The sequence below is a fragment of the Burkholderia aenigmatica genome, assembly GCF_048627025.1.
GTDB lineage: Bacteria > Pseudomonadota > Gammaproteobacteria > Burkholderiales > Burkholderiaceae > Burkholderia > Burkholderia aenigmatica.
In genome coordinates, this window is sequence record NZ_CP184468.1 from 113,144 (window position 1) to 569,343 (window position 456,200).

Annotated in this window: 420 protein-coding genes, 12 tRNA genes, 6 rRNA genes, 4 pseudogenes and 4 riboswitches (2 of these 446 running past the window's edge); of the genes and pseudogenes, 306 read left to right on the forward strand and 136 right to left on the reverse strand. The window is 64.6% G+C overall.

Translation table 11 applies throughout. The annotated features are described in order from the left end of the window. The 13 genes from ACN8ZM_RS00535 to ACN8ZM_RS00595 all read left to right on the forward strand — a co-directional run. On the forward strand, positions 1-317 hold the end of the coding sequence (locus ACN8ZM_RS00535; RefSeq protein ID WP_027788713.1) for a ParB/RepB/Spo0J family partition protein. It extends 577 nt beyond the left edge of the window; only the last 317 of its 894 coding nucleotides appear in the window; its start codon lies beyond the left edge, outside the window; it ends in the stop codon at positions 315-317. A gap of 10 nt (positions 318-327) precedes the next feature. Beyond that, entirely contained in the window at positions 328-1,458 is a 1,131-nt protein-coding gene (locus tag ACN8ZM_RS00540) for an SLC13 family permease (RefSeq protein ID WP_420210385.1), read from the forward strand. A gap of 121 nt (positions 1,459-1,579) precedes the next feature. After that, a complete protein-coding gene (locus ACN8ZM_RS00545) occupies positions 1,580-1,912 on the forward strand; it encodes a hypothetical protein (RefSeq protein ID WP_420210386.1) in 333 nt (110 codons plus the stop codon). 114 nt (positions 1,913-2,026) lie between these two features. Continuing rightward, positions 2,027-2,551, forward strand: a complete 525-nt coding sequence (locus tag ACN8ZM_RS00550; RefSeq protein WP_043184887.1) for an ATP synthase subunit I — start codon at positions 2,027-2,029, stop codon at positions 2,549-2,551. 109 nt (positions 2,552-2,660) lie between these two features. Beyond that, positions 2,661-3,512, forward strand: coding sequence for a F0F1 ATP synthase subunit A (gene atpB, locus ACN8ZM_RS00555; RefSeq protein WP_043184890.1), 852 nt, complete (start codon positions 2,661-2,663; stop codon positions 3,510-3,512). A gap of 75 nt (positions 3,513-3,587) precedes the next feature. Then, positions 3,588-3,860, forward strand: coding sequence for a F0F1 ATP synthase subunit C (atpE, locus tag ACN8ZM_RS00560; protein ID WP_021160442.1), 273 nt, complete (start codon positions 3,588-3,590; stop codon positions 3,858-3,860). Positions 3,861-3,989: 129 nt separating this feature from the next. Further along, positions 3,990-4,460, forward strand: a complete 471-nt coding sequence (locus ACN8ZM_RS00565; RefSeq protein ID WP_011350523.1) for a F0F1 ATP synthase subunit B — start codon at positions 3,990-3,992, stop codon at positions 4,458-4,460. A 2-nt stretch (positions 4,461-4,462) separates the two neighbouring features. Beyond that, positions 4,463-5,002 carry a F0F1 ATP synthase subunit delta gene (locus ACN8ZM_RS00570; protein ID WP_043184892.1) on the forward strand — a complete coding sequence of 180 codons (540 nt, stop codon included), beginning with the start codon at positions 4,463-4,465 and terminating at the stop codon, positions 5,000-5,002. Between the two features lie 44 nt (positions 5,003-5,046). Next, complete coding sequence (gene atpA, locus ACN8ZM_RS00575; RefSeq protein ID WP_021160444.1) at positions 5,047-6,588, forward strand: F0F1 ATP synthase subunit alpha; 1,542 nt, start codon at positions 5,047-5,049, stop codon at positions 6,586-6,588. A gap of 69 nt (positions 6,589-6,657) precedes the next feature. After that, on the forward strand, positions 6,658-7,533 hold the full coding sequence (atpG, locus tag ACN8ZM_RS00580) for a F0F1 ATP synthase subunit gamma (protein ID WP_043184895.1): 876 nt from the start codon (positions 6,658-6,660) through the stop codon (positions 7,531-7,533). 66 nt (positions 7,534-7,599) lie between these two features. Continuing rightward, positions 7,600-8,994 (forward strand): F0F1 ATP synthase subunit beta, encoded by a 1,395-nt coding sequence (atpD, locus tag ACN8ZM_RS00585; protein ID WP_043184897.1) that lies wholly within the window; start codon positions 7,600-7,602, stop codon positions 8,992-8,994. A 156-nt stretch (positions 8,995-9,150) separates the two neighbouring features. Beyond that, a complete protein-coding gene (locus ACN8ZM_RS00590) occupies positions 9,151-9,576 on the forward strand; it encodes a F0F1 ATP synthase subunit epsilon (RefSeq protein ID WP_006477288.1) in 426 nt (141 codons plus the stop codon). Positions 9,577-9,832: 256 nt separating this feature from the next. Continuing rightward, the gene (locus tag ACN8ZM_RS00595; RefSeq protein WP_420210387.1) at positions 9,833-11,560 is read left to right on the forward strand and encodes an AMP-binding protein; all 1,728 of its coding nucleotides are present in this window, start codon (positions 9,833-9,835) and stop codon (positions 11,558-11,560) included. Between the two features lie 413 nt (positions 11,561-11,973). Here ACN8ZM_RS00595 and ACN8ZM_RS00600 read toward each other — a convergent pair whose 3' ends face one another. Further along, positions 11,974-12,129, reverse strand: a complete 156-nt coding sequence (locus ACN8ZM_RS00600) for a hypothetical protein (RefSeq protein WP_420210388.1) — start codon at positions 12,127-12,129, stop codon at positions 11,974-11,976. Positions 12,130-12,282: 153 nt separating this feature from the next. Next, complete coding sequence (locus ACN8ZM_RS00605) at positions 12,283-13,083, reverse strand: transporter substrate-binding domain-containing protein (protein WP_420210389.1); 801 nt, start codon at positions 13,081-13,083, stop codon at positions 12,283-12,285. Positions 13,084-13,232: 149 nt separating this feature from the next. Here ACN8ZM_RS00605 and hemE point away from each other — a divergent pair, with 149 nt between their 5' ends. The 4 genes from hemE (at position 13,233) to ACN8ZM_RS00625 (ending at position 22,583) form a co-directional block, all read left to right on the forward strand. Beyond that, entirely contained in the window at positions 13,233-14,327 is a 1,095-nt protein-coding gene (hemE, locus tag ACN8ZM_RS00610; RefSeq protein ID WP_041492712.1) for a uroporphyrinogen decarboxylase, read from the forward strand. Positions 14,328-14,781: 454 nt separating this feature from the next. After that, on the forward strand, positions 14,782-17,043 hold the full coding sequence (locus tag ACN8ZM_RS00615; protein ID WP_301807059.1) for a primosomal protein N': 2,262 nt from the start codon (positions 14,782-14,784) through the stop codon (positions 17,041-17,043). 383 nt (positions 17,044-17,426) lie between these two features. Beyond that, positions 17,427-21,359, forward strand: coding sequence for a trifunctional transcriptional regulator/proline dehydrogenase/L-glutamate gamma-semialdehyde dehydrogenase (gene putA, locus ACN8ZM_RS00620; RefSeq protein WP_420210390.1), 3,933 nt, complete (start codon positions 17,427-17,429; stop codon positions 21,357-21,359). Positions 21,360-21,443: 84 nt separating this feature from the next. Then, positions 21,444-22,583 (forward strand): branched-chain amino acid ABC transporter substrate-binding protein, encoded by a 1,140-nt coding sequence (locus ACN8ZM_RS00625; protein WP_089449654.1) that lies wholly within the window; start codon positions 21,444-21,446, stop codon positions 22,581-22,583. 118 nt (positions 22,584-22,701) lie between these two features. On the opposite strand, the gene ACN8ZM_RS00630 is transcribed toward ACN8ZM_RS00625, so the two are convergent. Both ACN8ZM_RS00630 and ACN8ZM_RS00635 read right to left on the reverse strand, forming a co-directional pair. After that, positions 22,702-24,210 carry a class I adenylate-forming enzyme family protein gene (locus tag ACN8ZM_RS00630; protein WP_420210964.1) on the reverse strand — a complete coding sequence of 503 codons (1,509 nt, stop codon included), beginning with the start codon at positions 24,208-24,210 and terminating at the stop codon, positions 22,702-22,704. 63 nt (positions 24,211-24,273) lie between these two features. Then, positions 24,274-25,926 (reverse strand): acyl-CoA dehydrogenase family protein, encoded by a 1,653-nt coding sequence (locus tag ACN8ZM_RS00635; protein ID WP_043184912.1) that lies wholly within the window; start codon positions 25,924-25,926, stop codon positions 24,274-24,276. A gap of 121 nt (positions 25,927-26,047) precedes the next feature. Here ACN8ZM_RS00635 and ACN8ZM_RS00640 point away from each other — a divergent pair, with 121 nt between their 5' ends. The 4 genes from ACN8ZM_RS00640 (at position 26,048) to ACN8ZM_RS00655 (ending at position 30,371) form a co-directional block, all read left to right on the forward strand. Beyond that, a complete protein-coding gene (locus ACN8ZM_RS00640) occupies positions 26,048-26,716 on the forward strand; it encodes a TetR/AcrR family transcriptional regulator (RefSeq protein WP_301770710.1) in 669 nt (222 codons plus the stop codon). A gap of 210 nt (positions 26,717-26,926) precedes the next feature. After that, complete coding sequence (locus ACN8ZM_RS00645; RefSeq protein ID WP_420210391.1) at positions 26,927-28,081, forward strand: pyridoxal phosphate-dependent aminotransferase; 1,155 nt, start codon at positions 26,927-26,929, stop codon at positions 28,079-28,081. 57 nt (positions 28,082-28,138) lie between these two features. Continuing rightward, the gene (locus tag ACN8ZM_RS00650; protein WP_089449658.1) at positions 28,139-28,927 is read left to right on the forward strand and encodes an ABC transporter substrate-binding protein; all 789 of its coding nucleotides are present in this window, start codon (positions 28,139-28,141) and stop codon (positions 28,925-28,927) included. A gap of 13 nt (positions 28,928-28,940) precedes the next feature. After that, entirely contained in the window at positions 28,941-30,371 is a 1,431-nt protein-coding gene (locus ACN8ZM_RS00655) for an FAD-binding oxidoreductase (RefSeq protein ID WP_420210392.1), read from the forward strand. 45 nt (positions 30,372-30,416) lie between these two features. Here ACN8ZM_RS00655 and ACN8ZM_RS00660 read toward each other — a convergent pair whose 3' ends face one another. After that, positions 30,417-30,989 (reverse strand): PadR family transcriptional regulator, encoded by a 573-nt coding sequence (locus tag ACN8ZM_RS00660; protein ID WP_420210393.1) that lies wholly within the window; start codon positions 30,987-30,989, stop codon positions 30,417-30,419. Positions 30,990-31,057: 68 nt separating this feature from the next. Further along, positions 31,058-31,489, reverse strand: a complete 432-nt coding sequence (cadR, locus tag ACN8ZM_RS00665) for a Cd(II)/Pb(II)-responsive transcriptional regulator (RefSeq protein WP_011350541.1) — start codon at positions 31,487-31,489, stop codon at positions 31,058-31,060. Positions 31,490-31,569: 80 nt separating this feature from the next. Here cadR and ACN8ZM_RS00670 point away from each other — a divergent pair, with 80 nt between their 5' ends. Both ACN8ZM_RS00670 and ACN8ZM_RS00675 read left to right on the forward strand, forming a co-directional pair. Further along, positions 31,570-34,332 (forward strand): heavy metal translocating P-type ATPase, encoded by a 2,763-nt coding sequence (locus tag ACN8ZM_RS00670; RefSeq protein ID WP_420210394.1) that lies wholly within the window; start codon positions 31,570-31,572, stop codon positions 34,330-34,332. A gap of 10 nt (positions 34,333-34,342) precedes the next feature. Then, a complete protein-coding gene (locus ACN8ZM_RS00675) occupies positions 34,343-34,708 on the forward strand; it encodes a zinc ribbon domain-containing protein (protein WP_205824758.1) in 366 nt (121 codons plus the stop codon). An 84-nt stretch (positions 34,709-34,792) separates the two neighbouring features. Here ACN8ZM_RS00675 and ACN8ZM_RS00680 read toward each other — a convergent pair whose 3' ends face one another. Next, the gene (locus tag ACN8ZM_RS00680) at positions 34,793-35,671 is read right to left on the reverse strand and encodes an AraC family transcriptional regulator (protein WP_420210395.1); all 879 of its coding nucleotides are present in this window, start codon (positions 35,669-35,671) and stop codon (positions 34,793-34,795) included. Positions 35,672-35,946: 275 nt separating this feature from the next. Here ACN8ZM_RS00680 and ACN8ZM_RS00685 point away from each other — a divergent pair, with 275 nt between their 5' ends. From ACN8ZM_RS00685 to eutC, 4 genes are all read left to right on the forward strand, one after another. Continuing rightward, positions 35,947-37,410: a mechanosensitive ion channel gene (locus ACN8ZM_RS00685; RefSeq protein WP_089449663.1), complete on the forward strand. Its 1,464-nt coding sequence runs from the start codon at positions 35,947-35,949 to the stop codon at positions 37,408-37,410. Positions 37,411-37,759: 349 nt separating this feature from the next. Beyond that, positions 37,760-39,172: an ethanolamine permease gene (eat, locus tag ACN8ZM_RS00690; protein ID WP_043184940.1), complete on the forward strand. Its 1,413-nt coding sequence runs from the start codon at positions 37,760-37,762 to the stop codon at positions 39,170-39,172. A 93-nt stretch (positions 39,173-39,265) separates the two neighbouring features. After that, complete coding sequence (locus ACN8ZM_RS00695) at positions 39,266-40,663, forward strand: ethanolamine ammonia-lyase subunit EutB (RefSeq protein WP_043184942.1); 1,398 nt, start codon at positions 39,266-39,268, stop codon at positions 40,661-40,663. Further along, on the forward strand, positions 40,660-41,454 hold the full coding sequence (eutC, locus tag ACN8ZM_RS00700) for an ethanolamine ammonia-lyase subunit EutC (RefSeq protein ID WP_420210396.1): 795 nt from the start codon (positions 40,660-40,662) through the stop codon (positions 41,452-41,454). Before ACN8ZM_RS00695 ends, eutC begins: the two co-directional genes overlap by 4 nt. A 109-nt stretch (positions 41,455-41,563) precedes the next feature. Here the strand turns inward: eutC and ACN8ZM_RS00705 are convergent, their stop codons facing one another. Beyond that, positions 41,564-42,448, reverse strand: a complete 885-nt coding sequence (locus ACN8ZM_RS00705; RefSeq protein ID WP_043184950.1) for a LysR family transcriptional regulator — start codon at positions 42,446-42,448, stop codon at positions 41,564-41,566. A gap of 156 nt (positions 42,449-42,604) precedes the next feature. Here ACN8ZM_RS00705 and ACN8ZM_RS00710 point away from each other — a divergent pair. Next, a pseudogene (locus ACN8ZM_RS00710) lies at positions 42,605-44,119 on the forward strand (MFS transporter); the annotation flags it as partial. Between the two features lie 118 nt (positions 44,120-44,237). Here the strand turns inward: ACN8ZM_RS00710 and ACN8ZM_RS00715 are convergent. The 9 genes from ACN8ZM_RS00715 to ACN8ZM_RS00755 form a co-directional block, all read right to left on the reverse strand. After that, positions 44,238-45,221, reverse strand: coding sequence for a hypothetical protein (locus tag ACN8ZM_RS00715; RefSeq protein WP_420210397.1), 984 nt, complete (start codon positions 45,219-45,221; stop codon positions 44,238-44,240). After that, the gene (locus ACN8ZM_RS00720; protein WP_420210398.1) at positions 45,221-46,204 is read right to left on the reverse strand and encodes a hypothetical protein; all 984 of its coding nucleotides are present in this window, start codon (positions 46,202-46,204) and stop codon (positions 45,221-45,223) included. The genes ACN8ZM_RS00715 and ACN8ZM_RS00720 overlap by 1 nt, the downstream gene beginning before the upstream one ends. Continuing rightward, on the reverse strand, positions 46,204-47,187 hold the full coding sequence (locus tag ACN8ZM_RS00725) for a hypothetical protein (protein ID WP_420210399.1): 984 nt from the start codon (positions 47,185-47,187) through the stop codon (positions 46,204-46,206). The genes ACN8ZM_RS00720 and ACN8ZM_RS00725 overlap by 1 nt, the downstream gene beginning before the upstream one ends. Next, positions 47,187-48,146 (reverse strand): hypothetical protein, encoded by a 960-nt coding sequence (locus tag ACN8ZM_RS00730; RefSeq protein ID WP_420210400.1) that lies wholly within the window; start codon positions 48,144-48,146, stop codon positions 47,187-47,189. Before ACN8ZM_RS00730 ends, ACN8ZM_RS00725 begins: the two co-directional genes overlap by 1 nt. After that, positions 48,143-49,120 carry a hypothetical protein gene (locus ACN8ZM_RS00735; RefSeq protein ID WP_420210401.1) on the reverse strand — a complete coding sequence of 326 codons (978 nt, stop codon included), beginning with the start codon at positions 49,118-49,120 and terminating at the stop codon, positions 48,143-48,145. The genes ACN8ZM_RS00730 and ACN8ZM_RS00735 overlap by 4 nt, the downstream gene beginning before the upstream one ends. Further along, the gene (locus tag ACN8ZM_RS00740) at positions 49,120-51,948 is read right to left on the reverse strand and encodes a toxin VasX (RefSeq protein WP_420210402.1); all 2,829 of its coding nucleotides are present in this window, start codon (positions 51,946-51,948) and stop codon (positions 49,120-49,122) included. Before ACN8ZM_RS00740 ends, ACN8ZM_RS00735 begins: the two co-directional genes overlap by 1 nt. Continuing rightward, entirely contained in the window at positions 51,945-52,823 is an 879-nt protein-coding gene (locus tag ACN8ZM_RS00745; protein ID WP_420210403.1) for a DUF4123 domain-containing protein, read from the reverse strand. Before ACN8ZM_RS00745 ends, ACN8ZM_RS00740 begins: the two co-directional genes overlap by 4 nt. A gap of 5 nt (positions 52,824-52,828) precedes the next feature. After that, positions 52,829-54,949, reverse strand: coding sequence for a type VI secretion system Vgr family protein (locus ACN8ZM_RS00750; protein ID WP_420210404.1), 2,121 nt, complete (start codon positions 54,947-54,949; stop codon positions 52,829-52,831). Positions 54,950-55,361: 412 nt separating this feature from the next. Next, complete coding sequence (locus tag ACN8ZM_RS00755; RefSeq protein WP_043184954.1) at positions 55,362-55,790, reverse strand: pyridoxamine 5'-phosphate oxidase family protein; 429 nt, start codon at positions 55,788-55,790, stop codon at positions 55,362-55,364. Positions 55,791-56,110: 320 nt separating this feature from the next. Between ACN8ZM_RS00755 and ACN8ZM_RS00760 the strand changes: the two genes are divergently transcribed. From ACN8ZM_RS00760 to ACN8ZM_RS00770, 3 genes are all read left to right on the forward strand, one after another. Further along, positions 56,111-57,637, forward strand: coding sequence for an aldehyde dehydrogenase family protein (locus tag ACN8ZM_RS00760; protein ID WP_089449674.1), 1,527 nt, complete (start codon positions 56,111-56,113; stop codon positions 57,635-57,637). 314 nt (positions 57,638-57,951) lie between these two features. After that, on the forward strand, positions 57,952-58,506 hold the full coding sequence (locus ACN8ZM_RS00765) for a hypothetical protein (protein ID WP_420210405.1): 555 nt from the start codon (positions 57,952-57,954) through the stop codon (positions 58,504-58,506). A 216-nt stretch (positions 58,507-58,722) separates the two neighbouring features. After that, on the forward strand, positions 58,723-59,757 hold the full coding sequence (locus ACN8ZM_RS00770) for a helix-turn-helix domain-containing protein (protein WP_420210406.1): 1,035 nt from the start codon (positions 58,723-58,725) through the stop codon (positions 59,755-59,757). Positions 59,758-59,994: 237 nt separating this feature from the next. On the opposite strand, the gene ACN8ZM_RS00775 is transcribed toward ACN8ZM_RS00770, so the two are convergent. Together ACN8ZM_RS00775 and ACN8ZM_RS00780 are read right to left on the reverse strand one after the other, a co-directional pair. Beyond that, positions 59,995-61,092, reverse strand: a complete 1,098-nt coding sequence (locus ACN8ZM_RS00775) for a glycosyltransferase family 9 protein (RefSeq protein WP_420210407.1) — start codon at positions 61,090-61,092, stop codon at positions 59,995-59,997. Next, positions 61,089-62,792 (reverse strand): thiamine pyrophosphate-binding protein, encoded by a 1,704-nt coding sequence (locus ACN8ZM_RS00780; protein ID WP_420210408.1) that lies wholly within the window; start codon positions 62,790-62,792, stop codon positions 61,089-61,091. The genes ACN8ZM_RS00775 and ACN8ZM_RS00780 overlap by 4 nt, the downstream gene beginning before the upstream one ends. A gap of 348 nt (positions 62,793-63,140) precedes the next feature. On the opposite strand from ACN8ZM_RS00780, the gene vapB reads away from it, so the two are divergent. After that, positions 63,141-63,377 carry a type II toxin-antitoxin system VapB family antitoxin gene (gene vapB, locus ACN8ZM_RS00785; RefSeq protein ID WP_043184984.1) on the forward strand — a complete coding sequence of 79 codons (237 nt, stop codon included), beginning with the start codon at positions 63,141-63,143 and terminating at the stop codon, positions 63,375-63,377. Then, positions 63,377-63,778: a type II toxin-antitoxin system VapC family toxin gene (locus ACN8ZM_RS00790; protein ID WP_420210409.1), complete on the forward strand. Its 402-nt coding sequence runs from the start codon at positions 63,377-63,379 to the stop codon at positions 63,776-63,778. Before vapB ends, ACN8ZM_RS00790 begins: the two co-directional genes overlap by 1 nt. Positions 63,779-63,844: 66 nt before the next feature. On the opposite strand, the gene ACN8ZM_RS00795 is transcribed toward ACN8ZM_RS00790, so the two are convergent. The 8 genes from ACN8ZM_RS00795 to ACN8ZM_RS00830 all read right to left on the reverse strand — a co-directional run bounded on the left by ACN8ZM_RS00795 (position 63,845) and on the right by ACN8ZM_RS00830 (position 74,225). Continuing rightward, a complete protein-coding gene (locus ACN8ZM_RS00795; protein ID WP_205824080.1) occupies positions 63,845-65,233 on the reverse strand; it encodes an L-serine ammonia-lyase in 1,389 nt (462 codons plus the stop codon). A 30-nt stretch (positions 65,234-65,263) separates the two neighbouring features. Continuing rightward, complete coding sequence (locus ACN8ZM_RS00800; RefSeq protein ID WP_089449683.1) at positions 65,264-66,400, reverse strand: alginate lyase family protein; 1,137 nt, start codon at positions 66,398-66,400, stop codon at positions 65,264-65,266. A 151-nt stretch (positions 66,401-66,551) separates the two neighbouring features. Then, positions 66,552-69,479, reverse strand: coding sequence for an aminomethyl-transferring glycine dehydrogenase (gcvP, locus tag ACN8ZM_RS00805; RefSeq protein ID WP_420210410.1), 2,928 nt, complete (start codon positions 69,477-69,479; stop codon positions 66,552-66,554). Positions 69,480-69,622: 143 nt separating this feature from the next. After that, positions 69,623-70,003 (reverse strand): glycine cleavage system protein GcvH, encoded by a 381-nt coding sequence (gcvH, locus tag ACN8ZM_RS00810; RefSeq protein ID WP_043184996.1) that lies wholly within the window; start codon positions 70,001-70,003, stop codon positions 69,623-69,625. Positions 70,004-70,120: 117 nt separating this feature from the next. Beyond that, positions 70,121-71,239: a glycine cleavage system aminomethyltransferase GcvT gene (gene gcvT, locus ACN8ZM_RS00815; protein ID WP_043184999.1), complete on the reverse strand. Its 1,119-nt coding sequence runs from the start codon at positions 71,237-71,239 to the stop codon at positions 70,121-70,123. An 84-nt stretch (positions 71,240-71,323) separates the two neighbouring features. After that, a riboswitch (glycine riboswitch) is annotated at positions 71,324-71,457 on the reverse strand. Between the two features lie 33 nt (positions 71,458-71,490). Next, a riboswitch (glycine riboswitch) is annotated at positions 71,491-71,593 on the reverse strand. A gap of 114 nt (positions 71,594-71,707) precedes the next feature. Next, positions 71,708-72,070 carry a hypothetical protein gene (locus tag ACN8ZM_RS00820; RefSeq protein WP_011350564.1) on the reverse strand — a complete coding sequence of 121 codons (363 nt, stop codon included), beginning with the start codon at positions 72,068-72,070 and terminating at the stop codon, positions 71,708-71,710. A gap of 158 nt (positions 72,071-72,228) precedes the next feature. Continuing rightward, positions 72,229-73,281, reverse strand: a complete 1,053-nt coding sequence (locus ACN8ZM_RS00825) for an oxidoreductase (protein WP_043185002.1) — start codon at positions 73,279-73,281, stop codon at positions 72,229-72,231. Between the two features lie 236 nt (positions 73,282-73,517). Continuing rightward, positions 73,518-74,225 (reverse strand): SGNH/GDSL hydrolase family protein, encoded by a 708-nt coding sequence (locus ACN8ZM_RS00830; RefSeq protein ID WP_043185005.1) that lies wholly within the window; start codon positions 74,223-74,225, stop codon positions 73,518-73,520. Positions 74,226-74,523: 298 nt separating this feature from the next. Here ACN8ZM_RS00830 and ACN8ZM_RS00835 point away from each other — a divergent pair, with 298 nt between their 5' ends. After that, entirely contained in the window at positions 74,524-76,611 is a 2,088-nt protein-coding gene (locus tag ACN8ZM_RS00835; RefSeq protein WP_089449685.1) for a UvrD-helicase domain-containing protein, read from the forward strand. A gap of 117 nt (positions 76,612-76,728) precedes the next feature. On the opposite strand, the gene ACN8ZM_RS00840 is transcribed toward ACN8ZM_RS00835, so the two are convergent. Beyond that, positions 76,729-77,619, reverse strand: coding sequence for a c-type cytochrome (locus ACN8ZM_RS00840; protein WP_043185010.1), 891 nt, complete (start codon positions 77,617-77,619; stop codon positions 76,729-76,731). A 251-nt stretch (positions 77,620-77,870) separates the two neighbouring features. Here ACN8ZM_RS00840 and ACN8ZM_RS00845 point away from each other — a divergent pair. The 7 genes from ACN8ZM_RS00845 to ACN8ZM_RS00875 all read left to right on the forward strand — a co-directional run bounded on the left by ACN8ZM_RS00845 (position 77,871) and on the right by ACN8ZM_RS00875 (position 84,619). Then, positions 77,871-77,946: transfer RNA gene (locus ACN8ZM_RS00845), tRNA-Arg, on the forward strand. Positions 77,947-78,135: 189 nt separating this feature from the next. Continuing rightward, positions 78,136-78,495: a hypothetical protein gene (locus ACN8ZM_RS00850; protein WP_176323250.1), complete on the forward strand. Its 360-nt coding sequence runs from the start codon at positions 78,136-78,138 to the stop codon at positions 78,493-78,495. Position 78,496: 1 nt separating this feature from the next. Beyond that, positions 78,497-78,652, forward strand: a complete 156-nt coding sequence (locus ACN8ZM_RS00855; protein ID WP_176323249.1) for a hypothetical protein — start codon at positions 78,497-78,499, stop codon at positions 78,650-78,652. 648 nt (positions 78,653-79,300) lie between these two features. Further along, positions 79,301-79,780 carry a hypothetical protein gene (locus ACN8ZM_RS00860; protein ID WP_420210411.1) on the forward strand — a complete coding sequence of 160 codons (480 nt, stop codon included), beginning with the start codon at positions 79,301-79,303 and terminating at the stop codon, positions 79,778-79,780. Continuing rightward, the gene (locus ACN8ZM_RS00865; protein ID WP_176323247.1) at positions 79,753-82,755 is read left to right on the forward strand and encodes an AAA family ATPase; all 3,003 of its coding nucleotides are present in this window, start codon (positions 79,753-79,755) and stop codon (positions 82,753-82,755) included. The genes ACN8ZM_RS00860 and ACN8ZM_RS00865 overlap by 28 nt, the downstream gene beginning before the upstream one ends. A 193-nt stretch (positions 82,756-82,948) precedes the next feature. Continuing rightward, entirely contained in the window at positions 82,949-83,947 is a 999-nt protein-coding gene (locus ACN8ZM_RS00870) for a replication initiation protein (protein WP_176323246.1), read from the forward strand. A 243-nt stretch (positions 83,948-84,190) separates the two neighbouring features. Then, entirely contained in the window at positions 84,191-84,619 is a 429-nt protein-coding gene (locus ACN8ZM_RS00875) for a hypothetical protein (RefSeq protein WP_176323245.1), read from the forward strand. A gap of 111 nt (positions 84,620-84,730) precedes the next feature. On the opposite strand, the gene ACN8ZM_RS00880 is transcribed toward ACN8ZM_RS00875, so the two are convergent. Further along, positions 84,731-86,143 carry a tyrosine-type recombinase/integrase gene (locus ACN8ZM_RS00880; protein WP_176323244.1) on the reverse strand — a complete coding sequence of 471 codons (1,413 nt, stop codon included), beginning with the start codon at positions 86,141-86,143 and terminating at the stop codon, positions 84,731-84,733. A gap of 402 nt (positions 86,144-86,545) precedes the next feature. On the opposite strand from ACN8ZM_RS00880, the gene ACN8ZM_RS00885 reads away from it, so the two are divergent. From ACN8ZM_RS00885 to ACN8ZM_RS00895, 3 genes are all read left to right on the forward strand, one after another. After that, positions 86,546-87,013 carry a hypothetical protein gene (locus ACN8ZM_RS00885; RefSeq protein WP_143330947.1) on the forward strand — a complete coding sequence of 156 codons (468 nt, stop codon included), beginning with the start codon at positions 86,546-86,548 and terminating at the stop codon, positions 87,011-87,013. A gap of 30 nt (positions 87,014-87,043) precedes the next feature. Then, the gene (locus tag ACN8ZM_RS00890; protein WP_043185016.1) at positions 87,044-87,373 is read left to right on the forward strand and encodes a helix-turn-helix domain-containing protein; all 330 of its coding nucleotides are present in this window, start codon (positions 87,044-87,046) and stop codon (positions 87,371-87,373) included. Between the two features lie 144 nt (positions 87,374-87,517). Then, on the forward strand, positions 87,518-89,164 hold the full coding sequence (locus ACN8ZM_RS00895; RefSeq protein ID WP_420210412.1) for a TIGR04222 domain-containing membrane protein: 1,647 nt from the start codon (positions 87,518-87,520) through the stop codon (positions 89,162-89,164). Positions 89,165-89,369: 205 nt separating this feature from the next. Here the strand turns inward: ACN8ZM_RS00895 and ACN8ZM_RS00900 are convergent, their stop codons facing one another. From ACN8ZM_RS00900 to ACN8ZM_RS00910, 3 genes are all read right to left on the reverse strand, one after another. After that, on the reverse strand, positions 89,370-89,669 hold the full coding sequence (locus ACN8ZM_RS00900) for a flagellar protein FliT (RefSeq protein ID WP_089449689.1): 300 nt from the start codon (positions 89,667-89,669) through the stop codon (positions 89,370-89,372). 21 nt (positions 89,670-89,690) lie between these two features. Continuing rightward, positions 89,691-91,193, reverse strand: coding sequence for a flagellar filament capping protein FliD (gene fliD / locus ACN8ZM_RS00905; protein ID WP_420210413.1), 1,503 nt, complete (start codon positions 91,191-91,193; stop codon positions 89,691-89,693). Between the two features lie 167 nt (positions 91,194-91,360). Next, the gene (locus ACN8ZM_RS00910; protein ID WP_420210414.1) at positions 91,361-92,875 is read right to left on the reverse strand and encodes a flagellin; all 1,515 of its coding nucleotides are present in this window, start codon (positions 92,873-92,875) and stop codon (positions 91,361-91,363) included. Positions 92,876-93,406: 531 nt separating this feature from the next. On the opposite strand from ACN8ZM_RS00910, the gene rpsU reads away from it, so the two are divergent. Then, on the forward strand, positions 93,407-93,619 hold the full coding sequence (gene rpsU, locus ACN8ZM_RS00915) for a 30S ribosomal protein S21 (RefSeq protein WP_006401410.1): 213 nt from the start codon (positions 93,407-93,409) through the stop codon (positions 93,617-93,619). Between the two features lie 121 nt (positions 93,620-93,740). On the opposite strand, the gene ACN8ZM_RS00920 is transcribed toward rpsU, so the two are convergent. Further along, the gene (locus ACN8ZM_RS00920) at positions 93,741-94,343 is read right to left on the reverse strand and encodes a DNA-3-methyladenine glycosylase I (RefSeq protein WP_420210415.1); all 603 of its coding nucleotides are present in this window, start codon (positions 94,341-94,343) and stop codon (positions 93,741-93,743) included. Between the two features lie 142 nt (positions 94,344-94,485). On the opposite strand from ACN8ZM_RS00920, the gene ACN8ZM_RS00925 reads away from it, so the two are divergent. Then, positions 94,486-95,367 (forward strand): BadF/BadG/BcrA/BcrD ATPase family protein, encoded by an 882-nt coding sequence (locus tag ACN8ZM_RS00925; RefSeq protein ID WP_420210416.1) that lies wholly within the window; start codon positions 94,486-94,488, stop codon positions 95,365-95,367. Between the two features lie 135 nt (positions 95,368-95,502). Further along, positions 95,503-96,327 carry a Cof-type HAD-IIB family hydrolase gene (locus ACN8ZM_RS00930; protein ID WP_089449694.1) on the forward strand — a complete coding sequence of 275 codons (825 nt, stop codon included), beginning with the start codon at positions 95,503-95,505 and terminating at the stop codon, positions 96,325-96,327. Positions 96,328-96,445: 118 nt separating this feature from the next. On the opposite strand, the gene aqpZ is transcribed toward ACN8ZM_RS00930, so the two are convergent. Next, positions 96,446-97,186, reverse strand: a complete 741-nt coding sequence (aqpZ, locus tag ACN8ZM_RS00935; RefSeq protein ID WP_043185032.1) for an aquaporin Z — start codon at positions 97,184-97,186, stop codon at positions 96,446-96,448. Between the two features lie 299 nt (positions 97,187-97,485). Here aqpZ and ACN8ZM_RS00940 point away from each other — a divergent pair, with 299 nt between their 5' ends. After that, positions 97,486-97,782 (forward strand): H-NS histone family protein, encoded by a 297-nt coding sequence (locus tag ACN8ZM_RS00940; protein WP_021162849.1) that lies wholly within the window; start codon positions 97,486-97,488, stop codon positions 97,780-97,782. Positions 97,783-97,888: 106 nt separating this feature from the next. Here ACN8ZM_RS00940 and ACN8ZM_RS00945 read toward each other — a convergent pair whose 3' ends face one another. Next, positions 97,889-98,953, reverse strand: a complete 1,065-nt coding sequence (locus ACN8ZM_RS00945) for a glycosyltransferase family 4 protein (RefSeq protein WP_420210417.1) — start codon at positions 98,951-98,953, stop codon at positions 97,889-97,891. A 663-nt stretch (positions 98,954-99,616) separates the two neighbouring features. On the opposite strand from ACN8ZM_RS00945, the gene flhD reads away from it, so the two are divergent. The 16 genes from flhD to ACN8ZM_RS01025 all read left to right on the forward strand — a co-directional run bounded on the left by flhD (position 99,617) and on the right by ACN8ZM_RS01025 (position 114,608). After that, positions 99,617-99,937, forward strand: a complete 321-nt coding sequence (flhD, locus tag ACN8ZM_RS00950; RefSeq protein WP_027788649.1) for a flagellar transcriptional regulator FlhD — start codon at positions 99,617-99,619, stop codon at positions 99,935-99,937. A gap of 92 nt (positions 99,938-100,029) precedes the next feature. Then, positions 100,030-100,584, forward strand: coding sequence for a flagellar transcriptional regulator FlhC (gene flhC, locus ACN8ZM_RS00955; RefSeq protein WP_043185235.1), 555 nt, complete (start codon positions 100,030-100,032; stop codon positions 100,582-100,584). A gap of 168 nt (positions 100,585-100,752) precedes the next feature. Then, complete coding sequence (gene motA, locus ACN8ZM_RS00960; protein ID WP_043185037.1) at positions 100,753-101,613, forward strand: flagellar motor stator protein MotA; 861 nt, start codon at positions 100,753-100,755, stop codon at positions 101,611-101,613. Positions 101,614-101,626: 13 nt separating this feature from the next. Next, a complete protein-coding gene (gene motB / locus ACN8ZM_RS00965) occupies positions 101,627-102,643 on the forward strand; it encodes a flagellar motor protein MotB (protein WP_043185039.1) in 1,017 nt (338 codons plus the stop codon). 24 nt (positions 102,644-102,667) lie between these two features. Beyond that, positions 102,668-103,045 (forward strand): response regulator, encoded by a 378-nt coding sequence (locus tag ACN8ZM_RS00970; protein WP_043185040.1) that lies wholly within the window; start codon positions 102,668-102,670, stop codon positions 103,043-103,045. Positions 103,046-103,078: 33 nt separating this feature from the next. After that, complete coding sequence (gene cheA / locus ACN8ZM_RS00975; RefSeq protein ID WP_420210418.1) at positions 103,079-105,343, forward strand: chemotaxis protein CheA; 2,265 nt, start codon at positions 103,079-103,081, stop codon at positions 105,341-105,343. Positions 105,344-105,394: 51 nt separating this feature from the next. Then, a complete protein-coding gene (gene cheW / locus ACN8ZM_RS00980) occupies positions 105,395-105,910 on the forward strand; it encodes a chemotaxis protein CheW (protein ID WP_043185043.1) in 516 nt (171 codons plus the stop codon). A gap of 37 nt (positions 105,911-105,947) precedes the next feature. Then, positions 105,948-107,921: a methyl-accepting chemotaxis protein gene (locus ACN8ZM_RS00985; protein WP_043185045.1), complete on the forward strand. Its 1,974-nt coding sequence runs from the start codon at positions 105,948-105,950 to the stop codon at positions 107,919-107,921. Between the two features lie 3 nt (positions 107,922-107,924). Continuing rightward, positions 107,925-108,908 carry a CheR family methyltransferase gene (locus tag ACN8ZM_RS00990; RefSeq protein WP_420210419.1) on the forward strand — a complete coding sequence of 328 codons (984 nt, stop codon included), beginning with the start codon at positions 107,925-107,927 and terminating at the stop codon, positions 108,906-108,908. Continuing rightward, a complete protein-coding gene (cheD, locus tag ACN8ZM_RS00995) occupies positions 108,905-109,630 on the forward strand; it encodes a chemoreceptor glutamine deamidase CheD (protein WP_420210420.1) in 726 nt (241 codons plus the stop codon). The genes ACN8ZM_RS00990 and cheD overlap by 4 nt, the downstream gene beginning before the upstream one ends. Continuing rightward, positions 109,627-110,718, forward strand: a complete 1,092-nt coding sequence (locus tag ACN8ZM_RS01000) for a protein-glutamate methylesterase/protein-glutamine glutaminase (RefSeq protein ID WP_089449699.1) — start codon at positions 109,627-109,629, stop codon at positions 110,716-110,718. Before cheD ends, ACN8ZM_RS01000 begins: the two co-directional genes overlap by 4 nt. A 67-nt stretch (positions 110,719-110,785) precedes the next feature. Continuing rightward, on the forward strand, positions 110,786-111,181 hold the full coding sequence (cheY, locus tag ACN8ZM_RS01005; RefSeq protein ID WP_420210421.1) for a chemotaxis response regulator CheY: 396 nt from the start codon (positions 110,786-110,788) through the stop codon (positions 111,179-111,181). Position 111,182: 1 nt separating this feature from the next. Beyond that, positions 111,183-111,914 (forward strand): protein phosphatase CheZ, encoded by a 732-nt coding sequence (gene cheZ / locus ACN8ZM_RS01010; protein WP_043185055.1) that lies wholly within the window; start codon positions 111,183-111,185, stop codon positions 111,912-111,914. Positions 111,915-112,173: 259 nt separating this feature from the next. Continuing rightward, a complete protein-coding gene (locus ACN8ZM_RS01015) occupies positions 112,174-112,680 on the forward strand; it encodes a DUF2844 domain-containing protein (protein WP_089449748.1) in 507 nt (168 codons plus the stop codon). Between the two features lie 16 nt (positions 112,681-112,696). Continuing rightward, positions 112,697-113,929 carry a DUF3443 family protein gene (locus ACN8ZM_RS01020; RefSeq protein ID WP_301770192.1) on the forward strand — a complete coding sequence of 411 codons (1,233 nt, stop codon included), beginning with the start codon at positions 112,697-112,699 and terminating at the stop codon, positions 113,927-113,929. Positions 113,930-114,095: 166 nt separating this feature from the next. Then, positions 114,096-114,608 carry a VOC family protein gene (locus tag ACN8ZM_RS01025; RefSeq protein ID WP_420210422.1) on the forward strand — a complete coding sequence of 171 codons (513 nt, stop codon included), beginning with the start codon at positions 114,096-114,098 and terminating at the stop codon, positions 114,606-114,608. 16 nt (positions 114,609-114,624) lie between these two features. On the opposite strand, the gene ACN8ZM_RS01030 is transcribed toward ACN8ZM_RS01025, so the two are convergent. Then, positions 114,625-114,891, reverse strand: coding sequence for a hypothetical protein (locus tag ACN8ZM_RS01030; protein WP_420210423.1), 267 nt, complete (start codon positions 114,889-114,891; stop codon positions 114,625-114,627). A 242-nt stretch (positions 114,892-115,133) separates the two neighbouring features. Here ACN8ZM_RS01030 and flhB point away from each other — a divergent pair, with 242 nt between their 5' ends. The 8 genes from flhB (at position 115,134) to metF (ending at position 124,886) form a co-directional block, all read left to right on the forward strand. Continuing rightward, positions 115,134-116,330: a flagellar biosynthesis protein FlhB gene (flhB, locus tag ACN8ZM_RS01035; RefSeq protein WP_043185065.1), complete on the forward strand. Its 1,197-nt coding sequence runs from the start codon at positions 115,134-115,136 to the stop codon at positions 116,328-116,330. 79 nt (positions 116,331-116,409) lie between these two features. Further along, positions 116,410-118,509 carry a flagellar biosynthesis protein FlhA gene (gene flhA / locus ACN8ZM_RS01040; protein ID WP_043185067.1) on the forward strand — a complete coding sequence of 700 codons (2,100 nt, stop codon included), beginning with the start codon at positions 116,410-116,412 and terminating at the stop codon, positions 118,507-118,509. Then, positions 118,506-120,290, forward strand: coding sequence for a flagellar biosynthesis protein FlhF (gene flhF / locus ACN8ZM_RS01045; protein ID WP_420210424.1), 1,785 nt, complete (start codon positions 118,506-118,508; stop codon positions 120,288-120,290). Before flhA ends, flhF begins: the two co-directional genes overlap by 4 nt. Continuing rightward, entirely contained in the window at positions 120,283-121,101 is an 819-nt protein-coding gene (locus tag ACN8ZM_RS01050) for an AAA family ATPase (RefSeq protein WP_420210425.1), read from the forward strand. Before flhF ends, ACN8ZM_RS01050 begins: the two co-directional genes overlap by 8 nt. A gap of 22 nt (positions 121,102-121,123) precedes the next feature. Next, on the forward strand, positions 121,124-121,858 hold the full coding sequence (locus tag ACN8ZM_RS01055; RefSeq protein WP_006484033.1) for an RNA polymerase sigma factor FliA: 735 nt from the start codon (positions 121,124-121,126) through the stop codon (positions 121,856-121,858). Between the two features lie 107 nt (positions 121,859-121,965). Continuing rightward, positions 121,966-122,080: riboswitch (S-adenosyl-L-homocysteine riboswitch) on the forward strand. 32 nt (positions 122,081-122,112) lie between these two features. Next, entirely contained in the window at positions 122,113-123,531 is a 1,419-nt protein-coding gene (gene ahcY, locus ACN8ZM_RS01060; RefSeq protein WP_043185074.1) for an adenosylhomocysteinase, read from the forward strand. Positions 123,532-123,692: 161 nt separating this feature from the next. Next, a complete protein-coding gene (locus ACN8ZM_RS01065; protein ID WP_006477367.1) occupies positions 123,693-124,046 on the forward strand; it encodes a phage holin family protein in 354 nt (117 codons plus the stop codon). Between the two features lie 12 nt (positions 124,047-124,058). Further along, positions 124,059-124,886: a methylenetetrahydrofolate reductase [NAD(P)H] gene (gene metF, locus ACN8ZM_RS01070; protein ID WP_043185076.1), complete on the forward strand. Its 828-nt coding sequence runs from the start codon at positions 124,059-124,061 to the stop codon at positions 124,884-124,886. An 80-nt stretch (positions 124,887-124,966) separates the two neighbouring features. Here metF and ACN8ZM_RS01075 read toward each other — a convergent pair whose 3' ends face one another. Together ACN8ZM_RS01075 and ACN8ZM_RS01080 are read right to left on the reverse strand one after the other, a co-directional pair. Then, positions 124,967-126,445 carry an amidase gene (locus ACN8ZM_RS01075; protein ID WP_420210965.1) on the reverse strand — a complete coding sequence of 493 codons (1,479 nt, stop codon included), beginning with the start codon at positions 126,443-126,445 and terminating at the stop codon, positions 124,967-124,969. An 81-nt stretch (positions 126,446-126,526) separates the two neighbouring features. Continuing rightward, on the reverse strand, positions 126,527-127,219 hold the full coding sequence (locus tag ACN8ZM_RS01080) for a dienelactone hydrolase family protein (protein WP_420210426.1): 693 nt from the start codon (positions 127,217-127,219) through the stop codon (positions 126,527-126,529). A gap of 222 nt (positions 127,220-127,441) precedes the next feature. Here ACN8ZM_RS01080 and ACN8ZM_RS01085 point away from each other — a divergent pair, with 222 nt between their 5' ends. Next, the gene (locus ACN8ZM_RS01085) at positions 127,442-128,521 is read left to right on the forward strand and encodes an NAD(P)H-dependent flavin oxidoreductase (protein WP_043185082.1); all 1,080 of its coding nucleotides are present in this window, start codon (positions 127,442-127,444) and stop codon (positions 128,519-128,521) included. 415 nt (positions 128,522-128,936) lie between these two features. Continuing rightward, the gene (locus tag ACN8ZM_RS01090; RefSeq protein WP_043185084.1) at positions 128,937-130,079 is read left to right on the forward strand and encodes a branched-chain amino acid ABC transporter substrate-binding protein; all 1,143 of its coding nucleotides are present in this window, start codon (positions 128,937-128,939) and stop codon (positions 130,077-130,079) included. An 86-nt stretch (positions 130,080-130,165) separates the two neighbouring features. Here the strand turns inward: ACN8ZM_RS01090 and ACN8ZM_RS01095 are convergent, their stop codons facing one another. After that, on the reverse strand, positions 130,166-131,383 hold the full coding sequence (locus ACN8ZM_RS01095) for an MFS transporter (RefSeq protein WP_043185085.1): 1,218 nt from the start codon (positions 131,381-131,383) through the stop codon (positions 130,166-130,168). 247 nt (positions 131,384-131,630) lie between these two features. Between ACN8ZM_RS01095 and ACN8ZM_RS01100 the strand changes: the two genes are divergently transcribed. The 3 genes from ACN8ZM_RS01100 to ACN8ZM_RS01110 all read left to right on the forward strand — a co-directional run bounded on the left by ACN8ZM_RS01100 (position 131,631) and on the right by ACN8ZM_RS01110 (position 134,347). Next, the gene (locus ACN8ZM_RS01100; protein WP_089449705.1) at positions 131,631-132,290 is read left to right on the forward strand and encodes a HugZ family protein; all 660 of its coding nucleotides are present in this window, start codon (positions 131,631-131,633) and stop codon (positions 132,288-132,290) included. A gap of 365 nt (positions 132,291-132,655) precedes the next feature. Continuing rightward, positions 132,656-132,949 carry an H-NS family nucleoid-associated regulatory protein gene (locus tag ACN8ZM_RS01105; RefSeq protein ID WP_043185090.1) on the forward strand — a complete coding sequence of 98 codons (294 nt, stop codon included), beginning with the start codon at positions 132,656-132,658 and terminating at the stop codon, positions 132,947-132,949. A 240-nt stretch (positions 132,950-133,189) separates the two neighbouring features. Next, complete coding sequence (locus tag ACN8ZM_RS01110; RefSeq protein ID WP_043185092.1) at positions 133,190-134,347, forward strand: cation diffusion facilitator family transporter; 1,158 nt, start codon at positions 133,190-133,192, stop codon at positions 134,345-134,347. A gap of 48 nt (positions 134,348-134,395) precedes the next feature. Here ACN8ZM_RS01110 and ACN8ZM_RS01115 read toward each other — a convergent pair whose 3' ends face one another. The 3 genes from ACN8ZM_RS01115 to ACN8ZM_RS01125 all read right to left on the reverse strand — a co-directional run bounded on the left by ACN8ZM_RS01115 (position 134,396) and on the right by ACN8ZM_RS01125 (position 136,246). After that, positions 134,396-134,866 (reverse strand): Lrp/AsnC family transcriptional regulator, encoded by a 471-nt coding sequence (locus ACN8ZM_RS01115; protein ID WP_006477376.1) that lies wholly within the window; start codon positions 134,864-134,866, stop codon positions 134,396-134,398. 79 nt (positions 134,867-134,945) lie between these two features. After that, the gene (locus tag ACN8ZM_RS01120; protein ID WP_043185094.1) at positions 134,946-135,605 is read right to left on the reverse strand and encodes an exonuclease; all 660 of its coding nucleotides are present in this window, start codon (positions 135,603-135,605) and stop codon (positions 134,946-134,948) included. Continuing rightward, positions 135,602-136,246, reverse strand: a complete 645-nt coding sequence (locus tag ACN8ZM_RS01125) for an MBL fold metallo-hydrolase (RefSeq protein ID WP_043185095.1) — start codon at positions 136,244-136,246, stop codon at positions 135,602-135,604. The genes ACN8ZM_RS01120 and ACN8ZM_RS01125 overlap by 4 nt, the downstream gene beginning before the upstream one ends. Positions 136,247-136,902: 656 nt before the next feature. Between ACN8ZM_RS01125 and ACN8ZM_RS01130 the strand changes: the two genes are divergently transcribed. After that, a complete protein-coding gene (locus ACN8ZM_RS01130; RefSeq protein WP_041492997.1) occupies positions 136,903-137,511 on the forward strand; it encodes a septal ring lytic transglycosylase RlpA family protein in 609 nt (202 codons plus the stop codon). A 109-nt stretch (positions 137,512-137,620) separates the two neighbouring features. Here ACN8ZM_RS01130 and rsmI read toward each other — a convergent pair whose 3' ends face one another. Further along, the gene (gene rsmI / locus ACN8ZM_RS01135) at positions 137,621-138,502 is read right to left on the reverse strand and encodes a 16S rRNA (cytidine(1402)-2'-O)-methyltransferase (protein ID WP_043185098.1); all 882 of its coding nucleotides are present in this window, start codon (positions 138,500-138,502) and stop codon (positions 137,621-137,623) included. A gap of 46 nt (positions 138,503-138,548) precedes the next feature. On the opposite strand from rsmI, the gene ACN8ZM_RS01140 reads away from it, so the two are divergent. The 5 genes from ACN8ZM_RS01140 (at position 138,549) to ACN8ZM_RS01160 (ending at position 141,010) form a co-directional block, all read left to right on the forward strand. Then, positions 138,549-138,977, forward strand: a complete 429-nt coding sequence (locus ACN8ZM_RS01140; protein WP_205823085.1) for a YraN family protein — start codon at positions 138,549-138,551, stop codon at positions 138,975-138,977. A gap of 126 nt (positions 138,978-139,103) precedes the next feature. Continuing rightward, on the forward strand, positions 139,104-139,688 hold the full coding sequence (locus ACN8ZM_RS01145) for an SIS domain-containing protein (protein WP_043185102.1): 585 nt from the start codon (positions 139,104-139,106) through the stop codon (positions 139,686-139,688). Positions 139,689-139,705: 17 nt separating this feature from the next. After that, positions 139,706-140,506, forward strand: a complete 801-nt coding sequence (locus ACN8ZM_RS01150; RefSeq protein WP_043185104.1) for a BON domain-containing protein — start codon at positions 139,706-139,708, stop codon at positions 140,504-140,506. Then, positions 140,503-140,868: a c-type cytochrome gene (locus ACN8ZM_RS01155; RefSeq protein WP_174962390.1), complete on the forward strand. Its 366-nt coding sequence runs from the start codon at positions 140,503-140,505 to the stop codon at positions 140,866-140,868. The genes ACN8ZM_RS01150 and ACN8ZM_RS01155 overlap by 4 nt, the downstream gene beginning before the upstream one ends. A 66-nt stretch (positions 140,869-140,934) precedes the next feature. After that, positions 140,935-141,010 (forward strand) — tRNA-Ala (locus ACN8ZM_RS01160). A gap of 218 nt (positions 141,011-141,228) precedes the next feature. Here ACN8ZM_RS01160 and ACN8ZM_RS01165 read toward each other — a convergent pair. Both ACN8ZM_RS01165 and ACN8ZM_RS01170 read right to left on the reverse strand, forming a co-directional pair. After that, positions 141,229-141,543 (reverse strand): hypothetical protein, encoded by a 315-nt coding sequence (locus ACN8ZM_RS01165; RefSeq protein ID WP_420210427.1) that lies wholly within the window; start codon positions 141,541-141,543, stop codon positions 141,229-141,231. 47 nt (positions 141,544-141,590) lie between these two features. Next, positions 141,591-142,619: a hypothetical protein gene (locus ACN8ZM_RS01170; protein WP_420210428.1), complete on the reverse strand. Its 1,029-nt coding sequence runs from the start codon at positions 142,617-142,619 to the stop codon at positions 141,591-141,593. Positions 142,620-142,914: 295 nt separating this feature from the next. On the opposite strand from ACN8ZM_RS01170, the gene ACN8ZM_RS01175 reads away from it, so the two are divergent. From ACN8ZM_RS01175 to ACN8ZM_RS01205, 7 genes are all read left to right on the forward strand, one after another. After that, positions 142,915-143,355, forward strand: coding sequence for a hypothetical protein (locus ACN8ZM_RS01175; RefSeq protein WP_420210429.1), 441 nt, complete (start codon positions 142,915-142,917; stop codon positions 143,353-143,355). Continuing rightward, entirely contained in the window at positions 143,255-144,721 is a 1,467-nt protein-coding gene (locus ACN8ZM_RS01180) for a virulence factor (protein WP_420210430.1), read from the forward strand. The genes ACN8ZM_RS01175 and ACN8ZM_RS01180 overlap by 101 nt, the downstream gene beginning before the upstream one ends. A gap of 9 nt (positions 144,722-144,730) precedes the next feature. Next, complete coding sequence (locus ACN8ZM_RS01185; protein WP_080741671.1) at positions 144,731-144,988, forward strand: PAAR domain-containing protein; 258 nt, start codon at positions 144,731-144,733, stop codon at positions 144,986-144,988. A 329-nt stretch (positions 144,989-145,317) separates the two neighbouring features. Then, positions 145,318-145,812: a hypothetical protein gene (locus ACN8ZM_RS01190; RefSeq protein ID WP_043185241.1), complete on the forward strand. Its 495-nt coding sequence runs from the start codon at positions 145,318-145,320 to the stop codon at positions 145,810-145,812. Between the two features lie 101 nt (positions 145,813-145,913). Beyond that, positions 145,914-146,573 (forward strand): PspA/IM30 family protein, encoded by a 660-nt coding sequence (locus tag ACN8ZM_RS01195; RefSeq protein WP_230624410.1) that lies wholly within the window; start codon positions 145,914-145,916, stop codon positions 146,571-146,573. A 33-nt stretch (positions 146,574-146,606) separates the two neighbouring features. Beyond that, positions 146,607-147,266 carry an OB-fold-containig protein gene (locus ACN8ZM_RS01200; protein WP_175024236.1) on the forward strand — a complete coding sequence of 220 codons (660 nt, stop codon included), beginning with the start codon at positions 146,607-146,609 and terminating at the stop codon, positions 147,264-147,266. A 90-nt stretch (positions 147,267-147,356) separates the two neighbouring features. Continuing rightward, positions 147,357-149,198, forward strand: a complete 1,842-nt coding sequence (locus ACN8ZM_RS01205; RefSeq protein ID WP_420210431.1) for a flotillin family protein — start codon at positions 147,357-147,359, stop codon at positions 149,196-149,198. Between the two features lie 190 nt (positions 149,199-149,388). Here ACN8ZM_RS01205 and ACN8ZM_RS01210 read toward each other — a convergent pair whose 3' ends face one another. Together ACN8ZM_RS01210 and ACN8ZM_RS01215 are read right to left on the reverse strand one after the other, a co-directional pair. Further along, complete coding sequence (locus tag ACN8ZM_RS01210; protein ID WP_043185114.1) at positions 149,389-149,700, reverse strand: hypothetical protein; 312 nt, start codon at positions 149,698-149,700, stop codon at positions 149,389-149,391. 123 nt (positions 149,701-149,823) lie between these two features. Next, complete coding sequence (locus ACN8ZM_RS01215; RefSeq protein WP_420210432.1) at positions 149,824-150,492, reverse strand: CGNR zinc finger domain-containing protein; 669 nt, start codon at positions 150,490-150,492, stop codon at positions 149,824-149,826. Between the two features lie 80 nt (positions 150,493-150,572). Here ACN8ZM_RS01215 and ACN8ZM_RS01220 point away from each other — a divergent pair, with 80 nt between their 5' ends. Further along, positions 150,573-151,562, forward strand: coding sequence for an arginase family protein (locus ACN8ZM_RS01220; protein ID WP_420210433.1), 990 nt, complete (start codon positions 150,573-150,575; stop codon positions 151,560-151,562). 81 nt (positions 151,563-151,643) lie between these two features. On the opposite strand, the gene ACN8ZM_RS01225 is transcribed toward ACN8ZM_RS01220, so the two are convergent. From ACN8ZM_RS01225 to ACN8ZM_RS01235, 3 genes are all read right to left on the reverse strand, one after another. Beyond that, positions 151,644-153,053: an enolase C-terminal domain-like protein gene (locus ACN8ZM_RS01225; RefSeq protein WP_420210434.1), complete on the reverse strand. Its 1,410-nt coding sequence runs from the start codon at positions 153,051-153,053 to the stop codon at positions 151,644-151,646. 64 nt (positions 153,054-153,117) lie between these two features. Beyond that, positions 153,118-154,458, reverse strand: coding sequence for an MFS transporter (locus ACN8ZM_RS01230; protein WP_420210435.1), 1,341 nt, complete (start codon positions 154,456-154,458; stop codon positions 153,118-153,120). A 206-nt stretch (positions 154,459-154,664) separates the two neighbouring features. After that, positions 154,665-155,573 (reverse strand): LysR substrate-binding domain-containing protein, encoded by a 909-nt coding sequence (locus ACN8ZM_RS01235; protein ID WP_420210436.1) that lies wholly within the window; start codon positions 155,571-155,573, stop codon positions 154,665-154,667. A 106-nt stretch (positions 155,574-155,679) separates the two neighbouring features. Between ACN8ZM_RS01235 and ACN8ZM_RS01240 the strand changes: the two genes are divergently transcribed. The 3 genes from ACN8ZM_RS01240 to ACN8ZM_RS01250 all read left to right on the forward strand — a co-directional run bounded on the left by ACN8ZM_RS01240 (position 155,680) and on the right by ACN8ZM_RS01250 (position 158,518). Then, positions 155,680-156,417, forward strand: coding sequence for a glutathione S-transferase family protein (locus tag ACN8ZM_RS01240; protein ID WP_420210437.1), 738 nt, complete (start codon positions 155,680-155,682; stop codon positions 156,415-156,417). Positions 156,418-156,542: 125 nt separating this feature from the next. Further along, positions 156,543-157,169 (forward strand): DUF2239 family protein, encoded by a 627-nt coding sequence (locus ACN8ZM_RS01245; RefSeq protein ID WP_420210438.1) that lies wholly within the window; start codon positions 156,543-156,545, stop codon positions 157,167-157,169. A 17-nt stretch (positions 157,170-157,186) separates the two neighbouring features. Further along, on the forward strand, positions 157,187-158,518 hold the full coding sequence (locus ACN8ZM_RS01250; protein ID WP_420210439.1) for a carotenoid oxygenase family protein: 1,332 nt from the start codon (positions 157,187-157,189) through the stop codon (positions 158,516-158,518). 16 nt (positions 158,519-158,534) lie between these two features. Here the strand turns inward: ACN8ZM_RS01250 and ACN8ZM_RS01255 are convergent, their stop codons facing one another. The 4 genes from ACN8ZM_RS01255 to ACN8ZM_RS01270 are packed head-to-tail and all read right to left on the reverse strand — an operon-like array spanning position 158,535 to position 162,792. Beyond that, on the reverse strand, positions 158,535-159,701 hold the full coding sequence (locus ACN8ZM_RS01255; protein WP_043185127.1) for an ABC transporter permease: 1,167 nt from the start codon (positions 159,699-159,701) through the stop codon (positions 158,535-158,537). Positions 159,702-159,704: 3 nt separating this feature from the next. After that, positions 159,705-160,859 (reverse strand): ABC transporter permease, encoded by a 1,155-nt coding sequence (locus ACN8ZM_RS01260; protein ID WP_205824719.1) that lies wholly within the window; start codon positions 160,857-160,859, stop codon positions 159,705-159,707. Between the two features lie 21 nt (positions 160,860-160,880). Then, a complete protein-coding gene (locus ACN8ZM_RS01265; protein WP_027788609.1) occupies positions 160,881-161,579 on the reverse strand; it encodes an ABC transporter ATP-binding protein in 699 nt (232 codons plus the stop codon). 7 nt (positions 161,580-161,586) lie between these two features. After that, positions 161,587-162,792 (reverse strand): efflux RND transporter periplasmic adaptor subunit, encoded by a 1,206-nt coding sequence (locus tag ACN8ZM_RS01270; protein WP_420210440.1) that lies wholly within the window; start codon positions 162,790-162,792, stop codon positions 161,587-161,589. A 360-nt stretch (positions 162,793-163,152) separates the two neighbouring features. Here ACN8ZM_RS01270 and ACN8ZM_RS01275 point away from each other — a divergent pair, with 360 nt between their 5' ends. After that, positions 163,153-163,386 carry a hypothetical protein gene (locus tag ACN8ZM_RS01275; protein ID WP_043185133.1) on the forward strand — a complete coding sequence of 78 codons (234 nt, stop codon included), beginning with the start codon at positions 163,153-163,155 and terminating at the stop codon, positions 163,384-163,386. A gap of 77 nt (positions 163,387-163,463) precedes the next feature. Here the strand turns inward: ACN8ZM_RS01275 and ACN8ZM_RS01280 are convergent, their stop codons facing one another. Next, positions 163,464-164,225: a Mut7-C RNAse domain-containing protein gene (locus ACN8ZM_RS01280; protein ID WP_420210441.1), complete on the reverse strand. Its 762-nt coding sequence runs from the start codon at positions 164,223-164,225 to the stop codon at positions 163,464-163,466. Between the two features lie 96 nt (positions 164,226-164,321). On the opposite strand from ACN8ZM_RS01280, the gene ACN8ZM_RS01285 reads away from it, so the two are divergent. Together ACN8ZM_RS01285 and ACN8ZM_RS01290 are read left to right on the forward strand one after the other, a co-directional pair. Further along, positions 164,322-165,191 (forward strand): NAD(P)-dependent oxidoreductase, encoded by an 870-nt coding sequence (locus ACN8ZM_RS01285; RefSeq protein ID WP_175024248.1) that lies wholly within the window; start codon positions 164,322-164,324, stop codon positions 165,189-165,191. A gap of 76 nt (positions 165,192-165,267) precedes the next feature. Further along, positions 165,268-165,909 (forward strand): LysE family translocator, encoded by a 642-nt coding sequence (locus ACN8ZM_RS01290; protein WP_420210442.1) that lies wholly within the window; start codon positions 165,268-165,270, stop codon positions 165,907-165,909. Positions 165,910-165,984: 75 nt separating this feature from the next. Here the strand turns inward: ACN8ZM_RS01290 and ACN8ZM_RS01295 are convergent, their stop codons facing one another. Further along, the gene (locus ACN8ZM_RS01295; protein ID WP_420210443.1) at positions 165,985-167,268 is read right to left on the reverse strand and encodes an MFS transporter; all 1,284 of its coding nucleotides are present in this window, start codon (positions 167,266-167,268) and stop codon (positions 165,985-165,987) included. Positions 167,269-167,365: 97 nt separating this feature from the next. Between ACN8ZM_RS01295 and ACN8ZM_RS01300 the strand changes: the two genes are divergently transcribed. After that, on the forward strand, positions 167,366-168,295 hold the full coding sequence (locus ACN8ZM_RS01300; RefSeq protein WP_175024250.1) for a LysR family transcriptional regulator: 930 nt from the start codon (positions 167,366-167,368) through the stop codon (positions 168,293-168,295). A gap of 184 nt (positions 168,296-168,479) precedes the next feature. Here ACN8ZM_RS01300 and ACN8ZM_RS01305 read toward each other — a convergent pair whose 3' ends face one another. The 7 genes from ACN8ZM_RS01305 to ACN8ZM_RS01335 form a co-directional block, all read right to left on the reverse strand. Next, on the reverse strand, positions 168,480-169,313 hold the full coding sequence (locus ACN8ZM_RS01305; protein WP_043185246.1) for an OmpW/AlkL family protein: 834 nt from the start codon (positions 169,311-169,313) through the stop codon (positions 168,480-168,482). An 18-nt stretch (positions 169,314-169,331) separates the two neighbouring features. Beyond that, on the reverse strand, positions 169,332-170,573 hold the full coding sequence (locus ACN8ZM_RS01310) for a DUF2957 domain-containing protein (RefSeq protein WP_043185149.1): 1,242 nt from the start codon (positions 170,571-170,573) through the stop codon (positions 169,332-169,334). 141 nt (positions 170,574-170,714) lie between these two features. Continuing rightward, positions 170,715-172,148, reverse strand: a complete 1,434-nt coding sequence (locus ACN8ZM_RS01315) for a DUF2957 domain-containing protein (protein WP_043185151.1) — start codon at positions 172,146-172,148, stop codon at positions 170,715-170,717. Between the two features lie 435 nt (positions 172,149-172,583). After that, positions 172,584-173,534, reverse strand: coding sequence for an N-acetyl-gamma-glutamyl-phosphate reductase (gene argC / locus ACN8ZM_RS01320; RefSeq protein WP_043185152.1), 951 nt, complete (start codon positions 173,532-173,534; stop codon positions 172,584-172,586). 153 nt (positions 173,535-173,687) lie between these two features. Continuing rightward, complete coding sequence (locus ACN8ZM_RS01325; RefSeq protein WP_089449728.1) at positions 173,688-174,260, reverse strand: flavodoxin family protein; 573 nt, start codon at positions 174,258-174,260, stop codon at positions 173,688-173,690. A 222-nt stretch (positions 174,261-174,482) separates the two neighbouring features. Continuing rightward, positions 174,483-175,076 carry a YbhB/YbcL family Raf kinase inhibitor-like protein gene (locus tag ACN8ZM_RS01330; RefSeq protein ID WP_420210444.1) on the reverse strand — a complete coding sequence of 198 codons (594 nt, stop codon included), beginning with the start codon at positions 175,074-175,076 and terminating at the stop codon, positions 174,483-174,485. A 241-nt stretch (positions 175,077-175,317) separates the two neighbouring features. Then, positions 175,318-176,004, reverse strand: a complete 687-nt coding sequence (locus ACN8ZM_RS01335; RefSeq protein ID WP_006752465.1) for an orotate phosphoribosyltransferase — start codon at positions 176,002-176,004, stop codon at positions 175,318-175,320. A gap of 460 nt (positions 176,005-176,464) precedes the next feature. On the opposite strand from ACN8ZM_RS01335, the gene ACN8ZM_RS01340 reads away from it, so the two are divergent. Beyond that, positions 176,465-178,735 (forward strand): NADP-dependent malic enzyme, encoded by a 2,271-nt coding sequence (locus tag ACN8ZM_RS01340; RefSeq protein WP_043185157.1) that lies wholly within the window; start codon positions 176,465-176,467, stop codon positions 178,733-178,735. Between the two features lie 145 nt (positions 178,736-178,880). On the opposite strand, the gene ACN8ZM_RS01345 is transcribed toward ACN8ZM_RS01340, so the two are convergent. After that, entirely contained in the window at positions 178,881-182,471 is a 3,591-nt protein-coding gene (locus ACN8ZM_RS01345) for an indolepyruvate ferredoxin oxidoreductase family protein (RefSeq protein WP_420210445.1), read from the reverse strand. 330 nt (positions 182,472-182,801) lie between these two features. On the opposite strand from ACN8ZM_RS01345, the gene ACN8ZM_RS01350 reads away from it, so the two are divergent. Beyond that, entirely contained in the window at positions 182,802-182,996 is a 195-nt protein-coding gene (locus ACN8ZM_RS01350; RefSeq protein WP_420210446.1) for a hypothetical protein, read from the forward strand. Between the two features lie 132 nt (positions 182,997-183,128). On the opposite strand, the gene hppD is transcribed toward ACN8ZM_RS01350, so the two are convergent. Further along, a complete protein-coding gene (hppD, locus tag ACN8ZM_RS01355; protein ID WP_301810724.1) occupies positions 183,129-184,226 on the reverse strand; it encodes a 4-hydroxyphenylpyruvate dioxygenase in 1,098 nt (365 codons plus the stop codon). Between the two features lie 212 nt (positions 184,227-184,438). Between hppD and ACN8ZM_RS01360 the strand changes: the two genes are divergently transcribed. Further along, positions 184,439-184,963, forward strand: a complete 525-nt coding sequence (locus ACN8ZM_RS01360; protein WP_011350656.1) for an Lrp/AsnC family transcriptional regulator — start codon at positions 184,439-184,441, stop codon at positions 184,961-184,963. Positions 184,964-185,021: 58 nt separating this feature from the next. Here the strand turns inward: ACN8ZM_RS01360 and ACN8ZM_RS01365 are convergent, their stop codons facing one another. The 8 genes from ACN8ZM_RS01365 to paaA form a co-directional block, all read right to left on the reverse strand. Continuing rightward, positions 185,022-185,669 carry a GNAT family N-acetyltransferase gene (locus tag ACN8ZM_RS01365; RefSeq protein ID WP_164462503.1) on the reverse strand — a complete coding sequence of 216 codons (648 nt, stop codon included), beginning with the start codon at positions 185,667-185,669 and terminating at the stop codon, positions 185,022-185,024. Between the two features lie 244 nt (positions 185,670-185,913). Continuing rightward, positions 185,914-186,519, reverse strand: coding sequence for a TetR/AcrR family transcriptional regulator (locus tag ACN8ZM_RS01370; RefSeq protein ID WP_174382527.1), 606 nt, complete (start codon positions 186,517-186,519; stop codon positions 185,914-185,916). Positions 186,520-186,535: 16 nt separating this feature from the next. Beyond that, the gene (locus tag ACN8ZM_RS01375; RefSeq protein ID WP_420210447.1) at positions 186,536-187,360 is read right to left on the reverse strand and encodes a DUF1835 domain-containing protein; all 825 of its coding nucleotides are present in this window, start codon (positions 187,358-187,360) and stop codon (positions 186,536-186,538) included. A 128-nt stretch (positions 187,361-187,488) separates the two neighbouring features. Continuing rightward, positions 187,489-188,577, reverse strand: a complete 1,089-nt coding sequence (gene paaE / locus ACN8ZM_RS01380; RefSeq protein ID WP_420210448.1) for a 1,2-phenylacetyl-CoA epoxidase subunit PaaE — start codon at positions 188,575-188,577, stop codon at positions 187,489-187,491. A 5-nt stretch (positions 188,578-188,582) separates the two neighbouring features. Further along, entirely contained in the window at positions 188,583-189,143 is a 561-nt protein-coding gene (paaD, locus tag ACN8ZM_RS01385) for a 1,2-phenylacetyl-CoA epoxidase subunit PaaD (protein ID WP_420210449.1), read from the reverse strand. 25 nt (positions 189,144-189,168) lie between these two features. Beyond that, positions 189,169-189,972: a 1,2-phenylacetyl-CoA epoxidase subunit PaaC gene (gene paaC / locus ACN8ZM_RS01390; RefSeq protein WP_420210450.1), complete on the reverse strand. Its 804-nt coding sequence runs from the start codon at positions 189,970-189,972 to the stop codon at positions 189,169-189,171. 10 nt (positions 189,973-189,982) lie between these two features. Beyond that, positions 189,983-190,267, reverse strand: a complete 285-nt coding sequence (gene paaB, locus ACN8ZM_RS01395) for a 1,2-phenylacetyl-CoA epoxidase subunit PaaB (RefSeq protein WP_010092957.1) — start codon at positions 190,265-190,267, stop codon at positions 189,983-189,985. 40 nt (positions 190,268-190,307) lie between these two features. Beyond that, entirely contained in the window at positions 190,308-191,306 is a 999-nt protein-coding gene (gene paaA, locus ACN8ZM_RS01400) for a 1,2-phenylacetyl-CoA epoxidase subunit PaaA (protein ID WP_301810730.1), read from the reverse strand. A 197-nt stretch (positions 191,307-191,503) separates the two neighbouring features. On the opposite strand from paaA, the gene ACN8ZM_RS01405 reads away from it, so the two are divergent. From ACN8ZM_RS01405 to rrf (ACN8ZM_RS01430), 6 genes are all read left to right on the forward strand, one after another. After that, the gene (locus ACN8ZM_RS01405; RefSeq protein WP_420210451.1) at positions 191,504-192,775 is read left to right on the forward strand and encodes an SGNH/GDSL hydrolase family protein; all 1,272 of its coding nucleotides are present in this window, start codon (positions 191,504-191,506) and stop codon (positions 192,773-192,775) included. Positions 192,776-193,342: 567 nt separating this feature from the next. After that, positions 193,343-194,875, forward strand: a 16S ribosomal RNA gene (locus tag ACN8ZM_RS01410). Positions 194,876-194,938: 63 nt separating this feature from the next. Beyond that, positions 194,939-195,015 (forward strand) — tRNA-Ile (locus tag ACN8ZM_RS01415). Positions 195,016-195,056: 41 nt separating this feature from the next. After that, positions 195,057-195,132 (forward strand) — tRNA-Ala (locus ACN8ZM_RS01420). Positions 195,133-195,414: 282 nt separating this feature from the next. After that, a 23S ribosomal RNA gene (locus ACN8ZM_RS01425) occupies positions 195,415-198,296 on the forward strand. A 132-nt stretch (positions 198,297-198,428) separates the two neighbouring features. Next, a 5S ribosomal RNA gene (gene rrf / locus ACN8ZM_RS01430) occupies positions 198,429-198,541 on the forward strand. The 16S, 23S and 5S rRNA genes sit together here with 2 tRNA genes alongside, the layout of an rRNA operon. A gap of 483 nt (positions 198,542-199,024) precedes the next feature. Here rrf (ACN8ZM_RS01430) and ACN8ZM_RS01435 read toward each other — a convergent pair. Further along, on the reverse strand, positions 199,025-199,990 hold the full coding sequence (locus ACN8ZM_RS01435) for a phytanoyl-CoA dioxygenase family protein (RefSeq protein ID WP_089449750.1): 966 nt from the start codon (positions 199,988-199,990) through the stop codon (positions 199,025-199,027). 974 nt (positions 199,991-200,964) lie between these two features. Here ACN8ZM_RS01435 and ACN8ZM_RS01440 point away from each other — a divergent pair. The 49 genes from ACN8ZM_RS01440 (at position 200,965) to dsbD (ending at position 239,056) form a co-directional block, all read left to right on the forward strand. After that, positions 200,965-201,050, forward strand: a tRNA-Tyr gene (locus ACN8ZM_RS01440). A 44-nt stretch (positions 201,051-201,094) separates the two neighbouring features. Continuing rightward, positions 201,095-201,168: transfer RNA gene (locus tag ACN8ZM_RS01445), tRNA-Gly, on the forward strand. Between the two features lie 24 nt (positions 201,169-201,192). Further along, positions 201,193-201,267 (forward strand) — tRNA-Thr (locus ACN8ZM_RS01450). Positions 201,268-201,333: 66 nt separating this feature from the next. Then, positions 201,334-202,524: an elongation factor Tu gene (gene tuf, locus ACN8ZM_RS01455; RefSeq protein WP_011350666.1), complete on the forward strand. Its 1,191-nt coding sequence runs from the start codon at positions 201,334-201,336 to the stop codon at positions 202,522-202,524. A gap of 59 nt (positions 202,525-202,583) precedes the next feature. After that, a tRNA-Trp gene (locus tag ACN8ZM_RS01460) sits at positions 202,584-202,659 on the forward strand. Between the two features lie 43 nt (positions 202,660-202,702). Then, complete coding sequence (gene secE, locus ACN8ZM_RS01465) at positions 202,703-203,083, forward strand: preprotein translocase subunit SecE (protein ID WP_006482892.1); 381 nt, start codon at positions 202,703-202,705, stop codon at positions 203,081-203,083. 1 nt (position 203,084) lies between these two features. Beyond that, positions 203,085-203,642 carry a transcription termination/antitermination protein NusG gene (gene nusG, locus ACN8ZM_RS01470; protein WP_006400672.1) on the forward strand — a complete coding sequence of 186 codons (558 nt, stop codon included), beginning with the start codon at positions 203,085-203,087 and terminating at the stop codon, positions 203,640-203,642. Positions 203,643-203,784: 142 nt separating this feature from the next. Beyond that, the gene (gene rplK, locus ACN8ZM_RS01475; RefSeq protein WP_006477201.1) at positions 203,785-204,216 is read left to right on the forward strand and encodes a 50S ribosomal protein L11; all 432 of its coding nucleotides are present in this window, start codon (positions 203,785-203,787) and stop codon (positions 204,214-204,216) included. Beyond that, positions 204,217-204,915: a 50S ribosomal protein L1 gene (rplA, locus tag ACN8ZM_RS01480; protein ID WP_006482906.1), complete on the forward strand. Its 699-nt coding sequence runs from the start codon at positions 204,217-204,219 to the stop codon at positions 204,913-204,915. Positions 204,916-205,210: 295 nt separating this feature from the next. Further along, on the forward strand, positions 205,211-205,708 hold the full coding sequence (gene rplJ / locus ACN8ZM_RS01485) for a 50S ribosomal protein L10 (protein ID WP_021161756.1): 498 nt from the start codon (positions 205,211-205,213) through the stop codon (positions 205,706-205,708). A gap of 63 nt (positions 205,709-205,771) precedes the next feature. Then, positions 205,772-206,146 carry a 50S ribosomal protein L7/L12 gene (gene rplL / locus ACN8ZM_RS01490; RefSeq protein ID WP_009687178.1) on the forward strand — a complete coding sequence of 125 codons (375 nt, stop codon included), beginning with the start codon at positions 205,772-205,774 and terminating at the stop codon, positions 206,144-206,146. A 377-nt stretch (positions 206,147-206,523) separates the two neighbouring features. Then, positions 206,524-210,630, forward strand: a complete 4,107-nt coding sequence (rpoB, locus tag ACN8ZM_RS01495; RefSeq protein WP_043191867.1) for a DNA-directed RNA polymerase subunit beta — start codon at positions 206,524-206,526, stop codon at positions 210,628-210,630. A gap of 21 nt (positions 210,631-210,651) precedes the next feature. Next, complete coding sequence (gene rpoC, locus ACN8ZM_RS01500; protein ID WP_043191865.1) at positions 210,652-214,896, forward strand: DNA-directed RNA polymerase subunit beta'; 4,245 nt, start codon at positions 210,652-210,654, stop codon at positions 214,894-214,896. Positions 214,897-215,217: 321 nt separating this feature from the next. Continuing rightward, positions 215,218-217,065: a DNA helicase RecQ gene (gene recQ, locus ACN8ZM_RS01505; RefSeq protein ID WP_043191862.1), complete on the forward strand. Its 1,848-nt coding sequence runs from the start codon at positions 215,218-215,220 to the stop codon at positions 217,063-217,065. A 226-nt stretch (positions 217,066-217,291) separates the two neighbouring features. Next, a complete protein-coding gene (gene rpsL / locus ACN8ZM_RS01510; protein ID WP_006400662.1) occupies positions 217,292-217,672 on the forward strand; it encodes a 30S ribosomal protein S12 in 381 nt (126 codons plus the stop codon). Between the two features lie 172 nt (positions 217,673-217,844). Then, positions 217,845-218,315: a 30S ribosomal protein S7 gene (gene rpsG / locus ACN8ZM_RS01515; protein WP_006477195.1), complete on the forward strand. Its 471-nt coding sequence runs from the start codon at positions 217,845-217,847 to the stop codon at positions 218,313-218,315. A gap of 123 nt (positions 218,316-218,438) precedes the next feature. Then, entirely contained in the window at positions 218,439-220,541 is a 2,103-nt protein-coding gene (gene fusA / locus ACN8ZM_RS01520) for an elongation factor G (protein WP_011350673.1), read from the forward strand. A gap of 39 nt (positions 220,542-220,580) precedes the next feature. After that, positions 220,581-221,771: an elongation factor Tu gene (tuf, locus tag ACN8ZM_RS01525; RefSeq protein WP_011350666.1), complete on the forward strand. Its 1,191-nt coding sequence runs from the start codon at positions 220,581-220,583 to the stop codon at positions 221,769-221,771. Positions 221,772-222,057: 286 nt separating this feature from the next. Next, the gene (gene rpsJ, locus ACN8ZM_RS01530) at positions 222,058-222,369 is read left to right on the forward strand and encodes a 30S ribosomal protein S10 (RefSeq protein WP_004199280.1); all 312 of its coding nucleotides are present in this window, start codon (positions 222,058-222,060) and stop codon (positions 222,367-222,369) included. 177 nt (positions 222,370-222,546) lie between these two features. Further along, complete coding sequence (gene rplC, locus ACN8ZM_RS01535) at positions 222,547-223,197, forward strand: 50S ribosomal protein L3 (protein WP_006482922.1); 651 nt, start codon at positions 222,547-222,549, stop codon at positions 223,195-223,197. Further along, positions 223,197-223,817 carry a 50S ribosomal protein L4 gene (rplD, locus tag ACN8ZM_RS01540; protein ID WP_011350675.1) on the forward strand — a complete coding sequence of 207 codons (621 nt, stop codon included), beginning with the start codon at positions 223,197-223,199 and terminating at the stop codon, positions 223,815-223,817. Before rplC ends, rplD begins: the two co-directional genes overlap by 1 nt. Further along, positions 223,814-224,128 (forward strand): 50S ribosomal protein L23, encoded by a 315-nt coding sequence (gene rplW, locus ACN8ZM_RS01545; protein WP_004199275.1) that lies wholly within the window; start codon positions 223,814-223,816, stop codon positions 224,126-224,128. The genes rplD and rplW overlap by 4 nt, the downstream gene beginning before the upstream one ends. A gap of 2 nt (positions 224,129-224,130) precedes the next feature. Then, positions 224,131-224,958 (forward strand): 50S ribosomal protein L2, encoded by an 828-nt coding sequence (gene rplB, locus ACN8ZM_RS01550; protein ID WP_006482900.1) that lies wholly within the window; start codon positions 224,131-224,133, stop codon positions 224,956-224,958. Between the two features lie 10 nt (positions 224,959-224,968). Then, the gene (rpsS, locus tag ACN8ZM_RS01555; protein WP_004199273.1) at positions 224,969-225,244 is read left to right on the forward strand and encodes a 30S ribosomal protein S19; all 276 of its coding nucleotides are present in this window, start codon (positions 224,969-224,971) and stop codon (positions 225,242-225,244) included. A gap of 12 nt (positions 225,245-225,256) precedes the next feature. After that, the gene (gene rplV, locus ACN8ZM_RS01560; RefSeq protein WP_004199272.1) at positions 225,257-225,586 is read left to right on the forward strand and encodes a 50S ribosomal protein L22; all 330 of its coding nucleotides are present in this window, start codon (positions 225,257-225,259) and stop codon (positions 225,584-225,586) included. 11 nt (positions 225,587-225,597) lie between these two features. Then, a complete protein-coding gene (rpsC, locus tag ACN8ZM_RS01565) occupies positions 225,598-226,398 on the forward strand; it encodes a 30S ribosomal protein S3 (RefSeq protein ID WP_006482899.1) in 801 nt (266 codons plus the stop codon). A gap of 2 nt (positions 226,399-226,400) precedes the next feature. Beyond that, a complete protein-coding gene (gene rplP, locus ACN8ZM_RS01570) occupies positions 226,401-226,817 on the forward strand; it encodes a 50S ribosomal protein L16 (RefSeq protein ID WP_006752927.1) in 417 nt (138 codons plus the stop codon). A gap of 9 nt (positions 226,818-226,826) precedes the next feature. Then, on the forward strand, positions 226,827-227,021 hold the full coding sequence (rpmC, locus tag ACN8ZM_RS01575) for a 50S ribosomal protein L29 (protein WP_006400652.1): 195 nt from the start codon (positions 226,827-226,829) through the stop codon (positions 227,019-227,021). After that, positions 227,018-227,290, forward strand: coding sequence for a 30S ribosomal protein S17 (gene rpsQ / locus ACN8ZM_RS01580; RefSeq protein WP_043191859.1), 273 nt, complete (start codon positions 227,018-227,020; stop codon positions 227,288-227,290). Before rpmC ends, rpsQ begins: the two co-directional genes overlap by 4 nt. A 309-nt stretch (positions 227,291-227,599) precedes the next feature. Next, complete coding sequence (gene rplN / locus ACN8ZM_RS01585) at positions 227,600-227,968, forward strand: 50S ribosomal protein L14 (RefSeq protein ID WP_006482918.1); 369 nt, start codon at positions 227,600-227,602, stop codon at positions 227,966-227,968. Between the two features lie 9 nt (positions 227,969-227,977). Further along, positions 227,978-228,286: a 50S ribosomal protein L24 gene (rplX, locus tag ACN8ZM_RS01590; RefSeq protein ID WP_006477187.1), complete on the forward strand. Its 309-nt coding sequence runs from the start codon at positions 227,978-227,980 to the stop codon at positions 228,284-228,286. Positions 228,287-228,302: 16 nt separating this feature from the next. Further along, positions 228,303-228,842, forward strand: a complete 540-nt coding sequence (gene rplE / locus ACN8ZM_RS01595; RefSeq protein WP_006477186.1) for a 50S ribosomal protein L5 — start codon at positions 228,303-228,305, stop codon at positions 228,840-228,842. Positions 228,843-228,849: 7 nt separating this feature from the next. Continuing rightward, entirely contained in the window at positions 228,850-229,155 is a 306-nt protein-coding gene (gene rpsN / locus ACN8ZM_RS01600; protein WP_011350676.1) for a 30S ribosomal protein S14, read from the forward strand. A 14-nt stretch (positions 229,156-229,169) separates the two neighbouring features. After that, positions 229,170-229,565, forward strand: a complete 396-nt coding sequence (gene rpsH / locus ACN8ZM_RS01605) for a 30S ribosomal protein S8 (protein ID WP_011350677.1) — start codon at positions 229,170-229,172, stop codon at positions 229,563-229,565. A gap of 18 nt (positions 229,566-229,583) precedes the next feature. Next, complete coding sequence (rplF, locus tag ACN8ZM_RS01610) at positions 229,584-230,114, forward strand: 50S ribosomal protein L6 (RefSeq protein WP_006758786.1); 531 nt, start codon at positions 229,584-229,586, stop codon at positions 230,112-230,114. A gap of 12 nt (positions 230,115-230,126) precedes the next feature. Beyond that, positions 230,127-230,492, forward strand: coding sequence for a 50S ribosomal protein L18 (rplR, locus tag ACN8ZM_RS01615; protein WP_006477183.1), 366 nt, complete (start codon positions 230,127-230,129; stop codon positions 230,490-230,492). A 14-nt stretch (positions 230,493-230,506) separates the two neighbouring features. Next, complete coding sequence (rpsE, locus tag ACN8ZM_RS01620; RefSeq protein WP_006482895.1) at positions 230,507-231,025, forward strand: 30S ribosomal protein S5; 519 nt, start codon at positions 230,507-230,509, stop codon at positions 231,023-231,025. 15 nt (positions 231,026-231,040) lie between these two features. Continuing rightward, on the forward strand, positions 231,041-231,223 hold the full coding sequence (gene rpmD, locus ACN8ZM_RS01625) for a 50S ribosomal protein L30 (RefSeq protein ID WP_006400644.1): 183 nt from the start codon (positions 231,041-231,043) through the stop codon (positions 231,221-231,223). Positions 231,224-231,249: 26 nt separating this feature from the next. Next, a complete protein-coding gene (gene rplO, locus ACN8ZM_RS01630; RefSeq protein ID WP_006477180.1) occupies positions 231,250-231,684 on the forward strand; it encodes a 50S ribosomal protein L15 in 435 nt (144 codons plus the stop codon). 42 nt (positions 231,685-231,726) lie between these two features. After that, complete coding sequence (secY, locus tag ACN8ZM_RS01635; protein ID WP_006482915.1) at positions 231,727-233,076, forward strand: preprotein translocase subunit SecY; 1,350 nt, start codon at positions 231,727-231,729, stop codon at positions 233,074-233,076. A gap of 7 nt (positions 233,077-233,083) precedes the next feature. Beyond that, positions 233,084-233,302 (forward strand): translation initiation factor IF-1, encoded by a 219-nt coding sequence (gene infA, locus ACN8ZM_RS01640; RefSeq protein WP_004521905.1) that lies wholly within the window; start codon positions 233,084-233,086, stop codon positions 233,300-233,302. Between the two features lie 20 nt (positions 233,303-233,322). After that, positions 233,323-233,439, forward strand: coding sequence for a 50S ribosomal protein L36 (rpmJ, locus tag ACN8ZM_RS01645; protein ID WP_004199844.1), 117 nt, complete (start codon positions 233,323-233,325; stop codon positions 233,437-233,439). Positions 233,440-233,477: 38 nt separating this feature from the next. Next, positions 233,478-233,843: a 30S ribosomal protein S13 gene (gene rpsM / locus ACN8ZM_RS01650; protein ID WP_006477178.1), complete on the forward strand. Its 366-nt coding sequence runs from the start codon at positions 233,478-233,480 to the stop codon at positions 233,841-233,843. A gap of 28 nt (positions 233,844-233,871) precedes the next feature. Further along, entirely contained in the window at positions 233,872-234,273 is a 402-nt protein-coding gene (gene rpsK / locus ACN8ZM_RS01655; protein ID WP_004197937.1) for a 30S ribosomal protein S11, read from the forward strand. Positions 234,274-234,427: 154 nt separating this feature from the next. Beyond that, complete coding sequence (rpsD, locus tag ACN8ZM_RS01660; protein ID WP_011350679.1) at positions 234,428-235,051, forward strand: 30S ribosomal protein S4; 624 nt, start codon at positions 234,428-234,430, stop codon at positions 235,049-235,051. Between the two features lie 124 nt (positions 235,052-235,175). Further along, positions 235,176-236,153 (forward strand): DNA-directed RNA polymerase subunit alpha, encoded by a 978-nt coding sequence (locus ACN8ZM_RS01665; protein WP_006477176.1) that lies wholly within the window; start codon positions 235,176-235,178, stop codon positions 236,151-236,153. Between the two features lie 138 nt (positions 236,154-236,291). After that, the gene (gene rplQ / locus ACN8ZM_RS01670) at positions 236,292-236,687 is read left to right on the forward strand and encodes a 50S ribosomal protein L17 (RefSeq protein WP_006477175.1); all 396 of its coding nucleotides are present in this window, start codon (positions 236,292-236,294) and stop codon (positions 236,685-236,687) included. A 202-nt stretch (positions 236,688-236,889) separates the two neighbouring features. Further along, positions 236,890-237,216: a divalent-cation tolerance protein CutA gene (gene cutA, locus ACN8ZM_RS01675; protein WP_420210966.1), complete on the forward strand. Its 327-nt coding sequence runs from the start codon at positions 236,890-236,892 to the stop codon at positions 237,214-237,216. Further along, positions 237,209-239,056, forward strand: coding sequence for a protein-disulfide reductase DsbD (gene dsbD / locus ACN8ZM_RS01680; RefSeq protein ID WP_043191855.1), 1,848 nt, complete (start codon positions 237,209-237,211; stop codon positions 239,054-239,056). The genes cutA and dsbD overlap by 8 nt, the downstream gene beginning before the upstream one ends. 156 nt (positions 239,057-239,212) lie before the next feature. On the opposite strand, the gene hemB is transcribed toward dsbD, so the two are convergent. After that, positions 239,213-240,211 carry a porphobilinogen synthase gene (gene hemB, locus ACN8ZM_RS01685; protein ID WP_174952939.1) on the reverse strand — a complete coding sequence of 333 codons (999 nt, stop codon included), beginning with the start codon at positions 240,209-240,211 and terminating at the stop codon, positions 239,213-239,215. Positions 240,212-240,464: 253 nt separating this feature from the next. After that, on the reverse strand, positions 240,465-241,124 hold the full coding sequence (gene yihA / locus ACN8ZM_RS01690) for a ribosome biogenesis GTP-binding protein YihA/YsxC (RefSeq protein ID WP_043191851.1): 660 nt from the start codon (positions 241,122-241,124) through the stop codon (positions 240,465-240,467). A 214-nt stretch (positions 241,125-241,338) separates the two neighbouring features. Between yihA and ACN8ZM_RS01695 the strand changes: the two genes are divergently transcribed. The 5 genes from ACN8ZM_RS01695 (at position 241,339) to msrQ (ending at position 247,482) form a co-directional block, all read left to right on the forward strand. Beyond that, complete coding sequence (locus tag ACN8ZM_RS01695) at positions 241,339-241,992, forward strand: c-type cytochrome (protein ID WP_043191849.1); 654 nt, start codon at positions 241,339-241,341, stop codon at positions 241,990-241,992. A gap of 217 nt (positions 241,993-242,209) precedes the next feature. Further along, positions 242,210-244,426, forward strand: a complete 2,217-nt coding sequence (locus ACN8ZM_RS01700) for a cytochrome c biogenesis protein ResB (RefSeq protein WP_043191846.1) — start codon at positions 242,210-242,212, stop codon at positions 244,424-244,426. 4 nt (positions 244,427-244,430) lie between these two features. After that, positions 244,431-245,621: a c-type cytochrome biogenesis protein CcsB gene (ccsB, locus tag ACN8ZM_RS01705; protein ID WP_089449756.1), complete on the forward strand. Its 1,191-nt coding sequence runs from the start codon at positions 244,431-244,433 to the stop codon at positions 245,619-245,621. 158 nt (positions 245,622-245,779) lie between these two features. Next, entirely contained in the window at positions 245,780-246,775 is a 996-nt protein-coding gene (gene msrP / locus ACN8ZM_RS01710; protein WP_043191842.1) for a protein-methionine-sulfoxide reductase catalytic subunit MsrP, read from the forward strand. A 20-nt stretch (positions 246,776-246,795) separates the two neighbouring features. Further along, positions 246,796-247,482: a protein-methionine-sulfoxide reductase heme-binding subunit MsrQ gene (gene msrQ, locus ACN8ZM_RS01715; RefSeq protein WP_420210452.1), complete on the forward strand. Its 687-nt coding sequence runs from the start codon at positions 246,796-246,798 to the stop codon at positions 247,480-247,482. A 78-nt stretch (positions 247,483-247,560) separates the two neighbouring features. On the opposite strand, the gene lptM is transcribed toward msrQ, so the two are convergent. After that, complete coding sequence (lptM, locus tag ACN8ZM_RS01720; protein ID WP_089449759.1) at positions 247,561-247,839, reverse strand: LPS translocon maturation chaperone LptM; 279 nt, start codon at positions 247,837-247,839, stop codon at positions 247,561-247,563. Between the two features lie 36 nt (positions 247,840-247,875). Between lptM and cyaY the strand changes: the two genes are divergently transcribed. Next, the gene (gene cyaY, locus ACN8ZM_RS01725; RefSeq protein WP_043191836.1) at positions 247,876-248,205 is read left to right on the forward strand and encodes an iron donor protein CyaY; all 330 of its coding nucleotides are present in this window, start codon (positions 247,876-247,878) and stop codon (positions 248,203-248,205) included. A 93-nt stretch (positions 248,206-248,298) separates the two neighbouring features. Here the strand turns inward: cyaY and ACN8ZM_RS01730 are convergent, their stop codons facing one another. After that, entirely contained in the window at positions 248,299-250,692 is a 2,394-nt protein-coding gene (locus ACN8ZM_RS01730; protein WP_301768777.1) for a penicillin-binding protein 1A, read from the reverse strand. Between the two features lie 221 nt (positions 250,693-250,913). On the opposite strand from ACN8ZM_RS01730, the gene ACN8ZM_RS01735 reads away from it, so the two are divergent. The 12 genes from ACN8ZM_RS01735 to ugpQ all read left to right on the forward strand — a co-directional run bounded on the left by ACN8ZM_RS01735 (position 250,914) and on the right by ugpQ (position 263,031). Beyond that, a complete protein-coding gene (locus ACN8ZM_RS01735; protein WP_420210453.1) occupies positions 250,914-251,840 on the forward strand; it encodes a competence protein ComA in 927 nt (308 codons plus the stop codon). Further along, positions 251,762-252,445, forward strand: coding sequence for a fimbrial protein (locus tag ACN8ZM_RS01740; protein ID WP_420210454.1), 684 nt, complete (start codon positions 251,762-251,764; stop codon positions 252,443-252,445). The genes ACN8ZM_RS01735 and ACN8ZM_RS01740 overlap by 79 nt, the downstream gene beginning before the upstream one ends. Continuing rightward, a complete protein-coding gene (locus ACN8ZM_RS01745; protein WP_420210455.1) occupies positions 252,442-253,308 on the forward strand; it encodes a pilus assembly protein in 867 nt (288 codons plus the stop codon). The genes ACN8ZM_RS01740 and ACN8ZM_RS01745 overlap by 4 nt, the downstream gene beginning before the upstream one ends. Further along, a complete protein-coding gene (locus ACN8ZM_RS01750) occupies positions 253,305-254,939 on the forward strand; it encodes a type IV pilus secretin PilQ (RefSeq protein ID WP_420210456.1) in 1,635 nt (544 codons plus the stop codon). Before ACN8ZM_RS01745 ends, ACN8ZM_RS01750 begins: the two co-directional genes overlap by 4 nt. A 40-nt stretch (positions 254,940-254,979) precedes the next feature. Beyond that, positions 254,980-255,534 (forward strand): shikimate kinase, encoded by a 555-nt coding sequence (locus tag ACN8ZM_RS01755; protein ID WP_043191824.1) that lies wholly within the window; start codon positions 254,980-254,982, stop codon positions 255,532-255,534. Then, the gene (aroB, locus tag ACN8ZM_RS01760) at positions 255,531-256,610 is read left to right on the forward strand and encodes a 3-dehydroquinate synthase (protein ID WP_043191822.1); all 1,080 of its coding nucleotides are present in this window, start codon (positions 255,531-255,533) and stop codon (positions 256,608-256,610) included. Before ACN8ZM_RS01755 ends, aroB begins: the two co-directional genes overlap by 4 nt. 41 nt (positions 256,611-256,651) lie before the next feature. Then, positions 256,652-257,860, forward strand: a complete 1,209-nt coding sequence (locus ACN8ZM_RS01765; RefSeq protein WP_420210457.1) for a deoxyguanosinetriphosphate triphosphohydrolase — start codon at positions 256,652-256,654, stop codon at positions 257,858-257,860. A 90-nt stretch (positions 257,861-257,950) separates the two neighbouring features. Next, positions 257,951-259,285 (forward strand): sn-glycerol-3-phosphate ABC transporter substrate-binding protein UgpB, encoded by a 1,335-nt coding sequence (gene ugpB / locus ACN8ZM_RS01770; RefSeq protein ID WP_420210458.1) that lies wholly within the window; start codon positions 257,951-257,953, stop codon positions 259,283-259,285. 102 nt (positions 259,286-259,387) lie between these two features. After that, complete coding sequence (gene ugpA / locus ACN8ZM_RS01775) at positions 259,388-260,272, forward strand: sn-glycerol-3-phosphate ABC transporter permease UgpA (protein ID WP_043191815.1); 885 nt, start codon at positions 259,388-259,390, stop codon at positions 260,270-260,272. After that, positions 260,269-261,114, forward strand: coding sequence for a sn-glycerol-3-phosphate ABC transporter permease UgpE (gene ugpE, locus ACN8ZM_RS01780; RefSeq protein WP_043191812.1), 846 nt, complete (start codon positions 260,269-260,271; stop codon positions 261,112-261,114). Before ugpA ends, ugpE begins: the two co-directional genes overlap by 4 nt. Before the next feature lie 32 nt (positions 261,115-261,146). Next, the gene (locus ACN8ZM_RS01785) at positions 261,147-262,232 is read left to right on the forward strand and encodes a sn-glycerol-3-phosphate import ATP-binding protein UgpC (RefSeq protein ID WP_420210459.1); all 1,086 of its coding nucleotides are present in this window, start codon (positions 261,147-261,149) and stop codon (positions 262,230-262,232) included. A gap of 28 nt (positions 262,233-262,260) precedes the next feature. Further along, positions 262,261-263,031, forward strand: coding sequence for a glycerophosphodiester phosphodiesterase (ugpQ, locus tag ACN8ZM_RS01790; protein ID WP_420210460.1), 771 nt, complete (start codon positions 262,261-262,263; stop codon positions 263,029-263,031). Positions 263,032-263,201: 170 nt separating this feature from the next. Here the strand turns inward: ugpQ and ACN8ZM_RS01795 are convergent, their stop codons facing one another. Then, on the reverse strand, positions 263,202-263,933 hold the full coding sequence (locus ACN8ZM_RS01795; RefSeq protein WP_043191805.1) for an OmpW/AlkL family protein: 732 nt from the start codon (positions 263,931-263,933) through the stop codon (positions 263,202-263,204). A gap of 193 nt (positions 263,934-264,126) precedes the next feature. Here ACN8ZM_RS01795 and ACN8ZM_RS01800 point away from each other — a divergent pair, with 193 nt between their 5' ends. From ACN8ZM_RS01800 to thpR, 5 genes are all read left to right on the forward strand, one after another. Beyond that, on the forward strand, positions 264,127-264,840 hold the full coding sequence (locus ACN8ZM_RS01800) for a transposase (protein WP_006477151.1): 714 nt from the start codon (positions 264,127-264,129) through the stop codon (positions 264,838-264,840). 289 nt (positions 264,841-265,129) lie between these two features. Beyond that, the gene (locus ACN8ZM_RS01805; RefSeq protein WP_301806913.1) at positions 265,130-269,833 is read left to right on the forward strand and encodes a glutamate synthase-related protein; all 4,704 of its coding nucleotides are present in this window, start codon (positions 265,130-265,132) and stop codon (positions 269,831-269,833) included. Positions 269,834-269,918: 85 nt separating this feature from the next. Then, positions 269,919-271,385, forward strand: a complete 1,467-nt coding sequence (locus tag ACN8ZM_RS01810; protein ID WP_043191801.1) for a glutamate synthase subunit beta — start codon at positions 269,919-269,921, stop codon at positions 271,383-271,385. A gap of 367 nt (positions 271,386-271,752) precedes the next feature. Next, positions 271,753-273,243, forward strand: a complete 1,491-nt coding sequence (locus tag ACN8ZM_RS01815; protein WP_089449767.1) for an alanine/glycine:cation symporter family protein — start codon at positions 271,753-271,755, stop codon at positions 273,241-273,243. Then, positions 273,240-273,806 carry an RNA 2',3'-cyclic phosphodiesterase gene (thpR, locus tag ACN8ZM_RS01820; protein ID WP_043191798.1) on the forward strand — a complete coding sequence of 189 codons (567 nt, stop codon included), beginning with the start codon at positions 273,240-273,242 and terminating at the stop codon, positions 273,804-273,806. The genes ACN8ZM_RS01815 and thpR overlap by 4 nt, the downstream gene beginning before the upstream one ends. Before the next feature lie 199 nt (positions 273,807-274,005). On the opposite strand, the pseudogene ACN8ZM_RS01825 reads toward thpR, so the two are convergent. Both ACN8ZM_RS01825 and ACN8ZM_RS01830 read right to left on the reverse strand, forming a co-directional pair. After that, positions 274,006-274,216, reverse strand: a pseudogene (locus ACN8ZM_RS01825) (short-chain dehydrogenase); the annotation flags it as partial. Positions 274,217-274,241: 25 nt separating this feature from the next. Then, positions 274,242-276,011, reverse strand: a complete 1,770-nt coding sequence (locus ACN8ZM_RS01830) for an ABC transporter ATP-binding protein/permease (RefSeq protein ID WP_420210461.1) — start codon at positions 276,009-276,011, stop codon at positions 274,242-274,244. Between the two features lie 269 nt (positions 276,012-276,280). Beyond that, positions 276,281-276,404: riboswitch (TPP riboswitch) on the forward strand. A 231-nt stretch (positions 276,405-276,635) separates the two neighbouring features. Between ACN8ZM_RS01830 and ACN8ZM_RS01835 the strand changes: the two genes are divergently transcribed. The 29 genes from ACN8ZM_RS01835 to tatC all read left to right on the forward strand — a co-directional run bounded on the left by ACN8ZM_RS01835 (position 276,636) and on the right by tatC (position 298,082). Then, the gene (locus ACN8ZM_RS01835; RefSeq protein WP_420210462.1) at positions 276,636-277,772 is read left to right on the forward strand and encodes an FAD-dependent oxidoreductase; all 1,137 of its coding nucleotides are present in this window, start codon (positions 276,636-276,638) and stop codon (positions 277,770-277,772) included. Between the two features lie 32 nt (positions 277,773-277,804). Further along, the gene (gene thiS, locus ACN8ZM_RS01840) at positions 277,805-278,002 is read left to right on the forward strand and encodes a sulfur carrier protein ThiS (RefSeq protein WP_043191789.1); all 198 of its coding nucleotides are present in this window, start codon (positions 277,805-277,807) and stop codon (positions 278,000-278,002) included. A gap of 38 nt (positions 278,003-278,040) precedes the next feature. Then, positions 278,041-278,856, forward strand: a complete 816-nt coding sequence (locus ACN8ZM_RS01845) for a thiazole synthase (protein ID WP_043191787.1) — start codon at positions 278,041-278,043, stop codon at positions 278,854-278,856. Next, complete coding sequence (gene thiE, locus ACN8ZM_RS01850; protein WP_420210463.1) at positions 278,853-279,977, forward strand: thiamine phosphate synthase; 1,125 nt, start codon at positions 278,853-278,855, stop codon at positions 279,975-279,977. The genes ACN8ZM_RS01845 and thiE overlap by 4 nt, the downstream gene beginning before the upstream one ends. 84 nt (positions 279,978-280,061) lie before the next feature. After that, positions 280,062-280,883, forward strand: a complete 822-nt coding sequence (locus tag ACN8ZM_RS01855; protein ID WP_006477138.1) for an ABC transporter ATP-binding protein — start codon at positions 280,062-280,064, stop codon at positions 280,881-280,883. Beyond that, complete coding sequence (gene mlaE, locus ACN8ZM_RS01860; protein WP_006477137.1) at positions 280,880-281,647, forward strand: lipid asymmetry maintenance ABC transporter permease subunit MlaE; 768 nt, start codon at positions 280,880-280,882, stop codon at positions 281,645-281,647. Before ACN8ZM_RS01855 ends, mlaE begins: the two co-directional genes overlap by 4 nt. Before the next feature lie 24 nt (positions 281,648-281,671). After that, positions 281,672-282,232, forward strand: coding sequence for an outer membrane lipid asymmetry maintenance protein MlaD (gene mlaD, locus ACN8ZM_RS01865; protein ID WP_043191782.1), 561 nt, complete (start codon positions 281,672-281,674; stop codon positions 282,230-282,232). 30 nt (positions 282,233-282,262) lie between these two features. After that, the gene (locus ACN8ZM_RS01870; protein WP_043191923.1) at positions 282,263-283,207 is read left to right on the forward strand and encodes an MlaA family lipoprotein; all 945 of its coding nucleotides are present in this window, start codon (positions 282,263-282,265) and stop codon (positions 283,205-283,207) included. A gap of 109 nt (positions 283,208-283,316) precedes the next feature. Beyond that, positions 283,317-283,946, forward strand: a complete 630-nt coding sequence (locus ACN8ZM_RS01875) for an MlaC/ttg2D family ABC transporter substrate-binding protein (protein ID WP_043191921.1) — start codon at positions 283,317-283,319, stop codon at positions 283,944-283,946. Then, entirely contained in the window at positions 283,943-284,218 is a 276-nt protein-coding gene (locus tag ACN8ZM_RS01880) for an STAS domain-containing protein (RefSeq protein ID WP_420210464.1), read from the forward strand. The genes ACN8ZM_RS01875 and ACN8ZM_RS01880 overlap by 4 nt, the downstream gene beginning before the upstream one ends. 192 nt (positions 284,219-284,410) lie before the next feature. Further along, positions 284,411-285,337 (forward strand): ABC transporter ATP-binding protein, encoded by a 927-nt coding sequence (locus ACN8ZM_RS01885; protein WP_011350722.1) that lies wholly within the window; start codon positions 284,411-284,413, stop codon positions 285,335-285,337. After that, positions 285,334-286,089, forward strand: coding sequence for an ABC transporter permease (locus tag ACN8ZM_RS01890; RefSeq protein WP_011350723.1), 756 nt, complete (start codon positions 285,334-285,336; stop codon positions 286,087-286,089). Before ACN8ZM_RS01885 ends, ACN8ZM_RS01890 begins: the two co-directional genes overlap by 4 nt. 56 nt (positions 286,090-286,145) lie before the next feature. After that, positions 286,146-286,385 carry a BolA family protein gene (locus ACN8ZM_RS01895; protein ID WP_006477131.1) on the forward strand — a complete coding sequence of 80 codons (240 nt, stop codon included), beginning with the start codon at positions 286,146-286,148 and terminating at the stop codon, positions 286,383-286,385. A gap of 14 nt (positions 286,386-286,399) precedes the next feature. Further along, entirely contained in the window at positions 286,400-287,749 is a 1,350-nt protein-coding gene (gene murA, locus ACN8ZM_RS01900; protein ID WP_420210465.1) for a UDP-N-acetylglucosamine 1-carboxyvinyltransferase, read from the forward strand. After that, a complete protein-coding gene (gene hisG / locus ACN8ZM_RS01905) occupies positions 287,746-288,399 on the forward strand; it encodes an ATP phosphoribosyltransferase (RefSeq protein WP_043191773.1) in 654 nt (217 codons plus the stop codon). The genes murA and hisG overlap by 4 nt, the downstream gene beginning before the upstream one ends. Before the next feature lie 24 nt (positions 288,400-288,423). Next, on the forward strand, positions 288,424-289,740 hold the full coding sequence (gene hisD, locus ACN8ZM_RS01910) for a histidinol dehydrogenase (RefSeq protein ID WP_089449772.1): 1,317 nt from the start codon (positions 288,424-288,426) through the stop codon (positions 289,738-289,740). A 144-nt stretch (positions 289,741-289,884) separates the two neighbouring features. Then, positions 289,885-290,958, forward strand: coding sequence for a histidinol-phosphate transaminase (hisC, locus tag ACN8ZM_RS01915; RefSeq protein WP_420210466.1), 1,074 nt, complete (start codon positions 289,885-289,887; stop codon positions 290,956-290,958). A 65-nt stretch (positions 290,959-291,023) separates the two neighbouring features. Next, entirely contained in the window at positions 291,024-291,611 is a 588-nt protein-coding gene (gene hisB, locus ACN8ZM_RS01920) for an imidazoleglycerol-phosphate dehydratase HisB (RefSeq protein WP_011350728.1), read from the forward strand. A gap of 62 nt (positions 291,612-291,673) precedes the next feature. Further along, complete coding sequence (locus ACN8ZM_RS01925) at positions 291,674-292,294, forward strand: YchE family NAAT transporter (RefSeq protein ID WP_011350729.1); 621 nt, start codon at positions 291,674-291,676, stop codon at positions 292,292-292,294. After that, a complete protein-coding gene (hisH, locus tag ACN8ZM_RS01930) occupies positions 292,291-292,932 on the forward strand; it encodes an imidazole glycerol phosphate synthase subunit HisH (protein ID WP_011350730.1) in 642 nt (213 codons plus the stop codon). Before ACN8ZM_RS01925 ends, hisH begins: the two co-directional genes overlap by 4 nt. Positions 292,933-293,095: 163 nt before the next feature. Continuing rightward, positions 293,096-293,851, forward strand: coding sequence for a 1-(5-phosphoribosyl)-5-[(5-phosphoribosylamino)methylideneamino]imidazole-4-carboxamide isomerase (hisA, locus tag ACN8ZM_RS01935; RefSeq protein WP_043191766.1), 756 nt, complete (start codon positions 293,096-293,098; stop codon positions 293,849-293,851). A gap of 107 nt (positions 293,852-293,958) precedes the next feature. Beyond that, complete coding sequence (gene hisF / locus ACN8ZM_RS01940) at positions 293,959-294,732, forward strand: imidazole glycerol phosphate synthase subunit HisF (protein WP_011350732.1); 774 nt, start codon at positions 293,959-293,961, stop codon at positions 294,730-294,732. Then, the gene (gene hisI / locus ACN8ZM_RS01945; protein WP_039366640.1) at positions 294,732-295,148 is read left to right on the forward strand and encodes a phosphoribosyl-AMP cyclohydrolase; all 417 of its coding nucleotides are present in this window, start codon (positions 294,732-294,734) and stop codon (positions 295,146-295,148) included. The genes hisF and hisI overlap by 1 nt, the downstream gene beginning before the upstream one ends. Continuing rightward, complete coding sequence (locus ACN8ZM_RS01950; RefSeq protein ID WP_006485344.1) at positions 295,145-295,510, forward strand: phosphoribosyl-ATP diphosphatase; 366 nt, start codon at positions 295,145-295,147, stop codon at positions 295,508-295,510. The genes hisI and ACN8ZM_RS01950 overlap by 4 nt, the downstream gene beginning before the upstream one ends. A gap of 71 nt (positions 295,511-295,581) precedes the next feature. Further along, complete coding sequence (locus ACN8ZM_RS01955) at positions 295,582-295,974, forward strand: DUF4870 family protein (protein ID WP_043191763.1); 393 nt, start codon at positions 295,582-295,584, stop codon at positions 295,972-295,974. A 31-nt stretch (positions 295,975-296,005) separates the two neighbouring features. After that, a complete protein-coding gene (locus ACN8ZM_RS01960) occupies positions 296,006-296,371 on the forward strand; it encodes a histidine triad nucleotide-binding protein (RefSeq protein WP_043191762.1) in 366 nt (121 codons plus the stop codon). Positions 296,372-296,464: 93 nt separating this feature from the next. Continuing rightward, entirely contained in the window at positions 296,465-296,695 is a 231-nt protein-coding gene (gene tatA / locus ACN8ZM_RS01965) for a Sec-independent protein translocase subunit TatA (RefSeq protein ID WP_011350736.1), read from the forward strand. Positions 296,696-296,721: 26 nt separating this feature from the next. Next, positions 296,722-297,252 carry a Sec-independent protein translocase protein TatB gene (gene tatB, locus ACN8ZM_RS01970; protein ID WP_089449774.1) on the forward strand — a complete coding sequence of 177 codons (531 nt, stop codon included), beginning with the start codon at positions 296,722-296,724 and terminating at the stop codon, positions 297,250-297,252. 41 nt (positions 297,253-297,293) lie between these two features. Beyond that, positions 297,294-298,082, forward strand: coding sequence for a twin-arginine translocase subunit TatC (tatC, locus tag ACN8ZM_RS01975; RefSeq protein WP_043191757.1), 789 nt, complete (start codon positions 297,294-297,296; stop codon positions 298,080-298,082). A gap of 208 nt (positions 298,083-298,290) precedes the next feature. On the opposite strand, the gene ACN8ZM_RS01980 is transcribed toward tatC, so the two are convergent. Next, positions 298,291-299,496, reverse strand: coding sequence for a Do family serine endopeptidase (locus ACN8ZM_RS01980; protein WP_043191754.1), 1,206 nt, complete (start codon positions 299,494-299,496; stop codon positions 298,291-298,293). Positions 299,497-299,517: 21 nt separating this feature from the next. On the opposite strand from ACN8ZM_RS01980, the gene ACN8ZM_RS01985 reads away from it, so the two are divergent. The 11 genes from ACN8ZM_RS01985 (at position 299,518) to ACN8ZM_RS02035 (ending at position 311,167) form a co-directional block, all read left to right on the forward strand. Next, on the forward strand, positions 299,518-300,264 hold the full coding sequence (locus ACN8ZM_RS01985; RefSeq protein WP_089449776.1) for a Nif3-like dinuclear metal center hexameric protein: 747 nt from the start codon (positions 299,518-299,520) through the stop codon (positions 300,262-300,264). A gap of 218 nt (positions 300,265-300,482) precedes the next feature. Next, complete coding sequence (gene petA / locus ACN8ZM_RS01990) at positions 300,483-301,103, forward strand: ubiquinol-cytochrome c reductase iron-sulfur subunit (RefSeq protein WP_011350741.1); 621 nt, start codon at positions 300,483-300,485, stop codon at positions 301,101-301,103. Then, entirely contained in the window at positions 301,100-302,482 is a 1,383-nt protein-coding gene (locus ACN8ZM_RS01995) for a cytochrome b (RefSeq protein ID WP_089449777.1), read from the forward strand. The genes petA and ACN8ZM_RS01995 overlap by 4 nt, the downstream gene beginning before the upstream one ends. 21 nt (positions 302,483-302,503) lie before the next feature. Then, complete coding sequence (locus ACN8ZM_RS02000) at positions 302,504-303,262, forward strand: cytochrome c1 (RefSeq protein WP_043191744.1); 759 nt, start codon at positions 302,504-302,506, stop codon at positions 303,260-303,262. A gap of 92 nt (positions 303,263-303,354) precedes the next feature. Next, complete coding sequence (locus ACN8ZM_RS02005) at positions 303,355-303,966, forward strand: glutathione S-transferase N-terminal domain-containing protein (protein WP_006400565.1); 612 nt, start codon at positions 303,355-303,357, stop codon at positions 303,964-303,966. A gap of 66 nt (positions 303,967-304,032) precedes the next feature. Further along, positions 304,033-304,554, forward strand: coding sequence for a ClpXP protease specificity-enhancing factor (locus ACN8ZM_RS02010; protein ID WP_043191742.1), 522 nt, complete (start codon positions 304,033-304,035; stop codon positions 304,552-304,554). An 18-nt stretch (positions 304,555-304,572) separates the two neighbouring features. After that, positions 304,573-304,648, forward strand: a tRNA-Thr gene (locus ACN8ZM_RS02015). 208 nt (positions 304,649-304,856) lie between these two features. Beyond that, positions 304,857-305,984 carry an acyltransferase family protein gene (locus tag ACN8ZM_RS02020; protein ID WP_420210467.1) on the forward strand — a complete coding sequence of 376 codons (1,128 nt, stop codon included), beginning with the start codon at positions 304,857-304,859 and terminating at the stop codon, positions 305,982-305,984. Between the two features lie 583 nt (positions 305,985-306,567). Next, positions 306,568-307,974, forward strand: a complete 1,407-nt coding sequence (locus tag ACN8ZM_RS02025; protein ID WP_420210967.1) for a virulence factor — start codon at positions 306,568-306,570, stop codon at positions 307,972-307,974. A 233-nt stretch (positions 307,975-308,207) separates the two neighbouring features. Further along, the gene (locus ACN8ZM_RS02030) at positions 308,208-309,563 is read left to right on the forward strand and encodes a virulence factor (protein WP_420210968.1); all 1,356 of its coding nucleotides are present in this window, start codon (positions 308,208-308,210) and stop codon (positions 309,561-309,563) included. 251 nt (positions 309,564-309,814) lie between these two features. Beyond that, positions 309,815-311,167, forward strand: coding sequence for a virulence factor (locus tag ACN8ZM_RS02035; RefSeq protein WP_420210969.1), 1,353 nt, complete (start codon positions 309,815-309,817; stop codon positions 311,165-311,167). Between the two features lie 155 nt (positions 311,168-311,322). Here the strand turns inward: ACN8ZM_RS02035 and ACN8ZM_RS02040 are convergent, their stop codons facing one another. From ACN8ZM_RS02040 to ACN8ZM_RS02055, 4 genes are all read right to left on the reverse strand, one after another. Next, positions 311,323-311,757 (reverse strand): hypothetical protein, encoded by a 435-nt coding sequence (locus ACN8ZM_RS02040; protein WP_420210468.1) that lies wholly within the window; start codon positions 311,755-311,757, stop codon positions 311,323-311,325. A gap of 284 nt (positions 311,758-312,041) precedes the next feature. Next, entirely contained in the window at positions 312,042-312,581 is a 540-nt protein-coding gene (locus ACN8ZM_RS02045; RefSeq protein ID WP_420210469.1) for a hypothetical protein, read from the reverse strand. 214 nt (positions 312,582-312,795) lie between these two features. Continuing rightward, complete coding sequence (locus ACN8ZM_RS02050) at positions 312,796-313,530, reverse strand: LytR/AlgR family response regulator transcription factor (protein WP_301768798.1); 735 nt, start codon at positions 313,528-313,530, stop codon at positions 312,796-312,798. Position 313,531: 1 nt separating this feature from the next. Next, entirely contained in the window at positions 313,532-314,554 is a 1,023-nt protein-coding gene (locus ACN8ZM_RS02055) for a sensor histidine kinase (protein ID WP_420210970.1), read from the reverse strand. 482 nt (positions 314,555-315,036) lie between these two features. Between ACN8ZM_RS02055 and ACN8ZM_RS02060 the strand changes: the two genes are divergently transcribed. Together ACN8ZM_RS02060 and ACN8ZM_RS02065 are read left to right on the forward strand one after the other, a co-directional pair. Next, positions 315,037-315,579, forward strand: a complete 543-nt coding sequence (locus ACN8ZM_RS02060) for a hypothetical protein (RefSeq protein ID WP_043191701.1) — start codon at positions 315,037-315,039, stop codon at positions 315,577-315,579. 356 nt (positions 315,580-315,935) lie between these two features. Then, a complete protein-coding gene (locus ACN8ZM_RS02065) occupies positions 315,936-316,139 on the forward strand; it encodes a hypothetical protein (RefSeq protein ID WP_011350748.1) in 204 nt (67 codons plus the stop codon). Positions 316,140-316,198: 59 nt separating this feature from the next. Here the strand turns inward: ACN8ZM_RS02065 and ACN8ZM_RS02070 are convergent, their stop codons facing one another. Next, complete coding sequence (locus ACN8ZM_RS02070) at positions 316,199-316,999, reverse strand: transporter substrate-binding domain-containing protein (protein WP_089449787.1); 801 nt, start codon at positions 316,997-316,999, stop codon at positions 316,199-316,201. 260 nt (positions 317,000-317,259) lie between these two features. On the opposite strand from ACN8ZM_RS02070, the gene ACN8ZM_RS02075 reads away from it, so the two are divergent. From ACN8ZM_RS02075 to ACN8ZM_RS02100, 6 genes and pseudogenes are all read left to right on the forward strand, one after another. Then, entirely contained in the window at positions 317,260-317,622 is a 363-nt protein-coding gene (locus tag ACN8ZM_RS02075; protein ID WP_420210470.1) for a hypothetical protein, read from the forward strand. Positions 317,623-317,667: 45 nt separating this feature from the next. After that, positions 317,668-317,794, forward strand: a pseudogene (locus tag ACN8ZM_RS02080) (RHS repeat-associated core domain-containing protein); the annotation flags it as partial. Positions 317,795-318,184: 390 nt separating this feature from the next. After that, positions 318,185-318,766 carry a hypothetical protein gene (locus ACN8ZM_RS02085; protein ID WP_420210471.1) on the forward strand — a complete coding sequence of 194 codons (582 nt, stop codon included), beginning with the start codon at positions 318,185-318,187 and terminating at the stop codon, positions 318,764-318,766. A gap of 327 nt (positions 318,767-319,093) precedes the next feature. Then, on the forward strand, positions 319,094-319,429 hold the full coding sequence (locus ACN8ZM_RS02090) for a hypothetical protein (RefSeq protein WP_420210472.1): 336 nt from the start codon (positions 319,094-319,096) through the stop codon (positions 319,427-319,429). 342 nt (positions 319,430-319,771) lie between these two features. Then, entirely contained in the window at positions 319,772-320,116 is a 345-nt protein-coding gene (locus tag ACN8ZM_RS02095) for a hypothetical protein (protein WP_420210473.1), read from the forward strand. 435 nt (positions 320,117-320,551) lie between these two features. Next, positions 320,552-321,055 carry a hypothetical protein gene (locus ACN8ZM_RS02100; RefSeq protein WP_420210474.1) on the forward strand — a complete coding sequence of 168 codons (504 nt, stop codon included), beginning with the start codon at positions 320,552-320,554 and terminating at the stop codon, positions 321,053-321,055. Positions 321,056-321,319: 264 nt separating this feature from the next. Here ACN8ZM_RS02100 and ACN8ZM_RS02105 read toward each other — a convergent pair whose 3' ends face one another. Further along, positions 321,320-321,964 (reverse strand): hypothetical protein, encoded by a 645-nt coding sequence (locus ACN8ZM_RS02105; RefSeq protein ID WP_420210475.1) that lies wholly within the window; start codon positions 321,962-321,964, stop codon positions 321,320-321,322. Positions 321,965-322,306: 342 nt separating this feature from the next. Between ACN8ZM_RS02105 and ACN8ZM_RS02110 the strand changes: the two genes are divergently transcribed. From ACN8ZM_RS02110 to ACN8ZM_RS02180, 15 genes are all read left to right on the forward strand, one after another. After that, entirely contained in the window at positions 322,307-322,597 is a 291-nt protein-coding gene (locus ACN8ZM_RS02110; RefSeq protein ID WP_080741850.1) for a hypothetical protein, read from the forward strand. Positions 322,598-322,648: 51 nt separating this feature from the next. Then, on the forward strand, positions 322,649-322,939 hold the full coding sequence (locus ACN8ZM_RS02115; RefSeq protein ID WP_420210476.1) for a hypothetical protein: 291 nt from the start codon (positions 322,649-322,651) through the stop codon (positions 322,937-322,939). Continuing rightward, positions 322,926-323,396, forward strand: coding sequence for a DUF4304 domain-containing protein (locus ACN8ZM_RS02120; RefSeq protein WP_080741842.1), 471 nt, complete (start codon positions 322,926-322,928; stop codon positions 323,394-323,396). Before ACN8ZM_RS02115 ends, ACN8ZM_RS02120 begins: the two co-directional genes overlap by 14 nt. Positions 323,397-323,612: 216 nt before the next feature. Further along, the gene (locus ACN8ZM_RS02125; protein WP_420210477.1) at positions 323,613-324,155 is read left to right on the forward strand and encodes an SMI1/KNR4 family protein; all 543 of its coding nucleotides are present in this window, start codon (positions 323,613-323,615) and stop codon (positions 324,153-324,155) included. A gap of 73 nt (positions 324,156-324,228) precedes the next feature. Next, positions 324,229-324,813, forward strand: a complete 585-nt coding sequence (locus ACN8ZM_RS02130; RefSeq protein WP_205822387.1) for a hypothetical protein — start codon at positions 324,229-324,231, stop codon at positions 324,811-324,813. Positions 324,814-324,821: 8 nt separating this feature from the next. Then, positions 324,822-325,166: a hypothetical protein gene (locus tag ACN8ZM_RS02135; protein ID WP_420210478.1), complete on the forward strand. Its 345-nt coding sequence runs from the start codon at positions 324,822-324,824 to the stop codon at positions 325,164-325,166. A 270-nt stretch (positions 325,167-325,436) separates the two neighbouring features. Then, positions 325,437-325,754, forward strand: coding sequence for a DUF7716 domain-containing protein (locus ACN8ZM_RS02140; protein WP_420210479.1), 318 nt, complete (start codon positions 325,437-325,439; stop codon positions 325,752-325,754). Between the two features lie 29 nt (positions 325,755-325,783). Further along, on the forward strand, positions 325,784-326,284 hold the full coding sequence (locus ACN8ZM_RS02145; protein ID WP_089449797.1) for a hypothetical protein: 501 nt from the start codon (positions 325,784-325,786) through the stop codon (positions 326,282-326,284). Between the two features lie 124 nt (positions 326,285-326,408). After that, the gene (locus ACN8ZM_RS02150; RefSeq protein WP_420210480.1) at positions 326,409-327,017 is read left to right on the forward strand and encodes a hypothetical protein; all 609 of its coding nucleotides are present in this window, start codon (positions 326,409-326,411) and stop codon (positions 327,015-327,017) included. A gap of 37 nt (positions 327,018-327,054) precedes the next feature. Then, the gene (locus ACN8ZM_RS02155; RefSeq protein WP_420210481.1) at positions 327,055-327,723 is read left to right on the forward strand and encodes a hypothetical protein; all 669 of its coding nucleotides are present in this window, start codon (positions 327,055-327,057) and stop codon (positions 327,721-327,723) included. 267 nt (positions 327,724-327,990) lie between these two features. Beyond that, positions 327,991-328,305 carry a hypothetical protein gene (locus ACN8ZM_RS02160; protein WP_420210482.1) on the forward strand — a complete coding sequence of 105 codons (315 nt, stop codon included), beginning with the start codon at positions 327,991-327,993 and terminating at the stop codon, positions 328,303-328,305. Between the two features lie 81 nt (positions 328,306-328,386). Beyond that, positions 328,387-328,791 carry an Imm1 family immunity protein gene (locus ACN8ZM_RS02165; protein WP_420210483.1) on the forward strand — a complete coding sequence of 135 codons (405 nt, stop codon included), beginning with the start codon at positions 328,387-328,389 and terminating at the stop codon, positions 328,789-328,791. 42 nt (positions 328,792-328,833) lie between these two features. Then, complete coding sequence (locus ACN8ZM_RS02170) at positions 328,834-329,274, forward strand: SMI1/KNR4 family protein (protein WP_301768814.1); 441 nt, start codon at positions 328,834-328,836, stop codon at positions 329,272-329,274. Between the two features lie 2 nt (positions 329,275-329,276). Next, entirely contained in the window at positions 329,277-329,636 is a 360-nt protein-coding gene (locus ACN8ZM_RS02175) for an immunity protein Imm33 domain-containing protein (protein ID WP_089449842.1), read from the forward strand. Next, positions 329,633-330,340 (forward strand): DUF7716 domain-containing protein, encoded by a 708-nt coding sequence (locus tag ACN8ZM_RS02180; protein WP_420210484.1) that lies wholly within the window; start codon positions 329,633-329,635, stop codon positions 330,338-330,340. Before ACN8ZM_RS02175 ends, ACN8ZM_RS02180 begins: the two co-directional genes overlap by 4 nt. 78 nt (positions 330,341-330,418) lie before the next feature. Here ACN8ZM_RS02180 and icmH read toward each other — a convergent pair whose 3' ends face one another. The 3 genes from icmH to tssJ all read right to left on the reverse strand — a co-directional run bounded on the left by icmH (position 330,419) and on the right by tssJ (position 333,259). Beyond that, complete coding sequence (gene icmH, locus ACN8ZM_RS02185; RefSeq protein ID WP_301768816.1) at positions 330,419-331,201, reverse strand: type IVB secretion system protein IcmH/DotU; 783 nt, start codon at positions 331,199-331,201, stop codon at positions 330,419-330,421. Next, on the reverse strand, positions 331,198-332,544 hold the full coding sequence (gene tssK / locus ACN8ZM_RS02190; RefSeq protein ID WP_089449804.1) for a type VI secretion system baseplate subunit TssK: 1,347 nt from the start codon (positions 332,542-332,544) through the stop codon (positions 331,198-331,200). Before tssK ends, icmH begins: the two co-directional genes overlap by 4 nt. 103 nt (positions 332,545-332,647) lie before the next feature. Next, positions 332,648-333,259, reverse strand: coding sequence for a type VI secretion system lipoprotein TssJ (gene tssJ, locus ACN8ZM_RS02195; RefSeq protein ID WP_043191653.1), 612 nt, complete (start codon positions 333,257-333,259; stop codon positions 332,648-332,650). Between the two features lie 374 nt (positions 333,260-333,633). On the opposite strand from tssJ, the gene ACN8ZM_RS02200 reads away from it, so the two are divergent. The 9 genes from ACN8ZM_RS02200 (at position 333,634) to tssA (ending at position 344,316) form a co-directional block, all read left to right on the forward strand. Next, positions 333,634-334,272 (forward strand): tetratricopeptide repeat protein, encoded by a 639-nt coding sequence (locus ACN8ZM_RS02200; RefSeq protein ID WP_043191651.1) that lies wholly within the window; start codon positions 333,634-333,636, stop codon positions 334,270-334,272. Between the two features lie 45 nt (positions 334,273-334,317). Next, positions 334,318-334,833, forward strand: coding sequence for a type VI secretion system contractile sheath small subunit (tssB, locus tag ACN8ZM_RS02205; RefSeq protein ID WP_043191648.1), 516 nt, complete (start codon positions 334,318-334,320; stop codon positions 334,831-334,833). Positions 334,834-334,848: 15 nt separating this feature from the next. Further along, complete coding sequence (gene tssC / locus ACN8ZM_RS02210) at positions 334,849-336,339, forward strand: type VI secretion system contractile sheath large subunit (protein ID WP_011350759.1); 1,491 nt, start codon at positions 334,849-334,851, stop codon at positions 336,337-336,339. A gap of 70 nt (positions 336,340-336,409) precedes the next feature. Beyond that, positions 336,410-336,913, forward strand: coding sequence for an Hcp family type VI secretion system effector (locus ACN8ZM_RS02215; RefSeq protein ID WP_006477093.1), 504 nt, complete (start codon positions 336,410-336,412; stop codon positions 336,911-336,913). Positions 336,914-336,976: 63 nt separating this feature from the next. Continuing rightward, complete coding sequence (gene tssE, locus ACN8ZM_RS02220; RefSeq protein WP_043191646.1) at positions 336,977-337,462, forward strand: type VI secretion system baseplate subunit TssE; 486 nt, start codon at positions 336,977-336,979, stop codon at positions 337,460-337,462. Positions 337,463-337,539: 77 nt separating this feature from the next. Then, positions 337,540-339,375 (forward strand): type VI secretion system baseplate subunit TssF, encoded by a 1,836-nt coding sequence (tssF, locus tag ACN8ZM_RS02225; RefSeq protein ID WP_043191644.1) that lies wholly within the window; start codon positions 337,540-337,542, stop codon positions 339,373-339,375. Then, positions 339,339-340,439 (forward strand): type VI secretion system baseplate subunit TssG, encoded by a 1,101-nt coding sequence (gene tssG / locus ACN8ZM_RS02230; RefSeq protein WP_089449805.1) that lies wholly within the window; start codon positions 339,339-339,341, stop codon positions 340,437-340,439. Before tssF ends, tssG begins: the two co-directional genes overlap by 37 nt. A 44-nt stretch (positions 340,440-340,483) precedes the next feature. Further along, a complete protein-coding gene (gene tssH / locus ACN8ZM_RS02235; protein WP_420210485.1) occupies positions 340,484-343,153 on the forward strand; it encodes a type VI secretion system ATPase TssH in 2,670 nt (889 codons plus the stop codon). 41 nt (positions 343,154-343,194) lie between these two features. Next, positions 343,195-344,316, forward strand: coding sequence for a type VI secretion system protein TssA (gene tssA / locus ACN8ZM_RS02240; protein ID WP_089449807.1), 1,122 nt, complete (start codon positions 343,195-343,197; stop codon positions 344,314-344,316). Between the two features lie 81 nt (positions 344,317-344,397). Here tssA and ACN8ZM_RS02245 read toward each other — a convergent pair whose 3' ends face one another. The 4 genes from ACN8ZM_RS02245 to ACN8ZM_RS02260 form a co-directional block, all read right to left on the reverse strand. Beyond that, positions 344,398-345,360, reverse strand: coding sequence for an OmpA family protein (locus ACN8ZM_RS02245; RefSeq protein WP_175023526.1), 963 nt, complete (start codon positions 345,358-345,360; stop codon positions 344,398-344,400). A 4-nt stretch (positions 345,361-345,364) separates the two neighbouring features. Next, on the reverse strand, positions 345,365-346,354 hold the full coding sequence (tagF, locus tag ACN8ZM_RS02250) for a type VI secretion system-associated protein TagF (RefSeq protein WP_043191633.1): 990 nt from the start codon (positions 346,352-346,354) through the stop codon (positions 345,365-345,367). After that, a complete protein-coding gene (tssM, locus tag ACN8ZM_RS02255; protein ID WP_043191630.1) occupies positions 346,351-350,298 on the reverse strand; it encodes a type VI secretion system membrane subunit TssM in 3,948 nt (1,315 codons plus the stop codon). The genes tagF and tssM overlap by 4 nt, the downstream gene beginning before the upstream one ends. Before the next feature lie 301 nt (positions 350,299-350,599). Further along, positions 350,600-351,445, reverse strand: coding sequence for a M15 family metallopeptidase (locus ACN8ZM_RS02260; protein WP_043191629.1), 846 nt, complete (start codon positions 351,443-351,445; stop codon positions 350,600-350,602). A 121-nt stretch (positions 351,446-351,566) separates the two neighbouring features. On the opposite strand from ACN8ZM_RS02260, the gene ACN8ZM_RS02265 reads away from it, so the two are divergent. Together ACN8ZM_RS02265 and ACN8ZM_RS02270 are read left to right on the forward strand one after the other, a co-directional pair. Further along, positions 351,567-352,535 (forward strand): phage tail protein, encoded by a 969-nt coding sequence (locus tag ACN8ZM_RS02265; RefSeq protein ID WP_420210486.1) that lies wholly within the window; start codon positions 351,567-351,569, stop codon positions 352,533-352,535. Between the two features lie 199 nt (positions 352,536-352,734). Beyond that, entirely contained in the window at positions 352,735-353,760 is a 1,026-nt protein-coding gene (locus ACN8ZM_RS02270; RefSeq protein WP_089449844.1) for a transporter, read from the forward strand. Positions 353,761-353,784: 24 nt separating this feature from the next. Here the strand turns inward: ACN8ZM_RS02270 and ACN8ZM_RS02275 are convergent. Both ACN8ZM_RS02275 and ACN8ZM_RS02280 read right to left on the reverse strand, forming a co-directional pair. Next, positions 353,785-353,934 (reverse strand): annotated as a pseudogene (locus ACN8ZM_RS02275) (DUF1427 family protein); the annotation flags it as partial. 24 nt (positions 353,935-353,958) lie between these two features. After that, entirely contained in the window at positions 353,959-354,936 is a 978-nt protein-coding gene (locus tag ACN8ZM_RS02280) for a quinone oxidoreductase family protein (protein WP_043191626.1), read from the reverse strand. Positions 354,937-355,097: 161 nt separating this feature from the next. On the opposite strand from ACN8ZM_RS02280, the gene ACN8ZM_RS02285 reads away from it, so the two are divergent. Beyond that, the gene (locus tag ACN8ZM_RS02285) at positions 355,098-356,018 is read left to right on the forward strand and encodes a LysR family transcriptional regulator (RefSeq protein ID WP_174958786.1); all 921 of its coding nucleotides are present in this window, start codon (positions 355,098-355,100) and stop codon (positions 356,016-356,018) included. A 159-nt stretch (positions 356,019-356,177) separates the two neighbouring features. Here ACN8ZM_RS02285 and ACN8ZM_RS02290 read toward each other — a convergent pair whose 3' ends face one another. Continuing rightward, the gene (locus tag ACN8ZM_RS02290) at positions 356,178-358,361 is read right to left on the reverse strand and encodes a M1 family metallopeptidase (RefSeq protein WP_420210487.1); all 2,184 of its coding nucleotides are present in this window, start codon (positions 358,359-358,361) and stop codon (positions 356,178-356,180) included. 640 nt (positions 358,362-359,001) lie between these two features. Between ACN8ZM_RS02290 and ACN8ZM_RS02295 the strand changes: the two genes are divergently transcribed. The 3 genes from ACN8ZM_RS02295 (at position 359,002) to ACN8ZM_RS02305 (ending at position 361,745) form a co-directional block, all read left to right on the forward strand. Then, on the forward strand, positions 359,002-359,496 hold the full coding sequence (locus tag ACN8ZM_RS02295) for an LEA type 2 family protein (RefSeq protein ID WP_043191620.1): 495 nt from the start codon (positions 359,002-359,004) through the stop codon (positions 359,494-359,496). A 138-nt stretch (positions 359,497-359,634) separates the two neighbouring features. Continuing rightward, positions 359,635-360,768, forward strand: a complete 1,134-nt coding sequence (locus ACN8ZM_RS02300; RefSeq protein WP_420210488.1) for a methyltransferase — start codon at positions 359,635-359,637, stop codon at positions 360,766-360,768. Positions 360,769-360,857: 89 nt separating this feature from the next. Further along, complete coding sequence (locus ACN8ZM_RS02305; RefSeq protein ID WP_420210489.1) at positions 360,858-361,745, forward strand: class I SAM-dependent methyltransferase; 888 nt, start codon at positions 360,858-360,860, stop codon at positions 361,743-361,745. An 81-nt stretch (positions 361,746-361,826) separates the two neighbouring features. On the opposite strand, the gene ACN8ZM_RS02310 is transcribed toward ACN8ZM_RS02305, so the two are convergent. Together ACN8ZM_RS02310 and ACN8ZM_RS02315 are read right to left on the reverse strand one after the other, a co-directional pair. Beyond that, on the reverse strand, positions 361,827-362,399 hold the full coding sequence (locus ACN8ZM_RS02310; protein WP_041492730.1) for a DUF1415 domain-containing protein: 573 nt from the start codon (positions 362,397-362,399) through the stop codon (positions 361,827-361,829). A gap of 55 nt (positions 362,400-362,454) precedes the next feature. Next, positions 362,455-363,075: a TetR/AcrR family transcriptional regulator gene (locus tag ACN8ZM_RS02315; protein WP_420210971.1), complete on the reverse strand. Its 621-nt coding sequence runs from the start codon at positions 363,073-363,075 to the stop codon at positions 362,455-362,457. A gap of 220 nt (positions 363,076-363,295) precedes the next feature. Between ACN8ZM_RS02315 and ACN8ZM_RS02320 the strand changes: the two genes are divergently transcribed. The 3 genes from ACN8ZM_RS02320 (at position 363,296) to ACN8ZM_RS02330 (ending at position 366,788) form a co-directional block, all read left to right on the forward strand. Beyond that, complete coding sequence (locus ACN8ZM_RS02320; protein WP_420210490.1) at positions 363,296-364,579, forward strand: MFS transporter; 1,284 nt, start codon at positions 363,296-363,298, stop codon at positions 364,577-364,579. Positions 364,580-364,743: 164 nt separating this feature from the next. Beyond that, positions 364,744-365,349 carry a nitroreductase family protein gene (locus tag ACN8ZM_RS02325; RefSeq protein ID WP_089449816.1) on the forward strand — a complete coding sequence of 202 codons (606 nt, stop codon included), beginning with the start codon at positions 364,744-364,746 and terminating at the stop codon, positions 365,347-365,349. Between the two features lie 188 nt (positions 365,350-365,537). Further along, positions 365,538-366,788, forward strand: a complete 1,251-nt coding sequence (locus ACN8ZM_RS02330; RefSeq protein WP_205823536.1) for an Hsp70 family protein — start codon at positions 365,538-365,540, stop codon at positions 366,786-366,788. A 99-nt stretch (positions 366,789-366,887) separates the two neighbouring features. On the opposite strand, the gene ACN8ZM_RS02335 is transcribed toward ACN8ZM_RS02330, so the two are convergent. Next, complete coding sequence (locus ACN8ZM_RS02335) at positions 366,888-367,091, reverse strand: cold-shock protein (RefSeq protein ID WP_006477070.1); 204 nt, start codon at positions 367,089-367,091, stop codon at positions 366,888-366,890. A 420-nt stretch (positions 367,092-367,511) separates the two neighbouring features. Between ACN8ZM_RS02335 and ACN8ZM_RS02340 the strand changes: the two genes are divergently transcribed. Further along, complete coding sequence (locus ACN8ZM_RS02340) at positions 367,512-369,110, forward strand: APC family permease (protein ID WP_043191605.1); 1,599 nt, start codon at positions 367,512-367,514, stop codon at positions 369,108-369,110. Between the two features lie 123 nt (positions 369,111-369,233). On the opposite strand, the gene ACN8ZM_RS02345 is transcribed toward ACN8ZM_RS02340, so the two are convergent. The 7 genes from ACN8ZM_RS02345 to ACN8ZM_RS02375 form a co-directional block, all read right to left on the reverse strand. Further along, positions 369,234-370,025, reverse strand: a complete 792-nt coding sequence (locus ACN8ZM_RS02345) for a DODA-type extradiol aromatic ring-opening family dioxygenase (protein WP_420210491.1) — start codon at positions 370,023-370,025, stop codon at positions 369,234-369,236. Between the two features lie 209 nt (positions 370,026-370,234). After that, entirely contained in the window at positions 370,235-370,831 is a 597-nt protein-coding gene (locus ACN8ZM_RS02350; RefSeq protein ID WP_420210492.1) for a UbiX family flavin prenyltransferase, read from the reverse strand. A gap of 13 nt (positions 370,832-370,844) precedes the next feature. Beyond that, positions 370,845-371,156 (reverse strand): Grx4 family monothiol glutaredoxin, encoded by a 312-nt coding sequence (gene grxD, locus ACN8ZM_RS02355; protein ID WP_021161789.1) that lies wholly within the window; start codon positions 371,154-371,156, stop codon positions 370,845-370,847. Positions 371,157-371,225: 69 nt separating this feature from the next. After that, the gene (prmC, locus tag ACN8ZM_RS02360) at positions 371,226-372,068 is read right to left on the reverse strand and encodes a peptide chain release factor N(5)-glutamine methyltransferase (RefSeq protein WP_420210493.1); all 843 of its coding nucleotides are present in this window, start codon (positions 372,066-372,068) and stop codon (positions 371,226-371,228) included. Positions 372,069-372,075: 7 nt separating this feature from the next. Next, positions 372,076-373,158 (reverse strand): peptide chain release factor 1, encoded by a 1,083-nt coding sequence (prfA, locus tag ACN8ZM_RS02365; protein WP_043191597.1) that lies wholly within the window; start codon positions 373,156-373,158, stop codon positions 372,076-372,078. An 82-nt stretch (positions 373,159-373,240) separates the two neighbouring features. Continuing rightward, complete coding sequence (hemA, locus tag ACN8ZM_RS02370) at positions 373,241-374,539, reverse strand: glutamyl-tRNA reductase (RefSeq protein WP_043191595.1); 1,299 nt, start codon at positions 374,537-374,539, stop codon at positions 373,241-373,243. 26 nt (positions 374,540-374,565) lie between these two features. Beyond that, a complete protein-coding gene (locus tag ACN8ZM_RS02375; RefSeq protein WP_043191592.1) occupies positions 374,566-375,330 on the reverse strand; it encodes a response regulator transcription factor in 765 nt (254 codons plus the stop codon). Between the two features lie 171 nt (positions 375,331-375,501). Between ACN8ZM_RS02375 and ACN8ZM_RS02380 the strand changes: the two genes are divergently transcribed. Genes ACN8ZM_RS02380 through ACN8ZM_RS02395 form a run of 4 tightly spaced genes read left to right on the forward strand, consistent with a single transcriptional unit; the run spans position 375,502 to position 378,815 of the window. Next, the gene (locus ACN8ZM_RS02380; protein ID WP_043191589.1) at positions 375,502-375,756 is read left to right on the forward strand and encodes a hypothetical protein; all 255 of its coding nucleotides are present in this window, start codon (positions 375,502-375,504) and stop codon (positions 375,754-375,756) included. An 18-nt stretch (positions 375,757-375,774) separates the two neighbouring features. Further along, positions 375,775-377,589, forward strand: a complete 1,815-nt coding sequence (locus tag ACN8ZM_RS02385; RefSeq protein WP_420210494.1) for an aminopeptidase P family protein — start codon at positions 375,775-375,777, stop codon at positions 377,587-377,589. Between the two features lie 54 nt (positions 377,590-377,643). Then, positions 377,644-378,195 (forward strand): cysteine hydrolase family protein, encoded by a 552-nt coding sequence (locus ACN8ZM_RS02390; RefSeq protein WP_420210495.1) that lies wholly within the window; start codon positions 377,644-377,646, stop codon positions 378,193-378,195. Beyond that, positions 378,192-378,815 carry an HAD family hydrolase gene (locus tag ACN8ZM_RS02395; RefSeq protein ID WP_420210496.1) on the forward strand — a complete coding sequence of 208 codons (624 nt, stop codon included), beginning with the start codon at positions 378,192-378,194 and terminating at the stop codon, positions 378,813-378,815. The genes ACN8ZM_RS02390 and ACN8ZM_RS02395 overlap by 4 nt, the downstream gene beginning before the upstream one ends. Positions 378,816-378,950: 135 nt before the next feature. Here ACN8ZM_RS02395 and ettA read toward each other — a convergent pair whose 3' ends face one another. The 3 genes from ettA to gcvA form a co-directional block, all read right to left on the reverse strand. Next, entirely contained in the window at positions 378,951-380,618 is a 1,668-nt protein-coding gene (gene ettA / locus ACN8ZM_RS02400) for an energy-dependent translational throttle protein EttA (RefSeq protein ID WP_027788485.1), read from the reverse strand. A 189-nt stretch (positions 380,619-380,807) separates the two neighbouring features. After that, the gene (locus ACN8ZM_RS02405) at positions 380,808-381,116 is read right to left on the reverse strand and encodes a DUF3761 domain-containing protein (RefSeq protein WP_420210497.1); all 309 of its coding nucleotides are present in this window, start codon (positions 381,114-381,116) and stop codon (positions 380,808-380,810) included. Between the two features lie 83 nt (positions 381,117-381,199). Beyond that, entirely contained in the window at positions 381,200-382,117 is a 918-nt protein-coding gene (gene gcvA, locus ACN8ZM_RS02410) for a transcriptional regulator GcvA (protein ID WP_089449824.1), read from the reverse strand. 192 nt (positions 382,118-382,309) lie between these two features. Here gcvA and ACN8ZM_RS02415 point away from each other — a divergent pair, with 192 nt between their 5' ends. From ACN8ZM_RS02415 to ACN8ZM_RS02430, 4 genes are all read left to right on the forward strand, one after another. Continuing rightward, positions 382,310-383,629, forward strand: a complete 1,320-nt coding sequence (locus ACN8ZM_RS02415; RefSeq protein ID WP_420210498.1) for an MFS transporter — start codon at positions 382,310-382,312, stop codon at positions 383,627-383,629. Positions 383,630-383,710: 81 nt separating this feature from the next. Next, positions 383,711-384,055, forward strand: a complete 345-nt coding sequence (locus tag ACN8ZM_RS02420; protein WP_420210499.1) for an MmcQ/YjbR family DNA-binding protein — start codon at positions 383,711-383,713, stop codon at positions 384,053-384,055. 416 nt (positions 384,056-384,471) lie between these two features. Continuing rightward, positions 384,472-385,863 (forward strand): GABA permease, encoded by a 1,392-nt coding sequence (gabP, locus tag ACN8ZM_RS02425; protein ID WP_089449827.1) that lies wholly within the window; start codon positions 384,472-384,474, stop codon positions 385,861-385,863. A 349-nt stretch (positions 385,864-386,212) separates the two neighbouring features. Then, positions 386,213-387,082 (forward strand): alpha/beta fold hydrolase, encoded by an 870-nt coding sequence (locus tag ACN8ZM_RS02430; protein WP_420210500.1) that lies wholly within the window; start codon positions 386,213-386,215, stop codon positions 387,080-387,082. 165 nt (positions 387,083-387,247) lie between these two features. On the opposite strand, the gene ychF is transcribed toward ACN8ZM_RS02430, so the two are convergent. Further along, positions 387,248-388,342 carry a redox-regulated ATPase YchF gene (gene ychF / locus ACN8ZM_RS02435; protein WP_089449830.1) on the reverse strand — a complete coding sequence of 365 codons (1,095 nt, stop codon included), beginning with the start codon at positions 388,340-388,342 and terminating at the stop codon, positions 387,248-387,250. A 246-nt stretch (positions 388,343-388,588) separates the two neighbouring features. Here ychF and ACN8ZM_RS02440 point away from each other — a divergent pair, with 246 nt between their 5' ends. The 4 genes from ACN8ZM_RS02440 to ACN8ZM_RS02455 all read left to right on the forward strand — a co-directional run bounded on the left by ACN8ZM_RS02440 (position 388,589) and on the right by ACN8ZM_RS02455 (position 393,236). Continuing rightward, entirely contained in the window at positions 388,589-389,767 is a 1,179-nt protein-coding gene (locus tag ACN8ZM_RS02440; RefSeq protein WP_043191563.1) for a UbiH/UbiF family hydroxylase, read from the forward strand. A 90-nt stretch (positions 389,768-389,857) separates the two neighbouring features. Continuing rightward, on the forward strand, positions 389,858-390,586 hold the full coding sequence (locus ACN8ZM_RS02445) for a DsbC family protein (protein WP_043191561.1): 729 nt from the start codon (positions 389,858-389,860) through the stop codon (positions 390,584-390,586). A gap of 106 nt (positions 390,587-390,692) precedes the next feature. Beyond that, complete coding sequence (locus ACN8ZM_RS02450; protein WP_420210501.1) at positions 390,693-392,492, forward strand: M61 family metallopeptidase; 1,800 nt, start codon at positions 390,693-390,695, stop codon at positions 392,490-392,492. Positions 392,493-392,639: 147 nt separating this feature from the next. Continuing rightward, positions 392,640-393,236 carry an FMN-dependent NADH-azoreductase gene (locus ACN8ZM_RS02455; protein ID WP_043191557.1) on the forward strand — a complete coding sequence of 199 codons (597 nt, stop codon included), beginning with the start codon at positions 392,640-392,642 and terminating at the stop codon, positions 393,234-393,236. Between the two features lie 118 nt (positions 393,237-393,354). Here the strand turns inward: ACN8ZM_RS02455 and ACN8ZM_RS02460 are convergent, their stop codons facing one another. From ACN8ZM_RS02460 to rpe, 8 genes are all read right to left on the reverse strand, one after another. Then, positions 393,355-394,260, reverse strand: coding sequence for a uracil-DNA glycosylase (locus tag ACN8ZM_RS02460; RefSeq protein ID WP_420210502.1), 906 nt, complete (start codon positions 394,258-394,260; stop codon positions 393,355-393,357). A 13-nt stretch (positions 394,261-394,273) separates the two neighbouring features. Continuing rightward, positions 394,274-394,900 (reverse strand): CYTH domain-containing protein, encoded by a 627-nt coding sequence (locus ACN8ZM_RS02465; protein ID WP_420210503.1) that lies wholly within the window; start codon positions 394,898-394,900, stop codon positions 394,274-394,276. After that, positions 394,900-395,685, reverse strand: a complete 786-nt coding sequence (trpC, locus tag ACN8ZM_RS02470) for an indole-3-glycerol phosphate synthase TrpC (protein ID WP_043191548.1) — start codon at positions 395,683-395,685, stop codon at positions 394,900-394,902. Before trpC ends, ACN8ZM_RS02465 begins: the two co-directional genes overlap by 1 nt. Positions 395,686-395,714: 29 nt before the next feature. Further along, positions 395,715-396,746, reverse strand: coding sequence for an anthranilate phosphoribosyltransferase (gene trpD, locus ACN8ZM_RS02475; RefSeq protein ID WP_043191545.1), 1,032 nt, complete (start codon positions 396,744-396,746; stop codon positions 395,715-395,717). 13 nt (positions 396,747-396,759) lie between these two features. Then, a complete protein-coding gene (locus ACN8ZM_RS02480; RefSeq protein WP_420210504.1) occupies positions 396,760-397,347 on the reverse strand; it encodes an aminodeoxychorismate/anthranilate synthase component II in 588 nt (195 codons plus the stop codon). Positions 397,348-397,360: 13 nt separating this feature from the next. Continuing rightward, positions 397,361-398,854 carry an anthranilate synthase component I gene (trpE, locus tag ACN8ZM_RS02485; RefSeq protein ID WP_043191540.1) on the reverse strand — a complete coding sequence of 498 codons (1,494 nt, stop codon included), beginning with the start codon at positions 398,852-398,854 and terminating at the stop codon, positions 397,361-397,363. A 357-nt stretch (positions 398,855-399,211) separates the two neighbouring features. Next, the gene (locus ACN8ZM_RS02490) at positions 399,212-399,976 is read right to left on the reverse strand and encodes a phosphoglycolate phosphatase (protein ID WP_420210505.1); all 765 of its coding nucleotides are present in this window, start codon (positions 399,974-399,976) and stop codon (positions 399,212-399,214) included. A gap of 4 nt (positions 399,977-399,980) precedes the next feature. Beyond that, complete coding sequence (gene rpe / locus ACN8ZM_RS02495; protein ID WP_011883156.1) at positions 399,981-400,667, reverse strand: ribulose-phosphate 3-epimerase; 687 nt, start codon at positions 400,665-400,667, stop codon at positions 399,981-399,983. Between the two features lie 178 nt (positions 400,668-400,845). Between rpe and apaG the strand changes: the two genes are divergently transcribed. Next, positions 400,846-401,220: a Co2+/Mg2+ efflux protein ApaG gene (gene apaG / locus ACN8ZM_RS02500; RefSeq protein WP_011350820.1), complete on the forward strand. Its 375-nt coding sequence runs from the start codon at positions 400,846-400,848 to the stop codon at positions 401,218-401,220. A gap of 89 nt (positions 401,221-401,309) precedes the next feature. Beyond that, positions 401,310-402,542 carry a murein transglycosylase A gene (locus tag ACN8ZM_RS02505; RefSeq protein ID WP_043191900.1) on the forward strand — a complete coding sequence of 411 codons (1,233 nt, stop codon included), beginning with the start codon at positions 401,310-401,312 and terminating at the stop codon, positions 402,540-402,542. A gap of 256 nt (positions 402,543-402,798) precedes the next feature. On the opposite strand, the gene paaK is transcribed toward ACN8ZM_RS02505, so the two are convergent. The 5 genes from paaK to paaN form a co-directional block, all read right to left on the reverse strand. Next, a complete protein-coding gene (paaK, locus tag ACN8ZM_RS02510; protein ID WP_043191530.1) occupies positions 402,799-404,097 on the reverse strand; it encodes a phenylacetate--CoA ligase PaaK in 1,299 nt (432 codons plus the stop codon). Positions 404,098-404,135: 38 nt separating this feature from the next. Further along, a complete protein-coding gene (gene paaI, locus ACN8ZM_RS02515; protein WP_043191528.1) occupies positions 404,136-404,588 on the reverse strand; it encodes a hydroxyphenylacetyl-CoA thioesterase PaaI in 453 nt (150 codons plus the stop codon). A gap of 1 nt (position 404,589) precedes the next feature. Further along, positions 404,590-405,381, reverse strand: a complete 792-nt coding sequence (paaG, locus tag ACN8ZM_RS02520; protein ID WP_043191526.1) for a 2-(1,2-epoxy-1,2-dihydrophenyl)acetyl-CoA isomerase PaaG — start codon at positions 405,379-405,381, stop codon at positions 404,590-404,592. Positions 405,382-405,426: 45 nt separating this feature from the next. After that, positions 405,427-406,629: a 3-oxoadipyl-CoA thiolase gene (pcaF, locus tag ACN8ZM_RS02525; protein ID WP_089449846.1), complete on the reverse strand. Its 1,203-nt coding sequence runs from the start codon at positions 406,627-406,629 to the stop codon at positions 405,427-405,429. Between the two features lie 87 nt (positions 406,630-406,716). Next, complete coding sequence (paaN, locus tag ACN8ZM_RS02530; protein WP_420210506.1) at positions 406,717-408,423, reverse strand: phenylacetic acid degradation protein PaaN; 1,707 nt, start codon at positions 408,421-408,423, stop codon at positions 406,717-406,719. Positions 408,424-408,552: 129 nt separating this feature from the next. On the opposite strand from paaN, the gene ACN8ZM_RS02535 reads away from it, so the two are divergent. The 8 genes from ACN8ZM_RS02535 (at position 408,553) to ACN8ZM_RS02570 (ending at position 419,410) form a co-directional block, all read left to right on the forward strand. Beyond that, positions 408,553-409,329, forward strand: a complete 777-nt coding sequence (locus ACN8ZM_RS02535) for an enoyl-CoA hydratase (RefSeq protein ID WP_021156980.1) — start codon at positions 408,553-408,555, stop codon at positions 409,327-409,329. 567 nt (positions 409,330-409,896) lie between these two features. After that, a 16S ribosomal RNA gene (locus ACN8ZM_RS02540) occupies positions 409,897-411,429 on the forward strand. 63 nt (positions 411,430-411,492) lie between these two features. Beyond that, a tRNA-Ile gene (locus ACN8ZM_RS02545) sits at positions 411,493-411,569 on the forward strand. A gap of 41 nt (positions 411,570-411,610) precedes the next feature. Then, a tRNA-Ala gene (locus tag ACN8ZM_RS02550) sits at positions 411,611-411,686 on the forward strand. A gap of 286 nt (positions 411,687-411,972) precedes the next feature. Next, positions 411,973-414,854, forward strand: a 23S ribosomal RNA gene (locus tag ACN8ZM_RS02555). Between the two features lie 132 nt (positions 414,855-414,986). Next, positions 414,987-415,099 (forward strand): 5S ribosomal RNA (rrf, locus tag ACN8ZM_RS02560). A gap of 425 nt (positions 415,100-415,524) precedes the next feature. Next, positions 415,525-417,600 (forward strand): molybdopterin-containing oxidoreductase family protein, encoded by a 2,076-nt coding sequence (locus ACN8ZM_RS02565; RefSeq protein ID WP_420210507.1) that lies wholly within the window; start codon positions 415,525-415,527, stop codon positions 417,598-417,600. Positions 417,601-417,736: 136 nt separating this feature from the next. After that, the gene (locus ACN8ZM_RS02570) at positions 417,737-419,410 is read left to right on the forward strand and encodes a long-chain fatty acid--CoA ligase (RefSeq protein WP_420210508.1); all 1,674 of its coding nucleotides are present in this window, start codon (positions 417,737-417,739) and stop codon (positions 419,408-419,410) included. A 267-nt stretch (positions 419,411-419,677) separates the two neighbouring features. Here ACN8ZM_RS02570 and ACN8ZM_RS02575 read toward each other — a convergent pair whose 3' ends face one another. Then, on the reverse strand, positions 419,678-420,829 hold the full coding sequence (locus tag ACN8ZM_RS02575; protein ID WP_043191506.1) for a porin: 1,152 nt from the start codon (positions 420,827-420,829) through the stop codon (positions 419,678-419,680). A gap of 276 nt (positions 420,830-421,105) precedes the next feature. Here ACN8ZM_RS02575 and coq7 point away from each other — a divergent pair, with 276 nt between their 5' ends. The 18 genes from coq7 to lpxC all read left to right on the forward strand — a co-directional run bounded on the left by coq7 (position 421,106) and on the right by lpxC (position 441,271). Further along, positions 421,106-421,732, forward strand: coding sequence for a 2-polyprenyl-3-methyl-6-methoxy-1,4-benzoquinone monooxygenase (gene coq7 / locus ACN8ZM_RS02580; RefSeq protein ID WP_027788457.1), 627 nt, complete (start codon positions 421,106-421,108; stop codon positions 421,730-421,732). Positions 421,733-422,118: 386 nt separating this feature from the next. Further along, the gene (mraZ, locus tag ACN8ZM_RS02585; RefSeq protein WP_006487094.1) at positions 422,119-422,547 is read left to right on the forward strand and encodes a division/cell wall cluster transcriptional repressor MraZ; all 429 of its coding nucleotides are present in this window, start codon (positions 422,119-422,121) and stop codon (positions 422,545-422,547) included. A 23-nt stretch (positions 422,548-422,570) separates the two neighbouring features. Continuing rightward, the gene (gene rsmH, locus ACN8ZM_RS02590; protein WP_043191501.1) at positions 422,571-423,512 is read left to right on the forward strand and encodes a 16S rRNA (cytosine(1402)-N(4))-methyltransferase RsmH; all 942 of its coding nucleotides are present in this window, start codon (positions 422,571-422,573) and stop codon (positions 423,510-423,512) included. Continuing rightward, complete coding sequence (ftsL, locus tag ACN8ZM_RS02595; protein WP_043191499.1) at positions 423,509-423,850, forward strand: cell division protein FtsL; 342 nt, start codon at positions 423,509-423,511, stop codon at positions 423,848-423,850. Before rsmH ends, ftsL begins: the two co-directional genes overlap by 4 nt. After that, complete coding sequence (locus ACN8ZM_RS02600; RefSeq protein WP_043191496.1) at positions 423,847-425,694, forward strand: peptidoglycan D,D-transpeptidase FtsI family protein; 1,848 nt, start codon at positions 423,847-423,849, stop codon at positions 425,692-425,694. The genes ftsL and ACN8ZM_RS02600 overlap by 4 nt, the downstream gene beginning before the upstream one ends. Then, a complete protein-coding gene (locus tag ACN8ZM_RS02605) occupies positions 425,691-427,229 on the forward strand; it encodes a UDP-N-acetylmuramoyl-L-alanyl-D-glutamate--2,6-diaminopimelate ligase (RefSeq protein ID WP_420210509.1) in 1,539 nt (512 codons plus the stop codon). The genes ACN8ZM_RS02600 and ACN8ZM_RS02605 overlap by 4 nt, the downstream gene beginning before the upstream one ends. Further along, positions 427,226-428,632 carry a UDP-N-acetylmuramoyl-tripeptide--D-alanyl-D-alanine ligase gene (locus ACN8ZM_RS02610; RefSeq protein ID WP_420210510.1) on the forward strand — a complete coding sequence of 469 codons (1,407 nt, stop codon included), beginning with the start codon at positions 427,226-427,228 and terminating at the stop codon, positions 428,630-428,632. The genes ACN8ZM_RS02605 and ACN8ZM_RS02610 overlap by 4 nt, the downstream gene beginning before the upstream one ends. Positions 428,633-428,648: 16 nt before the next feature. After that, entirely contained in the window at positions 428,649-429,818 is a 1,170-nt protein-coding gene (mraY, locus tag ACN8ZM_RS02615; protein ID WP_006477019.1) for a phospho-N-acetylmuramoyl-pentapeptide-transferase, read from the forward strand. Between the two features lie 28 nt (positions 429,819-429,846). Then, positions 429,847-431,361 (forward strand): UDP-N-acetylmuramoyl-L-alanine--D-glutamate ligase, encoded by a 1,515-nt coding sequence (murD, locus tag ACN8ZM_RS02620; protein WP_043191487.1) that lies wholly within the window; start codon positions 429,847-429,849, stop codon positions 431,359-431,361. Beyond that, entirely contained in the window at positions 431,358-432,641 is a 1,284-nt protein-coding gene (ftsW, locus tag ACN8ZM_RS02625) for a putative lipid II flippase FtsW (RefSeq protein ID WP_043191485.1), read from the forward strand. Before murD ends, ftsW begins: the two co-directional genes overlap by 4 nt. Then, positions 432,638-433,741: an undecaprenyldiphospho-muramoylpentapeptide beta-N-acetylglucosaminyltransferase gene (murG, locus tag ACN8ZM_RS02630; RefSeq protein WP_089449853.1), complete on the forward strand. Its 1,104-nt coding sequence runs from the start codon at positions 432,638-432,640 to the stop codon at positions 433,739-433,741. The genes ftsW and murG overlap by 4 nt, the downstream gene beginning before the upstream one ends. Continuing rightward, positions 433,738-435,135: a UDP-N-acetylmuramate--L-alanine ligase gene (murC, locus tag ACN8ZM_RS02635; RefSeq protein WP_420210511.1), complete on the forward strand. Its 1,398-nt coding sequence runs from the start codon at positions 433,738-433,740 to the stop codon at positions 435,133-435,135. The genes murG and murC overlap by 4 nt, the downstream gene beginning before the upstream one ends. 1 nt (position 435,136) lies before the next feature. After that, positions 435,137-436,078 carry a D-alanine--D-alanine ligase gene (locus ACN8ZM_RS02640; protein WP_175021531.1) on the forward strand — a complete coding sequence of 314 codons (942 nt, stop codon included), beginning with the start codon at positions 435,137-435,139 and terminating at the stop codon, positions 436,076-436,078. Positions 436,079-436,097: 19 nt separating this feature from the next. Beyond that, the gene (locus tag ACN8ZM_RS02645) at positions 436,098-436,850 is read left to right on the forward strand and encodes a cell division protein FtsQ/DivIB (protein ID WP_043191473.1); all 753 of its coding nucleotides are present in this window, start codon (positions 436,098-436,100) and stop codon (positions 436,848-436,850) included. 26 nt (positions 436,851-436,876) lie between these two features. Next, on the forward strand, positions 436,877-438,109 hold the full coding sequence (ftsA, locus tag ACN8ZM_RS02650) for a cell division protein FtsA (RefSeq protein ID WP_006487138.1): 1,233 nt from the start codon (positions 436,877-436,879) through the stop codon (positions 438,107-438,109). A gap of 112 nt (positions 438,110-438,221) precedes the next feature. Beyond that, on the forward strand, positions 438,222-439,418 hold the full coding sequence (gene ftsZ, locus ACN8ZM_RS02655) for a cell division protein FtsZ (protein WP_011350843.1): 1,197 nt from the start codon (positions 438,222-438,224) through the stop codon (positions 439,416-439,418). A 188-nt stretch (positions 439,419-439,606) separates the two neighbouring features. Then, complete coding sequence (locus tag ACN8ZM_RS02660; RefSeq protein ID WP_011350844.1) at positions 439,607-440,113, forward strand: peroxiredoxin; 507 nt, start codon at positions 439,607-439,609, stop codon at positions 440,111-440,113. A 240-nt stretch (positions 440,114-440,353) separates the two neighbouring features. Further along, on the forward strand, positions 440,354-441,271 hold the full coding sequence (lpxC, locus tag ACN8ZM_RS02665; protein WP_011350845.1) for a UDP-3-O-acyl-N-acetylglucosamine deacetylase: 918 nt from the start codon (positions 440,354-440,356) through the stop codon (positions 441,269-441,271). Between the two features lie 95 nt (positions 441,272-441,366). Here the strand turns inward: lpxC and ACN8ZM_RS02670 are convergent, their stop codons facing one another. Continuing rightward, on the reverse strand, positions 441,367-441,843 hold the full coding sequence (locus tag ACN8ZM_RS02670; protein ID WP_420210512.1) for a DciA family protein: 477 nt from the start codon (positions 441,841-441,843) through the stop codon (positions 441,367-441,369). A gap of 256 nt (positions 441,844-442,099) precedes the next feature. Here ACN8ZM_RS02670 and secA point away from each other — a divergent pair, with 256 nt between their 5' ends. The 4 genes from secA (at position 442,100) to ACN8ZM_RS02690 (ending at position 447,613) form a co-directional block, all read left to right on the forward strand. Continuing rightward, positions 442,100-444,898, forward strand: a complete 2,799-nt coding sequence (gene secA / locus ACN8ZM_RS02675) for a preprotein translocase subunit SecA (RefSeq protein WP_043191460.1) — start codon at positions 442,100-442,102, stop codon at positions 444,896-444,898. 144 nt (positions 444,899-445,042) lie between these two features. Then, positions 445,043-446,284: a bifunctional glutamate N-acetyltransferase/amino-acid acetyltransferase ArgJ gene (argJ, locus tag ACN8ZM_RS02680; RefSeq protein ID WP_301769152.1), complete on the forward strand. Its 1,242-nt coding sequence runs from the start codon at positions 445,043-445,045 to the stop codon at positions 446,282-446,284. A gap of 19 nt (positions 446,285-446,303) precedes the next feature. Next, positions 446,304-447,173 carry an ATP-binding protein gene (locus tag ACN8ZM_RS02685; protein WP_089449857.1) on the forward strand — a complete coding sequence of 290 codons (870 nt, stop codon included), beginning with the start codon at positions 446,304-446,306 and terminating at the stop codon, positions 447,171-447,173. Beyond that, the gene (locus ACN8ZM_RS02690) at positions 447,170-447,613 is read left to right on the forward strand and encodes an NUDIX domain-containing protein (protein WP_043191453.1); all 444 of its coding nucleotides are present in this window, start codon (positions 447,170-447,172) and stop codon (positions 447,611-447,613) included. The genes ACN8ZM_RS02685 and ACN8ZM_RS02690 overlap by 4 nt, the downstream gene beginning before the upstream one ends. A gap of 60 nt (positions 447,614-447,673) precedes the next feature. On the opposite strand, the gene ACN8ZM_RS02695 is transcribed toward ACN8ZM_RS02690, so the two are convergent. The 7 genes from ACN8ZM_RS02695 to ACN8ZM_RS02725 form a co-directional block, all read right to left on the reverse strand. After that, positions 447,674-447,874, reverse strand: coding sequence for a DNA gyrase inhibitor YacG (locus ACN8ZM_RS02695; RefSeq protein ID WP_027788444.1), 201 nt, complete (start codon positions 447,872-447,874; stop codon positions 447,674-447,676). A gap of 25 nt (positions 447,875-447,899) precedes the next feature. Continuing rightward, the gene (zapD, locus tag ACN8ZM_RS02700; RefSeq protein WP_043191449.1) at positions 447,900-448,655 is read right to left on the reverse strand and encodes a cell division protein ZapD; all 756 of its coding nucleotides are present in this window, start codon (positions 448,653-448,655) and stop codon (positions 447,900-447,902) included. A 109-nt stretch (positions 448,656-448,764) separates the two neighbouring features. After that, positions 448,765-449,373: a dephospho-CoA kinase gene (coaE, locus tag ACN8ZM_RS02705; RefSeq protein WP_301769150.1), complete on the reverse strand. Its 609-nt coding sequence runs from the start codon at positions 449,371-449,373 to the stop codon at positions 448,765-448,767. A gap of 1 nt (position 449,374) precedes the next feature. Then, the gene (locus ACN8ZM_RS02710) at positions 449,375-450,286 is read right to left on the reverse strand and encodes a prepilin peptidase (RefSeq protein ID WP_043191443.1); all 912 of its coding nucleotides are present in this window, start codon (positions 450,284-450,286) and stop codon (positions 449,375-449,377) included. A 45-nt stretch (positions 450,287-450,331) separates the two neighbouring features. Then, positions 450,332-451,543 carry a type II secretion system F family protein gene (locus ACN8ZM_RS02715; protein ID WP_301769148.1) on the reverse strand — a complete coding sequence of 404 codons (1,212 nt, stop codon included), beginning with the start codon at positions 451,541-451,543 and terminating at the stop codon, positions 450,332-450,334. Further along, positions 451,540-452,814: a GspE/PulE family protein gene (locus ACN8ZM_RS02720; protein ID WP_420210513.1), complete on the reverse strand. Its 1,275-nt coding sequence runs from the start codon at positions 452,812-452,814 to the stop codon at positions 451,540-451,542. Before ACN8ZM_RS02720 ends, ACN8ZM_RS02715 begins: the two co-directional genes overlap by 4 nt. Before the next feature lie 83 nt (positions 452,815-452,897). After that, positions 452,898-454,190, reverse strand: a complete 1,293-nt coding sequence (locus tag ACN8ZM_RS02725) for a CNNM domain-containing protein (RefSeq protein WP_179258661.1) — start codon at positions 454,188-454,190, stop codon at positions 452,898-452,900. 222 nt (positions 454,191-454,412) lie between these two features. On the opposite strand from ACN8ZM_RS02725, the gene ACN8ZM_RS02730 reads away from it, so the two are divergent. After that, a complete protein-coding gene (locus ACN8ZM_RS02730; protein WP_420210514.1) occupies positions 454,413-455,177 on the forward strand; it encodes a hypothetical protein in 765 nt (254 codons plus the stop codon). A gap of 442 nt (positions 455,178-455,619) precedes the next feature. On the opposite strand, the gene ACN8ZM_RS02735 is transcribed toward ACN8ZM_RS02730, so the two are convergent. Beyond that, a tRNA-Pro gene (locus ACN8ZM_RS02735) sits at positions 455,620-455,696 on the reverse strand. Positions 455,697-455,871: 175 nt separating this feature from the next. Continuing rightward, on the reverse strand, positions 455,872-456,200 hold the end of the coding sequence (locus ACN8ZM_RS02740; RefSeq protein ID WP_011350858.1) for a polyprenyl synthetase family protein. Its footprint extends 667 nt past the window's final position; 329 of the gene's 996 nt are visible here — the last part of the coding sequence; its start codon lies beyond the right edge, outside the window — the gene reads right to left on this strand; its stop codon occupies positions 455,872-455,874.

Genomic DNA, 456,200 nt, shown 5'->3' on the forward strand with positions numbered 1-456,200 from the left:
CGCTGCTCGCCGTCGATGCGGCCACGCAGATCACGCTTGCCCATCAGGTCGTCAACAAGCGCATGTCGGTGCGCGAGACCGAGAAGCTCGTTACGCACACGACGAAGGAAGCGCCGGCGGTGAAGGCGCGCGCGAAGGACGATGGCGGCCGCGATACGCGTCGTCTCGAAGAGGAGTTGTCCGACCTGCTGGCGTCGACGGTGAAGATCAAGCTCGGCCGCCGCGGGCGAGGGCAGGTGACGATCGACTTCGGCAACCTCGACGCGCTCGAGGGCATTCTCGTGCGGCTGCGCGGCAACGTCGCAACCGAAGAATAAAGGGCGGCGCATGGAGGGGACGGCCACACCGGCGCCACGCCGGTGGTTGGGGTGGCTTGCGCAGGAACCCGTGCTATCGGTGCTCGCGCTTGGCCTGATTGTGCTGCAATGGGTGCGTCCGCAACCATTTTCCGTATTGGCCGATCGGGTCGACTGGCAGACGGTCGCGACGCTCGCGGGCCTGTTGATGCTGACCAAGGCGCTCGAGTTGTCCGGCTGCCTGATGTGGCTCGCGCACCGGATCGTGCATCACGTGCATTCCGAACGCGGGCTCGCGATGTTGCTGGTCGGGTTCGCCGCGTTGCTGTCGATGTGGCTCACCAACGACGTCGCGCTGTTCGTCGTCGTGCCGCTGATGGTGTCGCTGCGCGCGCTGACACCGCTGCCGTTCCGGCGGCTCGTGATCGTCGTTGCGCTGGCCGTCAACGCGGGGTCCGTCGCGACGCCGCTCGGCAATCCCCAGAATCTTTTCCTGTGGCAATTGAGCGGCATGTCGTTCGGCCGCTTCGTGGTGACGCTCGGGCCGCTCGCGATCGCACTGATGGCGCTGCTGCTCGTGCTGACCGCGTGTGCGTTTCGCGCGAAGCCGCTCGATCTGTCCGGCGACGTCGTCGCCATTCCCGTCCAGCGCATGCACGCGTTGATCGCGGCGGGGCTGTTCGCGGCGTTCGTGCTGCTCGCCGATGCGCATCATCCGCTGCCGGGCCTGCTTGCCGTCGCGATCGTGTTGCTTGCCATCAAACGTGACGCAGTCCTTAAGATCGACTGGCTGCTGCTGCTGATCTTCGTACTGATGTTCGTCGTGCTGCGCAGCGCGGCGGCGCTGCCCGTCATCCATGACGCGATTGCGCATGCACGTCTCGACTCACCGCTGCGCGTCTTCGCGGCGGGTGCCGTGCTGTCGCAGGGCATCAGCAACGTGCCGGCTGCGATCCTGCTGTCGGAGTTCACGCATGACTGGCGCGCGCTTGCATTCGGCGTATCGGTCGGCGGTTTCGGTTTCGCGATCGGCTCGCTTGCGAACCTGATCGCGGTGCGTCTCGCGAAGGAGCCGCGCATGTGGCTGCCGTTCCACCTGGTCTCGATTCCGTTCGCGCTCGCCAGCGCGGCACTCGGTGCGTGGCTGCTCGTTCACGGTTGAGCGAGGCGGGTTCGTGCGGCACAGGCGTGCCATTCGGGTGGCGGGGAGGGCGCACAGCATTCGCGCTGGTTGCGGGGCTGTGGATAAGTGCGGCAAACCACAGTCGATCGACTGTGGTGGCATGACAACTGATTGGATAAATCCGCGCGCCAGCGCCGGTCGGGATTTTGCGTATCCGATGCGGCTGGCGGCCACAGTGTTTTGTCTGTTCGGCGTTTCGCGCGCAGCGCGAGCCCGGAGCCGCGTCACAGCATGGTTTTTGGGTGGCGATCGTGCCGCCCCGCCAGCGCCCGCAGCGGGCATCGCTTCCTCGCCATTTCATCGACGCCGGATTTTTTCGAGCAAGAAATACCGGTGCAAAAAAGCGACCTTACAACTGTCATCGTACGTCGTCGAATCGCAGGTTTTTTCACATCATGAGGTGACGTTTTACGCTGGTTTTTGTCGCGTCTAAAGCCTTGAATCACTTGCAACTATCGCTTACAATCGCCCGGATTTGTTAGCTAGGCACCCCTGAAAGCTTTCAGAAAGCTTGGGGCCGGGTTCAAGGATTTTGCGGAAGATTGCGATGGCGGGTCAGGCGCCGGACGACAGGCACGATGATCAGCGCACGCAACGCACCGCTTCAGCGGCCGGCGAGCGGCGCGAATTCGATGATGACTGGGATGCCGAGCAGCAAGAAAACAATATCGTTCCGCTCACACGGGTAGAAGCCGAAAAGCTGTTCGGCCCGGACGTGAGCAAGCCCTCGCGCGTGACCCCCTATAAGGTGGTAATCGCGCAAGTGGTTCTGTCCCTGGTTGCAACGCTGGCGTGGTGGCTGTTTTCGAAGTCGCCGGGCGCCGCTGCGCAATCCGCGTTTCTGGGCGGAGCGATCGGCTGGGTGCCCAGTGCGGTTTTCGTGGCACGACTGAAGGCAGGTGGCTCGGCCACCGTGATGAGCTGGGTGATGGGCGAAGCCCTGAAACTCGCTCTGACGATCGGGATGTTCACTGCAGTGGCGTTCGGCTGGTCCGGCGTGCACTGGGTGCCGTTCCTCGTCACGTACCTCGTCGTGCTGAAGACGTACTGGATCGCGCTGGCCTGGCGGTAAGGAACAAGCAGCGTGTGGTTTCGACAACGAACCGCACCGGCCCGTTCCCGCAATAGCGTGTTGCGGAACTGGCAAAACGATTTTCGACAATTTGGGTGGCATTAACGATATGGCAGCTAGCGAAGGCACGCGCGGTCCGGATCCGTCCGAGTACATTGCGCACCACTTGCAGAATTTCTCCACCTCGCATCAGACGTCGATTTTCGACATTCACGTCTGGAATATCGACACGCTGTTCTGGTCGATCGTTTGCGGCATCGTGACGATCCTCGTGCTGCGTCTGGCCGCCCGCAAGGCGACGTCGGGCGTGCCGGGTCGTTTCCAGTGCGCGATCGAGATGCTCGTCGAGATGGTCGAAGACCAATCGAAGGCCATCGTTCACGGCAATCGTACCTTCATCGCTCCGCTCGCGCTCACGGTGTTCGTGTGGGTCGCGCTGATGAACTCCCTCGACTTCCTCCCGGTCGACCTGCCGGGCCGCGTGATCGGCCTGCTCGGTCTGTCGGACGTGATTTCCCACCATCGCATCGTCCCGACGGCCGACCTGAACGGCACGCTCGGCATCGCGCTCGGCGTGTTCGTCCTGATGATCTACTACAGCATCAAGATCAAGGGCGCGGGCGGCTTTGTGCATGAGCTGCTGTCGGCACCGTTTGGCGCCCACCCGCTGCTGTGGATCCCGAACCTCGCGCTCAACATCGTCGAATATCTCGCGAAGACCGTCTCCCTCGGTATGCGACTGTTCGGCAACATGTACGCGGGTGAGCTGTTGTTCCTGTTGATCGCCCTGCTCGGCAGCATGTGGAGCTTCGGTGGCGACGCAACGTTCCTCGGCTTCGTTGGCCACGTGATCGCGGGCAGCGTCTGGGCAATCTTCCACATTCTGATTGTTCTGTTGCAGGCATTCATTTTCATGATGCTGACGCTGGTGTATCTCGGCCAGGCGCACGACAAGCACTAAGCGCGGCGTGCAAGAAAGAGTTTCCGTTTTAGTTTTTTAAATCTCAGTTCCAAGTCTTTTCACAAAGGAGTGATCATGCAAGCTTACATCGCCAACATCCAGGGTCTGACCGCCATCGGTATCGGCATCATCATCGGCCTGGGTGCAATCGGCGCCTGTATCGGTATCGCGCTGATGGGTGGTAAGTACATCGAAGCCTGCGCACGTCAGCCGGAACTCATCAACCCGCTGCAAACGAAGATGTTCCTGCTGGCTGGTCTGATCGACGCGGCATTCCTGATCGGCGTGGGTGTTGCAATGCTGTTCGCGTTCGCGAACCCGCTCCTGTCGAAGCTCGTCGCAGGCTAAGGTTCCTCGGAAATATGCGTCCGGCGCAAGCCGGCGCAGGGCGGAACGGAGACTTGGGGCGCTGATCGAATGCAACTCGATGAGCGCCTTACCGTTTCATTTTTCCGGAATAGCAGATAAGGAAACACCGTGAATCTCAACGCAACTCTGTTTGCGCAAATGGTCGTGTTCCTGGTCCTCGCGTGGTTCACGATGAAATTCGTGTGGCCGCCGTTGATCAACGCCCTCGACGAACGTTCGAAGAAGATCGCCGACGGCCTCGCCGCCGCCGAGAAGGGCAAGGCAGAACTCGACGCCGCGCACAAGCGCGTGGACCAGGAACTCGCGCAGGCCCGCAATGACGGCCAGCAGCGCATCGCCGACGCTGAAAAGCGTGCCCAGGCGGTCGCCGAGGAAATCAAGTCCAACGCCCAGGCTGAAGCCGCCCGCATCATCGCCCAGGCGAAGGCGGAAGCAGAACAGCAAATCGTGAAGGCGCGCGAAGCGCTGCGTGGCGAAGTCGCTACGCTGGCCGTGAAGGGCGCCGAGCAGATCCTGAAGCGCGAAGTCGATCAAACGGCCCACGCCCAACTGCTGAATCAACTGAAAGCCGAGCTCTGATCATGGCCGAACTTGCAACCATCGCCCGCCCTTACGCAGAAGCGCTGTTCCGCGTGGCCGAGGGCGGTGACATCGCCGCCTGGTCCACGCTCGTGCAAGAGCTGGCCCAGGTTGCGCGTCTGCCGGAAGTGCTGTCGGTCGCGTCGAGCCCGAAGGTGACGCGCACGCAAGTAGCCGAGTTGCTGCTTGCTGCGGTGAAGTCGCCGCTCGCGGCTGGCGCCGAAGCGAAGAACTTCGTGCAGATGCTGGTCGACAATCATCGCATCGCGCTGCTGCCGGAAATCGCCGAGCAGTTCGAGGCGCTCAAGAACGAACGTGAAGGTGCAGCCGACGCCGAGATCGTGAGCGCGTTCCCGCTGAACGGCGCGGATCTCGAGAGTCTCGTCTCGGGCCTCGAACGCAAGTTCAAGCGCAAGCTGAAACCGACGATCGCAGTCGATTCGTCGCTGATCGGCGGCGTGCGCGTGACGGTCGGCGACGAAGTGCTCGACACCTCGGTTCGCGCGCGTCTCGCATCGATGCAGGCTGCGTTGACCGCCTGAGCGCCACGCCGGCACGCAACAGAATTGACTATCAGGAGCGAATAATGCAACTCAATCCCTCTGAGATCAGCGAGCTGATCAAGAGCCGGATCCAGGGCCTTGAAGCGAGCGCAGACGTTCGCAACCAGGGCACCGTGATCTCCGTGACCGACGGTATCGTGCGTATCCACGGCCTGTCGGACGTGATGCAGGGCGAAATGCTCGAGTTTCCGGGCAACACGTTCGGCCTCGCGCTGAACCTCGAGCGCGACTCGGTCGGCGCGGTGATTCTCGGCGAATACGAACACATCTCGGAAGGCGACATCGTCAAGACGACGGGCCGCATTCTGGAAGTCCCGGTTGGTCCGGAACTCGTCGGCCGCGTGGTCGATGCGCTCGGCAACCCGATCGACGGCAAGGGCCCGGTCAACGCAAAGCTGACCGACGCGATCGAAAAGATCGCCCCGGGCGTGATCTGGCGTAAGTCGGTGTCGCAGCCGGTGCAGACGGGCATCAAGTCGATCGACGCAATGGTGCCGATCGGCCGTGGCCAGCGTGAGCTGATCATCGGCGACCGTCAGTGCGGCAAGACCGCAGTGGCGCTCGACGCGATCATCAACCAGAAGGGCAAGGACCTGATCTGTATCTACGTCGCGATCGGCCAGAAGGCTTCGTCGATCATGAACGTGGTTCGCAAGCTCGAAGAAACGGGCGCGATGGAATACACGATCGTCGTCGCCGCTTCGGCTTCGGATTCGGCAGCGATGCAGTACCTCGCACCGTACGCCGGCTGCACGATGGGCGAATACTTCCGCGACCGCGGCCAAGACGCGCTGATCATTTATGACGACTTGACCAAGCAAGCCTGGGCATACCGTCAGATCTCGCTGCTGCTGCGCCGCCCGCCGGGCCGTGAAGCTTACCCGGGCGACGTGTTCTATCTCCACTCGCGTCTGCTCGAGCGTGCTGCTCGCGTGTCGGAAGAGTACGTCGAGAAGTTCACGAACGGCGAAGTGAAGGGCAAGAGCGGCTCGCTGACGGCACTGCCGGTCATCGAAACGCAGGCTGGCGACGTGACCGCGTTCGTTCCGACGAACGTGATCTCGATTACCGACGGCCAGATCTTCCTGGAAACCGACCTGTTCAACGCAGGCATCCGCCCGGCAATCAACGCCGGCGTGTCGGTGTCGCGAGTCGGTGGCGCCGCTCAGACGAAGGTCGTGAAGAAGCTGTCGGGCGGTATCCGTACCGACCTCGCGCAGTATCGTGAACTGGCAGCATTCGCCCAGTTCGCATCGGACCTCGACGAAGCGACCCGCAAGCAGCTCGAGCGCGGCCGCCGCGTGACGGAACTGCTGAAGCAGCCGCAGTACCAGCCGCTGCAGGTGTGGGAACTGGCCGTGTCGCTGTACGCCGCAAACAACGGCTACCTCGACGACCTCGACGTCAAGCAAGTGCTGTCGTTCGAGAAGGGCCTGCGCGAAAACCTGAAGACCAGCCACGCTGACCTCATCAAGCGCATCGAAGACACCAAGGATCTCTCGAAGGACGACGAAGGCGCACTGCGCTCGGCGATCGAATCCTTCAAGAAGTCCGGTGCCTATTGATCCGCGAGTGACACACTGAGGCCGCGCGGGTGCTGATGCACCCGCGCCGCTTCGGTCAAGGAGCAAGCTATGGCTGGAATGAAGGAAATTCGCGGCAAGATCAAGAGCGTGCAGAACACGCGCAAGATCACGAAGGCGATGGAGATGGTGGCCGCATCGAAGATGCGTCGCGCGCAGGAACGCATGCGCGCCGCTCGTCCATATGCGGACAAGGTCCGTGCCATCGCTGCGCACATGAGCCGCGCGAACCCGGAGTACCGCCACCCGTTCATGGTGGCGAACGAAGGCGCGAAGACGGCCGGCATCATCCTCGTCACGACGGACAAGGGTCTGTGCGGTGGTCTGAACACCAACGTGCTGCGTGCGACGGTGCAGAAGTTCAAGGAGCTGGAAGAGAAGGGCCAGAAGGTCGAAGCCACCGCGATCGGTAGCAAGGGCCTCGGGTTCCTGAACCGCTTCGGCGCGAAGGTGATGTCGCAGGTCGTGCACCTCGGCGACACCCCGCATCTGGACAAGCTGATCGGCGCCGTGAAGACGCAGCTCGATCTGTACTCGGAAGGCAAGCTGTCGGCGGTTTATATCGCTTACACGCGCTTCGTCAACACGATGAAGCAGGAAGCCGTGATCGAGCAGTTGCTGCCGCTGTCGTCGGAACACTTCGAAGCCGATGACGGTACGCCGGCCACGTCGTGGGACTACATCTACGAGCCGGACGCGCAGGCAGTCGTCGACGAACTGCTCGTGCGTTACGTCGAGGCGCTGGTGTACCAGGCCGTCGCGGAAAACATGGCGTCCGAGCAATCGGCGCGCATGGTCGCGATGAAGGCCGCGTCCGACAACGCGAAGACGGTGATCAGCGAACTGCAGCTCGTGTACAACAAGAGCCGTCAGGCCGCGATCACGAAAGAACTGTCGGAGATCGTCGGCGGCGCAGCCGCTGTTTAAGCGCGCGCCCGGGACGACAACTGCGCCTTTGCGCGAGTAAAGAATCAGGTATTTAAAGGAAAAGCGATGAGTACTGCTGCTTTGGTAGAAGGCAAGATCGTACAGTGCATCGGCGCCGTTATCGACGTGGAATTCCCGCGCGACAGCATGCCGAAGATCTACGACGCGCTCATTCTCGATGGCTCGGAACTGACGCTCGAAGTCCAGCAACAGCTGGGCGACGGCGTGGTCCGTACCATTTGTCTGGGTGCATCCGACGGCCTGCGCCGCGGCCTGACCGTGAAGAACACGGCAAAGCCGATCTCGGTGCCGGTCGGCAAGCCGACCCTCGGCCGAATCATGGACGTGCTCGGCCGTCCGATCGACGAAGCTGGCCCGATCGAAAGCGAAGTGACGCGTTCGATCCACCAGAAGGCTCCGGCGTTCGACGAACTGTCGCCGTCGACCGAACTGCTCGAAACGGGTATCAAGGTTATCGACCTGATCTGCCCGTTCGCAAAGGGCGGCAAGGTTGGCCTGTTCGGCGGTGCTGGCGTGGGCAAGACCGTCAACATGATGGAGCTCATCAACAACATCGCGAAGGAACACGGCGGTTACTCCGTGTTCGCGGGCGTGGGCGAGCGTACCCGTGAAGGGAACGACTTCTACCACGAAATGAAGGACTCGAACGTTCTCGACAAGGTCGCGCTGGTGTACGGCCAGATGAACGAGCCGCCGGGCAACCGTCTGCGCGTCGCGCTGACCGGCCTGACGATGGCTGAGCACTTCCGTGACGAAGGCCTCGACGTGCTGTTCTTCGTCGACAACATCTACCGTTTCACGCTGGCCGGTACCGAAGTGTCGGCACTGCTCGGCCGTATGCCGTCGGCAGTGGGCTATCAGCCGACGCTGGCTGAAGAAATGGGCAAGCTGCAAGAGCGCATCACGTCGACCAAGAAGGGCTCGATTACGTCGGTTCAGGCCGTGTACGTCCCTGCGGATGACTTGACCGACCCGTCGCCGGCTACGACCTTCGGCCACCTGGACGCAACCGTCGTTCTGTCGCGTGACATCGCTTCGCTGGGTATCTACCCGGCGGTCGACCCGCTCGACTCGACGTCGCGCCAGATCGACCCGAACGTGATCGGTGAAGAGCACTACTCGATCACCCGTCGCGTTCAGCAGACGCTGCAGCGCTACAAGGAACTGCGCGACATCATCGCGATTCTGGGTATGGACGAACTGTCGCCGGAAGACAAGCTGTCGGTCGCGCGCGCTCGTAAGATCCAGCGTTTCCTGTCGCAGCCGTTCCACGTCGCTGAAGTGTTCACGGGCTCGCCGGGCAAGTACGTGCCGCTGAAGGAAACGATCCGCGGCTTCAAGATGATCGTCGACGGCGAGTGCGACCACCTGCCGGAACAGGCGTTCTACATGGTCGGCACGATCGACGAAGCCTTCGAAAAGGCCAAGAAGATCTCGTAAGGATTCGAGTGAGTCGCACGGCGCGTGCGGGTCGGGTTGTCGGTCTTCATTGACCGATAGCCAGGCTGGCCGCGCCGACCGCAACACGCTCAATCCGCCGTGCATGGGACGAGGGCAGGCGCCGCAAGGCGTTCGCTCTCGCCGACAGGAGTCCATATGGCAACCATCAAAGTAGACGTCGTCAGCGCGGAAGAGCAGATCTTCTCGGGCGAGGCGAAATTCGTCGCGCTGCCGGGCGAAACGGGTGAGCTGGGCATTCTGCCGGGTCACACGCCGCTGATCACGCGGATTCGTCCGGGTGCGGTGCGCATCGAAGTCGAGGGCGGCAACGACGAATTCGTGTTCGTCGCGGGCGGCATTCTCGAAGTGCAGCCGGGTGCCGTGACGGTGCTCGCCGATACCGCGATCCGCGGCAAGGACCTCGACGCGGCGAAAGCCGAGGAAGCACGCAAGCGTGCCGAGGAAACGCTGCAGAACGCGAAGTCGGATCTCGACCTCGCAAAGGCGCAGTCCGAGCTCGCGACCGCGATGGCGCAGCTCGAGGCGATCCAGCGTCTGGCGAAGATTCGCAGCCGGCACTGAGCCGCGCCGCGTATCCCGCGAAAGAAAGCAGCCTTCGGGCTGCTTTTTTTTCGTCCGTCGTTTTCGTCTGTTTTTTACGGGTCGGATCATTCCGTCCGGTCGTGCTATTTCATCCGCGCGCCGGGGTTTGATGTCAGAGTATCGTCAGCGAAGCTGGGCATCATCCGCGATATGGCCTGGGCGCGCGGTGCCGGTGGCAGGGGCAGCGGCGGCACCGGTGCCGGGCCCCGATCAGACAAAAAGGACGGAGACATTCATGGCAGCAGACCTTGGCGTGGGCGCGCTGATCGCGCCCGAAAACGGCTTGTCGTACGTGCGCGGCACGACTGACGTGCCGCTCTCGGAAGCGACGATCGGCCGGTTCCTGCTCGACACGGCCGGCCGCTTTCCCGATCGTCCGGCCGTCGTGTTCCGCGAGCAGCAGGTGCGCTGGACCTGGCGCGAGTTCGCGAACGAGGTCGACGTGCTGGCGGCCGGCCTCGCTTCGCTCGGCATCGTGAAGGGCGATCGCGTCGGCATCTGGTCGCCGAACCGCAGCGAATGGCTGCTCACGCAGTTCGCGACTGCGCGGATCGGCGCGGTGCTCGTCAACATCAATCCGGCCTACCGGCTGTCGGAGCTCGAATACGCGCTGAACAAGGTCGATTGCAAGGCCGTGATCGCCGCCGAGCGCTTCAAGACATCCGCGTACGTCGAGATGCTGCAGACCATTGCGCCGGAGCTCGCGACCGCGACGCCGGGTGACCTGCATGCGGCGCGCGTGCCGAGCCTGCGCACGGTCGTGTCGATGGGCGACGTCGCGCCGGCCGGCATGTTCCGCTTCGCGGACCTGATGGCGCGCGGCCGCCAGGCCGTCGATCCCGCGTTGCTCGATGCGATCGGCGCGACGCTCACGGCCAACGAGCCGATCAACATCCAGTTCACGAGCGGCACGACCGGCAGCCCGAAAGGCGCGACGCTCACGCATCGCAACGTCGTCAACAACGGGCGCTCGATCGCGACGGCGATGCGTTTCACCGAGCAGGACACGCTGTGCATCCCGGTGCCGCTGTATCACTGCTTCGGGATGGTGCTCGCGGTGCTCGCCTGCGTATCGAAGGGCGCGGCGATGGTGTTCCCGGGCGAAGCGTTCGACCCGGTCGCGACGCTCGCGGCGGTGGCCGACGAACGCTGCACCGCGCTGCACGGCGTGCCGACGATGTTCATCGCCGAGCTCGATCACCCGTCGTTCCCGACGTTCGACCTGTCGACGCTGCGCACCGGGATCATGGCCGGCTCGCCGTGCCCGATCGAGACGATGAAGCGCGTCGTGTCGCAGATGCACCTGTCGGAAATCACGATCGCGTACGGAATGACGGAAACGAGCCCGGTGTCGTTCCAGAGCTCGACCGACGATCCGCTCGAGAAGCGCACGACGACGGTCGGGCGCATCCAGCCGCACCTGGAGGTGAAGGTCGTCGATCCGAGCGGCGCCATCGTGCCGGTCGGCGCGACGGGCGAGCTGTGCACGAAGGGCTATTCGGTGATGCTCGGCTACTGGGACGACGACGCGAAGACGCGCGAGGTGCTGGTGGATGGCTGGATGCACACGGGCGACCTCGCGACGCTCGATGCGGACGGCTACTGCAACATCGTCGGCCGGCTGAAGGACATGGTGATCCGCGGCGGCGAGAACGTCTATCCGCGCGAGATCGAGGAATTCCTGTTTCGGCATCCGAAGATTCAGAGCGCGCAGGTATTCGGCGTGCCCGATGCGAAGTACGGCGAGGAGCTGTGCGCGTGGATCGTGCTGCGCGCGGACGAGCAGATGACCGAGGACGACGTGCGTGCGTTCTGCCAGGGGCAGATCGCGCATTACAAGATCCCGCGCTACATCCGCTTCGTCGACGAGCTGCCGATGACGGTGACGGGCAAGGTGCAGAAGTTCGTGATGCGCGACCGGATGATCGAGGAGCTGAAGCTCAACGTGCAGAAGACCGCGTAGCGCGGCATGGAGGCAGGAAAAACGCGGCGGCCTGCGGGCCGTTGCGCTTTCGATGGACGAAAAAAAGCGGGCTTATTAGCCCGCTAAAAACCACACGCTACGGGGTTAGCGCGAGGAGACCAAAGATGAAACCGACTCCGGCGGGGGGCCGGAAACGACTCCAACAGGGATGCCCCTGGGAAGGGCTTCGGTACGTGACCGACTGGCTCGCAGCGCTTCGCGTCCGCTCACACTTGGCACACGAGACCGCATCCGTGTTGAAACCGTTGAGGCCATTGTGGGCGAATTAATGACCCCTCGCGGTAACAAAGTGTTTCAGGTTGTAACGCCCGCCAGATAAGGCTTTCCGGGATTTTTTGCTGTTTTTGAGGGCCTGAAAAAGGTCATTTTTACTCATATTTTCCGTAGCGTTTTCAGCGCATGCGCACGATGCGTTTTTCATGCGTATCAGGCTCGACGAACTGCCGATTTGTACGCGAGAAAATGCGCGATTCGGCCGATACCGCGCATGACGATTCATTCGTCAGAAAGATTTTGAAACGTGATTGGCCTGCGCGGAAGTCGGCCATTCGGCCAATTCGGCGCCTTCGGGCCGATTTTGCGGGCGCGGGCATGCCGTGTCGAAGTGTAACGGCGGCGCTTCGGCCGCCGCCGCGCAGCGGCTTTCGCGGGCTGCGGCCGCGGGGTCGGTGCCCGCTATCGGCCGCCGTGCGCGTACCCGCTTACTTCAGCCACTTGTCCGAAATCGCCTGGTATTCGCCGGTCGACAGCGCGAGATGCAGCCATTGATCGACGTACTGCTGGAACGCGACGTCGCCGCGCGGCACCATGTACGCCTTCTCGCCGAACTGGAACGGCTTGTCCGGATGCACCGAGCACAGGCCCGGATTCAGCTTTTGCTGCAGCAGCGTCTCGGACGCATCCGTCACCATCACGTCCGCCTTGCCCGCGAGGATCTGTTTGAAGATCGTTACGTTGTCCGGATAGACGGTGAGGTTCGCGTGCGTGAAATACTGCTTCGCGAAACGCTCGTTGGTGCCGCCCGGGTTGACGATCACGCGCGTTTCCGGCCGGTCGATCTGCGCGACGGTCTGGTATTTGCCGGCGTCCGCGCAGCGCACGATCGGTGTCTTGCCGTCCACGACGTACGGCTGCGTGAAGAACACGCGCTTCTGGCGCTCGAGCGTCGTCGACACGCCGCCCACCGCGATGTCGCATTTCGCGACGAAGTCGCCGGTCAGGTTCGGCCAGCTCGTCTTCACGAAGTCGGTCTTCACACCCAGCGATTTCGCGAGCGATTCGGCCATGTCGATGTCGATGCCCTCGAAGCGGCCGTCCGCACGGTAATACGAATACGGCTTGTAGTCGCCCGTCGTGCACACGCGCAGCGTGCCGCGCGCGAGCACGTCGTCGAGCCGCGAGCCGGCGCCCGCTGCGGCGGTGGCGGCGCCCGTGCCGGTCTGCGCATGCGCGGCGGCGCAGCACAGCAGCGCGGCCGCGGCGAGCGTGGCGAATGTCTTCATCGGTCTCCTCCTTGGTTTCGTTCGATATGAGCGTCCGATCATAACGGAGCCATCGCGCGCGTCATATGGCCGCCATCGCGTCGGCATACGCAGCCCTGTGGCGGCTGTCCGGTAAAATGCCGCTTTGCCCTCGCATCGTCGCTCCTACCGTGGCCCATACCCTGCTCAACGACACCTTCCTGCGTGCGCTTCTGCGCGAGCCGACCGACTACACGCCGATCTGGCTGATGCGCCAGGCCGGCCGCTACCTGCCCGAATACAACGCGACGCGCGCGCGCGCCGGCAGCTTCCTCGGTCTCGCGAAGAATCCCGACTACGCGACCGAAGTGACGCTGCAGCCGCTCGAGCGCTTTCCGCTCGACGCCGCGATCCTGTTCTCCGACATCCTGACGATTCCGGACGCGATGGGGCTCGGCCTCGACTTCCAGGTCGGCGAAGGGCCGAAGTTCGCGCATCCGGTGCGCACCGAGGCCGACGTCGCGAAGCTCGCGGTGCCGGACATCGAGGAAACGCTCGGCTACGTGACGGGCGCCGTGCGCGAGATTCGCCGCGCGCTCACCGACGGTCAGGGCCGCCAGCGCGTGCCGCTGATCGGCTTTTCGGGCAGCCCGTGGACACTCGCGTGCTACATGGTCGAAGGCGGCGGGTCGGACGATTTCCGCACGGTGAAGTCGATGGCGTATTCGCGCCCCGACCTGATGCACCGGATCCTCGACGTGAACGCGCAGGCGGTGGCCGCGTATCTGAACGCGCAGATCGAAGCGGGCGCCCAGGCCGTGATGATCTTCGATACGTGGGGCGGCGCGCTGGCGGACGGCGCGTACCAGCGCTTCTCGCTCGACTACATCCGCCGCGTGGTCTCGCAGCTCAAGCGCGAGCACGACGGCGAGCGCGTGCCGGTGATCACCTTCACGAAGGGCGGCGGACTGTGGCTCGAGGAGATCGCGGCGACCGGCGTCGACGCGGTTGGGCTCGACTGGACGGTCAACCTTGGCAAGGCGCGCGAGCGCGTTGCGGGCAAGGTCGCGCTGCAAGGCAACCTCGACCCGACGATCCTGTTTGCGCCGCCGGCCGCGGTACGTGAGCAGGCGCGCGCGGTGCTCGACAGCTACGGCAACCATCCGGGCCACGTATTCAACCTCGGGCACGGCATTTCGCAATTCACGTCGCCCGATCACGTCGCCGAACTCGTCGACGAAGTGCACAGCCACAGCCGCGCGATTCGTAGCGGAGCCGCTGGCTGAACGCAAGCGCTGTCATGCTGCACTGCGGGGTGACAGCGTTTCGCTGTCGGCGCTAAACAGGGCGCAACCCCGCACCGGTTGCCGATTCAGTGCTTGTCAAGACTTGACTTATACACATTTTCCACGTTGCAGCGCGGTAGAGCCCTGTATCGGTCAATTTGTCTCGCTATGGTTCGGTAATTTGAATAGCAGCCTTATGGAATAAGGCTCTGCGGGGCACCGCGACAAGCGCGGAAAATCAGCGGAAAGCGCGGCCCCGCGTGCGTTGCGGCCCGTGAATGGCGAGTTCTCAACAAAGTTATCCACAGGCTGGGCAGGGTATACGGCGATTCCTAATGCGAATCCAAAACTTAGCGCCGAATCTGAAGTTTTACTTTAAGTCCGTCGCCTCGATGCGGGCGCGGATACTGGCCGTCCATGGCCATGCGGCGCGTGCCGCCGCCGGAGCGCTGTCATGAGCGGCACCTATCTGCGCGTCGCGCTCGACCATCCGCTCGCCACCCTGTTCGACTACCGCTGTGATGCGCAGCCGGCGCCCGTGCCCGGCACGCTCGTGCAAGTGCCGTTCGGCAAGCGCCAGGCCGTCGGGCTCGTCTGCGAAGTGACGACTCACACCGACGTGCCGCCGTCCCGGATACGGGCGGTCGACGCGATCTGCACCGACCTGCCGCCGTTGTCCCCGGACTGGCTCGCACTCGTGTCGTTCGCCGCTGATTACTACCAGCGCGGGCGTGGCGAGGTCGCGTTGCCGGCGCTGCCGCAGGCGCTGCGCGATGCCGGGCGCTGGGGGCGGCTGCTCGCGCCCGAGGTGCGCTACCGGCCGACGGAAGCCGGCCGCGCGGCGCTGCCCGATGCGTTGCCCGCGCGCGGTGCCGCGCTGCGGCGGCTCGCGCAGGCGCTGGTCGATACCGGTTCGCTGGCGCTGCCCGATGCGCGCGCGCTGCATCCGAAGGCGGCCGCGACGCTCGACGACTGGGCGGCGCGCGGCTGGGTCGACGTCGAGGAGATCGGCTGGGCCGATGCGCCTGTGCCCAAAGCTGTGGATAACCTGTTGGCAGCCGGTGGACGAACTGTGCCGCCGGCGCTCACGGACCAGCAGGCCGAGGCGCTCGACGCGATCCGCGCCGCGCAGGGCTTCGCGCCGTTCCTGCTGCACGGCGTGACGGGCAGCGGCAAGACCGAGGTCTATCTGCATGCGCTCGCGTCGCTGCTCGACGCGCGGCCGGACGCGCAGGCGCTCGTGCTCGTCCCCGAAATCAACCTGACGCCGCAATTCGAGGCCGCGTTTCGCGCGCGCTTCGCGGGTGCGCTCGCCGACGACGCGATCGTCACGCTGCACAGCGGGCTCGCCGAGGGCGAGCGTGCGCGCAACTGGCTCGCCGCGCATACGGGCCGCGCGCGGATCGTGCTCGGCACGCGCCTCGCGGTGCTTGCGTCGATGCCGACGCTCGCGCTGGTCGTCGTCGACGAGGAGCACGAGCCCGCCTACAAGCAGCAGGAAGGGCTGCGCTACTCGGCACGCGATCTCGCCGTGTGGCGCGCGAAGCAGCTCGGCATCACGGTCGTGCTCGGCTCGGCGACGCCGTCGCTCGAAAGCTGGTGGCAGGCCGAGCAGGGCCGCTACACGCGGCTTACGCTGTCGCGCCGCGCGGTGGCCGACGCGACGTTGCCGACCGTACGGCTGATCGATCTCGAAGAGGAGCGGCGGCGCGGGCGCGCGTCGATGGGCGGGCTGTCGGGGCCGCTCGTCGCGGCGCTGAAGGCGCGGCTCGAACGCGGCGAACAGAGCCTCGTGTTCCTGAACCGGCGCGGTTACGCGCCGCAGCTCGCCTGCGACGCGTGCGGCTGGGTCGCGGGCTGCCCGCGCTGCAGCGCGTACGTCGTGCTGCACAAGCCCGAGCACGCGCTGCGTTGCCATCACTGCGGCTGGGAATCGCGCATTCCGCGATCGTGCCCCGAGTGCGGGAACGTCGACATCGCGCCGCTCGGGCGCGGCACGCAACGCATCGAGGAGGCGCTCGCCGAAGCGGTGCCGGGCGCGCGCGTGCTGCGGATCGACGCGGACAGCACGCGCCGCAAGGGCAGTGCGCAGGCGCTCTTTTCCGATGTGCATGCGGGCGAGGTCGATATCCTCGTCGGTACGCAGATGATCGCGAAGGGGCACGACTTTCAGCGCGTGTCGCTCGTCGGCGTGCTCAATGCCGATACCGCGCTGTTCTCGCATGACTTCCGCGCGAGCGAACGGCTGTTCGCGCAGCTGATGCAGGTGAGCGGCCGCGCGGGGCGCGCCGGGCTGCCGGGCGAGGTGCTCGTGCAGACGCGTTACCCGCGTCATGCGCTGTACCACGCGCTCGGGCGGCAGGATTACGTCGGCTTCGCGAATTCGACGCTCGGCGAGCGCCGCGACGCGCACCTGCCGCCGTTCGTCTACCAGGCGCTGCTGCGCGCCGAAGGGCGCACGCTCGACGCGGCGCTCGCGTTCCTGCTGCAAGCCGCGGCCGCGTTGCCGGGGCTGCCGGGCGCCGATCGCGTGACCGTGTACGACGCGGTGCCGATGACGATCGTCAAGGTCGCGAACGTCCATCGCGCGCAGTTGCTGCTCGAAAGCGCGTCGCGGGCGGCGCTGCAGCATGCGCTGCGCGCGTGGCAACCGGAGTTGCGCGCGCTGAAGGGCGTGCTGCGGTGGAGCGTCGAAGTCGATCCGCTGGATATCTGAGCGGCGCGCCATGCGGCCATCGTGCCGCGTGGCGCTGCGTTGAAGCCCGGGCCGCCGCGCCGGGCGCCTCCGAACCGTCTTTTGCCGCACGGCCGCACCCGGACGCCACGTCCGCCATCACACCCAGTGCAACCCGTTTTCGTCCGCCGCCACGCCCGCGGAAGGTTGCGCACGCATGTCAAACCGGCCCGCTCAGGGAAAACACCGATCCTCCGACCACGGGCAACCCCTAGGTTGCAACCGCATAAGTGGCTGATTATATTGACTAACTTGAGGGTGCAACCTATCTTGCAATTTGGTTGCACCTTTTTATTGCGTGCCGTAGGATTTCGCGCATCCTCTCACACCACATTGCCGGGCTCGCACCGGCGCACGAACCCACCATGGCAAGCACGACTCTCGGCGTCAAAGTCGACGACCTTCTCCGCTCGCGCCTCAAGGACGCCGCCGCGCGTCTCGAGCGCACCCCCCACTGGCTGATCAAGCAGGCCATCTTCGCGTACCTCGAGCGGATCGAGCACGGCCAGTTGCCGCCCGAGCTGTCGGGCCACAGCGGCGTGACGGAGCTCGCCGACGGTCAGTCCGCGGATGGCGACGACGACAACTCGCCGCATCCGTTCCTCGAGTTCGCGCAGAACGTGCAGCCGCAATCGGTGCTGCGCGCGGCGATCACGGCCGCGTACCGCCGCCCCGAGCCGGAATGCGTGCCGTTCCTGCTCGGCCAGGCGCGCCTGCCCGCGAACCTGCAGGCGGACGTGCAGGCGCTCGCGACGAAGCTCGTCGAGGCGCTGCGCGAGAAGAGCTCGGGCGGCGGCGTCGAAGGGCTGATCCACGAGTTCTCGCTGTCGAGCCAGGAAGGCGTCGCGCTGATGTGTCTCGCCGAAGCGCTGCTGCGCATTCCCGATCGCGCGACGCGCGATGCGCTGATCCGCGACAAGATCAGCAAGGGCGACTGGCGCTCGCACGTCGGTCACGCGCCGTCGCTGTTCGTGAACGCGGCGACCTGGGGGCTGATGATCACCGGCAAGCTGGTGACGACCAACAGCGAAGCGGGGCTGTCGTCGGCGCTGACGCGCCTGATCGGCCGCGGCGGCGAGCCGCTGATCCGCAAGGGCGTCGACATGGCGATGCGCCTGATGGGCGAGCAGTTCGTCACCGGCGAGACGATTTCCGAAGCGCTCGCGAACAGCCGCAAGTACGAAGCGCGCGGCTTCCGCTACTCGTACGACATGCTCGGCGAAGCGGCGACGACCGAAGAGGACGCGCAGCGCTACTACGCGTCGTACGAACAGGCGATCCACGCGATCGGCAAGGCGGCCGGCGGCCGCGGCATCTACGAAGGCCCGGGCATCTCGATCAAGCTGTCGGCGCTGCACGCGCGCTACTCGCGCTCGCAGCAGGACCGCACGATGAGCGAGCTGCTGCCGCGCGTGCGTGCGCTTGCGCTGCTCGCGCGCCGCTACGACATCGGCCTGAACATCGACGCGGAAGAGGCCGACCGCCTCGAGCTGTCGCTCGACCTGCTGGAAGCGCTGTGCTTCGACCCGGAACTCGCGGGCTGGAACGGCATCGGCTTCGTCGTGCAGGGCTACCAGAAGCGCTGCCCGTTCGTGATCGACTACCTGATCGATCTCGCGCGCCGCAGCCGTCACCGCCTGATGATCCGCCTCGTGAAGGGCGCGTACTGGGATACCGAGATCAAGCGTGCGCAGGTCGACGGCCTCGAAGGCTATCCGGTCTATACGCGCAAGATCTACACCGACGTGTCGTACCTCGCGTGCGCGAAGAAGCTGCTCGCGGCGCCGGACGCCGTGTACCCGCAGTTCGCGACGCACAACGCGTACACGCTGGCCGCGATCTACCAGCTCGCGGGCCAGAACTACTACCCGGGCCAGTACGAATTCCAGTGCCTGCACGGGATGGGCGAGCCGCTGTACGAGGAAGTCACCGGCCGCGACAAGCTGAACCGCCCGTGCCGCGTGTACGCGCCGGTCGGCACGCACGAGACGCTGCTCGCGTACCTGGTGCGTCGCCTGCTCGAAAACGGCGCGAACACGTCGTTCGTGAACCGCATCGCGGATAAAACCGTGTCGGTGAAGGAACTGGTCGCCGATCCGGTCGACGAAGCGGCGAAGGTCGTGCCGCTCGGCGCGCCGCACGCGAAGATCCCGCTGCCGCGCCACCTGTACGGCGACGAGCGGCCCAACTCGATGGGCCTCGACCTGTCGAACGAACACCGTCTCGCGTCGCTGTCGTCCGCGCTGCTCGCGAGCGCGCATTTCCCGTGGCGCGCGGCGCCGATGCTCGACGACGACACGGTCGCCGACGCGCCGGCCCGCGACGTGCGCAACCCGGCCGACCAGCGTGACCTGGTCGGCACGGTCAGCGAAGCGACGGCCGAACACGTGAGCGCGGCGCTCGCGCACGCGGTGGCCGCCGCGCCGATCTGGCAGGCGACGCCGGTCGATGCACGCGCCGATTGCCTGGTGCGCGCGGCCGACCTGCTCGAAGCGCAGATGCACACGCTGATGGGCCTGATCGTGCGCGAAGCCGGCAAATCGCTGCCGAACGCGATCGCCGAGATCCGCGAAGCGGTCGACTTCCTGCGCTACTACGCCGCGCAGATCCGCGACGAATTCTCGAACGACACGCACCGTCCGCTCGGTCCCGTGGTCTGTATCAGCCCGTGGAACTTCCCGCTCGCGATCTTCATGGGCCAGGTCGCCGCGGCACTCGCGGCCGGCAACACGGTGCTCGCGAAGCCGGCTGAACAGACGCCGCTGATCGCCGCGCAGGCCGTGCGCCTGTTGCGCGAGGCCGGCGTGCCGGCCGGTGCGGTGCAACTGCTGCCGGGTACCGGCGAGACCGTCGGCGCGGCGCTGGTGGCCGATCCGCGCACCCGCGCGGTGATGTTCACCGGCTCGACCGAAGTCGCGCGCCTGATCAACAAGACGCTGTCCGCGCGCCTCGACCCGGACGGCAAGCCGATCCCGCTGATCGCGGAAACGGGCGGCCAGAACGCGATGATCGTCGACTCGTCGGCGCTCGCGGAGCAGGTCGTCGCGGACGTGATGCAGTCGTCGTTCGACTCGGCCGGTCAACGGTGTTCGGCGTTGCGCGTTCTGTGTCTGCAGGACGATGTTGCGGACCGCACGCTGACGATGCTGAAGGGCGCGATGCACGAGCTGGCGCTCGGCAACCCCGACCGGCTGTCGACGGACGTCGGCCCGGTGATCGACGGCGAAGCGAAGCAGACGATCGACACGCACGTCGCGGCGATGAAGGACAAGGGGCACGGCGTCACGCAGCTGCCGGCGCCCGAGGCCTGCGCGCACGGCACGTTCGTGCCGCCGACGCTGATCGAGATCGGCAGCATCGACGAGCTGAAGCGCGAGGTGTTCGGCCCCGTGCTGCACGTGGTGCGTTACCGTCGCAGCCAGCTCGACAAGCTGCTGGAGCAGATCCGCGCGACCGGCTACGGCCTGACGCTCGGCATCCACACGCGGATCGACGAGACGATCGCGCACGTGATCTCGAATGCGCACGTGGGCAACATCTACGTGAACCGCAACGTGATCGGCGCGGTGGTCGGCGTGCAGCCGTTCGGCGGCGAAGGGCTGTCGGGCACGGGCCCGAAGGCCGGCGGCGCGCTGTACCTGCAGCGTCTGCTCGCGACGCGTCCGTCGGGCCTGCCGCGTTCGCTCGCACAGTCGCTGGTGGCGGACGGCGCGGTGGAAGGCGATGCGCGGGGCAACCCGGTGGCGGCGCTGACCACGCTGCGCGACTGGCTGATCGAGCAGCGCGAGCCGGCGCTGGCCGCGCGTTGCGACGGCTATCTGGCCCAGGTGCCGGCCGGTGCGACCGCGGTGCTGAGCGGCCCGACGGGCGAGCGAAACACGTATACACTCGGCCCGCGCGGCACGGTGTTGTGCGTTGCGGCAACGCCGGGCGGTGCGCGTGCGCAGTTCGCGGCGGTGCTGGCGACCGGTAACCGCGCGCTGTTCGCGGGCGCGGCCGGCGAAGCGCTGGTCGCCGCGCTGCCGGCGTCGCTGAAGGCGCATGCGGCCGTGCGCAAGCAGGCCGACGCGCCGTTCGACGCGGTGCTGTTCGAAGGCGACAGCGACGAACTGCAGACGCTCGTGAAGGACGTCGCGCAGCGGCCGGGCCCGATCGTGTCGGTGCAGGGCGTGTCGGTGGGCGCGTTCGAGAACGGCGACGCGGAAGATTACGCGCTGGAACGGCTGCTGACGGAGCGCTCGGTGAGCGTGAACACGGCGGCGGCGGGCGGCAATGCGAATTTGATGACGATCGGCTGATCATCCTTGCCGTTCGGATCAAACAAAGGAAGCGGCAAGGCGATCCCGAAGCCGCTCCATTTACCCTGGTACCAAGGAGATGCTATGCAACACACGATGAAAAAGCTGGCAGGCGCGACGTTTGTCGCCGTCATGTCGCTGGCGGGGACGGCCCATGCGGATGACGTGAAGATCGGTTATGCAGGGCCGATGACGGGTGCGCAGGCGCACTACGGCAAGGATATGCAGAACGGGATCGTGCTCGCGATCGAGGATTTCAACGCGACGAACCCGAAGATCGGCGGCAAGCCGGTGAAGTTCGCACTCGACACGCAGGACGACCAGGCTGACCCGCGCACCGGCACGACGGTTGCGCAGAAGCTCGTCGACGACGGCATCAAGGGCATGCTCGGCCACTTCAACTCGGGCACGACGATCCCGGCCTCGCGCATCTACGCGAACGCGGGCATCCCGGAAATCGCGATGGCGACGGCACCGGAATACACGCAGCAGGGTTACAAGACGACCTTCCGCATGATGACGTCCGACACGCAGCAAGGCTCGGTGGCCGGCACGTTCGCGTCGAAGGATCTCGGCATGAAGAAGATCGCGATCGTCGACGACCGCACGGCCTACGGCCAGGGTCTCGCCGACCAGTTCGAGAAGGCCGCGAAGGCCGGCGGCGCGACGATCGTCGACCGCGAATTCACGAACGACAAGGCTGTCGACTTCAAGGCAATCCTGACCAAGCTGAAGGCTGCGAAGCCGGATCTCGTCTACTACGGCGGCGCGGATTCGCAGGCTGCACCGATGGTCAAGCAGATGAAGACGCTCGGCATCACCGCTCCGCTGATGAGCGGCGAAATGGTGAAGACGCCGACGTTCCTGAAGATCGCGGGCAACGCGGCCGACGGTACGATCGCTTCGCTGGCAGGTCTCCCGCTGGAAGAAATGCCGGGCGGCAAGACGTACGCGGACAAGTACAAGAAGCGCTTCGGCGAAGAAGTGCAGACGTACTCGCCGTATGCGTACGACGGCGCGATGGCGCTGTTCAACGCGATGAAGAAGGCCGATTCGACCGATCCGGCGAAGTACCTGCCGCTGCTCGCGAAGACCGACATGGCCGGCGTGACGTCGACGCACGTCGCGTATGACGCGAAGGGCGACCTGAAGAACGGCGGCATCACGATGTACAAGGTCGAGAAGGGCGAGTGGAAGCCGCTGAAGAGCATCGGCGGCAAGTAAGCAGCCGGTGACATGACGCGCGGGCAGCGGCGAATGTCGCAGCCCCGTCGATCATGCGAAAAAGCCACCGGGCCGTCGGGCCGGGTGGCTTTTTCTTTTTCCGTGGCCGGGCCAGCGGCTATTCGCGCCGCACGCGCAGCAGGAACTTCTGCAGCTTGCCGGTCGGCGTGCGCGGCAGCGCCTGCGCGAACGTGAATTCGCGCGGGATCTTGTACGCGGCGAGCCGCGCGCCGCAGAACGCGCGCAGCGCGTCCGCGTCGGGCACGGTGCCCGCGCGCAGCACCACGTGCGCGACGACCGTCTCGCCCCAGTCGGGATGCGGGACGCCGACGACGGCCGCCTCGGCGATGTCCGGGTGCGCGCCGAGCACGTCCTCCACTTCCTTCGAATAGACGTTTTCGCCGCCGGTCACGATCATGTCCTTCAGCCGGTCGACGATGAACAGGTAGCCCTCCTGATCGATCCGCGCGATGTCGCCGGTGCGATACCAGCCGTCCGGCGCGAACGCGGCGCGTGTCGCGGCCGCATCGTCGAGATAGCCGAGCATCATGCTGTCGGTCTTCAGCCAGATCTCGCCGGTCTCGCCCGGCTGCGCATCGATGCCGTCCATCCGCACGACGCGCAGGTCGACGCCCGGGCCGCCCGTGCGGCCGATCGAACCGGCCTTCGCGACCTGCTCGTCCGGATACAGCGTCGTGCCGGCCGGGCCCGCCTCCGTCATGCCGTACACCTGGAAGAACGCGTCGCTGCGATACGCGCGCGCGAGCCGCTCGGCCTGCGCGGGGCCGATCGGGCCGCCGCCGTACAGCCAGGCGCGCACGCTCGACAGGTCGAACGCCGCGAAGCCGTCGATCGTGTCGAGCGGCAGCAGGTACGACACCGGCGCGCCGAAATACAGCGTCACGCGCTCGCGTTCGATGGCCTGCAGGAATCGCAGCGGATGGTATTCGCGCAGCAGCACGACGGTGCCGCCCGCGACCAGCGTGCCGCCGAACCAGTTGTTCAGCGGTGACGAATGCCAGATCGGCATCGCCATCAGCGTGCGCTCGTTGCGGCCGATGCCGATTGCGAGCGCCGCCTGCATTGCCGCGAGCGTCACGGTGCGGTGGCTGTGCACGCAGCCTTTCGGGTGGCCGGTCGTGCCGGACGTATAGAGGATCTGCGCGATGTCGCCGTCGGCCGGCTCGATGCCCGCGAGGCCGTCCCGCGTCGCGCACAGCGTGTCGAAGCACGGCACGCCGTCGAGCTCGCCTTCGGTCACGAGCCGCCTCGCGGGATGCACGAGGCGTTCGATCACCGGTGCGAGCGCCACGTCGAACAGCAGCGCCTTGCTGCGGCTGTGTTCGAGCACGTAGTCGACTTCCGGCGCCTGCAGCTTGTGATTGATCGGCACGAACGTCGCGCCGAGCCGCCACGCGCCGAACATCAGGTCGACGAAGGCCGGCGTGTTGAAGCACATCGCGGCGACGCGGTCGCCGGCCGCGATGCCGAGCGCGCTCAGCACGGCCGCCGCGCGGTGCGAGCGCTCGCGCGCGGCGGCATAGGTGATCGTCTCGGATTCGCTGACGAGGAACGGCTTGTCGGGCGTTGCACGGGCGGCGCGGTCGAGGGCGGCGACGAGGTTCATCATCAGGGCTCCGGGCGGGCGAACGAAGGCGAACTGGGCCTTGCTAAGCGATCCGAAAGGACATCAGGCCGGGTACGCGCGCTGCAGCAGCGCAGCGACGTCGATCGCGTGCGGGTCGAAGCCGCCCGCGATGCGGCCCCAGTCGGGCGCGGCGAGCCGCGTCGCGACGAATGCATCGGCGACGGCCGCCGGCGCGTCGCGGCGCAGCAGGCATGCCTGCGCGACCACCGCGAGCCGCTGCGCGAATACGCGGCCGGACGCCTCGAGCGTGTCGGCCGGCGCCGCGAGCATCGCGCGCAGCGTATCGAGCGCCGCGCGGATGCGCGGTTCGCCCGCGCCGAGGTCGGCGAGTTCGGCGAACAGCGCGGCAGCCGCGTCGGGTTCGCGCGATATCGCGCGCAGCACGTCGAGGCACATCACGTTGCCCGAGCCTTCCCAGATCGAGTTGACGGGCGCCTCGCGGAACAGCCGCGCGATCGGGCCGTCGTCGACATAGCCGTTGCCGCCGAACACTTCCATCACTTCGCCGGTCAATTCCACCGCGCGCTTGCACACCCAGAATTTCGCGGCGGGCGTGACGATGCGCTTCCATGCGCGTTCGCGCGGCGAGTCGTCGCGCTCGAACGCGTCGGCGAGACGCATCGACAGGGAAAGGGCCGCTTCGCTTTCGAGCGCGAGATCGGCGAGCACGGTGCGCATCAGCGGCTGCTCGGCGAGCGCGCGGCCGAACGCATGGCGCTGGCGCGTGTACGCGATCGCCTGCACGACGCCCTGGCGCAGCATCGCTGCGCTGCCGAGCACGCAGTTCAGCCGCGTGTAGGTGGCCATCTCGATGATGGTCGGAATGCCGCGACCTTCGTCGCCGAGCATGATGCCCCACGCGTCGTTCAGCTCGATCTCGCTGCTCGAGTTGCTGCGGTTGCCGACCTTGTCCTTCAGCCGCTGGATCTCGACCGCGTTCTTCGTGCCGTCCGGGCGCCAGCGCGGCACGTAGAAGCACGACGGGCCGCCGGCTTCGGTGCGCGCGACGACGAGGTGCGCATCGCACATCGGCGCGGAGAAGAACCACTTGTGGCCGCGCAGCCGGTATTCGCCGCCGCGTCCGCCCGCGCCGACGGCGGTCGCGAGCGTCGTGTTCGCGCGCACGTCGGAGCCGCCCTGTTTCTCGGTCATGCCCATGCCGAACCAGATCGAACGCTTGTCGGCGACCGGCACGTCGCGCGGATCGTAGTCGTCGCTGTAGAGCTTGTCGCGCAGCAGGTCCCACAGCGCGGGTTCCTTCTGCAGCACGGGGATCGCGGCCTGCGTCATCGTCGCCGGGCACAGCGTGCCGGCCTCGATCTGGCCATGCAGATAGAAGCCGGCCGCGGTCGCGGCCCAGCGGCCGCGGCGCGACTCGCGGAACGCGAGCGACACGAAGCCTTCGTGGCGGTACTGGCCGAGCAGCGTGTGCCACGCCGGGTGGAAGTCGACGCGATCGATGCGCCGGCCGCGCCGGTCGAACGTGTTCAGTTCCGGCGTGTGGCGGTTTGCTGCGTCGGCGAGCCGTGCGGTGTCGGCGCTGCCGAGCCGCGCGCCGTACGCGTCGAGCTGCGGCATGGCCCAGTCGGCGCCCGCGCGGGTGAGCGCGTCGCGCAGCGCGATGTCCGTCGCGAAGAGGTTATAGTCGACCAGTTCGTCGAACTGGTTCGTGACGGCGTGAGTCGATTCGGTCATCGAGGTTGTCTCCGGTCTCATGCTTCGCGGGCGGCTGGCGCCATGCCGCACGGATGGCGCGTCGGCGCCGGTTCCGGCCCCCGGTAAAACGCATTCCCTGCTGATTTCCAGAGTAGCAAATATGCCGCCGCGACATGTTCAGGTTCCGGCGCCGCCCGGCCAGCCGGCGGCGCAACCCGCGCCCGCCTTGCGCCGCCGGCCGCGCCAGTCGCGCGCGCAGGCGAGTTCCGACGCGCTGCAGCAGGCGTTCGTTCAGCTTTTGCTCGAACGCGGCTACGCGAAGGCGACGATTCGCGAGATCGCGGCCGTCGCAGGCGTCAGCATCGGCACCTTCTACGAGTATTTCGGCGACAAGCAGAGCCTCGCGGCGCTCTGCATCCACCGGCACGTGCTGGCGTTGGCCGACCGGCTGCGCGACACCGTGGCGCGACGGCGCGGTGCACCACGGGCGGAACTGGCCGCCGCGCTCGTCGACCTGCAGGTCGAGGCGATCGGCGCCGACGCGGCGCTGTGGGGCGCGCTCTTCGCGCTGGAGCGGCAGGTGTCGCCGCTCACCGCGTACCGCCGGCATTACGACGCATATGTCGCGCTGTGGCGCGACGCGCTCGCGCACGCGGCCGATCCGCCTCCGGCTGCGCGGCTCGACGGGCTCGCGCGGATGGCGCACACGATCTGCTACGGCGGGCTCTCGCAGGCGTTGCTGACGCTCGGGCCCGCATTCGACCTCGCCACGCTGCGCGACGAACTGCGGGCGGTGCTGCTCGCCTATCTGGCGGCGGCTGGCCAGTGACATCCCCTAGGGGAAATGCCTGATTCGCATGTCAGCCTGGCAGGTGAGCCTTGCTGCTGCATGCTCCTCTTCGCGTGCCATGAGAAAAATGCATGGCCGCCATGACGAACTTTCGATTGTCCGTCGATATTGGCTCGGGCTAAATCATGCGGCAGATGCAGGCCGCGCGCGCCGCGCGGGGCCGCCCGAAGGACATCAGAAGGAGGAGTCATGCGAAGCGCCACTGCGCCCCGTTCGAAACTGCCCGACGTCGGGACGACGATCTTCACGGTGATCGGCCAACTGGCTGCTCGGCACGATGCGTTGAACCTGTCGCAGGGCGCGCCGAATTTCGCGCCCGATCCGGCGCTCGTCGAAGGCGTCGCGCGTGCGATGCGCGACGGGCACAACCAGTACGCGCCGATGGCCGGCGTGATGGCGCTGCGCGAGCGGCTCGCCGAAAAGACCGAGGCGCTGTATGGCGCGTGCTACGACCCGGCCACCGAGATCACGGTGATCGCGAGCGCGAGCGAAGGGCTCTACGCGGCGATCAGCGCGCTCGTGCATCCGGGCGACGAGGTGATCTATTTCGAGCCGTCGTTCGACAGCTATGCGCCGATCGTGCGGCTGCAGGGCGCGACGCCGGTGGCGATCAAGCTGTCGCCCGAACATTTCCGCGTGAACTGGGACGAGGTGGCCGCGGCGATCAACCCGCGCACGCGGATGATCATCGTGAACACGCCGCACAACCCGACCGCGACCGTGTTTTCCGCCGACGATCTCGAACGGCTCGCGCAGCTCACGCGCGACACGGGGATCGTGGTGCTGTCCGACGAGGTCTATGAGCACGTCGTGTTCGACGGCGCGCAACACCAGAGCGTGGCGCGCCATCGCGAGCTGGCCGAGCGCAGCGTGATCGTGTCGTCGTTCGGCAAGTCGTTCCACGTGACGGGCTGGCGGGTCGGCCATTGCGTCGCGCCGGCCGAGTTGATGGACGAGATCCGCAAGGTGCACCAGTTCATGGTGTTCGCGGCCGACACGCCGATGCAGGTCGCGTTCGCGGAAATTCTCGCGCGGCCGGACAGCTATCTTGGCCTGTCGGCGTTCTACCAGGCGAAGCGCGACCTGCTCGCGCGCGAGCTGGCCGATTCGCGTTTCGAGCTGCTGCCGAGCGAAGGCTCGTTCTTCATGCTCGCGCGCTTCCGGCACTTCTCGGACGAAAGCGACAGCGATTTCGTGCTGCGCCTGATCCGCGACGCGCGTGTCGCGACGATTCCGCTGTCGGCGTTCTATACCGACGGCACCGATGCCGGCGTGATCCGGCTCAGTTTTTCGAAGGACGACGCGACGCTGGTCGAAGGCGCGCGGCGGCTGCGTTCGCTGTAAGGCCCGTACGGGAACCGGCGACGGGAGCGTCGCACCGACCAGACACAGGAGATTACGATGAAGCACACGGCCACCCTGAAACTCGCATTCGCACTGGCGTGCGCCCTCGGCTCGGGCGCGGCGCTTGCCGACGCGCAGACGCTGCGCTTCGGCCTCGAGGCGCAATATCCGCCGTTCGAATCGAAAGCGCCGAGCGGCGACCTGCAGGGCTTCGACATCGACGTCGGCAATGCCGTCTGCCAGACGGCGAAGCTGTCGTGCAAATGGGTCGAGACGTCGTTCGACGGCCTGATTCCCGCGCTGAAGGGGCGCAAGTTCGACGCGATCAATTCGGCGATGAACGCGACCGAACAGCGCCGCCAGGCGATCGATTTCACGACGATCATCTATCGCGTGCCGACCCAACTGATCGCGCGCACCGGCAGCGGCCTGCTGCCGACGCCGGAATCGCTGAAGGGCAAGCGCGTCGGCGTGCTGCAGGCATCGATCCAGGAAACCTTCGCGAAGGCGCACTGGGAGCCGGCCGGTGTCGCGATCGTCGCGTACCAGGACCAGAACCAGGCGTATGCGGATCTCGTGTCGGGCCGCCTCGACGCGACGCTCGTGCTCGCGCCGTCCGGCCAGCGCGGCTTCCTGTCGCGTCCGGACGGCAAGGGTTTCTCGTTCGTCGGCCAGCCGGTGCACGACGACAAGATCCTCGGCAGCGGCATCGCATTCGGGCTGCGTAAAGGCGACAGCGCACTGAAGGCGAAGCTCGATGCGGCGATCGACAAGCTGAAGGCGGACGGCACGGTGAAGTCGCTCGGCCTGAAGTATTTCGGCGATATCGACATCTCGGCGAAGTAAGCGGGGCCGCGCGATGCAGAACCGGAACACGGCCGCCGCGGGTGGCGAACAGGGCGGCGCATCGCTGTCGGGTGACGCACTCGAAGCCGTGCTCGTCGCCGAACTCGGCGATGCACTCGTCACGCGCGCGGCCGACATCGATCCGCGCTACTTCACCGCGTACAACGAGCCGGCCGGCGTGCGGCCGCGCGCGCTGGTGCGCCCGCGCAGCGTCGACGACGTGTCGCGCACGCTCACGCTGTGCGCGCGGCTCGGCCAGCCGGTCGTGCCGCAGGGCGGTTTGACGGGGCTCGCGCGCGGCGCGGTCGCGCTCGGGGGCGAGGTCGTGCTGTCGATGGAACGCTTCGCGGGTATCGAAGCGCTGGATGCGGCGGCCGGCACGATGACGGTACGCGCGGGAACGCCGCTGCAGACGGTGCAGGAAGCCGCGGAAGCGGCCGGTTTCACGTTCGGCGTCGATCTCGGTGCACGCGGCTCATGCCAGATCGGCGGCATGCTGGCGACCAACGCGGGCGGCACGCGCGCGATCCGCTACGGGATGATGCGTGAGCAGGTGCTCGGGCTCGAGGCCGTGCTCGCGGACGGCACGGTCGTGTCGTCGATGAACCGGATGCTGAAGAACAACGCGGGCTACGACCTGAAGCAGCTGTTCATCGGCAGCGAAGGGACGCTCGGCGTCGTCACGCGCGCCGTGCTGCGGCTGCATCCGTTGCTGGCCGCGCCGGCCACGGCGCTGTGCCGCGTGCGCGACTACGACGCGGTGGTCGCGCTGTGGAACCGCGTGCGCATGCTGCCGGAGGTCGTCAGCTTCGAGGCGATGTGGCCGGCGTTCTACGACTACGTTGCACGACACACGCCGGGTGTTTCGGCGCCGTTTGTCGGCGACGATGGCTTCGCGATCCTGATCGAATGCGCGACGAGCGCGCCGGGCGGCGACGCGCATCATGCGCTGGAAACCGGCCTCGCGGCGGGGTTCGACGCAGGGCTCGTGGAGGATGCGGTGCTCGCGACGTCGGAGCGGCAGGCGCGCGACCTGTGGACGTTGCGCGAAGGCCTTGCAATCGATGCGCTGCCGCATCTCGTCAACTTCGACGTGAGTCTGCCGACCGGCGAGCTCGGCGCGTTCGCCGAGCGCTGCGAGGCGGCGTTGCGGGCGCGTTGGCCGGACGTCACGTGTCTGTTCTTCGGCCATGTCGGCGACGGCAACGTGCATATCGGCGTGTCGCTGGCCGGGATGACCGACGCGGACCTCGACGCGCTCGATCACTGCGTGTACGCGGTGGTGCGGGACATGGGTGGCTCGGTGTCGGCCGAGCACGGGATCGGCGTGCTCAAGCGTCCTTATCTCGCGCACACGCGCAGCGACGCGGAAATCGGGCTGATGCGACGCCTGAAGGCCGCGCTGGATCCGCTCGGCATCCTGAATCCCGGCAAGGTGCTTTAACGGGGCCGATCCCCCTGGTTCGTGTGGATCGGCCTGCGCGACCCGTCAACCATTCACCCAGCGCAGCGCGCCGATCTTCAGGTGTTCGACGACGCTGCGGGCCCATTCGAGTTCGGCATTGAGCAGCACGAGCGCGTGCTCGTTCTGCAGCAGGAACAGGCGCGGCACCTGATCGGCCTGCGCGGTGGCGCGCAGCGTTTCGAGGCGCTCGCGCTCGGCGTCGAGCCGGGTGATCCGAAGCTCGAGCTGATGGCGTGCATCTTCCGCGTCGAGCAGCGGCAGGAACGCGAGACCGGCGCCGAATGCCGGGAATTCACGCGCGGGCTCCGCGAGCAGCGTATGCAGCCACGCCTGCCCGGCCGTGTGCCCGGCTTCGGTCAGCGCATACAGCGTGCGCTCCGGAAACGCACCGTCGCGCTCGGTGTCGTGCACGGCGATCATCCCGTCGCGCAGCAGCCGGTCGATCGTCTGATAGAGGCTCGTGCGCTGCCGCACGTTGACGACTTCGTCGTACCCGCGAGCCTTCAGTTGCTGCAGCATCCCGTACGGATGCATCGGCGTTTCGGTGAGCGTCGCGAGGACGGCCAGCGCGAGTGGGGACGGACGGCTAGTGGACATGAATAGTTATGACATATCTAGTAAGAATATAACTATTCTCAGCCAAACTATCATATTCCACAAGGGTTTCAGCCGAGGTGCGAGCGCTTCGCAGCCGGGGCGACGGTTTCCATCGTCGCGAGACCGTGCACGATGCCGCAATCCTCGACCGAATGCTCGCCGACGCACTGGCGGCGCAATTCGGTGAGCTGGTCGCGTAGATGCGTGAGTTCCGCGAGGCGCGCATCGACGTGCCCGATGTGTTCGTCGAGCAGCGAATTGATCGAGTCGCACGGGTCGGCCGGCGTGTCGGTGAGCTGCAGCAGCGCACGGATTTCGTCGTGCGCCATGTCGAGCGCGCGGCAGTTGCGGATGAAGCGCAGCCGCTCGACGTGCACGTCGGTGTAGTTGCGGTAGTTCGAGTCGGTGCGCTCCGCATCCGGCATCAGACCCTCTTTCTCGTAGAAACGGATCGTCTCGGGTGTGCAGCGGGCCGCTTTGGCCAGTTCGCCGATCTTCATGCCTTTCTCCCGTGTAAGGGTTGACCTTGTAGTGGCTTCAGGGTGTTAACTCTACACCGTTAGCCATTGAGGAGGTTGTCATGACCGACGCCCAGCGTACCCACGACCCACGACACCGTCATGCCGGCGGCGCCGCTCCGTGCTGCGCCGACGCGCACGATACGGATACGGCCACCGTCGCCGATGCGGCGCCGGCGGCCGGCGAGCACGCGCACGGCGAGGTCGCCGCAGCGCGCGGCGCTCAGTCGCGTGTCCATAGCCACGACCACGACCACGATCATGAACAGGATCACGGGCACGTGGGGCGTGACGACGGTCATGTCCACGGCGCCGGTTGCAGCCACGGCAGCGGTAAGGAACACGACCACGATCATGGTCATGACCATGCGCACGATCATGAACATGATCACGGGCACGTGGGGCGTGACGATGGTCACGTCCACGGCGCCGGTTGCAGCCACGGCAGCGGTAAGGAACACGACCACAACCATGGTCATGACCATGCGCGCGAGCATGAGCATGAGCATGAGCACGGCGACGGCCATGTCCATGGCGCCGCCTGCGCACACGGCAGCGCCGCGCACGACCATGCCGGTCACGACCACGACCACGACCACGACCACGATCACGCGGCCGGCGACTGCTGCGCGCCTGCCGCGCTGACGCTCGCGCCGCTGCCGGTCGCGCAGGCGACCGCGTCGGGCCACGTGCGCTCCGCGTTCCGGATCATGCAGATGGACTGCCCGACCGAGGAAACGCTGATCCGCAAGAAGCTCGGCGGGATGAGCGAAGTGTCGGCGCTCGAATTCAACCTGATGCAGCGGATGCTGACCGTCGAGCACGTGCCGAACGCCCAGCCGGCGATCGAAAGCGCGATCCGCTCGCTCGGCATGACGCCCGAGGCAGCAGCGCCCGGCGCGCCGGCCGCGCGCGTTGCCGACGCACCCGCGAAGCCGTGGTGGCCGCTGGCGCTGGCCGGCGTCGCCGCGATCGCATCCGAAGGCGCGACCTGGGCCGGCCTGCCCGTGTGGCTGTCGGCGGCGCTCGCGCTCGCGGCGGTGCTCGCGTGCGGGCTCACCACGTACAAGAAGGGCTGGATCGCGATTCGCAACGGCAACCTGAACATCAACGCGCTGATGAGCATTGCGGTGACGGGCGCGATGGCGATCGGCCAGTGGCCGGAAGCCGCGATGGTGATGGTGCTGTTCACGATTGCCGAGCTGATCGAAGCGAAGTCGCTCGACCGCGCGCGCAATGCGATCCAGGGCCTGATGCAACTCGCGCCGGACACCGCGACCGTGCAGGACGCCGACGGGTCGTGGCGCACGATCGAGGCCGCGCAGGTGGCGCTCGGCGCAGTCGTACGCGTGAAGCCGGGCGAGCGAATCGGGCTGGACGGTGAAGTCGTCGCGGGCCGCTCGACGGTGAACCAGGCGCCGATCACCGGCGAGAGCCTGCCCGTCGAAAAGACGACCGGCGACGCCGTGTACGCGGGCACGATCAACGAATCGGGTTCGTTCGAATATCGCGTGACGGCCGTCGCGGCCAACTCGACGCTCGCGCGGATCATCCACGCGGTTGAAGAAGCTCAAGGTGCGAAGGCGCCGACGCAACGCTTCGTCGACCAGTTCGCACGCGTCTACACGCCGATCGTGTTCGCGGTCGCGCTGCTGGTCGCGGTCGTGCCGCCGCTCGTGATGGGCGGTGCGTGGCACGACTGGATCTACCGCGCGCTGGTGCTGCTCGTGATCGCATGCCCGTGCGCACTGGTGATCTCGACGCCGGTGACGATCGTGTCGGGGCTCGCGGCCGCGGCGCGGCGCGGGATTCTCGTGAAGGGCGGCGTGTACCTGGAAGAAGGGCGCAAGCTCGCGTGGCTCGCGCTCGACAAGACCGGCACGATCACGCATGGCAAGCCGGTGCAGACCGACTTCGACCTGCATGCGACCGACGCGGATGCGGCACGTGTACGGCACCTCGGTGCGAGCCTTGCGGCGCGTTCCGATCACCCGGTGTCGCAGGCGATCGCAACTGCCGCGCGCGACGCCGGCACAACAGCCTTCGCCGATGTGCAGGACTTCGAAGCGATCGTCGGGCGCGGCGTGCGCGGCACGATCGACGGCACGCGCTACTGGCTCGGCAACCACCGGCTCGTCGAGGAACTCGAGCGCTGCTCGAAGGCCCTCGAAGCGAAGCTTGATGCGCTCGAGCGGCAGGGCAAGAGCGTCGTCGTGCTGGTCGACGAAGCGCGCGTGCTTGGCATCTTCGCGGTGGCCGACACGATCAAGGACACGAGCCGTGAAGCGATCGCCGATCTGCACGCGCTCGGCATTCGCACCGCGATGCTGACGGGCGACAACCCGCATACCGCGCAGGCGATCGCGCAGCAGGCCGGCATCGACGACGCGCGCGGCAACCAGTTGCCGGAAGACAAGCTCGCGGCGGTCGAGGAACTGGCGGCCGGCGGCGCGGGCGCGGTCGGGATGGTCGGCGACGGCATCAACGATGCGCCGGCGCTCGCGCGCGCCGACATCGGCTTCGCGATGGGCGCGATGGGCACCGACACGGCGATCGAGACGGCCGACGTCGCGTTGATGGACGACGACCTGCGCAAGATTCCCGCGTTCGTGCGGCTGTCGCGCGCGACGCATCGCGTACTGGTGCAGAACATCGGCTTCGCGCTCGGCGTGAAGATCGTGTTCCTCGGCCTCACGGTCGCGGGGCTCGGCACGATGTGGATGGCGGTCTTCGCGGACGCGGGCGCAAGCCTGATCGTCGTGGCCAACGGTTTGCGGCTGCTGTCGTCCTCGGGGGCGTTCGGCGGCGCGCAGGCCAAGCGTTGAGGAGCAGGCGATGAGCTTTCTGAAACGAATCCTGGGCGGCCACGGCGGTGGTCATGGCGGCGGGCACGGCAACAGCGGCCACGGTGGCGGGCATCATGGCGCGCAGCGTCAGGACGGGCATGGCAGCCACGATGCGCGCGGCCGCGATCGCCACGGCTGGGGCTGGCAGGCGCCGGCCGACAGTCGAAGCGGGCAGGGCGGCAACGTGCCGCTGAGCCAGCTCGCCTGTGCGGGTTGCGGCGCGCTCAATGCGACCGATGCGCGCTTCTGCGCGCAGTGCGGTGCCGCGCAACGCGGCAAGTCCTGCAGCCGCTGCCACTCGGCGCTGGCGGACGACGCGCGGTTTTGTCCCGGGTGCGGGACGCAGGCTGCTTAAGTCAGTTTGTCCGCGCATTCGCGCCGGCGGCGTGGGAACGCCGGCCGGCGCGCTTCGTTTCAGGGCCGGCGCACGGCCCGTCGATCAGCGCAGCGGCAAGTAGAGCTCGGTGCGCAGATCGGCTGGCGCGGTATCCATCGGCGAATTGAGATACAGCTCGAACGGCGGCGCGTTGGCGGCTTCGCGGCCCGAGTGACGCAGCCAGTCGCCGTAGAGCCACTGGTAGGCCGCCTTCAGGTCCGCATACGGCCCCGTATGCAGCAGCACCGCGTATTCGCCGCCCGCCACCGTCGCGCGCTCCACCGGCGGCGCGGGCTCGACGTTCGGCGCGCCGTCGGCCGGCATGAAGCAGGCTTTCGCGCGCAACTGCGCTTCGGGCGTCGTGTCCGGATCGTCGTAGTAGATGCCGATCATCTTCGCGCCCGGGCCGATCAGCCCTTGTTGCATGACCCACGCGCCGATTCGCATGAATGCGTCGCTGACCTTCAGGTACGGCCCGGTGTGCGCCACGGCATAGCCATGCAACTCCGGCAATCGCCGGATCTCGACTTCATGCTTGAACATGTCTTCTTCTCCTCGTTGTAGCGGATAGATGGGCCGGTGGCTGCCCGTGCGCCGGTGCTGCACGGGCGGCACGCCGTATGCGTCGCGAAATGCCCGCGCGAACGCGTGCGTCGAATCGTAGCCCGCGCGCCGTGCGATCTCGTCGATCGGCCGCGTCGTGCACACGAGATCCTCGGACGCGCGCACGATCCGCATCCGCCGCACCGTCAGCACGATGGACTCGCCGTACAGCGCGCGATAGACGCGCTGCCAGTGATACGGCGACAGGCATGCGACTTCGGCGAGCCGGTTCAGGTCGAGCGGGCCGTCGAGGTGCGCGCGGATGTACTCGTGGACGCGCGCCACGCTGGCCGCGTAGCGGATCCAGGCGGGCGGATCGGGCTTCGTTTCGACGGTCATCGGCGTGTCCGGGCAGGAACCAACGTCACGGTAGCACGGCCCGAATTGATAAATCTTGCGGAAATGCGTAGGTGGCGACAATTCAGGCCCTTTTTATTTTGACGAAATAGGGTCTTGTCCCTCTGCGATCAATGACTAAAGTTAAAGACGGTGAAATCGGGTGATCGCGTCATTTTTCTCGGGTAAGTTGCTCCGTCGGGGCAGCACGCTTTTCGAAGTACGCAGGTAGTTCGTCGATGTTCAATCGCAACACCACGTTTTCGGGAGAAGAAGAAATGGATGCTTCCAGCTTCATCACGTCGCTGCAGACCACGCTAGGGGGGTATCTGCCAAAGATCGCCGGCGCGATCGGCATCCTGGTGATCGGCTGGCTGATCGCCGTCGTGGTGCGGGCCGGCGCGATGCGCCTGCTCGGCGCGCTGAAGGTCGATCAGCGGATCAACGAAAGCACCGGCCAGGGCGCCTATGTCGAGCGCATCATCGCGGGCGGCCTGTTCTGGCTCGTGCTGCTCGTCACCGCGGTGGGCATCTTCAACGTGCTCAACCTGTACGCGGTCTCCAATCCGTTCTCGCTGCTCGTCACGCACATCGTCAACTACCTGCCGAACCTGATCGGCGGCGCGGCGCTGACGCTGATCGCGTGGCTCATTGCGTCGCTGCTGCGCAGCCTCGCGAACCGCGCGCTGAAGGCGAGCAAGATCGACGACAAGCTGTCCGAAGGCGCCGGCATGCAGCCGATGAGCGGCTATCTCGGCGACGTGCTGTTCTGGCTCGTGATCCTGATGTTCCTGCCGGCGATCCTCGCGTCGTTCGCGCTGTCGGGGCTGCTGTCGCCCGTGCAGGGGATGGTCGACAAGCTGCTCGCGATCGTGCCGAACCTGTTCGCGGCCGCGGTGATCGGCATCGTCGGCTGGATCGTCGCGCGCGTGCTGCGCGGCCTCGTGACGAACCTGCTGGTTGCCGCTGGCGCCGACCGCCTCACGCAGCGCCTCGACAGCCCGACGCCCGTGCGCGTGTCGAGCCTGATCGGCACGATCGTCTACGTGTTCGTGTTCGTGCCGACGCTGATCTCCGCGCTCGACGCGCTGAAGATCGACGCGATCTCGGTGCCGGCCACCAACATGCTGAACCAGTTCCTCGGCGCGGTGCCGGACATCGTCGCGGCGATCGTGATCGTGCTGGTGACGTTCTACTTCGCGCGCTTCGTCGCGTCGCTCGCGCAGAAGCTGCTGGAAGCCGCGGGCGCTGACGGGCTGCCGGCCGTGCTCGGCGTCGAGCGCGTGTTCTCGGGAATCCTGCAGCCGTCGGTGCTGGTGGCGCGGCTGATCGTGTTCTTCGCGATGCTGTTCGCGTCGGTCGAAGCCGCGAACCGGCTCGGCTTCTCGCAGGTGCGCGACGTCGTCACGCTGTTCATCGAATTCGGCGGCCACGTGCTGATGGGCGGCGTGATCCTCGTGATCGGCGTGTGGCTCGCGGGCCTCGCGCGCCGCGTGATCGAGCAGGCCGACCGTGAGCACAGCGTACTGTTCGCGCGCATCGCGCAATTTGCGATCCTGGGCCTCGTGTTCGCAATGGGGCTGCGCGCGATGGGCATCGCGAACGAGATCGTCCAGCTCGCGTTCGGCCTCGTGCTCGGCGCGATCGCGGTGGCGGTGGCGCTGTCGTTCGGCCTCGGCGGCCGCGAAGCGGCCGGCAAGCTGCTCGACCGCTGGTTCAACCAGCGCAGCGGCGGGCAGTAATGCCACGCTCGCGCAGCCGTCCGGTCGCGTCGTGCGGCCGGATCGTGCTGCACGCGCGAGCGCTTGCATGCCATGGCGCGCGAACGGCACGCGACAGCGTCCGTTCGCGCGTCGTCTCGCATGCGTACGACCACTCCGCCGGAACCGGCACAGGCCGCAACGGCGTATCCGGCTGCGCGCGGGCGCCTTGCCGATCGGCTTCGTCCGTCGCGCCGCGTCCGCGTTTCCGTCAGCGAAATGTCAGCCGCGATCTTTGCCGAATTTCGATAACACGTCGTTTAATGACTCTCTAGCATCGATTCTCAGTCGCGCAGGCCGGCAGGCCCGGCGCCTTTGAGGAGAGAGTCCGATGAAAGCAGAGTCGAATGGCCGGCCCGCCGCCGGCGCCAAGTCGTCCAGCCAGCCCGCGCTGCAGCAGACGCTCGGGACCTGGCAACTGTGGGGCATCGCGGTCGGCCTCGTGATTTCCGGCGAATACTTCGGCTGGAGCTACGGCTGGGCGAGCGCCGGCACGCTGGGCTTCGTCGTCACCGCGCTGTTCGTCGCGGCGATGTACACGACCTTCATCTTCAGTTTCACCGAGCTGACGACGTCGATCCCGCACGCGGGCGGCCCGTTCGCGTATGCGCGTCGTGCGTTCGGCCCGACCGGCGGCTATCTCGCCGGCGCGGCGACGCTCGTCGAGTTCGTGTTCGCGCCGCCCGCGATCGCGCTCGCGATCGGCGCGTACCTGCACGTGCAGTTTCCGGGGCTGGAGCCGAAACATGCGGCGATGGGCGCGTATCTCGTGTTCATGGCACTGAACATCGTCGGCGTGCAGATCGCAGCGACCTTCGAGCTCGTCGTCACGCTGCTCGCGATCTTCGAGCTGCTGGTGTTCATGGGCGTCGTGTCGCCGGGCTTCGCGTGGAGCAACTTCATGAAGGGCGGCTGGTCGGGCGCCGATCATTTCAGCGTGGGCGCGTTCCACGGGATGTTCGCGGCGATTCCGTTCGCGATCTGGTTCTTCCTCGCGATCGAAGGCGTCGCGATGGCCGCCGAGGAAGCGAAGAACCCGAAGCGCTCGATTCCGATCGCGTACGTGGCCGGGATCCTGACCCTCGTTGCACTCGCGGTCGGCGTGATGGTGTTCGCCGGCGGCGCGGGCGACTGGACCAAGCTCGCGAACATCAACGACCCGCTGCCGCAGGCGATGAAGTACATCGTTGGCGCGAACAGCGGCTGGATGCACATGCTCGTGTGGCTCGGGCTGTTCGGGCTGGTCGCGTCGTTCCACGGGATCATTCTCGGTTATTCGCGCCAGATCTTCGCGCTGGCCCGCGAAGGCTACCTGCCCGAATGGCTCGCGAAGGTGCATCCGCGCTTCAAGACGCCTTACCGCGCGATCCTCGCGGGCGGCGTGGTCGGCATCGCGGCGATCTACAGCGACGAGCTGATCCAGTTCGGCGGGCAGACGCTGACCGCGAATATCGTGACGATGTCGGTATTCGGTGCGATCGTGATGTATATCGTGAGCATGGCGTCGCTGTTCAAGCTGCGCCGCTCGCAGCCGAATCTCGAACGGCCGTTCCGCGCACCGCTGTACCCGATCTTCCCGGCGTTCGCGATCCTGGCTGCGCTCGTCTGTCTCGGGACCATGATTTACTTCAACGGGCTGGTCGCGCTGGTGTTCGTCGGCTTCCTCGCGTTCGGCTACGCGTATTTCCTCGCGACGCGTTCGCAGCGTGCGAGTGCGCCGGGCGACGTGCTGCTGGAGGAGTGAGCGGGATGAAAGTGAAGGGCCGTTTCTGATGGCATCCGGCGCGCCCCGTCGAACGGGCGCGCCGTCGGCTTTTGGCAAGGAGGAGACTCGCAGATGTCCTATACGGAGACGATCGGTCCGCGCACGTACCGTTTCGCGGATCTGAAGACGCTGCTCGCGAAGGCGAGCCCGCTGCGTTCCGGCGACCAGCTCGCTGGTGTCGCGGCGGCGAGCGAGGAGGAGCGCGTCGCCGCGAAGATCGCGCTCGCGGGCGTGCCGCTGAAGGCATTCCTGAACGAAGCGGTGATCCCGTATGAAGACGACGAGGTCACGCGCCTCATCGTCGACGATCACGACGCGCAGGCATTCGCGGAAATCTCGCATCTCACCGTCGGCGATTTCCGCAACTGGCTGCTGTCGCCCGCGGCCGACGGCGCGGCGCTCGAACGGATCGCGCCGGGCCTCACGCCCGAGATGGTCGCGGCCGTATCGAAGCTGATGCGCAACCAGGACCTGATCGCGGCGGCGCGGAAGCGTCGCGTCGTCACGCGCTTTCGCAACACGGTCGGGCTACCGGGCCGGATGTCGGTGCGGCTGCAGCCGAACCACCCGACCGACGACGTGAAGGGGATCGCCGCATCGATGCTCGACGGGCTGATGTACGGCTGCGGCGACGCGATGATCGGCATCAACCCGGCCACCGACAGCCTCGCGGCGATCGTGAAGCTGCTCGCGATGATCGACGGCTTCCGCGAACGCTACGGCGTGCCGACGCAATCGTGCGTGCTCACGCACGTGACCAACACGATCGCGGCGATCGAGAAGGGCGCGCCGGTCGATCTCGTGTTCCAGTCGATCGCGGGCACCGAGAAGGCGAACGCGAGCTTCGGGATCTCGCTCGCGCTGCTCGGTGAGGCCCGCGAGGCCGCGTTGTCGCTCAAGCGCGGCACCGTCGGCAACAATCTCATGTACTTCGAGACGGGCCAGGGCAGCGCGCTGTCGGCGAATGCGCACTTCGGCGTCGACCAGCAGACCTGCGAAGTGCGCGCGTATGCAGTCGCGCGCAAGTTCGAGCCATTCCTCGTGAACACGGTGGTCGGCTTCATCGGGCCCGAATACCTGTACGACGGCAAGCAGATCATCCGAGCGGGGCTCGAGGATCACTTCTGCGGGAAGCTGCTCGGCGTGCCGATGGGCTGCGACATCTGCTACACGAACCACGCGGAAGCCGACTCGGACGACATGGATACGCTGCTGACGCTGCTGGGTGTGGCCGGCATCAACTTCATCATGGGGATTCCGGGCGCGGACGACGTGATGCTGAACTACCAGAGCACGTCGTTCCACGATCAGCTGTACGTGCGTGAAGTGCTCGGGTTGCGCCGCGCGCCCGAATTCGAGGAGTGGCTGGAGACGATGGAGATCGCCGACGCGCACGGCGCATTGCGCGCCGCGACGTCGCGCGTGCCGCTGCTCGCGGGCGCGAACGACTGGATGGGGATTTCGGCATGAGCGACGCCGTCGAGAAGAACCCGTGGGCGCAGCTGAAGTCGTTCACGAATGCACGGATCGCGCTCGGCCGCGCGGGCAACAGCCTGCCGACCGCGCCGCTGCTCGCGTTCAACCTGTCGCATGCGCAGGCGCGCGATGCGGTGCACCAGCCGCTCGATGCGGACGCGCTGCGGCGCGAGATCGATGCTGCCGGCTTTGCGACGCTCGGCGTGCAGAGTGCCGCGCCCGATCGTCACCATTACCTGCGCCGGCCGGATCTCGGCCGCAAGCTGTCGGATGAAGGGCGCGCGCTGCTGGCTGCGCACGGCGACGCGGTGAGCGGCGATGGGCCCGACGTCGTGTTCGTGGTCGGCGACGGGCTGTCGGCGTTCGCGGCCGCGAAACAGGCGCTGCCGTTGCTGCAGGCCATAAGGCCGCGGCTCGATGCGGACGGCTGGCGGATCGGCCCGGTGGTGGTCGCGACGCAGGCGCGCGTCGCGCTCGGCGACGAGATCGGCGAATTGCTGCGCGCGAAGGTCGTCGCGATGCTGATCGGCGAACGGCCGGGGCTCAGCTCGCCGGACAGCCTCGGCGTGTACCTGACCTGGGCGCCGAAAGTCGGGTGCCACGACGCATTGCGCAACTGCATCTCGAACGTGCGGCCTGAAGGGCTGCCGTACGCGGGGGCCGCGCACAAGCTGCATTACCTGATGACGCACGCGCGCCGGCTCGGACTGACGGGCGTCGGGCTGAAGGACGACAGTGACGCGTTGTTGCCGCAGGCGGAAGCGGAGCGGATCGGGGCGGACTGAACGGAGTGGAACGGCTCGGAACGGTGCGCGCGGGTTGCTGCCGCACGGCGGCGTTCCATCGAGCCGTGCGGGCGGCGTGTTGGACGCCGGTCGACGCGTCCGTCCGCAGCTACTTGAACAGCCGCTCGCACAGAAAATCGACGAGCACGCGCAGCTTTGGCGACAGCTGCCGGCTCGACGGCCACACGATCGAGAACTGCCCCGGCGCGATCCGGTAGTCGTCGAGCACGGTGACGAGCAGGCCTGTTTCGAGCGCGTCGCGTGCGAGGAAGTCGGGCATGTAGCCGATGCCGAGCCCTGCGAGCACGGTGCCGCGCAGGGCCTCCATGTTGTTGCAGGTCATCGCGGTGCGCAGCTTCAGCGGCGTGCCGTCGTCGGCCGCGAGCGCCCAGTCCTGCAGCTTGCCGGTGGTCGGGAAGCAGTAGCGCACGCATTCGTGCGCTTCGAGATCGCGCGGCGCGCGCGGCGTGCCGGCCTGCGCGAGATAGGCGGGCGTTGCGCACAGCACGAACGCGAACGGGCCGAGCCGCCGCGACATCAGGCTCGAATCGGATAGCGGGCCGCTGCGGATCACTGCGTCGAAGCCACCTTCGACGACATCCACCATCCGGTCGTTGAAGTCGAGATCGAGCTCGACGTCCGGGTAGCGCTGCCGGAATTCGGGCAGCACCGGCAGCAGGAACCGGTAGCCGATCACCGGCAGGCTCACGCGCAGCTTGCCGCGCGGGCGCTGCGCCGATGCCGTCACGGTCGCTTCCGCATCGCGGAAATCCTCGAGGATCCGCTGGCAGCGTTCGTAGAAGTGCCGCCCCTCGTCGGTGAGCGTGACGCGCCGCGTCGTGCGGTTGAACAGGCGCACGCCGAGCGACTGCTCGAGTTTCGCGATCGTCTTGCCGACCGCCGACGCCGAGATGCCGAGCGCGCGGCCAGCCGCGACGAAGCTCAACGCCTCGGCGGTGCGGACGAAGGCGACGATGCCGGTGAGGTTTTCCATCGATTCGAAGCGCGTGCGCCCGCGGCGCGTAGCTGAGTAGATTGCGGAATTCTAGTCCGTTATATCCGGAGCTTTGCGTGGTTTTTCGCCGATTGAATCGGATTTATCGTCTGTCGCTCTGACGGCGCATCCGCGCCGGCTTTTCGAGGAGCGATGATGGATCAGCCTTTTTCAGCCGCTTCGGCTCAGTCGGCACGCCGGCGCGCGTGGGTGCTGGCCGCCGTCTGCCTGGCCGCCGTCGCGCTGCCGCTGTCGTTTTCGGGCGGCGCGGTCGCGACGCCCGCGATCGGCCGCGACCTGCACGGCGGCACGGTCGCGATGAACTGGATCACCAACGCGTTCATGCTCGCGTTCGGCAGCTTCCTGATGGCGGCGGGCGCGCTGGCCGACCAGTTCGGCCGCAAGCGCCTGTTCGCGATCGGCGTTGGCGGCTTCACGCTGATGTCGGTTGCGCTCGCGTTCGCGCCGTCGATGCTCGCGGTCGACCTGCTGCGCGCCGCGCAGGGGCTCGCGGCGGCCGCGGCGCTCGCGGGCGGCACGGCCGCGCTCGCGCAGGAGTTCGACGGCGCGGCGCGCACGCGAGCGTTCAGCCTGCTCGGCACGACCTTCGGGATCGGGCTCGCGTTCGGGCCCGTGCTGGCCGGCGCGCTGATCGGGCATTACGGCTGGCGCGCGATCTTCGTGACGAGCGCGGTGGCCGGCGTCCTGTCGCTCGGCGTCGGGCTGCCGCGCATGCACGAGTCGCGCGACCCGCACGCGACGGGGCTCGACTGGCCCGGCACGACCGCGTTCACCGCCGCGCTGACGCTGTTCACGTTCGGCGTGATCGAGGCGCCCGCGCGCGGCTGGTCGAGCACACTCGTGATCTTGCTGCTGGCCGGTGCCGCGCTCGGCGCCTGCGCGTTCGTGATGATCGAGACGCGGGTCGCGCGGCCGATGCTCGACCTGTCGCTGTTCCGGATCGCGCGCTTCGTCGGCGTGCAGGTGCTGCCGGTGTCGACCTGCTGCTGCTACATCGTGCTGCTGGTCGTGCTGCCGCTGCGCTTCATCGGCATCGACGGCTTCAGCGAGATCGACGCCGGCTGGCTGATGCTGGCGATTTCCGCGCCGATGCTGGTCGTGCCGCTCGTCGCGGCGACGCTCACGCGCTGGCTTTCGGCCGGCGTGATCTCGGGGCTCGGGCTCCTGATCGCGGCGGCCGGGCTCGTGTGGCTGGGCGTCGCGCTGCGCGGCGGCGCGGGGCCCGCGGCGATCGGGCCGATGCTGGCGATCGGCGTCGGGGCCGGCATGCCGTGGGGGCTGATGGACGGGCTGTCGGTGAGCGTCGTGCCGAAGGAGCGTGCCGGGATGGCGACCGGGATCTTCAGTACGACGCGCGTGGCCGGCGAGGGGATCGCGCTCGCGATCGTCGGGGCGGTGCTGGCTGCGCTCGCGCGGACGGGGCTGACGCAGGCGGCAGGCGCTGCCGGCACGCCGGACGCGACGCTGCGTGCGGCTGCGCGGCTCGCGACCGGCGATCTCGCGGGTGCGGCGGCTGCGCTGCCGGGTGTCGGGCATGCGGCGCTGCTCGCGAGTTACACGCATGCGTTCGAGCGGTTGTTGGTCGGGTTGGCGGTTGTTACCGTGCTGTGTGCGGGGGTGGTGTTTGCGTTTCTTGGTGGGCGGCGGGCAGGGCTGGCCTCAAACGGCTAACGCACGCTTGCCTTGAAGCGCGACATGATTCCCGCAAGCCTGATGATGGCGGTTGCCCAATCGGGGATCGGACTCACTGATGTCGCGCCAGTGAATATCAGATTTTCAACTCGAATGGCGAGGGTGCAGTTGCCTCGTGGTTGTCTTCGGTGCTTGGGAACAAGCGTTGGCCTTCGCGATCGCAGAAATAGAAGTTCTTCTCTCTGACGTCGTAGCGATAGAAAATGATCCGATCCGATGCCACGGGTGTCGTGTCGTAGCCTGACAAGTCTGCATTGGGCGTACACAAGCGCTCGACCTCTTCCGGCCAGCGGAATTTCGAGAGATGGTAGTTTGCCCATCGATCGATCAGCGGACCGAGTCCGGGCCAGTAGAACGAATTGAGTCGCGATGGCGGCGACGGTTTGCGATATTCGTCCAGATCGGCGGTCGGCTGGATCGCTTCGAGTCCTTCCTCCATGTAGCGGCGGATGAACTCGAAGCGAAGGGAGGCGGTGCGGATGTCGGAGCTATCGAGCTCGTCGAATTCACCACTCAACCAGAGCACGCCATCAATGACATAACTGGTGACGCCGGCTGGTGGGGAAAACGCCAGTTGTAGCTTGATGCGTCCAGGGGGCATTAATCGGAAAAGTGGCTGTACATCGCGCCAACGCAGCGTAATTGCCCGGCCCTCCCGGCCGACGACGTGCACGCTCTGCGCCTGCCGATTGAAACGAATACGCGTGGACGGTTTCGTAAGGGCCCACAAGCCCCAAAAGAAAAGAACATTCACGATCGGATAGATCGCCAGCAACTCCCAAAACCACTCGGCCATGATTATGCTTAACACCATCACGACGACGGATATGGTGTGTAGCATCGACAGTAAATATATGATGTCCCTCGCCTCCCCGTCCCCAAAGCGGGTCTCGATAAACCGATCATTGAAGAGTTCGGGATCGTTGATGTCATTCTTAAACTTGGCGTCCCCTTTCCACATCGCCAAGTCCACCGGTTCCATCGGTGCTATATCCGAACGCTTGAGCCACAGTGCGATACCATCCACGAAGCTCAGAGCTTTTTTGCTTTTGCCGAACATTAGATTTTCAACTCGAATGGCGAGGGTGCAGCTTCCTCGTGGTCGTCTTCGGTGCTTGGGAACAAACGTTGGCCCTCGCGATCGCAGAAATAGAAGTTCTTCTCTCTGACGTCGTAGCGATAGAAAATGATCCGATCCGATGTCACGGGTGTTGTGTCGTAGCCTGACAGGTCTGCGTTGGGCGCACATAGGCGCTCGACTTCTTCCGGCCAGCAGAATTTCGAGAGATGGTAGTTTGCCCATCGATCGATCAGCGGACCGAGTCCGGGCCAGTAGAACGAATTGAGTCGCGATGGCGGCGACGGTTTGCGATACTCGTCCAGGTCGGCGGTCGGCTGGATCGCTTCGAGTCCTTCCTCCATGTAGCGGCGGATGAACTCGAAGCGCAGTGCGGCCGAGCCGATGCCCGAGCTATCGAGTTTGTCGAACTCACCATTCAGCCAGAGCACACCGTCAATAACTCGACTGGTGACACCGGCCGGTGGGGGAAACGCCAGTTGCAGCGCAATGCGTCCTGGCGGCATCAATCGGAAAAGTGGCTGTACATCGCGCCAGTGCAGTGTAATTGCCTGACCATCCCGGTCGACGACGTGTACGCTCTGCGCCTGTCGATTGAAACGAATGCGCGTGGACGGTTTTGTGAGCGCCCACATACCCATAAAGAAAAATATATTTGCTATTGGATAGATTGCTAAAATTCCCCAAAATCGCTCGCCTGAAAATGCACTTGCTACCAGTATCGCAACGGATATGGTGTGTTGCATCGAAAGTAAATACATGAGATCTGTGGATTTTCCATCTCCAAGGCGCGTCTCGATAAATCGCTCATTGAAGAGATCTCGATCGCTGATGTCATTTTCAAATTCGGCATCGCCTTTCCACATCGCCAAATTCACTGGTTCCATCGGCGCTATATCCGAGCGCTTTAGCCATTGCGCGATACCCTCCTCGAAGCTCAGGTTTTTTTTGCTTTTGCCGAACATTAGATCTTCAACTCAAATGGCGAGGGTGCAGTTGTTTCGTGGTCATCTTCGGTGCTTGGGAACAAACGTTGCCCTTCGCGATCGCAGAAATAGAAGTTCTTCTCTCTGACGTCGTAGCGATAGAAAATGATCCGATCCGATGCCACGGGTGTCGTGTCGTAGTCTGACAAGTCTGCGTTGGGCGCACACAAGCGCTCGACCTCTTCCGGCCAGCGGAACTTCGAGAGATGGTAGTTTGCCCATCGGTCGATCAGCGGACCGAGGCCGGGCCAGTAGAACGAATTCAGGCGAGACGGTGGCGACGGTTTGCGATATTCATCCATGTCGGCGGTCGGCTGGATCGAGTCGAGTCCTTCCTCCATGTAGCGGCGGATGAACTCGAAGCGCAGTGCGGCCGTGCCGATGTCCGAGCTATCGAGTTTGTCGAACTCACCATTCAGCCAGAGCACACCGTCAATAACTCGACTGGTGACGCCGGCCGGTGGGGGAAACGCCAGTTGTAGTGCGATGCGTCCGGGGGGGATTAATCGGAAAAGTGGCTGTACATCGCGCCAGTGCAGTGTAATCGCCTGCCCTTCCCGACCGACAATATGCACGCTCTGCGCCTGTCTATTGAAACGAATGCGCGTGGACGGTTTTGTGAGCGCCCACATGCCCCAAAAGAAAAGAATATTCACTATCGGGTAGATCAACAGCAATTCCCAAAACCAATCGCCAGTGAATACGCTCGCTACCGTCGCAACAATGAAAATAGTGTGCTGCATTGATAGTAAATATATGATGTCTTTGGCTGTCTCGTCTCCAAGGCGGGTTTCGATAAACTGTTCGTTGAAGAGTTCTCGATCGCTGATATCATTTTCAAATTCGGCATCGCCTTTCCACATTGCCAGATTCACTGGTTCCATCGGTGCTATATCCGAGCGATTGATCCATTGCGCGATACCCTCGTCGAAGCTTAGTTTTTTTTTGCTTTTGCCGAACATCAATTTTTCACCTCGATTACCATCTCGGAATCGCTGAAGGCATTGGGCCAGTAGCTCACCACGGTGTCGCCCATCAGCGTCGTCGTATCGAATTTCAGGTAACCTACGGCATCGACCAGCGTAACCAGGGACGGATCGCCGAACTCCTGCTCCGTACCCAATGCTGAGATATTCCGATGTTGCGTCAACTTATATGTGCTGGCTTGCGGCAGCCAACCCGGAAAGGCCACGGTTATCGTGCGTGCGGGCATACGGTTCGTCAGGATCGGCCCAAGGCCGGGAATTGCTGCTTTGTTGAGTCGCTCTGCTATTCGCAGGTCCGTCTCAATACGCGGCTCCTTGGATAGCCGCATGAACGCCAAGCGCTCTATGGCTGCCGTGTCGAATTTCGGATGATTTCCCCACATGCACTGATCAAGCCAATCGGTGACCCTCTGCTCGGCCTTCTCTTGTTCCATATATCCAGTCCAGAGCGTGCGCGCGATATCGGCGGAAAAGAGGATCAAACCAATTTGCCCACCTCTCAACCTTGCCAGCAATTTCCCGCCATATTGCTGCCGTAGCGGACGAGTACTGAACAGCCAAGCTGCGCCGAACCCTGCCTCTGTAAATTGAATGCCGGCGTCAATCAGCGTATAGATACGTACATTGCCGTGCTGGTTGCGTTGATCGAGGGTAGCCTTAAATCCTCCAATAAAGGCCGCACCACTCGTCCATCCGATCATCAAGCGTTCTGTTTTCTCGCTTGTGTTTCGTGCCAGATCGGCTGCACTCTTGTTGCCAGCCAGAACAGCACGCTGTGCCTTCACCGCGAACAACGCGCGTTGCATCGCATACCCGCTCGCGACCACAACACCTGCATTGCTGTCGGCGTGCAGCAGATTGGTCAAGGTCAACCCGTCCACCGTCCCCAACTTCTTCACTGCATTGGCCAGGTTGATGGTGCTGATCCAGATCAACCCACCACGTCGCCTTGGCGGTTGACCAGATCGAAGCCTTGACCGTTGAAGCGATAAAACACATCCCGGCGAGCCTCCACGGGGGTTGTGTCGTAACCGCTCAGGTCTGCGCCAGGTGCGCATAGGCGCTCCACTTCCGCAGGCCATTGGGCTCGCGCGGCGCGGCGGGTCAGATAGCGGTCAATCAAGGGTCCGCCAGCCAGGTAGTAAATTGGGCTAACGATCAGATTGGCCAACAGGAATTCGAACAAGCCATCGCTCCGCGTGACGGGCTTGGTGAAGCCGCTAGGCCTATACCGAGTGCGCTCTGGATCAGGCTGCACAGCGGACAATCCTTCCACCATGTAGCGACGGAGGAATTCAAGACGGGAAAGGTTATCGGACATCGACAGCTCATCGCTGATGTCGAAGGCACCGTGGGCCACGGATAGATCAGTCGAACCGGTGCGAAATACCAGCTTGATCGCAAACTTGCCATCGCCATAAGTGCTGAACTCAGTAAAAGGGTGAACCTCCCGCCATGACAACGTTGTTGCCTCATTGGGCCCGTCATAGACATGCACGAGTTGGGCTTGCCGATTGAATCGCACCTGCCCTCCTTCTTGCCGTAGCAATACGAACCCGCCTATGGCCGTAAAGAGCATAAAGATGAAAAAGGTCCAACTGAACTCATACCCTCCGTTAGGTAGCCCGACCCTACGGAGGATTTCATCGTATCCCCCCCATATCGTCACTCCCAGACTCAGAAAGAAGCCTCCTGAAAACAGGTAGAGCACAAAAGCGGCTTTTCCAACGATCAGACGGCTCTCGAGAAACCGGTCATTGAACTGGTCAGTGTCGGATAGGTCATCAACAAAGCTCACATGGTCGGGCCACATGGCAACTCGAATATCCGGAAGCTGCTGCCACTTCGGTAGGCGCCTCAATCTGGCTAGCATTTCCTCGAAGGTGAGTGTCGGTTTCGGATCGGGCATTAGTTCGTCATCTCCAGCATGAGGTCTGGCTGGGTAAAACCGTTAGGCCAATAGAGCACCACGGTATTGCCAAGCAAATTTCGAGCTTCGAGGCGGAGATAGCCGTTGCCGCCCTTGACCTCTATTTTTTCGGGATCGTTGAAAGCGCTTTCGGTCATCAGGCCAAAGACCACCTTCTGGGTTACGTGATAGGCACTGATCTGTGGCTGCCAGCCGGGCAGCACGACTACCACATCGCGTTGTGCTCGGGGCTCGAGGCGGCTCGCGGGAAAGACAGCTTCCAGCGCGATGTTTCCTAACTTGTAGTCGGTGTCGACCTGGGGCTTGAGGAACATTTCGTAATACTTTTGTTGTTCCTCCGCGCTGCTATGCGTAGGTGCGAGACCCAGGCAACTCTGTTTGATCCAATCGGCGACCTTGGCTTTGTCCACACGTGTCTGGTTCCACGTGTAGGCGAGTTGCAACGCTGTAATCACGAGCGCCACTGGTGCATCGACAAACCAAAGCGCGGCCCGTTCCGCTGCATTAAAGACGGCAGCTCGTCCAATTGCTTGTAGTGCAAGCTTTCCGCCTAACCCGGTTGACCTCAGGGTCCACAACTTAGCCCCAATGTAGCCAAAACCCGCGACAGCGGAGGTCGCTTGCAACGCTATACCGATCTTCGAGATTGCTCTTTCGTTTGGTCCCTGCTTGTTGGTTTGACTGAAATCTTTCAGTGCGATGGCCAGCGACGCACCAGCGGCCAAGCTAATAGCCCAACGATCTGCTCGGTCGGCCAATCTGGTCAGTTCCTCGGCCCGAGAGGCCTTGCCAGCCAGTAACGCCAGATCGCGCTGCCGGGTCAACACTGCCGACAACAGGCCACGCTGTGCACCGCCGATGCCGAGCAGGCTGCCGGTGACGTTGAGGCTGTTGACCAAAGCGGTCTGATCCGACTGCCCAAGCTGGCTGAGAGCAGTGCCCGTATTCGTGATGGAGCTGAGTACGCCAAGGCCGCCAAGCCCCAGTTTTGCTCCGTGCCAGAGTGACAACCTGGGGGTGAGCTTCGGCACGAGTTCGCGCAGTCGGGCCTGATCGGCCTCACCAAGCGCAGCCGACAGGCGCATGACGGTGATGTGTTCCTTCATGCCTTGGGCCAACGGGCTCAAACGGAAGTTGACCTTGCCTTTGAGCCCCGCTTCACGACGCAAGCGCGATGGTACTTCTTTGGTTGCGACTTGCTCCGGATGTGCGATCACGCCCTCGGCCACTTCAAATAGGGAGACGTAGCGGGTATTCCAAAGGGCATTGGGCGTGACCGGCGACTTCCCTCTCATCAATGCCAGCAGAGTCATGGCCGTCAGTTGCCGGGAGGCAGCATCAGGCTGGATGTCCTTGATAACGGCATTCAGTTCGTTGAGTGCCTTTGTGATCAACTGATCAGTCGTGGTCTCCATCAACTGCCGCGTCGCGCTCCAAGTGTCGGCTTTCGGGTATCCCTTGAGAGCCAGGGCGAACAGGGTGCCGTCGCGCGGTCCATCTGAAGTCAATTGCTCGGCAAGTTGCTGTGTGCCGGCAGTGGAGCAAACGAGCCCGTAGAGTGTGCGTACGAAGGCGCCACGTCCTGCCACGAAATTGGAAGCATTCTTCCAGTCATAGAGGTCACGCACCGTGGTTATCAGGGCACCCGGCCCTGTGTAAGTGGCACCCCACGGCAACAAGTTCGCGGCGGCAGCGTCCAGTTGCCGCTGATAGTGGGCCACGCTCGGCGCGTCCTTCTCCAGGAACTCATTGCGAGCGCTCTCGTTCAAGTTGTCACGGTAGAGTTTCCGTTTGGCAGCCAAGCCCTTTCGGTAGGCCGCGTCGCGCGCCGAGTTGGCAGCGCCTCCCCCCGTACCAGGCGGTAACGCACTTCCCACTACGTCGTTGGAGAACGCTTCCAATTCCGTTTCGCGTGCGAGGTTTGCGCCAAGCGCATCAATGGCTTCACTCACCCAGAGTAGCCGGGCCGCGTCCTTGTTGTAGTCGTGCCATTTCGTGAGCACGGCTTCGATGCGATGGTTGAGTTCACTTGCCATCCCTACCGGGTCGTGCAGAGCCACCACCAGCCGGGCGCTACCCGGTCCTTGAGCCATTTGTAGCGCAGCGCTGTTGGGCAATCTGGCGCCGACTCTATATTCGGACCAACCGACCTCTTTGCCATTCAATCCGACAGGCTGTTGTTCAGCCGTGTCCTCCAGACGCAGTGTGTGTTTGACCGAGGGAGCAGTGCCGGGGACCTTTCCCCCTTCGAAGGCCTGCAACCAAGGCTTCAAGTCGATTGTTGTGCCTAGCTTGGTGCGTATGCCCCTCATGTCGCCCCGAAACGCACTGAGCTTGGCTGGACTAAGGAGGACGTCTGCAAACCAAATGACTACTTGCTTGGGGGTGTGATCGTAAGCAGGAATATAGGCAAACGGCAGAGGCGCGCCGACCAACTCGGTGGCGTTGAATTTCTTGTCGAGTTGCAGACGTTGAAACTGCGCAGGCCGCCGTTCTCCACCGTTGGTGTCGCCGTCAGGACTGCGATAAACGAAGCAAATGATCTGCTCGCGATTGTCCGGATCGAAGATGTACAGGTAGCCATCGTCATCGCGTAATGCGCGCAGCACGTACTGATATCCGTCGAGCGCGGGAAAGCCCTTCTCGAGGTTCGGGTGATGGTAGGCAAAACCTCCCTTCTCGGCAGGCGCGACCGCATAACGGAGTGGAAAAAACGGGATGACTTTATTGCAGCTATGCGCGCCATGTGCCGATTGGCTGGCGGTGCCGGCAGCGATTTCCTGGGGTGTCTTGGCGATAACCGTCATGCCGTTTCCTTCGCTAGCAGATCGTTGATTTGCATCAGGCGCCGCCAGGCGGGTTGATCGGTTGCATTGAGCAGGCGTGTCAACACGTTATCCGGATCATGCAGGCGCCGGGGATGGTGGAAAAAGAGATTCAGATAGGCCCAAAGGTCTTCGTCATTGACGAAACCCAAGGTCACGGCGTGGCTGACCTGGATGTTGACGGCCTGCGAGAGATGGTCATCGTCCAACGCATCCAGTGCGGGGATTCTCTCGTTCCGAAGCCGGCGAACCCAACCGCGATAGCTGTAGTCGACGCGCTGGGCGTCGAGCGCGCGAATCACGCTTTCTGTTAGAACGAAGGGTGCCGCAGCAGGTGGTGCCGAAATTCCTGATTGGCGCGCGAGCCGGTACCAATCGCCACGACCTTCATTCCACTCACACCAGATCCAGCTCTGAATCGGCCCAAGCAAGCAGTCCTGCTCGTCATCCGACAAACCTTCGACCAATCCGCGCAACGCACGAGGCTCGTGCGCGCGCAGTAGCGCGAGGTTGCCGTCGGGCATCCGAGCGTGACGTAGCATGCGTAAGTGCTGAAGCACCACGGTGAAATGTTCGTCCGATTGGAGAATGCCTCCCCAATGCAGCTCGGACCAGTCATGCAACATCGCGGAAAGTAGCGCCGATTCGGGTTTGGCCTGGATGAGCAACGGGCCGTCGCGCTCTTGCTGCCAGTACTCGGTATCGGAATAGATCCACTCGCGGCGTGACGATGTGTCGAAGGCAAGGACTGTGTCCTCCATGCCGCTATCCAGCCCACCATCCACGACAAGGAAAAAGCTCGGTCGCGAGCAGGTGAGCGCCCTCGCTTCCTCTGCACCGTTCAGCATCGTCTTCATGAGGCTCATCCATTCCGGCCGCAGGGGCATGGCTGGAGCGGACAACTGCCGTCATCCCGCATCGCACACAACGGGTTGATTGCACGGCCCTGGCGCGCCATTCCAGCAATGCTGATGGCATTTTTGCTGCCAGCCGGCTGCTGGCTCATCGGCCCCTTCACGCGAATCGCCACGCCATCCAGCGTGATGCCGCTGCTGTCGATGCGCACAGTCCCGCCGGAACCTTTGAGGACGACGGCCTCGGCCGCGTGAATTTCGTAGACCTTGGTGCGATGCTGGATGGCTTGCCCGGCCTCGACCTCCACCCTGCCTTGTACGCGCTGCTCCAGGCGTCCGCCGATGTCCGCCGTATGGTTGGCAGCCGTCTTGTCGCGGCGGCTATTGCCTACCTCTTCGGTGCGGTCTTTCGCGGTTGTGATGGTGTGATTGCGGCCGATGGTCAGAAAGTCGTCCTGGCCGATGTCGTGTCGGCGATCCCGCCCGATCGTGACCTGTTCGTCGTGCCCCACCGTCTCCTTGCGGTCGTTGCCGATCGCAATGGTCTCGTCGTGTTCGATCTGCTCGCTGCGGTCATGACCGACGAAGGTGGTTTCGTCGTGGTTGACGTGGATGTTCTGGTCGCGCTGCGCGTGGACATAGATCTCTTCCTGTCCTGCTTCGTCCTCGAAACGCAGCTCGTTGAACCCTTCGCCCTTGTGCGTCTGACTCTTGATCGCCATCCGCGTCTTGTGCCGCGGCAGTTCGTACGGCGGTAGCTGCAAGCGGTTGTAGGTGCGACCAGTGATGACCGGTTGGTCCGGATCACCGTCGAAGAAGTCGACGATCACCTCTTGCCCAATGCGCGGGATCGCCATATGGCCCCACAGCGCCCCCGCCCAGTTCTGCGCGACGCGGATCCAGCACGAGCTGTGCTCGTCGTGCCGGCCCTGACGATCCCACGGAAACTGCACCTTCACTCGGCCGTACTCGTCGGTGTAGATCTCTTCACCCTCCGGGCCCACGACCACCGCCGGCTGGGGGCCCTCGATACGCGGGTGCGGCAACGGCTCGGCGCGCCATTCGGCATCGTCCGGCACCAGTACCGCTTCGTATCCGTAATACGTGCCGTGTTGTGCGTCGGCGCTTTCTTCCGCCTGACTGGTGTGTTGCTTGCCGTGATGCACCAGGCTCACCGGACGCCAACTCCGGTTCATGTCCTCGCGTGGGTGGCCCGTGAGCGCGAAAGCAATGCCCGGCTGCAAGCGCGCGTCGTCGCCACTGACGAACGCCACGCGTGCATCGCGCCGGTGGCCGCGCAGACGATCGTGAGTGAACGCCTTGCCGCTGGCTTCGTGTTTATATCGGCCCGGGTAGTCATAGCGTGCGTAGCCTCGACCCTGATGATCTAGGTCCGTGCCGTCACGCGGGTACTCGTGGTTGAAGCGCGGATTCTTGAACGTGTAGTCGCGCTGCACCTGGCGCGCAGTACGCACGTTCTCGGTGTAAGCGAAGGTCCGTAGGCTGGGTTGTGGCTGATCGCCGCCCGGCGTCGGGTTGTAGATCACCGGCTCGCCGTCAAGACGGCCGAAGATGAACAGCCGATCGCAGTGAATCAGCCGGTGCCCCTCTTTGCCGTGCTGGAACGCGTAGAAAAAACCTTCCTCGCGCAGGATGCGTTCGACGAAGTCGTAGTCGGTATCACCAGCCTGCACGCAATACTCGCGGGCAAGGTGTTCCTTGGTGGCGCGTTGCTCGTAGTCCATCGTCAGGCCATGGGCCTTGAGCACGGCGACTGCGATCTCGGTCACGCGCAGGGTCTGGAAGATCCGCCAGTCGGACGAGAGCTTGAGCCGTGCGAGGCGCGGCTCGACCACCGCCGAATAGCGAGTACGTCGAAAACCGGTATCGCCCTGAACGAACGACGAAACCGCGCCATGCACATAGCGCACGGGCTGGCCACCCTGCCAGATCGTGAGCAGGCCAATGCGATCCAGTATCTGACCAAAGTCGATGGCAGGATTGGCACTGGCCAGTTCGACCTCCAGGCGAAAGGTCTCGGACAACCCCTCATGCAGCGTGAACTCGACGACCTCGAATGACTCGTCGCCAGCAGCGAAGGTAAAGGACAACCGGGTTGGTTGCAGCATTGCGATAGTTCTCCGAACCGAAGACACGCAACCATGCGTATCCCCCACGTCGGTACGTCATGTGTGCGACCGTTGGTTCCAGCCGTGCACGATGACGAGCGATGTGGAAGTGCGATGTGAAACCCATGGCACCCGCCGGGGTGTCACGGATTCTTTAAAGCAAGAGGTTCGCTATCGAGGCGTCTCATGTCCATGAGACAGGTCCGAAAATTTACGACGACATGACTTCTTGGCGGGGCAACGTTGATTTACTGCCATCAGGCCAACTGTGCTCTGCCGGATTTCTTAGGCAATACTGGCTGCTTGATGTCAGGTTGCGGCGCATCTTTCGATGGCTAGGTCGGTGACGGAGCGCCACCATCGCTTCGGTTGCCGCTCCCCATCGCCGCTGGATGGGTGCGGCACACGCGCATCACGCCAGCACCAGCGGCGGCAGCGCCGCATCCGCTCGTACCTGCGCCCGTTCCACTTCAACCACCACATAGCGCCGCGCATCGGGCCACAGATGCGCGCGGCTTCCCGCCTCCTCGTCGATCGTCGCGCGGCCCTGCACGAGCCAGGTCGTCTGGCGCACGAAGTCGACGAACAGCAGCGCGATGGCCGGATTCACGAGCAAGTTGCCGATCGTGTTGAACAGGTTGTTGCCCGCGAAGTCGGGCAGCACGAGCGTGCGGCGGTCGGGCAGGTCGACGAGCGGTTCAAACGAACCATCCGCGCGTGGCTGGCGGCCGCGGTACGAGCAGTCGCTGTTGCCGGCCGCGTCGGCGGTCGCGACGATCAGGAACGCCTGCTCGCGGATGAACGCAATGGCGTCGTCGGTCAGGGGGCCGCGGTCGTTCATGGTGTCGGTTGGCGTACACGCCGTTGCGTGGGAATACGCGATGCGCACGCAAGCGACATGCCACGCGTCGCTGCCGGCATCCGCACGCAGGTGCGCCTGCGCACTGTGGAAATTTCGAACACCGGCCCGGCCACTGCGCAGCCACGCTGTTCAGATTCGGCACACCCGCCGTGCTGCATCGGTGAACACGGCACGGTGCGCACGCGGGCCGGCCGCGGTCGCCGTGCTTTCGTCCTGTTTGGCACGCATGTTGCGTAAACGGGTGCAGCGCAATCCAACCGGCGCTGTACTCACACAAGCACGATGAACAGGAGACATGTATGAACCCGTTTGACCTGAAGCAACTGGGCCTCGACGTCGAATACCCGTACCGTCAGCAATACGACAACTACATCGGCGGCAAGTGGGTTCCGCCGGTGAAGGGCGAGTATTTCGAGAACGTGTCGCCGATCAACGGCAAGCCGTTCTGCCGCGTGCCGCGCTCGGGTGCCGACGACATCGAGCTGGCGCTGGACGCCGCGCATGCCGCGCGCCGCAAGTGGGGCAAGACGTCGGTGGCCGAGCGCGCGAACCTGCTGCTTGCCGCTGCCGACCGGATGGAAAAGAACCTGAAGCTGCTGGCCGTGGCCGAGACGATCGACAACGGCAAGCCGCTGCGCGAGACGATGGCAGCCGACCTGCCGCTCGCGATCGACCACTTCCGCTACTTCGCGGGCTGCATCCGCGCGCAGGAAGGCGGTATCTCCGAAATCGACGACAACACCGTCGCGTACCACTTCCACGAGCCGCTCGGCGTCGTCGGCCAGATCATCCCGTGGAACTTCCCGCTGCTGATGGCCGCATGGAAGCTCGCACCGGCGCTCGCGGCCGGCTGCTGCGTGGTGATGAAGCCGGCCGAGCAGACGCCCGCGTCGGTGCTGGTGCTGATGGAACTGATCGGCGACCTGTTCCCGGCCGGCACGCTCAACATCGTGAACGGCTTCGGCAAGGAAGCGGGCGAAGCGCTCGCGACCAGCAAGCGGATCGCGAAGATCGCGTTCACGGGCTCGACGCCGGTCGGCAAGCACATCCTGCGCGCGGCGGCCGACAACCTGATTCCGTCGACGGTCGAACTGGGCGGCAAGAGCCCGAACATCTTCTTCGCCGACGTGCTCGACCAGGACGACGCGTTCCTCGACAAGGCGCTCGAAGGGCTCGCGATGTTCGCGCTGAACCAGGGCGAAGTGTGCACGTGCCCGTCGCGGATCCTGATCCAGGAATCGATCTACGAGAAATTCATCGAGAAGGCGGTGGCGCGTGTCGAGCGCATCAAGGCCGGCCACCCGCTCGACCTGCAGACGATGATCGGCGCGCAGGCGTCGCAGCAGCAGCTCGACAAGATCCTGTCGTACATCGACATTGGCCGCGACGAGGGCGCGCAATGCCTGACCGGCGGCGAGCGCACGGCGCCGGCGGCGGAACTCGGCACGGGCTACTACGTGAAACCGACGATGCTGCTCGGCAACAACAAGATGCGCGTGTTCCAGGAAGAGATCTTCGGGCCGGTCGCTTCGGTGATGACGTTCAAGGACGAGCAGGACGCGATCGAACTCGCGAACGACACGTTCTACGGGCTCGGCGCCGGCGTGTGGACGCGCAACGGCACGCGTGCGTACCGGATGGGCCGCGAGGTCGAGGCCGGTCGCGTGTGGACCAACTGCTACCACCTCTACCCCGCGCACGCTGCGTTCGGCGGCTACAAGCAGTCGGGGATCGGTCGCGAGACGCACAAGATGGCGCTGTCGAACTATCAGCAGACGAAGTGCCTGCTGGTGAGTTATCAGGCCGAGGCGCTCGGGTTCTTCTGATCCGCGAGTGGGCGTCCTGGCCGGTCGGCGGTGGGATGCGCCGGCCGGTCGGGGCGCCGCCTCGAGCGGCGAAGCTTCGGCTACCGGAGAGTCGTCGAACGCGTGTCGTGCCGGGCGACGGTGGCTGCCTGGCCGACGATGGTGCGCGGATGCGTGCCGCGCGGCCGACCAGTGATCCGGCGGTTCGCCGCTTCCGCCCATTCGCACTCGCAACCCGGCATCGGCCGTGCATCGCCGCGGCTTTCGCCGGAAACGATACCGATGGCCGTTCGTTCGCGGCGGCAGCTTGAGCCGGCGCGACGGACGCAAAACCCATGTCAGAACCGCCCCGATCCTGTCTGCGCCATCCCGTGTTCCACGCGGGCGAACTCGACGCGCATCGCCGCTTCGGCGTCGCCGACGAAGCCGAGCGGATGAGCGACGTCGTGACGACGCGGCTGAGCATCGGCGTGCGGCAGTTCATCGAGACGCAGCCGTTCATGTTCGTCGGCACCGCGTGCGGCGGGCCGGCGGGTGTGACCTGCGACATCGTGCAGAGCCGGCGCGACGCGAACGGCGACCTGTTGCCGGTCGTGCGCGTGATCGACACGAAGACGCTGCGCTTCGCGCTGCCGGTGTACGACGCGGGCGCTGGCGGCCGGATCGATGCGGCGCAGTGTGACGGCAGCGGCGTCGGGCTGCTGTTCGTCGATTTCCTGCGCGGCATCCGCTACCGGATCAACGGGCACGCGACGCTGCGCACGGATCTGTCCGAGGCGGACGCGGCGCCGTGGTCGGCCGACAGCGCGATCGTCGAGCTGGCGGTGACGCAGGCATACGGCAATTGCGGCACGCGAGTCGTGCGGTTGCGGCCCGCGAACGGTGGCTAGCCGGCCGCCGCGCATTGCCGGCCGGGCGACGCGTACCGGATGCGCCGGCGCGGCGCGTGCCGCACCGGCGGGGTGCGTGCGACAAGGCGCTCGGGCGTGCCCGCATGGCGCGCCCGTGCCGCGCAGCGTCGAATCACGGGCTTTGCGCGGGTCGTGCACGGTTCGGCACGGGACTTGCGTGACAGGCGCGGTTCCAGGCAGGTGAAGGAGGACACGATGGACCAACACGTGGCGTGCAGCGAAGAACCGACGGCCGAAGACACGCGGCGCAACGCGCAGGGCGACGATGCGCTGGCCGGGCAGGCGGTCGTCAGCGTCGCGCATGACGCCGACGAGCAGGCGCGCAACCTGATCGGCTGGCGGCAGACCTACGACCAGCTCGCGGCCGGCCGCTTCGTCGGCACGCTGACCGAGCTGCCGCTCGACACGATGAAGCTGTTTCGCGAATCGACGAGCCACCTGCTGCGCCAGGCGTGCGAGGTGCGCGGCGATGCGTACTGGTTCGGCATCCCGCTCGTGTGCGACGGCACCGCGCGCGTCGACGCGTGCCGCATCGGGCCCGGCGCGCTCGCGTTCCGGCCCGGCAACGTCGAATTCGAGCTGGTGACGCCCGCGCAGTTCTCGATCTACGGCGTGGTCGTGCGCGGCGACGTGCTGCGCCGCTATGCGGAGGAGGTCGAGCGCCACGCGCTCGACGAACGGCTGTTCACGCAGCGCGTGATGCAGGTCGGCGATGCGCGGCTCGCGCGCCTGTGCGCGTTGTTCGGCCGCCGGCTTGATGGTGCCGTGGCGATGGCCGGCCCGCTGGCCGACGCACAGCGCGACGACCTGCAGGCCGAGGTGCTGGCCGCGCTGTTCGCCGTGTGCGCGCAACCGGCCGACGACGACGCTGGCCGTGCGCCGTCGATGCGCCGCTGGATCGTCGAACAGGCGCGCGACTACGTGCTCGCGCACCGCACGCGCCCGGTCGGCGTGCCCGAGCTGTGCGAGCAGTTGCTCGTGAGCCGGCGCACGCTGCAGTACTGCTTCCAGGACGTGCTCGGCATGGCGCCCGCAACCTATTTGCGCACGCTGCGGCTGAACGGCGCGCGGCGCGATCTGTGCGGCCGCGCGGCCGGTTCGGTGCAGGACGTGGCGGAGGCGTGGGGCTTCTGGCATCTCAGCCAGTTCGCGACGGATTACCGGCGTCTGTTCGGCAAGCGGCCGTCGGAGACGCTGCGCGATCGCGCGGTGATGGTGGCTGTGGGGTGAGCGCGGGGTGGTAGTCGAAGCGGATCTGGCTTTGACGCGGACTTCGGCACCGGCACCGGCTCAGGCACCGGCTCAGGCACCGGCACCGGCACCGGCTCAGGCACCGGCTCAGGCACCGGCACCGGCACCGGCTCAGGCTCAGGCTCAGGCTCAGGCTCAGGCTCAGGCTCAGGCTCAGGCGGCACGTACGCGCAGTTACGCTTTCGGCTGCGCAACTGGCCGCTACACCCTGTTTCCCTATTCGGTCGTAGCCGCCGCCTCGCGCGGGGCGGGCCACGCCAGCGCATCCCAGTCGATCGCGCGATAGGCGGCTTCGACCGCCGCGAGATCGGCCGGCCGCTCGCTGCGATGCAGCCCGCGCAATTCGTCGGGCACGTCGAGCGCGACCGGCACGCAATGCGGATAGTCGCGCACGCGCAGCGCCGGCGCGATCGTCGTGAAGCACGCGAGCGTCGGCACGTCGAACCCGTCGGCGAGATGCAGCGCGGCCGTGTCGGGCGCGAACAGCAGGCTGGCGCCCTTGACCCATGCCATGAAGCGGGCCGTATCGCCGGCCGCATCGGCGCTCACGTCGAGATACGCGGGATGCGCAACCGGCCCGAACCCGGCCACCGGCAAGCCGTAGCGCTGCGCGAGCTGCTCGACGAACGTTGCCTGCAGTGCCGGCGGCACGCTGCGCAACGCGGTGCTCGCGGTCGGGCAGAACAGCACGTACTGACGCCGCCATTGCGCAGGCAACGCAGGCAGCGGCAGCCGCGCGAGCCAGCGGTTGCGCTTGGCCGATGTCGGCAGCGACGCGGGTTCCACGCCGAGCGCGTCGAGGAAGAAATCGATCATTGGCAGCCGCGCGAACGCGGGCCAGTACAGGTGATTGCCGACGTCGATGCACGGCGCGTCCGCAGGCAACGCGTCGGCGGGGTACGGCAGCGTGCGCGACGGCGCGACGAGGTCGGCCGCGAGGGCATACAGCGCCTCGACATAGCGCGGTGCGCGGGCCGGCCGGTACAGCGTGAAGCGCAGGCCTGGGTGCGCGGCGCGCAGCGCGGCGAGGGCGGTGAGCCCGATCACCGAATCGCCGAGCGTGACGCCCATCCCGTTGATTACGTGCACGTGCCGTGCGCGGTCATAGTCGAGCCGGAACGGCCGGTGCGCGGCGTGCAGCAGGCCGCGCGCGGGCGCGGCCGGCACGTGGCCGACGGCACGCGCATCGCCGTGCTCGAGGTCGTAAGGCGCGACGAGCGTGCCGTCCGGTGCGAGCAGCGTGCCGGGGAGCGCGAGCGCGTCGTCGTGCGACAGCGCGACGGCGGGCGGCGCGGTGCGCGTGTCCACCGTCATCCGCCGCGCGCGCGGCGCCCCTGTTCGCGGATCTGCTCGAGCGTCGCGGCCGGCGTGCTGGCGTCCTGCGGGATGCGGATCTCGATCAGCGCGGGCAGCCCGCAGGTCAGCGCGCGTTCGAGCGCGGGCGCGAACTCGGCGGTGCGCTCGACGGTTTCGCCATGTGCGCCGAACGCGCGCGCATACGCGGCGAAATCTGGGTTCGTGAGCCCCGTGCCGTGCACGCGTCCCGGATAGTTGCGTTCCTGATGCATGCGGATCGTACCGAAATGACCGTTGTTGACGACGATCACGACGATGTTCAGCCCGTACTGCATTGCGGTCGCGAGTTCGTTGCCGGCCATCATGAAGCAGCCGTCGCCCGCGAGCGAGACGACGGCACGCGACGGGTACAGCGACTTCGCGGCGAGCGCGGCCGGCACGCCGTAGCCCATCGCGCCACTGGTCGGCGCGAGCTGCGAGCGGAAGTGCCGGTACGCGAAGTGGCGATGCAGCCAGATCGCATAGTTGCCGGCGCCGTTGGTGAGGATCGCGTCGTGCGGCAGGCGCTCGCGCAACTGCACCATCACGTCGCCGAGCTGGACGTCGCCGGGCATCGGCAGTGGCGCATGCCATTCGCGATACGCGCGATGTGCGTCGGCAGCGGCGCCGGCCCACACGGGGTGCGCGGGCGGCTCGAGTGCGGCGAGCGGTGCGGCGATCTCGGGCATCCCGGACACGATCGGCAGGTCGGCCGCATACACGCGGCCGAGCTCGTCCGCGCCCTGGTGCACGTGGATCAGCGTCTGGCGGGTCTTCGGGATGTCGAGCAGCGTATAGCCGGCGGTCGTCGCTTCGCCGAGGCGCGGCCCGATCACGAGCAGCAGGTCGGCGTCGCGGATGCGCTTCGCGAGCGCGGGGTTGATCCCGAGCCCGACGTCGCCCGCGTAGTTCGGGTGCGCGTTGTCGATCGTGTCCTGGTAACGGAACGCGCACGCGACCGGCAACTGCCAGCGCTCGACGCAGGTGCGCAGATTCGCGCACGCGTCGGGCGTCCAGCCACTGCCGCCGACGATCGCGAACGGCCGCTCGGCGCGCGCGAGCCGTTCGCGCAGCTCGTCGATCTGCGCGGCCGACGGCGCGGCCGCGACGCGTTTCGCGGCCGGCACGACGGGTTGCGGCGCGCATGCTTCGGACAGCACGTCTTCCGGCAGCGCGAGCACGACCGGGCCGGGGCGGCCGGACGTCGCGACGTGGAACGCATGGCTCAGGTATTCGGGGATGCGGCGCGGGTCGTCGATCTGCGCGACCCATTTCGCCATCTGGCCGAACATCCGCCGGTAGTCGATTTCCTGGAAGGCTTCGCGGTCGAGGTGTTCGCGCGCGCACTGGCCGACGAACAGGATCATCGGCGTCGAATCCTGGAGCGCGGTGTGCACGCCGATCGACGCGTGGGTCGCGCCGGGCCCGCGTGTGACGAACGCGATGCCGGGGCGGCCGGTCAGCTTGCCGACGGCCTCGGCCATGTTCGCGGCGGCGGCCTCGTGGCGGCAGACGATCGTCTGGATGCGCGCGGTGTCGTCCGCCAGCGCATCGAGTACGGCGAGGAAACTCTCGCCCGGCACGCAGAACACGCGTTCGACGTGATTGGCGAGCAACGCATCGACGAGCAGTCGTGCGCCGGTGGTGGCGCCCTGCTCGAGATCCTTGGAATGCGACATGGGCTGCCGTCTCCCTGGGTAGCGGGACGTACAGCTTACGCCCGTTGGCCGGCCGCCGGTACGCCGGCCGGTGAAAAGTGTCGGAGCACGCAGGATTCGGGGCACGCGCTTCAAGTTCGGCCGAACGGCCAGCTTGTGCGCGTGCCTCCGACGCTGAAAAATCGAGCGCTACGAATGTCGAAGCGGCCAGCTTGCCGTAGGCACCGCGGATGGGGTGAACAGAACGGCGCGCCGGCGTTCGCTTTCGAACCGATACCAGGGTGAGCGCGCATGTACACACATGGATTTACATCGTCGGCCAAGCGGATACACGGTACATCCACGGTACATCTGGATGTTGAGGGCGACATGCATACGACGAGGGTATTTCGGAACGGCAACTCGCAGGCCGTGCGAATTCCTGCCGACCTGGCCTATGAGCGTAGTGATATCGAACTGGAAATCGAGCGCATCGGTGACGAAATCCGTATTCGCCCGGCGCGGCGGCCGTTGACGCGCGTTCTCGAGAAATTCGCGAAATTCGGGCCGGATTTCATGGCTGAAGGGCGTGGTGACCACGAGCAGGCCGAACGCGAGGGTCTGTGATGCCGCGCTACATGCTCGACACCAACATGTGCATCTACCTGATGAAGAATCAGCCGGAGCAGGTTGCGAGGCGATTTGCGCAGTGCTACACGGGGGACGTCGTGATGTCGGTGATCACGTACGCAGAGCTCGAGTACGGCGTCACGACGTGCGCGAGCCCTGCGCGGGAGCGCGGCAACCTTGCCGCGCTGATCGACGACATTCCGGTCGCGCCGTTCGATGTCGCGGCTGCGCAAGCGTACGGCCCGGTCTGCGACGCAACCCGCGAGCAGAAGAAGGATCACCTCGACAAGCTGATCGCCGCGCATGCGGTGTCGCTCGATGTCGTCCTCGTGACCAACAACGAGCGGGATTTCGACAGCTATCCGGGATTGCGGCTGGAGAACTGGCTGGACGATTGATGTCGGGTAGCGTGTCCGGTGGTCATGCGGGAGATCGATCTGTCCCGCGCGACCACCGGTCCGGCATCAGCACTCGACGATATTGACCGCCAGCCCGCCGCGCGACGTTTCCTTGTACTTCGTCTTCATGTCGGCCCCCGTCTCGCGCATCGTCTTGATCACGGAGTCGAGCGACACATAGTGCGAGCCGTCGCCGCGCAGCGCCATGCGCGCCGCGTTGACCGCCTTCACCGACGCCATCGCGTTGCGCTCGATGCACGGGATCTGCACCATCCCGCCGACCGGGTCGCAGGTGAGGCCGAGGTTGTGTTCCATCCCGATTTCGGCCGCGTTCTCGACCTGCTGCGGCGTGCCGCCGAGCACGGCCGCGAGCGCGCCGGCCGCCATCGAGCATGCGACGCCCACTTCGCCCTGGCAGCCGACTTCCGCACCCGAGATCGACGCGTTCAGCTTGTAAAGAATGCCGATCGCGGCGGCCGTCAGCAGGAAGTCGATCACGCCCTGTTCGTTCGCACCGGGCGTGAAGCGCGTGTAGTAGTGCAGCACGGCCGGGATGATGCCGGCCGCGCCGTTGGTCGGCGCGGTAACGACCCGGCCGCCGGCCGCGTTTTCCTCGTTGACGGCGATCGCGTACAGGTTGATCCAGTCGATCATCGACAGCGGATCCTGCAGCGCGCGCTCCGGGCTGCCCGTCAGCGTGCGGTACAGCTGCGGCGCGCGGCGCTTGACCTGGAACGGGCCGGGCAGGTTGCCGTCGGCTTCCGGGTTACCGATCCCGCAGCCGCGCGACACGCACGACTGCATCACGGCCCAGATCTTCAGCAGGCCGTCGCGCGTCTCTTCCTCGGTGTGCCACGCGCGCTCGTTTTCCCACATCAGTTGCGCGATCGACTTGCCGGTCGATTCGGTCAGCGCGAGCAGCTCGTTGCCGGTGCGGAACGGGTGCGTCATCTGCTCGGCCGCGCTCAACACCTTCGTGTTCGGTGCGCCGGCGGTCACGACGAAGCCGCCGCCGACCGACAGGTAGGTGCGCTCGACCAGCACGTTGCCGCTCGCGTCGGACGCGCGCAGTTTCATGCCGTTCGGATGCTCGGGCAGCGCCTGGCGGTAGAACGCGATGTTCTCCTTCAGCACGAACGGCACCGGATGCGTGCCGAGCAGCGCGAGCTGCTTCGATTTGCGGACGTCTTCCAGTCGCGCGTCGATCGTGTCGGGATCGACGGTGTCGGGCGCGTCGCCGAGCAGGCCGAGCATCACGCCGCGGTCGGTGCCGTGGCCCTTGCCGGTTGCGCCGAGCGAGCCGTACAGCTCGACTTTCACGTGCGCCGTGGCGTCGAGTTGCCCGTCGCGCTCGAGGCCCTGGACGAACATCAGCGCCGCGCGCATCGGTCCGACCGTATGCGAACTGGACGGACCGATACCGATCTTGAAGAGGTCAAAGACGCTGACTGCCATGTTGATTCCTGCCTTGCTTTAAGAATAATGCTAGCGCGCCTGCAATGGCAGGCACGCGGCGAGCCATGCGGGCGGCGTTGGGGAAAGCTGTTGCGCGACGCGGGCATAGCGCCCGTCGAGCCGCGCGGCCAGATGAAAGAGTTCGGTGGCGTTTTTCGGGTCCCACTGCCCCGTGTAGCCCGGCAGGCCGGCCTCGCGGCGTTTCGCGTCGAACGGCACCGGCGAATTCACGAATTCCTCGTGCGTCTTCTCGCCGAGCGCGTACGGCACGAGCCAGTCGAGCGCGACCGCGAGCGTCGCGCCGTTCGCGCCCCGTTCGCGCAGCCAGTTGCGGTTGAAGCGGCGCGCGGCGAGCGCGGCCGTCACCAGCGGCTGCAGGTCGTAGACCGCGTAGTGCAGCGCATCGCGTTCCTCGAAGTCCCAGGTCTTGCCGTCCGGGCCGATGTTGTCGGCGAGATGCTCGACGAACAGTCGCTGCGCGGCGTTCATCATCTTGCGATCACCGAGCGTGAACGCGGACAGCGCGATCAGCTTGATCCGGTGGCTCTGCCAGTTGTTGCGCCAGGTGCCGGTGAGCGGGCGCTTCTGCGCGTCGATCTGCGCGACATAGCCGGCGCCGAGCTTCGCGATGAACGCTGCCGTCGCGTTGCGGGTCTTCACCGGCAGCGCGCTCGCGGTCATGTCGTACGCGACGATCAGGCTGTCGAAACGCGTTTCGTCGATCGGGTTGAAACTCGGCTGGTAGGTCGCGACCCACGCGGACAGGAAGCGGTCGACGAGCTGCAGGTAGCGCGGCGCGTTCGTCACGCGCCACGCGAGTGCCGCGTCGCGCATCAGGTCGAGATCCTTCAGCGCGGCGGCGCTCTGGTCGTAAATGCCTTCGTGCGGCAGCGTGCCCTCGGTATGCACGCGCGCCATCGCCTTCGGCTGCTCGCCGATGCGCGCGTCGACGCTGCGGATCAGCGCCTGGACACCCGGCTCGGCCTGGGTCGTCTCGCTCGCCTGCAGTGCCGGCGCCGCGCAGAAATTCATCGCCGCGCGCGCGCTGCCGGCCGCGCCGAGGCCGGCAGCGGCGAATGACAGCGACGCGACGAGCATCGGCACGAAGCGGCGCGCACGCGGCCGCCTTTGCATTGCACCATGGCCCGGAAACATCGGACGCACCATGCGGAACTCCTTCATTGGCTGGATCGCGTGTGATGTTAGCCGGATTGGCGGGCGAACGTGAACCGGTTCGAGCGGCGAACAAAAAAACCGCACGCAACTCCGGGTTGCGTGCGGTGCGGTCACCATCGGGCGGCTCCTGGCCTGGCGCGCGTTATGCGTATTCCGACATCGGCACGCACGAGCAGAACAGGTTGCGGTCGCCGTAGACGTTGTCCGCGCGGCCGACCGGCGGCCAGTACTTGTTCGTGCCGAGCGATGCGACCGGGTACGCAGCCTGCTCGCGCGAGTACGCGTGCGGCCATTCGTTCGCGGTGACGACGGCCGCCGTGTGCGGGGCGTGACGCAGCGGGTTGTCCTCGCGGTCGGCGCGGCCTTCCTCGACGGCACGGATTTCGTCGCGGATCGCGATCATCGCGGCGATGAAGCGGTCGAGTTCTTCCTGCGATTCCGATTCGGTCGGCTCGACCATCAGCGTGCCCGGCACCGGGAAGCTCATCGTCGGCGCGTGGAAGCCGTAGTCCATCAGGCGCTTCGCGACGTCGTCGACGGTGATGCCGCTCGATTCCTTGATCGGACGCAGGTCGAGAATGCACTCGTGCGCAACCAGCCCGCCCGGGCCCGAATACAGCACCGGGTAGTGCGGCGCGAGGCGCTTCGCGATGTAGTTCGCGTTGAGGATCGCGGTTTCCGTCGCGGCGGTCAGGTTCTTCGCGCCCATCATCGCGATGTACATCCACGAGATCGGCAGGATCGACGCCGAGCCGTACGGCGCGGCCGATACCGCACCGATGCCGTCTTCTTCGCGCGTGTAGCCGGTCGAACGCTGGTTCGGCAGGAACTTCGCGAGGTGCGCGCCGACTGCAACCGGGCCGACACCCGGGCCGCCACCGCCGTGCGGGATGCAGAAAGTCTTGTGCAGGTTCAGGTGCGACACGTCGCCGCCGAACTGGCCCGGTGCGGTCAGGCCGACCATCGCGTTCATGTTCGCGCCGTCGACGTACACCTGGCCGCCGTGCGCATGGACGATCTCGCAGATCTCGCGGACGTTCTGCTCGAACACGCCGTGCGTCGACGGATACGTGATCATGATCGCCGCGAGGTCCTTCGCGTGCTCGTCGGCCTTCGCCTTCAGGTCGGCGATGTCGACGTTGCCTTGCGCGTCGCATGCGACGACCACGACCTTCATGCCGGCCATGTGCGCGGATGCCGGGTTCGTGCCGTGGGCGGACGCCGGGATCAGGCACACGTCGCGGTGGGCTTCGCCGCGCGATGCGTGGTAAGCGTGGATGATCAGCAGGCCCGCGTACTCGCCCTGCGAGCCCGCGTTCGGCTGCAGCGACACGGCCGCGTAGCCGGTGGCCGCGACGAGCATCTGCTCGAGCTGGTCGATCATCTCGCGGTAGCCGACGGTCTGGTCGGCCGGTGCGAACGGGTGGATGCCGCCGAATTCGGGCCACGTGACGGGCAGCATTTCCGACGTCGCGTTCAGCTTCATCGTGCACGAGCCGAGCGGGATCATCGAGCGGTCGAGCGCGAGATCCTTGTCCGACAGGCTGCGCAGGTAGCGCAGCATTTCGGTTTCGGAGTGGTGGCGGTTGAACACGTGGTGCGTCAGGTACGCGCTCGTGCGCTCGAGGCCGGCCGGCAGCGCGGCGACGCCGGCGAGGCCCGCGTCCAGCGCGTCGACGGCCGGTGCGGTGCCGCCTGCAGCTTGCGCGAACACGGCGAGCAGATCGGCGAGGTCGTCGCGCGTCGTCGTTTCGTCGACCGACACGCCGACTTGCGTGTCGCTCACGCGGCGCAGGTTGATGCGCTTCGCCTTCGCGAATTCGTGAACCTGCGCGGTGCGCGCGCCGGTGTCGATCGTCAGCGTGTCGAAGAACGTGTCGTTGACGGTCGCGAAGCCGAGCTGCTTCACGCCGGCGGCGAGCAGCGCCGCGATGCGGTTCACGCGCAGCGCGATCGTCTTCAGGCCGTGCGGGCCATGGTAGACCGCATACATGCTGGCCATGATCGCGAGCAGCGCCTGCGCGGTACACACGTTCGACGTCGCCTTCTCGCGGCGGATGTGCTGTTCGCGCGTCTGCAGCGCGAGGCGCAGCGCGGGCTTGCCCTGCGCGTCGACCGTCACGCCGACGAGGCGGCCCGGCATCTGGCGCTTGAATTCGTCACGCACCGCGAGATACGCGGCGTGCGGGCCGCCGAAGCCCATCGGCACGCCGAAGCGCTGCGTGTTGCCGATCGCGACGTCCGCGCCCCAGTCGCCGGGCGGCGTGAGGACGGTCAGCGCGAGCAGGTCGGCCGCGACGACCACGTGGCCGCCGGCCGCGTGGATCGCTTCGGTGAGCGCGCGGTAGTCGCGCACGTCGCCGTTCACGCCCGGGTACTGGAGCAGCACGCCGAATGCATTCGCTTGGACAGCGTTGGCGGCCGGGCCGGTCTTGACCTCGATGCCGACCGGCAGCGCGCGCGTGCGGATCACTTCGAGCGTTTGCGGCAGCACGTCGTCGGCGACGTAGAACACGTTCGACGTCGGCTTGCCGGTGCGCTGCAGCAGCGTCATCGCTTCGGCGGCGGCGGTGGCTTCATCGAGCAGCGACGCGTTCGAGATCGCGAGGCCGGTGAGGTCGGCGACCATCTGCTGGAAGTTCAGGAGCGCCTCGAGGCGACCCTGGGAAATTTCAGGCTGGTACGGCGTGTAAGCCGTGTACCACGCCGGGTTTTCGAGCACGTTGCGTAGGATGACGGCCGGCGTGTGCGTGTCGTGGTAACCCTGACCGATATACGAGCGGAACACCTGGTTCTTGTCTGCGAGCGCACGCAGTGCGGCGAGGGCTTCGGCCTCGCTCTTCGGCTGCGCGAACGGGCCGAGCGGCAGCGTTTCGGCGCGGCGGATCGAGGCCGGGATCACGGCGTCGATCAGGGCGGCGCGCGACGCGAAGCCGAGCGTGTCGAGCATGGCCTGCTGGCTGGCGGCGTCGGGGCCGATATGGCGTTCGGCGAACGCATCGTGCGTTTCGAGCGCGGCGAGCGAGAGGGGCGTGCGGTTCATCAGGCGGTCCGGGTGTTCGAGCTTCATGGCGTTCCTTGGTCGGCCCAGGCTAGCGCGTCAGCGCCGACTCGGGCCCCATGCTTTGCGGTCGACCCGGGCGGCGCCTTGACGCCGGCCCGGGTTCCGCGCGGGGCAGGGCGGCTGACCCGTCCCGCGCGATTCAGGGAGGGTTAGTCGATCAGCTTGCTGTAGGCGGCAGCGTCGAGCAGGTTGTCGGTCGATGCGCCGGCTGCGAGCTTGATCTTGAACAGCCATGCGTCATACGCATCGCCATTCACGTCTTCCGGGGCGTCGGCCACGTCCGTGTTGATCGCGACCACTTCGCCGGTCACGGGCGAGTAGATGTCCGACGCGGCTTTCACCGATTCGACGACGCCGATCGCGTCGCCTGCCTTCACTTGCGAGCCGACTTTCGGCAGCTCGAGGAACACGATGTCGCCAAGCGTGTTCTGCGCGTGATCGGTGATGCCGATCGACAGCGTGCCGTCTGCTTCGGTGCGGATCCACTCGTGTTCGTCGGTGTACTTCAGATCGGCCGGGACGTTGCTCATCGGATGCTCCTGATAAAAGGGTTTGTTCGTTTTGCTGGCGCGCCGCCGGGGCGCGCCGGGTGTGGTGTTGCGCCGGGCGCCATCTCCCGGCTTCCCGGGAGGCGGGCCTCCCGGCCGTTACGCAGCGAGGACCTTGCCGTTGCGCACGAACGGCAGTTTTACCACGCGCGCGGGAAGATTCTTGTCTCGAATTTGCACCTGGACCAGGTCGCCGATCTGGACGGCTGCCGGCACGCGCGCGAACGCGATCGATTCCTGCATCGACGGCGAGAACGTGCCGCTCGTGATCTCGCCTTCGCCGTGCGGCGTGACGACCTTCTGGTGCGCGCGCAGCACGCCGCCCGCCTTGCCGTTTTCCTTCTGCAGGATCAGGCCGACGAACGCGGCGCGGGTGCCGTTGGCTTCCAGTGCGGGGCGGCCGACGAAGTCGCGCGGCGCGGTGAGGTCGACCGTCCACGCGAGGCCCGCGTCGAGCGGCGACACGGTGTCGTCCATGTCCTGGCCGTACAGGTTCATGCCGGCCTCGAGGCGCAGCGTGTCGCGCGCGCCGAGCCCGCACGGGCGCACGCCGTTTTGCTGCAGCGCGTTCCACAGCGCTTCGACGTGCACGGCCGGGACGATCACCTCGAAGCCGTCTTCACCGGTATAGCCGGTGCGCGCGACGGTGAGATCGCCGAACGGCGTGCCGGCGACCTGCGCGGCGTTGAACGGCTTCAGCTCGCTCGTCGCGGCGCGCGCGGCGGGTACCGTCGCCCAGGCCTTTTCGCGGGCGTTCGGGCCTTGAACGGCGACGATCGCGAAATCGCGGCGCGGCGCGATCGTGACGCCGAAGCCGCCTTGCTCGTTCAGCTGGTTGAACCACGCGATGTCTTTCTCGGCCGTGCCGGCGTTGACGACGACGCGGAAGAATTCTTCGGTGAAGTAGTAGACGATCAGGTCGTCGATGACGCCGCCCTGCGGATTGAGCAGGCACGAGTAGAGTGCCTTGCCGGGCGTCTTGAGCTTGCCGACGTTGTTCGCGATCGCATGCTCGAAGAACGCGCGCACGCGGCTGCCGGTGAAATCGACGACGCACATGTGCGACACGTCGAACATGCCGGCGTCGGTGCGCACGGCTTCATGTTCTTCGATTTGCGAGCCGTAGTTGACGGGCATGTCCCAGCCGCCGAAGTCGACCATGCGGGCATTGAGCGCGCGGTGCGCGGCGTTGAGCGGGGTGTGATTCAGTGCAGTCATCGAGGCCTCAGGCAAGGCGCTTGCGCGCGGATCAGAACGGCCATGTGCCGACCACCGCGGCCGACGGCCTGCGAGCGATCCGGTACATGCCCCTCTGTCCTCGATACCTGAGAGATTGCGTTGCCGGCCTGGCCTGGCGAACGCGCGCCCCTTCGGTGGGCAGCTTGCCCGCGCAGCTGATGCGCTGCGGGCTACTGCCGCTCTCCAGAGTGCGGGGAGAGTATGGCCCGCGCAATGCGCGGACGGGATTCCCCGACGCGGTCGGTCCTTTTGCCTGAGAGTTTGCGGGTGTGCCCCTTCGGCGGCGCAACCGGGTTGAAACAGCCCGGTTACACGCTCTCCCGACGCGTGCGGGCGACTGTACGCGAGCGGGTGGGCCTTGTCAATTTGAGCAAAAGAATGTCGCTTCGCGACAAGCGGCGGCAGCCGGTGCCGCCGCTTTTTTCCGCACCGGCGGGCGCCGGCGCGCTACTCGCCGATCGCGCGCGCGGCCGTGTCGAGTTCCTGGTTCAGCACGCGCTGTTCGTCGCCGGACAGGCCGCCGCTGTGCTGCGCGGACATGTCGTTCGATTCCTGGCGGATCACGTCGAGACGATGGTGAAGCTGCGCGCCGTACGGCGGCGGGTAGTAGCCGCCGTTCACGCGCGCATCGATACGGCGGTGCAGGTTGTCGATCCGGCCCTGGATCTGCTGCATCCGCTCGTTCGCGACGACCTGCGGATTTGGCCGCGGCGGGGGCGCCGGGCGGACCGGCTGCTGCGGCTGCACGATACAGGCCGCAAGCGAGGAAACCAGGACGCAGCACGCTGCCGCGCGAATCAACCGTTGCATCAACATTCTCCTGACGGATTGGTGTCGGATCGACTTTTTTGAGAAACGCATCAGACCGGTCGGACGCTGACTTTCGTTCCCCCGGCATTTGTAACTGAATGTTCGGGGCGGTCCAAGTGCGCGTGCGCCGGCCGGCCGCTGCCGGCCGGCGCGCGGCGTCAGATCGTGCGGCGCACGAACGGCAGCCGGCGGCCGTCGTGCTCGCTCTGCGCGGCGAGCTCGATGATCGTCATCACGTCGACGGCGTCCTGCGGGGTGACGGGGAACGGCGCACCGTCGCGGATCGACGCGGCGAGCGCACGGTAGAACTCCGCATACTGGCCGTCGAGCGTCGGCACCGGGCGCTCGACCTCGACGTCGCCGTCGAGCACGCGCAGCAGGCCGGGCGGGTTGCCGCCGCCGAATTCGACGTCGTCCGCGGTGAGGCCGGCCTTGAGCTGGTCCTCCTGCGTGTCGAGCCCGAACTTCTGGTAGCTGCCGCCCGTGCCGTGCAGCGTGAAGCGCGCCGGTTCGATCGCCGACAGCGCGCTCGCATGCAGCGCGACGTCCTTGTCCGGATAGCCGAGCTGCAGATGCACGAAATCGGGCGCCGTGCCGTTGTCGCGGCGCGTCTTGACGGTCGCGCCGACCGTTTCCGGCAGGCCGAACAGCGCGAGCGCCTGGTCGATCAGGTGCGGGCCGAGGTCGAGCAGCAGGCCGCCGCCGCGAGCGGGCTCCTCGCGCCAGCGCGTGCGCGGCGTGGGCCGGAAGCGGTCGAAGTGCGACGCGAAATAGGTGAGCCGGCCGAGCTCGCCCGATTCGACGATGCGGCGCACGGTGAGGAAATCGCCGTCCCAGCGGCGGTTGTGGAACGGCGCGAACAGCCGGCTGCGCGCGTTCGCGAGCCGCGCGAGCGCGAGCGCCTCGTCGGCGGTGAGCGTGACGGGCTTGTCGACGACCACGTGGCGGCCGGCTTCGAGCACCTGGCGCGCGAGCGCGAAGTGCGTGTCGTTCGGCGTGGCGATCACCACGCATTCGATGTCGTCGAGGCCGAGCAGCGTGTCGAGATCGGGGACGACGCGCGCGCCCGGATACGCCGCCTGCGCGCGATCGGGTTGCCCCGTCGCGATCGCGGCGACTTCAGTGCGGCCGCTCGTGGCGATCACCGGCGCGTGAAACGTCGCGCCGGCGAAACCGAAACCCATCAATCCAATCCTGAGCAATGACGACATGGCAATCCCTGGCTGCGAACGAAACTAAAGGATGGCGCGCCGAGACGGCGCGAAGACGACCGGCTATTTTGGCATGGCGCCGCCGCTCGCACTGGCGCGTTTGGGCGAAACGCGCGGCGCGAGGCGGCGCTTGCGCAAGGAACGCCGGCAATTTGCGCAGGCCCCCGCCTGCTGCACGCGCGGGGTTGCCCGCCGGCTCACGCGGTGAGCGGCCGGCGCCGGGGCACCGCGCCGCGTCATGCGGCTGCCCGCTGCCGGACGGCGGCGGCGACCTGGGCAGCCCACGCGGCGCAGGCGGTTGCACCGGGGTGGAAGCCGTCGGTGGCCATCAGGTGGCGCTCGAGCGGCAGCGCGACGCGCAGGAACGTGCAGTGCGGCTGCGTGGCGGCCCAGCCGGCGAGCGCCGTGTTGAGCCGCTTCGCGCGCAACCCGAGATACCACGCGAGCGGCTGCGGCAGCGCCGGAAAGCGCTCCATCGGCGGCACCGCCGACAGGATCGCGTGCCCGACCCGGAAGCGCGCGGCGAGCAAGCGGACGAGCTCGGCCTGCTGCGCCTGCCAGCGGGCCGGCGGCACGCCGCCCGTCACGTCGTTGACGCCGAGCGACGTGACGGCCACGTCGAACGGCTCGGCCGGCTCGGCGGCGAGCCAGTCGACGAGCTCCTGCGTGGTGAGGCCCGTGCGCGCGAGCAGCTTCCAGCTCACCCGATGGGTGGCCGCGAGCGCGTTCGCCAGTTGCCCGGACAGCGCGTCGCGCTGCGTCGCGACGCCGACGCCCGCGGCGGCCGAATCGCCGACCACCAGCACGCGCAGCGGCGGGCCGTCGCCCGCGACGCCGTCGCGCGGGCCGGCCGCCTCGGGCAGCCGCGGCGTGACGCGGCGCACGTAGCGCCCCTGCGCGAACAGCAGCGGGCCGAGAGCGGCGGTGGCGAACGGGTATCCCATGATGTCGATCCGGTGGCGGTTCAGGTGGTTCATCCAGGTGGTTCAAGCGGGCCGGCGCGGGGCGCCGCCGGGTGGACATATTGTGGCTGATCGGTGCGCGAACGGGGCCGGATTGGCCGAACGGACAGGGGGCGGCCGCGGGATCTGCCCGCGCGGCCCCGTCCGGCGGCGCTCCCGAAAAGCACGCCGCCGACGTGTTAACATGCCCGTCCTGCCCGCGTGTCCACCTGCTTCGCCAGCCTGCCGCGCACGGCATCCTCCCGGCGTTCCGCCGTCAACCGCAACACCATCCGCCATCATGTCCGCAGGCCTCAATCCCGCCCAGAACGAAGCGGTGCGCTACCTCGACGGTCCCTGTCTCGTGCTCGCCGGCGCGGGCAGCGGCAAGACCCGCGTGATCACGCAGAAGATCGCGCACCTGATCGAAGCCAAAGGCTTCGAGCCGCGCCACATCGCCGCCGTCACGTTCACGAACAAGGCGGCCGCCGAAATGCGCGAGCGCGTGTCGAAGCTGCTCGAGGGCAAGACGCTCACCACGCCCGGCAAGGAAGGCCGCAAGGTGCCCGTCAACCAGCTCACCGTCTGCACGTTCCACTCGCTCGGCGTGCAGATCCTGCGCCAGGAGGCCGAGCACGTCGGCCTGAAGCCGCAGTTCTCGATCATGGATTCGGACGACTGCTTCGGGATGATCCAGGAGCAGATCGGCACGACCGACAAGGGTCTGATCCGCAAGATCCAGAGCACGATCTCGCTGTGGAAGAACGGCCTGATCATGCCCGACGAAGCGATGACGATCGCGGCCACCGAGGACGAGCACCAGGCCGCGCTGGTCTACCGCAACTACGTCGCGACGCTGCATGCGTACCAGGCGGTCGACTTCGACGACCTGATCCGCCTGCCCGCCGAGCTGTTCGCGAAGAACGAGCAGGTGCGCGACCGCTGGCAGAACAAGCTGCGCTACCTGCTGATCGACGAGTACCAGGACACCAACGCGTGCCAGTACGAGCTGCTGAAGCTGCTCGCCGGTCCGCGCGCGGCCTTCACGGCGGTGGGCGACGACGACCAGGCGATCTACGGCTGGCGCGGCGCGACGCTCGAGAACCTTGCGCAGCTCGGCAAGGATTTCCCGAAACTGCACCTGGTCAAGCTCGAGCAGAACTACCGGTCGACGGTGCGCATCCTGACCGCCGCGAACAACGTGATCGCGAACAACCCGAAGCTGTTCGAGAAGAAGCTGTGGTCCGAGCACGGGATGGGCGATTCGATCACCGTCACGCCGTGCAACGACGAGGAGCATGAAGCCGAATCGGTCGTGTTCCGGCTGTCCGCGCACAAGTTCGAGCGGCGCGCGCAGTTCCGCGACTACGCGATCCTGTATCGCGGCAACTTCCAGGCGCGGATCTTCGAGCAGGTGCTGCGGCGCGAGCGGATCCCGTACGTGCTGTCGGGCGGCCAGTCGTTCTTCGACAAGGCCGAGATCAAGGATCTGTGCGCGTACCTGCGGCTGATCGCGAACGCCGACGACGATCCCGCGTTCATCCGCGCGGTCACCACGCCGCGCCGCGGGATCGGCAACACGACGCTCGAAGCGCTCGGCTCGTTCGCGGGGCAGGCGAAGGTGTCGCTGTTCGAGGCCGTGTACATGGGCGGGATCGAGGCGCGGCTGTCCGCGCGGCAGGTCGAGCCGCTGCGGATGTTCTGCGACTTCATCCAGCGCCTGACCGAGCGCGCGGACAAGGATCCCGCGACCGCCGTGCTCGACGACATGATGGAGGCGATCCACTACGAGGCGTACCTGTACGACGCGTTCGACGAGCGGCAGGCGCAGTCGAAGTGGCAGAACGTGCTCGAATTCCTCGAATGGCTGAAGCGCAAGGGCACCAAGCCCGAGACGGAGGCCGTCGACGGCGAGGCGCAAGGTTTCCACAACGCGGACGGGCTCGCCGATACGGGCAAGAACCTGCTCGGCCTGATCCAGACCGTCGCGCTGATGTCGATGCTCGAGGGCAAGGACGAGGATCCGGACGCCGTGCGGCTGTCGACCGTCCATGCGTCGAAGGGGCTCGAGTATCCGCACGTGTTCCTGGTGGGGGTCGAGGAAGGCATCATGCCGCACCGCGGCGGCTCCGAGGACGACGGCCCGATCGACAACGAGCGGATCGAGGAGGAGCGCCGGCTGATGTACGTCGCGATCACGCGCGCGCAGCGCAGCCTGCATCTGAACTGGTGCAAGAAGCGCAAGCGGGCGCGCGAGACGGTCGTGTGCGAACCGTCGCGCTTCATCCCGGAGATGGGGCTCGACGAGGCGCCGCCGCCCACGCCGGAAGAGGCGCCGATGTCGCCGAAGGACCGGCTCGCGAGCCTGAAGGCATTGCTGCAGAAGTGACCTGGCGGTGTCGCCGCCGGGCGCGCGGTGTTCCGGCGATCCAGTGGTCCGCCGGCAAAACAAAACCCCCGCGATGCGTGTGCGTCGCGGGGGTTTTTTACTGACGGCCGGGTGGGCTTACTTTGCCGCGTTGACCATGTAGTCGACGGCGGCCTTCACGTCGGCGTCCGACGCGCTCGACCCGCCCTTCGGCGGCATCGCGCCCTTGCCGTGCAGCGCGTAGTTGTAGACCGTATCCATCGAGTCCTTCAGGCGCGGCGCCCAGTCTTCCTTGCTGCCGAACTTCGGCGCGCCGAGCACGCCCGCCGCGTGGCAGGCCTGGCAGGTCGACGTGTACAGCGCCTTGCCGGCGTCGGCGCCGGCCGGGGCAGCAGCGGCTGCGGGCGCTTCTCCGGCCTTCGGGATCGCGGCGATCGCGGCCTGCGCGGCGGCGATCTGCGCGCTCGCGGCGTCGGTCGCGCCCGATGCGGCTGCGGCGCCGCTGGCGGCCGGTGCCGCGTTGGCAGCCGGCGCGGCCGGTTCGGGGAAGTTCGCGCCGTCGTTGTTCGCCATGTAGACGATCGCACGGGCGATTTCATAATCGCTGACGTCGTCGGGGCTCGTGCCGCCGCGCGGCGGCATCGCGCCCTTGCCGGCCAGGGCCGTCTTCAGCAGCGTGTCGAAGCCTTGCGAGATGCGCGGTGCCCAGTCGTCCTTGTTGCCGAACTTCGGCGCGCCGGCGGCGCCCGTGCCGTGACAGGTCACGCAGACGGCCTTGTAGACTTCCTCGCCGGTCTTGTACGTGCGGGGCGCGTTGGCGTCCTTCACGTCGACCTTCGCGAGCGGGGCGATGCGCGCGGCAACCTGTTGGTCGGATAGCGCGTCGGTGCCGGCGCCGGAACGGAACGCATGGTTCGCGTAGTTGGCGAACAGGACGATCAGGATGATCGGAATCGCGAACGACGCGATGATGACGGCAATCAGCTGCCCGGGAGTTTTGACGGGAGATTCGTGGGGTGCTTCGCTCATGCTTGCCTCGTCTCCGTGATTAGGAATTGTGAGCGCGGTGCAACGGCAAATGGCAGTCCAATGAAGCCCGGTCGATTATAGACGGAACGTTTACATCACGGCGAGCGGTGCGATGGCGCGTGTTTACCCGCACGCAGCGTGGTTCGGCGAGGATTCGTCGGGCAAGGTGGACGCGTCATGGGAAACCGGGTATCCTTGCCGTCTTGCCAATCGTGGGCGGCCTGTATATTGGGGTCGCTTCGTTGTCACAGGCGCCCGTAGCTCAATGGATAGAGTACTGCCCTCCGAAGGCAGGGGTTGCTGGTTCGATCCCAGCCGGGCGCGCCACTCAAAGCCTTGCTGGGTAAGGCTTTGATAGATATTACGAAATTGTAATAAATCTTTCAGTCCCTTTTGTGGGAAAGTTTTGGGGGAAGAAATTCTTTCAAATAGCTTTCGCGCACTTTCCAGCGCACCACCAGTCAAAGCCATTCCAAGTCAGGAGTGGCTTTTTTCATTTGTGCTCTCAATTCCACTATGAACCAGTTCTACTATACAAAGGAAGCAAGAGACCTTTTCTTCAATCATTTGAGGGAGATTGGTTTTGTTGATGTTTTGTTAGATGGAAATGATGGCGGATTGATTTTCACATTTGCTGATATAGTAAAAAATTATATTGATTTTGATAATTTAGGGTTCAAATTTACATTAGGCGAGTCTTTAAATTTTTTTGATATAGAAATGCTTGCAGAGCAAATTCATATCGACCATAGTCATCAGGTAGACATAGATTTGAAAGCAAGATTGATGGAAATCTACACAATACTTGATGAAAAATTCAAAGCAGAAAAGCTTTTGTCTAGCGATGTAAAACCATCAAAAGATATGAGGTTTTAGAATGTCTAACAATGAAGAAACTATTGCTTTGTTATCAATTCTGGAGTTAAATAAAAAGGATATTGAGCAAAAAAACTATCGTTCAGTTGATGAAGTTTTTGCTGAACTTGATAGATTGGACAAACAAGAAGGGGTCATTGATGACGATAAAAATTGACATTTCCATCGTTGAGAGTAGCAAGGAAGAGATAGCTAATAAGCTCGAAGAAATCGTTGAGCTTTTGCGAAAAGGAGTGGAGCAGGAAAGGGGCTCTTACTACAATCATCAAACATTAGATTTATGTAGTTATGACCTCAAAGTTAGACCGATTCACTAAGAAAATTTCAAAAGATAGTCAGCTATTGCTGACTATTTTTTTTGCCCTTTTCTATCTCTAACTTGAAAAGTTTTCAGTCGAAAATTTGTAAAGTGAGCGATAGAACATGACAAAAAAACACTGCCAACTATGACAGTGAACCTACCAAAAAAATCATCATTTGCATAAGGTAGTTTTGAAAAACCTAAACGCAAAAGAAGTGATGTTAAAACTAAAAATACAAATATCTTTTCTCTATTTTCCACTATTGTTCGTCTCATATTTATCTTGTTGTTGTTGAGACTAAAACTACAAAGAAAAATCAAAAAGTCAATAGTGGATTATCAAAAATCAAAACCTAACAGCAGAGCACCTAACTTCCTTTTACAAGGAATTCAGGTGCTAATCGCTACAACCCTTATAGAATAAGGCTCGGGGCTGGTGAGCCAGGGCTATTGACTTTTGGGAAAAACCCGCTAACTTATTCTTATAGACTTATGAGAATAATAATGGAAAAGAACAAAACAAAGACATATGAAACAAAGCTTCAATTGACATTAGAAACAAAAGAAAAATTGAAGGCTCTTGCTCTCAAAACCAAAAAAACCAACAGTGATTTAGTGTCAAATCTTGTGGACAATTTTGACCAAGATTTAGATATTTTCAAGAATACTGAATATATAAAATCACGAGAAAAAGTGTTCGTTGACATTGCTCAACTTGCAAAAAATCTAGCTCAATATCAAGCAGAATTTTTCAACGCAGTCAAACAGATTGAGAAAAACATCAACTCAAATGTTGATAGTTTTAGAGACGAAATTTCATCAACTGAACAAAGAATTAAGTCTCAAGTTTCTGATTATCGCAATAGTAATATCGAAACCCAAAATAAGATTGCTCAACTTTTTAGAGAGCAAACATCAAAGATAGATAGCATAAAAAATTTCATAGAAAACTTATCTTGGAAATCTCTATTGGGGAAAAAATAATTATGTTTATTATGGGTCCACTAGGGGATTGGGATTACTACGCTGATAGCGAAGAAAATTTGAACTCACCAAAAAAACTAGAAGACTATTTGAATATGGACAATTCAAAGGCTAGTTTCGTCGGTGAATTTCTCAATGGTCTTCCATACTCAAAAGCTGCTTACAAATCATTTTACGAAGGAACTGATTTGGAAGGAAACAAGATAACGAAAAAGCAAGGAGAGCATAAGCCTGGTTATGACCTTGTTTCTACTTTTGACAAAAGTATTAGTCTTTTGTATGCCTCAATGAATAGAGAGCAAAGAAGGGAAATGGATAAAATCATTCGAGAAGAAACATCAAAAATTATGCTCGAAGATTTTAAAAAATACATCGTTCCATCTTGCAAAAAAGAAGAGTATCAGGAAATAGATTGGACAAAAACAAAGCTTGCTATGGCTGTTTTCACTCACTATGAAAATAGAAATATGGACCCGCATTATCATAGCCATATCAATCTATTGAATTTTGCTGAGTTCACATTCAAAGATGGAAAAACAAAAACACTTGCTATCGACCCAATAAATTTATTCAAAGCTCAAAAGTTGCTATCAGCAAAACTCGATTTTGCCATTGCTAAGTCTTTAGGAAGAAAATTCAATATCTCATTTCAAAATGTAGATGGTTCATTGAGAGTGGATGGTATAACGCAAGAAAATATTGACAAATTCAGTGATAGAAATAAGCAATTGCTCAATCAATTTGAGCAAAAGAAGAAAGCCGAAGGTGTTTTATTTAGTTCAAGGCAGGAGCTTGAATCTGCTTTTGATGATGAATTTTCAAAATCCCAAAAAGCTAAATATCTAGAAGAAGTTAGAAAGGGAACTGCTAAGCAGAAGGAGGAGTTAAGCTATAACGAGCTTATGTCTCACTTCGATAAAGTTTTGAAGGAAAAAACGCCAAATCTGTCATTTGAAAGAGTTCAGTTTTACAAGGCTTCTAATAAATTGTCTAGAACTGAAGTAATCAAGAAGTCGGTTGAATTGATTGATGGCTTGGTTGATAAAAATTCAATATTCACAAAAGACCAACTTCAAACAGAGCTTTACAGAAATTTCTTGGGAATGAAGATTGAAGAAGATGGAAAGATAAAGTATTTAGATGTAGATAATATATTTTCTTTCCTCAAAGAAAATCAATACTTCGTTGAGGTTGAAAATGGGGAATTGTCAACAAAAGAGGTCATAGAAAAATCATTTGAGGCTATAGAAAAAGTCAAATCTATGAAGATTTTACCATTCCATATAAAAGCCTCAACTATTGAGCAGATAGAAAAAAACGAGAAATTCAATGGATTTAATAATACTCAAAAGCAAGCAATGCTTGTTGCTACCAATAGCTCAAAAATTTCACATATAACAGGAGACGCTGGAACAGGCAAAACAAGCTCTGTTATAGCCTATGCTGCTGACTACTACAAAAGCCTTGGTTGTGAGGTTATAGGGCTATCTACACAAGGAAAAACAGCCCAGGCATTGGAAGAAGTAGGCATTGATAAGACATTCAACATCGAGAAATTTACAAGAGATGTTGACGCAGGAAAAACAGTCATAAAGTTTGGAAGTGTATTGATGATTGATGAGGCTGGTATGGTTTCAGCCAATCATTACCACAAGCTCCTATCAATAGCCGAAAAATCAGGCTCTAAGCTTGTTCTGGTGGGTGATAACAAGCAGTTGTCTAGTGTTGCTTATGGGAATATGTTCACTTCAATCGAAAAGGAGCTTGATAAATCATCAAAATCTAGACTTGATGCTAATGTAAGACAAAAAACACAAAATCAGATTGATATAGCTGAGGCTTTTCGAGATAAAAAACCAGAGAAGGCTATTGAGCTACTAAGAAATAATAAAAATCTTTACACATCAATGAAGAAGAATAGTAGAGAGGATTTGGCAAATCAGCTTGTAGAAAAATATTTTTCAAGTGAATTTGAGAGAAAGGTAGTTATAGCTTTCAAAAATGATGACGTGAACTATCTTAATGACAAAATTAGAGGTAGATTGGCAGAAACTGGCAGGCTTGAAATAGCTAATCAAGTGAGTATTGATGTTATGACCAGTTCAAGCTCTAAAAAACCTGCTAGTCGTAATTTCACAGTTGGAGACAGTATCGTTCTCACTGGAAACTTGAAAAAAACCAAAACTCAACCACGAGTTGACAATGGAACATTGGCAACAATCAAAGAAATAAACCACAAACAAATAATTTGTATCGATGGCAATGGCAATGAGTTTTCATTTTTTGTCGATAAATTTAATCAGTTTAATCATTCCTATGCTCTCACTACATATAAAAGCCAAGGAGCAACAGTTCAGGAGGCTTTTATATATAGTGATGGCAAAACTACATCAAATCAAAGCTATGTTGATTTTTCTCGCCACACTGACAAAGTTAGCTTATTTATTGATGAAAGAAATTTAGATAACTTCATTAGCAATAGCAAAAAAGGGCAAGAGAGGTTTGATATAACTCAATCAGACGAGGCCAAATCAATCTATAAGAGTGTGGTAGATGAAAAACAAAAGGCTTTTGAGTTAGAAAGACTTAATCTAAAAAACATATGCGACGATATTAATAGGTTTGTGAATGAGTCTAGGTTAAAGGCAAAGGAATTTTCAAGTAGCAATGGATACTTCAAAGACAATAAAAGAGCCTACGAGTGGTATTCAAAAGAGCTTGAATTAACATTTGAATATAAGAAGTTGCTGGAGAAAAATTCTCTCAAAACTAATGATGTATATAAAAAATCAAAAGAGTTGTTGGATGGAAGAATTAATTTATTGGGTAAAAATAAGGAAATAACACTCGGCAATATGCAGATTGATATTAGAAAAGCGCAAGAAGATTTGCAGAGAAAAATTGAGCAAGCTAGACAGAAACAACAACAAAATGAAGAGCAGTCTAGAAAGAAAAGTAGGGGTTTGACGTTCTAATTAAGTTAATTATTGACTATTATCTTTTTTATGATAAAACATAAGAACAAAAAACAAAATCGGCAAGCTGGCGACTGGAAATCACAACTTACCGATATTATTAAAAACAAAGTACGACAAGCACTTATAAAAATAATAATATCGAATAAATTGCAAAAGTCAATACTTGCCATAAAAATAAAAAGGCAAGTATATGACAACAATAATAGAAACATTCAATAACCATTTGTTAGAAAAAGTCTGGTGCACAAATTCATTCGAAGACGGCTTAAAAGTAAGAAGTAGAGAAAAAGCCATAGATTTCAACTACATTGGTTTGAATAAACCACTCACAAAATACATATCATTAGATATAGACAGGGGTAGTGATTCAACATATATGTTTGAGACTAAAAACATGCCATTACCAACAATAATCACTATCAATCCAGAATCAGGAAATTGCCACTATCTCTATGGTCTAAAAAATCCAGTTTCTTTTTATGAAAACTCACGCACAAAGCCTCAAAGATATTTCGAGCAAACAACATTAGCCCTAGCCAATGAATTGGAGGCAGATTTAGCGTTTGCTCACACTATTGTGAAAAATCCAAACTCTAAGCATTGGAAGATACTTGAACACGATGTTTACTACGACCTAGAAGATTTTGGGGAGTATCTAGATATAAACCAATATGGAAAATTTGAAAATGTGAAAAAATTGGACATAGATAGTTCAAGTCGAAATGTTTGTTTATTTGATAATTTGAGGCATTGGGCTTATAAAGAGATAAATGTTGTTGAGTGGGTAAGCTTTGATAGATGGTTCATTGCTGTTGAGTCAATGGCTAATCACTTCAATGATTTTGATGTGAAGTTACCTGAGAGTGAGGTAAGACATACAGCCAGGTCAGTTGCTAAATGGGTATGGAAACACAGAGACGAGATAAATGGAGCAGTGAATAGAGGTGTGATGACTAGATTGGGGTTAATATCTAGCTCGATGAATTTGGAGCAAAAGCAACGAGCCTCAAACCTATATACTGCTGATGTGATTGTATCTAAAACAAAGGGTAAAATTGCTACTGCAATAATTCAATTGAAGTCTAGCAATCAAAAGATTACTCAAAAATCTATTGCAATGTGTTCTGATTTGTCAGAAAGAACAGTTAGAAGATATTGGAATGAATTTCAAGTTATGATTAATCAGTGAAATTATTTTTCGAAAAACAGGCAATTCGGTGTATATCAGATAATTACTTTTTTAGTGTCTTTTTGTTGTGGCTGGCAAGCAGGCACAGACAAAGACAAAAAGACAAGGGGTTAATAAAAAAGTAAAATTCATAGAGGAAGTTTGAAACCTAGGTTTCATTTTTGGTTCTTTTGTGAATATTGTTAGATAATAGAAGATGTGCTATCCTATGAAGGTAGTTCAACCACATATAAGAGGGTAACAATGTCGAAGATTGATGCTCAAACATTGGAATTGTTGGACCAAGTTAAGAGTGGTAAGGCAGATTTCAGCGAATTTTTGAAACTTGCTGATATTTTAAAAGAAAAAGGTATTCAAGAAAGTAAGAGTAAACTTCAGGAGAGGTTGCAAAAAGTCAAAGATTTGATTGATGAATTGAAGCTTAATCACGAAGATGTAATTGAGTTTTTGGAGGGTCCAAAAGAAGAACTCATCAAGTGGACTGATGAAAATGGGGTTGAGTGGATTAGAAAAGATGGTGATTTAGCTACTCAAAAATGGCTCAAAGAATTAAGCAAAAAGATTTCCCAAGCAGAGCTTGAAAAACATATCGTAGCTACATCGGATCAGGGTAAGACCAAAGCTAAAAAGACTATTGCTGGCTTGTATGTAGCAAAGACTGAAACAAAGTGAGTTTTACCAGAAACACCAAAGCAAAAGGGGTCAATCGACCCCTTTTTTAATGCCTCTACGACTTGAATACAGAGCTTTTGAGCCTCTGGCGTGGATTTCCAGTCCACACCATCAACTTTTCTTCAAAGCCTGTTCCATGAGCTTTTGTTGAAGCTCCCCAATCCTTTTGATTTCTTCTAGCAGTTCTTCCCTGCTTAGTTCATTGGATTTGGTTTGTAGAGCCTCAATCAAAGTGTTGTTATCAATGTGAGTGTAGCGAGCATTGATTTTAGTATCTTCGTGCCCAACCACTCGCATAATGTCCTCGGTTGTGGCTGTTCCATTAGCCAAAGCCAAAGCAGACTTTTTCCTATTTAGTGGTTCAACAATCTTAGATTGTAGATACTCAGTGTCAGTAATGCCTGTTAATTTCGATAGTTGATGAATATTCATATTTTGGCTTTCGTTGAGCCTAGAAATGAACTCATGTCTCAAAATATGCAGCTTAAATCCATCGATTTTTACCCAATCTTGAAGTCGTTGGATATTTTTTTTGAAACCATCAACAGTGTATTGAAACAATCTGTCGATAGGGTTTGTATCAATATTGCTTTCTTTATTTCTTTTTAGTGTTCTTTGTAAACAATCAAAGGCAATATCATTGATAGGAATAATGCGGCTTTTTTTAGCTTTGGTTTGAGTATTGATTAAAGTAATAAATTTATTATCAAAATCAATCTGTTTCCAAGTTAAAAATAATGCCTCACTTCTTCTCATTCCAGTTGAGAAAAGTAGCATTACAATGTCAAGCATTGCCTTGTTTCTAAATTTCTTGAGCTTTTCAAGAATTAGAGCCTCATTATCAGTTGTTATCCTGATTGGTTCAGGCATAACGACAGTAGGCAAGAGGGTTTTTCTTTGGTTGGTGCTCAACCTAGCAGGGTTTGACCTGTATTGCTCAGCTAGATTTTTATAAGTGATAGGGATAGTGTCAAAGCATTGAGCTAAAAGCCCAAGTTCTTTGACAATAGTAGCTCTAGCAATGTTTTGAGCTTTTCTTTCTTTTATGTATAGCTCAATAATATCAGTGTTTATTTGAGAGAGCTTTAAGCTGCCAAACTCAACTTTTTCACTGTCATTGGTGCTAAAACTAATGCCTAGACTTCGCTGAGTGAAAAGCACTTGCTCACTATTCAAAGGAATAGTTGTAGATGGAATTGAGCCAATGAGCTTGGTTCTATCAGTGCTGTAACTGGCTAGATGGGTTCTAGTTTTGCTAAAAGCAAGTAGAACACTTCTAAGAGGTGGATTTGTGAGTTGTTCAGCTAATTTTTGTTGTATTAAATCTTGATAATTTTGTTTTTCTCGTTCTTGTTCTAGATATTCTTTACTTCTCACATAGATAGAATAGTCGTTTGCCTCTTCCAACGACTGAAAAACCTTATCTACCTTGATAGTCTTGTTTTTGATTTGAACCCTATAAGAGATATTGACCCCATTTTTCCCCTTATAGCTCTTGATGGATACCCCAAGTTCCAACTTCACCACGCACCCCCTCAAACCTGTTGTTGAGCCTGGTTCAGTGTATCGTTTAGGGGAAGATTTGGGGGAAAATTTCTCCCTAAAATGGCTCTTTTTCTGGGTGATTGCTCAAAAAATAGGCAGGTGAGTTGTTTTTATGTGATTGATTTTAAAGCATTTGCCACCTTACGAGACGAAAGACTACAAAACTCCGAAGGCAGGGGTTGCTGGTTCGATCCCAGCCGGGCGCGCCAAAACATGCCTGTTCAGGCACTCGGCGGTTTCGCCGTCTCGTCGTTTTCCCGTTTGCAGTAATATCCCGGCCAGTCGGCGGTTGTCCGCGTGGCGGTTTTCGATCGCGTGCGCCGGGCGACGACCGAATCTCCGGGACTCCGTTACCCCGAACCGACGAATACGCAGAACCGCATGCAACCGCTACTGATGCCGGTCAACAGCCACGACCTCGTGGCCGTTTCCGTGATTGACTCGCCGAGTCCCCACGTGTTGCGCGCAACGGTGCAGCACATCTATTCCTGCCGTCATGGCATCACGCCGGACCATCTCGGCACGGTGTTGCAGTTCTACAGCGGGCCGATGACCTGGGGCAACCTCGCGCTCGAGGTCGGTGAATGTGGCCTGCTGTTTGTCCACAAGGTGTCGGGAATCTTCAATGAATACCCGTGGCGCGGGCACATGGTGCTGGAAGAGGTGGACGGCGAACGCTACGCTCGCCTGCAATATGCAGACGTGTGGCTGAGGCCCAATCTGCCCGAAGCGGTCAGGGCGGCATCGTATGCGCATCCGACCCGGCGCAACCATTCGCTGGTCCGGTTCGACGTGCTCGAAGCCTATCTGAAGGCGCTGATTGAAAATGTCGATCGAAACGAGAAATAGCCGCGTCGCCTCGCGGGCGGCGATCACCGCATGAGCCAATCACTCCCCGTTCAATTCATCAACGGGCCGGACGGTACGCCGGCCTTCGTCGTGATTCCGTACGCCGACTATGTCGCGCAGCAACGGGTCACGCGCGACCCGGTTCCGCATGAGGTCGTGACGCGCGCCGTGTTCGACGGCAGCTCGCCCGCGCGCGCGTGGCGCGAATATCTCGGGCTGACGCGGGCCGAGGTCGCGCAGCGGATCGGCATCAGTCGGTCGGACTACGCGAAACGCGAGAAGCGCGAGAAGCTGCGCAAGTCGGTGCGCAGGAAGATCGCCGCCGCGCTCGGCATCACGCTCGCGCAACTCGATTTCTGACGTGCGGCGCGGCAAACGCGCCTGATGCCCCGGACGCGGCCGGCGTGCCGGTGTCGTGTTGCCTCGTCGTTGTGCGAGAATTGCCCGCAACGACAACTCCAAGCGTCGATCGCGGCGGCCGTCCGCGCATCGCGCCGACTCCCGATGGCTGCCATCCCGTCTACCTCGACCGCAGTCGATGTCCGTGCGCTCACCGACGCGCAGCAGGCGCTGCTCGCGCGTCTCGACGCCTATTCCCCCGACGACCCGAACGCGCCGTTGCCGTACAGCCGGCGCCTGGCCGAAGCCGAAGGCTGGTCGCAGGCGCACGCGCTGGCCGTGATCGACGAATACAAGCGCTTCGCGTTTCTCGCGCAAGCGGCCGGACACCCGGTCACGCCGTCGGTCGCGGTTGACGCCGCGTGGCATTTCCACCTGCAATACACGCTCGAATACTGGGACGTGTTCTGCGCCGGCGTGCTGCGCGCGCGGTTGCATCACATGCCCGGCACGGGCGCGCCGGACGAGGCCGCCGTGTACGCGCAGCGTTACCGCGACACGCTGGACAGCTATCGCCGGCTGTTCGGTTGCGAGCCGCCCGAGTCGATCTGGCCGCCGCCGCCCGGCCTGTGCGACGCATCCGGAGCGCCGCAGCCGGAACCGTCAGCCGTGAGCGGGGCGCAGAAGGCGGATTCGCCGACCGCCCCGCCGGCAGGCAGGACCTGGCGCGCCCGGTTGCCGAAGCTCGCCTGGCCGGCGGCCGCCGCGAGCGTCTCCGCGACCTGCGCATCGGCGCAGGACTTCAACGTGCTGAACTACGCGGGCCCGCAGTTTCTTGCGTTCTACGTGCCGGCGTGCGTCGTCGCGTTGTTGTTGATCATGGTGCTGCAGGCGATCGAGTTCCGGCGCCGCCGGTGGGGCGGGAGCACGCGCAAGGCGTCGGCCGACCTGAGCACCGACGAAGTCGCCTATCTCACCGGCGGCGAAGCACGGGTCGCCCAAGTCGTGACGATGTCGCTCGCACACGCGGGCGCGGTCGACTTGTGGGCGGTCCCCGGACACGGCGGCTACGTGCGGATCGCCGACCTGGATCGTGCCGGCCGGCATGACGACCACTGCGCGTGGCTCAAGGAGCGGCCGTCCGGCATTGCGCGCTACGACCTGTTCCGCGACCGGCTCGCCGGGTACGCGCGGGAGGTCGTCGACGGGATGCGCGCGCAGGGCTGGCTCTGGGCACCCGGCGAGATGCGCGCGTCGCGCATGGCCGCGCGTGCAATCGTGCTGATCGTGCTGGGCATCGGCGCCGCGAAACTCGCGATCGGCCTGAGCCGCGGGCGGCCCGTGCTGCTGCTTGCCGTCTGCATGGTGGTGTTCGCGGTCGCGTACCGGATCGTCGCGCGGCGGCTGACCGGCTTCGGGCGCGGCGGGGCGACGGCTGCGGGGCGCGCCGCGCTGCTCGCGCGCCGGATCGCGCACGATCCGCGGGCCGCACGCGACCCGCGACCCACGCCCGACACGCAGGCCGCGCAACCGGCGCAGGATCGCGAACGCGGCGATCCGGACCCGCTGCTGTGGACGGCCGCGCTGTTCGGCACGGCCGCGCTGGCCGGCACCGCATGGTCGGTGTATTCGCAATCCGTGCAGGCCGCGTCGCGGATGTCGTCGCTGGTCGCCGGGAAAGCGGGCAGCGGCAGTTCGTTCGATGCGTCGGACAGCACTTGCTCGTCGTCGAGCTGCAGTTCGTCGAGTTCGTGCAGTTCTGGTTCGTCGTGCAGCTCGAGCAGTTGCGGCGGGTGTTCGTCGAGTAACTGAGCGCGGGTGGTGTGGCGGTGCGTGCCGAATCCGGCAAGTTGTACCGCGGCTGGCCGCGAGTACCGCCGTTGGTGTGCGCTGGATCGACCAGACAAAAAAATGCCCGCACAAGGCGGGCACGAGTCGAACGAGCACGCCCTCACTTCGGCGTGTAGTGCTTGTTGTTCGTGGGCGCGTATCGCCGCAGGCGATGCGCTGGGCGTTCTTACAGGCGTGCCATGTCGTGATACTCGCCGACGGCCTGCACGCGGCCCATCGCGACGTGATACTCGTCGGTGAGCTCGCGCTGGGCGCGATGCGCGTTGGCGACGACGCTTTCGTTGCTGGCCTGAATGCGGCGAATGGCGGCGATGCCTTCCGGCGGCTGGTCAGGGGTCAGCGCCATGACGAGCGGCGAGCGGACTTCCGCGAGGCGGGCGACTTCCGTCCAGTCGGCCATTGCGGTCGCGTGTTCGATGTCGTCGGTCAGCGCATTCAAACGCGCGATCAGTTCGTGCTGTTCCATGGTCGATTCCATTCGCGTCGGTTACTTGTTGTTCGACATCGCGCCGGCACTGTTCTGGCCGCCGAACAGCTGCGTCAGGTACTGCGAATTGTTGTTCATCGTCGCCATCAGCGTGTTGAGCGCGGTGAATTGTGCCTGGTACTGGTTCGTCAGCTGCGTCGCGTAGTTCGACAGCGTCGTCTGCTGTTGCGCGATGCTCTTCAGGTCGGCGTTGAGCGCGGACGTCCGCAGGTCGATCAGGCCGCCCGTCTTCGTAAAGTTGTTGATTGCCGTCGACATCTGCGCGCCGACGCCGTTCGTCGAATTGAAGAGCGCGGCGACGCTGGCCGGGTTGCTCTGCAGCGCGGTATTGAGCTTGGTGCTGTCGGTCTGCAGCGTGCCGTCGGCTTGCAGCGTGATGCCGATCGACGACAGCGTGATCGTCGAGCTGCCGCTCTTCACGCCTTGCGTCACGAGCGACGCGAGCGTGTTCTTGACCGTGCTCAGCGTCGAGTCGCCGAGCAGCGGGCCTTGCGTCGCTGCCCCCGCCGTGAACTGGGTGAGCGTGCCCATCGTCGTGACGAGCGTGTTGTAGAGGTTCACGAAGTTGTTGATCGCCGTTGCCTGCGTCTTCGTGTCGGATGCGATCGTCAGCGTCTGGGCCTGCGCGGCGCCGACCGCGGCCGACGTCAGGTTCAGCGTGACGCCGGCGATCGCGCTGGTGACCGTGTTGGTCGAGCTCGTTGCGCTGATCCCGTTGATCGAGAAGGCGGCATCCTGGGCCGCGGTGCTCTGCGTCCACGCGGCGCTGCTGTTGGCCGACGTGAAGGTCGACGGGCCGCCGTTCTGTCCGGGAACCGACTTGACGCCGAGATTCGACAGCCCGGCGTCGCCGCTCAGGTTGCTGACCGCAACGCTGATCGTGTTGGACGCGCCGGTGGCCGCCGAGCTCAGCACGAGGTGGGCGCCGTCGGTGCCGGTGACGACCGTCGCCGTGATGCCCGGGTTGCCGGATGCGCCGTTGATCGCGGCCGCGATGCCCGCCACCGTGTTGTTCGAGCTGTCGATGTTGACGGAGAACGACTGATTGCCCAGCGACAGGGCCAGCGTGCCGTTGCCGAGGCCCTTGGTCGGATCGGCGAAGCCGGTGGACGACAACGCCTGCGCCGCGGCGATCTGGGTGACGTTCACGTTGTAGGTGCCGGCGACCGCGCCCTGGCCGGCCGTCGCGGTGAGGCCGTTGCCGCTGGGCGTCGCGGTGAAGGTGCTCTGCAGCGAGCCGTTGGAGAGCGTCGTCAGGCTCGCCTGCAGCGCGCTCAGCGCGGAAGACAGCGTGCCGAACGCGGAAATCTGGGTGTTGTCGGTGGTTTGCTTGGCGGTCAGCGCGGAGGTCTGGCCGGCCGTTTTCGCATTCACGAGCGCCGTCACGAGCGAGTTGACGTCCATCGTCGAGTTGCCGGTCGAGCCGCTGATGATCGACTGCGCAGCTTGCTGAAGCGCGCTGTTCGCATTGGCGCTGGACGTATTGGTGTTGACGGTGGACATGTGACGGCTCCGTGCCTGGGATGAGCGATGCGTATCTGGTGATCGAATGCGTATTGCGCGAAGGCTTTGGGTTGTCGCGATTCAAGCAGCCGAATCGCGCAAGCCAAAGCGCCCGGGGCGCCGCGCGATGCGTTGCGCGGGGCCCCGGGCGAGACGCCGTGAAGCGATTACTGCAGGAGCTTCAGGACCTGCTGCGGCAGCGAGTTCGCTTGTGCGAGCACCGAGATGCCTGCTTGTTGCAGCACCTGTGCCTTGCTCAGGTTCGCGGTTTCCTGTGCGAAGTTCGCGTCCTGGATTTGCGACTGGGCTTGCGACAGGTTGGTCGCTTGCGCTTGCTGCGTCGTGCTGATCGCGGTGAAGCGGTTTTGTGCAGCACCCAGCGTTGCCTGGATGTTGTTCACCGTGGCCAGCGCGTTGTCGATCGATTCCATTGCCTGGTTGGCGCCGGCCGTCGTGCTGATGTTGATGTCGGCGACGCGCGGCGGCACGTTGGCGAGGTTGGTCGAGTTGATTGCGCTTTGCGAAGCCAGGCCTTGGGTCGTCGCGTTGGTCGTCGCGGAGCCGATGGTGGGCCGCAGCGTAAGCGAAGCGCCGGCCGTCGCCGTCGCAGCGGTGACGGTGAACACCTTGCTGGTGACGGCGGCCGCCAGTGCGTTGCCGTTCTGATCCTGGAACGTGAAGCCGCCGGCGCCGTCCGACAGCACGGAGATCGACGTGATCGTTGCACCCGACTCGTTCGGGGCGATAAAGCCGCCGTTCGAATCCAGGCTGAGGCCGGTGATCGTGCCAATCGCGGCGCCAGCGGCCGGGCGGCCGGCTACGCCGGAGCCGTTCCCCGCGTTGGCGGCGTTGATCGCGGTAACCGAGCTGCTCGTCGCGGCGGATGCTGCCGCCGGCGAGCTGGTGATCGAACCCAGTGCGCCGCCTGCCGCTGCGGTCAGCGACAGTGCCGTACCCGAGCCGGTCGTATTGGCGCCGAACAGGCTCGTGACCGTGCCGCTAGCCAGTGCCTGGTTGTTCTGGTCGGTAAACTTGAAGCCGCCCTGGCCGTCGGACAGGATGTTGATCGTCGTGATCGCCGGCGTTTGCGTGCCGGTCGTCGCTGCGCCGGCGCTCGTCAGGCTCAGGTTCGTGAGCTGGCCGAGCGTCGCGCCGTTCGTCGGCAGGCCCGTGCCCATGCTTGCTGCCGAGACGCTTTGCGTCAGGTTCAGCGTGATGGTTTGACCGACGTTCGCGCCGACCTGGAAGCTGACGTTGCCGGCCGACCCGTCGAGCAGGTTCTTGCCGTTGTAGTTCGTCTGCGAAGCGATACGGTTCACTTCGGAGATCTGCTGCGAAACTTCCTGTTGCAGCGCTTGCTGGTCGCTGGTCGACAGCGAGCCGCTCGATGCCTGAACGGCCAGCTGGCGGATACGCTGCAGGCTCGACGTGATCTGCGACAGGCCGCTCGATGCGGTCTGGATCATCGACACGCCGTCGTTCGAGTTCGACACGCCCTGGTTCAGGCCGTTGATCTGCGTCTGCATCCGGGTTGCGATCGCGAGACCGGCTGCGTCGTCTGCTGCGCTGTTGATGCGCTTGCCCGACGACAGGCGGGTGATTGCCTGCGACAGGGCGTTCTGCGAGCCGTTGAGGTTCTGCTGTGCAACCAGCGAGTTGATGTTGCTGTTAATTCCGAGCATGGAAATTCTCCTGTTTAAGCCGAAAGCCCTGGAAAGCCGTTTTGGCGTCGGCGGAAGCACTCGTTCATTGCTGGCCGCCTCAGAGCAGGATTTCGGCGCACCAAAACAAAACTTGAGGGGCACGTTGAGATTCGGCCCGATTTTTTATCCTTCTTTGTCATTTCGGACGGGCCCGGCGCGATGCCGAATGAAACGGGGGCAGAAACAGGATGGCGGCCGGCTCCGGCACGCAGTCGCAACGCTGTGCACACGCAAGCGACAAAAGGGTGGTTTTGTCTGTGATTCCCTGCTATGATGGCGGGCTGAATTGAGATTTCTGTCACGCCTCTGCCGTTTTCGGCATGTCTGCTGGCAGTCAAACGCGGCGCTGCACGCGGCTTGTGAAGCGTACTCGCGGTGCTTTCCGCCTCTCTTTTCCGGCCTCCGAGGCCGTATTTCCGCTCGTTTCGCCTGTTTGTGGGGACGCTCGGATGGCCGGTGCGTGGCGCTTGGCCGCTACGTTTTTGACCGTTTAAGCAATTTAGGAACGACATGACGACGATTCTTCTGAAAGAAAACGAGCCGTTCGAAGTGGCGATTCGCCGCTTTCGCCGTGCTATCGAAAAAAATGGCCTGATCGCTGAACTGCGCGAGCGCCAGTCCTACGAAAAGCCGACCGCAGTCCGCAAGCGCAAGAAGGCAGCAGCCGTCAAGCGCCTGCACAAGCGCCTGCGCAGCCAGATGCTGCCGAAGAAGCTCCACTAAGAGCGTCTGACGGTTTGCCGCGAAACGGCGGAGCGTGCTTCGAAAGAAGCCGCTCCGCCGTTTTGCTTTTGGGGGCCGGGAAAATCCCGAGGCCGTGACGGCTCCGGTGCGCCCCGCGCCGTCAGCCAGCGTTGCGCCGGCGTGCCGGCTGCTTGCCGCCGAGCGCCGCGCATTGCGCGTGGCACGGGCAACCGACCTCGTGATCGTTGACCATGCCGGTGGCCTGCATCAGCGCATAGCAGATCGTCGAGCCGACGAACTTGCAGCCGTACGCCTTCAGCGCCTTGCTGAGCATGTCGGATTGTTCGGTCGACGCGGGGGCGTCGCGGTACGACTGCCACGCGTTCTGGATCGGCGTATCGCCGACGAACGACCACAGGAACGCGGCGAGCGACCCGTGCTCTTCGCGAATGCGCTGCACGGCGCGCGCATTGGTGACCGCCGACTCGACCTTCGCGCGGTTGCGCACGATACCGGGATTCTCCAGCAGCTTCTCGATGCGCTTCGGCGTGAAGCGCGCGACGGCATCGACGTCGAAATCCGCAAAGGCCTCGCGATAACCCGCGCGCTTGTTCAGGATCGTCGACCACGACAGCCCGGCCTGCGCCCCTTCCAGGATCAGCATTTCGAAGAGGTGGCGATCGTCGTGCGACGGCACGCCCCACTCGGTATCGTGATAGTGAGCGTCCGCTTCCGTCTTCACCCAGTTGCACCGCTGCGACATCGTCTGCCTCGTTTTCAGTATCGACTCGAACGCGTCAGCATAGCGTAAGCCCTTTTCGCGGGACAACCGGCCGAACGGCAGATGGGCGCGCGGCGCCGATCCGGTTAAGCTTGGCGCCTGTTCGAATCAGCGGGATGAAGGCATGGCGGCATTACTTTTTGCGATCGGCATCGACGGCGGCGGCACGGGTACGCGCGCAGTGCTGGCCGACCGGCACGGGCGCGAACTCGCGCAGGGGCGCGGCGGCCCGTCGGGGCTCGGGCTCGGCATCGAGCGCGCGTGGGCATCGATCGGTGCGGCCTGCGCGGACGCGTTCACCCAGGCCGGTCTCGCATTCAACTGGTCGCAGTGCGCGCTCGGTTGCGGGCTCGCGGGCGTCAACAATGCGGCATGGCTGGCCGCGTTCCGCGCGCAGGCGCCGCTCGGCGCGCTGGCGGTCGAGAGCGATGCATATACGACCGTCGTCGGCGCACACGGCGGCGCGCCGGGGCTGATCGTCGCGCTCGGCACCGGCAGCATCGCGGCGGCGCTCGATGCGGCCGGCGCGTGCCGCATCGCGGGCGGCTTCGGCTTTCCGTCCGGCGACGAGGCGAGCGGCGCATGGCTCGGCGTGCGTGCGCTCGCGTATGCGCAGCAGGCGCTCGACGGCCGCGTGCCGCGCGATGCGTTCGCCAGCGCGCTGCTCGCGGAAACGGGCGCGCAGGATCGCGACGCGCTCGTCCAGTGGTCGTGCGATGCGAACCAGACGATCTACGCGCGGCTTGCGCCGATCGTGTTCGCGCACCGTTCGCATCGGGTCGCGGGCGCACTGATCGCGCAGGCGGGCGACGAGATCGGCAAGATGATCGACGCGCTCGATCCGCAGCAGGTGCTGCCGGTCGCGCTGTGCGGCGGATTGGCGGACGCACTGGCACCGGCCGTGCCGGCGCGCCATGCCGCCCGGCTGCGCGCGCCGCTCGACGATTCGGCGCACGGCGCGCTACAGCTCGCGCTGCAGGCGCTGCGGGAAGCGGAAGGCGGTTGAAGGCGTTCGAGGGTGGTTGAAGGCGCCCCGAAGCGGGGCCGCTGGCGGAGATCGACCGGGAACCGTCCGGCGGGCAATCGGGCACGACGTTAAAATGGCCGTTCCGCAGAGCCCTGAGCGCCATTCTTCCGTCCCATGTACAAAGTCATCGCCACCGATCTCGACGGTACCCTGCTGAACAGCGACCACCAGCTCGATCCATACACGATCGACACCGTCCGCCGGCTCGACCGCGACGGCCTGCAGTTCGTGATCGCCACCGGGCGCCATTACGCGGACGTCGCCGGCATTCGCGACGTGCTCGGCATCCGGCCGTACCTGATCACGTCGAACGGCGCGCGCGTGCATGCGCCGGACGACACGACGATCCACGCGCAGGACATCGATCCGGCGATCGTTCGCGGCCTCGTGCAGCCGGAGGTCGTCGGCGCGCACGGCCGGGTGATCGTCAACCTGTTCACCGACCAGGGCTGGCTGATCGACCGCGATGCGCCGCACCTGCTCGAATTCCACCAGGATTCGGGCTTCCGCTACGACGTGATCGACATGGCCGCGCACGACGGCACGGATATCGCGAAAGTGCTGTATATCGGCGATCCGGCCGATCTGGCGGTCGTCGCCGAGCAGATGCGCGTGCGCTTCGGCGATGCGCTGTACGTCACGTACTCGCTGCCCGACTGCCTCGAAGTGATGACCGCGAACGTGTCGAAGGGCCGCGCGCTGCGCTCGGTGCTCGCGCGGCTCGGCGTCGACACCGGCCACTGCATCGCGTTCGGCGACAACATGAACGATATCGACCTGCTCGAAACCGCCGGCCACGCGTTCATGATGAACAACGCGAACCCCGACCTGATCGCGCGGCTGCCGCACATCCCGCGGATCGGCAACAACTTCGACGCGGGCGTCGCCCGCCACCTGCGCACGCTGTTCTCGCTCGAAGGCAACCCCGCCGCATCCTGAGCGTCCTGCTCCGGCGGAAATGAAAAACGGGCGCCAGTGGCGCCCGTCGAAATGACCTGCCTCGATCTTCTTGGACAGCGTGAGGCTCGCTGCTCTGCTCGCTTGACCCCGTAGTGTTTTATTCGCTTGTGCGAGCCGATACCGGCAGCAGGTCGACGGCGTTGTCACGCCCTGCGACCAGCGGGTAGATGATCCCGGCGAGTGCCGCGCCGATGATCGGCGCCACCCAGAACAGCCAGAGCTGGCCGATCGCTTCGCCGCCCACGAACAGTGCCGGGCCGGTCGAGCGGGCCGGGTTCACCGACGTGTTGGTGACCGGGATCGAGATCAGGTGAATCAGCGTCAGGCAGAGGCCGATCGCGATCGGCGCAAAGCCGGCCGGTGCGCGCTTGTCGGTGGCACCCAGGATCACGAACAGGAAGAAGCCCGTCATCACGACTTCGCAAATGAACGCCGCACCGAGTGCGTAGTGGCCGGGCGAGCGCTCGCCGAAGCCGTTCGTCGCAAAGCCGCTGCCGACGACGTCGAAGCCCGGCTTGCCGGTCGCGATCAGGTACAGCACGAATGCGCCGATCGTCGCGCCGACAACCTGCGCGACGATGTACGGCACGAGATCGCGTGCGGGGAAGCGGCCGGCGACCGTCAGGCCGACGCTCACTGCGGGATTCAGGTGGCAACCCGAAATATGGCCAATGGCGAATGCCATCGTCAGCACGGTCAGGCCGAAGGCTAGTGCGACGCCGGCAAAGCCGATGCCGAGGCCCGGAAAGGCGGCGGCCAGCACGGCGCTTCCGCACCCGCCGAGCACCAGCCAGAACGTGCCGAATACCTCTGCAGCGAGACGCTGAGAAAGATTCATGTAAGGACCTCGTTCAAGTGGATTGAAGACAACCGGATGACACGACGGATTTAAACCGTCACCGGAATTGGTCTGGATTATAGGAAATGAATCGGGTCGGGGAGGGTCAACGATTGTTAAATTTGAATGGCTGACGAATGCCTTTTATTAGAATAAGTCCGCATTCTCGATATAGCCGAATCGGTTAAAGATGACAGCATTAATATCGAAGGGCAGGGCAGCAGTGCAGATGGCGTAACGGATGTGAGTATCCCGGCCGGATTCGCCGGGGCCGCATCATCGAAAAGGGGAGTCAAAAAATGTCTCAATACGCGAAACTCAAGGCGCAGATCGCCGATCTGCAGGCCCAGGCGGACGACGTGCGCCGCCAGGAAGTGGCGGCGGTGATTGCCGAAGTCCAGCAAAAGATTGCCGAATACGGGCTGACGGCCCAGGATCTGGGCTTCGCGGAGCGAGCGAAGCGCGGGCGCCCGCCGAAGAAGGCGCCGCTGCCGCCGAAATACCGCGATCCGAAGTCGGGCGCGACGTGGAGCGGGCGCGGCAAGCCGCCGAATTGGATCGTCGGTAAAAACCGTGATCGTTTCCTGATCGAATGACCGAAAACCCAACGCAAAAGAGCCGCATCGAGATGCGGCTCTTTTGTTTTGCGCGCCGATTTCGGCGCGGATTTGATTACGGAATATTTCCTCGCGGATTTCCGTGTCAGGCGCCGGCGACGCGGCGCAATGCCGGTTGGCGGGTTCGCGTGCAAAGCGATTCGTAAGTTTCGACATAACGCTGCGCCATTGCCTTCGAGCTGAAACGCGTGTCGAAACGTTCGCGGATGGCGGTGCGCGACAGGCTGTCGAGCCGGTGCAGCGCGCCGACCGCGCCCTGGACGTCCTCGACGATGAAGCCCGTTACGCCATCCTCGATCACTTCGGGCACCGAGCCGCGGTTGAACGCGACGACCGGCGTGCCGCAGGCCATCGCCTCGATCATCACGAGGCCGAACGGCTCCGGCCAGTCGATCGGGAACAGCAGCGCCTTCGCGCCGGACAGGAACGCGGGTTTCTGCGCCTCGTTGATCTCGCCGATGAACTCGACGTGCGCCTCGCCGAGCAGCGGCTCGATCACTTCCTTGAAATAGTCGGCGTCGGCCTTGTCGACCTTCGCGGCGATCTTCAGCGGCAGCCCGCTTTGCGCGGCGATCCGGATCGCGGTGTCGACGCGTTTTTCCGGGCAGATCCGGCCGAGGAACGCGAGATATTCGGGCTTCACGCCCGGCTGCGGCGTGAGCAGCGTCTCGGGCAGCCCGTGATACACGGTGCCGGCCCACGCGGCCTGCGGCAGCGGCTTGCGCTGGTTGTTCGAGATCGACACGACCGGCGCGTCCGGGAACGCGTCGAACACCGGTTGCAGCTCCGGCAGGTCGAGGCGGCCGTGCAGCGTCGTCACGTACGGTGTGTCGAGGCGCGACATCAGCGGGAACGGCAGGTAGTCGAGGTGGAAGTGCAGCACGTCGAATTCGTGCGCGACCCGGGCGACCTGTTCGAGAAGCCGCATATGGGGCGCCATCGAATCGCGGATCGACGGGTCGAGCCGCAGGGCGCGCGGCCAGGCCGCCTCGAGATGGGCCGACGTGACGGAGTCGCCGCTGGCGAACAGCGTCACGTCATGGCCGAGTTCGACGAGCGCCTCGGTGAGGTAGGACACGACACGCTCGGTGCCGCCATAGAGTTTCGGCGGAACGGCTTCGTAAAGCGGCGCGATCTGGGCAATTCGCATGGGGTTCTCCTGTTTCGATCCGAGGGCGCGGTAGCGCCGATGCGGATCCCGTGCAAGGTTGCGGAACTCGCCGACGTACGCGGTTGGCGGTACGTGGCCGTGCCCTGGGCGGGGTGCGCGGGGCGCCGGACGGCAAGCTGCGGGGCGGGCCGGCACGGCTCGCGCCGCCGCCCATTGGAGTCCATTATCGATATCGCCTTGAGGGGTTCGAGTGTTTTTTCAAACACTTAAGGCTTGTTACACGATGAAATACGCGAAAACCCCGAGAAAAAGGGCGCGGAATCAGAAATGGAGATAGACGCAACTATTGTTGCGTCATCGTGAAAAACCACTATAATTTTTACCGATCCGGTTGTCGGCAGCCTTGCCGGCAAGCCTTTCGCTACCGCGCGGAGGCCATCGGATCCATCGCAGCCGAATTCGCGCTGTCACCTGCTTCCCCGATTTCAGCTTTCAATTCGCCTTGTCGGAAAAATTCCTACACGGTTTACAGACAAATCCTGCATGGCATACGCCACTTCGCTGATACCGGCGTAAATGCCGTTTGGCCAAAATTCGCCCTGTAAGACTATAAACGAGCCGACTGAGCGCCAAGAGCGCCCCGATCGAGCAAACGTTTTCATAACACGAATGGCCAAAGCAAAGCTCTTTAACGGGGGAATCATGAGCGCTACCAGCGAAATGCTCAGTGAGATCAAAGAGGTCAACCTGTCGTACCTCCTCCTCGCGCAACGCCTGCTGCGGGAAGACAAGGCGATGGGCATGTTCCGCATGGGAATTTCCCAGGAACTGGCCGACGTGCTCGGGAACCTCACGCTCGCACAGACCGTGAAGCTCGCCGCGTCGAACCAGATGCTGTGCCGCTTTCGCTTCGACGATCACGCGTTGCTGTCGTCGCTCGCCGACAAGGGCCGCAGCGATGTCGTCGCGCACGCCCACTCGGCCATCCTGATGGCCGGGCAGCAGGTCGAAGGCGTCCGCTGATCCATCCCGCCTTGCGACTGTCCCGGCGTGCCGCGCCGGCGGGCAGCGTATTGGCCATCTATCCGAACAACGTCAAGCGGACGGTTTTCACCATGGCAAGCAAAAGCGTCGTGATCGAGGTGAAGGAAATCACCCTCGCCATCGAACTGATCGAACTGGGCGCCCGGCTGCAGTTGCTGGAAGCGGAGACGAGCCTGTCGCGGGACCGTCTGATCAAGCTGTACAAGGAACTGAAGGGCGTGTCGCCGCCGAAGGGGATGCTGCCGTTCTCGACCGACTGGTTCATGACGTGGCAGCCGAACATCCACTCGTCGCTGTTCTACAACATCTACCGGTTCATGCAGGACCACGGCCGTTGCGACCCGATCCAGTCGATCGTGAAGGCGTACCGGCTCTATCTGGAGCACGTGAACCTGTCCGGCGACGAGGCCGCGCTGAGCCTCACGCGCGCGTGGACGCTCGTGCGCTTCTTCGATTCGGGGATGCTGCAGATGACCCCGTGCACGCGCTGCGGCGGCCACTTCGTCGCGCATGCGCATGATCCGCATCAAGGTTTCGTCTGCGGCCTCTGCCAGCCGCCGTCGCGCGCGGGCAAGACCCGCAAGGCCGCCGCCGCGCGCGCCGAACTGGCCGCCGCCGCGGCCTGAGCACTGCCGGGCGGGGCGCAAGCGGCCGCGCCGGGCGGCGCGAAGCGTCTGCGAATTGCTGGTAAACACCTCCGCGCCGCCGCCGGGCGGCCGCGAAAGTTTTCCTGCCGACTGCCGTAAACCTGTTTAACGGCGGTCTCCCCGCCGGTCATTCGTGAGGGACAGGCAGTGCTGATTATCGTGGGAACACTCGTGACGCTGTTGTCCGTCTTCGGCGGTTATGCGCTGGCAGGCGGGCATCTGGGCGCATTGATCCAGCCCGTCGAGATCCTGATGATCGTGGGCGCCGGCGTCGGCGCGTTCATCCTCGGCAACGGCGGCAAGACCATCAAAGCCACGCTGCGCGTGCTGCCGACGCTCTTCAAGGGCTCGAAATACACGAAGGATGTCTATATGGAGCTGATGGCGCTTCTTTACGTGCTGCTCGCGAAGGCACGCAAGGAAGGCACGCTGACGCTCGAGGCCGACATCGACGATCCGGAAAAGAGCCCGATCTTCACGCAATACCCGAAGATCCTCGCCGATCACCACATTGTCGAATTCCTGACCGACTACCTGCGCCTGATGGTGGGCGGCAACATGAACGCGTTCGAGATCGAGAGCCTGATGGACGAGGAGATCGAGACGCACCACACGGAAGGCGAAGGCCCCGCGCACGCGCTGATGCGCGTCGGCGACGCGATGCCGGCGTTCGGTATCGTCGCGGCCGTGATGGGTGTCGTGCACACGATGGCGTCCGCCGACAAGCCGCCCGCGGTGCTCGGCGCGATGATCGCGCAGGCGCTGGTCGGCACGTTCCTCGGGATCCTGCTGTCGTACGGGCTGATCGGGCCGCTCGCGAGCCTCGCGGAGCAGCGCGTCGCCGAGTCGACCAAGATGTTCCAGTGCATCAAGGTGACGATCCTCGCGACGCTGAACGGCTATGCGCCGGCGATTGCCGTCGAGTTCGGCCGCAAGGTGCTGTTCTCGACCGAGCGCCCGTCGTTTTCCGAGCTCGAAGAGCATGTGCGCCGCGTGAAGGCGAAGTGACGCGGAGCGCCCGATGAGCAAAAGCAAGGATCGCGCGATCGTCGTCAAGCGGGTGGCCCCGGCGAAGAAGGGCCACCATGGCGGCGCATGGAAGCTCGCGTACGCGGACTTCATGACCGCGATGATGGCGTTCTTCCTGCTGATGTGGCTGCTGAGCTCGGTCACGTCGGTGCAGCTGAAGGGGATCGCCGAGTACTTCAATACGCCGCTGAAGGCCGCGCTGTTCGGCAGCGGCGACCGCAGCTCGCAGGATTCCAGCATCATCAACGGCGGCGGCCGCGACCTGTCGAGCGTCGACGCCGGCACGCTGCACCGCACCGACGGCACGACGCAGCTCGCCGAGCGCTTTGCGAAAGCGGGCGACGAGCATTCCCGGTCGCAGGCGCAGGGCGCGCAGGACCGGCTCGAGCAGACGCGCCTGCACGACCTGCAGATCAAGCTGATGGCCGCGATCGAGGCCAACCCGACGCTGCGCCAGTTCAAGCAGCAGATCCGCATCGATTCCACGCTGATGGGGCTGCGCATCGAGATCGTCGATACGCAGAAGCGGCCGATGTTCGCGATGTCGAGCGACAACGTCGAGCCGTACATGCGCGACATCCTGCGCGAGATCGGCAAGACGCTGAACGACGTGCCGAACCGGATCATCGTCCAGGGCCACACCGACGCCGTGCCGTACGCGGGCGGCGAGGGCGGCTACAGCAACTGGGAGCTGTCGGCCGACCGCGCGAACGCGTCGCGCCGCGAGTTGATCTCCGGCGGCATGGACGAGGCGAAAGTGCTGCGCGTGCTCGGCCTCGCGTCGACGCAGAACCTGAACAAGGCCGACCCGCTCGATCCGGAAAACCGCCGGATCAGCGTGATCGTGCTGAACCGCAAATCCGAAGAGGCGCTGATGCGCGACGATGCGACGACCACGACGCTGTCGGCCGATGCGGCCGGCTCGCAGCAGCTCGCGCAGCAGCTGGCCCCGGCGCCGGCCGTGCGCCCGGCGCTCGCGGCGTCCGCCGTCGCCGTGCCGAAACCCTGACGTTTACAAGATTCCGAGACAGACATGATCCGAACCATTCTCGCCATCGACGACTCCGCGACCATGCGTGCGCTGCTGCAGGCGACGCTGGCGCAGGCCGGCTACGACGTGACGGTGGCGCCGGACGGCGAAGCCGGCTTCGACCTGGCGGTCGCCCGGCAGTACGACCTGGTGCTGACCGACCAGAACATGCCGCGCAAGAGCGGGCTCGAGGTGATCGCGTCGCTGCGCGTGCTGGGCGCGTATGTGAACACGCCGATCCTCGTGCTGACGACGGAAGGCAGCGACGCGTTCAAGGACGCCGCGCGCGACGCGGGCGCGACCGGCTGGATCGAGAAGCCGATCGACCCCGCCGTGCTGGTCGACCTGGTCGCGACGCTGTCCGAGCCGGCCGCTTCCTGACATTCACGCGACGCATTCAACCCGGGACCGGGCATGACTCTCGACATCACTCAGTTCTACCAGACATTTTTCGACGAAGCGGACGAGCTGCTCGCGCAGATGGAGCAGCTGCTGCTGAACCTCGACGTCGGTTCGCCCGACCCCGAGGATCTGGCCGCGATCTTCCGCGCCGCGCATTCGATCAAGGGCGGCGCGGCGACGTTCGGCTTTTCCGCGCTGACCGATACGACGCACATCCTCGAATCGCTGCTCGACCGCGCGCGCAACCATGAGCTGACGCTGACCAAGGAAATGGTCGACGCGTTCCTGGAAACCAAGGACGTGCTGTCCGACCAGCTCGTCGACTACCGCGCCAGCGCCGAACCGGACGCGGCCGCCGCCGCGACGATCTGCGCGAAGCTCGAACGGCTGAAGGCCGAGAGCAGCGCGGGTGCGCCCGTTGCCGCCGCGCCTGTGCCGGCGGCGCCGGTCGCTGCCGCCGTTGCATCGGCTGCTCCGGCCGCGGAACCGGCCGCCAGCGACGATCGCGCGCCCGACCACGTGATCGAGCAGGCCGTCGCGGCCGCGCACCCGGCGGCCGACGCGGGCGAAGGCGGCCCGCACCTGAAGATCACGCTCGTGGGCGTCGACGCGAAGGATCGCGAACTGCTCACCGAAGAACTCGGCAACCTCGGCCGGATCGTGGGCCGCGAGGAAGCGGGCGCCGACCTGACGCTGTGGGTCGAATCGGACGTGCCGTCCGACGACATCGTCGCCGTGTGCTGCTTCGTGATCGACGAAAGCCAGATCCGCGTCGGGCACGGCACGGCGCCGGCCGCGCCGGCTGCCGCGCAGGAAGCCGCGGCGCCGGCGGCAGAACCGGCCGCCGCCGCGCAACCGGCGCGCGTCGAGGTATTCGCGCCGCAGGCCGCGGCACCGCAACCGGCCGCATCGGCAGCGGCGGCAGCGGCGGCAGCGCCCGCCGAGCCGGCCGCCGCTGCCGCCGAGCAAGCGCAGCAGCCGTCCCAGCACGCGCACGCCGACCACGCACCGCAGGCCGCCGCGCATCACGACGACAAGCGCGCACGCCCGGCCGCCGCGGCCGCAGCGGGCGCCGAAGGCAGCTCGATCCGCGTCGGCGTCGAGAAGGTCGACCAGCTGATCAACCTGGTCGGCGAGCTCGTGATCACGCAGGCGATGCTCGCGGAAACCGCGAGCGCATTCGATCCGGCGCTGCACGACCGCCTGTTCAACGGAATGGCGCAGCTCGAGCGCAACGCGCGCGACCTGCAGGAAGCCGTGATGTCGATCCGCATGATGCCGATGGACTACGTGTTCAGCCGCTTCCCGCGGCTGGTGCGCGACCTCGCCGGCAAGCTCGGCAAGCAGGTCGAACTGGTGACGTTCGGCCAGGCGACCGAGCTCGACAAGAGCCTGATCGAACGGATCATCGATCCGCTCACCCACCTCGTGCGCAACAGCCTCGACCACGGGATCGAGACCGTCGACAAGCGGGTCGCCGCCGGCAAGGACGCGGTCGGCCAGCTGGTGCTGTCGGCCGCGCATCACGGCGGCAACATCGTGATCGAGGTGAGCGACGACGGCGCGGGCCTGAACCGCGAGCGGATCCTCGCGAAAGCCGCGAAACAGGGCATGCAGGTGTCCGACACCATCAGCGACGACGAAGTCTGGCAGCTGATCTTCGCGCCGGGCTTTTCGACCGCCGAGACGGTGACCGACGTGTCGGGCCGCGGCGTCGGGATGGACGTCGTGAAGCGCAACATCCAGTCGATGGGCGGTCACGTCGAGATCTCGTCGCTGGCCGGCCGCGGCACGACCACGCGGATCGTGCTGCCGCTCACGCTGGCGATCCTCGACGGGATGTCGGTGAAGGTCGGCAACGAGATCTTCATCCTGCCGCTGAACTTCGTGATGGAGTCGCTGCAGCCGTCGAACGACGACATCTACACGGTCGGCAACGGCGAGCGCGTGGTGCGCGTGCGCGGCGAATACCTGCCGCTCGTCGCGCTGCACGAGGTGTTCTCGGTCGAGGACGCGCGCACCGACCCGACGCAAGGGATCGTCACGATCATGGAAACCGAGGGGCGCCGCTTCGCGATGCTGATCGACGAGCTGGTCGGCCAGCAGCAGGTGGTCGTGAAGAACCTCGAAACCAACTACCGCAAGGTGCACGGCATCTCGGCGGCGACCATCCTCGGCGACGGCAGCGTCGCGCTGATCGTCGACGTCGCGGCGCTGAACCGCGAAACCCGTGCGACGCACGGCGCCCGTGCCGGCGCCGAGCTCGCGATGTTCTGATGTCTCTCGCCATTCAACCGATTGGGGGCAAACGTGGCTGCTGAAGTCCAAATGATCAATCCGGCCGCGGCGAACGCGGCAACGAGCCGCCGCGACGCGGAGCAAGGCGACGCGACGGGCCAGGAATTCCTCGTGTTCACGCTCGGCGACGAGGAATACGGGATCGACATCCTGAAAGTGCAGGAAATCCGCGGCTACGACAGCGTCACGCGCATCGCGAACGCGCCGGAATTCATCAAGGGCGTGATCAACCTGCGCGGGATCATCGTGCCGATCGTCGACATGCGGATCAAGTTCCATCTCGGCCGCGTCGAGTACGACCACCAGACCGTCGTGATCATCCTGAACGTCGCGCATCGCGTGGTCGGGATGGTGGTGGACGGCGTGTCGGACGTGCTGACGCTGCAGACCGACCAGATCATGCCGGCGCCGGAGTTCGGCGCGACGCTGACGACCGAGTACCTGACGGGCCTCGGCACGGTCGACGGCCGGATGCTGATCCTGATGGACATCGAGAAGCTGATGTCGAGCCGTGAAATGGCGCTGATCGAGACGCTCGGCGGGTAAGCGCGTCGCGCGCGCAGGAATTTCGGGAGAATCTGCAATGTTGCATAACTGGTCGATCCGCACGACGCTCACGGCGGTCGGACTCATCCTCGCGGTGCTGGCCGCAGCCGTTGGCGGGCTCGGCCTGGTCGCGCTGAATCATGCGAGCCGCTCGCTCGACGAGATCGCGCACGTCGACCTGCCGGCACTCCATACGCTCGACGACACGTCGTCGTACCTGCTGCGCGCGCGCGTGTCGCTCGACCGCTTCCGTTCGCTGACGGAAGGCGGCAACACGGCCGAAGCGGCCAAGGTGCTCGACCGCGCGCAGGAGCTGTATGCGAAGTCGAACCAGAACTGGCAGGCGTTCCAGTCGACGCCGAAGCTCGGCATCGAGCAGGCGCTCGTCGACGACCTGACCACCCGCTACACGACGATCGTGAAGGAAGGCGTCGAGCCCGAGTTCGCGGCCGCGCGCGCGGGCGACATGGCCGCGTACCACGCGGTCGCCGACACCAAGATCAGTCCGATGTTCGTCGCGTACGACCAGGCTGCGTCGGCCGTGATCGCGTCGCTGCAGAAGCGCGCGGAAGATCGCCAGGCCACGACGCAATCGCAGATCTCGCTGATGATCGGGCTGATCGCGGCCGGCATCGCGATCGCGTTCGTCGTCGTAGTCGCGATTCGTTTCGCGCTGCGCGGGCTGATCGTGAAGCCGCTCGAGGACGCGATCGCGCACTTCGAGCGCATCGCCGGCGGCGACCTCACGCAGCCGGTGAACGTGTTCAGCACGAACGAGATCGGCCGCCTGTTCGGCGGCATCAAGCGGATGCAGGACGCCGTCACGACGATGGTGCAGGCCGTGCATCGCGGCACCGAATCGATCGACGTCGGCGCGCGCGAGATCGCGACCGGCAACATCGACCTGTCGCAGCGTACCGAGGAGCAGGCCGCGTCGCTGCAGGAAACCGCGTCGAGCATGGAGCAGCTGACGGGCACCGTGCGCCAGAACGCGGAGAACGCGCGGCAGGCCAGCCAGCTCGCGGTCAACGCGTCGGACATCGCGACGCAGGGCGGCGACGTGGTCGGCCAGGTCGTGGCGACGATGCAGGACATCGCGGGGAGCTCGGGCAAGGTCGTCGACATCATTGGCACGATCGAAGGCATCGCGTTCCAGACCAACATCCTCGCGCTGAACGCGGCAGTCGAAGCCGCCCGTGCGGGCGAACAGGGCCGCGGCTTCGCGGTGGTCGCAGGCGAGGTGCGCTCGCTCGCGCAGCGCAGCGCGAGCGCCGCGAAGGAAATCAAGCAGCTGATCGGCGATTCGGTCGAGAAGGTCGAAAGCGGGTCGGCGCTCGTGTCGCGCGCCGGCTCGACGATGGACGAGATCGTGCAGGCCGTGCGCCGCGTGACCGACATCATGGGCGAGATCAGCGCCGCGTCGGACGAGCAGTCGACCGGCATCGAGCAGGTCAACCGCGCGGTCGGCCAGATGGATTCGGTCACGCAGCAGAACGCGGCGCTCGTCGAGCAGGCCGCGGCCGCGGCTGCGTCGCTCGAGGAGCAGACGCGCCAGATGAAGGCGATCGTGTCGGGCTGGCACGTGGCGGGCGGCATCGTGCTCGCGCCGTCGCGCGGTGTGGCGCGGCCGGTCGCGCATGCGCCGGCGGCCGTGCCGGCACTGCCGTCGGAGCCGCGTTTCGACGCGGCGCCGGTCGCCGCGCTGCCGGCCCCGCAGGCCGCCGCACAACCGGCACGGCGCGCTGCGCCGGCGCCGCGTGCCGCCGCTGCGGCCGGGTCGGGCGCGAGCCGCGAACCGAAGCGCGCGGCCGATGCCGGCGCGCACGCGCAGAAGGACGCACCGGCTTCCCGTGGCACGGCTGCGGGCGGCTACGGGCCGCGCCTCGCGAAAACCGCCGCACCGGCCGACAAGCCGGCCGCGAAGCCCGCGCTCGTGCGCCCGGCGCTGAACGGCGAGAAGCCGGCGGCGGCCACGGCCGGCACGTCCGACGACGACTGGGAGACCTTCTAAACCATGCCGCACGCGCGCGCGCCGTTTCGACCCGATGCACCGGATGCCTCGCCTCGCGCGGGCGAGCCGGGGCGCGACTTCGCGTTCACGAGCGCGGATTTCGCCCGCATTCGCGCGCTGATCCATCAACGCGCGGGGATCTCGCTGTCCGAGCACAAGCGCGACATGGCGTACAGCCGCCTCGCGCGCCGCTTGCGGGCGCGAGGCCTCGACACGTTCCGCGACTACCTCGACCTGCTCGAGCAGGAAGACGATCCGCTCGAGTGGGAAGCGTTCACCAATGCGCTGACGACGAACCTGACCGCGTTCTTCCGCGAGTCGCACCATTTCCCGATCCTGTCGGACTTCGTGAAGGGGCGGCCGGCGCCGGTATCGGTCTGGTGCTCGGCGGCGTCGACCGGCGAGGAGCCTTACTCGATCGCGATCACGCTGATCGAGGCGCTCGGCGAATCGGCCGCGCGCGGCGCGTCGATCCTCGCGACCGACCTCGACACGCAGGTGCTCGCGAAGGCGGAAGCCGGCATCTACACGTACGACCAGGTCAAGCACCTGGCGCCGGAGCGGCTGAAGCGCTTCTTCCTGAAGGGCACGGGCCCGCAGGCCGGCCGCGTGAAGGTGCGCCCCGAGCTGCGCGCGATGATCCGCTTCGAGCAGCTGAACCTGACCGATGCGGACTACGGGATCGCGAAGCCGTTCGACGCGATCTTCTGCCGCAACGTGATGATCTATTTCGACAAGCCGACGCAGGGGCAGGTGCTGTCGCGCTTCGAGCCGCTCGTGAAGCCGGGCGGGCTGCTGTTCGCCGGCCATTCGGAAAACTTCACGTATGTCACGCAGGCGTTCCGGCTGCGCGGGCAGACGGTGTACGAACTGACCCGCGACGCCGCGCAGGGCGCACGGCCGCGTGGCGCGCAGGCGCCTGCGATCGCGTCGCCGGTGCGCGCACGGGCTGCGGGCGCCGTCGCCGCCCTGGGAGAGCGTGGATGAGCGCGCTGCCGATCGCCACCAATCGCTATTTCGACAACCACTTCGGCCGTCCCGGCGTGAAGCTGCTGCCGAACGAGTTCTTCACGACGTCCGAGGACATGGTGCTGATGACCGTGCTCGGTTCGTGCGTCGCCGCGTGCCTGCACGATCCGTATGCGGGCATCGGCGGAATGAACCACTTCATGCTGCCGGACGACGGCGCCGATCCGGGCGCGGCCGCGTCGGAATCGATGCGCTACGGCGCGTATGCGATGGAAGTGCTGATCAACGAGCTGATCAAGGCCGGCGGGCGCCGCGAACGCTTCGAAGCGAAGGTGTTCGGCGGCGCGGCCGTGCTGGCCGGGATGACGACCATCAACATCGGCGACCGCAACGCGGATTTCGTGCGCCGCTACCTGGCGCTCGAACGCATCCGCATCACGGCGGAAGACCTGCAGGGCGTGCACCCGCGCAAGGTCGCGTTCATGCCGAACAGCGGGCGCGCGATGGTGAAGAAGCTGCGGCTGCAGGTGCCGGGCGTCACCGAGCGCGAAGCCGCGCTCGCCCGCGAGGCCGATCGCGCCCGCACCGCACGGCCGCGTCCGCAGGTCGAGCTGTTCGCGGCGAAGCGTCCGGCCCCGCCGCAGCCGGCGCGGCCGCGCATCGAGCTGTTCGGCGCGCGCGGCGCGGCGCCGGCCGGCGGTGTGCGGGCGGCGAATCTATCAAGAAAGCAGGAGGCATGACCGCAGTGCAGAAGATCAAAGTATTGTGCGTCGACGATTCGGCGCTGATCCGCAGCCTGATGACGGAGATCATCAACAGCCAGCCCGACATGACGGTGTGCGCGACCGCGCCCGATCCGCTCGTCGCGCGCGAGCTCATCAAGCAGCACAACCCCGACGTGCTCACGCTCGACGTCGAAATGCCGCGCATGGACGGGCTCGACTTCCTCGAGAAGCTGATGCGCCTGCGGCCGATGCCGGTCGTGATGGTGTCGTCGCTGACCGAGCGCGGCTCGGAGATCACGCTGCGCGCGCTCGAACTCGGCGCGGTCGATTTCGTCACGAAGCCGCGCGTCGGGATCCGCGACGGGATGCTCGACTACGCGGAAAAGCTCGCCGACAAGATCCGCGCGGCGTCGCGCGCGCGCGTGCGCCAGGCGCCGCAGCCGCAGGCCGTCGCACGAGCGGCGGCGGGCCAGCCGGCCGCGCCGATGATCAACAACCCGCTCGTCAGTACCGAGAAGCTGATCATCATCGGCGCATCGACGGGCGGCACCGAGGCGATCCGCGAAGTGCTGACGCCGCTGCCGCCGGATGCACCGGCCGTGCTGATCGCGCAGCACATGCCGCCGGGTTTCACGAAATCGTTCGCGCAGCGGCTGAACGGCCTGTGCCGGATCGCGGTGAAGGAAGCCGAGCACGGCGAGCGCGTGCTGCCGGGCCATGCGTATATCGCGCCGGGCCATGCGCACCTGTTGCTCGCGAGAAGCGGGGCGAACTATATTGCGCAACTGTCGGAAGAGCCGCCGGTGAACCGGCACCGCCCGTCGGTCGACGTGCTGTTCCGCTCGGCGGCGACCCACGCGGGCAAGAACGCGATCGGGGTGATCCTGACCGGGATGGGCCGCGACGGCGCGGCCGGCCTGCTGGAAATGAAACGCGCGGGCGCTCACACGTTCGCGCAGGATGAAGCAAGCTGCATCGTGTTCGGGATGCCGCGCGAGGCGATCGCGCTCGGCGGCGCGGACGAGATCGTGCCGCTCGCCGAGATGAGCCGTCGCGTGATGGCGCGCCTGGCGACGATGGGCGACCGCGTGCAGCGCGTTTGAATGGAATGTCACGGGGCGCGTGCCACGATACGCGTCCCGACGGAAACGAATCTGGAAAGGAACGACGATGGACAAGAGCATGAAAATCCTGGTGGTGGACGATTTCCCGACGATGCGCCGGATCGTCCGCAACCTGCTCAAGGAACTGGGCTACTCGAACGTCGACGAGGCCGAGGACGGCCTCGCCGGTCTGGCGCGACTGCGCGGCGGCGGCTACGACTTCGTGATCTCGGACTGGAACATGCCGAACCTCGACGGCCTCGCGATGCTGAAGGAAATCCGCGCGGACGCGACGCTCACGCACCTGCCGGTGCTGATGGTCACGGCCGAGCCGAAGAAGGAGAACATCATCGCGGCGGCGCAGGCCGGCGCGAGCGGTTACGTCGTGAAACCGTTTACGGCCGCGACGCTCGACGAGAAGCTGAACAAGATCATCGACAAGATGGCGAAGGCCGGGAGCTGACGTGAACGAGCCGATCCATGCCGCACTGACCGGCGCCGGGTTCAGCGCCGACGGCCAGGCCGAAGGCGCCGATTTCGCGAGCGACCGCATCCTCGCGCGCATCGGCCACGTCACGCGCACGCTGCGCGACTCGATGCGCGAGCTCGGGCTCGACAAGCATGTCGAGCGTGCGGCGGAAGCCGTGCCCGATGCCCGCGACCGGCTGCGCTACGTCGCGACGATGACCGAGCAGGCTGCCGTGCGTGTGCTGAATGCGATCGAGGTCGCGAAGCCGATGCAGGAGCGCATCCAGAACGAGGCCGAGGCACTCGACGCGCGCTGGGCGCAGTGGTACGCGGCGCCGATCGAGCACGCGGAAGTGCGCGAGCTGATGGACGATACGCGCACGTTCCTGCGCACGCTGCCGGAATCGACGTCGGCGACCAGCGCGCAACTGCTCGAGATCATGCTCGCGCAGGATTTCCAGGACCTGACCGGGCAGGTGATCAAGAAGATCATGGACATGGTCTACCTGATCGAGCAGCAGCTCCTCACCGTGCTCGTCGAGAACATCGCGCCCGAGCGGCGCGAGCAGTTCGCGGCCACCGCGGCCGCGCTCGCGGCCGAACAGATGAGCCCGACCGGCAGCCCCGAGTCGCTGCTGAACGGCCCGCAGATCGCGCCGGAAGGCAAATCCGACGTGGTCCAGGACCAGGAACAGGTCGACGACCTGCTCGCCAGCCTGGGCTTCTGACCCTGCCGCATGCATCGGCGCGCCATGTTTCGCGCGGGCGCCCGATGCACGCGTCACCGCGCGACCTTATCGTTTCCCCCCATCCGCCGCACGTGTGCGCCCTGGCGGTCCTGTGTCAAATTGACACTTCGACACACTCAGCAGGCATACTACGCGTCAGCAGCAACGTAGCGTCATCCGTACGATTTCATATGTTGGGAGGCGGCGCGGGCCCGATGGCCGCACCGCCGGCAACGAAGCCAGTCCCTTGGGGGGGAACGTGAAGCTGAAACGCTTGGGCTGGGCCGTCGCGCACGCGGCGGCTGCAATGGGTGTGCTGTGGAGCGTCCACGCACACGCGGAACTGGGCGGCGCGCCGATGTCGCCGCCGGCGGACGATCAGGCCGCGACCGTGCGCGCGTTGCAGCGCGCGATGCGTCCGGCAGACGGCGTGCAGACGACGAGCACGGCCGCCTATACCGTCCGCGAGATCACGCTCGGATCGGGCACCGTCATCCACGAATACACGTCGGCCGCCGGCAGCGTGTTCGGCCTCGCGTGGCGAGGGCCGACGATGCCGGATCTCGCGTCGCTGCTCGGCAGCTATTTCCCGCAGTACACCGCTGGCGTCCAGGCGGCGCACCAGGCGCGCGGCTGGCGCGCGCCCGTGTCCGTCGACACGAGCGGCCTCGTGATCCGGACGGGCGGCCACATGGGCGCCTTCTCGGGCCAGGCGTGGCTGCCGACGGCGCTGCCTGCCGGCCTGGCCGGCACCGATATCCAGTGACAGCGGGAGAGCGATCTTGAGCATTCCTCGTACATTCAAGCGCTGGCTCGGCGTGCTGGGCCTCGCGGCGGCAACGGCCGTACTCGTGACGGCATGCGGCGGCGGCGACGGTGGCGGCGGCAACTCGGGCAACAACGGCAACAACGGTTCGGGCGGCTCGGACGGCAATTCCGGGAACAAGGCGGTCATCACCGTCAACTCGGGCGTCGCGAACGTGATCAACATCCCGACCATCAGCGTGAAGGTCTGCGCGCCGGGCACGTCGAACTGCCAGGTGGTCAACAACGTGCTGGTCGATACCGCGTCCTACGGGCTGCGGCTCGTCGGCAGCGCGGTGTCGGGCGTGCTCGGCAGCTTCCCGCAGGTGACGAGCGGCGGCGCGCCGGTCGCCGAGTGCGGCAAGTTCGTGTCGAGCTATACGTGGGGTTCGGTGCGCACGGTCGACCTGTCGATCGGTTCCGAGCAGGCGAGCTCGCTGCCCGTGCAGATCATCGGCGACCTCGGCACGACGAACGTGCCGAACTCGTGCACGAACGGCGGCGCGTCGGCCAATACGGCGAGCGCGCTCGGCGCGAACGGGATCCTCGGCATCGGGCCGGCGCCGGTCGACTGCGGCACGACCTGCGCGACGTCGACGTCGACGAGCAACAACTACTACGCGTGCCCGAACGGCGACAACGCGAACTGCACGGTCGCGCTCGTGCCGGTGGCGCAGCAGGTGGCCAACCCGGTGCATCGTTTCGCCGACAGCAGCGGGGTGAGCGTGACGATGCCGAGCATCTCGGATAGCGGGCAGGCCAGCGCAACCGGGACGCTGACGTTCGGCCTGCCCGACCTGACCGGGAAGACCGTGATGACGTCGACCACGACGGGCGACGTCAGCGCGACGTTCCTCGGGCGCAACGTGACCGCGTTCTTCGACACGGGTTCGAACGCGTATTTCTTCAACGATGCGGGGCAGACGGCCTGCTCGAAGAATACGCAGTTCTACTGCCCGGCATCGCCGCCGGCCAGCTACTCGGCGACGCTGAGCGGCCAGAACGGCGTGGGCGCCACCGTGGCGATGTCCGTCGCGAACGCGGATGCGCTGTTCTCGAACTCGTCGACGTTCGCGTTCAACGACATCGCGGGCCCGTTCGGTTCGTCCAGCTGGCTCGACATCGGCATGCCGTACTTCTACAACCGGACGATCTACTTCGGGATGGACAAGACGGCGAGCGGCGGTGCGCAGCCTTTCGTCGCGTTCTGACGCGGCACGGCCGGACACCGAAGAAGGGGGCGAGCGATCGCCCCCTTTTTTTATCCAGCGGCCGTGCGCGGCACGACGGGTCGGACCGGATCGCCATCGCGCGCGGGTCCAGCGCCTACGATGTAATACCGGCACTCGTCCGGCACGATATCGAGGAGGCAGCGCCATGAACCCGCGCATACAACGCATCACGTCGTTCCTGTGGTTCGACCGCGACGCCGAGGCGGCCGCCGGTTTCTACGTGTCGGTGTTCGACAACGCGCGCATCGTGCACGTCGCGCGCTACGGCAAGGCCGGCGCACACGTATCCGGCAGCGCGGAGGGCGCGGTGATGACCGTCGTGTTCGAACTCGACGGGCTGGCGTTCGTCGCGCTGAATGGCGGCCCGGTGTTCCAGATCACGCCGGCCGTGTCGTTCGTCGTCAACTGCCGGGACCAGGCCGAAATCGACCGCTACTGGGCGCGCCTGTCCGAAGGCGGCGACGAGCGCGCGCAGCAGTGCGGCTGGCTGCGCGACCGGTTCGGCGTGTCGTGGCAGGTCGTGCCGGTGCAGATGGCCGAACTGATGATGGGCGATCCGGCGCGCGCGGAGCGCGTGATGGCGCAGGTGATGACGATGAAGAAGCTCGATCTCGGCGCGCTGCAGCGAGCCGCGGCGGGCCAGGGCGCGGGCCCGTGACCGGCGCGAACGGGCGCTAGACCGGTGGCCGGCCGTTGCGCATCGCGCGCGTATGGTCGAGGAAGCGGTGGCCGGGCCCGTACGCGGTGCTGTCGATCCGGACGGCATCGGCCGGCGCGGCCGGGTGCCCGGCGCCATCGACCGACACCGATTCGATCTCGACGACCGGCACGCACCAGGCCGCGCGGGTGCGTTCCGCCGGTTCGCCGCGCGCGTCGGCGCAGCGGAACACGAAGCTGGCGGGGAAATCCTGCGCGCGCAGGGTTGCGTCGACCCGTTCCACGCATGGTGCAGGGCGATCGTGCCGGGGTGCGGCGCGTCAGGCGCTTGCGCACCGGCCGGCACGTTTTTCCGCCGCGCCACACACCGTTCCGTCCCCCTGTCGAGCCCCGTTCGCACCGGCTCGACCGATTCTTCGAAATACCCCCCTTTCCCGGCTTTGCTCGACCGATCGGCGTTTGACGCCTCCATGAATAATCGGTGTCACTGGAAAGCGGCATTCCGCCGTACCCGACTGGAGGCCACGTGGCAGACGAGAGCGATCTCGACAAGACCGAAGCCGCCACTCCCAGGCGCCGCGAGAAGGCGCGCGAGGAGGGGCAGGTCGCGCGTTCGCGCGAGCTGGCTTCGTTCGCGCTGCTCGCGGCCGGGTTCTACGGCGCGTGGCTGCTCGCGGGCCCGTCGGGCGGGCATCTGCAGGCGATGCTGCGCGGCGCGTTCACGTTCGATCGTGCGACCGCGTTCGACACGAACCGGATGCTGTCGGCGGCCGGCAGCGCGAGCCTCGAAGGCTTCGCCGCGCTGCTGCCGCTCCTCGCGCTCACCGGCCTTGCCGCGCTGCTCGCGCCGATGGCGCTCGGCGGCTGGCTGATTTCGCAAAAGACGTTCGAGCTGAAATTCGACCGGCTGAACCCGATTTCGGGCCTCGGCCGGATCTTCTCGATTCAGGGGCCGATCCAGCTCGGGATGTCGCTCGCGAAGACGCTGGTCGTCGGCGGGATCGGCGGCATCGCGATCTGGCGCAGCAAGGACGAGCTGCTCGCCCTCGCGACCCAGCCGCTGGGCGTGGCGCTGCCCGATGCGCTGCACCTGGTCGCCGTGTGCTGCGGCACGACGGTCGCCGGGATGCTGGTGGTCGCCGCGCTCGATGTGCCTTACCAACTCTGGCAGTACAACAAGAAGTTGCGCATGACGAAGGAAGAAGTGAAGCGCGAGCATCGCGAGAACGAAGGCGATCCGCACGTGAAGGGGCGGATCCGCCAGCAGCAGCGCGCGATCGCGCGCCGCCGGATGATGGCGGCCGTGCCGAAGGCCGACGTGGTCGTCACGAACCCGACGCACTTCGCCGTCGCGCTGCAATACACGGACGGCGAGATGCGCGCGCCGAAGGTCGTCGCGAAGGGCGTGAACCTCGTCGCCGCGCGCATCCGCGAACTCGCGGCCGAACACAACGTGCCGCTGCTCGAAGCGCCGCCGCTCGCGCGTGCGCTGTATCACAACGTCGAACTCGAGCGCGAGATTCCCGGCTCGCTGTACTCGGCCGTTGCCGAAGTGCTCGCGTGGGTCTACCAGCTCAAGCGCTTCCGTTCGGAAGGCGGTGCGTTCCCGGCGGTGCCGGTCGATCTGGACGTGCCGGCCGACCTCGACAAGGGTACGTCGGTGTCCGCCGACGACGAGCGCGACGAGCAGGAAGACAGCCTCGGTAAGGCAGGTACTGCATGATCAGCCCCCACGCTCACATTCGTTCGCTGCCCCCCGAGGGGGCGGCTGCCTCCCTTGGGGCGGCCCGGCGGGAGGCAGCATGAGCACCCCGACCGGCCTGTTCGCGAAGCGCCCGAACCTGCTCGCGGGGACCAACCTGCGCGCGCTCGCGGGCCCGATCCTCATCTGCATGATCTTGGGGATGATGATCCTGCCGCTGCCGCCGATGCTGCTGGATCTGCTGTTCACGTTCAACATCGCGCTGTCCGTGATGGTGCTGCTCGTCAGCATGTACACGATGAAGCCGCTCGACTTCGCGGCGTTCCCGAGCGTGCTGCTGTTCTCGACGCTGCTGCGCCTGTCGCTGAACGTCGCGTCGACCCGCGTCGTGCTGCTCGAAGGCCACACGGGGCCCGACGCGGCCGGCCAGGTGATCGAGGCGTTCGGCCACTTCCTCGTGGGCGGCAACTTCGCGGTCGGTATCGTCGTGTTCGTGATCCTGATGATCATCAACTTCATGGTGATCACGAAGGGCGCGGGACGGATCGCCGAAGTGTCCGCGCGCTTCACGCTCGACGCGATGCCCGGCAAGCAGATGGCGATCGACGCCGACCTGAACGCGGGCCTCATCAACGAAGAGCAGGCACGCAAGCGCCGCCAGGCCGTGTCGCAGGAAGCCGAGTTCTACGGGTCGATGGACGGCGCGTCGAAGTTCGTGCGCGGCGACGCGATCGCCGGCCTGATCATCATGGCGATCAACGTGATCGGCGGGCTGATCGTCGGGATGGTCCAGCACGACATGACGTTCGCCGCGGCCGGCACGAACTACACGCTGCTGACGATCGGCGACGGCCTCGTCGCGCAGATCCCGTCGCTCGTGATCTCGACCGCGGCCGGCGTGATCGTGTCGCGCGTCGCGACCGACGAGGACATCGGCACGCAGATCACCGGCCAGCTGTTCACGAACCCGCGCGTGCTGACCATCACGGGCGCGATCATCGTGCTGATGGGGCTGATCCCCGGCATGCCGCACTTCGCGTTCCTCGCGCTCGGCGGCGGCGCAATCTGGCTGGCCCGCACGCAGACCAAGCGCGCGGCGGCCCGCAAGGCGGCCGGCGACGTGACCGACATCGCGCCGCCCGCCGTGCTGCCGTCGGACAGCCACGAGGCGACCTGGGACGACGTGCAGCTGATCGATCCGCTCGGGCTGGAAGTCGGCTACCGGCTGATTCCGCTCGTCGACAAGAACAGCGACGGCGAGCTGCTCAAGCGCATCAAGAGCATCCGCAAGAAATTCGCGCAGGAAATCGGCTTCCTGCCGCCGGTGATCCATATTCGCGACAACCTCGAACTGCGGCCGAACGCGTACCGGATCGCGCTGAAAGGCGTCGAGATCGGCGTCGGCGAAGTGTTCCCGGGCCAGTGGCTCGCGATCAACCCCGGCCAGGTGACGGCCGCGCTGCCGGGCGCCGTCACGCAGGATCCCGCGTTCGGGCTGCCGGCCGTGTGGATCGACGTCGCGATGCGCGAACAGGCGCAGGTGTACGGCTACACGGTGGTCGACGCGAGCACGGTCGTCGCGACGCACCTGAACCATCTGGTCGTCCAGCACGCGGCCGAGCTGCTCGGCCGCCAGGAAGTGCAGGCGCTCGTCGAGCGCACCGGCAAGGACGCGCCGTCGCTCGTCGAGGACCTCGTGCCGAAGACGATCTCGCTGACGACGCTGCAGAAAGTGCTGCAGAACCTGCTCGAGGAAGGCGTGCCGATCCGCGACATGCGCACGATCCTCGAGGCCGTGTCCGAACACGCAGGCCGCGGCGACGCGTTCGAGATCACGGCCGCGGTGCGGCTCGCGCTCGGCCGCGCGATCACGCAGCAGTGGTATCCGGGCGCGGGCGAGATGCAGGTGATGGGCCTCGATTCGAATCTCGAGCGCGTGCTGTCGCAGGCGCTCGCCACCGGCGCGAACCCGGGCCTCGAGCCCGGCCTCGCGCACAACCTTCTGACCGGCACGCAACAGGCGATGCTGCGTCAACAGAATCTCGGGCTGCCGCCCGTGCTGCTCGTGCAGCACGCGCTGCGCGCGATGCTCGCGCGCTTCCTGCGCCGCAGCCTGCCGCAATTGAAAGTGCTGTCGTATGCCGAAGTGCCGGACACACGCACGATCAAAGTCGTTAACGTCATCGGGGGTTCCGCTTGAACATTCGCAAATTCACCGGCGCAACGAGCCGCGACGCCCTTCGTCTCGTGCGCGAGGCACTCGGCGCCGACGCGGTCGTGCTGTCGAACCGCACGCTCGATGACGGCAGCGTCGAAATCGTGGCACTCGCCGATTCGGACCTGGCCGCGGTGACGCCGCCGGCCGCGGCGCGGCCGCGCCTTGCCACCTCGCGCGCGCTGGAATCCGTGCCGGCCGCCGCGGTGCCGGGCATCGTGTCGCGCCCGGGCGCGGCGCTGGCCCGCCCGGCCGTCAATCCGTATGCAGCGGGCGAAGGCGGGCTGCCGGACGTGTTCTCGTCGGTGTTCGGCGCCAGCGCCGATGCGGACGAGGCGGCAGCCGCACAAGCTTCGGCGATCGATGTGGACGTGTCGGGTGGCGACCCGCAGGCCGGTACGCCGGCGGCGGCCACACCGTCTTCCGCCGCCCCCGTTTCCAGCGCGCCGGCCGCGGCTTCCGAACCCGCGCCGTGGCTGGTCGAGCACGCGAAGCGCCTGACGCAGCAGCGCGACGCGCTGATGGCGCGTGCGCAGGCGACGCCCGCCGCGCCGCAAGCGAGCGCGCCTGCCCCGCAGGCCGCCGCGAGCGCGACGCCGCCTGAATGGGCACGCGACATCGTGCGCGACGCCGAACGCCGGATGCCGGCCCCCGCCCCCCGCGCGCCCGATACGAACACGAGCGCGGCGCATGCCGCGAAGGCGGCCGAGCGCACGCGCCTGTCCGCCGACGCGGCCGCCGTGGTGGCCGATGCGGTGAAGTCGCGCATCGAGCGGATCGTCAACGATACGGTGATGCAGGAGCTCGGCGAACTGCGCGGGATGATGGAAGAGCAGTTCGACAGCCTGATGTGGCACGACCGCCAGCGTCGCAGCGCCGTGCATGGCGCGCTGACGAAGCACCTGTTCGCGGCTGGTTTCTCCGCGCAGCTCGTGCGGATGCTGGTCGACAACCTGCCGGCCGGCGACGACGCGCAGACCTTCGAACAGGCCGCCGAATGGGCGCAGTCGGTGCTCGCGGCGAACCTGCCGGTGCTCGACAGCGAGGACGCGCTGATGGAGCGCGGCGGCGTGTTTGCGCTGATGGGGCCGACGGGCGTCGGCAAGACCACCACCACCGCGAAGCTGGCCGCGCGCTGCGTGATGCGCTTCGGCGCGAGCAAGGTCGCGCTGCTGACCACCGACAGCTACCGGATCGGCGGCCACGAGCAGCTGCGCATCTTCGGCAAGATCCTCGGCGTGCCGGTGCACGCGGTGAAGGATGCCGGCGACCTCGCGCTCGCGCTGTCCGAGCTGCGCAACAAGCACATCGTGCTGATCGACACGATCGGCATGAGCCAGCGCGACCGCGCGGTTTCCGACCAGATCGCGATGCTGCACGGCGCGAACGCCCCGGTGCAGCGCCTGCTGCTGCTCAACGCGACGAGCCATGGCGACACGCTCAACGAAGTCGTGCAGGCGTACCGCAGCGCGGGCGAGCATCCGGACCTGGCCGGCTGCATCCTGACGAAGCTCGACGAGGCGACCCACCTCGGCGGCGTGCTCGACACCGTGATCCGCTACAAGCTGCCGGTCCACTACGTGTCGACCGGCCAGAAGGTGCCGGAGAACCTGTACGTCGCATCGACCCGCTTCCTGCTGAAGAGCGCGTTCTGCGTACCGCGCGACGGCTCGCCCTTCGTGCCGCAAGACGAGGACATGCCGACGCTGCTTTCCGCATTGACCGCACGTTCCACCGCCGAGCTGCACGAGGTGCGATTTGGATAAACGAATCATCGATCAGGCCGAAGGGCTGCGGCGCCTGCTGGCCGGGCGCGCGTCGCGCATCGTCGCGGTGACGGGCGGGCCGGCGGGGGTCGGCTGCACGTCCACCGTCGTGAACCTGGCGGCGGCGCTCGCGTCGCTCGGCAAGGACGTGCTCGTCGTCGACGAGCGCGCCGACGTGCAATCGGCCAGCGCGACGCTGGCGGGCGCGTGGCTGCGCGACGGCGAGCGCACGCGGGTGGCGGCCGGCTTCGGCCTGTGCGCCGCCGCGCGGCTCGCGCGCACCGGCTATACCGACGCGCAGCTCAGCGATTTCATCGACGGCCCGGCCGACATCGTCCTCGTCGACGCGCAGCTCGGCGCTGACGGCGCGTTCTCGGCGCTGGCGCGCGAAGCGCACGACGTGCTGGTCGTCACGCGGGTCGCCGCGCAGGCGATCACCGAGGCGTACGCGTGCATGAAGCGGCTGCATTTCGCGCATGCGTTCGCGCAGTTCCGCGTGCTGACCAATCACGTCGGCAGCCATGCGGACGCGAAGGTCGCGTTCGACAACCTCGCGGGCGTCGCGAGCCGCTACCTGACCGTGTCGATCGCCGACGCGGGCTGCGTGAGCGCCGATCCGCTCGTCGAGCATGCGCGCGAACTGACGCGGGCCGTGGTCGATGCGTTCCCGTCGTCGGCTGCCGCGCGCGACTACCGGCAGATTGCCGCCGACCTGCTGTACTGGCCGATGCGCCCGCGTTCGGGTGCGGGCCGCGCCGTGCACGCGGGCGGCAAGCCGTCGTATGAGGCGGGCGCGGCACACGCCGCGTGAGCGCCACCGGAAGGAGAGAGCCATGATGTACAACGCTCAAGGAAAGATGTCCCAGGCCGACGTGCTCGCGCAATATGCGCCGCTCGTGCGACGCCTCGGGCTGCAGCTCGTCGCGAAGATGCCGGCGAGCGTCGACCTCGACGACCTGATCCAGGCCGGCATGATCGGCCTGATGGACGCGGCCGGCCGCTACAAGGAAGACCAGGGCGCGCAGTTCGAGACCTACGCGACCCAGCGCATCCGCGGCGCGATGCTCGACGAGCTGCGCAGCAACGACTGGCTGCCGCGCAGCCTGCGCAAGACGTCGCGCGAGGTCGAGCACGCGGTGCACCAGGTCGAGCAGCATCTCGGCCGCTCGGCGAGCGAGACCGAGATCGCGCAGCACCTGAACATGCCGCTCGACGAATACCAGGGGATGCTGCAGGACCTGCACGGCAGCCAGCTGATCTATTACGAGGATTTCGACCGCGCGGCCGACGACGAGCCGTTCCTCGACCGCTACCGCGTCGATCACGCCGATCCGCTGTCGGCGCTGCTCGACGAACACCTGCGCGAAGCGCTCGTCGAGGCGATCGAGCGGCTGCCGGAGCGCGAGAAGCTGCTGATGTCGCTGTACTACGAACGGGGTCTGAATCTGCGCGAGATCGGCGCGGTGCTCGAAGTGAGCGAATCGCGCGTGTGCCAGCTGCACAGCCAGGCCGTCGCGCGCCTGCGCGCGCGGCTGCGCGAACAGGCGTGGGTCGGCGCGGAGTCCTGACCCTTTCCTGACGGCCGCGCGCGCCGACGCCGCGCGCTTGGGCCGGGTGAGTGCCGTGTGTGCGGCGCTTGCGCATTCCGCGCGCCGATTTGCTACAATCCCCTCCGTTTTCCGAGGAGCGTTGCGACGGGCCATTCCGGCTCGCCAGGCTCGGAAGGCTTCACCAAGCAGCCGTGCGGCGCATGCGCGCCGGCTCCGCTTCCTGAACGGCGCTCACGTCACCAATCTAGAAACTTTTTAGAAAGGAGGGCGTGATGAACGCCATTATCGATTCCAAAGCTTCCAACGATTACGTCGTCGCCGACATGGCGCTGGCCGGCTGGGGCCGCAAGGAACTGAACATTGCCGAGACCGAAATGCCGGGCCTCGTGCAGATCCGCGACGAATACAAGGCGCAGCAGCCGCTGAAGGGCGCGCGCATTGCCGGTTCGCTGCACATGACGATCCAGACGGGCGTGCTGATCGAGACGCTGAAGGCGCTCGGCGCGGACGTCCGCTGGGCCTCGTGCAACATCTTCTCGACGCAGGACCACGCAGCGGCCGCGATCGTCGAATCCGGCACGCCGGTGTTCGCGTTCAAGGGCGAGTCGCTCGACGAATACTGGGAGTTCTCGCACCGCATCTTCGAATGGCCGAACGGCGAATTCGCGAACATGATCCTGGACGACGGCGGCGATGCAACGCTGCTGCTGATCCTCGGCGCGAAGGCCGAGAAGGACCGTTCGGTGATCGCGAAGCCGACCAACGAGGAAGAAGTCGCGCTGTACAAGTCGATCGCGACGCACCTCGACGCGGACCCGACCTGGTACTCGACGCGCCTCGCGCACATCAAGGGCGTGACCGAAGAAACCACGACCGGCGTGCACCGCCTGTACCAGATGGAAAAGGACGGCCGCCTGCCGTTCCCGGCGTTCAACGTGAACGATTCGGTCACGAAGTCGAAGTTCGACAACCTGTACGGCTGCCGTGAATCGCTGGTCGACGGTATCAAGCGCGCGACCGACGTGATGATCGCGGGCAAGGTCGCGGTCGTCGCGGGCTACGGCGACGTGGGCAAGGGCTGCGCGCAATCGCTGCGCGGCCTCGGCGCTACCGTGTGGGTCACCGAAATCGACCCGATCTGCGCGCTGCAGGCGGCGATGGAAGGCTACCGCGTCGTGACGATGGAATACGCGGCCGACAAGGCCGACATCTTCGTGACGGCGACCGGCAACTTCCACGTGATCGGCCACGATCACATGAAGGCGATGCGCCACAACGCGATCGTCTGCAACATCGGTCACTTCGACTCGGAAATCGACGTCGCGTCGACCCGCCAGTACCAGTGGGAAAACATCAAGCCGCAGGTCGACCACATCATCTTCCCGGACGGCAAGCGCGTGATCCTGCTGGCGGAAGGCCGCCTCGTGAACCTCGGCTGCGCGACCGGTCACCCGTCGTTCGTGATGTCGAACTCGTTCGCGAACCAGACGCTCGCGCAGATCGAGCTGTTCGTGCGCGGCGCCGAGTACGAGAACAAGGTGTACGTGCTGCCGAAGCACCTCGATGAAAAGGTCGCGCGCCTGCACCTCGCGCGCATCGGCGCGAACCTGTCCGTGCTGTCGGACGAACAGGCTTCGTACATCGGCGTCGCGAAGGAAGGCCCGTTCAAGCCGAACCACTACCGCTACTGATCCGATGCGCCGCTGCCGCGGTGCCGTGCGCGCGTCGCCGACGCGCCCACGGTACGGCGGCACGGCGCGGATCGCCGGCTGCCGCGGCGCGCCTTCGGGCACCCGCGGCGGCCGGCGGCGGCCACTGATCGTACCGATCGACAACCGAACCGGAGCACTCCATGAGCGTCATCCTCACCTGGGTCATCAACGCGCTCGCGCTGCTGATCATCACGTACCTCGTGCCGTCGATCCACATCAAGAGCTTCGGCACGGCGCTGATCATCGCGGTCGTGCTCGGCCTGATCAACACGGTGATCCGCCCGGTGCTGATCCTGCTGACGCTGCCCGTCACGATCGTCACGCTCGGGGTGTTCATCCTCGTCGTGAACGCGCTGTGTTTCTGGTTCGCGTCGTCGCTGCTGAAGGGCTTCGAGGTGTCGGGCTTCTGGTCCGCGTTCTTCGGTTCGATCCTGTACAGCATCGTGTCGTGGCTGCTGTCCGCGCTGATCTTCGGGCAGCGCGACATCGGCTGATCTTTTCGAATCATGAAACCGATCGAACTCTCGTTTGAATTCTTCCCGCCGAAGACGGCGGAAGGCGTCGAGAAGCTGCGCGCCACGCGTGCGCAGCTGCTGCCGCTGAAGCCGAAATTCGTGTCCTGCACGTTCGGCGCCGGCGGTTCGACGCAGCAGGGCACGCTCGATACGGTGCTCGACATGCAGAAGGACGGCCTCGAGGCCGCGCCGCACCTGTCGTGCATCGGCTCGTCGCGCGACAGCCTGCGCGCGATCCTCGACCAGTACCGCTCGTACGGCATCCGCCACATCGTCGCGCTGCGTGGCGACCTGCCGTCGGGGATGGGCGAGGTCGGCGAGCTGCGCTACGCGTCGGAGCTCGTCAGCTTCATCCGTGCCGAGCATGGCGACTGGTTCCACATCGAAGTCGCCGCGTATCCGGAATACCACCCGCAGTCGCGTTCGCCGAAGGCCGATCTCGAGAACTTCGCACGCAAGGTGAAAGCCGGCGCGAATTCCGCGATCACGCAGTATTTCTTCAACGCGGACGCGTATTTCCGCTTCGTCGACGACGTGCGCAAGCTCGGCGTGGACGTGCCGATCGTGCCGGGCATCATGCCGATCACGAACTTCTCGCAGCTGATGCGCTTCTCGGAAATGTGCGGCGCGGAAGTGCCGCGCTGGGTCGCGCGCCGGCTCGAGAGCTTTGGCGACGATCGCGAGTCGATCCGCGCGTTCGGCGCGGACGTCGTCACGGGCCTGTGCCAGCGTCTCGTCGACGCGGGCGTGCCCGGGCTGCATTTCTACACGCTGAATGCGGCCGCGGCGACGAAGACGGTCTGCGAACGGCTCGTGTAAGCACGGCGCCTGCCTGCAGCACCAACGAAAGCCCCGCCGGTTCCGCCGGCGGGGCTTTTTTCATCGGGCGCCGCCGCGGGTCAGCGCTGCGCCTGCATCAGCGGCGGGCGGCGGTCGAACCACGGCCGCGCCTGTTCGAGCTGCCGTGCGAGCTTGAGCAGCAGCGCGTCGTCGGCGTGACGCGCGACGAACTGCACGCCGATCGGCAGCCCGCGCGCGTTCCAGTAGAGCGGCACCGACATCGCCGGCTGGCCGGTCAGGTTGAACAGTTCGGTGCAGCCGGCCCACGTGAACGCCTTTTCCGACGACTTCGCGAGCATTTCCTTCAGCAGCGGCTTCACCGGCAGCGCGGCGAGCACCTTCATCTGGGCCGATTCGAACGGCGTCGGCTGCAATTCGCCGATCTTCACCGGCGGGCCCGCGAGCGACGCACACAGGATCGCGTCGTAGCGCGACACGAGGCCGGCGACCTGCACGGTGAGCTGGCGCTGCCATTCGAGCACGTCCGGCAGGCGCGTGCGCGCGAGGCGCCGGCCGACCACGGCCATCGCCCACGTCGCGGCTTCGAATTCACCGCGTTTCGGCGTGCGGCCGGTCATCGCGCGCGCGCCGAGCACCATCTCCTCGGCGATCGTCGCCCATAGCGTCAGGAAGGTTTCGGCCGCGCGCGCGTAGTTGACGTGCAGCGTTGCCGGCTCGACATGGTGGCCGAGCGATTCGAGCAGCGCGGCCGCGTCGTCGAGTGCCGCACGCGTGTCGTCGGCGAGTGCCGGCGCGAGCATCGGGTCGAGCACGAGGCCGATCCGCAGCGGGCCGGGCGGTGTGTCGAGTTCGCCGAGGAACGTGCCGGGTGCGCCGGTCGGCAAGGTCTGGCCGGTCGTCACGTCGAGCAGCAGCGCGCTGTCGCGCACGCTGCGCGTGACCGCATGCTGGACCACCAGCTCGCCGCTCGACGGCAGGTCGACGAGCACCGGGTTGCGGCTCGGCTTCAGGCCGAACAGCCCGCAGCACGACGCCGGAATGCGGATCGAGCCGCCGCCGTCGGACGCATGCGCGACCGGCACGATGCCGGCCGCGACGGCCGCCGCCGCGCCGCCGCTCGAGCCGCCGGGCGTGTGGTCGAGACTCCACGGGTTGCGGCACGCGCCGAACAGTTCGGGTTCCGTGTACGGCATCTGGCCGATTTCCGACGTGTTGGTCTTGCCGAACACGTTGAGACCGGCCGCGCGGCTTCGCGCGATCACCGGCGAATCGTCGGTGGGCACGAAGTACCGGTAGTGCCGGCTGCCCATCGACAGCGGCAGGCCGGCAACCGCCGCACCGAGATCCTTCACGAGATAGGGAACCCCGGCGAACGGCGCGTCGGCGCCGCCATCGGGTGTGGCGGCCGCACGCTGACGTGCGGCTTCGTAGTCCTGCAGCACGATCGCGTTGATCGCGCTGTTGACCGCTTCGGCCTGGCCGATCGCGGCGTCGAGCAGTTCGCGCGGGCTCGCCTTGCGTTCGCGTACCAGTGTGGCGAGGCCGATCGCGTCATGCGCGAGATAGTCCGAGTGCATCGCAGTCACCCCCGTTGTGACTCGTGGCGATGACAGCAGCATAACGCGGGCCCGCTGCGCGGGGCCCGCGGCCGGCCGATTTTAGAGGTGCTCGGCGAGGAAGGTCAGCGTGCGGCCGTGTGCGAGCGCCGACGCGCGCTGGTTGTACGACGCGCGATCCGTGCAGTTGAAGCCGTGCTCGGCGCCCGGATACACGTGGAACGACGCATCGCCGTGGCCGGCGAATGCGGCCTTCACCTGGTCGACGGCCGTGAGCGGGATTCCGTGGTCGTTCTCCGCGTAGTGGAACAGGATCGGTTGCGTGACCTTGCTGGCGAGGTCGAGCGCGTTCTGGATGCCGCCGCCGTAGTAGGCCACGGCCGCGTCGATCTTGCCGGTCGCGGCCGCACGGTACGCGAGCTGGCCGCCGAAGCAGTAGCCGATCGCGGCGACCTTGCCGGCCACTTCGGGACGCGCGCGCAACGCATCGGCTGCCGCGCCGATGTCCGCGACCGCGAGACCCACGTCGGTCTTTTTCATCAGCTCGATGCCCTTGTCGCGATCCGCGCCTTCGTAGGTCAGCTCGACGCGCGGCTGCGTGCGCCAGAACACGTCCGGCGCGAGCGCGACGAAGCCGTCGGACGCGTACTGGTCGGCGACCGCGCGGATGTGCGAGTTCACGCCGAAGATCTCCTGGATGATGATGACGGCAGGGCCGGTGCCGCGCTTGGGCAGCGCGAGATAGCCGCCGAAGCTGTCGTTACCGGTCGGGATGTCGATCCATTGGGCTGTCACGTTCTGAACTCCTGGCGAACGGGGTGCGCGATGCGCCCCGAGGGTGAAAGAGGGCGGCCTAGTGTGCCACCGATCGTGTGACGGTGCAGGGCACGCGCCCGCTTCTCGCGCAGCGATCGTTTCGATCTCGATTATTCATTTTTCGGCGTTGGGCCGCTTCGATAGAGTCGATGTGTCCGCCTTTACAAAGCGCTTTCGCACATCGTCATCGAAGGATTCGCCATGTCTGCCCGTCTGTTTTCCACGCCTTTTTCCGAACGCTTCGGCCTGCGCCTGCCGCTCGTGCAGGCGCCGATGGTCGGCGCGACCACGACCGCGATGGTCGCCGCCGCGTCGAATGCCGGCGCGCTCGGCAGTCTCGGCGCTGCCGCGTTCGCGCCCGAGCGCCTCGCGACCGAAGTCGAGGCCATCCGTGCGGCGACCGAGCGCCCGTTTGCGGTCAACCTGTTCGTCCTGCCGGATGCCGCGCCCGATGCGGCGACCGTGGCCCGCGCGCTGGCCGCGATCGACCCGCTGAACGCGACGCTCGGGTTGCCGCCGGGCACCGCCCCCGCGCGTTACGCGCCCGACTTTCGTGCGCAGCTCGATGCGCTGGTGGCGTTGCGCGTGCCCGTTGCGAGCTTCACGTTCGGCGTGCTCGATGCGGCCGACGTCGCGCGCCTGAAGGCCGCCGGCACCTACGTGATCGGCACCGCGACGCATGTGGCCGAGGGGCTCGCATGGCAGGCGGCCGGCGCCGACGCGCTGTCCGCGCAGGGCGCCGAGGCAGGTGGCCATCGCGGCACGTTCATCGGTTCCGCGGACGATGCACTGATCGGCACGCTCGCGCTCGTGCCGCAACTGGTCGACGCGACGGGCCTGCCCGTGCTCGCCGCGGGCGGCATCATGGACGGCCGCGGAATCGCGGCCGCGCTTGCCCTCGGCGCGCAGGGCGCGCAGCTCGGCACCGCGTTCCTCACCTGCACGGAAAGCGCGATCGCGGCGGACTGGAAGGCGCGCCTGCTCGCGAGTGCCGATACGTCGACACAGGTCACGCGCGCGATCACCGGCCGCCACGCGCGCGGGCTGCGCAACACGCTGATGGCCCGGCTCGGCGAACGCGTGGCCGATGCCGCGCCGTACCCGGTGCAGAACGCGCTGACGCAGCCGCTGCGCCAGGCCGCCGCACGCGCGAACGACGGCGATTACCTGTCGCTGTGGGCCGGGCAGGGCGCGCCGCTCGCGCGGCGGCGCGGCGATGCGCTGACGACGTCGCAACTGGTTGCCGCACTCGATGCCGAATGGCGTGCGGCGGCTGCCTGAATCGTTCATATCGGACGACGAAACGCGCGTTGTCACGCGCGTTTCATTCAATGATCACGGGCACAAAATACCGAATCGAAATGCCCCGGGAATGTTTTAAAACGACCTTTCAGCAAGTCGCCAGGAATTAGCGGAAACCCTTATCCGGCGGGGCTCGCAGCGATATTCGAGTAGTCATTCCAAAGTGCGCATATCGGTAGTGATACCACTACCCCAAAAAAGTCCCACAAATTAATTTGATCACCTACACTTGCGCGCAAGTACGGGCGGGCAGCTGCTAAAAGCGGCCGTTTTCACGTGCTGAGGCCAAGTGCATGAACGATGCAACCGGCGAATCGTCCAGTGATTGCAAACACAGGGATGGCAGCGGGGCACCGGGCGATGGCGTTTATTGGGACCGAAACTGGAGACTTACATGAATATCAAGATGCAAAAGCTGTTGCCGATCACCGCCGCGGCGATGCTGTGCGTTGCAGCTGCAAGCAACGCGGCCGCCGATCAAGTCGTCAAGATCGGCCACGTCGCGCCCTTGACGGGCGGCATTGCACACCTGGGCAAGGACAACGAAAACGGTGCGCGTCTCGCAGTCGAGGAGATCAACGCCAAGGGTCTCACGATCGGCGGCCAGAAAATCACGCTGCAACTCGACCCGCAGGATGACGCGGCCGACCCGCGGCAGGCCACGCAGGTTGCGCAGAAGCTCGTCGACGACAAGGTCGTCGCGGTGGTCGGCCACCTGAACTCGGGCACGTCGATCCCGGCCTCGAAGATCTACAGCGATGCGGGCATCGTGCAGATCTCGCCGTCGGCGACCAACCCCGCCTACACGCAGCAGGGCTTCAAGACCACGTACCGCGTGGTGGCCACCGATGCGCAGCAGGGCCCGGCACTCGCGAACTACGCGCATTCGAAGGGCATCAAGAGCGTGGCCGTGGTCGACGATTCGACCGCGTACGGCCAGGGTCTCGCGAACGAGTTCGAGAAGAAGGCCAAGGCGCTCGGCCTGAAGGTGATGTCGCATGACGCGACCAACGACAAGGCCGTCGACTTCCGCGCGATTCTGACCAAGATCAAGGGCGAGAATCCGGACGCCATCATGTACGGCGGCATGGACGCGACGGGCGGCCCGTTCGCGAAGCAGGCGAAGCAGCTCGGCCTGCGCGCGAAGATCTTCGCGGGTGACGGCGTGTGCACGGAAAAGCTGGCCGACCTGGCCGGCGACGCGACCGACAACGTAGTGTGCTCGGAAGCCGGTGCTTCGCTCGAGAAGATGGCGGGCGGCGCGGCGTTCAAGGCGAAGTACGAGAAGCGCTTCGGCCAGCCGATCCAGATCTACGCACCGTTCACGTATGACGCCGTGTACATCATCGTCGATGCGATGAAGCGCGCGAACTCGACGGATCCGGCGAAGATCCTCGCAGCCATGCCGACGACGAACTACTCGGGCGTGATCGGCACGACGACGTTCGACTCGAAGGGCGACCTGCAGCACGGCGTGATCTCGCTGTACAACTACAAGAACGGCAAGAAGTCGCTGCTCGACGAAGTGAAGATGTAACGCAACAAGCGGTCAACAGAAGGGGTGAAAACGCGCATGCGGCAACGCATGCGCGTTTTCTTTTTGGGCCGGCGCGGACCGCGCGGTCAGATCTTCAGCCGCGCGAGCACCTTCGGCGCGATGGCCGCGACGAGCGCCGCGCACAGCGCGACGACGGACAGGCCGATCGTCAGGTTCGCGGCCTGCGCGACCGCGCCGATCACGACCGGACCGAACAGCATGCCGAAATACGCGAGCCCGGCCACGTGCGCGAGCCCTTCGGCCGCGTGGATGCCTTTCACGCGCGCGGCGGCCGCGAACAGCACCGGCATCATGTTCGCGAGACCGAGGCCCATCAGCGTGAAGCCGGTCAGCACCGCGGCCGAATACGGCAGCAGCAGCGCGCCGATCATCCCCGCGCAGGCGAGCGACGCGCTCGCGAACACGAGCTGCGGCGCGCCGAAGCGGGCGCGCACGGCGTCGCCCGCGAAGCGCGCGACGGCCATCCCGCCCGAGAACGCGGCATAGGCGGCGCTCGCGAGCGCGGGGCTCGCCGCGACGACGTCGCGCATGTAGACCGTCGCCCAGTCGTACATCGCGCCTTCGGCGATCAGCGCGATGAGCGCGATGCCGCCGAGCATCCACAGGGCGGGCGAGCGCCAGCGGTTGCCGCCGCCGTGCGCGTGTTCGTGGTGCGGCACGTGCGGCAGCACGGCCGGGCTGGCGACCACGAGCACCGTCGCGCTCGTCGCCGCCGCGAGCGCGAGATGCACGGCCGGCGCCATGCCGGCCGACAGCAGCGCGCCGCCGGCGGCCGCGCCTGCCATCCCGCCGATGCTGAACATGCCGTGCAGCGACGACATGATCGGCCTGCCGATCGCGATTTCGACCGCGCTGGCCTCGGCGTTCATCGCGACGTCGAGCGTCGCCATCGAGAAGCCGAACAGCGCGAGCACGGCGAGCAGCAGCGGGTAGTCGGGCACGACGAGGATCAGCGCCGCGCAGGCCGACATCACGAGCCCGCCCGCGAGGCATGCGGTGCGCGAGCCGACGCGCGCGATCCAGCGCGCGATGGTCAGCATCGCGGCGATCGAGCCGACGGCGACCGCGAACAGCGCGATCGACAGCAGCCCGGGGCTCAGCGCGAACTTGTCGCGCACGGTCGGCACATGCACGCCCCACGACGCGAACATCATGCCGGCGACGAAGAACAGCGCCATCGACGCTGCGCGCGCGCGCTGGCGGGCCGGCAGCGACAGCTTGCGATGCGCGTCGGGCGGCGCGGCGAACGGGGACGACGATTCGGGGGAGGATGCTTCGGACACGGCAAGGCTCGTCAAAAAAAGCGCGGACGCACGCGGCGCCCGTCGGACCCGTCCGATTCTATCGAATCGCTTACGATCCTGCCGGGCGCTGGCCGATCGGACGAGGATCCGGCGATTACCCGGCGACTCGCGTTCGGCCGCGTCGACCGGACAGGCCGTTCGGCCGATGCGCGGCGCACCGCGCCCGCGGGTAACATCGAAGCGCATGGCGTGCCCGGCGCGCCGCCCTTCGACCGCAGGAGTCCTCTTGAACATCGATCCCGCTCTCGCGCTGCATCTGCTGCACCGTTGCGCACTCGGCACGCTCGCCACCCATGCGCGCGATCCGCAGGGCTTTCCGTATCCGACGGTCGTCCCGTTTGCACCCGATGCGAGCCATCGTCCGGTGATCCTCGTGAGCGGCCTCGCGGAGCACACGCGCAATCTGGCTGCCGATCCGCGCGCGGGCTTCCTCGTCGTCGACGCGCCCGGCGGCGACGTGCTGAACGCCGAGCGCGCGACGCTGCTCGGCCGGTTCGTACCGCTCGGCGACGATCCGCACGTTACCGCGCGCTACTGTCGCTACGAGCCGGATGCCGCGCGCTATCTCGCGCTCGGCGATTTCACGTTCTGGGCGCTCGACGTCGAGCGGCTGCGCTATATCGGCGGCTTCGGGCGCATGGGCTGGGTCGACGGCACGCAGCTCGATGCGTTGCCGCCGCTCGCCTTTGATGAAGAACAGGCGTTGTGGGACGCGTACGATGCCGGCGCTGCGCGTCGCGACGGGCTCGAATTGCTCGGCGTCGATCGCCACGGCGCCGACTGGCGATATGACGGCCGTCGCGTGCGCACGCCGTTCGATTCGCCATTGGCCGATGCGGGCGCATTGCGCGAGCGGCTGATTGCGTGCGCGCGGGATGTGACCTGACGTCGCGGTTGCGGGTCTGTCCGCGGTTTGCCTGTTTAGCGCACCGTGCCATCCGATAATCGTCAAGCTGTCGTCCGATGAGAGCTTTGATTTTTCCGAATGCAGGGTAATTGCGTATGTTGATAGGCCCAATAGACAATGGCTAATGTCCTAATCTCTGTGTAGGAACGTAAAAATTTGAGAAAAGGCCGCGACCGGTCAAAATGACACGCGTGATTTTCAATTGATCTCAGGATTTTCATGAATCTCGCTTCTATCAAATCTTTTTTGTGCTAATCTCTGCCTTCGAAAATCCGAGGCACATATATTTCATGAATGGTGAGCTGGCTCAGACTGGCGCCATTGGTCAGATAGAAAGGGAAACTATGTCTTCTTACAAGGACCTGCTGGCCCAGCGGGAGAAGCTGGAGAAGCAAATCGAAGAAGCGAAGTCGCGTGAATACGCTGAAGTGCTGAATGACGTGAAGCAGAAAATTGCCGACTACGGCTTTTCGCTCGCCGAACTCGGTCTCAGCCGCGCGAAGGCAGGTAAGGTTGGCCGTCCGCGCGCAGGCGTGGCCGCGAAATACCGCGATCCGGAAACGGGCGCGACGTGGTCGGGCCGCGGCAAGCCGCCGCGCTGGATTGCGGGCAAGGACCGCGAACAGTTCGCGATTTAAACATCTGTTTAAGTTGCCTGTTCTTCAAAAGAGCCGCGTGCCGTTCAGGAACGCGGCTTTTTTGTTTCCGGCGGCCGCCACGCGCATTGTGTTGTCATGAAAATGTAATAATACGGTGTGAATGGTAATACGACCTGTTCGCATAAGCGGTTGATTTAAATAAGAAATTTGTGGGTATTGGCAGGATTCATGGGGCGCCCTTGATAGAATTGGGCATCGCTCACCGATATCTCATATTTCATGTCCACGTTTTCCGGCGACGCGCAGAGCGCAGATAAGCACGCGGTTGCGCGCAAGAGTACGTTCGTCAGTATTGTGCTGAATGTCGTGCTTGCGACATTTCAGATCGTCGTCGGCACGATTGCGCATTCGCAGGCATTGATTGCTGACGGGGTGCATTCGATTTCCGATTTGATCTCGGATTTTGTCGTGCTGGTTGCGAATCGGCATAGCGGCGCATCGCCGGATGCCGACCACAATTACGGACACAGCCGCTACGAGACCGTCGCATCGCTGTTTCTCGGCGCGATCCTGATCGCGGTCGGCGTCGGCATGCTCTGGCGGGCCGGCGATCGTCTCGTTAATCTCGAAAACATTCCGGCGGTACATTTTTCCGCGCTGATCGTCGCGTTGACGGTGCTCGTATCGAAAGAGGCGCTGTTTCGCTACATGCTGCGCGAGGCGCGGCGCGTTCGCTCGGCGATGCTCGTCGCAAACGCATGGCATGCGCGTTCGGATGCCGCGTCGTCGCTCGTCGTCGCGATCGGCATCGTCGGCAGCCTGGCCGGCGTGAAGCTGCTCGACCCGATCGCGGCGGCGATCGTCGGCTTCATGGTCGCGCGCATGGGCTGGACGTTCGGCTATGACGCGCTGCAGGACCTCTCCGACCGCGCGCTCGACACGACCGATACGGACGAGATCCGCGCGCTGCTCGCGGCGACGCCCGGCGTACGCGACGTGCACGACCTGCGCACGCGCAAGATGGGCGATGCCGCGCTCGTCGATGCGCACATCCTCGTCGATCCGAAAATCTCCGTCTCCGAAGGGCACTACATCGCCGAGACCGCGCGCGCGCGCGTGCTGACCGACCCGCGCGTGCTCGACGCATTGATCCACGTCGATCCCGAGAACGACGCGGCGCGCCGTCCGGCGCTCGCGCTGCCGCCGCGCGGCGAGATCGCGGCACGGCTCGAGGCCGCACTCGCGCAGCGCGGGCTGCATGCGGCGGCGATCAACCTGCATTACCTGAGTACGGGGCTCGAGATCGACGTGACGCTGGCCTGCGATCCGCACGACACCGATGCGGCGCTGGCCGGCCGGCTCGATGCCGACGCGTTGAAGCGCGAGTTCGGCGCGCGCCGGATCGGCTTCACGCGGACGATGCCCGCGCAGGCGTGACCCGCTGCCGGCCACCGCGCCGGCGGGCCACCGGCGCATGCCGGCGTGTTACAGCGGCAGTTGCGTGTCGAACTTGATCTCGCGCAGCACGACGCTCGTGCGCACCTGCGACACCGCGGGAATCTTGAAGATGCGTTCGTGCAGGAACACGTCGTAGGCCTTGATGTCCGGCGCGACGATCTTGAGGATGTAATCGGCCTCGCCGGTCGTGCTGTAGCACTCGGTGACTTCCGGGCAGGTCGCGATCTCGCGTTCGAACTGCTCGACGCCGCCCTCGTTGTGGCGGGTCAGGTGCACGTGCGCGAGCGCGCACACGTGCAGGCCGAGCTTCTCGCGATCGAGCAGCGCCGTGTAGCGCTGGATCACGCCCGACTGTTCCATGTCCTTGATGCGGCGCCAGCACGGCGTGCTCGACAGGCCGACCTGGTCGGAAATTTCCTGGACCGAACGGCGCGCGTCGAGCTGCAACAGGCGAAGGATTTTTTGCGAAAAGGAATCGAGCGTCACCTGCGCCTCCATGCGGCAGCTACAACACGCTGAATGTTAGAGGGCCGGGAAAGGAAAGGCAATCTGGCGTCGCGTTGTTGAGCGAGATTCGCTAATTTGCTCGCGGATCCGTGGGGATTTGTCCCGCCCCTGCGTCTTCCGACCGATCGGTGTCCGACACCGCGAGGCCCGCGAGCGCGGCCTGCTGGCGGCGCAGGTCGGCGAGCATGTTGCAGAACAGCGCGCCTTGCTCGATCGCGTCGTCGAGCGCGACGTGCGTGTGCGGATGGTCGTCGAACCAGTGCTTCGGAAAGCGCGGCTTGATCGCCTTGCGGTAAGGCAGGCCCGTCATCGCGAACGCGAGCGTCTTGATGTCGAGCGCCGACCACGAGAACGGGCAGCGCCCGGCGAAGCGCATCATGTACCAGAACATGAACGTGAAGTCGAAGCCGGCCGGCATCGCGACGAACACCGGCTTGCCGGGCAGCGCCTCGACCCAGTCGACGTATGCGACGAGCGCGGCTTCGGGCGCCTGCAGATCCTTCCGGCACGCGGCCCATGCTTCGGGCTCGGTCTTCCACCACGCTTCCTGCACCGGGTGCGCTTGCGCGCCCGGCAGCGTCTCGAGGTTGGCCGAGAACGTCGCGATCAGCTGCTTGTCCTCGGTATAGGCGGCCGACGCGAAGCTCAGCATCGAGTGCGGGCCGGGAATCGGGCCGTCGGCCTCGACGTCGGTGCTGACGTAGATTTCCGGGATGGCGGTCTGGTTCATCCGAATACCTTGTCGGACACGAACGGGTTCGTGCGGCGTTCGTCGCCGAACGTTGACACGGGGCCATGGCCCGGTACGAACGTCACGTCGTCGCCGAGCGGCCACAGCTTCTCCTTGATCGACCGGACGAGATCCTCGTGATTGCCGCGCGGGAAATCGGTGCGGCCGATCGAGCCCGCGAACAGCACGTCGCCGACGATCGCGACGCGGTGCGCGCGGCTGAAGAACACGACGTGGCCGGGCGTGTGGCCCGGGCAGTGATAGACCTCGAGCGTCTCGTCGCCGAACTGCACGGTGTCGCCGTCGTTCAGCCAGTGGTCCGGCTCGAAGGTTTCGGCGGCCGGAAAGCCGAAGCGCTCGCTCTGCATCGGCAGCTTCTCGATCCAGAAGCGCTCTTCTTCCTGCGGCCCCTCGATCGGCACGCCGTAGTGCGTCGCGAGCGTCTTCGCGCCTGCGCAGTGATCGATGTGCCCGTGCGTGAGCAGCACCTTCTCGACCTGCACGTTCTGTCGCGCGACTTCCTGTTCGATCCGGTCGAGATCGCCGCCCGGATCGACGACGGCGGCGCGGCCCGTCTTCTCGCAGACGAGCAGCGAACAGTTTTGCTGGAACGGCGTGACCGGAATGAGCGTGACTTTCATGGAGGCACCGGCGGCTAAAAGGAGCGATTGTACCGGTCGCGCGGGCCGCTTGCCGGTCGCGCGACGCGCGTCGCGGCGGACGCCTCCGGGCATTCCCGGAGCATGTCGATTGTTACGGCCATAGTGAGAATCAATGGTCCGCAGGGGGTGCTTTTCGGGTTGACCTTTTGGTTTATGTATAATGCGCCCCATTGCACGTGAATTTCACGCAATTCGCTGGTGTTTCGGCCCCGTTAAAAAAGGGCGTCGGAAGCACCGTCAAGCATCAGCCGCCGGGGAGTCCGGCGGTGTATCCAGCACCGAGATTTCGGTGCTCACGTCTTGTCCGGCCGGGTGCTGCGCGCCCGCCTGCGGCCCTGCTGCCGCGCCGCCGGATGAGGCCTGTGCCGCCGTTCCTGTGAGTCGGTCGTTTCGACGCGCGCGAACGTGAAGCCATGTTCGATGGCGGCATGTGGGGTCTGGTCAGGCTGTTGGGGACAGGTTGCGCCAGACGTGAAAACTAATCAGGACGGTTGCGGCATAGACGAAAGCCGCGCCCATGCTAGCCGCCTGCTCGCATCCGAGCGGGGCGTGCACGCATTTGCCGTCCGGGCCGCGTGTCTGCGTTGTGAAGCAGCGTTGTAAGGGAGCGGCCCGAACCAGAAGGCGACACGTCGATGAATTTACGTTTTCCGAGTCGATTCGGAACCATTGCATTGTTTTTTGCGCTGACGGGCTGTGCGGTGCCACCCAGCCAGACCACCGGTAGCGCGAACCAGAAGAACGCCGTCGACAAGACGGCCGCCGCCGCGAAAGCGGATAGCGACAAGCAGCTGAATTTTGATTCCGCGCTGGCGTCGATGCCGGCTGCCGACAGCAAGGACGCGAAGAAGTCGTCGCTGGCGGACGCCGAGCCGATCGACGGCAAGGATGTGTCCGATTTCCGCCAGACGGGCCGCGCATCGTGGTACGGGCGGGATTTCCACGGCCGCCGCACCGCGAACGGCGAGCGCTTCAACATGAACGCGCTCACCGCCGCGCACCGCACGCTGCCGCTGTCGTCGTACATCAAGGTGACGAACGCGTCGACCGGCAAGTGGGTCGTCGTGAAGGTCAACGATCGCGGGCCGTACAAGCGCGGCCGCGTGCTCGACCTGTCGTATGCGGCCGCGAAGCTGATCGGCCTCGTGCACGCCGGCACGGGCCGCGTGAAGATCGAAGGGCTGTCGCCGCAGGAAGCGCGCGAGGCACGCGACGAAATGTTCGCATCGATCTCGGCGAAGTAACACGCAGCGGTCGACCGCTCATGCAAAAGGGCTGCCCTCGGGCAGCCCTTTGTCTTTCCTGCACCGCGCGACGCCGGCGCCGGTTTCCCGGTGCCGGCCGGCTCGCGCGTCAGCCTTCATCCTTCAGTGCGAGCGCTCGCGCGTACAGCGTGTTGCGCGACGCGCCCGTCAGCGCGGCCGCGAGCTTGGCCGCGCTCTTCACCGGCACCTCTTCCAGCAACAGCTTGAGCAGCGCGTCGTGCGCGGTGTCGTCGGCTTCGCCGTTCGTCTCCGGTGCGCCTTCGACGACCAGCACGAATTCGCCGCGCTGCCGGTTCGCATCGCCGGCGAGCCAGGTCTGTCCTTCGGCCAGGGTGCCCTGGAACAACTGCTCGTGTAGCTTGGTGAGCTCGCGCGCGATCAGCAGCCGGCGCGCGGGGCCGAACGCATCGGCGAGCGCGGCGACGGTTTCGGCGATCCGGTGCGGTGCCTCGTAGAACACCAGTGCATACGGGTGCGACACCAGCGCCTGCAGCGCGGTCGCGCGTTGCTTTGCCTTCGGCGGCAGGAAGCCCGCGAACGTGAACGCGCCGGCCCAGTCGCCGGCCACGCTCAGCGCGGTCACGGCCGCGCTCGCGCCCGGCAGCGGGATCACCGCGAAGCCGGCGGCGCGCACCGCGTCGACGAGCCGCGCGCCGGGGTCCGAGATGCCGGGCGTGCCGGCGTCCGATACGTAGGCCACGCGCTCGCCGCCGCGCAGCAGTTCGATCACGCGCTGGGCGGCTTCGCGTTCGTTGTGCTCGTGCACGGCGATGAGCGGTTTCGAGATCCCGTAGCGGGCGAGCAGCTGGCCCGTGTTGCGGGTGTCTTCGGCCGCGATGCGGTCGGCGAGGCCGAGCACGTGCAGCGCGCGCAACGTGATGTCGGCGGTGTTGCCGATCGGCGTGGCGACGACGTAGAGCGCGGCGTCCGGGTAGTGCTGCGTTTGCGCGAGTTCGAGGAGGGCAGTCATGGCAGGCAATGCGCGCAATCGCGGCGCAAGCGGAACAAGGACGGCATTGTGCCACGCGGCGCCGGCCCGGCCGGGCAACGGGCACGGTTTGCCGCGCGCGGGCGACAACTTTTCCGGCGCGGCGCGATCCAAACCGGTCGGCGCGGCGTTCGAGCAGCGCGCGCGGCAGTTTCTCGAGCGCCGCGGCCTCGCGTTCGTCGCGGCGAACGTGACGATGCGCGGCGGCGAGCTCGATCTCGTGATGCGCGAACCCGATGGCATGCTCGTGTTCGTCGAGGTGCGCGCGCGGCGCAGCGTCCGGCATGGCGGCGCGGCTGCGAGCGTCGGCTGGCGCAAGCAGCGGCGCCTGGTTGCGGCCGCGCTCCAGTTCTGGGCGCGGCACGGCGCCGGTGCCGCGTGCCGCTTCGACGTCGTCGCGTTCGAGGCCGGCCGGCTCGCGTGGCTGCGCGACGCATTTCGTGCCGACGATGCGTAGCCGCGAGCTGTGACGAGATGTAAAGAGTTCTTGCCGGACCCCCGGAGAGGGTGCCGGAGTACGGTAAACTCGCCGCACCCACGATGTCGCGCGATGCGTGCCACGCGCCCAGTTCACCAGGAATCGATGTCAGTCGAACGTATTCAGCAACATTTCCACGACAGCGTCGCGCTTCTCGCCGAAGCGGCCGACGCACTGTCGCTGCCGATCGCAGCCGCGGTCGACGCGATGTTCGCCGCGCTGGCGAACGGCAACAAGATCGTCGCCTGCGGTGACGGCCTGTCGGCCGCCGCCGCGCACTACCTCGCGGTGTCGCTCGTCGGCGGCTTCGAGCGCGAGCGCCCGGGCCTGCCCGCGATCGCGCTGGCAACCGACGCGTCGCAGGGCGGCCTCGCGGGTGCGGTGTCCGCCGAGCAGTTGTTCGCCCAGCAGGTGCGCGTGCTCGGCCAGACCGGTGACATCCTGCTGGTGCTCGATCCGAGCGGCGCATCGCCGCGCGTGCTGGCGGCGATCGACGAAGCGCACGAGCGCGAGATGACCGTCGTCGCGCTGACGGGCGGCGATGGCCATGCGGTCGCCGCCGCGCTGTCCGATACCGATATTCCGATCAGCGTGCCCGCCGTTCGCGCGGCGCGCATCCACGAAGTCCATCTGCTGACCATCCACTGCCTGTGCGACGGCATCGACGCGATGCTGCTGGGTGAGGATTGAACGAAGGAGAGCCGTCGATGAATCAAAGCCGCGTCAAACAGACGCTCGTCAGAACCACGCTGCTTGCTGCGCTGACGGCGGGCCTCGCCGTGTCGCTGCAGGGGTGTGTGCTCGGGGTCGTGGGCGCAGCGGCCGGCGGCGGTGCGCTGATCGCGACCGATCGCCGTACGCTCGGCGCGCAGACGGAAGATCGCGAGATCCAGGTCAAGTCGCTTACGCAGATCAACAACGGGCTGCCCGACCAGTCGCACGTGAACGTGACGGTGTACAACCGCCGCGTGCTGCTGACGGGCGAAGTGCCGAACGATGCATCGAAGCAGCGCGCCGAGGAGATCGTGCGCGGCATCAACAACGTGAACGGCATCGTCAACGAGCTGTCGGTCGAGCCGGCGTCGTCGCTGTCGTCGCGCGCGAACGACTCGTACCTCGAAGGGCGCGTGAAATCCGAGCTGATCGCGACGAAGGGCATCTCGGCGAACTACTACAAGGTCGTCAGCGAACGCGGCAACCTGTACCTGATGGGGCTCGTGACGGTCGACGAGGGCAATCGCGGCGCGGAAGCCGCCAGCCAGGTGCCGGGCGTCGAGAAGGTCGTGAAGGTGTTCCAGTACGTGAAGCCGCAGGACGCGCAGGCGCTGCAGGACGCATCGCCCGCGAGCGGCGCATCCGGCGCGCAGGCTGCCGCCGCACCGGCGGATAGCGCGACGGTCGGCGCCGTGCCCGACGCGTCGGTACAGTCCACGCCGCTGCAGTCACCCGCGCCGATTTCGAATTCGTCGAGCGTGCACCCGGGCAACCCGAAGGCACCGTCGCAATGAAGAGCAGGCAGATGACGCAGATGAAACAATGGATGGTGCAGGGCGCCGCGGCCGTGGCGCTGCTGGCGGGTACGTTCGGTGCGGTCGCGCACGCGGATGTCGGCGACGGCCTGAAGGTGGCGCGCGGCAACGCGTGCATGGGCTGCCACGCGGTCGACCGCAAGCTCGTCGGCCCGTCGTTCAAGGATGTCGCCGCCCGCTACAAGGCCGATCCGCAGGCCGTGGCAAAGCTGTCGAAGAAGGTGAAGGAGGGCGGCTCCGGCGTCTGGGGCGCCATTCCGATGCCCGCGCATCCGCGCATGAGCGACGCCGACGTGCGTTCGGTGGTCGAATGGGTGCTGGCTGGCGCGCCGTCAAAGTAACACTTCAGGGGTGACTTAACCCCTATTGCCAAGCGCAGAAATGCGTGTGTATGATGATTGACTGTTGGGGCGGTAGCTCAGCTGGGAGAGCGTCGCGTTCGCAATGCGAAGGTCGGGAGTTCGATCCTCCTCCGCTCCACCAACGGGATTCGAAGCGCTCGATCGTTTTGAGACAGGACGGATATTTTTGCCCTAAGTGCAAAGATATGCTTCCCTGACAAAGTGCAATCTTATGCTTCCCAAGCCACAAAGCCGGCCTTGCGCCGGCTTTGTCGCGTCTGGCGCGCCCAGTTGATGCCGCAGGTGTCACGGAGATTGCAAGCGAGAGGCGCAACTGAACGCTTGTGATAGCAAAGCGGCCTAACGTAGTGGTCGGAACCCGTAAACTGTCGACTCGGCATGCTCATCGAGCAAATCCCATACCGGTTCAAATTGGCTGTCCGCGTATTTCTCGAACGAGAGCACCCCGTGTACGAACGCGTCGCCTTGGGATTTCCAGCGATCGAGTTCTCTGCGCGCCATCAGCATTCCGGCGTCGCCCGCCACACGTAGTCCATCGAGGTTTGCCTCAAGCAGACTATGAAACGATGCCAGTTTCTTGATCGACACTGTCGGCGAACATAAACTGCGATCGCTCTGGCTCCAGTAGAACGCAGCATCCTGTGCATGCCACATCAGCAGTGGTCGTATGATAGGAGATCCCGCAACCGTAGGAACCGTCATTATCGACTGACCCGTTCATCCATCTCGAAGCGATTGAAGATCAGCCGCCATTCATTTCCGTCGTGATACGCCGCGCCATGCACACCAGCCATCAGCATCATTCCATTCGCGGCCGATAGATTGCCGGCACATACCTTGATTTCGGCTGGCAGTTCGACTTCGACGACCTTGTCGTCGACGATGCTCCACACACCGTAATCGGACGTGCACCAGAGCTTGTCTGCGTGCCAAACGATGTCCTTGAACGGCAACGTCATATCGCCACGGTGAATCATGACCCAAGTGTCTTCGCGACCTTTGAAGAGCGTTCCCGACTGCGCTCCAATATATACATTCCCATCCGGCGTGCAGCAGACGGACGTCAGCAGCATGTTGGTCGGCAACGGTACGCGCTTCCATTTCGACCCGGTGAAGCGCCATGCATTGCCGCGTCCGCCCACAGCATAGAGATCGTCGTGTGAAAACCCGTCGATGTCCGCGAAGCTGCCATCTTCGACGGCGTCGACGTTGTCAGGATCGGGGATGGGCAGATTGAGGCATAAAGACGTCCAGTCACCGACGCTGGCTCGAAAGCATGCTGTGTTGTATCCCCCGACTGCGTATAGCCTGCCCTCGATCATGCGGATGCGTCGAATTCCACCACGCCGAGGCCCTTGCTTGCTGACTGGAATAGCGGCCTCGACTTCGGACCGTCCGCCCCCGCTTGCGTATACTTGCCCACCGTCGTCGACCGCAACGACTTGGTCTTTCCCAGATGCCAGTTTGGCGGCACCGACATGAAGCATACCGAACCCAGTGAGGCCACGTGAGCCCATCCGCTTGTCGAGTGGCTCATCGAGATAGAAGCCGACAACTTTCTTCGATACCTTCTCTTCGGACAGGGGGCTAGCGTCCTCTCCTTCCGCTTCATTTCGTACCGCGAAATGAAAGTAGTCTTTGTTCCGGACGACACAGTCAGTGATGTAGTAGCCGTACAGACTGTTCTTGTACTCCCGGTCCGTAATCATGCCGCTTCCTTCAGAGTTCATTTATCGGTATCCGTTGCGCTATCGTCCTGGCTCGCACCACCCGAACTTCCCGAGACCGCGGGCAGGTCTTGGTTACATTTACTACGATAGTACGAGTCCAACTGGGTCTTCAGGCACTTCCTACTGCAATTGGATTCTAGAAAGGTATCGCGAACGCTCCTAACGCCGTAGTCGCGCGCCTTTTCGTACGACAGCGTTTTGCTGCCAAGCCATCCAGACGTCTGATCCTTAATCATGATGGCCATTGCCTTGTGGATCAGACCATGGCTATCAGAAATGGCGAAACAAGCAGATCGTGCGCGTTCTTGATGCGAAAGTGAATAACCCTACGAACCATTCGACGATCACGATCAATCCGATGCACGCGGAGAAGGCGTTGGCATATGATGTCGCGATTGGTATCTGTCGAATTTCGTCAAAACAGTTGAACAAGTTTCGGGTCGAGGCGGACTGGCGGTTCGGCGAAGATCTGGAAAAGGACAATCCGAATAAGGCTTTTTCGGAATACTTTAAATTTGGCACGATGAATGAGAAATCGCTTGTTCATTGGGGAGCTAACGATGGGGAAGCAACACTTCCCGACACGATAGATGACACGCGTCAGGGTGGCGCATTGCTCGGTATCGGGGGGGAGTATGAGATCGCTGCTTACCTCCCGGTCACTACGGGTTGCGCTGGCATTTGCTGCGGTTTTACTTGTGATGGGTGTCGTGGCAATAGAGACGTTTGGTCATGACGCGCAGACGCGAAGCATGGGAGAGGAAATGACACGATGGATAGGATTGCCGGCCTTGGCGGGGATTGCTGTATTTGCATTCGCTACAGCATGGTCATCGTCGAGCGCGGAGGCTGCACAGCCCACTTCGGCACCGACTCCCTCGATGCCGGTCCAGGAGAAACCATTTCTCGCACAAGTCGTAGGGTTGGAGTGGCTCAATCCTTTGCAGCGTCGCGACTATCCGACGGAATGGCAGTTGCTGTGGACCATGGGGCTTGTCAAGCCGAATAAGAACGACGATATGGTCAGAACGGATCCAAAGAGTTTTACATCCGTTAAACCTGTTGCGATTGTTGCCGATGGTAACGATGGGGATGAAAGTTTCGACGGATTCTATGAAAAATACGTCTCCAAACTCCTCGTTCTGTTTCATGACAAGTACGCGATGAATGGCCACTATTTCTATACGGTCCAGCCATCCGACAAGCGACACTGGCGGGAGTTGGCTGGTATCCGAATTGAATTCGCGATCCCCCCGCGACTGTCGCCGCAAGAAGCACGCGCATACCTACGTAAGGAAATGACCACGGCGTTTGCTATCGGAAACAAGGAGTTTACCGACCTATGGAGCAAGGACACGCCACCGGACATTCAGATCCACGTCGGCGGCGCAAATGCCGGCTTCACGTCACTGAACGCCGCGCTCGACTATCTGCAGAAGCATCCGCAGGAGAGCGTATGGGTGATGAACTGGGACGCGCCGAGTTTTCCGCCCAAAGACGAGCAGATGAACGAGAACCTTACCGTGCTGTTCCTCGCGGGCCCGGATCTGAAGACCGACCGTGAGCCACTCGCATGGATCGGCAAGGCGGCGACCGGCAAGGTGAGTGACTACGAGGCGAAGGCCGGCACCACGCGTGCGGTCCAGGCATGGAAGGCGACGATCACGCAGGCAGCTCAAAACGCAAACGTCGAGCCTGCAAGCATCCAGTTCGTCGTGCACGACGCAGGCAAGGGCAGTGACGCCGCATCGTCACGTCTTGCCTCGCTGTCGCAGACGCTCACGGAAACTCTGCCGGAATTCGACTACACGAAGCAAGTCTTCAATACGTCGGCGCTGCTTGGCGACATGGGTGCGGGTACGGCGCTGACGGACATCGCGCTCGCGATCGGTCGGATCAACCATTTCGGCGGCAACGCACTGGTTGCTGGTACAACGGATGCCGGCCACCCGACTGCAGTCGTCGTGCTGCCGCCGTCGAAGCTCACGCCGATCAATTCGAACGCCGACTGGTTCCGCGCACGCGGCGAAAACAATGCGTATCTACCGTGGTGGGGGCGTCGACACGACACGAACTACGGCATCCAGGGTTACTCGTACTGAGGAGCATCCATGCGCGGCATTATTCGGGTAGGGGACGTGCATAGCCATGGCGGCCGTGTAGAGACCGGCGCCTCGAACAGTGAAGTCATGGGGCGAGCGGTCGCCCGTCAGGGCGATCGCTGCACGTGCCCGCTGCATGGCGAGGTCGTGATCATCGATGGCGAAGCCGGTTTCGATGTGGAGGGCGCACCCGCGTCGTTCGATGGTCATAAAACCTCGTGCGGCGCGGTGCTCATTTCATCAGTCGCCACCTCCGGTCTTTCCTGATCTGGGTGTGATGACGCATACCAATTCCCCGGAATGTCGTAGAACCGCATCGTTTGACCCGCGCTTCTCCTCCGAGTGAAGCGGATGGGAGATGTGGGGCGTTCTGCTCGACACGTCCAGTCACAGGGCGTTCCCAAGCAAAGAGACATGATCGCGGGAGTTCGATCCTCCTCCGCTCCACCAACGGGATTCGAAGGGCTCGATCGCAAGGTCGAGCCCTTTTTGTTTTTGGCGCACCGGAAGCCGCGCATCTATCTCGAAATACAAACGTATACATTTGCATACGAGCGCACTATGCTTTGAGTCATCGATTCGAAAGGATGGATGTCATGCAAACCGTATCGGTACGAATTCCGGAAGACGACCTCGCGTGGCTGGTCGAGCTGCAATTGCCCGACGCGACGAGTCCGAGCGACAAGATCCGCGCGCTGATCGCCGACGCGCGCCGCCGCGTCAAGGGCGCGCATGACTTCGTGCGCTGCGCCGCGCTGTTCAGGGAGCAGGTGCGGCCGGTGCTCGACGCGATCGACGCGTACGAACACGCGACGCATCACCGCTCGGAAATCGTGACGCTGCTCGCCGCGCAACTCCCCGAACTCATGGCCAGCCTCGTGACGGCGGCGCCGCCGGGCAAACCGATCGGCGAGGCGGCTGGCGAACTCGAGGCGCGGCTGACCGCGAAGAGCATGCGCGTGCTGCTCGGCCTGCTGCGCCTGGCCGTGACCGGCAACCCGCCCGCCTATCATCCTGACGTGCTCGATCCGTACGTGCACGAGGTCAAGGAGCTGGCGAGCCTCATTCAACCGGCTCAGGCCCATTCGTGAGCTGCCCGCGAACCCGGCGTCAGGCGGCCGGCCCGCTTGAATCCCAGAAGGAGTGACAAGTCGTGACGACAGAACATTTCGGTATCCGAGTCAAACGGTTGATGACCGCGAACGTGCATGCGTTGATCGGTTCGCTGGAAAACCGCATGCCGCAAGCGATCCTCGAGCAGTACCTGCGCGAATTCGACGATGTGATCGCGCAGTCGCGGGTGGCGCTGGGCCGGCATGAAGCGGCGCGGTACCAGGCGGCCAAGGCGATCGCGCGCATCAACAACGAGATCGAACGACTGAACGACCTGCTGGGCACCGCGCTGGCCCGCAACGACGATGCGGCCGTGCGTGCCGGCGCGGAGCGTCAGATCGAGCTCGAGGATCAACTCGGCGTGCTCCAGCAGTCGCTTCACGACGCGAGCGAGCGCGCGCAGGCCGCCGAGGCGGACCTGCTCGGGCTGCGCGCGAAACGCGCGGAGATGGAAGCGGGGCTTCGCGAACTGATCGCCGCACGCGCGCCCGGCGACGGCGAGCGCCGAACGGAAGGGCCGGCGGGCGCGGGCGTCGACCCGAGGGCCGAGCAGCTCGAGCAGGGGTTCAACCGGACGATGGCCGGCGCGACCGGGGCGGTCGGGTTGGGCACCGGTTCATCGTCGGCCGATCCCTCGCTGTTGCATCGTCTGGAAACCCTGCACAAGGAACAGCGAATCGAGGAGCGCGTCGCCCGCTTGAAGTCGCAATCTGGCAAGCTGGCGGACGACATGTCTTGATGATTCGCCCCCGAACCTGAGAGCAAAACAACAATGACTTCTTCACTGATGCTGCCGGGCAATGCGCCGTTCGTCGCCGCGATCGGGCTGATGATCGTGATCGGCGTGCTGGAGTGCCTGTCGATGCTGATGGGGCTCAGCCTGACCGAGCATGCGGGCAACCTGCTGGTCCTGCACTTCGGTCTCGATCATGCGGATGGCGGGCCCGACGCCGGCTTCGTCGGCCAGTTTCTCGGCTGGCTGCACGTGGGCCGGGTGCCGCTGCTGATCCTGCTGATCCTCTTCCTGCTCGGTTTCTCGGTGGTCGGGCTCGCGTTGCAGACGTCGATGCAGGCCGTCGCGGGCGTCACGATGCCCACCGGGCTGGCCGTCGTGTTGGCCGTGCTTGCGGCATTGCCGTTCGTGCGGCACACCGGCAAGTTCTTCGCGCGCTTTCTCCCGCAGACCGAGACCACGGCGGTATCCGAAGCCGATTTCATCGGCCGCACAGCACGGATCGTCACCGGCGAAGCGTCGCTCGGCAATCCGGCCGAAGCGCGGCTCGTCGACGAGCACGGCCAGCAGCACTACGTCCGCGTCGAACCGGACGAGGCCGGTCGCACATTCGCGAAAGGCACGACGGTCCTGCTCGTGTCGCGCATTTCGGGTTCGCGTTACCACGCCATCGAGAATCCCAGGCCCGAATTGCTCTGAATCCCGTTTTACCAGCCCACTGCCTTTGAGAGCGGCGTGGACTGGCGCACCTTGCTGTCACCATCCGTACACAGGAGTCGAACAAACATCATGATGAATGCACTCTCATTCTGGGGCGCTGTCGCATTGGCAGTGGTGGTGGGTATCTGCGTGATCGGCATGATCTTCGCGCGTCTTTACGTGCGGGCGTCGGCGGAACGCGCCTTCGTCCGCACCGGGCTCGGCGGGCAGAAGGTGATCATGAGCGGCGGCGCGGTCGTGCTGCCGGTGTTTCATGAAGTGATCCCGATCAACATGAACACGCTGAAGCTCGAAGTGAGCCGCGCGACGCGCGACAGCCTGATCACGAAGGACCGGATGCGGGTCGACGTGGTCGTGGCGTTCTTCGTGCGGGTCGCGCCGACCGAAGAGGGCGTGTCGACCGCCGCGCAGACGCTCGGTCAGCGCACGCTGGCGCCGGAAAACCTGCGCGCGCTCGTCGACGACAAGTTCGTCGATGCGCTGCGCTCGACCGCCGCGCAGATGACGATGCAGGACCTGCAGGACGCCCGCGAGAAATTCGTGCAGGGCGTGCAGAACACGGTCGCGGAAGATCTGACGAAGAACGGGCTGGAGCTGGAAAGCGTGTCGCTGACCAACTTCAACCAGACGTCGAAGGAATACTTCGATCCGAACAACGCGTTCGACGCCGAAGGCCTGACCAAGCTCACGCAGGAAACCGAACGGCGCCGCAAGGAGCGTAACGAGGTCGAGCAGGATACCGAGGTGGCGGTGCGCGAGAAGAACCGCGACGCGCTGTCCCGTAAGCTCGAGATCGATCAGCAGGAATCGTTCATGAAGCTCGAGCAGGAGCAACAGGTCAAGACGCGCACGGCCGAGCAGAACGCGCGGATCGCCACGTTCGAGGCCGAGCGTCATCAGGAAGCCGAGCAGAGCCGGATCGGCGCCGAGCGGCAGATTCAGGAGTCGGAGATCCAGCGCGAGCAGGCGCTGCGCACCCGCAAGGTGGAAGCGGAGCGCGAAGTGCGCGTGAAGGAGATCGAGCAGGCGCGCGTCACGCAGATGGCGGCGATCGAGCAGGCGAAGGTGACCGAAATCGCGCAGCAGGAAAAGGCCATCGTGATCGCGGAGAAGTCCGAGGCGCAGTCCCTGGCGCAGGCGCGCGCGAGCGAGTCGCTCGCGGGTGCGGTGCGGGCCGAGCAGCAGGTCGAGACGACGCGCCGCACCGCGGAAGCCGACCGGGCCAAGCAGGTCGCGCTGATCGAGGCGGCGCAGGAGGCGGAGACGCAGGCCGTTCACATCACGACGCAGGCACGCGCGGAACGCGATGCGGCCCAGATGCAGGCGGCCGCGATGGTCGAACTGGCCGAGGCGGCGCGCAAGAAGGGGCTCGCCGAGGCGGAAGCGCAGCGTGCGCTGAACGACGCGATCAATGCGCTGTCGTCGGACCAGACGAGCCTCAAGTTCAAGCTGGCGTTGCTGCAGGCACTGCCGGCCGTGATCCAGCAGACGGTCGAGCCGATGAAGGCGATCGACGGCATCAAGATCATCCAGGTCGACGGGCTCAACCGTGGCGGTGCTGCCGCGGATGGCGTCGCGCCTGCCGCGAACGGCGGCAATCTGGCCGAGCAGGCGATGTCCGCGGCGCTGTCCTATCGCGCACATGCGCCGTTGATCGATTCGCTGCTCGGTGAAATCGGATTGTCCGGCGGCTCGCTGCAAGGGCTCGTGCCGGGTGTCCCGACGGATGTGTCGGCACCGGCGCACGCATCGGCACACGCACCGGCACCGGCACCGGCGCACGCATCGACACCGGCGCACGCACCGGCACCGGCACCGGCACACACATCGGCATATTCACCGGCCCCCGCACCCGTCACCGTTCACTCGGTCGGTGGTGCATCGCCCAAAGCCGACGGCGCAGTGGCATAACGCGTGGGGTGCGGGGCGCGCTGTCCCGTCCCGGTTGGCGCGGGTTGGCAGCGGAGGCGCCGCGCGACGAAGCCTCGTCGCGCCTGCCTTGCGTTCCCGCTGACGTCAGACAGGCCCGATCGCACGATCGGGCCTGTTTTGTTTCAGGGCCTGCCCGCGACGGCGGCAAGGCTCCTGTTCTTCGCGCGAGTTAGCTCAGCAACCCGTAGGCGGCCTTGAACGTCGGCACCGACAATGCGGCGAACGCCACCATGATGGCCACCAGAATCGCGAGCCTTTTCCGCAGCAGCACGCCAATCCCGATTCCTGCCGGATAGAACACCAGCGTCAGCACGATCGTGAGCCAGAGCCATGCGTAGCCGGCGCCGCCCTCGAAGTGCGAAATGTCGCGCGTCTTCACGAGCGCGGCGTAGCCCGCGACGGTGATGCTCGCAGGCAGGCACAGCAGCGAGTAGGGGACGAGGACGATGATCTGTCGCAGGTTCGGATCGGGAGACGTCATGGCAAGCGCTTCAGATTCTGATGGACGGTGGCGAGGAACAGGTCGTCGTGTGAGTGGGACCGCCGGATTCGCGTAGCCGGCAGGATGCGGGCGTTTTCGGTGTTTGGCAACGGCCGTCCGCCGTTAGTCGGGCGTGTCGTGGCTCGCCGATCCGTCCGGCGCGCGCCGCACCGCGCGATAGTGCCGCCGCGCCTTCGCCACATTGCCGCAAGTCGCCATGTCGCACCACTTGCGACGCCCCGTCTTCGAGCGGTCGATGAACAGCCACGCGCAATTCGAACCCGCACACATCCGTAGCCGTCCGTCGGGCGATGCTTCAAGCAGCTTCACCGCATCGAGCGCGAGCCGGTGGACGGGCAGGTGCAGGTCTGCCGGATCAGCGGGATCGTCGAATCCGATACGCCCGGCTGTTGCGATCAGCCGCCGGCCGTTCATCGCGCGCTTCCATGCCCGCTCCAGCGTTTCCAGATCCGCCGCGGCCACCGGTGCGCCGTGCGAGCGCGCACCGACGATGCCGAACAACGCTTCACGCAGGCGCTTCGCGTCGCGCAGTGCGCGCTCGGCGGTGTCAGGCGCCTCGGCTGCGCGAGCCGCGAGCTGTTCCACGTCGGGCGCGGAGCACACCGACGATCGCGCGAGCCACGCGAGCCACGCGCCGTAATCCGGCAGCCAGTCGCGCGGGGTCTGATCGCGGCCGGTCACCGTGTTGATGAAATCGAGGACGGGATGGCCGCCGACGAAATCGCGGGCCTCGAACACGTGCGCTTCCAAAACCGGTGAAATGCGGGACATGGGCTGAATCGATGCTAACCTTTGATCGTTGTTTCAAAGGTTAGCATATCCAGTAACCGGTGCTTGTGCGAGGAGAGCGCATGGCGACGTCGACGGCATCACCCGGCCTGCGGGCCGACCCTTTGCAACCCGGCGGTGCCCGGCCGATAGAGCTCATCGCCGCGCCCAGCAGCCTCGGCCTGCGGCCGAACACGGCCGGTCTCGAGCCGGAGACCTGGCGCGCCCCGGACGTGCTGCTGGCGACCGGCCTCGCCGCGCGCGTCGGCGCGAGTGTGTCGCGGCTTGCGCATCCCGCCTATGCCTTTGCGCCGCAGCCCGGAACCCGTATCCGCAACGGCACGGCGATCCGCGCGTTCTCGCTCGACCTTGCCGCGCGCGTCGCCGACGCGCGCAGGCGGCAGGCCTTTCCGATCGTGCTCGGTGGCGATTGCAGCGTCCTCCTCGGGTGCCTGCTGGGGAACCGTCGCGCGGGTGGCAACGGGCTCGTGCATGTCGACGGGCACAGCGACTTCTTCCACCCCGGCAATTACGACACCTCGAAGCGGCTCGGTTCCGTGGCGGGGATGGATCTCGCGCTGTCGACCGGGCGAGGGGAGCCGTTGCTGACCGACTGGCCGGCGCTCGACGGCCCGCTCGTCGGCGATCTCGACGCATGCCAGGTGGGCGAGCGTGAATCCGAATCCGGCGACTTCGAAGCCACGTATGGCGACATCGCCCGCACGGCGATCTCGCGTATCACGATCCAGCAGCTGCTGGCGCGCGGGCCCGCCGCCGTCGCGGCCGAGCTGGTCGACTGGCTCGGTGCGCGGGCGCTCGGGCAGGCGTGGCTGCACGTGGATCTCGACGTACTCGATCAGTCGCAACTGCCGGCCGTCGATTCCCCCGGTTCGCCGGGGCTGGACTTCGACGGGCTCGACGCGCTGCTCGGCCCGCTCGTTGCGTCGGGGCGCGTGGCGGGGATCGACTTCACCATCTATGACCCCGGACTCGACCCCGGTCTCGCGCATGCGGATCGCATCGCGCGCAGCATCGAGCGATGCGCTGCCGCGCTGCCCGCACGGTGCCGCTGAAGGCGGCGGCGAGCGGGGCCGGGCCGCCGCTCGACCGCATTCGGGCGTGACGATGAACGAACGGCAACGTCCCTGTCGTCGTCACCCGCGCCCGAAACTCGGCCGCTTCGGATCGTACGTCCAACCCGGCACGAGATAGCGCATCGCGGCCGCATCGTCGCGCGCGGTGCCGCCAACCTGCCGGTACAGCGCATGCGCGGCCTCGACCTGCGCCATGTCGAGGTCGATCCCGAGACCCGGCCGCTCCGGCACGGCCACCTTGCCGCCGACGATCTTCAGCGGCTCGCGTGTGAGCCGCGCATCGCCTTCCTGCCAGATCCAGTGCGTGTCGATTGCCGTGATCGTGCCGGGCGCGGCCGCCGCCGCATGCGTGAACATCGCGAGCGACACGTCGAAGTGGTTGTTCGAGTGCGAGCCCCACGTGAGCCCCCAGTCGCGGCACAGCTGCGCGAGCCGCACCGAGCCCTGCATGGTCCAGAAATGCGGGTCGGCGAGCGGGATGTCGACCGCCTGCAGCCGCACCGCGTGATCCATCTGCCGCCAGTCGGTCGCGATCATGTTGGTCGCGGTCGGGATCCCCGTCGCACGGCGGAATTCGGCCATCACCTCGCGGCCCGAATAGCCGCCTTCCGGCCCGCACGGATCCTCCGCATACGCGAGCAGGTGGCCTTGCCCACGGCACAGCGCGACGGCCTCGTCGAGCGACCACGCGCCGTTCGGGTCGAGCGTGGCGCGCGCGTCGGGGAAGCGCGCCTTGATCGCGGCGATCGCTTCCATCTCGTCGGCGCCGGCCATCACGCCGCCCTTCAGCTTGAAATCGGCGAAACCGTAGCGCTCGACCGCGGCTTCGGCCTGCCGCGCGATCGCGGCCGGCGTGAGCGCTTCCTCGTTGCGCAGCCGGAACCACGTGTCTGACGCGTGCGTCTCGTCGCGATACGGCAGGTCGGTGCGGCGCCGGTCGCCGAGGTAGAACAGATAAGCGAGCATCGGCACCGCGTCGCGCTGCTGGCCTTCGCCGAGCAGCGCCGCGACCGGCACGTCGAGATGCTGGCCGAGCAAGTCGAGCAGCGCCGCCTCGATCGCGGTGATCACGTTGTCGAGCCGCAGGTTGATCTCGTGCGGCTGGCGCAGCACGGCCGCTTCGCCGGCCGACGTCACCTCGTGCCGGATCGTGCGGCCCGCACCCGCACCCGCACCCGCGTCCGCGCCGGACAACGCCGCGCGCACCGCGTTGAGCGTCGCCTGATAGCGTCCGATCGATTGGCCGACCACGTAATCCGTCATGCGCTCGAGCGCGTGGCGGATCCCTTCGCCGCCCGGCACTTCACCGACGCCCGTGTGTCCGCTGCTGTCGTCGAGGATCACGAGGTTGCGCGTGAAGTACGGCGCGTGCGCGCCGCACAGGTTGAGCAGCATGCTGTCGCGGCCGGCGACGGGGATCACCTGCATGCGCGTGACGCGCGGGGTGCCGGCACGGCTTGATTCGGACATCGGTTCGCTCCTGGTTCCGGTAGTGCGCGCGGGCCGCCGGCCAGGCCGGCGCGGCCCGCGTCGCTCATTGAAGCTCGACGCGGCGGATCTCGCCGACGACGAACAGGTAGCAGATCACGGCGACGAGTGCGTGTGCGACGACATAGACCAGCGCGCCGTTGAACGAGCCGCTGCGGTCGACGATGTAGCCGATCGCGATCGGCGTCGTGATGCTGGAGAGGTTGCCGCACGTGTTGAGCAGCGCACCGCTCAAGCCTGCGATCTGGCGCGGCGCGGTGTCGGCGTTGACGGCCCAGCCGAGCGCGCCGAGCCCCTTGCCGAAGAACGACAGCGCCATGAACAGCACGACGAGCACGTGCGAATCGGTGTAGTTGCAGACGATCATCGACATCGACAGCAGCATGCCGAACACGATCGGCACCTTGCGCGCGACCGACAGCGAGCGGCCCTGCTTGAGCAGCCCGTCGGACACGATGCCGCCGAGAATCCCGCCGAGGAACCCGCACACGGCCGGGATCGACGCGACGAGCCCCGCGTTGAGGATCGACATCCCGCGCGCCTGCACGAGATAGACGGGAAACCACGTGATGAAGAAATAGGTGAGCGCGTTGATGCAGTACTGCGCGACGTACACGCCGATCAGCATCCGGCTCTTCAGCAGCGCCTTCACGTGGCGCATCGACGGGCCGCCGTCTCGTCCGCCCGTCGCCTGGTCGATGTTGACGAGCGCGCCGCCTTCGGCGAGGTAGTCGAGTTCCACGCGGTTGATGTTCGGGTGGTCCTTCGGGTCGTACATCGTGCGATTCCACACCAGGACGAACGCGAAGCCGAGCACGCCCATCACCGCGAACACCGACTGCCAGCCGAACGCGTGCACGAGCCAGCCCATCAACGGCGCGAACAAGACGGTCGCCGCGTACTGCGCGGCGTTGAAGATCGCCGACGCGGTGCCGCGCTCGGCGGCCGGGAACCACGCGGACACGATCTGGCTGTTGGCCGGGAACGACGGCGCCTCCGCCGCGCCGACCAGGAAGCGCAGCCCGAACAGCAGCGCGAACGCGGCCGCGCCGCCGAAGAAGCCGATCGAGCCCTGCAGCAGCGTGAACAGCGACCAGAAGAAGATGCTGAACGCGTAGACGATGCGCGACCCGTAGCGGTCGAGCAGCCAGCCGCCCGGCAGTTGGGCGACCACGTACGACCAGCCGAACGCGGAGAAGATGAAGCCGATCTGCACGTGGCTCAGGTGCAGTGCGCGGGCAAGGCTTGGGCCCGCGATCGCGATTGCCGCGCGATCCGCATAGTTGATCGTCGTGACCGCGAACAGGACGGTCAGCACCAGCCAGCGCACGCGCGTGCGCCGGGCCGTTGCCGACGCGGACGCCGGCAGCGCTTGAAGCGGATTCATGACTGTCTCCTCCGAAGGGCGGAAGGTGCCGTCGTGCGGCAGGCGCGTCAGTGCGCGCCATTCGTGTAGGTGCTGCCGGCCGGAGGCCGGACGCCGCTGCCGAAGGGCAGGGCGTCCGGGCCATTCTGTCATGTCGAAATTTGCGCCTTCATGCCAATTGCTGACTTGATCGATTCAGGATTTGAATCGATTGGTCGGGCGATCGCTCAGGCCCGTGCGTCGTCCGCAGGGGGGCCGTGATGGCGCGCCACGTGCTGCGCGAGAAACTCGACGGCGGCGCGCACGCCGGGCAACTGGCCGCGCCGGTGCGGCATCAGCAGCGTCGTCGTGACGGTGCCGGCGCACCAGCCGGGCAAGACGCGCACGAGGGCACCGGACGCGAGCGCGGCGCCGGCGATCCAGTCGGGCAGGCACGCGATGCCGAGGCCGGCCGTCGCCGCCTGCAGCAGCAGCGTCGATTCGTCGGCCTGCAGGCGCAGGCGCGGCATCACGTCGACAGTGTCGCCGCCGCGTTGCAGCCGCCACGGCTGCTGGCCCGGTTGCAGCCCGTCATGCTGCGCGAGATCGGCCGGCGCGTCCGGCGTGCCGGCACGCGCGAGATAGGCCGGTGACGCCACGGCGATGATCGGCGATGCCGCGAGCGGCCGTTGCACGAGCGCGGAATCGGGCAGCGGCGCGAAATGGCTGCGCACCGCGATGTCGAAGCCTTCCTGCGCGATGTCGACGAGGCGGTCGCTCGCGTGAATCTGCAGCAGCAGCTTCGGGTGCGCGATCGCCAGCGCCGGCAGGCAGGGCGCGAGGATGTGCTGTGCAACCGGCACCGAGCTCGTGATCCGCACGACGCCGGCCGGCTCGGCGGCTTGCCGCAGCACCGCGTCGCGCGCGCTTTCGGCCTCGATCACGGCTGCGCGGGCATGTTCGAAGAATTCGGTGCCGACCGGCGTGAGCCGGAAGCTGCGCGACGTGCGATGCACGAGCCGCGCGCCGAGCGTGCGCTCGAGCTCGGCAACGCGTTTGCTGACCGTCGATTTCGGCAGGTCGAGCCGGCGCGCGGCGGCCGACATGCTGCCGGCATCGACCGCCTGCACGAACAGGTAGAGATCGTTCAGGTTCACTTCCAGCGTCCATATGGAGAAACGACGGGTTTCGATTTTAGCGGCTACTGCGCCATCGTTCGCCGTGGGAGCATGACCGCTCGTTCAACTTCTGCGGAATCTCCCGATGTCTCCCATCCTTCTCTACGGCATTCCCGCCGGCTGCTCGTTCGGCTCGATCGTTGCGCTCGAATGGATCGGCCGCCCGTACCGGCTGTCGCGCATCTCGATGCCGGGCGTCGTGACGAGCGACGCGTTCCTCGCGCTGAACCCCGTCGCCGAGACCCCGGCGTTCGTGACCGCGAACGGCGACGTGCTGACCGAAAGCCTCGCGATCCTCGGCCACATCGGCGCGCAGGCGCTCGACAGCGGCCTCGCGTTCCGCCAGGGCAGCGCGGATTTCGACCGGCTGAACCGGATGCTCGCGTGGCTGAACACGACGTTCTTCAACGCGTTCGGTGCGCTCTGGTACGTGTACGAACACGATACCGAAGGCTCGGAGAAAGCGGCGTTGCAGGCGTACGGCCGCGGCAAGGTGCTGAAGGCGCACCGGCAGCTCGAGGCGATGCTCGAGCGCGGTGACGGCCCGTGGCTGCTGGGCGCACAGCGCACGCTGGCCGACGCGTACTTCGCCGGGATCGCGCGCTGGGCCGACTATCACGCGGTGTTCGAGCCCGACGCGTTCCCGCGCATCGCCGCACTGCGTGCGCGGCTCGCCGACGATGCAGGCGTGCGGTTCGCGCAGGCGATCGAGGAAAACCTGCCGCTGCCGGCGTCGTCGTCGTCGTCGTTCGATGGGCATGTGTCGCTCGACGACGCGCTGGCAAGCGCACGCGGCATCGCGATGCCGGCCAGGGCGATCTGACCGGTGTCGTGATCGCCCGAAGGATGGATCGCGTCGTCGACAATTTTTACCCGGATAATATTGACATCCAATTTATACCCGGATAAAAATAGCGTCATTCCGATTCCAGCCTGCGGGCAACCACGATGACCACCATCACACTGCTTCCTTCCTATACGGCGTTCGACGGCCACCGGCGGCTCGCGTCGGGCCCGCTCGCGACGGTCGCGCTTGCGGTCCGGCAGGCGGCCGGCGATGCGATGACCGGCACGATCCTGATCTTCGACGATGCAACGGGCCGCTCGATCGACCTCGACTTGCGCGGCACGGCGGACGAGATCCGCGCGCGCTACGCGCCGGCGTCGGGCGATGCCCCCGGCGGCGCCAGCGAGCCGGCCGGCGCGGGCGAACAGCGCGGCCGCGGCCGGCCGAAGCTCGGCGTCGTGTCGCGCGAGGTCACGCTGCTGCCGCGTCACTGGGATTGGCTGGCCGCGCAGCCGGGCGGTGCGTCCGTCGCGTTGCGCAAGCTCGTCGAGGACGCACGGCGCACGCATGCGGCGGCCGATCGTCTCCGCGATGCGCAGGCGCGCGCGTACCACTTCATGTCGGCGATGGCGGGCGACCTGCCCGGTTTCGAGGAGGCCGCGCGCGCGCTGTATGCAAACGACCCGGCGCGGCTCGCCGAGCTGATCGCCGGCTGGCCGGACGATGTGCGCGACCACGCGCTCGCGCTGGCGCGCGGCGAGCTGCCGCCGTCCACCGAAGACTGCTGAACGGAGCATTTGACGCAATGACCGTATTCGATCTGAACAGTGGCGCGATCGCGCCGGTCGCCGACGAGGTCGATCTCGTCGACCTGCGCGTGACCGGCGCCATCCCGCACGAACTTGCCGGCACGCTGCTGCGCAACGGCCCGAATCCGCCGGGCGGCCGCTTCGAAGGGAACGACGTGCTGTCGTGGTGGCCGGAAGCGGCGATGCTGCATGCGATCGCGTTCGACAACGGCCGCGCGACCGGCTACCGGAACCGCTGGGCACGCACGCAGCGCTGGGCCGCCGTGCATGCGCCCGCAGCGGCGCCGCAACTGCCCGACACCAATCCGAACGTGAGCGTGCTGCAGCATGCGGGCGAATTGCTCGCGCTGTCGGAGGGCGGCGCGCCGTTCGCGATCACGCCGGGGCTCGATTCGCTCGGCGTGCCGGCGCGGCACGCGGGCTTCGGCGGCGGGATGACCGCGCATCCGAAGGTCGATCCGGTCACGGGCGAGCTGATCGCGTTTCGCGCGGACTGGCGTGCGCCGTGGCTGCGCTATGGCGTTGCCGACGCGCAGGGTGTGCAACGCGTCGATATCGAGATCGACCTGGGCGCGCCGTCGATGATGCACGACCTCGCGATCACCGAAACCCGCAGCCTGCTGCTCGACCTGAACGTCGGCTACGACTTCTCGCTGCTGAAGCAGGGCCACCGGATGCCGCTGCGCTGGCACGACGACCGGCCCGCACGCATCGGTGTGCTCCCGCGCCACGGCGGCGCCGTGCGCTGGTTCGGCGTCGAGCCGTGCTTCATCCTGCACGTCGTGAACGCGTACGACTGCGACGCGTCGTGCATCGTGCTCGATGCGGTGCGCTATCCGTCATTCCTGCGGCTCGACGCGGGTACGGGCCGCTTCGCCGACAACCCGGTCGGCGAGCTGTGGCGCTACGTGATCGATACGGCGAACGGGCTGATCGACGAAGGGCCGCTCGCCGATGGCGGCATCGAGTTGCCGCGCATCAACGAAAGCCGGACCGGGCGCAGCTACCGCTACCTGTATGCGGTCGAGCAGCCGAACAACGCGGAAATGCGCGGCGTGATGCGCTTCGACCACGCGCGCGGCACGACGACGCATTACGCGGTGCCGCCCGGCGACCAGAACGGCGAGCCCGTGTTCGTGCCGCGCCCGGGCGGTGTCGACGAGGACGACGGCTGGCTGCTGGTGATGGTCTACCGCGCGGCGACGGATACGAGCGACGTCGTGATCCTCGATGCGCGCGCGATCGACGCGGGGCCGGTCGCGACCGTGCATCTGCCGCGCCGCGTGCCGGCCGGATTCCACGGCGCGTGGGTGCCGCGCGAACGTTGAGCGGCGGAAGGGCGCGTCACTGCGCGCGCAGCGCGTCGACGATCTTCAGCCGCGCGGCGCGCATCGCCGGCAGGAACCCGCCGACGAGCCCCATCACGAGCGAGAACAGCAGCGTCTTCACGACGATCGCGGGCGTCAGCACGAATCGGAACGACAGATCCGAGAAGGTCTGGAAGTTGGTCGTCGAGAACGACGCGAACTGCATCAGCGATGCGCATGCGAGCCCCGCGACGCCGCCGACGAAGCCGAGCAGCAGCGCTTCCAGCAGGAACGCGGCGAGCACGTTCGTGCGCTTGAAGCCGAGCGCGCGCAGCGTGCCGATCTCGGCGACGCGGTTCGCGACTGACGCATACATCGTGATCATCGCGCCGATCATCGCGGCGATCGAGAAGATCGTCGACAGCGTGATGCCGAGGATGTTGATGAACTTCGACAGCGCTTTCGACTGGTCGCCGTAGAAGGTCTGTTCGCGTTTCGCCTCGTCGGTGAGGCGCGGGTCGACGTCGATGTCGGCCTTGAAGCGCGCGAAGCCGTCGGCGCTCGGGATGCGCAGCACCATCGACGAATAGCTGGTGCGCCGGAACGACTGCATCAATTGGTCGACGTCGCCCCAGATCTCCGAATCGAAGCCGCTGCCGCCCGCGTCGAAGATGCCGACGATGGTCCAGTCGCGCTGCGCGAAATGCAGGCTGTCGCCGAGCTGCGTGCCGCTGAACCCTTTCGCGATCGCGCTGCCGACGATGATTTCCGACGAACCGGGCGTGAACAGGCGGCCCGCGGTGAGCTTCACGTGCGGGCGCAGCGCGAGGCCGGCCGGCGACACGCCGCGGATCACGACGTTCGACGGCTTGCCGGTCGACGTCTTCACCAGCGAGATCAGCACGACCGCTTCCTTCGACACGAGCGGCCGGCCGTCGGGGCCGAGCGCGACGGCCGGGTGCATCTCGAGCGCGTTCGCCTGCTGGTGGTCGATCGAACTCTGGATCTCGGTTTCGGCGCCCTTGCGGATCACCACCGCGTTGTCGGGTTCGCCGGTCGACACGAGCGTCTTCGTGAGCCCCGCGTCGAGCATCTGCACCGTCGCGAACACGAAGATCACGAGCGCCATCCCGCCGGCGGTCAGCGCGGTGGTGAGCCGCCGGGTCCACAGGTTGCGCGCGATGTAGTTGAGCGGGATCGCCATGGTCTAGCCGATCGCCCGCAGGCCTTCGACGACCCGCACGCGCGCCGCCTGCCACGCCGGCACGATCGCGGCCGCGAAGCCGACTGCGACCGAGCACGCGGCCTGCAGCATGACCGTTTCGGTCGACACCTTGAACACCGGGAAGATGCCGCCGGCCGCCTGCTTGAACAGGCTGGCGGCGGGCGGCGTCGCGAGGATCCCGAGCCCGCCGCCGGCCACCGCGATCACGACCGATTCGCCGAACACGATCAGCGCGAGGAACCCGGGGCCGAAGCCGAGCGCCTTCAGCGTCGCGTATTCGGCCGTGCGTTCGCGCGCGCTCATCGCCATCGCGTTGGCCATCACGGCCATGATGATCAGGATCACGACGTACGACACGAGACGGATCGCCGCGATGATCTGGTTCGACATCGCGACGAAGCCGAGCTGGAATGCCTGCTCGGTCTCGGTCAGCGTTTCGGCGAGCGAGTTCTTGAACACCGCGTCGACGTTGCGCGCGATCGACGCGCCGTCGTCGGGGTTCGCGACGCCGAGCACGAACACGCCGACCTGGTCGGCCTGCTTCGGCGTGCGCTGCCGCACCGTCTCGTTCAGGTAGTCCCAGTGGAACACCAGCTGGCGTGTGATCGTCGAGTCGTCGCGGCCGTCGAGGATCCCGCGCACGACGAAATCCCACGTGCCGGGATAGATCGTGCCCTTGAGCGGGATCACGTCGCCGATCTTGAAGCCGAATTGCGTGGCGAGCTGGCGGCCGACGAGGCAGCCGCGGCGGTCGCGGTCGTAGTCGGCGCGCTGCTGCGCCGGGATGATGAATTCCGGATACAGGTCGAGGTAGTTGTCCGACACCGCGAAGCTCGCGAAGAAGTTCTTCGGGTCGCGGTAGATGCCGCCGAACCAGTTCGAGCGGACCACGGCCGTCACGCCGTCGACGCCGCGGATCCGGTTCTCGTAGCTCACGGGCAGCGGAAACACGAGCGAGATCGCGTTGCGCGTGACGAGCCGCCCGCTGGACGCAGCGGCCGCGCCCGCGTACCACGCGTCGACCACGGTGTGCAGCAGCCCGAACGCGAGCACGGCGATGGTCAGCCCGAGCACGGTCAGCAGCGTGCGCAGCCGGTGCCGCAGCGCATTGCGCGCGATCAGCTTCAGCACGTACATCGCGCGCGCTCCCGCAGCCGGTCAGCCGGCGTGCCCATCGATCAGCTCCCCTTTTTCCAGATGCACGAGCGAGCGCGCGGCGCCGGCCGCGTGCGCGTCGTGGGTCACCATGATGATCGTCTTGCCGAGCTCGGCGTTCATCCGCTGCAGCATCGCGAGCACGTCGGTGGCCGACGCGCGGTCGAGGTCGCCGGTCGGCTCGTCGGCGACGATCAGCACCGGATCGGTGATCAGCGCGCGCGCGATCGCGACGCGCTGCTGCTGGCCGCCCGACAGCTCGGACGGGTAGTGGCTCGTCCGGTCGCCGAGGTTCACCATGTCGAGCACGAGTTCGACGCGCTCGCGCCGCTCGCGGCGCGACAGGTGCGTGAGCATCAGCGGCAGCTCGACGTTCTCGAACGCGGTGAGCACCGGCATCAGGTTGTAGAACTGGAAGATGAAGCCGACGTTCGCCGCGCGCCATTCGGCCAGCTGCGCCTCCGCGAGCAGCGAGATGTCGAGCCCGCCCACGCGCAGCTCGCCGCTGTCGGGCCGGTCGATGCCGGCCACCAGGTTCAGCAGCGTGCTCTTGCCGGAGCCGGACGGCCCCATCAGTGCGACGAAGTCGCCTTCGCCGATGTCGAGCGTGATGTCGGTCAGCACGGGCACGATCTGGTTGCCGCGCCGGTACGACTTCGCGACGTGGCTGAGCTCGACGAGGGGCGGCGGGGCGTCGTTCACGCGTGCGCTACTTCTTCGCGACGGTCACTTTCGCGCCGTCCTTCAGCTTCGCGCCCGGCGCGAGCACGACCGGGTCGCCGGGCTTCACGCCGCGGATCGCGACGAGTTCGCCGATCCGCAGGCCGGCCGTCACGGCCGTCGCGTGCACGGTGTCGTCCTTCACGACGAACACGACCGTCCGGCCGTCGCGCTCGACGACCGCGCTCGCCTGCACGGCCGTCACGGGCTGCCGGTCCTGCGCCGACACGGACTTCGACAGGAACGCGATCTTCGCGCTCATGTCGGGCAGCACGCGGTCGTCGCGGTCGACGAAGCGCACCTTCACGAGCACGGTGGCCTTCGAGCGATCGACGGTCGGCACGATGCGCGACACGCGGCCCGCGAAGCGCGTGTCGGGCAGCGCGTCGAGCTGGATCTCGCACGGCTGCTCGGGGCGGATCTTCGCGATATTCGATTCGGCGACGTCGGCCTCGACCTCGAGCGTGTCCATGTCGGCGATCGTCACGACCGCGCCCTTGCTGTCCGACGCGGACGAGAACGGCGTGATGTTGTCGCCGACGTTCGCGTGCTTCGCGAGCACGATGCCGTCGAACGGCGCGCGGATCACCGTCTGGTCGACCGCGACCTGCGCGGCCTGCGCGTTGGCCTCGGCGGACGCGATCGCGGCCTGGTCACTGTTGACCGACGCGCGCGCCTTGTTCACGCGGGCCGTGTCGGTGTCGAGCTGCGCGGCCGGCACGGCGCCCTTCGGCGCGAGTACCGAGGTGCGGCGCAACGCGATCTCGGCGTCCTTCAGTTCGGCCTGCTCGACGCCGAGGTTGGCGCGGGCGACCTTCACCTGCGCGAGCGCCTGCGCCAGCGAGGCCTCGACGTCGCGGCTTTCGAGGCGCGCGATGATCTCGTCCTTCTTCACGCGCGTGCCTTCGAGCACGCCGAGCCATTCGACGCGCCCCTGGCCCTTCGACGCGACCGCGGCCTTGCGCTGCGGCACGACGTAGCCGGTCGCATTGAGTTGCGTGTCGTTCTGGTACGGGTAGGCGGACGTGACGGTCGTGGTTTCGACCGCCGGCCGGCCGGTCAGCGCGAGGCCGGCGGCGATCGCGACGATGACGACCGCGGCGGCGACCGCATAGCGCAGCCACCGGCGCCGGCGGGGCGCCGGTGCGAGCGGACGCCGGTCGATCTTCAGTTTGTCCAGATTGTGATCGGGCAATTTGAGCGCCTCGAGACGGCGGCGGTCTGGCGACCGGCCGCGATCCGGTTTCCGGGGAAAGGGACGGATGGACGCCAGTATAAGCGCCGCCCCGATGGCGTGCGAGCGGGTTTGCGGCGCCATCGCGGCGGCGGCCGGACCGGTCGCCGGCACGGGAACACGCGTGCGCCCTCGGGGAAACCCGAGGGGCGCAAGCAACGTGTCAACTTGCCGCGAACGCGGTGCGTTATGGAACCAGTGCGTCAGGTTTTGTCGCGACGGAACGGCGAAAGCCGGCCTCGCGGCCTGGGGCTCCGATGCGAATGCCTCGCATCTTTACTTACCGGTACGTTTGATTTTTTCTCCGCTAAAGGAAGAACAATGAAGAAGACGCTCGCTTCGATCATCGCCGCAGCATTCGCACTCGCATCGGTTTCGGCATTCGCACAGGCGTCCGCGCCGGCAGCCGACACGTCGGCAGCAGCTCCGGCACCGGCCAAGAAGGATCACAGCAAGCCGAAGCACCAGCTGAAGCACCACGGTTCGGCCAAGGGCAAGGCGAAGGCCGCCGCCGCATCGGCAGCCGGCACGAACGACGCAGGCGCAGCAAACTAAGCGCTTCGCCCGGGGCCGGCACCGCCGGCCGCCAGTCGCGAGACCCCGCATGTTCACGCATGCGGGGTTTTGTTTTTTCAGGCGTCGCGTTCGCCGGCCGGCGGCGGTGGCGGCGCGCGCATCGCGTCGACCACCGTGCGCATGCGCCGCCAGTGCGAGCCTTCCCAGAACACGCGCCGGCATACGTCGCACGCGGCGAAGCGCCGGTGCCGCTGCCGGACGCCGGCCGGCACGCGCGGCGCGGCGGCGGCCGCGTCGAGCGGATGCAGCGGGGCATTGCAGCGCAGGCACAGCCGGAACGGCCGCATGTGCGGTGCGAGATCGAGCCGCTCGAACAGTTCGCGCAGCTGGTCGGCCGGCTGCAGCGCGTGCAGGTAGCAGCCGCGCTCGACCGCGCGCCGCTTGAGCAGCTCGCGGTCGCGGGTCAGCACGATCCGGCCCTCTCGCGCGGCGAGCGCCGCGAGCTCGTCGTCGCGGTAGTGGTTGTCGTAGCAGGTGTCGAAGCCCGCGAGGCGCAACAGTTGCGCGAGGCCGCCGAGATGCGCGTCGGCGACGAAGCACCATTGCGCCGGTTGCGGCGCGGTAGCCCCGTTCACCGTGGATTGCGCGCGTTCCGGAAAGGCTTCGACCCGGTCGCCGTCGCCGAGCGGCCGGTCGAGCGCGGCCGGCGCGTCGTTCACGCAGAGCCGGCCGATTTCCGTATGCGGGACGCCGAGCGCCTCGATCGCATGCTTCACCGTCGCATCGCGCGCGCATGCGTGCCCGAACGCGCGGTCGCGCTGCGCGCGCGGGAGAAAGGCGTTCAGTTCGTCGTGGAAGCGGAAGGTCGCGGTCGCCATGCGCGCAGTATGGCACCGCGCACGGGCGGCCGCGTGCCCTGCAGATGCCACGCATCTGTGGTTAACTCCCCGCTTCACGGAGCGAAGGAGCGGGAAATGGATCTCGGATTTATCGGGCTGGGTGAAATGGGGCAGGCAATCGCGACGAACCTGCTGAAGGCCGGGCACACGGTGCGGGTCTGGAACCGGTCGCGCGAGCGCGCCGAGCCGCTCGCCGCGCTCGGCGCGCAGATCGTCGACACGCCGGCCGACGCGTTTCGCGGCGACGCGGTGTTCTCGATGCTGGCCGACGACGCCGCGGCGCGCGCGATCTTCGACGATGCGCTGCTCGCGCAGGCGCCGCGCGGCCTGATCCACGTCAACATGGCGACGGTGTCGGTCGCGCTGGCCGAATCGCTCGCGCACGCGCATGCGTCGCGCGGCATCCATTACGTCGCCGCGCCGGTGATGGGGCGGCCCGATGTCGCGGCGGCCGCGCGCCTGACGATCATGGCGGGCGGCCCGGCCGAGGCGATCGACCGCGTGCAGCCGCTGTTCGACGCGATCGGCCAGAAGACCTGGCGGTTCGGTTCGCTGCCGCAGCACGCGAACGTCGCGAAGATCGCCGCGAACTTCACGCTCGCGTCGGCGATCGAGACGCTCGGCGAGGCGTCCGCGCTGCTGGGCGCGCACGGCGTCGCGATGCGCGACTTCCTCGACGTGATCACCGGCAGCGTGTTTCCGGGCCCCGTCTACGAAGGCTACGGCTCGATGATCGCCGAGCGGCACTACGAGCCCGCGCGCTTCAAGGCGCGCCTCGGGCTGAAGGATGTTCGCCTCGCGCTGGAAGCCGGCGACGCCGTGTCGGTGCCGTTGCCGGTGGCGAGCGTCGTGCGCGACAACCTGCTCGATGCGCTCGCGCACGGCGGCGGCGAGCAGGATTTCGCGGTGCTCGGCGAAGTCGCGCTGCGCCGCGCGGGCCGCTGATCCGTCGCGCGACAGAAGTTCGGCGCATCGGCATAATCGACGTTTCGTTTTCCCTTTCATCCAGGCAGAGGCGGGCATGAACTTGCATACGTGGTGGCTTTTCGTGGCGACGGTGTTCGTCGTGTCGGCGATTCCGGGCCCGAACATGCTGCTGGTGATGACGCACGGCGCGCGGCACGGGCTGCGGCGTTCGACGTGGACGATGGCCGGCTGTCTCAGCGCGCTGGTGCTGATGCTGTCGGTGTCGGCGGCGGGCCTCGGTGCGGTGCTCGAAGCCTGGCCGGCGATGTTCAACACGCTGCGCTACGCGGGCGCGGCCTACCTCGTCTACCTCGGTGTGAAGGCGTGGCGTGCGCGCGTCGACGACGATGCGCCTGCCGCCGACGTCGAAACCGTGTCGCGCCAGGCCGCGCCGGCATCGCGCGGGACGCTGTTCCGCAACGGCTTCCTGGTCGCGGGCAGCAACCCGAAGGCGATCCTGTTCGCGGCCGCGCTGCTGCCGCAGTTCATCAACGCGGCCGAACCGACGCTGCCGCAGTTCGGCGTCCTCGTCGTCACGTTCGCGGTGATCGAGGTGAGCTGGTATCTCGTCTACGGGTCGTTCGGCACGCGCATCGGCGCGACGCTGAAGAGCCAGAGCGTCGCGAAGATCTTCAACCGGCTGACGGGCGGGTTGTTCGTCGGCTTCGGCGCGATGATGGCGCTGGTCCGTCACTGATTTCGAACTGACACCGGCGCGCCGAACGCCCCGTCCCTCGCAAGAGGGCGGGGCGTTCGGCTTTTCGGGCCGGGTTCACGTCCGCGGGCGCGTCAACGCCGCTGCGCCGGCCCCGCGTCCGGCCGAGAGCCCGAAGACGGTGGCCGTGCCGGCGAACGCGAACCCGACGCCGCACACCGCGCTCCATCCGCCCCAGGCCCACGCACCGCCTGCGAGCATCGCACCGAGCGCGCCGCCGATGAAGAACAGCCCGACGAACAGCCCGTTCAGGCGGCCGCGTGCGGCCGGGTTCAGCAGGTTGATCTCGCGGCGGCCGATCGTCTGGTCGACGATGACGCCCGCGTCCAGCAGCGCCGCGCCACCGGCCAGCAGCGCGAGCGCGACGCCGCGATGCGCGTGCGCGTCGAAGCCGAACCAGCCGGCGCCCGCGATGCCGAGCACGACGAGCGCCGCGAGCATCGTGCCGTGTGCGATCCGCTGCGCGGCCGGGCCGTGGCCATGGTCGCCGGCACGGCCCGCGAGCGGCGTGACGATTGCGCCGCTGGCGCCGGCGAATGCGAACAGCGCGATTCCGTGCAGGTCGAGGCCGAACGGCGGCTGCGCGAGCCGCAGCCCGACCGCGGTCCAGAACGCGCTGAACGCGGCCATCGCGAGCGCCGCCGACAGCGCATGCCGGCGCAGCACCGGCTCGTCGGCCAGCAGGCGCCCCATCGATGCGAGCAGCGCGCGGTAGCCGGCCGTGATCGACGGCGTGCGCGCCGGCAGGCGCAGCGCGAGCACGACGGCGATCGCGGCGTTCGCGAGCGCGGCCAGCACGTAGAACCCGCGCCAGCCGGCCGAGCCCGCGATCAGGCTCGCGAGCGGCCGCGACAGCAGGATGCCGAGCATCAGTCCGCTCATCACGTTGCCGACCGCGCGGCCGCGCTGCGCCTCGGGTGCCATCGACGCGGCCATCGGCACGAGCATCTGGATCACGCTCGACGCGGCGCCGGCCACGAGTGTCGCCAACAGGAACACGGTGCCCGACCGCGTGAACGCGGGCAGCGCGAGCGCGGCCGCGCAGGCGGCCAGCGTCACGACGATCAGGCGGCGGTTCTCGAGCAGGTCGACCAGCGGCACGAGCAGCACGAGCCCGGCCGCGTAGCCGAGCTGCGGCAGCATCGCGACGAGGCCGGTCAGGCCGGGCGGCAGGTGCAGGTCGGCGCTGATCGGGCCCGTCAGCGGTTGCGCGGCGAACAGGTCCATCACGATCACGCCGACCGTCGCGGCGAAGAACAGCGTCATGCCGGCGCTCAGCGCGGGCGGCGCGCCGGCGGACGTGCGAACGGCGGCGGGGCAAGGGTTGGCGGGGCAGTTCATCGGAAACCTGGCGAGTGGGTCGAAGGAGTACCCATCGTAGGTGTCCGATGTTTATGCGACAATTGAAATATCTCTAACATGATTATGCGAGTTTGTTTTGAATACGCGTGATCTCCAGGCATTCGTCGCGGTGGTCGACAGCGGGTCGATGGTCGCCGCGGCCGCGAAGCTCCACCTGACGCAGCCGGGCCTGACGCGGCGCGTGCAGAACCTCGAAACGCTGCTCGGCATGCCGCTGCTCGACCGGCAAAGCAAGCCGCTGAAGCCGACCGCCGCCGGACGCGACGTCTACGCGCTCGCGCGCAACGTGCTGGGCGCGGTCGACGAACTGATGGCGGCGGGCGCGCCGGACAGCGAGCCGTCGGGCGAGCTGCGCATCGGCGTGCCGCCGTTCCTGTCCGAGCTGGCGCTGGAGCAGCCGATCGACCGGCTGCGTGACGCGTTTCCGCGCCTCACGCTGCGGGTGACGGCTGGCTGGTCGCCGGCGCTGATGCAGGGCGTCGAGCGCGGCGCGCTCGACGTCGCGGCCGTGATGGTGCCGGCCAGCGCGGCGCTGCCCGATGCGTTCACGTCGACGCTGCTCGGCACGCAGCCGACGGTGCTCGTCGCCGCGCGCGACTATCCGCTGCCGGACGGCCCGCTGTCGATCGATACGCTGTCGGGTTATCCGTGGGTGCTGAGCCAGGACGGCTGCGGGATGCGTTCGGCGCTGAGCCGCTCGCTCGGCGCGGCCGGGCTGCCGTTCGATGTCGCGGTCGAGGCGTTCGGCTCCGAGCTGCAGCTGTCGCTCGTCGCGCGCGGCGCGGGCATCGGCATTGCCGCGCCGAACGCGCTGGCGCGCAGCGCGCATCGCGATGCGCTGAGGGTGGTGGAAACGGTGGGGCTGGAGACGCGGATCAACGTGTGGATCGTGCACGGCGCGCTGCCGGGCCGTCTGGTGCGGCCTGTCGCGCTGCTGCGCGATGCGCTGGGCGAGGTGCTCGACCAGGTAAACAGGGCGGGGTCAGATGCAATGAACGCCATCTAGAGGCGGCATTCGAGGGAAAATCCTTATTTTCTCTACGGAAATGTTGCAATGCGGAAACCGATTCGCTATAGTTGCACCTGTCTCCTCCATGTCTCCTCTGATATGGATTCAGCCCGCCTCTTAGGCGGGCTTTTTTTTGCCTGCGATTTTGTCGCGGCCTTCCATTCGTCGTCCGTCGCGGCGCTCAGAACTTGTACGTCATCCCGACGTAGCTGATGATCGGGTCGGCCTTCAGGTCCGATTTCGACTCCGAGAGCACCGTGCCGTCGGCCGCCTTGATCGTCACCGTCGACGTCGTCTTCAGCGGAATGTACGTCACCGACGCGATCAGCCCGAAGTGCTCGGTCATGTTGTACTGCAGGCCCGCGTTGAACACCGGCTGCCATGACGACGACGCCTTCGCTTCCACCGATGTCGTACCCGGCTTGCCCGCGCCCGCCGCGAGAATCGCGCCGAGGTTGTCCTGCGTCTGCTTGATGAAGTTCGTGTTGAGCTGCAGATCGCTGAACCAGTTGTACGACACGCCGAGGCCGAGGAACGGCCGGAACTTCGCGGTTGCCGCGCCGAAGTAGTACTGCAGCAGCATCGCCGGGCTCCACTGCCGCACGCTCTTCACGATCGGGTTGACCGACGCCAGCCCGATGTTCTGCGTGCCGAGCGCGCCGGCGGGGCCGGGCGGCTTGATCGTGCCCTGGCCCGACACCTTGAACACCGGCGGCACGCCGGCCACCGACGTCACCGCGATGTGGTCGGTGAGGAAGTGGCTGACCGTCAGGCCGACCGTGTCGGCGCCGCTCGTGCGCAGCCCGGTGCCCGGCGACGTGAACGACGGCGGCAGCCGCAGCGGCGTGTTGATCGGCGTCGGCGCGACGTTGGTCGTCATCGGCGTGCTGCTCTGCTGCGGCATCACGTGGAACCAGCCCAGCGTGACGACGTTGCTGCCGGCGCTCTGCGCGTGCGCCGCGAGCGGCGCCAGCACGGCGGCGCCGGCCGCCGCGCAGAGAAGGGTTTTCTTCATCACGGCTTCCCCCTCCGCTTACTGGACGAACGCGCCGATCGTGAAATACGGCGTCGATCCGGCATTGTCGAGGAACCCGAACACGCCACCCGTGAAGATGAACTTGCCGGTCGGCGTCGCGCTGCTGGCACCCGTATGGATCGTCGTGACCGTGCCCGGCACCGTCTGCGTGTAGTCGAGATCGAGTGCGGTCGCGAGCGACGCCTGCGACGCGTTGAACGGATCGAGCAGCGTGGCCTGCTTGTCGGTCAGCGCGGTGGTGCGGTAGTCGAACTGGCTGTCGACCCCGATGTACTCGCCGTTCTGCGAGCCGACCGCGATCGTCGTCTGCGGCGCGAGGATCGAGATGCTCGATTCGTCGTCGGCGGTGAGGCCCGGTACGCCGTTGCTGTCCGGCGTCGGGTTCGGGTTCGCGACGCCCGTGCGCACGAGGATCGGCACGAGCTGGTTGCGCAGCTTGCCGACGATCATGAAGCCCTTGCCCTGCGGCGTCGCCGACAGCGTCGGTTTCAGCTGGCTCGCGTAGTTGTTCGACTGGAACGCGCCGCTGCCGTCCGCCGACTGCACGAAGTTCGTGCCTTGCTGCGTGCACGCGCCGCCGGCGAACTGGCCGGTCGTGTCGCACTTGGTCCAGCTGCCGTCGGCGTTGATCGTCACCTTCGCGTCGATCGATGCCGGCGCGAATTTCTGCGACGGCACCTCACCGAAGCCCGTGTGACTGTATGTGCCCGCCACCTTCGTGATGTCGGTCTCGATCGACGAGAAGCCGATGAACGGGTAGTACGGGAATTTCGTGTCGGGCACCGCGGCCTGGCCGAGCACGCCGTTGAACTGGATTTCCTTGCCGGGAATCGTGCCGCCCGCGACGCCCATGCCGACGAAGATGCGCGCCGGGCGCGACGGATCGAGGCTCGCGCCGTTCAGGCGGAACGCGCACTGGTTCAGCTTGTTGGTCGGCAGCAGCGTTTCCTGTGTGAGCGTACCGCTGTCGACGGTGCCCGCGCGGGTCGGCACGACAGTGCCGGTCGTTTGCGGCACCGGTGATTCGACATAGGTGACCTGCCAGGTCATCTTGGTCGTGTCGAGCTGGACCTTCGCGAGTTCGCCGCTGCCCGCGCCACCCGTAAACACGGTGCTGTAGTCGAGCGTGGCAGGACAGAGCCGGTCTTCGACGAGCGGGGGCGGATTGCTGTCGCCGCCGCCGCAGGCAGAAAGAAGGGGGGCGGCAAGGGCCGCCGCCAGAATGAGGTTGCGCTTCATGTTGCTCCTCCAGATTTGTCTTGTGCGGCGGCCAGCTCCCTGTCGGCCGCTTCTGTTGGTTGTGCTCGTCCTGCCTGCGCCGTGCCGCGCGCTCGTGCGTTCCGCGACGGCGGCCAGCCCGCCGTCGCGTCCTCGTTCGCTCTACTTGCTGATCTGCGCGCCCACGCCGAAGTACGGTGTCGACGACGTGGTCGAGTTCGCCGACGTCGACGTGACGCCGCCGTTCACCGTGCCCTGGATCAGAGCCGCGTACAGCCCGCCCGTCGCGATCACCACGCCCGATGCGGACGGGTAGTTCGCGCCGCTCGGCGGCGTCGTCGTCGCGTTCAGCAGGCCGGGCGTCGTCTGCCCGTAGTCGAGCGTGAAGCCGTCTTCCTCGACCTGCGTGCTCGGGTTGATGAACGACGCGTTGCCGCCGCGGATCAGGGCCGCCGTGTACTTGAAGTTCGAGTCCGCACCCGCGTAGCCGCCGTCGATCGTGCCCGACGTGATCGCCGTCGCCGCGCCGAGCACCGCGATGCCCGATTCGTCGTCGACCTGCGCATCGGTATGCAGCGGCGCCGTGCCGAGGTTCACGTTGCCCGTACGCACGATCACCGGCACCGTCGCGCCGTTGAGCTGGCCGATCACCATGTGCGCGGTCGCCGACTTGCCGGTCGCGCCGATGAGCGGCAACTGCGTTTGCGGCAGCGTCTGCGGCGCCTTCGTGCTGTCGAAGTAGCCGCCGTTCGCGGTGTTCGCGGTCCACGGGTTGCCGGTCGTCTGGCAGCCGCCCGAACTCGTCGACGTGCAGGCGCCGTTCCCGTCGAACGTCTCGCTCGAGTTCGTGCCCTTCGTCGCGTAGTTGCCCGACGGCACGAGGTGGTAGATCAGCGCGTTGTACGTGCCCGGCAGCTTCGTGATGTCGGTCGTCGTGTTCGCGAAGCCGAGGAACGGATAGAAGTCGAAGTGGCGCTTCGGCACCTGGCCGACGTTCTGGTAGAGCACGACCGGGCCGAGCGCGATCGTCAGCCCGTCGTACTGGACCGTCGCACCCGGAATGCCGCCGCCCGCGACGCCCATGCCGACCAGCAGCATCGGCGGGTTCGCCTGGTTGAAGTCGGCGGCCGTCGAGTAGGTGGCGCCGCTCGGCGCCTTGCCCGTGCCCGGCGTGAGGATGAACGCGCAGCGCGTCTGCTCGGCGGTCGGCAGCACGCCGGCCGGCGGGTGCATGACCGCGCCGGTGATCGTCGTGCCGGCGCGGCTCGGCGTGACCGTGCCGGTCGCGAGCGGAATCGGCGATTCGAGCCACTTGAGCGTGTAGGTCATCGCCACGGCGTCGATGTTGACGCTGACGATCTCGCCGCTACCGGCGCCGCCGAGATACGTGCTCTTCACGATGTCGGCGTCGGCCGGGCACAGCGAGCCGTTGATAGGCTGCGACGGCGGCGGCCCTTGCGTGCCGCAGCTGGAACCGGAACATTGGGGCGCGTTGATCGGCGCGACCGCGCCGCCGGAATCTCCCCCTCCACATGCAACCAGGAAAGGGGCAATGGCAAAGGCCGTTGCCACCCCCTTCGATAAGGTGTGCGACATGCCGCTGTCTCCAATCGTTTAATTGTGCGAGCTAATGTCGCCGCCTTGATTTTTGCTGTCAATTGATGAACCCGTCTAAAAAAGGCGATTGAAACGGGTATCGTGTTTTGAGCCCTTGTCTGACACGGCATTCGGTAAGAATTTAAACGTGAGACGGGCCGCCGGAAGCTGCCGGAGTGGGGGATGTGCGACGCCGGGCAGGCCGGCGGAGAGCCTTCCTGCGTATAACGGCAGCGTTTAAAGCGGCGGTATCCGGTATATCCCTATTCGGGATTGACTGGATAAAGAAGGGGCGAAATTAATTCACTGGTAATCGCGCAATGGAAAGCTTGTAAATAATTGTAAATGCGCGATCCGGGATTTCTTATATATTGCCCGATACGGGTAAATAAAAAGCCGGCCAGTGGCCGGCTTTGCATGGCATGCGGTGCTGAATCAGCGTTTGAGACCGGCGTCCTCGGCGGCGCCGATGTTCAGGTTCATGCACTGGATCGCGGCGCCCGACGCGCCCTTGCCGAGGTTGTCGAGGCGCGCGACCGTGACGAAGCGCTCTTCGTTGCCGAACACGAACAGGTCGACCCGGTTCGTGTCGTTGTTCGCCTGCACATCGAAGAAGCCGCCGTCGAGGTTCGCGTCCGCATCGAATGGCGCGACGCGCACGAATGCTTCGTCCGCGTAGTACTCGGCGAACACGCGCTGCACGTCCTGCGGCGTCGCACGCTTCGCGAGCTGCTCGGGCGTGAAGTAGGTCGTCACTGCGAGACCCTTCAGGAACGGGCCGACGATCGGCGTGAAGATCGGCGGGTTCGCGAGGCCCGTGTGCGCGGCCATTTCCGGCAGGTGCTTGTGCGCGAGGCCGAGCGCGTACGGGCGCGGGCTCGCGAGCTTGCCGCCCGGCGCCGCGCTTTCGTAGTCGGCGATCATCGACTTGCCGCCGCCGCTGTAGCCGGTGATCGAGTAGCTGTGCGCGGCGAACGTCGGTGCGACGATGCCCGCATCGACGAGCGGACGCATCGCGAGCACGAAGGCCGACGCGTGGCAGCCCGGCACGGCGATGCGCTTCGACGTGCGAATCTTCTCGCGCTGCGTGCGGGTCAGTTCCGGCAGGCCGTACGCCCAGTCGGCGCTGGTGCGGAACGCGGTGCTCGCGTCGATCAGCGTCGTGTTCGGGTTCTCGACGAGCGAGGCCGATTCGCGCGATGCGACGTCCGGCAGGCACAGGAACGTGACGTCCGACGCGTTGATCAGGCGGCGGCGCTCTTCGACGTCCTTGCGCTTCGCTTCATCGATGCGCAGGATCTCGATGTCGCTGCGTGCCGACAGGTATTCGAAGATCTTGAGGCCGGTCGTGCCTTCCTGGCCGTCGACAAAAACTTTGGTGCTCATTTCGCTCTCACTGAATGAAACGGGGGCCCGCGCCCTGAAACCGCCATTTTAAGACGTCATCCGGCGGGCCTGCACCGCGCGGGGCGAAAAAAAGACGGCCGGCGGGCCGTCTTGTGTCCCTTTGGCGCCCGGCGGCGCGGGCGCGGGGTGTGCTCAGCTGCGGCCGGCGACCCAGCGGGCCGTCGCTTCGGCAACGCGCCGGCCGAATGCCTTCCCGGTTTCGAGGTCGCCCGGCAGCGGGCCTTCGTCGGGCGTCGCGTCCGCCGGCGACTGCGCGAGCAGGCCCGTCGAGCCGCCCAGGTAGTTGATGTCGTTGCGCGTGGCCGCCTTCGAGTTGGCCGGCATCAGGCTCGTGCCGACCCACACCATTCCATGCTGCATCGCCAGCGTGACGAAATATTGAATCGTCGAGAACTTGTCGCCGTTCATCGTCGCGGAGTTCGTGAAGCCCGCGGCGATCTTGTCCTTCCATTTCTGCGTGAACCACGCTTTCGACGTCGCATCGGCAAACTGCTTGAACTGCGCCGACGGGCCGCCCATGTAGGTCGGTGCGCCGAACACGATCGCGTCGGCTGCGTCGAGCGCGGCCCAGCCCGCGTCGTCGACGTCGCCGACGGCGAGCAGGCGCACGGTCGCGCCGGCGTCCTGCGCGCCCGTGTGAACGGCCTCAGCCAGTTTCTGCGTGTGACCGTAGCCGCTGTGATAGACGATGACGATGTTCGACATGAGGCGTTCTCCGGAAAGGAACGGGGACGGCGGACCGCAGGTGCGCCGCGTCACGCGTCGCCGGCAGGCGGCGCGACGGATGCGCGGCGTGGCGCCGCGACCGGTGACGACGAGTCTAGCAAGCCGAAATGACGGGAAAACGCGCGGGCGCGGCGGACGGAATTTCGCGGAGGCAGGCAATCGCAGTGCGGCGGCGCGGCCGCGCGCAATGCCCGACGCTCGCTACTGCCCGTAGTTGACCGTGAGTTGCGCGGTGCCGATCGCCAGCGTGCCGATCTCGTGCTCGAACATCGGCGCGGGGCGGCCCTGCGCGACGCGCAGGTCGTCGCCCTTGAGCGCGTAGACGGTGATCACGTAGCGGTGCGGTTTGCCGGGCGGCGGGCACGGGCCGCCGTAGCCGTCGATCCCGAAGTCGTTGCGCGCCTCGCTCGCGCCGATGCGCCGCAGGAAGCCGGACGCGCTCGCGTCGGCGGGCAGGCTCGTGACCGTTGCCGGAATGCCCGCCACGGCCCAGTGCCACCAGCCGTGCCCCGGCGCGTCGGGATCGAAGAGCGTGACCGCGTAGCCGCGTGTGCCGGGCGGCGGGTTGTGCCAGGCGAGTTGCGGCGAGTGATTGCCGCCCTTGCAGTCGCCGCGGTCGAACACGTTCGCGGCGTGGACGCGCCCGCCCGGCGTCAGGTCGTCGCTCGTCACGGTGAACGCGCCTTCCGCATGCGCGGGCAGGGCAGTGAGGACGGCGGCGTAAAGGAGGGCGGCGAGGAACGGCGACGGGCGACCCGCTGGCGCAGGCGGAGTGATCCGGCGATCCACACGCATATGGCGCTTCTCCCGTCACGTAGGCCGGACCGATGCTTCCGGCGTTGTTGGCGTTGTGCGTTGCCCGCGCAGCTGATGGCAGCGATGGATCAAGTCTAGCATTAGGGTTCGATGAGCGATGCACGCCGCGACCCGTGGTCGCGATCGCTTCCTGCGCGAATCGACGGACGAAAAAAAAGCCGCCCGCGGTAAAGCGGGCGGCTTGTTCAGCCTGGACGCCGGCCTGCGGGCCGGCGCGGCGTCATTCCTTCGGAGCCGTCGCGCCGCCGTGCGCAGCCGACCACTCGGCCGGTGCGTGCAGGAATTTCTCGACTTCGTCGAGCGTCTTCGTCTCGAAGTAGCCCGACGCCTTCGCGACGCGCAGCACGTCCCACCACGTGGCGAGCGCGTGCAGGTCGACGTCGATGTCCTTCAGGACCGACACGCTTTCCTTGAAGATGTTGTAGTGGAACAGCACGAAGCAGTGGTTCACCGTCGCGCCCGCGGTACGCAGCGCGTTGACGAAGTTGATCTTGCTGCGGCTGTCGGTCGTCAGGTCTTCCACGAGCAGCACGCGCGAGCCTTCTTCCAGATGGCCTTCGATCTGCGCGTTGCGGCCGAAACCCTTCGGCTTCTTGCGCACGTACTGCATCGGCACCATCATCCGGTCGGCCAGCCATGCCGCGAACGGGATACCGGCCGTTTCGCCGCCGGCCACCGAGTCGATCTGCTCGAAGCCGACGTCGCGCATGATCGTCGTTTCCGCCATTTCCATCAGCGCGCGGCGCACACGCGGATACGAAATCAGCTTGCGGCAGTCGATATAGACGGGGCTTGCCCAGCCGGACGTGAAGATGAACGGTTTTTCTGCATTGAAGTGCACTGCCTGTACTTCGAGCAGGATTTTGGCGGTCGTATCCGAGATCGACTGACGATCGTAGCCTGTCATGGGCATTCCTTGGGTGATGAGCGAAGAGCGGGCGCGGGCCCGGTGGCGCAGCAAGGGGAACCTGCCCAGGGGGCCGGGGCGCGATCGGAGGGCCAATCGCATCGCTGCGCGCGTAGCCCGCTATTTTACCCGATTCAGGCCGGTTTTCGGCGGAATTCGCGCGGGTTCACCCCGCGGCTCACCACCGGCGAAACAACTGGGGCCTGACCGCTCGCGCGCTGATGCGGAGGATGCGGCGCTGCACCAACATGCGTCATTTAGGGGGTGTACACTAGGCGACCCTTAGAAATCGTTCAGTACTTTGTACTTTCCTCTTGCCACCCGCCAAGGTTCGATGGCGTGCCGACCCGGCGCGTCGCGTGCCGTCTCGCAGTCGATCACCCTCTCGATTCAAGCAGACGCGGCCGAAGGTGCAGCGTACTGAACCGTCAATATTTCGCATGTCTCTCGCAGGTCAATCATGGACGAACAACTGAAGCAGGCCGCACTGGCTTATCACCTGAACCCGAAACCCGGCAAGATTTCGGTCACCCCGACCAAGCCGCTGTCGAACCAGCTGGATCTGTCGCTCGCGTATTCGCCGGGCGTCGCCGCTGCGTGCGAAGCGATCCACGCCGATCCGCTCGACGCGCAGAAGTACACGTCGCGCGGCAACCTCGTCGGCGTCATCACGAACGGCACCGCCGTGCTCGGCCTCGGCAACATCGGCCCGCTCGCCGCGAAGCCGGTGATGGAAGGCAAGGGCTGCCTCTTCAAGAAATTCGCGGGCATCGACGTGTTCGACATCGAACTGTCGGAGTCCGACCCCGACAAGCTCGTCGAGGCGATCGCGATGCTCGAGCCGACGCTCGGCGGCATCAACCTCGAGGACATCAAGGCGCCGGAGTGCTTCTACATCGAGCAGAAGCTGCGCGAGCGCATGAAGATCCCCGTCTTCCACGATGACCAGCACGGCACCGCGATCATCGCGTCGGCTGCGATCCTGAACGGCCTGAAGGTGGTCGGCAAGAAGCTGTCCGAAGTGAAGCTCGTGTGTTCGGGCGCGGGCGCTGCGGCGATCGCGTGTCTGGACCTGCTGGTGAACCTCGGCCTGACCAAGTCGAACATCCTCGTCGCCGATTCGAAGGGTGTGATCTACGAAGGGCGCGGCAACCTCGACCCGTCGAAGCAGCGCTACGCGGCAACCACCGATGCGCGCACGCTCGCCGACGCGATCGTTGGCGCGGACGTGTTCCTCGGCTGCTCGAGCGCGGGCGTGCTGAAGCAGGACATGGTCAAGACGATGGGCGACCGCCCGCTGATCCTGGCGCTCGCGAACCCGGAACCGGAAATCCGCCCGGAAGACGCGAAGGCCGTGCGCCCGGACGCGATCGTCGCGACCGGCCGTTCGGACTACCCGAACCAGGTCAACAACGTGCTGTGCTTCCCGTTCATCTTCCGCGGCGCGCTCGACGTCGGCGCGACGACGATCACGGAAGAAATGAAGCTCGCATGCGTGCGCGCGATCGCCGAGCTGGCGCAGGAAACCGACCAGAGCGAAGAAGTCGCGAAGGCGTATGAAGGCCACTCGCTCGAATTCGGGCCGGACTACCTGATTCCGAAGCCGTTCGACCCGCGCCTGATCATCAAGATCGCGCCGGCCGTCGCGCAAGCCGCAATGGATTCGGGCGTCGCCACCCGTCCGATCCAGGACATGGACGCGTATCGCGAGCAGCTCGGCGCGACCGTCTACCGCACCGGCATGGTGATGCGCCCGGTGTTCGCGACCGCGAAGCAGAAGCAGGCCCGCATCGTGTTCGCCGAGGGCGAAGACGAGCGCGTGCTGCGTGCCGCGCAGTTCGTGCTGCAGGAAAAGATCGCGAAGCCGATCCTCGTCGGCCGTCCGTCGGTCATCGACATGCGCCTCGCGAAGATCGGCTCGAAGCTGAAGGCCGGCACCGATTTCGAAATCGTCGATCCGGAAGACGATGCGCGCTACCACCGCTACTGGCAGGCGTATCAGGAGATCGGCGCGCGTGACGGCGTGACGCCGGAAGTCGCGAAGGCCGCGATGCGCAAGTTCAACACGCTGATCGGCGCGATGCTCGTGCACCTGGGCGACGCGGACGGGATGATCTGCGGGATGATCGACACGTTCCACAGCCACCTGAAGTTCATCGAGCAGGTGCTGGGCCGTGCGAAGGGCGCCGAGCACTTTGCAGCGATGAACCTGCTGATGCTGCCGGGCCGCAACCTGTTCGTGTGCGATACGTACGTGAACGAGCTGCCGAGCGCCGAACAGCTCGCCGACATGACGATCCAGGCTGCCGCCGAGATCGAGCGATTCGGCATCGCGCCGAAGGCTGCGCTGCTGTCGAACTCGAACTTCGGCAGCGCGCCGTCGTCGTCGTCGCGCCGGATGGGCGAGGCTCGCAAGCTGATCGTCGAACGCGCACCGAACCTGGAAGTCGACGGCGAAATGCACGGCGACGCGGCGCTGTCGGAAATGATCCGCAAGCAGGCCTTCCCGGGCACGACGCTGTCGGGCGAAGCGAACCTGCTGATCATGCCGAACGTCGAAGCGGCAAACATCGCGTACAACCTGCTGAAGATGGTCGGCGGCGAAGGCGTGACGGTCGGCCCGTTCCTGCTCGGCGCGGCGAAGCCGGCTCACATCCTGACGCCGGCCGCGACCGTGCGCCGGATCATCAACATGACGGCGGTTGCCGCCGCGAACGTGAACACGAAGTAAGTCCACGCCCGCGTGTGCCGCGCTTCACGCGCGGCGCAATGAAAAACGCCACGGAACCTGCGTTCCGTGGCGTTTTTTTATTGTGACATGAGCCGGTAGCCGCTCGCCGGCGGGCATCCGGACCGCGAATGCCCGCCGCGTGCCGTTACGCGACCTGCTGGTGCGACTGGCCGCCGGCCGGCGCCCGCCACTTCGCGAGCAGCGTGTTCCACTTCTGGCGTACCGCGCGCAGGTTGTTCTCCTTCACGTGGCCATAGCCGCGAATGCCGTCCGGCAGCGCCGCGAGTTCGAGGGCGAGCGGGCGGTTGGCCGCGTTCAGCTTGGCCGTCACCTCGCCGATCAGCGCTTCGTACTCGCCGATCAGCGCGCGCTCGGTGCGACGCTCCTCGGTGCGGCCGAACGGGTCGAGCCCCGTGCCGCGCAGGAACTTCGCCTTCGCGAGCAGCCGGAACGCCGACATCATCCACGGGCCGTACGCCTTCTTCACGAGATGGCCGTGTGCATCCGTCTTCGCAAACAGCGGCGGCGCGAGGTGGAATTTCAGCTTCCAGTCACCTTCGAACTGCGCGGTCAGGCGCGCGAGGAACGCCGGATCGGACTGCAGCCGTGCGACCTCGTATTCGTCCTTGTACGCCATCAGCTTGAACAGGTTGCGCGCGACCGCTTCGGTCAGCTGCTCCTGCACCGTGTCGCCGTCGGCCAGCGCGCGCTCGGCCGCGCGCACCTTGTCGACGAACGCCGCATAGCGCGATGCGTACGCGGCATTCTGGTACGCGGTGAGGAATTCCACGCGCTTCGCGATCAGGGCATCGACCGCCTTCTTCGTGTGCAGCGCAATCACCGTGGCGCCTTGCGCGGGGCGCGCGTCGCCGGCCGCGGCCTGCTTCACGCTCGCCAGGTCGTGCGCGGCGCGGCGGCCCCAGTCGAAGGCCGCGCGGTTCTTCTCGACCGATACCGCATTCAGCTCGATCGCGCGGACGAGCGACGCGAGCGTGAGCGGCAGCCAGCCTTTCTGCCACGCGTAGCCGAGCACGAACGGGTTCGTGTAGATCGCGTCGCCGAGCAGCGCGACCGCGAAGCGGTTCGCGTCGATGAAGTCGACGGCTTCGCCGGCCGCCGCACGGATGTCGTTTTCGGCGGACAGGCCCGGGAACGCCCAGTTCGGGTTCTTGATGAACTCGGCGGTCGGCGTCTGCGCGCTGTTGACGACCACGCGCGTCGTGTCGTGCCGCATCCGCGACGTGCATTCGTCGCCGGCCGTGACGATCGCGTCGCAGCCAATCACGAGGTCGGCTTCGCCCATCGCGATTCGGGTTGCGTGGATGTCGGTCGGCGCGTGCGAGATCTGCACGTGGCTCATCACGGCGCCGCCCTTCTGCGCGAGGCCGGTGACGTCGAGCACCGTCACACCCTTGTTCTCGAGGTGCGCGGCCATCCCGAGCAGCGCGCCGATCGTGACGACGCCCGTACCGCCAACGCCCGTGACGAGCACGCCGTATGCGCGGTCGATGTCCGGCAGCGTCGGTTCAGGGATCGGCGGCAGTGCGTTACCGTCGACCGACACGGCCTTCGGCTTCTTCAACTGGCCGCCCTCGACCGTGACGAAGCTCGGGCAGAAGCCCTTCACGCACGAGAAGTCCTTGTTGCAGCTTGACTGGTTGATCTGGCGCTTCGTGCCGAATTCGGTTTCCAGCGGCTCGACCGACAGGCAGTTCGACTGCACCGAGCAGTCGCCGCAGCCTTCGCACACCGCGTCGTTGATCACGACGCGCTTCGCCGGATCCGGATACGTGCCGCGTTTGCGGCGGCGGCGTTTCTCGGTCGCGCAGGTCTGGTCGTAGATCAGGATCGTCGTGCCTTCGATCTCGCGCAGCTCGCGCTGCACGTCATCAAGCTGGTCGCGATGATGGATCGTCACGCCCGGTGCGAGCAGCGTCTTCTGGCTGTCGTACTTTTCCGGCTCGTCGGTGACGATCACGATCTTCTTTGCGCCTTCCGACGCGAGCTGGTGCGTGATCTGCGGCACCGTCAGCACGCCGTCGACCGGCTGGCCGCCCGTCATCGCGACGGCGTCGTTGTAGAGGATCTTGTAGGTGATGTTCGCCTTCGACGAGATCGCCGCGCGCACCGCCAGCAGGCCCGAGTGGAAATAGGTGCCGTCGCCGAGGTTCGCGAACACGTGCTTCTCGTCCGTAAACGGCGCCTGGCCGATCCACGGCACGCCTTCGCCGCCCATCTGGCTGAAGGTGCTCGTGCTGCGATCCATCCACACGGTCATGTAGTGGCAGCCGATGCCGGCGATCGCGCGCGAGCCTTCCGGCACGTTGGTCGACGTGTTGTGCGGGCAGCCCGAGCAGAACCACGGCTTGCGCTCGGTCTGCACGTGCGGCTTCGCGAGCGCCATTTCCTTCGCGGTGATCACCGCGAGCCGCGCGGCGATGCGTGCGCGCACGTCGGACGGCAACTCGAACTTCTCGAGGCGCGTCGCGATCGCCTTCGCGATGATCGCGGGCGACAGCTCGTAGTGCGCGGGCAGCAGCCAGTTGCCCATCGGCACTGACCATTCGCCGCCGGCGCCGTCCTTTTCGTCGAACTTGCCGAACACGCGCGGCCGCTGGCCATCAGGCCAGTTGTACAGTTCTTCCTTGATCGCGTATTCGAGGATCTGGCGCTTTTCCTCGACCACCAGGATTTCGTCGAGGCCGCGCGCGAACGCCTGCGCGCCCTGTGCTTCGAGCGGCCACACGCAGCCGACCTTGTATAGCCGGATGCCGATCCGCGCGCAGGTTTCGTCGTCGAGGCCGAGGTCGGTCAGCGCCTGGCGCACGTCGAGGTACGCCTTGCCGCCGGTCATGATCCCGAAGCGCGCGTGCGGCGAATCGATCTCGATGCGGTCGAGCTTGTTCGCGCGCACATAGGCGAGCGCCGCGTACCACTTGTAGTCGAGCAGCCGTGCTTCCTGCACGAGCGGCGGGTCGGGCCAGCGGATGTTCAGCCCGCCGTCCGGCAGGATGAAGTCGGTCGGCAGCACGATCTCGGTGCGATGCGGGTCGATGTCGACCGATGCCGACGATTCGACCACGTCCGTCACGCACTTGAGCGCGACCCACAGGCCCGAGTAGCGGCTCATTGCCCAGCCGTGCAGGCCGAAATCGAGATATTCCTGCACGTTGGACGGGAACAGCACCGGCAGCCCGCAGGCCTTGAAGATGTGTTCGGACTGGTGCGCGAGCGTCGACGATTTCGCCGCGTGGTCGTCACCGGCGAGCACCAGCACGCCGCCGTGCTGCGACGAGCCGGCCGAGTTCGCGTGTTTGAATACGTCGCCCGTGCGGTCGACGCCCGGGCCCTTGCCGTACCACATGCCGAACACGCCGTCGTGCTTCGCGCCGGGGTACAGGTTGACTTGCTGCGAGCCCCACACGGCGGTGGCGGCGAGATCTTCGTTGAGGCCGGGCTGGAAGACGATCTGGTGGGCCGCCAGGTGCTGCTTGGCTTTCCAGAGCGACAGATCGAGGCCGCCGAGCGGCGAACCGCGATAGCCGGAGATGAAACCGGCGGTATTGAGACCGGCGGCACGGTCGCGTTCCTGCTGGAGCATCGGCAGGCGCACGAGGGCCTGGATGCCGCTCATGTACGCGCGACCGCGTTCCAGTGTGTATTTGTCATCAAGCGTGACGGACTTCAGCGCGGCTTCCAGGGACGCGCGTTGGCCTGCGTCTAGCGGGGCATTCATTAACAGTCTCCTCCACCCAGTTTGGGATCACCAAAACTCGACTGCTTCGGGCATCTTGTGGACGCGTCGGCAGTGGCCGGCATATTGGCCGGTTTTAAGCGATGGTAGCACTGGGGCAAACCCGCCGCCCATCGGTTGGAACGCGGGGGAATTGCGGCGGCGCATCAGAAAAACAGGGTGGAACCATGCGTTACATCATGTAAAAGCATGTAAAGCCGGGTTCATCTGCGGGCAAATGCCGTTAATCTTGTCGGCCTGCCGGAGGTGCCCGGTCGCGTTGGCTTGTTTCGACGCAATCGGGGAGGCGCCGGCAGTTTTACAGGAGGTGCAATGAACACACGTCATATCCAGAGTTTCCTGATCGTGTCCGCCGCGTTTTTCTCGATGACGGGCCCGGTGCACGCGCGAGGCGCAAGCGCACTGGCGGCAGCCGGCGCGCAGATGCAGCAGATCGTGCCGGCCCAGGACGCCGTCGCGCAGCCGTCGGCCGAGCGCGCCGTCGTGTCGAAGGCGAACGCGCGTTGATCCGGTCGCGCGGCCTGCGGGCCGCGCCGGAATGCAAAAAGGGCGGGAATCCAAGGATTCCCGCCCTTTTTCTTTGTGCCGCCGGATCGTGCGGGCTGCCGGGTTGCCCCGGGCAGCCGCCCGCCGGATGCGTCAGGCCTTGTCCTGCACGACGCCGCGACGGATCTGGTCGAGTTCGATCGATTCGAACAGCGCCTTGAAGTTGCCTTCACCGAAGCCCTGGTTGCCCTTGCGCTGGATGATCTCGAAGAAGATCGGCCCGATCTGGTTCTCGGTGAAGATCTGCAGCAGCAGGTCGTCGCGCGCGCCGTCGATCAGGATCTTGCGCTTCTTCAGTTCTTCCAGCGATTCGCCGTGGTCCGGTACGCGGCGATCGACCAGTTCGTAATACGTGTCGATCGTGTCGAGCAGCTTCACTTCCTTGCTGCGCAGGCCGTCGACCGCCTGGTAGATGTCGCTCGCGCCGAGCGCGATGTGCTGGATGCCTTCGCCGTGGTACGCGTCGAGGTATTCCTGGATCTGGCCGGCCGTATCCGAGCCTTCCTCGTTGATCGGGATGCGGATCTTGCCGCACGGCGACGTCATCGCCTTCGACTTCACGCCCGTCACCTTGCCTTCGATGTCGAAGTAGCGCACTTCGCGGAAGTTGAACAGGCGCTCGTAGAACTCGGCCCATTCCTGCATGCGGCCGCGATGCACGTTGTGCGTCAGGTGGTCGATATAGGTGAGGCCGTGGCCGACCGGGTTCGGGGTCGCGCCGGCGATCGGCTCGAAATCGACGTCGTAGATGCTGATGTCGCCGATTGCGCCCGGCTGCGCGCCGTTCTTGCCGCGCCAGCGGTCGACGAAGTAGATCAGCGAATCGCCGATGCCCTTGATCGCCGGGATGTTCAGCTCCATCGGGCCCGTCTTGTTGTCGAAGCCCCAGGCGCCGAGTTCCAGCGCGTGCTTGTACGCCTTCGCGGCGTCCTGCACGCGGAACGCGATGGCGCAGATCGACGGGCCATGCAGGCGCGCGAAGCGTTGCGCGAACGAATCGGGTTCGGCGTTGATGATGAAGTTGATGTCGCCCTGGCGGTACACCGTCACGTCCTTGTGGCGGTGGCGCGCGATCGCGGTGAAACCCATCCGTTCGAACAATTGTCCGAGCGCTTTCGGGTCCGGTGCCGTGTATTCGATGAATTCGAAGCCGTCGGTGCCGACGGGGTTGTCCCAGTTCGGGATCTGCATGGCGTGTCTCCTGTGGGGGCGATCGGCCGGGGCGGTGTGCGCATACCCGGCGTGGTTCGATGTCGAACGTGGCACACGCGGCGGCGTGCGCGACGACTCGGTACGTGCGACAGAGTGTAGCGGGCAGCCGCGAGCGTAAACTTGCGAACTTAATTGCCTGAACCTACGATGGCGCAATTTCCAGTCTCTAACTACTCATTGGAGGGCAGAAGATGGCGCAAGCTGAATTGGATGCCATCGACCGGCGGATTCTCGCGATTCTTCAGGAGAACGGGCGCCTGTCGAACCAGGAGATCGCCGAGCGCGTGAATCTGTCGCCGAGCCCGTGTCTGCGGCGGATCCGGCGGCTCGAGGAGATCGGCGTGATCACCGGCTATGTCGCGCTGCTGAATCCGCAGAAGCTCGGGCTCGACCTGCTCGCGTACGTGAGCGTGCGGCTCGAGAAGCGCGGCGGCCTGGCGCCGGTGCGGGCCGACGAAACGTCGGCGCGCGCGGGCGCGACCCATGCGGAGTTGTTTCGCGCGGCCGTGCAGACCTGGCCGGAAGTGGTCGCGTGCCACGCGATGACGGGGGACATGGATTACCTGCTGCGCGTGCAGGTCGAGGACATGGCGCATTTCTCCCGCTTCGTGCAGGAGCATTTGCTGCATCACCCGTCGGTGATCGACGTGAAGACGAGCTTTTCGCTCGAATGCTTCAAGGAGACGACGGCGTTGCCGATTCGTTCGGTGCGCTAGTGCGCGGCAGGGCAGGGGGAGGCCGGGCGCGCGGCAGGCGCGGCCCGGCTGGCCGACATTACGCCGTCAGGGCGGCGGGCATCAGCGATTCGATGAACTTCGTGGTGCGGCGCGCCTGGCGCTTCATCGCGTAGTCGAACACCGCGGCCTGCTCCTGCAGCATCTCGGCGATGATCGTCGAGTGGTCGGCCGGCGGCAGCGACAGGTACGCATCGGCTTCGCCGTACGCATACTCGATCCGCATCCCGGATTTCTTCGCGATGTGCATCATCGTCGCGTTACGCGACAGGCAGTGCATGTACAGCATCGTCACGTGCGTGTTGCGGCTGCGGATCGCCGCGCGCTCGAACAGTTTCGAGCCGACGCCGCGGCCGCGTGCGCTTTCGAGCACCGACACGCCGAATTCGGCCGTGCGCTTGTCGCCCTCGGCCGGCAGGTAGGCCAGGTGGCCGACGCCGATCAGTTCGAGGTCGTGGTCGAACACGCCGAACACGGTGTCGCGGCCGAAGTCGATCGTGCGGACATAGTTCTCGATCACGTGGTCGGGCACCATCTGGCCGAAGCGCAGCAGGCGGTCCTCTTCGTCGAGCGAGAGAAAGTGGGTGAGCATTTGCTCACGGTCTTTGGAAGCCAGTTCCCTGACGAGAACCGGCGCACTACCGGCGTTGCCGACGACATCGGCAGTGCCGTTGAATTGCGTGTTCATCGTGGGTTCCTCAATGTGTGACCGTACAGCGGGTTGTGCAATGCAACAGCATTTTACCCGACCGTCAGCCCCCGGATTGGGGAAAACCCGTATTTAACGATGTTTAAGCTGGAGGATGAATTCTAAATCTGCTTAGTTAATTGGCTATCTATTTGATTTTTAAGCAATTTAAAATTCATCATATGAAATGCGCGGCGGGCGGTCGCAGTGTGCCCATCGCGCAACGTTTGCTGCTGCGCGGCAATCAGGCGGCCGTCGACAGCCCGCGTTCGATCAGGTCGATCACCTGCTCGGCGAAGTCGCGGTAGCCGAGGCGGCCGCCGGGCTTCAGCCAGGTGAACGTCCAGTTGATCATCCCGAACACCATCATCGTCACGGACGTCTGGTTTTCCTTCGAGATGCGGTCCGGGTACGCACGCGCGAGCTGTCGCGTGAATGCCGCGACGATGTCGCGCTGGCGGTCGAGCACGATTTCGCGCTGCGCGTCCTCGAGATACTTCACGTCGTTGAGCAGCGCGACGTGGCGGCTGTGCGATGTCTCGTACTCGGCGAGGAACGCGCGCACGAGCTCCGCGAACGCGTCGCGCTCGCCGAGGCCGCGCCGCTGGCTCGCCCCTTCGACCTCGGCGATGATCAGCATCAGCCGTTTCGTGTAGCGGTCGAGCAGGTCGAACAGGATCGCTTCCTTGCTCTCGTAATAGTGATAGAGGCGTGCCTTCGACGTGCCGCTCGCGGTCGCGAGATCGGACATCGACGTGCTCGGGTAGCTCGTCTGAGCGAATTTCTCGGCGGCCAGATCGAGGATCTGCTCGCGCTGGGATTCGTGGTCGGGCGCTCGGGTACGGGCCATGGTCGAATACGGAAGATTAGCGGTGCGGGGTGGCCGCGCGGGCCGCGCGCACCTGCGTGGAAGAGAGGGCGTCGGGCGCGTCGTCCTGCAGCTCGAGTCGGCCGGCTGCCGCGAGCTCGCGGCAGCGCCACCAGGCGATCGAGTCGCTGACGAACAGCCCGCCGCGGTCGGCGTCGGCCATGATGCTGCCGACGAGGCGCCCCGCGGGCAGCCAGTCGGCCTCCGCGCGCGCGACGATCAGCGCGTCGAGATCCGCATAGTGGCCGCTCTTGATCGTGTTGCTGACCCAGTAGCGCAGCTCGGCGTTCAGATGTTTCGCCTCCTGCCATTCGAGCGCGAGGCGGCCGATGCGCAGTACCGAGATCGGCGCGGCGACCGGCCGCTTGCGCGCCAGTTCCGCGGGCGAGAACATGCCGGTCGCGCATGCCTGGTCGGTGCGCGACAGCGACGCGCGCTGCGCGGTGTCGAGATCGGCGGCCGACAGCCGTACTTCGTTCAGGCGTTGCGGGACGTTGCGCAGGTGATAGGCGACGCGGCGCAGCAGCAGCTTGTCGCCGACGCTCGGCGCGTGCCACACGACGACCTGGCCCGTATCCATCGCGAGCTGGTCGAGGCGTGCGAACTCGCTTTCGATCTCTGCGTTCCAGTCGGGAATCCGGTCGCCGAGCACGTGCTGCCAGAAGACGGCGCGCGTGTCGGGTGCCTCGTCGGCGCCCTTGAGCGGCCCGACGCCGAGGTCGTCGAGCAATCCGACGACGAGCTCGTCGCGTCCGGCTTGCGCGAGTGCCTCGCGCAGCGACTCGGCGGCGGTGCCGCCCTGAATCACATGAATGGTACTCATCGGCCTGTCGTCAACAAAAGAAAACCGCCGGCCGGGCGGACGTTGCGATGTCCAGCCGGCCGGCGGCCCCTAGTGTAAGCGAGATGTGTGACGGCGAGAAACCGTCCGGCGCCGCGACGCGACGTCGCTCAACGCTCGTCGAAGCTCACGACGACCTTGTCGCTGATCGGGTGGCACTGGCACGTGAGCACGAAACCATCCTTCACTTCATGCTCCTCGAGCGTGTAGTTCTTCTCCATCCGAACTTCGCCTTCGAGCACCTTCGCCCGGCACGTGCAGCACACCCCGCCCTTGCAGGCGTACGGCAGCGCGAGGCCCGCGCGCAGGCCGATATCGAGCAGGCTCACGCCTTCGTACGGCAGCCGCAGCTTGCGCTTCTTGCCGTCGAGCACGATTTCCAGGTCGGCCGCCGGCGTCTGGTCGGTGATTTCGACGACCGGGGCGCCGGCCTGCGGCAGCGGCGTGCCGAAGCGCTCGATATGCACCTTCGCCTGCGGCACGCCGGCCGCCTTCAGCGCGGCTTCGGCCGCATCCATCATCGGCGCGGGGCCGCAGATGAACGCCTCGTCGATCGCGTCGGCCGGCATCAGTGTGCCGAGGAATTCCGCGCATTTCGCCTGGTCAAGCACGCCGTTGAACAGCTCGACGTCCTGCTGGTCGTCCGACAGCACGTGATAGAGGACGAAGCGGTTCATGTAGCGGTTCTTCAGGTCCTCGAGCTCCTCCGCGAACATGATCGCGTCGACGCTGCGGTTGCCGTAGATCAGCGTGAACGTGCTGCGCGGCTCCAGTTCGAGCGTCGTTTTCACGATCGCGAGCACCGGCGTGATCCCGGAGCCGCCGGAAAACGCGACGTACTGCTTGCCGTGATCGGCGTTCAGGTGCGTGAAGAACCGGCCGTCCGGCGTCATCACGTCGATCGTGTGGCCCGGCTTGAGCGAGTCGAACGCGAAGTTCGAGAAGCGGCCGCCGCGCACGCGCTTGATGCCGATGCGCAGTTCGCCGTCACGATCGTAGTCCGTCGTGCCGACGCAGATCGAATACGAGCGGCGCGTTTCCTCGCCGTCGATGTGGGTCTTCAGCGTGACGAACTGGCCCTGCGTGAAGCGGTACGCGTCGCGCAGCTCGGGCGGCACGTCGAAGGAGACGGTCACGGCGTCGGCGGTCTCGGGCCGCACGTCGCGGATACGCAGCGGATGAAATTGCGGGGTCGCCATATCGATTAATAGGGTTTGAAGTAGTCGAAGGGTTCGCGGCAGTCGACGCAGCGATACAGCGCCTTGCAGGCCGTGGACGCGAATTGCGCGAGACGCTCGGTACGGGCGGAGCCGCAGCGCGGGCACGCGGGCGCCGCGACGGGCCGCGGCACGAAACGCACGACGTTCTCCCGCGGCGCGGCGGTGCCGCACTGGCCGACCGGCGGCGCGATGCCGTACGCGCGCAGCTTGTCGCGCGCTTCCTGCGTGATCCAGTCGGTCGTCCAGGCGGGCGCGAGCACCGTCTCGATCCGGTGCGGCGGCAGGCCGGCGGCCTGCAGCGCGGCGGCGATGTCCTCCGCGATCTGCGACATGGCCGGGCAGCCCGAGTAGGTCGGCGTGATCACGACTTCGAGCTGGCCGTCGTCCGCGTGGCGGACGTCGCGCAGGATGCCGAGCTCGCGGATCGACACGACCGGGATCTCGGGGTCGGGCACGGCTTCGAGCACGTCCCATGCACGGGCGAGCAGCGGGTCGGCGTGGCGCGCGGCAGGCACGGCGTGAGCGGGGGTGGTCTGGACGGACATCGTCGGGCTCCGTTGGGGCGGCTGGTTACCAGCTCGCGCCGGGATGCTGGCGCGCGAGGCTCTGCATTTCGGCGAGCAGGTAACCCATGTGTTCCGAGTGCTCGCCCTGCTTGCCGGTCGTCACGTGCTGCACGGGGGCCGGCAGCGTGAGCGTCGCCTCCGCGAGCGCGTCGTCGACGTCCGCGCGCCATGCCGCTTCGAGCGCGGCCGGCGCGGGGGCGATGCCCGCGGCGGCGACCGCATCGTCGATCGCATCGGCGGCGAAGCATTCGCGCGTGTACGGCGTCAGGTAGTCGAGCGCGTCCTGCGCACGACGGTGCGATTCGTCGGTGCCGTCACCGAGGCGAACCAGCCACTCGCGTGCGTGCTGCACGTGATAGCGGGTTTCCTTCACCGATTTCGCGGCGATCGCGGCGAGCTGCGTGTCGGTCGACGTTTCCAGTGCGCTCCACACGTGCAGCATCAGCGCCGAGTACAGGAAGTTGCGCACGATCGTGACCGCGTAGTCCTTGTCGGCGTGCGCGGTACCGGCGATCGGGCCGTAGTGCGGCAGCTCGGCGAGCGTGAAGTTCGCGAACTCGCGCTCGGTGCGGAAGTACGCATAGTCGTCCTCGGTCTTCGTCGCGCCGGTGAGCTGGCGCTCGAGTTCGGCCGCATGCGTATACAGCATGCGCGCCTGGCCGATGAGGTCGAGGCTCATGTTGGTGAGCGCGATGTCTTCCTCGAGGATCGGGCCGTGGCCGCACCATTCGGCGTTGCGCTGACCGAGGATCAGCGTGTTGTCCGCGAGGCGCAGCACGTAGGAGAGGTGTTCGGGCGTGATCGTCATGGCGCGGGCGTTACATGTGGTTGACTTCGTCGGGCAGCGTGTAGAACGTCGGGTGACGGTAGATCTTGTCGCCCGCGGGCTCGAACAGCTCGGCCTTCTCGTTCGGATCCGACGCGGTGATCGCCGACGACGGCACCACCCAGATGCTCACGCCTTCCTGGCGGCGCGTGTAGACGTCGCGCGCCATGCGCAGCGCCATCGACGCGTCGGCGGCGTGCAGACTGCCGCAATGCTTGTGGTCGAGCCCCTGCTTGCTGCGCACGAACACTTCCCAGATCGGCCATTCCTTGTTCATCACTTTCTCCTGAATCCTGAATTCGATGGTGTGCCGCCGCTCAGGCGGCGTGCTGTTCGGCGCGCGCGCGGCGCTTGGCTTCGTGGGCGAGTGCGGCTTCGCGCACCCATGCACCGTCTTCGTGCGCTTTCACGCGGGTCGCGAGGCGTTCCTTGTTGCACGGGCCGTCGCCGTTGACCACGCGCCAGAATTCGTCCCAGTCGATCGTGCCGTAGTCGTGATGGCCGCGCGCTTCGTTCCATTTCAGGTCCGGGTCGGGCAGCGTCACGCCGAGCACCTTCGCCTGGTCGACCGTCGCGTCGACGAACTTCTGCCGCAGGTCGTCGTTCGAGATCCGCTTGATGCCCCATTTCGCGGACTGGCTGCTGTGGACCGAATCGGCGTCGCTCGGGCCGAACATCATCAGCACCGGCCACCACCAGCGGTTCACGGCCTGCTGGACCATCGCGCGTTGCGCATCGCTGCCCTTCATCATCGACAGCAGCGCGTCGAAACCCTGGCGCTGGTGGAACGATTCTTCCTTGCACACGCGGATCATCGCGCGCGCATACGGGCCATACGTGCAGCGGCACAGCGGGATCTGGTTCATGATCGCGGCGCCGTCGACGAGCCAGCCGATCACGCCGACGTCGGCCCAGGTCGGCGTCGGGTAGTTGAAGATGCTCGAGTATTTCGCCTTGCCGGCGAGCAGCGCGTCGATCAGCGAATCGCGCGAGACGCCGAGCGTTTCGGCCGCGCTATAAAGATAGAGGCCATGGCCGGCTTCGTCCTGGACCTTCGCGAGCAGGATCGCCTTGCGCTTCAGGCTCGGCGCGCGCGAGATCCAGTTGCCTTCGGGCAGCATGCCGACGACTTCCGAGTGCGCGTGCTGCGAGATCTGGCGAACCAGCGTCTTGCGATAGGCGTCGGGCATCCAGTCCTGCGGCTCGATCTTGCCGTCGGCGGCCATGACCGCATCGAACCGCGCCTGCTCGGGCGACTCGGCTGCGGCGTCGAGCGGCGCGACGTTGCCGGGGATGTCGAGGGATTGCGTGTACATGGCGAGGCTCTCGTCCGGTTAAATGTGTGCGAAGTATAAACCAACCGACCGGTCGGTTAATAAATTTCTTGCGGATTTGCGGTGAGACTCGGGTAAACGAGGGACGTCGGGGCGCGATCGGGCGACGTGAGGGTGGCCAACACGTGGGGCCGCGTCTTCTGCGGCACAATGCCCGCTTTCCGACGAGGATTTTGCCGATGTCATTCCGAAGCAGTATCGCCGCGGCCGTGTTGGGCGCGGCTGTCTTTGTCTCGCCGCTCGTGGCGTCGGCTTCGGCCGCGCCGGCCGGATGGGTTGCCGCGTGGGCGACTGCACTGCAGCCGATTCCCGACCTTGCCGCACCGCCGCCGCTCTATCGCGCGCCCGATGTGGCCGGACGCGCCGTGCGCCAGATCGTCTATCCGACGGTGTCGGGGCGCGCCGCACGGATCCGCGTCAGCAATGCATACGGTCGTGCGCCGCTGGTCGTCGAGGCGGCGAGCCTCGCGCGCGCCGGTGAAGGCGCGGCACTCGCCGGCGGTGCGGCTGTGCCGGTCCGGTTCGGCGGCAAGGCGTCGGTGACGCTTGCACCGGGCCAGGAACTCGAAAGCGATCCGGTGGCGATCGATGTGGCGGCCGGGCGTCCGTATGCGATCAGCCTCCAGATGGGGCCGAATCAACGGATGACGGTCTGGCATCGCGTGTCGAATCAGTTCAATTACGTGTCCGCACCGGGCGATCACGTGAGTGACCCGGGCGCCGCCGCGTTCCGCACCCGTTTTACCCAATATGCGTGGGTGACCGAGCTCGCAGTCGAGACCGGTTCCGCGCGCGCCAGCGTAGCCGCGATCGGCGATTCGATCACCGACGGGCTGCGCTCGAGCGTGAACCGAAATCGCCGCTGGCCGGATGCGCTTGCGCATCGGCTGACCGCCGCCGGCGTGGAGTCGATCGGCGTCGCGAACCTTGGTATCAGCGGGAACCGGCTGCTCAGCGATTCGGCGTGCTACGGCACGTCGCTGGCGTCGCGTTTCGAGCGCGATGCGCTGTCGCGGGCAGGTGTGAAGGCGGCGATCGTGCTGATCGGGATCAACGACATCAACTTCGCGGCGATGCCGCCGCGCGCGGGGCTCGATTGCGACCACCCGCATACGCAGGTCACGGCCGTATCGCTGATCGACGGCTATCGCCGGCTGATCGACGCGGCGCACCGTCAGGGCGTGAAGGTCTTCGGCGCGACGCTGACGCCGGCCGGGCTGCCGGCGGGGCGCGAGGCGATCCGCCTCGAGGTGAACCGGTGGATCCGAAGCGGTAGCGGGTTCGACGGTGTGGTCGACTTCGATGCGGTGCTGCGCGATCCGGCACGCCCGAGCGTGCTGCAGCGTCGCTACGATAGCGGCGACGGCATTCATCCGAGCGACGCCGGCTACACGGCGATGGCCGACGCGGTGCCGGTCGAGCAACTGCAGGCTGCAGTGGGCGGCAAGTGATGCCCCTCTATATATAGAGAGAAGTATTGCCGGCGGCAGGGAGGTCGGCGGCGTCACGCGGCCCGTCGAGCCCCAAGCCCCCGTGCGCGGCAGCGCACGGGGGCTTTTTCAAAATATTTTCACAAAGGGGCTTGCGTAGTTGGGGCCGGGTGCTTAGAATCACGCCTCTTTCGCGCTAACGGAAACGCGGCGCGGAAGAGGGAAGCAAGGTTGGCGGTGTGCTGCAGTCTGGAGTGCGCCACTGGCCTGGAAGTTGAACCCCGCAGTCGCAACGATGTAGTGAAAAAAGTTGTTGACGAAATGCGAAACACGGTTCATAATCTCGCTTCTCTGCTGCTGAAAACGCAGCGCTGCTGAGAAACACGAAGTTCCTCGCAGAAACGCTCTTTAAAAATTAACAGCCGATAAGTGTGGGCGCTTGATGGAAGCGAGCTGATCCTCGGATCAGATAGCGAAAGTATCAAGAGTCTCACACTAAAGTAAGTCAGGTTTATGAAGCAATTCATATTCCTGTCAGCTTTGAGTGAGCGACCGGTTCTTAACTGAACCGAAAACAGTAACAGGTTTAAACTGAAGAGTTTGATCCTGGCTCAGATTGAACGCTGGCGGCATGCCTTACACATGCAAGTCGAACGGCAGCACGGGTGCTTGCACCTGGTGGCGAGTGGCGAACGGGTGAGTAATACATCGGAACATGTCCTGTAGTGGGGGATAGCCCGGCGAAAGCCGGATTAATACCGCATACGATCTACGGATGAAAGCGGGGGATCTTCGGACCTCGCGCTATAGGGTTGGCCGATGGCTGATTAGCTAGTTGGTGGGGTAAAGGCCTACCAAGGCGACGATCAGTAGCTGGTCTGAGAGGACGACCAGCCACACTGGGACTGAGACACGGCCCAGACTCCTACGGGAGGCAGCAGTGGGGAATTTTGGACAATGGGCGAAAGCCTGATCCAGCAATGCCGCGTGTGTGAAGAAGGCCTTCGGGTTGTAAAGCACTTTTGTCCGGAAAGAAATCCTTGGCTCTAATACAGTCGGGGGATGACGGTACCGGAAGAATAAGCACCGGCTAACTACGTGCCAGCAGCCGCGGTAATACGTAGGGTGCGAGCGTTAATCGGAATTACTGGGCGTAAAGCGTGCGCAGGCGGTTTGCTAAGACCGATGTGAAATCCCCGGGCTCAACCTGGGAACTGCATTGGTGACTGGCAGGCTAGAGTATGGCAGAGGGGGGTAGAATTCCACGTGTAGCAGTGAAATGCGTAGAGATGTGGAGGAATACCGATGGCGAAGGCAGCCCCCTGGGCCAATACTGACGCTCATGCACGAAAGCGTGGGGAGCAAACAGGATTAGATACCCTGGTAGTCCACGCCCTAAACGATGTCAACTAGTTGTTGGGGATTCATTTCCTTAGTAACGTAGCTAACGCGTGAAGTTGACCGCCTGGGGAGTACGGTCGCAAGATTAAAACTCAAAGGAATTGACGGGGACCCGCACAAGCGGTGGATGATGTGGATTAATTCGATGCAACGCGAAAAACCTTACCTACCCTTGACATGGTCGGAATCCCGCTGAGAGGTGGGAGTGCTCGAAAGAGAACCGGCGCACAGGTGCTGCATGGCTGTCGTCAGCTCGTGTCGTGAGATGTTGGGTTAAGTCCCGCAACGAGCGCAACCCTTGTCCTTAGTTGCTACGCAAGAGCACTCTAAGGAGACTGCCGGTGACAAACCGGAGGAAGGTGGGGATGACGTCAAGTCCTCATGGCCCTTATGGGTAGGGCTTCACACGTCATACAATGGTCGGAACAGAGGGTTGCCAACCCGCGAGGGGGAGCTAATCCCAGAAAACCGATCGTAGTCCGGATTGCACTCTGCAACTCGAGTGCATGAAGCTGGAATCGCTAGTAATCGCGGATCAGCATGCCGCGGTGAATACGTTCCCGGGTCTTGTACACACCGCCCGTCACACCATGGGAGTGGGTTTTACCAGAAGTGGCTAGTCTAACCGCAAGGAGGACGGTCACCACGGTAGGATTCATGACTGGGGTGAAGTCGTAACAAGGTAGCCGTATCGGAAGGTGCGGCTGGATCACCTCCTTTCCAGAGCTTCTCGCAAAGTTGAGCGCTCACGCTTATCGGCTGTAAATTTAAAGACAGACTCAGGGGTCTGTAGCTCAGTCGGTTAGAGCACCGTCTTGATAAGGCGGGGGTCGTTGGTTCGAATCCAACCAGACCCACCACCGTCTTGACTGGCGGTACACCCTGAGGAATATCTGTACATGGGGGCATAGCTCAGCTGGGAGAGCACCTGCTTTGCAAGCAGGGGGTCGTCGGTTCGATCCCGTCTGCCTCCACCAATCTTCAATGACAAGCGTTCGACTTGAGTCGAATCTTTGGCATTGGCGATTGAGCCAGTCAGAGCGGTACGAAAGTATCGGCTGTCGTTCTTTAACAATCTGGAAGAAGTAAGTAATTTGGATAGCGGAAGCGTCTATGAGATGGACGTGAAAACTATCCGGGTTGTGATTGTATCGATGTATCTCAAGATGATTCGAACTCTATGTTTGACTCAATTGGAATACGGCACAAATGCGAGAACTCAACCTGTAACGACTGTCGATGAGACAGACTCGTTATAGGGTCAAGCGAACAAGTGCATGTGGTGGATGCCTTGGCGATCACAGGCGATGAAGGACGCGGTAGCCTGCGAAAAGCTACGGGGAGCTGGCAAACAAGCTTTGATCCGTAGATGTCCGAATGGGGAAACCCACTCCTTTTGGAGTATCCATGGCTGAATACATAGGCCATGTGAAGCGAACGCGGTGAACTGAAACATCTAAGTAACCGCAGGAAAAGAAATCAACCGAGATTCCCAAAGTAGTGGCGAGCGAAATGGGATGAGCCTTGCACTCTTTATTTGTATTGTTAGCCGAACACTCTGGAAAGTGTGGCCATAGCGGGTGATAGCCCCGTAGGCGAAAACAGTATGAAAGAACTAGGTGTGCGACAAGTAGGGCGGGACACGTGAAATCCTGTCTGAAGATGGGGGGACCATCCTCCAAGGCTAAATACTCGTGATCGACCGATAGTGAACCAGTACCGTGAGGGAAAGGCGAAAAGAACCCCGGGAGGGGAGTGAAATAGATCCTGAAACCGCATGCATACAAACAGTCGGAGCCTCGTAAGGGGTGACGGCGTACCTTTTGTATAATGGGTCAGCGACTTACGTTCAGTAGCAAGCTTAACCGTATAGGGCAGGCGTAGCGAAAGCGAGTCCGAATAGGGCGTTCAGTTGCTGGGCGTAGACCCGAAACCAAGTGATCTATCCATGGCCAGGATGAAGGTGCGGTAACACGTACTGGAGGTCCGAACCCACTAACGTTGAAAAGTTAGGGGATGAGCTGTGGATAGGGGTGAAAGGCTAAACAAACTTGGAAATAGCTGGTTCTCTCCGAAAACTATTTAGGTAGTGCCTCGTGTCTCACCTTCGGGGGTAGAGCACTGTCATGGTTGGGGGGTCTATTGCAGATTACCCCGCCATAGCAAACTCCGAATACCGAAGAGTGCAATCACGGGAGACAGACATCGGGTGCTAACGTCCGGTGTCAAGAGGGAAACAACCCAGACCGCCAGCTAAGGTCCCCAAATATAGCTAAGTGGGAAACGAAGTGGGAAGGCTAAAACAGTCAGGAGGTTGGCTTAGAAGCAGCCACCCTTTAAAGAAAGCGTAATAGCTCACTGATCGAGTCGTCCTGCGCGGAAGATGTAACGGGGCTAAGCTATATACCGAAGCTGCGGATGCGTGCTTTGCACGCATGGTAGGAGAGCGTTCCGTAAGCCTGCGAAGGTGCGTTGAAAAGCGTGCTGGAGGTATCGGAAGTGCGAATGCTGACATGAGTAGCGATAAAGGGGGTGAAAGGCCCCCTCGCCGTAAGCCCAAGGTTTCCTACGCAACGTTCATCGGCGTAGGGTGAGTCGGCCCCTAAGGCGAGGCAGAAATGCGTAGCTGATGGGAAGCAGGTCAATATTCCTGCACCATTGTTAGATGCGATGGGGGGACGGATCGCGGAAGGTTGTCCGGGTGTTGGAAGTCCCGGTCGCTGCATTGGAGAAGGCGCTTAGGCAAATCCGGGCGCGGAATTCAAGGGTGTGGCGCGAGCTCCTTAGGGAGCGAAGCAATTGGAAGTGGTTCCAAGAAAAGCCTCTAAGCTTCAGTCTAATGATGACCGTACCGCAAACCGACACAGGTGGGCGAGATGAGTATTCTAAGGCGCTTGAGAGAACTCGGGAGAAGGAACTCGGCAAATTGGTACCGTAACTTCGGGATAAGGTACGCCCTTGTAGCTTGATGCCCCTGCGGGCAAAGGGTGAAGGGGTTGCAATAAACTGGTGGCTGCGACTGTTTAATAAAAACACAGCACTCTGCAAACACGAAAGTGGACGTATAGGGTGTGACGCCTGCCCGGTGCCGGAAGATTAAATGATGGGGTGCAAGCTCTTGATTGAAGTCCCGGTAAACGGCGGCCGTAACTATAACGGTCCTAAGGTAGCGAAATTCCTTGTCGGGTAAGTTCCGACCTGCACGAATGGCGTAACGATGGCCACACTGTCTCCTCCCGAGACTCAGCGAAGTTGAAGTGTTTGTGATGATGCAATCTACCCGCGGCTAGACGGAAAGACCCCATGAACCTTTACTGTAGCTTTGCATTGGACTTTGAACCGATCTGTGTAGGATAGGTGGGAGGCTATGAAACCGGAACGCTAGTTTCGGTGGAGCCGTCCTTGAAATACCACCCTGGTTTGTTTGAGGTTCTAACCTTGGCCCGTGATCCGGGTCGGGGACAGTGCATGGTAGGCAGTTTGACTGGGGCGGTCTCCTCCCAAAGCGTAACGGAGGAGTACGAAGGTACGCTAGGTACGGTCGGAAATCGTGCTGATAGTGCAATGGCATAAGCGTGCTTAACTGCGAGACCGACAAGTCGAGCAGGTGCGAAAGCAGGTCATAGTGATCCGGTGGTTCTGTATGGAAGGGCCATCGCTCAACGGATAAAAGGTACTCTGGGGATAACAGGCTGATACCGCCCAAGAGTTCATATCGACGGCGGTGTTTGGCACCTCGATGTCGGCTCATCTCATCCTGGGGCTGTAGCCGGTCCCAAGGGTATGGCTGTTCGCCATTTAAAGAGGTACGTGAGCTGGGTTTAAAACGTCGTGAGACAGTTTGGTCCCTATCTGCCGTGGGCGTTGGATATTTGAAGGGGGCTGCTCCTAGTACGAGAGGACCGGAGTGGACGAACCTCTGGTGTACCGGTTGTCACGCCAGTGGCATCGCCGGGTAGCTATGTTCGGAAGAGATAACCGCTGAAAGCATCTAAGCGGGAAACTCGCCTTAAGATGAGATATCCCTGGGGACTAGATCCCCTTGAAGGGTCGTTCGAGACCAGGACGTTGATAGGTCAGGTGTGTAAGCGCAGTAATGCGTTCAGCTAACTGATACTAATTGCCCGTAAGGCTTGATCCTATAACAAGTCTGTCTCGCGCTGAATACAGCGCGTCGGACTGGTTGGATTCTCGTGTGTGATACACACAACTCAAAATTACTGCTTCTTCCAAGATTGGTTGTGCTGCGAAGCCAGCACAACAACCCCTTTTGCCTGATGACCATAGCGAGTCGGTCCCACCCCTTCCCATCCCGAACAGGACCGTGAAACGACTCTACGCCGATGATAGTGCGGATTCCCGTGTGAAAGTAGGTAATCGTCAGGCTCCCTAAGCCAGAAACCCCCGCCCGAAAGGCGGGGGTTTTTGCATTTCGGCGACGGAAATGCGAGCGCGCGGGGGAAGGGCATTGCACTCATTGCACACCACCACCACCACCACCACCACCACCACCACCACCACCACCACCACCGGCCAGATGAACCTCCCTCTTGCGGAGCGGAGCAGCTCCTATCGGCGCGGCTAAGCGCTACGTCTTTTCAGCCAGCAGAGGCGGATGTTGCTAAAAGGGCATGGGCGACGCGCCGCGGCCGAGCAAAGGGCCTGCTGTCGAAGTCGGATGTAACGCTACTTCGTTGTCCCGAAAGCAACGTTTCCGTTCCGAAGGTTTGAGTTGCATATCGAAAGTCGCTGCACGCGATTGTCCGTGCTGCGACCGGCGCCCGACTTCGTCGTTTCCGAAGGTGTCGCCATTCCCCAGGGAATCTGATCGCCAAGGCCCTCGCCGAACGGGGAGGGCCTTGGAAATGATCACCAGTTGAAGGGGCCTTGAACGCGGTGTGCGACGTTTCCGCCTTCCGGCATGTAGTGGATCACGAATGACTTGCGCGTGCTCCCTGGGGCAACATAATCGGCGCCGCCATGCACGAGCATCCCGTGCCAGAAAAGGACCTCGCCCTTTTTCGCGAGGAACTCGTTGCGCTCGTATTTCGATGCAACCTGTTCAATGTACTCTTGGTACCGATCTGATTGCTCAGGGGGTGATGTGCGGCGTTGTGTCTGCGGGTAGTTGTCGAACTCGCTGAAAAGTGGCTCGCGGTGCGACTTCGGGAAATAGACGAGCGGGCCAGAGCCGGGCTTGATGTCTTCGAGTGCGACCCACACGCCGATAAGCGCATTCATCGGCCATGTGTGGAAGACGCATGTGTCCTGATGCAGAAGTTGCATGCTTCCCTTTGAAAAGGTCAGCGAGAAGTGCGGTACGGCTGCGCGGTCGAGCAGCGCGGAACAGATGCGGATAGCCTGCTTGTTGCGAAAGATCTTCGCGGCAGCCTGGTTGTACAGATGGAACTCGCCGATGCGCCAGTTCGATTCCTCTCTCGCTTGACTGCGAGTTTCGCGCGGAAGGGCAAGCAGGTCGCTGTGCGGCATGTGAGTCGTCTTGACTCCGTCGACGATGACGTCCGAGATGGTCAGGCCGTCGATCGCTTTGTCGGCGAACCACGCGCTATCGACTTCTGACGCATAGGCTTCGAGGTCGGCGAGGCCAAATACGTCCGGCATCGTGAAGTAGCCATCTGTTACCCATTTAGATAGCAAATCGCGCTCGTCTGAGCTGAGCCCCCACCGATCCGCGATTTCTGGAACTCGCGCTAACGCGTCGGGTTCTTCAAACCAAAGCTTGTAAGTTCGCTCGTTTTTCCAGTCGATTATGCCTGACCGGGTTGCCGCTCGTCGTTCAAAGGCTCTTTTGACTTTTGAGATTATCGAGTTCATGCAGTTCCTCGGAGGTAACGCAGGAGTTTGAAAGTCCAGACGGTGTTATGGCTTGTTGGCTGCTCGAAGAATAACGATGAATAGATTTAACCGCCGCCTTCGGGCGGCATTTTTATCGGATTTCTGGTGGATACTGAGGCGTTCGCCGAAGTCGGGTGCGCTATCTTGAGTGAGCCGGACGCAGTCTTCGCGTACCTCCGGCGCCGCTCAGAGGTGCAGCGCGACTGGACGATTCTACAGTACGGGCATGCGATTTCGAGCCAGGCGAAATCACAAAGCGCATTCGAGATTTTGTGCAGCGCACACATATGCCGAGTTACACGCTCGAAACGGCAATCGGCAATTTCAATCGAGCCGTCAAAGCGATTTCCAGGAAACTCGACAAGCTCGACAAAAAGTCCGAGAAGCAGTGATCGCAAGCGCCTCCCAACTGGTCTGGGCGTGCGGGGCAAACACGGCGAAGTTTGCTGTCTCGCCGCCGTGCTCGAGCATTCGTAGCGCCAACCGCGATTCAGTACCGGAAGCAAAGCTTCGCTGTCCGGCGCAACGACCGGGGCGCGCGTGCAAACCCGCCCGTGCATCTCCCCCGTTTCCTGCGGCCAGGCGACATCGAGGCATTCGACGCGAGGCTCCGGTGTCCCGCCAGCTATGTCGCTAAAGCCCCTACGAATACCCGAAGCAACGTCGGCGAAGCCCCCCGGCACGATATTTGCAAAAAATTTGCATCTACCCGCTTGGCAGAGTGCTCAAGAGGTCGTATGATGGCGGTCTTTCGTTTTCAGCGTAGATGCAGATCGACGTTGAGGGCGGAGTCTGACGAAGATGTGGCGCTGATCGGTAGTACCCATGCTTGCCTTAGCCGGGCAAGGGCGGGACGATCGGTGGTCAAGCAAGTGTCGGGAAGAGAGTGAAAATAATCTTCCGGATGTGCTTGACAGATGTGCGATGCACCCCCATAATCGTCAGTTCTCTACGGAGGGGTGCCCGAGTGGCTAAAGGGGGCAGACTGTAAATCTGTTGGCTTACGCCTACGTTGGTTCGAATCCAACCTCCTCCACCAAGATATCAGTGCAGTGAGCGGTAACGGAATCGTTTGTGGCCCGTGCGGGTGTAGCTCAATGGTAGAGCAGAAGCCTTCCAAGCTTACGACGAGGGTTCGATTCCCTTCACCCGCTCCAGACCGCGAAGTTGAAGCTTAAAGCGCCCATGTGGCTCAGTGGTAGAGCACTCCCTTGGTAAGGGAGAGGTCGGCAGTTCGATCCTGCCCATGGGCACCAGCAGTAAAAAGTCAGTGTCTTGTTTGCGCGCGGCGCAACCTGTGAAATTCCTTTTGGGAGTCGAAAATGGCCAAGGGTAAATTCGAGCGGACCAAGCCGCACGTGAACGTTGGTACGATTGGTCACGTTGACCACGGCAAGACGACGCTGACGGCAGCGATCACGACGGTTCTGACGAAGAAGTTCGGCGGCGAAGCGAAGGCATACGACCAGATCGACGCGGCACCGGAAGAAAAGGCGCGCGGCATCACGATCAACACGGCACACGTCGAGTACGAAACGGCTAACCGCCACTACGCACACGTCGACTGCCCGGGCCACGCTGACTATGTGAAGAACATGATCACGGGCGCAGCGCAGATGGACGGCGCGATCCTGGTTTGCTCGGCAGCTGACGGCCCGATGCCGCAGACGCGTGAGCACATCCTGCTGGCACGTCAGGTTGGCGTTCCGTACATCATCGTGTTCCTGAACAAGTGCGACATGGTGGACGACGCTGAACTGCTCGAGCTGGTCGAGATGGAAGTTCGCGAACTCCTGTCGAAGTACGACTTCCCGGGCGACGACACGCCGATCGTGAAGGGTTCGGCAAAGCTGGCGCTGGAAGGCGACACGGGCGAGCTGGGCGAAGTGGCGATCATGAGCCTGGCCGACGCGCTGGACACGTACATCCCGACGCCGGAGCGTGCAGTTGACGGCGCGTTCCTGATGCCGGTGGAAGACGTGTTCTCGATCTCGGGCCGTGGTACGGTTGTGACGGGTCGCGTTGAGCGCGGCATCGTGAAGGTCGGCGAAGAAATCGAAATCGTCGGTATCAAGCCGACGGTGAAGACGACCTGCACGGGCGTTGAAATGTTCCGCAAGCTGCTGGACCAAGGTCAAGCAGGCGACAACGTTGGTATCCTGCTGCGCGGCACGAAGCGTGAAGACGTGGAGCGTGGCCAGGTTCTGGCGAAGCCGGGTTCGATCACGCCGCACACGCACTTCACGGCTGAAGTGTACGTGCTGAGCAAGGACGAAGGCGGCCGTCACACGCCGTTCTTCAACAACTACCGTCCGCAGTTCTACTTCCGTACGACGGACGTGACGGGCTCGATCGAGCTGCCGAAGGACAAGGAAATGGTGATGCCGGGCGACAACGTGTCGATCACGGTGAAGCTGATCGCTCCGATCGCGATGGAAGAAGGTCTGCGCTTCGCAATCCGCGAAGGCGGCCGTACGGTCGGCGCCGGCGTCGTCGCCAAGATCATCGAGTAAGCCAGTTATTCGTTGATCGACAGTTTTGGGGCTGGCAACAGCCAGCCCCAGCATGGTTTAGGGGTATAGCTCAACTGGCAGAGCGTCGGTCTCCAAAACCGAAGGTTGGGGGTTCGATTCCCTCTGCCCCTGCCAAAAAATAGCCACGTGTCCTACGTGGCATTTGTTTTAAGGTGTTATGGCGAATCCATCCGTCGAAACTGTAAATACCTCCGGCGATAAGCTGATGCTGGCCCTGGGCGTATTGCTGGTCTTGGCCGGATTCGTGGGCTTCTTCTGGCTGGCCAATCAGCAGTGGTATGTCCGCGGTGCCGCGTTGGCGGTAGGTATCATCGCCGGCGTGGCCGTCGGGCTGATGTCCGCCCCTGGCAAGAGCCTCATCGCCTTTGCCAAGGATTCGTACAAGGAAGTCCGGAAGGTCGTTTGGCCCACCCGCAAGGAAGCAACGCAAACCACACTCGTCGTGTTCGGTTTCGTGCTCGTGATGGCGATTTTCCTCTGGTTGAGTGACAAATCGATCGAATGGGTGATTTTCTCGGCGATTCTGGGTTGGAAATGATATGAGCGATACTCCGGCATCCCCGAGCGGAAAGCGTTGGTACGTCGTGCACGCCTACTCCGGTATGGAGAAGAGCGTGCAACGCGCGCTTCAAGAGCGCATCGAACGTGCTGGCATGCAGGACAAATTCGGTCAGATCCTGGTTCCGACCGAAGAAGTGGTCGAAGTCAAAGGCGGCCACAAGGCTGTGACCGAGCGTCGTTTCTTCCCTGGCTACGTGCTGGTGGAGATGGAAATGACGGACGAAACGTGGCACCTCGTGAAGAACACCGCGAAGGTCACCGGTTTCGTCGGCGGTGCACGTAACCGCCCGACCCCGATTTCCCCGAAGGAAGTCGAAAAGATCATGTCGCAGATGCAGGAAGGCGTGGAAAAGCCGCGCCCGAAGACCCTGTTCGAAGTCGGCGAGATGGTGCGTGTCAAGGAAGGCCCGTTCACGGACTTCAACGGCACCGTCGAAGAAGTCAACTACGAAAAATCGCGCGTGCGTGTGTCGGTCACCATCTTTGGCCGATCCACTCCGGTCGAACTCGAGTTCGGCCAGGTCGAAAAAGTTTGATCCCGATTCGGTGGGCAGCCTCGGCTGCCCACCTTCGCGCTTACGGCCCGCGTCATGGCCGTTGAGGAGCGTCAGTAGCCAGCGGCGAAAGCGCGTTATTACTCACCGAACGCCTTCTCTGGCGTTCCAATGAGGTTCACAAATGGCAAAGAAGATTATCGGCTTTATCAAGCTGCAGATCCCTGCAGGTAAAGCCAACCCGTCGCCGCCGGTCGGTCCGGCACTGGGCCAGCGCGGCCTGAACATCATGGAGTTCTGCAAGGCGTTCAACGCGCAGACTCAAGGCATGGAGCCGGGTCTGCCGGTGCCGGTGGTCATCACGGCATTCGCTGACAAGAGCTTCACGTTCGTGATGAAGACGCCGCCGGCGACCGTCCTGATCAAGAAGGCGGCGAAGGTGGACAAGGGCTCGAGCAAGCCGCACACCGACAAGGTCGGTTCGATCACGCGCGCTCAAGCTGAAGAAATCGCGAAGACCAAGATGCCGGACCTTACGGCAGCTGATCTGGACGCAGCCGTTCGCACCATCGCTGGTAGCGCACGCTCGATGGGCATCACTGTGGAGGGCGTGTAAATGGCTAAGATCTCCAAGCGCCGTCAGGCATTTGCCGCCAAGGTTGATCGTCAGAAGCTGTACGCGATCGAAGACGCACTGAGCCTCGTGAAGGAATGCGCGAGCGCGAAGTTCGACGAGTCGATCGACGTCGCAGTCCAGCTCGGCATCGATGCGAAGAAGTCGGACCAGGTCGTTCGTGGTTCGGTCGTTCTGCCGGCAGGTACGGGCAAGTCGGTTCGCGTTGCTGTGTTCGCGCAAGGCGAAAAGGCTGAGCAAGCTCGTGCAGCAGGCGCAGAAATCGTCGGTATGGAAGACCTGGCAGAGCAGATCAAGGCTGGCCAGATGGACTTCGACATCGTGATCGCTTCGCCGGACACGATGCGTATCGTCGGTACGCTCGGTCAGATCCTCGGCCCGCGCGGCCTGATGCCGAACCCGAAGGTCGGTACGGTCACGCCGGACGTCGCAACCGCCGTCAAGAACGCGAAGGCTGGTCAGGTGCAATTCCGTGTCGACAAGGCCGGTATCATCCACGCGACCATCGGCCGTGCATCGTTCGAACCGACCGCACTGCGTTCGAACCTGTCGGCGCTGATCGAAGCGCTGCAGAAGGCTAAGCCGGCAACGAGCAAGGGCGTCTACCTGCGCAAGATCGCACTGTCGAGCACGATGGGCGTTGGCGTGCGTGTCGACCAGGCTACGCTGGCAGCACAGTAAGCAAGTATTCGGGCCGCTTCGTTCGCGAAGCGGCCTACATGGGCTTTGGGCGGTTGTTCGTGCAGCAGGGCGAACAACCGGTTATCAAAGACCGTTGGTGGGGCGCAGCAGTCAGGTGATCCCTTAATTCAAGCCAACGCAGATGGCGAACCCGAAAAAGTTTTGCAGTGGTGAAGCCGCAGGCCGTGAAGCGATTCCCGGCGTGAGGTGGAAATACTCCTAACGAGGTCGGACGCCGTTGTTGAACGAGGTACGTGAGGTTTCGTGCCGAGCGTATCGTTTCTGGAGGCTAACCGTGCCGCTTAATAGAGAAGACAAGCAAGCCGTCGTCGCTGAGGTTTCCGCGCAAGTCGCGAAGGCCCAGACCGTTGTGCTGGCTGAGTATCGTGGAATTGCGGTTGGCGATCTGACCAAGCTGCGCGCGAAAGCGCGTGAGCAACAGGTTTACCTGCGCGTGTTGAAGAACACGCTGGCGCGTCGCGCTGTTGAAGGTACGCCGTTTGCTCCGCTGGCAGAGCAGATGACTGGCCCGTTGATCTACGGCATCTCGGAAGATGCAATTGCTGCTGCTAAGGTCGTCAACGACTTCAGCAAGAGCAATGACAAGTTGGTCATCAAGGCTGGTTCGTTCGATGGCAAGGTGATGGACAAGGCTGGCGTGCAAGCGCTGGCAAGCATCCCGAGCCGCGAAGAACTGCTCTCGAAGCTGCTGTTCGTTATGCAATCGCCTGTTTCGGGCTTCGCGCGTGCTCTGGCCGCGCTGGCCGAGAAGAAGCAAGCGGAAGCTGCGTAATCGAACGTGCATCAGCCTCATTGATCGCTGGCTGTATCCGAATTCAATTTAGGAGTATTTCAAATGGCAATCGCAAAAGAAGACATCCTGGCAGCAGTCGAAGGGATGACCGTTCTGGAACTGAACGAACTGGTCAAGGCATTCGAAGAGAAGTTTGGCGTGTCGGCAGCTGCAGTGGCAGTCGCTGGCCCGGCAGGCGGCGGCGCAGCTGCTGCAGCAGAAGAGAAGACCGAATTCACGGTCGTTCTGGCTGAAGCAGGCAGCAACAAGGTTGCAGTCATCAAGGCAGTTCGCGAACTGACGGGCCTGGGCCTGAAGGAAGCGAAGGACGTCGTTGACGGCGCACCGAAGGCTGTCAAGGAAGGCGTCGACAAGGCTGCTGCTGAAGAAGCCAAGAAGAAGCTGGAAGACGCAGGCGCGAAGGTCGAAGTCAAGTAAGTTTCGGCGCGCTGTGCGAAGGCTGGCGGTATTTACACCGCCGGCCTTTTTGTGCTTTGTGGGGACGTTATTCTGGCACTCATTCGGGAGCCCGAATAATCGACCCCAGAAGCCAAAGAAAACCGCCTGATCGTTGTCATTGATCACGAATGGCGGTTCTCTTTGTCTTCTGAAGCGACTGCAGAAGGCAAGTTTGGTCGGGTAGCGGGCAACACAGGCATCCGCTGCCGTCAGCCAGCGGTTGGTAGCGGCCAACCACCAAGCTTCTCGGCTCGTTCAAGCCGTCGGACGGCCATCGGGTCTCAGTCGGTGAACACTCGGGTTTGAAACGTCGAGGTATTCCGCCTCGATAGCACCCGCCGTGATTCGGAGATCGTATGCAATATTCCTTCACCGAGAAGAAGCGCATTCGCAAGAGTTTCGCGAAGCGCCCCATCGTTCACCAAGTTCCTTTCTTGCTGGCTACCCAGCTTGAATCATTCAGCACGTTTCTGCAAGCCGATGTGCCGGCCACGCAACGCAAGCCTGAAGGTTTGCAGGCCGCGTTCACGTCGGTATTTCCCATTGTTTCGCACAACGGTTTCGCGCGCCTCGAGTTCGTGAGCTATGCGTTGTCCGCGCCGGCATTCAACATCAAGGAATGCCAGCAGCGTGGCCTGACGTACTGCTCCGCGCTGCGCGCGAAGGTCCGCCTTGTCATCCTCGACAAGGAATCGCCGAACAAGCCGGTCGTCAAGGAAGTGAAAGAGCAGGAAGTGTACATGGGCGAAATGCCGCTCATGACGCCGACGGGCTCGTTCGTCATCAACGGCACCGAGCGTGTCATCGTCTCGCAGCTGCACCGTTCGCCGGGCGTGTTCTTCGAACACGACAAGGGCAAGACGCACAGCTCGGGCAAGCTGCTGTTCTCGGCACGGATCATTCCGTACCGTGGCTCGTGGCTCGACTTCGAATTCGACCCGAAGGACATCCTGTACTTCCGCGTCGACCGTCGCCGCAAGATGCCGGTCACGATCCTGCTGAAGGCCATCGGCCTCACGCCGGAACAGATCCTCGCGAACTTCTTCGTGTTCGACAACTTCACGCTGATGGACGAAGGCGCGCAACTCGAGTTCGTGCCCGAGCGCCTGCGTGGTGAAGTCGCACGTTTCGACATCACGGATCGTGATGGCAAGGTCATCGTCCAGAAGGACAAGCGGATCAACGCGAAGCACATTCGCGACCTCGAAGCCGCGAAGACCAAGTTCATCTCGGTGCCGGAAGACTATCTGCTCGGTCGCGTGCTGGCGAAGAACGTCGTCGACGGCGATACCGGCGAAGTGATCGCGAGCGCGAACGACGAAGTCACGGAAAGCGTGCTCGAGAAGCTGCGCGAAGCGGGCATCAAGGACATCCAGACGCTCTACACGAACGACCTGGACCAGGGCCCGTACATCTCGTCGACGCTGCGCGTCGACGAAACGACCGACAAGACGGCCGCACGCATCGCGATCTACCGCATGATGCGTCCGGGCGAGCCGCCGACCGAAGAAGCGGTCGAGGCACTGTTCAACCGTCTGTTCTACAGCGAAGAAGCGTACGACCTGTCGAAGGTCGGCCGTATGAAGTTCAACCGCCGCGTCAGCCGTGACGAGATCACCGGCCCGATGACGCTGCAGGACGACGACATCCTCGCGACGATCAAGATCCTCGTCGAGCTGCGCAACGGCAAGGGCGAAGTGGACGACATCGACCACCTCGGCAACCGTCGTGTGCGTTGCGTCGGCGAACTGGCGGAAAACCAGTTCCGCGCGGGTCTCGTGCGTGTCGAACGCGCGGTCAAGGAACGCCTCGGCCAGGCCGAAAGCGAAAACCTGATGCCGCACGACCTGATCAACTCGAAGCCGATTTCGTCGGCGATCCGCGAGTTCTTCGGTTCGTCGCAGCTGTCGCAGTTTATGGACCAGACCAACCCGCTGTCGGAAATCACGCACAAGCGCCGTGTTTCCGCACTGGGCCCGGGCGGTCTGACGCGCGAGCGCGCAGGCTTTGAAGTTCGCGACGTGCACCCGACCCACTATGGCCGCGTGTGCCCGATCGAAACGCCGGAAGGTCCGAACATCGGTCTGATCAACTCGCTCGCACTGTATGCGCACCTGAACGAGTATGGCTTCCTCGAGACGCCGTACCGCAAGGTCGTGGACAGCAAGGTGACCGACCAGATCGACTACCTGTCGGCGATCGAAGAAGGCCGCTACATGATCGCGCAGGCAAACGCCGCGATCGACGAGAACGGCCAGCTGATCGACGAACTCGTGTCGTCGCGTGAAGCCGGCGAAACGATGATGGTCACGCCGGACCGCATCCAGTACATGGACGTTGCGCCGTCGCAGATCGTGTCGGTGGCAGCTTCGCTGATTCCGTTCCTTGAACACGATGACGCGAACCGTGCACTGATGGGTTCGAACATGCAGCGTCAGGCCGTGCCGTGTCTGCGTCCGGAAAAGCCGGTCGTCGGTACGGGCATCGAGCGCACCTGTGCGGTCGACTCGGGTACGACGGTTCAGGCGTTCCGTGGCGGCGTCGTCGACTATGTCGACGCAGGCCGTATCGTGATTCGCGTGAACGACGACGAAGCAGTCGCAGGTGAAGTCGGTGTCGACATCTACAACCTGATCAAGTACACGCGTTCGAACCAGAACACGAACATCAACCAGCGTCCGATCGTGAAGATGGGCGACAAGGTCTCGCGCGGCGACGTGCTGGCCGACGGCGCCTCGACGGACCTGGGCGAGCTCGCGCTCGGCCAGAACATGCTGATCGCGTTCATGCCGTGGAACGGCTACAACTTCGAGGATTCGATCCTGATCTCGGAGAAGGTCGTTGCGGACGATCGCTACACGTCGATCCACATCGAAGAGCTGAACGTCGTTGCACGCGACACGAAGCTCGGGCCGGAAGAAATCACGCGCGACATCTCGAACCTGGCGGAAGTCCAGCTCGGCCGTCTCGACGAATCGGGCATCGTGTACATCGGTGCGGAAGTCGAAGCGGGCGACGTGATGGTCGGCAAGGTCACGCCGAAGGGCGAGACCCAGCTGACGCCGGAAGAGAAGCTGCTGCGCGCGATCTTCGGCGAGAAGGCTTCGGACGTGAAGGACACGTCGCTGCGCGTGCCGTCGGGCATGAGCGGCACCGTGATCGACGTCCAGGTGTTCACGCGTGAAGGCATCCAGCGCGACAAGCGTGCGCAACAGATCATCGACGACGAACTGAAGCGCTACCGTCTCGACCTGAACGACCAGCTGCGCATCGTGGAAGGCGACGCGTTCCAGCGTCTCGCACGCATGCTCGTGGGGAAGGTCGCGAACGGCGGTCCGAAGAAGCTCGCGAAGGGCACGAAGATCGACCAGGCTTACCTGGAAGACCTCGACCACTACCACTGGTTCGACATCCGCCTCGCGGACGACGAAGCAGCGGCGCAGCTCGAAGCGATCAAGAACTCGATCGAAGAAAAGCGTCACCAGTTCGACCTCGCGTTCGAAGAGAAGCGCAAGAAGCTCACGCAAGGCGACGAACTGCCGCCGGGCGTGCTGAAGATGGTCAAGGTGTACCTCGCGGTCAAGCGTCGCCTGCAGCCTGGCGACAAGATGGCAGGCCGTCACGGTAACAAGGGTGTCGTGTCGAAGATCGTCCCGATCGAAGACATGCCGTACATGGCCGATGGCCGTCCGGCAGACGTCGTGCTGAACCCGCTGGGCGTTCCGTCGCGGATGAACGTGGGTCAGGTTCTGGAAGTGCACCTCGGCTGGGCCGCGAAGGGCCTCGGCTGGCGTATCGGCGAAATGCTGCAGCGTCAGGCGAAGATCGAGGAAATGCGCGTGTTCCTCACGAAGATCTACAACGACTCGGGCCGCCAGGAAGATCTGGAAAGCTTCACCGACGAAGAGATCCTCGAACTCGCGAAGAACCTGCGCGAAGGCGTGCCGTTCGCAACGCCGGTGTTTGACGGTGCGACCGAGGAAGAAATGGGCAAGATGCTCGACCTCGCGTTCCCGGACGACATCGCTGAACAGCTCGGCATGAACCCGTCGAAGAACCAGGTCCGTCTGTACGACGGCCGCACGGGTGAAATGTTCGAACGTCGCGTGACGCTCGGCTACATGCACTACCTGAAGCTGCACCACTTGGTCGACGACAAGATGCACGCGCGTTCGACCGGCCCGTACTCGCTCGTCACGCAGCAGCCGCTGGGTGGTAAGGCGCAGTTCGGTGGCCAGCGTTTCGGTGAAATGGAAGTGTGGGCACTCGAAGCGTACGGCGCGTCCTACGTGCTGCAGGAAATGCTGACGGTGAAGTCGGACGACGTGAACGGCCGGACCAAGGTCTATGAGAACCTGGTCAAGGGCGATCACGTGATCGATGCAGGCATGCCGGAATCCTTCAACGTGCTCGTGAAGGAAATCCGCTCGCTCGGTATCGATATCGATCTCGACCGCAATTAATCGGACTACGGAGAGAAAGCAATGAAAGCTCTGCTCGATCTATTCAAGCAAGTCCAACAGGAAGAAGTTTTCGACGCGATCAAGATCGGTCTGGCCTCGCCGGACAAGATCCGTTCGTGGTCGTTCGGTGAAGTGAAGAAGCCGGAGACCATCAACTACCGTACGTTCAAGCCGGAACGCGATGGTCTCTTCTGCGCGAAGATCTTCGGGCCGATCAAGGACTACGAGTGCCTGTGCGGCAAGTACAAGCGTCTGAAGCACCGCGGCGTGATCTGCGAGAAGTGCGGCGTCGAAGTGACGCTGGCGAAGGTGCGTCGCGAACGCATGGGCCACATCGAGCTGGCCTCGCCGGTCGCTCACATCTGGTTCCTGAAATCGCTGCCGTCGCGTCTGGGCATGGTGCTCGACATGACGCTGCGCGACATCGAACGCGTGCTGTACTTCGAAGCCTACGTGGTGATCGAACCGGGCATGACGCCGCTGAAGGCGCGGCAGATCATGACCGAAGAGGATTACTACAACAAGGTCGAGGAATACGGCGACGAATTCCGTGCCGAAATGGGCGCGGAAGGCGTGCGTGAACTGCTGCGCGCGATCAACATCGACGAGCAGGTCGAGACGCTGCGCACCGAGCTGAAGAACACCGGTTCGGAAGCGAAGATCAAGAAGTACGCGAAGCGCCTGAAGGTCCTCGAGGCATTCCAGCGCTCGGGCATCAAGCCCGAGTGGATGATCCTCGAAGTGCTGCCGGTGCTGCCGCCGGAACTGCGTCCGCTCGTGCCGCTGGACGGCGGCCGTTTCGCGACGTCGGACCTGAACGACCTGTATCGCCGCGTGATCAACCGTAACAACCGGTTGAAGCGTCTGCTCGAGCTGAAGGCTCCTGAAATCATCGTCCGCAACGAAAAGCGGATGCTGCAGGAAGCCGTCGACTCGCTGCTCGACAACGGTCGTCGCGGCAAGGCGATGACGGGCGCGAACAAGCGTCCGCTGAAGTCGCTCGCCGACATGATCAAGGGTAAGGGCGGTCGTTTCCGTCAGAACCTGCTGGGCAAGCGCGTCGACTACTCGGGCCGTTCGGTCATCGTGGTCGGCCCGACGCTGAAGCTGCACCAGTGCGGTCTGCCGAAGCTGATGGCGCTCGAGCTGTTCAAGCCGTTCATCTTCAACAAGCTGGAAGTGATGGGCGTCGCGACGACCATCAAGGCTGCGAAGAAGGAAGTCGAGAACCAGACGCCGGTGGTGTGGGACATCCTCGAAGAGGTGATCCGCGAGCACCCGGTGATGCTGAACCGTGCGCCGACGCTGCACCGTCTCGGTATCCAGGCGTTCGAGCCGGTGCTGATCGAAGGTAAGGCAATCCAGCTGCACCCGCTCGTCTGCGCGGCGTTCAACGCCGACTTCGACGGTGACCAGATGGCTGTTCACGTGCCGCTGTCGCTCGAAGCGCAGATGGAAGCGCGCACGCTGATGCTGGCGTCGAACAACGTGCTGTTCCCGGCCAACGGCGATCCGTCGATCGTGCCGTCGCAGGATATCGTGCTGGGTCTGTACTACGCGACCCGCGAAGCGGTCAATGCGAAGGGCGAAGGCCTGTCGTTCACCGGCGTGTCGGAAGTGCTCCGCGCGTACGAGAACAAGGAAGTCGAGCTGGCATCGCGCGTCAACGTGCGGATCACCGAAATGGTCCACAACGAAGACACGTCGGAAGGCGCGCCGCAATTCGTGCCGAAGATCTCGCTGTACGCGACGACCGTCGGTCGCGCGATCCTGTCGGAGATCCTGCCGCACGGCCTGCCGTTCTCGGTGCTGAACAAGCCGCTGAAGAAGAAGGAAATCTCGCGCCTGATCAACACGGCGTTCCGCAAGTGCGGTCTGCGCGCGACGGTGGTGTTCGCCGATCAGCTGATGCAGTCGGGTTTCCGTCTCGCGACGCGCGCCGGCATCTCGATCTGCGTGGACGACATGCTCGTGCCGCCGCAGAAGGAAACGATCGTCGGCGACGCCGCGAAGAAGGTGAAGGAGTACGACCGCCAGTACATGTCGGGTCTCGTCACCGCGCAGGAACGCTACAACAACGTGGTCGACATCTGGTCGGCAACGTCGGAAGCGGTCGGCAAGGCGATGATGGAGCAGCTGTCGACGGAGCCGGTGACGGACCGCGACGGCAACGCCACCCGCCAGGAGTCGTTCAACTCGATCTACATGATGGCCGACTCGGGCGCCCGGGGTTCGGCGGTGCAGATTCGTCAGCTGGCCGGTATGCGTGGCCTGATGGCGAAGCCGGACGGCTCGATTATCGAGACGCCGATTACCGCGAACTTCCGCGAAGGTCTGAACGTGTTGCAGTACTTCATCTCGACCCACGGTGCACGTAAGGGTCTGGCTGATACGGCACTGAAGACCGCGAACTCGGGTTACCTGACGCGTCGTCTCGTCGACGTCACGCAGGATCTGGTCGTGGTGGAAGACGATTGCGGCACGTCGAACGGCGTGGCGATGAAGGCACTCGTCGAAGGCGGTGAAGTCGTCGAAGCGCTGCGTGACCGTATCCTCGGCCGCGTTGCGGTCGCGGACGTCGTGAACCCGGAAACGCAGGAAACGGTGTACGAATCGGGCATGCTGCTCGACGAAACGGCGGTCGAGGAAATCGAACGCCTCGGCATCGACGAAGTGCGCGTGCGCACGCCGCTGACCTGCGAAACGCGTTACGGCCTGTGCGCAGCCTGCTACGGCCGTGACCTCGGCCGCGGCTCGCTCGTGAACGTCGGCGAAGCAGTCGGCGTGATCGCGGCACAGTCGATCGGTGAGCCGGGCACGCAGCTGACGATGCGTACGTTCCACATCGGTGGTGCGGCATCGCGTGCGGCAGTGGCTTCGTCGGTCGAAGCGAAGAGCAACGGTATCGTCCGCTTCACGGCGACGATGCGTTACGTCACCAACGCGAAGGGCGAGCAGATCGTCATTTCGCGTTCGGGCGAAGCGCTGATCACCGACGACTTCGGCCGCGAGCGCGAGCGTCACAAAGTGCCGTACGGCGCAACGCTGCTGCAGCTTGATGGCGTGACCATCAAGGCCGGCACGCAGCTCGCGACGTGGGATCCGATGACGCGTCCGATCATCACCGAGTACGGTGGTACGGTGAAGTTCGAGAACGTCGAGGAAGGCGTGACCGTCGCGAAGCAGATCGACGACGTGACCGGTCTGTCGACCCTGGTCGTGATCGACGTGAAGCGCCGCGGTTCGCAGGCTTCGAAGAGCGTGCGTCCGCAGGTGAAGCTGCTCGACGCGAACGGCGACGAAGTGAAGATCCCGGGCACGGAGCATGCGGTGCAGATCGGCTTCCAGGTCGGCGCACTGATCACCGTGAAGGACGGTCAGCAAGTGCAGGTCGGTGAAGTGCTCGCACGTATCCCGACGGAAGCGCAGAAGACGCGTGACATTACCGGCGGTCTGCCGCGGGTGGCGGAACTGTTCGAAGCGCGTTCGCCGAAGGATGCCGGCATTCTCGCGGAAGTCACCGGTACGACGTCGTTCGGTAAGGACACGAAGGGCAAGCAGCGTCTCGTCATCACGGATCTCGAGGGCAACCAGCACGAGTTCCTGATCGCGAAGGAAAAGCAGGTTCTGGTTCACGATGCTCAGGTCGTCAACAAGGGCGAAATGATCGTGGACGGTCCGGCCGATCCGCACGACATCCTGCGTCTGCAGGGTATCGAGGCGCTGTCGCGCTACATCGTCGACGAAGTGCAGGACGTGTATCGTCTGCAGGGCGTGAAGATCAACGACAAGCACATCGAGGTGATCGTTCGCCAGATGCTGCGTCGTGTGCAGATCACCGACAACGGCGATACGCGCTTCATCCCGGGCGAACAGGTCGAGCGTTCCGACATGCTGGACGAGAACGATCGCATGATCGCCGAGGACAAGCGTCCGGCTTCGTACGACAACGTGCTGCTCGGTATCACGAAGGCATCGCTGTCGACCGACTCGTTCATCTCCGCGGCATCGTTCCAGGAAACGACCCGCGTGCTGACCGAAGCGGCGATCATGGGCAAGCGCGACGATCTGCGTGGCCTGAAGGAAAACGTGATCGTCGGCCGTCTGATTCCGGCCGGTACGGGTCTCGCGTTCCACAAGGCACGCAAGGCGAAGGAATCGTCGGATCGCGAGCGTTTCGACCAGATCGCAGCGGAAGAGGCATTCGACTTCGGCACGCCGAGCGCGCCGGCAGAAGAGCCGCAGCAACACCCGGCAGCCGAGTAAGCGCGGGCGGCGCGAGCCGCCTTGCCTTGCTGTCATCGCTGTCATCGAAACCGCCCGGTTCTGCCGGGCGGTTTTTTTTCATCTGTCGTTCTCGCGCATGACGGACTTGTGCCGTGCCGCCGGCGGTTGCTTGCGAGCCAGGCGCCGCCTGCCTGCAGGTGCCGCCGCAGCCGTCGCAATCACTCGCAACGCGGCCCTGGCAGGCCCGTCATGCGCGCGAACGAACCCTGGCCAACCGGCCAAAACTGCACGATTCGCCACGCGTCGCGCGAGCGGGTTGTTAAAATTGCGGTCATCGTTTAGCCGTCTCTGCCCTCATTCATGTCCCGCGCCCTCGAAATCCTCGACGAAGTATTTGGTTACCCCGCATTTCGCGGCCAGCAGGGCGAGATCGTCGAACACGTCGCCGGCGGTGGCGATTGCCTCGTGCTGATGCCGACCGGCGGCGGCAAGTCGCTGTGCTACCAGATTCCGGCGCTGCTGCGCCGCGAGGCGGGGCAGGGTGCGGGCATCGTCGTGTCGCCGCTGATCGCGCTGATGCAGGATCAGGTCGCCGCACTCAGCGAAGTCGGCGTGCGCGCGGCGTACCTGAATTCGACGCTGTCGGGTGCCGAGGCCGCGGCGACCGAGCGCGCGTTGCGCGAAGGCGAAATCGACCTGCTGTACGTCGCGCCGGAACGGCTGATGACGGGGCGCTTCCTCGACCTGCTCGAGCGCGCGAAGATCGGCCTGTTCGCGATCGACGAGGCGCATTGCGTGTCGCAATGGGGGCACGATTTCCGTCCGGAATACATCCAGCTGTCGGTGCTGCACGAGCGGTTCCCGTCGGTGCCGCGCGTCGCGCTGACCGCCACGGCCGATGCCATCACGCGCGACGAGATCATCCACCGTCTCGCGCTCGACGACGCGCGCGTGTTCGTGTCGAGCTTCGATCGCCCGAACATCCGCTACCGGATCGTCGAAAAGGACAACGCGCGTTCGCAGTTGCTCGATTTCATCCGCGCCGAACACACGAATGCCGACGGTACGACGGATGCGGGCGTCGTCTATTGCCTGTCGCGCCGCAAGGTCGAGGAAACGGCCGAGTGGCTGAAGGCGCAGGGCGTGCGTGCGCTGCCGTATCACGCAGGGATGGAGTTCGAGGTGCGGCAGAAGCACCAGGAAATGTTCCAGCGCGAGGAAGGCATCGTGATGTGCGCGACGATTGCGTTCGGCATGGGCATCGACAAACCGGACGTGCGCTTCGTCGCACACCTGGATCTGCCGAAGAGCGTCGAAGGGTACTACCAGGAAACGGGCCGCGCCGGCCGCGACGGGATGCCCGCGAATGCGTGGATGGCGTACGGTCTCGGCGACGTCGTCCAGCAGCGCAAGATGATCGACGAGTCCGATGCGGACGACGCACACAAGCGCGTCCAGACGTCGAAGCTCGACGCGCTGCTCGGGCTGTGCGAGACGATCTCGTGCCGCCGCGTGCGGTTGCTGAACTACTTCGGCGAGGAGAGCAAGCCGTGCGGCAACTGCGACACGTGCCTCGAGCCGCCCGCTTCGTGGGATGCCACGCGTGAGGCGCAGATGGCGCTGTCATGCGTGTTCCGCGCGCAGCGCGCGAGCGGCTTCAATTTCGGCTCGAGTCACCTGATCGAGATCCTGCGCGGCGGGCGCACCGAGAAGGTGTTGCAGCGCGGCCACGACCAGCTCACGACGTTCGGCATCGGCGCGTCGCTGTCGGAGCCGGAGTGGCGCGCGATTTTCCGTCAGCTCGTCGCGTACGGCTACCTGGCCGTCGATCATGGCGGCTTCGGCGCGCTCGTGCTGACCGAGGCCGCGAAGCCCGTGCTGAAGAACGAGGAGAAGGTCACGCTGCGCCGCTACGTGAAGCCGCAGCGTACGCGCCAGTCGTCGAGCCGCAGCGGTACGCGCGTCGATCCGACGGCCGGCATGGGCACGCGTGAGCGCGCACGGTGGGATGCGCTGCGCGCATGGCGTGCGGAAACGGCGAAGACGGACGGCGTGCCGGCCTACGTGATCTTCCACGACGCGACGCTCGCCGAGATCGCACGCAACGCGCCAGAGTCGATCGACGACCTGCGCCATATCCCCGGCATGGGCGTGCGCAAGCTGGAGCGCTTCGGCGACGAGATCATCGACGTCGTCGAGTCGGCCTGACACAGGCGTTCCGACCCTTCCGGTAAACCACACGTCCGGCTGGCGAATCACGCAAGCCGTTGACTTAGTTGGTATTTCCGGAATATGATGCTGGGTTCCGGTATTCGGTGGGCCGAGTTGCGTTCGAAAGTTCGCCCCGTTTCGCCGGTTCGGAAGTCAACTGTGCGCCGATTCTCGCTTTGCCCGAAATCGATGCGCAGATTTTGTTCAATTTCAGGAATAAACAATGCCAACCATCAACCAACTGGTTCGCAAAGGCCGTCAGTCGGAAACGACGAAGAGCAAGAGCCCGGCCCTGCAGGACTGCCCCCAGCGTCGCGGCGTGTGCACCCGTGTGTACACGACGACGCCGAAGAAGCCGAACTCGGCACTCCGTAAGGTCGCCAAGGTTCGTCTGACGAACGGCTTCGAAGTGATTTCGTACATCGGCGGTGAAGGCCACAACCTGCAGGAACACTCGGTTGTGCTGATCCGCGGCGGCCGTGTGAAGGACTTGCCGGGTGTGCGTTACCACATGGTTCGCGGCTCGCTGGATACCCAGGGCGTCAAGGACCGTAAGCAAGCGCGCTCGAAGTACGGCGCGAAGCGTGCAAAGGCTGCCAAGTAAGCAGTTTTTGATCAGGGATCGCCGCAGGGCGGTCAAGGCGGGAGTGCCGGATTGCCGGTGCTGTCGAGTAAGTGGTCACCCGGCCAAGCTGGTTAGTCGTGAAGATGTGATCGGGTTTGTTGGTGGCCGCGGAGCTGGAACCAGCTCCAACTGAACAAGTAAAGGAAGAATCATGCCGCGTCGTCGCGAAGTCCCCAAGCGGGAAGTGTTGCCGGATCCGAAGTTCGGTAACGTTGATGTAGCCAAGTTCATGAACATGCTGATGCTGTCCGGCAAGAAGTCGGTCGCAGAGCGCATCGTTTATGGCGCATTCGAACAAATCCAGACCAAGGGTGGCAAGGACCCGCTGGAAGTGTTCACGGTTGCGCTCAACAACGTCAAGCCGGTGGTCGAAGTGAAGAGCCGTCGCGTTGGTGGTGCCAACTATCAAGTTCCGGTCGAAGTGCGCCCGTCGCGTCGTATGGCATTGGCGATGCGCTGGCTGCGTGAGGCTGCGAAGAAGCGTAGCGAGAAGTCGATGGCCCTGCGCCTGGCAGGTGAACTCTCCGAAGCGGCCGAAGGCCGTGGCGGCGCGATGAAGAAGCGCGACGAAGTTCACCGCATGGCAGAAGCCAACCGCGCGTTCTCGCATTTCCGTTTCTAAGCGCCTGGCTGGGCTTTTAGCGGAAATAAATTCCGGGCGGGTGCGCTTTTCAGGCGCCTCGCCCGTTTGTGTTGAAGCACGATGCAGCGGCGCTGCATCGCGTCATCCCAGTAGAGGATCAAAGTGGCTCGCAAGACTCCTATCGAGCGCTACCGCAATATCGGTATTAGCGCTCACATCGACGCCGGCAAAACGACGACGACCGAGCGCATTCTGTTTTACACCGGTGTGAACCACAAGATCGGTGAAGTCCACGACGGCGCAGCCACGATGGACTGGATGGAGCAGGAACAGGAGCGTGGCATCACGATCACGTCCGCTGCTACCACGGCCTTCTGGAAGGGCATGGGCGGCAACTATCCGGAACACCGCATCAACATCATCGACACCCCGGGCCACGTCGACTTCACGATTGAAGTCGAGCGCTCGATGCGCGTGCTCGACGGCGCGTGCATGGTGTACTGCGCAGTGGGCGGCGTGCAGCCGCAGTCGGAAACGGTGTGGCGCCAGGCGAACAAGTACAAGGTGCCGCGTCTCGCGTTCGTCAACAAGATGGACCGTACCGGCGCGAACTTCTTCAAGGTCTACGACCAGCTCCGTCTGCGCCTGAAGGCGAACCCGGTTCCGGTCGTGGTGCCGATCGGCGCGGAAGAAGGCTTCAAGGGTGTCGTCGACCTGATCAAGATGAAGGCGATCATTTGGGACGAGGCATCGCAAGGTACCAAGTTCGACTACGTGGACATCCCGGCTGAACTCGTCGACACGTGCAATGAATGGCGCGAAAAGATGGTCGAAGCGGCTGCCGAGTCGAACGAAGACCTGATGAACAAGTACCTCGAAGCGGGCGAGCTGTCCGAAGCCGAGATCGTGAAGGGTCTGCGTGACCGTACGATCGCGTGCGAAATCCAGCCGATGCTGTGCGGTACCGCGTTCAAGAACAAGGGCGTGCAGCGTATGCTCGACGCCGTGATCGATTTCCTGCCGTCGCCGGTCGACATCCCGCCGGTTACGGGTGAACTCGAAAATGGCGAGAAGACGGAGCGCCGTGCGTCCGACGACGAGAAGTTCTCGGCACTCGCGTTCAAGATCATGACCGACCCGTTCGTCGGCCAGCTGATCTTCTTCCGCGTCTACTCGGGCGTCGTCAATTCGGGCGACACGCTGCTCAATGCGACCAAGGACAAGAAGGAACGTCTCGGCCGTATTCTGCAGATGCACGCGAACCAGCGCGAAGAAATCAAGGAAGTTCGCGCAGGCGACATCGCTGCTGCGGTCGGCCTGAAGGAAGCGACCACGGGCGACACGCTGTGCGATCCGGCACATCCGATCGTGCTCGAACGCATGATTTTCCCGGAGCCGGTGATTTCGCAGGCCGTCGAGCCGAAGACGAAGGCTGACCAGGAAAAGATGGGCCTGGCGCTCAACCGTCTCGCTCAGGAAGATCCGTCGTTCCGCGTGCAGACCGACGAAGAATCGGGTCAAACCATCATTTCGGGCATGGGCGAGCTCCACCTCGAAATTCTGGTCGACCGGATGAAGCGCGAATTCGGCGTGGAAGCGACCGTCGGCAAGCCGCAGGTGGCGTACCGCGAAACCATTCGCAAGTCGGCCGCGGACGTCGAAGGCAAGTTCGTCAAGCAGTCGGGTGGTCGTGGTCAGTACGGCCATGCGGTCATTACGCTCGAGCGCAGCGAACTGGGCAAGGGCTACGAGTTCGTCGACGCGATCAAGGGCGGCGTGATTCCGCGTGAATACATCCCGTCGGTTGACAAGGGTATCCAGGAAACGCTGAAGAGCGGTGTGCTGGCAGGCTTCCCGGTTGTCGACGTGAAGGTCACGCTGACGTTCGGTTCGTACCACGACGTCGACTCGAACGAAAATGCGTTCCGCATGGCTGGTTCGATGGCGTTCAAGGAAGCGATGCGTCGTGCGGATCCGGTTCTGCTCGAGCCGATGATGGCCGTGGAAGTGGAAACGCCGGAAGACTTCATGGGTAACGTGATGGGCGACCTGTCGGGTCGTCGCGGCATCATCCAGGGCATGGACGACATGGTGGGCGGCGGCAAGATCGTGCGCGCCGAAGTGCCGCTGTCGGAAATGTTCGGCTACTCGACGTCGCTGCGTTCGCTGACGCAGGGTCGCGCAACGTACACGATGGAATTCAAGCACTACGCTGAAGCTCCGAAGAACGTTGCAGAAGCGATCATCAGCGCGAAGACGAAGTAATTCGTTATCACAATCGATTATTTTTGAAAGAAGAGAATCATGGCAAAAGGTAAATTCGAGCGGACCAAGCCGCACGTGAACGTTGGTACGATTGGTCACGTTGACCACGGCAAGACGACGCTGACGGCAGCGATCACGACGGTTCTGACGAAGAAGTTCGGCGGCGAAGCGAAGGCATACGACCAGATCGACGCGGCACCGGAAGAAAAGGCGCGCGGCATCACGATCAACACGGCACACGTCGAGTACGAAACGGCTAACCGCCACTACGCACACGTCGACTGCCCGGGCCACGCTGACTATGTGAAGAACATGATCACGGGCGCAGCGCAGATGGACGGCGCGATCCTGGTTTGCTCGGCAGCTGACGGCCCGATGCCGCAGACCCGTGAGCACATCCTGCTGGCACGTCAGGTTGGCGTTCCGTACATCATCGTGTTCCTGAACAAGTGCGACATGGTGGACGACGCTGAACTGCTCGAGCTGGTCGAGATGGAAGTTCGCGAACTCCTGTCGAAGTACGACTTCCCGGGCGACGACACGCCGATCGTGAAGGGTTCGGCAAAGCTGGCGCTGGAAGGCGACACGGGCGAGCTGGGCGAAGTGGCGATCATGAGCCTGGCCGACGCGCTGGACACGTACATCCCGACGCCGGAGCGTGCAGTTGACGGCGCGTTCCTGATGCCGGTGGAAGACGTGTTCTCGATCTCGGGCCGTGGTACGGTTGTGACGGGTCGCGTTGAGCGCGGCATCGTGAAGGTCGGCGAAGAAATCGAAATCGTCGGTATCAAGCCGACGGTGAAGACGACCTGCACGGGCGTTGAAATGTTCCGCAAGCTGCTGGACCAAGGTCAAGCAGGCGACAACGTTGGTATCCTGCTGCGCGGCACGAAGCGTGAAGACGTGGAGCGTGGCCAGGTTCTGGCGAAGCCGGGTTCGATCACGCCGCACACGCACTTCACGGCTGAAGTGTACGTGCTGAGCAAGGACGAAGGCGGCCGTCACACGCCGTTCTTCAACAACTACCGTCCGCAGTTCTACTTCCGTACGACGGACGTGACGGGCTCGATCGAGCTGCCGAAGGACAAGGAAATGGTGATGCCGGGCGACAACGTGTCGATCACGGTGAAGCTGATCGCTCCGATCGCGATGGAAGAAGGTCTGCGCTTCGCAATCCGCGAAGGCGGCCGTACGGTCGGCGCCGGCGTCGTCGCCAAGATCATCGAGTAATATCGACGATCCGCGGATCCCGACGGGGTCCGCGATTCCGCGGTATGCAGTTGTACCGTCGAAACCGGGTGTCCAGCTTGCGCTGGCACCCGGTTTTGTTTTTCCGGCGCGCCGTTGCGTGGGGCGAGAAACTCGCACCATCGCTCCAGAATTTCGTGTAGAATCGCGGGCTTAGCAGTGGAAGTACCGTTCGGAACGTGGTGTCTCGCTCCCCGCAGGCGTCATGTTTCGCGTTCTTTTAGTGTTCGGCGATGCAACATCGCCTCGCTCTTTTCAAGGAATCGTCATGCAGCAACAGAAAATCCGCATTCGCCTGAAGGCTTTCGACTATCGTCTGATCGATCAATCGGCTGCCGAGATCGTCGATACCGCGAAGCGGACTGGCGCAATCGTCCGTGGCCCGGTGCCGCTGCCGACGCGCATTCAGCGTTTTGACATCCTGCGTTCGCCGCACGTCAACAAGACGTCGCGCGATCAGCTCGAAATCCGTACCCACCAGCGCCTGATGGACATCGTCGATCCGACCGACAAGACGGTTGACGCGCTGATGAAGCTCGACCTGCCGGCTGGCGTCGACGTGGAAATCAAGCTGCAATAAGGCTTCCAGCGCCGATCGGCTTGCCGGGCGGCGCTAAGTCTTTGATTGCTTGCGGAAAACGCGAGGTCGGGCTATAATGCTTGGCTTTTCGTGTATTCGCGAAAAAAAGTTGGGCCTTGCGTGCCCGGCATTTTGTAAATCAGCCCCGACCAATCGCAGTCGGGAATGGAGAAAATGATGAGCCTTGGACTCGTAGGTCGCAAGGTTGGCATGACCCGTATCTTCACGGCGGAAGGGGATTCGATTCCCGTCACCGTGCTGGACGTGTCGGACAACCGCGTGACGCAGATCAAGACTGTTGAAACCGACGGCTACACGGCCGTGCAGGTTGCATTCGGCTCCCGTCGTGCCTCGCGCGTGACGAAGCCGCTGGCAGGTCATCTCGCCAAAGCCGGTGTCGAAGCCGGTGAAATCCTCAAGGAATTCCGCATTGACGCGGCCAAGGCAGCTGAGCTGTCGAATGGCGCCGTGGTCGGTGCAGATCTTTTCGAAGTGGGCCAGAAGGTCGACGTGCAAGGCGTGTCGATCGGTAAGGGCTACGCCGGTACGATCAAGCGTTACAACTTCTCCTCCGGCCGTGCTACGCACGGTAACTCGCGCTCGCACAACGTGCCGGGCTCGATCGGTATGGCGCAGGATCCGGGTCGTGTTTTCCCGGGTAAACGCATGACGGGTCACATGGGTGACGTGACGGTGACGGTGCAGAACCTCGAAATCGCTCGTATCGACGCAGAGCGCAAGCTGCTGCTCGTGAAGGGTGCGATTCCGGGCGCGAAGGGCGGCAAAGTCTTCGTGACGCCGGCCGTCAAGACCAAGGGGGCGAAATAATGGAACTCAAGCTCCTGAACGAAAATGGTCAGGAAGGTGCAGTGGTCAACGCATCGGACGTCGTGTTCGGTCGTGACTACAACGAAGCGCTGATCCACCAGGTCGTCGTCGCTTACCAGGCGAATGCTCGCCAGGGTAACCGCGCACAGAAGGACCGTGAGCAAGTCAAGCACACGACGAAGAAGCCGTGGCGCCAGAAGGGTACGGGCCGTGCTCGTGCCGGTATGTCGTCGAGCCCGTTGTGGCGTGGCGGTGGTCGTATCTTCCCGAATTCGCCGGAAGAAAACTTCTCGCACAAGGTCAACAAGAAGATGCATCGCGCAGGTCTCTGCTCGATCTTCTCGCAGCTGGCCCGTGAAGGCCGTCTGTCGGTCGTCGAGGACATCATCCTCGAAGCGCCGAAGACCAAGCTGCTGGCCGAAAAATTCAAGACCATGGGTCTCGACTCCGTGCTGATCATTACGGATACGGTCGACGAGAACCTGTACCTGGCTTCGCGCAACCTGCCGCACGTGGCGATTGTCGAGCCGCGCTACGCTGACCCGCTGTCGCTGATCTACTTCAAGAAAGTGCTGGTCACGAAGGCTGCGGTCGCCCAGATCGAGGAGTTGCTGTCATGAGCGAGATTCGCAAGAACGATCATCGTTTGATGCAGGTCCTGCTCGCGCCGGTCATCTCGGAAAAGGCGACGCTGGTTGCCGACAAGAACGAGCAAGTCGTGTTCGAAGTCGCACCGGATGCCACGAAGCAGGAAGTGAAGGCAGCGGTCGAGCTGCTGTTCAAGGTTGAAGTTGATTCCGTCAACGTGCTGGTTCAGAAGGGCAAGCAGAAGCGCTTTGGCCGTTCGATGGGCCGCCGCAAGGACGTGAAGAAGGCGTACGTTTGCCTGAAGCCCGGCCAGGAAATCAACTTTGAAGCGGAGGCCAAGTAATCATGGCAATCGTTAAAGTTAAGCCGACATCGCCGGGTCGCCGCGCGATGGTCAAGGTGGTCAACAAGAATCTGCACCAGGGCAAGCCGTTCGCGGCACTGCTCGACTCGCAGAGCTCGACCGCCGGCCGTAACAACAACGGCCGTATCACCACGCGTCACAAGGGTGGTGGTCACAAGCAACACTATCGTATCGTCGATTTCCGTCGCACGAAGGATGGCATCCCGGCAAAGGTCGAGCGTCTCGAGTACGACCCGAACCGTAGCGCGAACATCGCGCTGGTGCTCTACGCAGACGGCGAACGTCGCTACATCATCGCCCCGAAGGGCCTGACCGTCGGCCAACAGCTGATGTCGGGTTCGGAAGCGCCGATCCGTGCAGGCAACACGCTGCCGATCCGCAACATTCCGGTCGGTACGACGATCCACTGCATCGAGATGCTGCCGGGCAAGGGCGCGCAAATGGCGCGTTCGGCTGGTACGTCGGCCATGCTGCTCGCACGTGAAGGCGTCTACGCGCAGGTTCGTCTGCGTTCGGGCGAAATCCGCCGCGTGCACATCGAGTGCCGTGCAACGATCGGTGAAGTCGGCAACGAAGAGCATAGCCTGCGCCAGATCGGCAAGGCTGGCGCGAACCGCTGGCGCGGTATCCGCCCGACGGTGCGTGGCGTTGCGATGAACCCGGTTGATCACCCGCACGGTGGTGGTGAGGGCAAGACGGCTGCAGGTCGCGATCCGGTTAGCCCGTGGGGTACGCCGGCTAAGGGTTATCGCACCCGTAGCAACAAGCGCACGACGACGATGATCGTCCAGCGCCGTCACAAGCGTTAAGGAGTAGGCAATGGCACGTTCTGTTAAAAAAGGTCCGTTCTGCGACGCCCATTTGCTGAAGAAAGTTGAGGCGGCTGCAGCTTCGCGCGACAAAAAGCCGATCAAGACCTGGTCGCGTCGCTCGACGATTCTGCCGGATTTCATCGGCCTGACGATCGCTGTTCACAACGGCCGTCAACACGTTCCGGTGTACATCTCGGAAAACATGGTCGGCCACAAGCTTGGCGAGTTCGCACTGACCCGTACGTTCAAGGGTCACGCAGCCGACAAGAAGGCCAAGAAATAAGGGGCAATCAAGATGGAAGTGAAAGCAATTCATCGCGGTGCCCGCATCTCGGCGCAAAAAACGCGCCTTGTGGCTGACCAGATCCGCGGTTTGCCGGTCGACAAGGCGCTGAACGTTCTGACGTTCTCGCCGAAGAAAGCGGCTGGCATCGTGAAGAAGGTTGTGCTGTCGGCAATCGCGAATGCGGAGCACAACGAAGGCGCCGATATCGACGAGCTCAAGATCAAGAGCATCTACGTCGACAAGGCTGCATCGCTCAAGCGTTTCACCGCGCGCGCCAAGGGCCGCGGTAACCGCATCGAGAAGCAATCCTGTCACATCACTGTGACGGTCGGGAATTAAGGAGCCATACGATGGGACAGAAAATTCATCCGACTGGCTTCCGCCTGGCTGTCAGCCGCAATTGGGCTTCGCGTTGGTACGCGAACAACAACAATTTCGCGGCGATGCTGCAGGAAGACATCGGTGTTCGTGAATACCTGAAGAAGAAGCTGAAGAACGCTTCGGTCGGTCGGGTCGTCATCGAGCGTCCGGCGAAGAACGCGCGCATCACGATTTACAGCTCGCGTCCGGGTGTGGTCATCGGCAAGAAGGGCGAGGATATCGAGCAGCTGAAGACGGAACTGCAACGCCGCATGGGCGTTCCGGTTCACGTCAACATCGAAGAAATCCGCAAGCCGGAAACCGATGCTCAGCTGATCGCTGACTCGATCACGCAACAGCTCGAGCGCCGGATCATGTTCCGCCGCGCGATGAAGCGTGCGATGCAGAACGCGATGCGTCTGGGTGCTCAAGGCATCAAGATCATGAGCGCGGGCCGTCTGAACGGTATCGAAATCGCTCGTACGGAGTGGTATCGCGAAGGTCGCGTGCCCCTTCACACGCTGCGTGCCGATATCGACTACGCGACCTCGGAAGCGAAGACGACCTACGGGATCATCGGCGTCAAGGTATGGGTTTACAAGGGCGACACGCTCGGCCGCAACGACGCACCGGTGGTGGAAGAAGTAGCCGAAGACAAGCGTCCGCGTCGCAATGCGCGTCCGGGCGACCGTCGTCCGCGCCGTGACGGCGAAGGCGGCGCTCCGGGTGCTCGCCGTGGCGCACCGCGCCGTGGCGCCGGCAAGCCCGAAGACGGCAAGACTGGAGAATAACGATGCTGCAACCGAAACGCAGGAAGTATCGTAAAGAGCAGAAGGGTCGTAACACCGGCAAGGCGACGCGCGGCAACGCAGTGTCGTTCGGTGACTTCGGCCTGAAGGCTATCGGTCGCGGTCGTTTGACCGCACGCCAGATTGAAGCGGCGCGTCGTGCAATGACGCGTCACATCAAGCGTGGCGGCCGCATCTGGATCCGGATCTTCCCGGACAAGCCGATTTCGCAGAAGCCGGCCGAAGTGCGTATGGGTAACGGTAAGGGTAACCCGGAGTACTACGTCGCCGAGATTCAGCCGGGCAAGATGCTCTATGAAATGGACGGCGTAACCGAAGAACTGGCACGCGAAGCGTTCCGTCTGGCTGCAGCCAAGCTGCCGCTGAAGACGGCATTCATCGTGCGCCAGCTCGGCGCCTAAGGAGAAAATATGAAGGCTTCCGAACTTCTCCAGAAAGACCAGGCCGCGCTCAACAAGGAGCTGGCGGACCTGCTGAAGGCGCAATTCGGCCTGCGCATGCAACTCGCGACCCAGCAGCTCACGAACACGAGCCAGCTGAAGAAGGTTCGTCGCGACATCGCACGTGTGCGGACCGTCATGACTCAGAAGGCGAACCAGAAATGAACGATAGCGTGAAAACCTCGCTGAAGCGGACGCTGGTCGGTCGGGTCGTCAGCAACAAGATGGACAAGACCGTCACCGTGCTGATCGAGCACCGCGTCAAGCATCCGATCTACGGCAAGTACGTCGTGCGCTCGAAGAAGTACCACGCGCACGATGAAGCGAACACCTACAACGAGGGTGACCTCGTTGAAATCCAGGAAACTCGTCCTCTGTCGAAGACGAAGGCCTGGACGGTGTCGCGCCTCGTCGAAGCCGCTCGCGTCATCTAAGCGGGCAGCGTAGTAGGCAGTAACAAGCACTTCTCCGCGAAGTGCTTGAAATCGCAAAGTTTTTGCTTGCGTGACCAGGATTATTTGTTATAATCCTGGTCTTCCCTCTTTATGGGAGCCCCGTCGCGGGCGAAGTTGGTGGGGGAAGCGGACTGGCGCCTGCCTGTCCGAAAGATTCACCGAATTGCGATGGCGGGTTTCGTTTGCCGTCGCTGCTGTTCCAACCCAAGCAGCCGATTGGCTGACGGGACCAAGACTGACCGAATGCATCATGGTGGTGCATCCGGATTAAGTTGGGAAAGACAAACCATGATCCAGACCGAATCTCGGCTCGAAGTAGCCGACAACACGGGTGCACGTGAAGTTCTGTGCATCAAGGTGCTCGGCGGCTCGAAGCGTCGTTACGCCGGCATTGGCGACATCATCAAGGTGAGCGTCAAAGAGGCAACGCCGCGCGGGCGCGTGAAGAAAGGCGAAATTTACAACGCCGTGGTGGTCCGCACCGCCAAGGGCGTGCGCCGTCAAGACGGCTCGCTGATCAAGTTCGACGGCAACGCCGCTGTGCTTTTGAATAACAAGCTCGAGCCGATCGGCACCCGTATCTTCGGGCCGGTCACGCGTGAGCTGCGTAGCGAACGATTCATGAAGATCGTTTCGCTGGCGCCGGAAGTGCTGTAAGGAGTCGCGATGAACAAGATTCGCAAAGGTGACGAAGTCATCGTCGTCACTGGCAAAGACAAGGGCAAGCGCGGCGTCGTGCTGGCTGTCGGTGCAGAACATGTGACGGTTGAAGGTATCAACCTCGTCAAGAAGCATGTGAAGCCGAACCCGATGAAGGGTACGACGGGCGGCGTGGAAGCGAAGACGATGCCCCTGCATATTTCGAACGTCGCACTGGTCGACGCGAATGGCAAGGCGTCGCGTGTTGGCATCAAGGTCGAGGAAGGCAAGAAGGTTCGCTTCCTGAAGACGACCGGTGCCGTACTGAGCGCCTGACGCAGCGGAGTAAAAAATGGCTCGTTTTCAAGAGTTTTACAAAGAAAAGGTTGTGCCCGGCCTGATCGAGAAGTTCGGTTACAAGTCGGTCATGGAAGTGCCGCGCATCACCAAGATCACGCTGAACATGGGTCTTGGCGAAGCGATCGCTGACAAGAAGATCATCGAGAACGCCGTTGGCGACCTCACGAAGATCGCTGGTCAGAAGCCGGTCGTCACGAAGGCACGCAAGGCAATCGCAGGCTTCAAGATCCGCCAGGGTTACCCGATCGGCGCGATGGTGACGCTGCGTGGCCAAGCGATGTACGAATTCCTCGACCGTTTCGTGACGGTTGCCCTGCCCCGCGTGCGTGACTTCCGCGGCGTGTCGGGTCGTGCTTTCGATGGCCGTGGCAACTACAACATCGGTGTGAAAGAGCAGATCATTTTCCCCGAAATCGACTACGACAAGATCGACGCACTGCGTGGGCTGAACATCAGCATCACGACGACTGCGAAGACTGACGACGAAGCAAAGGCTCTGCTCGCCAGCTTCAAGTTCCCGTTCAGAAACTGAGGTTACCGTGGCTAAACTGGCACTGATCGAACGTGAAAAGAAGCGCGCCCGCCTGGTCGCGAAGTTCGCAGCAAAGCGCGATGCGCTGAAGGCGATCGTCGAAGACCAAAGCAAGTCGGAAGAAGAGCGCTACGAAGCACGCCTGGAGCTGCAGCAACTGCCCCGCAACGCAAACCCGACCCGCCAGCGTAACCGCTGCGCGATCACGGGCCGTCCGCGTGGCACGTTCCGTAAATTCGGCCTCGCGCGTAACAAGATTCGTGAAATCGCATTCCGTGGCGAGATTCCTGGCCTGACCAAGGCGAGCTGGTAATAGGAGAAACGTAAATGAGCATGAGTGATCCTATCGCCGATATGCTGACTCGCATCCGCAACGGGCAGATGGTCGAGAAGGTATCGGTGTCGATGCCCTCGTCGAAAGTCAAGGTTGCAATCGCGCAAGTCCTGAAAGACGAAGGCTATATCGACGATTTCGCCGTGAAGGCGGAAGGTGCGAAGTCCGAACTGAATATCGCGCTGAAGTACTACGCTGGCCGTCCGGTTATCGAACGCATCGAACGCGTGTCGAAGCCTGGCCTGCGCGTGTACCGCGGCCGTAACGACATTCCGCAGGTCATGAATGGCCTCGGTGTGGCAATCGTGTCGACGCCGAAGGGCGTGATGACCGACCGCAAGGCGCGCGCTACCGGCGTCGGCGGCGAAGTCATCTGCTACGTCGCTTAAAGCCGAGGAGAGAGAAACATGTCTCGAGTAGGTAAGAGCCCGATCGCGCTGCAAGGCGCGGAAGTCAAGCTGGCCGACGGTGCAATCACCGTCAAGGGCCCGCTGGGCACCATCACGCAAGCGATCAATCCGCTCGTGAACGTGGCGAACAACGACGGCACGCTGAACCTGTCGCCGGTGGACGAAAGCCGCGAAGCAAATGCACTGTCGGGCACGATGCGCGCGATTATCGCGAATGCCGTGCACGGCGTGACCAAGGGTTTCGAGCGCAAGCTGACGCTGGTTGGCGTCGGTTATCGTGCGCAAGCGCAAGGCGACAAGCTGAACCTGTCGCTGGGTTTCTCGCACCCCGTGGTGCACCAGATGCCGGAAGGCGTCAAGGCAGAAACCCCGACGCAAACCGAAATCGTGATCAAGGGGATCAACAAGCAACAAGTCGGTCAAGTAGCTGCGGAAGTTCGCGGTTACCGTCCGCCGGAGCCGTACAAGGGCAAGGGCGTGCGCTATTCCGACGAGGTTGTGATCCTCAAAGAAACGAAGAAGAAGTAAGGGTGCGCAATCATGGATAAGACTCAATCTCGCCTGCGCCGCGCTCGCCAGACGCGTATCAAGATCGCTGAGCTGCAGGTCGCGCGTCTCGCCGTGCATCGCACGAACACGCACATCTACGCTCAAGTGTTCTCGCCCTGCGGCACCAAGGTGCTCGCCAGCGCGTCGACGCTCGAAGCTGAAGTGCGCGCTGAACTGGCCGACAAGTCGGGCAAGGGCGGCAACGTTAATGCCGCGACGCTGATCGGCAAGCGTATTGCCGAGAAGGCAAAGGCTGCCGGCATCGAATCCGTCGCCTTCGACCGCTCGGGCTTCCGCTACCACGGCCGCGTCAAGGCGCTGGCTGAGGCAGCTCGCGAAGCTGGGCTCAAGTTCTAAGGAAGGAATTCGTCATGGCAAAGATGCAAGCGAAAGTTCAGGCTGACGAGCGCGACGACGGCCTTCGTGAAAAGATGATTTCGGTCAATCGCGTGACCAAGGTCGTGAAGGGTGGCCGTATTCTCGGCTTCGCCGCACTGACCGTGGTTGGCGATGGTGATGGCCGCATCGGTATGGGCAAGGGCAAGGCGAAGGAAGTGCCGGTCGCTGTCCAGAAGGCAATGGAACAAGCTCGCCGCAACATGTTCAAGGTGCCGCTCAAGAACGGCACGCTGCAACACGAAGTGCACGGCAAGCATGGTGCATCCGCTGTCCTCCTCGCTCCGGCGAAGGCAGGTACGGGCGTGATCGCCGGCGGCCCGATGCGCGCAGTGTTCGACGTGATGGGCGTTCAGAACGTCGTGGCAAAGAGCCACGGTTCGACGAACCCGTACAACCTCGTTCGCGCTACGCTGGACGGTCTGCGCAAGCAGTCCACCCCGGCAGACATCGCGGCGAAGCGCGGCAAGTCCGTCGAAGAAATTTTGGGCTAAGCCCGGGTGGTCACCATGTCTGAAAAAACTGTCAAGGTTCAGCTCGTTAAGAGCCTGATCGGGACCCGCGAATCGCACCGCGCGACCGTGCGTGGCCTGGGCCTGCGCCGACTCAACTCGGTCAGCGAGCTTCAGGACACGCCGGCGGTCCGCGGCATGATCAACAAGGTCTCGTACCTCGTTAAGGTCATCGCGTAAGCGGCCCTACGGATCAAGGAGTTGATATGGAATTGAATAACCTGAAGCCGGCAGCTGGCGCCAAGCACGCCAAGCGTCGCGTCGGCCGTGGCATCGGTTCGGGCCTCGGCAAGACGGCTGGCCGTGGTCACAAGGGTCAGAAATCGCGTTCGGGCGGCTTCCACAAAGTCGGTTTCGAAGGCGGTCAGATGCCGCTGCAACGTCGTCTGCCGAAGCGCGGCTTCACGTCGCTGACGAAGGAATTCGTCGGTGAAGTGCGCCTGAGCGACCTCGAGAAGCTGCCGGTCGATGAGATCGATCTGCTCGCACTGAAGCAAGCCGGCCTGGTCGGTGAGCTGACGAAGAGCGCAAAGATCATCGCGACGGGCGAACTGAAGCGCAAGATCGTCGTGAAGGGTCTCGGTGCCACCAAGGGTGCGCGCGCTGCGATCGAAGCGGCTGGCGGTTCGTTCGCCGAGTGACACGCGTAGCGCGTCGTCACTTGCATTCATCGGAGAAGGTACTTGGCTAACAGCCCGAGTCTTGCAAAACCCGGTCGAAGCACGGCGAAATTCGGCGATCTGCGCCGGCGAGCGATGTTCCTGCTCCTGGCGCTGATCGTCTATCGCATCGGCGCGCACATTCCCGTGCCGGGCATCGATCCGGATCAACTGGCAAAGCTGTTCCAGAGCCAGGCGGGCGGCATCCTGGGCATGTTCAACATGTTCTCGGGTGGCGCGCTTTCCCGCTTCACGATCTTTGCGCTGGGGATCATGCCGTACATCTCGGCGTCGATCATCATGCAGTTGCTGGCGATTGTCTCGCCGCAGCTCGAGGCGCTGAAGAAGGAAGGGCAGGCAGGGCAACGGAAGATCACGCAGTACACGCGGTATTTCACCGTGGTGCTCGCGACCTTCCAGGCGTTCGGTATCGCGGCTGCGCTGGAAAACCAGCCCGGCCTCGTCACTGACCCCGGCATGCTGTTCCGTCTGACGACGGTCGTGACGCTGGTTACCGGCACGATGTTCCTGATGTGGCTCGGCGAGCAGATTACCGAGCGTGGTCTGGGCAACGGTATCTCGATCATCATCTTCGGCGGGATCGCAGCAGGGTTCCCGAATGCCGTCGGTGGGTTGTTCGAGCTGGTGCGTACGGGTTCGATGAGCATCATTTCGGCGATCATCATCGTCGTTCTGATTGCCGCGGTGACTTACCTGGTCGTGTTCATCGAACGCGGTCAGCGCAAGATCCTCGTGAACTACGCGAAGCGCCAGGTCGGCAACAAGATCTACGGTGGGCAGTCGTCGCATCTGCCGCTGAAGTTGAACATGTCGGGCGTGATTCCGCCGATCTTCGCATCGTCGATCATTCTGTTCCCGGCAACGATTCTCGGCTGGTTCAGTACCGGTCAGCCGACGGGAAGCTGGATTTCCAATACGTTGCATAACGTTGCGGAAGCGCTGAAGCCGGGCCAGCCGGTCTATGTGCTGCTGTACACGCTGGCGATCGTGTTTTTCTGCTTCTTCTACACCGCACTGGTGTTCAACAGCAGGGAAACCGCAGACAACCTGAAGAAGAGCGGCGCGTTTGTTCCGGGCATCCGTCCGGGCGATCAGACCGCACGATATATCGACCGCATCCTCACGCGTCTGACGCTGGCCGGTGCGATCTACATCGTCTTCGTGTGTCTGCTGCCAGAGTTTCTGGTGCTGCGCTGGAACGTGCCGTTTTATTTTGGTGGAACGTCGCTGCTGATCATTGTCGTCGTCACGATGGACTTTATGGCGCAGGTGCAGTCGTACGTTATGTCGCAACAGTATGAGTCACTGCTCAAGAAGGCGAACTTCAAGGGCGGCAACATCCCGATGCGTTGAAAGGACTATGGCCAAAGACGATGTAATCCAGATGCAGGGTGAGGTGATTGAAAACCTCCCGAATGCGACCTTCCGTGTGAAGCTGGAAAACGGCCATGTCGTGTTGGGTCATATTTCCGGAAAGATGCGGATGCACTACATCCGCATCCTGCCGGGCGACAAGGTGACGGTTGAGTTGACGCCTTACGATCTGTCTCGTGCGCGGATCGTGTTCCGGGCGAAGTGATTTGAAAAAAGGGTATTATCATGAAAGTGATGGCATCGGTTAAGCGCATTTGCCGCAATTGCAAGATCATCAAGCGCAAAGGCGTCGTTCGCGTGATCTGCAGCTCGGATCCGCGCCACAAGCAGCGCCAAGGCTGACCGCGCGTTTGTTTGCGCTTTTTGTTTGAGGAAAAACAATGGCTCGTATCGCAGGGGTTAACATCCCGAATCACCAGCACACCGAGATCGGCCTGACGGCAATCTTCGGTGTCGGCCGCACCCGTTCGCGCAGCATCTGCGTGGCAGCTGGCGTCGATTTTTCGAAGAAGGTCAAGGACTTGACCGACGCAGACTTGGAAAAGCTGCGTGAAGAAGTGGGCAAGTTTGTCGTCGAAGGCGATCTGCGCCGTGAAGTGACGATGAACATCAAGCGCCTGATGGACCTCGGTTGCTACCGTGGTGTTCGTCATCGCAAGGGCCTGCCGATGCGCGGTCAGCGTACGCGTACGAACGCACGTACTCGCAAGGGTCCGCGTCGTGCAGCGCAAGCGCTGAAGAAGTAAGCGGAACTGACAGTTACAGGAAAACGTAATGGCTAAGGCTTCGAACACCGCGGCGCAACGCGTTCGCAAGAAGGTTAAGAAGAACGTCGCTGAAGGCGTGGTTCACGTTCACGCGTCGTTCAACAACACGATCATCACGATCACCGATCGCCAAGGCAATGCACTGGCATGGGCGACGTCGGGCGGTCAGGGCTTCAAGGGCTCGCGCAAATCGACGCCGTTCGCTGCCCAGGTCGCAGCCGAGTCGGCTGGCCGCGTCGCGATGGAATACGGCGTGAAGAATCTGGAAGTGCGGATCAAGGGCCCGGGCCCGGGTCGTGAGTCGGCAGTGCGCGCACTGCACGGCCTCGGCATCAAGATCACCGCGATTTCGGACGTCACCCCGATTCCGCACAACGGCTGCCGTCCGCCGAAGCGTCGTCGTATCTAAAGATGTGCTGGCACGTTCGTGCTAGCACATTGCCTGTCGCCGCTCAGCGTCGACGGGCGTTGCTTTTTTGATTGACTAAGCCCACCGTTCGCCCCAAAGGGAGCGGACTAGCGCGGATTTCGATCCGCGTGACTGATTGATAAAGGAATGCAAAGTGGCACGTTATATCGGCCCCAAAGCCAAGCTGTCCCGCCGTGAAGGCACCGACCTGTTCCTGAAGAGCGCACGCCGCTCGCTCGCCGACAAGTGCAAGCTCGACAGCAAGCCGGGTCAGCACGGCCGTACCTCGGGCGCACGTACGTCCGACTACGGTACGCAGCTGCGCGAAAAGCAGAAGGTCAAGCGTATCTACGGCGTGCTGGAGCGTCAGTTCCGCCGCTACTTCGCTGAAGCCGACCGCCGCAAGGGCAACACGGGTGAAAACCTGCTGCAACTGCTCGAGTCGCGTCTCGACAACGTCGTGTATCGCATGGGCTTCGGCTCGACCCGCGCTGAAGCGCGTCAGCTGGTCAGCCACAAGTCGATCACCGTGAACGGCGTCGTTGCGAACGTCCCGTCGCAGCAAGTGAAGTCGGGTGACGTCGTCGCGATCCGCGAAAAGGCGAAGAAGCAGGCGCGTATCGTCGAAGCGCTGTCGCTGGCCGAGCAAGGCGGCATGCCGAGCTGGGTTGCAGTCGATGCGAAGAAGTTCGAAGGCACGTTCAAGCAAATGCCGGAACGCGCTGAAATCGCAGGCGACATCAACGAAAGCCTGATCGTCGAATTGTATTCGCGTTAATCCGATTGACGGCCGAGGTACCCCGATTGCGTTGCGCAAGGGGGGTCCTCGGCTGTTTATTTTCTGGTTGTTACCGGTCAGCCTTATCGGTGTAACGAGCCGAGGGTATTGAAAAGGAAAGCCCATGCAAACCAGTTTGCTGAAACCCAAGATCATCGCCGTGGAATCGCTGGGCGAGAACCACGCGAGGGTGGTCATGGAACCGTTCGAACGCGGTTACGGCCATACCTTGGGCAATGCGCTGCGTCGCGTGCTGCTGTCGTCGATGGTTGGCTACGCGCCGACCGAAGTGACGATCGCGGGCGTGGTGCACGAGTACTCGACGCTGGATGGCGTGCAGGAAGACGTCGTCAACCTGCTGCTGAACCTGAAGGGCGTGGTGTTCAAGCTGCATAACCGTGACGAAGTGACGGTTACGCTGCGCAAGGAAGGTGAAGGCGTTGTCACGGCCGGCGATATCGAGCTGGCTCACGACTGCGAAGTCATCAACCCGAATCACGTGATTGCGCACCTGTCGAAGGGCGGCAAGCTCGACGTTCAGATCAAGATCGAAAAGGGTCGCGGCTATGTGCCCGGCAACGTCCGTCGCTACGGCGAAGACACGGCCAAGATCATCGGCCGCATCGTCCTCGACGCATCGTTCTCACCGGTTCGCCGCGTGAGCTACGCTGTCGAAAGCGCACGTGTCGAGCAGCGTACCGACCTCGACAAGCTCGTGATGAACATCGAGACGAGCGGTGTGATCACGCCGGAAGAAGCGATCCGCCAATCGGCCCGCATCCTGGTCGACCAGCTGTCCGTGTTCGCGGCGCTGGAAGGCACGGAAACGGCAGCCGAAGCGCCGTCGCGTGCTCCGCAGATCGATCCGATCCTGCTGCGTCCGGTGGACGATCTCGAGCTGACGGTTCGTTCGGCGAACTGCCTGAAGGCCGAGAACATCTACTACATCGGCGACCTGATCCAGCGCACGGAAAACGAGCTGCTGAAGACGCCGAACCTCGGTCGCAAGTCGCTCAACGAGATCAAGGAAGTGCTCGCTTCGCGCGGTCTCACGCTGGGCATGAAGCTCGAAAACTGGCCGCCGGCTGGTCTCGACAAGTAAGCCTGGTTGTTGCTGTAGTTGGCAAAGATGCGGATTTTCCTTTAAAATCCGCATCTTGCTTTTTTTCGTTACCGGCCCGTGCATGCTTCGACGTGCGATAGAAGAGCTGGATCAAAACTTTGAATCAAGGAAACTGAAATGCGCCATCGTCATGGTCTGCGGAAACTGAACCGCACGAGCAGCCACCGTCTGGCTATGCTCCGTAACATGTCCAACTCGCTGATCGAGCACGAAGTCATCAAGACGACGCTGCCGAAGGCGAAGGAACTCCGTAAAGTCGTCGAGCCGCTGATCACGCTCGGCAAGAAGCCGTCGCTGGCAAACCGTCGCCTGGCATTCAACCGCCTGCGCGATCGTGACTCGGTGGCGAAGCTGTTCGACGTGCTCGGTCCGCGTTTCGCGAACCGTCCGGGCGGCTACCTGCGCGTGCTGAAGTTCGGCTTCCGCGTGGGCGACAACGCACCGATGGCACTGGTCGAGCTGCTCGATCGTCCGGAAGTCGACGAAACGGAAAACGTGCAAGAAGCTGAGTAAGCTTCCGGTACGCAGCAGTATCTGAAAGGGGCCGAGCGATTGCTTGGCCCTTTTTGTTTTTCAGGCGCCGGCTGCGATCGATTGTCGCAGGGCGGTGCCGGCAGCGTTGCGCGGGCTGCGCTACGATACGGGGCAGCCGGCGCGCTCCCCAGGTGGGCAATCCGCGTCGGCAGGAGCCGATAGACCAACCAGGAGGGCGCGGATGATAGTGGTGCTGATGCTGACGACGGTGCCGGATGCCGCGACCGCTCAGGCGCTCTCAGACGGTGCGCTCGATGCGCGGCTTGCCGCGTGCGTGTCGGAGCTCGGTGCGATCAAATCGCGCTATCACTGGCAGGGCAAGGTCGAAACGGCCGACGAGATCCAGTTGCTGTTCAAGACGAGCCCCACGCGGGCGCTCGAACTGGAGCGATTTATTCTCGCGCATCATCCTTACGAGACGCCCGAAATCGTCTCGTGGCAGACGACGGCATCGGCCGCGTACGGTCAATGGGTGATCAACGAAACTCAACGTCTATTTCATGTTTAACGGTATGGCGCTTCCCGTGCGCGTGCGCGCGCTGCGGTTCCTCGCAGTCCTGTTGTCGTTCATGCTCGTGCTGGGCGGCCTGTCGGTCGCGCGCGCGGCCGACGATTTCCTCGATCCGTCGGTTGCGTTCAAGTTCAGTGCGAGCGAATCGCCGGGACAGGTGGACGTCCGCTTCAAGGTCGCCAACGGTTATTACCTGTACCGCGAGCGGTTCGCGTTCGCAGTAAAGAGCGGACAGGCGACGCTCGGCGAGCCGCAATTCCCGGCCGGCCACGTGAAGTTCGACCAGACGTTCCAGAAGAACGTCGAGACCTACCGTGACGAAGTCATCGTTCACGTGCCCGTCAAGCAGGCGTCGGGGCCGTTCGAGCTCGCGGTGACGTCGCAGGGCTGCGCGGACGAGGGCATCTGCTATCCGCCGGCCGAGCACGTCGTGAAGGTCGACGGCGCCGCGCTGGGTGCCGCCTCGTCGTCCGGCGATACGGCCGCTGCGGGCAGCTGGTTCGACAAGGTCACGAGCGCCGATTTCGCGCAGTCGCTGCTCGAAGGGCACGGCTTCTTCACGATCGTCGCGCTGTATTTCGTCGCGGGCGTCGTGCTGAGCCTGCTGCCGTGTTCGTACCCGATGATCCCGATCGTGTCGGCGATCATCATCGGCCAAGGCACGCGCGCGACGCATGCGCGCGGTTTCGCGCTGTCGCTGACCTACGTGGTCGGCATGGCGCTGGTTTATACCGTGCTCGGCATCGCCGCGGCGCTGGTCGGCCAGAGCCTCGGTGCGTGGCTGCAGAACCCGTGGGTGCTCGGCGCGTTCGGCGTGCTGCTGACCGCGTTTGCCGTCTCGCTGATCTCGGGCAAGGACATCGCGCTGCCCGCGCGCTGGCAGAACGGCGCGGCCGAGGCATCGGGCGCGCGCCAGGGCGGCCATTTCGTCGCGGTCGCGGCGATGGGCGCGCTGTCCGCGCTGGTCGTCGGTGCGTGCATGACGGCGCCGCTATTCGCGGTGCTCGCCTTCATCGCACACACCGGGAATGCGCTGCTGGGCGGTGCCGCGCTGTTCGCGATGGGGCTGGGGCTCGGCGTGCCGCTGCTGGTCGTCGGCGTCGGTGCCGGGACCGTGCTGCCGCGCGCCGGCGCGTGGATGGACGGCGTGAAGGTGTTCTTCGGCATCGTACTGCTCGCAGCCGCGCTGTGGATCGTGTGGCCGGTGCTGGCCGGTGGCCTGAAGATGGTGCTCGCTGCGTTGTGGCTGTTGATCGCGGCCGCGGCGCTCGGGCTGTTCACGCCGAATGCCGGCGCCACGTCTATCTGGCGTCGCCTCGGCCGTGGCGTGGGCGCGGCGCTCGCGATCTGGGCGGCCACGCTGCTCGTCGGCCTGGCTGCGGGGTCGACCGATCCGGTCAAGCCGCTGGCGGTGCTGGCGGCACGCACGGTTGCGTCCGGCGGCGCTGCGACGGCAGGCGCGGCCGCAGCGCAGGACGGCCCCGCGTTCGCATCGGTGCGCTCGAGTGGCGAACTCGACGCGCTGCTGAAGACATCCGGCCAGCCCGTGATGCTCGACTTCTACGCCGACTGGTGCGTGAGCTGCAAGGAGATGGAGCATCTGACGTTTACCGACGCGCGCGTGCAGGCGCGGCTCGCGCAGCTTCACCTCGTGCGCGCGGATGTCACCGCGAACAACCCGGACGACCAGGCGCTGTTGAAGCGCTTCAACCTGTTCGGGCCGCCGGGCATCATCTTCTTCGATCGCAACGGTAACGAGATCGGGCGTGTGGTTGGCTATCAGGCGGCCGAGACGTTCCTGCGCAGCCTGGACCGGGCTGCCGTTCCGACGGTATGACCATGCCTGTCGGGGGCGTGCCGGTGGCGAAGCGGTGCGCTCGCGCGGCATAAGCAGACGATCGACACGAGCAGACGGCTCCGGTCGACGGCAAACAAAAAAACGGCGGGACACCGAAGTGTCCCGCCGTTTTTCTTTCCGCCTGCCGGCGGGCAATCAGCGTTGCGCTTTCAGCAGACGCGCGGCGTCGAGTGCGAAGTACGTGAGCACGCCGTCGGCGCCCGCCCGCTTGAACGCGAGCAGCGATTCGAGCACGACCTTGTCGTGGTCGAGCCAGCCGTTCATCGCGGCGGCCTTCAGCATCGCGTATTCGCCGCTCACCTGGTACACGTAGGTCGGGAAGCGGAACTCGTCCTTCACGCGGCGCACGATGTCGAGGTACGGCATGCCGGGCTTGACCATCACCATGTCGGCGCCTTCGTCGATGTCGAGGCGCACTTCGCGCAGCGCTTCGTCGCTGTTCGCCGGATCCATTTGGTAGGTCATCTTGTTGCCCTTGCCCAGATTGGAGGCCGAGCCGACGGCGTCGCGGAACGGACCATAGAACGCCGATGCGAACTTGGCCGAATAGGCCATGATCCGCGTGTGGATATGGCCGTCGCTTTCCAGCATTTCGCGGATGGCGCCGATGCGGCCGTCCATCATGTCCGACGGGGCGACGATGTCGACGCCGGCTTCAGCCTGCGCGCGCGCCTGATCGATCAGGATCTCGATCGTGTCGTCGTTGATCACGTAGCCATTTTCGTCGAGCACGCCGTCCTGGCCATGGCTCGTGTACGGATCGAGTGCGACGTCGGTCAGCACGCCGAGTTCGGGGAAGCGCTTTTTCAGCTCGCGCACCGCGCGCGGGATCAGGCCTGCCGGATTGGCTGCTTCGCGGCCGTCAGGCGTCTTCACCGACGGCTCGATGGCCGGGAACAGCGACAGCACGGGCACGCCGAGTTCGACGCATTGCTCGGCGACCTGCATCAGCAGATCGACGGACACGCGTTCGACGCCCGGCATCGACGGCACCGGCTGCCGTTCGTTGGTGCCTTCCACGACGAATACCGGATAGATCAGGTCGTCGGTGGTCAGGCGGTTTTCGCGCATCAGGCGGCGGGAGAAGTCGTCGCGGCGCATCCGGCGCGGACGATGAAGCGGATGGAAGCTCATGGCGATTGGGTAGAAATCAGGGCAGTAAGAACCTTACGGAACCCTTCGGTCATTTTCGGGAGCGTTGGTATATGATAGCGATCGAGCGGCGCGCGTTGCGTGCAGCTCCCCGCTTCTCCTCCCTGAGCGGGTGCCTGTCGTTTTTCGATTAGGCTGTTTGACCCGCCGTTCAACGGCGGGTTTTTTTATGAGCCGGCCGAAACCGCAGGCGCCGTCAGGTGCGCGCCGCCGATCCCGGCCGCGCGTTGCCCGATCATTGTGCTACAGGCTCGCTTTTTTCGTCGGCGGCGGACGGCCGCACCCAGCTCTCGATCAGCGCGTGCGCCTCGTCGAGCCCCGTGCGCTTCATTGCCGAGAACAGCTGGACCGTCAGCTTGCCCTGGACACCCTGGTCACGATACGCATCGAGCCCCTTTTGCGCGGTCCGCAGCGCATTGATGCTTTCCTGCCGCGTCAATTTGTCGCACTTCGTCAGCAGCGTGTGGATCGGCTTGCCGGTCGGCACGAACCACTCGATCATGCGGCGATCGAGGTCGGTCAGCGGACGGCGCGAATCCATCATCAGGATCAGGCCGCAAAGCTGCGAGCGGGTCGCGAGGTAGGACGACAGCAGCATTTCCCAGTGCGCCTTGGCGGCGCCGGGCACTTCCGCGTAGCCGTAGCCGGGCAGGTCGACGAGGTTCGCGACGGGCTCGTCGGCCGGGCCGACGGAGAAGTAGTTGATATGCTGCGTGCGGCCGGGCGTCTTCGACGCGAAGGCGAGCCGCTTCTGGTTGCACAGCACGTTGATCGCCGTCGACTTGCCGGCATTCGAGCGTCCCGCGAACGCGATTTCCGGCTGGACCGTCGGCGGCAGGTCGCGCAGATGGTTGACGGTCGTGTAGAAGCGGGCTTGATGGAGCAGAAAGGCCATGGGAACCGGAAGGACGGGCGGCGCAAGCCGCTTGGTGGAGGCGGGGTAGCCCCGATAGGCGCCGGAGCTTTCAACACGATATTGTACAATACGGCGGTTTTACCGAAGGCTACCGGGCGCCTGCCTCGCGCTTTTATGTAGCTTCTGCGGTAGACTGAACGCCGTCGTTTTTTGCAGAACCTCAAATTCCCACAAGACGAAACAGGGTGTGCGAATGAATCGACTGTGCAAGTCTCTGATGGTGCTTCAGGTTGCAGCAGGGTTCGTAGGTTTCGTAGCGGAGGCAAACGCGGCAGATGCGGCAAAGCCGGATCTCGACCGTGGCAAGGCGATTGCCGGGCAGGTCTGCGCGTCGTGTCACGGCGCCGACGGCAACAGCGCGTCGGGCAGTTTCCCGAAGCTTGCCGGCCAGCATCCCGAATATCTGGTCAAGCAGTTGAACGACTTCAAGACGCAGCCGGGCGCGAAGGGGCCGGTGCGGAACAACGCGGTGATGGTCGGATTCGCGAGCGCGCTGAGCGCGGACGACATGCGCAACGTCGCCGCGTACTACGGGTCGCAGTCGACGAAGCTCGGCACCGCACGCGATGCGGCAACCGTGCCGATCGGCCAGAAGATCTATCGCGGCGGCATCGCGGAGAAGGGCGTCCCCGCCTGCGCGAGCTGCCACGGGCCGACAGGGCAGGGGATCCCGGTCCAGTACCCGCGTCTGTCGGGGCAATGGGCCGATTACACGGTCGCGCAGTTGACCGCGTTCCAGCAGGGTGTCGGCGCGCGCAACAACAACGAGGCGATGCATCAGATCGCGACGCGGCTGTCGGACAACGAGATCAAGGCCGTCGCGGATTACATCGCGGGCCTGCGTTGAGCGGTCAGCCGCGAGAATGACCGGGCGCCCGAAGGGCGGCCGGAGTCAGAACAAGAAAAGGGTGGGGCGCCGCATCGTTGCGGTTGCCTCGCCCTTCTTTTTTGTCGGCACGCGCCAGGCCAAGCCAGGATGGAGCGGCTTGCCGGAGATGGGGGGCTGCGCTCCCCAAGCGAACAAAGTGAGCGTTGGGGGCTGTTTCCCCTGAGTCGGAGTTTGAATGAGCGTTACCACGTCGGGGTTGCAGTCGAAGTCGGGTCAGGGTGCGTCCAAGCGCGCGGTCGAGCTGCTGAGCTCGATGCGCTTCGCGATCGCGCTGCTGGTGGTGCTGTCGATTGCGAGCATCATCGGCACGGTCCTGACCCAGGACGATCCGTATCCGAACTATGTGAACCAGTTCGGGCCGTTCTGGGCGGACATTTTCCGCTCGCTCGGCCTGTACAACGTGTACAGCGCGTGGTGGTTCATGCTGATCCTGATTTTCCTCGTCGTGTCGATCTCGCTGTGCGTGATCCGCAACGCGCCGAAGATGCTCGCCGATGCGAAGAGCTGGAAGGACAAGGTTCGCGAAGGCAGCCTGCGTGCGTTCCACCACAAGGCCGAGTACACGGCGTCCGGCACGCGCGCGACCGTCGCGGCGACGCTCGCCACGTTCGTCACCAAGGCCGGCTACAAGCACGTCGTGCGTGAAAACGACGGCGCGACGCTGATCTCCGCGAAGCGTGGCGCGATGACCAAGTGGGGCTACATCTCCGCTCACCTCGCGATCGTCGTGATCTGTATCGGCGGCCTGCTCGACAGCAACCTGCCGATCAAATTCCAGATGTGGATGTTCGGCAAGAGCCCGGTCAACACGAGCGCGACGATCAGCGAGATCTCGCCGGATCATCGCCTGTCCGCGTCGAACCCGACGTTCCGCGGCTACGCGTGGGTGCCCGAGGGCCAGTTCGTGTCGACCGCGATCCTGAACCAGCCGAGCGGCTCGCTGATCCAGGATCTGCCGTTCTCGATCCAGCTCAACAAGTTCATCGTCGATTACTACACGACGGGCATGCCGAAGCTGTTCGCGAGCGACATCGTCGTGATCGATCGCGAGACCGGCCAGAAGATCCCGGCGCGCGTCGAGGTCAACAAGCCGTTCACGTACAAGGGCGTGTCGATCTACCAGTCGAGCTTCCAGGACGGCGGCTCGCAGATGCAGATGACGGCCTACCCGATGACGGGCGGCAACGCGAAGACCTTCCCCGTGCAGGGGACGATCGGCAGTTCGGCGCCGCTGCAGATGCCGGGCAACGACGGCGACACGATCGAGTTCTCCGATTTCCGCGCGATCAACGTCGAGAACATGGCCGACGCGAACGGCAAGCCGGACGTGCGCGGCGTGGCGACGACGAGCTCGCTGAAGGAAGCGTTCGACGAACGGCTCGGCTCCGGCGCGAAGACGTCGAAGCCGACGCAGCTCCACAACATCGGCCCGTCCGTGCAATACAAGATCCGCGGCAAGGACGGCCAGGCGCGCGAGTTCAACAACTACATGCTGCCCGTCGACATGAACGGCGTGCGCGTGTTCCTCGCCGGCGTGCGCGCGAGCCCGAACGACCCGTTCCGCTACATGCGGATTCCGGCTGACAGCCAGGATTCGATCGGCGAATGGATGCGCCTGCGCGCCGCGCTCGAGGATCCGTCCGTGCGCGCCGAAGCCGCCGCGCGCTTCGCGCAGCGTTCGCTGCCGGGCACCGACGCATCGCTGCGCAGCCGCCTGCAGGACAGCGCATCGAAGGTGCTGACCCTGTTTGCGGCGAGCGACGACAGCGTCGGCCGTGGCGCCGACGGCCAGCCGATCGGCGGCTTCCAGGCGGTGGCGACGTTCATCGACCGCTCGGTGCCCAAGGCCGAGCAGGAGAAGGCCGCGAGCCTGCTGCTGCGGATGCTCGAAGGCTCGATGTGGGAGGTCTGGCAGATCGCGCGCGAGCGTGCCGGCGAGCCGGCGGCGCAGCAGGGCACCGACACGATCCGCTTCGTGCAGAACGCGATCAATGCGCTATCTGACAGCTTTTTGTATGGATCGCCGGTCTATTTGCAGCTTGACTCATTCAAACAGGTGCAAGCTTCGGTATTTCAGTTGACGCGCGCACCCGGCAAGAATCTGGTGTATCTTGGCAGCCTGCTGCTGGTCGCCGGCATCTTCTCGATGTTCTACGTGCGCGAGCGGCGCCTCTGGTTCTGGTTGAAGGACGCCGGTTCGGGCGTCGATGTGGTGATGGCAATGTCCACGGCCCGCAAGACCTTCGATTTCGAGAAAGAATTCGTGCAGACGCGCGACGCGGCCGGTGCCGCCCTGCACGCCGCACCTCGCGACGCCGCGCCGGCCCGTGCGGCATCGACGGCCCGTCCGCCTGCCGGCGGCGGTTCCGATTCCGAGAATTCCACCCGGTAACATCATGGATCTCACGCAAGTTTCCTCTTCCCATCGGGCGTCGGCCCAGGCTCCAGTTGTGGCGCCGCTGTTCGACGACCGTCCGTTCCTCGCGCGCCTGTCGTTGCTCGACTGGCTGTTCGCGCTGGCGCTCGTGGTGGGCGCGGGCTATGCGCTCGTGCACTACAACGAGCACATGAATTACTACGACAAGGCCGTGATGATCGGCACCGTGCCGGCGCTCATCACGCTCGGCTGGCGCTGGAAGCCCGCGCGGCTGATGATGGCGTCGATTACCGTGCTGGCGCTGCTGTCGATCCAGATCTACCAGGGCGATCTCGCGCGCGCCGATTCGGCGTTCTTCCTCAAGTACTTCCTGTCGAGCCAGTCGGCCATCCTGTGGATGAGCGCGCTGTTCGTGCTCGCGACGATCTTCTACTGGATCGGGCTGCTCGCGCGCTCGGAGTCGGGCTCCGCGATTGGCCAGAAGCTCACGTGGGTCGCCGTGCTGATGGGCTTCACCGGCCTGATGGTGCGCTGGTACGAGTCCTACCTGATCGGCGCAGACGTCGGGCACATTCCGGTGTCGAACCTGTACGAAGTGTTCGTGCTGTTCAGCCTGATCACCGCGCTGCTCTACCTGTATTACGAAGGCCATTACGGCACGCGCGCGCTCGGCGCGTTCGTGCTGCTGGTGATCAGCGCGGCAGTCGGCTTCCTGATGTGGTACTCGGTCGCGCGCGATGCGCAGCAGATCCAGCCGCTCGTGCCGGCGCTGCAGAGCTGGTGGATGAAGATCCACGTGCCGGCGAACTTCATCGGCTATGGCAGCTTCGCGCTGTCGGCGATGGTGTCGGTCGCGTACCTGATGAAGGAGCGCGGCGTGCTCGCGGATCGCCTGCCGACGCTCGAAGTGCTCGACGACGTGATGTACAAGTCGATCGCGGTCGGTTTCGCGTTCTTCACGATCGCGACGATCCTCGGCGCACTGTGGGCCGCTGAAGCCTGGGGCGGCTACTGGAGCTGGGACCCGAAGGAAACCTGGGCGCTGATCGTATGGCTCAACTACGCGGCGTGGCTGCACATGCGCCTGATGAAGGGCCTGCGCGGCTCGGTGGCCGCATGGTGGGCGCTCACGGGCCTGCTCGTGACGACCTTCGCGTTCCTCGGCGTCAACATGTTCCTGTCCGGGCTGCACAGCTACGGCAAGCTGTAAGATTTCCGCTGTTCGTCCGACTATGAGACCGCCGGTGCACCGTGTGCCCGGCGGTTTTCTTTTGTAACGGGCGGGCGGTCCGGGCGTCGAACGGCGCAAGACGGGTCGGGTCGAACGCTCATGAAGCTGCGCGCGGCGCATGCAGGAGGAGCAGCACGATGTGGATCAAACGCCCTTTGCGGAACGTACTGACCGGCGGCGATATTGCGCCCGGCGAAATCACGCCGCGTGCGGTCTTCGAGAACCGGCGGCGCGTGTTGCAGGCAGCCGGCCTCGCGGCGGCGGGCGGGCTGCTCGGCGGCAGCGGCGCAGCATGGGCCGCCTATGCGTCGCCCGATGCGCGGGCCGCGAAGCTCGCGGCGAAGACGAATCCGAAGTTCGTCGCGGCCGACAAGGTGACGCCGTTCAAGGACATCACGTCCTACAACAACTTCTACGAATTCGGCACCGACAAGAGTGACCCCGCGCAGAACGCCGGCACGTTGCGGCCGCGCCCGTGGCGCGTGAGCGTTGAAGGCGAGGTGCTGCATCCGAAGGTGTTCGATCTCGACGAACTGCTGAAGCTCGCGCCGCTCGAGGAGCGCGTGTACCGGTTGCGCTGCGTCGAGGGTTGGTCGATGGTGATCCCGTGGATCGGCGTGCCGTTGTCCGAGCTGATCAAGCGCGTGCAGCCGACCGGCAACGCGAAATACGTGCAGTTCATTACGCTGGCCGATCCGTCGCAGATGCCCGGCCTCTCGACGCCCGTGCTCGACTGGCCGTACTCGGAAGGGCTGCGGATGGACGAGGCGATGAATCCGCTGACGCTGCTGACGATGGGCGTCTACGGGCAGGTGCTGCCGAATCAGAACGGCGCGCCGGTGCGGATCGTCGTGCCGTGGAAGTACGGCTTCAAGAGCGCGAAGTCGCTCGTGAAGATCCGCTTCGTCGACAAGCAGCCGAAGACGAGCTGGAATACGTATGCGGCGAACGAGTACGGCTTTTATTCGAACGTGAACCCGAACGTCGATCATCCGCGCTGGAGCCAGGCGACCGAGCGGCGCATCGGCGAGGACGGCTTTTTCACGCCGAAGCGCAAGACACTGATGTTCAACGGCTACGGCGATCTGGTCGCGTCGATGTATCAGGGCATGGACCTGAAGAAGAACTTCTGAGCGTGACGGTGAGAAACGACATGCCTCCTTCGGCGCTGACACCCGCGCGCGCAGCCGGCGCCGGTTCGGCCGCACGTGCCGCGCGGGGCGGTGCGGTCCGTCCCGCCGCGCCGCGCTGGCTCGCGCCGGCCAAGGTGCTGGTTTTCGCGGCCGGCCTTTATCCGCTCGCGCGTCTCGTGCTGTTCGGGCTGACCGACCGGCTCGGCGCGAATCCGATCGAGTTCATCACGCGTTCGACGGGCCTCTGGACGCTCGTCTTGTTGTGCATCACGCTCGCCGTCACGCCGCTGCGGCGCATGACGGGGTTCGCCGCGCTGCTGCGCTTTCGCCGGATGATCGGGCTGTTCGCGTTCTTTTACGCGACGCTGCACTTCACGACCTACCTGTGGTTCGACAAGTGGTTCGACGTCGTTGCGATCCTGAAGGACGTCGGCAAACGCCCGTTCATCACGGTCGGTTTCGCCGCGTTCGTGCTGCTGATTCCGCTCGCGGCAACCTCGCCGCGCGCGATGGTGCGCCGGCTCGGCCGCCACTGGGCGACGCTGCACAGCGCGATCTACGCGATCGCGCTGTTCGGCGTGCTGCACTTCTGGTGGATGAGGGCCGGCAAGCACAATCTCGCGCAGCCGAAGCTTTATGCGGCGATCGTTGCCGCGCTGCTTGGCTGGCGGGTCATTGCATGGGGATGGCGGCGCGTGCGCGCGTGACGGCGCAGCCTGGAAAAACAAAAGGCGATGACCGGGAAGTCATCGCCTTGTTTCGCGAGCGGTACAGGCGGCGCGCCGTTACTTTGCGACGGCCGGGCTCGATGCCGGTGCGGGCTTGGCCGATGTGCCGCTCGACAATTCGGGCGACAGCGTGAGCGGCGTACCGGACGAATCGGGCACACTGTCGGACGACGCGTTTTCATCGGTCGGCTTCACGTCCGACGGCGGTGCGTCCTGCTGCTGGAGTGGCTTGGGCATCGGAGGCACGGTGGGCAGATAGAGCGCGCCGCTTTGACCGCAGCCGGCAAGAATCGCCAAAGCCGCTACAATCGCGCTCATCCGGAAAACGACTCGCATGATCGTCCCTGAACAATTGAACCGATAGAGTTTAGCATGTCCGATACCGAATACCTGACCCGTGCCGAGGCCGTACTGGCGGCCGTCGAGCGTACCGTCGACGACGCCAACGACGGCGATCACGACATCGATCTGGAGCGCAACGGCAGCGTCCTGACGCTGACGTTCGAGAACGGCTCGAAGATCATTGTCAACCTGCAGCCGCCGATGAAGGAAGTGTGGATCGCCGCGAAGGCGGGCGGTTTCCACTACCGTTTCATCGACGGCGAATGGCGCGATACGCGCACGGGCACCGAGTTTTTCTCGGCGCTCACCGAATACGCGACGCAGCAGGCCGGCCTGGCGATCACGTTCAGCGCGCCGTAACGGCCAGGGCCGAAGCCGGGGCCGCGCCCCGAGCTGTCGTGCCAAAGAAAAAGCGCCCCCGCGGGGGCGCTTTTTTCATGTCCGGGCGGGCGATCAGTGTGCCTGGAACAGGTTCATGATGTCCTGCTTTTCCTGCTCGTCGACGTGCGGCACGGTGGCATCGACGTTCTGCGCGGCCGGTGCCTGCGGTACGCCGACCGTCGACACGAAGCCGTGACCCGGCGCGAACTCGGTGAAGTACAGCTCGCCGCCGAGCGATTCGACGCCGTCCGGCACCGTCGGCTTGAACTCGGGCACGCCCTTCAGCGCGGCGCCCATGTATTCGATCCAGACGGGCAGCGACAGGCCGCCACCCGTTTCGCGATCGCCGAGGCTGCGCGGGTTGTCGTAGCCGATCCACGCGATCGCGGCGAGCGTGTGCTGGTAGCCGGCGAACCACGCGTCGTGCGAGTCGTTCGTCGTGCCGGTCTTGCCCGCGAGGTCGGTGCGCTTCAGCACGTTGGTCCGTGCGCCCGTGCCGCGCTGCGCGACGCTCTGCAGCAGGCTGTTCATCACGTACGCGTTGCGCGCGTCGATCGCGCGCGGTGCGTTCTGCTCGGCGACGAGCGGCTGCGCGCGCACGACGATCGCCCCGTTCGGATCGGTGACTTCCGCGATCAGGTACGGATTGACGCGGTAGCCGCCGTTCGCGAAGACCGAGTACGCGCCCGCCATCTGCAGCGGCGTGACCTGGCCCGCGCCGAGTGCCATCGGCAGGTAGGCCGGATGGCGTTCGGCGTCGAAGCCGAAGCGCGTGATGTACTGCTGCGCGTACTTCGTGCCGATGTGATTCAGGATCCGGATCGACACGAGGTTGCGCGAGCGCTGCAGCGCGGTGCGCATCGACATCGGGCCTTCGAAGCCGCCGCCGTAGTTCTTCGGTTCCCACGGCTGGCCGCCCGTTTCGGCGGCGCTGAAATACAGCGGGCCGTCGTTGATCACGGTTGCCGGCCCGAGGCCCTTGTCGAGCGACGCCGAATAGATGAACGGCTTGAACGACGAACCCGGCTGTCGCCACGCCTGCGTGACGTGGTTGAACTTGTTCTTGTTGTAGTCGAAGCCGCCGACGAGCGAGCGGATCGCGCCGTCCTGCGGGACGATCGACAGGAACGCCCCCTCGACCTGCGGCAACTGCGTGATCGACCATTTACCGGCGTCGTTCTTCACGACGCGGACGATCGCGCCCGGGCGGATGCGGCGATTCGGCTGCGCATTGGCCGACAGCGCGCCTGACGCGAAGCGCAGGTTGTCGCCTTCAATCGTCGCATTGCTGCCGTCGATGAACGCAACCGTGATCTGGCGCGGGGTGGCAGCCGTGACGACCGCGGCAATCAGCTCGCCGTTGTCGGGGTGTTCGAGCAGCGCATCGTCGATCGCCTGTTCGCGGTCGTCGGCACCGGCCGGCAGCTCGATGAAGCCTTCCGGCCCCCGATAGCCGTGCCGGCGTTCGTAATCCATGATGCCCTTGCGCAGCGCGGTGTATGCGACCTGCTGGTCCGCTGAGTCGATCGTCGTGACGACGTTGAAGCCGCGCGTGTAGGTTTCCTCACGGTATTGCGCGTACATCATTTGTCGGACCATTTCCGCGACGTACTCGGCGTGCACGCTGAAATCGCGGCCCGGACCCTTGACGACGAGGGGCTGTGCGACGGCCTCGTCGTACTGTTCGCGCGTGATGAAGTTCAGCTCGAGCATCCGTTGCAGGATGTATTCCTGGCGCACCTTTGCGCGCTTCGGGTTCACGACCGGGTTATACGCGGACGGTGCCTTCGGCAGCCCGGCGAGCATCGCTGCTTCGGCGAGCGTGATGTCCTTCAGGTCCTTGCCGAAGTAGACCCGCGCGGCGCTTGCAAAGCCGTACGCGCGCTGGCCGAGATAGATCTGATTCATGTAGACCTCGAGAATCTGATCTTTCGTCAGCGCACGCTCGATCCGGTACGCGAGCAGCATCTCGTAGATCTTGCGCGTGTAGGTCTTCTCGCTCGACAGGAAGAAGTTGCGCGCGACCTGCATCGTGATCGTGCTCGCGCCCTGCGACGCATGGCCGTTCGTCAGCGCGACGAAACCGGCGCGGACGATGCCGGTGAGGTCGACGCCGCCGTGATCGTAGAAGCGCGCGTCCTCGATCGCGAGGATCGCGTTCTTCAGCGAGGCGGGCACGTCCTTGAAATGGACGACGTCGCGGCGCTCTTCGCCGAATTCGCCGATCAGCACGTGATCGGACGTATAGATGCGCAGCGGCACCTTCGGCCGATAGTCGGTCAGCGCGTCGAGCGACGGCATGTTCGGCCAGGCGACGACGAGCGCGTAGCCGAGCACGAGGCCGCCGGCCACGACGAGCGCCACGCACATCGTGGCGAATCCGAGCAGGACTTTTTGCCACCAGGGCCGCTTCTTCGGCTCCGGGGCAGGAGGCGGGGACGTAGGAGTCGTGGATTGCATAGGCATACCGGAAAACAGTCCCGCGATTATAGCTGCCCGGTAAGACCGGTCCTGACGCGAGAGGCCGCCCGCCGCGCAGCTGCGGGTTGGCGTGCTTCCAGCATAGCCCGCGCACGGCCGTCGCGAGCGGATACTGGCCGTTAGGCCGACTGTCGGCCGCACGCGCCGTTTTGCAGAATCAGGTCTCGGAAACGCGGCGTGGGCCGCGACGATCTCGGGAGGCTGCGATGGCAGGACGATGGGGAGCGCGGTTTGCGCGGGGCGGGCACCGGTCGACGGGAATCGACGTCGGTTCGGACGAGGTGAGGGTGGTCGTGCTGAGCCGGCGCGGACGGGGCGCGGAGGTGTGCGTCGAGGGGCTCGAGCGGGAGCCGGTCGGGTTGGCGGGCGGGCCGGAGGATGCGCGCTGGGCGGCGGTCGCGCGTGCGCTGGCCGCAGCCGTGTCGAGGCTGTCGGCGGCCGACGTGCGGTGCGATGCGCGCGGGGTGATGGCGTTGCACGATGACGAGATGCGCACCGCGACGCTCGATCTGGCCGGGCGGGACGACATCCCGGACGCCGCACGGCAGGCGGCCGAACGCATCTCGGGGCTGGCGCCGGACAGCCTCGCGTTCGACTGGCGGCAGGATGGCGGCGCGGAGGCGGGCGAGATCGAGGTTGCCGTGGCCCCGCTGGCGCTGCTCGAGCGCCGGATCGACGTGGCTGCGCAGGCCGGTGTCGACCTGACGGTGGTCGACGGCGAGTCGGCCGCCGCGTTGCGGGCGTTGCGCTACGCCGCGCAATTCGAACCCGACGCGCAGGCGGGCCCCTACGCGGCACTCTGGTTCCACGACTCGGGCATGCACGGCTGGCGAATCGACGGCCCGTTGGCCGTACCGGTGCTGACGCTGTCCGGCGCCGTGCCAGGGGCGTTTTCCGATGCATTGCGCCGGCGCGCGCTCGGGGCCGTGCATTGCGTACTCGTGGCCGGGGACGAGCGGTGTATCGCCCGCTTCGATACGTCCGTCGCCGAGATTGGCGACGTGCTCGGCGCGGTTGCGATGTCGTTCGACTGTACGGGCTGGAGCGGGCAGCCATGCCTGCCCTCCGGCATGCCGGGCGGTCCGGCGCTGGCTGTCGCATTCGGGCTGGCATTGCGCGGGGTGTGGGAGTGACGGTCCATCGCGCGGAGCAGGGCGGCTTCAACCTGCTGCCGTATCGCGAGCGGCTGGCGCAGGCGTTGCGGCGTCGTCGGGCCGCGCAGTGCGGCATGGCGATTCTGTTCGGCGTGCTTGGCGCCGGCCTGTGGACGGGCGCCGCTACGGGGGCGCGGTGGCGGGTGGATGCCGAGCGCGCAAGCGTGGAGGCGCGGCTGCGGCAGTTGCAGCCGCAGGTGGGTGCTGCGACGCGCGCCGCCAACGCAGCGGCCGTCGCCGCGCAGCGCGACGCGCAGGCGGCTGAGCTTGCCGAGCCTTACCGGCACGTTGCGGGGCTGCTGGCCACACTCGCACGGGTGGGCGACGGCACCGTCCGGCTCGACGCGCTGCGCACGACGTCGGCCGGTGCCGTGCTCGATGCGCGTGCCGCGAGCTACCCGGCGGCGGCGCGATGGCTCGCGGCGATGGCGCGCGAGCAGCGTGGCTGGCGGATCGATATCGATGCGTTGAAGCCTGCTTCGGATGCGCCGGTCGCGACGGGCGGGATGCCGTTCCGGTTCTCGGTCCAGTTGCGCTGGCACGACGCGCTGCCGTCCCGGAAAGCGTCGGGAGGTGGCGCATGACGGCGCTCGTGCATCGGCCCGCACTGCACGGCGGCAGGTGGCTCGGCGGCATGCGGCGCGTGTCGCCGGCGGCTACGCACATCGCAGGCTGCGTGGTCGCGTTCGCGGCCGTGCTGGCGGGTGGCATTCATCTGGCGAATGCCGCTGACTGGAGCGGGCTCGCGCACGGCCGCGCATTGCTGGCAGCGGTGCAGATGCGTGAGGCCGACGCGCGGCGTGTCCTGGCAGCCGCTGTACGGCAACGGGACGTGAATCCGGCGGCGACACACGGCAATCGCTTGTTGCGTGCGCCGGAGTGGGCCGCGTTGATGCTGGAACTGGCAGATCGCGCCGCGTCGAGCGGGCTGCACGACGTATCGATCGAACCGCTGCGTGCCGATGGTGCCGCGCAGGACGGCCGGCGCACGGTGCGCATCGTCGCGGACGGCGGTTTTCGTGCGCTGCTGCAGATGGTCGGCGGGCTGGCGCGTTTCCCCGTGCTGGCGGTGCCGACCGCACTGCGTGTCGAACGGGGAAAGGCGGCGGCGCGCGTGGAAATGTCTGTCGACGTGTTTCCGGGGTTGCCGGCGGCGACGTCTACGGCTGGGGAGGTGTCGGTTCTGGCTGACGCATCTGGCGCCGATCCGTTCGGCGTCACCGGCACGTCTGAAGCGGAGGGGGCGGCTGCTCGTCTGGCCGGCACGATTCGCGCCGGGCGCGCCGGACTCGCGCTGTTCGACGACGGTGACGGCGCGTTCGCGGTCGTGGTGCCCGGCGAAGCCCTCGGGGCCGCGCGGGTGGTGCGAGTCGATCCGGTCGCCGTGACGCTCGCGACGGCGGACGGCGCGTACCGCGTCACGCTGGACGACGGGGGGCGGCCATGATGAAGCATGGATGTCGGGCAATCGCCGTCTGGGCCGGCTTGACGACGGCCGGCGCAAGCGCCTCGTTGCCGCCGCTGCCGGCCGTCTGGCCTGCCGCTGCATCGGTGGACATGCCGGTGCCTGGCCTGCCGCTGCCCCAAGGCGCGGTGGGCGGTGCGGACCACACCGTATCGGCGGAGGCCGGCCCGCGGCCGTTCGATCAGGCGGCTCGCGCGGCGCTTCAGGCGGTGCCCACCACCCCGGCACCCGGGCTGGAGGGGCCGCCGATCCCGTTGGCGCCGCCGGCCCGGATCGGCGACGCCGCGGCACGGCAACCCGGCGATGCAGACGACGCGCGGCGGATCTCGCTGAATCTGCAGGGCGCGGGGCTCGCGGCCGCGTTCGACGCGTTCGCGCGGTTCACCGGGCTGAATATCGTCGTCGGCGAACAGGTGCGCGGCACCGTCACGTTACGTCTGAACAATGTGCGCTGGCGCGATGCCTTCGACACGCTGCTGGACACGCACGGGCTCGCGATGTCCCGGCGGGGCAACGTGATATGGGTCACGCCGGCGGCCGAGCTGGCCGCGCGCGAACGCGAGCGCTTCGAAATGCACGCGCGGGCCGCCGATCTGGAGCCGCTCGCGAGCCGTACGTTCGCGCTGCACTACCCGCGCGCGCAGGACGTGCAGCGGCTGCTGGCCGGCGCGACGGGCCAGCGCCTGCTGTCGAAGCGTGGCGCCGCGGCGGCCGATCCGCGTACGAACCTGCTGTTCGTCACCGATCTCGCGCCGCGTCTCGACCAGATCGCGAGCCTGATCGATGCGATCGACCGGCCGTCGCGGCAGGTCCGGATCGAGGCCCGCATCGTCGAGGGCGAGCAGGGTTTTTCGCGCAACCTCGGCGCTCGCGTCGCGCTGCGGGCGCAGGAGAGGCCGCCATCGGGCGAGAGCGCCACGTTCACGGCCGGCGCGCGCAACGCGCTCGACCTTGCTGCGCGGCCGCTCAGCGGCTTCGAAGCGGCAACCGCGGGCTTCACGTTGTTCGCCGCGCCGCTCAGCCGCGTGCTCGACGTCGAACTGAGCGCGCTCGAGGCGCAGGGGCGGGGTCAGATCGTTTCGCGGCCGCGCGTGGTGACCGCCGATCGCGTCAAGGCCATCGTCGAACAGGGGTCGGAGCTGCCGTACCAGGCGAAGGTCGGCAACGGCGTGAGCGGCGTGCAGTTCCGCCGGGCGACGCTCAAGCTCGAGGTCGAGCCGCAGATCACGCCGGACGGGCGCGTGGTGCTCGACCTGGACGTGACGAAGGACAGCGTCGGCGAGCCGACGGCGGCCGGCCCGGCGATTCACACGAAGCATGTCCAGACGCGCGTCGAGGTCGAGAACGGCGGGACGGTCGCGATCGGCGGGATCTATGAGCAACTGAATCGGAACGATGTGACGCGCGTGCCGCTCTTGGGCAAAATACCGTTTCTGGGCGCGCTTTTCCGGCACCGCGCGCAGCGCGACCAGCGCAACGAACTGGTCGTCTTCATCACGCCGACCGTCGTCGATGCGCGCTGCGATGCGCGCGGCGCGGGCAGCGCGGATGTCGGAAAAATAGGGCCGGAAGCCGCCGGCGCAGGCTCGACAAGGCAGCCGCTTTGCCAGTAAGCTGCGCCACACACCAGCAAGATTGAAGCAGAGGAAGCCGTTGCAAGCGCGGGACCCACATGCAAACGTATTTTTCGTCGGCCTTATGGGAGCGGGTAAGACCACCGTGGGCCGTGCGGTCGCGCGTCGTCTCGACAGGACGTTCTTCGACTCCGACCACGAAATCGAGGCCCGCACGGGCGCGCGCATTCCGGTGATCTTCGAGATGGAGGGCGAGGCCGGGTTTCGCGATCGCGAAACGCAGGTGATCGCCGAGCTCACGCAGCGCGAGAACATCGTGCTCGCGACGGGCGGCGGCGCGGTGCTGCGCCCGGAAAATCGCGACTACCTGAAAAACAGCGGCATCGTCGTCTACCTGCGCGCCAATCCGCACGATCTGTGGCTGCGTACACGCAAGGACAAGAACCGCCCGCTGCTGCAGACCGAAGATCCGAAGGGGCGTCTCGAAGCGCTGTACGAAGTGCGCGACCCGCTGTACCGCGAATGCGCGGATTTCGTCATCGAGACCGGCCGTCCGTCGGTCAACGGTCTCGTCAACATGGTGCTGATGCAACTCGAACTGGCCGGCGTCATCGCCAAGCCGCTACAAGCATGATTACTGTCAACGTCGATCTGGGCGACCGCGCCTACCCGATTCACATTGGCGCCGGCCTGATCGGCCGCGCCGAGCTGTTCGCCCCGCACATCAAGGGTTCGTCCGTCACGATCGTCACGAACACGACGGTCGATCCGCTCTACGGCGATGCACTGCGCGCGGCGCTTGCACCGCTCGGCAAGCGCGTGTCGACGGTCGTGCTGCCGGACGGCGAGGCGTACAAGAACTGGGAAACGCTGAACCTGATCTTCGACGGCCTGCTGACCGACCGCGCGGACCGCAAGACGACGCTCGTCGCGCTCGGCGGCGGCGTGATCGGCGACATGACGGGCTTTGCCGCTGCGTGCTACATGCGCGGCGTGCCGTTCATCCAGGTGCCGACGACGCTGCTGTCGCAGGTCGATTCGTCGGTCGGCGGCAAGACGGGCATCAACCACCCGCTCGGCAAGAACATGATCGGCGCGTTTTACCAGCCGCAGGCCGTGATCGCGGACATCGGCGCGCTGACGACCCTGCCCGACCGCGAACTGGCGGCCGGCGTCGCCGAGGTCATCAAGACCGGCGCGATCGCCGACGCGGAATTCTTCGACTGGATCGAGGCGAACGTCGACGCGCTGAACCGTCGCGACCCGGCTGCGCTCGCACACGCGGTGAAGCGCTCGTGCGAGATCAAGGCGAGCGTGGTGGCGGCCGACGAGCGCGAAGGCGGCCTGCGCGCGATCCTGAACTTCGGCCACACGTTCGGTCACGCGATCGAGGCCGGGCTCGGCTACGGCGAATGGCTGCACGGCGAGGCGGTCGGCTGCGGGATGGTGATGGCGGGCGACCTGTCGGTGCGGCTCGGCCTGCTCGACGAAGCGTCGCGGCAGCGCCTCGATGCGGTGATCGCGGCCGCGCACCTGCCGACCCGCGGGCCCGTGCTCGGCGACGCGCGCTACATGGACCTGATGCGCGTCGACAAGAAGGCCGAGGCCGGCGCGATCAAGTTCATCCTGCTGAAGCGATTCGGCGATACGCTGATCACGCAGGCGCCGGACGAAGCCGTGTTCGCTACACTGGCACAGACGACCCGCTAACGGCGGCCCGGATGCCCCGGCGCCCCTGACATGGAGGAGACGTGAGCGAGACATCCAGCAGCACACTGCACGAAGCCGGCAACGCATCCACTGCGCCGGTGGCCGAGCCGCCGACACTGGCGGCGCTGGAAGCCCATCTCGCTCCGTATGCCGCTCACGCATCGCAGTCGCGCGGCCGTCGCCATCCGGAAACACCGCCGGCGGCGCGCACCGAATTCCAGCGCGATCGCGACCGCATCGTTCATTCGACCGCATTTCGCCGGCTCGAATACAAGACGCAAGTCTTCGTCAATCACGAAGGCGACCTGTTCCGCACACGCCTCACGCACAGCCTCGAAGTGGCGCAGATCGCACGCTCGGTCGCGCGCAACCTGCGCCTGAACGAGGATCTCGTCGAGGCGATCTCGCTCGCGCACGATCTCGGCCATACGCCGTTCGGCCATGCGGGGCAGGACGCGCTGAATGCCTGCATGCGCGAGCACGGCGGCTTCGAGCACAACCTGCAGAGCCTGGCGGTCGTCGACGAGCTCGAGGAGCATTACGGCGCGTTCAACGGGCTGAACCTGTGCTTCGAGACGCGCGAAGGCATTCTGAAGCACTGCTCGCGCGAGAATGCGCGCAAGCTCGGCGCGCTCGGCGAGCGCTTCCTGCAGGGCCGCCAGCCGTCGCTCGAAGCGCAGCTTGCCAACATCGCGGACGAGATCGCCTACAACAACCACGACGTCGACGACGGCCTGCGTTCCGGCCTGATCACGATCGAACAGCTCGCGGAAGTCGAGCTGTGGCAGCGCCACTACGAGGCGGCGCTCGCCGAATTTCCGCACCTCGAAGGCCGCCGTCTCGTGCACGAGACGGTGCGCCGCATCATCAACACGCTGATCGTCGACCTGATCGACGAGACGACGCGCAACCTCGCACGCGTCGCGCCCGCGTCGCTCGACGACGTGCGCGCCGCGCCGCCGCTCGTGTCGCACAGCGAATCCGTAGCCGCCCAGGCGGCCGCCCTCAAGCGTTTCCTCTTCAAGAATCTCTATCGTCACTACAAGGTGATGCGCATGGCGAGCAAGGCGCAACGCGTCGTCACCGGGTTGTTCGATGCGTTCATCGACGATCCGCGCCTGCTGCCGCCGCCATACCAGTCCGACGATGCCGCGCAGCAGCCGCGTCTCGTCGCGCACTACATCGCCGGCATGACCGACCGCTTCGCGCTGAAGGAGTACCAGCGCCTGTTCGTCATCAGCGACAACTGACTGTCACAAACGATCACTAGACTTCGCCGGTTCAATGGCGATGGGAATGTTGCACACGCTGTTGGTAACGTTTTCATAGGAGAGAGATCGATGAAGAAGAAGCCTGCGGGGACCATGGTTCGTTCGATCGCGCTCGGCGGCGCGCTGATGTTCGGGGCGCAGCACGTGGCGTTCGCCGCGACGGAGATCCAGTTCTGGCATGCGATGGAGGCCGCGCTCGGCGAGCGGGTCAATGCGATCGCCGACCAGTTCAACGCGTCGCAGAGCGACTACAAGATCGTGCCGGTCTTCAAGGGCACCTACGACCAGGCGCTCGCGGCCGGCATCGCCGCCTATCGCAGCGGCAACGCGCCGGCGATCCTCCAGGTCTATGAAGTCGGCACGGCCACGATGATGCAGGCGAAGAAGGCCGTCGTGCCCGTCTACGACGTGTTCAAGCAGGCCGGCGTGCCGCTCGACGAAAAGGCGTTCGTGCCGACCATCGCGAGCTACTACAGCGACGCGAAGACGGGCCATCTCGTGTCGATGCCGTTCAACAGCTCGACGCCGGTGCTGTACTACAACAAGGACGCGTTCAAGAAGGCCGGGCTCGATCCGAACCAGCCGCCGAAGACGTGGGCCGACGTGCAGACCGATGCCGAGAAGCTGCGCAAGTCGGGGATGGCGTGCGGCTTCACGACCGGCTGGCAGGGCTGGATCCAGCTCGAGAACTACAGCGCGTGGCACGGGCTGCCGTTCGCGAGCCGCAACAACGGCTTTGACGGTAACGACGCGGTGCTCGAATTCAACAAGCCGCAGCAGATCGCGCACGTCGCGTTCCTGCAGCAGATGGCGAAGGACGGCACGTTCACGTACGCGGGCCGCAAGGATGAGGCATCGGCGAAGTTCTACAGCGGCGACTGCGGGATCATGACGACGTCGTCGGGTGCGCTCGCGAACGTGCAGAAGTTCGCGAAGTTCAGCTACGGCACGGGCATGATGCCGTACGACGCGAACGTGAAGGGCGCACCGCAGAACGCGATCATCGGCGGCGCGAGCCTGTGGGTGCTGGTCGGCAAGGATCCGGCGACCTACAAGGGCGTCGCGAAATTCCTCGCGTACCTGGCCTCGCCGGCCGTCGCCGCGAAGTGGCATCAGGACACGGGCTACCTGCCGGTCACCACGGCCGCGTACGACCTGACGCGCCAGCAGGGCTTCTACGCGAAGAACCCGAGCGCCGAAACCGCGATCAAGCAGATGCTGAACAAGCCGCCGCTGCCGTACACGAAGGGGCTGCGCCTCGGCAACATGCCGCAGATCCGCACGGTGGTCGACGAGGAATTCGAGCAGGTCTGGGCGCAGAAGAAGTCGCCGAAGGATGCGCTCGATTCCGCAGCTTCGCGCGGCGACGAACTGCTGCGCCGCTTCGAGAAGTCGGGCGGCTGAGCCCGCATCGCACCGTGTCGCCGGCCGCATCGCATCCTGTACGGATGCACGCGCCGGCCGGCGGCACGACCCCTTTCCGTTACGCCTGACCGGATCTCCGCGATGCAATCCCGTTCCCGTTTCGGCACGAGCCTGTTGCCGTACCTGCTGATCGCACCGCAGCTCGCGATCACCGCCGTGTTCTTCCTGTGGCCGGCCGGCGTCGCGCTGTGGCAGTCGACGCAGATGCAGGACGCGTTCGGCACGTCGAGCGAATTCGTCGGCCTCGCGAACTTCACGCACCTGTTCGCCGATCCGCTGTATCTCGATTCGTTCCGCACGACGCTCGTGTTCAGCTCGCTCGTCACGGTGAGCGGGCTCGTCGTATCGCTGCTGCTCGCCGCGTGCGCCGACCGCGTGATCCGTGGTGCGCGCGTGTACCGCACGCTGCTGATCTGGCCGTATGCGGTCGCGCCGACGATCGCCGCCGTGCTGTGGGCGTTCCTGTTCAATCCGAGCATCGGCCTGATCACCTATGCGCTCGCGAAGAGCGGCATCGTGTGGAACCACGCGCTGAACGGCGGCCAGGCGATGTTCCTGGTCGTGCTCGCGTCGGTGTGGAAGCAGGTGAGCTACAACTTCCTGTTCTTCTACGCGGGCCTGCAGGCGATCCCGCGCTCGCTGATCGAGGCGGCGGCGATCGACGGCGCCGGGCCGGTGCGGCGCTTCTTCAACATCGTGCTGCCGCTGCTGTCGCCCACCAGTTTCTTCCTGCTGGTCGTGAACCTCGTGTACGCCTTCTTCGACACCTTCCCGGTGATCGACGCGGCCACCGGCGGCGGCCCGGCGCAGAGCACCAAGACACTGATCTACAAGATCTTCGCGGAGGGCTTCCAGGGGCTCGACATCGGCAGCTCGGGCGCGCAGTCGGTCGTGCTGATGGTCATCGTCGTCGGGCTCACGGTGATCCAGTTCCGCTTCGTCGAACGCAGGGTGCAATACGCATGATCGAGAATCGCAAGGGCTTCGACCTGTTCTGCCACGCGGTGCTGATCGCGGGTGTCGTGCTGATCGTGTTTCCCGTCTACGTCGCGTTCTGCGCGGCGACGATGAACGCGCAGGAAGTATTCACGGTGCCGCTGTCGCTGATACCGAGCACGCACCTGTTCGAGAACGTCGCGTACATCTGGGGGCACGGCAGCGGCGGCACGACGGCGCCGTTCGGCCGCCTGCTCGTGAACAGCTTCGCGATGGCGCTCGGCATCGCGGTGGGCAAGATCGCGGTGTCGATCCTGTCCGCGTACGCGATCGTCTATTTCCGCTTCCCGTTCCGCAACACGGCGTTCTGGCTGATCTTCGTCACGCTGATGCTGCCGGTCGAGGTGCGGATCTTCCCGACCGTGCAGGTCGTGTCGACGCTGCACCTGACGAACACCTATGCGGGGCTTACGCTGCCGCTGATCGCGTCGGCGACCGCGACGTTCCTGTTCCGCCAGTTCTTCATGACGCTGCCCGACGAGCTGATGGATGCCGCGCGCATCGACGGCGCGGGGCCGCTGCGGTTCTTCTGGGACGTCGTGCTGCCGTTGTCGAAGACGAGTATCGCTGCGCTGTTCGTGATCACGTTCATCTACGGCTGGAACCAGTATCTGTGGCCGATCCTGATCACGACGGAGGCATCGCTGTCGACGGCGGTGGTGGGCATCAAGACGATGATCGCGAGCGGCGACGCCGCGACCGAATGGCAATACGTGATGGCGGCGACGCTGCTGGGGATGATTCCACCGCTCGTCGTCGTGCTGGCGATGCAGCGCTGGTTCGTGCGCGGCCTCGTCGATTCCGAGAAATAAACAACGGACGGTAACCGGGAGAAGGACCAGGTATGGCTGCGTTGAGCTTGAAGGGCGTCAGGAAATCCTACGACGGCAAGCAGCACGTGCTGCACGGCATCGACGTGGAGATCGCCGACGGCGAATTCATCGTGCTGGTCGGCCCGTCGGGCTGCGGCAAGTCGACGTTGCTGCGGATGATCGCGGGACTCGAGACGGTGACGGATGGCGAGATCGCGATCGGCGAGCGCGTGGTCAACGCGCTGGAGCCGAAGGATCGCGACATCGCGATGGTGTTCCAGAACTATGCGCTGTATCCGCACATGACGGTCGCGCAGAACATGGGCTACGGGCTGAAGATCCGCGGGATCGAGCGCGCGACGATCGACTCGCGGGTGGCCGCGGCCGCGAAGATCCTCGAGCTCGAACCGCTGCTCGCACGGCGGCCGCGCGAGCTGTCGGGCGGCCAGCGGCAGCGCGTCGCGATGGGGCGCGCGATCGTGCGCGAGCCGTCGGTGTTCCTGTTCGACGAGCCGCTGTCGAACCTCGACGCGAAATTGCGCGTGCAGATGCGGCTCGAGATCCAGCGGCTGCATGCGCGGCTTGCGACGACGAGCGTCTACGTGACGCACGACCAGATCGAGGCGATGACGCTCGCCCAGCGCGTGATCGTGATGAACCGCGGCTACGCGGAGCAGATCGGCGCGCCGGTCGACGTGTACGAGAAGCCGGCGACGGTGTTCGTCGCGGGCTTCATCGGCTCGCCCGCGATGAACCTGATGCACGGCCGGCTGTCGGACGACGGCGCGACGTTTGCGGTTGCAGGCGGCGGCCCCGCGCTGCCGGTTGCCGGCGCGCCCGGCATCGGGACGGCGATCGCCACCGGGCGCGACTGGGTGCTCGGCGTGCGTCCCGAACACATGACGCCGCAGCCGGGCGTCGCGCAGGCGACGCTGCCGGTCGATTCGTGCGAGCTGCTTGGCGCGGACAATCTCGCGCACGGCCGCTGGGGCAATCACGACGTTGCGGTGCGCCTGCCGCACGCAGACCGCCCCGCGCGCGGCACGGCGCTGGCGGCCGCGCTGCCGGCGCACCGGCTGCACTTCTTCGATCCCGAGAGCGGCAAGCGTGCCGCCTGAACCTGCTGCACCTGCCGAGAGGCCGACGATGACAACCCGTACCGACTGGCCGTATCCGCGCGTCGTCGCCCATCGCGGCGGCGGTACGCTCGCACCGGAGAACACGCTTGCCGCGCTCGACGAAGGCGCGCGCCGTGGCCACCGGATGGTCGAGTTCGACGCGAAGCTGTCGGCCGACGGCGTGACGTTCCTGCTGCACGACGACACGGTCGACCGCACGTCGAACGGTCACGGCGCGGCGGCGGGCATGCGTTATGACGCGCTGGCCGCGCTCGACGCGGGCGCGTGGCTCGACGCGCGCTTCGCGGGCGAGCGGATGCCGACGCTCGAGGCGGCGGCGGCGCGCTGCCTCGCCCACGGGCTGGCCGCCAATGTCGAGATCAAGCCGTGCCCGGGGCGCGAGCGCGAGACCGGGCAGCGCGTGGCGGCCGACGCGGCTGCGTACTGGCGCGATGCCGCGGTCCCGCCGCTGTTGTCGTCGTTCTCGTTCGATGCGCTGCAACAGGCGCGCGCGACGGCGCCGGCGCTGCCGCGCGGGATGCTCTACGAGGCCGTGCCGGACGACTGGCATGCGCAAGTGGTCGGCGCGCTCGGCTGCGTTTCGTTGCATGCAGACCACAAGCGGCTCGACGAACCGCTCGTGCGCGCGATCAAGGCGGCCGGGCTGCGCATCCTGGTTTACACGGTGAATGACCTCGAACGGGCGCGCGAACTGGCGCGCTGGGGCGTCGATGCGGTCTGCACGGACCGCATCGACCTGATCTCCCCCGCGGCACTGGACGACATCGATATCGCCTGACGGCCGCGACGGCGGCCGGCGCAATCGGTGCCGGGAACGTGCCTGACGCGAAAAAGCGACGCCCCGGCGGGATTTCCGCCGGGGCGTTTTACATCGTGGAGACGTTACGTCAGGAAAAATCCGCTACAAATTGCAGCAGGATTAACCATTCCCCAAATATTCGACTACGCTTAGAAGCGGTAGCCGACGTTCAGGTACGTCACGATCGGGTTCAGCGAGATGTGCGCTTTCGACGTTTCGGTCAGGGTGCCCACCTGGGTCCGCTTGGCCGTCGTGAAGGTCGCGGTCACGCTGACCGGGATGTACGACATCGATAAGCCGGCGAACCAGTGTTTCGTGAAGTTGTACGTGAAGCCGGCGTTGAACACGGGCGCCCACTGGTTGCTGGTCTGTGCGCTGGTCGGGCCGCCGAGCGCGCCGTTTTCGAACGCGCTGTTCGTGATCTTCGCGCCGGTAAACCAGATATACGTCGCGCCGACGCCGATATACGGACGGAACTTCGCGTTGGCGTCGTTGAAGTAGTACTTGAGGAGGAGCGCGGGGCTCCACTGGTATGCGCGGCCGAGCGTACCAAAATTCGCGAACTGGCCCTTGCCGGTGATGTCGAACTTCGGCGGAATGCCGGCAATGAACTCGGTGGCGATATGGTCGGTCACGAAGTAACCGGTCGCCAGTGCGAGCGTGTCGGCGTCGCTGATGCCAGCGCCCGTGTTGGGAATCGATTGGTTGACGGGCGTGCCGCCGACGCCGTAGAGGTACAGCGGATCGCTGCTGTCCTGCGGCGCGAGGTGCAGCCAGCCGGTGCTGACGTAGAAATCACCTGCGGATTGTGCGTGTGCCGTACCGCCCGCGAACGTGAATGCGAGCGCTGCAGCCCCCGTAATGGCCAGTTTTCGTTTCATTGTGTCTCCTCCGATCTAAGGCGTGCTCATTATGACGACTGCGTTTAAAACCAAACAAGCTCGTAAGTTAGAGTTTTCACCCTAGGATTAGTACGACCGTACGCTTCCGCGCCCTGTCGGGACAGGCATTCTACGCAGGTGCGCACTATCGGACCCCCGGGTATTTCCTAACGCGTTCAAACGGACATTCAGCATGGCACGGTTAGCACGACTCTACGTTCCCGACCAGCCGCAGCACGTGATACTGCGCGGCTTGGATCAGCAACCCGCGTTCGTCGACGACCAGGACTACGAACTCTTCATCGATTGCCTGAAGGCCGCCGCCCGCGATCATCACCTGTCGGTGCACGCCTACGTGCTGCTGCCGCGCCAGGTGCAACTGCTCGTGACGCCGAGCGACGAGGCGAGCCTGCCGAAAGCGATGCAGGCTGTCGGCCGGCGCTACGTCGCGCATTTCAACCGGCGCTATTCGCGGCGCGGCACCCTGTGGGAAGGCCGCTACCGTGCGACGGTCATCGAAGGCGAGCGCTATTTCCTGCTCGCGAGCCGCGTGGTCGAGATGAGCCCGGTGCGCGCGCAGCTCGTCGCGACGCCCGAGGCTTATCGCTGGTCGAGCTACCGGCATCACGTCGGGCTCACCGTCGACAGCCTGATCACCGACCATCCGCTCTACTGGGCGCTCGGCAATACGCCGTTCGACCGCCAGCGCGCGTACAAGGAGCTGTGCGAGCAGCCGCTCGACGAGCGGCAGGCCGACCAGTTGCAGCAGGCGACGTTGAAGGGCTGGGTGCTCGGCGGCGAGAATTATCGCGAGTGGGCGGCGCGTACCGCGAACCGGCGCGTGTCGCCGCTGCCGCGCGGACGCCCCAGAAAGGTGCGTGAAAACACGCCGCCGATCCAGCAGTAATCCGGGAACGGCGGTTCAGGAGGCGGCGCTGCGGGCGCCGCTTCTTTTTGCACCAAAACGATACGGCCCCAATAAAGTGGCACCAGATCGAGGCATCCATTTAAATGGGGTTCGATCAAGCGGTTTTTGTTGCTATTCCTTTGATTCGTCGCGTATATTCCGAATTCCGGTGGCCCGGGCGAAGCTTGCCCATCCACTGTCGGCCGCGCCGTCTCCCGTCGGGAGCGGGATCGACGGCAACAAGAAAATGGTTCAACGGCCTCCAGGCCCCCTTTACGACGGTGTCCCCATGAACGACCACCAGCAGCCGCTCGCCGCGGTGCCCGCCGCACAAGGTCTGTATGACCCGCAAAACGAACACGACGCCTGTGGCGTCGGCTTCGTCGCTCACATCAAGGGCAAGAAGAGCCACGAGATCATTCAGCAGGGTCTGAAGATCCTCGAGAACCTCGATCACCGTGGCGCAGTCGGCGCCGATCCGCTGATGGGCGACGGCGCGGGCATCCTGATCCAGATCCCGGACGCGTTCTATCGCGAGGAAATGGCGAAGCAGGGCGTGATGCTGCCGCCGGCCGGCGAATATGGGGTCGGCATGATCTTCCTGCCGAAGGAAAACGCATCGCGTCTCGCGTGCGAGCAGGAGCTCGAGCGGACGGTGAAGGCAGAGGGCCAGGTCGTGCTCGGCTGGCGCGACGTGCCGGTCGACCATGCGATGCCGATTTCGCCGACCGTGAAGGCGAGCGAGCCGCTGATCCGCCAGATCTTCATCGGCCGCGGCAAGGACATCATGGTGACGGACGCGCTCGAGCGGAAGCTGTACGTGATCCGCAAGACGGCGAGCCACCGCATCCAGGCGCTCAAGCTCAAGCACGGCAAGGAATACTTCGTGCCGTCGATGTCGGCGCGCACGATCGTCTACAAGGGGCTGCTGCTCGCGGGCCAGGTCGGCGTGTATTACCGCGACCTGCAGGACACGCGCGTCGTGTCGGCGCTCGCGCTCGTGCACCAGCGCTTCTCGACCAACACGTTCCCGGCATGGGAACTGGCTCACCCGTACCGGATGATCGCGCACAACGGCGAGATCAACACCGTGAAGGGCAACGTGAACTGGCTGAACGCGCGTACCGGCGCGATCGCGTCGCACGTGCTCGCCGACGATCTGCCGAAGCTGTGGCCGCTGATCTACCCGGGCCAGTCGGATACCGCGTCGTTCGACAACTGTCTCGAACTGCTGGTGATGGCCGGCTACCCGCTCGTGCACGCGGTGATGATGATGATCCCGGAAGCGTGGGAACAGCACACGCTGATGGACGAGAACCGCCGCGCGTTCTACGAATACCATGCCGCGATGATGGAGCCGTGGGACGGCCCGGCTGCGATCGCGTTCACCGACGGCCGCCAGATCGGCGCGACGCTCGACCGTAACGGCCTGCGCCCGGCGCGCTACCTCGTCACCGACGACGACCTCGTCATCATGGCGTCGGAAGCCGGCACGCTGCCGATCCCCGAATCGAAGATCGTCAAGAAGTGGCGCCTGCAGCCGGGCAAGATGTTCCTGATCGACATGGAACACGGCCGCATCATCGACGACAAGGAACTGAAGGACAACCTCGCGAACGCGAAGCCGTACAAGAGCTGGATCGACGCCGTGCGCATCAAGCTCGACGAGATCGAGCCGAAGGCCGAGGAAGTCGCGGCCGGCCGCACGCAGGGCGCCGCGCTGCTCGACCGCCAGCAGGCGTTCGGCTACACGCAGGAAGACCTGAAGTTCCTGATGGCGCCGATGGCGCAGCAGGGTGAGGAAGCCGTCGGTTCGATGGGCAACGATTCGCCGCTCGCGGTGATGTCGAACAAGAACAAGACGCTCTATCACTACTTCAAGCAACTGTTCGCACAGGTCACGAACCCACCGATCGACCCGATCCGCGAGAACATGGTCATGTCGCTCGTGTCGTTCATCGGCCCGAAGCCGAACCTGCTCGACACGAACAACATCAACCCGCCGATGCGTCTCGAAGTGTCGCAGCCGGTGCTCGACTTCAAGGACATCGCGAAGATCCGCGCGATCGACCAGTACACGGGCGGCAAGTTCAGCGCGTACGAACTGAACATCTGCTACCCGGTTGCCTGGGGCAAGGAAGGCATCGAGGCACGCCTCGCGTCGCTGTGTGCGGAAGCCGTCGACGCGGTGAAGTCGGGCTACAACATGCTGATCGTGTCGGACCGCAAGACGGACGCCGAGCATGTCGCGATTCCGGCGCTGCTCGCCACGTCGGCGATCCACACGCACCTCGTCCAGCAAGGTCTGCGCACGAGCACGGGCCTCGTCGTCGAGACGGGCTCCGCACGTGAAACGCACCACTTCGCGCTGCTCGCGGGCTACGGCGCGGAAGCCGTGCACCCGTACCTCGCGATGGAAACGCTCGCGAAGATGGCCGAAGGGCTGCCGGGCGACCTGTCGCCGGAGAAGGCCGTCTACAACTTCACGAAGGCGGTCGGCAAGGGCCTGCAGAAGGTGATGTCGAAGATGGGCATCTCGACGTACATGTCGTACACGGGCGCGCAGATCTTCGAAGCGCTCGGCCTGTCGAGCGACCTCGTCGAGAAGTACTTCAAGGGCACCGCGTCGAAGGTCGGCGGCATCGGCCTGTTCGAAGTGGCGGAAGAAGCGATCCGCCTGCACCGCGACGCGTTCGGCGACAACCCGGTCCTGCGCGACATGCTCGACGCGGGCGGCGAGTACGCGTACCGCGTGCGTGGCGAAGACCACATGTGGACGCCGGATTCGATCGCGAAGCTGCAGCACGCGACGCGCAGCAACTCGTACCAGACGTACAAGGAATACGCGCACCTGATCAACGACCAGACCAAGCGTCACATGACGTTCCGCGGCCTGTTCGAGTTCAAGGTCGAGCCGACCAAGGCGATCCCGATCGACGACGTCGAATCGGCGAAGGACATCGTCAAGCGCTTCGCGACGGGCGCGATGTCGCTCGGTTCGATCAGCACCGAAGCGCACGCAACCCTCGCGGTCGCGATGAACCGGATCGGCGGCAAGTCGAACACCGGCGAAGGCGGTGAGGACCAGAAGCGCTATCGCAACGAGCTGCGCGGCATTCCGATCAAGGCCGGCGAGACGCTGAAGTCGGTGATCGGCGACGAGATCGTCAGCGACATTCCGCTGAAGGACGGCGATTCGCTGCGCTCGAAGATCAAGCAGGTCGCGTCGGGCCGCTTCGGCGTCACCGCCGAGTACCTGGCATCGGCCGACCAGATCCAGATCAAGATGGCGCAGGGCGCGAAGCCGGGCGAAGGCGGCCAGCTGCCGGGTCACAAGGTGTCGGAATACATCGGCAAGCTGCGTTACTCGGTGCCGGGTGTCGGCCTGATCTCGCCGCCGCCGCACCACGACATCTACTCGATCGAGGATCTGGCGCAGCTGATCCACGACCTGAAGAACGTGAACCCGAGCTCGAGCATCTCCGTGAAGCTCGTGTCGGAAGTGGGTGTCGGCACGGTCGCGGCCGGTGTCGCGAAGGCGAAGGCCGATCACGTCGTGATCGCCGGCCATGACGGCGGCACGGGCGCGTCGCCGCTGTCGTCGGTCAAGCACGCGGGCACGCCGTGGGAGCTCGGCCTCGCCGAAACGCAGCAGACGCTGGTGCTGAACCGCCTGCGCGGCCGCATCCGCGTGCAGGCCGACGGCCAGATGAAGACGGGCCGCGACGTCGTGATCGGCGCGCTGCTCGGCGCGGACGAATTCGGCTTCGCGACGGCACCGCTCGTCGTCGAGGGCTGCATCATGATGCGCAAGTGCCACCTGAACACGTGCCCGGTCGGCGTCGCGACGCAGGATCCGGTGCTGCGTGCGAAGTTCAAGGGCCAGCCCGAGCACGTCGTGAACTACTTCTTCTTCGTCGCCGAGGAAGTGCGCGAGATCATGGCGCAGCTCGGCGTCGCGAAGTTCGACGACCTGATCGGCCGCGCCGACCTGCTCGACACCCGCAAGGGCATCGAGCACTGGAAGGCGAAGGGCCTCGACTTCTCGCGCGTGTTCTACCAGCCGGAAGAGTGCGAGGACGTCGCGCCGCGTCACGTCGACGTGCAGGATCACGGCCTCGAGCGCGCGCTCGACCACGTGCTGATCGAGAAGGCGAAGGCCGCGATCGAGAACGGCGAGCATGTGTCGTTCATCCAGCCGGTGCGCAACGTGAACCGGACGGTCGGCGCGATGCTGTCGGGCGTGATCGCGAAGAAGCACGGCCACGACGGCCTGGCCGACGACGCGGTGCACATCCAGCTGAAGGGCACGGCCGGCCAGAGCTTCGGCGCGTTCCTCGCGAAGGGCGTGACGCTCGACCTCGTCGGCGACGGCAACGACTACGTCGGCAAGGGCCTGTCGGGCGGCCGGATCATCATCCGTCCGACCAACGACTTCCGCGGCAAGTCCGAGGAAAACATCATCTGCGGCAACACGGTGATGTACGGCGCGATCGAAGGCGAATCGTTCTTCCGCGGCGTCGCGGGCGAGCGCTTCTGCGTGCGTAACTCGGGTGCGACGGCGGTCGTCGAAGGCACGGGCGACCACGGTTGCGAATACATGACGGGCGGCACGGTCGTCGTGCTCGGCGAGACCGGGCGCAACTTCGCGGCCGGCATGTCGGGCGGTCTCGCGTACATCTACGATCCGGAAGGCACGTTCGCGGCGAAGTGCAACAAGGCGATGGTCGCGCTCGAGCCGGTGCTGCAGCAGGCCGAGCAGGAGCGCACGGTCGACCGCGCGCTCTGGCATGCGGGCACGACGGACGAAGCGCTGCTCAAGGGGCTCGTCGAGCGTCATTTCCAGTTCACGGGTTCGCCGCGCGCGAAGTCGTTGCTGGAAAACTGGGACGCGGCGCGCCGCCAGTTCGTGAAGGTGTTCCCGCACGAATACAAGCGCGCGCTGGGCGAGATCGGTGCGAAGAAGGCGGCGAAGGAAGTGCTGGCCGCCTGAGCGACGAACGACATAGCGAAGGCCGCGCGCGCATGATTGCCGCGCGCGGCTCCCCCACCCGATACACCGAACAGAAGAGCACCTTATGGGCAAGGCAACCGGTTTTCTGGAGTTCGAACGCCGCCACGAGGCGTACGAAGCACCGCTCACGCGCGTGAAGCACTACAAGGAATTCGTCGCGGCACTGACCGACGCGGACGCGAAGGTCCAGGGCGCGCGCTGCATGGATTGCGGCATCCCGTTCTGCAACAACGGCTGCCCGGTCAACAACATCATTCCGGACTTCAACGATCTCGTTTACCGTCAGGACTGGCAGCAGGCGATCGAAGTCCTGCACTCGACCAACAACTTCCCGGAATTCACGGGCCGCATCTGCCCGGCGCCGTGCGAGTCGGCATGCACGCTCGGGATCAACGACGATCCGGTCGGCATCAAGTCGATCGAGCACGCGATCATCGACAAGGCCTGGGCGGAAGGCTGGGTGAAGCCGCTGCCGGCCGAGCACAAGACGGGCAAGAAGGTCGCGGTCGTCGGTTCGGGCCCCGCGGGCCTCGCCGCCGCGCAGCAGCTCGCGCGTGCCGGCCACGACGTGACGGTGTTCGAGAAGAACGACCGCGTCGGCGGCCTGCTGCGTTACGGGATTCCCGACTTCAAGCTGGAGAAGTGGCTGATCGACCGCCGCATGCGCCAGATGGAAGCGGAAGGCGTGACGTTCCGCACCAGCGTGTTCATCGGCAAGGATCCGCTGCCCGAGTCGATCGGCAGCCTCGCGAAGGAAACCATCTCGCCGGAGACGCTGAAGGAAGAATTCGATGCGGTCGTGATCGCCGGCGGTTCGGAAACGCCGCGCGACCTGCCGGTGCCGGGGCGCGAACTCGCGGGCGTGCATTACGCGATGGACTTCCTGCCGCAGCAGAACCGCGTGAACGCGGGTGACAAGCTGGTCGACCAGCTGCTCGCGAAGGGCAAGCACGTGATCGTGATCGGTGGCGGCGATACGGGTTCCGACTGCGTCGGCACGTCGAACCGTCACGGCGCGAAGCAGGTCACGCAGTTCGAGCTGCTGCCGCAGCCGCCGGAAGAGGAAAACAAGCCGCTCGTGTGGCCGTACTGGCCGATCAAGCTGCGCACGTCGTCGTCGCACGAGGAAGGCTGCGAGCGTGACTGGGCGGTCGCGACGAAGCGCCTCGAAGGCAAGAACGGCAAGGTCGAGAAGCTGATCGCAGTGCGCGTCGAGTGGAAGGACGGCAAGATGCAGGAAGTGCCGGGCTCCGAGTTCGAGATGAAGGCCGACCTCGTGCTGCTCGCGATGGGCTTCACGCAGCCGGCAGCGCCCGTGCTCGAAGCGTTCGGCGTCGCGAAGGATGCGCGTGGCAATGCGCGCGCGGCAACCGAAGGCGATCGCTCGTACTACACGTCGGTCGACAAGGTGTTCGCGGCGGGCGACATGCGCCGTGGCCAGTCGCTCGTCGTGTGGGCGATCCGCGAAGGCCGCCAGTGTGCGCGGTCGGTCGATGCGTACCTGATGGGGCATTCGAGCCTGCCGCGATAAGCGCAGGTCGGTAGCCGTCGTAGAAACCGGGCGTCCGAAAGGGCGCCCGGTTTTTTTTATGCGTGCGATTCGGTGTCGTATCGCGCGTGCGCAGCGCGCTCCGTAGCGGGCGAGCGCCTGGCGTTTCGACGCGCTGCTACCGCGCCGCGCGCATCGCGACAGAGCTCGGTGTCGCGGCTTCGAGATCCTGCTGCCCCCGCAATTTCGCGAAGCGTCGCCTAATCTGATCACATCCGGCGGCGATTTCCCGGTATCTCAAATCTTTCGTTTTTGTAATGATCCTTGCAAATTGTCATATCATGTCGCCCCTCCGGCCGTGAAGCGAGCGGCCATCACATATGACTGACCCTATTTACAAGGATTCTGGATGGAAGCACTCGTGCAAGGGCTGATCGACGCCGTCAACGGCGTGTTGTGGAACTACGTGCTGATTGCGCTGCTGCTCGGCGTGGGCGCGTGGTTCACGCTGCGGTTCCGGATGATCCAGCTGAAGGCGCTGTTCCTCAGCATGAAGCTGGTCGGCAGCAAGGGCGAGCCGGGCAGCATCTCGTCGTTCCAGGCGTTCGCGACCGGGCTCGCGAGCCGCGTGGGCACCGGCAACATCGCCGGCGTCGCGGTCGCGCTGACGGTCGGCGGGCCGGGCGCGATCTTCTGGATGTGGATGACGGCGCTCGTCGGGATGTCGTCCGCGTTCGTCGAGGCGACGCTCGCGCAGATCTTCAAGGTGTCGCACCCGGACGGCAGCTATCGCGGCGGCCCCGCGTACTACATCCAGACGGGCCTGCGCTCGCGCGGCTTCGGCGTGCTGTTCTCGCTGTCGCTGATCCTCGCGTTCGGCTTCGTGTTCAACGCGGTGCAGGCCAACGCGATCGCCGATGCGTTCGACACGTCGTTCGGCTGGAGCCGCGCGAGCGTCGGTCTCGGTCTCGTGCTGCTGACCGCGCCGATCATCTTCGGCGGGATCCGCCGGATCGCGGCGGTTGCGCAGGTGATCGTGCCGCTGATGGCCATCGGCTACCTCGCGCTCGCGGTCTATGCGGTCGCGACGCACATCGCGCTGGTGCCGGGCGTGATCGAATTGATCGTGAAGAGCGCGTTCGGTCTCGAGCAGGCAGCTGGCGGCCTGACGGGCTATGCGGTCAGCCAGGCGGTCGCGATGGGCGTGAAGCGCGGGCTGTTCTCGAACGAGGCCGGCATGGGCAGCGCGCCGAATGCGGCGGCGACCGCCAGCACGCGGCATCCGGTCGTGCAGGGGCTGATCCAGATGCTCGGCGTATTCGTCGACACGATCGTGATCTGCAGCGCGACCGCCTTCGTGATCCTGCTGTCGGGCCAGTACGAACTGGGCACCGGCATGGAAGGCGCGGCGCTCACGCAGCGCGCAATCGCGAGCCACGTCGGCGGCTGGGGCGGCATCTACATGGCGTTCGCGATCTTCTTCTTCGCGTACTCGTCGGTGATCGGCAACTACGCGTATGCGGAAGGCAACGTCGAATTCATCACAAAGCGGCGCGGCGTGCTGCCGCTGTTCCGCATCGCGGTGCTCGGCATGGTGATGTTCGGCAGCGTCGGGCAATTGCCGCTCGTGTGGGCGATGGCCGATACGAGCATGGGGCTGATGGCGATCATCAACCTGATCGCGATCCTCGCGCTCGGCAAGTATGCGCACGCCGCGTGGGCCGACTATCGCCGCCAGCGCGCGGCAGGCGTTGCCGATCCGGTGTTCACGCGCAACACGATTCCGGAACTCGCGAACGTGCTGCCGACCGACGTGTGGGGCGAGCATGGCCCGCTGCCGCAGCGTCCGGCCGTGGCCGATGCCGACAGCGTGCCGCGTGCGGTGGTGCGCGAGTCATGAACGGCGACCGGCTGCGCGTGTTCGTCGCGCTGATGCCCGATGTGGCATCGCGCGACGCGCTGCATGCGTTGCCGGTTACCCGTGGCGCGCGGCGTCCGCTGCCCGCGCAACTGCATGTGACGCTCGCGTTCGTCGGCGCGATCGAGCGGGCGTGCTGCGACGCGCTGGCCGCGTACCTGCCGGCGCTCGCGGCCGCGCATGCGCTGCCGTTGGTGCCGGTCGAACGGATCGCGTGGTGGCCGAGCCTGCCGCGCGCGCGGCTGATCGTCGCGGAACTGGCCGCCGAGCCGGCGTGTGCGGCGTTGAATGTCGCGCTGTCCGCGAAGCTGCGCGAGCTCGGCGTACCGGCGGATCGGCGGCCGTTCCGTCCGCACGTGACGCTCGCGCGGCTGCCGCACGATGCGGTCGGGCAGCCGGCGCACGGCGGTGCGGTGAAGCGGCCGGTTGCGCTGCGGTTCGACGCGCTCACGCTGTTCGAAAGCCGGTTGTCGCACGAAGGGGTGTCGCATCGGCCGATCGTGTCGGCGCCGATTGCACGGGCGGACGGCGCGGCAGCGGGTTGAGCCGTTCCGGCGAGGCCCGGCGAAGGCCGGCCGCCATCCTTGTCATGCGGCAGGCGGGCTTGCCGCTGCATCGGTTCGGCGACGTCGCGCGACGTCCGGCCTGCTACCCGTGGCGGGTGAGCGTCTATCCCGATGGATCGAGCTTCGATTCTCTCCCGGTGACGAGATCCGTCACCACCTTCCCCGACCCCATCGACATTGCCCGCCCGGGTTCACCAAGATCGCTGGAGAGTGTGATGCACACCGCGCCGGCCGCGGTGTACGCGCGGGCGACTTCGACTTCGGCGAGCCGGGCGCGTGCCGCTTTGTCCGCGTTGCGCGCATGCAGCGCCAATGCCATGCCGGGCGCGACGAGCCGTGAGCCGCCGCGCGCACGCCGCGCCGATCCCCGAACCGGCGCCGGTGATCAGCGCGCTCCGCGCGCGGCGCGTGCGCTTACGCGGCGACCTTGTCGCTGTCGTTCACGCGCTCGACGTTGATCGTGCCGACGTGGAACGCGGCCAGCGACTCGCGGTGCGCGATGCTGACGATCGCGGCCTTCGGCAGCCGTTCGGCGAACAGGTGGTAGAGGCGTGCCTCGTTGTCGGCGTCGAGCGCGCTCGTCGCTTCGTCGAGGAACAGGAAGTCGGGTTTGTGCAGCAGCACGCGTGCGCCGGCCAGGCGCTGCTGTTCGCCCGGCGACAGCACGCGGGTCCAGTGCGCGGTCTCGCCGAGGCGCTCGACGTAATCCTCGAGGCGGCATGCGCGCAGCGCGTCGCGGCAGGCTTCGTCGCTGAACGCGTCGGCCGTCGCCGGATAGGTGAGCGCGGCCTTCAGCGTGCCGATCGGCAGATAGCTCGTCTGCGGCACGAACATCATCCGCGCGCCGACCGGCGCATCGATCGCGCCGTCGCCGAACGGCCACAGGCCCGCGAGCGCGCGCATGAACGTGCTCTTGCCGGAACCCGACTTGCCGATCACGAGCCAGCGCGAGCCGGGCTCGATCGTGACGCTGCCGATGTTCGCGAGCGCGTTGCCGTTCGGCAGCGCGAGCTTGAGCGACGACGTCGACAGCGTCGTGTCGTCGACGTAGTGCAGGTTGATGCCGCCGTGCTCGGTCGCGGGCGACAGGCTTTCCTTCAGGTGCGACGTGCCCATCACGCGCTTGAATTCGCGCAGACGGTTGACGGTGGCGCGCCATTCGACGAGGGTCGAGTAGCTGTTGATGAACCACGAGAACGAATCGCTGACGGTGCCGAACGCGGACGAGATCTGCATCAGGACGCCGAACGAGAACGCGCCCGCGAAATAGCGCGGTGCGGCGACGACGAGCGGGAAGATGATCGCAATCTGCCCGTAGAAGCTCAGCACGAACGTGAGCCGCTTCGTGTACTTCATCACGCGCCACCAGTTGTCGCGGATGCGCAAGAAGAGGTTTTGCGCGTTGCCGGTCTCGGTCTTCTCGCCGTCGTAGAACGCGATCTGCTCGGCGTTCTCGCGCACGCGGATCAGCCCGAAGCGGAAGTCGGCCTCGACGCGCTGCTGCTGGTAGTTGATCGACACGAGCGGATGGCCGACCTTCTGGATGATCAGCGAGCCGATCACCGCGTACAGCGCGGCCGCCCACACCATGTAGCCGGGGATCGCGATCGGCGTCGCGCCGAGCGAGATCGTCAGCGCGCCGGCGAGCGACCACAGGATCGTGATGAACGACACGAGCGTGACGACCGTCGACAGCAGGTCGAGCGACAGCGCGAGGGTGGTCGTCGCGAACGACTGGAGGTCGTCGGTGATCCGCTGGTCGGGGTTGTCGGCGAGGCGGTCACGTTCGATCCGGTAGAACGCGCGATCGCCGAGCCACTGGCCGAGAAAGCGGTCGGTGAGCCACTGGCGCCAGCGGAAGCCGAGCATCTGCCGCAGGTAGCGGCCGTACACGGCGAGGATGATGAAGGCGAACGCGAGCGCGGAGAACTGCATCAGCAGGTTCGGGAAGTCGTGAACGTCCTTCGACTGCAGCGCGTTGTAGAACTCCGCGTTCCACTTGTTCAGCCGGACGTTGATCCAGACCACGCAGAGGTTGATCGCGATGATCGAGACCAGCAGGCCCCATGCGATTTTCCATTCGGACGATACCCAGTAGGGCTTGATGAGGCTCCATGCGGATACCGGGCGCTCGTCCTGCGGCGCGTCGGAGGCGGAGCGGACGGGATCGATCGATTGGGTCATGTGCTTCCTGATGAGTAGCCGGCGCGCGGGCCGGGCGAAGCCGGGCGCGCGCCGCGATACGGCATGCCGGGACGCGGCGCCGACTGACGGCGGGCGTCCGGATGGTCGCCCGCGCGTCTTAAACGGCACTTAAGGCCGGCGGTGACGCGGCAACCGGCCGCTCGCGCGGCCGGCCTGCGGGCATTGTGCCAGAGCGGCGCGGCACGACGGCGAATTTGCCGCAAGGGGGACAGTTTGCGGCGCTTTCCGCTTTTATGGTCTAATGGCCGACGACGAAACAGGGGTGCTTTGTGGCGCGGCCGGCAGATGTTCCAGGCAGCGCGATGAGGCTGAGAAAGACCCTTCGCACCCGATCCGGGTAATACCGGCGAGGGAAGTTTCTGATCCCGCCGGGTCGCGCTGGCTGCCATCCCACATGGTCAGCGCCCTTGTCCCGCCCGGCCGGCCTTTGCTGCCGGTTTCGTCCTTTTGGGTACGCGCTTTGCGCGTTACGGAAGGAATGATGACCGCACAATCTTCAGTCTTTTGCATGGTTCCCGGCCCGATGTCGCGTGCGTTCGCGCACGGCGGCGCGTGCGCGTGCGCATCGACGTTCGTCGTGCGCGCTTGCGCGGAGGGTGCGCGATGAACGCCCGGGATTCCCGACCCGACTTCGCGGTGCTCGGCGGCGGCCTCGTCGGCCGCCTGATCGCATGGCGGCTCGCAGGCGACGGGCATCGTGTCGCGCTTTACGAGCGCGGCGGCCCGGACGGCGAACAGTCGGCCGCGTGGATCGCGGCTGCGATGCTCGCGCCGCTCGCTGAAGCGGCGAGCGCGGAGCTGCTGATCACCGAGCTCGGCGCAGCGTCGCTCGCGCGCTGGCCGCAGTGGCTCGCGGAACTGCCGGAACCCGTCTTCTTCCAGCATCACGGCACGCTCGTCGTCTGGCATCACGCGGATCGTGCGGAGGCGCCGTTGTTCGAGCGGCGCGTGCGCGCGAACGCGCCGGCCGACCTGTTCGACAGCGGGTTCGTGACGCTCGCCGGCGCGCAGGTCGATGCGGCCGAGCCGGTGCTCGCGGGCCGCTTCGCGCGCGGCCTGCTGCTGCCGAACGAAGGCCAGCTCGACAATCGCCAGGCGCTGCGGGCGCTCGCGGCCGGCCTCGTCGAACGCGGCGTCGACCTGCACTGGCACGTCACGATCGACGACGCGAACCTGCCCGCCGCGCATTTCACGATCGATTGCCGCGGGCTGGGCGCGAAACCCGCGCTGCCCGCGTTGCGCGGCATCCGCGGCGAAGTCGCGCGCGTGCGCGCGCCCGGCATCGGGCTCACCCGGCCCGTGCGGCTGCTGCATCCGCGCTACCCGCTGTACATCGCACCGAAGCAGGACGATCTCTATGTGATCGGCGCGACCGAAGTGGAGGGCGAGGACATGTCGCCCGTCAGCGTGCGCTCCGCGCTCGAACTGCTGAGCGCGGCGTTCTCCGTGCATCCGGCGTTCGGCGAGGCACGCATCCTCGAGCTCAATGCGCAGTGCCGGCCGACGCTGCCCGATCATCGCCCGGCGGTGATCTGGGACGGCGCGTCGACGCTTGCCGTCAACGGCCTGTACCGGCACGGCTTCATGATCGCGCCGGAAGTCGCGCACGCGGCGGTTGCGGTCGCCGAAGCCGCGCTGGGCGGCGCGTTCGGCGACGCCGACGCGTTTGCCGCGTGGCGCGACGCGGCGCGCTGGCCGACGCTCCTTCATCACCGCAACGACGCGCGCCAGCCGGCCTGACGCGCGCCGCCGACCGAATTCGACGAAGCCTCATGGATATCCAGATCAACCAACAGACCCTGACGTTGCCCGACGGCGCAACGGTGTCCGACGCGCTCGCCGCGTACGGCGCGCGTCCGCCGTACGCGGTCGCGCTGAACGGCAACTTCGTCGCGCGCACGCAGCACGCGGCGCGCGCACTCGCGGCGGGCGACAAGCTCGACGTCGTGCACCCCGTCGCGGGCGGCTGAGCGCCGCCGGATCGTCCCCGCTCTTCCAGGAAAACGACATGACGTCCCACACCTCCGCCGACGCGTTGACGCTGTACGGCGAAACCTTCGCAAGCCGCGTGCTGATCGGCACGTCGCGCTATCCGTCGCTGCAGTCGCTGTCCGATTCGATCGCCGCGTCGCGGCCGGGGATGGTGACGGTCGCGCTGCGCCGCCAGATGACGGGCGGTACGGCCGAAGCCGGCTTCTTCGACCTGCTCAAGCGCCACGCGGTGCCGCTGCTGCCGAACACGGCCGGCTGCCAGACCGTCGCCGAAGCCGTGACGACCGCGCACATGGCGCGCGAGGTGTTCGGCACCGACTGGATCAAGCTCGAACTGATCGGCGACGACTACACGCTGCAGCCCGACCCGGTCGGCCTGATCGAAGCGGCCGCGCAACTGGTCAAGGACGGTTTCAAGGTGCTGCCGTACTGCACCGAGGATCTGGTGATCGGCCGGCGCCTGCTCGACGTCGGCTGCGAGGCGCTGATGCCGTGGGGCGCGCCGATCGGCACGGGCAAGGGCGTCGTGAACCCGTACGGCCTGCGCGTGCTGCGCGAGCGGCTGCCCGACGTGCCGCTGATCGTCGATGCGGGGCTCGGCGTGCCGTCGCACGCGTGCCAGGTGATGGAGTGGGGCTTCGACGGCGTGTTGCTGAACACCGCCGTGTCGCAGGCCACGCACCCCGAGATCATGGCGCGCGCGTTTGCGCAGGGGGTCGAGGCCGGCCGTGCCGCATATCTCGCCGGGCCGATGGACGCGCGCGAGACCGCGCACGCGAGCACGCCGGTCGTCGGGATGCCGTTCTGGCACCAGGACGGGGGCGGCGCATGAGCACGCGTTTCGCGGATGCATTCTGGCCGCCGGCCGACGAACTGGCCGAAGCGGCCGAACGGATTCGCGCCCGGCTCGGCGACTGGCCTGGCGGCGCCGCGCCGTGGCGGCTCTGCGTCGCGGTGCCCGACGCGCCGGCCGACGGCGACGTGCTGATCGTATCGGCCGGCGACCGCGCCGCGCAGGCGCGTGCGTCGGCCGCATCGCGGCCCGCGGCGCCGGGCGCGGTCGCGATCGAATTCGACGAGCAGGGCGCGGTGCTGCACACGGCGGGCGCGCGCCACGCGCTCGACGCCGCGCATCCGCTCGCGGACGACTGGATCGCTGCGCTCGCCGCGTTCCTCGATTGCGGCTTTGCGCCGGTCGATGCGCTGGTGCTGGCGCTGGCCTGGCGCGACGGCGACGAAACGCGCGCCGCCGATGCGTGGCCGGTCGATGCCGCGCGGTTCCCGCGTGTCGCCGGGTTGCCGGCCGCGCCCGAACCGGCATTCGCGCCGTGCCCCGCGCAACTTGGCCTTTATCCGGTCGTGCCGGACGCCGAATGGGTCGAGCGCGTGCTCGATTGCGGCGTGCGGACCGTGCAGCTGCGTGTGAAAGGCGCAACGCCGGACGCCTTGCGGCGGGACATCGCGCGCGCGGTCGCGGCCGGGCGCCGCTATCCGGATGCGCGCGTGTTCATCAACGATCACTGGCAGATCGCCGTAGAAGAAGGGGCGTACGGCGTTCATCTGGGCCAGGAAGACCTCGAAACGGCCGATCTGGCCGCGATCGCGCGCGCGGGCCTGCGGCTCGGACTTTCGAGCCACGGTTATTACGAAATGTTGCGAGCGCTGCACGAGCGCCCGAGTTACCTCGCGCTCGGCCCCGTGTACGCAACCGCGACCAAGGCCGTTGCTGCGCCGCCACAGGGCCTCGCGCGGATCGCCCGTTATGCGCGCTTCGCGGGCGCGCGGGCGCCGCTCGTCGCGATCGGCGGGGTGGGGCTCGACGCGCTGCCGGCCGTACTGGCAACGGGCGTCGGCAGTGTCGCGGTGGTCAGCGCGGTGACGGGGGCGGCCGACTATCGGGCCGCCATTGCTGCGTTGCAACAATGTTTTCCCGGACAATTTGACAATCATTGACCGGAGGGGCTGAAGCGGCGTCACGACATCATTCCAAGGCAGGCCCTATAATTCGGCGTTCTGCGTAAAAGGACTGTCAGCTCCGTGAGCCCCACTCCTACCGAGACACTGCTGGAACTTCGCGACGTCGACTTTGGCTACGGCGACCGCCTCGTCCTGTCCAACCTGAACCTGCGCTTCGGGCGCGGGCAGGTGGTCGCGGTCATGGGCGGGTCGGGTTGCGGCAAGACGACCGTGCTGCGCCTGATCGGCGGCCTCGTGCGTGCGCGCCGCGGCCAGGTGCTGTTCGACGGCGCCGATGTCGGCGCGCAAACGCGCGACGGCCTGTACGCGCTGCGCCGCAAGATGGGCATGCTGTTCCAGTTCGGCGCGCTGTTCACCGACATGTCGGTGTTCGAGAACGTCGCGTTCGCGCTGCGCGAGCATACCGACCTGCCCGAAGACCTGATCCGCGACCTCGTGCTGATGAAGCTCAACGCGGTCGGGCTGCGCGGCGCGCGCGACCTGATGCCGTCCGAGGTGTCGGGCGGGATGGCGCGCCGTATCGCGCTGGCACGCGCGATCGCGCTCGACCCGCAGCTCATCATGTACGACGAGCCGTTCGCGGGCCTCGATCCGATCTCGCTCGGCATCACCGCGAACCTGATCCGCACGCTGAACCAGGCGCTGGGCGCCACGTCGATCCTCGTCACGCACGACGTACCCGAATCGTTCGCGATCGCCGACTACGTGTATTTCCTGGCCAACGGCGGCGTGCTCGCGCAGGGCACGCCCGACGAGCTGCGCGCATCGACCGATCCGAGCGTGCGGCAGTTCATCGACGGTGCGCCGGACGGCCCGTTCAAATTTCATTACACGAGCCCGCCGCTCGCAGCGGATTTCGGGCTCGGCGGAGGGCGCGCATGATCAGCGCGATCGGACGTTACGTCATCGGCGGCCTCGAGCGCGCGGGCTACGGCACGCGGCTGTTCGTGCGCCTCGTGCTGGAATTCTTCCCGCTGCTGCGCCGGCCGCGGCTGGTCACGAAGCAGATCCACTTCCTCGGCAACTATTCGTTCGTGATCATTGCCGTGTCGGGGCTGTTCGTCGGCTTCGTGCTCGGCCTGCAGGGGTATTACACGCTGAACCGCTACGGTTCCGAGCAGGCGCTCGGCCTGCTGGTTGCACTGTCGCTCGTGCGTGAACTCGGGCCGGTCGTCACCGCGCTGCTGTTCGCGGGCCGCGCGGGCACGTCGCTCACGGCCGAGATCGGTCTGATGAAAGCCGGCGAGCAGCTCACCGCGCTCGAAATGATGGCGGTGGATCCGATCAAGAACGTGATCGCGCCGCGCATGTGGGCGGGCATCATCGCGATGCCGCTCCTGGCGGCGATTTTCAATGCGGTCGGCGTGCTCGGCGGCTACTTCGTCGGCGTCGTGCTGATCGGCGTCGACCCGGGTGCGTTCTGGTCGCAGATGCAGGGCGGCGTGCAGGTCTGGGCCGACGTCGGCAACGGCGTGCTGAAGAGCATCGTGTTCGGGTTCGCCGTGACCTTCATTGCGCTGTATCAGGGGTATGAAGCGAAGCCCACGCCCGAAGGCGTGTCGCGCGCGACCACCAAGACGGTCGTGTTCGCATCGCTCGCCGTACTCGGCCTCGATTTCCTGCTGACCGCGCTGATGTTCAGCTAAGCCTCAGCCAAGCCAAATTTTGGGATGACGATGAAAAAGACTGCTCTCGACTTCTGGGTCGGCCTGTTCGTGGTGGTGGGCTTCCTTGCGGTGCTGTTCCTGGCGCTGAAGGTCGGCAACATGAGCTCGCTGTCGTTTCAGCCGACCTATTCGGTGAGGATGAAGTTCGACAATATCGGCGGGCTGAAGCCGCGTGCGGCCGTGAAGAGCGCCGGCGTCGTGGTCGGCCGCGTGAAGTCGATCGGCTTCGACACGAATACGTACCAGGCGCTTGTCACGATCGATGTCGACGGCCAGTATCAGTTCCCGAAGGATTCGTCGGCGAAGATCCTGACGTCGGGCCTGCTCGGCGAGCAATATATCGGCCTCGATCCGGGCGGCGACACCGAAATGCTGAAGTCGGGCGATACGATCACGATGACGCAATCGGCGATCGTGCTCGAGAACCTGATCGGCCAGTTCCTGTACAGCAAGGCCGCCGACGCGGGCGGTGCGAAGCCGGCAGCCGGTGCGCCGGCCGCGCCTGCACCGGTGGCGGCGCCGGCGTCGGCGGTGTCCGCCGCGTCCGGTTCGGCGGCCCAATAACCACACGAGAGAATACAGAGGGTAATGACCATGCAGACGATCCGCATCAGGCACGCCGCACTGGCGGTAGCGGCAGTCGCCGCGTTGAGCGGCTGCGCGACCGTGCAGACGCCGACCAAGGGTGATCCGCTCGAAGGCTTCAACCGGTCGATGTACAAGTTCAACGACACGGTCGATACGTATGCGCTGAAGCCGGTCGCGAAGGGCTACCAGTACGTGGTGCCGCAGCCGGTGCGCGACAGCGTGACGAACTTCTTCTCGAACATCGGCGACGTCTACATCGCGGCGAACAACATCGTGCAGCTGCGGATCGCGGACGGTGTCGGCGACATCATGCGCGTCGTGATCAACACTGTGTTCGGCGTCGGCGGCCTGTTCGATGTCGCGACGATCGCGAAGCTGCCGAAGCACACGGCCGACTTCGGGATCACGATGGGCCGCTACGGCATGCCGTCGGGCCCGTATCTGGTGCTGCCGCTGCTCGGCCCGAGCACGCTGCGCGACACGGCCGGCCTGGGCGTCGACTACGTCGGCAACCCGCTGACCTACGTGAAGCCGGATGGCCTGAGCTGGGGCCTGTTCGGCGTCAACCTCGTCAACACGCGTTCGAACCTGCTCGGCGCGGGCGACGTGCTGGATGCCGCGGCGCTCGACAAGTATTCGTTCGTACGTAACGCGTACCTGCAACGCCGCCAGATGCTGATCAGCAATGCGCGCGGCGAGGCCGCCGCGACGTCGAGCAACGATGCGCTGCCGAAGTACGACCTGCCGGAAGACGGCGCGGCACCGGCGGCAGGCGCGGCAGCAGCGGGCGGAGCGACGGCGCCGGCAGGCGCATCGGGCGCGGCGGTGGCCGCGCCGGCGTCGGGCTCGGCCGAATCGCCGAACCCGGCCAGCGCAACGACCGTGCCGCCGATGCAGGTGGCGCCGCCGTCGCCGGGCGGGTTCCGCTTCCCGAGCATCCGGCTGCACTGACGGATTTACATTCGTTACAGCCGGAAACGATTCAGTCGGTAGCGTGCGCGAACTTGCGCGTAAGCTACCTGCTCCAACCTACGCATCGACTCATATGCAGGTCACCATGATGAAAAAACTGTTCCTGATCCCCGTTTTCGCGGCGCTGTTCTCGTTCGGCAGCGCGGCCCAGGCGCAAGTCGACCAGTCGAACCCGCAGGCGCTGATCAAGACCGCGACGCAGCAGGTGCTCGACGAAGTCAAGGCGCAGACGATCAAGCAGGGCGACACCAACCGCATCATCACGATCGTCAACAAGGACATCCTGCCGTACACCGATTTCCGCCGTACCACGCAGCTCGCGATGGGCCGCAACTGGCGCACGGCGACGGCCGAGCAGCAGCAGCAGGTTCAGGAGCAGTTCAAGCTGCTGCTGATCCGCACGTATTCGGGCGCGCTGGCGCAACTGAAGCCGGACCAGCAGATCCAGTACCCGCCGTTCCGCGCCGATCCGGCCGACACCGATGTCGTGGTCAAGACGGTGGCGATGAACAACGGCCAGCCGGTCCAGATCGACTACCGCCTGTACAAGTCGGCGAGCGGCTGGAAGGTGTATGACCTGAACGTGCTCGGCGCATGGCTGATCCAGACGTACCAGCAGCAGTTCAACGAGAAGATCCAGCAAAGCGGCGTGGACGGCCTGATCCAGTTCCTCACGCAGCGCAACCAGCAACTTGCCGCTGGCAAGCAAGCGTCGTGAGCGGCTTCGAAGCCGGCTCCTCGCTGACCGTCGCGAGTGCGAAGTCCGCGCTCGCGGACGGTCTTGTGCGCATCGGCGCGGGCGCGACCGCCGTCGATTGCGCAGCGCTGACGCAGTTCGACTCGTCCGCGCTCGCCGTGCTGCTCGCATGGCAACGTGCCGCCAAAGCGCGCGGTGCGACCCTCGACGTCCTCAATCTCCCTCCGAAGCTCGCCAGCCTCGCGCGCGCCTACGGCGTCGACGCGCTCATCGAAGGCACCGGGCGACATTGACCCTGTCCGACCGGAGCCTGCCGCGCCAGCCGGCGCGCGCAAGCTTCAGGCCGCGTGCCTCCTGCACCGGCTCCACCAGCCGGTTTGCCCTATAATCAAGCGTTTTGCGGGGCAGCCAATCGGCGTCCGGCCCCCATTTTCTTTCGCAGCAAGCACAGAATAGGCGTCGCGGCCCTGGCGTCGCGCACAGTCATGTCAGCCATAGAAATCCGTCACGTCAAGAAGCGCTACAAATCGCTTCAGGCGCTCAAAGGCGTCAGCCTGTCGGTCGAGGAAGGCGAGTTTTTCGGTCTGCTCGGCCCCAACGGCGCAGGCAAGACCACGCTCATCAGTATCCTCGCCGGGCTCGCCCGGGCCGACGAAGGCAGTATCTCGGTGCGCGGTCACGACGTCGTCAAGGACTTCCGTGGCGCGCGCCGTGCACTCGGCGTCGTGCCACAGGAACTCGTGTTCGATCCGTTCTTCACCGTCCGCGAGACGCTGCGGATCCAGTCCGGCTATTTCGGGCTGCGCCGCAACGACGACTGGATCGACGAAGTGATGGCCAATCTCGACCTCACCGAGAAGGCCGATGCGAACATGCGCGCGCTGTCGGGCGGGATGAAGCGCCGCGTGCTGGTCGCGCAGGCGCTCGTGCACCGGCCGCCGGTAATCGTGCTCGACGAACCGACCGCCGGCGTCGACGTCGAATTGCGCCAGACGTTGTGGAAATTCATCTCGCGGCTGAATCGCGAGGGCCACACGATCGTGCTGACCACCCATTACCTCGAGGAAGCCGAGTCGCTGTGCGACCGCATCGCGATGCTGCGCCGTGGCGAAGTGGTCGCGCTCGATCGCACCGATGCGCTGCTGCGCCGCTTCGCGGGGCTGCAGCTGTACCTGCGCCTCGCGACCGGCGCGCTGCCGTCCGAGCTGCGCGGGCTGGAGTCCGATCCGGCCGCACGCGCGCCGGGCGAGCACCTGCTGCGCCTGACGAGCTATGACGATGTCGAACGCATCCTCGCGCAATGCCGCGCGGCGGGCTGTACGTTCGACGAGATCGAGGTCCGCAAGGCCGACCTCGAGGATGTGTTCGTCCAGGTGATGAACGGGGCAGACGTCATCGAGGGATTGGCATGAGCGGGTTTCAAACGCTGTTCTACAAGGAATTGCTGCGTTTCTGGAAGGTGTCGTTCCAGACGGTGTGCGCACCGATCGTCACGGCGCTGCTGTACCTGACGATCTTCGGCCACGCGCTGTCGGGCCGCGTCGAGGTCTATCCGGGCGTCGAGTACGTGAGCTTTCTCGTGCCGGGCCTCGTGATGATGAGCGTGCTGCAGAACGCGTTCGCGAACAGCTCGTCGTCGCTGATCCAGTCGAAGATCACCGGCAACCTCGTGTTCATGCTGCTGCCGCCGCTGTCGTACCGCGACATCTTCGGCGCGTACGTGCTCGCGTCCGTGGTGCGCGGCCTCGCGGTCGGCACCGGCGTGTTCGTCGTGACGATCTGGTTTATCCCGATGCATTTCGCGGCGCCGCTGTTCATCATTGCGTTCGCGCTGCTCGGCTCGGCGATCCTCGGCACGCTCGGCCTGATCGCCGGGATCTGGGCCGAGAAGTTCGACCAGCTCGCCGCGTTCCAGAACTTCCTGATCATGCCGCTGACGTTCCTGTCCGGCGTGTTCTATTCGACGCACTCGCTGCCGCCCGTGTGGCGCGAGATCTCGCGTCTCAATCCGTTTTTCTACATGATCGACGGCTTCCGTTTCGGGTTCTTCGGCGCGTCCGACATCAACCCGTTCGCGAGCCTCGCGATCGTCACCGGTTTCTTCGTGCTGCTCGCGCTGATCGCGATGCGGCTGCTCGCGACCGGCTACAAACTGCGTCATTGATATCGACAGGCAGCGGCCGCCATCGGGGCGGCGCGCGCCGACAGGAGCCTTACACCATGTTGCCGACTCCCGAACAGGTCAAGCAATACATCGCCGGCGGTCTCGCCTGCACGCATCTGGAAGTCGAAGGCGACGGCCAGCATTTCTTCGCGACGATCGTGTCGGCGGCCTTCGAAGGCAAGCGGCCGATCCAGCGGCACCAGCTGGTCTATGCGGCGCTCGGCGATCGCATGAAACAGGAAATTCACGCGCTCAGCATGAAGACGCTGACGCCCGCCGAATGGCAGAACGCATAACCGGAAATCACTGAGTGCAAGTCACCGTCAACGAGCGCGACGCCGTCCAGAGCGTCGCCACGGCACACCCGGCCGCCAACGGGGAATCGCATGGCCATGGGACGGACAAGCTCGTGATCGAAGGCGGCCACCGCCTGTCGGGCGAGATCGTCGTGTCGGGCGCGAAGAACGCCGCGCTGCCGATCCTGTGCGCGGGGCTGCTCACGGCCGATCCGGTCGATCTCGACAACGTGCCGAACCTGAAGGACGTGCGTACCACGCTGAAGGTGCTGAACCAGATGGGCGTGAAGAGCGAGACGGATGGTTGCCGCGTGCAGCTCGACGCGTCGCGCGTCGACAACCTCGTCGCGCCGTACGAGCTCGTGAAGACGATGCGTGCGTCGATCCTCGTGCTCGGGCCGCTGCTCGCGCGCTTCGGTGAAGCGAAGGTGTCGCTGCCGGGCGGCTGCGCGATCGGCGCGCGTCCGGTCGACCAGCACATCAAGGGCCTGCAGGCGATGGGCGCCGAGATCAGCATCGAACACGGCTTCATCGAAGCCCGCGCGAAGCGCCTGAAGGGCGCGCGCATCGTGACCGACATGATCACGGTGACGGGCACCGAGAACCTGCTGATGGCCGCGACGCTGGCCGACGGCGAGACGGTGATCGAAAACGCCGCGCGCGAGCCGGAAGTGAGCGATCTCGCACACTTGCTGGTCGCGATGGGCGCGAAAATCGACGGCATCGGCACCGACCGCCTCGTGATCCAGGGCGTCGAGCGGCTGCATGGCGCGCGTCATTCGGTGATCCCCGACCGCATCGAGGCCGGCACGTTCCTGTGCGCGGTCGCGGCGGCCGGCGGCGACGTGATGCTGACGGGCGTGCGCCCGCACATCCTCGACGCGGTGATCGACAAGCTGCGCGAAGCCGGCGTGTCGATCGAGGAAGGCGACAGCTGGCTGCGCGTGAAGATGGATCGCCGCCCGTCGGCGGTCACGATCCGCACGTCGGAATACCCAGCGTTCCCGACCGACATGCAGGCGCAGTTCATGGCCCTCAATACGGTCGCGACGGGCACCGCGCAGGTCGTCGAAACCATTTTCGAGAACCGTTTCATGCACGTGCAGGAGCTGAACCGGCTCGGCGCGAACATCACGATCGACGGCAACACCGCGCTCGTGACGGGTGTCGAGAAGCTGTCGGGCGCGAACGTGATGGCGACCGACCTGCGCGCGTCGGCGAGCCTCGTGATTGCGGGGCTGCGCGCCGAAGGCGAGACGCTCGTCGACCGCATTTATCACCTGGACCGCGGTTACGACCGCATGGAAGCCAAACTGACCGCCGTCGGCGCGAACGTGCGCCGCCTTTCCGGGAGCCAAGCATGACCGCGCCGCTGACCCTCGCCCTGTCGAAGGGCCGGATTTTCGAGGAAACCCTGCCGCTTCTGGCCGCGGCCGGTGTGCAGGTGACCGAGGATCCGGAAACGTCGCGCAAGCTGATCCTGCCGACGACGAACCCCGACCTGCGCGTGATCATCGTGCGCGCGAGCGACGTGCCGACCTATGTCGAATACGGCGCGGCCGATTTCGGCGTGGCCGGCAAGGACGTGCTGGTCGAACACGGCGGCTCGGGCCTGTACCAGCCGATCGATCTGAACATTGCGCGCTGCCGGATGTCGGTGGCCGTGCCGGCCGGCTTCGACTACGCGAGCGCCGTGCGCCAGGGCGCACGGCTGCGCGTCGCGACGAAGTACGTCGAAACCGCACGCGAACACTTTGCCGCGAAGGGCGTGCACGTCGACCTGATCAAGCTGTACGGCTCGATGGAGCTTGCGCCGCTGGTCGGGCTGGCCGACGCGATCGTCGACCTCGTCAGCTCGGGCGGCACGCTGAAGGCGAACAATCTGGTCGAGGTCGAGGAGATCATGGCGATCTCGTCGCGCCTCGTCGTGAACCAGGCTGCGCTGAAGTTGAAGCGCACGGCGCTCAAGCCGATCCTCGACGCGTTCGAACGCGCGTCGCAGAATGGCGGTTGAGCGCATCACCGTAACGGAACTCCCATGTCCATCACCATCCGCAAGCTCGATTCGACGAGCGAAGGCTTCGGCGCCGAGCTGCGTGCGCTGCTCGCATTCGAGGCGAGCGAAGACGCGGCGATCGAGCAATCGGTCGCGCAGATCCTCGCCGACGTGAAGTCGCGCGGCGACGCCGCGGTGCTCGAGTACACGAACCGCTTCGACCGGCTGAGCGCGAACAGCGTCGCCGCGCTGGAGCTGCCGCAGGACGCGCTGCAGACGGCGCTCGACGGCCTCGCGCCGAAGGCGCGCGCGGCGCTGGAAGCCGCTGCGGCGCGCGTGCGCGCGTACCACGAGAAGCAGAAGATCGAGTGCGGCACGCATAGCTGGCAATACACGGAAGCGGACGGCACGGTGCTCGGCCAGAAGATCACGCCGCTCGACCGCGTCGGCCTGTACGTGCCGGGCGGCAAGGCCGCGTATCCGTCGTCGGTGCTGATGAACGCGATTCCCGCGCGCGTCGCGGGCGTCGGCGAGATCGTGATGGTCGTGCCGACGCCGGACGGCGTGAAGAACGACCTCGTGCTCGCCGCGGCGCTGCTCGGCGGCGTCGATCGCGTGTTCACGATCGGCGGTGCGCAGGCGGTCGGCGCGCTCGCATACGGCACGGCGACCGTGCCGGCCGTCGACAAGATCTGCGGCCCCGGCAATGCGTACGTCGCGTCGGCGAAGCGCCGCGTGTTCGGTACGGTCGGCATCGACATGATCGCCGGGCCGTCGGAAATCCTCGTGCTGTGCGACGGCACGACCGATCCGAACTGGGTGGCGATGGACCTGTTCTCGCAGGCCGAGCACGACGAACTCGCGCAATCGATCCTGCTGTGCCCGGACGGTGCGTTCCTCGAGCGCGTCGAGAAAGCGATCGCCGAGCTGCTGCCGTCGATGCCGCGCCAGGACGTGATCCGTGCGTCGCTCGAAGGCCGCGGCGCGCTGATCAAGGTGCGCGACATGGCCGAAGCCTGCCGGATCGCGAACGACATCGCGCCCGAGCACCTGGAAATTTCCGCGCTGGAGCCGCAGCAATGGGGCCAGCAGATCCGCCATGCGGGCGCGATCTTCCTCGGCCGCTACACGAGCGAGAGCCTCGGCGACTACTGCGCGGGCCCGAACCACGTGCTGCCGACGTCGCGCACCGCGCGCTTCTCGTCGCCGCTCGGCGTGTACGACTTCATCAAGCGCTCGAGCGTGATCGAGGTCAGCGCCGAAGGTGCGCAGACGCTCGGCGAGATCGCATCCGAGCTCGCGTACGGCGAGGGGCTGCAGGCGCACGCGAAGAGCGCCGAGTTCCGGATGAAGAACTGACTGCACGCTGCTTGGGGCCGCGGCTGGCGCCGATGCGCCGCCCGGCCTGCCCCCGAAGGCCGGGGCTGGAGACACCTGCGCAGGGCGGCAGCCGCCGCTCTGCCGATCATTTGACGCCGGCGCGACGCACGCCGGCTTGAGACCATGACGACGCCACAAGACATCATCCGCCGCGACGTGCTCGCGATGACGAGCTACCCGGTGCCGGACGCGAGCGGGTTCGTGAAGCTCGACGCGATGGAGAACCCGTACCCGCTGCCCGAACCGCTCGCCGCGGCGCTCGGCGAGCGTCTCGCGCAGGTCGCGCTGAACCGCTACCCGGCGCCGCGCCCGGCCGCGCTGCTCGACAAGCTGCGCCACGCGATGGGCGTGCCGGCCGCCTGCGACGTGCTGCTCGGCAACGGCTCGGACGAAATCATCAGCATGATGTCGGTGGCCTGCGCGAAGCCGGGCGCGAAGGTGCTCGCGCCGGTGCCGGGCTTCGTGATGTACGAACTGTCCGCGAAGCTCGCGCAGCTCGAATTCGTCGGCGTGCCGCTGAAGGCCGACCTGACGCTCGATGTCGACGCGATGCTCGCGGCGATCGCCGAGCATCGTCCGGCGCTCGTCTATCTCGCGTACCCGAACAACCCGACCGGCACGCTGTACGACGATGCCGACATCGAACGGATCATCGCGGCCGCGCGGCACAGCCTGATCGTGATCGACGAGGCGTACCAGCCGTTCGCCGTTCGCTCGTGGCTGCCGCGCGCCGCCGAATTCGACAACGTCGTCGTGATGCGCACGGTGTCGAAGCTCGGCCTCGCGGGCATCCGCCTCGGCTATCTGGTCGGTTCGCCCGCGTGGCTGACCGAATTCGACAAGGTGCGCCCGCCGTACAACATCAACGTGCTGACCCAGGCGACCGCCGATTTCCTGCTCGACCACCTCGACGTGCTCGACGCGCAGGCGGCCGATCTGCGTACGGAACGCACGCGCCTCGCGCAGGAAGTGGCTGCGCTGCCGGGCGCGACGGTGTTCCCGAGTGCCGGCAATTTCCTGCTGGTGCGCGTGCCGGACGCGGCCGCCGTGTTCGACGCGCTGCTCACCGAGCGGGTTTTGGTCAAAAACGTGAGTAAAATGCATCCGTTGCTGGCTGAATGCGTGCGGCTGACCGTCGGTTCTCCCGACGAAAACGCGCGCCTGCTGGCCGCTTTGAAACTCGCGCTGCCCGGTTGAGCCTCTGGGCGCCGCAGCGCGAAACGATCAATCCCCATTTACATCGACTCAGTCAAGGAATTGCCATGCGTGTGGCGGAAGTCGTTCGCAATACCAGCGAAACGCAGATCCGTGTGAAGCTCAATCTCGACGGCACGGGCCAGCAGAAGCTGGCCACCGGCGTGCCGTTCCTCGACCATATGCTCGACCAGATCGCTCGACACGGTCTGGTCGATCTCGAGGTTGAAGCGCATGGCGATACGCATATCGACGACCACCACACGGTCGAGGATGTCGGCATCACGCTCGGGCAGGCCGTCGCGAAGGCGATCGGCGACCGCAAGGGCATCCGCCGCTATGGCCATTCGTACGTGCCGCTCGACGAAGCGCTGTCGCGCGTCGTGATCGACTTCTCGGGCCGGCCGGGCCTCGAATTCCACGTGCCGTTCACGCGGGCGCGGATCGGCACGTTCGACGTCGACCTGTCGATCGAGTTCTTCCGCGGGTTCGTGAACCACGCGGGCGTCACGCTGCACATCGACAACCTGCGCGGGATCAACGCGCACCATCAGCTCGAAACCGTGTTCAAGGCCTTCGGCCGTGCGCTGCGTGCGGCGGTGGAGCTGGACGAGCGTGCGGCGGGGCAGATCCCGTCGACGAAGGGCAGCCTCTGAACCTGAACTGACCGGAGCGTCAAGGACAACCTCACGGCTTCGGCGCGCGGCGCCGGCTTGCGATGGATCTGCTCAAATCGTTCATTTCGCTGCTTGCGCTGATCAACCCGGTCGGTGCGGTGCCGTTCTTCCTGAGCCTGACGGCGCAGCAGACGGATGCCGAGCGGCGGCGCACGATCCGGATCGCATCGGTGTCGGTGTTCTGCGTGATCACGGTGACGACGCTGCTCGGGCAGCAGATCATCAACTTCTTCGGCATTTCGGTCGGGTCGCTCGAAGTGGGCGGCGGGATCATCATGCTGCTGATGGCGATCAACATGCTGAACGCGCAGATCGGCAATACGCGATCGACGCCGGAGGAGCGCCACGAGGCCGAGCTGAAGGACAACATCGCGGTCGTGCCGCTGGCGATTCCGCTGCTCACGGGCCCCGGCTCGATCAGCACGGTGATCATCTATGCGGCGAACTCGCATCACTGGTATGAGCGGGCCGGGCTGGTCGCGATCGGCGCGGTCCTGGCTTTTCTGTGTTTCGTCGCGATGCGGCTCGCCGAGCCGATCGCGAACTGGATCGGCCGCACGGGCATCAACATCGCCACGCGGCTGATGGGTCTGATGCTGTCGGCGCTGGCGGTGGAATTCATCGTCAATGGACTGAGGGCGCTACTGCCTGCACTGAGATGAAAACTTCGATTGCGATTGTGGATTATGGGATGGGCAACCTGCGCTCGGTCGCGCAGGCGCTCAAGAAGGCCGAACCGGCCGCCGACGTGGCGATCGTCGACACGCCGGCCGCGATCCGCGCGGCCGACCGTGTCGTGCTGCCCGGCCAGGGTGCGATGCCCGACTGCATGCGCTCCCTCGGCGAATCGGGCTTGCAGGAGGCCGTGATCGAGGCCTCGCGCACGAAGCCGCTGCTCGGCGTGTGCGTCGGCGAGCAGATGCTGTTCGACTGGAGCGCGGAGGGCGACACGAAGGGCCTCGGCCTGCTGCCCGGCAAGGTCGTGCGCTTCGAGCTCGACGGCCGCCTGCAGGACGACGGCTCGCGCTTCAAGGTGCCGCAGATGGGCTGGAACCGCGTGCGTCAGTCGCAGCCGCACCCGCTGTGGGACGGCGTGCCCGACGACGCGTATTTCTACTTCGTGCACAGCTATTACGTGACGCCGGACAACCCGGCACATACGGTTGGCGAAACGGCCTACGGTGCGCCGTTTACGTCCGCGGTCGCGCGGGACAATCTCTTCGCGACCCAATTCCACCCCGAGAAAAGCGCGGAGGTCGGGTTGCGTCTGTATCGCAACTTCGTACACTGGAAGCCGTGAACGTCGCGTGCGTGCCACAGTCGGCGGGCCGGAGAGGCCCGTCTTACGGGGCTCGCCCGCCTAAGCACCGAAAGAGTTGTACTAAACTAGCGAGACGGCGCGGTACCGGATTGGCCGGTACGCGCCGGATTCTTTTCTTTTTCCACGACGACACCCGATTGCTATGTTGCTGATTCCGGCCATCGATCTCAAAGACGGTCAGTGTGTGCGCCTCAAACAAGGCGATATGGACCAGGCCACGATTTTCTCCGAGGACCCGGCGGCGATGGCCCGCAAGTGGGTCGATCTCGGCGCCCGGCGGCTCCATCTCGTCGACCTGAACGGCGCGTTCGCCGGCAAGCCGAAGAATCTCGAGGCGATCGAAGCGATCCTCGACGAAGTCGGCGATGAAATCCCCGTACAGCTCGGCGGCGGCATCCGCAGCCTCGAGACGATCGAGAAGTATCTCGATGCGGGCCTGTCCTACGTGATCATCGGCACCGCGGCCGTGAAGGATCCGGGCTTCCTGCAGGACGCGTGCACCGCGTTCGCCGGCAGCATCATCGTCGGGCTGGACGCGAAGGACGGCAAGGTCGCGACCGACGGCTGGAGCAAGCTGACCGGCCACGAAGTGATCGATCTCGCGCAGAAGTTCGAGGACTACGGCGTTGAATCGATCGTCTACACGGACATCGGCCGCGACGGGATGCTGCAGGGCATCAACATCGAGGCGACCGTGAAGCTCGCGCAGGCGGTCGGCATCCCGGTGATCGCCAGCGGCGGCCTGTCGAACCTCACGGACATCGAGAATCTGTGCGAAGTGGAAGAGCACGGTGTCGAAGGCGTGATCTGCGGCCGTGCGATCTACTCCGGCGATCTCGATTTCGCGGCCGCGCAAAAGCGCGCGGACGAACTGAACGGCGAACTCGACAACGCGTAAGCGCGGTTGTCCCGCTCGCCGGGGCTGCCTGCAGGCGGCCCCGACCGGAAGCCTCGCGCGAGGCTTTCCGTAACCGGCCGTCCCATCGCGGCATTTGGCGCAACATCATGGCTCTAGCTAAACGCATCATCCCCTGCCTGGACGTGACTGCCGGGCGTGTCGTCAAGGGCGTCAACTTCGTCGAGCTGCGCGACGCCGGCGACCCCGTCGAGATCGCCCGCCGCTACGACGACCAGGGCGCCGACGAACTGACGTTCCTCGACATCACCGCGACGTCCGACCAGCGCGACCTGATCCTGCCGATCATCGAAGCCGTTGCGTCGCAGGTCTTCATTCCGCTGACCGTCGGCGGCGGCGTGCGCGCCGTCGAGGACGTGCGACGCCTGCTGAACGCGGGCGCGGACAAGGTCAGCATGAATTCGTCGGCGGTCGCGAACCCGCAGCTCGTGCGCGATGCGGCCGACAAGTACGGCTCGCAGTGCATCGTCGTCGCGATCGATGCGAAGCGCGTGTCGGCCGACGGCGAGACGCCGCGCTGGGAGGTCTTCACGCACGGCGGCCGCAAGAACACGGGCCTCGACGCGATCGAATGGGCGCGCAAGATGGCCGAGCTCGGCGCGGGCGAGATCCTGCTCACGAGCATGGACCGCGACGGCACCAAGTCGGGCTTCGACCTCGCGCTCACGCGCGGCGTGTCGGACGCGGTGCCGGTGCCGGTGATCGCATCGGGCGGTGTCGGCTCGCTGCAGCACCTGGCCGACGGCATCAAGGACGGCCGCGCCGATGCGGTGCTGGCTGCGAGCATCTTCCACTACGGCGAGCACACGGTTGGCGAGGCGAAGCGCTTCATGGCCGACCAGGGCATCCCGGTGAGGCTGTGATGAATACCGAAACGAATGCATTGCCCGCGTGGCTGGATAAAGTCCGCTGGGACGACAACGGCCTCGTGCCGGTGATCGCGCAGGAAGCGTCGACGAACGACGTGCTGATGTTCGCGTGGATGAACCGCGAGGCACTGGCGAAGACGATCGAGACGCAGCGCGCGGTCTATTATTCGCGCTCGCGCAAGCGCCTGTGGTTCAAGGGCGAGGAGTCGGGCCACGTGCAGCACGTGCACGAGGTGCGGCTCGACTGCGACGAGGACGTCGTGCTGCTGAAGGTCGAGCAGGTGTCGGGCATCGCGTGCCACACCGGCCGGCATTCGTGCTTCTTCCAGAAATTCGAAGGCACCGTCGACAGCGGCGACTGGGTCGCGGTCGAACCGGTGCTGAAAGATCCCGAACACATCTACAAATGACGCAATCGACCGAAGACACGCTGCTGCGCCTCGCGGCCGTGATCGATAGCCGCAAGGGCGGCGATCCCGATCAATCGTACGTATCGCGCCTGTTCCACAAGGGCGACGACGCGGTGCTCAAGAAGATCGGCGAAGAGGCGACGGAAGTCGTGCTGGCCGCGAAGGACGTGCGCCAGGGCGGCGCGCCGACCGCGCTCGTCGGCGAGGTGGCCGACCTGTGGTTCCACTGCCTCGTGATGCTGTCGCATTTCGACCTGAGCCCGGCCGACGTGATCGCCGAGCTCGAGCGCCGCGAAGGGCTGTCGGGTATCGAAGAGAAGGCCCTGCGCAAGCGTCGCGAGCGCGAGGAAAACGGCGGCTGACATGTAGCGTCCCGCCGCGGTGGCAACAGTGGGGTAAGCTGTAAGAATTGTCATCTAACGGGGGTAGCATCATGAACGATACGTCGAACCAGTTTCCGACGCCTGCGGTGCCGGGGGCTGCGGACGCCGAACGCCTGAACGGGTTGCGCACGCTGACTCACGTGCTCTACGGCCTCTATGCGTTTCATTGGCTGACGGGCGGCGTCACGGGCATCATCGCGATCATCATCAACTACGTGAAGCGCGACGACGTGGCCGGCACGCCGTATGCGGCCCACTTCGAGTGGCAGATCCGCACGTTCTGGCGCGCGCTGATCGCGTACGTGATCGGGTTCGCGCTGATGTTCGTGGTGGTCGGATTCGCAGTGATGTTTGTCACATGGATCTGGACGCTGTACCGTATCATCAAGGGTTGGCTGTACCTGAACGACAACAAGCCGCTCGATCCGCAGGCCTGGTTTTGACCGGCTGCGCGCGGGCGTCTGCAGGAGCAACATGAGTCACGATCCGAATTGCCTGTTCTGCAAGATCGCGGCAGGCGAGATCCCGAGCACGAAGGTGCACGAGGACGACGAATTCGTCGCGTTCCGCGACATCCGCCCGGCGGCCGAGACGCACGTGCTCGTGATTCCGCGCCAGCATCTGCCGACGCTGTCGGCGGCGAGCGAGACCGATGCGCCGATGCTCGGCCGGCTGATGCTGCTCGTCTCGCGTCTCGCCGACCAGCTCGGTGTCGCGTATACGGGCGGCGAAACCGGTTTCCGCACGGTGATCAACACGGGCCCGGGCGGCGGGCAGGAGGTCTACCACCTGCACGCGCATATCCTGGCGGGTCCGCGCCCCTGGCAGCGGATGGGTTGACGGCGCGGGGCGTATCCCCGCATCGATTGTCGAAGCCGGCGCGTTGCCGGCGATTTACGCTGCATCGCGGCGTGGTTGAGGAGAGGTTTCATCATGGGTGGATTGAGCATTTGGCACTGGCTGATCGTGCTGCTGATCGTCGCGCTGGTTTTCGGTACCAAGAAGCTGCGCAACATCGGTAACGATCTCGGCAGCGCCGTGAAGGGTTTCAAGGACGGCATGAAGGAAGGCGAAGCACCGGCGGACGCGCAGCAACTGCCGCGCTCGGGCTCGGTCGACGTCAACGCGAAGGAAACGACGCGTTCCGACTCGAACAAGGCGTAACGCCGGGACGCTGACAGGCATTCGCGATGCTGGATCTCGGTCTTTCGAAGATGGCGCTGATCGGCGTCGTCGCGCTCGTGGTGCTCGGCCCCGAGCGCCTGCCGCGCGTTGCGCGTACGGCAGGCGCGCTGTTCGGCCGCGCGCAGCGGTACATCAATGACGTGAAGGCCGAGGTCTCGCGCGAAATCGAACTCGACGCGCTGCGGACGATGAAGACCGATTTCGAAGCGGCCGCGCGCAATGTCGAAACGACGATTCACGACAACCTGCGCGAGCACGAGAAGGAACTGAACGACACGTGGCATTCCGCGGTCGGCGGTCTCAATGAAGCGGCGGGCGACGCCGGTTCGACCGGTTCCGGCACGCCCGCGGCGCCGTCCTGGCGCGGCAGTTCGGCCGCGCTCGCGCCGAAGCGCCGCAACTGGCGCGTCAAGCAGGCGGCTGCGCCTGTCTGGTACAAGCGCGCGACCACGCGCCGCACGCACGTGCAGTCGGGCGCCGCGCGCGTTGCGCGCCACCAGCCGGCCAGCCTGCGCCGGCCGACGCGCTTCTTCTGAGCCGAGCGCATGCTCGCTCGTCAATCCTACCGAGGGCCGGCGTGAGCGACCCCCAGCAGAACCCGGGCGACGCCCCGGAAGAAACCTTCATTTCCCATCTGGTCGAGCTTCGCGATCGCATCATTCGCGCGGGCGCGGCCGTGATCGTCGTGTTCCTCGGGCTCGTCTACTGGGCGCCCGACATCTTCCGGCTGCTCGCGCGGCCGCTGATGCAGAACCTGCCGAAAGACGGCAAGATGATCGTCACCGACGTCACCGGCTCGTTCTTCGTGCCGATGAAGGTCACGATGCTCGTCGCGCTCGTGATCGCGCTGCCGATCGTGCTGTACCAGATCTGGGCGTTCGTCGCGCCGGGGCTGTACCAGCACGAGAAGAAGCTCGTCGCGCCGCTCGTCGGCAGCAGCTACGTGCTGTTCCTGTGCGGGATGGCGTTCGCGTACTTCCTCGTGTTCCCGACGATCTTCCGCGTGATGGCGCACTACAACGCGCCGCTCGGGGCGGAAATGACCACCGACATCGACAACTACCTGAGCTTCGTGCTCGGGATGTTCATCGCGTTCGGGGTCACGTTCGAGGTGCCGATCGTCGTCGTGCTGCTCGTCCGGATGGGCGTGCTGTCGCTGAAGAAGCTGAAGGAGATGCGGCCGTACGTGATCGTCGGCGCATTCATCGTCGCGGCGGTCGTCACGCCGCCGGACGTGTTCTCGCAACTGATGCTCGCGCTGCCGCTCGTCGTGCTGTTCGAGATCGGGCTGCTGGCTGCGCGGTTCTTCGTGCCGAAGAAGCCGGCCGAAGAGGGCGAGGCGGAGAACGGCGAAGCCGCGAGTTGACGGCGGCGCACCCGGGCGGTGGGCGCCGTGGCCGGCTTTCCGGCCGCGCCTGAACAGGCCCGGTGGGCCTGATAGCCGGAAAGCACGTGGCGAGGCCACCTTCCCGGCAACGCAGGTCTTTCGATACAAAACAAAAGGGCAGCCAAGCGGCTGCCCTTTTTCATTTCCGACGGTGCTCGGCATGCGGCAGTGCGCCGCTCGCCAGACGTCATTCGGTATCGCTGTCCTGCTCGTCGAGCGTTTGCTTCGGCGGCGGCGGGCGCTTGCCGATCACGACGTTCACGTCGAACTCCTTGCCCTTGCGCACGACGTGCACCTTGGTCGGCGTGCCCGGCTTGATCTGCGCGACGGTGTTCAGCAGCTTCGTCGTGTCGGTGATCTCGTCGCCGTTGACCGAGACCAGGATGTCGCCCGGCTTGATGCCGGCCTTGTCGGCCGGGCCGCCCTGCAGCACGCCGGCGACGATCGCGCCCGATTTCTGCGACAGCCCGAACGACTCGGCGATTTCCGGCGTGACGTCCTGCGGCTCGACGCCGATCCAGCCGCGCGTGACCGAGCCCGTCGTGATGATGCTTTCGAGCACCGTGCGTGCGGTCGACACGGGGATGGCGAAGCCGATCCCGAGCGAGCCGCCCGAGCGCGAATAGATCGCCGTGTTGATGCCGAGCAGGTTGCCGTTCACGTCGACCAGCGCGCCGCCCGAGTTGCCCGGGTTGATCGGTGCGTCGGTCTGGATGAAGTTCTCGAACGTGTTGATGCCGAGGTGGTTGCGGCCCAGCGCGCTGATGATCCCCATCGTGACCGTCTGGCCGACGCCGAACGGATTGCCGATCGCGAGCACGACGTCGCCGACGCGCGACTGGTCGGAGCGGCCGAGCGTGATCGTCGGCAGGTTCGTCATGTTGATCTTCAGCACCGCGAGATCGGTCTCGGGATCGCTGCCGATCACCTTCGCGGTGGCCGTGCGGCCGTCGGCGAGCGCGACTTCGATCTGGTCGGCGCCGTCCACGACGTGCTGGTTCGTTAGAATGTAACCTTCAGGGCTCACGATAACGCCCGAGCCAAGGTTGGCGGCCGGTTCGTCCTGCTGCTTGCGGGCGTTACGGTCGCCGAAGAAGTAGCGGAACAGCGGATCTTTCGCGCGCGGGTCGGGCGGCAGTGAGCCGTCCTTGCTGGAGAAGACGTTGACGACAGCCGGCATCGCCTTTTGCGCGGCCTCGGCGTACGACGTGGTCGCCGGCGCGCCGCCGATGCCCGGCGCGACTTCCCGCAGCGCAACGATCGGCGTGGCGAGCTGCTTGCCGAGCTGTCCTTGCCGTTGCAGCCATTGCGGCTTGAGCGTCACGACGATGAACATCAGCGCGAGCAGCACGGTAACCGCCTGCGCGAAGAACAGCCAGAAGCGTCTAAGCATCTGAATGGATTAGAGGTTTATATGGATCGGATCGAACTTGAATTGTACTTGAACAATACCCTTGAAACCGCGCGCTTCAAGGACTATTGCCCGAATGGCCTCCAGGTCGAGGGGCGCCGCAAGATCGAGAAGATCGCCACCGGCGTGACGGCGTCGGTCGCGTTTCTCGAAGCCGCGCTCGAATGGGGGGCGGATGCCGTGCTCGTCCATCACGGCTATTTCTGGCGCAACGAGCCGCCGCAGATCACGGGCCGCAAGTACCAGCGGCTGAAGCTGCTGCTCGCGAACGACCTGAACCTGTTCGCGTTCCACCTGCCGCTCGACGCGCATCCCGAATTCGGCAACAACGCGCAGCTCGGCGAGCGGCTCGGGCTGATCGGCGAGCAGCGTTTCGGCGAAGGCGACCTCGGGTGGATGGCGACGCTGCCGATGCCCGTCACGCTCGAGCACTTCGTCGCGAAGGTCGAGCGCACGCTCGGTCGCACGCCGCTCGTGCTCGGCGATTTGGACACGCAGCTGCGCCGCATTGCGTGGTGCACGGGCGCCGCGCAAAGCTATTTCGATGCGGCGATTGATGCCGGCGCCGACGTGTTCCTGACCGGCGAGGTGTCCGAATACGTGACGCACACGGCCGCCGAGAGCGGCGTCGCGTTCGTTGCGGCAGGGCACCATGCGACCGAACGCTACGGAATCCAGGCGCTGGGCGCCCACTTGTCCGAAGAATTCGATATCGAACACCTTTTTATCGATATCCATAACCCGGTCTGAATGCCGGATTTGCGGCAGCGCATCGAAATTTCGCAATGTAGCGGATGCTTAAAAGTGAAATGATTTAATCGCTCCGATAGTGGGGGAAAACCCTTAACTATCAATCACTTCGAAGGGATTTTCATCTCCGGGCCTTGTAAATGGCGACTCCATTCGAGCAAACTAGCGGCGGAATGGAAAGTCGTGACGGAAAATCCAACTCAGAAGTGGGGCGTGTGATGCGAGACAAGGAAGAGAAACGCGTCGACAGCGGCCGCCGTACCTGGCTGATTGCGACATCCGTAGCAGGTGGCGTAGGAGGCGTAGCCACCGTCATACCTTTCGCGGCGTCGCTTGCGCCGTCCGCGAAAGCGAAAGCGGCCGGTGCACCGGTCGAAGTCGACATCAGCGGGCTGAAGCCCGGTGAAATGGTCACCGTGCCGTGGCGCGGCAAGCCGGTGTGGATCCTGAACCGCACCGACGCGATGCTGGCCGACGTGGTCAAGGCCGACAAGGAAGTGGCCGATCCGACCACCGAAAAGCCCTATACGATGCCGTTGCCCGCGTATTGCGCGAACGAATATCGCTCGCGGGCCGATCGCAAGAACATTCTCGTCGTGATGGCCGTGTGTACGCACCTCGGCTGCACGCCAAGCCAACGCTTCACGCCGGGTCCGCAGCCGAACCTGCCGGACGACTGGCCGGGCGGCTTCCTGTGCCCGTGCCATGGTTCGACCTACGACCTCGCCGGCCGTGTGTTCAAGAACAAGCCGGCGCCTCAGAATCTCGACATCCCGCCCTACATGTTCACGTCGGCAACGACCCTCGTGATCGGCAAGGACGAGAAAGGAGAAGCGTGATGGCCGACAACAAGGAAGTCTCCACGACAGGTCTCACCGGCTGGATCGATCAGCGCTTCCCGCTCACGTCCACCTGGAAGAAGCACGTTTCCGAGTACTACGCGCCGAAGAACTTCAACTTCTGGTACTTCTTCGGCTCCCTCGCGCTGCTGGTGCTCGTCAACCAGATCGTCACGGGCATCTTCCTGACGATGAACTACAAGCCCGACTCGACGCTCGCATTTGCGTCGGTCGAGTACATCATGCGCGAGGTGCCGTGGGGCTGGCTGATCCGCTACATGCACTCCACGGGCGCGTCGATGTTCTTCGTGGTCGTCTACCTGCACATGTTCCGCGGGCTGCTTTACGGGTCGTACCGCAAGCCGCGCGAACTCGTGTGGATCTTCGGCTGCGCGATCTTCCTGTGCCTGATGGCCGAGGCGTTCTTCGGCTACCTGCTGCCGTGGGGCCAGATGTCGTTCTGGGGCGCGCAGGTGATCGTGAACCTGTTCTCGGCGATCCCGTTCGTCGGCCCCGACCTGTCGCTGTGGATTCGCGGCGACTACGTGGTGTCGGACGTCACGCTGAACCGCTTCTTCGCGTTCCACGTGATCGCGATTCCGCTCGTGCTGGTCGGCCTCGTGATCGCGCACCTGGTCGCGCTGCACGAAGTGGGCTCGAACAACCCGGACGGCATCGAGATCAAGGCGAAGAAGGACGCGAACGGCGTGCCGCTCGACGGCATTCCGTTCCATCCGTACTACTCGGTGCACGATTTCCTTGGCGTGTGCGTGTTCCTGATGGTGTTCGCGCTGATCGTGTTCTTCTCGCCGGAGATGGGCGGCTACTTCCTCGAGGCGAACAACTTCGTCCCGGCGAACCCGCTGCAGACGCCGCCCGAGATCGCGCCGGTCTGGTACTTCACGGCGTTCTACGCGATGCTGCGCGCAACGACCGACCCGTTCAAGATCGTGCTGATGATCGTGATCGCACTGCTCGGCGTGCTCGCGCTGATCCGCGCGCGCGGCAAGTGGAAGGTCGGGCTGCCGGTGCTGGCCGCGGCGATCGTCGTGTTCATGTACCTGACGGAGTCGAAGTTCTGGGGCGTCGTCGTGATGGGTTCGGCGGTGATCACGCTGTTCTTCCTGCCGTGGCTCGACCGCAGCCCGGTGAAGTCGATCCGCTACCGGCCGCTGTTCCACAAGGTGTTTCTCGGGATCTTCGTCGCCGCGTTCCTGACCCTCGCGTTCCTCGGCACACGGCCGCCATCGCCGGTCGCGACGCTGATTGCGCAGGGCTGCGCGCTGATCTACTTCGCGTTCTTCCTCGGCATGCCCGTCTGGACGCCGCTTGGCACGTTCAAGCAGCCGCCGGAGCGGGTGCGCTTCAAGCCCCATTAACGTGAGCGAGGAGAGAACGACATGAAGAAACTGCTTTCGACACTCGCGCTGATCGGGGCGACCGCGTGTGCGCTGCTGGTGGCGCCGGCGGTTCGGGCGGAAGGTAATTTTCCGCTCGACCGGGCGCCCGATAACACGGAAAATCTCGTTTCGCTTCAGCACGGCGCGCAATTGTTTGTAAACTATTGCCTGAACTGCCACAGCGCGAACCTGATGCGCTACAACCGTCTGACGGATCTGGGCATATCCCAGAAGGAGATCGAAACGAATCTCCTGTTCACGACCGACAAGGTCGGGAGCACGATGTCCGTCGCGATGCGCCCTGAAGACGCGAAGAACTGGCTCGGCACCTCGCCGCCCGACCTGTCGGTCGAGGAGCGGGCGCGCGGCCGCGACTGGCTGTATACGTATCTGCGCAGCTTCTATCGCGACGATACACGGCCGACCGGCTGGAACAACGCGGTGTTCGAGAACGTCGGCATGCCCCATGTCCTGTGGCAGATGCAGGGGCAGCGCACCGCCAAATTCGAAGACAAGACGGACGAGGAGACGGGCGAGAAGGTCCATACGCTCGTCGGCTTCCAGCAGGTCACGCCGGGGACACTGTCCGCGGTGGATTATGATGCTGCGGTTGCCGACCTGGTGGCGTACATGACCTGGATGTCCGAGCCGGCTCAGCAGACCCGCAAACGCCTCGGCGTATGGGTGCTGATCTTTCTCGGTGTCCTGACTTTCCTGGCCTGGCGGCTCAATGCCGCATACTGGAAAGATATCAAGTAATCACGCCTGACCGGCGTGGGGCCGGCGCAAGGTGGAACCCCGGAAGGGGTTCGCCGCGTGCCGGCCCTCGGCTTTTTTGAGGAAACGCAAACATGATGGTTCTGTATTCCGGCACAACTTGCCCGTTCTCCCAGCGTTGCCGGCTGGTGCTGTTCGAGAAGGGCATGGACTTCGAAATCCGTGACGTCGACCTGTTCAACAAGCCGGAAGACATTTCGGTGATGAACCCGTACGGTCAGGTGCCGATCCTGGTCGAGCGCGACCTGATCCTGTACGAATCGAACATCATCAACGAGTACATCGACGAGCGCTTCCCGCATCCGCAACTGATGCCGGCCGACCCCGTGCAGCGCGCACGTGCACGCCTGTTCCTGCTCAACTTCGAGAAGGAACTGTTCGTCCACGTCAGCACGCTCGAGAACGAGAAGGGCAAGGCAGCGGAGAAGAACCACGAGAAGGCACGCCTCGCGATCCGCGATCGCCTGACGCAGCTCGCGCCGATCTTCGTGAAGAACAAGTACATGCTCGGCGAAGAGTTCTCGATGCTCGACGTCGCGATCGCACCGCTGCTGTGGCGTCTGGATCACTACGGCATCGAGCTGTCGAAGAACGCCGCGCCGCTGATGAAGTACGCGGAACGGATCTTCAGCCGTCCGGCGTATATCGAAGCACTGACGCCGTCCGAAAAGGTCATGCGTCGTTAATGTTGCAGGCATGACGGAGAGGGCGGTGCGGCGTGCCGCGCCCCCGCTCCGGGTTCGAGGATTGTGATGCAAGAGATTTCAACGAAGCCTTATCTGCTGCGCGCGCTGTACGAGTGGTGCACCGATAACGGTTACACGCCGCATATCGCGGTGAGGGTCGACAACTCGACGCGCGTGCCGCGTCAGTTCGTGCGTGACGGCGAGATCGTGCTCAACATCAGCTTCGAGGCGACGAGCCAGTTGCAGATGGGCAACGAGTGGATCGAATTCACGGCCCGGTTCTCCGGGAAAGCGCACAAGATCGAGATTCCGGTTGCCAACGTGCTCGCGATCTATGCGCGCGAGAACGGGCAGGGCATGGCGTTCCAGGTCGATGCGGTCGCGGGCGAAGGCGAGGATTCTGGCGCGTTCGACGACGAAGCTGCGCAGGCTGACGACGTGCAGCGTGACGAGTCTTCGTCGACGCTGACACCGGTTGCCGAGCGCGGCGCGAACGAGGAACCGTCCGAAGGTGCAGACGAACCGCCGAAAACCGACGGCGACGGCTCGAAAGGTGGCAGCAGACCTCGCCTCAAGATCGTGAAATGAGGTAGAATCTCGCGCTACGCCGGCTTAGCTCATCTGGTAGAGCAGTTGATTTGTAATCATCAGGTGGCGGGTTCGAGTCCTGCAGCCGGCACCATATCTGACAAGGGGTTACGCGATGTTTGCGTAGCCCCTTCGCGTTTCCGGAACATCGCTCGCCTGTCCAGCACGGCGCGGCGGTGCTCGTCGGCCCGCTCGTTCGCGATTACGAACGGGCACGAATGGGTACGAACGGGCCGCGGTGCGAAGACCAGCCGTTGCCGGGCTGGCGCAATCCGCAACGACAATTCCGACAGGAATCGACCGTGAAGTCCTCTCGAATTCCCGAGCTTGACCTGTTTCGCTTCGTTGCCGCAGTGGCCGTCGTGTTCTTTCACTACGCGTTCCGGGGATACGCGGCCGACGACATGACCACCATGCACTATCCGGCACTCGAGCCGGTCGCGAAGTACGGCTACCTCGGCGTGCACCTGTTTTTCATGATCAGCGGTTTCGTGATCCTGATGACGGCGGGTGACGGAAGCATCAAGCGGTTCATCGCGTCGCGCGCCTCCCGCCTGCTGCCGGCTTTCTGGGCCTGCTGCACGATCACCTTTCTCGTGACGCTCGCGATCGGGGGCGATCGTTTCGCTGCGACGTGGCCGCAATACCTCGTGAACATGGTGATGCTCGGCGGCGGATTCGGCACCGACTCGATCGACGGCGCGTATTGGTCCCTGGGGGCAGAGCTGCGGTTCTACCGGCTGGTCGGGATCCTGCTCCTCATTGGCCAGATCCGTCGCGCCGAACGCTGGCTGTTCGTGTGGCTGATTGCGACGGTGTGGGTCGAGTGGCACCAGATCGTCAAGCTCCAGGCGTTCCTGGTCACGGATTATGCGGGCTTCTTCATCGCGGGTGCCGCCATCTTCCTGATCCGCGAGCGTGGCCTGTCGCCCTCGCGCATCCTGCTAGTCGGTGCGGCCTGGGTGCTGTCGCTTTACCACGAATCCCGACTCCTGCCGTATTTCAGCGAGCACCTCAAGCATCCGCTGAATCCGGCAATCGTGGCGATCGTGATGACGGCGTTCTTCGTCGTGATGCTCGTGCTCGCGTTGCGTCGCACGCCGATGCTCGCGAGCCCGCGGTGGGTCTGGTTCGGCGCGGTCAGCTACCCGCTGTACCTGATTCATCAGCACGTCGGCTACATGCTGTTCAATCGAGTGGGCACGGCTGTCGATCAGGTCGCGATGTTTTGGGTCGTGGTCGCAGCGGCGATCGTGGCCGCGCTGTTGGTGCACGTGGTCGTCGAGAAGCCCATTGCGGGCCCGCTCAAACGTGGGCTGCTGCACGTGTTCGACGCGTTGCAACGCTGCTTGCCGGTGCTGCCAGGACGTCGGCCGCGGAGCAACGACGATCGGCGTGACGATCTTCCGGGGCAAGCGCCTCGCACCTAGCGCACCGCCTTGCCCGGGTGTCGGTGGCTTGCCGGGTGTCGTCAGGCGCTTCCGACGGCTGATCTGCGAAGCGGTGGATACAGCGTGTTCGTGCGAACGTGCTGGGTGTGGCGCGGCTTTGCAAATGCGCCGTCCATGTTCTGTCGGAACGTGATCCTGTTGCCTCAGTCGCAAGCCAACACCGGTTGGCCGACGAGGTGCGTGGCGAGACGATTGCCGCAGGGATCTGCAATTCGGGGTTGAAGGATCTGTCGACGGATCTTGGAACGGCTGATTGCGTATGGCGGCGCGGCGCGGCGCGCTCGTGCTCGAATGTTGCCGGCTCCGCGAGATTCGACTGTATTCACGCGCAATATTCCGAAACATAGGGCGACGCGATGTTTGCATGGCCCTTTGCCGTATTCAAGTTTCCTTTGCTAGGGACGCGTCCGGTAGCGCGCGTGAATATTCGTGTCGACGTTTTTTCGGGCGCTCATTTTTTAAAATCATTGCTTGGTACTGCTGAGATTTTTATAAAAATCGGGTGGATGAATCAAGATCGATCTTTATTTTGTCCTGCAGGTGGATTGTCACGATGGGTATCATGTGCGGCTGGAGTGTTTTCGCAGCACATATGCCTCGTGGCGAATTGAGCGCGGGAGAATGGATGAAGCGACTGTCGATAGTGCCAACCCTGGAAGCCGTTCTGGCGTTTGTTGTGTCGATCATCGTGACGGTGACGCCTGCGCGCGCGGATACCGTAACGCAGAAAGAGGCCGCAGTGTCGAATACGAACGAAGGTGTTGCGCCGTTTGTAGCGCAAGTTGTCGGACTCGAGTGGCTGAATCCATTGCAGCGGCGCGACTATCCGGCGGAATGGCAGGTTCTCTGGGCAATGGGGCTTGTTCAGCCGAACAAGAACGACGATATGGTTCGGACGATGCCGCAGAAGTTTTCGAAGCTCCAGTCAATTGGTGCGCTGGTGTACGGCAACCAAGGAGAGGAAACGTTCAAAGGCTTTTATCACAAATACGTCAGTAAGCTGCTTGGGTTGTTCGGTGATCGCTATGTGATGAACGCCAAGTATTTCTACACGGTCAAGTCCAGGAATAAGGATGACTGGCGCGAACTGGCCGGAATGCATATCGAGTTTGCCATCCCGCAGCGACTTGATCCGGTGGAGGCAAAGACGTTCCTCCAAAGCGAATTCATCGACAACTACGAGATTGGAAATCCGTCAGCCAAAGATCTCTGGAGTCGGGATACCCCGCCGGACGTCCACGTCAACCAGGGTGGCGCAAACGCGGGTTTCACGTCGCTGAACCGTGCACTGGATTACCTGCAGGCGAACCCGGACAAGAGCGCCTGGGTGATGAACTGGGACGCACCGAGCTTCCCGCCGAAAGACGCGCAGATCAACGAGAACATGGTGGTGCTGTTTCTCGTCGGGCCGAACTTCAAGACGGAGCGCGAACCGCTGGCGTGGATCGGTCGAGCGGCGACGGGCAACGTCAAGGACTACGAGGCGAAGGCCGGCACCACGCGTGCGGTACAGGCGTGGAAGGCCACGATCGACAGCGCGGCACGCAACGCGGGCGTGACGGTGCCGTCGCTGAACTTCGTGGTGCACGATGCAGGTCGCGGAGGCGAGGCGGCGTCGGAGCGGATCGGCGCGTTGTCGCAGACGTTGACTGAGGTGCTGCCGGACTACAACTTTCGCGAGCAGACGTTCAATACGCCGGCACTGCTGGGTCCGATGGGAGCCGGTACGGCATTGACGGACGTGGTGCTGGCGATCGGGCGAGCGAATCACCTTGGTGAGAAGGTGCTGGTGGTAGGGACGTCGGATGCGCAGCATCCGACGGCGGTGGTGGTGGTGCCGCCGTCGAAAATCACGGCGATCGATCCGGACAAGGACTGGTTCCGCGCGCGGGGCGAGAACAATGCGTATCTGCCGTGGTGGGGGCGTCGCTACGACACCGACTACGGCATGCAGGGCTATTCCTACTGACCGGATCCTACCAGTCGGATTCGACTGCCGATGTAGCCAGAGGTGATCGTGCTAGCAAAGCGGCGCAACGTTACGAAGATCGCGAAATCCTGCGAATGCGCGCACGACGTGACGGTCGCGAAGGCAACATGAAGGGCGAAGACGGCACGAGCGATGTGCCGGAGGGTTACCCGGAATGGCACAACGACAGCTTGAGTGCTTTCGCTGGGCATAAGCCTCATGGCGAATTGAGCATGGGAGATTGGATGAAGCGAATGTTGATAGTGCCGTCCTTGGCGGCGATTCTGACGTTTGTGGTATCGACCATCATGACGGCAACGCCTGCGCAAGCGGCGACTGTGACGCAGAAAGATGCCGAAGTATTGGTTGCGAGCGAAAGCGCTTCGCCGTTCATTGCGCAAGTCGTCGGGCTGGAGTGGCTGAACCCACTGCAGCGGCGCGACTATCCAACTGAATGGCAGGTTTTGTGGACCATGGGGCTCGCTAAACCCAATAAAAACGACGACATGGTTCGGACGGATCCGAAGTCGTTTACGACGCTACAGTCGGTCGCAGGGGTGGCGTATGGCAATCAAGGCACTGAAACGTTCCAAGGTTTCTACCACAAATACGTTAGTAAGCTGCTTGGGTTGTTCGGTGATCGCTATGTGATGAACGCCAAGTATTTCTACACGGTCAAGTCCAGGAATAAGGATGACTGGCGCGAGTTGGCCGGTATCCGCGTGGAGTTTGCCGTGCCGGATAGATTGGATGCTGGCGAGGCTCAGGACTATCTGCAACAGAGCATCGTCAGTGAATTCAACATCGGGAATAAATATTTCCTGGATCTCTGGAGCAAGAACACGCCCCCCGACGTCCACGTTAACCAGGGTGGCGAAAACGCGGGTTTCACGTCGCTGAACCGCGCACTGGATTACCTGCAGGCGAACCCGGACAAGAGCGCCTGGGTGATGAACTGGGACGCGCCGAGCTTCCCGCCGAAAGACGCGCAGATCAACGAGAACATGGTGGTGCTGTTTCTCGTCGGGCCGAACTTCAAGACGGAGCGTGAACCGCTGGCGTGGATCGGCCGAGCGGCGACGAGCAACGTCAAGGACTACGAGGCAAAGGCCGGCACCACGCGTACGGTACAGGCGTGGAAGGCCACGATCGACAGCGCGGCGCGCAACGCGGGCGTGACGGTGCCGTCGCTGAACTTCGTGGTGCACGATGCAGGCCGCGGAGGCGAGGCGGCGTCGGAGCGGATCGGCGCGTTGTCGCAGACACTGACGGAAGTGCTGCCGGACTACAACTTTCGCGAGCAGACATTCAATACGCCGGTGCTGCTAGGCCCGATGGGCGCCGGTACGGCATTAACGGACGTGGTGCTGGCGATCGGGCGAGCGAATCACCTCGGTGAGAAGGTGCTGGTGGCGGGGACGACGGATGCGCAGCATCCGACGGCGGTGGTGGTGGTGCCGCCGTCGGAAGTCACGGCAATCGATCCGGACAAGGACTGGTTCCGCGCACGGGGCGAGAATAATGCGTATCTGCCGTGGTGGGGACGTCGCCACGACACCAACTACGGCATGCAGGGCTATTCCTACTGACCGGATCCTACCAGTCGGATTCGACTGACGATGTAGCCAGCGGTGATTGAGCTAGCGAAGCGGCGCAACGTTACGAAGATCGCGAAATCCTGCGAATGCGCGCGCGCCGTGACGGTCGCCCGGTGTGGGTGGGCGAAGGAGACAACATGAAGGGTGAAGACGGCACGAGCGATGTGCTGGAGGGTTACCCGGAATGGCACAACGACAGCTTGAGTGCTTTCGCTGGACATAAGCCTTATGGCGAATTGAGCATGGGAGATTGGATGAAGCGAATGTTGATAGTGCCATCGATGGTTGCGATTTTGACGTTTGTGGTGTCGACGATCATGATGGCTACGCCTGTCCACGCGGCTACTCCGGCGCAAAAAGACACAACGGTTGCGAATGCGGGTGATAGTGCGACACCGTTCGTTGCGCAGGTTGTCGGACTGGAGTGGCTGAACCCATTGCAGCGTCGTGACTATCCAACGGAATGGCAGGTTCTCTGGACAATGGGTCTTGTCCAGCCGAACAAGAACGACGATATGGTTCGGACGATGCCGCAGAAATTTTCGAAGCTCCGGTCAATTGGTGCGCTGGTATACGGCAACCACGGAGAGGAAACATTCAACGGCTTTTATCACAAATACGTCGGTAAAGTGCTCGGACTGTTCGGTGATCGCTATGTGATGAACGCCAAGTATTTCTACACGGTCAAGTCCAGGAACAAGGATGACTGGCGTGAGTTGGCCGGTATCCGCGTGGAGTTTGCCGTGCCGGATAGATTGGATGCTGGCGAGGCTCAGGACTATCTGCAACAGAGCATCGTCAGTGAATTCAACATCGGGAATAAATATTTCCTGGATCTCTGGAGCAAGAACACGCCCCCCGACGTCCACGTTAACCAGGGTGGCGAAAACGCGGGTTTCACGTCGCTGAACCGCGCACTGGATTACCTGCAGGCGAACCCGGACAAGAGCGCCTGGGTGATGAACTGGGACGCACCGAGCTTCCCGCCGAAAGACGCGCAGATCAACGAGAACATGGTGGTGCTGTTTCTCGTCGGGCCGAACTTCAAGACGGAGCGCGAACCGCTGGCGTGGATCGGTCGAGCGGCGACGGGCAACGTCCGGGACTACGAGGCGAAGGCCGGCACCACGCGTACGGTACAGGCGTGGAAGGCCACGATCGACAGTGCGGCGCGCAACGCGGGCGTGACGGTGCCATCGTTGAACTTCGTGGTGCATGACGCGGGCGGCGGCGAAGCATCGTCGGAACGGATCGGCGCGTTGTCGCAGACACTGACGGAAGTGCTGCCGGACTACAACTTTCGCGAGCAGACATTCAATACGCCGGCGTTGCTAGGCCCGATGGGAGCCGGTACGGCATTGACGGACGTGGTGCTTGCAATCGGTCGAGCGAATCACCTGGACGAGAAGGTGCTGGTGGCGGGGACGACGGATGAGCAGCACCCGACGGCGGTGGTGGTGGTTCCGCCGTCGAAAATCACGCCGATCGACCCGGACAAGGACTGGTTCCGCGCGCGGGGCGAGAACAATGCGTATCTGCCGTGGTGGGGCCGCCGCCACGACACCAACTACGGCATGCAGGGCTATTCCTACTGACGACCGGATAACCACCATGCGAGGAATCATTCGAGTGGGCGACGTCCACAGTCACCGTGGCTATGGCGAGACGGAGGCGTCAAACGGCGACGCCATGGGCCGTGCGCCTGCACGTGTCGGTGACCGCTGTACGTGCCCGTTACATGGTGTCGAAACTAATTTGAAGCGCCAAACTTCTTCCGCTTCTCATTCAACGTAGCCAGCGCGTTATCCAGGCCGTCCCAATTATTGGCGGCCTCGTTGATTGCTTCGTATAGCAAATCATAGGCTTTGTCTTGGCTGGCATAAGTGTTCATTATGGTATGTCCGGCGGTATAGTCGTTGATACCCAATCCGGTTTTCCTGTCGGCGACGGTCAAAAGCGCCCAGCCATACGACATGCCGGCAAGAACGGAGGCGTCGCCGCTAATATTGATGACAGCATTGGCGCGCTTCAGTTTCTCGCAAACGACATCGAAATTTCGGAAATTCCAGCCTCGACTTTGAAGCAATTTCCCGACGGCATCGCCTCGATTGCTTGTAATCGAGCATTGAGCCATCGCCGATTGCGCGGCTGTAAAGATCAAGGCCGCCAGCAGAATTTTCCTCATATCGTCTCCCAAAATAGCCGAGGTTTCTTTAAAAAATACGGGCCCCAATCCGATTGGTTATCGGATGTTGTCGGGCATGCGATCGGGGGTGTCGTGAATGTTGGGCCGAGGCAATACCTACGCCGCGCCGAACCTGGGCAAGCTGCCGCGCCCGGTGGCCCCGATATTCACCAAACAATCGCCTTACTATCGGATTCTTTTAAAGAAACTTGAGGGTTGGACGCTGCTCGGAGCCCGGTCTTCCGGGTTGACAAGGTGATCGTCAGCGGCGAAAGCCATTTCGCCTACGTCCCTGCGCCGATCTGCATCACATGCGCGGCGCGCAGCGCCTCGCCGAGTACCTTTCCCATCGCCGCGCCGCATTGCTTCGCGAGACTGTCGGAATCGACGCACGTGTCGCCATCGGCGCGCGCCTTGTAGATCGGCTTGAACGTGTAGCGCGTCCCCGCCGGCTTTTCGCCGGTCGCCGCGACCGGCGTCATCTTGACGTCGGATACGGTCATCTGCCACGTCGCACTCACGGGCGTGTCGTTGCGGCGCAAGTCGGACGCGGTGTACAGGCGAACCACGTGACTCGGATGCATCGCGTCCAGCGCATGCGGTATCGGATCGACGAACTTCATCACGTCGAGCTCGACGAGCTGCGTCGGGATGTCCGTCAGCGTGCCCTGGATGCCTTCGCCGAGTCCTGCCAGATAGGCGCGGCCCTCGCTGCCGAATGTCGGCGAATCGAAGATCTTGCCGTCCACGACGATCAGGATCCCGCTCGCGTGCGTCGGCGTGATGCCGGCCACGCTCTCGTCGACGAGATTCGGTGTGGTCACGCAGCCGCTCACGAGCGCTGCGACCACGCACGTTGTCATTCCACGTAGTGTTTTCATGACGGGTCAGCCGGATGGGGCGTCGTGCTTGGGCGATGCCACGCCGCCGAATGCGGGATGTTCGCGTGATTGTGTTGGATGCGGCACGGTTTGCCAACGCGTCGTCCAAGATCTGTCAGAACGTAATCCTGTCGCCCCGGCCGCCAGCCGACTCCCATCACATCTGCCTGAACAACCCCGCATACGCCCGACTGACCGGCAGCATCTCCCGCTGCCCGTGCACGCGAATCCGCAACCTTCCCAACAGATCGCGCTCGACACGATCGATCGCTGCATACGCAACGATCACGCCGCGATGCACCTGCGCGAACCGCTCCGGATCGAGCCGCTGCATCAGTTCCTTCAACGGCGTGCGAATCACGAGCCGTTCGCCGGCCGTGACGACTTCGGTGTATTTCTCCGATGCCTGGAAATACAGCACGTCGTCGACCGATACGAGCCGCGTCGCATCCTTCACGCCCACGGTCAGCCAGCGGATCGGCGCCGCGTCTCTCGCTTGCGCCGCCTGCGTGAGCGCATCGGTTTGCACGAGCGCCGGCCCGCCGCGCTGCAGCTTCGCGATACAGCGCAGCAGCCGCTCGTCCGTCACCGGCTTCAGCAGGTAGTCGACCGCGGCACGATCGAACGCATCGACCGCATATTCGTCGTACGCCGTGACGAACACGACATGCACGTCGGGTACGAGCGCAGCGAGCTTCAGCCCGTCGATGCCGGGCATGCGGATGTCGAGAAACGCGATGTCCGGGCGTGGCGACGCGTTCAGTGCGGCCAGCGTTTCGATGCCGTTGCGCGGCATCGCGACGATGTCCAGTTCGGGCCAGAGCGTGCCCAGCCGCTGCGCGAGCGACGCGGACAGGTTCGGTTCGTCATCGGCGATGAGGGCGGTCGGCATGTCAGTCGATCGGAATCAGCAAGGTCGCGGTGACGCCATGCGCGGCGGCGGCGTTCGTCTCGACGGAGACGCGGCCGCGCTCGCCGTGCAGCGTCCGGATGCGCGCCATCACGTTGGCCAGCCCGACGCCGCCATGCAGGCGCGTGTCGCCGTTGCCGAGGCCGACACCCGTATCGATCACGTTCAGTTCGAGCCGGTCGCCGCGCATCCGGCCGCGAATCACGATCACGCCGCCGTCGATCGACGGCTCGATTCCGTGCAGCAGCGCATTTTCGACGAGCGGTTGCAGCAGCAGCGGCGAGAACGGCAGCGCGTACAGCTCCGCCGGCACGTCGATCGCATACGAAAGCCGCTCGCCGAGCCGGATCGACGCGATCTTCAGCAACGCCTCGACGAGTTCGAGCTCCTCGCCGAGCGTCGACGTCGCATCGCGCGTGCGTCGCAGGCTCGCACGGAGGTAGCGGTTCAGGCTGTCGAGCATCGTCGATGCGCGAGCCGGATCGCGCTCGATCAGGCTCTGCACGTTCGCGAGCGTATTGAACAGGAAGTGCGGCTCGATCTGCGCCTGCAGCAGCGCCAGGCGCGCGGCCGTCTCGGCCTGGCGCGCTTCGGCGGCTTCGCGGCGCTCGGTCTCGAGCGTCGCACGCATGCGCATGGACTGCAGGAACAGCGACACGCACACGAACAGGATCGCCGAGATGAGCAACGACGGCCCGTAGTTGTCCCACGTTCCGATGTGGGCGCGCCCGAACACGTGCGGCACGTTTCCGCCGACGATCGTTGCCGAGATCTCGAAACCGATGAGCACGCTGACCGGCGCGATCACGACGGTCTTCAGTGCGAGCCCCGGCTTGCGCGGCAGCAGCCGGTCGGCGGCATAGCTGAACAGCAGCGCGCAGAAACCGATCGCGTTGGCGACGACGAGGTAGGGCAGCAGCGGTTCGTTGAAATGGATGGCCCAGAACCCCAGCCCGACGACCGAGTTGAAGCACGCAAACGCGAGCAGCGCGGCGGGATCGCGCAGCAGCCGCGGCGCGGCGCCGGCGGGTGGCTGCGGAATCGGCGATGGGTCGGATGTGGCTCGCATGGTGTCGGGTGAGGGAAGGCGCGCGATGCGCCGATGGCCTGACCTTACTGCCGGTCGGGCCGACCGCGTGCGGATTGCGACGAACGGCGCGCGGCTTCGACGAAGTGCTTCGGCCGCCGACGGTTGGCCCGTTTCCGTCACGAGTGTAGTGGAAGGGGCTGCGGAAGGACACGGGATGTTACCGGTTTCGCGTCGGGCACGACGCGCCGACTGTCCCGGCGAAGGCGGACCTTTGGGGCCGTCCGAACGACGCCGGTTGCCGGATGCGTGCGCGCATCGGTCGTCCCGATCCGCTGAACGATCGTCGCCGCGACGCGCAACTCGTCTGCGAATTCCTGCCTCCCGTCGCAAACCGTACCGCCTGTCGGGGCCGGGCAGTACGGTGTTGCCGTGTCCACTTCGATCAGGCGACTCCGACCATGTCCACGCTCCTTCACCTGAAGCCTTACGTGTACGTCATGTTTTGCGTGCTGCTCTATATCGGCATCAAGCGCTGTTTCCCGCGCGAGGTGCCGGCTGCACGACCGCTGATCTCGCCGGTCGCTTTCGGCATGCTCGGCATCGTCAGCCTGAACGGACTCTTCCCGCATGCCGGCATCGACGCGAACGCGATCGCACTGGCAGCCGTCCTGGGCGGCGCGGCGCTGGGCTGGCTGCACGCGGGCCGGTGGCGGCTCGAGTACCGTCCGGCGTCGTCGGGCCTGCGCGTGCGCCTGCCCGGCGACGCGAGCCTGCTCGTCACGCTGATGCTGACGTTCGTCGCCGAAACGGGCATCCATTACGCGGTCGCCGTGCATGCACCGTGGGCGGCGACGAGCGGCTTCGTGATGCTGTCGTTCGCGGTATGGGGCGTGCTCATCGGGATGACGCTTGGGCGCGCGGTGAACGTGGTCGTGCGCTGCATGCGCCATGCGAACGGATCGGGGCGTGGGGGTTTCCCGTATTCGGTCGATCCGCGATGAAGGGCGCGAAACGGCGCGCGAGCGGGCAACTGACGGCCCGACAAGCGATGCGGCTCGTCTTCGTCAACCGTAGGGGTATCGAACCGGAACGGCGTATGACGCGCATCGATTTGCGCCCCGTTTTCCTGTCACGGTCGCGTCATGGTGCGCCCATAACGTTGCACGTTCCCGTCGCGGCGGCACCGCCGGACCGGGAACGTGCGCAACCCGCTCGCGACGACGTGCCCGCGTCGCAGTCGGGGGCCGATCGGGATCTCGCTCCCGGCGGCGCAGCGGTCATGCATCGCGCCATTTCATTCGAAAATACGATCGACGCCGGTTCGAACCGGATCGCGGACGATCAGGAGACAGGGACCATGCTGAGTCCGCATGAATTCTCGATGCTGTTGCGCGTCGCGCGTGCGCCGGACAGCGTCGATCCGTCGAATCCGGCCTTCGCCGTGCTGGTCGAGAAGCGGCTGGTCGACGATACGCAGGTGCGCATGAATGCCGTGGCGGCGCGCCCGGCGCTGACGCCGATCGGCCAGATGCTGCTGGCGCGCTTCGACGAAGCGGCCTGAGGGAAAGCGTCACGCCTTCATCGAGACGAAGGGCGTGACGCGTTGCAGTGCCGGGCCGCTTACTGCGCGACCGGCACGGTCACGTCGCTGCCGAACCAGTGCATCGAGATCTTCTTCAGCGTGCCGTCCTTGCGCAGCGAATCGAGCGCGTCGTTGATCGCCTTCTCGAACTTCGGGTTGCCCTTGCGGAACGGGATCGCCATTTCCTGCTTGCCGCCGTTCAGCACCGCGCCCGCGCGCAGCGGCAGGTTCGACGTCTTGATCATGTACGGCAGCATCAGGCGGTCGTCGAGCGTCGCCTCGATCCGGCCCGCGGCGAGGTCGCGCAGCTTCTCCGGCGCGCCCGGATACGTCTGCACCTCGATGCCCGGCACGGTGCGTGCCATCTGGTCATAGTTGGTACCGAGCGTCACACCGAGCTTCTTGCCCTTGAAGTCGTCGAGCGACTTGAAGTTGCGCGTGTCGTCCTTGCGCTGGATCAGCTGCGCGGCCGAGTACGTGTACGGCTGGCTGAAGTCGAGCGCTTCCTTGCGCTGCGGCGTGATCGTGACCTGGTTGACGATCACGTCGAACTTGCCGGCCTGCAGGCCGGCGATGATGCCGCTCCATTCGGTCGGGACGAACTGCGTCTTCACGCCGAGCTTGCCGGCGACAGCGTTCGCGACGTCGACGTCGAAGCCCTCGAGCTGTCCCGACGTGCCGCGCGAGTTGAACGGCGGATAGGTGCCTTCGAGGCCGACCCGGAGCACGCCGGCTTTCTTGACCGAATCGAGCAGGTCGTCCGCGTGCGCGGCGACCGCCGTGAAGCCGAGGGCCGACGCGAGCAGCAGGCCCGATAGCAGGAACTTCGAACGTTTCATCGCAGATCTCCAGTGGTCAGCGGGGTGTGGGGTGAGCGCCGGGCGCCGGTCGGGCGCGGCGGGCCGCAATACGGGCACGTAGACACTACTCGCAACCGCGCCGCGCCGGAAGTCGAATTGGCCCTGATTGAGATCGATTTCATGGATGTGGCGGACGGCTGGCGTGGCTGCTACCCACCCCACGTTCCCTATTTCGAAAACATCGGGTTCAATGGAAAGACGCCAATGCGAACCGAAAAGAATCGGGGATAGGAGGTAGCGTGGAACGTAAATTGGTGGACTATCCGATGCATGCCCCGTTAGTGAGGCATATCTACGACGCATTGATCCATGACCACTTTGAGGAACTGGTGCGCCAGGGACTCGCCGCACCAGGCACGGCATCGGAGTACCGAGCTGCGCTGAGATCCTGCTTGTGTGGGGAGGCGGTCCGTCCGATCCCGGATGAGGCGCTGATGAATGGCTATGTATTCGAAATTGGCGGACACCAATCGGACGGGCTATCGATCGAGGTACCCATCTTCTCGGAAGGGGGGCGTTCGGACGCGTTCATGATCCTTCGAGTGAAGAAGGACAACGCGGCACAGCCAACGCTGTATCTGTACGACATACTGGTGCCGTGACGTGGGCTCTGGAGAGCGAAATAGACAGGGCTGCGCGATAACTGACACCGGTACGATGATCCGGCGTCGTGGCGCTACGTGTCGAAGGATCCGATCGGACTCGCGAGGGGGCAACGTCTTCCAGTACGCACCCAATCCGGTGCAGTGGATCGATCCGCTTGGGCTGAATGGTCAGCATCTTCCCGGGGCCGCTGGGGGTAACTCGATTGATAACCACCGTTTGAAAGAGCCAGCAAAAAGGTCAATCCACCCAGGATTTCCGTCCTGCCTGGTTGTTGTTCCTGCTGCAGTTCAACAGATGAGGGAGGCCTTTCCGAAGACTACCGGCTTGCTGAAGACCGCAGAAACTGTTGCATCAGGTACGGCATCTCTATGGGTGCACGCGATGGCCGCCGTGTAGCTGGATGTGGTGACGTTGAACGTGTAGACGGTGGCCAAGGCTGCACTGGCCGGTGTGGATGCATATCCAAATGCAAATCGAGCATCAGAACTCAAAAAGGTTGCAGAGATTCTCGGCAATCCTGGTGAATCTGGTGCGACTCATATTTCTAAGTAAACAGCGATGGTGATCCAGTTTTCTGAAATTATTGATGCGCTGCTGCAGTTTAATGGTGGTGACCCAGGTAGGTTGATCCGCGGTGAGGATGAAAGCAAGCTGCGGCTCGAGGATGGGGGTCGCGACGTTGTGGGGGAGGATTCTGATTTTCATGCGTATGAAAAGCATATACATGTTAATCATGGGAATAGGGAAATTAATTCGCTGTATAAGTTATATTACCTTGGGGTGGATTGTGTTGGAGGTTCGGTCGATTTTGGCCCGGGTGTAGGGTTGATGGCTTTGCTCAAGAAAATTTTGGGTGGGCGTAAATTCAGTTCGCTGAGGGATGATGTCCATCTCTATTTCTCCGATGACAGAAAAGATGGCGCAATTGTGTTGGGTAAGTATTCTGTTGTCCGGTTCGGCCGAAGAAACGTAAGGTCGGGGTATACAGTCCTGGGGGTGGATTATGCGTCCGTTGGAAACGAAAAATTGATAACGCGGGGTATAGCGGCCACAATGGATCGGCTCGATGAGAAGCCGTTGGGTAGTTTCAGGAAATATTCTCCCGAGTACGCGAAATTGGTCCATCTCTACTTCAGCTGATTGCGCTGATGTGAAGTATGGAGACTCGTTTCACCAGCGTTATCCGCATAGTCCGCGATCTCGCGATATGGGATCTTCAGAACGTCGACACTGGCTATCGGCAGCGCTCACGCTCCGTGCTTCGTTCGCAGTCTGAGTCCTCCGTACCTTCCGGGGCCCGAAGGAAGGTGATGCCGGGAATTTGAGAATCAAACTGCTAATCGATTCAGGAGTCGCCACGATGGCGTAGATTTGCTTCTTGAGCCGTGCTCAAAAGCAAGTGCTATCGTTCATATCCGGGTACACCAAGCGGCAAGATGAAGGTTTATACAGTCATGGGAGGTGCGTGTGAGCTATAGCCAAGATGATATTCTGGAGTTGGTGACCAGGTATCCAAGTGACTACTCGTTCAGAGGTGATTGCTTCAAGATATTTGGACTGGCTTTGGCTGAATTTAAGAAGTTGTCGAAGGATCAGTGGCCTTTAAGCTGCTACAAAGTTTCGGTCGATATTGGGGGCGGTGAGGGTTTGGTCGCGGTCACATTTACCCCTCTTCCGGCATATGAAGTCGATGGGGTGCCATTTGAGGTTGCGGACCAGGGAATGTATCGGAATGGACGTGGTGTAACGTATATTTACGCGATCGAAGGTGAGGCGCTTCTCAAGACGGTCTACATGCGTTAGCGGAAAAGGGCTGAATTTGTCGCCCTTTGTTCATTCTGCGGTAGTGATAAGCCAACCTTGTAAGGCGGGCGCTTTGATATCGACGGAGCGAAGCTCGTTTATCCCAATGCAACGGGCGAAGTCTCGAGTATCCGCTGCCGAGTGCGGGAAGCACGCATGATGACCCGCCCGAGGGTCACGCGCTACCGTGACTTGATGTGCGGACATACGCTGCTCGAAGCGTACGAACGACATGCCCATGTTTTTTGTCTCGCCTTCGTCAAGGACTGCACCGGCAATCAGGTGACGCATCGACTACGATGCTGAACGGCGACTGTAACTAATAGGTGGTTGGGGGCTCGAATGACGATCATGGTCAAAGCGCAATTTGTTGAGACGAGTCTCAACGACGATGAAGGGCGTTCGTCCTTGTTCATCAAGTGGGGACCTGCCGGTCAATATATCGATCTTGTGCGAGAGGAGAGTGGAGGCAAGATTTATTGCGAGCTTTTCGATCAAGCTAATGGTGCTGAATTTGAGTCAATTAGATTCAATTACTCGGAAAACCTGCTTGTTCTTGAGGTGACTCCACCGGAAGCGTTCGTGCGAGCGCAAGCCGAGCACAGGGTCGAAATTGCCTTGGATGGGGCGGGTGTCGGCGGACGAGAACTGAAAAACTGCCTGGAACATCTGTTTCGCGCTGATTGAACTACGGGTCACGAATGCGCGGCCGATCGGCGCTATGCGAAATGAAGGGGGCGAGATGATCGGTCTCACGAGGTCGTGCGATACGTCCGTGCCAAAGTGCCAGGCCACAAACCCACAAATCTCGTGCACACTCGTTTCGCGTGCGTGCGTCGCGAAGAAATTGGAACTCCTTCATTGTCATGAGTGCATTTTCGTTCTTAAGCATATGTGTCGCCATTGGCTTTGCTGTCGTGTGGTCGATCATTCTTCTGAGAAGAATTGCGGGGCGGAGGAAAGTTGCCGGGAGCGATGTGGCGAAGTGGATCAAGAACGTTGTCGATTCGCTCTCCGGGATGGGATAGTGCGGCAAGCCGATCTCACGCCGCTGTGATTTGCAGATGCAGCTTCCAGGCCAGGCCTCAGTGCACGTCCATCACGAAAATGGAGAAGGAATAAATGGACATCCCGAAGACAAGGAGCCCCCATGATTCACATTTTGACTGGGAGAGGTTTTCGCGCTTCGTGATCGATTCGTATGGGAGTTTCGAGTCGCCGGACTACTCTTTCGTAAAATTGCATTTTTCGGTAGAAAAATACCCTGACGTGATTCGGTTTCTTGAGGGGAACTACGATTTCTCGGAAGATACGGAACCCAACTCCGACGTGAGTTATGGATATTTGTTGACGGGTGATGCCGGCGATTTCGTATTGCGGGTGTCGCTTGTTGGTCCGTACTATTACTTGTCGTCATTGTCGCCGGATGGAAGTCAAAGGTCACCAAATATTGATTCTCCGGTAATCAATTCCATGAGCCCGTTGATATGGCATATGAGGCGGGTTGGCATGATCTTCACCCCTGTTGATGTGTTGAATAAGAGGTTTGCTTTCGGTGGTCAGTATTCGAGCGCCTATTCGATTATTTATTGTTCCGAGGATGAGCCGTCCTGGATACAAGGCTAGAAGATGTGGCGTCTTTCGTGAGCACTTGAGGCAGCTGGTCATTTTCGAAAAATTGAGTTGAGAATTGAACGGAACGATGGGCTGGCGGGTTATTGCCATCGGCGCTCTGTAGACTATTTGGATGGTCCGCGAGCGCCGCGCTCTCTGTGCGATTGACGGGGCAATTTCACGAAATTGGGACGGAGCGCCATGTTGCAACACAGTTGCAGTGTCAGGGATGTGTAGGTGGTGCATATGCAGCGAAGCGTCGAGCCAAGTGTTCAACTAGGAGGTGCTGGCGTGAGTAAGTGGGTTGCGGAAGACATGCTGCTCGAGATATCCAAAATATGTAAATGTTTCTCGGAAAATAATTTCGAAAAATTGATTTCCGATGGAAATCTCGACGTCAAGGCATCGGAGGGCATCAAGAGAGGGATTTTGGAGTATCTGTGCGGAGATGTTCTGGATGAACGTGCGCTCAAAAGGGTTGGCATTCCTGACCGCGAATACATCATTGAACGCGCGAATTTGTATGAAATAAACCCTGAGGCACCATCGGATTTCAGTAAGAGAATTCAGCTTGATTTGATAATAGATGGCGTTGAGAGTGATCTGACTCTTGTTGTGTACGCATATAAGCGGGTTGAACGGAGTGGCATTCGCGTCTATGGTGTTCGGACGTTGTAGGGTGGGTGAGATCTTGCGATCGAAATGGAAATTTCGCGCTTCTGGGTCCATCGTTCTTGGCGAGAGCGTGCTGCCGAGATTGTTGCTGGCAGCGCAAACGCGACAATCACGGAACGTATGCGCGCGTACGTAATTGTTGCCGGACAGCCATACGTCGGGCAGCGGTACGCGATTCACTTCAGCGAGTTGAGAAATGAAAAGTGGTGAGATTTTCGTCGCGGATGCGCAGATCCAATCCTTCATTTATCAAGATGGGTGTCTGACAGTACTTGTACGAGCTGACGGCGGACTATTTAAAGTTGTTTTCCACAGGGTCCTTGGCATGAAGGCTCTTTCCCCGGAGGGGCAAGATTTGTCGCATTTGGCCGAGAGCAAGGAGGGGGCTTATCTTTTTGCTATATGTGAAGCCGCGGAGGAACTGGCCGATGGGTTCAGAGAGTTCAGCTTTGTCTCGGCCTGGACCGACGAGCCGCTATTGACCGTAGTCGCCGTTGACGTTCAGGTCTCAAGGGTGGTGAGTTAGATAGGAAGCCCCTCGCTTGCGTGCGAGACGCCCAGCGTGAGAATCGCATATTGGAGGGTAAGGTGAATGAGGTTGACGTAAAGTGGGTCGTCTTCTCTTCCTTCGTCGGATCGGTGCGTGAAGGAGTGCGTGCGATTGCATACGATTTCGATTCGGATCTGATCGAAATCTATGTCTATCTGGCTAGAGAGCCTGATGAAGAGGATGGTGAGGTCGTGGATGCGGCGATTGCAGAAATCATGGCATCCTGCCCACAATTCAATCGGCAGAAGATAGAGATTTCAAAGAGCAGTGAGCCGATCGGAAAATTGCGATCATATAAGGGGTGGATTTTTGCGCGATATGAAGGATAGTTGGCGTCTGTGTGAGATGCAGATTTCACGCGGTGTTCAGGAGTGTGCTCTATGCGAACCGTACTCGTGCCCGTCCGTCTTTTCTCGCTCGCAGCAACCTCATATGCCGATGATTTCCGACTGAGAGCCGGAGCCACCCCCGACTTGGCTCATCCGAAGCGCTTCCAATCCAACGGCCTGAGCTTCCAGTGGCGGATCACGGCAGACGATCCGCTCGACGGCACCGATGGTCGAGGCGTCAGTATCCAGGCTGACAAATCCGCGTTCGAAGGACTCAACCCGGACGTCGTTGTTCAGATGCTGCGCAGTATCTTTGCAAGAGCATGCAATGAAAGAGGCTGAATTTTCAACGGGAAAGGTGTTCGGGCAAGCGGCTGTGGCTGCCCGATTTCATGGGACTGGGGTGACTCGTTTTATCGAGTTGACTGATCTCTGGCTCGTGATCAATCACCAAAAGTCATCCTACAGTAAATTATTTTATGTGAATGTCGGGATATTTTATAAGGAGCTGTTGGCGGGTGGTTTTCGCGAGCCTGAAATGAAAATGGTATTCAAAAAGGGTGCCTCGGTTTGGCCGCACGTTGATTTTAGAATGGAGGGTTGTCCAGGCGTTCGAGGGGATTTCCAGGCTGAGGTGGACAAGTGCGTTGCAGAACGTGATGCACCGAGGTTGGAAGGCATTTTGTTCGACGCTTTTTCGGGGCTTGCGGAGTTTGTTGAGAAAAATGGTGATCGAAAATCAATAAGGCGGCTCGTGAGCGAGAAGAAGCTGGCTGCGATGGTGCTGAAGGAGGTGTAGTTGCGAGGTGGCGCCCGAGTTCTCGCGAAGTAGTTTTGATTTCTCTACATTTTCTCGTCGCTACCGCGTCAACTACAACCAGATTCATTGTATTAGCTGCGGGCCAGTTCGTTGATGCGAGGTGGGAATGTGTGGCGGCGCGAAATTTCGAGTTTGGTAAGTCTGGTAGCGTCAATGAAAATGCGGAGAAGCAGTCCATGGGGCAAGGAGGGATACATGAGTGTTCAGTTTAAGCGCCTCGGTATGAGTGAGGCCGAGATTGATCAGGAGGAACGCGATTCGAAACGAAAATTCAGGGCATCTCGAAGGATGGAGATGATTGCTGTCTATAACGCGCCGCTTCCATCCGGGGCCGAACTTGACCAACTCGAGCATCAAGTTGGCGCTAGTTTGCCGCTTGAGTACCGGCAGTTTCTTGAGAAGGTCAACGGGGGAGAGCCGTCCGGGAACTTGTTTTGGAGCGGCGATCGGGAGAGGGTGGTTAATTACTTATTTTCATCAACAGTGCCACGCGGCTCCATTTTTTCTATTGAGAAAAATATGGAGACTTATGGAGCGCGGTTTCCGAAGGAATTGATTTGCATTGGATCTGCGGGAGGTGGGGATCTAATCTTGCTGTCGATCAAGGGAGATAAGGTTGGTGGGGTTTATTACTGGAGTCACAGTTTTGAGTCGGAGTCGAATGGCGGCGAGTATTGGGGCAATATTGAGCAAGTGTCTGATTCGTTGAGTCATTTCTTTGATATGCTTCATGACTGAGTTTGATCTGCGCCTCTGATCCGAGCGGAGGCTCGTGTGTGTAAAACTAAAAAATCGACTGAAAGTGCCGTCCATGCGAATCGTTGCCGTACCTTTTGTGCTCCTGATGGTGGTGTCGACGTCATACGCCGACGATTTCCGGCCGAGACCGGCAGCAGCTCCTGATCTGGCTCATCCGAAGCGCTTCAATTCCAACGGTTTGAGCTTCCAGCTCCCGGCGGACTGGCGGATCACGGCAAACGATCCGCTCGAGGACACCGAAGGTCGGGGAGTCGGTATCGAAGCTGACAAATCCGCATTCGAAGTACTGAATCTGGACGTCGTTGTTCAGGTGCTGCGAACCAAGGTCGCGCAGTCTTTCGAAGGTACTGCGCAGTATCTGTACAAGAGTCAGGTGGACGACAACGCTGCCCAGTACACGAAGCCGAACTTGGCGCCATTCATGTTGGATAACAAATATCCGGCGCTCGCTTCACGCTATACGCACACGATCTTCAAACAAGACGAGCTCTACGCGCATCGTCTCGATCTCGTGACAAGCAAGGTCTGCGGTAACGGGTGGACCTGCGTAATCCTCTCGTCCGGATTGGCTGCAAACGAAAGCGCTGCAAAGCAAGGCATGGCCAGGATCTACGAAACGATCCGCTACGAACCCTGATTTCGACATTGGTGACGATCCACTTTTCCTCTCTCGACGCCGCGTTTCAGGTACACCCGGTCAGGATCGCGGATTGGGGGTACATCCGCTGTCGGGAAGCGGACCTGACCCGATCCGGCGTCGTGTTTTTCGACGACGTCGAGGATCCCGGAGCCTGTCGACGTGCGGCCTTTGCGGCGGAAGGCGGCGGTCTGATCGTGTTGACGATTCACGCTGCCTCGAAAGGAGACGCAGTCTTGTTTGCGTCCGACAGGCGCATCGATTCCGTACGGCATTGGCGTGACGCGGTGCCGGCCGAGTTCGCGCACTGGATTGAGGTCTTTGACTTCGTGTATTTCGGGGAGCCGATATAAGCCTCCTTGGGTCGAGGCATGCGGTCCGTCGCATGACCATCGCCGCAGGCTTCGTCAAGCACGGCATTCGACCGCGAGCAACTCAACCGGCAACAGCGGCCAGCGTGATCTCGCGGGTACGAAATTGGCATAATTACGGCTCGCAGCACGAGCGCGACAGACAGTAACCACGCGCGTTCGGCCGTTACGTCACAGGTGGCGGAGAAGGGGGCGATTCGCCACCTCGATCCAGCCCCCGACGCATTTGCCCCAGCTACAACCGCACCACCCATGTTGACCACTTCCGTGACTGAAGCATCGCTTAAACAGATCCTCGAGCGCCCGGGCGACTTCGCAGGATGGCTCTACTTGCCGCCCATGCCATGGACGCTCGATACCGAAGGCGTGTTCTTTGAAGACACCCAGGATGCGGGGGACGACGCTGTCCCTGCTGCCGCGAATCAACCCGGCTGGCGGATCACGTTGGACAGCGCGACGATCGAGGACATCGTGATCAACGCCCACGATCAGGTCGACGAACCGAGCGTGCTTCAGTTGCTCGATGCGTTCGTTTTTTACGTCGAGAACGACGCGTTCATCCTGTTCTGACCTGACGCCATGATCCGCCGCGAGTCGCCATGAAATCCTGGCATGACGTGCTGATTGCAGCCGATCCGCTCGTACGATTTCTCGAGCAGGACGCATTTTTTGGTGCCGCCTATCGCGGCGATCCAGTGGCACATCACGTTGTCCGGGATGCGGCGATCGCACGTCGCTTCGCGACCGATGATTCGTTCGACGACTTCGACGAATGGGAGTCGGTCAGTGACGCTGAGGCGGTGTTTCCCGCCGGCTTCGAATGGAGCCGCCAGATTGCATCCCGGTTGATGAAGAATCAGCACTGGGGCATCGAAGGCAAGCACTTCAACGGCGCGGATCTCAAGTGGACGAATGCGGTGTCGTGTCCGCTGATCGAGCTGATGATCCGGGATATCGGCATTCTGTTTCAGTGCTACGCCAACGATTGCTTCCCGCCGATTTGGGACAGTATCCTGCATGCCTATCTCGACGGTGGTTTCCCGTGTGGCTGGGACGGCCGGCATCCCGCGGGCAGGTTGGTCGTCTTTTCGAATGCCTAGCCGGTGCGGAAGGCGCCAGCGACCGGATGCAGCCATGCGGTGCAGTACGCGTGAGACTCCGCCGACACCCGCCATCGGTTGGAGCACGACGCGACGCGGGTCGAGAACCAGAAGGTGACCGAGTATGAATGCAGAATTCCTTGTTGATATTTTCGAGGCGGCCGGTGCGTTCTCGGAAGGTGACCTGGCTCCGATTCAGCGGCTGCTGCCCAACATTGCAAGACAGGATGTGCTTGAGGGCATGCCCATTCTGTTCCATGTCGCAAGAAGTCGAGCGATCTTCGATTTTCTGGACGGCAACCACGTGAATTTCCTGCAGAGGAACGAGCGCACCGGCGATACGTTTCTGCATTGCGCGACGCTGGATCGCGATGCGGCGCTCTTCGAGCAAGCGGTGGCGTGGTATGCGACACGGCGCCTGCTTGACGAGCCGAACCGCAGCGGTATCACGGCGCTATCGGCGGCGTTGAAATTCGGATTGATCGCGCGAACGGAGAAACTGATCGATGCCGGTGCCAACATGTCGACGGTGGCGGCAAACGGTCTCACACCGATCCGGCAGGCGCTCTATTGCCTTGACGGGGAAGACGCCGCGATAGCGGGGCTGAATGTGTTGTTGCGCAGAGGGGTTGAGGTGAGCCGCGACGAGGCGCTTCGTTTGAAGCAATTCGCGTCCGATCTCGGCAGGAACGCGGTCGGGAAGTGGCTCGATGGACACCTGAAAATCGACTGATGGCATTGTCGATCTCCGGGATCGACGATTTACTCAGGTGTTGGCAGGCGGCACACCGAAGGACGCACCGCCGGCATCGTTCACAAGCGATTTGGCAACGCGCAATGTCGACGGGAGGCACGATATGCCCAATCGGGATCTGAATCAGTTCATCGTCCGGATTCGCGGCGCGGTAGACGCACGTGCAAGCATCGGCGCACGTGCTCCCGATCATCCCGCACACGCGAGATCCGTCTCGGTCAGCGCGGACATTGCCGCATGGTTCAACGCGCTCGACAACGTCGATCTGTCGATCCCCTGGACCGCTGACAACCTCGAGTTATACGGCAACCCGGCGAGCCTCGCGATCGGCCAGACCGGCTATCGCGTCGACGCATCGGGCCGGCGGCTGTCCGGATGGCACGACGACTGGATCGTGTTGGGTCAGATGGGCGGCGATCCTGTTATCGTCGTGCCGGAAGGAGACGTGCTGTTCGACCGCCACGGCGCGGGCGCCTGGACACCATTGCGCGTCGCGCCATCCCTCACGCATTTCGCGCACGCGTTGTGGATCTGGTGCGATCTGTACGTCGGAAAGCATGCGCGCGATATCTTCGACGACACGGATGAAATCCGGCCGGCATTCGTGGCGGAGGTCCGGTCGCGGATAAGCGACGCGCTGCCGGATGCGGAAGCGGCGGTGTTCATGGAGTTGGTCGATGGGTGAGTGCGGGCGCGTCGTGTCATGAGGCTGGACGGTCACGACACGGATGGCCTGGCAGACACCCGCTGTTGACCGGAACCCGGTCCCACGCGCGACGAGCATGACATGCACGACGACGACCTGCTCGACGGGTGGCGCGACCGGTCGTGAAGCCATACCGACGCGTACTGCTCGCCGGACGTGGCCACAAGCCATCGATACCGTGCCGACGCTTGCGCTCGATTCAAGAGCCGGGGTGTAGCGAACCACAGTAACGAAGGTCCGCCGACAATGAACGAGACCCGTGTTTGGCCCAGTGGCAATGACAAGCCTGTCTGCATGCTCGGATTCGACCATTCTGAATGCTCGGCACTGACCGGGATTTCATTCGAGAAGGGTGTCGACGATCTGGACGAATACTTTGCAGGCATGCTGCTCGACGACACGGTCGGGCCGATGCGGTTCATGTATTACATCAACGCCCCGATAAAAGGCGTGGTCGTCAGCGTCGATTCGAAGGTGAAAACGGCGCAGGCGGTAGAGGTTGTGAAGACGCGGTTCGGTTTGGCCGCTTCCGATTTCTATTGGGTGACGAGTATTGAGTAACGGGTCCGGTCGAGCGTAAAGCGCCGAACTTCGCTCGGACAACGTAACCCGTCCGTTTGATTCAGCGCCGAAGGAGATCGAATGCGAACCACGAAGGTGATCGAAGAAACGTATGCCGGCAACCGCTCGCACGTGACGGAAGCGCAATGCGACAGCGTTGCGCAAGCCAGCGCGGCAGTCGAACGGCTGAACGGGCGCGATCGCTCGACTGTCGCATTCGAGACGAGCGACGGGATGGTGATGACGATAGGCGGCGGTAGTGACGATCGGTATGTCGTGTTCATTGCCTCGCACGTCGACGCCGCGTTGCTGAATCTGACGGCACCCACTGCGCCGGCTGGCGAAACGATCGAACTGGTCGCGGGTGGTCAGCGCGGCAGCTATCGGGCGCGAGACTGCGTGGATCGCGCGATGGCCGTGCAGGCAGCGATTTATTTCGTCTCGCGCGGCGGCGCCGATCCCGCGCTATGTTGGCAACCCGGCTGATACGCCGATACAAACGCGGCGCGCATTGACGGAGACCGATCGATGATCCGGACAGCAACCATCGGTACGACCACGGTGGAAATCGAAGCGGCCGAAGCAGCGCTCGGCCGCGCGTTGCCGCACGCGTTCGCGGCATGGCTGCTGCTCAACAATGGCCGGTCGCTCGGCGGAATGCCGGTGTTCCCCGTCTTCGATGCGCGCAATCCGCGCAAGACGTGGAATTCGATCGTTCGGCACTACAACGAGGGTTGGCGCGAGTGGCGAGACAACTTCGACCACACGGATGCCGATTTCTCGAACCTGTTGCCGTTTGCCGAGTTCGGGACGGGTGACTACTATTGCTTCGATTACGACCGGGTCGGTGCGTCGTTGGAGCCGGCGATCGTCCTCTGGTCGCACGAGACGGGCGAGACGGCACACGTGGCCGACGATTTCGCCACCTTTCTGTCGATGCGGGGCCAGGCGGGCGAAGGAGCGAATTGAACGTGACCGATGATCCCGTTGCGATGCGTGAACGCCAGGAGGCGGTGTGTGCGCGATACGGTCTGCGAGCAGCCGAACCCGAGGACATGGTTGCCGTCGCCATGTCGACGCTCGGGAAGGCGCCTGTCTACGGCACGCGCGTGATGCTGTCCGAAGGTCGCAACGTAAGCTGGTTTTTTCATTGCGGCGAATACTCGGATGCGGACGATTTTTATCAACCGCTGCATGTCGCGCATCTGTCTACGTTCCTGCCGCTGGTCCTGCCTTATCTGATGCTGCCGGCCGGCGCGCGTTTCATCATCGACGACACCGGTTACGAGGACATCTGGATGGATCTGCCTGACAACGAGGCGTCAGCGTGAGTGCGCGGCAAACCTTCCGCAAGGCATTGATGCTGCTCGATCGAGGCATGACGGATCGTGGCGAAGCCGCACTGTGTCTCGCGCTGACCGAGGCCGAGCAGGAGGGCGATCGCGTGGCGCTCGTGCAGTCGCTCGTTGCACTCGGGGAACTGTTGTGTGAAACCTCACGCGGCGTATCGGCACGGCCGTTCCTGGAGCGGGCGCTTGCGGCGGCAGGCGACACGGATGCCGACCTGCTGGCGGTCGAGCGTGACAAGGCCGAACAATGGCTGGCGCGTATCGAATGCGAGCGCATCGGATTGCAGATTCGCGGCCCGGAAGATTTCAAGCACCGAACCTTCACGCTTGCCGAGTTCATCGCCGTCGTCCGCGCGAAGGCCGAACGGCGGGAGCGCTACGATCCCGCTTGGCTATACGACGTTTACGGAAAGGACGGCGACGCGGCGCTGCATCCGCAACAGACGATTTACATCGGCGATACGGTCCAGGTCGACGACGAGGATCGCGAGATCTACCCTGAAAGGGTCGCCGAACTGGGTTACGTATTTCAGTACTCGTGCGAGCACTTTCAGGACGTCGTCGATCTCGCCTATCGCCAGAAACCGGACGCATCGATCGAGGACGTCGTCCGTTGCCTCAACCATTTCGATCGCCACGACGATTTCCTCGATCTGAGCCCGAACGGCATGCAGTCGCGAGCATGACGGAACGGAGCGCCGCAATGAAAAAGGACCGCTCGGCGGTCCTTTTTTATCGTGAAGCGACGCGCAGAGAACGCGCCCTCAAGGCAGCGAAATCGTCAGATTCGCCGATTCCGGCCCGACCTTGATCACTTGCGAATAAGGCGCCAGCGCCTGCAGCGTCTTGTCCTTCAGATACGTGTTGAGCCCGAGATAGCCGAGCAGCGCAACCAGCGCGAACACCGCCCCGATCGCCCAAACCGGCACCTCGCGCTTCAACCGGTGCGCGATCTGGTCCGGCAGCGGCCAATGCGGTGCGAACGGCGCCCGCTTGCCCTTCATATGCGCGATCTCGTCCCCCAGCCGCGCCGTGAGGTAGGCCAGCTTCTCCGGCCCTTCGAGCAGATACTTGCCCTGGAACCCGAGCAGCAGGCACATGTGAAACACCTCGAGCGACTGCAGCCGCGCCGCGCCCTGCGCGCGGCATTCCTCGAGATACTGGAAGAACTTCTCGCCCGCGAGCTGCTCGCCGAACAGCACGAGCTGCAGCGGCCGGCGTTCCCAGTCCGTGCGGATCTTGAACTGCGACGACAGCACCATCTCGTCGATGGCCGCGCAGAACGCGAACTTCGAGCTGTACACATCTTCAGCCGCGATATTCAGCTTCTTCGCCCCGCGCTCGAAGTCCGACAGGAATTCCTGGATCCGCGTGCTGAACTCGCCCGCGCTCTCCGGCTCCCGCCCGTTCTTGAGCAGGAACAGCATGAAGAAGCCGTCGTACAGCAGGTCGAGCAGCGAACGGGCCTGGAACGACGCGTCCGTCGACGCCGGGCTATGCAGGGGGGGCGGCGCGTTGTCGCCGAACAGGGAGGGCGCGTAGCTCATGATGTGACCGCGATCAGTTCGAATTTCAGGTCATTGATGCCAGTCGGCGCGTAGATCATTGCAGACTGGGCCTGCAACATCCGCTCGTACAGCGCGCCGCGCGAATCGAGCGCGAAGTAGCAGGCGCCGGGGCGCACCGGAATCGCGGGCGGCACCTGCGGCGTATACGAGAGCCGCACGCCGGGCATGGCCGACAGCACGAGCTTGTCGACGTCGTCGGGTGCGCCGACCTTGAAGCGGGCCGGCACCGCATCGACGAGCTCGACGCTCGGCATGTCCGCGGACACCGCGAGGTAGAACTCGGTCTTGTCGTCGATCTTGCCCGAATCGAGGCGGCCAAGGTGGAACGACGGGCGCACTTCGTCGAGCGTGATCGCGAAGTAGCGCGTCGAGATCACGGTGTCGAGCAGTTCGCGCAGCATCAGGTCGAGACGCGCAAAGCTCGGGCCCGGATCGTCGTGGCGGTACACCGGCAGGTCGGCGAGCGTATAGCCCTTCGAGAACGTCATCAGCTGGCCCGCGAGGCGCAGCAGCTCCTGGAACAGCCGCTCCGGATGCAGCGCCGCATGCTGGTGCAGGTGCGCGAGCGTCGCGAACGCGGCGTTGGCGGTGTGCAGCAGCCAGAACGACGCGATGTCGCCCGAGCGGAACTCGATGATGTTCTTCGACGGCTCGCGGTGGAAGCCGTACAGCGCGTTCACCTTCGCCTGCAGCGCGTCGACGAGCTGGCGCAGCCGCTGGTGCAGGATCGGCGACGCGTCGATCGCGAGGCACGGCGGCACGAAACTGTCGTCGATCTCGAAACCGGACGTCGCGGTGCGGCGCACGCGCACGAGCGGTACCGACAGCAGCTGGTCGCGCGGTTCGCTGTGCGCGATCAGCTTGACCTGCGTCTTCAGGAACGTGATGTCGGCTTCGGCCGCGTCGGTGAAGTTGTCGGCGACGCTCGTCTGCTCGCTGACGAAACGCGTCATGAAGCCGGCGGCCGGATCGTCGCTGTAGTTGGTGGCGTTCTCGCGCAGCGGGTGCAGCGCGAGATAGAACACGAATTCGTTGATGCCGTCAGGCAGCGTGTCCAGCGCGATCGGCGGCGGCAGGTCGTCGGCCTGCGGCGCGGCATACAGTGCGCCGTCCGGGAACACGAGCGCAAGCTCGGCCACCCGCAGCACGTTGCTGCCGAGCGCATCGCGGTCGATGCGCACCGAGCGCACGCCCCAGTTGTACGGCTGGATCGCCTGGATCGATTCGAACAGGCGCGCTTCGTGGTACGCGTCCTGTCGCTGAAAGTGTTGAGGCCGGAGGAACAGCCCTTCCCCCCACAGCACCTTGGCCGAATAACTCATGTCAAATCCGGTTAATGTCGCGTTGCGATGTAATCGATTTGTTCGTGCCCGAATTAAATCGCCAATTGTTAACTCTTGTTAATTGACATTCGTGCGTCATTGTTTAACCGCAGGAGACCGAAGAAAGCAAATTCAGCGGTTGCGAAGGCGCACCCTGTTGCGGTGCGATGACAGTGCCGTCGGTGACCGTCATCGCGCAATTATGCAGGCCGATGATTATGCCGGATTTCTCCGACTTCACCGGATCGAACGTCAGTTTCCATCGTTGTAGTGCGGGATCGCGGAACAGCGCGACGATGCCGAATGCCTGCGCTTCGCGCGAAACCTTCTCGGTCGCCGTGTAGCGCTGGCCCGGAATCAGCGTGATTTCACGCACGTTCAGCAGGTCGGCGCCCAGCGCGGCCTTTTCCTTGGTCGGGTCGGTAAACGCGTCGAACGGCGCCTGCTGGAACGAGGTCGGATCCTTCAGCGTATAGAGCCGCACGACGAGTGCGAGCGGCTTGTTGTCGGTCGCGGCATTCAGGTTCGGCGCTGCGGCGAGCGTGATGCCGAGGTTGCGCGGCGGCTTCTGCGCGTCGGGTACCTCGGGCTTGCCGATGCCGGCTGCGGACATCACGGCGCTCGCGGCCGAGCCGAGCAGCGGGGCGGCCGCGCATCCGGCCAGAAGCGCGCAGGCAAGCAGTGGCAGCGCATAGCGAATCATCAGCGATCTCATCGTATTTCCGGCGTGCCGCCTTTTATCCCTGTCAAATCTGCCGGGTATTGCCGCGTTCGCTGCGTATCCCCGACATTGCTCCATTCAACTATTAAGCACGCCCGCGTCGTGGCAAGCGTCCGGAAAATTTTTCCGCCATTCGGGCGGTGCGTCGCGCAATCAGTAAAACTTGCCCATTCCGACCGATAGCAAAATCGCTGCGAGCCCGCAGCGGGAGGCCATTGGAGGGGGTAGCGCCCGGTTTTAAAAGGAATTACTCTTCACACGACGATTGAATTATGAAAAATTGATCGGTACTATACCCGCGCGCTTCTTGCAAAGCAAAAGAACCAGATTCTCAACGATTTAAAACTCACGCGCCGGTGGATATAACGATGAAAGACCGTCTCTTCGCAAAACTGTCTGGGGTAGTAGTGGCTTGCGGCGTGATCGCCGGTTGTGCGAGCCAGCCTCCCGCGCCGCCGACTGCCGAGGTGTTCAACAAGTCGCTGGCCGATGCGGACGCAGTTGCGAAGGCGGGTGACCAGGACAAGGCACTCGGCCTGTACCAGCAGCTCGCCAAGTCGGATCCGACGCGCGAGGAGCCGTGGTCGCGCATCGCGCAAATCCAGTTCGCCCAGAACCACTACGGTCAGGCAATCGTTGCCGCGCAGGAAGCCCTGCAGCGCGACGCGACCGATCGTCAGGCAAAGAGCGTGCTGGCCGTGGCCGGCCTGCGGATCGCGACGCAGTCGCTCGGCGAGCTGCGCCAGGATTCGTCGCTCGCGGGCGATGCGAAGTCCGACGCGCAGGCGCTCGCGAAGCAGCTGCGCGATACGCTGGGCGAATCGGCGCTGTTCCCGCCGGAGACGAATGCCCGCGCCACTGTCCGGACCAAGCGGGTCCGCACGGTCGTGCACAAGAAGCCCAGCCAGACGCAGACCTCTGAAGCCACTGCTACGGTGGCGCCGACGAACACGTCGTCGGGCGGCGGGGCGAAGGGCGGTGACCCGTTCGGCGCACTGCGCAACTGACCGCAAACTGACGCGATAACCACAACTAACCTGGGAGCCGTCGAGATGGCCAAGAAAGAAAGCATTCAGAAAAGCTTGCAGAAAATACGGCCGCCGCGCGTCCAACTGACCTACGAGGTCGAGAAGGGCGATGCGATCGAGGTGAAGGAACTGCCGTTCGTCGTCGGGGTCGTCGGCGATCTGGCGGGCCAGTCCGAAATCGAGCAGCCGAAGCTGCGCGACCGTAAATTCGTCAACATCGATCGCGACAATTTCGACGACGTGATGAAGGCGATCGAGCCGCGTGCCGCGTTCCAGGTGGAAAACCGCCTGAGCCCGGAAGGCGGCAAGTTCGCGGTCGACCTGAAATTCCGTTCGCTGTCGGATTTCAGCCCGGACGAAGTCGTCGAACAGGTCGAGCCGCTGCGCCGCCTGCTCGAGGCGCGCTCGAAGCTCGCCGACCTGCGCAACAAGCTCGCCGGCAACGACAAGCTCGAGGATCTGCTGTCCGATGTGCTGAAGAACACGCAGCAGCTGCAGGAGCTCGCGAAGGGCACGGGCGGCGACAAAGACGGCGAATGACGACGGAGTGTTGAGATGAACCAGCAAACGGCTGCGGCCCAAGCGAGCGGCGCGGACTACGCCGCCGGGACCTCGCTGCTCGACGACATCGTCGAGAAGAGCAAGGTCGCGAAATCCGATTCCGAGCATGCGCGTGCGAAGGACCTGATCGGCGAACTCGTGCACCAGGTGCTCGACGGCACGGTGATCGTGTCGGACAACCTGTCGGCCACGATCGACGCGCGCGTCGCGGAACTCGACCGCCTGATTTCCACGCAGCTTTCCGCCGTGATGCACGCGCCGGAATTCCAGCGCCTCGAAAGCACGTGGCGCGGGATGGACTATCTGGTCAAGGAAAGCAACACCGGCCAGACGATCAAGATCAAGGCGCTGCACGCACCGAAGCGCGACCTCGTGCGCGATTTCAAGGGCGCGAGCGAGTTCGACCAGAGCGCGCTGTTCAAGAAGGTCTACGAAGAAGAGTTCGGCACGTTCGGCGGCTCGCCGTTCGGTGCGCTGATCGGCGATTACGAGATCTCGCGCCAGCCGGAAGACATGTACTTCATCGAGCAGATGTCGCACGTCGCGGCGGCTGCGCATGCGCCGTTCATCGCGTCGGCATCGCCCGAGCTGCTCGGCCTTGAGTCGTTCTCCGACCTCGGCAAGCCGCGCGACCTCGGCAAGGTGTTCGATACGGTCGAATATGCGAAGTGGAAGTCGTTCCGCGACGCCGAAGATTCGCGCTACGTCGGCCTGACGCTGCCGCGCTTCCTCGGCCGCCTGCCGTTCAATCCGAAGGACGGCCAGACCGCGGAGAACTTCAACTTCGTCGAGGACGTCGACGGCACCGACCACGACAAGTACCTGTGGTGCAACGCCGCGTGGGCATTCGCTGCGCGCCTGACGGCCGCATTCGACGACTTCGGCTGGTGCGCGGCGATCCGCGGCGTCGAAGGCGGCGGCCTCGTCGAGGACCTGCCGACCCACACGTTCAAGACCGACGACGGTGAAGTCGCGCTGAAGTGCCCGACCGAAATCGCGATCACCGATCGCCGCGAGAAGGAGCTGAGCGACCTCGGCTTCATCCCGCTCGTCCATTGCAAGAACTCAGATTACGCCGCGTTCTTCGCTGCGCAGTCGGTGCAGAAGCCCAAGAAATACAGCACCGACAGCGCGAATGCGAACGCCGTCCTGTCCGCCCAGCTTCAGTACATCTTCTCGGTATCGCGCGTCGCGCACTACCTGAAGGCGATGATGCGGGACAAGATCGGCAGCTTCGCATCGGCGCAGAACGTGGAGACTTTCCTCAACCGGTGGATTTCGCAGTACGTCCTGCTCGACGATAACGCCTCGCAGGAACAGAAAGCGCAATTTCCGCTGCGTGAGGCATCCATACAAGTGTCGGAGATTCCGGGCAAGCCGGGCTCGTATCGTTCGGTCGCGTTCCTGCGCCCGCACTTTCAGCTCGACGAACTCTCGATTTCTCTGCGACTTGTCGCTGATCTGCCCAAACCGGCAAATTCATAAGCGAGTAAATCGCCCGGGCGGGCCGCCTGGGTAGGACGTTAAAACCACCTCTTTGGGGAGTCGAAGGGCCATGTTACATATGCACTTGCAGTTTGGTAGTCCCGCGGTGAAGGGCGAATCCGCGGACAAGGACCACCAGGGCTGGATCGAGCTGAAATCGTGGGATCACTCGATCGTTCAACCGCGTTCGGCAACCGCATCGACCGCTGGCGGTCACACGATGACGCGTTGCGAACACGGCGACATGATTTTCACGAAGGAAATCGATTCGTCGAGCCCGCTGCTGTACCAACACGCTTCGGGCGGCACCACGTTCGACGAGGTGACGGTCCATTTCTCGCGCGCTGACGGTGAAGGCAAGCGCGTGCAGTATCTGGAAGTCAAGCTCAAGTACGTGATCATCTCGAGCATCGCTCCGAGCGTTCGCGAAGAAGGTCTGCCGCTCGAGACGTTCTCGCTGAAGTACGCAGCTGTGCAGTGGAAGCAAACCCAGCAGAAGATCGGCGGCAACCAGGGCGGCAACACGCAAGGCGCCTGGAGTCTGACGAAGAACGACAAGACCTACGCGGTCTAAGGTCGGTTGCGGCAACGGGGCGCGCGGCGTCCCGTTGCCGTTTTCGCTGTGCGCACCGACCCGATGAAACGATTCGAACCCAGTTTTCTCGACAAGTTGTTCGACGACGAACCGCACCTGCCGGCCTCGGCAGCGATGCGGCAATTGTCGCTGGACGAGCTCAAGAACACGGTCGCCCGCGATGTCGAGGCGATTCTCAACACCCGTATCGCCCACACCGAAATCGAGCTGGCCGCGCTGCCGGAATGCCAGAAGTCGGTGCTGACCTACGGGCTGAACGATTTCGCGGGGCTGAGCCTCGCGAGTCACTACGATCGCGCGTTCATCTGCAAGTCGATCCAGCAAGCCATCGCGCGTCACGAGCCGCGGCTGCAGCAGGTGCAGGTGACGTTCGAGCTGAACGAGCAGGCCACCAACGCGCTCTACTTCGCGATTCAGGCGCTGCTCGTCGTGCACCCGGCCGAGGAGCCGGTGAGTTTCGACGCGATGCTGCAGCCGTCGACGCTGCAGTATTCGGTCACGCGCGCACGCGCCGCAAGAATGCAGTAAATCATGCCGCCGAGCGGGCCGGACCGCCCGGTGGTGGATCAGGGTCCGGCAGGAAATATTGAGGTTCGGGGTCGTCGATGGAAGAATTGCTGCCGTATTACGAGCGCGAATTATCGTTTTTGCGGCGCTATTCGCGAGATTTCGCGGAACGCTATCCGAAGATCGCGGCGCGGCTCGCGCTGTCGGGCGAGCATTGCGAGGATCCGCACGTCGAGCGGATGATCGAGTCGTTCGCGCTGCTCGGCGCGCGGATCAACAAGAAGCTCGACGACGATTACCCCGAATTCACGGAAGCGCTGCTGGAAGTGCTGTATCCGCACTACCTGCGGCCGTTCCCGTCGTGCTCGATCGCGCAGTTCACGCCGGCGTCGCCCGGCCAGCAGACCGAACCGGTCGTGATCGATCGCGGCACCGAGCTGAAGAGCCGCCCGATCCGCGGCGTGCAGTGCCGGTTCCGCACGGCCTACGACGTGACGCTCGCGCCGATCCGCATCTCGGAAGCCCGCTTCACGCCGGTCGCACTCGCGCCGAGCGCGACGGTGCTGCCGTCGAACGCGACGGGCGTGATCTCGATCACGTTCGAATCGCTCGCGGCGCAGCTCGATCTCGGCGCGCTGAAGCTGCCGACGCTGCGCGCGCACCTGCACGGCGAACAGTCGTTCGTCGCCGCGCTGACCGACTGCCTGTTCGTCAACGTGCTCGGCGCGTATGTCGAGCCCGAACGCAACGGCCGCTGGACCGCGCTGCGCAAGCTGCCGATCGCGCACGCCGGCTTCGACGAAGAAGACGCGCTGATCGACTACCCGGCGAAATCGCATCCCGCGTATCGCCTGCTCACCGAATACTTTGCGTTCCCCGACAAGTTCGATTTCGTCGACTTCGACCTTGCGGCGATCGCGCGCGCGACCGGCCGCTGCCAGCGCGCGACGCTGCATCTCGTGCTGCAGGACGTGCGCAGCGATTCGCACGTCGCGCGGCTGCTCGAACTGCTGACGGCGAGCCACTTCCGGCTGTTCTGCACGCCGATCGTCAACCTGTTCCGCCAGCACGGCGAGCCGATCCGAATCACGCACCGCGCGGTGTCCTACCCGGTGATCGCCGAGGCGCGGCGCGCGTTCGCGTACGAGGTGTATTCGATCGATTCGGTGAAGCTCGTCCGGCAGCAGGCGCACGAGGAATCGGTGATCGAGTTCCGGCCGTTCTATTCGCTGCATCACGGCGAATCGGCGCGGATCGGCCACTACTGGTTCGCGCGCCGCAACGACTGGGTCGCGCAGAAGAGCCCCGGCTATGAAACCGAGATCTCGATCGTCGACATCGATTTCGAGCCGACGTCGCCGCAGACCGACACGCTGAGCCTCGACCTCACCTGTACGAACCGGGACCTGCCGGCGATGCTCGCGTTCGGGCTCGAAGGCGGCGACCTGTTCCAGGAGGGCGGCGCGCAGACGAGCGGCATCGCGCTGCTGCGCCGCCCGACGCAGAGCGTGCGCTTCGAGCGCGGCCGCGCCGCGCACTGGCGGCTCGTGTCGCACCTCGCGCTCAATCACGTGTCGCTGGTCGCGCACGGCCTCGCGCCGCTGAAGGAAATGCTGACGCTGTACGACCTGCGGCGCACCGCCGTGTCGATGCGCCAGATCGATGGCCTCGCCGGCGTCGAGCAGCGCGGCGCCGTGCAGTGGCTGCCCGGCAAGCCGTTCGCGACCTTCGTGCGCGGCATCGAGATCCGCCTGACGATCGACGAGGAGCATTTCGTCGGCGCGAGCCTGGCCTCGTTCGTGCGCGTACTCGACAGCTTCTTCGGGCTGTACGTCCACCTCAACAGTTTCGTTCAACTAGTCGTCGTGTCGAAGCGCACCGGCGAGGAGATCATCCGATGCAAGCCCCGGACCGGCGAATCGATCCTGGCGTAGTCGACGCGCTGCTCGACGAACCGCACCGCTTCGAGTTTTTCCAGGCGGTGCGCGTGCTCGAAGGGCTGTTCGCGCGGCAGGCGTCGGATGCGCCCGGCGCGTGGCGGCAGGGCGACGTGGTCGCGCAGCGCATCGAATTCCGCAACACGCTGTCGCTCGGCTTTCCGCCGAGCGAAATCGAAGGCGCGCGCTCGTTCGACGACGACGGCACCCAGCTCAAGACGGGCGAGGCGCGCGGCGCCGCGCTCGCGGCCGGCGAGCTCGGCCACGTCGAGCTGACGCCCGCGTTCTTCGGGCTGCTGGGCGGGCAGGGCGCGCTGCCGCTGCATTACACCGAGCAGATCGTCGCGCGCGAGCACCTGAAGCGCGACCATGCGGCGCGCGCATTTTTCGACGTGTTCTCGAACCGCGCGACCGCGCTGTTCTATGCCGCGTGGAAGAAATACCGGCTGCCGTTCCACTACGAGCTCGACCGCGACGAGCGCTACCTGCCGCTGCTGCTCGCGATCGCGGGCGTGCCGAGCGACGAGGTGCGCGACAGCCTCGCGGCCGGCGCGGGCGGCGTGCTCGACGAGGCGGTCGCAGGCTATGCGCTGGCCGCGCGGCACCGGCCGATGTCGGCCGCGTACCTGCAGCGCACGCTGTCTGACTATTTCCGCGTGCCGGTGAAGATCGACCAGTTCGTCGGCAAGTGGTACGACGTGCCGCCCGATCAGCTGAGCGTGCTCGGCGAGGTCAACGCGGTGCTTGGCGCGACGGCGCTCGTCGGCGAGCGCGTGTGGCAGCGCGACATGCGCGCACGGATCGTCGTCGGCCCGCTGTCCAAGCGCGACTACGAGGCGTTCCTGCCCGGCGGCGCGCAGGCCATCGCACTGGAGCGGATGCTGACGCTGCTCGCCGGCGTCACGCTGGAATACGAGGTGAAGCTCGTGCTCAAGCGCACCGAGGTGGGCGCGAGCGTGCTCGGTGCGGGCTCGCGGCTCGGCTGGGACGCGTTCCTGTGCACGCGCGATGCGGTCGAGGACCGCTCCGACGCGCGTTACGAACTGCACGTGATTCACTGATTCCAAACGACAACAAACACGCATTCGAACCTGAGATCGACGCCATGAGCACGCCTCTGAAGACCCTGATCACGAAACTGAACCCGCTGTGCCGCCACGCGACCGAGCGTGCGGCAAGCGCGTGCCTGGCGCGCGGCCACTACGAGGTCGATCTGGAGCACCTGTTCCTCGCGTTGCTCGACGAAGCGACGGGCGACCTGCCGCTCGCACTGCGCGCGAGCCGCGTCGATCCGCACGCGCTGCACGCCGATCTCGAGCGCGAACTGACGCGCCTGAAGACGGGCAACACGCGCACGCCGGTGTTTTCCGTACACCTGATCGCGCTGTTCGAACAGGCATGGCTGATCGCCTCGCTCGACTCGCAGCTCGGCCGCATCCGTTCGGGGCACCTGCTGCTCGCGCTGCTGACTGCGCCCGATCTCGCGCAGTTCGCGCAACGGATGTCGTCGCAGTTTGCGGAAATGAACGTGACGGACCTGAAGCACAAGTTCGACGAGATCATGGCCGGCTCGAGCGAAGCCGAGCCGCGTCAGGCGGACGACGAGGGTAGCGACGTCGCGCCGGCCGTCGACGGCATGGCACCTGCGGCGGGCCCGTCGAAGACGCCCGCGCTCGACACGTACACGACCAACCTCACGCAGCGCGCACGCGACGGCAAGATCGACCCGGTGATCGGCCGCGAAGCCGAGATCCGCCAAGCGATCGACATCCTGATGCGCCGCCGCCAGAACAACCCGATCATGACCGGCGAGGCCGGCGTCGGCAAAACGGCGGTCGTCGAAGGCCTCGCGCTGCGTATCGCCGCCGACGACGTGCCGCCGCCGTTGCGCGGCGTCGCGCTGCACGTGCTCGACATGGGGCTGCTGCAGGCCGGCGCGAGCGTGAAGGGCGAATTCGAGAACCGCCTGAAGAGCGTGATCGACGAGGTGAAGAAGAGCGCGCATCCGATTATCCTGTTCATCGACGAGGCGCACACGATCATCGGCGCGGGCGGCCAGGCCGGCCAGAACGACGCGGCGAACCTGCTGAAGCCGGCGCTCGCGCGTGGCGAGCTGCGCACGATCGCCGCGACGACCTGGAGCGAATACAAGAAGTACTTCGAGAAGGATGCGGCGCTGGCGCGGCGCTTCCAGGTCGTGAAGGTCGAGGAGCCGAGCGAGCCGCTCGCGGCCGCGATGCTGCGCGGGATGTCCGGCCTGATGGAGAAGCACTTCAACGTGCGGATCCTCGACGACGCGATCACCGAGGCCGTGCGCCTGTCGCACCGCTACATCAGCGGCCGCCAGCTGCCGGACAAGGCGATCAGCGTGCTCGACACCGCGTGCGCGAAGGTCGCGCTCGCGCACAGCGCGACGCCGGCGGCGATCGACGACACGAAGAAGCGCGTCGAGCGGATCGACGCGGAAATCGCGTCGCTGGAGCGTGAGGCAGCCGGCGGCGCGCCGCACGACGAGCGGCTCGGCGAGCTGCGCGGCACGCGCGACGCGGCGCTCGAACAACTCGCGAAGGACGAAGCGCGCTATGAAGCCGAGCGCGCGATCGTCGCCGAGATCACCGAACTGCGCGAAGCGCTCGACAAGGCACGCGGCCCGTCGGAAGACGGCCAGCCGGTCGACGTGCAGGCGACCCGCGACAAGCTCGCCGAACGCGTCGCGGCGCTGCATGCGTTGCAGGGCGGCGAGCCGATGGTGCCGCTGCAGGTCGACGGCCACGTGGTCGCCGAGATCGTCGCCGCGTGGACGGGCATTCCGCTCGGCCGGATGGTGAAGGACGAGATCGACACCGTGATGAACCTGCAGCCGCTGCTCGCCGCGCGCGTGATCGGCCAGGACCATGCGCTGGAAGCGATCGCGCAGCGCGTGCGCACCGCGACCGCGAGCCTCGAGGATCCGAACAAGCCGCGCGGCGTGTTCATGTTCGTCGGGCCGTCGGGCGTCGGCAAGACCGAGACGGCGCTCGCGCTGGCCGACATCCTGTACGGCGGCGAGCGCAAGATGGTCACGATCAACATGAGCGAGTACCAGGAAGCGCACAGCGTGTCGGGCCTGAAGGGCTCGCCGCCGGGCTACGTCGGTTATGGCGAAGGTGGCGTGCTGACCGAGGCCGTGCGCCGCAATCCGTATTCCGTCGTGCTGCTCGACGAGGTCGAGAAGGCGCACCCGGACGTGCTCGAGATGTTCTTCCAGGTGTTCGACAAGGGCGCGATGGACGATGCGGAAGGGCGCGAGATCGACTTCCGCAACACGCTGATCATCCTGACGTCGAACGTCGGTTCCGCCGCGGTGATGCAGGCATGCCTGAACAAGCCGGCCGAGGAGCTGCCCGATCCGGACGCGCTCGCCGAGACGCTGCGCCCGCAGCTGTACAAGACCTTCAAGCCCGCGTTCCTCGGGCGGATGAAGGTCGTGCCGTACTACCCGATTTCCGACGACGTGCTGGCCGAGATCATCGAGCTGAAGCTCGAGCGGATCCGCCGCCGGATCGAGGCGAACCACAAGGCCGCGTTCGAATGGGACGAATCGCTCGTCGATGCGGTGCTCGCGCGCTGCATCGAGGTCGATTCGGGCGCCCGCAACGTCGACCATATCCTGAACGGCACGCTGCTGCCGGAGATCGCGGGCCACGTGCTCGGGCGGATCGCCGACGGCGAGGCCATCGCGCGCATCGCGGTGCGCGCGGACGAGGCCGGCGAATTCACGTACACCGTCGAATGAGCGCGGCCGCGCAACACAAGCATTGATGAACTGACCGAACCATGCCGATCAATCTCCCCGAGCTGCTGACGCCGATCAGCGATGCGTCGCCCAGCGGCGACGACCTGCTGTTTTCGAACGAATTCGACGCGATCCAGGACGCGCGGCGCTACGACGATCCGACGCTCGACCAGGGCGAGTGGGTGACCGAGATCAAGGAGGCCGACTGGGGCTTCGTGGTCGACCATGCGGGCGAACTGCTGCGCACGCGCACGAAGGACCTGCGGCTCGCCGTGTGGCTGACCGAGGCGCTCGCGCTCGAGGACGGCATCACCGGCCTCAACGAAGGCTATGCGCTGCTCGAGGGCCTGTGCCGCGACTTCTGGGACACCGTGCACCCGCTGCCCGAAGACGACGACATCGAGCACCGGCTCGGCAACGTCGCGTGGCTGTCCGGCCGTACGGCCGAGCTGCTGCGGGCGGTGCCGATGACCGACGGCGCGTCGAACGCGTTCAGCACGCTCGACTGGGAAGTGGCGCAGCACGTCGCGCAGGCGATCAAGCGCGACCCGGAACACGCGGACGACATCGCGCGCGGCAAGCCGTCGATCGAGCAGATCGATTCATCGCGGCGCGTGACGTCGATCGCGTTCTACACGGCGTTGCTCGCGAACCTGAAGGCGTTCGAATTCGCGCTCGATGCGTTCGAGGAGCGGCTCGTCGAGCGCGCGGGCGATTCGGCACCGAGCTTCCGGCAGGCGCGCGATGCGTTCGAGACCGTGTACCGGCTCGCCGAGCGCTTTGCGCGCGAGCAGGGCTATACGGGCAGCGCACCGCACTCGCAGTCGGCATCGCAGGCGCAGCCCGAACGCATCGAGCCGGTATTCGGCAATCCGATCCAGACCGAGGAGACTCATGTGCAGCCGCAGCCCGTTCCGCGCGCCCCGGTGCCGCAGATGATCGCCGGCATCCAGAACCGTGCGCAGGCCGTCGACCAGTTGCGCGCGGTCGCTCGCTATTTCCGCCAGACCGAGCCGCACAGCCCGGTCGCGTATCTCGCCGACAAGGCCGCCGAATGGGCCGACATGCCGCTGCACAAGTGGCTCGAGAGCGTCGTCAAGGACGACGGCTCGCTGTCGCATATTCGCGAGCTGCTGGGCGTGCGGCCCGACGAGCAGTCGTAAACGCACAACGGGCGGTGCATCGCTGCCGCCGCCCGTTGTTGCCTGCCGCGCCGCTCCGGGAGGAGCGGCAGCGGAGGTCCGTTACTGTCCGACCCGGAACTCGATGCGCCGGTTCCGTGCGCGTCCATCCGCCGTATCGTTCGGCGCGATCGGCTGATCCGGCCCGACGCCCGTCGTGGTCATCTGCTGCGGCTGAATGCTCTTCGTGATCAGGTAGCCCTTCACCGCATCCGCGCGCGCCTGGCTCAGCGCAATGTTCGACGTACGGTTCCCCGAGTTGTCGGTGTGGCCGATGATGTCGACCGTGCGGTTCTGCATCTTCGCGAGCGCGGCCGCCATCTGGTCGAGGATCTGCTTGCCCTGCGGCGTGAGCGTCGCGCTGCCGGTCTCGAATTCGATCGTCCGGTTGGCGAGCGTCTGGTCGAGCACGCCCTGTTCGGACGCCGACACGCGCAGCCCGTTCTTGATCGTGTACGTCGGGTTCAGCGTGTTCGCCATGTCGCTCGCGAGCTGCTGGCGTTGCGCCTCGTTGTGCACCTCGCCCTTCATCTCGATCTGCGTGCCGTTGATCTTCAGCTGCCCCTTGCTGATCTGCTTGAGCTGCGCGCCGAGCAGCTTCTGCACGTTCGCGCTCCAGTTCGGCGGCGTTGCGACGTCGCCGACCTCGATCTGGTCGACGACGTTCGTCGCGCCGTAGGTATCGCGCAGCTTCTGCAGCACGGCGGCCTTGGTCGCCTCGTCGGGCACCTTGCCGCCGACGACCACCTGGCCGGGCGTCGCGGTCGCGGGCGGCGGCGTGAGGGTGCTCGCGGTGCCGGCCGTGCCGTGCACGATGGCACCGGAGGCCGTCCCCGGTGCGGCGCCGGTGTTCGCGGACAGCGCGGTCGTCGCGACCGTGCCGTTGCCGACCGGCGTGACGGTCGCGCCGGTGTTCTGCGCGAACGCCGCGCCACTGGCGAAGAGACCGACAGCGAGGAGGGCGGCGACGGCGGGCGAGAGTGCGGCCGAAAAGCGCGTGCGCCGGACGTGAATCGTGCGATGCATCCCGTCAGCCTCCGATGAACGCTTCGCGGAACGCGTCGATGGCGACGCGCAGCGAGAGTTGCGGTTGGTCGAGGTAGCTGACGAGCTTGCTGATCTGGTGATCGTTTTGCGCATGGGCGTCGATCCACTCGGGATCGTCGATGTCGATGTTGTGGGCGGCGTAGGTCTGCGGGTCGACGACGCTCAGCAGCGTCTTCGCCGACGCGCCGTTGAAGCCGATGATGAGCCGTTCGCGCTCGGCGATCGTGCCGATGAAGATCGCGAGCTCGAAGTCGGCCTGCGCGACGAACGGCGCGATCAGTTCGAGCCAGAACGCGGCGACGAGGCTGCGGTAGAACGGATCGACCGGCAGCGGCAGCGTGAGGCCGCGCTCGATGTGCGACGAGCCGCTCTGCATCACCGGCCGCAGCAGCGAGCCGAGCGCGAGCATCGCGCCGCGCAGCCGCACGGGATGACCGCTTTCGAGCAGCATTTCCTGGAGGCCGTACAGCGACTGGTGTTCGACGAAATCGTTGAAGGTGCCGTCATGCGACGTGCCGGGGCCGCCGACGTCGATCGGCACCTGCGTGTCGCCGAGCGCCTGCAGCGCGCCGGGCGGCTCGTCCTTGCCGAGCAGCGGCGGGATCTGCGTGGCGACGCGCGACCACAGCCGCGCGAACGCGAGCGGGCTGCGCGCGAGGAACGCGAGCGGCCGGTCGACCTCGAGCGCGGTTGCGCCGAGGAACGGGAAGCGGCGCATCGACACGTCGTGGCTCGCGACCATGTGGCCCGCGATCGCGAGCTTGCTGCGCGAGCCGAGGAACGCGAAATGCATCGGCTTCGCATCCTCGTAGACGAGCTTCCAGCGCGGATCTTCCGCGAGCAGTTCGAGCGCCTGCGCGATCCAGCGGTCGAGCGTCTGCAGCAACTGCGGGTTGTGCGGGCTCTTCACGAAGTCGCCACGCGACGGAATCTTGCCGAAGTAGGCGACTTGCGCCTGTACGGTTTGCGTCATTGCGCCCCCTGGGCATTCGTTGCGTTGGCGGCCGCGACGGCCGGCGCTGCGGCCGGCGTGCCCGTACCGGCGGACTGGGTCGCGTTCTGCGCGGCACCCGCGCTCGCGTCGGCGACCGACGACGGCAGCTGCAGGCCGCGCAGGCTCTGCTGCTGCGGCTGGTCACCGCCACCGGCGGACGGTTGCGACGTGCTGATGATGCGCATCGTTACCGACACGTTCACGCTGCCCTGCGCCCACGTCAGGTCGAAGGTACCGTCCGGACGGCGCTTGCGTTGCGCCGAGTTGATCAGCTTCTCGAGACCGTAGCGGCCCGGCTCGTTGACGAGCTGCACCGTGCGGCCGTCGAAGGTCGTCGCGGACAGCGTCGCGCCCGGCGAGCCCTGCGGGTTCGGCCACACGAAGTTGGTCCACTGCGGCGGCGTGTTGCGGTAGCGCAGTTGCTGGCCGTCGATCGCGATCGTGTATTCCGTCGTGCCCGTGCTCGGTTGCGGCAGGATCTGGAACACGGTCTGCGGCTCGGACGATGCGGCGGCGCTGCCTGCCGCACCGCCGGCGAGCGGCGCGACCCAGCGTGCGAAGCCGTTCGTGAAGTCCGGCGTGAGGCCGATGCCCATGTCGCCCCACGTGCGGGCGGCGAGGGTGTCGCCGCGGCGCACCGCGAGCGGCCCGAGCGTCGTGCCGACGAACTTCGCGATCGAGCCGTCCGGGCCGAACACCTGCGCGATTTCACCGGCGCCGGCTTCGACCTTCGCGCTCGCCGCGAACGGGTACTTCGTCGCGAGCGAGTTCTGGAACGGCTGGTAGACCTGCGCGTTCCACACCTTGTTGACTTCGGCGCTGGCCGGCTGGATCACGACCGCGAACGCCTGCATCAGCGGCCGCACGAGCAGCGGACGCAGCGACTTGCGTTGCGAATCGGTGAGGCCCGTCAGCATCTGCTCGTCGACGAGCTTCAGCGAATCGGCGAGTTCCGAACCGTTGCCGTCGAGCGTCTGCTGCATCAGCTGGCGCGCGCCCGGGCCCGGATCGCCCTGGTTCTTGATCACGTTGAAGCGCGTGCGGACCTTCGACAGCGAATCCATGTAGCCCTTGAGCATCGACGTGCCGTCATGCACCGCGACGATCCGCGCGAGCCCGATGAACTCCTGGCCGATCGGACCCATCGGCACCTCGGCCGGATTGCCGTTGATGTCGATGTTGGCCGCCGCCACCTGGCCGGCCTGCGAGCGCGAGAACAGTTGCTTGACCCAGTTCACGACGCCCGTCTGCGCCTTCTTGATCGTCACGTTCGCGAGCGACGGGTTGTCCCACGAGGTCTGGTCGTACGCGGTCTCGAGGATCTTGCGGATCGGCGAATCCTGCGGGTCGCCGAGGCGGTTCATCCCGTCGACGGCCTGGCCGAAGCTGCTGAAGCCCTGCACCGCGATGCCCTGCATGAACTTCTGCCAGTGCTGCGCGTACTCGGTCTTGTACATGCCGACGAGCGTCTTCTGGATCTGCTCGGGGCTGCCCTCGAGCGTCAGGTCATCCTGCGTCGACGTGTTCAGCACCCAGTCCTTCGCCTGCAGTTCCTTGGTCGCCGCGTCGCGGATCGCCGGCTGCACGTAGTCGAACCACGCTTCGCGCGTGAACGTGCCCGGAATCGCGTAGCTGCCTGCCACGAGGCCCTGGTTGCCGTCGCCGACGATGCGCGCGATGGTCATCGGCGCGAAGCGGGTCGATGCACGCGCCTTGATTTCCTCGTACACGCGCTGGCGGGCCGGCATCCCGCGCACGACGTGGCGCAGGTTCTCGCGGGTCTGGTCGACGAGCGCGAGGTTCGCGTCGATCATCGGCCAGTCGTCGTCATTCACGCGGGACAGGTAGAACGAGATCATGCGCTCCGCGCTCTTGATCATCTCGTCACGCGGCATGTTGCCGCGATTCGTCTCGAGCCAGCCGCGCCAGAAGCGGGCGAGCTGGTCGGTCAGGTGCGCCTGCTCGACGTGGCGCTTGTCGGACAGCATCAGGTACGTCTTGAGCGCGTTGTACGCGTCCTGCACGTTGGTCGGCGACGCATCGCTGTAGAGGCCGCCCTGCGGTGCGGCCGGCTGCTGCGCGGCTGCGACGGGTGCGGTGCCGGACGCGGCCAGTGCGGCGCCGGCCAGCGGCGCGGCGCCTGCCGCGTTGGTCGAGACCGGCATCGCGCCACCCTGCACGGCGCCCGATTCGGGCGGGCGCGTCATCGGGACGAGCTGTTCGGGGTGCGCGTTCACGTCCTTCATGAACGACGCGAGGTTCTGCGACACCGGGGCCAGCAGGATCTGGCGCACGCCGTTGTAATACTCGGTCAGCAGGTGCTGCTCGAGACGGTCGCCCTGGTACAGGCCGAGCGACACCGACAGCGGCTTGTCGCGGCGGAACTGCTCGAGCTGCTCGATCCGGTCTTCGAGGATGTCCATCGCCTGCAGGCGCGACTGCAGGTCGTTGCGGCCCTGCTGCAGGCGCGTGACGTTGTCGAGGTCGGCCTGCACGTTCGTGACGAGCTGCTGGTTGCCGATCGTCGACCAGGTCCAGCCGCCCAGCGCGAGCGCGAGCGCCGCGACGAAGCCGAAGAAGGTTGCGTAGCGCAGCCGCGTCTTGGTCGGGCTCGCGAACTGCCGCACCGTCTGGCGATCGGCGAAGATCACCTTCGAGAACAGGTCGCGCAGGAAGAAGCCGTTCTTCGAGAAGGCACTGTGCGGCTTCGGCAGCGCGGCGCCGTCGAGGCCGAAGCGATGCGCGATGCGCTGCGCGGCCGCGCTGTTGGTTTCGCCTTCCTGCAGCGCGCTGGTGAAGTAGAAGCCGCGGAAGATCGGCTTGTACTGGAACGGGTTGTTCTCGAACAGCGTCGCGAGGAACGCGCGCAGCGACGGCTTGATCGTCGAGAATTCGAGCGGGAAGCTCAACTGGCCCGGCGACAGCTGGTTGCCGCGCGACAGCGACAATTGCGCGACGCTGATTTCCTTCAGCCCTTCGTAGAGTTCCTCGAAGTGCGTGTCGAACTGCGCGACGACGTCGCGCTTGTCGTCGGGCTCGTAGGGCAGGGTGGCGCCCCATACGCGGTCGTACTCGTGCTTGTCGCTGCTGCTGAAGAATTCGGTGAAGCCGGTGATCAGGTCGGCCTTCGTGAACATCACGTAGACCGGCGCGAACACTTCGAGCTTCTCCGTCAGCTCCTGAACGCGCTGGCGGAGGTTTTTCGCGAGGTTGATCGCAAATTCGGGGCGGTTGCCGGTGAGTTCGGCGATGCTCGCGGTGACGATGATGCCGTTGATCGGCGCCTTCGGGCGATAGCGCTTGAGCAGGCCGAGGAAGCCGAGCCACTCGCTGCGGTCTTCCTCGTGTACCGAATAGCGGCCGGCCGTGTCGAGCAGGATCCCCTCGGTCGTGAAGAACCAGTCGCAGTTACGCGTACCGCCGATGCCGTGGATCACGGCGCTGTTCTTGTCCGCGAACGGGAACTGCAGGCCGGAATTGAGCACGGCGCTGCTCTTGCCCGCGGCCGGGTTGCCGATCACGATGTACCACGGCAGTTCGTACAGCGCGGAGCCGCCCGATACCTGGCCGATCTTCGACGTCTTGATCGTCTTCACCGCGTCCGACAGGCGCGTGCGCAGCACGTCGAGGTCGGCCGTCTTCGCGTCGGGGGCGAGTGCGGCGGCGGCGGGCGCGGCGATCTTGCCGGTTTCCGCCTGCTCTTCCAGCACCTGGCCGAGCTGCTGGTTCGCGCGCTTCACGCGCCAGCGGCGCCACAGCGCGACGACGAGCCACAGCGCGAGGATCGCCGCGAACGCGGTTGCCGCCCACAGGAGCGGCAGCTGCAGCATGTCCGCGACGATGAAGAGGATGGCCGCTAGCGCGACGATCCCGACGATCGAGAGCGTACGCGGATGAGTCAGCACGTTGAGGATGCGTTGCATAGGACGTTCAGGTTCCGGTGCGATTCGGTGAAGCGACGCAGGCGCGCCGAGCGGCAAGGGTGGCGCCGCGATGTGTCGCCATGCTGTCAAACGGGATGAAGGGGGCTGGCATCAATGCGCCCGCGGCATCGGAGAAGGCGCGCGCATTAATGAAAGGACGCTGTGAGATTTAAAACGGAAGCGGCGGCCGGAAAAAATCGCGCACCGGAATGCATGATTTTTTGCGCCGCCCATATCGTTTCCTGCCGGGATATTAAAAAGCCCCATGCCGCCCTCATTATTTCCTGTCCGGCAGCCTTGGCTAGCTGCCGCGTCCCAGTTTAAAACCGGGTTTATGGTATTCCACGTGCCCGAGATCCATCATTTTCCAGCGGCCGCCCCAGGTCAGGCCGACCTGTTCGGCGACCTGGCCGTACAACTGATAGCCGCGCATCGCCCACGGATCTTTCTCGGAAATGACCAGCTTGCCGTCGCGCAGGAATGCGTTGTCGGCCGCCAGCCCGAATTGGTGATAACTCTGGAAGGCCGCCGCGTTGGTCACGCTACCGCCCATCTGCGCGAGCCGGTTCTGCCGTTCCGGGCTCCGATAACCTTCCAGCAACGCCATTTCATAGCCATATTGTTCGTGCATGATCTTGTAGACCAGCAGCAAACGCGTACGGAAATCCGGATCCAGCAGGTTCCAGTCGCGGCTCGCATCCTTCAGCGCCGGGCGTACCTGTTCGACTTCCTTGGTGGCGAAGACTTCCGGCGGCAGCGGCGGGGGCGGCACGAGTTGTTCGCCCTGCAGCAGCGCGGCGATCTTCTCGTCGGGCACGCGCGCCGTGTCGTCGTACTGGAACAATTGCCGGCCGCGTAACGCAATGGCGACCAATGGCGGCGTCGCAAGAATACCTGCCGATACCATAATCATCAAGCGCCGCCGAATCAGTAAATTTTGCACGTCGTTTAAAGCGCCGCGCGTAATGCTTGCCGATTTAACAATCTGACTTCGCGTACGCGTGGCGCGATCGTTCGCACGGCGCGTGAGACGGCCGTGAAACTGGGCGACGGATTCGAAAACGGTCGCGCGGATACCCGGTAAAAGCAACAGTGCCGCAACCGCTACGGCAAGGGCGAAATAGGCGACGAGTGCGACGGCAATCAACGAAATCCCCGGAAATTGGAATTGATTGTGTTTTGCAATGCTTGCTCTTAGAATCAGGCTGCTTCGAGAGGCCGGGCTATATTATCGCGGTGAATTAAACCAGGATTCAATGAGACGCTGAATGAGTGCGCCGGAAAATTCAAATTCGAAATCTCCGCCCAGCCTGCTGTCCGATACCAAACCGGCAGGCGACGGAGCTCAGCAGTCGCGCATTCTCGCGAATCTGGAAGGACGTGTCACGCCGCCGGCCGAACCGCCGCGCCGTTCGCTGAAGGCGCCGATCGCCGCCGTCGTGGCCCTGGTGGTTGCCGTTGGCGGCTGGGGCGCTTGGCGCATGCAGCATGCGAGCGAGCAGGCCCCGGTCGTGGCGGCCGAGGCCGCGCCTGCAGCGGCTGCACCGGCGAAGGCCGCAGCGGCCAGCGACACCGCCGTGCAGGTCGCGCAGAATGCCGCGTCCGCCGCATCCGCCGTGCAACCGGCCACGATCGTCAACGACGACGCGGCGTCCCGAACCGTTGCGTCCACATCGTCCGCGTCTGCCGCGGACAACAGCCGCCTGTCGCGCGCGCTCGCCAATGGCGCCGATGACGCATCGGGCGCGGCCACGGCCGGTGCGGCCGCTGCTGCTGCCGCTGCGACGACCAAGACCGCGAAGGCCGACGCCGCGAAGGGCGCGAAGGTTGCGGCGCGTGGCAAGGCCGATGCGAAGACCGACACGAAGGTCGATGCGAAGGCTGACGCCCGCAAGCATCACAAGGAACAGCAGGCCGAGCTCGCGCAGGCGAAGAAGCATCGCGACGCCACGCCGACCCGTACCGGGAAGGCTGGCGGGAAGGACGATCCGGATGCGGATCTGCTCGCGGCGCTCGTCGCGCGCACGAAGCCGGCCGACAAGAAACTCGCCGCGCAGAAGGTGCAGGCCGTGCCGACCAAGACGGCCGCGACGACCGGCTCGCTGGCGTCGCGCGTGAAGGAGTGTTCGGAGCGCGGTTTCTTCGAGGATCAATTGTGCCGCTGGCGCGTCTGCGAAGGCCACTGGGGCAAGGATCCCGCGTGCCCGAGCGCCGCGCAGTCGGAGACGCGGCAGTAACGCGTCCCGAGCATGCCGTCCGCCGCACCTGCGCCGCCCGTTGGGCGGCGCGTTGCTTTGAGGGCACGGAATCGTGCCGGTATGATGCGGCGTGACGCTGTCACCGGCGCGTCATGCCCGTCGGGCATACGTCTCCTTTCCTTTTCCGGCGCGGGCGCGCGACCCGCTATGCGCGGCGCGCCGCACGACCTTCTACACGATGGACCTGATCGTACAGACTTACGGCGCCGATACGTCCGGCATGGTGTGCGGCTTCCGCTTCGTTCCCGGCGGATCCGGCGCGATGCTCGATGCGGACGCGGCCGCCACGTGGCTGCGCACGTGCCGCGAGCACGATGCCGGGTCGGGCGATTTCGTCTGGCTGCACTTCAATCTCGCGCACGGCGCGAGCGAGCGCTGGATGCGCACGCATCTCGGGCTGCCCGACAGCTTCTTTGCATTCCTCCACGAAGGGTCGCGCTCGACGCGCATCGAGCAGGAAGACGGCGCATTGCGCGCGATCGTCAACGACGTGATGTTCAACCTCGAACTGACGCCGTCGGAGATCGCGACGCTGTTCGTCCACGTCGAGCGGCGCATCATGGTCACCGCGCGGCTCAAGCCGCTGCGCTCGGTCGACACGCTGCGCGCGTGCGTGCGCGACGGCGAGGAATTCAGGTCGCCCGCGGAACTGCTCGTGCACCTGCTGCGCGACCAGGCCGACCTGCTGATCCAGATCATGCGGCGCACGAGCGTCGACGTCGACCGCATCGAGGATCGCTTCCTGTCGCAGCGGCTCACGTCGAGCCGCATCGAGCTCGGCACGATGCGCCGCACGCTGACGCGCCTGCAGCGCATGCTCGCGCCCGAGCCCGGGTCGATCTTCCGGCTGCTCGCGAAGCCGCCCGCCTGGCTGCACGTGGAAGACGTGCAGGAGCTGCGCGAGTCGACCGAAGAGTTCTCGCTGGTGCTCGCTGATCTTGCCGGGCTCAACGAGCGGATCAAGCTGTTGCAGGAAGAGATCGGTTCGCGTCTCGAGGAGCAGAACAACCGGACGCTGTTCACGCTGACGCTCGTGACCGTGATCGCGCTGCCGATCAACATCGTCGCCGGCTTCTTCGGGATGAACGTCGGCGGTGTGCCGTTCTCGGAGAACAAGCACGGCTTCTGGCTGATGGTGCTGCTCGTCGCGGGCTTCACGGGGCTCGCCGCGTGGTGGGCGTTCCGCCGGCGCAACGACCGCTAGCGCCGGCGCTGCGTCGATCCGTCAGCGCAGCAGCGCGATCGCGCGTTCACCGATCACCATCCCGAGCAGGCCCACCAGCGCGACGAGCGGCGGGGCCGGCGAGCGCACGTGCAGCAGCGCGTACAGCACGCCGACACCGAGGCCCACCGCGAGCGAGGTCACGTAATCCGTCATGGCAGTCTCCCGTGCGGTCCGGCGTCAGGGTTTGACGATGACGCGCTCGCGCGCACCGGCCAGCACCGCGCGATACGCGTCGTGGGCGCGCTCGAGCGGGTACACGTAGTCGTCGCCGATCGGGAACGGGCGCAGTGTGCCGTTGCCGAAGCCGGGCGCGAGCGTGTCGAGGATCTGCGCGACCGCGGCGCCGCCAAGCTGCAGCGAATCGACGCCCACGAACGTGTGCTGGCCGCGATAGAACGCGAAGATGTCGAACGGCACGCTGCGGTCGATCGTCGAGATGAAGATCTGCCGCGCACCGATCGCCATCGACGCGTTCGCGGCTTCGAAATACGGGCTGCCCACCGTGTTGTAGACGATGTCCGCACCGTGGCCGCCGGTCGCCGCGCGCACCGCGTCGGCCACTGACTGGCTCGACGCGTCGATCATGTGCACGTCGCCCGATGCATGGCCGCGATAACCGCCGGGGCTGCGCTCGACGCCGATCACGGTCGCGCCGTGCGCGGTCGCGAGCTGGATCGCGGCCTGGCCGACCTTGCCGTTCGCGCCGAACACGAGCACGACGTCGCCGGCCGTCGGCATGCCGGCGCGGCGCAGGCCTTCGTACGCGGTGACGAACGGCACGCCGACGCCGGCCGCTTCGTCGAGCGTCAGCACGGCAGGCTTGCGGCGCACCAGTGACGCGTCGAGTACGAGCCACTCCGCATGCGAGCCGTCGCGATGCACGCCGAGATCGCCACCCGAGCCCCACACCGGCGCGCCGATCCAGTCGTCCGGGCCGCTGCGCACGATGCCGGCCCAGTCGCGCCCGGGCGTGCGCGGCCACACCGCGTGCGGCATGCGCCCGAGCGCGGCCTTCACGTCGCTCGGGTTCACGCCGGCCGCGCGCACCTCGATCAGCATCTGGCCGTCGGCCGGGACGGGCGTGTCGATTTCCCTGACACGCGCGTCGAGCGAGTCGATGTCGGCGGCGGGGGCGTCGAAGCGGATGCTGCGCATGATGATCTCCGTGGCGGTTGGCTGCCGCGCGGCCGGTCGGGCCGGTGCGTGCAGCGGGTGAAAAGGATGAATGCAGTCTAGTCGGCCCGGTTTGACGCGGAAACCTGCAAAGGCGGATGATTGTTTTGCGATAGACGCATAGCCAACTCCGAAGGCCCTGAATGGACGATTTCCTTTCCCCGCATCTGGCGCTGTTCGTCGACGTGGTCGACCAGCAGAGTTTCTCGGCGGCCGCACGCCGGCTGGGCGTCGCCGCGTCGTCGGTCACGCGACGCATCGACCGGCTCGAGACGCAGCTCGGCATCCGTCTGCTGCATCGCACCACGCACGCGCTGCGGCCGACCGAGGCCGGGCAGTTGCTGTACGGGCGCGCGACACGGATGCTGGCCGAGCTGCGTGGCCTGCAGGAAGACCTGCACAGCCAGCACGACGAGCCGAGCGGGCTGCTGCGCGTCGACTGTCCGGCGCCGTTCGGCCGGCGGCACCTGATGGCCGCGCTGGCCGCGTTCATGCAGCGTCATCCGGCGCTGCAGGTCGACCTGGTGCTGACCGACAGCATGGTCGACCTGCAGGGCGCGCGGCTCGGCTCCGACGTCGATCTCGCGGTGCGCATCGGCCCGCTCGAGGACACGCGCTTCGTTGCGACCGTGCTGGCGCCGCAGCGGCGCGTGCTGTGCGCGAGCGCGGCGTATCTGGCGCGGCGCGGCGAGCCCGAGTCGCCCGACGCGCTCGCCGGGCACGATTGCCTCGCGTGGCACGGTGCGCCGCCACCAGGCGCGTGGCGCTTCGGCGAGCGCCGCCACGTGCCGGCGCAGCCGCGGTTTCGCAGCAATCATTCGGAAGCGTTGCTCGAAGCCGCGATCGACGGGCTCGGCCTCGCGCACCTGCCGACCTGGCTCGCGGGGGACGCACTGCGCGACGGACGCTTGCGCGCGGTGCTGCCGCAGTTCGCGGCGGCGCCCGAGCAGGCGACGATCCACGTGTTGCGCCAGCAGGCGCGCGGCACCGCCCGCGCGTCGCGGCTCGTCGCGTTCCTCGCGACCTGGTTCGCGCAGCCGGCGTGGGATGCCGCGTGGGCATGACGGCGGCGGCGGGTGTCGCGTTGCGGGGCCGGATGAGCGCCAGGCATAAAAACGCCGGGCATAAAAAAGGGCCTCGCATGCGAGGCCCGTCAAAGGTCGGAGAAGCCGGTACGCCGGCCGGCAGCCGTGGGCTGCGCGGCACCGGCCGGATGCGCACCGTTACTGCGTCACTACCTTGCGCGGCTTGAAGATGCCCTGGTAGTGCAGTGCCGGGCGTTCCTTCGTCACCGGCTCGATGCCGTCGAAGGTCGGCGTCTGGCGCAGCTTCATCGCGGCCGGCGAAGCGACCGAGCCGATCGACGTCGAGCGCGAAGCCGGCGCGAGGTTGTTCGCGACGAGCAGCGCGGCCTCGCTCTGCAGGTTCGACAGCAGCACCGGATCGGTCGAGCGGTTGATCTGCGTGAGCAGCCCGCTCCAGGCCGCGTCGCTGTAGTTCACGACGTAGTAGTCGAGCCCGCTCGGGTCGGCCACCACGCCCGTGCAACCGTCGACGCGCGTTTGCGTCTGCGTATCCTTCAGCGCGAGCGTCGTGCGTTTCGCGAGACCCTGGCCGTACGCGAGCGTGATCGGCACCGTCCACTGCAGGCCCGGATACGCGTTCTTGTTCGGGAACGGCTGCTGTTTCAGCGTGACGATCGTCTGGTTCTTCGTCAGGTCGCACTGCGTGTCGAGCGAGATCAGCGGCACGCCGGTCTGGCGGACGTAGCTGTCGCCGATCGGGCCGATTGCCTGGCCGCTTTCCTTCGACAGCGCATCCCACAAGCGCTTCGGCGTGCCATTGCCGAACGAGTAGTCGACCAGGTATTGCTGCAGCCCCTTGCGCAGCGTCTGTTCGCCGAGATAGTTCTCGAGCGTCTTCAGCACGTGGCCGCCCTTGTCGTACGTGAACGCGCTGGCGCTCAGCACGAAGTCGTTCGACGCCCAGCCGTTGAAGTTCGGCGCGACCGGGAACGCGTTCGAGCCGATATCACGATTGATCACGCGGTACTTGTTCTTCACCTGGTCGAGCCAGCTGAACTCGTTGGGGAAGAACTGGATCGTCGTCTTCGTCTCGAAGAACGTCGCGAACGATTCGTTGAGCCACACGTTGTCCCACCAGTCGGCCGTGACGAGATCGCCGAACCACTGGTGCGCGACTTCGTGCGTCAGCACCTCGTTGCCGTAGTGCGACATCGGCTGGCCCGGCTGCGGCAGGATGTCGTCGGCGAACTCGAGGATCGACCCCCAGTTCTCCATCCCGCCGAAGTTCAGGTCCTTCTGCGCCTTGAACGCGTCGTTCGCGGCCACCGTGTCGAACTTCGTGAGCGGCAGGGCAATGCCCGTGTAGCGATAGTAGAAGTCGAGCGCCTGCTTGGTGCGGTCCATCGCCGGCTTCGCCCAGTCGCTCATGCCCGGCGGCGTAAACACGCGCAGGTGCAGGCCGCCCTTGCCGCCCGGCAGCGGGCTCGTGAAGTCGTCCTCGTAGGTGTCGAACAGGCCGCCGCCGAAGAACAGCAGGTACGACGGCATCGGCGGGGTCTTGTCGAATTGCACGAGCTTGTAGCCGCCGCCGACGTTGGTCGACGGCTTCTCGGCCGCGTTCGACACGACACGCCAGCTCTGCGGCACTTCGGCCGTCACTTCATAGGTCGGGCGGAACGCCGGCTCGTCCCAGCCCGGGAACCACTGGCGCGACAGGTTGGTTTCGCCTTGCGTCAGGATCGCGCCGCTCGTCTTGCCGTCGGTGCCCTTCAGGTCGACGCGGAAGATGCCTTCCGCGGCCGAGCAGCCCGGATACGGATCGTCGCCGCAGCTGCCGCCCGTCTTCGCGACCGGATCGTCATACGACTTGAAGTTGATGATGCCCGACCACTCCATGTGCAGCGAATAGTTGCCCGGCGCGATCGAGCCGCTCACGGGGCGCAGCTGATAGTAGTCGCCCTTGTCCTGTGGCGTCGCGATCAGTTGGATGTTGCCCGGCTGCAGCGTGAGGCGGCCGTTCGTGAACTTGATCCGGTGGCCGGCGATCACGATGTTGTTGACCGGCTTCAGCACCTTGATCTCGACGTCGGCGCGGCCGTCGAACGCGTTCAGCGCTTCGTTCGGGCGGAACCACAGCCGGTAGTTCACGGGCACCACGGTGTCCGGCAACTCGACAGGCGATACGCTCTTGTCGACGTTGGATGCGGCCGGCGGCGGTGCGCTCGGCGGCGCGGTGACGGTGGGCGACGAGCCCGATTGCGGCGCGCCGGCGGAGCTGAGCGCGGAAGCCGAGCCCGGGCCGCCGTCGTCACCGCCGCACCCGGCGAGCGCGAGTGCGGCGACGAGCGGCAGATAACGCATCTTGCGAATGTCGATCGACATGACTGAAACCTCGATTGTTGAAAGAATCGTTCAGTGCTGCGAAAACGCCGGCAAAAGCAATCCCCTCGCCGTTAATCAACAGCGATAAAAATGCCAATGACGGATTATTCGAAAAGATGGCGGCCGACTACGTGAAGGTAATCATGGTTTACTGCCCCCTCTGAATTTCCGGATGTCGGTTAACTTGCCGGTTCAAAATGGTCGGGCGCGTGTTGTACTGAATTGATTTCGCGCGCACGACACGGAGCGGCACGCCTGGTGCGGGCGCGCAATCTCCTTGAACAGACGACCTACGGGGCTGGCCGGGCCTGGTCGCAGGATGGCAGGAAGGCGTGTCGCCATTCCGTAAAATCACCGTCATGCGGCTTCAAGGTTTGTCGGCTTGCTCGAAGGATGCGTAAATATACTTGATGGTTTTAGGTAAAGGAAACGAAAAATTTAGAAATTGCATCTATTGAATTCGGCGTGCTTCATTGAATGCTGGAAAGCATTAATGCGCTTTCCGTTTGACTGGTATTTTCGTAGTTTTAATCTATTAACGATCTCGCGTGGTGGCGAAAACTACGAAACCCGGCGTATGGGGGCGCTCGGTACAATGCGGTGACGATCCGCTTACTGATTGCCGCGAGGAGGCCCTCCCATGTCACGAGCCCTGTTCCGTATCGCGCCGCTGCGCGCCGTGCTGATGCTGTTCGCCGCCGTGCTCCTGCTCGGCGGTTGCGCGGGGCTGACGCGCGATCCCGTGCGCGTGTCGGTCGCCGGGCTCGACCCGCTCGTCGGGCAGGGCCTCGAGATGCGTTTCAGCCTGAAGCTGCGCGTGCAGAACCCGAACGACGCGCCGATCGAATACGACGGCATCTCGGTCGCGCTCGACCTGAACGGCACGCCGTTCGCGAGCGGCGTCAGCGATCGCTCGGGTACCGTGCCGCGTTTCGGCGAGGCCGTGCTCGACGTGCCGGTTTCCGTGTCGGCCTTCGCCGCCGCGCGACAGGCGTGGAACCTGCCCGGCGCGGCTGCGAACGGCGAGCTGCCGTATGCGCTGCGCGGCCGGCTCGCGGGCGGCGTGCTCGGCACCGTGCACTTCAACGATGCCGGTACGCTACGCCTGCCCGCGATGCCGGGGTGGGGCGGCTGAGCCGGGTGAGCGCGGCGGCGCGCGGCGCGGGCCGGCCCCCGTGCTTTGCCGCGCGGGCAAAGCGCGGTATGGTGTGAGCCGCGCGGCGCCCGAAATACGGTCGCGCCGCCCGTTGAAGCCAACCGTAACCGAGTTCGCGTGACCGATTCCCCTGTTTTCCACTGGACCGACGCCGACGGCGCCGATCATGCCGTGCGCTGGCGCTCCGAAGCCGGCGTGCAACCGCCGAAGCGCGCGGTGCCCGCCGACGACCGTCTCACAGCCGACGCGGCCTACCGCCTTGCCTGCGAGGGCACTGCGCTCGTCTGGCAGGGCGACTTCCAGAATGCGCGCCAGCTCGTACAGGCGATGGCGCGCCGTGTCGAGCGCAAGCCGAAGAAGGCGAAAGCCGCGGCCGGCGTCGACGCATTCAACCTGCATCGTCTCGCGCAGTCGCAGCGCGCCCGCACGCTCGGGATGCTGCTGATCCCGCTCGATGCCGACTACACGATCCCGCTGCGCCGCGCGCCCGACGTGCGTGCCGCGTGCGAAGAGGCGTACGGGCCTGGCGGCGCGCCGTCGGTCGTGTCGCTGCGCGAACTGCTCGGCCTCGTTGGCGCGCATGAATGGCGCAAGAAAGGCGTGGCGATCCCGGCGCTCGGCGGCGCGGCGATCCACCCGCACTACGGCGTGTTCTCGCCGGTGCGCGGCGAATACGTCGATCTCGTCGCGCGCGCGCCGCTGCCGGCGACGTCGCTCGCGTTCGACATCGGCACGGGCACCGGCGTGCTGGCGGCCGTGCTGGCGTCACGCGGCGTCGCGCGCGTCGTCGCGACCGACCAGGATCCGCGGGCGCTCGCCTGTGCGCGCGAGAACGTCGACCGGCTCGGTCACGCGGATCGCGTCGAGATCGTCGAAGCCGACCTGTTTCCGGCCGGCCGTGCGCCGCTCGTGGTCTGCAACCCGCCGTGGGTGCCGGCCCGGCCGAGCGCACCGATCGAATACGCGGTCTACGATCCGGACAGCCGCATGCTGCGTGGCTTCCTCGCGGGGCTCGCCGCGCACCTCGAGCCCGGCGGCGAAGGCTGGCTGATCCTGTCCGATTTCGCCGAGCATCTCGGCCTGCGGTCGCGCGACACGCTGCTGCAATGGATCGACGAAGCGGGCCTGGTCGTGCTCGGCCGCGACGACATCCGCCCCGTGCACCCGAAGGCGATGGACGCCGACGATCCGCTGCACGCGGCACGCCAGGCCGAGGTCACGTCGCTCTGGCGGCTCGGCGCACGAGCCTGACCGCGTATTTTCGGTAAACTATCGCCATTCCTCACGAATTCCCGCCGCCGGGCCGTGGTCGACCGACCGTGGCCCGGCGCCGCATCACGATGTCGAACAAGACCCACGAAATCCGCCCGGAGCAGTCCGTCGAGCTGCTGAAGGAACTGCACATCCTCACCCGCGACGGCAAGCTGAACCAGGACAGCCGCCGCAAGCTGAAGCAGGTCTATCACCTGTTCCAGTTCATCGAGCCGCTGCTCGCCAGCGTGCAGGCCGACCGTGGCAGCGTGACGCTCGTCGATCACGGCGCCGGCAAGTCGTATCTCGGTTTCATCCTGTACGACCTGTTCTTCAAGCAGCAGCCGGGGCACGGCACGCCGGCGTTCGCGTCGCACGTGTACGGGATCGAGACCCGCGAGGAGCTGGTCACGCGCTCGGCCGAGCTGGCCGCCCGGCTCGGGTTCGGCGGCATGTCGTTCCTGAACCTGTCGGTGGCCGATTCGATCACGTCGCCGGCATTGCCTGAAACGGTCGACGTCGTCACCGCGCTGCACGCGTGCGACACGGCGACCGACGACGCGATCCGCTTCGCGCTCGCGAAGCGCGCGCAGCACATCGTGCTGGTGCCGTGCTGCCAGGCGGAGGTCGCAGGGGTGCTGCGCAAGAACAAGGGCAAGTCGCTCGCGAACGCGCTGACGGAAGTGTGGCGGCATCCGCTCCATACGCGCGAATTCGGCAGCCAGATCACCAACGTGCTGCGCTGCCTGCAGCTCGAAGCGCACGGCTACCAGGTCAGCGTGACCGAGCTGGTCGGCTGGGAGCACTCGATGAAGAACGAGCTGATCATCGCGCAGTACAAGAACCTGCCGCGCCGGCGGCCCGGCGAGCGGTTGAACGAGATTCTCGGGATGTTCGGGCTCGCCGAGCTGAACGAGCGCTTCTTCGTGCCGGAAGCGGCGGCGGGCGGCGAGGCCGTCGAACCGGCCGCAGGCTGACACGCGGGGCGGGCACGCCGCGCCGCGCCGCTGTCAGTGCGTCGCGCGGTGCACGTTGCCCGCCGCCCGTTGCACGTCGCGTCAGACGTCGTCGCCCGGCCGGCGCATCCATTCGCGCCAGCCATCGTGGCCGAGGCGGCGCAGCGTTTCCTGATTCTTTTCGTAGATCGCGGACGCGTCCGGGAACGCGTCGACCGCGCGCGCAATGCTGTCCTCGCGCAGCAGGTGCAGGATCGGATACGGCGCGCGGTTCGTGTAGTTCTCGATGTCGTCGGGCTCGCTGCCTTCGAACCGGTAGTCCGGATGGAAGCTCGCGATCTGCAGCACGCCGTCGAGCCGCAGCTGCCGCACCAGCCGGTCGGCAAAGAACAGCGCATCGTTGTAGTCGATGAAATCGGCGAACGCATGCGGGAAGATCACTAGCGTCGTGTCGACCTGCTGCGGGTCGGCCGCGTCGAGCGCGCGCAGCTCCGTTTCGAGTTCGGCGAGCGCGTCTTCCAGCGTCGTCGCTTCGCTGATCGCGTAGCGCACCTGTTCCTTCACATAGACGCTTTTCGCGAACGGGCACAGATTGAGCCCGATCACCGCGCGCGCGAGCCAGTGCCGTGTGGCGGCGAGGATGTCATCGTGCGATTCGGGGCGGGTGTCGGTCATCGTGAAACCAGTCGGGCGGAAGGGCGGCGAGGGCCGCATTGTAGCGGGCGCGCCGTCACGCGCAGGCGGCTTCGATCAACTGCGTGACGAGCGCGGGGGCGACGCCGATCGGCGTTTCGCCGTGCCGATAGGTCTGGCTTGCCGCGTAGATGCCTTCGATCACCAGCGCGAGCGAGTCGGCGAGCGCCTGCGGCTGCCGCGCGCCGGCGCTTTCGCACAGTTCGACGAGCCGCTTCATCAGCTGTTCCTTGTTCTGCGCGACGCGTTCGCGCGCCGGGTGCGACGCATCCGGGAATTCGGCGGCCACGTTGACGAACGGGCAGCCGCGGTAATCCTTCTGCGTCGCGCGCTCGGCGAGATCGACGAAATACTGGATCAGCTGCGCTTTCGGCTGGCCAGGGTGTTTCGCGACGCTCGTATTGAAGCGGTCGAAGAAACACGCATCCATCCGCTCCAGATACGCGAGGATCAGCTCGTCCTTCGACGAGAACTGGCGATACAGGCTCATCTTGTTGACGCCCGCGCGCTCCACGACCGCCTCGACGCCCACCGTCCGAACGCCTTCCTTGTAAAACAGCTCCTCGGCGGCGCGCAGCAGGTGCTCCTGCGCGGTGGCGCCGTCGATCGGCCGGCGCGTGCGGCGCGCCAGCGGTTTGGCGATCTCGATGCCCGACATGATGACCCTCGACTGCATAGTGAATTGCTTGACATGTTACCGATTGGTCACTACGATCGCAACACACTTGTGACCGGTCGGTAACAATGCCGATCGGATCGACAGACAAATGCCAAGCGTCGGCCCGGGTCAGCCGATGCAGCGTGCGGCGGAGGTGGCCTGGCTGGGCAGGGCGGAACGGGTGCGGAGGCGCCGGAGCCGCCAACAGGAGAACGCGAAGATGAACTGGGCGGTGACACGAATCGGCGGGCGCTTCCACTACGGATGGCTCGCGGCGGCGGTGGTATTCCTGATCCTGCTGGCGGCGGCCGGCACGCGCGCGACGCCGAGCGTGCTGATGGTGCCGCTCGAGCGCGAGCTCGGCTGGAGCCGCGCGGCGATCTCGCTGGCAATCTCGGTGAACATCGCGCTGTACGGACTGACGGGCCCGTTCGCGGCCGCCGCGATGCAGCGCTTCGGGCTGCGCCCGACGATTCTCGTCGCGCTCGTGACGATGAGCGCGGGCGTCGCGCTGTCGTCGATGATGACGCAGAGCTGGCAGATGGTGGTGATCTGGGGCCTGATGGTCGGCTGCTCGACGGGCGTCGTCGCGCTGACGTTGTCCGCAACCTTCGTCACGCGCTGGTTCCATGCGCGGCGCGGCCTCGTGATGGGGATCCTGACCGCGAGCACGGCCACCGGCCAGCTCGTGTTCCTGCCGATGCTCGCGGCGATCGCGCAGCGCCATGGCTGGCGGCCGGTCGTGCTGGTCGTCGCGGTCGCGGCCGCGATCGTGATTCCGCTCGTGGCGTTCCTGTTGCCCGAACGGCCGGCCGACTTGCAACTGCGCCCGTACGGCGAGCCGGCCGATGCGCCGCCCGCGCCCGAGGCGGAGAAGGAGAACCCGCTCACGGTCGCGTTCCGTACGCTGCTGACGGCGAGCCGTTCGCGCGATTTCTGGCTGCTGTTCTTCAGCTTCTTCATCTGCGGCGCGAGCACCAACGGTTACGTCGGCACGCACCTGATCGCGATGTGCAGCGATTACGGGATGACCGAAGTGCAGGGCGCATCGCTGCTCGCCGCGATGGGCGTATTCGACCTGTTCGGCACGACGCTGTCGGGCTGGCTGTCCGACCGCTACGACAATCGCGTGCTGTTGTTCTGGTACTACGGGCTGCGCGGGTTGTCGCTGATCTACCTGCCGCACGCGTTCGGGATCGATTTCTTCGGGCTGCCGCTGTTCGCGATGTTCTACGGGCTCGACTGGATCGCGACCGTGCCGCCGACCGTGCGGCTTGCGACCGACGTGTTCGGCAAGGCCGCGGCGCCGGTCGTGTTCGGCTGGATCGTCGCCGGCCACCAGCTCGGCGCGGCGTTCGCGGCGCTCGGCGCCGGGCTGCTGCGGGCAAGCCTCGGTACCTACACGATCGCGTCGATGATCTCGGGCGGACTGTGCATCGTCGGCGCGCTGATCGTGCTGCGGATCAACCGCGGCCCGTCGCGCGCAGCCGCGCAGGCGGCCTGAGCGCGGCAATCCGGTGCCCCGGCTGGCCGCGCGGCGGGTGGCCGGCCAATGCACGCACGCAGATTTGCATAGCGCGGGAGGATCGGGCGCGCATCGGCTCAAGCGGGTATGCTTGCGGTTCGCCACGCGTTCGCGCCCCTTCATCGATGTCAGCGAGGATCCGCATGTCCGTCAAACCTGCTCCCACCACTGTTTCGATTCACGATCTGATCGCGGGCCGCTGGAGCCCGCGCGCGTATTCGGATGAACCCGTCAGCGCCGGCGATCTGCACGCGGTGTTCGAAGCCGCCCGCTGGGCGCCGTCCGCGTACAACGCGCAGCCGTGGCGTTTCATCGTATTCGACCGCACGCAGGACGAAGACGCGTTCAAGCGCGCGTTCGCGACGCTGGTGCCGTTCAACCAGGGCTGGAATGCGCCGGCGCCCGTGCTGATCGCGGTGACCGCGCATACGCTCACGTCGAAGGGCGAACCGGCGCCGACCGCGCTGTACGACGCGGGCGCCGCCGCGATGTCGCTGGTGCTGCAGGCCCACGCGCTGGGCCTGGCCGCCCACCAGATGAGCGGCTTCGACGCGAAGGCGTTCCGCGACGCGTTCGCGATTCCGGCCGACGTCGCGATTCCGGCGATCATCGCGCTCGGCCACTACGGCAACGTCGACAAGCTCGATCCCGTGCTGCGCGATCGCGAGAAGGCGCCGCGCACGCGTCATGCGCTCGGCGAGGTCGTCTATGCGAGCGCGTGGAAGAAGGGCTTCGACGCGGCAGCCTGACCGCCAGGCGGGCGGGCTGCGTCGCGCGTCCCGCCCCGCGTGTCTCCCGGCGCGCCAGGCTGCGTGCCGTCGCGATCGGGGCCCGTTGCGCGGGCACCGATGGCCAGCCCCGGTTGTGATCCCGCGGGCTTCATGTTAAAAAGCCCGTCCTTTCCGTTTTCGCGCCGGCCCTGCTGCGGCAACTTCCCATGACTTACTGCGCGATCGATTTCGGCACGTCCAATTCCGCCGTGGCGCTGCCCGACGGCGACGGCATGCGCCTCGCGCCCGTCGAGGGCGACCACCTGACGCTGCCCACCGCGATCTTCTTCAACAACGACGAAGAGACGGTCGAATACGGCCGTGCGGCGCTGGCTTCCTACATCGACGGTTTCGACGGCCGGCTGATGCGCTCGATGAAGAGCATCCTCGGCTCGCCGCTCGCGGAAACGACGACCGATCTCGGCGACGGCAGCGCGATCGCGTACACCGAAATCATCGCGCGCTTCCTGACGCACCTGAAGCGCAAGGCCGAAACCCGTGCGGGGGCGCCGATCGGCCGTGCGGTGCTCGGCCGGCCCGTGTTCTTCGTCGACGACGATCCGCGCGCCGACCGCCTCGCACAGGATCAACTCGAAGCCGCCGCGCGGTCGGTCGGCTTCGCGGACGTGCAATTCCAGTACGAACCGATCGCGGCCGCGTTCGACTACGAATCGCGCCAGCAGGCGGAGCGGCTCGTGCTCGTCGCCGACATCGGCGGCGGCACGTCCGACTTCTCGCTGGTACGCGTCGGGCCCGAGCGGATGGCGCGGCTCGAGCGCAAGGACGACGTGCTGGCCCACCACGGCGTGCACGTCGCGGGCACCGACTACGACCGGCGTGTCGAGCTGGCGGCGATCCTGCCCGCATTCGGCTACCGTTCGCTCGACCCCGAAGGGCGCGAGCTGCCGAACAAGATCTACTTCGATCTCGCCACCTGGCACCTGATCAACACGGTCTACACGCCGAAGCGGCTCGGCGAGCTGAAGCTGATGAAGCACCTGTACCGCGAGGTGCAGCAGTACGACCGGCTCACGAGCGTGGTCGAGCAGCGGCTCGGACATGCGCTGATGGCGCGTGCGGAAGAAGCGAAGATCGGCGTCGCGGCGGGAGGGGAGACGATGATCGACCTGAACGACGTGGAAGAGGATCTGCAGATCGCGTTCGATGCCGGCCGCCTCGTCGACGCGAGCCACGACGACACCGCGCGCATCGTCGACGCCGCCCGCGAGACGGTGCGGCTCGCGGGCGTTGCGCCGCGCGATGTCGGCGCGCTGTATTTCACCGGCGGTTCGACGGGCCTCGCGTTCCTGTCGGGCGCGCTCGCGGGTGCGTTCCCGGATGCGCAACCGGTGTTCGGCGATCGCCTCGCGAGTGTCGCGACGGGCCTCGGTATTCACGCGCAGCGACTATTCGGTTGAATGCGAGCGGCTAAAAGGCCGCCATGCCGGGCGACTGGCGCCGAAAAACAAAAAGCCCCGCCGAAGCGGGGCTTTTTTACACGAATAATCGCGCCAAGCTTAGACCGGACGGATGTTCGCAGCTTGCAGACCCTTCGGGCCCGTCTTCACTTCGAATTCAACCTTCTGGTTTTCTTGCAGCGTCTTGAAGCCTTCGACGCGGATTTCCGAGAAGTGCGCGAACAGATCGTCGCCGCCGCCTTCCGGGGTGATGAAGCCGAAGCCCTTTGCGTCATTGAACCACTTGACGGTACCGGTTGCCATGTTACTTGTTCCTAAAAAGATAAAACGGGGCCGAAGCCCATGGGGTGCGGAAAATCAAGGAAGGGGTAATAGGACCAACCGGAGTACCGTTGATGGGCGAACTACGAAAGAACCAATTCACTCGCCACTTGAAATCCTGCGAAGTCCTTTATACGGCTTATCAACCGCGTGGTCAACCGTATTTCCATTGACTCAGGGTTATTGCGTAGATCAGGTTTACAAAGCTTGCAAATGACGCGAATTTTTTGTAGGGGCCGATCGATTTTGGCGCCACGTTTCAGGTGCAACCGTTAAACTACGCGCCGCGTGGACGGGTTGCCCTGATCGGGTGACTCGCCCCCCCAAAATTGCGTGCGCGGTGCTGTCCGAGCCGATCCCGGACCGCGGGCCGACCATGCTTTTTGAGACACAGGAGAGGATGTGAAGAGTTCTATTCAACGGAACATCGGCCCGTTTGCATTGATGCTGACGGGGCTGGGTTCGATTATCGGCTCGGGCTGGCTGTTCGGCGCCTGGAAGGCCGCGAAGATTGCCGGTCCGGCGGCGATCTGCGCATGGATCATCGGCGCTGTCGTGATTCTTGCCATTGCACTGACGTACGCGGAATTGGGCGCGATGTTCCCCGAGTCGGGCGGGATGGTGCGCTACGCGCGCTACTCGCATGGTTCGCTGGTCGGCTTCATCAGCGCGTGGGCGAACTGGATCGCGATCGTATCCGTGATCCCGATCGAGGCTGAAGCGTCGATCCAGTACATGAGTACGTGGCCGTATCCCTGGGCGCACGCGCTGTTCGTGAACGGTGAGTTGACGGTACCCGGCCTGCTGCTGTCCGCGGTGCTGGTCGTCATCTACTTCCTGTTGAACTACTGGGGCGTGAAGGCGTTTGCCCGTGCGAACACCACGATCACGATCTTCAAGTTCCTGATCCCCGGCCTCACGATCCTCGGCCTGATGCTGACGAGCTACCATCCGGAGAACCTCGGCACGGCGTCGAACGCGACTTTCGCGCCGTACGGCTGGTCGGCGGTGCTGACCGCGGTCGCGACGAGCGGCATCGTGTTCGCGTTCAACGGCTTCCAGAGCCCGGTGAACCTCGCGGGCGAAGCGCGCAATCCGTCGCGCAGCGTGCCGTTCGCGGTGATCACGTCGATCCTGATCGCGCTCGTGATCTACGTGCTGCTGCAGATGGCGTATATCGGCTCGGTGAATCCGGCTGACGTCGCACAGGGCTGGTCGCACTTCAACTTCAAGTCGCCGTTCGCCGAACTGGCGATCGCGCTGAACCTGAACTGGCTTGCGATCCTGCTGTACGTCGACGCATTCGTCAGCCCGAGCGGCACCGGGACGACGTACATGGCGACGACCACCCGCATGATCTACGCGATGGAGCGCAACAACACGATGCCGAAGATGTTCGGCAACGTGCACCCGCTCTACGGCGTGCCGCGTCAGGCGATGTGGTTCAACCTGCTGGTCTCGTTCATCTTCCTGTTCTTCTTCCGCGGCTGGAGCTCGCTCGCGGCGGTGATCTCGGTTGCGACGGTGATCTCGTACCTGACCGGCCCGATCAGCCTGATGGCGCTGCGCCGTGCGGCGACCGACATCGAGCGTCCGCTGTCGATTCCGCTGATGAAGCTGATCGCGCCGTTCGCATTCGTCTGCGCATCGCTGATCCTGTACTGGGCGAAGTGGCCGCTGACGGGCGAGATCATCCTGCTGATGATCGTCGCGCTGCCGGTGTACTTCTACTTCCAGGCGAAGTCGGGCTGGACCGGCTGGGGTGACGACCTGAAGGCCGCCTGGTGGCTGGTCGCGTACCTGCCGACGATGGCCGTGCTGTCGCTGATCGGCAGCAAGGAGTTCGGCGGTCACGGCGTGCTGCCGTACGGCTGGGACATGCTGGTCGTCGCGGCAATCGCGCTGGTGTTCTACTTCTGGGGCGTGAGCACCGGCTACCGCACCAAGTATCTCGACGAGCGCGAGTCGCACGACGAGATCCTCGAAGGGGTCGGTGCCTGACGACGCCTGACCTGCCGCCGGAATCGGCGGCGGCAGCCAAGGCAAGAAAAAGCCCGCCCGAGCATCGCTCGGGCGGGCTTTTTCGTTGATGCGGGTGCCGCGCGCCGGTTGGCGCCGTGCCGCTCAGGCGGCCGTGCTCGAGAACACGTAGTTCGTCATCGCGAGCACGCGCTGGTACGTGCCGAGCGACTGGATGCCGAGCTGGTAGTCGTCGTCCGCCGCGCCGAGCGCCGTGAACACCGGCAGCAGATGCTCGTCGGTCGGATGCATCAGCGCTGCGTGCGGCGCCTGCCGGCGGTAGTCGAGCAGGGCGTCGATGTCGCGCGCGGCCAGCTTCGCCTCGAACCAGTCGGTGAATTCCGTGACGCGCGGATCCGCATCCTCCGGTGCCGCACCGAAATCGGCGGCGCGCAGGTTGTGCGTGATCTGGCCCGAGCCGATCACCATCACGCCTTCGTCGCGCAGCGGTCGCAGCGCGCGGCCGAGCGCGAAGTGGTGGGCGGCATCCGCGCGCGGCTGGATCGACAACTGCGCCACCGGCACGTCGGCTTCCGGGAACATCAGCAGCATCGGTACCCATGCGCCGTGGTCGAGGCCGTGCTCGGTCGTCGCGGTCTCGATGCCGGCCGCGTTCAGCAGCCCGGCCGCGCGCTCGGCGACGTCAGGCGCGCCGGGCGCCGGGTAGCGGATGTCGTACAGCGCCTGCGGAAAGCCGTAGAAGTCGTGGATCGTTTCCGGATGCGCGGCGATGCTGGCGACGGGCCGCAGCGTGCCCCAGTGCGCGGACAGCATCAGCACGGCGCGCGGGCGCGGCAATTCGCCAGCGAGGTACGTGAATGCACCGGACGGCAGCGTCGGATCGATCGGCAGCGTCGGGGCGCCGTGGGACAGGTAGAGCGAAGGCAAGCGGTTCATGGCGGTGGCCTGCAAAGGGATTTGCCAGTGACTATAGGCGCGCACTGAGAATTGATAAATCCGCGTTTCGGAATTTGATTGACGCCTGTTTGTTGATAATCGGGGTGATGCGGTGCGTCCGGCAGTTGATGGCCGATGTACTCGTGAAATCGAATGAGTTTCGCCGAAATTTGGCGAAGATGCGCGCAGATCGAATCTGCGGGGTGCGCTTACTGCGCGTGCCGGATGCCGGCCCACGGCGTCGTCAGCGGGGCGCTGAGCGCGAACAGGTCGAGCACGCGCGTGACGGTCTGGTCGACGAGTTCCTCGATCGTCTTCGGCATCGCGTAGAACGCGGGCAGCGGCGGGAAGATGATGCCGCCCATTTCGGTAACGGCCGTCATGTTGCGTAGATGCGCGAGGTTGAACGGCGTTTCGCGCACCATCAGCACGAGGCGGCGGCGCTCCTTCAACGTGACGTCGGCGGCGCGCGTGATCAGGTTGTCGGACAGTCCGTGCGCGACGCTCGCGAGCGTCTTCATCGAGCACGGCGCGATCACCATCCCATCGGTCGCGAACGATCCCGATGCGATCGTCGCGCCGACGTCGCGCACCGAGTGCACGACGTCCGCACGGCTTTCGACATCGGTCTTCGACAGCTTCAGTTCGTGCTGGATGTTGAGCCAGCCGGCGTTCGAAATCAGCAGGTGCGTTTCGACGCCGCCGGCGGCGCGCAGCAGGTCGAGCAGCCGTACGCCGTAGATCGCGCCGGTGGCGCCGGTGATCGCGACGATCAGCCGGCGTGGCGGCGCGCTGGGAGATGCCATCGAAAGGGGAGGCTTACGCGGCGGCGAACAGTTGCTGCAGTTCGCCCGACTGGTACATCTCCATCATGATGTCCGAGCCGCCGATGAATTCGCCCTTCACGTAGAGCTGCGGGATGGTCGGCCAGTTCGAGAATTCCTTGATGCCCTGGCGGATCTCGTCGTCTTCGAGCACGTTGACCGTCTTGAACTGGTCGACGCCGCAGGCTTTCAGCACCTGGATGGCGCGGCCCGAGAAGCCGCACATCGGGAATTGTGCGTTGCCCTTCATGAAGAGCACGACCTGGTTTTCGTCGACGATTTGCTTGATACGTTGTTGGGTGTCCATGACTGACCTTGCGTGTTTGCGGGGCGTTAGATCGAAATGATAGCGGATTTCAACCGGGCGGGCCGGGCATCAGCCCGGCAGGCGGCCGCCTGTCGTGCGTTCGATCGCGGCCAGATCGGCGAGCGATTCGACCGCGACGAAGCCGTGCGATGCGAGCAGCGCGCGCACGGCTTCGGCCTGGTCGTAGCCGTGCTCGATCCAGAGCGTGCCGCCCGGTTTCAGATACGTGCCGGCGCCCGCGACGATCGTGCGGATCGCGCTGAGGCCGTCGGCATCGTCGGTGAGTGCGCCGCGCGGCTCGAAACGCAGGTCGCCTTGCGCGAGGTGCGGATCGTGCTGCGCGATGTACGGCGGGTTGCTGACGATCGTGTCGAATGCGAGTGACGGCTCGAGCGCCGCGTACCAGTCGCTTTGCAGCCAGTGCAGCGCGCCGCCGGGGCGGTGCGCGTCGAGCAGCTTGCCGGCGTTGCGTTGCGCGACCGCGAGTGCGGCCGGCGAACGGTCGAGCGCCCACACGCGCGCATCGGGTCGCTCGGCAGCGATGGAGACGGCAATCGCGCCGCTGCCCGTGCCGAGATCGAGCACGGCCGGATGCGGCAGTCCGTCGATCGCATCGAGTGCGGCTTCGACGAGCAACTCGGTTTCGGGGCGCGGGATCAGCACGTCGGGCGTCACGTCGAACGGCCGGCCGAAGAATTCGCGCATCCCGACGAGCTGCGCGACGGGCTCGCCGGCCAGGCGGCGCGCCTCGAGCGTGCGGTAGCGTTCGACCGCGGCCGCGTCGAGCGGCGCGTCGCCGCGCGTGATCAGTTGCGTGCGAGTCCAGCCGAGCGCATGCGCGAGCAGCACGCGCGCATCGACCGGATCGAGTGGTGACGCGCGCAGCAGTTCGTCGGCGGTGGTGTCGGGCATCACGGCCTCAGTCGGCGTCGCCGAGCGACGCGAGCAGCTCGGCCTGATGCTCGCTGACCAGCGCGCTGATCAGTTCGTCGAGATCGCCGTCCATCAGCGCTTCGAGCCGGTACAGCGTCAGGTTGATCCGGTGGTCGGTCATCCGGCCTTGCGGGAAGTTGTACGTGCGGATCCGTTCCGAGCGGTCGCCCGAGCCGATCAGGCTCTTGCGGGTCGCGGCTTCCTTCGCGTGCTGCTCGTGATACTGCTTGTCCTTGATGCGCGCGGCGAGCACCTTCAGTGCGCGATCCTTGTTCTTGTGCTGCGAACGGTCGTCCTGGCACTCGACGACGATCCCGGTCGGGATGTGCGTGACGCGCACCGCCGAATCGGTCTTGTTGATGTGCTGACCGCCTGCGCCGGACGCGCGGAACGTGTCGATCCGCAGGTCGGCCGGATTGATCTCGACCTCGCCGATTTCGTCGGCTTCCGGCATCACAGCGACCGTGCACGCGGACGTATGGATGCGCCCCTGCGTTTCGGTCGCGGGCACACGCTGCACGCGATGGCCGCCCGATTCGAACTTCAGGCGCGAAAACGCGCCCTGGCCCGCGATCCGCACGATCACTTCCTTGTAGCCGCCGAGATCCGACGCGCTCTCCGACATCATTTCGACCTGCCAGCGCTGGCGTTCCGCGAAGCGCAGGTACATGCGCAGCAGGTCGCCCGCGAACAGCGCCGATTCGTCGCCGCCCGTGCCTGCACGGATTTCGAGGAAGATGTTGCGATCGTCGTTCGGATCCTTCGGCAGCAGCATCTTCTGCAGCTCGGTTTCGAGGCGGGTCATGCTCTCGCGGGCGCTGCGGATCTCGTCTTCCGCGAAGTCGCGCATCGACAGATCGCCGAGCAGCTCCTGCGCGGCCGTCTCGTCGCTGCGCGACTGGCGCCACAGCGCGTACTGTTCGACCACCGGGCCGAGTTCCGCATGTTCACGCGTCAGCTTGCGGTACTGGTCGAGGTCGGCCGTGACGTTTTCGCGGCTCAGCAGGTCGTTCAGTTCGGCCAGCCGTGTGGACAGCTGGTCGAGCTTGCGTTGCATGCTCGTCTTCATGGTGTGGAGCGGCGCTCCCGGGCAAGGGGTATTCGGAAAGGATAGGCCGGCGCGCGGCCGGCGGCAGGGCGATCGGCCGGCGCTAGTGGCCGGACTGGTCGTTCGAGCGCGGTGCGTGCTGGTAGAAGCCGCGCATCAGGTCGATCAGCGAATCGCGATCGGCCCCGTTCACGCGGTTGAGCGCGCTCGTCGGGCCGTGGATCAGCTTGTTGGTCAGCGCTTGCGACAGCGCTTCGAGTACGGCGGCCGGATCGTCGCCGCGCGCGAGCAACTTCTGCGCCTTGTCGACTTCGGCCCGGCGCAGCGCGTCGGCCTGCGTATGCATGTGACGGATCACCGGCACGACGCTGCGCGTGTCGAGCCATTGCATGAAATTCTGCACGCGCGTCTCGATGATCGTTTCGGCCTGCGCGACCGCGGCTTGCCGCGATGCGTTGCCTTCGCGCACGATCGCGCCGAGATCGTCGACGGTGTAAAGGAACACGTCCTTCAGCTTGCCGACTTCGGGCTCGATGTCGCGCGGCACCGCGAGGTCGACCATGAAGATCGGCCGGTGGCGGCGTGCCTTCACCGCGCGCTCGACGGCGCCGAGGCCGATGATCGGCAGCGTCGACGCCGTACACGACACGATGATGTCGAATTCGTGCATGCGGGTCGGCAGGTCCGCGAGCGGCATCGCGCGGCCGTTGAAGCGTTCGGCAAGCCGCTGGCCGCGTTCGGCCGTGCGGTTCGCGACGACGAGTTCGCGCGGGCCTTGCGCGGCGAAGTGCGTCGCGCACAGCTCGATCATCTCGCCCGCGCCGATGAACAGCACGCGCTGATCGGACACTTTTTCGAAGATGCGCTGCGCGAGGCGCACCGCAGCGGCGGCCATCGACACCGATTGCGTGCCGATTTCGGTCGTGCCGCGCACTTCCTTCGCCACCGCGAACGTGCGCTGGAACAGCTGGTTCAGATAAGTGCCGAGCGCGCCGGCTTCCGTCGCGGTGCGGACGGCGTCCTTCATCTGGCCCAGAATCTGCGTTTCGCCGAGCACCATCGAATCGAGGCCGGATGCGACGCGGAATGCGTGCCGGACCGCTTCCGACTGCGGCAGCGCATAGACGTGCGGCGCGAGCTCGTCGACCGGAATCCGGTGATACTCCGACAGCCAGCGGACCGCACCTTCGCGTGCCGCGCGATCGTCTGTCGCGCAATACAGTTCGGTGCGGTTGCAGGTGGAGAGGATCGCCGCTTCGGGTGAATTGGGTGCCTGGGGGCCGAGAAACACGTTCTTGAACGTGACGAGAGCCGGCTTGATCTGCTCGAGCGGAAACGCCACGCGTTCGCGCAGGGCGACAGGCGCAGTGTGGTGATTGATTCCGATCGTGAGGAGTTGCATATCGAGGGCTATCGTTTAGCCCCATATTATAGCGTTTCAGCGATTTCCTCACTCGCCGCATACCGGGCATCAGCGTGGCGGGGCCGGGAATTTGGGGGTTCGATCGGCACCTGGTCGAGCTGATAGCCGTAGCCGTACAGCGGCAGCAGCCGGTAGCCGTGCTCCGGGAGCAGCTGCAGCTTGCTGCGCAGCCGGGACGCGTGGGTATCGAGCGTGCGCGACTTCATGTCGCGGCGGCGCGCCCACACCGTTTCGAGGATATGGGCGCGCGATACCGGTCGCGACAGGTTCGCGAACAGCAACTGCGCGAAACGGAACTCCTTCGGCGTGAGTGAAACGATTGCGTCGCCGAAGCGAACGAGGCAGTGCGTCGCGTCGAACGCGTATTCGCCATACATTTCGCGCGAGCGGGTTGGTGGCCGGCGCACGCCGGCGCGCCGGCTCAGCGCGTTGACGCGCGCAAGCAGCTCGGGCCCGCTCACGGGGCGCACGAGGCAATCGTCGGCGCCCGCGTGCAGGCACGATACGATTTCGCTTTCGCGCGGCAACTGCATCACGGCGATGGCCGGCAGCCCGGGCAGGATCGTCTGCGCGCGCGGGATGACTTCCTCGGCCGGCTGGTCGCCGGCCCAGTTGCCGGTGATCAGCATGTCGCAGGTGTTGTCGGCGGCGAGCCACTCGAAGAATGCCGTGCTGGACGGAAACGCGTGGCACACATGACCGCCCGCAAAGAGCAGACGGTTCAGGAGCGCGGCATGACGCGCGTCCGGATCGATCAGCGTGATTCGCATGAGAATTTCTTCAATACGGTAGCCGGTGCGCGCTTGCCATAACGTCGAGTCGGCCCCTACACTCGAATGTTCGCGGTACCCGGCTGGTCTCGGGTTCGATGGATAAATCGATGCTAGCCGCTGGCAACGTTCACGCCTATGGGACGAATCTGAATTTATAGAGGGCGTCGAATGAACTGGTTTGGAATCCTTGTCCTGGGAGCGGCCGTCGGGCTGTTCGGCCGATGGCTGCATCCGATGCGGCGCACGGGCCGGCCGGCGTGGTGGATCGCGGTGCTCGCCGGCATCGTCGGCGCGGCCGCGGCCCGCATGGCCGGCAATCTCTCGGGACTGTTTTACGATGGCGAGACGCTCGAATGGCCGGTCTGCACCGGCGTCGCGCTCCTCGCCGTAGCCGTGACGGTCGCGCTGTCGGCCCGTCGCTGAATGCTCTCAGGTGAAATCATGAATGCCCGTCTTCCCGAAGTCTCGCCGGTGCCGGCCCGCCTCGCGCTGCTGCGTGGCGCCATGGCCCGCGAGAACCTGGCCGCCTATCTCGTGCCGTCCGCCGATCCCCATCTGTCCGAGTACCTGCCGGAGCGCTGGCAGGCCCGCCGCTGGCTGTCCGGCTTCACGGGCTCGGTCGGCACGCTGGTCGTGACCGCGGATTTCGCGGGGCTGTGGGTCGACAGCCGCTACTGGGTGCAGGCCGACGCCGAACTGGCCGGCACGGGCGTGCAACTGATGAAGATGACGGGCGGGCAGCAGAGCGCACCGCACGTCGACTGGCTCGCGCAGAATGTGGCGGCGGGTGCGACGGTCGGCGTCGACGGCGCGGTGCTCGGCGTCGCGGCCGCACGCGGGCTGACGGGCGCGCTGAATGCACGCGGCATCGCGCTGCGCACCGACCTCGACCTGCTCGACGCGATCTGGCCCGAGCGGCCGGGGCTGCCCGGCGACGCGGTGTTCGAGCACGCGGCGCCGCAGGCCGACACGACGCGCGCGAGCAAGCTGGCCGAAGTGCGCCGCGCGATGCGTGTGCAGGGCGCGCAGTGGCATTTCGTGTCGACGCTCGACGACCTCGCATGGCTGTTCAACCTGCGCGGCGCCGACGTCAACTTCAATCCCGTATTCGTTGCGCACGCAATGATCGGCGCCGATCGCGCGACGCTGTTCGTCGCCGACGGCAAGGTGTCGCCGGCATTGGCTGCATCGCTCGCACAGGACGGCGTCGACGTTCGTGCCTATGACGCCGCGCGCGCCGCGCTCGCGGCGCTGCCCGACGGCGCGACGCTGCTGATCGACCCGCGCCGCGTGACGTTCGGCACGCTCGAGGCCGTGCCGGCCGGCGTGAAGCTGGTCGAGGCCGTGAATCCGTCGACGTTCGCGAAGTCGCGCAAGACGTCCGCCGAGATCGAGCACGTGCGCGTGACGATGGAACACGACGGCGCCGCGCTCGCGGAATTCTTCACCTGGTTCGAGCAGGCCGTGAACCGCGAGACGATCACCGAGCTGACGATCGAGGAAAAACTCACGGCCGCGCGCGCGCGGCGCCCCGGTTACGTGTCGGCGAGTTTCGCGACGATCGCGGGCTTCAATGCGAACGGCGCGATGCCGCACTACCACGCAACGCGCGAGTCGCACGCGACGATCGCCGGCGACGGGCTGCTGCTGATCGATTCGGGCGGCCAGTACGTGACGGGCACGACCGACATCACGCGCGTCGTGCCGGTCGGCACGGTCAGCGACCTGCAGCGGCGCGATTTCACGATCGTGCTGAAATCGATGATGGCGCTGTCGCGGGCCCGTTTCCCGCGCGGCATCCGTTCGCCGATGCTCGACGCGATCGCGCGTGCGCCGATGTGGTCGGCCGGGCTCGACTACGGCCACGGCACGGGGCATGGCGTCGGCTACTTCCTGAACGTGCACGAAGGCCCGCAGGTCATCTCGCACTACGCGCCGGCCGAGCCGTACACGGCGATGGAAGAGGGCATGATCACGTCGATCGAGCCGGGCGTGTACCGTCCCGGCCAGTGGGGCATCCGGATCGAGAACCTGGTCGTGAACCGCGCGGCCGGGCAGACTGAGTTCGGCGATTTCCTCGCATTCGAGACGCTCACGCTGTGCCCGATTGACACGCGCTGCGTGCTGATCGAAATGCTGCACGAAGAAGAACGCGCGTGGCTGAACGCGTATCACGCAACGGTGCGCGAGCGTGTCGGCCGACACCTGAGCGGCGATGCGAAGGCGTGGCTCGACGCGCGCACGCAGCCGATCTGAAACAACACGCGATAACGGCCGGACAACGGCCGAACGACAAAACCGAGGGCAACGATGGCGGACACCGCAGTAATCGTGGTCGACATGCAGCGCGGGCTGGTGGAGCGGGCGCAGCCCGCTTACCGGCTCGATGACGTGGTATCGGGCATCAACCGGTTGACGGCGGCGGCGCGCGCGGCGAATGCGCCCGTGTGCTTCGTGCAGCACGACGGCGATGCGGACGACGACATCGTGCCCGGCACGCCGGGCTGGGAACTGCATCCGGGGCTGGTCGTCGGGAACGACGACTGGCGCGTGCGCAAGCAGGTGAGCGATTCGTTTCACGACACGCCGCTCGCGGCGCAGCTCGACCGCCACGGCATCCGTTCGGTGCTGATCTGCGGCTATGCGACCGAGTTTTGCGTCGATTCGGCCGCACGCCGCGCGGCGTTGCTCGGCTACCGGACGACCGTCGTTTCCGACCTGCACACGACGAACGAGCGCGCGCACCTGTCGGCCGCGCAGATCGTCGCGCACCATCACTTCGTATGGCAAAACAATACGCTGTCGGGCAAGCCGGTGACGCCGCGCCCGCTCGCTGACGTCCTGGCAACGGAGTTCGCATGACGATCAAGGCCGTGGTGTTCGATTTCGGCGGCGTGCTGATCGACTGGAGCCCCGAGTACCTTTACCGGGAACTGATTCCCGACGACACGGAGCGTCGCTGGTTCCTCACGCACGTGTGTGCGATGGACTGGGTGATCCGCCAGGACGGCGGGCAGACGATCGAAGAGGGGACGGCCGAGCTCGTCGCGAAATTTCCGGAGCATGAGGCGCTGATCCGTGCGTTCTACGCGCGCTGGCACGAGATGATCGGCGGCGTGCTCGAAGAGGGGGCCGCACTCGTCGACCGGCTGGAGGCGCAGGGGATGCCGCTGTTCGGGCTGACGAACTGGTCCGCGCAGACGTTTCCGTATGCGTGGGACAACTTCCCGGTGCTGCGGCGTTTCAGGGAGATCGTCGTGTCGGGCCGCGTGAAGCTCGTGAAACCCGACCCGGCGATTTATCGCGAGATGCAGGCGCGGATCGAGCCGCACCTGCCGGGCATCGCGCCGCACGAACTCGTGTTCATCGACGACAACGCGAAGAACGCCGCGGCCGCGACGGCGCTCGGCTGGCACGGCATTCATCACACGAGTGCGGCAGCGACCGAGGCACGGCTGCGCGAACTGGGCGCGCTTGCGTAAGCGGCGGGCGAGCAGCAGCCGTCAGATAAAAAAAGCGGGCCAGCGGCCCGCTTTTTTGTTGTGCCGCTCCTGAAGCGGCCACCTTTGGTGCCTGGCCCTGCGTTGCCGCAGTGCCGGGCACCCGGGCCGTACCGGTCAGCGGCTGATCGGCTTGTAGCGCAGACGCTTCGGCTTCGCGGCTTCCTCGCCGAGGCGCGCACGCTTGTCGGCTTCGTATTCCTGGTAGTTGCCGTCGAAGAACGTGACCTGCGAATCGCCTTCGAATGCGAGGATGTGCGTCGCGATCCGGTCGAGGAACCAGCGATCGTGCGAGATCACCATCACCGAGCCCGCGAATTCGAGCAGGGCGTCTTCCAGCGCGCGCAGCGTTTCGACGTCGAGGTCGTTCGACGGTTCGTCGAGCAGCAGCACGTTGCCGCCCGAGATCAGCGTCTTCGCGAGGTGCAGGCGGCCGCGTTCACCGCCGGACAGGTTGCCGACGATCTTCTGCTGGTCGCCGCCCTTGAAGTTGAAGCGGCCGATGTACGCGCGCGACGGCGTTTCGTACTTGCCCACCGTCAGCACGTCGGCGCCGCCCGAGATTTCCTCGAACACCGTCTTCGTGCCGTCGAGCGCGTCGCGGCTCTGGTCGACGTACGCGAGCTTCACGGTCGGCCCCATCACGACTTCGCCCGAATCCGGCTGTTCCTTGCCCGTCAGCATCCGGAACAGCGTCGACTTGCCGGCGCCGTTCGGGCCGATGATGCCGACGATCGCGCCAGCCGGGATCTTCAGGTTCAGGTTGTCGATCAGCAGGCGGTCGCCGAACGCCTTGCTGACGTTCTTGAACTCGATCACTTCATTGCCGAGGCGGTCGCCGACCGGAATGAAGATTTCCTGCGTTTCGTTGCGCTTCTGGTATTCCTGGCTGTTCAGTTCCTCGAAGCGCGCGATACGGGCTTTCGACTTCGCCTGACGGCCCTTCGGGTTCTGGCGCACCCACTCCAGTTCCTTCTTGATCGCCTTCTGGCGTGCCGATTCCGATGCTTCTTCCTGCTTCAGGCGCTCTTCCTTCTGGTCGAGCCAGCTGCTGTAGTTGCCCTTCCACGGAATGCCGTGGCCCCGGTCGAGTTCGAGAATCCACTCGGCTGCGTTGTCGAGGAAGTAGCGATCGTGGGTGACGGCGACCACGGTGCCCGGGAAGCGCACCAGGAACTGCTCGAGCCAGTCGACCGATTCGGCGTCGAGGTGGTTGGTCGGTTCGTCGAGCAGCAGCATGTCCGGCTTTTCGAGCAGCAGCTTGCACAGCGCGACACGGCGCTTTTCACCGCCCGACAGGTGCTCGATCTTTGCGTCCCACGACGGCAGGCGCAGTGCGTCGGCGGCCACTTCGAGCTGCTGCTCGGGGCTGCCGCCGTCGCTCGACGCGAGGATCGCTTCGTACTTCGCCTGCTCGGCCGCGAGCGCGTCGAAGTCGGCGTCCGGCTCCGCGTATGCCGCGTAGATTTCTTCCAGCTTCTTGTTGGCCTGGAACAGGTCGCCGAGGCCTTCCTCGACGGCTTCGCGCACCGTCTTCGTCGGGTCGAGCTGCGGCTCCTGCGGCAGGTAGCCGATGTTCAGGTTCGGCATCGGTGTCGCTTCGCCTTCGATGTCCTTGTCGACGCCCGCCATGATGCGGATCAGCGTCGACTTGCCCGAGCCGTTCAGGCCGAGCACGCCGATCTTCGCGCCGGGAAAGAACGACAGCGAGATGTCCTTCAGGATCTGGCGCTTGGGCGGCACGATCTTGCCGACCCGGTTCATCGTGAAAACGTATTGGGCCATTTGGGTGTGAAAGTCAGAAGTGGTTGAGACGGCCGCGCAGCGCGCGGGCGGGGCGGCGTCGGGGGATTCGGTACGGAGCGTGCCGCGCATGGCGCGGCGGCGTCGCCGCGTGTCGGCGGCGAGAGCGGCTATTGTACTTCGCCGCCGCCTGCCGCTGGCGCGATGCCGGCCTTTTGGCCAGGGTCATGCTCACAGCCACGCGGCGACGCCGCCGTGCCCCGAGCACGTGCCGCGCCGGTGACGGCTGAAGCTGTACGTGCCGTCGCGGCAGCGCGCGCTCGCACCGTCGGGCACGCGGCCTGATTTCGAATGTGCGGGCGCGTGCACGGTTTCGCCGTCGCGGTTGCGATACGTGTCGTGACGGTCGAGATCGGCTTCGTTGCCGTAGCCGGGCGGGGCGCGGTACGCGTGCGCCGGATGGGGCAGAGCGGCGCACGCGACGAAGAACGCGGCGGACAGGATCGCGATGCGCGTCGCGCGGCGGAGCAGGGCAGGCATGGTCTCTCTCGGTCTGTTGTTATCGGTGCCGGGCCGCATGTTAGCCGATCGGCCGCGGATCGGCGCCGCGCGGGGGCGTGGCGCTACGCCGTGCCGGACATCGACGCCGCGCCGTCGGCCTGCGCGGCGTCGAGGATCCACCGGCGAAATGCGGCGACCTTCGGCCGTTCCGCGTGATGCGGCGGATAGACGAGGTAGTACGCGAAATCGTCGAGCCACGCGACGTCGGCGAGCTTCACGAGCCGGCCGCTTGCCAGCTCGCCGCGCACCATCGCGGCCGGCAGCAGCCCGGCGCCCTGGCCGGCGACGATCGCCTGCAGCAGCAGGCCCGAGTCGTCGAACGCGGGGCCGCGCGGCGGGCCGAAGTCGTCGATCCGCTGCGCGCCGAACCAGATGTGCCAGCCCTTGCGCTCGGCATCGTGCAACTGCGGCCAGCCGACGAGATCGGCTGGCGTCGCCGGCATGCCGAGCCGTGCGACGAGTTCGGGCGACGCGAGCGCGACGATCTCCACCGTCAGCAGGCGTTCGCTGCACAGGCCGATGTAGCGCCCGAGGCCGTGACGGATCGCGACATCGACACCGTCGCGCGAAAAGTCCGCGAGTGCATGGCTCGTGCTGACCTGCAGGTCGACGTCCGGGCAAGCCTCCCGGAACCGGGCGAGGCGCGGGACGAGCCATGCGGATGCGAAGAACGGCGTGACGCTTACCGTCAGCACGCCGCTGTCGGCGGCGCCGGACACGCGCTGCGACGCGTCGGCGATCTGCCTGAACGCGTTGCGCACCGGCGGCAGGTAGTCGCGGCCGGCGGCCGTGAGCAGGATGCCGCGGTTGACGCGCTCGAACAGCTGCACGCCGAGATGTGCCTCCAGCGTGCGAATCATCTGGCTTACCGCGCCGGGCGTGACGGACAGCTCCTCGGCCGCCGCCTTCACCGACAGGTGGCGGGCGGCCGCTTCGAATGCGCGCAGCGCGTTGAGGGGCGGCAAGCGGGAACGATTCATTGAGTTTTTCTAAATCGAAAGTCCGATGAAATATCGTTTGAGACGATGCGTACGCGCGAGTACCGTTGACGCATCGGATCGCGTGCTTCGCGACTGCCTGTCGGCGGCCGATGCGATCAACATAGTTCAACTATATCCATGAGGCAATCCGGTCGCTGCCGGCGGCCGGTGGAACCTGAGAGGAGCATCGTCATGAACCGCCCGGGCGCATCGCGCCTTTTTTACGGCTGGTACGTGGTTGCCGCCGCGTTCGCCGTCACGTTCGTCGGTTTCGGCAGCGCGTATACGTTCAGCGCGTTCGTCGAATCGCTGCAGCGGGATTTCGCCGCGTCGCGCGGGCAGATCTCGCTCGTGTTCTCGCTCGCCGGTTTCCTGTATTTCGGTTTCGGCATCATCAGCGGGCCGCTCGCCGACCGCTTCGGCTCGCGGCGGCTCGCCATCGCCGGGATGCTGCTGACGGGCGCCGGGCTCGCGGCTGCCGGCGCCGCGCATACGCTGGTGCAGGTCTATGTCGCGTACGGGCTCGGTGTCGGTTTCGGCATCGGCTGCGCGTACGTGCCGGCCGTCGGCGCGGTACAGCGCTGGTTCGTGCGCCGGCGCGGTTTTGCGTCGGGGCTCGCGGTCGCGGGGATCGGCGTCGGCACGCTGGTGATGCCGCCGCTCGCGTCCGCGTTGATTGCGCACGTCGGCTGGCGCGGTGCGTATTTCACGTTGGCCGTGATCGCGGTCGTGATCGGCGCGGGGATGTCGCTGCTGATCGAGAACGACCCGCGCGGGCGTGGGTTGCTGCCGGACGGGGAGGCGGTGCATGAGCCCGTCGAAGGCGGCGGCGCGAAAGCCATCGGGCGCGACGCGGGGCACCCGGTGTCAGGGGCAGCCGCGGGCCGCAAGCCGGGCGCCGCTTCGGCGTCTGCCGGCGCGACGGTGCGCGAAGCCGTCACGTCGCGGCCGTTCGCGAGCCTGTACGCGGCATGCCTCATCTGCTCGTTCGGCGTGTTCGTCCCGTTCGTTCACCTCGTGCCGTACGCGCTCGATCATGGCGTCGCGTCGTCGACGGCCGTGCTGTTGCTCGGCGCGATCGGCGTCGGCAGCACGGCCGGCCGTTTCTTCCTCGGCGGCCTCGCCGACCGCTTCGGCCGCCGCACGTCGCTGCTCGCGATGTTCGCCGGCATGGCCGTCGCGCTCGTCGCGTGGGCCGCTGCGGGCACCGTCGCGACGCTCGCCGCGTTCGCGCTCGTGTTCGGCGTGTTCTACGGCGGCTGGGTCGCCGTGCTGCCGGCGGTCGTGATGGACTACTTCGGCGGCCGCAACGTGAGCGGAATCATCGGCGTGCTTTATACGAGCATCGCATTCGGCACGCTGATCGGGCCGACCGCGGCCGGCTTCATCTACGACGCGGGCGGCGGCTATCTCGTGCCGATCCTGGCCAGCGCCGCCGCGAATGCGATCGCCTTCGCGATTGTCGCGACGACTGGGCGTGCAGCGACGGCCGCCCGTGCGGCGCGCGGATAGGCGTGCTTCGCCCGGCGCGCCGTCGCGAATTCCGGTAGGGTGGCCGGATCGTCAAACGAAGGCGTGCGGCCGGGAGGCCCGATGACATTCGATGAAGTCCGGCAGATCGCACTGGCGTGGCGCGGCGTCGAGGAAGGCACGTCGTACGGCACGCCCGCACTCAAGGTGAGGGGCAAGATGCTCGCGCGGCTGCGCGAGGACGGCGACACGCTCGTCGTGAAGGGTGTCGGCCCCGACGAGCGCGCGTGGCTGATCGAATCGGAACCCGACGTGTATTACGTGACGGATCACTATGTCGGCTGGCCGATCGTGCTGGTGCGGCTGTCGGCGGCCCGTCCGGACGCCGTGAAAAACCTGCTTCTGCGAGAATGGCAGGCTGTCGTTCCCGCCAAATGGCGCGACGAGATGGCGCGCGATACGCGCTGACGCACGGGTTGCCGCGCTTGCTGCCCGGCGTCGACGGGCGCTTCACACGCGCTCGCGAGGCGCCGCGAATGGTACAAGCGTTGCATCGATCGACGTCGATGCAACAAGTGGTTCCATCGAAATTCTTCAATTGGTTCTTAGTGAAGAACCGTTTGATGCTTACACTCCTTCGCTTCGAAGGCAGCTGACGAAAGCCGACGGAAAGGGCGCACGCGATGCGTCGGCGCGCTGCGCGCCGCATCGCACCCGCAGCTTCGCAGACTGCATGGCGCACCGTTCCGGAACGGCCCCCGATCCGGCCCCGTGTCTGCATCCCGTGCAGGCGCCGCATCCGGCCCGGCTCAAGAACCACAATCCCCCGTGCTGCCTTCACGCGATACCCGGCCATACCGGAACCGTTTTTTGGAGAGAGACAGATGAGTGGAAGCAACACAGGCCTCGGTACGGGCCTGAAGCAGCGGCACGTGACGATGATGTCGATTGCCGGCGTCATCGGCGCGGGCTTGTTCGTCGGTTCAGGCCACGCGATCGCGGAGGCCGGCCCGGCATCGATCCTCGCGTATGCGATCGCGGGCGTGCTGGTCGTGCTGGTGATGCGCATGCTCGGCGAGATGGCCGTCGCGCATCCGGACAGCGGTTCGTTCTCCACTTATGCCGATCGCGCGATCGGCCACTGGGCCGGTTTCTCGATCGGCTGGCTGTACTGGTGGTTCTGGGTGCTCGTGATCCCGATCGAGGCGACGGCCGCCGCGACCATCCTGAATGCGTGGTTCCCCTCCGTCGCGACCTGGATCTTCGCGCTCGGCATCACGCTGGTGCTGACGGTCACCAATCTCTTCTCGGTCAAGAACTACGGCGAATTCGAATTCTGGTTCGCGCTGATCAAGGTCGTCGCGATCGTCGTGTTCCTGTGCATCGGCGGGGCGGCGATCGTCGGCATCATCCCTGCGCCGGCCGTGTCGGGTGTATCGAACCTGTTCGCGCATGGCGGCTTCATGCCGCACGGCGCGAGCGCGGTGCTCGCGGCGATGCTGACCACGATGTTTTCGTTCCTCGGCACCGAGATCGTGACGATCGCGGCCGCCGAATCGGACAACCCGCAACGCCAGATCGTGCGTGCGACCAACTCGGTGATCTGGCGCATCACGCTGTTCTATCTCGGCTCGATTCTCGTCGTCGCGGCCATCGTGCCGTGGAACGATCCGCTGCTGCCGACGCACGGCTCGTATCAGCGCGCGATGGAGCTGATCGGCATTCCGAATGCGAAGGCGATCATCGACGTGATCGTGCTCGTGTCGGTCGCGAGCTGCCTGAATTCGGCGCTGTACACCGCGTCGCGGATGTTGTTCTCGCTGTCGAAGCGCAAGGATGCGCCGGCGTTCCTGCACCGCACCGATTCGACCGGCACGCCGCGCGCGGCCGTGCTCGCGTCGACCGCGTTCGGGTTCCTGACCGTGATCGCGAACTACCTGATGCCGGAGCAGGTGTTCGGCTTCCTGCTCGCAACGTCGGGTGCGATCGCGCTGCTCGTGTATCTCGTGATCGCGATCTCGCAGCTGCGGATGCGCAAGACGCTCGAATCGACCGGCGCGGACCTGACGCTGCGGATGTGGCTGTTCCCGTGGCTCACGTGGTTGGTGATCCTGTTCATCTGCGGCACGCTGACCGTGATGCTCGTGAGCGAGGATCACCGGATGGAAGTGGGTGCGACGGCTGTACTCGCGTTGATCGTGCTGCTGGCGTCGTGGCTGAACAAGCGTGGTCGCGATGCGCAGGCGAGCGAAGGGCGGCGCGTGTCGGCGATGTGATGGAGTGAAGTGATGACGGGCGGAAAGCCTGTGTCACGAAAAATGGCCCGACCGGCGTTTGCCGGTCGGGCCATTTGCTTTTGTCGTATCCAGTGCGACGGCCGAAGTCGTCACGCGACTGATGGCGAGAGACAGGAAGCGAGACGCAACTTGCGTGCAATATTCGAACTCGTCTGATTTCATCGACAAAGACTTGCTCCTACATTGATTGCTTCGATTGCCGAGGTGAATCGATGGATCAATCAATTGGGTATCCGTTGTTGATGATCGGCATGGTCAGGCTGGGCCTGATATCCAATGGCGCGATCGACACGCCTTTTCGCTCGTCGACTGGATTGAAGTCGAAATAATGACTGAGCGCTCGACAACTCGCGTCAGCATCGCTTTCCCCGCCCGCGACGGATTCCTGCTCAAGGGAACCTATTTCCCGGTGGTCGACGGCAATCGTTCTCCCGTGCTCATCTGCCCTGCGACGGGAATCCGACAATCCTTTTATTACCCGTTCGCGGATTGGCTGCGCAACGACGGCCATTCGACGTTCGTATTCGATTATCGGGGGATCGGCGCGTCGCTCGATACGGATCACGTCCGTCAGTCCCGGGCGCGGAAACAGGATTGGGGGCAACTCGACATGCCCGCGGCGCTCGACTGGCTCCTTGGCGAAACCGGTGCGCACGACGCACACTTGATCGGACATAGCGCGGGCGCGCAACTGGTCGGCCTGATGCCGAATCATGCGTCGGTTCGTTCGTTGTGCGCGATCTCGGCGTCTTCCGGGTATGTTGGCAACATTCGCTGGCCAAAGCGTTTCGCGGCCTTGCTGCTTGCGCATATGTACGTGCCGATTTCCGTTCGCTTGCTCGGCTACGTTCCGGCCAGGGTACTCGGCTGGGGCGATGATTTGCCGCCGTGCGTGGGGCTTCAGTGGGCCCGTTGGTGCCGTCGGCCGGGATATGTGGCGAACGAATTCGGAGCAGGGGTCGCACGGCACTACTACGACGAATTTGCCGCTCCGGTCACCATCGTGGCCGCAACCGACGACCCGCTTGCCACGCCGGCCAATATCGCAGACTGGTTGCGCCTGCTGCCGAGAGCCAGGTCCGACATCCACTTCATCCGTCCGGAAAACCCCGACGGCCGTGCAATCGGACACGTCGGCATGTTCCGCCGCGAGCATTCGTCGCTGTGGCCGGCCCTCACCAGCGGGTTGCTGCGCTGACGTGTCGATCCGGCCGGCGCGATGAGTGTCGCGTCGAACGGTCGGTATGCGTCGGGCCTGACCGGATCGAAATCGGGTCATCAGCGCCGGTCGTGATGAGGCCGGTGCGCCAAAAAGAAAAAAGCCCGCATAAGCGGGCTTTTCACTGACGCGATAACGCAACGCTCAGACGTTGAACAGGAAGTTCATCACGTCGCCGTCGTGCACGACATATTCCTTCCCTTCCGCGCGCATCTTGCCGGCTTCCTTCGCGCCTTGCTCGCCCTTGTACGTGACGAAGTCGTTGAACGCGATCGTCTGCGCACGGATGAAGCCGCGCTCGAAGTCGGTGTGGATCACGCCGGCCGCTTGCGGGGCCGTGTCGCCGATATGGATCGTCCACGCACGCACTTCCTTCACGCCCGCGGTGAAGTAGGTCTGCAGGCCGAGCAGCTTGAAGCCCGCGCGGATCACGCGGTCGAGGCCCGGTTCTTCCATGCCCATGTCGGCGAGGAACGCTTCCTTGTCCGCGTCGTCGAGATCGGCGATTTCCGCCTCGATCGCCGCACACACGGCGACCACCGGCGCATTCTCGCTTTCCGCGTACTTGCGTACCGCGTCGAGGTGCGGGTTGTTCTCGAAACCGTCGTCCTTCACGTTGGCCACGTACATGGTCGGCTTCGCGGTGATCAGGCAGAACGGCTTGAGTACCGCCTGTTCGTCGTCCGACAGTGCGAGGCCGCGCACGGCCTTGCCCTGGTCGAGCTGCGCGCGCACCTTCTCGAGCACCGCGACGAGCTTCGCCGCTTCCTTGTCGTTACCCGACTTCGCGGCCTTCGAATAGCGCGTGAGCGCCTTCTCGACGGTGCCGAGGTCGGCGAGTGCGAGTTCGGTGTTGATCACTTCGATGTCGTCGATCGGGCTGACCTTGCCGGCGACGTGAATGACGTTCTCGTCCTCGAAGCAGCGCACGACGTGCGTGATCGCGTCGGTTTCGCGAATGTTCGCGAGGAACTGGTTGCCGAGGCCTTCACCCTTGCTCGCGCCCGCGACGAGGCCCGCGATGTCGACGAATTCGACGACGGCCGGCACGATGCGCTCGGGGCTGATGATTTCAGCGAGCGCCTTCAGGCGCGTATCGGGCACTTCGACGATGCCGACGTTCGGCTCGATCGTGCAGAACGGGTAGTTCTCGGCGGCGATGCCGGCCTTGGTCAGCGCATTGAACAGGGTGGACTTGCCGACGTTGGGCAAGCCGACGATGCCGCATTTGAGACTCATGGAATCCTTCGGACGGGTAAGGCGGCGCGGCCGGACAGGGCACGGCGGCGCGGGAAAAAAGGGCGGCCGGCGCTTGGGGCGCGGCGGGCCGACGGTCAAAGACGCTATTGTACCGTGCCGACGCCCCGGATTCCGGGCTGGCGCCGAACGGCCGATGCGGCGGGCCGCCGCGCCGCCGCATCGGCCTGCGATTCTGCTGATTTCCCGCAAAGTCCGGCCGCGTAAGGGTTTGGCCCCGCGGCTATAATGCCCGCCATGACTGCCCACCACACCTTCGACGTCGCCGTGGTCGGCGGCGGGCTCGTCGGCAAGACGGCCGCGCTCGCGCTGACCCAGTCCGGCTACAAGACAGCCTTGCTTGCCCAGCCGGCCACGCCGCGCCCCGCCGATCTCGCGTTCGACACGCGCGTCTACGCACTGTCCTCCAGTTCGCAGGCCCTGCTCGAGCGGCTGCGGGTCTGGCAGGCGCTCGATCACAGCCGGCTCGCACCGGTCTACGACATGCGCGTGTACGGCGATGCGCACGCGGAACTGCATTTCTCCGCGTACCAGGCTTCCGTGCCGCAACTCGCGTGGATCGCCGAATCGTCGCTGGTCGAGGCGTCGCTCGACGCCGCGCTGCGGTTCCAGCCGAACCTCACGTGGTTCGATGCGCGCGCGCAGGGCTTCGACGTGCGCGACGACGCGGCCGTGCTCACGCTGTCGTCGGGGCAGGTGCTGGAAGCCGATCTCGTCGTCGGCGCGGACGGCGCGCATTCGTGGGTGCGCTCGCAAATGGGGGCCAAGGTCGAACGGCGCGACTACCGGCAGACGGGCGTCGTCGCGAACTTCAAGGCGTCGCTGCCGCATCGCGAGACGGCCTACCAGTGGTTCCACGAAGGCGAGATCGTCGCGCTGCTGCCGCTGCCGGACGGTCATGTGTCGCTCGTCTGGTCCGCGCACACCGCGCATGCGGACGAATTGCTCACCCTCGATCCGTCGCAGCTCGCGGCCGAAGTCGAGCGCGTGTCGCATGGCCAGGTCGGCACGCTCGACTGCGTGACGCCGGCCGCCGGCTTCCCGCTGGCGCTGCAGACGGTCGACAAGCTGATCGCGCCGCGCGTCGCGCTGGTCGGCGATGCCGCGCACCTGATCCACCCGCTCGCGGGGCAGGGGATGAACCTCGGGCTGCGCGACGTCGCGGCGCTTGCCGACGCGATCGCAGGCAAGGAAAGCTTCCGCAACCTTGGCGATACGGTGCTGCTGCGCCGCTACGAGCGTTCGCGCCGCGAGGACATCCGCGCGCTGATGGTCGCGACCGACGGTCTGCAGCGGCTGTTCGCGGTGCCGGGCTCGCTCGCGAAGGCCGTGCGCAATGCGGGCATGGCCTTCGTCGGCGCGCAGCCGCTCGTGAAGCGCTGGCTCGTGTCGGCCGCGCTCGGCTGATCGAACCTTCGGCCGTTTCGCCGGTCGGACACGGTTCCGTTACGGCGTACACTGTGCCGTGCACACCGATTGAGCTGAAGGAAGATTTCGATGAAAAAAACGATCCGCATCGCGTCGCTGGCGCTGGCCGTCACGATGGCGACGCTTGGCTGCACCGCGCAGGCCGACCAGACCACCGACAAGCTGAAAGCGACGCTGCAGGCCCGTCTCGGCAACGACGCGCCGATCAAGAGCGTGTCGAAATCGCCGGTCGCGGGCCTTTATGAAGTCAACCTCGGCTCGCAGATCATCTATAGCGATGCGGCGGGCGACTACGTGCTGCTCGGCGATCTCGTCGACGCCAAGACGCACAAGAACCTGACCGACGCACGCCTGTCCGAAATCAACAAGATCGACTTCGCGAGCCTGCCGTTCGCGAATGCGATCAAGGTCGTCAAGGGCAACGGCGCCCGCAAGATCGCGGTGTTCTCCGATCCGAACTGCCCGTACTGCAAGAAACTCGAAACGACGCTGCAGTCGGTCGACAACGTGACCGTCTACACGTTCCTGTACCCGGTGCTGTCGCCGGATTCGACCGCGAAGTCGAAGGCGATCTGGTGTGCGACCGACCGCGCGAAAACGTGGCAGGGCTGGATGCTCGACCATCGTGCCCCGTCCGGCGCCGGTACCTGCGATACCACTGCGCTCGACAAGAACCTCGCGCTTGGCCGCGGGATGAACGTCACGGGCACGCCGACGATCTTCCTGCCGGACGGCCGCCGTCTGCCGGGCGCGGTGTCGGCCGACCAGCTCAACCAGGCGCTCGCTTCGAGCAAGTAACCGACCACACGCCGGGCCGCATGGCCCGGCCAGCGAGGGGCGCCCGCATGATCTGCCGGCGCCTCTCTTCGTTTTCGCCGCCGTATTCGACCGACCGATTGCCACGATGACCCAGCCGATCCGCTATTCGATTGCCCCGAAAGATCTTGCCGCGCACCTGTTCGAAGTAACGGTGACGGTCGCCGATCCCGATCCCGACGGCCAGCGCTTTTCGTTGCCGGTGTGGATTCCGGGCAGCTACCTGGTGCGCGAGTTCGCGCGCAACATCGTGACGCTCGGCGCATTCAACGACGCGGGCCGCAAGGTGCGGATCGCGAAGACCGACAAGCACACGTGGCAGGCCGCGCCCGTGAACGGCGCGCTGACGCTGCGCTACGACGTGTATGCATGGGACCTGTCGGTGCGCTCCGCGTATCTCGACGAATCGGGCGGCTTCTTCAACGCGACGGCCGTGTTCCTGAGCGTTGCCGGCCGCGAAGACGCGCCGTGTGAAGTCGACATCGCGAAGCCGGCCGGCGCGGCGTTCCGCGCGTGGCGCGTCGGTACCGCGTTGCCCGAGGCGCGCGGCACGAAGCGCTACGGGTTCGGCGCGTACCGCGCGTCGAACTACGACGAGCTCTCCGACCATCCGGTGACGTTCGGCGAATTCGCGCTCGCGACGTTCGACGCACACGGCGTGCCGCACGACATCGTGATCGCGGGGCGTGTGACGCAGCTCGACATGGAGCGCCTGCGTACCGACCTGAAGCGCGTGTGCGAAGCGCAGATCGCGCTGTTCGAACCGAAATCGAAGAAAGCGCCGATGGACCGCTACGTGTTCATGACGCTGGCGGTCAGCGACGGCTACGGCGGCCTCGAGCATCGCGCGTCGACCGCGCTGATCTGCAATCGCACCGACCTGCCGGTGAAGGGGCGGCCCGAAACGACGGAAGGCTATCGCACGTATCTCGGCCTCTGCAGCCACGAGTACTTCCATACGTGGAACGTGAAGCGGATCAAGCCGGCCGCGTTCGTGCCGTACGACCTGTCGAAGGAAAACTATACGTCGCTGCTGTGGCTGTTCGAAGGCTTCACGTCGTATTACGACGACCTGATGCTGGTGCGCAGCGGGCTGATGTCGCAGGACGAATATTTCGCGGCGCTCGGCCGTACCGTCGCCGGCGTGCTGCGCGGCACGGGCCGGCTCAAGCAAAGTGTCGCGGAGAGCTCGTTCGACGCGTGGATCAAGTACTACCGCCAGGACGAGAATGCGACCAACGCGATCGTCAGCTACTACACGAAGGGTTCGCTCGTCGCGCTCGCCTTCGATCTCGCGATCCGTGCGCAGACGCGCAACAAGAAGTCGCTCGACGACGTGATGCGCCTGCTGTGGCAACGCTATGGCCGTGACTTCTACCGCGGCAAGCAGGCGGGCGTCGAGGAAAACGAAGTCGAGGCACTGATCGAAGAGGCGACCGGCGTCGCGCTCGGCCGCCTGTTCGCCGATGCCGTGCACGGCACGCGCGACCTGCCGCTCGCCGAGCTGCTCGCACCGTTCGGCGTGACGCTCACGCCCGATGTCGCGAACGGCGCGGCCGCGAAGCCGACGATCGGCGCGCGCCTGCGCGGCGGGGCGGACTGCACGTTCGCGGCCGTCTACGAAGGCGGCGCCGCGCATCGCGCGGGGCTGTCGGCCGGCGACACGCTGATCGCGGTCGACGGGCTGCGCGTCACGGGCACCAACCTCGACGCACTGCTCGCGCGCTACCGGCCGGGTGACAAGGTCGAGGTGCACGCGTTCCGCCGCGACGAGCTGCGCACCGCGAAACTGAAGCTCGACGGCCCGGAGGTCACGCGCTACCGGCTGGCGGCGGCCGCGAAGCCGGTTGCGGTATCGAAGGCCCGGGAGGCCTGGCTGAAGGGTTGAACCGTCTGAAGCGGGTATCGGGGCGCGATCGAGGATTGTTCTGCTGCTGCAACAATCCGTCGCCCTGAACCTGCTTTTTCGCGGTCATGCGGCCGCGCACAATGGCGTCACTCGCGCTACCGAAGCGCAACCCTACTGGAGCCTGACATGACGACCATTCTGCAAATCAATTCCGCGGCGCGTTCGCAAGGTGCGCAATCCACGCTGCTGTCCAATGAACTGACGGCAAAGCTGCAACAATCGAACCCCGGCGCGAAGGTCGTGGTTCGCGATCTGCTGGCCGATGCACTGCCGCACCTCGACGAATCGGTGCTCGGCGCGTTCTTCACGCCGGCCGACCAGCGCACCGCGGAACAGAATGCGATCGTCGCGAAGAGCGATGCACTGATTGCCGAACTGCAAGCTGCCGACATCATCGTGATCGGCGCACCGATGTACAACTTCGGCATCTCGTCGCAACTGAAGACGTACTTCGACTGGATCGCACGTGCAGGCGTCACGTTCCGCTACACCGAGAATGGTCCGGAAGGCCTGATCAAGGGCAAGAAGGTTCACGTGGTGGCGGCCCGTGGCGGCAAGTACGCCGGTACGCCGAACGACAGCCAGACCCCGTACCTGCGCACGTTCCTCGGCTTCGTCGGCATGACCGACGTGAGCTTCATCTTCGCGGAAGGCCTGAACCTCGGGCCGGATGCGCAGAGCGCCTCGCTCGCAAGCGCACGCGAAGCGATCGCCGCCGCGTAAGGTCGATGCGGGTGCGTCGCACCCGCTGCATCGTCCGATAAAAAAACGCCGCGTCCCGAAAGGGGCGCGGCGTTTTTGCATGCCTGGTGACGTGGCGAAATAAGCGGCGGCGCAGCCGTCAGGCGAGCGTTTCGGCCACTTCCGGCAGGCGCCAGTCGATCGGTTCGCGGCCTGCATCGACCAGATAGTCGTTCGCGAGCGCGAAATGGCGGCAACCGAGGAAGCCGCGGTGCGCGGAAAGTGGCGACGGATGCGGCGCCTCGAGCACGCAATGCGCGCTTGCGTCGAACAGTGTGCGCTTCGCCTGCGCGTGTGCGCCCCACAGCATGAAGACGAGCCCGCGATGGCGGCCGGCGAGTTCGCGGATCAGCGTGTCCGTGCACTGTTCCCAGCCGCGCTTCGCATGGCTCGCGGCGGTGCCGCGCTCGACCGTCAGCACCGTGTTGAGCAGCAGCACGCCCTGGCGTGCCCAGGTGTCGAGGCAGCCGTGGCGCGGCGTGTCATGACCGAAGTTCGCGGCGATTTCCTTGAAGATGTTGCGCAGCGACGGCGGCGTGCGCACGGCCGGCGGCACCGAGAATGCGAGCCCGTGCGCCTGCGGCGTGCCGCGATCGTCGCCGTGATACGGATCCTGGCCGAGGATCACGACCTTCACGTCGTCCGGGCTCGTCAGGCGCAGTGCACGGAACACGTCGGTCGGATAGACCATCTTGCCGGCCGCGCGCTCGTCGTCGACGAAGCGGCACAGCGGCGCGTACGCGTCGCTGTCGGTAAAGGGTTTCAGCACGTCGCGCCAGACGGCCGGCAGCGCGTCGAATTGCGCGGCGAGGTGCGGAACGTTGGCGGCAACAGGCTGCGGTGCCGTCGGGGCCGCAGCCGGTGCGGCGGCTTTCTTTGCGGGCTTGCGCCCGGCCGCGGGCGGCTCGGAAGGCGGGGACGGATTGTCGGCCGGTGCCGTTTCCGGCACGAGATCGTCGAACAGCGACGCCTGTTGCGGCGCGCGGGAAGTCTTGCGGGTTGCCATGCGTGATGCGTGATTATTGCGCGCGCAGCCGGTAGCCGCGCTGCGCCTTGCTGATGTTGTCGGGAGCGAGGCCCGGCAGCGCCTGCTGCAGTTCGGCGGCGAGCGTTGCGAGCGCCACTTCCGGGCCGTCGATCAGTTCGAGTTCGATTTCGCTGATCGGTTCGCGGCGCGTTTCGTGTTCCGCCTGGACGACGATCTCGCCGAGGTCCACCGCGGCTTCGACGGTTGCGCCGCCGATTGCGATGCGCCACAGCGTACGCGAAAAATCCGTGCGGAACAGCGCCGACAGCGTGCCGGCCGCGTCATTCAGCGCGGCGGCGGCTTCCGGCACGTCGCAGGCCGCGACGAGCGCATCGATCTCGAGTGCGTCGCCGGCGACCGGCAGTTCCCATTCGTGGCGGCGATGCAGGCCGCCTTCGGCGCTGCCGACCGTCTTGAACGTCTGCAGCCAGCCCTGCGGCGCCCGGCGCACGCGCACCGCGCTTTTCGAGCGGGCCAGCGCGAGATCGGGCGTGTCGTAGTAGACGTTCGCGAGCGTAATGTCGTGACCGGGTTCGCCGGTCAGCGTCTCGAAGAAGCGTCGCGCGGCGTCGGCCTGGCCGGCCGGCAGCGCGAGCTTGATTTCCTTTTCGATCGCCATCAGAAGAACATCCGTGCGAGCTCTTCGCCCGGCTGGTCGGCGCGCATGAACGCTTCGCCGACGAGGAACGTGTTCACGTTCGCCGCGCGCATCGTGTCGACGTCGGTGCGCGACAGGATGCCCGATTCGGTCACGACGATCCGGTCGGCCGGAATCATGTCGAGCATGTCGAGCGTCGTCTGGATCGATGTCTCGAACGTGCGCAGGTTGCGGTTGTTGATGCCGAGCAGCGGCGTCTTGAGCGTCAGCGCCTGTTCCATCTCGTTGCGGTCGTGTACTTCGACCAGCACCGCGAGGCCGAGCGAGTGTGCGTACGCTTCGAGATCCTGCATCAGCGGCGTGTCGAGCGCGGCCGCGATCAGCAGGATCGCGTCGGCGCCCATCGCGCGCGCTTCCATGATCTGGTACGCGTCGACGATGAAGTCCTTGCGCAGCACCGGCAGCGTGCAGGCTGCGCGCGCTTCCTCGAGGTAGCGGACGCTGCCCTGGAAGAACTGCTCGTCGGTCAGCACCGACAGGCACGCGGCGCCGTGCGCCGCATACGAACGTGCGATGTCGGCCGGCACGAAATGCTCGCGCAGCACGCCCTTCGACGGGCTCGCCTTCTTGATTTCGGAAATCACGGCCGCGTGGCCGGCTGCGTGCTTCGCACGCAGTGCGCCGACGAAGTCGCGCAGGTCGCGCGCGGATGCGTCCAGCTTCAGTGCCTCGAGCGGCGCGCTGCGCATGGCCGCCGCGACTTCTTCGCGCTTGACGGCGATGATTCGGTCGAGAATGTCGCTCATGTGGATTCCTGCTTGATTCGTAAGGGGAGTCAGCGCTTGAACTGCTGCGTGAAGCGCACGAGTTCGTCGACCTTCGCGCGGGCCTTGCCGCTCGCGATCGCTTCGCGGGCGAGTTGGATGCCGTCCGCGATCGATTCGGCGACGTTCGCCGCATAGAGCGCGGTGCCCGCGTTCAGCGTGACGATCTCGCGCGCGACGCCCGGCTGGTTGTCGAGCGCGCCGAGCAGCATCGTGCGCGATTCGTCGGCATTTTCCACCTTCAGCGTGCGGTTCGACACCATCTGCAGGCCGAAGTCTTCCGGATGGATCTCGTATTCGTGCACCTTGCCGTCGCGCAGTTCGCCGACGAGCGTCGCCGCGCCGAGCGATACCTCGTCCATCCCGTCCTTGCCGTACACGACCAGCACGTGCTGCGCGCCCAGACGCTGCATCACGCGCACCTGGATGCCGACGAGGTCGGGGTGGAACACGCCCATCAGCTGGTTCGGCGCGCCGGCCGGATTGGTCAGCGGGCCGAGGATGTTGAAGATCGTGCGCACGCCGAGCTCGCGGCGCACGGCCGCGATGTTCTTCATCGCCGGGTGATGATTCGGCGCGAACATGAAGCCCATGCCCGTTTCCGCGATCGACGCGGCAACCTGGTCGGACTGCAGGTCGATGTTCACGCCGAGCGCCTCGAGCACGTCGGCGCTGCCGGACTTGCTCGACACGCCACGGTTGCCGTGCTTCGCGACCTTCGCGCCGGCCGCCGCCGTGACGAACATCGACGCGGTGGAGATGTTGAACGTGTGCGAGCCGTCGCCGCCGGTGCCGACGATGTCGACGAAGTTCGAGTTGTCCTGCACCTCGACGTGGTTCGCGAATTCGCGCATCACGGTCGCGGCGGCGGCGATCTCGCCGATCGTCTCCTTCTTCACACGCAGCCCGGTGATGATCGCGGCCGCCATCACGGGCGACATGTCGCCGCGCATGATGAGCCGCATCAGGTGCAGCATCTCGTCGTGGAAGATCTCGCGGTGTTCGATCGTGCGCTGCAGCGCTTCCTGCGGGGTAATCGTCATCGTGAGGCTCCCGTCAGGCTGCGTGCGCGGCCGCGCGGGCCTGCTTCAGGAAGTTCTCGAGCAGCGCATGGCCGTGCTCGGACAGGATCGATTCCGGATGGAACTGTACGCCTTCGATCGGCAGCGTCTTGTGACGCAGGCCCATGATTTCGCCGTCGTCGGTCCACGCGGAAACCTCGAGGCAGTCGGGCAGCGATTCGCGCTCGACCGCGAGCGAGTGATAGCGCGTGACGTCGAAGTGCTTCGGCAGGTCGGCGAACACGCCGCGGCAGTCGGTTTCGATCTTGCTCACCTTGCCGTGCATGATGGTCTTCGCGCGCACGACGCGGCCGCCGAACGCCTCGCCGATCGCCTGATGGCCGAGGCAGACGCCGAGGATCGGCTTCTTGCCCACGAATTCTTTCAGCACGTCGAGCGTGATGCCTGCGTGCTGCGGGTTGCTCGGGCCGGGCGACAGGCAGATCGCGTCGGGATTCAGGCGCGCGATCTCGTCGAGCGTGATTTCGTCGTTGCGGTAGGTGCGCACATCCTCGCCGAGTTCGCCGAAGTACTGGACCAGGTTGTAGGTAAACGAATCGTAGTTGTCGATCATGAGCAGCATGGTCAGTCTCCGGTCAGAAGTCGCTATCGAGGCCGTCCTGGACCTGTTCGGCCGCACGCAGCACCGCGCGCGCCTTGTTCTCGGTCTCTTGCCATTCGGATTCGGGCACCGAATCCGCGACGACGCCGGCCGCCGCTTGCACATACAGGTTGCCGTTGTGGATCAGGCCCGTGCGGATCGCGATCGCGAGATCCATCTCGCCCGAGAACGACAGGTAGCCCACGGCGCCGCCGTACAGCCCGCGCTTGACCGGCTCGAGCTCGTCGATCAGTTCCATTGCACGGACCTTCGGCGCGCCGGACAGCGTGCCGGCCGGGAACGTCGCGCGCAGCACGTCGTAGTTCGTCATGCCGGGCTTCAGCTTGCCTTCGACCGAGCTGACGATGTGCTGCACGTGCGAGTATTTCTCGATGACCATCTGGTCGGTCACGTGCACCGAGCCGATTTCCGCGATGCGGCCGACGTCGTTGCGCGCGAGGTCGATCAGCATCACGTGCTCGGCGATCTCCTTCGGATCGTTGAGCAGTTCGGTCGCGAGTTCCGCGTCGCGCTCGGGCGTGTTGCCGCGCGGGCGCGTGCCGGCGAGCGGGCGGATCGTGACGATCTGGTCTTCGCCGCGCTTTTCCTGGCGCACGAGGATTTCCGGCGACGCACCGACCACGTGGAAATCGCCGAAGTTGTAGTAATACATGTACGGCGACGGGTTCAGCGAACGCAGCGCGCGATACAGCGACAGCGGATTGTCGCGATACGGCTTCGTCAGGCGCTGGCCGACCTGGATCTGCATCAGCTCGCCGGCTGCGATGTATTCCTTCGCCTGGCGCACGGCGGCCAGATAGTCGTCCTTCTTGAACTCGCGGAACGTTTCGGTGCGCACGCTCGCCGACGTGACGGGCGGCTGCACGGTCGTGCGCAGGCGCTGCTTCAGTTCGCGCAGGCGCTGTTTCGCCTTCGTATAGGCTTCGGCCTGGCTCGGGTCCGCGTAGATGATCAGGTACAGCTTGCCGGCGAGGTTGTCGATGACCGCGACTTCCTCGGTCAGCAGCAACTGGATGTCGGGCAGGCCGAGGTCGTCGCGCGGCGCGGTGTTCGCGAGCTTCTTCTCGATGTAGCGCACCGCGTCGTAGCCGAAATAGCCGGCGAGACCGCCGCAGAAGCGCGGCAGGCCCGGGCGCTGCGCTACCTTGAAGCGTGCCTGGAACGATTCGATGAACTGGAACGGGTCGCCGTCATGCGTCTCGACGACCTGGCCGTCGCGCACGACTTCCGACACGCCGTTGCGGGTGCGCACGAGCGTACGGGCGGGCAGGCCGATGAACGAATAGCGGCCGAAGCGTTCGCCGCCGACCACCGATTCGAGCAGGAACGAGTTGGCGCCTGCACGTTCGGGCTGGGCCAGCTTCAGGTAGAGGGACAGCGGCGTTTCGAGATCGGCGAGGGCTTCCGCGATCAGCGGGATGCGGTTGTAGCCTTCGTTCGCGAGCGATTGAAATTCGAGTTCGGTCATGTTCCGGTCCTGTTCGGGACGAGCGGCGCGTGCGCCAGGGATCACTTGACGCTGCGCGGGTTGCCGTCGGCGAAAGGGCGGTCGATCGAGAAGTGCCTGTTGCCGGCCGGCACTCCGGGCGTGAACGTCGCGAGCCTGCGGCCGAGCCTGAACGCAAGCGTTCGGACGCGGTAGAACTCGAGGTGGTGCGACGGTCGGCGCGCGGATGCGCAGCGAGATAAAAAACGGCGCTGAAGACGTGCTTCAGCGTACCTCATCGAAGAGGTTAGCGCGACCAGCGACGCCAGGGCCAGGCTCCCCGGTCGATGCTGCTCAGACTCCGTTTTTTATTCAGAAACATGCAGATGGAAGAAATAATCAGATGGTTGGCCGGCCGGCGTTGTGCGCAGAAATTGCGCGAGCTGCGACCAGCAACGAATCGACTATACCATCCGAATTTATCGTTTGTATAGCTTTGCCGTGGTTGTAGCCATAGGGCACCGTCAGCGTCGCCATCCCGGCCGCACGGCCTGCCAGCGCATCGTTTTCCGAGTCTCCGATCGCGACCGCCGCATCCGGTGCGACGCCGAGCGCGTTGCAGGCCGTCAGCATCGGCAGCGGATCGGGCTTCTTGCGCGCGACGGTGTCGCCGCCGAGCACGATGCCGAAGCAATCGGCCAGTCCGTATTGCTCGAGCAGCTCGACCGCGAAGCGGTGCGGCTTGTTCGTCACGCACGCGAGCCGGATGCCGGCCGCGCGCAGTGCGTCGAGTCCGGCCGCCACGTCCGGATAGAGGCGCGTGTGGCGGCCGTTGATCTTCGCGTATTCGGTCTGGTAGATCGCCAGCGCGTCGTCGAAGCGCGCGTGTGCTTCGTCGGCCGCGAAGCGCGGCTTCAGCACGCTCTGGATCAGGTGTTCGGAGCCCTTGCCGACGTAGCCGATCACCTCGTCGCGCGACGTGGCCGGCGCGCCGAGCTGCGCGAGCATCCCGTTCAGGCCGGCCGTGAAGTCGTCGGCCGTATCGACCATCGTGCCGTCGAGATCGATCAGCGCCGCGTCGATGCGCGGCGCGGCGAAGCGGATCGGGGCGGCATCCGTTGCGGCCCCGGCCGGCGCATGGCCGGCGAGCGACGAGTCGGCCACGGCGTCAGCTCCGCTCGACGGTAGCGAGCGCGGCGCGCATCTCGTCGATCACCTTGCGGTAGTCGGGCTTGCCGAAGATCGCCGAGCCCGCGACGAAGGTGTCGGCACCGGCCGCCGCGATTTCCGCGATGTTGTCGGTCTTCACGCCGCCGTCGACTTCGAGCAGGATCTCGCGGCCGGTGCGCTCGGTGTACGCGTCGATGCGTGCGCGTGCTTCGCGCAGCTTGTTCAGCGTTTCCGGAATGAACGACTGGCCGCCGAAGCCCGGGTTGACCGACATCAGCAGCACGAAGTCGAGGCGATCCATCACGTGGTCGAGGTAGTTCAGCGGCGTGGCCGGGTTGAACACGAGGCCGGCCTTGCAGCCGTGGTCGCGGATCAGCGACAGCGTGCGGTCGATGTGATCGGAGCCTTCCGGGTGGAAGCTGATCAGGTTTGCACCAGCCTTCGCAAAATCGGGCACGATCCGATCGACCGGGCGCACCATCAGGTGCACGTCGATCGGCACCTGGACGTGCGGGCGGATCGCTTCGCACACGAGCGGGCCGATCGTCAGGTTCGGCACATAATGGTTGTCCATCACGTCGAAGTGGATCCAGTCGGCGCCGGCGGCGACGACGTTGCGGACTTCTTCGCCGAGCCGTGCGAAATCGGCCGACAGGATGCTGGGAGCGATACGGAATTGGGTCATGGCAGGGGAGCGGGGACGTTGCGGCGCAAAACCGTCATTCTACCGTCCGGCGACCCGGTGCGCGGCGGCGGGCCGTGCGGCCGAGGCCCGATTGCGCATAGAATGCCGAACCAATGCGGCGCGCCCGCGGCCCCGTTGCCCCTGCCGGCACGGGCAGTCACCTTCCACCGGAAACATCATGAGTCAGTATCAGTTCACCGTTTCGGTGAAAACCAGCTACTTGCCGGAACAATCCGACCCCGATCGCCGTCAATACGCATTCGCGTACACGCTGACGATCCGCAACACGGGACAGGTCGCGGCGCAGCTGATCGCGCGTCACTGGATCATCACGGACAGCGAGAACCACGTGCAGGAAGTGAAGGGGCTCGGCGTCGTCGGGCACCAGCCGCTGCTGCAGCCGGGCGAGCACTTCGAGTACACGAGCTGGGCCGTGATCGCGACGCCGGTCGGCACGATGCGTGGCGCGTACTTCTGCGTGGCGGAGGACGGCGAGCGCTTCGAGGCGCCGGTCGACGAGTTCGCACTGCACATGCCGCGCACGCTGCATTGAGCGTGCGGAGTGCGTCAGTGCGTTAGCGCGGCTGGCGGTCGTTGTTGCTGCGGGCGTGCTTCTTTCTGCCCGACGACGTCCACACGACGATGAAGATCAGCAGGGCAAGCGCTACGAAGGCTTCGAGCGCGAAGATGAGCATCGGATATTGGTCGAGAAAATCTGACATGGCGGTTTCCATCAAGAACGGACATTGTATGTGGTTTGGGCCCCGGTTGGCCGGGTGGGTGGCGGCGGCCGCAGCGGCGGCGCTGCTTGCCGCGTGCGGCGGTGCGCCGACGCGGACGTCGTCGCTGAAGCCGCCGACCGGCGCGGCGATCGTGCCGGGGCAGGTCGCCGCGAAGCGGCTCACGCCGGTCGCGTGGCAGCAGGTGCCGGGCTGGCAGGACGATTCGCTGATCGGCGCGGCGGCCGCGCTGCGGCAGAACTGCGTGCGGCTCGCGCGCCAGCCGGCCTGGCAGCGCGCTTGCGCGGCTGCCGACCGGCTCGACGAGCTCGACGTCAGCAGTGCCCGTACGTTCTTCGAAACGTATTTCACGCCGTTCCAGCTCGCGAACACCGACGGTACGCTCGACGGGCTCGTGACCGGTTACTACGAGCCGCTGCTGCATGGTTCGCGCGTGCGTCGCGGTCCGTATCAGTACGCGCTCTACCGCTGGCCGGCCGGTTATCGCGCGGGCGCCGCGCTGCCGGCACGCTCGCAGCTCGAACGCGCCGGCATCCTGAACGGCAACGAACTCGTGTGGGTCGACGACCCGATCGAAGCGTTCTTCCTGCAGGTGCAGGGTTCGGGGCGCGTGCTACTCGACGACGGTTCGGTGATGCGGGTCGGCTTCGGCGGCACCAACAACCAGCCGTATCGCTCGATCGGCAAGTGGCTGCTCGATCGCGGCGAGCTGACGCCGGCTCAGGCGACGATGCAGGGCATCAAGGCGTGGGCGAAGGCGAACCCGAACCGCGTCGACGCGTTGCTCGACACGAACCCGCGGTTCGTGTTCTTCCGCGACATGCCCACCAAGGAAGATGCACCGCATGGCGGCTCGGACGGCCCGATCGGCGCGCTCGGCGTACCGCTGACGCCGGAGCGTTCGATCGCCGTCGATCCGTCGTCGATCCCGCTCGGCACGCCGGTGTTCCTGCAGACCACGCGCCCGCTGACGAATACGCCGATGAACCGGCTCGTGTTTGCGCAGGATACGGGCTCCGCGATCAAGGGCGGCGTGCGGGCCGACTATTTCTGGGGGCTCGGCGACGACGCAGGCGATCAGGCCGGGCGGATGAAGCAGGTCGGCCGGATGTGGCTGTTGTTCCCGAATTCGTGAGATGAGGCGGCCCGGGTTGCCCGGGTCGCCGCCGATGCATCAGATGCGGTATTCGTGGGTGCGATGGTGTGCTTGCGGAGCGTCGCTCTGATCGCGAGGGCTCCGGTGTGGTGTCAGTCTTCATGATGCGCGTATCGCGTCGACGGGTGCCCCAACGGTGTCCCGGAATGAAACAGCCCGATCGGCGTTGGCCGATCGGGCTGTTTCATTTGCAGCCACGGATTTACCGCGCGTCATGCACGCGCAGCGATTGCCGTCAGCCCTTGCGCTTGTCGACGACGCGCCGCGCCTTGCCGACCGAGCGCTCGATCCCGTTCACGGGCAGCACATTGATCACGGCCGTCACGCCGATCAGCGACTTGATGTCGTAGGCGAGCGCTTGCTTTGCCGCATGGATCGCCGCCGTATCGGGTGCGGTCTCGGGGCAAGGCTCGACGTTGAGCGTCAGCACGTCGAGCGGGCCTTCCTTCGTCAGCACGATCTGATAGTGCGGTGCGAGCGCGCGCTGCTTGAGCAACTGTTCCTCGATTTGCGTCGGGAACACGTTGACGCCGCGCACGATCATCATGTCGTCCGAACGCCCCGTGATCTTCTCCATCCGACGCATCGTGCGGGCCGTGCCGGGCAACAGCCGCGTGAGGTCACGGGTCCGGTAACGGACGATCGGCAGCGCCTCCTTCGTCAGCGACGTGAATACAAGCTCGCCGAGTTCGCCGTCCGGAAGCACTTCACCGGTTTCAGGATCGATGATTTCCGGATAGAAGTGGTCTTCCCAGATGGTCGGGCCGTCCTTGGTCTCGACGCATTCGGACGCGACGCCGGGGCCCATCACTTCCGACAACCCGTAAATGTCGACCGCGTCGATGCCCATCCGCTTTTCGATCGCGACGCGCATGTCGTTGGTCCAGGGTTCCGCGCCGAAGATGCCGATGCGCAGTGAACTCTGCACGGGATCGAGACCCTGGCGCTCGATTTCGTCGGCGATCGACAGCATGTAGCTCGGCGTCACCATGATGATGTCGGGTCGGAAATCCTGGATCAGCTGTACCTGCTTCTCGGTCTGGCCGCCGCCGAACGGGATCACGGTCAACCCTGCGCGTTCGGCGCCGTAGTGCGCGCCAAGCCCGCCCGTGAACAAGCCGTAGCCGTAGCTGACGTGCACCTTGTCGCCACGGCGCGCCCCGGCGGCGCGGATCGAACGAGCGACGAGATTCGCCCATGTGTCGATGTCGCCGGCCGTATAGCCGACGACCGTCGGCTTGCCGGTCGTGCCCGACGACGCATGAATACGCGAGATCTGGTCCTGCGGCACTGCGAACATCCCGAACGGGTAACTGTCGCGCAAGTCGCTCTTCGTCGTGAACGGGAAGCGCGACAGGTCGGCGAGCGTCTTCAGGTCGTCCGGGTGGACACCCGCGTCGTCGAACTTGCGACGATAGACGGGGGAGTGGTCATACGCATGCCGGAGCGACCACTTGAGGCGCTCGAGCTGCAGCGCGGTCAGCTCGTCGCGTGAGGCGGTCTCGATCGGCTCGAGCGGTAGCGGGGTAGTCATGCCTGTCTCCAGTGTTTGTTATGTGCGAGCCGTCGACGTCAGCGGTCTTCCGGGATGACCGTGCCCTTGATCTGGGCGGATTTGCCGCGAAACATCGCGACCGTTTCGCCGGTCTGGTTCGTGACGCGGATGTCGTAGATGCCTTGGCGGCCGGCGCGCGCCTGCTCGATCGCTTCGGCCGTCAGCACGTCATCGCCGTGCACGGGGCGCAGGAATTCGATCGAGCAACCGGCCGCGACGGTATTCACGTTGTACGAGTTGCACGCGAACGCGAACGTCGAATCGGCCAGCGTGAAGATGATCCCGCCATGGCAGGTCTGGTGCCCGTTCAGGAATTCGGGCCGCACGCGCATCTGCAGGCGCGCGTAGCCGGCGCGTACTTCGGCGATTTCCATGCCGAACGCGCGGCTGCATGCGTCGGCGTCGTACATCGCCCGTGCGGTGGCGCGGGCAAGCGAATCGGGGTCGAGCGTGGCAGTGGCGTTCGTCATGTCAACGCCCCTCGAAGCGCGGCGCGCGCTTCTCGATGAATGCCGTCACGCCTTCCGCATAGTCGTGCGACTGGCCGAGCTTGCGTTGCAGGTCGCGTTCCACGTCGAGCTGCTGGTCGAGCGTGTTCGTGACACCGTCGCGCATCGATTGCTTGATCGATGCGATCGCGAGCGTCGGCTGCTGCGCGAGCTGGGTGGCGAGCTGGCGGGCTGACGCGACGAGTGCGTCGTCGTCGACCGCGCGCCAGATCAAGCCCCATTGCTCGGCCTGTTCGGCGCCGAGCTTGTCGCCGGTCAGCGCGAGCCCGAGCGCGCGTGCCATCCCGACGCGTTGCGGCAGGAACCACGTACCGCCCGAATCGGGTACGAGCCCGATCTTGACGAAGGCCTGGATGAAACTGCTCGAGCGGGCGGCGAACACGAGATCGCAAGCGAGCGCGAGATTCGCGCCGGCGCCGGCCGCCGTGCCGTTGACGGCGGCGATTACCGGAATCGGCAGACGCTGCAGGCGGCGGATCAGCGGATTGAAGTGCTCGTCGATCAGCGTGCCGAGGTCGGTGGACGCGCCCGGCGTGAAGTCGAGATCGGCCAGGTCCTGGCCTGCGCAGAAGCCGCGCCCCGCACCTGTCAGGATCAGCGCGCGTGCGCCGGCCGCCTCGACATCATCGAGTGCCGATTGCAGCTCGCGATGCATCGCCCGCGTAAAGCTGTTCAGCTTGTCGGGGCGGTTGAGGGTAATCGTGGCCACGTTCGAGGCCTGATCGATATCCAGCTGAATCGCCTGATAGGACATGCAGTGTCTCCTTCATGACTTCGTTATAGGCGCGCGGTGCGTGGGTTACACGCGTTCGATCGCGAGCGCGATACCCTGGCCGACGCCGATACACATCGTACAGAGCGCGAAGCGACCGCCCGTACGCTCGAGTTGGTGGAGTGCCGTGGTCACGAGCCGGGCGCCCGATGCACCGAGCGGATGGCCCAGTGCGATCGCACCGCCGTTCGGGTTCACGCGCGGATCGTCGTCGGCGACGCCGAGCATGCGCAGCACCGCGAGGCCTTGCGACGCGAACGCCTCGTTCAGTTCGATCACGTCGAACTGGTCGATGGTCATGCCGAGCTGGCGCAGCAGTTTCTGCGTGGCCGGCGCGGGGCCGATGCCCATCACGCGCGGCGCGACGCCGGCCGTCGCCATGCCGATGACGCGTGCGCGGCGGCGCAAGCCGTACTGGTCGGCTGCCTGCGCATTGGCGAGCAGTAGCGCGCACGCACCGTCGTTGACGCCGGATGCGTTGCCGGCCGTCACCGAGCCGTCCGGGCGCACGACACCCTTGAGCTTCGCAAGCGCTTCGAGCGACGTCTCGCGCGGATGCTCGTCGCGCGAGACGACCACCGGATCGCCTTTCTTCTGCGGAATCGTGACCGCGACGATTTCGTCGGCGAGCGTGCCGTCCTGCTGCGCCCGCGCGGCCTTCTGCTGGCTGCGCAGCGCGAACAGATCCTGGTCGGCGCGGCTGATGTTGTAGTCGACCGCGACGTTCTCGGCCGTCTCGGGCATCGAATCGACCCCATACAACTGTTTCATCAGCGGATTGATGAAGCGCCAGCCGATCGTCGTGTCGAAGATGTCGGCCTGGCGAGCGAACGCGCTCGTGGCCTTGCCCATCACGAACGGCGCGCGCGTCATGCTCTCGACGCCGCCGGCGATCATCAGGCGCGCCTCGCCCGCCTTGATCGCGCGCGCGGCCGTGCCGATCGCGTCCATCCCGGAGCCGCACAGCCGGTTCAGCGTCGTGCCGGGCACGTCGGTCGGCAGGCCCGCGAGTAGCGCCGACATGCGTGCGACGTTGCGGTTGTCCTCGCCGGCCTGGTTCGCGCAGCCGTAGATCACGTCGTCGATCGCCGTCCAGTCGACGTTGCGGTTGCGCTCGACGAGCGCCTTGAGCGGTACCGCACCGAGGTCGTCGGCGCGGACATCTTTCAGGGCGCCGCCGTAGCGGCCGATGGGGGTGCGAATCGCGTCGCAGATATAGGCGTCTGTCATGAGCGTATCGATGAGCAACGAACCCGCCGGGTGGCGGATTCGTTCATGGTAGAGAACGTGGCGGCGTTTGCACGTCGACCAATCGGGTTATGCCGGTTGGCCGGCTTCCGCAGGTGCCGCTTTCGGCGCAACATGGACGCGGCTTTGCACCACGCGGAACCGGTTGGCGACGAACGCCGGGTCGGCCAGCGCTGCGTTGGCTGCCGGGTTCGCGCCCGTGCCGTGGAAATCCGAGAATGCGGCCGACTGGTTCACGAACACACCGCCCGTCAGGTTGATCGACAGTGCGACACCGCCGCGCACCGCCGCATCGTGGGCGGCGTCGATGATTGCATCGTCAGTGCTGTAAACGGAGAGCGTCAGCGCGCCATGTTCCGCCGCGATTTCGCCGGCGAGATCGAGCGACTGCGCGGTCGAGTCGGTCGCGATCACGAACGAGATCGGGCCGAACCACTCCTGCGTGAATTTCTCGCGATCGGCCACGTCGAGTTGCAGCACGAGCGGCGTGCGCACGCGGGCATCGGGGAACGCAGGGTGCTGGAGGGTAAGGCTGTCGGCGAGCACGCGGCCGAGCTGGCGGGCGTCGTCGATGCGGGCGATCACGCCTTCGTTCTGGATTGCGCCGATCAGTTCGACCGAGCGTGCCGGGTCGCCGGTGAGCTTTTGCACGGCAACGGCGATTGCCTGTGCGACTTCGTCGAAGCTCGCATGGCCGTCCGCCGTCCGGATGCCGTCGCGCGGCACATAGATGTTCTGCGGCGCCGTGCACATCTGGCCGGAGTACAGCGCCAGCGAGAATGCAATGTTCTTGGCGGCGGCCTTCAAATCGTCGGTCGAGTCGATCACGATCTGATTGACGCCGGCCTTCTCGGTATAGACCAGTGCCTGATGGGCATGGCGTTCGAGCCACGTGCCGTTTTGCGTGCTGCCGGTGAAGTCGATCAGCTTGATCTCGGGGCGCAGCGCGAGATCCTGAACGAGTGCGCCGTCGTTGGGTTCGGTCGCGAGGAGCGTGACGACGTTCGGATCGAAACCGGCTTCGCGCAGTACGTCGCGAGCGATCCGGACGGTGATGGCGAGCGGCAGGATCGCGCCCGGATGCGGTTTGACGATCACGGTATTGCCGGTTGCCAGATCGGCGAACAGGCCCGGGTAGCCGTTCCAGGTCGGGAACGTGCAGCAGCCGAGCACGAGCCCGGTGCCGCGCGGGACGATCGTGTAGCGCTTGTGCATCGCGAGCGGCGGGTTCTTGCCTTGCGGCTTTTCCCAGTGCGCGTCGGCCGGGATGCGGCGCAGTTCGTCCCATGCATAGGCGACTGCCTCGAGCGCACGATCTTGTGCGTGCGGGCCGCCGGCCTGGAACGCCATCATGAATGCCTGCCCCGTGGTGTGCATCACGCTGTAGGCGATCTCGAAGCTTGCGCGATTCAGGCGCGCGAGGATTTCGAGGCTGACGCCGATCCAGGCGCTCGGGCCGGCTTCGCGCCACGCGCGTTGCGCGGCGGCAGCGGCGGCGATCAGTTCGTCAGGTGTCGACTTCGGATACCGGATGCCCAGTGCAATGCCGTACGGCGACCGCTCTGCGCCGACCGTTTCCCCGGACGCCGGCTGATCGAGCGCGAACGTCTGGTCGAGGTGCGACTTGAACGCGGCCTCGCCATCTGCGTTCGCGCTTTCCCCGTACACTTTGGGGCTCGGCATTTCGGCGAACGGGCTCCAGTACCCGCGGCTCTCGATGGCGGCGAGTGCGTGCTTCAGCGTGTCTTCGTGCTTCGTGAACAGTGCATGGGTCATGGCGGCAGCCTGATGGACGTTGAGAGGGGTTGGATCGATTAATTAACCGACCGGTTGGTCGGAGAATGGTAGCATCAAACTATTCGCATGTGCGAGGCGTTTCTCATTTCATTGATCGAGGAGAAATAGATGGCTTACGAGAACATCCTGGTGGAGACCCGGGGGCGTGTCGGGCTGGTTACGCTGAACCGCCCGAAGGCGCTGAATGCGCTGAACGATGCGCTGATGGATGAACTGGGTGACGCGCTGAAGGCGTTCGATGCCGACGATGGCATCGGCGCGATCGTCGTGACCGGCAGCGAGAAGGCGTTCGCGGCCGGCGCTGACATTGGCATGATGGCGACCTACTCCTATATGGATGCCTACCGGGGCGACTACATCACGCGCAACTGGGAGACGGTTCGCGAGATCCGCAAGCCGATCATTGCCGCGGTTTCGGGCTTTGCGCTGGGTGGTGGCTGTGAGCTGGCCATGATGTGCGACATCATCTTCGCGGCGGACACGGCCAAGTTCGGCCAGCCGGAAATCAAGTTGGGTGTCATGCCGGGTGCGGGCGGCACGCAGCGTCTGCCGCGCGCGGTGTCGAAGGCGAAGGCGATGGACATGTGCCTGACGGCCCGCTTCATGGATGCTGCCGAAGCGGAGCGCGCGGGGCTCGTGTCGCGCGTGCTGCCGGCCGACACGCTGCTCGATGAGGCGATTGCCGCTGCGGCGACGATCGCCGAGTTTTCGCTGCCGGCGGTCATGATGGTCAAGGAGTCGGTGAACCGTGCGTACGAGACGACGCTCGCCGAAGGTGTCCACTTCGAGCGTCGGCTGTTCCATTCGCTGTTCGCGACCGAAGACCAGAAGGAGGGGATGGCGGCATTCGTCGAAAAACGGAAGCCGGTATTCAAGCACCGCTGATCGGGCTGCCTGGGTGGCGGTCGGCGACTGACCGGTATCGGTTGTCGGCGTGATTGCCCGGCCTGTCGAGCCCCAAGCCCCCGTGCGCGGCAGCGCACGGGGGCTTTTTCAAAATATTTTCACAAAGGGGCTTGCGTAGTTGCGGGCGGGTGCTTAGAATCACGCCTCTTTCGCGCTAACGGAAACGCGGCGCGGGAGAGGGAAGCAAGGTTGGTGGCGTGCTGGAGTCTGGAGCGCGCCACTGGCCTGGAAGTTGAACCCCGCAGTCGCAACGATGTAGTGAAAAAAGTTGTTGACGAAATGCGAAACACGGTTCATAATCTCGCTTCTCTGCTGCTGAAAACGCAGCGCTGCTGAGAAACGCGAAGTTCCTCGCAGAAACGCTCTTTAAAAATTAACAGCCGATAAGTGTGGGCGCTTGATGGAAGCGAGCTGATCCTCGGATCAGATAGCGAAAGTATCAAGAGTCTCACACTAAAGTAAGTCAGGTTTATGAAGCAATTCATATTCCTGTCAGCTTTGAGTGAGCGACCGGTTCTTAACTGAACCGAAAACAGTAACAGGTTTAAACTGAAGAGTTTGATCCTGGCTCAGATTGAACGCTGGCGGCATGCCTTACACATGCAAGTCGAACGGCAGCACGGGTGCTTGCACCTGGTGGCGAGTGGCGAACGGGTGAGTAATACATCGGAACATGTCCTGTAGTGGGGGATAGCCCGGCGAAAGCCGGATTAATACCGCATACGATCTACGGATGAAAGCGGGGGACCTTCGGGCCTCGCGCTATAGGGTTGGCCGATGGCTGATTAGCTAGTTGGTGGGGTAAAGGCCTACCAAGGCGACGATCAGTAGCTGGTCTGAGAGGACGACCAGCCACACTGGGACTGAGACACGGCCCAGACTCCTACGGGAGGCAGCAGTGGGGAATTTTGGACAATGGGCGAAAGCCTGATCCAGCAATGCCGCGTGTGTGAAGAAGGCCTTCGGGTTGTAAAGCACTTTTGTCCGGAAAGAAATCCTTGGCTCTAATACAGTCGGGGGATGACGGTACCGGAAGAATAAGCACCGGCTAACTACGTGCCAGCAGCCGCGGTAATACGTAGGGTGCGAGCGTTAATCGGAATTACTGGGCGTAAAGCGTGCGCAGGCGGTTTGCTAAGACCGATGTGAAATCCCCGGGCTCAACCTGGGAACTGCATTGGTGACTGGCAGGCTAGAGTATGGCAGAGGGGGGTAGAATTCCACGTGTAGCAGTGAAATGCGTAGAGATGTGGAGGAATACCGATGGCGAAGGCAGCCCCCTGGGCCAATACTGACGCTCATGCACGAAAGCGTGGGGAGCAAACAGGATTAGATACCCTGGTAGTCCACGCCCTAAACGATGTCAACTAGTTGTTGGGGATTCATTTCCTTAGTAACGTAGCTAACGCGTGAAGTTGACCGCCTGGGGAGTACGGTCGCAAGATTAAAACTCAAAGGAATTGACGGGGACCCGCACAAGCGGTGGATGATGTGGATTAATTCGATGCAACGCGAAAAACCTTACCTACCCTTGACATGGTCGGAATTCCGCTGAGAGGTGGAAGTGCTCGAAAGAGAACCGGCGCACAGGTGCTGCATGGCTGTCGTCAGCTCGTGTCGTGAGATGTTGGGTTAAGTCCCGCAACGAGCGCAACCCTTGTCCTTAGTTGCTACGCAAGAGCACTCTAAGGAGACTGCCGGTGACAAACCGGAGGAAGGTGGGGATGACGTCAAGTCCTCATGGCCCTTATGGGTAGGGCTTCACACGTCATACAATGGTCGGAACAGAGGGTTGCCAACCCGCGAGGGGGAGCTAATCCCAGAAAACCGATCGTAGTCCGGATTGCACTCTGCAACTCGAGTGCATGAAGCTGGAATCGCTAGTAATCGCGGATCAGCATGCCGCGGTGAATACGTTCCCGGGTCTTGTACACACCGCCCGTCACACCATGGGAGTGGGTTTTACCAGAAGTGGCTAGTCTAACCGCAAGGAGGACGGTCACCACGGTAGGATTCATGACTGGGGTGAAGTCGTAACAAGGTAGCCGTATCGGAAGGTGCGGCTGGATCACCTCCTTTCCAGAGCTTCTCGCAAAATTGAGCGCTCACGCTTATCGGCTGTAAATTTAAAGACAGACTCAGGGGTCTGTAGCTCAGTCGGTTAGAGCACCGTCTTGATAAGGCGGGGGTCGTTGGTTCGAATCCAACCAGACCCACCACCGTCTTGACTGGCGGTACACCCTGAGGAATATCTGTACATGGGGGCATAGCTCAGCTGGGAGAGCACCTGCTTTGCAAGCAGGGGGTCGTCGGTTCGATCCCGTCTGCCTCCACCAATCTTCAATGACAAGCGTTCGACTTGAGTCGAATCTTTGTCATTGGCGATTGAGCCAGTCAGATTGATATGAGTAAAACCATATCGGCTGTCGTTCTTTAACAATCTGGAAGAAGTAAGTAATTTGGATAGCGGAAGCGTCTATGAGATGGACGTGAAAACTATCCGGGTTGTGATTGTATCGATGTATCTCAAGATGATTCGAACTCTATGTTTGACTCAATTGGAATACGGCACAACGCGAGAACTCAACCTGTAACGACTGTCGAGAGACAGACTCGTTATAGGGTCAAGCGAACAAGTGCATGTGGTGGATGCCTTGGCGATCACAGGCGATGAAGGACGCGGTAGCCTGCGAAAAGCTACGGGGAGCTGGCAAACAAGCTTTGATCCGTAGATGTCCGAATGGGGAAACCCACTCCTTTTGGAGTATCCATGGCTGAATACATAGGCCATGCGAAGCGAACGCGGTGAACTGAAACATCTAAGTAACCGCAGGAAAAGAAATCAACCGAGATTCCCAAAGTAGTGGCGAGCGAAATGGGATGAGCCTTGCACTCTTTATTTGTATTGTTAGCCGAACGCTCTGGAAAGTGCGGCCATAGCGGGTGATAGCCCCGTAGGCGAAAACAGTATGAAAGAACTAGGTGTGCGACAAGTAGGGCGGGACACGTGAAATCCTGTCTGAAGATGGGGGGACCATCCTCCAAGGCTAAATACTCGTGATCGACCGATAGTGAACCAGTACCGTGAGGGAAAGGCGAAAAGAACCCCGGGAGGGGAGTGAAATAGATCCTGAAACCGCATGCATACAAACAGTCGGAGCCTCGTAAGGGGTGACGGCGTACCTTTTGTATAATGGGTCAGCGACTTACGTTCAGTAGCAAGCTTAACCGTATAGGGCAGGCGTAGCGAAAGCGAGTCCGAATAGGGCGTTCAGTTGCTGGGCGTAGACCCGAAACCAAGTGATCTATCCATGGCCAGGATGAAGGTGCGGTAACACGTACTGGAGGTCCGAACCCACTAACGTTGAAAAGTTAGGGGATGAGCTGTGGATAGGGGTGAAAGGCTAAACAAACTTGGAAATAGCTGGTTCTCTCCGAAAACTATTTAGGTAGTGCCTCGTGTCTCACCTTCGGGGGTAGAGCACTGTCATGGTTGGGGGGTCTATTGCAGATTACCCCGCCATAGCAAACTCCGAATACCGAAGAGTGCAATCACGGGAGACAGACATCGGGTGCTAACGTCCGGTGTCAAGAGGGAAACAACCCAGACCGCCAGCTAAGGTCCCCAAATATAGCTAAGTGGGAAACGAAGTGGGAAGGCTAAAACAGTCAGGAGGTTGGCTTAGAAGCAGCCACCCTTTAAAGAAAGCGTAATAGCTCACTGATCGAGTCGTCCTGCGCGGAAGATGTAACGGGGCTAAGCTATATACCGAAGCTGCGGATGCGTGCTTTGCACGCATGGTAGGAGAGCGTTCTGTAAGCCTGCGAAGGTGTCTCGGAAGGGATGCTGGAGGTATCAGAAGTGCGAATGCTGACATGAGTAGCGATAAAGGGGGTGAAAGGCCCCCTCGCCGTAAGCCCAAGGTTTCCTACGCAACGTTCATCGGCGTAGGGTGAGTCGGCCCCTAAGGCGAGGCAGAAATGCGTAGCTGATGGGAAGCAGGTCTATATTCCTGCACCATTGTTAGATGCGATGGGGGGACGGATCGCGGAAGGTTGTCCGGGTGTTGGAAGTCCCGGTCGCTGCATTGGAGAAGGCGCTTAGGCAAATCCGGGCGCGGAATTCAAGGGTGTGGCGCGAGCTCCTTAGGGAGCGAAGCAATTGGAAGTGGTTCCAAGAAAAGCCTCTAAGCTTCAGTCTAACGATGACCGTACCGCAAACCGACACAGGTGGGCGAGATGAGTATTCTAAGGCGCTTGAGAGAACTCGGGAGAAGGAACTCGGCAAATTGGTACCGTAACTTCGGGATAAGGTACGCCCTTGTAGCTTGATGCCCCTGCGGGCAAAGGGTGAAGGGGTTGCAATAAACTGGTGGCTGCGACTGTTTAATAAAAACACAGCACTCTGCAAACACGAAAGTGGACGTATAGGGTGTGACGCCTGCCCGGTGCCGGAAGATTAAATGATGGGGTGCAAGCTCTTGATTGAAGTCCCGGTAAACGGCGGCCGTAACTATAACGGTCCTAAGGTAGCGAAATTCCTTGTCGGGTAAGTTCCGACCTGCACGAATGGCGTAACGATGGCCACACTGTCTCCTCCCGAGACTCAGCGAAGTTGAAGTGTTTGTGATGATGCAATCTACCCGCGGCTAGACGGAAAGACCCCATGAACCTTTACTGTAGCTTTGCATTGGACTTTGAACCGATCTGTGTAGGATAGGTGGGAGGCTATGAAACCGGAACGCTAGTTTCGGTGGAGCCGTCCTTGAAATACCACCCTGGTTTGTTTGAGGTTCTAACCTTGGCCCGTGATCCGGGTCGGGGACAGTGCATGGTAGGCAGTTTGACTGGGGCGGTCTCCTCCCAAAGCGTAACGGAGGAGTACGAAGGTACGCTAGGTACGGTCGGAAATCGTGCTGATAGTGCAATGGCATAAGCGTGCTTAACTGCGAGACCGACAAGTCGAGCAGGTGCGAAAGCAGGTCATAGTGATCCGGTGGTTCTGTATGGAAGGGCCATCGCTCAACGGATAAAAGGTACTCTGGGGATAACAGGCTGATACCGCCCAAGAGTTCATATCGACGGCGGTGTTTGGCACCTCGATGTCGGCTCATCTCATCCTGGGGCTGTAGCCGGTCCCAAGGGTATGGCTGTTCGCCATTTAAAGAGGTACGTGAGCTGGGTTTAAAACGTCGTGAGACAGTTTGGTCCCTATCTGCCGTGGGCGTTGGATATTTGAAGGGGGCTGCTCCTAGTACGAGAGGACCGGAGTGGACGAACCTCTGGTGTACCGGTTGTCACGCCAGTGGCATCGCCGGGTAGCTATGTTCGGAAGAGATAACCGCTGAAAGCATCTAAGCGGGAAACTCGCCTTAAGATGAGATATCCCTGGGGACTAGATCCCCTTGAAGGGTCGTTCGAGACCAGGACGTTGATAGGTCAGGTGTGTAAGCGCAGTAATGCGTTCAGCTAACTGATACTAATTGCCCGTAAGGCTTGATCCTATAACAAGTCTGTCTCGCGCTGATAACAGCGCGTCGGACTGGTTGGATTCTCGTGTGTGATACACACAACTCAAAATTACTGCTTCTTCCAAGATTGGTTGTGCTGCGAAGTCAGCACAACAACCCCTTTTGCCTGATGACCATAGCGAGTCGGTCCCACCCCTTCCCATCCCGAACAGGACCGTGAAACGACTCTACGCCGATGATAGTGCGGATTCCCGTGTGAAAGTAGGTAATCGTCAGGCTCCCTAAGCCAAGAACCCCCGCCCGAAAGGCGGGGGTTTTTGCATTGGCGCGACGAAAATGCGAGCGTGCGGGGGAAGGGCATTGTACTCATTGCACATCACCGCGCCCAAGCGCACCCAATCGCAGCGCCCGGTTTCCAAAAAGCCGATATCCTTCGCGATCCTTGGGGCAATCGATCCTATCTCCGCTCAAAGCTGCAATTCCTTCATCTCCGTGTATCGGTTGGCGCCGTCGTGCAGCGTCGATAGCGAACACCGGATTGGCCATGCAAGTCTCCCCCACGGAAGACACACGGAACCACCGAAACTCCCCTCGCATCCTCCAATCCCATTTCGGCCGGATAACTCAGAATCCGCACGAAATGAACGCTTTATTCGGCGTGTCCACGTAAAATTTGCGAATCCCCATCTCTGCATTCAAAACGATGAACGCCGCCATTCAGGTAGCCCGGGCCGTTTGCCCGCATGATTGTCCGGACACGTGCGCAATGCGTGTGACTGTCGAAAACGGCAAGGCGATCAAGGTCACGGGCGATCCCGACCATCCGCCGACGCAAGGTGTGTTGTGCACGAAAGTCAGCCGGTACGCCGATCGCGTTCATCACCCCGACCGCCTCACCGTCCCGCTCAAGCGCATCGGCGCGAAAGGCGAAGGGCGTTTCGTACCGATCAGCTGGGACGAGGCATTCGATGAGATCGGCCGCCGTCTCGGTGAAATCGCGACGCGTGCACCGGAAGCGATCCTGCCGTACAGCTATGCGGGGACGATGGGGCTCGTGCAGGGGGAGGGCATCGCCCAGCGGTTCTTTCACAAGCTCGGCGCATCGCGGCTCGAGCGCACGATCTGCGCGGCGGCCGGTGCAGCGGGGTTGCGTTACACCTATGGTGGCAGTCTCGGCATGCACCTCGAGCACTTCGAGGAAAGCGAGCTGATTCTGATTTGGGGCGCGAACCCGATCGCGTCGAGCCTGCACTTCTGGACGCGTGCGCAGCAAGCGAAGCGCCGAGGCGCTCGTCTGGTCGCCATCGATCCGTACCGTTCGCTGACGGCGGAAAAGTGCCATCAGCATATCGCGTTGAAACCAGGCACCGATGGCGCGTTCGCGCTCGGCATGATGCACGTGCTGATTACCGAAGATCTGCTCGATCGCGACTACATTGCCAGCCATACACTCGGCTTCGACGCGCTCAAGGAGCGGGCGATGTCCTATCCGCCGGAACGCGTTGCGCAGATCTGCGGTATCGATGCGTCGGAGCTGGTCGACCTTGCGCGTCGCTACGGCGCTACCCGCAAGGCATCGATCCGCCTCAACTATGGCATGCAGCGCGTCCGCGGCGGTGGCAACGCCGTACGCGCGATCGCCAGTCTGCCGGCGTTGACGGGGGCCTGGCGGGATCGGGCCGGCGGGCTGTTGCTCTCGTCGTCGGAATCCGCGCCGGTCAACCAGGCGGCGCTGCTGCGACCGGACTTGATGCCGGGCTGGCCGCACACGCTGCCGCGTATCGTCAACATGAACGCGATTGGCGATGCGCTGTTGCACCCGGGCGATGCAAGCTTCGGGCCGAAAGTCGAAGCAGTGGTCGTGTACAACTCGAATCCGGTGGCCGTCGCGCCGGACTCTTCGAAGGTGGCCGCAGGGTTCGCGCGTGACGATTTGTTCACGGTCGTTCTCGAGCATTTCAAGACAGATACCGTCGATTTCGCCGACATTGTGTTGCCGGCGACCACGCAGCTCGAGCATCTGGACATCCACAAATCGTACGGCCACACCTACGTGATGGCGAATCTGCCGTCGATTCCCCCGGTGGGAGACGCACGGCCGAATACGGAGATCTTCCGCGGCATCGCGCGCAACATGGGGCTCGACGAGCCCGCGCTTTATCACAGCGACGACGAGGTCGCGCGCGCGGCGCTCCGCTGGGACGATCCGGTGCTCGACAGCGACTGGGACACGCTGAAGCGCGATGGCTGGCTGAAGCTCAAGCTGCCGGAGGCGCCGTTCGCGGAGGGCGGGTTCCGTACGCCATCCGGCAAGTGCGAGTTCTACAGCCCGCGGCTCGAGCAGATGGGTGTGGATCCCGTGCCCGACTACCTGCCGCCGTTCGAATCGGCCGAGGCTGCGCCCGAGCTTGCCGCGCGCTATCCGCTCGCGATGATTTCGCCGCCGGCCCGCCACTTCCTGAACAGCACGTTCGTGAACGTCGACAGCCTGCGTCACACCGAAGGCGAGCCGCATCTCGACATCCACCCGTCCGACGCCGAAGTGCGCGGCATCACCGAAGGCGACGTCGTACGGATCTTCAACGACCGTGGATCGATGCAGGCGCTCGCGAGAATTACCGATCGCGCACGTGCCGGGCTCGTCGTCGGGCTGTCGATCTGGTGGAAGAAGCTGTCACCGGACGGCCGGAACGCAAACGAGGTGACGAGCCAGGCGTTGACCGATCTTGGTAATTCGGCGACGTTTTACGATTGCCTTGTGGAAGTTGAGCGCATTTGATCGAATATCCCCGTATGATCAGACGATTTTCCACAGAAGTTCGAAGTGGACATCTAACCCTGTTGTCTCGGGACGAGCGAGCCGTTACGATGCGTTTTAGCACGACCATTCGAAAATCTGTGAGGAGACGCGCAGTATGGACAAAATTTGGCTGAAATCGTACCCACCCGGCGTTCCAGCCGAAATTGACGCGTCTCCTTATCCCTCTGTCCCGGACCTGCTCGACGAAAGCTTCCGGCAGTATCGCGACCGCACGGCGTTCGTCTGCATGGGCAAGGGCATCACGTACGGCGAACTCGACAAGCTGTCGCGCCAGTTCGGCGCGTGGCTGCAATCGCGCGGGCTCGCGCGCGGTGCACGCGTCGCGATCATGATGCCCAACGTGCTGCAGTATCCCGTGGCGATCGCCGCGGTCCTGCGCGCGGGCTACACCGTCGTCAACGTCAATCCGCTCTATACGCCGCGCGAGCTCGAACATCAGCTGAAGGACAGCGGTGCGGAGGCGATCGTCATCCTCGAGAATTTCGCGTCGACGCTACAGGCCGTCATCGCGAAAACGGGCGTCAAGCACGTCGTCGTCGCATCGATGGGCGATCTGCTGGGCATCAAGGGCTGGCTCGTCAACTACGTCGTGCGCAACGTGAAGAAGATGGTGCCTGCCTGGCAGCTGCCGTCGTTCACGCGCTTCAAGGCCGCGCTGTCGGAAGGCGCGCGGCAGGCATTCAAGGCGCAGAAGATCGGCCCCGACGACGTCGCGTTCCTGCAATACACGGGCGGTACGACCGGCGTGGCGAAGGGGGCGACGCTGCTGCACCGGAACATCGTGTCGAACGTGCTGCAGGCGGGCGCCTGGCACCATCCGGCTCATGAGAAGTACCCGGAGGTGAAACAGTTCGTGACGGTAGTCGCGCTGCCGCTGTATCACGTGTTCGCGCTGACCGTCTGCGGCTTCCTGACGATGCGTACCGGCGGCATGGGTATCCTGATCCCGAACCCGCGCGACATCGCCGGCATGATCAAGGAGCTGAAGGGCTACCAGATCTCGACGATCCCGGCGGTCAACACGCTGTACAACGCGCTGCTGAACCACCCGGAATTCAATCAGCTCGACCTGTCGAAGCTCGTGATCGCCAACGGCGGCGGCATGGCGATCCAGGAAGGCGTCGCGAAGCGCTGGTATGAAAAGACCCGTACGGCGATCATCGAAGGCTACGGGCTGTCCGAAACGTCGCCGGTGGCGACCTGCAACCCCGTGACGGCGACCGAATACAGCGGGACGATCGGCCTGCCGCTGCCGTCGACCGAAGTGGCGATTCGCGACGACGCCGGCAACGACGTCGCGCTCGGCGAACCCGGCGAGATCTGCATCCGCGGGCCGCAGGTGATGGCCGGCTACTGGAACCGGCCGGACGAGACCGCGAAGGTCATGTTCGCGGACGGCTTCTTCAAGACGGGCGACGTCGGCGTGATGGATGCGCGAGGTTACGTGAAGATCGTCGACCGGAAGAAGGATATGATTCTGGTATCGGGCTTCAACGTGTATCCGAACGAAGTCGAGGACGTGGTGGCGTCGCATCCGGGTGTGTTCGAGGTGGCGGCTGTCGGTGTGCCCGACGAGCATTCCGGCGAAGCCGTGAAGCTGTTCATCGTGAAGAAGGACCCGGCGCTCACCGACAAGGACATCCTCGCCTACTGCAAGGAGCGGCTCACCGGCTACAAGCGGCCGAAGCTGGTCGAGTTCCGGACGGAACTGCCTAAAACGAACGTCGGCAAGATCCTGCGACGCGAACTGCGCGACGGACGCGCGTAACGGCGCAGTCGATCGAATGGAAAAGCCCGGCTTCTGCCGGGCTTTTTTGTTTGCGGCGCGGCCCCGAAGAGGCTGTTTCGGAGCGAGGCGGCTTCCGGAATGGGCCGGTGGCGGCAGCCGTGCATGTCGACGCCGCAGACGGCGCAGCGCCCGCGTGACGAGCGCGTGGCGGCCGGCGCAGTCGCGCTTTCGCTGCGCGGCTGCACCGGAAAAGAAAAAGGCGCCCGAAGGCGCCTTCAATATGCTGCGGCTTGCTGGGCAAGCTGATTAGAACTTGTGACGGATACCGACGCGCGCTGCGACCTGGTTGCTGCTGCTCGAGCCTGCGAGACCGTTGATCGCTGCCGTTGCCTTCAGGACGTTGCCGTCCGCGTCGAGTACGCTGCCCGATGCGTGCTGATACACGCCGATCACGTAGACATCGGTACGCTTCGACAGGAAGTAGTCGACGCCCAGCGAACCCTGGTGGTACTTGGCTGCCGAGTTGCCGTCGATCTTGCTGCCTTGCGTGTAGTCGTACGCTGCGCCGAGAATCAGCGCCGGGGTCAGCTGATACTTGAAGTTGATTTCGCCGTTGTTGAACGTCGCGGTCTGGTTCACGAACGGGCCTGCCGAGAAGCCCTTGAACTTCGTGTTCGAGTACGTCGCGCCGATCGTCGCTGCGCCGAACGTGTAGGCGCCGCCCGCACCGATGACCTGGTACGTGTTCGCGTTGTTCGCGTATGCGCCATAGATCGGCGACGACACCGACGAAGACGCGGAACCGTTGTTGAACATGCCGCCGAACTGGTTCGGCGTACGTGCGTTCAAGTAACCGACGCCCAACACCAGCGGGCCGTTGTTGTAGCCTGCGCCGAGCGACCAGACCTGGTTCTTCGCGAACTGGCCGGCTTGACCGCCGAAGCTGTACATGCCGCCGAACGAGAAGCCGCCGTAGGTCGCGCTCGTGAACTTGACCGCGTTGTTCACACGGTACGCGTTGTTGAAGTTGTCCAGGTCGCCCGGGTGAGCAGCGATGTAGCCGCCCCACTGGTCGCCTGCCTCGAGCGGGCCGACGAAGTCGACGACGGAGTCGTATTGACGACCCAGCGTGACCGTACCGTACTGGCTCGACAGGCCGACATAAGCCTGACGACCGAACATCAGGCCGCCCTGACCGAGCTTGCCGCTGTTCACGTCGAAACCGTTTTCGAGGGTGAAGATCGCCTTCAGGCCGCCACCGAGGTCTTCGGTGCCGCGCATGCCGAAGCGGCTGCCTTGCATCACGCCGCTTGCCATGCTGTACAGGTGCTTGCCGCCTGCGTTGTTGTTGAAGAGCAGGCCTTCATCGATGATGCCGTAAAGCGTCACGCTGCTTTGCGCATGGGCAGCGCCAGCGAACGCGCCCAGCGCGACGAGCGCGAGAAGCGACTTTTTCATTAACGGATCTCCAAAATTCACTGAATTATTCTGGCGGGGCAGATAGTTATGTTCTGTTGACGGGCCCCATCAACTTCGCAAGAAGTCGGACGTAATGTAGCAAAACCGTTTTTTGCCACAAAGCGAAATGCCGCAGCTCAAGGCCGCCATGTTTCCTTTATGCAACAATGGTTAAAATCACGGGTTAACCGCAATTTCCGCTGAATAATCAAGTCGGTTACGCAGCGGACTCGTGCCCTTGCCGCTCGCGGCAGCACCTGCAGCCAGGAGAACAGGATGGTGTTTGATGAACTGATCAGCGAATTCGATCGCGGCCTGCGATCGCTGACCGGCATTAGCCGGATGAGCCGCCCGGTGCCCGCACCGGCCGAGGCGCCGGCCGTCGAACTGACGCCTGCGGAGCGCACGCATGCCGCCGGGCTGATGCGCGTAAACCACGTCGGCGAGGTCTGCGCGCAGGCGCTCTACCAGGCGCAGAAACTCACCGCACGCACGGCGTCGGCGAAGGCGATGTTCGAAGAGGCCGCGCGGGAGGAGGAGGACCACCTCGCGTGGACCGCGCACCGCCTGAAAGAGCTCGACTCGCGTCCGAGCCTGCTGAACCCGCTCTGGTATGCGGGTTCGCTCGCGATCGGCGTGGCGGCCGGCGCGCTTGGCGACAAGGTCAGCCTCGGTTTCATGGCCGAGACCGAGCGCCAGGTCGAGAGCCATCTCGAAGGTCATATGTCCGAGTTGCCGGCGGCCGATACTGCGTCGCGCGCGATCGTCGACCAGATGCGTATCGACGAAGTGAAACACGGCAAGGCGGCGGCCGACGCCGGCGGAATCGAGTTGCCGCTACCCGCGCGGATGCTGATGCGCGCGGCGTCGAAAGTCATGACGAGCACTGCGTACTATCTGTGAGATTCGCACCGGGGCGACGTGGGACGCCGCCCCGGTTTCCCGCCCCTGATACCGCCCGTTTACTCCTCGTTTTCCCGCCCCCGAAAGCCCCGTCCGCACACCCCTCTGGCCCGTCTTTCTCACGTATCACCTTCACAAGTTGCACTAGCTCGTTCATTTATAACGGTTTTTGGTATGAGGGGCCGCATGAGCATGTGCGCGTAAGTCCTTGTTCTAACTAACAAAATTCGTCAAAAAAGCGGGCCGCTCCCTTGACCGTGCCACACCCTTCCTCTAAAGTGGGAGACAGTGTGAGAAAGTGTATTTTTGTGTGATTTGGCGGGCTATTCCGGCTAAATTCTCAGCATGGAGCGGGTGCTTCGGTGCCCTGAACGGGAGAGCGGAAAGTGTTCCAAGGGGCGTCGGCGCTGACGCTCGATGCGAAAGGGCGGATGTCGGTGCCGGCTCGCTATCGCGAAGCGCTGCAAGGACAGGCAGAAGGACGGGTGACTGTGACCAAGCACCCGGACGGCTGCCTGTTGCTGTTTCCGCGCCCCGAATGGGAAGTATTCCGCGCCAAGATCGCCGCGCTGCCGATGGACGCGCACTGGTGGCGGCGCATTTTTCTCGGCAATGCGATGGATGTCGATCTCGACAGCGCCGGCCGGATTCTCGTATCGCCCGAGCTGCGCATGGCAGCCGGACTGGAAAAGGAAGTCATGTTGTTGGGAATGGGTAGTCACTTCGAGCTGTGGGATTCGCAGACCTACAACGCGAAGGAGCAGGCAGCGATGGCGCAGGGCATGCCCGACGCGCTGAAGAATTTCACGTTCTGATTGCGGTGACGGAGACGCCCGCGATGGGAAACGAATTGCAGCATCGGACCGTGTTGTTGGACGAAGCGGTCGAATCGCTCGTGACGCGACCGGACGGCATCTATGTCGACGGTACGTTCGGACGCGGCGGCCATAGCCGCGCGGTGCTCGCGCGGCTGGCGGCGGCCGGGCGGCTGATCGCGTTCGACAAGGATCCGAGGGCGATCGAGACGGCGCAGGGCATCGAGGATGCGCGCTTCTCGATCGTGCATGACAGCTTTGCATCGATGCGCGACGCGCTTGCGGCGCGCGGCGTCGAGAAGGTGTCGGGTGTGTTGCTTGACCTGGGCGTGTCCTCGCCGCAGGTGGACGATCCGGCGCGTGGCTTCAGCTTCCGCGCCGATGGTCCGCTGGACATGCGGATGGATCCGACGCGCGGCGAGTCGGCGGCGGAATGGCTCGCACGGGCTTCGGTGCAGGAATTGACGGAGGTGATACGGGATTATGGGGAAGAACGGTTTGCTTTTCAGATTGCAAAGGCGCTTGTTGCTCGCCGGGCAGAGTCCGACCGTCTTGGGCCTCTCGACACCACGGGCGAGCTTGCCCAAATCGTGGGTCACGTCGTCAAAACCCGTGAGAAGGGCAAGGATCCGGCAACCCGCACCTTTCAGGCTATACGGATTCACGTCAATCAAGAGCTTGCGGACCTGCAAGTCGTACTAGACGCGGCACTGTCGTTGCTGGAGCAAGGGGGGCGGCTGGTGGTCATCAGCTTTCATTCACTCGAGGACCGGATCGTCAAGCGATTCATGCAGGCGCACGCGAGTGCGCCTGCGGTCGATCGTCGCCTGCCGATCCGCGCCGTCGATCTCCCGAGCCCGCCGCTCAAGATCATCAGCCGCCAGTTTCCGAGTGAAGCGGAAGTCGCTGCGAATCCGCGCGCCCGCTCGGCCGTGATGCGCATCGCGGAGCGCGTCACGCCATGAGCCGCTTCAATATCTTCCTGCTGATCATCGTGATGGGGTGCGCGCTGTCGGTCGTCAATTCGACGAACCAGCAGCGCCAGATCTTCATCCAGCTGCAGCGTGCGCAGTCGCAGGAGCGTCAGCTCCAGCAGGACTACGCGCAGCTGCAATATCAGCAGAGCGCGCTGTCGAAGACCTCACGCATCGAGCAGCTTGCGAACGACTCGCTGAAGATGCAGCCGATCACGACCGGCCGCACGCAATACCTGACGCTGCCGCCGGGCGCTGCGAAGGCGATCGATGCGCCGATCCCGGCTTCCGCGGACACGTCTGGCAAGGGCAAGGGAGGCGCGCGATGAAGCCGTCCCAGAAGCGCCAGAACGTGAAATTCTCGTCGAGCCCCGTGCTGGGCGTGCATCTGCCGATGTGGCGCTCGAAGTTCGTCGTGTTCCTGCTGTTCATGGCGTTCGTCGCGCTGGCCGCGCGCGCGTTCTGGATCCAGGGGCCCGGCAACGCGTTCTATCGGAAGCAGGGCGAAAGCCGCTACCAGCGCACGATCGATCTGCCGGCGACGCGCGGCAAGATCCTCGACCGTAACGGGCTCGTGCTCGCGACGAGCCTGCCCGTGCGCGCGATCTGGGCCATTCCCGACGCGGTGCCGGACGATCTCGACGCCGACAAGGTCAACCAGCTCGGCAAGCTCCTCGGCATGACGTCGAAGGAACTGCGCGTGAAGCTGTCGGAAGACAAGGGTTTCGTCTACGTCAAGCGCCAGGTGCCGATCGACGTCGCCGACAAGGTCGCCGCGCTCGACATTCCCGGTATCTATCAGCGCAACGAATACAAGCGCTTCTATCCGGAAGGCGAGATCACCGCTCACCTGATCGGCTTCACGAACGTCGAGGACGAAGGGCAGGAGGGCGTCGAACTGGGCGACCAGAAGATGCTGTCCGGCACGTCGGGCGTGCGTCGCGTGATCAAGGACCGGATGGGGCACATCGTCGAGGACGTCGCCGAGCAGATCCCGCCGCACAACGGCACCGACGTCGACCTGTCGATCGACAGCAAGATCCAGTACATCGCGTACGCGAACCTGAAGGCCGCCGTCGAGAAGTTCAAGGCGAAGGCCGGCGCGGCGATGGTCGTTGACGTGCGCACCGGCGAGGTGCTCGCGCTCGTCAACTACCCGACGTACAACCCGAACGACCGCTCGCGCATGACGGGCGAGCAGTTGCGCAACCGGATCATGACCGACGTGTTCGAGCCGGGCTCGATCATGAAGCCGTTCACGGTGTCGCTCGCGCTCGACCTGCACCGCGTGACGCCGAACACGCTCGTCGAGACGGGCAACGGGCACTTCGTGCTCGACGGCGCGCCGATCACCGACGACGCGGGTTTCGGCACGCTGACGGTCGGCGGCGTGATCCAGAAGTCGAGCAACATCGGCGCGACGAAGATCGCGATGACGATGCGGCCCGAGGAAATGTGGAATATGTATACGAGCATCGGCCTCGGCCAGGCGCCGAAGGTCGGGTTCCCGGGCGCGGTGGCCGGCCGCCTGCGTCCGTGGAAGAGCTGGCGCCGCATCGAACAGGCGACGATGTCGTACGGCTACGGCCTGTCGGTGTCGCTGTTCCAGCTCGCGCGCGCCTACACGGCGATCGCGCATGACGGCGAGCTGATGCCCGTGACCATTTTCAAGACCGACCCCAATCAGCCGGTCGTGGGTACGCAGGTGTTCAACCCGACCACCGCGCGCGAAGTGCGTGCGATGCTCGAGACGGTGGTGGCGCCGGGCGGCACGTCGCCGGATGCAGCCGTGCCGGGCTATCGCGTCGGCGGCAAGAGCGGTACCGCGTACAAGCACGAAGGTCACGGCTACACGCGCAAGTACCGCGCGTCGTTCGTCGGGATGGCGCCGATGCCGAATCCGCGCATCGTCGTCGCGGTATCGGTCGACGAGCCGACCGCGGGCAGCCACTTTGGCGGCCAGGTGTCCGGCCCCGTATTCTCGGCGATCGCCGGCGACACGATGCGTGCGCTGAACGTGCCGCCGAACATGCCGATCAAGCAGCTCGTCGTGTCTGACGATTCGCCGGCAGCACCTTCCGCAACGGGGCCGCAAAAGCTGGCCGCGGGGAGCGGTGCGAAGCATATGATCGTGTCCAGCACGACGCGTAATTCACCAGGAGTTGTTCGATGAGCGCCGCTCGCAGTTCCCATCCGGCGCATCAGCAGATCGCAGCCGCGCTTGCGTGGCTGCGTCAGCATGTGGCCCCCGCCGCGCAACTGCATGCCGACACGCGCAGCCTCAAGGCTGGCGACGTGTTTGTCGCGTATGCAGTCGACGGGGCCGACAATCGTGCCTTCATCGTCGACGCCGTCGCGCGCGGTGCGGCTGCCGTGCTGTATCAGCCGGAAGGGCTGGACGCGGCACCGGCGGTGCCCGTCGCACTGGCCGTGCCGGCGCTCGACCAGCTCGCCGGCGAGATCGCCAGCGGCTGGTATGGCGATCCGAGCGACAGCCTGCTCGCGATCGGCGTGACCGGCACGAACGGCAAGACCTCGTGCACGCAATGGATCGCCACCGCGCTGACGGCGCTGCACCAGCCGTGCGCGGTGATCGGCACGCTCGGCACCGGGATGCCCGGCCAGCTCGTGCCGACGGGTTTCACGACCCCCGACGCGCCGCAACTGCAGCGCAGCCTCGCGCAGTTGCGCGACGCGGGCGCGAAGGCGGTGGCGATGGAAGTGTCGTCGCACGCGCTGCACCAGGGGCGCGTGAACGGTACGGCCTTCGACATCGCGGTGTTTACGAACCTCACGCAGGATCACCTCGACTATCACGGCACGTTCGATGCATACGAGGCCGCGAAGGCGAAGCTGTTCGCATGGCGCGGCCTGCGCGCGGCGGTCGTCAATCGCGACGATGCAGCCGGCCAGCGCCTGCTCGAGAAACTGGCCGGCCGCGTACGCACGATCGCGTACGGGATCGGCGATGCACCGGTGCCCGACGCCGATCGCGAACTGGTCGCGATCGACGTGCGTGCCACCGCGACCGGCACGGCGTTCCGCCTGCGTTCGTCGTGGGGCGATGCCGACGTCGAGGTCGGCACGCTCGGCACGTTCAACGTCAGCAACCTGCTTGCCGTGCTCGGCTCGCTGCTCGCGGCCGACGTGCCGTTCGACGCGGCGCTCGCCGAGATCGCGCGGCTCGAGTCCGTCAACGGCCGGATGCAGCGGCTCGGCGGCCGGCTGCAGAACGACGAACCGCTCGTCGTGATCGACTACGCCCATACGCCCGACGCGCTCGAAAAGACGCTCGACGCGCTGCGCCCGATTGCTGCGGCGCGCGGTGGCCGGCTCGTCTGCATGTTCGGTTGCGGCGGCGATCGCGATGCGACGAAGCGCCCGCTGATGGGCGCGATCGCGGAGCGGCTCGCCGATGAGGCCGTCGTTACGAGCGACAACCCGCGCAGCGAGGATCCGCAGCGCATCATCGACCAGGTCGTCGCGGGCATGACCGCCCCCGATCACGCCCGCCGTATCGAGGATCGCGCGAGCGCGATCCTGCAGGCCGTGCGCGGCGCGGCACGCGAGGATGTCGTCGTGCTGGCCGGCAAGGGCCACGAGGCCACGCAGGAAATCATGGGCAAGAAACGCACGTTTTCCGACCAGGATCACGCGCGGCTTGCGCTGGCAGCGCGCGCGACGCACGGCAAGGGAGGCGCCGAATGACGATGCTCAGTCTCGGCGAAGCCGTTCGCCTGATTCCCGGCGCAACCGTCCACGGCGACGCGAGTGTCACGTTCGATCGCGTGTCGACGGACAGCCGCACGGCCGGTCCCGGCGACCTGTTCGTCGCGCTGAAAGGCGAGCGCTTCGACGCGCACGACTTCCTCGGCGATGTCGCTGCGCGCGGTGCGGCAGCGGCGCTCGTCGCGCACGTGCCGGCGGGCGTCACGATGCCGGCGATCGAGGGCGGCGAAACGCGTGCCGCACTCGGCGCACTCGCACACGGCTGGCGCAAACGATTCGCGCTGCCGCTCGTCGCGGTGACGGGCAGCAACGGCAAGACGACCGTCAAGGAAATGATCGCGTCGATCTTCGCGGCGGCGGTCGGCGCCGACGCGCGGCTCGCGACGGCCGGCAACCTGAACAACGACGTCGGCCTGCCGCTGACGCTGCTGCGCCTGTCGGCCGCGCATCGTCTCGCGGTGATCGAGATCGGGATGAACCACCCGGGCGAGACCGAAGTCCTCGCGCGCCTCACGGCGCCGACGGTCGCGCTCGTCAACAACGCGCAGCGCGAGCACCAGGAGTTCATGGCGACGGTCGAAGCCGTTGCGCTCGAGCACGCGGCCGTGATTCACGCGCTGCCGCCGGACGGCGTTGCGGTGTTCCCGGCCGACGACGCGTATGCGGGCATCTGGCGCGTCGCGGCGACCGGCAACCGGATCCTCGATTTCGCGCTGCACGACGCCGAACGGCAGAACGACGCACAGGTCACGGGCCGTCTGCACGGCGGCGAACTCGCGATCGACACGCCCGCGGGCACCGTCACGGTGCGGCTGCGCGCGCTCGGCGAGCACAACGCGCGCAACGCGCTGGCTGCCACGGCCGCGGCGCTGGGCGCCGGCGTTGCGCTGTCGGCGATCAAGCAGGGCCTCGAATCGTTCGAGCCGGTCAAGGGCCGGCTGCAGGTGAAGCAGGCGATCGCAGGCAGCCTCGCGGGTGCCACGGTCGTCGACGATACGTACAACGCGAATCCCGATTCGATGCGTGCCGCGATCGACGTGCTCGCCGCACAACCGGCGCCGCGCGTGCTGGTGATCGGCGACATGGGCGAGGTCGGCGACGAAGGGCCGGCCTTCCATCGCGAGGTCGGTGCCTACGCGCGCGAGCGCGGGATCGATGCGCTGTTCGCGCTCGGCGATGCGTCGCGCGATGCCTGCACGGCGTACGGCGACACGGCTCGCCATTTCGACGACGTCGGCGCGCTGGTCGGCGCACTGCTCGCGGCGGGCTACGGCGCGCAGGCGACGCTGCTCGTGAAGGGCTCGCGGTACATGAAGATGGAGCGCGTGGTCGACGCGCTGACGAACCAACCCGCAGCGGGCACGTCGCCCGCTGCACACTGAGTAGAAGGAAGGAAGCATGCTGCTGGCGCTGGCGCAATGGCTGCAAGGAGACGCAAGCTTTTTGCGCTTGTTCACGTACCTCACGTTCCGTGCGGTGATGGCCACCATCACCGCGCTCGGGATCGGGCTCGTGTGCGGACCGTGGGTGATCCGCAAGCTGACGCAAATGAAGGTCGGCCAGGCCGTGCGCAAGGACGGCCCGCAGACGCACCTCGTCAAGTCCGGCACGCCGACGATGGGCGGCGTGCTGATCCTGATCGGCATCGCGGTCGCGACGCTGCTGTGGGGCGACCTGACGAACCGTTTCATCTGGATCGTGATGCTCGTCACGTTCGGTTTCGGCGTGATCGGCTGGGTCGACGATTACCGCAAGGTCGTCCACAAGGACCCGCGCGGGATGTCGTCGCGCGAGAAGTATTTCTGGCAGTCGGTGATCGGGCTGTTCGCGGCCGTCTACCTCGCGTTCAGCGTGTCCGAGGCGAACAACGTGCGCGTGTTCGACCTGTTCATGGCATGGGTGCGGAGCGGCCTGTCGATGGGGCTGCCGGCGCGTGCCGACCTGATGCTGCCGTTCCTGAAGTCGATCAGCTATCCGCTCGGCGTCTGGGGCTTCATCGTGCTGACCTATTTCGTGATCGTCGGCGCGAGTAACGCGGTGAACCTGACGGACGGCCTCGACGGTCTCGTGATCATGCCGGTCGTGCTGGTCGGCGCGTCGCTGGGTGTGTTCGCGTACGTGATGGGCAGCGCGGTTTATTCAAAATACCTGCTGTTCCCGCACATTCCGGGCGCGGGCGAATTGCTGATCTTCTGTTCCGCGATGGGTGGGGCAGGGCTCGCGTTCCTCTGGTACAACACGCACCCCGCACAGGTGTTCATGGGCGACGTCGGCGCGCTGGCGCTCGGCGGCGCGCTCGGCACGGTCGCGGTGATCGTGCGCCAGGAAATCGTGCTGTTCATCATGGGCGGCATCTTCGTTGCGGAAACGTTGTCGGTGATGCTGCAGGTGTCGTGGTTCAAGTACACGAAGAAGCGCTACGGCGAAGGACGGCGTCTGCTGAAGATGGCGCCGCTGCATCACCATTTCGAATTGTCCGGCTGGAAGGAAACGCAGGTGGTCGTGCGTTTCTGGATCATCACGCTGATGCTGTGCCTGTTCGGTCTGACCACCCTCAAGCTGCGGTAAAGGAAAGGTAACAAGGATGTCTGGCGAGATGTTTGGAGATCGGCAACGGCCGATGGTGCTCGTACTGGGGCTCGGGGAATCGGGTCTCGCGATCGCGCGATGGTGCGCGAGGCACGGGTGCCGGCTGCGTATTGCCGATACCCGCGAGGCGCCGCCGAACCTTGCCGCGCTGCAGGCCGAAGGCATCGATGCGGAATTCGTCGGCGGGGCGTTCACGCCCGCGCTGCTCGACGGCGGCGTCGAGCTCGTCGGGCTGAGCCCGGGGCTGTCGCCGCTCGAACCGGCACTCGCGGCGCTGGTCGCGGCCGCGAACGAGCAGGGCGTCGCGGTGTGGGGCGAGCTGGAATTCTTTGCGCAGGCGCTGCGCGCGCTCGGCACGAGCGGTTACCAGCCGAAGGTGCTCGCGATCACGGGCACCAACGGCAAGACCACGACGACGAGCCTTACCGGCCTGCTGTGCCAGCGCTCGGGCAAGAAGGTCGCTGTCGCGGGCAACATCAGCCCCGCGATGCTCGACCGGCTCGCCGGTGCGATCGACGAAACTGCGCTGCCCGACGTGTGGGTGCTCGAACTGTCGAGCTTCCAGCTCGAGACCGCGCGCACGTTCGCGCCCGATGCGGCCGCGATCCTCAACATCACGCAGGACCACCTCGACTGGCACGGCAGCTTCGACGCATACGCGCAGGCAAAGGGCCGGATCTTCGGCGCGACGACGACGCGCGTGCTGAACCGCGACGATGCGGCCGTGATGAAGTTCGCGCCGGCAGCCGGCGCAGCCGATGCGCCGCGCACGGTCACGTTCGGCCTGAACGAACCGGTGCAGGACGGCGATTACGGGCTGTCGCGCGACAACGGTATCGCGTGGCTGGTCGAAGCCGTCGATCGCGACGCACCGGACGAAGTCGCGACGACGACCCGCCGGCGCAAGCGCGACGCCGCGCATACGCCGGACATCGCGCAGAAGCGCCTGATGCCGGCCGACGCGCTGCGCATCCGCGGGCTGCACAACGCGGCGAACGCGCTGGCCGCATTCGCGCTCGCACGCGCGATCGACCTGCCGGCCGCGCCGCTGCTGCACGCGCTGCGCGAATACCGCGGCGAGGCGCACCGCGTCGAAGTGATCGCGACGATCGACGACGTGGATTATGTCGACGACAGCAAGGGCACGAACGTCGGCGCGACGGTTGCCGCGCTCGACGGGCTCGCGCAGAAGATCGTGCTGATCGCGGGCGGCGACGGCAAGGGGCAGGACTTCGCGCCGCTGGTCGCGCCGGTCGCGCGCTGGTGCCGTGCGGTGATGCTGATCGGCCGTGACGCCCCGGCGATTCGCGACACGCTCGCCGAAACGGGCGTGCCGCTCGCCGACCACGCGACGCTCGAAGGCGCGGTGCATGCGGCGGCCGACCTCGCCGAACCGGGCGATGCAGTGCTGCTGTCGCCCGCCTGCGCGAGCCTCGACATGTTCAGGAACTACGCCCATCGCGCGGATGTCTTCCGCGCGGCGGTCGACGAAATCGCCATCGACAAAGGAGCGACGCCATGAGCTGGTCCGATCGCCTCGTCTCCCGTTTCAACGATCGTCGCGACACCGGCGGCAATGCCGCGGGCGGCCGCGTCGCGTCGGCCACGCGTGCCGCGACGGGCGGCCTCGCGAGCGTCGTCAACGGCGTGCGCCCGAGCCGTTCGCGGATGCTCGACTTCGACTATTCGCTGCTGTGGGTCGCGATCGCGCTGCTCGGGCTCGGCGTCGTGATGGTGTACTCGGCGTCGATCGCGATGCCCGATTCGCCGAAATACGCGTCGTATCACGATTACGCGTTCCTGATGCGTCACTGCATCTCGCTCGTCGTCGCGTTCATCGCGGCGGTGATCGCATTCCGCGTGCCGGTGTCGACGTGGGATAAATACGCGCCGCATCTCTTCCTGATCGCGCTCGTCGGCCTCGTGATCGTGCTGATTCCGCACATCGGCAAGGGCGTGAACGGTGCGCGCCGCTGGATTCCGCTCGGCATCACGAACATGCAGCCGTCGGAAATCATGAAGCTCGCGGTGACGATCTACGCGGCGAACTACACGGTGCGCAAGCAGGAATACATGCAGAGCTTCGCCAAGGGCTTCCTGCCGATGGCGTTCGCGGTCGGCCTGGTCGGTGCGCTGCTGCTGCTCGAGCCGGACATGGGCGCGTTCATGGTGGTCGCGGCGATCGCGATGGGCGTGCTGTTCCTCGGCGGCGTGAACGGCAAGCTGTTCGGCGGGCTCGTCGCGACGGCGGTCGGCACCTTCACGATGCTGGTGTGGCTGTCGCCGTGGCGTCGCGAGCGGATCTTCGCGTACCTCGATCCGTGGGACGAGCGCTACGCGCAGGGCAAGGCGTACCAGCTCACGCACTCGCTGATCGCGTTCGGCCGCGGCGAGTGGTTCGGCGTCGGTCTTGGCGGCAGCGTCGAGAAGCTGAACTACCTGCCGGAAGCGCATACCGACTTCATCCTCGCGGTGATCGGCGAAGAGCTCGGTTTCGTCGGCGTGCTGGTCGTGATCCTGCTGTTCTACTGGATCGTGCGCCGCTCGTTCGAGATCGGCCGCCAGGCGCTCGCGCTCGATCGCACGTTCGCGGGCCTGACCGCGAAGGGCATCGGCATCTGGTTCGGCGCGCAGACCTTCATCAACATGGGCGTGAACCTCGGGCTGCTGCCGACGAAGGGCCTGACGCTGCCGCTCGTGAGCTACGGCGGCTCGGGCATCTTGCTGAACTGCGTCGCGCTCGCGGTGCTGCTGCGGGTCGACTACGAAAACCGGGTGCTGATGCGCGGAGGGAAGGTATGACCGCGTCGCAACGCACGCTGATGGTGATGGCAGGCGGCACCGGGGGCCACGTGTTCCCGGGGCTCGCGGTCGCGCACCGGATGGAAGCGGCGGGCTGGCGCGTCGTGTGGCTCGGCAATCCGGCCGGGATGGAAGCGACGCTCGTGCCGAAGCACGGCATTCCGATGGAATACGTGCGCTTCGGCGGGCTGCGCGGCAAGGGCCTGAAGACCAAGCTGACGCTGCCGTTCAACCTGCTGCGCGCATGCGGTCAGAGCCTTGCCGCGCTGCGCCGCGTGCGGCCCGACGTCGTACTCGGGATGGGCGGCTACATCACGTTCCCGGCGGGCGTGATGACCGCGCTGTCGGGGCGCCCGCTCGTGCTGCATGAACAGAATTCGATCGCGGGCCTGACGAACAAGGTGCTCGCGAAAATCGCGAAACGCGTACTCGTCGCGTTCCCCGGTGCGTTGCCGCACGCGGAATGGACGGGCAACCCGATTCGCGCGGAACTTGCGCGCACGGAAGCGCCCAAAGCACGCTATGCAGCGCGCAGCGGCCCGCTGAACGTGCTGGTCGTCGGCGGCAGCCTCGGTGCGGCCGCGTTGAACGAAGTCGTGCCGCGCGCGCTGGCGATGCTGACGCCGGGCGAACGCCCGCGCATCGTGCATCAGGCTGGCGCGAAGCACATCGAAGCATTGAAGACGAATTACGAAGCGGCCGGTTTCGCGGCCGGCGAAGACGTGCGGCTCGTGCCGTTCATCGACGACATGGCGGCCGCGTATGCGGCGGCGGATCTCGTGATCTGCCGGTCGGGAGCGATGACGGTGTCGGAGATCGCGGCGGTGGGCGTGGCGGCGCTGTTCGTGCCGTTCCCGTACGCGGTCGACGATCACCAGACGACCAACGCAGCGTTCCTCGCCGATGCGGGCGGGGCGGTATTGGTGCAACAACGCGACCTGTCGGCGGAACTGCTCGCCGACTGGCTGCGCGGCCAGTCGCGGGCGTCGCTCGCGGACATGGCGGAACGTTCGCGCTCGCTGGCGAAGCCCGAGGCCACCGACGAAGTCGCGCGCGTGTGCGCGAAGGCGGCCGGCGCGAACCTGGAACAACTGCAATGAAACACATCGTCAAACACATTCATTTCGTCGGGATCGGCGGCGCGGGCATGAGCGGCATCGCCGAAGTGCTCGTCAACCTCGGCTACGAGGTCAGCGGCTCGGACCTGTCGCGCAACGCGGTGACCGATCGTCTCCAGGCGCTCGGCGCACGCATCGCGATCGGCCACGACGCGGCGAACATCGAGGGCGCGAACGCGGTCGTCGTGTCGACGGCCGTGCGTTCGGACAACCCGGAAGTGCTGGCCGCGCGCGCGAAGCGCGTGCCGATCGTGCAGCGCGCTGTGATGCTGGCCGAGCTGATGCGCCTGAAGCAGGGCATCGCGATCGCCGGCACGCACGGCAAGACCACGACGACGAGCCTCGTCGCGAGCGTGCTCGCGGCGGGCGGGCTCGATCCGACCTTCGTGATCGGCGGCCGGCTGATCAGCGCCGGCGCGAACGCGCGGCTCGGCACGGGCGATTTCATCGTCGCCGAGGCCGACGAGTCGGACGCGTCGTTCCTGAACCTGTATCCGGTGATCGAAGTCATCACGAACATCGATGCCGACCACATGGACACCTACGGCCACGATTTCGCGCGGCTCAAGCAGGCGTTCATCGAATTCACGCAGCGCCTGCCGTTCTACGGCAGCGCGGTCGTGTGCGTCGACGATCCGAACGTGCGGCAGATCATCCCGTTCATCTCGAAGCCGGTCGTGCGCTACGGCCTGTCGCCGGACGCGCAGGTGCGCGCGGAAGACATCGACGCGCGCGACGGCCGCATGCATTTCACGGTGATTCGCGAAGGGCGCGCGCCGCTCGCGATCGTGCTGAACCTGCCGGGCCTGCACAACGTGCAGAACGCGCTCGCGGCGATCGCGATCGCGACCGATCTCGGCGTGACGGACGATGCGATCCAGCAGGCGCTCGCGGAATTCAACGGCGTCGGCCGGCGCTTCCAGCGCTACGGCGAGGTGCCGACCGCGGACGGCGGCCAGTACACGCTGATCGACGACTACGGCCATCACCCGGTCGAGATGGCCGCGACGATCGCGGCCGCGCGTGGCGCGTTCCCGGGCCGCCGCCTCGTGCTGGCGTTCCAGCCGCACCGCTACACGCGTACGCGTGATTGCTTCGACGATTTCGTCAACGTGCTGTCGACGGTCGACGCGCTGGTGCTGACGGAGGTCTACGCGGCCGGCGAGGCGGCGATCTCGACCGCCAACGGCGAAGCGCTGTCGCGTGCGTTGCGCGCGGTAGGAAAGGTTGACCCGGTGTTCGTCGCGACGGTCGACGACGTGCCGGACGCATTGGCGAAGGTCGCGCAGAACGGCGACGTGGTGATCACGATGGGTGCGGGTTCGATCGGCGGCGTGCCGGCGAAGGTCGCGCAGCACACTCAACAGAAGGCATGACATGAGCGGGATTGATCCGAAACGGTTCGGCAAGGTGGCGGTGTTGTTCGGCGGCGAGTCCTCGGAGCGCGAGGTGTCGCTCACGTCGGGCAAGCTCGTGCTGCAGGGCCTGCGCGACGCGGGCATCGACGCGCACCCGTTCGACCCGGCCGAGCGCCCGCTGGCGGCGCTGAAGGATGAAGGGTTCGTGCGCGCGTTCAACGCGCTGCATGGCGGCTACGGCGAGAACGGCCAGATCCAGGGCGCGCTCGATTTCTACGGCATTCGTTACACGGGCAGCGGCGTGCTCGGGTCGGCGCTCGGTCTCGACAAGTTCCGCACGAAGCTCGTGTGGCAGCAGACGGGCGTGCCGACGCCGCCGTTCGAGACGGTGCTGCGCGGCGACGACCTGGCGGCGCGCGCGACGGACATCGTCGCGAAGCTCGGCCTGCCGCTGTTCGTGAAGCCGGCGAGCGAGGGCTCGAGCGTGGCGGTGCTGAAAGTGAAGACGGCCGACGCGCTGCCGGCGGCGCTCGCGGAAGCCGCGAAGCATGACCCGATCGTGATCGTCGAGAAGAGCATCGAGGGCGGCGGCGAATACACCGCCTGCATCGCCGGCGATCTCGACCTGCCGGTGATCAAGATCGTGCCGGCTGGCGAGTTCTACGACTATCACGCGAAGTACGTCGCCGACGACACGCAATACCTGATTCCGTGCGGGCTGCCCGCCGACAAGGAAGCGGAGCTCAAGCGCATCGCGCGCCGTGCATTCGACGTGCTCGGCTGCACCGACTGGGGCCGCGCGGATTTCATGCTCGACGCCGACGGCAACGCGTACTTCCTGGAAGTGAACACCGCGCCGGGCATGACCGACCACTCGCTGCCGCCGAAGGCCGCGCGCGCGGTCGGCATCAGCTATTCGGAGCTGGTCGTGAAGGTGCTGTCGCTCACGCTCAACGACTGACGCAGGAACGGAACGACGTATGTGGAACAACGTTCGCCAACTCAACCTTGCCGCCAGCGCGCTGTACGCGCTGTTGCTGCTCGTGTTGGCGGCGGCCGGTTGCTACTGGCTGATCCAGCGCCCGACGTTCGCGCTGCGGGAAATCCGGATCGACGGCGACACCGAGCACATCAATTCACCGACGGTGCGCGCGGGCGTGGTCGGCCGGCTGAAGGGCAATTTCTTCACGGTCGATCTCGATGCGGCACGCGGCGCGTTCGAGCAGATGCCCTGGGTGCGCCACGCGAGCGTGCGCCGGGTGTGGCCGAATGCGCTGGCTGTCACGCTCGAGGAGTACAAACCGCTCGGGACCTGGGGCAGCGACCAGCTCGTGAGTGTCGACGGCGAGCTGTTCACCGCGAACCAGGGCGAGCTGGAGCAGGAACTGCCGGCGTTCGACGGCCCGGAGGGCAGTGCGAAGGAAGTCGTCACGCGGTATCGCGACTTCGGGAAATGGTTTGCGCCGCTGAAGGCGGCGCCGGAAGAAGTGACGCTGTCGGCGCGGTACGCGTGGACGGTGAAGCTGTCGAACGGCATGCAGGTCGAGCTGGGCAAGGAACGCAACAGCGAGTCGCTGCATGACCGGAGCCAGCGCCTGGTCGCCGCATGGCCGGCTGTCACGGAGCGCTGGGGCAACGACATCGAGTACGCGGACCTGCGTTATCCGAACGGATTCGCGATTCGCGCGGCAGGCATGCGGTTCCTGACCGATACCGACAAGCGCAAGAAGTAACGAGAGATCACACGCAAGAGCACTTTATGAGCAAAGACTACAAGGATCTGCTGGTTTCCCTCGACATCGGCACGTCGAAGGTGGTGGCCATCGTCGCCGAGTTGAAGGGCGAAGGCCACTACGAGGTGATCGGTCTCGGCCAGAGCGAGTCGAAGGGTCTGAAGAAAGGTGTGGTGGTCAACATCGAGGCCACCGTGCAGTCGATCCAGCGCGCGCTCGAGGAAGCCGAGCTGATGGCCGACTGCAAGATCACCAACGTGTTCACGGGGATCGCGGGCAGCCACATCCGCAGCTTCAACTCAAGCGGGATGGTCGCGATCAAGGACAAGGAAGTCACGCAGACCGACGTGGCGCGCGTGATCGAGACCGCGAAGGCGATCAACATCCCGACCGACCAGCAGGTGCTGCACATCCTCACGCAGGAATTCATCATCGACGGCCAGGAAGACGTGCGCGAGCCGATCGGCATGAGCGGCATCCGGCTGGAAGTGAAGGTGCACATCGTGACGGGCGCGGTGAGTGCCGCGCAGAACATCGTCAAGTGCGTGCGCCGCTGCGGGCTCGAAGTGAACGACCTGATCCTGCAGCCGCTCGCGTCGTCGCTGGCCGTGCTGACGGAAGACGAGAAGGATCTCGGCGTGGTGCTGGTCGACATCGGCGGCGGCACGACGGACATCGCGATCTTCGCCGAAGGCGCGATCCGTCACACCGCGGTGATTCCGATCGCCGGCGACCAGATCACGAGCGACATCGCGATGGCGTTGCGCACGCCGACGCCGGATGCCGAAGACATCAAGGTCGGCTACGGCATTGCCAAGCAGGCGCTCGCCGATCCGGACGAAATGGTGGAAGTGCCGGGCCTCGGCGAACGCGGCCCGCGCACGCTGTCGCGCCAGGCGCTCGCAGCCGTGATCGAGCCGCGCGTCGAGGAATTGTTCTCGCTCGTGCAGCAGGTCGTGCGCGAATCGGGTTACGAAGAACTGCTGAGCTCCGGCGTGGTCATTACCGGCGGGGCGTCGATGATGCCCGGCATGGTCGAGCTCGGCGAAGACATTTTCCTGAAACCGGTGCGCATCGGCGCGCCGGAATATGCAGGCGGCCTCTCCGACGTCGTGCGCAATCCGCGCTACTCGACGGCGATGGGGCTGCTCGTCGAAGGCAGTGCTCAGCGCATGCGCGGCCGCAAGGTCGCCGTGCAGTCCGGCAACGCGGGGCAGGTGTTCTCGCGGATGAAGGAATGGTTCCTGAGCAACTTCTGACGAACCGAATCGAAATTCGCGCCGGTGCCGGCGGCTGGCGCGCGACAGGGGGTTGCCCGATCTCCTGCCGAATAACGGCCGAGTAGCAGTATTTCTCTTGACGGAGGCAACAATGGAATTCGAAATGCTGGAAACCGAAACCAACGGCACCATCATCAAGGTGGTCGGCGTTGGCGGCGCTGGCGGCAATGCCGTCCAGCACATGATCAACCGCGGTGTGCAGGGCGTCGACTTCATCGTGATGAACACGGATGCGCAGGCGCTGTCGCGTTCGCGTGCATCGTCGGTGATCCAGCTCGGCAACACGGGTCTGGGCGCTGGCGCGAAGCCGGAAATGGGCCGTGCGGCAGCGGAAGAAGCGCGTGAGCGCATCGCCGACGCACTGCGCGGCGCGCACATGGTGTTCATCACGGCCGGCATGGGTGGTGGCACGGGCACGGGCGCGGCACCGGTGGTTGCGCAGATCGCGAAGGAGATGGGCATCCTGACGGTGGGTGTCGTCAGCAAGCCGTTCGAGTTCGAAGGCGGCAAGCGCATGCGCGTCGCTGAAGCCGGTTCGCAGCAACTGGAGGATCACGTCGACTCGCTGATCGTCGTTCTGAACGACAAGCTGTTCGACGTGATGGGCGACGACGCCGAGATGGACAAGTGCTTCCAGTGCGCGGACGACGTGTTGAATAACGCGGTTGCAGGCATTGCTGAAATCATCAATGTCGATGGCCTCGTGAACGTCGACTTCGAAGACGTGAAGACGGTGATGGGCGAGCAGGGCAAGGCGATGATGGGCACGGCGACGGTCGCCGGCGTCGATCGCGCACGCCTCGCGGCGGAACAGGCCGTGGCGAGCCCGCTGCTCGAAGGCGTCGATCTGTCGGGCGCGCGCGGCGTGCTGGTCAACATCACGTCGAGCCGTTCGCTGCGCCTGTCGGAAACGCGCGAAGTGATGAACACGATCAAGAGCTACGCGGCGGAAGACGCGACGGTGATCTTCGGTGCGGTGTACGACGATGCGATGGGCGATGCACTGCGCGTGACGGTCGTGGCAACGGGTCTGGGCCGTGCGGCGAAGAAGCAGCAATCGGCACCGATGACGCTGCTGCGCACGGGTACGGACAACCAGCCGGTCAGCGCGGTTTCGCACGGCTACGCTCCGACGCATCACGTCAGCACGGCCGACTACGGCGCGCTCGATACGCCGGCGGTGTGGCGCAATTCGCGCGAAACCGCGGCATCGCACGTGCAGGCGCTGCAGGAGAAGGGTGTCGACACGTACGACATCCCGGCTTTCCTGCGCAAGCAGGCTGACTGACGCAAACACAGGCGAAGCCGCGGCGAAACTGCCGCGGTATCGCCGGCGTGACGGATGCTACGGACCACGACAGGCCGCGTCGATTGCGACGCCGGGCCGGGAAAGGTGCCCTCTCCGCGCAAGCGGGGCGGGATGGGCCGTGCTGTCCGTAACACGCTGAAAAACCGTATCGCTATGAGGGACCAGCCATGATTCAAGTGGGCGACGCGCTGCCCGACGCGCAATTGTTCGAGTACATCGACGACGCGCGCGAAGGGTGCACGCTGGGGCCGAACGCCTACAGCGTGCGCGACCAGGTTGCGGGAAAGCGGGTGGTGATCTTCGGATTGCCGGGCGCTTTCACGCCGACCTGCTCGGCGCAGCATGTGCCGGGCTACGTCGAACACGCCGAGCAACTGCGCGCGGCGGGTATCGACGAGATCTGGTGCGTGTCCGTCAACGACGCATTCGTGATGGGCGCATGGGGACGTGATCTGCACACCGCGGGCAAGGTGCGCATGATGGCGGACGGCAGCGCGGCTTTCACTCATGCGCTGGGGCTGACGCAGGATTTGTCCGCGCGTGGCATGGGAATTCGTTCCCTGCGCTACGCGATGGTGATTGACGGCGGTGTGGTCAAGACGCTGGCCGTCGAGGCGCCGGGCAAATTCGAAGTGAGCGATGCGGCGAGTGTTCTCGCGACGTTGACGTCCTGATCGTGCGGTGCGCCGTTGCCTGCCGGCAACGCTGCTCACCGGCCTCAGGGCAGTTGTAACACGGGCTGATGACCGGAAACGCCTCCGTTCCGGGCATCGGCCCGTCCCGTATCGGCGCGGGTAAACAGCCGAAACAGATTGATACGCAGTTTCAAACTACGCTGAATAGGGAATTACGCTATAATCTCCCCTATCGAATATAACTCCTGATTGATATCTTCAATCACGACGAAGAACATCATGCTGAAGCAGCGCACCATCAAATCCATCGTGAAGACCGTGGGTATCGGTGTCCACTCGGGCCGCAAGATCGAGCTGACGCTCCGTCCCGCCGCGCCGGGCACGGGCATCGTGTTCTCCCGCGTCGACCTTCCCACGCCCGTCGACATTCCCGCCGCGGCGACGTCGATCGGCGATACGCGGCTCGCGTCGGTGCTGCAGAAGGATGGCGTGCGCGTGTCGACGGTCGAGCACCTGATGTCGGCGTGTGCCGGCCTCGGCATCGACAACCTCTATGTCGACGTGACGGCCGAGGAAATCCCGATCATGGACGGCAGCGCGGCTACTTTCGTGTTCCTGATCCAGTCCGCCGGGATCGAGGAGCAGAACGCGCCGAAGCGCTTCGTCAAGGTGAAGAAGACGGTCGAAATCCGCGACGGCGACAAGTTCGCGCGTCTCGATCCGTACTTCGGTTTCAAGCTGAAATTCTCGATCGACTTCCGTCACCCGGCCGTCGACAAGACCGGCCAGGAGCTCGAGGTCGATTTCGCGAATACGTCGTACGTGCGCGAGATCGCGCGTGCACGCACGTTCGGCTTCGCGCATGAGGCCGAGATGCTGCGCGAGATGGGTCTCGCCCGCGGCGGCAGCATGGAAAACGCGATCGTGCTCGACGAGTACCGCATCCTGAACAACGACGGGCTGCGCTACGACGACGAGTTCGTGAAGCACAAGATGCTCGACGCGATCGGCGACCTGTACGTGATCGGCCATCCGCTGCTGGCGTCGTACACGGCGTACAAGTCGGGCCACGGGCTGAACAACGCGCTGCTGCGCGAACTGCTCGCGAACGAAGATGCGTACGAGATCGTCACGTTCGACGATCCGCAAGCCGCGCCGAAGGGCTTCGCGTTCGACATGCAGACGGCCTTCGCCTGACCTGCGTTCGGCGCAAGCAATAAAAAAGCAGCCTTCGGGCTGCTTTTTTTATTGGCCGGGCGCTGGCGCTGCCGGCGGCGCGCATCGTAACGCCGTCAGCGCGGCTTGGCGCCATGCCGGGCCGCCATCCGCGCGAGCGCGTCCTGCAGCGGTGACGGATCGAGATGATCTGCCAGGTCGCGCAACGCGGCCGCGCCGACCGACGTCATCCGCGCCTGCTTCACGTGCGGCGGCTCCGGCGCATCCTTCGGGCGCACGCGTACGCGCAGCGTCGAGACCGGCCAGCCGCGCTTTTGGAGATCGCCGAGCAGCCGCGGCTCGACCTGCCGCAGCCGCGCGGCCAGCGCGTTGTGCGCGGCAAAGAGGGTCAGGGTCCCGTCCTTCACGAAGCCGGGCTCGATGTGGTTTGCCAGGTAGTCGGGCAGGAGTGCGGCGAGATCGCGCTGCAGCGACGCGATCTGCTCGACGCCGGCGCGCAGCGCCGCGAACGCGTCGGTGCGGCCGAGCACTTCCGACACGGGTTGCGGGCGATACGGGGCGAGCGGGCCGAAACGCTTGGAAAATCGGTTCATCGAGACATTCTTCGGGCGCGCACGCGCGCGGACGTTGACGCCGATTGTACCCGCGCGGGCCCGTGCACGGGCGGCTTTCGCCCCGTTGGCCCGGCCGTCGGCGCGCAGTGCCCGTCCGCCCGAGACACGGGCGCACGCTTCCCCGCGTGCTAAAATTCCTCGTTTGAGTCCACTAATTCGCTAAGCCGCCGAGGCTCGGGCGTCGGGGCGCGCAATACGCGCCGGGCGCCGGTGCTGCGACGCAGGATCCGATCCGATGACAACCGGTTTTCTCCAGAAAATTTTTGGCAGCCGCAACCAGCGGCTCGTCAAGCAATACCAAAAGACCGTCACGACGATCAATGCGCTCGAAACGCAGATCGAGAAGCTGACGGACGACCAGTTGCGCGGCAAGACGGACGAATTCCGCCAGCGAGTCGCGGCCGGCGAGTCGCTCGACAAGCTGCTGCCCGAGGCGTTCGCGGTTTGTCGCGAGGCCAGCCGCCGAGTGCTGAAGATGCGGCACTTCGACGTGCAGATGATCGGCGGCATGGTGCTCCACTACGGCAAGATCGCGGAAATGCGCACCGGCGAGGGCAAGACGCTCGTCGCGACGCTGCCCGTGTACCTGAACGCACTGGCGGGCCGCGGCGTGCACGTCGTGACCGTCAACGATTACCTCGCGCAGCGCGACGCCGAATGGATGGCGCGCCTCTACAACTTCCTCGGTCTGTCGGTCGGCATCAACCTGTCCGGCATGGAGCACGACCAGAAGCAGCAGGCCTACGCGGCAGACATCACGTACGGCACGAACAACGAATTCGGCTTCGACTACCTGCGCGACAACATGGTCTACGAGACCGACGCGCGCGTGCAGCGGGCACTGAACTTCGCGGTCGTCGACGAAGTGGACTCGATCCTGATCGACGAGGCACGTACGCCGCTGATCATTTCGGGTCAGGCCGAGGATCACACCGAGCTGTACGTGCGGATGAACGCACTGCCGCCGCTGCTCGAGCGCCAGATCGGTGAAGAGAAGGCCGACGGCACGGGCGTCGAGAAGCCGGGCGACTACACGCTCGACGAGAAGGCCCGCCAGGTGTTCCTGACGGAATCGGGCCACGAGAAGGCCGAGCGCCTGCTCGCCGAATGGGGTCTGATCGGCGAGGGCGAGAGCCTGTACGCGCCGCAGAACATCACGCTGATGCACCACGTGTACGCGGCGCTGCGCGCGCACACGCTGTTCCACAAGGATCAGCACTACGTCGTGCAGAACGGCGAAGTGGTCATCGTCGACGAATTCACCGGCCGCCTGATGGCCGGCCGCCGCTGGTCCGACGGCCTGCACCAGGCCGTCGAGGCGAAGGAACACGTGAAGATCCAGAGCGAGAACCAGACGCTCGCATCGATCACGTTCCAGAACTACTTCCGGATGTACGCGAAGCTGGCCGGCATGACCGGTACCGCCGACACCGAAGCGTACGAATTCAACGAGATCTACGGTCTCGAGACGGTCGTGATCCCGACCAACCGCCCGCCGAAGCGGATCGACAAGCAGGACCAGATCTACAAGACGGCTAAGGAGCGCTATGACGCGGTGATCCGCGACATCCGCGAATGCTATGAGCGCGGTCAGCCGGTGCTGGTCGGCACGACGTCGATCGAGAACTCCGAGCTGCTGTCGCACCTGCTGAAGCAGGCCGGGCTGCCGCACGAGGTGCTGAACGCGAAGCAGCACGAGCGCGAAGCCGCGATCGTCGCGGAAGCCGGCCGTCCGAAGCGCGTCACGATCGCAACCAACATGGCCGGTCGCGGTACCGACATCGTGCTTGGCGGCAATGCGGAGAAGCAGGCTGCGTTCATCGAGGCCGACGAAGCCATCCCGGCCGACGAGAAGGCGCGCCGCATCCAGCAGCTGCACGACGAGTGGGAAACGCTGCACGAGCAGGTGAAGGCCGCGGGTGGCCTGCACATCATCGGCACCGAGCGTCACGAATCGCGCCGGATCGACAACCAGCTGCGCGGCCGTGCGGGCCGCCAGGGCGATCCGGGCTCGTCGCGCTTCTACCTGTCGCTCGACGATCCGCTGTTGCGCATCTTCGCGGGCGACCGCGTGCGTTCGATCATGGACCGCCTGAAGATGCCGGAAGGCGAGGCGATCGAGGCCGGCATCGTCACGCGCTCGATCGAGTCCGCGCAGCGCAAGGTCGAGGCGCGCAACTTCGACATCCGCAAGCAGCTGCTCGAATACGACGACGTGTCGAACGACCAGCGCAAGGTGATCTACCAGCAGCGTAACGAGCTGCTCGAAGCGCACGACATCACCGAGACGATCACCGCGATGCGTCATGGCGTGGTGACCGAAGTCGTCCGCCAGTTCGTGCCGGAAGGCAGCATCGAAGAGCAGTGGGACGTGCCCGAGCTCGAGGAAGCGCTGCGCAACGACTGGCAGCTCGACCTCGCGATCCAGGAAATGGTGAACGAGTCGTCGTCGATCACCGCCGAGGAGATCCTCGACGCCGTGATGACGGCCGCCGACGAGCAGTACGAGGCGAAGGTCGCGATGGTCGGCCGCGAATCGTTCAGCGCGTTCGAGCGCTCGGTGATGCTGCAGACGGTCGACCGCCTGTGGCGCGAGCACCTCGCGGCGCTCGACCACCTGCGCCAGGGTATCCACCTGCGCGGCTATGCGCAGAAGAACCCGAAGCAGGAATACAAGCGCGAAGCGTTCGAGCTGTTCGCCGCGATGCTCGAAGCGATCAAGCAGGAAGTCACGCGCGTCGTGATGAACGTGCAGATCCAGTCGCCGGAGCAGCTCGAGCAAGCCGCCGAGCAGATCGAGGAGCGCAGCGGTCATCTCGAGAACGTCGAGTACCAGCACGCCGATTACGCGGAAGCCGGTGCGCCGGTGGCGAACGTCACCGCTGCCGCAGCGGCCACGGCGACGGCCGAGATGGTCGGCAGCGCGATGACGCACAGCGGCCCCGGCGGCGAAATGCCGAAGGTCGGCCGCAACGATCCGTGCCCGTGCGGCAGCGGCAAGAAGTACAAGCAATGTCACGGGAAGCTGTCATGATCGACGGCGGCGCGCATCACGCGTGCCGCTTCGTTCGCAGCTTCGAGTGAGTGATGTGAGTTGCGGCGGCCCGCGCGTGCGGCCGCCGGTTCTTCCAATCGATGCCGGCGCATGCCGGCATTTTCCATCCGGCAGGTGTGCCCCATGGCTGTCAATTTTCCGTCGATCGATCCCGCCCAACTGCATCCCGTCGCCGGCGTCACGCTCGGCTGGGCGGAAGCGAACATCCGCAAGCCGAATCGCAAGGACGTGCTGGTCATCTCCGTCGACGAAGGTGCGACGGTCGCGGGCGTGTTCACCGAAAACCGTTTCTGCGCTGCGCCGGTCATCGTCTGCCGCGAGCACCTGGCAAAGGTGCGCGCGGGCGGCGCGGGCATTCGCGCGCTCGTCGTGAATACGGGCAATGCGAACGCAGGCACCGGCGAGCCGGGCCTCGTGAACGCGCGCGAAACCTGCACGGAACTCGCGCGCCTCGCGGGCATCGAGCCGGCGCAGGTGCTGCCGTTCTCGACCGGCGTGATCCTCGAGCCGCTGCCGATCGACCGCCTGAAGGCCGGGCTGCCGGCCGCGCTCGCGAACCGCAAGGAAGCGAACTGGTTCGACGCCGCGCACGCGATCATGACGACCGACACGCTGCCGAAGGCCACGTCGCGCCAGGTGACGATCGACGGCCACACGGTCACGCTGACGGGCATCAGCAAGGGTGCGGGCATGATCAAGCCGAACATGGCGACGATGCTCGGCTTCCTCGCGTTCGACGCGAACGTCGCGCAGCCGGTGCTCGATACGCTCGTGAAGGAAGTGGCCGACCGCTCGTTCAACTGCATCACGATCGACGGCGATACGTCGACGAACGACTCGTTCATCCTGATTGCGTCGGGCAAGAGCACGCTGCCGGCGATCACGTCGACCGATTCGCCGGCCTATGCGGCGCTGCGCGATGCGGTGACGGAAGTCGCGCAAGTGCTGTCGCAACTGATCGTGCGCGATGGCGAAGGCGCGACGAAATTCATGACGGTGCAGGTCGAAGGCGGCAAGAGCGTCGCGGAATGCCGCCAGATCGCTTACGCGATCGGCCATTCGCCGCTCGTGAAGACGGCCTTCTACGCATCCGACCCCAACCTCGGCCGGATTCTCGCGGCGATCGGCTATGCGGGCGTCGCAGATCTCGACGTCGACAAGATCGACCTCTATCTCGACGACGTGCTCGTCGCGAAGTCAGGTGGTCGCAACCCGGCCTACCAGGAAGAGGACGGCCAGCGCGTGATGAAGCAGAGCGAAATCACGATCCGCGTGCTGCTCGGCCGCGGCGACGCGCAGGCCACCATCTGGACGTGCGACCTGTCGCACGACTACGTGAGCATCAACGCGGATTACCGCTCCTGATCGGGAGTGGTCGAACGACATGGACAAGCTTGAACAGTTTCTGACGCGCGCCGAAGCGCTGCTCGGCCGTCTCGAGGGGATGCTGCCGCCCGCGCCGGCAGCGGTCGACTGGAATGCCGCGCACGCGTTCCGCTGGCGCAAGCGCCAGGGGCGCGGCTATCTGCAGCCGGTGCCGGCCGTGTCGTCGATCACGCTCGACGATCTCCACAACATCGATCGCCAGAAAGGGCTGATCGAACAGAACACGCGGCAGTTCGTGCAGCAGAAGCCGGCCAACAACGTGCTGCTGACCGGCGCGCGCGGTACCGGCAAGTCGTCGCTGATCAAGGCGTGCCTGAACGCGTATGCGAACGACGGCCTGCGCCTGATCGAAGTCGACAAGGACGACCTGCACGATCTCGGCGACATCGTCGACCTGATCTCGCAGCGTCCCGAGCGCTTCATCGTGTTCTGCGACGACCTGTCGTTCGAGGAAGGCGAGTCGGGCTACAAGGCGCTGAAGGTTGCGCTCGACGGCTCGATCGCCGCGCAGTCGGACAACGTGCTGATCTACGCGACGTCGAACCGCCGCCATCTGCTGCCCGAGTACATGAGCGACAACGAGACGTACAAGCATCTCCCGGATGGCGAGATTCACCCCGGCGAAGTCGTCGAGGAGAAGATCTCGCTGTCGGAGCGCTTCGGCCTGTGGGTCAGCTTCTATCCGTTCAAGCAGGACGACTATCTCGACATCGTCGGGCACTGGCTGCGTCATTTCGGCTGCCCGGATACGGAGATCGAGTCCGCACGCGGCGACGCGCTCGTGTGGGCGCTCGAGCGCGGCTCGCGATCGGGGCGCGTTGCGTGGCAGTTTGCGCGTGACTGGTCGGGCCGCAAGGAGCAAGCATGAGCGCGGATCTCGCACAAGGCGCGGTGCGCGCACCCGATGGCCGCAAGGTGACGGAAGTCGCGGTCGGTGTGATGGTGCAGCCGGACGGCCGCTACCTGCTCGCGCAGCGGCTGCAAGGCAAGCCGTATGAAGGTTACTGGGAGTTTCCGGGCGGCAAGCTGGAGGCCGGCGAAAGCGTCGAGGACGCGCTTGCGCGCGAACTGCACGAAGAGCTCGGCATCGAAGTCACGGCCAGCCATCGCTGGCACACGCTCGAGCACGATTATCCGCATGCCTACGTGCGGCTTTATTTCTGCAAGGTGACGGGCTGGACGGGCGAGCCGCACAGCAAGGAAGGGCAGGCGTTCGTATGGCAGCAACTGCCGGTCGAGGTCGCGCCGTTGCTGCCGGCTGCGCTGCCGGTGCTCGAACTGCTCGAGAAGGAAGCGGCGTCGAACTGACGCCACGATGGCCTGCCGGAAAGGCGGGCCATATCACTCGCGGGCGGTGCCGCGCACCGCTCAGCTGTCGCGGCGGCCGTCCGTGCCGTCTTCTTCCGACGAGGGGCCCTCGTCGGAGGAACCACCGATCCGGTACTTTTCCGCGGCCCATGCGCCGAGGTCGAGCTGCTTGCAGCGGGCCGAGCAGAACGGGCGGAACTGATTTTCGGGTGTCCAGCGCACTTCGGCGCCGCACGACGGGCATTTCACAACGGTAGTCATACGAAAGCGATCCGGCACGCGGCCGTTACAGATTGCACAGTGTCAGATGGAACGGCACGTCGATGTCCACCGCGCGCGGCCGCACATCGCCGTCCTGCATGGTGAACCGTACCCACAGCATGTATTTGTTGGCGCTCGCTTCGGGAATGACGCGCAGCTCCGGCGCTACACGCACCTGCATCAACTGGTAGGTGCGGCCGGACAGCATCTGCTGGTAGCTGCCCTGCATCGCCATGACCTTCGACGCCTGGCCCGATTCGCGCGCGAGCCGCAGCACGATCGTCACGGCGTCGCGCAGCGGCAGCATCGGCAGGATCCACTTCGCAATGTCCTGGCGCCGCTGCTCGGCGGGCCACTGCTGCCATGCGTAGTACGACGGCAGGTCGAACTTGCACGTGCCGCCGGGAATCACTGCGCGGCTGCGGATGCTGGCGAGCCACTCGTTGTCGACGAGGTGCTGCCCGGTCTTGCCCTGCATCTGCGCGAGATTCGCGAGCGTCTGCTCGATTTCGCCGAGCACGGCTTCGAGCGCGTTCTGCTCGATGCCCGGATTGCCGCGAAAGGGGGCGAGCGTCTGGCGCTGACGTTCGAGCTCTTTCATCAGATCCGATTTCAGATCCGCGCGGCCCGTTACCTCGGCGATTTCGAACAGCGTCGTCAGCGCGACGTGGTGTTCACGCGGGTCCTCCTGAGCCAAAAAGAACGCGAAGCGCTCGAAGAGATCTTCGAGGCGCAACAGCGTGCGAATTCGCTCGTTGAACGGATACTCGTAAAGAATCAAGCGCGCTCGCCTCTTGGGTAGGAATTGAAACAATGCAGGACATTCTAATGCTCACTCTCTACCCTAGCAACGCGCCAATTTCGTACACCATCACGATTGCGCACGATGCTCAGCGCGCGGCGGCTGCCAACCCGAGATAACGTTGGTGCAGTGTATCGACCTGCGCGGCGAGCGCGTCGGGCGTCGTCGCATCGTTGACGATCACGTCGTCGGCCGCCGCGAGACGGGCTTCACGCGTTGCCTGTTTCGCGATGATCGCTTCGACCTGCTCGCGCGTGAAGCCGTTGCGCTGCATCACGCGTGCGATCTGCGTTTCGACCGGGCAATCGACGACGAGTACGCGATCGCTGCGCGTCTTCCAGTTGCCTGACTCGACGAGCAGCGGCACGACGAACATCACGTACGGGCCCTGCGCTTCGCGCGCTTCGCGATCGGTCTCCGCGCGGATCAGCGGGTGCGTGATCGCTTCGAGGCGCCGGCGCGCGGCGTCGTCGCCGAAGATCAGTGCGCGCATTTTCGCGCGGTCGAGCGCGCCGTCGGCGGCAACGAAGCCGTGGCCGAATGCCTGTTCGATCGCGGGCATCGCGAGGCCGCCCGGTGCGGTAATGCGATGGGCGATCAGATCGGTATCGACCAGCGACGCGCCGCGGGCGCCGAACAGATCGGCGACGGTCGTCTTGCCGCTGCCGATGCCGCCGGTGAGTCCAATTGCGAACATGTCAGCCTCCGAGCGCCGAATAGAAAGGGGTGCCGAAAAACAGCGTCGCGACGCCGCCTGCCGCGAGGAACGGGCCGAACGGAATCGGCTCCTCGAAGCGCATGCGGCCGCGCCAGGTCGCAACGAGCCCGACGATCGCGCCCGTCACCGCGGCGAACAGCACGACCTGCGGCAGCGCGGCCCAGCCCATCCATGCGCCGAGCGCGGCGAGCAGCTTCAGGTCGCCGAACCCGATCCCCTCGATCCCGCGCAGCCATTTGAACAGCCAGTAGATCGACCACAGGAACAGGTAGCCGGCCATGGCCCCGATCACGGCCGAGCGCAGCGACGTGAATGTGCCGCCGAGGTTCAGCACGAGCCCGGCCCAGAGGAGCGGCAGCGTCATCGAGTCGGGGAGGTAGCCGGTCCGGATATCGATTGCACTCATCGCGAGCAGCGCGGCACACAGCGCGAACGCGGCAAGCGCGGCGACGGTCGGGCCGAATGCGGCGAGGGAGCCGGCGGCGAGCAATGCGCACGCGAGCTCGACGAGCGGATAACGGATGCCGATCGCGTGACCGCAGCGACGGCAACGCCCGCGCAGCATCAGGTAGCTGACGAGCGGGATGTTTTCCCAAGCGCGCAGTACATGGCCGCAATGCGGGCACGCGCTGCGCGGGCGCCACAGATTGTAGTGCGGCGGGTAGCCGTCGTCGGGCGGGGCGCTCGCATTGCCGGTCGCTTCATCGATCTCGGCTTGCCATGCGCGCTGCATCATCACGGGCAGCCGGTGCACGACCACGTTCAGGAAGCTGCCGATGCAGAGGCCGATGACGGCCGCGAACGCATACTGCAACGCAGGCGGCAGCATCGCCAGCGCGAGCAGCGTACTTTCGGGCGAATCGGTAACGGCGTACAGGGGCGCTGGCGTCATGAGGCTCAAGGTTCGGACAAAAAGGCGACAGAATCGGTTGCGATGCTACACCACGTTGCCGAGCTGGAGGATGGGCAGGTACATCGCGATCACGAGGCCGCCGACGAGTGCGCCCAGCACGATCACGATCAGCGGTTCGCCGAGCGCGGCAAGTGCATCGAGGCGCGCGTCGAGCTGGCGTTCGCACAACGCGGCGATGTCGGCGAGCATCGTGTCGAGCGCACCGGTTTCCTCGGCGACGGCGATCGGTTGCACGACGTCGTTCGGAAAGCAGCCGGCCGACTGCATTGCATCCGCGAGACGCGCGCCGCGCAGCACGCGAGCCGCGATGTGCGCGGTGGCGCGCTCGAACACCGGATGGCCGGCCGTGCGCTCGAGCGTGGCGAAGGTGTCGGCGAGCGGTACGCCGGCGCCGAGCAGCGTCGCCAGCGAGCGGCACCAGCGTGCGGCTGCGTACCGGCTGAGCGCACTACCCGCGAGCGGCGCGTGCAGCAGGTGCCGCGCGACCGCGTGGCGCAGCGGTGCCGACCGGCGCAGCGCGTAATGTGCGGCCAGCCCGGCTGCCGCCGTACCGGCAACGAGCACACCGCCCCACGCAGACAGCGCGGAGGACAGCGCGAGCAGCGCACGGGTCGGCGCCGGTAGCGCGGCGCCAAAACCGTCGAAGAGCTGCCGGAACGTCGGCACGACCCATACCATCAACGCGGCCGAGATCGCGAGTGCGAACAGGATGACGGCCATCGGATAGGCGAGCGCGGCCCGCAGCTTGCGCCACTGCGCGTCGGCGCGCTCGCGGTGTTCGGCGACCCGTGTCAGCACGACGCCGAGCGAGCCCGACGCTTCGCCGACCTCGATCAACTGGCGATACAGCGTGCCGAACTGCGATGGATAGCGTGCGAGCGCATCGGCGAAACGCCGCCCGGCGAGGATCTCGCGGGCGAGACCCGCGGCGATGCGCGGCAGTCCGTCGCGCGGCCGCGTACGCGCGAGCATCTCGAGCGACGGCGCCAGCGGCAATCCGGCCTGCAGCAGGCTCGCGAGCTGGCGCGTGAAGCGTGTGACGTCCCGCGCGCCGGCCGTTGGCGGCCGGGCCGGCCCGCGGACGTCGAGCGACAGCACGGCGATGCCGTCGCGTGCGAGCGCTGCGCGCGCCGCTTCGGTGTCGAACGCGATGACGATCCCGCCGCGTGGCGTGCCGTCGCGACGGCGGCCGCGCCACGCGAAGCGGGTTTCGCGCGGCGGTGTGCGCATGCTCATGCCGCAGGTGTCGCGGCGAAGGCTTCGGCGATGCTCGTCGTGCCGTCGTGGACGCGCGCGAGCGCCGCATCGCGCAGACTGCGCACGCCTTCGGCTGCCGCGCATTGCGCGAGTTCGCCGACGCTCGCCCGTGCGACGATGCGCTCCGCCAGCCCGGACGATACCGGCATCGTCTGATGCAGGCCGACACGGCCGCGATAGCCGATCCAGTGACAGGTCGAACAGCCCCGCGCGACGAACGGCCGCCATCCGGCTGCGAGGGCAGCCGGGTCGCAGCCGGCCTCCCGCAGGACGGGCACCGGTGCGTCCGAGTGCACGCGGCAGGCGGCGCACAGCCGCCGGACGAGGCGCTGCGCGGTGACGAGGTGCAGCGCAGCCGCGAGGTTGTATGGTGCGACGCCGATGTCGAGCAGCCGCGCGACGGCGGCCGGCGCATCGTTCGTGTGCAGCGTCGACAGCACCAGATGGCCGGTCTGCGCGGCCTTGATCGCGACGTCGGCCGTCTCCGCATCGCGAATCTCGCCGACCATGATGATGTCCGGATCCTGCCGCAGCAGCGCGCGCAGTGCAGTCGCGAACGTGAGCCCCGCCTTTTCGGCGACACCGACCTGGCTGATGCCGTCGAGCTGGATCTCGGCGGGATCCTCGACCGTGCAGACGTTGTGCGCGTCGCGATCGAGCATCTGCAGCGCGCAGTAGAGCGACAGCGTCTTGCCGCTGCCGGTCGGGCCCGTGACGAGCACGAGGCCATGCGGCGCACGTATCGCGGCCTCCATCGCGGCCGCCTGCTGCGCGTCGAAGCCGAGGCGAGCGAGCGTGAGGTCGGGCGGCAGCGTTTCGAGGCGCCGCAGCACAAGCTTTTCACCGAACAACGTGGGCAGCGAACTGACCCGGAAGTCGCCGCGCGTGCCGCCGTCGATTGCGATGCGCAGCCTGCCGTCCTGCGGGAGCCGCCGCTCGGCGATGTCCATGCGCGCGAGCACCTTGATCCGCGTGACGAGCGCGTCACGCAGATGCAGCGGCGGCCGCGCATGTTCGTGCAGCACGCCGTCGATGCGCAGGCGGATGCGCCAGCCGGCTTCGAACGGCTCGACGTGGATGTCGGATGCGTCGCGCACGCGTGCCGCGTGAAGCGTATCCGTCAGCAGCCGCACGGCCGGCGCATCGTCGAGCTGGGCCGCGTCGAGTGCGCGCGGTGCGGTGGCGGGCGACGTATCGGAGTGGGTGGGCGGCGGCTTGCGCAGCGGCGCCCCGGGAGGAGGGAAATGCATGTGAGCCGGCACGCTGGCCGCCTGTTGACCGTGACCAGCAGATGGTCGCGCGTCTCGGGCGGCGTCGGCAGTCGGCCGTTCGGCTAGCGCGCGTTAGTGCGTGTGGTGCGCGAGCTGCGCGGCTTGAAGAGCTTGACCGTGCGCACGGCCTGGTCGTCGCTGCGCATCACCTCGAGCATCACGTCACCGATTTTCAGGCACACGTCGTCTTCCGGAATTTCCTCGAGGATTTCGAGAACGAGTCCGTTCAGCGTCTTCGGCCCGTCGGTCGGCAGCTTCAGGTGCAGCCAGCGGTTCAGTTCGCGCAGCGGCATGCTCGCCGAGACGATGCATTCGCCGTTCTCGTCCCAGCCGCCCTTGCGTTCGCTGCGCGGCATCGACGTCGTGAATTCGCCGATCAGCTCCTCGATGATGTCTTCGGGCGTGACGAGCCCTTCGAGCTCGCCATACTCGTTGACGACGAGCGCGGTCCGCTGCCGCGTTTCCTGGAAAAACTGGAGCTGCTGAACCACCGGCGTGCCCGACGGCACGTAGTACGGCTCGGCGAGCAGCGTGCGCAGCGTCTCGCGGTCGAACTCCTGGTTGTGCAGCGCGGTCAGCGTCTTGCGGACGTGCAGCACGCCGAGCACCCTGTCGATGTCGCCTTCATAGACGACGAGCCGGTTGTGATAGCAGGTTTCGAGCTGGTGCAGGACGTCGTCGAGCGGCGCGTAGAAGTTGAGCGACTCGATCTGGCGGCGCGGCACCATCACGTCGTCGACCGTGATGTTCTCGAGGTCGAACAGGTTGAGCAGGATGCTGCGGTGCTTGGTCGGCATGAAGCTGCTCGACTCGAGCACGATCGCGCGCAGCTCGTCGGCCGACATGCGCTGGTCGCGCCCCTTCTTCGTGTTGATGCGCAGCACCCACAGCACGCCGTTCGCGAGCGCGTTGACGAACCAGACGACCGGCTTGAACACGCGCATCAGCGGCGCGATCACGAGGCTCGCGGGCAGTGCGATGCGTTCGGGGAACGTCGCGCCGACGATCTTCGGTGCGATTTCCGCGAACACGATGATCAGGAACGCGACGATGCCGGTCGCGATCGACAGCGCGAGGTTGTTGCGGCCGAACGTATGCAGCGCGAGCGACGTCGTCAGGACCGGGATGATCGTGTTGAACAGGTTGTTGCCGATCAGGATCACGCTGAGCAGCAGGTCAGTGCGCGTGAGCAGCCCCTGCGTGGTCTTCGCGCCGAGCGCGCCCTGGGTGGCGAGATGCTTCAGCCGATGGCGGTTGAGCGCCATCATCGCGGTCTCGGAAATCGAAAAGAAGCTGGAACAGAGGAGAAGCAGGAAGACGGCGCCGATTTGCGCCCATAAGGGAATTTGGTCCACGCGTTGGAAGGGCAGTGAAGGACAGGAATGGAGGGAATATAGCAGAGGCCGGCGACCGTGATGTGTCTGACGGGGCCGCGCGCTCAGCAACTCTAGTCAATTCTCGGCAATTTGTAAAAATCTTCGATAACCTTTCACATCTATCAAGCGGTGGGCGCAAGCTTTGCGTTTCATGAAGCGGGCGTACAGTCGTGCGGCGCCTGCTGACAATTGACGAGACACGTGTATGCCTATGACGGAGCAGGTCGTCTGGAGCGGGGCGAGTCGGACTTCGATACCCTGGCTTATCGACGGGACGAGCGTGGTCAGGTGACATCGGCTGTCGGCCTGCATCAGCCGGCCGAGCATTATCAATACAGCGCGGTGATGAATCTCGCGGCCCACGGCAGGCAATCGCCAATCGATACGCATCGATATTCGCGAGGCGGTTTGCCGGAGCAGGCAGGTCATCCGCGGTACAAGTGCGATGCCGAACATCAAGATACTGCAATGAATCCGACGGAATCCGACGTTTTGACCGCCATCCGAGGGGGGCGGCTCGCGAGTGTATTGCGTGGCGAGGCGTGTGTGTTCCGCACACCGCCCGAGATCAACGACGACATGCGTCCGACCGATCATGCGGAATTGCTGGAACGCACGCTGTATCCGCTCAGCCGAACGGAAGGTGTCGATTTCGTCCAGCGTGAACTCGAGAACGCTTTGCAAGCCGCATGCAATGACCCGGTGGGTGTCTTCTGTGCGATTCAGTGTTTTTACATGGCGCAGATGGACGAGCAGAGCGGCAGCTCGCCATTCCATCTGAATTGCGACCGCTTGCCGAAGCTTTTGGCATCGGCGTTCCTCAAGGAATCGGCAGGACTGCATGCGCTTGCGTTGCGGCCCAACGATCATCTATACGATCGCTCGTATCGCGTGACGCTATCCCGGATGCGCATGCTGGCAAAGGATTGCAGCATCGATTGGGGAGTTGCCTTGCCGCCACTCTGAAATTCCGGATTATCGGGCTGGCGATCGCGTCTTTTACGCTCCGCGAAGATCGGCAAGGACAGGTGCGCGAAGCCTTTGATGCGTGCCGGGAATGGTCTGGCGGGTCCGAGTAACAGGTCTCGGCTCCGGAGGTGGAGCGGAGAGTCCAAGGAGGCCCGATCAATCCGGCCATACGAAGTCCGGAGCTTGAGCCGAGAGATTGCGTGAGCGCAGGATTCCGTATTGCGCGAGGCTGGATGTTTTCGCTTTGGCGTCAATCCGCTCGCGCCGGCGGTTTTGGGGATAGTCTGTTTCGTGCCAAGCACCGGCGCCATCCGGCGTTTGCCGATGTATGGAAAGCGGGCAAAAAAAATGCCCCGTCATTCGACAGGGCATTCTTTGTACAGCGTTGACTACAACATCAAGCTGAAAAGGATCGGTGTTTCGATGATCCTTGAAAATCTGGTCGGGGTGAGAGGATTCGAACCTCCGGCCTCTACGTCCCGAACGTAGCGCTCTACCAGGCTAAGCTACACCCCGATTTACTCTTCCGATTTCGCGGTTTTCTTTAAAACCGCTGCGTCATCAAGCAAGAACATAACTATAACGACGTTTCTTCAAAAAGGGAAGCCCCTGGAGAAGAAATTTTTCGAGACAGGTGATTTTCCCGTGTCGAACGTACGTCGCAGCCGGGGCGGCGACGTACGACATGCACTTACGACTGCCGCGACGTCGAGTACGAGCACAACGCGAGCAGGCTTTCCTTATAGACCGAATCGGGGAACGCGGCGATCGCCGCCGCTGCCGCCTGTGCTTCCTGGCGTGCGCATTCGAGCGTGTGATCCAGTGCGCCCGAGCGCGTGATCGCTTCGAAGATCGTGTCGAAGCGATCGGTGCCGCCCTGTTCGATCGCCTCGCGTGCCAGCGCCGACTGCTCGGGCGTGCCGCGTTCGATCAGATAGATGAGCGGCAGCGTCGGCTTGCCTTCGCGGAGGTCGTCGCCGGCATTCTTGCCCATTGCCTCGACGGTGCCCGCGTAGTCGA

Coding starts and splice junctions, on each gene's coding strand:
- ACN8ZM_RS00780 (WP_420210408.1), bottom strand. CDS start 62,792: ATGTCGCATTCCAAGGATCTCGAGCAGGGCGCCACCACCGGCGCACGA.
- ACN8ZM_RS02145 (WP_089449797.1), top strand. CDS start 325,784: ATGAAATCCTGGCATGACGTGCTGATTGCAGCCGATCCGCTCGTACGA.
- atpA (WP_021160444.1), top strand. CDS start 5,047: ATGCAACTCAATCCCTCTGAGATCAGCGAGCTGATCAAGAGCCGGATC.
- ACN8ZM_RS02265 (WP_420210486.1), top strand. CDS start 351,567: ATGAGTGCGCCGGAAAATTCAAATTCGAAATCTCCGCCCAGCCTGCTG.
- ACN8ZM_RS00790 (WP_420210409.1), top strand. CDS start 63,377: ATGCCGCGCTACATGCTCGACACCAACATGTGCATCTACCTGATGAAG.
- argC (WP_043185152.1), bottom strand. CDS start 173,534: ATGAGCACCAAAGTTTTTGTCGACGGCCAGGAAGGCACGACCGGCCTC.
- ACN8ZM_RS02465 (WP_420210503.1), bottom strand. CDS start 394,900: ATGGCGATCGAAAAGGAAATCAAGCTCGCGCTGCCGGCCGGCCAGGCC.
- paaB (WP_010092957.1), bottom strand. CDS start 190,267: ATGAACAAGGAATGGCCGATCTGGGAAGTGTTCGTGCGCAGCAAGCAG.
- ACN8ZM_RS01305 (WP_043185246.1), bottom strand. CDS start 169,313: ATGAAGAAAACCCTTCTCTGCGCGGCGGCCGGCGCCGCCGTGCTGGCG.
- motB (WP_043185039.1), top strand. CDS start 101,627: ATGAGCAAAAGCAAGGATCGCGCGATCGTCGTCAAGCGGGTGGCCCCG.
- ACN8ZM_RS00970 (WP_043185040.1), top strand. CDS start 102,668: ATGATCCGAACCATTCTCGCCATCGACGACTCCGCGACCATGCGTGCG.
- tuf (WP_011350666.1), top strand. CDS start 220,581: ATGGCAAAAGGTAAATTCGAGCGGACCAAGCCGCACGTGAACGTTGGT.
- ACN8ZM_RS02005 (WP_006400565.1), top strand. CDS start 303,355: ATGATGGTTCTGTATTCCGGCACAACTTGCCCGTTCTCCCAGCGTTGC.
- rpoB (WP_043191867.1), top strand. CDS start 206,524: ATGCAATATTCCTTCACCGAGAAGAAGCGCATTCGCAAGAGTTTCGCG.
- rplB (WP_006482900.1), top strand. CDS start 224,131: ATGGCAATCGTTAAAGTTAAGCCGACATCGCCGGGTCGCCGCGCGATG.
- rplX (WP_006477187.1), top strand. CDS start 227,978: ATGAACAAGATTCGCAAAGGTGACGAAGTCATCGTCGTCACTGGCAAA.
- ACN8ZM_RS01240 (WP_420210437.1), top strand. CDS start 155,680: ATGTCTCCCATCCTTCTCTACGGCATTCCCGCCGGCTGCTCGTTCGGC.
- thiE (WP_420210463.1), top strand. CDS start 278,853: ATGAGCACGCGTTTCGCGGATGCATTCTGGCCGCCGGCCGACGAACTG.
- ACN8ZM_RS02130 (WP_205822387.1), top strand. CDS start 324,229: ATGCGAATCGTTGCCGTACCTTTTGTGCTCCTGATGGTGGTGTCGACG.
- rpsH (WP_011350677.1), top strand. CDS start 229,170: ATGAGCATGAGTGATCCTATCGCCGATATGCTGACTCGCATCCGCAAC.
- ACN8ZM_RS00930 (WP_089449694.1), top strand. CDS start 95,503: ATGTACAAAGTCATCGCCACCGATCTCGACGGTACCCTGCTGAACAGC.
- coq7 (WP_027788457.1), top strand. CDS start 421,106: ATGGTGTTTGATGAACTGATCAGCGAATTCGATCGCGGCCTGCGATCG.
- ACN8ZM_RS01090 (WP_043185084.1), top strand. CDS start 128,937: ATGAATATCAAGATGCAAAAGCTGTTGCCGATCACCGCCGCGGCGATG.
- cheW (WP_043185043.1), top strand. CDS start 105,395: ATGATCAATCCGGCCGCGGCGAACGCGGCAACGAGCCGCCGCGACGCG.
- msrP (WP_043191842.1), top strand. CDS start 245,780: ATGTGGATCAAACGCCCTTTGCGGAACGTACTGACCGGCGGCGATATT.
- ACN8ZM_RS01745 (WP_420210455.1), top strand. CDS start 252,442: ATGACGGCGCTCGTGCATCGGCCCGCACTGCACGGCGGCAGGTGGCTC.
- ACN8ZM_RS01365 (WP_164462503.1), bottom strand. CDS start 185,669: ATGAACACGCAATTCAACGGCACTGCCGATGTCGTCGGCAACGCCGGT.
- rpsE (WP_006482895.1), top strand. CDS start 230,507: ATGGCAAAGATGCAAGCGAAAGTTCAGGCTGACGAGCGCGACGACGGC.
- ACN8ZM_RS02150 (WP_420210480.1), top strand. CDS start 326,409: ATGAATGCAGAATTCCTTGTTGATATTTTCGAGGCGGCCGGTGCGTTC.
- ACN8ZM_RS02125 (WP_420210477.1), top strand. CDS start 323,613: ATGAGTGTTCAGTTTAAGCGCCTCGGTATGAGTGAGGCCGAGATTGAT.
- ACN8ZM_RS01335 (WP_006752465.1), bottom strand. CDS start 176,004: ATGACAGGCTACGATCGTCAGTCGATCTCGGATACGACCGCCAAAATC.
- rplE (WP_006477186.1), top strand. CDS start 228,303: ATGGCTCGTTTTCAAGAGTTTTACAAAGAAAAGGTTGTGCCCGGCCTG.
- rpmC (WP_006400652.1), top strand. CDS start 226,827: ATGAAGGCTTCCGAACTTCTCCAGAAAGACCAGGCCGCGCTCAACAAG.
- ACN8ZM_RS01805 (WP_301806913.1), top strand. CDS start 265,130: ATGAACGACCACCAGCAGCCGCTCGCCGCGGTGCCCGCCGCACAAGGT.
- ACN8ZM_RS00900 (WP_089449689.1), bottom strand. CDS start 89,669: ATGGAACAGCACGAACTGATCGCGCGTTTGAATGCGCTGACCGACGAC.
- ACN8ZM_RS00835 (WP_089449685.1), top strand. CDS start 74,524: ATGTCCGCAGGCCTCAATCCCGCCCAGAACGAAGCGGTGCGCTACCTC.
- ACN8ZM_RS00985 (WP_043185045.1), top strand. CDS start 105,948: ATGTTGCATAACTGGTCGATCCGCACGACGCTCACGGCGGTCGGACTC.
- trpE (WP_043191540.1), bottom strand. CDS start 398,854: ATGACCGAACTCGAATTTCAATCGCTCGCGAACGAAGGCTACAACCGC.
- rpsQ (WP_043191859.1), top strand. CDS start 227,018: ATGAACGATAGCGTGAAAACCTCGCTGAAGCGGACGCTGGTCGGTCGG.
- gcvA (WP_089449824.1), bottom strand. CDS start 382,117: ATGAATCGTTCCCGCTTGCCGCCCCTCAACGCGCTGCGCGCATTCGAA.
- tatB (WP_089449774.1), top strand. CDS start 296,722: ATGCTGGATCTCGGTCTTTCGAAGATGGCGCTGATCGGCGTCGTCGCG.
- paaC (WP_420210450.1), bottom strand. CDS start 189,972: ATGACGATCACGCCCGAACACCTCTCCTACGTGCTGCGCCTCGCGGAC.
- ACN8ZM_RS02375 (WP_043191592.1), bottom strand. CDS start 375,330: ATGCGAATCACGCTGATCGATCCGGACGCGCGTCATGCCGCGCTCCTG.
- ACN8ZM_RS01085 (WP_043185082.1), top strand. CDS start 127,442: ATGTCTGCCCGTCTGTTTTCCACGCCTTTTTCCGAACGCTTCGGCCTG.
- ACN8ZM_RS01230 (WP_420210435.1), bottom strand. CDS start 154,458: ATGAATCCGCTTCAAGCGCTGCCGGCGTCCGCGTCGGCAACGGCCCGG.
- ACN8ZM_RS00595 (WP_420210387.1), top strand. CDS start 9,833: ATGGCAGCAGACCTTGGCGTGGGCGCGCTGATCGCGCCCGAAAACGGC.
- ACN8ZM_RS01350 (WP_420210446.1), top strand. CDS start 182,802: ATGAACACACGTCATATCCAGAGTTTCCTGATCGTGTCCGCCGCGTTT.
- ACN8ZM_RS01105 (WP_043185090.1), top strand. CDS start 132,656: ATGTCTTCTTACAAGGACCTGCTGGCCCAGCGGGAGAAGCTGGAGAAG.
- ACN8ZM_RS02695 (WP_027788444.1), bottom strand. CDS start 447,874: ATGACTACCGTTGTGAAATGCCCGTCGTGCGGCGCCGAAGTGCGCTGG.
- ACN8ZM_RS01330 (WP_420210444.1), bottom strand. CDS start 175,076: ATGCGTGTGGATCGCCGGATCACTCCGCCTGCGCCAGCGGGTCGCCCG.
- ACN8ZM_RS02575 (WP_043191506.1), bottom strand. CDS start 420,829: ATGAAAAAGTCGCTTCTCGCGCTCGTCGCGCTGGGCGCGTTCGCTGGC.
- ACN8ZM_RS01740 (WP_420210454.1), top strand. CDS start 251,762: ATGCCTGCCCTCCGGCATGCCGGGCGGTCCGGCGCTGGCTGTCGCATT.
- ACN8ZM_RS00830 (WP_043185005.1), bottom strand. CDS start 74,225: ATGGGATACCCGTTCGCCACCGCCGCTCTCGGCCCGCTGCTGTTCGCG.
- yihA (WP_043191851.1), bottom strand. CDS start 241,124: ATGGCCTTTCTGCTCCATCAAGCCCGCTTCTACACGACCGTCAACCAT.
- ACN8ZM_RS01295 (WP_420210443.1), bottom strand. CDS start 167,268: ATGAACTGCCCCGCCAACCCTTGCCCCGCCGCCGTTCGCACGTCCGCC.
- ACN8ZM_RS01225 (WP_420210434.1), bottom strand. CDS start 153,053: ATGTCCGAATCAAGCCGTGCCGGCACCCCGCGCGTCACGCGCATGCAG.
- murC (WP_420210511.1), top strand. CDS start 433,738: ATGAAACACATCGTCAAACACATTCATTTCGTCGGGATCGGCGGCGCG.
- rpsL (WP_006400662.1), top strand. CDS start 217,292: ATGCCAACCATCAACCAACTGGTTCGCAAAGGCCGTCAGTCGGAAACG.
- ACN8ZM_RS01290 (WP_420210442.1), top strand. CDS start 165,268: ATGAACTTGCATACGTGGTGGCTTTTCGTGGCGACGGTGTTCGTCGTG.
- ACN8ZM_RS01190 (WP_043185241.1), top strand. CDS start 145,318: ATGCAAACCGTATCGGTACGAATTCCGGAAGACGACCTCGCGTGGCTG.
- rplW (WP_004199275.1), top strand. CDS start 223,814: ATGAGCGAGATTCGCAAGAACGATCATCGTTTGATGCAGGTCCTGCTC.
- tssE (WP_043191646.1), top strand. CDS start 336,977: ATGAAACGATTCGAACCCAGTTTTCTCGACAAGTTGTTCGACGACGAA.
- ACN8ZM_RS02505 (WP_043191900.1), top strand. CDS start 401,310: ATGAAGATCAGCAGGGCAAGCGCTACGAAGGCTTCGAGCGCGAAGATG.
- ACN8ZM_RS01275 (WP_043185133.1), top strand. CDS start 163,153: ATGAAGAAGACGCTCGCTTCGATCATCGCCGCAGCATTCGCACTCGCA.
- ACN8ZM_RS02160 (WP_420210482.1), top strand. CDS start 327,991: ATGAACGAGACCCGTGTTTGGCCCAGTGGCAATGACAAGCCTGTCTGC.
- apaG (WP_011350820.1), top strand. CDS start 400,846: ATGAGTCAGTATCAGTTCACCGTTTCGGTGAAAACCAGCTACTTGCCG.
- prfA (WP_043191597.1), bottom strand. CDS start 373,158: ATGAAGACGAGCATGCAACGCAAGCTCGACCAGCTGTCCACACGGCTG.
- ACN8ZM_RS00745 (WP_420210403.1), bottom strand. CDS start 52,823: ATGAAGACGATGCTGAACGGTGCAGAGGAAGCGAGGGCGCTCACCTGC.
- ACN8ZM_RS00990 (WP_420210419.1), top strand. CDS start 107,925: ATGCCGCACGCGCGCGCGCCGTTTCGACCCGATGCACCGGATGCCTCG.
- ACN8ZM_RS01120 (WP_043185094.1), bottom strand. CDS start 135,605: ATGAACCAGACCGCCATCCCGGAAATCTACGTCAGCACCGACGTCGAG.
- ACN8ZM_RS00910 (WP_420210414.1), bottom strand. CDS start 92,875: ATGCTCGGAATTAACAGCAACATCAACTCGCTGGTTGCACAGCAGAAC.
- rpsS (WP_004199273.1), top strand. CDS start 224,969: ATGGCACGTTCTGTTAAAAAAGGTCCGTTCTGCGACGCCCATTTGCTG.
- ACN8ZM_RS02670 (WP_420210512.1), bottom strand. CDS start 441,843: ATGAACCGATTTTCCAAGCGTTTCGGCCCGCTCGCCCCGTATCGCCCG.
- ftsW (WP_043191485.1), top strand. CDS start 431,358: ATGAGCTGGTCCGATCGCCTCGTCTCCCGTTTCAACGATCGTCGCGAC.
- ACN8ZM_RS02710 (WP_043191443.1), bottom strand. CDS start 450,286: ATGACGCCAGCGCCCCTGTACGCCGTTACCGATTCGCCCGAAAGTACG.
- hemB (WP_174952939.1), bottom strand. CDS start 240,211: ATGAGCTTCCATCCGCTTCATCGTCCGCGCCGGATGCGCCGCGACGAC.
- ACN8ZM_RS01885 (WP_011350722.1), top strand. CDS start 284,411: ATGTCAGCCATAGAAATCCGTCACGTCAAGAAGCGCTACAAATCGCTT.
- ACN8ZM_RS02285 (WP_174958786.1), top strand. CDS start 355,098: ATGGACGATTTCCTTTCCCCGCATCTGGCGCTGTTCGTCGACGTGGTC.
- ACN8ZM_RS02040 (WP_420210468.1), bottom strand. CDS start 311,757: ATGAGGAAAATTCTGCTGGCGGCCTTGATCTTTACAGCCGCGCAATCG.
- tuf (WP_011350666.1), top strand. CDS start 201,334: ATGGCCAAGGGTAAATTCGAGCGGACCAAGCCGCACGTGAACGTTGGT.
- hisD (WP_089449772.1), top strand. CDS start 288,424: ATGTCCATCACCATCCGCAAGCTCGATTCGACGAGCGAAGGCTTCGGC.
- eat (WP_043184940.1), top strand. CDS start 37,760: ATGAAAGCAGAGTCGAATGGCCGGCCCGCCGCCGGCGCCAAGTCGTCC.
- tssA (WP_089449807.1), top strand. CDS start 343,195: ATGCCGATCAATCTCCCCGAGCTGCTGACGCCGATCAGCGATGCGTCG.
- ACN8ZM_RS00870 (WP_176323246.1), top strand. CDS start 82,949: ATGACAACAATAATAGAAACATTCAATAACCATTTGTTAGAAAAAGTC.
- rplR (WP_006477183.1), top strand. CDS start 230,127: ATGGATAAGACTCAATCTCGCCTGCGCCGCGCTCGCCAGACGCGTATC.
- ACN8ZM_RS02100 (WP_420210474.1), top strand. CDS start 320,552: ATGGACATCCCGAAGACAAGGAGCCCCCATGATTCACATTTTGACTGG.
- ACN8ZM_RS00660 (WP_420210393.1), bottom strand. CDS start 30,989: ATGTCCACTAGCCGTCCGTCCCCACTCGCGCTGGCCGTCCTCGCGACG.
- ACN8ZM_RS01325 (WP_089449728.1), bottom strand. CDS start 174,260: ATGTCGAACATCGTCATCGTCTATCACAGCGGCTACGGTCACACGCAG.
- ACN8ZM_RS00895 (WP_420210412.1), top strand. CDS start 87,518: ATGGCTGCCATCCCGTCTACCTCGACCGCAGTCGATGTCCGTGCGCTC.
- ACN8ZM_RS01055 (WP_006484033.1), top strand. CDS start 121,124: ATGATGTACAACGCTCAAGGAAAGATGTCCCAGGCCGACGTGCTCGCG.
- ACN8ZM_RS02535 (WP_021156980.1), top strand. CDS start 408,553: ATGGCTTACGAGAACATCCTGGTGGAGACCCGGGGGCGTGTCGGGCTG.
- paaG (WP_043191526.1), bottom strand. CDS start 405,381: ATGTCCTATCAGGCGATTCAGCTGGATATCGATCAGGCCTCGAACGTG.
- atpD (WP_043184897.1), top strand. CDS start 7,600: ATGAGTACTGCTGCTTTGGTAGAAGGCAAGATCGTACAGTGCATCGGC.
- ACN8ZM_RS00675 (WP_205824758.1), top strand. CDS start 34,343: ATGAGCTTTCTGAAACGAATCCTGGGCGGCCACGGCGGTGGTCATGGC.
- atpG (WP_043184895.1), top strand. CDS start 6,658: ATGGCTGGAATGAAGGAAATTCGCGGCAAGATCAAGAGCGTGCAGAAC.
- ccsB (WP_089449756.1), top strand. CDS start 244,431: ATGGATCTCACGCAAGTTTCCTCTTCCCATCGGGCGTCGGCCCAGGCT.
- ACN8ZM_RS02000 (WP_043191744.1), top strand. CDS start 302,504: ATGAAGAAACTGCTTTCGACACTCGCGCTGATCGGGGCGACCGCGTGT.
- ugpB (WP_420210458.1), top strand. CDS start 257,951: ATGAAGAAGAAGCCTGCGGGGACCATGGTTCGTTCGATCGCGCTCGGC.
- flhA (WP_043185067.1), top strand. CDS start 116,410: ATGAGCACCCCGACCGGCCTGTTCGCGAAGCGCCCGAACCTGCTCGCG.
- ACN8ZM_RS01960 (WP_043191762.1), top strand. CDS start 296,006: ATGAGTCACGATCCGAATTGCCTGTTCTGCAAGATCGCGGCAGGCGAG.
- paaA (WP_301810730.1), bottom strand. CDS start 191,306: ATGTACACGCAATCCCTCGACATCCCCGGCAACGTCGCGCCGCTCGAC.
- ACN8ZM_RS00920 (WP_420210415.1), bottom strand. CDS start 94,343: ATGTCGCAGCGGTGCAACTGGGTGAAGACGGAAGCGGACGCTCACTAT.
- grxD (WP_021161789.1), bottom strand. CDS start 371,156: ATGGACACCCAACAACGTATCAAGCAAATCGTCGACGAAAACCAGGTC.
- ACN8ZM_RS01075 (WP_420210965.1), bottom strand. CDS start 126,445: ATGCACTCGGACTATCTCGCGCATGACGCGATCGGCCTCGCCACACTG.
- ACN8ZM_RS00800 (WP_089449683.1), bottom strand. CDS start 66,400: ATGGTGCGTCCGATGTTTCCGGGCCATGGTGCAATGCAAAGGCGGCCG.
- ACN8ZM_RS00885 (WP_143330947.1), top strand. CDS start 86,546: ATGCAACCGCTACTGATGCCGGTCAACAGCCACGACCTCGTGGCCGTT.
- ACN8ZM_RS02350 (WP_420210492.1), bottom strand. CDS start 370,831: ATGGCATCTCCCAGCGCGCCGCCACGCCGGCTGATCGTCGCGATCACC.
- ACN8ZM_RS00740 (WP_420210402.1), bottom strand. CDS start 51,948: ATGACGGTTATCGCCAAGACACCCCAGGAAATCGCTGCCGGCACCGCC.
- ACN8ZM_RS02430 (WP_420210500.1), top strand. CDS start 386,213: ATGACTGAGCGCTCGACAACTCGCGTCAGCATCGCTTTCCCCGCCCGC.
- tssK (WP_089449804.1), bottom strand. CDS start 332,544: ATGAGTTATTCGGCCAAGGTGCTGTGGGGGGAAGGGCTGTTCCTCCGG.
- rplQ (WP_006477175.1), top strand. CDS start 236,292: ATGCGCCATCGTCATGGTCTGCGGAAACTGAACCGCACGAGCAGCCAC.
- ACN8ZM_RS02105 (WP_420210475.1), bottom strand. CDS start 321,964: ATGAAGGATTGGATCTGCGCATCCGCGACGAAAATCTCACCACTTTTC.
- ACN8ZM_RS01155 (WP_174962390.1), top strand. CDS start 140,503: ATGAAGAGCAGGCAGATGACGCAGATGAAACAATGGATGGTGCAGGGC.
- rpoC (WP_043191865.1), top strand. CDS start 210,652: ATGAAAGCTCTGCTCGATCTATTCAAGCAAGTCCAACAGGAAGAAGTT.
- ACN8ZM_RS02165 (WP_420210483.1), top strand. CDS start 328,387: ATGCGAACCACGAAGGTGATCGAAGAAACGTATGCCGGCAACCGCTCG.
- ACN8ZM_RS01280 (WP_420210441.1), bottom strand. CDS start 164,225: ATGGCGACCGCGACCTTCCGCTTCCACGACGAACTGAACGCCTTTCTC.
- fliD (WP_420210413.1), bottom strand. CDS start 91,193: ATGTCCACCGTCAACACCAATACGTCCAGCGCCAATGCGAACAGCGCG.
- ACN8ZM_RS02060 (WP_043191701.1), top strand. CDS start 315,037: ATGTCCACGCTCCTTCACCTGAAGCCTTACGTGTACGTCATGTTTTGC.
- ACN8ZM_RS02050 (WP_301768798.1), bottom strand. CDS start 313,530: ATGCCGACCGCCCTCATCGCCGATGACGAACCGAACCTGTCCGCGTCG.
- rpsM (WP_006477178.1), top strand. CDS start 233,478: ATGGCTCGTATCGCAGGGGTTAACATCCCGAATCACCAGCACACCGAG.
- rsmI (WP_043185098.1), bottom strand. CDS start 138,502: ATGACTGCCCTCCTCGAACTCGCGCAAACGCAGCACTACCCGGACGCC.
- ACN8ZM_RS01665 (WP_006477176.1), top strand. CDS start 235,176: ATGCAAACCAGTTTGCTGAAACCCAAGATCATCGCCGTGGAATCGCTG.
- ACN8ZM_RS00940 (WP_021162849.1), top strand. CDS start 97,486: ATGTCTCAATACGCGAAACTCAAGGCGCAGATCGCCGATCTGCAGGCC.
- ACN8ZM_RS02380 (WP_043191589.1), top strand. CDS start 375,502: ATGAACTGGTTTGGAATCCTTGTCCTGGGAGCGGCCGTCGGGCTGTTC.
- ACN8ZM_RS01405 (WP_420210451.1), top strand. CDS start 191,504: ATGTCATTCCGAAGCAGTATCGCCGCGGCCGTGTTGGGCGCGGCTGTC.
- ACN8ZM_RS01170 (WP_420210428.1), bottom strand. CDS start 142,619: ATGAACTCTGAAGGAAGCGGCATGATTACGGACCGGGAGTACAAGAAC.
- dsbD (WP_043191855.1), top strand. CDS start 237,209: ATGTTTAACGGTATGGCGCTTCCCGTGCGCGTGCGCGCGCTGCGGTTC.
- ACN8ZM_RS00725 (WP_420210399.1), bottom strand. CDS start 47,187: ATGTTCGGCAAAAGCAAAAAAAAACTAAGCTTCGACGAGGGTATCGCG.
- metF (WP_043185076.1), top strand. CDS start 124,059: ATGAAACCGATCGAACTCTCGTTTGAATTCTTCCCGCCGAAGACGGCG.
- secE (WP_006482892.1), top strand. CDS start 202,703: ATGGCGAATCCATCCGTCGAAACTGTAAATACCTCCGGCGATAAGCTG.
- ettA (WP_027788485.1), bottom strand. CDS start 380,618: ATGGCCCAATACGTTTTCACGATGAACCGGGTCGGCAAGATCGTGCCG.
- ACN8ZM_RS02565 (WP_420210507.1), top strand. CDS start 415,525: ATGAACGCCGCCATTCAGGTAGCCCGGGCCGTTTGCCCGCATGATTGT.
- petA (WP_011350741.1), top strand. CDS start 300,483: ATGCGAGACAAGGAAGAGAAACGCGTCGACAGCGGCCGCCGTACCTGG.
- mlaE (WP_006477137.1), top strand. CDS start 280,880: ATGATCAGCGCGATCGGACGTTACGTCATCGGCGGCCTCGAGCGCGCG.
- ACN8ZM_RS02065 (WP_011350748.1), top strand. CDS start 315,936: ATGCTGAGTCCGCATGAATTCTCGATGCTGTTGCGCGTCGCGCGTGCG.
- ACN8ZM_RS02035 (WP_420210969.1), top strand. CDS start 309,815: ATGGGAGATTGGATGAAGCGAATGTTGATAGTGCCATCGATGGTTGCG.
- vapB (WP_043184984.1), top strand. CDS start 63,141: ATGCATACGACGAGGGTATTTCGGAACGGCAACTCGCAGGCCGTGCGA.
- rplP (WP_006752927.1), top strand. CDS start 226,401: ATGCTGCAACCGAAACGCAGGAAGTATCGTAAAGAGCAGAAGGGTCGT.
- ACN8ZM_RS00855 (WP_176323249.1), top strand. CDS start 78,497: ATGTCTAACAATGAAGAAACTATTGCTTTGTTATCAATTCTGGAGTTA.
- paaE (WP_420210448.1), bottom strand. CDS start 188,577: ATGGCGACCCCGCAATTTCATCCGCTGCGTATCCGCGACGTGCGGCCC.
- ACN8ZM_RS00775 (WP_420210407.1), bottom strand. CDS start 61,092: ATGACGGTGGACACGCGCACCGCGCCGCCCGCCGTCGCGCTGTCGCAC.
- ACN8ZM_RS01795 (WP_043191805.1), bottom strand. CDS start 263,933: ATGAAACGAAAACTGGCCATTACGGGGGCTGCAGCGCTCGCATTCACG.
- ACN8ZM_RS00550 (WP_043184887.1), top strand. CDS start 2,027: ATGGCGGGTCAGGCGCCGGACGACAGGCACGATGATCAGCGCACGCAA.
- rpsU (WP_006401410.1), top strand. CDS start 93,407: ATGACGACGATTCTTCTGAAAGAAAACGAGCCGTTCGAAGTGGCGATT.
- ACN8ZM_RS01215 (WP_420210432.1), bottom strand. CDS start 150,492: ATGTCCCGCATTTCACCGGTTTTGGAAGCGCACGTGTTCGAGGCCCGC.
- ACN8ZM_RS00945 (WP_420210417.1), bottom strand. CDS start 98,953: ATGCGAATTGCCCAGATCGCGCCGCTTTACGAAGCCGTTCCGCCGAAA.
- ACN8ZM_RS01260 (WP_205824719.1), bottom strand. CDS start 160,859: ATGTACGTGCTGAAGCTGATCGCGCGCAATGCGCTGCGGCACCGGCTG.
- ACN8ZM_RS01210 (WP_043185114.1), bottom strand. CDS start 149,700: ATGACGTCTCCCGATCCGAACCTGCGACAGATCATCGTCCTCGTCCCC.
- ACN8ZM_RS02640 (WP_175021531.1), top strand. CDS start 435,137: ATGAGCGGGATTGATCCGAAACGGTTCGGCAAGGTGGCGGTGTTGTTC.
- ACN8ZM_RS00680 (WP_420210395.1), bottom strand. CDS start 35,671: ATGACCGTCGAAACGAAGCCCGATCCGCCCGCCTGGATCCGCTACGCG.
- ACN8ZM_RS00590 (WP_006477288.1), top strand. CDS start 9,151: ATGGCAACCATCAAAGTAGACGTCGTCAGCGCGGAAGAGCAGATCTTC.
- ACN8ZM_RS01700 (WP_043191846.1), top strand. CDS start 242,210: ATGAGCGTTACCACGTCGGGGTTGCAGTCGAAGTCGGGTCAGGGTGCG.
- ACN8ZM_RS02280 (WP_043191626.1), bottom strand. CDS start 354,936: ATGCGCAGCATCCGCTTCGACGCCCCCGCCGCCGACATCGACTCGCTC.
- ACN8ZM_RS01165 (WP_420210427.1), bottom strand. CDS start 141,543: ATGTGGCATGCACAGGATGCTGCGTTCTACTGGAGCCAGAGCGATCGC.
- ACN8ZM_RS00685 (WP_089449663.1), top strand. CDS start 35,947: ATGGATGCTTCCAGCTTCATCACGTCGCTGCAGACCACGCTAGGGGGG.
- ACN8ZM_RS00605 (WP_420210389.1), bottom strand. CDS start 13,083: ATGAAGACATTCGCCACGCTCGCCGCGGCCGCGCTGCTGTGCTGCGCC.
- ACN8ZM_RS01435 (WP_089449750.1), bottom strand. CDS start 199,990: ATGAACTCGATAATCTCAAAAGTCAAAAGAGCCTTTGAACGACGAGCG.
- ACN8ZM_RS01345 (WP_420210445.1), bottom strand. CDS start 182,471: ATGAATGCCCCGCTAGACGCAGGCCAACGCGCGTCCCTGGAAGCCGCG.
- ACN8ZM_RS01250 (WP_420210439.1), top strand. CDS start 157,187: ATGACCGTATTCGATCTGAACAGTGGCGCGATCGCGCCGGTCGCCGAC.
- hppD (WP_301810724.1), bottom strand. CDS start 184,226: ATGCAGATCCCGAACTGGGACAACCCCGTCGGCACCGACGGCTTCGAA.
- ACN8ZM_RS00735 (WP_420210401.1), bottom strand. CDS start 49,120: ATGCCCGATCCGAAACCGACACTCACCTTCGAGGAAATGCTAGCCAGA.
- ACN8ZM_RS01800 (WP_006477151.1), top strand. CDS start 264,127: ATGGCACGGTTAGCACGACTCTACGTTCCCGACCAGCCGCAGCACGTG.
- icmH (WP_301768816.1), bottom strand. CDS start 331,201: ATGAGCTACGCGCCCTCCCTGTTCGGCGACAACGCGCCGCCCCCCCTG.
- ACN8ZM_RS00860 (WP_420210411.1), top strand. CDS start 79,301: ATGGAAAAGAACAAAACAAAGACATATGAAACAAAGCTTCAATTGACA.
- ACN8ZM_RS02295 (WP_043191620.1), top strand. CDS start 359,002: ATGTCACGAGCCCTGTTCCGTATCGCGCCGCTGCGCGCCGTGCTGATG.
- rplN (WP_006482918.1), top strand. CDS start 227,600: ATGATCCAGACCGAATCTCGGCTCGAAGTAGCCGACAACACGGGTGCA.
- gcvT (WP_043184999.1), bottom strand. CDS start 71,239: ATGACTGCACTGAATCACACCCCGCTCAACGCCGCGCACCGCGCGCTC.
- ACN8ZM_RS00615 (WP_301807059.1), top strand. CDS start 14,782: ATGAGCGGCACCTATCTGCGCGTCGCGCTCGACCATCCGCTCGCCACC.
- rplL (WP_009687178.1), top strand. CDS start 205,772: ATGGCAATCGCAAAAGAAGACATCCTGGCAGCAGTCGAAGGGATGACC.
- ACN8ZM_RS02010 (WP_043191742.1), top strand. CDS start 304,033: ATGCAAGAGATTTCAACGAAGCCTTATCTGCTGCGCGCGCTGTACGAG.
- hisC (WP_420210466.1), top strand. CDS start 289,885: ATGACGACGCCACAAGACATCATCCGCCGCGACGTGCTCGCGATGACG.
- ACN8ZM_RS02025 (WP_420210967.1), top strand. CDS start 306,568: ATGTGCGGCTGGAGTGTTTTCGCAGCACATATGCCTCGTGGCGAATTG.
- ACN8ZM_RS01810 (WP_043191801.1), top strand. CDS start 269,919: ATGGGCAAGGCAACCGGTTTTCTGGAGTTCGAACGCCGCCACGAGGCG.
- ACN8ZM_RS01145 (WP_043185102.1), top strand. CDS start 139,104: ATGTCAGTCGAACGTATTCAGCAACATTTCCACGACAGCGTCGCGCTT.
- rsmH (WP_043191501.1), top strand. CDS start 422,571: ATGGGAAACGAATTGCAGCATCGGACCGTGTTGTTGGACGAAGCGGTC.
- ACN8ZM_RS00875 (WP_176323245.1), top strand. CDS start 84,191: ATGTCGAAGATTGATGCTCAAACATTGGAATTGTTGGACCAAGTTAAG.
- ACN8ZM_RS01835 (WP_420210462.1), top strand. CDS start 276,636: ATGAACGCCCGGGATTCCCGACCCGACTTCGCGGTGCTCGGCGGCGGC.
- ACN8ZM_RS02245 (WP_175023526.1), bottom strand. CDS start 345,360: ATGCATCGCACGATTCACGTCCGGCGCACGCGCTTTTCGGCCGCACTC.
- ACN8ZM_RS02270 (WP_089449844.1), top strand. CDS start 352,735: ATGGACCTGATCGTACAGACTTACGGCGCCGATACGTCCGGCATGGTG.
- ACN8ZM_RS02405 (WP_420210497.1), bottom strand. CDS start 381,116: ATGCCTGCCCTGCTCCGCCGCGCGACGCGCATCGCGATCCTGTCCGCC.
- hisI (WP_039366640.1), top strand. CDS start 294,732: ATGAATACCGAAACGAATGCATTGCCCGCGTGGCTGGATAAAGTCCGC.
- ACN8ZM_RS01115 (WP_006477376.1), bottom strand. CDS start 134,866: ATGGAGGCGCAGGTGACGCTCGATTCCTTTTCGCAAAAAATCCTTCGC.
- tssJ (WP_043191653.1), bottom strand. CDS start 333,259: ATGAGATCGCTGATGATTCGCTATGCGCTGCCACTGCTTGCCTGCGCG.
- tssF (WP_043191644.1), top strand. CDS start 337,540: ATGGAAGAATTGCTGCCGTATTACGAGCGCGAATTATCGTTTTTGCGG.
- ACN8ZM_RS02115 (WP_420210476.1), top strand. CDS start 322,649: ATGCGAACCGTACTCGTGCCCGTCCGTCTTTTCTCGCTCGCAGCAACC.
- ACN8ZM_RS00755 (WP_043184954.1), bottom strand. CDS start 55,790: ATGAACGACCGCGGCCCCCTGACCGACGACGCCATTGCGTTCATCCGC.
- tatA (WP_011350736.1), top strand. CDS start 296,465: ATGGGTGGATTGAGCATTTGGCACTGGCTGATCGTGCTGCTGATCGTC.
- ACN8ZM_RS01730 (WP_301768777.1), bottom strand. CDS start 250,692: ATGCCTATGCAATCCACGACTCCTACGTCCCCGCCTCCTGCCCCGGAG.
- putA (WP_420210390.1), top strand. CDS start 17,427: ATGGCAAGCACGACTCTCGGCGTCAAAGTCGACGACCTTCTCCGCTCG.
- ACN8ZM_RS02325 (WP_089449816.1), top strand. CDS start 364,744: ATGTCCGTCAAACCTGCTCCCACCACTGTTTCGATTCACGATCTGATC.
- ahcY (WP_043185074.1), top strand. CDS start 122,113: ATGAACGCCATTATCGATTCCAAAGCTTCCAACGATTACGTCGTCGCC.
- pcaF (WP_089449846.1), bottom strand. CDS start 406,629: ATGACAGACGCCTATATCTGCGACGCGATTCGCACCCCCATCGGCCGC.
- mlaD (WP_043191782.1), top strand. CDS start 281,672: ATGACGATGAAAAAGACTGCTCTCGACTTCTGGGTCGGCCTGTTCGTG.
- ACN8ZM_RS01895 (WP_006477131.1), top strand. CDS start 286,146: ATGTTGCCGACTCCCGAACAGGTCAAGCAATACATCGCCGGCGGTCTC.
- ACN8ZM_RS01875 (WP_043191921.1), top strand. CDS start 283,317: ATGAAAAAACTGTTCCTGATCCCCGTTTTCGCGGCGCTGTTCTCGTTC.
- ACN8ZM_RS01180 (WP_420210430.1), top strand. CDS start 143,255: ATGAGATCGCTGCTTACCTCCCGGTCACTACGGGTTGCGCTGGCATTT.
- flhC (WP_043185235.1), top strand. CDS start 100,030: ATGGCAAGCAAAAGCGTCGTGATCGAGGTGAAGGAAATCACCCTCGCC.
- hisH (WP_011350730.1), top strand. CDS start 292,291: ATGAAAACTTCGATTGCGATTGTGGATTATGGGATGGGCAACCTGCGC.
- hisG (WP_043191773.1), top strand. CDS start 287,746: ATGACCGCGCCGCTGACCCTCGCCCTGTCGAAGGGCCGGATTTTCGAG.
- mraY (WP_006477019.1), top strand. CDS start 428,649: ATGCTGCTGGCGCTGGCGCAATGGCTGCAAGGAGACGCAAGCTTTTTG.
- ACN8ZM_RS00625 (WP_089449654.1), top strand. CDS start 21,444: ATGCAACACACGATGAAAAAGCTGGCAGGCGCGACGTTTGTCGCCGTC.
- rplD (WP_011350675.1), top strand. CDS start 223,197: ATGGAACTCAAGCTCCTGAACGAAAATGGTCAGGAAGGTGCAGTGGTC.
- ACN8ZM_RS01785 (WP_420210459.1), top strand. CDS start 261,147: ATGGCTGCGTTGAGCTTGAAGGGCGTCAGGAAATCCTACGACGGCAAG.
- ftsZ (WP_011350843.1), top strand. CDS start 438,222: ATGGAATTCGAAATGCTGGAAACCGAAACCAACGGCACCATCATCAAG.
- ACN8ZM_RS01285 (WP_175024248.1), top strand. CDS start 164,322: ATGGATCTCGGATTTATCGGGCTGGGTGAAATGGGGCAGGCAATCGCG.
- ACN8ZM_RS01150 (WP_043185104.1), top strand. CDS start 139,706: ATGAATCAAAGCCGCGTCAAACAGACGCTCGTCAGAACCACGCTGCTT.
- ACN8ZM_RS00695 (WP_043184942.1), top strand. CDS start 39,266: ATGTCCTATACGGAGACGATCGGTCCGCGCACGTACCGTTTCGCGGAT.
- cyaY (WP_043191836.1), top strand. CDS start 247,876: ATGTCCGATACCGAATACCTGACCCGTGCCGAGGCCGTACTGGCGGCC.
- rpsG (WP_006477195.1), top strand. CDS start 217,845: ATGCCGCGTCGTCGCGAAGTCCCCAAGCGGGAAGTGTTGCCGGATCCG.
- ugpE (WP_043191812.1), top strand. CDS start 260,269: ATGATCGAGAATCGCAAGGGCTTCGACCTGTTCTGCCACGCGGTGCTG.
- ACN8ZM_RS02290 (WP_420210487.1), bottom strand. CDS start 358,361: ATGTCGATCGACATTCGCAAGATGCGTTATCTGCCGCTCGTCGCCGCA.
- ACN8ZM_RS01695 (WP_043191849.1), top strand. CDS start 241,339: ATGAATCGACTGTGCAAGTCTCTGATGGTGCTTCAGGTTGCAGCAGGG.
- gabP (WP_089449827.1), top strand. CDS start 384,472: ATGAGTGGAAGCAACACAGGCCTCGGTACGGGCCTGAAGCAGCGGCAC.
- ACN8ZM_RS00600 (WP_420210388.1), bottom strand. CDS start 12,129: ATGGCCGACTTCCGCGCAGGCCAATCACGTTTCAAAATCTTTCTGACG.
- ACN8ZM_RS00720 (WP_420210398.1), bottom strand. CDS start 46,204: ATGTTCGGCAAAAGCAAAAAAAACCTGAGCTTCGAGGAGGGTATCGCG.
- ACN8ZM_RS01195 (WP_230624410.1), top strand. CDS start 145,914: ATGACCGCGAACGTGCATGCGTTGATCGGTTCGCTGGAAAACCGCATG.
- ACN8ZM_RS00670 (WP_420210394.1), top strand. CDS start 31,570: ATGACCGACGCCCAGCGTACCCACGACCCACGACACCGTCATGCCGGC.
- thiS (WP_043191789.1), top strand. CDS start 277,805: ATGGATATCCAGATCAACCAACAGACCCTGACGTTGCCCGACGGCGCA.
- ACN8ZM_RS00640 (WP_301770710.1), top strand. CDS start 26,048: ATGCCGCCGCGACATGTTCAGGTTCCGGCGCCGCCCGGCCAGCCGGCG.
- ACN8ZM_RS01110 (WP_043185092.1), top strand. CDS start 133,190: ATGTCCACGTTTTCCGGCGACGCGCAGAGCGCAGATAAGCACGCGGTT.
- tssG (WP_089449805.1), top strand. CDS start 339,339: ATGCAAGCCCCGGACCGGCGAATCGATCCTGGCGTAGTCGACGCGCTG.
- ACN8ZM_RS02450 (WP_420210501.1), top strand. CDS start 390,693: ATGACCCAGCCGATCCGCTATTCGATTGCCCCGAAAGATCTTGCCGCG.
- ACN8ZM_RS02660 (WP_011350844.1), top strand. CDS start 439,607: ATGATTCAAGTGGGCGACGCGCTGCCCGACGCGCAATTGTTCGAGTAC.
- ACN8ZM_RS00760 (WP_089449674.1), top strand. CDS start 56,111: ATGAACCCGTTTGACCTGAAGCAACTGGGCCTCGACGTCGAATACCCG.
- ACN8ZM_RS01360 (WP_011350656.1), top strand. CDS start 184,439: ATGGCGCAAGCTGAATTGGATGCCATCGACCGGCGGATTCTCGCGATT.
- cutA (WP_420210966.1), top strand. CDS start 236,890: ATGATAGTGGTGCTGATGCTGACGACGGTGCCGGATGCCGCGACCGCT.
- ACN8ZM_RS02395 (WP_420210496.1), top strand. CDS start 378,192: ATGACGATCAAGGCCGTGGTGTTCGATTTCGGCGGCGTGCTGATCGAC.
- ACN8ZM_RS01025 (WP_420210422.1), top strand. CDS start 114,096: ATGAACCCGCGCATACAACGCATCACGTCGTTCCTGTGGTTCGACCGC.
- ACN8ZM_RS02120 (WP_080741842.1), top strand. CDS start 322,926: ATGAAAGAGGCTGAATTTTCAACGGGAAAGGTGTTCGGGCAAGCGGCT.
- tssH (WP_420210485.1), top strand. CDS start 340,484: ATGAGCACGCCTCTGAAGACCCTGATCACGAAACTGAACCCGCTGTGC.
- rplO (WP_006477180.1), top strand. CDS start 231,250: ATGGAATTGAATAACCTGAAGCCGGCAGCTGGCGCCAAGCACGCCAAG.
- ACN8ZM_RS00765 (WP_420210405.1), top strand. CDS start 57,952: ATGTCAGAACCGCCCCGATCCTGTCTGCGCCATCCCGTGTTCCACGCG.
- ACN8ZM_RS00635 (WP_043184912.1), bottom strand. CDS start 25,926: ATGACCGAATCGACTCACGCCGTCACGAACCAGTTCGACGAACTGGTC.
- ACN8ZM_RS01370 (WP_174382527.1), bottom strand. CDS start 186,519: ATGGCCCGTACCCGAGCGCCCGACCACGAATCCCAGCGCGAGCAGATC.
- trpD (WP_043191545.1), bottom strand. CDS start 396,746: ATGACGATTACCCCGCAGGAAGCGCTGCAGCGCACGATCGAACACCGC.
- ftsA (WP_006487138.1), top strand. CDS start 436,877: ATGAGCAAAGACTACAAGGATCTGCTGGTTTCCCTCGACATCGGCACG.
- atpB (WP_043184890.1), top strand. CDS start 2,661: ATGGCAGCTAGCGAAGGCACGCGCGGTCCGGATCCGTCCGAGTACATT.
- ACN8ZM_RS01000 (WP_089449699.1), top strand. CDS start 109,627: ATGACCGCAGTGCAGAAGATCAAAGTATTGTGCGTCGACGATTCGGCG.
- lptM (WP_089449759.1), bottom strand. CDS start 247,839: ATGCGAGTCGTTTTCCGGATGAGCGCGATTGTAGCGGCTTTGGCGATT.
- paaI (WP_043191528.1), bottom strand. CDS start 404,588: ATGACGAACGCCACTGCCACGCTCGACCCCGATTCGCTTGCCCGCGCC.
- ACN8ZM_RS01950 (WP_006485344.1), top strand. CDS start 295,145: ATGACGCAATCGACCGAAGACACGCTGCTGCGCCTCGCGGCCGTGATC.
- rpmJ (WP_004199844.1), top strand. CDS start 233,323: ATGAAAGTGATGGCATCGGTTAAGCGCATTTGCCGCAATTGCAAGATC.
- eutC (WP_420210396.1), top strand. CDS start 40,660: ATGAGCGACGCCGTCGAGAAGAACCCGTGGGCGCAGCTGAAGTCGTTC.
- ACN8ZM_RS01310 (WP_043185149.1), bottom strand. CDS start 170,573: ATGAAGCGCAACCTCATTCTGGCGGCGGCCCTTGCCGCCCCCCTTCTT.
- ACN8ZM_RS02170 (WP_301768814.1), top strand. CDS start 328,834: ATGATCCGGACAGCAACCATCGGTACGACCACGGTGGAAATCGAAGCG.
- ACN8ZM_RS02310 (WP_041492730.1), bottom strand. CDS start 362,399: ATGACCGACACCCGCCCCGAATCGCACGATGACATCCTCGCCGCCACA.
- aqpZ (WP_043185032.1), bottom strand. CDS start 97,186: ATGAATCTTTCTCAGCGTCTCGCTGCAGAGGTATTCGGCACGTTCTGG.
- ACN8ZM_RS02095 (WP_420210473.1), top strand. CDS start 319,772: ATGACGATCATGGTCAAAGCGCAATTTGTTGAGACGAGTCTCAACGAC.
- tagF (WP_043191633.1), bottom strand. CDS start 346,354: ATGACGCAAACCGTACAGGCGCAAGTCGCCTACTTCGGCAAGATTCCG.
- ACN8ZM_RS01735 (WP_420210453.1), top strand. CDS start 250,914: ATGGCAGGACGATGGGGAGCGCGGTTTGCGCGGGGCGGGCACCGGTCG.
- hemA (WP_043191595.1), bottom strand. CDS start 374,539: ATGCAACTCCTCACGATCGGAATCAATCACCACACTGCGCCTGTCGCC.
- ACN8ZM_RS01205 (WP_420210431.1), top strand. CDS start 147,357: ATGATGAATGCACTCTCATTCTGGGGCGCTGTCGCATTGGCAGTGGTG.
- ACN8ZM_RS00655 (WP_420210392.1), top strand. CDS start 28,941: ATGCAGAACCGGAACACGGCCGCCGCGGGTGGCGAACAGGGCGGCGCA.
- ACN8ZM_RS02480 (WP_420210504.1), bottom strand. CDS start 397,347: ATGCTGCTCATGATCGACAACTACGATTCGTTTACCTACAACCTGGTC.
- trpC (WP_043191548.1), bottom strand. CDS start 395,685: ATGAGCGACATTCTCGACCGAATCATCGCCGTCAAGCGCGAAGAAGTC.
- rpe (WP_011883156.1), bottom strand. CDS start 400,667: ATGACCCAATTCCGTATCGCTCCCAGCATCCTGTCGGCCGATTTCGCA.
- ACN8ZM_RS01125 (WP_043185095.1), bottom strand. CDS start 136,246: ATGAAAGTCACGCTCATTCCGGTCACGCCGTTCCAGCAAAACTGTTCG.
- ACN8ZM_RS02330 (WP_205823536.1), top strand. CDS start 365,538: ATGACTTACTGCGCGATCGATTTCGGCACGTCCAATTCCGCCGTGGCG.
- ACN8ZM_RS02645 (WP_043191473.1), top strand. CDS start 436,098: ATGTGGAACAACGTTCGCCAACTCAACCTTGCCGCCAGCGCGCTGTAC.
- tssM (WP_043191630.1), bottom strand. CDS start 350,298: ATGCAACGCATCCTCAACGTGCTGACTCATCCGCGTACGCTCTCGATC.
- ACN8ZM_RS02215 (WP_006477093.1), top strand. CDS start 336,410: ATGTTACATATGCACTTGCAGTTTGGTAGTCCCGCGGTGAAGGGCGAA.
- ACN8ZM_RS02455 (WP_043191557.1), top strand. CDS start 392,640: ATGACGACCATTCTGCAAATCAATTCCGCGGCGCGTTCGCAAGGTGCG.
- ACN8ZM_RS02415 (WP_420210498.1), top strand. CDS start 382,310: ATGAACCGCCCGGGCGCATCGCGCCTTTTTTACGGCTGGTACGTGGTT.
- ACN8ZM_RS01340 (WP_043185157.1), top strand. CDS start 176,465: ATGGACGAACAACTGAAGCAGGCCGCACTGGCTTATCACCTGAACCCG.
- ugpQ (WP_420210460.1), top strand. CDS start 262,261: ATGACAACCCGTACCGACTGGCCGTATCCGCGCGTCGTCGCCCATCGC.
- ACN8ZM_RS01955 (WP_043191763.1), top strand. CDS start 295,582: ATGAACGATACGTCGAACCAGTTTCCGACGCCTGCGGTGCCGGGGGCT.
- ACN8ZM_RS02605 (WP_420210509.1), top strand. CDS start 425,691: ATGAGCGCCGCTCGCAGTTCCCATCCGGCGCATCAGCAGATCGCAGCC.
- ACN8ZM_RS00890 (WP_043185016.1), top strand. CDS start 87,044: ATGAGCCAATCACTCCCCGTTCAATTCATCAACGGGCCGGACGGTACG.
- secA (WP_043191460.1), top strand. CDS start 442,100: ATGACAACCGGTTTTCTCCAGAAAATTTTTGGCAGCCGCAACCAGCGG.
- ACN8ZM_RS00545 (WP_420210386.1), top strand. CDS start 1,580: ATGACAACTGATTGGATAAATCCGCGCGCCAGCGCCGGTCGGGATTTT.
- murG (WP_089449853.1), top strand. CDS start 432,638: ATGACCGCGTCGCAACGCACGCTGATGGTGATGGCAGGCGGCACCGGG.
- rplC (WP_006482922.1), top strand. CDS start 222,547: ATGAGCCTTGGACTCGTAGGTCGCAAGGTTGGCATGACCCGTATCTTC.
- ACN8ZM_RS00825 (WP_043185002.1), bottom strand. CDS start 73,281: ATGTCGTCATTGCTCAGGATTGGATTGATGGGTTTCGGTTTCGCCGGC.
- ACN8ZM_RS02440 (WP_043191563.1), top strand. CDS start 388,589: ATGCCCGCCATGACTGCCCACCACACCTTCGACGTCGCCGTGGTCGGC.
- rpmD (WP_006400644.1), top strand. CDS start 231,041: ATGTCTGAAAAAACTGTCAAGGTTCAGCTCGTTAAGAGCCTGATCGGG.
- ACN8ZM_RS02690 (WP_043191453.1), top strand. CDS start 447,170: ATGAGCGCGGATCTCGCACAAGGCGCGGTGCGCGCACCCGATGGCCGC.
- ACN8ZM_RS02305 (WP_420210489.1), top strand. CDS start 360,858: ATGTCGAACAAGACCCACGAAATCCGCCCGGAGCAGTCCGTCGAGCTG.
- ACN8ZM_RS02685 (WP_089449857.1), top strand. CDS start 446,304: ATGGACAAGCTTGAACAGTTTCTGACGCGCGCCGAAGCGCTGCTCGGC.
- ACN8ZM_RS00750 (WP_420210404.1), bottom strand. CDS start 54,949: ATGCTGCAACCAACCCGGTTGTCCTTTACCTTCGCTGCTGGCGACGAG.
- aroB (WP_043191822.1), top strand. CDS start 255,531: ATGATTACTGTCAACGTCGATCTGGGCGACCGCGCCTACCCGATTCAC.
- ACN8ZM_RS00650 (WP_089449658.1), top strand. CDS start 28,139: ATGAAGCACACGGCCACCCTGAAACTCGCATTCGCACTGGCGTGCGCC.
- ACN8ZM_RS01845 (WP_043191787.1), top strand. CDS start 278,041: ATGACGTCCCACACCTCCGCCGACGCGTTGACGCTGTACGGCGAAACC.
- paaN (WP_420210506.1), bottom strand. CDS start 408,423: ATGACCCATGCACTGTTCACGAAGCACGAAGACACGCTGAAGCACGCA.
- atpE (WP_021160442.1), top strand. CDS start 3,588: ATGCAAGCTTACATCGCCAACATCCAGGGTCTGACCGCCATCGGTATC.
- ACN8ZM_RS02385 (WP_420210494.1), top strand. CDS start 375,775: ATGAATGCCCGTCTTCCCGAAGTCTCGCCGGTGCCGGCCCGCCTCGCG.
- ACN8ZM_RS01815 (WP_089449767.1), top strand. CDS start 271,753: ATGGAAGCACTCGTGCAAGGGCTGATCGACGCCGTCAACGGCGTGTTG.
- prmC (WP_420210493.1), bottom strand. CDS start 372,068: ATGCCCGACACCACCGCCGACGAACTGCTGCGCGCGTCACCACTCGAT.
- ACN8ZM_RS02390 (WP_420210495.1), top strand. CDS start 377,644: ATGGCGGACACCGCAGTAATCGTGGTCGACATGCAGCGCGGGCTGGTG.
- thpR (WP_043191798.1), top strand. CDS start 273,240: ATGAACGGCGACCGGCTGCGCGTGTTCGTCGCGCTGATGCCCGATGTG.
- ugpA (WP_043191815.1), top strand. CDS start 259,388: ATGCAATCCCGTTCCCGTTTCGGCACGAGCCTGTTGCCGTACCTGCTG.
- rplK (WP_006477201.1), top strand. CDS start 203,785: ATGGCAAAGAAGATTATCGGCTTTATCAAGCTGCAGATCCCTGCAGGT.
- ACN8ZM_RS01375 (WP_420210447.1), bottom strand. CDS start 187,360: ATGAGTACCATTCATGTGATTCAGGGCGGCACCGCCGCCGAGTCGCTG.
- paaD (WP_420210449.1), bottom strand. CDS start 189,143: ATGTCCGTCCAGACCACCCCCGCTCACGCCGTGCCTGCCGCGCGCCAC.
- ACN8ZM_RS02600 (WP_043191496.1), top strand. CDS start 423,847: ATGAAGCCGTCCCAGAAGCGCCAGAACGTGAAATTCTCGTCGAGCCCC.
- ACN8ZM_RS02445 (WP_043191561.1), top strand. CDS start 389,858: ATGAAAAAAACGATCCGCATCGCGTCGCTGGCGCTGGCCGTCACGATG.
- ACN8ZM_RS02140 (WP_420210479.1), top strand. CDS start 325,437: ATGTTGACCACTTCCGTGACTGAAGCATCGCTTAAACAGATCCTCGAG.
- cheY (WP_420210421.1), top strand. CDS start 110,786: ATGGACAAGAGCATGAAAATCCTGGTGGTGGACGATTTCCCGACGATG.
- ACN8ZM_RS01200 (WP_175024236.1), top strand. CDS start 146,607: ATGACTTCTTCACTGATGCTGCCGGGCAATGCGCCGTTCGTCGCCGCG.
- flhD (WP_027788649.1), top strand. CDS start 99,617: ATGAGCGCTACCAGCGAAATGCTCAGTGAGATCAAAGAGGTCAACCTG.
- ACN8ZM_RS02335 (WP_006477070.1), bottom strand. CDS start 367,091: ATGGCAACCGGTACCGTCAAGTGGTTCAATGACGCAAAGGGCTTCGGC.
- ACN8ZM_RS00540 (WP_420210385.1), top strand. CDS start 328: ATGGAGGGGACGGCCACACCGGCGCCACGCCGGTGGTTGGGGTGGCTT.
- tssB (WP_043191648.1), top strand. CDS start 334,318: ATGGCCAAGAAAGAAAGCATTCAGAAAAGCTTGCAGAAAATACGGCCG.
- ACN8ZM_RS02345 (WP_420210491.1), bottom strand. CDS start 370,025: ATGAACCGCTTGCCTTCGCTCTACCTGTCCCACGGCGCCCCGACGCTG.
- ACN8ZM_RS01925 (WP_011350729.1), top strand. CDS start 291,674: ATGGATCTGCTCAAATCGTTCATTTCGCTGCTTGCGCTGATCAACCCG.
- coaE (WP_301769150.1), bottom strand. CDS start 449,373: ATGTTCGCAATTGGACTCACCGGCGGCATCGGCAGCGGCAAGACGACC.
- ACN8ZM_RS01985 (WP_089449776.1), top strand. CDS start 299,518: ATGGATCGGATCGAACTTGAATTGTACTTGAACAATACCCTTGAAACC.
- ACN8ZM_RS00925 (WP_420210416.1), top strand. CDS start 94,486: ATGGCGGCATTACTTTTTGCGATCGGCATCGACGGCGGCGGCACGGGT.
- hisB (WP_011350728.1), top strand. CDS start 291,024: ATGCGTGTGGCGGAAGTCGTTCGCAATACCAGCGAAACGCAGATCCGT.
- msrQ (WP_420210452.1), top strand. CDS start 246,796: ATGCCTCCTTCGGCGCTGACACCCGCGCGCGCAGCCGGCGCCGGTTCG.
- infA (WP_004521905.1), top strand. CDS start 233,084: ATGGCCAAAGACGATGTAATCCAGATGCAGGGTGAGGTGATTGAAAAC.
- ACN8ZM_RS01315 (WP_043185151.1), bottom strand. CDS start 172,148: ATGTCGCACACCTTATCGAAGGGGGTGGCAACGGCCTTTGCCATTGCC.
- ACN8ZM_RS02030 (WP_420210968.1), top strand. CDS start 308,208: ATGGGAGATTGGATGAAGCGAATGTTGATAGTGCCGTCCTTGGCGGCG.
- tssC (WP_011350759.1), top strand. CDS start 334,849: ATGAACCAGCAAACGGCTGCGGCCCAAGCGAGCGGCGCGGACTACGCC.
- ACN8ZM_RS02570 (WP_420210508.1), top strand. CDS start 417,737: ATGGACAAAATTTGGCTGAAATCGTACCCACCCGGCGTTCCAGCCGAA.
- ACN8ZM_RS01870 (WP_043191923.1), top strand. CDS start 282,263: ATGCAGACGATCCGCATCAGGCACGCCGCACTGGCGGTAGCGGCAGTC.
- hisF (WP_011350732.1), top strand. CDS start 293,959: ATGGCTCTAGCTAAACGCATCATCCCCTGCCTGGACGTGACTGCCGGG.
- ACN8ZM_RS01185 (WP_080741671.1), top strand. CDS start 144,731: ATGCGCGGCATTATTCGGGTAGGGGACGTGCATAGCCATGGCGGCCGT.
- ACN8ZM_RS01890 (WP_011350723.1), top strand. CDS start 285,334: ATGAGCGGGTTTCAAACGCTGTTCTACAAGGAATTGCTGCGTTTCTGG.
- cheD (WP_420210420.1), top strand. CDS start 108,905: ATGAGCGCGCTGCCGATCGCCACCAATCGCTATTTCGACAACCACTTC.
- ftsL (WP_043191499.1), top strand. CDS start 423,509: ATGAGCCGCTTCAATATCTTCCTGCTGATCATCGTGATGGGGTGCGCG.
- recQ (WP_043191862.1), top strand. CDS start 215,218: ATGTCCCGCGCCCTCGAAATCCTCGACGAAGTATTTGGTTACCCCGCA.
- ACN8ZM_RS02085 (WP_420210471.1), top strand. CDS start 318,185: ATGGTGATCCAGTTTTCTGAAATTATTGATGCGCTGCTGCAGTTTAAT.
- murD (WP_043191487.1), top strand. CDS start 429,847: ATGTTTGGAGATCGGCAACGGCCGATGGTGCTCGTACTGGGGCTCGGG.
- lpxC (WP_011350845.1), top strand. CDS start 440,354: ATGCTGAAGCAGCGCACCATCAAATCCATCGTGAAGACCGTGGGTATC.
- hisA (WP_043191766.1), top strand. CDS start 293,096: ATGTTGCTGATTCCGGCCATCGATCTCAAAGACGGTCAGTGTGTGCGC.
- ACN8ZM_RS02460 (WP_420210502.1), bottom strand. CDS start 394,260: ATGGCAACCCGCAAGACTTCCCGCGCGCCGCAACAGGCGTCGCTGTTC.
- ACN8ZM_RS02715 (WP_301769148.1), bottom strand. CDS start 451,543: ATGAGCATGCGCACACCGCCGCGCGAAACCCGCTTCGCGTGGCGCGGC.
- rplA (WP_006482906.1), top strand. CDS start 204,217: ATGGCTAAGATCTCCAAGCGCCGTCAGGCATTTGCCGCCAAGGTTGAT.
- ACN8ZM_RS00850 (WP_176323250.1), top strand. CDS start 78,136: ATGAACCAGTTCTACTATACAAAGGAAGCAAGAGACCTTTTCTTCAAT.
- ACN8ZM_RS00795 (WP_205824080.1), bottom strand. CDS start 65,233: ATGGCAGTCAGCGTCTTTGACCTCTTCAAGATCGGTATCGGTCCGTCC.
- ACN8ZM_RS01065 (WP_006477367.1), top strand. CDS start 123,693: ATGAGCGTCATCCTCACCTGGGTCATCAACGCGCTCGCGCTGCTGATC.
- ACN8ZM_RS02070 (WP_089449787.1), bottom strand. CDS start 316,999: ATGAAACGTTCGAAGTTCCTGCTATCGGGCCTGCTGCTCGCGTCGGCC.
- ACN8ZM_RS00715 (WP_420210397.1), bottom strand. CDS start 45,221: ATGTTCGGCAAAAGCAAAAAAGCTCTGAGCTTCGTGGATGGTATCGCA.
- ACN8ZM_RS01130 (WP_041492997.1), top strand. CDS start 136,903: ATGAATTTACGTTTTCCGAGTCGATTCGGAACCATTGCATTGTTTTTT.
- ACN8ZM_RS01830 (WP_420210461.1), bottom strand. CDS start 276,011: ATGACCCAATCGATCGATCCCGTCCGCTCCGCCTCCGACGCGCCGCAG.
- ACN8ZM_RS02610 (WP_420210510.1), top strand. CDS start 427,226: ATGACGATGCTCAGTCTCGGCGAAGCCGTTCGCCTGATTCCCGGCGCA.
- cheA (WP_420210418.1), top strand. CDS start 103,079: ATGACTCTCGACATCACTCAGTTCTACCAGACATTTTTCGACGAAGCG.
- cadR (WP_011350541.1), bottom strand. CDS start 31,489: ATGAAGATCGGCGAACTGGCCAAAGCGGCCCGCTGCACACCCGAGACG.
- ACN8ZM_RS01245 (WP_420210438.1), top strand. CDS start 156,543: ATGACCACCATCACACTGCTTCCTTCCTATACGGCGTTCGACGGCCAC.
- ACN8ZM_RS00770 (WP_420210406.1), top strand. CDS start 58,723: ATGGACCAACACGTGGCGTGCAGCGAAGAACCGACGGCCGAAGACACG.
- ACN8ZM_RS02200 (WP_043191651.1), top strand. CDS start 333,634: ATGAAAGACCGTCTCTTCGCAAAACTGTCTGGGGTAGTAGTGGCTTGC.
- rpsJ (WP_004199280.1), top strand. CDS start 222,058: ATGCAGCAACAGAAAATCCGCATTCGCCTGAAGGCTTTCGACTATCGT.
- nusG (WP_006400672.1), top strand. CDS start 203,085: ATGAGCGATACTCCGGCATCCCCGAGCGGAAAGCGTTGGTACGTCGTG.
- ACN8ZM_RS02720 (WP_420210513.1), bottom strand. CDS start 452,814: ATGCATTTCCCTCCTCCCGGGGCGCCGCTGCGCAAGCCGCCGCCCACC.
- rpsC (WP_006482899.1), top strand. CDS start 225,598: ATGGGACAGAAAATTCATCCGACTGGCTTCCGCCTGGCTGTCAGCCGC.
- ACN8ZM_RS00705 (WP_043184950.1), bottom strand. CDS start 42,448: ATGGAAAACCTCACCGGCATCGTCGCCTTCGTCCGCACCGCCGAGGCG.
- ACN8ZM_RS00630 (WP_420210964.1), bottom strand. CDS start 24,210: ATGAACCTCGTCGCCGCCCTCGACCGCGCCGCCCGTGCAACGCCCGAC.
- ACN8ZM_RS01255 (WP_043185127.1), bottom strand. CDS start 159,701: ATGGCGATCCCGCTCAACTACATCGCGCGCAACCTGTGGACCCGGCGG.
- ACN8ZM_RS00840 (WP_043185010.1), bottom strand. CDS start 77,619: ATGAGCGAAGCACCCCACGAATCTCCCGTCAAAACTCCCGGGCAGCTG.
- rplV (WP_004199272.1), top strand. CDS start 225,257: ATGGAAGTGAAAGCAATTCATCGCGGTGCCCGCATCTCGGCGCAAAAA.
- ACN8ZM_RS01220 (WP_420210433.1), top strand. CDS start 150,573: ATGGCGACGTCGACGGCATCACCCGGCCTGCGGGCCGACCCTTTGCAA.
- argJ (WP_301769152.1), top strand. CDS start 445,043: ATGGCTGTCAATTTTCCGTCGATCGATCCCGCCCAACTGCATCCCGTC.
- ACN8ZM_RS00820 (WP_011350564.1), bottom strand. CDS start 72,070: ATGCAACGGTTGATTCGCGCGGCAGCGTGCTGCGTCCTGGTTTCCTCG.
- ACN8ZM_RS01980 (WP_043191754.1), bottom strand. CDS start 299,496: ATGCTTAGACGCTTCTGGCTGTTCTTCGCGCAGGCGGTTACCGTGCTG.
- gcvH (WP_043184996.1), bottom strand. CDS start 70,003: ATGAGCAACGTCCCGGCCGATCTGAAGTACACCGACGAACACGAGTGG.
- ACN8ZM_RS02315 (WP_420210971.1), bottom strand. CDS start 363,075: ATGTCGGGCATCGAGATCGCCAAACCGCTGGCGCGCCGCACGCGCCGG.
- ACN8ZM_RS00645 (WP_420210391.1), top strand. CDS start 26,927: ATGCGAAGCGCCACTGCGCCCCGTTCGAAACTGCCCGACGTCGGGACG.
- paaK (WP_043191530.1), bottom strand. CDS start 404,097: ATGACTACCCCGCTACCGCTCGAGCCGATCGAGACCGCCTCACGCGAC.
- ychF (WP_089449830.1), bottom strand. CDS start 388,342: ATGAGTCTCAAATGCGGCATCGTCGGCTTGCCCAACGTCGGCAAGTCC.
- rpsK (WP_004197937.1), top strand. CDS start 233,872: ATGGCTAAGGCTTCGAACACCGCGGCGCAACGCGTTCGCAAGAAGGTT.
- ACN8ZM_RS00570 (WP_043184892.1), top strand. CDS start 4,463: ATGGCCGAACTTGCAACCATCGCCCGCCCTTACGCAGAAGCGCTGTTC.
- ACN8ZM_RS02320 (WP_420210490.1), top strand. CDS start 363,296: ATGAACTGGGCGGTGACACGAATCGGCGGGCGCTTCCACTACGGATGG.
- gcvP (WP_420210410.1), bottom strand. CDS start 69,479: ATGAAGCTCGAACACCCGGACCGCCTGATGAACCGCACGCCCCTCTCG.
- rplF (WP_006758786.1), top strand. CDS start 229,584: ATGTCTCGAGTAGGTAAGAGCCCGATCGCGCTGCAAGGCGCGGAAGTC.
- ACN8ZM_RS01750 (WP_420210456.1), top strand. CDS start 253,305: ATGATGAAGCATGGATGTCGGGCAATCGCCGTCTGGGCCGGCTTGACG.
- ACN8ZM_RS02420 (WP_420210499.1), top strand. CDS start 383,711: ATGACATTCGATGAAGTCCGGCAGATCGCACTGGCGTGGCGCGGCGTC.